At 47.4% G+C, this 435,240-nt stretch carries 452 protein-coding genes, 1 tRNA gene, 1 other RNA gene, 2 pseudogenes, 3 riboswitches and 4 other annotated features (1 of these 463 cut by a window edge); of the genes and pseudogenes, 352 read left to right on the top strand and 104 right to left on the bottom strand.

The features are described from left to right. Positions 1-23: 23 nt before the first annotated feature. From HPY28_RS04755 to HPY28_RS04745, 3 genes are all read right to left on the bottom strand, one after another. A complete protein-coding gene (locus HPY28_RS04755) occupies positions 24-1,025 on the bottom strand; it encodes a cation diffusion facilitator family transporter (RefSeq protein WP_174230153.1) in 1,002 nt (333 codons plus the stop codon). Between the two features lie 29 nt (positions 1,026-1,054). Next, positions 1,055-2,095 carry a flavin-containing monooxygenase gene (locus HPY28_RS04750; protein WP_174230152.1) on the bottom strand — a complete coding sequence of 347 codons (1,041 nt, stop codon included), beginning with the start codon at positions 2,093-2,095 and terminating at the stop codon, positions 1,055-1,057. A 142-nt stretch (positions 2,096-2,237) separates the two neighbouring features. Then, positions 2,238-2,627, bottom strand: coding sequence for an ArsR/SmtB family transcription factor (locus HPY28_RS04745; RefSeq protein ID WP_047069462.1), 390 nt, complete (start codon positions 2,625-2,627; stop codon positions 2,238-2,240). Positions 2,628-2,882: 255 nt separating this feature from the next. On the opposite strand from HPY28_RS04745, the gene HPY28_RS04740 reads away from it, so the two are divergent. Genes HPY28_RS04740 through HPY28_RS04730 form a run of 3 tightly spaced genes read left to right on the top strand, consistent with a single transcriptional unit; the run spans position 2,883 to position 5,282 of the window. Further along, complete coding sequence (locus HPY28_RS04740; RefSeq protein WP_483297076.1) at positions 2,883-3,809, top strand: permease; 927 nt, start codon at positions 2,883-2,885, stop codon at positions 3,807-3,809. A gap of 10 nt (positions 3,810-3,819) precedes the next feature. Continuing rightward, a complete protein-coding gene (locus HPY28_RS04735) occupies positions 3,820-4,812 on the top strand; it encodes a TIGR03943 family putative permease subunit (protein WP_174224854.1) in 993 nt (330 codons plus the stop codon). A gap of 17 nt (positions 4,813-4,829) precedes the next feature. Next, the gene (locus HPY28_RS04730; RefSeq protein WP_106836670.1) at positions 4,830-5,282 is read left to right on the top strand and encodes a GNAT family N-acetyltransferase; all 453 of its coding nucleotides are present in this window, start codon (positions 4,830-4,832) and stop codon (positions 5,280-5,282) included. A 117-nt stretch (positions 5,283-5,399) separates the two neighbouring features. On the opposite strand, the gene HPY28_RS04725 is transcribed toward HPY28_RS04730, so the two are convergent. The 3 genes from HPY28_RS04725 to HPY28_RS04715 form a co-directional block, all read right to left on the bottom strand. Beyond that, positions 5,400-5,804 (bottom strand): SET domain-containing protein, encoded by a 405-nt coding sequence (locus HPY28_RS04725; protein WP_017247802.1) that lies wholly within the window; start codon positions 5,802-5,804, stop codon positions 5,400-5,402. A gap of 81 nt (positions 5,805-5,885) precedes the next feature. Next, complete coding sequence (locus HPY28_RS04720) at positions 5,886-6,533, bottom strand: response regulator (RefSeq protein ID WP_007724217.1); 648 nt, start codon at positions 6,531-6,533, stop codon at positions 5,886-5,888. Next, entirely contained in the window at positions 6,530-7,336 is an 807-nt protein-coding gene (locus HPY28_RS04715; protein ID WP_173624274.1) for a sensor histidine kinase, read from the bottom strand. The genes HPY28_RS04720 and HPY28_RS04715 overlap by 4 nt, the downstream gene beginning before the upstream one ends. Positions 7,337-7,443: 107 nt before the next feature. Between HPY28_RS04715 and thiD the strand changes: the two genes are divergently transcribed. After that, complete coding sequence (gene thiD / locus HPY28_RS04710; RefSeq protein ID WP_174224853.1) at positions 7,444-8,238, top strand: bifunctional hydroxymethylpyrimidine kinase/phosphomethylpyrimidine kinase; 795 nt, start codon at positions 7,444-7,446, stop codon at positions 8,236-8,238. Positions 8,239-8,304: 66 nt separating this feature from the next. Here thiD and HPY28_RS04705 read toward each other — a convergent pair whose 3' ends face one another. Further along, the gene (locus HPY28_RS04705) at positions 8,305-9,636 is read right to left on the bottom strand and encodes a DUF4179 domain-containing protein (RefSeq protein ID WP_174230150.1); all 1,332 of its coding nucleotides are present in this window, start codon (positions 9,634-9,636) and stop codon (positions 8,305-8,307) included. A gap of 5 nt (positions 9,637-9,641) precedes the next feature. Further along, positions 9,642-10,166: a sigma-70 family RNA polymerase sigma factor gene (locus tag HPY28_RS04700; RefSeq protein ID WP_026043006.1), complete on the bottom strand. Its 525-nt coding sequence runs from the start codon at positions 10,164-10,166 to the stop codon at positions 9,642-9,644. Positions 10,167-10,292: 126 nt separating this feature from the next. Between HPY28_RS04700 and HPY28_RS04695 the strand changes: the two genes are divergently transcribed. From HPY28_RS04695 to HPY28_RS04680, 4 genes are all read left to right on the top strand, one after another. Beyond that, a complete protein-coding gene (locus HPY28_RS04695) occupies positions 10,293-10,520 on the top strand; it encodes a hypothetical protein (protein WP_017247807.1) in 228 nt (75 codons plus the stop codon). 73 nt (positions 10,521-10,593) lie between these two features. Further along, positions 10,594-11,667: a spore photoproduct lyase gene (gene splB, locus HPY28_RS04690; RefSeq protein WP_017247808.1), complete on the top strand. Its 1,074-nt coding sequence runs from the start codon at positions 10,594-10,596 to the stop codon at positions 11,665-11,667. Between the two features lie 155 nt (positions 11,668-11,822). Then, positions 11,823-12,455: a deoxynucleoside kinase gene (locus HPY28_RS04685; RefSeq protein ID WP_174230149.1), complete on the top strand. Its 633-nt coding sequence runs from the start codon at positions 11,823-11,825 to the stop codon at positions 12,453-12,455. Between the two features lie 52 nt (positions 12,456-12,507). Then, the gene (locus HPY28_RS04680; protein WP_017247810.1) at positions 12,508-13,200 is read left to right on the top strand and encodes a deoxynucleoside kinase; all 693 of its coding nucleotides are present in this window, start codon (positions 12,508-12,510) and stop codon (positions 13,198-13,200) included. Positions 13,201-13,269: 69 nt separating this feature from the next. Here the strand turns inward: HPY28_RS04680 and HPY28_RS04675 are convergent, their stop codons facing one another. After that, complete coding sequence (locus HPY28_RS04675) at positions 13,270-13,860, bottom strand: TetR/AcrR family transcriptional regulator (RefSeq protein WP_174230148.1); 591 nt, start codon at positions 13,858-13,860, stop codon at positions 13,270-13,272. Positions 13,861-13,893: 33 nt separating this feature from the next. Continuing rightward, positions 13,894-14,319: a VOC family protein gene (locus tag HPY28_RS04670; protein WP_174230147.1), complete on the bottom strand. Its 426-nt coding sequence runs from the start codon at positions 14,317-14,319 to the stop codon at positions 13,894-13,896. A gap of 176 nt (positions 14,320-14,495) precedes the next feature. On the opposite strand from HPY28_RS04670, the gene HPY28_RS04665 reads away from it, so the two are divergent. The 7 genes from HPY28_RS04665 to HPY28_RS04635 all read left to right on the top strand — a co-directional run bounded on the left by HPY28_RS04665 (position 14,496) and on the right by HPY28_RS04635 (position 18,661). After that, positions 14,496-15,233 carry a class I SAM-dependent methyltransferase gene (locus HPY28_RS04665; protein ID WP_174230146.1) on the top strand — a complete coding sequence of 246 codons (738 nt, stop codon included), beginning with the start codon at positions 14,496-14,498 and terminating at the stop codon, positions 15,231-15,233. 76 nt (positions 15,234-15,309) lie between these two features. Beyond that, entirely contained in the window at positions 15,310-15,594 is a 285-nt protein-coding gene (locus HPY28_RS04660; protein ID WP_017247814.1) for a 4a-hydroxytetrahydrobiopterin dehydratase, read from the top strand. A 111-nt stretch (positions 15,595-15,705) separates the two neighbouring features. Continuing rightward, complete coding sequence (locus tag HPY28_RS04655; RefSeq protein WP_174230145.1) at positions 15,706-16,026, top strand: hypothetical protein; 321 nt, start codon at positions 15,706-15,708, stop codon at positions 16,024-16,026. Continuing rightward, positions 16,023-16,787: a DUF3109 family protein gene (locus HPY28_RS04650; protein ID WP_174230144.1), complete on the top strand. Its 765-nt coding sequence runs from the start codon at positions 16,023-16,025 to the stop codon at positions 16,785-16,787. Before HPY28_RS04655 ends, HPY28_RS04650 begins: the two co-directional genes overlap by 4 nt. A gap of 56 nt (positions 16,788-16,843) precedes the next feature. Further along, the gene (locus HPY28_RS04645; protein WP_017247817.1) at positions 16,844-17,353 is read left to right on the top strand and encodes an acyl-CoA thioesterase; all 510 of its coding nucleotides are present in this window, start codon (positions 16,844-16,846) and stop codon (positions 17,351-17,353) included. Between the two features lie 76 nt (positions 17,354-17,429). Continuing rightward, the gene (locus HPY28_RS04640) at positions 17,430-18,350 is read left to right on the top strand and encodes an aldo/keto reductase (RefSeq protein WP_174230143.1); all 921 of its coding nucleotides are present in this window, start codon (positions 17,430-17,432) and stop codon (positions 18,348-18,350) included. 14 nt (positions 18,351-18,364) lie between these two features. Next, positions 18,365-18,661, top strand: a complete 297-nt coding sequence (locus HPY28_RS04635) for an RNA polymerase alpha subunit C-terminal domain-containing protein (protein ID WP_174230142.1) — start codon at positions 18,365-18,367, stop codon at positions 18,659-18,661. Between the two features lie 61 nt (positions 18,662-18,722). Here the strand turns inward: HPY28_RS04635 and HPY28_RS04630 are convergent, their stop codons facing one another. The 4 genes from HPY28_RS04630 to HPY28_RS04615 form a co-directional block, all read right to left on the bottom strand. Continuing rightward, positions 18,723-19,163, bottom strand: coding sequence for a thiol-disulfide oxidoreductase DCC family protein (locus HPY28_RS04630; protein WP_174230141.1), 441 nt, complete (start codon positions 19,161-19,163; stop codon positions 18,723-18,725). A 79-nt stretch (positions 19,164-19,242) separates the two neighbouring features. Further along, the gene (gene hutH / locus HPY28_RS04625; RefSeq protein WP_017247821.1) at positions 19,243-20,757 is read right to left on the bottom strand and encodes a histidine ammonia-lyase; all 1,515 of its coding nucleotides are present in this window, start codon (positions 20,755-20,757) and stop codon (positions 19,243-19,245) included. A 334-nt stretch (positions 20,758-21,091) separates the two neighbouring features. Next, complete coding sequence (locus HPY28_RS04620; protein ID WP_017247822.1) at positions 21,092-21,277, bottom strand: hypothetical protein; 186 nt, start codon at positions 21,275-21,277, stop codon at positions 21,092-21,094. 6 nt (positions 21,278-21,283) lie between these two features. After that, positions 21,284-21,748 carry a hypothetical protein gene (locus HPY28_RS04615; RefSeq protein ID WP_254476424.1) on the bottom strand — a complete coding sequence of 155 codons (465 nt, stop codon included), beginning with the start codon at positions 21,746-21,748 and terminating at the stop codon, positions 21,284-21,286. A 203-nt stretch (positions 21,749-21,951) separates the two neighbouring features. Here HPY28_RS04615 and HPY28_RS04610 point away from each other — a divergent pair, with 203 nt between their 5' ends. Further along, positions 21,952-22,209: a hypothetical protein gene (locus HPY28_RS04610; protein ID WP_017247823.1), complete on the top strand. Its 258-nt coding sequence runs from the start codon at positions 21,952-21,954 to the stop codon at positions 22,207-22,209. A 23-nt stretch (positions 22,210-22,232) separates the two neighbouring features. Here HPY28_RS04610 and uvsE read toward each other — a convergent pair whose 3' ends face one another. Beyond that, a complete protein-coding gene (gene uvsE, locus HPY28_RS04605; RefSeq protein ID WP_174230139.1) occupies positions 22,233-23,159 on the bottom strand; it encodes a UV DNA damage repair endonuclease UvsE in 927 nt (308 codons plus the stop codon). A 190-nt stretch (positions 23,160-23,349) separates the two neighbouring features. Here uvsE and HPY28_RS04600 point away from each other — a divergent pair, with 190 nt between their 5' ends. From HPY28_RS04600 to HPY28_RS04560, 9 genes are all read left to right on the top strand, one after another. Continuing rightward, the gene (locus HPY28_RS04600) at positions 23,350-25,767 is read left to right on the top strand and encodes an EAL domain-containing protein (protein ID WP_174224847.1); all 2,418 of its coding nucleotides are present in this window, start codon (positions 23,350-23,352) and stop codon (positions 25,765-25,767) included. A 145-nt stretch (positions 25,768-25,912) separates the two neighbouring features. Further along, complete coding sequence (locus HPY28_RS04595) at positions 25,913-26,062, top strand: hypothetical protein (protein WP_017247826.1); 150 nt, start codon at positions 25,913-25,915, stop codon at positions 26,060-26,062. A gap of 4 nt (positions 26,063-26,066) precedes the next feature. After that, positions 26,067-27,599: an amino acid permease gene (locus HPY28_RS04590; protein ID WP_017247827.1), complete on the top strand. Its 1,533-nt coding sequence runs from the start codon at positions 26,067-26,069 to the stop codon at positions 27,597-27,599. A 143-nt stretch (positions 27,600-27,742) separates the two neighbouring features. After that, positions 27,743-28,204, top strand: a complete 462-nt coding sequence (locus HPY28_RS04585; protein WP_174230138.1) for a hypothetical protein — start codon at positions 27,743-27,745, stop codon at positions 28,202-28,204. A 276-nt stretch (positions 28,205-28,480) separates the two neighbouring features. Next, a complete protein-coding gene (locus HPY28_RS04580; protein WP_017247829.1) occupies positions 28,481-29,656 on the top strand; it encodes an amidohydrolase in 1,176 nt (391 codons plus the stop codon). A 27-nt stretch (positions 29,657-29,683) separates the two neighbouring features. After that, positions 29,684-30,514, top strand: coding sequence for a DUF3100 domain-containing protein (locus tag HPY28_RS04575; RefSeq protein WP_017247830.1), 831 nt, complete (start codon positions 29,684-29,686; stop codon positions 30,512-30,514). Next, the gene (locus HPY28_RS04570; protein WP_017247831.1) at positions 30,511-30,948 is read left to right on the top strand and encodes a hypothetical protein; all 438 of its coding nucleotides are present in this window, start codon (positions 30,511-30,513) and stop codon (positions 30,946-30,948) included. Before HPY28_RS04575 ends, HPY28_RS04570 begins: the two co-directional genes overlap by 4 nt. A gap of 93 nt (positions 30,949-31,041) precedes the next feature. Further along, entirely contained in the window at positions 31,042-31,830 is a 789-nt protein-coding gene (locus tag HPY28_RS04565; protein ID WP_017247832.1) for an ABC transporter ATP-binding protein, read from the top strand. A 99-nt stretch (positions 31,831-31,929) separates the two neighbouring features. Next, positions 31,930-32,619, top strand: coding sequence for an MBL fold metallo-hydrolase (locus HPY28_RS04560; protein WP_017247833.1), 690 nt, complete (start codon positions 31,930-31,932; stop codon positions 32,617-32,619). A gap of 58 nt (positions 32,620-32,677) precedes the next feature. On the opposite strand, the gene HPY28_RS04555 is transcribed toward HPY28_RS04560, so the two are convergent. The 3 genes from HPY28_RS04555 to HPY28_RS04545 all read right to left on the bottom strand — a co-directional run bounded on the left by HPY28_RS04555 (position 32,678) and on the right by HPY28_RS04545 (position 36,165). Next, on the bottom strand, positions 32,678-33,331 hold the full coding sequence (locus HPY28_RS04555; RefSeq protein ID WP_026043010.1) for a SurA N-terminal domain-containing protein: 654 nt from the start codon (positions 33,329-33,331) through the stop codon (positions 32,678-32,680). 108 nt (positions 33,332-33,439) lie between these two features. Next, positions 33,440-34,126, bottom strand: coding sequence for a tetratricopeptide repeat protein (locus HPY28_RS04550; RefSeq protein WP_048032371.1), 687 nt, complete (start codon positions 34,124-34,126; stop codon positions 33,440-33,442). Between the two features lie 80 nt (positions 34,127-34,206). Next, the gene (locus HPY28_RS04545) at positions 34,207-36,165 is read right to left on the bottom strand and encodes a beta-propeller domain-containing protein (protein WP_174230137.1); all 1,959 of its coding nucleotides are present in this window, start codon (positions 36,163-36,165) and stop codon (positions 34,207-34,209) included. 182 nt (positions 36,166-36,347) lie between these two features. On the opposite strand from HPY28_RS04545, the gene HPY28_RS04540 reads away from it, so the two are divergent. The 5 genes from HPY28_RS04540 (at position 36,348) to HPY28_RS04520 (ending at position 41,649) form a co-directional block, all read left to right on the top strand. Then, positions 36,348-37,883, top strand: coding sequence for a fumarate hydratase (locus HPY28_RS04540; protein ID WP_069852335.1), 1,536 nt, complete (start codon positions 36,348-36,350; stop codon positions 37,881-37,883). Positions 37,884-38,048: 165 nt separating this feature from the next. After that, positions 38,049-39,269, top strand: coding sequence for a metal-dependent hydrolase family protein (locus HPY28_RS04535; protein WP_174224844.1), 1,221 nt, complete (start codon positions 38,049-38,051; stop codon positions 39,267-39,269). A gap of 151 nt (positions 39,270-39,420) precedes the next feature. Further along, entirely contained in the window at positions 39,421-39,768 is a 348-nt protein-coding gene (locus HPY28_RS04530) for a LysM peptidoglycan-binding domain-containing protein (protein ID WP_017247838.1), read from the top strand. A gap of 100 nt (positions 39,769-39,868) precedes the next feature. Then, the gene (locus HPY28_RS04525) at positions 39,869-40,057 is read left to right on the top strand and encodes a hypothetical protein (RefSeq protein ID WP_007724315.1); all 189 of its coding nucleotides are present in this window, start codon (positions 39,869-39,871) and stop codon (positions 40,055-40,057) included. A gap of 182 nt (positions 40,058-40,239) precedes the next feature. Next, positions 40,240-41,649 carry an MDR family MFS transporter gene (locus tag HPY28_RS04520; RefSeq protein ID WP_017247840.1) on the top strand — a complete coding sequence of 470 codons (1,410 nt, stop codon included), beginning with the start codon at positions 40,240-40,242 and terminating at the stop codon, positions 41,647-41,649. Between the two features lie 2 nt (positions 41,650-41,651). Here HPY28_RS04520 and HPY28_RS04515 read toward each other — a convergent pair whose 3' ends face one another. Together HPY28_RS04515 and yfkAB are read right to left on the bottom strand one after the other, a co-directional pair. Continuing rightward, positions 41,652-41,906, bottom strand: coding sequence for an alpha/beta-type small acid-soluble spore protein (locus HPY28_RS04515; RefSeq protein ID WP_007724320.1), 255 nt, complete (start codon positions 41,904-41,906; stop codon positions 41,652-41,654). Positions 41,907-41,937: 31 nt separating this feature from the next. Beyond that, positions 41,938-43,053, bottom strand: coding sequence for a radical SAM/CxCxxxxC motif protein YfkAB (gene yfkAB / locus HPY28_RS04510; RefSeq protein ID WP_174230136.1), 1,116 nt, complete (start codon positions 43,051-43,053; stop codon positions 41,938-41,940). 78 nt (positions 43,054-43,131) lie between these two features. On the opposite strand from yfkAB, the gene HPY28_RS04505 reads away from it, so the two are divergent. Continuing rightward, positions 43,132-43,815, top strand: a complete 684-nt coding sequence (locus tag HPY28_RS04505; protein WP_173624290.1) for a DUF1385 domain-containing protein — start codon at positions 43,132-43,134, stop codon at positions 43,813-43,815. A 165-nt stretch (positions 43,816-43,980) separates the two neighbouring features. Then, positions 43,981-44,700: a class I SAM-dependent methyltransferase gene (locus tag HPY28_RS04500; RefSeq protein WP_174230135.1), complete on the top strand. Its 720-nt coding sequence runs from the start codon at positions 43,981-43,983 to the stop codon at positions 44,698-44,700. A gap of 54 nt (positions 44,701-44,754) precedes the next feature. On the opposite strand, the gene HPY28_RS04495 is transcribed toward HPY28_RS04500, so the two are convergent. Next, the gene (locus tag HPY28_RS04495; RefSeq protein ID WP_007724325.1) at positions 44,755-45,288 is read right to left on the bottom strand and encodes a gamma carbonic anhydrase; all 534 of its coding nucleotides are present in this window, start codon (positions 45,286-45,288) and stop codon (positions 44,755-44,757) included. A gap of 13 nt (positions 45,289-45,301) precedes the next feature. Beyond that, positions 45,302-45,610 carry an iron-sulfur cluster biosynthesis family protein gene (locus tag HPY28_RS04490; RefSeq protein WP_174230134.1) on the bottom strand — a complete coding sequence of 103 codons (309 nt, stop codon included), beginning with the start codon at positions 45,608-45,610 and terminating at the stop codon, positions 45,302-45,304. Between the two features lie 116 nt (positions 45,611-45,726). Between HPY28_RS04490 and rnpB the strand changes: the two genes are divergently transcribed. From rnpB to HPY28_RS04450, 9 genes and pseudogenes are all read left to right on the top strand, one after another. Beyond that, positions 45,727-46,115, top strand: an RNA gene (rnpB, locus tag HPY28_RS04485) — RNase P RNA component class B. Positions 46,116-46,394: 279 nt separating this feature from the next. Then, positions 46,395-48,731, top strand: coding sequence for an S-layer homology domain-containing protein (locus tag HPY28_RS04480; RefSeq protein ID WP_173624320.1), 2,337 nt, complete (start codon positions 46,395-46,397; stop codon positions 48,729-48,731). Between the two features lie 162 nt (positions 48,732-48,893). Next, a complete protein-coding gene (locus HPY28_RS04475; protein WP_174230133.1) occupies positions 48,894-50,405 on the top strand; it encodes a monooxygenase in 1,512 nt (503 codons plus the stop codon). A gap of 97 nt (positions 50,406-50,502) precedes the next feature. Then, complete coding sequence (locus tag HPY28_RS04470) at positions 50,503-50,988, top strand: MarR family transcriptional regulator (protein WP_174230132.1); 486 nt, start codon at positions 50,503-50,505, stop codon at positions 50,986-50,988. A 183-nt stretch (positions 50,989-51,171) separates the two neighbouring features. Continuing rightward, on the top strand, positions 51,172-51,333 hold the full coding sequence (locus tag HPY28_RS04465) for a hypothetical protein (protein ID WP_017247849.1): 162 nt from the start codon (positions 51,172-51,174) through the stop codon (positions 51,331-51,333). 129 nt (positions 51,334-51,462) lie between these two features. After that, positions 51,463-52,143 (top strand): hypothetical protein, encoded by a 681-nt coding sequence (locus HPY28_RS04460; RefSeq protein ID WP_017247850.1) that lies wholly within the window; start codon positions 51,463-51,465, stop codon positions 52,141-52,143. A 180-nt stretch (positions 52,144-52,323) separates the two neighbouring features. Beyond that, positions 52,324-52,535: pseudogene (locus tag HPY28_RS30340) on the top strand (DUF418 domain-containing protein); the annotation flags it as partial. 91 nt (positions 52,536-52,626) lie between these two features. Further along, positions 52,627-54,669, top strand: coding sequence for a molybdopterin-containing oxidoreductase family protein (locus HPY28_RS04455; RefSeq protein ID WP_174230131.1), 2,043 nt, complete (start codon positions 52,627-52,629; stop codon positions 54,667-54,669). A gap of 89 nt (positions 54,670-54,758) precedes the next feature. Beyond that, positions 54,759-55,073 (top strand): hypothetical protein, encoded by a 315-nt coding sequence (locus tag HPY28_RS04450; protein ID WP_174230130.1) that lies wholly within the window; start codon positions 54,759-54,761, stop codon positions 55,071-55,073. Positions 55,074-55,150: 77 nt separating this feature from the next. On the opposite strand, the gene HPY28_RS04445 is transcribed toward HPY28_RS04450, so the two are convergent. After that, complete coding sequence (locus tag HPY28_RS04445; RefSeq protein ID WP_069852303.1) at positions 55,151-56,332, bottom strand: NupC/NupG family nucleoside CNT transporter; 1,182 nt, start codon at positions 56,330-56,332, stop codon at positions 55,151-55,153. Between the two features lie 207 nt (positions 56,333-56,539). Between HPY28_RS04445 and HPY28_RS04440 the strand changes: the two genes are divergently transcribed. Beyond that, complete coding sequence (locus HPY28_RS04440; protein ID WP_083261742.1) at positions 56,540-57,076, top strand: hypothetical protein; 537 nt, start codon at positions 56,540-56,542, stop codon at positions 57,074-57,076. 52 nt (positions 57,077-57,128) lie between these two features. Here HPY28_RS04440 and asnB read toward each other — a convergent pair whose 3' ends face one another. Further along, positions 57,129-58,976 carry an asparagine synthase (glutamine-hydrolyzing) gene (asnB, locus tag HPY28_RS04435; protein ID WP_174230129.1) on the bottom strand — a complete coding sequence of 616 codons (1,848 nt, stop codon included), beginning with the start codon at positions 58,974-58,976 and terminating at the stop codon, positions 57,129-57,131. 131 nt (positions 58,977-59,107) lie between these two features. On the opposite strand from asnB, the gene HPY28_RS04430 reads away from it, so the two are divergent. From HPY28_RS04430 to HPY28_RS04390, 9 genes are all read left to right on the top strand, one after another. Continuing rightward, a complete protein-coding gene (locus HPY28_RS04430; protein ID WP_174230128.1) occupies positions 59,108-60,859 on the top strand; it encodes a LytS/YhcK type 5TM receptor domain-containing protein in 1,752 nt (583 codons plus the stop codon). After that, positions 60,859-61,587 (top strand): LytR/AlgR family response regulator transcription factor, encoded by a 729-nt coding sequence (locus HPY28_RS04425; protein ID WP_017247857.1) that lies wholly within the window; start codon positions 60,859-60,861, stop codon positions 61,585-61,587. Before HPY28_RS04430 ends, HPY28_RS04425 begins: the two co-directional genes overlap by 1 nt. Positions 61,588-61,737: 150 nt before the next feature. Continuing rightward, positions 61,738-62,085 carry a DUF485 domain-containing protein gene (locus tag HPY28_RS04420; protein WP_017247858.1) on the top strand — a complete coding sequence of 116 codons (348 nt, stop codon included), beginning with the start codon at positions 61,738-61,740 and terminating at the stop codon, positions 62,083-62,085. Beyond that, entirely contained in the window at positions 62,085-63,611 is a 1,527-nt protein-coding gene (locus HPY28_RS04415) for a solute symporter family protein (protein WP_173624297.1), read from the top strand. The genes HPY28_RS04420 and HPY28_RS04415 overlap by 1 nt, the downstream gene beginning before the upstream one ends. A gap of 89 nt (positions 63,612-63,700) precedes the next feature. Next, positions 63,701-65,263 carry a solute symporter family protein gene (locus HPY28_RS04410; RefSeq protein WP_371813423.1) on the top strand — a complete coding sequence of 521 codons (1,563 nt, stop codon included), beginning with the start codon at positions 63,701-63,703 and terminating at the stop codon, positions 65,261-65,263. A gap of 48 nt (positions 65,264-65,311) precedes the next feature. Then, positions 65,312-65,623, top strand: a complete 312-nt coding sequence (locus tag HPY28_RS04405) for a hypothetical protein (protein WP_174230126.1) — start codon at positions 65,312-65,314, stop codon at positions 65,621-65,623. Between the two features lie 110 nt (positions 65,624-65,733). Then, positions 65,734-66,591 carry a patatin-like phospholipase family protein gene (locus HPY28_RS04400; protein ID WP_017247862.1) on the top strand — a complete coding sequence of 286 codons (858 nt, stop codon included), beginning with the start codon at positions 65,734-65,736 and terminating at the stop codon, positions 66,589-66,591. A 121-nt stretch (positions 66,592-66,712) separates the two neighbouring features. Then, positions 66,713-67,774, top strand: a complete 1,062-nt coding sequence (locus HPY28_RS04395) for an HD-GYP domain-containing protein (RefSeq protein ID WP_017247863.1) — start codon at positions 66,713-66,715, stop codon at positions 67,772-67,774. A gap of 163 nt (positions 67,775-67,937) precedes the next feature. After that, positions 67,938-68,804: a universal stress protein gene (locus tag HPY28_RS04390; protein ID WP_174230125.1), complete on the top strand. Its 867-nt coding sequence runs from the start codon at positions 67,938-67,940 to the stop codon at positions 68,802-68,804. Between the two features lie 71 nt (positions 68,805-68,875). Here the strand turns inward: HPY28_RS04390 and HPY28_RS04385 are convergent, their stop codons facing one another. Together HPY28_RS04385 and HPY28_RS04380 are read right to left on the bottom strand one after the other, a co-directional pair. Beyond that, positions 68,876-70,111: an MFS transporter gene (locus tag HPY28_RS04385; protein WP_173624301.1), complete on the bottom strand. Its 1,236-nt coding sequence runs from the start codon at positions 70,109-70,111 to the stop codon at positions 68,876-68,878. Between the two features lie 62 nt (positions 70,112-70,173). Further along, positions 70,174-70,767 (bottom strand): TetR/AcrR family transcriptional regulator, encoded by a 594-nt coding sequence (locus HPY28_RS04380; protein WP_017247866.1) that lies wholly within the window; start codon positions 70,765-70,767, stop codon positions 70,174-70,176. Positions 70,768-71,089: 322 nt separating this feature from the next. Between HPY28_RS04380 and HPY28_RS04375 the strand changes: the two genes are divergently transcribed. Then, positions 71,090-71,932 carry a deoxyribonuclease IV gene (locus HPY28_RS04375; RefSeq protein ID WP_174230124.1) on the top strand — a complete coding sequence of 281 codons (843 nt, stop codon included), beginning with the start codon at positions 71,090-71,092 and terminating at the stop codon, positions 71,930-71,932. A gap of 51 nt (positions 71,933-71,983) precedes the next feature. Further along, the gene (locus HPY28_RS04370) at positions 71,984-72,385 is read left to right on the top strand and encodes a hypothetical protein (protein WP_174230123.1); all 402 of its coding nucleotides are present in this window, start codon (positions 71,984-71,986) and stop codon (positions 72,383-72,385) included. A gap of 335 nt (positions 72,386-72,720) precedes the next feature. Here HPY28_RS04370 and HPY28_RS04365 read toward each other — a convergent pair whose 3' ends face one another. Next, on the bottom strand, positions 72,721-74,142 hold the full coding sequence (locus HPY28_RS04365; protein WP_174230122.1) for a sigma-54 interaction domain-containing protein: 1,422 nt from the start codon (positions 74,140-74,142) through the stop codon (positions 72,721-72,723). A gap of 281 nt (positions 74,143-74,423) precedes the next feature. Here HPY28_RS04365 and HPY28_RS04360 point away from each other — a divergent pair, with 281 nt between their 5' ends. From HPY28_RS04360 to HPY28_RS04335, 6 genes are read left to right on the top strand one after another with little or no spacing between them, the layout of a single operon-like run. Next, positions 74,424-75,089, top strand: a complete 666-nt coding sequence (locus tag HPY28_RS04360) for a CoA transferase subunit A (protein ID WP_017247870.1) — start codon at positions 74,424-74,426, stop codon at positions 75,087-75,089. Beyond that, a complete protein-coding gene (locus HPY28_RS04355) occupies positions 75,089-75,751 on the top strand; it encodes a 3-oxoacid CoA-transferase subunit B (RefSeq protein WP_017247871.1) in 663 nt (220 codons plus the stop codon). The genes HPY28_RS04360 and HPY28_RS04355 overlap by 1 nt, the downstream gene beginning before the upstream one ends. A gap of 44 nt (positions 75,752-75,795) precedes the next feature. Further along, positions 75,796-76,614, top strand: a complete 819-nt coding sequence (locus HPY28_RS04350) for an ABC transporter substrate-binding protein (protein WP_174230121.1) — start codon at positions 75,796-75,798, stop codon at positions 76,612-76,614. Positions 76,615-76,663: 49 nt separating this feature from the next. Then, positions 76,664-77,329: an amino acid ABC transporter permease gene (locus HPY28_RS04345; protein ID WP_174230120.1), complete on the top strand. Its 666-nt coding sequence runs from the start codon at positions 76,664-76,666 to the stop codon at positions 77,327-77,329. A 17-nt stretch (positions 77,330-77,346) separates the two neighbouring features. Next, positions 77,347-78,087 carry an amino acid ABC transporter ATP-binding protein gene (locus HPY28_RS04340; protein WP_144616442.1) on the top strand — a complete coding sequence of 247 codons (741 nt, stop codon included), beginning with the start codon at positions 77,347-77,349 and terminating at the stop codon, positions 78,085-78,087. A gap of 27 nt (positions 78,088-78,114) precedes the next feature. Next, a complete protein-coding gene (locus tag HPY28_RS04335) occupies positions 78,115-79,296 on the top strand; it encodes a thiolase family protein (protein ID WP_174230119.1) in 1,182 nt (393 codons plus the stop codon). Between the two features lie 84 nt (positions 79,297-79,380). On the opposite strand, the gene HPY28_RS04330 is transcribed toward HPY28_RS04335, so the two are convergent. From HPY28_RS04330 to HPY28_RS04320, 3 genes are all read right to left on the bottom strand, one after another. Further along, positions 79,381-79,743, bottom strand: coding sequence for a hypothetical protein (locus tag HPY28_RS04330; protein WP_017247876.1), 363 nt, complete (start codon positions 79,741-79,743; stop codon positions 79,381-79,383). A gap of 125 nt (positions 79,744-79,868) precedes the next feature. Continuing rightward, entirely contained in the window at positions 79,869-81,584 is a 1,716-nt protein-coding gene (argS, locus tag HPY28_RS04325; RefSeq protein ID WP_174230118.1) for an arginine--tRNA ligase, read from the bottom strand. Positions 81,585-81,632: 48 nt separating this feature from the next. Beyond that, positions 81,633-81,897: a binding site (T-box leader), on the bottom strand. A 43-nt stretch (positions 81,898-81,940) separates the two neighbouring features. Next, positions 81,941-82,618 (bottom strand): hypothetical protein, encoded by a 678-nt coding sequence (locus HPY28_RS04320; protein WP_238144707.1) that lies wholly within the window; start codon positions 82,616-82,618, stop codon positions 81,941-81,943. A 15-nt stretch (positions 82,619-82,633) separates the two neighbouring features. Here HPY28_RS04320 and HPY28_RS04315 point away from each other — a divergent pair, with 15 nt between their 5' ends. Further along, positions 82,634-83,206 carry a sigma-70 family RNA polymerase sigma factor gene (locus HPY28_RS04315; RefSeq protein WP_017247879.1) on the top strand — a complete coding sequence of 191 codons (573 nt, stop codon included), beginning with the start codon at positions 82,634-82,636 and terminating at the stop codon, positions 83,204-83,206. Then, a complete protein-coding gene (locus HPY28_RS04310; protein ID WP_174230117.1) occupies positions 83,197-85,401 on the top strand; it encodes a YcdB/YcdC domain-containing protein in 2,205 nt (734 codons plus the stop codon). Before HPY28_RS04315 ends, HPY28_RS04310 begins: the two co-directional genes overlap by 10 nt. Before the next feature lie 67 nt (positions 85,402-85,468). Here the strand turns inward: HPY28_RS04310 and HPY28_RS04305 are convergent, their stop codons facing one another. Then, complete coding sequence (locus HPY28_RS04305) at positions 85,469-85,576, bottom strand: YjcZ family sporulation protein (RefSeq protein ID WP_007724452.1); 108 nt, start codon at positions 85,574-85,576, stop codon at positions 85,469-85,471. Positions 85,577-85,789: 213 nt separating this feature from the next. Continuing rightward, a riboswitch (SAM riboswitch) is annotated at positions 85,790-85,891 on the top strand. 116 nt (positions 85,892-86,007) lie between these two features. Between HPY28_RS04305 and metH the strand changes: the two genes are divergently transcribed. Together metH and HPY28_RS04295 are read left to right on the top strand one after the other, a co-directional pair. Beyond that, on the top strand, positions 86,008-89,454 hold the full coding sequence (gene metH / locus HPY28_RS04300) for a methionine synthase (protein ID WP_174230116.1): 3,447 nt from the start codon (positions 86,008-86,010) through the stop codon (positions 89,452-89,454). 44 nt (positions 89,455-89,498) lie between these two features. Further along, positions 89,499-91,364 carry a bifunctional homocysteine S-methyltransferase/methylenetetrahydrofolate reductase gene (locus HPY28_RS04295; protein WP_017247882.1) on the top strand — a complete coding sequence of 622 codons (1,866 nt, stop codon included), beginning with the start codon at positions 89,499-89,501 and terminating at the stop codon, positions 91,362-91,364. Positions 91,365-91,423: 59 nt separating this feature from the next. Here the strand turns inward: HPY28_RS04295 and HPY28_RS04290 are convergent, their stop codons facing one another. From HPY28_RS04290 to HPY28_RS04270, 5 genes are all read right to left on the bottom strand, one after another. Then, complete coding sequence (locus HPY28_RS04290; RefSeq protein WP_173624307.1) at positions 91,424-92,413, bottom strand: phosphotransferase; 990 nt, start codon at positions 92,411-92,413, stop codon at positions 91,424-91,426. A gap of 73 nt (positions 92,414-92,486) precedes the next feature. Further along, the gene (locus HPY28_RS04285) at positions 92,487-93,062 is read right to left on the bottom strand and encodes a mismatch-specific DNA-glycosylase (protein ID WP_017247884.1); all 576 of its coding nucleotides are present in this window, start codon (positions 93,060-93,062) and stop codon (positions 92,487-92,489) included. Between the two features lie 115 nt (positions 93,063-93,177). After that, positions 93,178-93,327, bottom strand: coding sequence for a hypothetical protein (locus tag HPY28_RS04280; protein ID WP_173624308.1), 150 nt, complete (start codon positions 93,325-93,327; stop codon positions 93,178-93,180). Positions 93,328-93,535: 208 nt separating this feature from the next. Then, on the bottom strand, positions 93,536-94,255 hold the full coding sequence (locus HPY28_RS04275; RefSeq protein ID WP_017247885.1) for a 3-ketoacyl-ACP reductase: 720 nt from the start codon (positions 94,253-94,255) through the stop codon (positions 93,536-93,538). Between the two features lie 177 nt (positions 94,256-94,432). Beyond that, positions 94,433-95,953 (bottom strand): carboxypeptidase M32, encoded by a 1,521-nt coding sequence (locus HPY28_RS04270; RefSeq protein ID WP_173624309.1) that lies wholly within the window; start codon positions 95,951-95,953, stop codon positions 94,433-94,435. Positions 95,954-96,139: 186 nt separating this feature from the next. Between HPY28_RS04270 and HPY28_RS04265 the strand changes: the two genes are divergently transcribed. Together HPY28_RS04265 and HPY28_RS04260 are read left to right on the top strand one after the other, a co-directional pair. Next, positions 96,140-97,738 (top strand): peptide chain release factor 3, encoded by a 1,599-nt coding sequence (locus HPY28_RS04265; protein WP_174230115.1) that lies wholly within the window; start codon positions 96,140-96,142, stop codon positions 97,736-97,738. Positions 97,739-99,075: 1,337 nt separating this feature from the next. Further along, positions 99,076-100,995 carry an endonuclease/exonuclease/phosphatase family protein gene (locus HPY28_RS04260; protein WP_173624310.1) on the top strand — a complete coding sequence of 640 codons (1,920 nt, stop codon included), beginning with the start codon at positions 99,076-99,078 and terminating at the stop codon, positions 100,993-100,995. A gap of 150 nt (positions 100,996-101,145) precedes the next feature. Here HPY28_RS04260 and HPY28_RS04255 read toward each other — a convergent pair whose 3' ends face one another. From HPY28_RS04255 to HPY28_RS04240, 4 genes are all read right to left on the bottom strand, one after another. Beyond that, positions 101,146-102,063 carry an acetamidase/formamidase family protein gene (locus HPY28_RS04255; protein WP_174230178.1) on the bottom strand — a complete coding sequence of 306 codons (918 nt, stop codon included), beginning with the start codon at positions 102,061-102,063 and terminating at the stop codon, positions 101,146-101,148. A 208-nt stretch (positions 102,064-102,271) separates the two neighbouring features. Then, positions 102,272-102,811: a GNAT family N-acetyltransferase gene (locus tag HPY28_RS04250; protein ID WP_017247892.1), complete on the bottom strand. Its 540-nt coding sequence runs from the start codon at positions 102,809-102,811 to the stop codon at positions 102,272-102,274. Further along, on the bottom strand, positions 102,812-103,900 hold the full coding sequence (locus HPY28_RS04245; protein WP_174230114.1) for a M24 family metallopeptidase: 1,089 nt from the start codon (positions 103,898-103,900) through the stop codon (positions 102,812-102,814). A 31-nt stretch (positions 103,901-103,931) separates the two neighbouring features. Further along, positions 103,932-104,483, bottom strand: coding sequence for a helix-turn-helix domain-containing protein (locus HPY28_RS04240; protein WP_173624312.1), 552 nt, complete (start codon positions 104,481-104,483; stop codon positions 103,932-103,934). Between the two features lie 170 nt (positions 104,484-104,653). Between HPY28_RS04240 and HPY28_RS04235 the strand changes: the two genes are divergently transcribed. Next, entirely contained in the window at positions 104,654-105,802 is a 1,149-nt protein-coding gene (locus HPY28_RS04235; RefSeq protein ID WP_017247895.1) for an MFS transporter, read from the top strand. A gap of 202 nt (positions 105,803-106,004) precedes the next feature. Next, positions 106,005-106,988, top strand: a complete 984-nt coding sequence (locus HPY28_RS04230; protein WP_173624313.1) for an ABC transporter substrate-binding protein — start codon at positions 106,005-106,007, stop codon at positions 106,986-106,988. A gap of 55 nt (positions 106,989-107,043) precedes the next feature. On the opposite strand, the gene HPY28_RS04225 is transcribed toward HPY28_RS04230, so the two are convergent. The 5 genes from HPY28_RS04225 to HPY28_RS04205 form a co-directional block, all read right to left on the bottom strand. Next, positions 107,044-107,838, bottom strand: a complete 795-nt coding sequence (locus tag HPY28_RS04225; protein WP_017247897.1) for a DUF817 domain-containing protein — start codon at positions 107,836-107,838, stop codon at positions 107,044-107,046. 38 nt (positions 107,839-107,876) lie between these two features. Next, positions 107,877-108,680 (bottom strand): alpha/beta hydrolase, encoded by an 804-nt coding sequence (locus HPY28_RS04220; protein ID WP_017247898.1) that lies wholly within the window; start codon positions 108,678-108,680, stop codon positions 107,877-107,879. Next, entirely contained in the window at positions 108,677-109,678 is a 1,002-nt protein-coding gene (locus tag HPY28_RS04215) for an ABC transporter substrate-binding protein (RefSeq protein ID WP_017247899.1), read from the bottom strand. Before HPY28_RS04215 ends, HPY28_RS04220 begins: the two co-directional genes overlap by 4 nt. A 46-nt stretch (positions 109,679-109,724) precedes the next feature. Then, complete coding sequence (locus tag HPY28_RS04210) at positions 109,725-110,915, bottom strand: helix-turn-helix domain-containing protein (protein ID WP_174230113.1); 1,191 nt, start codon at positions 110,913-110,915, stop codon at positions 109,725-109,727. Between the two features lie 151 nt (positions 110,916-111,066). Further along, positions 111,067-111,894 (bottom strand): sulfurtransferase, encoded by an 828-nt coding sequence (locus HPY28_RS04205; RefSeq protein ID WP_174224816.1) that lies wholly within the window; start codon positions 111,892-111,894, stop codon positions 111,067-111,069. 99 nt (positions 111,895-111,993) lie between these two features. Here HPY28_RS04205 and HPY28_RS04200 point away from each other — a divergent pair, with 99 nt between their 5' ends. Beyond that, entirely contained in the window at positions 111,994-112,593 is a 600-nt protein-coding gene (locus HPY28_RS04200) for a DUF502 domain-containing protein (RefSeq protein ID WP_017247902.1), read from the top strand. A 157-nt stretch (positions 112,594-112,750) separates the two neighbouring features. Here the strand turns inward: HPY28_RS04200 and HPY28_RS04195 are convergent, their stop codons facing one another. Further along, positions 112,751-112,993, bottom strand: a complete 243-nt coding sequence (locus tag HPY28_RS04195; protein WP_007724492.1) for a hypothetical protein — start codon at positions 112,991-112,993, stop codon at positions 112,751-112,753. 65 nt (positions 112,994-113,058) lie between these two features. After that, a complete protein-coding gene (locus HPY28_RS04190; protein ID WP_017247903.1) occupies positions 113,059-113,502 on the bottom strand; it encodes a DUF2621 domain-containing protein in 444 nt (147 codons plus the stop codon). 166 nt (positions 113,503-113,668) lie between these two features. Between HPY28_RS04190 and HPY28_RS04185 the strand changes: the two genes are divergently transcribed. The 3 genes from HPY28_RS04185 to HPY28_RS04175 all read left to right on the top strand — a co-directional run bounded on the left by HPY28_RS04185 (position 113,669) and on the right by HPY28_RS04175 (position 115,518). Then, entirely contained in the window at positions 113,669-114,043 is a 375-nt protein-coding gene (locus HPY28_RS04185; protein ID WP_012685928.1) for a hypothetical protein, read from the top strand. 64 nt (positions 114,044-114,107) lie between these two features. Next, positions 114,108-115,067, top strand: coding sequence for a tetratricopeptide repeat protein (locus tag HPY28_RS04180; protein WP_174230112.1), 960 nt, complete (start codon positions 114,108-114,110; stop codon positions 115,065-115,067). A gap of 64 nt (positions 115,068-115,131) precedes the next feature. After that, positions 115,132-115,518 carry a VOC family protein gene (locus tag HPY28_RS04175; protein ID WP_017247905.1) on the top strand — a complete coding sequence of 129 codons (387 nt, stop codon included), beginning with the start codon at positions 115,132-115,134 and terminating at the stop codon, positions 115,516-115,518. A gap of 80 nt (positions 115,519-115,598) precedes the next feature. Here the strand turns inward: HPY28_RS04175 and HPY28_RS04170 are convergent, their stop codons facing one another. Genes HPY28_RS04170 through HPY28_RS04160 form a run of 3 tightly spaced genes read right to left on the bottom strand, consistent with a single transcriptional unit; the run spans position 115,599 to position 118,188 of the window. Continuing rightward, positions 115,599-116,405, bottom strand: a complete 807-nt coding sequence (locus HPY28_RS04170) for an ABC transporter permease (RefSeq protein ID WP_017247906.1) — start codon at positions 116,403-116,405, stop codon at positions 115,599-115,601. Then, the gene (locus HPY28_RS04165) at positions 116,386-117,189 is read right to left on the bottom strand and encodes an ABC transporter ATP-binding protein (protein ID WP_173624318.1); all 804 of its coding nucleotides are present in this window, start codon (positions 117,187-117,189) and stop codon (positions 116,386-116,388) included. The genes HPY28_RS04170 and HPY28_RS04165 overlap by 20 nt, the downstream gene beginning before the upstream one ends. A gap of 6 nt (positions 117,190-117,195) precedes the next feature. Then, entirely contained in the window at positions 117,196-118,188 is a 993-nt protein-coding gene (locus tag HPY28_RS04160) for an ABC transporter substrate-binding protein (protein WP_174230111.1), read from the bottom strand. A 126-nt stretch (positions 118,189-118,314) separates the two neighbouring features. Here HPY28_RS04160 and rnz point away from each other — a divergent pair, with 126 nt between their 5' ends. The 4 genes from rnz (at position 118,315) to HPY28_RS04140 (ending at position 120,441) form a co-directional block, all read left to right on the top strand. Next, on the top strand, positions 118,315-119,271 hold the full coding sequence (rnz, locus tag HPY28_RS04155; RefSeq protein WP_173621516.1) for a ribonuclease Z: 957 nt from the start codon (positions 118,315-118,317) through the stop codon (positions 119,269-119,271). Between the two features lie 43 nt (positions 119,272-119,314). Beyond that, complete coding sequence (locus tag HPY28_RS04150) at positions 119,315-119,539, top strand: hypothetical protein (protein ID WP_017247910.1); 225 nt, start codon at positions 119,315-119,317, stop codon at positions 119,537-119,539. A 27-nt stretch (positions 119,540-119,566) separates the two neighbouring features. Next, positions 119,567-120,223, top strand: a complete 657-nt coding sequence (locus HPY28_RS04145) for a YczE/YyaS/YitT family protein (protein ID WP_174230110.1) — start codon at positions 119,567-119,569, stop codon at positions 120,221-120,223. 128 nt (positions 120,224-120,351) lie between these two features. Beyond that, positions 120,352-120,441, top strand: a complete 90-nt coding sequence (locus HPY28_RS04140) for a YjcZ family sporulation protein (RefSeq protein ID WP_100169674.1) — start codon at positions 120,352-120,354, stop codon at positions 120,439-120,441. 112 nt (positions 120,442-120,553) lie between these two features. Here the strand turns inward: HPY28_RS04140 and HPY28_RS04135 are convergent, their stop codons facing one another. Further along, positions 120,554-120,826 carry a stage VI sporulation protein F gene (locus tag HPY28_RS04135; RefSeq protein WP_017247912.1) on the bottom strand — a complete coding sequence of 91 codons (273 nt, stop codon included), beginning with the start codon at positions 120,824-120,826 and terminating at the stop codon, positions 120,554-120,556. Between the two features lie 187 nt (positions 120,827-121,013). On the opposite strand from HPY28_RS04135, the gene HPY28_RS04130 reads away from it, so the two are divergent. Next, positions 121,014-121,928 carry a S8 family peptidase gene (locus HPY28_RS04130; RefSeq protein ID WP_017247913.1) on the top strand — a complete coding sequence of 305 codons (915 nt, stop codon included), beginning with the start codon at positions 121,014-121,016 and terminating at the stop codon, positions 121,926-121,928. A 74-nt stretch (positions 121,929-122,002) separates the two neighbouring features. Here the strand turns inward: HPY28_RS04130 and HPY28_RS04125 are convergent, their stop codons facing one another. Then, positions 122,003-122,329, bottom strand: a complete 327-nt coding sequence (locus HPY28_RS04125) for a hypothetical protein (protein WP_017247914.1) — start codon at positions 122,327-122,329, stop codon at positions 122,003-122,005. A gap of 69 nt (positions 122,330-122,398) precedes the next feature. Between HPY28_RS04125 and HPY28_RS04120 the strand changes: the two genes are divergently transcribed. Together HPY28_RS04120 and HPY28_RS04115 are read left to right on the top strand one after the other, a co-directional pair. Continuing rightward, positions 122,399-122,851, top strand: a complete 453-nt coding sequence (locus HPY28_RS04120; RefSeq protein WP_017247915.1) for a YaiI/YqxD family protein — start codon at positions 122,399-122,401, stop codon at positions 122,849-122,851. Continuing rightward, positions 122,848-123,516, top strand: coding sequence for a phosphatase PAP2 family protein (locus HPY28_RS04115; protein ID WP_174230109.1), 669 nt, complete (start codon positions 122,848-122,850; stop codon positions 123,514-123,516). Before HPY28_RS04120 ends, HPY28_RS04115 begins: the two co-directional genes overlap by 4 nt. An 8-nt stretch (positions 123,517-123,524) precedes the next feature. On the opposite strand, the gene HPY28_RS04110 is transcribed toward HPY28_RS04115, so the two are convergent. Beyond that, positions 123,525-124,406 (bottom strand): LysR family transcriptional regulator, encoded by an 882-nt coding sequence (locus HPY28_RS04110; protein ID WP_017247917.1) that lies wholly within the window; start codon positions 124,404-124,406, stop codon positions 123,525-123,527. Between the two features lie 134 nt (positions 124,407-124,540). On the opposite strand from HPY28_RS04110, the gene HPY28_RS04105 reads away from it, so the two are divergent. After that, positions 124,541-125,758 (top strand): MDR family MFS transporter, encoded by a 1,218-nt coding sequence (locus tag HPY28_RS04105; protein ID WP_173621520.1) that lies wholly within the window; start codon positions 124,541-124,543, stop codon positions 125,756-125,758. 284 nt (positions 125,759-126,042) lie between these two features. On the opposite strand, the gene HPY28_RS04100 is transcribed toward HPY28_RS04105, so the two are convergent. After that, positions 126,043-127,431, bottom strand: a complete 1,389-nt coding sequence (locus HPY28_RS04100) for an amino acid permease (protein WP_069852182.1) — start codon at positions 127,429-127,431, stop codon at positions 126,043-126,045. Between the two features lie 554 nt (positions 127,432-127,985). Then, positions 127,986-129,404: a sigma-54 interaction domain-containing protein gene (locus HPY28_RS04095; protein ID WP_017247920.1), complete on the bottom strand. Its 1,419-nt coding sequence runs from the start codon at positions 129,402-129,404 to the stop codon at positions 127,986-127,988. A 196-nt stretch (positions 129,405-129,600) separates the two neighbouring features. Here HPY28_RS04095 and HPY28_RS04090 point away from each other — a divergent pair, with 196 nt between their 5' ends. Both HPY28_RS04090 and sda read left to right on the top strand, forming a co-directional pair. Beyond that, complete coding sequence (locus HPY28_RS04090) at positions 129,601-130,812, top strand: ornithine--oxo-acid transaminase (protein ID WP_017247921.1); 1,212 nt, start codon at positions 129,601-129,603, stop codon at positions 130,810-130,812. A gap of 276 nt (positions 130,813-131,088) precedes the next feature. Beyond that, positions 131,089-131,226 carry a sporulation histidine kinase inhibitor Sda gene (sda, locus tag HPY28_RS04085; protein WP_007725857.1) on the top strand — a complete coding sequence of 46 codons (138 nt, stop codon included), beginning with the start codon at positions 131,089-131,091 and terminating at the stop codon, positions 131,224-131,226. 106 nt (positions 131,227-131,332) lie between these two features. Here sda and HPY28_RS04080 read toward each other — a convergent pair whose 3' ends face one another. Next, positions 131,333-131,842 carry a molybdopterin-binding protein gene (locus tag HPY28_RS04080; RefSeq protein WP_174230108.1) on the bottom strand — a complete coding sequence of 170 codons (510 nt, stop codon included), beginning with the start codon at positions 131,840-131,842 and terminating at the stop codon, positions 131,333-131,335. A 405-nt stretch (positions 131,843-132,247) separates the two neighbouring features. On the opposite strand from HPY28_RS04080, the gene HPY28_RS04075 reads away from it, so the two are divergent. From HPY28_RS04075 to HPY28_RS04055, 5 genes are all read left to right on the top strand, one after another. Then, positions 132,248-133,774, top strand: a complete 1,527-nt coding sequence (locus HPY28_RS04075) for an AbgT family transporter (protein ID WP_174230107.1) — start codon at positions 132,248-132,250, stop codon at positions 133,772-133,774. A gap of 130 nt (positions 133,775-133,904) precedes the next feature. Further along, positions 133,905-135,074: a MalY/PatB family protein gene (locus HPY28_RS04070; RefSeq protein ID WP_174224808.1), complete on the top strand. Its 1,170-nt coding sequence runs from the start codon at positions 133,905-133,907 to the stop codon at positions 135,072-135,074. Positions 135,075-135,152: 78 nt separating this feature from the next. Then, positions 135,153-136,085, top strand: coding sequence for a glutaminase A (glsA, locus tag HPY28_RS04065; RefSeq protein WP_174230106.1), 933 nt, complete (start codon positions 135,153-135,155; stop codon positions 136,083-136,085). A 93-nt stretch (positions 136,086-136,178) separates the two neighbouring features. Next, complete coding sequence (locus HPY28_RS04060; RefSeq protein ID WP_007725848.1) at positions 136,179-136,460, top strand: Fpa/YlaN family protein; 282 nt, start codon at positions 136,179-136,181, stop codon at positions 136,458-136,460. A gap of 108 nt (positions 136,461-136,568) precedes the next feature. Then, positions 136,569-136,808 (top strand) — a binding site (T-box leader). A 50-nt stretch (positions 136,809-136,858) separates the two neighbouring features. After that, positions 136,859-137,096 (top strand) — a binding site (T-box leader). A gap of 63 nt (positions 137,097-137,159) precedes the next feature. Then, positions 137,160-138,494 (top strand): sodium-dependent transporter, encoded by a 1,335-nt coding sequence (locus HPY28_RS04055; RefSeq protein ID WP_017247926.1) that lies wholly within the window; start codon positions 137,160-137,162, stop codon positions 138,492-138,494. Positions 138,495-138,550: 56 nt separating this feature from the next. On the opposite strand, the gene cax is transcribed toward HPY28_RS04055, so the two are convergent. Next, complete coding sequence (gene cax, locus HPY28_RS04050) at positions 138,551-139,594, bottom strand: calcium/proton exchanger (RefSeq protein WP_026043017.1); 1,044 nt, start codon at positions 139,592-139,594, stop codon at positions 138,551-138,553. A gap of 102 nt (positions 139,595-139,696) precedes the next feature. Here cax and HPY28_RS04045 point away from each other — a divergent pair, with 102 nt between their 5' ends. Continuing rightward, a complete protein-coding gene (locus tag HPY28_RS04045; protein ID WP_017247929.1) occupies positions 139,697-139,957 on the top strand; it encodes a hypothetical protein in 261 nt (86 codons plus the stop codon). A gap of 61 nt (positions 139,958-140,018) precedes the next feature. Here HPY28_RS04045 and sleB read toward each other — a convergent pair whose 3' ends face one another. Then, positions 140,019-140,786 carry a spore cortex-lytic enzyme gene (gene sleB / locus HPY28_RS04040; protein ID WP_017247930.1) on the bottom strand — a complete coding sequence of 256 codons (768 nt, stop codon included), beginning with the start codon at positions 140,784-140,786 and terminating at the stop codon, positions 140,019-140,021. 150 nt (positions 140,787-140,936) lie between these two features. On the opposite strand from sleB, the gene HPY28_RS04035 reads away from it, so the two are divergent. Together HPY28_RS04035 and HPY28_RS04030 are read left to right on the top strand one after the other, a co-directional pair. Next, the gene (locus HPY28_RS04035) at positions 140,937-142,565 is read left to right on the top strand and encodes a thiamine pyrophosphate-binding protein (RefSeq protein WP_174230105.1); all 1,629 of its coding nucleotides are present in this window, start codon (positions 140,937-140,939) and stop codon (positions 142,563-142,565) included. Positions 142,566-142,640: 75 nt separating this feature from the next. Further along, positions 142,641-142,982 carry an Asp23/Gls24 family envelope stress response protein gene (locus tag HPY28_RS04030; protein WP_069844574.1) on the top strand — a complete coding sequence of 114 codons (342 nt, stop codon included), beginning with the start codon at positions 142,641-142,643 and terminating at the stop codon, positions 142,980-142,982. A 46-nt stretch (positions 142,983-143,028) separates the two neighbouring features. On the opposite strand, the gene ftsW is transcribed toward HPY28_RS04030, so the two are convergent. Continuing rightward, positions 143,029-144,198, bottom strand: coding sequence for a putative lipid II flippase FtsW (ftsW, locus tag HPY28_RS04025; RefSeq protein ID WP_174230104.1), 1,170 nt, complete (start codon positions 144,196-144,198; stop codon positions 143,029-143,031). Between the two features lie 66 nt (positions 144,199-144,264). Next, positions 144,265-144,609 carry a YugN family protein gene (locus HPY28_RS04020; protein WP_017247934.1) on the bottom strand — a complete coding sequence of 115 codons (345 nt, stop codon included), beginning with the start codon at positions 144,607-144,609 and terminating at the stop codon, positions 144,265-144,267. A gap of 151 nt (positions 144,610-144,760) precedes the next feature. Here HPY28_RS04020 and HPY28_RS04015 point away from each other — a divergent pair, with 151 nt between their 5' ends. The 22 genes from HPY28_RS04015 to HPY28_RS03910 all read left to right on the top strand — a co-directional run bounded on the left by HPY28_RS04015 (position 144,761) and on the right by HPY28_RS03910 (position 165,914). Beyond that, on the top strand, positions 144,761-145,201 hold the full coding sequence (locus tag HPY28_RS04015; protein WP_017247935.1) for a CBS domain-containing protein: 441 nt from the start codon (positions 144,761-144,763) through the stop codon (positions 145,199-145,201). Between the two features lie 114 nt (positions 145,202-145,315). Further along, positions 145,316-146,353, top strand: a complete 1,038-nt coding sequence (locus HPY28_RS04010) for a MerR family transcriptional regulator (RefSeq protein ID WP_174224803.1) — start codon at positions 145,316-145,318, stop codon at positions 146,351-146,353. A gap of 381 nt (positions 146,354-146,734) precedes the next feature. Next, positions 146,735-147,445, top strand: a complete 711-nt coding sequence (locus HPY28_RS04005) for a thermonuclease family protein (RefSeq protein WP_174230103.1) — start codon at positions 146,735-146,737, stop codon at positions 147,443-147,445. A 221-nt stretch (positions 147,446-147,666) separates the two neighbouring features. Continuing rightward, on the top strand, positions 147,667-149,376 hold the full coding sequence (locus HPY28_RS04000) for a methyl-accepting chemotaxis protein (protein WP_254613049.1): 1,710 nt from the start codon (positions 147,667-147,669) through the stop codon (positions 149,374-149,376). A 24-nt stretch (positions 149,377-149,400) separates the two neighbouring features. Further along, a complete protein-coding gene (locus tag HPY28_RS03995; RefSeq protein WP_174230101.1) occupies positions 149,401-151,848 on the top strand; it encodes an EAL domain-containing protein in 2,448 nt (815 codons plus the stop codon). A gap of 43 nt (positions 151,849-151,891) precedes the next feature. Continuing rightward, entirely contained in the window at positions 151,892-154,342 is a 2,451-nt protein-coding gene (locus HPY28_RS03990; protein WP_174224799.1) for a bifunctional diguanylate cyclase/phosphodiesterase, read from the top strand. 141 nt (positions 154,343-154,483) lie between these two features. Then, a complete protein-coding gene (copZ, locus tag HPY28_RS03985) occupies positions 154,484-154,687 on the top strand; it encodes a copper chaperone CopZ (protein ID WP_017247941.1) in 204 nt (67 codons plus the stop codon). 102 nt (positions 154,688-154,789) lie between these two features. Beyond that, positions 154,790-155,416, top strand: a complete 627-nt coding sequence (locus HPY28_RS03980) for an NAD(P)/FAD-dependent oxidoreductase (protein WP_017247942.1) — start codon at positions 154,790-154,792, stop codon at positions 155,414-155,416. 91 nt (positions 155,417-155,507) lie between these two features. Beyond that, entirely contained in the window at positions 155,508-155,831 is a 324-nt protein-coding gene (locus HPY28_RS03975) for a metal-sensitive transcriptional regulator (protein ID WP_017247943.1), read from the top strand. Positions 155,832-155,959: 128 nt separating this feature from the next. Continuing rightward, entirely contained in the window at positions 155,960-156,706 is a 747-nt protein-coding gene (locus HPY28_RS03970) for a PIG-L deacetylase family protein (RefSeq protein WP_017247944.1), read from the top strand. A 14-nt stretch (positions 156,707-156,720) separates the two neighbouring features. Beyond that, positions 156,721-158,496: an ABC transporter substrate-binding protein gene (locus HPY28_RS03965; RefSeq protein WP_174230100.1), complete on the top strand. Its 1,776-nt coding sequence runs from the start codon at positions 156,721-156,723 to the stop codon at positions 158,494-158,496. Between the two features lie 93 nt (positions 158,497-158,589). Further along, a complete protein-coding gene (locus HPY28_RS03960) occupies positions 158,590-159,567 on the top strand; it encodes an ABC transporter permease (RefSeq protein WP_173621529.1) in 978 nt (325 codons plus the stop codon). Next, a complete protein-coding gene (locus HPY28_RS03955; RefSeq protein ID WP_017247947.1) occupies positions 159,560-160,414 on the top strand; it encodes an ABC transporter permease in 855 nt (284 codons plus the stop codon). The genes HPY28_RS03960 and HPY28_RS03955 overlap by 8 nt, the downstream gene beginning before the upstream one ends. A 6-nt stretch (positions 160,415-160,420) precedes the next feature. Then, on the top strand, positions 160,421-161,377 hold the full coding sequence (locus HPY28_RS03950) for an ABC transporter ATP-binding protein (protein ID WP_174230099.1): 957 nt from the start codon (positions 160,421-160,423) through the stop codon (positions 161,375-161,377). A gap of 3 nt (positions 161,378-161,380) precedes the next feature. Beyond that, positions 161,381-162,427, top strand: a complete 1,047-nt coding sequence (locus tag HPY28_RS03945; protein ID WP_174230098.1) for an ABC transporter ATP-binding protein — start codon at positions 161,381-161,383, stop codon at positions 162,425-162,427. 122 nt (positions 162,428-162,549) lie between these two features. After that, positions 162,550-163,422, top strand: a complete 873-nt coding sequence (locus tag HPY28_RS03940; RefSeq protein ID WP_173621942.1) for a cupredoxin domain-containing protein — start codon at positions 162,550-162,552, stop codon at positions 163,420-163,422. A gap of 101 nt (positions 163,423-163,523) precedes the next feature. Next, entirely contained in the window at positions 163,524-164,273 is a 750-nt protein-coding gene (locus HPY28_RS03935; protein ID WP_174230097.1) for a cytochrome c biogenesis CcdA family protein, read from the top strand. A gap of 38 nt (positions 164,274-164,311) precedes the next feature. Beyond that, positions 164,312-164,695 (top strand): rhodanese-like domain-containing protein, encoded by a 384-nt coding sequence (locus HPY28_RS03930; RefSeq protein WP_174230096.1) that lies wholly within the window; start codon positions 164,312-164,314, stop codon positions 164,693-164,695. After that, positions 164,696-164,896, top strand: coding sequence for a hypothetical protein (locus HPY28_RS03925; RefSeq protein ID WP_174229806.1), 201 nt, complete (start codon positions 164,696-164,698; stop codon positions 164,894-164,896). Continuing rightward, positions 164,827-165,054: a spore coat associated protein CotJA gene (locus HPY28_RS03920; protein ID WP_017247951.1), complete on the top strand. Its 228-nt coding sequence runs from the start codon at positions 164,827-164,829 to the stop codon at positions 165,052-165,054. Before HPY28_RS03925 ends, HPY28_RS03920 begins: the two co-directional genes overlap by 70 nt. Next, positions 165,051-165,323: a spore coat protein CotJB gene (locus tag HPY28_RS03915; RefSeq protein WP_173621533.1), complete on the top strand. Its 273-nt coding sequence runs from the start codon at positions 165,051-165,053 to the stop codon at positions 165,321-165,323. Before HPY28_RS03920 ends, HPY28_RS03915 begins: the two co-directional genes overlap by 4 nt. A 21-nt stretch (positions 165,324-165,344) precedes the next feature. Continuing rightward, a complete protein-coding gene (locus HPY28_RS03910) occupies positions 165,345-165,914 on the top strand; it encodes a manganese catalase family protein (protein WP_017247953.1) in 570 nt (189 codons plus the stop codon). Positions 165,915-166,008: 94 nt separating this feature from the next. Here HPY28_RS03910 and HPY28_RS03905 read toward each other — a convergent pair whose 3' ends face one another. After that, positions 166,009-167,676 (bottom strand): ribonuclease J, encoded by a 1,668-nt coding sequence (locus HPY28_RS03905; RefSeq protein WP_174230095.1) that lies wholly within the window; start codon positions 167,674-167,676, stop codon positions 166,009-166,011. Between the two features lie 164 nt (positions 167,677-167,840). Here HPY28_RS03905 and HPY28_RS03900 point away from each other — a divergent pair, with 164 nt between their 5' ends. Next, complete coding sequence (locus HPY28_RS03900; RefSeq protein WP_017247955.1) at positions 167,841-168,260, top strand: thioredoxin domain-containing protein; 420 nt, start codon at positions 167,841-167,843, stop codon at positions 168,258-168,260. Between the two features lie 89 nt (positions 168,261-168,349). Here HPY28_RS03900 and HPY28_RS03895 read toward each other — a convergent pair whose 3' ends face one another. Beyond that, positions 168,350-168,790, bottom strand: a complete 441-nt coding sequence (locus tag HPY28_RS03895; protein WP_017247956.1) for a protease complex subunit PrcB family protein — start codon at positions 168,788-168,790, stop codon at positions 168,350-168,352. Between the two features lie 61 nt (positions 168,791-168,851). Between HPY28_RS03895 and HPY28_RS03890 the strand changes: the two genes are divergently transcribed. Continuing rightward, positions 168,852-170,747 carry a hypothetical protein gene (locus HPY28_RS03890; RefSeq protein WP_174230094.1) on the top strand — a complete coding sequence of 632 codons (1,896 nt, stop codon included), beginning with the start codon at positions 168,852-168,854 and terminating at the stop codon, positions 170,745-170,747. Positions 170,748-170,817: 70 nt separating this feature from the next. Continuing rightward, positions 170,818-171,273, top strand: a complete 456-nt coding sequence (locus HPY28_RS03885; protein ID WP_017247958.1) for a YlbF/YmcA family competence regulator — start codon at positions 170,818-170,820, stop codon at positions 171,271-171,273. 1 nt (position 171,274) lies between these two features. On the opposite strand, the gene HPY28_RS03880 is transcribed toward HPY28_RS03885, so the two are convergent. Next, entirely contained in the window at positions 171,275-171,604 is a 330-nt protein-coding gene (locus HPY28_RS03880; RefSeq protein ID WP_017247959.1) for a hypothetical protein, read from the bottom strand. Positions 171,605-171,680: 76 nt separating this feature from the next. On the opposite strand from HPY28_RS03880, the gene HPY28_RS03875 reads away from it, so the two are divergent. After that, on the top strand, positions 171,681-172,025 hold the full coding sequence (locus tag HPY28_RS03875) for a YlbG family protein (RefSeq protein WP_007725782.1): 345 nt from the start codon (positions 171,681-171,683) through the stop codon (positions 172,023-172,025). Positions 172,026-172,169: 144 nt separating this feature from the next. Continuing rightward, complete coding sequence (locus HPY28_RS03870) at positions 172,170-172,934, top strand: LamB/YcsF family protein (RefSeq protein ID WP_017247960.1); 765 nt, start codon at positions 172,170-172,172, stop codon at positions 172,932-172,934. Between the two features lie 28 nt (positions 172,935-172,962). Here the strand turns inward: HPY28_RS03870 and HPY28_RS03865 are convergent, their stop codons facing one another. From HPY28_RS03865 to modA, 3 genes are read right to left on the bottom strand one after another with little or no spacing between them, the layout of a single operon-like run. Continuing rightward, a complete protein-coding gene (locus tag HPY28_RS03865; RefSeq protein ID WP_069844594.1) occupies positions 172,963-173,628 on the bottom strand; it encodes an ABC transporter ATP-binding protein in 666 nt (221 codons plus the stop codon). Between the two features lie 16 nt (positions 173,629-173,644). Further along, entirely contained in the window at positions 173,645-174,331 is a 687-nt protein-coding gene (gene modB, locus HPY28_RS03860) for a molybdate ABC transporter permease subunit (RefSeq protein ID WP_017247962.1), read from the bottom strand. 35 nt (positions 174,332-174,366) lie between these two features. After that, the gene (modA, locus tag HPY28_RS03855; protein WP_106833414.1) at positions 174,367-175,164 is read right to left on the bottom strand and encodes a molybdate ABC transporter substrate-binding protein; all 798 of its coding nucleotides are present in this window, start codon (positions 175,162-175,164) and stop codon (positions 174,367-174,369) included. A 143-nt stretch (positions 175,165-175,307) separates the two neighbouring features. Here modA and HPY28_RS03850 point away from each other — a divergent pair, with 143 nt between their 5' ends. The 5 genes from HPY28_RS03850 to HPY28_RS03830 all read left to right on the top strand — a co-directional run bounded on the left by HPY28_RS03850 (position 175,308) and on the right by HPY28_RS03830 (position 179,363). Then, positions 175,308-176,267 (top strand): helix-turn-helix transcriptional regulator, encoded by a 960-nt coding sequence (locus HPY28_RS03850; protein WP_174230093.1) that lies wholly within the window; start codon positions 175,308-175,310, stop codon positions 176,265-176,267. A 196-nt stretch (positions 176,268-176,463) separates the two neighbouring features. Then, complete coding sequence (locus tag HPY28_RS03845; protein ID WP_026043023.1) at positions 176,464-178,332, top strand: stalk domain-containing protein; 1,869 nt, start codon at positions 176,464-176,466, stop codon at positions 178,330-178,332. Further along, a complete protein-coding gene (locus HPY28_RS03840) occupies positions 178,329-178,850 on the top strand; it encodes a shikimate kinase (RefSeq protein ID WP_174230092.1) in 522 nt (173 codons plus the stop codon). Before HPY28_RS03845 ends, HPY28_RS03840 begins: the two co-directional genes overlap by 4 nt. 57 nt (positions 178,851-178,907) lie before the next feature. Next, positions 178,908-179,069, top strand: a complete 162-nt coding sequence (locus tag HPY28_RS03835; RefSeq protein WP_007725773.1) for a YqzE family protein — start codon at positions 178,908-178,910, stop codon at positions 179,067-179,069. 39 nt (positions 179,070-179,108) lie between these two features. Beyond that, a complete protein-coding gene (locus HPY28_RS03830; protein WP_017247966.1) occupies positions 179,109-179,363 on the top strand; it encodes a YkuS family protein in 255 nt (84 codons plus the stop codon). Between the two features lie 33 nt (positions 179,364-179,396). Here HPY28_RS03830 and HPY28_RS03825 read toward each other — a convergent pair whose 3' ends face one another. From HPY28_RS03825 to HPY28_RS03815, 3 genes are all read right to left on the bottom strand, one after another. Then, a complete protein-coding gene (locus HPY28_RS03825; protein WP_174230091.1) occupies positions 179,397-180,254 on the bottom strand; it encodes a hypothetical protein in 858 nt (285 codons plus the stop codon). Positions 180,255-180,364: 110 nt separating this feature from the next. Continuing rightward, entirely contained in the window at positions 180,365-181,489 is a 1,125-nt protein-coding gene (locus tag HPY28_RS03820; protein ID WP_017247968.1) for a YqhG family protein, read from the bottom strand. 36 nt (positions 181,490-181,525) lie between these two features. After that, positions 181,526-183,232, bottom strand: a complete 1,707-nt coding sequence (locus tag HPY28_RS03815) for a DEAD/DEAH box helicase (protein ID WP_017247969.1) — start codon at positions 183,230-183,232, stop codon at positions 181,526-181,528. 220 nt (positions 183,233-183,452) lie between these two features. Beyond that, positions 183,453-183,550: riboswitch (glycine riboswitch) on the top strand. Further along, positions 183,551-183,666, top strand: a riboswitch (glycine riboswitch). A 79-nt stretch (positions 183,667-183,745) separates the two neighbouring features. On the opposite strand from HPY28_RS03815, the gene gcvT reads away from it, so the two are divergent. The 5 genes and pseudogenes from gcvT to HPY28_RS03790 all read left to right on the top strand — a co-directional run bounded on the left by gcvT (position 183,746) and on the right by HPY28_RS03790 (position 189,786). Continuing rightward, a complete protein-coding gene (gene gcvT, locus HPY28_RS03810; protein WP_174230090.1) occupies positions 183,746-184,849 on the top strand; it encodes a glycine cleavage system aminomethyltransferase GcvT in 1,104 nt (367 codons plus the stop codon). Positions 184,850-184,890: 41 nt separating this feature from the next. Continuing rightward, positions 184,891-186,243, top strand: a complete 1,353-nt coding sequence (gene gcvPA / locus HPY28_RS03805) for an aminomethyl-transferring glycine dehydrogenase subunit GcvPA (protein ID WP_174230089.1) — start codon at positions 184,891-184,893, stop codon at positions 186,241-186,243. Beyond that, complete coding sequence (gcvPB, locus tag HPY28_RS03800) at positions 186,236-187,705, top strand: aminomethyl-transferring glycine dehydrogenase subunit GcvPB (RefSeq protein WP_017247972.1); 1,470 nt, start codon at positions 186,236-186,238, stop codon at positions 187,703-187,705. The genes gcvPA and gcvPB overlap by 8 nt, the downstream gene beginning before the upstream one ends. A 98-nt stretch (positions 187,706-187,803) precedes the next feature. Beyond that, positions 187,804-188,884 (top strand): annotated as a pseudogene (locus HPY28_RS03795) (undecaprenyldiphospho-muramoylpentapeptide beta-N-acetylglucosaminyltransferase). 71 nt (positions 188,885-188,955) lie between these two features. Continuing rightward, complete coding sequence (locus tag HPY28_RS03790) at positions 188,956-189,786, top strand: lipoate--protein ligase family protein (RefSeq protein WP_017247974.1); 831 nt, start codon at positions 188,956-188,958, stop codon at positions 189,784-189,786. A gap of 55 nt (positions 189,787-189,841) precedes the next feature. Here the strand turns inward: HPY28_RS03790 and dat are convergent, their stop codons facing one another. Continuing rightward, entirely contained in the window at positions 189,842-190,693 is an 852-nt protein-coding gene (gene dat / locus HPY28_RS03785; RefSeq protein ID WP_017247975.1) for a D-amino-acid transaminase, read from the bottom strand. A 317-nt stretch (positions 190,694-191,010) separates the two neighbouring features. Here dat and HPY28_RS03780 point away from each other — a divergent pair, with 317 nt between their 5' ends. Then, the gene (locus HPY28_RS03780) at positions 191,011-192,348 is read left to right on the top strand and encodes a M28 family peptidase (RefSeq protein WP_174230088.1); all 1,338 of its coding nucleotides are present in this window, start codon (positions 191,011-191,013) and stop codon (positions 192,346-192,348) included. 168 nt (positions 192,349-192,516) lie between these two features. On the opposite strand, the gene HPY28_RS03775 is transcribed toward HPY28_RS03780, so the two are convergent. Next, entirely contained in the window at positions 192,517-193,524 is a 1,008-nt protein-coding gene (locus HPY28_RS03775; RefSeq protein ID WP_174230087.1) for a hypothetical protein, read from the bottom strand. Between the two features lie 156 nt (positions 193,525-193,680). Between HPY28_RS03775 and HPY28_RS03770 the strand changes: the two genes are divergently transcribed. The 3 genes from HPY28_RS03770 to HPY28_RS03760 all read left to right on the top strand — a co-directional run bounded on the left by HPY28_RS03770 (position 193,681) and on the right by HPY28_RS03760 (position 195,825). Next, a complete protein-coding gene (locus tag HPY28_RS03770; protein ID WP_017247978.1) occupies positions 193,681-194,244 on the top strand; it encodes an NADPH-dependent FMN reductase in 564 nt (187 codons plus the stop codon). A 99-nt stretch (positions 194,245-194,343) separates the two neighbouring features. Then, a complete protein-coding gene (gene mntR / locus HPY28_RS03765) occupies positions 194,344-194,775 on the top strand; it encodes a transcriptional regulator MntR (RefSeq protein ID WP_173621541.1) in 432 nt (143 codons plus the stop codon). A 120-nt stretch (positions 194,776-194,895) separates the two neighbouring features. Beyond that, positions 194,896-195,825 carry a patatin-like phospholipase family protein gene (locus tag HPY28_RS03760; RefSeq protein WP_174230086.1) on the top strand — a complete coding sequence of 310 codons (930 nt, stop codon included), beginning with the start codon at positions 194,896-194,898 and terminating at the stop codon, positions 195,823-195,825. A 43-nt stretch (positions 195,826-195,868) separates the two neighbouring features. Here HPY28_RS03760 and HPY28_RS03755 read toward each other — a convergent pair whose 3' ends face one another. Together HPY28_RS03755 and HPY28_RS03750 are read right to left on the bottom strand one after the other, a co-directional pair. Continuing rightward, positions 195,869-196,222 (bottom strand): hypothetical protein, encoded by a 354-nt coding sequence (locus HPY28_RS03755; RefSeq protein WP_174230085.1) that lies wholly within the window; start codon positions 196,220-196,222, stop codon positions 195,869-195,871. Positions 196,223-196,258: 36 nt separating this feature from the next. Continuing rightward, on the bottom strand, positions 196,259-197,206 hold the full coding sequence (locus HPY28_RS03750) for a DUF1385 domain-containing protein (protein ID WP_017247982.1): 948 nt from the start codon (positions 197,204-197,206) through the stop codon (positions 196,259-196,261). A gap of 124 nt (positions 197,207-197,330) precedes the next feature. On the opposite strand from HPY28_RS03750, the gene HPY28_RS03745 reads away from it, so the two are divergent. From HPY28_RS03745 to HPY28_RS03715, 7 genes are all read left to right on the top strand, one after another. Then, a complete protein-coding gene (locus tag HPY28_RS03745; protein ID WP_254613048.1) occupies positions 197,331-197,843 on the top strand; it encodes a YqhR family membrane protein in 513 nt (170 codons plus the stop codon). A 140-nt stretch (positions 197,844-197,983) separates the two neighbouring features. Then, positions 197,984-198,424, top strand: coding sequence for a type II 3-dehydroquinate dehydratase (gene aroQ, locus HPY28_RS03740; protein ID WP_017247984.1), 441 nt, complete (start codon positions 197,984-197,986; stop codon positions 198,422-198,424). A 28-nt stretch (positions 198,425-198,452) separates the two neighbouring features. Continuing rightward, the gene (locus HPY28_RS03735; RefSeq protein WP_174230083.1) at positions 198,453-199,523 is read left to right on the top strand and encodes a M24 family metallopeptidase; all 1,071 of its coding nucleotides are present in this window, start codon (positions 198,453-198,455) and stop codon (positions 199,521-199,523) included. A gap of 41 nt (positions 199,524-199,564) precedes the next feature. After that, positions 199,565-200,122 (top strand): elongation factor P, encoded by a 558-nt coding sequence (efp, locus tag HPY28_RS03730; protein WP_007725738.1) that lies wholly within the window; start codon positions 199,565-199,567, stop codon positions 200,120-200,122. A 144-nt stretch (positions 200,123-200,266) separates the two neighbouring features. Then, positions 200,267-201,121 (top strand): aminoglycoside 6-adenylyltransferase, encoded by an 855-nt coding sequence (ant(6), locus tag HPY28_RS03725; protein ID WP_174230177.1) that lies wholly within the window; start codon positions 200,267-200,269, stop codon positions 201,119-201,121. A gap of 198 nt (positions 201,122-201,319) precedes the next feature. After that, positions 201,320-201,889 carry an RNA polymerase sigma factor gene (locus HPY28_RS03720; protein WP_174230082.1) on the top strand — a complete coding sequence of 190 codons (570 nt, stop codon included), beginning with the start codon at positions 201,320-201,322 and terminating at the stop codon, positions 201,887-201,889. Beyond that, positions 201,870-203,558, top strand: coding sequence for a DUF4179 domain-containing protein (locus HPY28_RS03715; RefSeq protein ID WP_174230081.1), 1,689 nt, complete (start codon positions 201,870-201,872; stop codon positions 203,556-203,558). The genes HPY28_RS03720 and HPY28_RS03715 overlap by 20 nt, the downstream gene beginning before the upstream one ends. A 51-nt stretch (positions 203,559-203,609) precedes the next feature. Here HPY28_RS03715 and HPY28_RS03710 read toward each other — a convergent pair whose 3' ends face one another. From HPY28_RS03710 to comA, 3 genes are read right to left on the bottom strand one after another with little or no spacing between them, the layout of a single operon-like run. Then, positions 203,610-204,071: a DUF441 domain-containing protein gene (locus HPY28_RS03710; protein WP_048035783.1), complete on the bottom strand. Its 462-nt coding sequence runs from the start codon at positions 204,069-204,071 to the stop codon at positions 203,610-203,612. Positions 204,072-204,107: 36 nt separating this feature from the next. Beyond that, positions 204,108-204,824: a 2-phosphosulfolactate phosphatase gene (locus tag HPY28_RS03705; protein ID WP_017247990.1), complete on the bottom strand. Its 717-nt coding sequence runs from the start codon at positions 204,822-204,824 to the stop codon at positions 204,108-204,110. Further along, positions 204,815-205,636 carry a phosphosulfolactate synthase gene (comA, locus tag HPY28_RS03700; RefSeq protein ID WP_173621549.1) on the bottom strand — a complete coding sequence of 274 codons (822 nt, stop codon included), beginning with the start codon at positions 205,634-205,636 and terminating at the stop codon, positions 204,815-204,817. Before comA ends, HPY28_RS03705 begins: the two co-directional genes overlap by 10 nt. A gap of 149 nt (positions 205,637-205,785) precedes the next feature. On the opposite strand from comA, the gene HPY28_RS03695 reads away from it, so the two are divergent. From HPY28_RS03695 to HPY28_RS03595, 21 genes are all read left to right on the top strand, one after another. Then, positions 205,786-206,049, top strand: a complete 264-nt coding sequence (locus HPY28_RS03695) for a YqhV family protein (RefSeq protein ID WP_017247992.1) — start codon at positions 205,786-205,788, stop codon at positions 206,047-206,049. 79 nt (positions 206,050-206,128) lie between these two features. Further along, positions 206,129-206,602 (top strand): CD1247 N-terminal domain-containing protein, encoded by a 474-nt coding sequence (locus tag HPY28_RS03690; RefSeq protein WP_069844615.1) that lies wholly within the window; start codon positions 206,129-206,131, stop codon positions 206,600-206,602. 146 nt (positions 206,603-206,748) lie between these two features. After that, on the top strand, positions 206,749-207,711 hold the full coding sequence (gene spoIIIAA / locus HPY28_RS03685; RefSeq protein WP_174224780.1) for a stage III sporulation protein AA: 963 nt from the start codon (positions 206,749-206,751) through the stop codon (positions 207,709-207,711). Then, a complete protein-coding gene (gene spoIIIAB, locus HPY28_RS03680) occupies positions 207,699-208,217 on the top strand; it encodes a stage III sporulation protein SpoIIIAB (protein WP_017247995.1) in 519 nt (172 codons plus the stop codon). The genes spoIIIAA and spoIIIAB overlap by 13 nt, the downstream gene beginning before the upstream one ends. Before the next feature lie 16 nt (positions 208,218-208,233). Further along, positions 208,234-208,437, top strand: coding sequence for a stage III sporulation protein AC (gene spoIIIAC, locus HPY28_RS03675; RefSeq protein WP_007725726.1), 204 nt, complete (start codon positions 208,234-208,236; stop codon positions 208,435-208,437). A 13-nt stretch (positions 208,438-208,450) separates the two neighbouring features. Then, on the top strand, positions 208,451-208,840 hold the full coding sequence (gene spoIIIAD / locus HPY28_RS03670; RefSeq protein ID WP_017247996.1) for a stage III sporulation protein AD: 390 nt from the start codon (positions 208,451-208,453) through the stop codon (positions 208,838-208,840). Positions 208,841-208,856: 16 nt separating this feature from the next. Continuing rightward, positions 208,857-210,053 (top strand): stage III sporulation protein AE, encoded by a 1,197-nt coding sequence (spoIIIAE, locus tag HPY28_RS03665; RefSeq protein ID WP_174224779.1) that lies wholly within the window; start codon positions 208,857-208,859, stop codon positions 210,051-210,053. Between the two features lie 8 nt (positions 210,054-210,061). Then, positions 210,062-210,739, top strand: a complete 678-nt coding sequence (spoIIIAF, locus tag HPY28_RS03660; protein ID WP_017247998.1) for a stage III sporulation protein AF — start codon at positions 210,062-210,064, stop codon at positions 210,737-210,739. A 31-nt stretch (positions 210,740-210,770) separates the two neighbouring features. Beyond that, complete coding sequence (spoIIIAG, locus tag HPY28_RS03655; RefSeq protein WP_173621551.1) at positions 210,771-211,466, top strand: stage III sporulation protein AG; 696 nt, start codon at positions 210,771-210,773, stop codon at positions 211,464-211,466. Between the two features lie 13 nt (positions 211,467-211,479). Beyond that, entirely contained in the window at positions 211,480-212,154 is a 675-nt protein-coding gene (locus HPY28_RS03650; RefSeq protein WP_069844620.1) for a SpoIIIAH-like family protein, read from the top strand. Positions 212,155-212,361: 207 nt separating this feature from the next. Next, on the top strand, positions 212,362-212,862 hold the full coding sequence (accB, locus tag HPY28_RS03645; RefSeq protein WP_017248002.1) for an acetyl-CoA carboxylase biotin carboxyl carrier protein: 501 nt from the start codon (positions 212,362-212,364) through the stop codon (positions 212,860-212,862). A 16-nt stretch (positions 212,863-212,878) separates the two neighbouring features. Continuing rightward, positions 212,879-214,234 carry an acetyl-CoA carboxylase biotin carboxylase subunit gene (accC, locus tag HPY28_RS03640; protein WP_174230080.1) on the top strand — a complete coding sequence of 452 codons (1,356 nt, stop codon included), beginning with the start codon at positions 212,879-212,881 and terminating at the stop codon, positions 214,232-214,234. Positions 214,235-214,304: 70 nt separating this feature from the next. Then, complete coding sequence (locus tag HPY28_RS03635) at positions 214,305-214,721, top strand: Asp23/Gls24 family envelope stress response protein (protein ID WP_017248004.1); 417 nt, start codon at positions 214,305-214,307, stop codon at positions 214,719-214,721. A 152-nt stretch (positions 214,722-214,873) separates the two neighbouring features. Next, positions 214,874-215,431 carry an alkaline shock response membrane anchor protein AmaP gene (gene amaP / locus HPY28_RS03630; RefSeq protein WP_026043028.1) on the top strand — a complete coding sequence of 186 codons (558 nt, stop codon included), beginning with the start codon at positions 214,874-214,876 and terminating at the stop codon, positions 215,429-215,431. Positions 215,432-215,443: 12 nt separating this feature from the next. Next, a complete protein-coding gene (locus tag HPY28_RS03625) occupies positions 215,444-215,656 on the top strand; it encodes a DUF2273 domain-containing protein (RefSeq protein ID WP_017248006.1) in 213 nt (70 codons plus the stop codon). Positions 215,657-215,703: 47 nt separating this feature from the next. Next, complete coding sequence (gene nusB / locus HPY28_RS03620; protein ID WP_069844622.1) at positions 215,704-216,108, top strand: transcription antitermination factor NusB; 405 nt, start codon at positions 215,704-215,706, stop codon at positions 216,106-216,108. An 18-nt stretch (positions 216,109-216,126) separates the two neighbouring features. Beyond that, a complete protein-coding gene (locus tag HPY28_RS03615; RefSeq protein WP_173621552.1) occupies positions 216,127-217,089 on the top strand; it encodes a tRNA (adenosine(37)-N6)-threonylcarbamoyltransferase complex transferase subunit TsaD in 963 nt (320 codons plus the stop codon). A gap of 88 nt (positions 217,090-217,177) precedes the next feature. Then, entirely contained in the window at positions 217,178-218,032 is an 855-nt protein-coding gene (gene folD / locus HPY28_RS03610; RefSeq protein ID WP_017248009.1) for a bifunctional methylenetetrahydrofolate dehydrogenase/methenyltetrahydrofolate cyclohydrolase FolD, read from the top strand. A gap of 113 nt (positions 218,033-218,145) precedes the next feature. Next, positions 218,146-219,528 carry an exodeoxyribonuclease VII large subunit gene (gene xseA, locus HPY28_RS03605; protein ID WP_017248010.1) on the top strand — a complete coding sequence of 461 codons (1,383 nt, stop codon included), beginning with the start codon at positions 218,146-218,148 and terminating at the stop codon, positions 219,526-219,528. Beyond that, positions 219,497-219,748, top strand: coding sequence for an exodeoxyribonuclease VII small subunit (xseB, locus tag HPY28_RS03600; protein WP_017248011.1), 252 nt, complete (start codon positions 219,497-219,499; stop codon positions 219,746-219,748). The genes xseA and xseB overlap by 32 nt, the downstream gene beginning before the upstream one ends. Next, complete coding sequence (locus HPY28_RS03595; protein ID WP_174224774.1) at positions 219,748-220,650, top strand: polyprenyl synthetase family protein; 903 nt, start codon at positions 219,748-219,750, stop codon at positions 220,648-220,650. Before xseB ends, HPY28_RS03595 begins: the two co-directional genes overlap by 1 nt. Before the next feature lie 54 nt (positions 220,651-220,704). Here HPY28_RS03595 and HPY28_RS03590 read toward each other — a convergent pair whose 3' ends face one another. Beyond that, positions 220,705-222,399: a M3 family oligoendopeptidase gene (locus HPY28_RS03590; protein WP_174230079.1), complete on the bottom strand. Its 1,695-nt coding sequence runs from the start codon at positions 222,397-222,399 to the stop codon at positions 220,705-220,707. A gap of 248 nt (positions 222,400-222,647) precedes the next feature. Here HPY28_RS03590 and dxs point away from each other — a divergent pair, with 248 nt between their 5' ends. From dxs to HPY28_RS03530, 12 genes are all read left to right on the top strand, one after another. Further along, positions 222,648-224,534: a 1-deoxy-D-xylulose-5-phosphate synthase gene (dxs, locus tag HPY28_RS03585; protein ID WP_017248014.1), complete on the top strand. Its 1,887-nt coding sequence runs from the start codon at positions 222,648-222,650 to the stop codon at positions 224,532-224,534. Next, positions 224,531-225,349, top strand: a complete 819-nt coding sequence (locus tag HPY28_RS03580; protein WP_017248015.1) for a TlyA family RNA methyltransferase — start codon at positions 224,531-224,533, stop codon at positions 225,347-225,349. The genes dxs and HPY28_RS03580 overlap by 4 nt, the downstream gene beginning before the upstream one ends. Positions 225,350-225,477: 128 nt before the next feature. Next, on the top strand, positions 225,478-226,335 hold the full coding sequence (locus HPY28_RS03575) for an NAD(+)/NADH kinase (RefSeq protein WP_069844630.1): 858 nt from the start codon (positions 225,478-225,480) through the stop codon (positions 226,333-226,335). A gap of 5 nt (positions 226,336-226,340) precedes the next feature. After that, on the top strand, positions 226,341-226,790 hold the full coding sequence (gene ahrC, locus HPY28_RS03570) for a transcriptional regulator AhrC/ArgR (RefSeq protein WP_017248017.1): 450 nt from the start codon (positions 226,341-226,343) through the stop codon (positions 226,788-226,790). 16 nt (positions 226,791-226,806) lie between these two features. Next, complete coding sequence (recN, locus tag HPY28_RS03565; RefSeq protein ID WP_174230078.1) at positions 226,807-228,531, top strand: DNA repair protein RecN; 1,725 nt, start codon at positions 226,807-226,809, stop codon at positions 228,529-228,531. A 241-nt stretch (positions 228,532-228,772) separates the two neighbouring features. Next, positions 228,773-230,107 (top strand): SpoIVB peptidase, encoded by a 1,335-nt coding sequence (gene spoIVB, locus HPY28_RS03560; RefSeq protein WP_017248019.1) that lies wholly within the window; start codon positions 228,773-228,775, stop codon positions 230,105-230,107. Positions 230,108-230,365: 258 nt separating this feature from the next. Next, entirely contained in the window at positions 230,366-231,154 is a 789-nt protein-coding gene (spo0A, locus tag HPY28_RS03555; protein ID WP_007720793.1) for a sporulation transcription factor Spo0A, read from the top strand. A gap of 224 nt (positions 231,155-231,378) precedes the next feature. Further along, positions 231,379-231,573, top strand: a complete 195-nt coding sequence (locus tag HPY28_RS03550; RefSeq protein ID WP_082192163.1) for a transcription initiation factor TFIIIB — start codon at positions 231,379-231,381, stop codon at positions 231,571-231,573. 55 nt (positions 231,574-231,628) lie between these two features. Next, positions 231,629-232,315, top strand: a complete 687-nt coding sequence (locus HPY28_RS03545) for a hypothetical protein (protein WP_174230077.1) — start codon at positions 231,629-231,631, stop codon at positions 232,313-232,315. A 68-nt stretch (positions 232,316-232,383) separates the two neighbouring features. Continuing rightward, positions 232,384-232,854, top strand: a complete 471-nt coding sequence (locus HPY28_RS03540; protein ID WP_174224772.1) for a hypothetical protein — start codon at positions 232,384-232,386, stop codon at positions 232,852-232,854. Positions 232,855-232,968: 114 nt separating this feature from the next. Further along, the gene (locus tag HPY28_RS03535; protein ID WP_026043031.1) at positions 232,969-233,547 is read left to right on the top strand and encodes a beta-class carbonic anhydrase; all 579 of its coding nucleotides are present in this window, start codon (positions 232,969-232,971) and stop codon (positions 233,545-233,547) included. Then, entirely contained in the window at positions 233,516-234,397 is an 882-nt protein-coding gene (locus HPY28_RS03530; RefSeq protein ID WP_254613047.1) for a metallophosphoesterase, read from the top strand. Before HPY28_RS03535 ends, HPY28_RS03530 begins: the two co-directional genes overlap by 32 nt. A 7-nt stretch (positions 234,398-234,404) precedes the next feature. Here HPY28_RS03530 and HPY28_RS03525 read toward each other — a convergent pair whose 3' ends face one another. Next, positions 234,405-235,271 (bottom strand): LysR family transcriptional regulator, encoded by an 867-nt coding sequence (locus HPY28_RS03525; protein ID WP_017248024.1) that lies wholly within the window; start codon positions 235,269-235,271, stop codon positions 234,405-234,407. A 100-nt stretch (positions 235,272-235,371) separates the two neighbouring features. On the opposite strand from HPY28_RS03525, the gene HPY28_RS03520 reads away from it, so the two are divergent. The 8 genes from HPY28_RS03520 to HPY28_RS03485 all read left to right on the top strand — a co-directional run bounded on the left by HPY28_RS03520 (position 235,372) and on the right by HPY28_RS03485 (position 241,079). Continuing rightward, positions 235,372-236,181: a class I SAM-dependent methyltransferase gene (locus HPY28_RS03520; RefSeq protein ID WP_174230076.1), complete on the top strand. Its 810-nt coding sequence runs from the start codon at positions 235,372-235,374 to the stop codon at positions 236,179-236,181. Further along, positions 236,165-236,539, top strand: coding sequence for a VOC family protein (locus HPY28_RS03515; protein ID WP_017248026.1), 375 nt, complete (start codon positions 236,165-236,167; stop codon positions 236,537-236,539). Before HPY28_RS03520 ends, HPY28_RS03515 begins: the two co-directional genes overlap by 17 nt. A gap of 2 nt (positions 236,540-236,541) precedes the next feature. After that, positions 236,542-237,345: a class I SAM-dependent methyltransferase gene (locus tag HPY28_RS03510; protein ID WP_017248027.1), complete on the top strand. Its 804-nt coding sequence runs from the start codon at positions 236,542-236,544 to the stop codon at positions 237,343-237,345. A 116-nt stretch (positions 237,346-237,461) separates the two neighbouring features. Beyond that, positions 237,462-237,638 carry a DUF2759 family protein gene (locus HPY28_RS03505; RefSeq protein ID WP_017248028.1) on the top strand — a complete coding sequence of 59 codons (177 nt, stop codon included), beginning with the start codon at positions 237,462-237,464 and terminating at the stop codon, positions 237,636-237,638. 110 nt (positions 237,639-237,748) lie between these two features. Continuing rightward, positions 237,749-238,915, top strand: coding sequence for a putative cytokinetic ring protein SteA (gene steA, locus HPY28_RS03500; protein ID WP_174224770.1), 1,167 nt, complete (start codon positions 237,749-237,751; stop codon positions 238,913-238,915). A gap of 25 nt (positions 238,916-238,940) precedes the next feature. Then, positions 238,941-239,495 carry a copper transporter gene (locus HPY28_RS03495; protein ID WP_017248031.1) on the top strand — a complete coding sequence of 185 codons (555 nt, stop codon included), beginning with the start codon at positions 238,941-238,943 and terminating at the stop codon, positions 239,493-239,495. After that, positions 239,482-240,174, top strand: a complete 693-nt coding sequence (locus HPY28_RS03490; RefSeq protein WP_017248032.1) for a glycosyltransferase family 2 protein — start codon at positions 239,482-239,484, stop codon at positions 240,172-240,174. The genes HPY28_RS03495 and HPY28_RS03490 overlap by 14 nt, the downstream gene beginning before the upstream one ends. Then, positions 240,156-241,079, top strand: coding sequence for an MraY family glycosyltransferase (locus tag HPY28_RS03485; protein WP_371813417.1), 924 nt, complete (start codon positions 240,156-240,158; stop codon positions 241,077-241,079). The genes HPY28_RS03490 and HPY28_RS03485 overlap by 19 nt, the downstream gene beginning before the upstream one ends. On the opposite strand, the gene HPY28_RS03480 is transcribed toward HPY28_RS03485, so the two are convergent. After that, entirely contained in the window at positions 241,076-241,336 is a 261-nt protein-coding gene (locus HPY28_RS03480) for a DUF2627 domain-containing protein (protein ID WP_007720834.1), read from the bottom strand. The two genes, HPY28_RS03485 and HPY28_RS03480, sit on opposite strands and share 4 nt — an antisense overlap. Before the next feature lie 216 nt (positions 241,337-241,552). Between HPY28_RS03480 and HPY28_RS03475 the strand changes: the two genes are divergently transcribed. The 53 genes from HPY28_RS03475 to HPY28_RS03215 all read left to right on the top strand — a co-directional run bounded on the left by HPY28_RS03475 (position 241,553) and on the right by HPY28_RS03215 (position 297,943). Then, complete coding sequence (locus tag HPY28_RS03475; protein WP_017248033.1) at positions 241,553-243,622, top strand: sigma-54-dependent Fis family transcriptional regulator; 2,070 nt, start codon at positions 241,553-241,555, stop codon at positions 243,620-243,622. 233 nt (positions 243,623-243,855) lie between these two features. Further along, positions 243,856-244,947 carry a Glu/Leu/Phe/Val dehydrogenase dimerization domain-containing protein gene (locus HPY28_RS03470; protein ID WP_017248034.1) on the top strand — a complete coding sequence of 364 codons (1,092 nt, stop codon included), beginning with the start codon at positions 243,856-243,858 and terminating at the stop codon, positions 244,945-244,947. Positions 244,948-245,085: 138 nt separating this feature from the next. Next, the gene (gene lpdA, locus HPY28_RS03465; protein ID WP_174230075.1) at positions 245,086-246,507 is read left to right on the top strand and encodes a dihydrolipoyl dehydrogenase; all 1,422 of its coding nucleotides are present in this window, start codon (positions 245,086-245,088) and stop codon (positions 246,505-246,507) included. An 18-nt stretch (positions 246,508-246,525) separates the two neighbouring features. Then, positions 246,526-247,518, top strand: a complete 993-nt coding sequence (locus HPY28_RS03460) for a thiamine pyrophosphate-dependent dehydrogenase E1 component subunit alpha (protein WP_017248036.1) — start codon at positions 246,526-246,528, stop codon at positions 247,516-247,518. Positions 247,519-247,531: 13 nt separating this feature from the next. Continuing rightward, entirely contained in the window at positions 247,532-248,515 is a 984-nt protein-coding gene (locus HPY28_RS03455) for an alpha-ketoacid dehydrogenase subunit beta (protein ID WP_174230074.1), read from the top strand. Positions 248,516-248,535: 20 nt separating this feature from the next. Beyond that, positions 248,536-249,873 carry a dihydrolipoamide acetyltransferase family protein gene (locus tag HPY28_RS03450; RefSeq protein ID WP_017248038.1) on the top strand — a complete coding sequence of 446 codons (1,338 nt, stop codon included), beginning with the start codon at positions 248,536-248,538 and terminating at the stop codon, positions 249,871-249,873. Between the two features lie 241 nt (positions 249,874-250,114). Beyond that, positions 250,115-252,259 (top strand): copper amine oxidase N-terminal domain-containing protein, encoded by a 2,145-nt coding sequence (locus tag HPY28_RS03445; protein WP_017248039.1) that lies wholly within the window; start codon positions 250,115-250,117, stop codon positions 252,257-252,259. Between the two features lie 328 nt (positions 252,260-252,587). After that, positions 252,588-253,004, top strand: a complete 417-nt coding sequence (gene mce / locus HPY28_RS03440; RefSeq protein ID WP_069844648.1) for a methylmalonyl-CoA epimerase — start codon at positions 252,588-252,590, stop codon at positions 253,002-253,004. Positions 253,005-253,095: 91 nt separating this feature from the next. Beyond that, positions 253,096-254,217: a M20/M25/M40 family metallo-hydrolase gene (locus tag HPY28_RS03435; RefSeq protein WP_017248041.1), complete on the top strand. Its 1,122-nt coding sequence runs from the start codon at positions 253,096-253,098 to the stop codon at positions 254,215-254,217. A 143-nt stretch (positions 254,218-254,360) separates the two neighbouring features. Then, on the top strand, positions 254,361-255,560 hold the full coding sequence (locus HPY28_RS03430; RefSeq protein ID WP_174230073.1) for a DUF3866 family protein: 1,200 nt from the start codon (positions 254,361-254,363) through the stop codon (positions 255,558-255,560). Between the two features lie 160 nt (positions 255,561-255,720). Then, positions 255,721-256,278 (top strand): NUDIX domain-containing protein, encoded by a 558-nt coding sequence (locus HPY28_RS03425; protein WP_020477519.1) that lies wholly within the window; start codon positions 255,721-255,723, stop codon positions 256,276-256,278. Positions 256,279-256,282: 4 nt separating this feature from the next. Next, entirely contained in the window at positions 256,283-257,455 is a 1,173-nt protein-coding gene (locus tag HPY28_RS03420; protein WP_174230173.1) for an endonuclease Q family protein, read from the top strand. 67 nt (positions 257,456-257,522) lie between these two features. Beyond that, positions 257,523-258,149 (top strand): stage II sporulation protein M, encoded by a 627-nt coding sequence (spoIIM, locus tag HPY28_RS03415; protein ID WP_016739960.1) that lies wholly within the window; start codon positions 257,523-257,525, stop codon positions 258,147-258,149. A gap of 94 nt (positions 258,150-258,243) precedes the next feature. Beyond that, on the top strand, positions 258,244-258,708 hold the full coding sequence (gene fur / locus HPY28_RS03410; protein ID WP_007720739.1) for a ferric iron uptake transcriptional regulator: 465 nt from the start codon (positions 258,244-258,246) through the stop codon (positions 258,706-258,708). 156 nt (positions 258,709-258,864) lie between these two features. Further along, complete coding sequence (locus HPY28_RS03405) at positions 258,865-259,104, top strand: YqzK family protein (RefSeq protein WP_007720735.1); 240 nt, start codon at positions 258,865-258,867, stop codon at positions 259,102-259,104. A gap of 94 nt (positions 259,105-259,198) precedes the next feature. Continuing rightward, the gene (gene xerD / locus HPY28_RS03400) at positions 259,199-260,086 is read left to right on the top strand and encodes a site-specific tyrosine recombinase XerD (protein ID WP_017248046.1); all 888 of its coding nucleotides are present in this window, start codon (positions 259,199-259,201) and stop codon (positions 260,084-260,086) included. A gap of 119 nt (positions 260,087-260,205) precedes the next feature. Next, a complete protein-coding gene (gene deoB, locus HPY28_RS03395; RefSeq protein WP_017248047.1) occupies positions 260,206-261,378 on the top strand; it encodes a phosphopentomutase in 1,173 nt (390 codons plus the stop codon). 60 nt (positions 261,379-261,438) lie between these two features. Beyond that, positions 261,439-262,248 carry a purine-nucleoside phosphorylase gene (locus HPY28_RS03390; RefSeq protein WP_007720725.1) on the top strand — a complete coding sequence of 270 codons (810 nt, stop codon included), beginning with the start codon at positions 261,439-261,441 and terminating at the stop codon, positions 262,246-262,248. A 24-nt stretch (positions 262,249-262,272) separates the two neighbouring features. Further along, positions 262,273-263,580: a pyrimidine-nucleoside phosphorylase gene (locus HPY28_RS03385; RefSeq protein WP_174230072.1), complete on the top strand. Its 1,308-nt coding sequence runs from the start codon at positions 262,273-262,275 to the stop codon at positions 263,578-263,580. A 330-nt stretch (positions 263,581-263,910) separates the two neighbouring features. Then, on the top strand, positions 263,911-264,381 hold the full coding sequence (locus HPY28_RS03380) for an Lrp/AsnC family transcriptional regulator (RefSeq protein ID WP_012686077.1): 471 nt from the start codon (positions 263,911-263,913) through the stop codon (positions 264,379-264,381). A 115-nt stretch (positions 264,382-264,496) separates the two neighbouring features. Further along, a complete protein-coding gene (locus tag HPY28_RS03375; RefSeq protein ID WP_017248049.1) occupies positions 264,497-266,155 on the top strand; it encodes a peptide ABC transporter substrate-binding protein in 1,659 nt (552 codons plus the stop codon). Positions 266,156-266,403: 248 nt separating this feature from the next. Continuing rightward, a complete protein-coding gene (locus tag HPY28_RS03370; RefSeq protein WP_017248050.1) occupies positions 266,404-267,336 on the top strand; it encodes an ABC transporter permease in 933 nt (310 codons plus the stop codon). Positions 267,337-267,342: 6 nt separating this feature from the next. Next, on the top strand, positions 267,343-268,260 hold the full coding sequence (locus HPY28_RS03365) for an ABC transporter permease (protein ID WP_017248051.1): 918 nt from the start codon (positions 267,343-267,345) through the stop codon (positions 268,258-268,260). 14 nt (positions 268,261-268,274) lie between these two features. Next, positions 268,275-269,264 (top strand): ABC transporter ATP-binding protein, encoded by a 990-nt coding sequence (locus HPY28_RS03360; protein WP_026043035.1) that lies wholly within the window; start codon positions 268,275-268,277, stop codon positions 269,262-269,264. A gap of 20 nt (positions 269,265-269,284) precedes the next feature. Continuing rightward, complete coding sequence (locus tag HPY28_RS03355) at positions 269,285-270,244, top strand: ABC transporter ATP-binding protein (RefSeq protein ID WP_026043036.1); 960 nt, start codon at positions 269,285-269,287, stop codon at positions 270,242-270,244. 179 nt (positions 270,245-270,423) lie between these two features. After that, on the top strand, positions 270,424-272,496 hold the full coding sequence (locus HPY28_RS03350; protein WP_173621582.1) for a methyl-accepting chemotaxis protein: 2,073 nt from the start codon (positions 270,424-270,426) through the stop codon (positions 272,494-272,496). A 142-nt stretch (positions 272,497-272,638) separates the two neighbouring features. After that, on the top strand, positions 272,639-273,823 hold the full coding sequence (locus HPY28_RS03345) for a D-alanyl-D-alanine carboxypeptidase family protein (RefSeq protein ID WP_017248053.1): 1,185 nt from the start codon (positions 272,639-272,641) through the stop codon (positions 273,821-273,823). Positions 273,824-273,970: 147 nt separating this feature from the next. Then, on the top strand, positions 273,971-274,321 hold the full coding sequence (gene spoIIAA / locus HPY28_RS03340; protein WP_007724108.1) for an anti-sigma F factor antagonist: 351 nt from the start codon (positions 273,971-273,973) through the stop codon (positions 274,319-274,321). After that, a complete protein-coding gene (gene spoIIAB / locus HPY28_RS03335; RefSeq protein ID WP_007724107.1) occupies positions 274,321-274,770 on the top strand; it encodes an anti-sigma F factor in 450 nt (149 codons plus the stop codon). The genes spoIIAA and spoIIAB overlap by 1 nt, the downstream gene beginning before the upstream one ends. 11 nt (positions 274,771-274,781) lie before the next feature. Continuing rightward, positions 274,782-275,537, top strand: a complete 756-nt coding sequence (sigF, locus tag HPY28_RS03330) for an RNA polymerase sporulation sigma factor SigF (protein ID WP_017248054.1) — start codon at positions 274,782-274,784, stop codon at positions 275,535-275,537. Positions 275,538-275,703: 166 nt separating this feature from the next. Then, a complete protein-coding gene (locus HPY28_RS03325) occupies positions 275,704-276,318 on the top strand; it encodes a stage V sporulation protein AA (RefSeq protein WP_017248055.1) in 615 nt (204 codons plus the stop codon). Continuing rightward, positions 276,315-276,734: a stage V sporulation protein AB gene (locus HPY28_RS03320; RefSeq protein ID WP_017248056.1), complete on the top strand. Its 420-nt coding sequence runs from the start codon at positions 276,315-276,317 to the stop codon at positions 276,732-276,734. Before HPY28_RS03325 ends, HPY28_RS03320 begins: the two co-directional genes overlap by 4 nt. Positions 276,735-276,815: 81 nt before the next feature. Beyond that, a complete protein-coding gene (gene spoVAC, locus HPY28_RS03315) occupies positions 276,816-277,301 on the top strand; it encodes a stage V sporulation protein AC (RefSeq protein ID WP_017248057.1) in 486 nt (161 codons plus the stop codon). Between the two features lie 13 nt (positions 277,302-277,314). Beyond that, positions 277,315-278,340, top strand: coding sequence for a stage V sporulation protein AD (gene spoVAD / locus HPY28_RS03310; RefSeq protein WP_017248058.1), 1,026 nt, complete (start codon positions 277,315-277,317; stop codon positions 278,338-278,340). Beyond that, positions 278,340-278,690, top strand: coding sequence for a stage V sporulation protein AE (gene spoVAE, locus HPY28_RS03305; protein ID WP_007724093.1), 351 nt, complete (start codon positions 278,340-278,342; stop codon positions 278,688-278,690). Before spoVAD ends, spoVAE begins: the two co-directional genes overlap by 1 nt. Before the next feature lie 29 nt (positions 278,691-278,719). Further along, positions 278,720-279,334, top strand: a complete 615-nt coding sequence (gene spoVAEA, locus HPY28_RS03300; RefSeq protein WP_017248059.1) for a stage V sporulation protein SpoVABEA — start codon at positions 278,720-278,722, stop codon at positions 279,332-279,334. Then, positions 279,288-280,757: a spore germination protein gene (locus tag HPY28_RS03295; RefSeq protein WP_017248060.1), complete on the top strand. Its 1,470-nt coding sequence runs from the start codon at positions 279,288-279,290 to the stop codon at positions 280,755-280,757. Before spoVAEA ends, HPY28_RS03295 begins: the two co-directional genes overlap by 47 nt. Positions 280,758-280,936: 179 nt before the next feature. After that, complete coding sequence (gene lysA / locus HPY28_RS03290; RefSeq protein WP_017248061.1) at positions 280,937-282,259, top strand: diaminopimelate decarboxylase; 1,323 nt, start codon at positions 280,937-280,939, stop codon at positions 282,257-282,259. 124 nt (positions 282,260-282,383) lie between these two features. Continuing rightward, positions 282,384-284,657, top strand: coding sequence for a GGDEF domain-containing protein (locus HPY28_RS03285; protein ID WP_174230071.1), 2,274 nt, complete (start codon positions 282,384-282,386; stop codon positions 284,655-284,657). A gap of 68 nt (positions 284,658-284,725) precedes the next feature. Beyond that, positions 284,726-285,157 (top strand): peptidylprolyl isomerase, encoded by a 432-nt coding sequence (locus tag HPY28_RS03280; protein WP_017248063.1) that lies wholly within the window; start codon positions 284,726-284,728, stop codon positions 285,155-285,157. Positions 285,158-285,338: 181 nt separating this feature from the next. Next, entirely contained in the window at positions 285,339-286,007 is a 669-nt protein-coding gene (locus HPY28_RS03275) for a site-2 protease family protein (protein ID WP_174230070.1), read from the top strand. A gap of 19 nt (positions 286,008-286,026) precedes the next feature. Continuing rightward, entirely contained in the window at positions 286,027-286,791 is a 765-nt protein-coding gene (locus HPY28_RS03270) for a segregation/condensation protein A (protein WP_069844664.1), read from the top strand. Further along, the gene (scpB, locus tag HPY28_RS03265) at positions 286,781-287,365 is read left to right on the top strand and encodes an SMC-Scp complex subunit ScpB (RefSeq protein WP_017248066.1); all 585 of its coding nucleotides are present in this window, start codon (positions 286,781-286,783) and stop codon (positions 287,363-287,365) included. The genes HPY28_RS03270 and scpB overlap by 11 nt, the downstream gene beginning before the upstream one ends. A gap of 144 nt (positions 287,366-287,509) precedes the next feature. Further along, positions 287,510-288,679 (top strand): D-alanyl-D-alanine carboxypeptidase family protein, encoded by a 1,170-nt coding sequence (locus tag HPY28_RS03260; RefSeq protein WP_174230069.1) that lies wholly within the window; start codon positions 287,510-287,512, stop codon positions 288,677-288,679. Then, positions 288,672-289,262, top strand: coding sequence for a nucleoside recognition domain-containing protein (locus HPY28_RS03255; RefSeq protein ID WP_017248068.1), 591 nt, complete (start codon positions 288,672-288,674; stop codon positions 289,260-289,262). The genes HPY28_RS03260 and HPY28_RS03255 overlap by 8 nt, the downstream gene beginning before the upstream one ends. Before the next feature lie 11 nt (positions 289,263-289,273). Continuing rightward, on the top strand, positions 289,274-289,807 hold the full coding sequence (locus HPY28_RS03250) for a spore maturation protein (protein ID WP_007724050.1): 534 nt from the start codon (positions 289,274-289,276) through the stop codon (positions 289,805-289,807). Between the two features lie 115 nt (positions 289,808-289,922). Further along, positions 289,923-290,663: a pseudouridine synthase gene (locus HPY28_RS03245; RefSeq protein WP_026043037.1), complete on the top strand. Its 741-nt coding sequence runs from the start codon at positions 289,923-289,925 to the stop codon at positions 290,661-290,663. Positions 290,664-290,780: 117 nt separating this feature from the next. Next, complete coding sequence (gene resA / locus HPY28_RS03240) at positions 290,781-291,305, top strand: thiol-disulfide oxidoreductase ResA (RefSeq protein ID WP_017248069.1); 525 nt, start codon at positions 290,781-290,783, stop codon at positions 291,303-291,305. 13 nt (positions 291,306-291,318) lie between these two features. Next, positions 291,319-292,953, top strand: a complete 1,635-nt coding sequence (gene resB / locus HPY28_RS03235) for a cytochrome c biogenesis protein ResB (RefSeq protein ID WP_174230172.1) — start codon at positions 291,319-291,321, stop codon at positions 292,951-292,953. A gap of 24 nt (positions 292,954-292,977) precedes the next feature. Further along, positions 292,978-294,207 (top strand): c-type cytochrome biogenesis protein CcsB, encoded by a 1,230-nt coding sequence (gene ccsB, locus HPY28_RS03230; RefSeq protein ID WP_174224761.1) that lies wholly within the window; start codon positions 292,978-292,980, stop codon positions 294,205-294,207. Positions 294,208-294,295: 88 nt separating this feature from the next. Then, positions 294,296-295,012 (top strand): response regulator transcription factor, encoded by a 717-nt coding sequence (locus tag HPY28_RS03225; RefSeq protein ID WP_012686105.1) that lies wholly within the window; start codon positions 294,296-294,298, stop codon positions 295,010-295,012. 1 nt (position 295,013) lies between these two features. Then, complete coding sequence (locus HPY28_RS03220; RefSeq protein WP_069844671.1) at positions 295,014-296,798, top strand: ATP-binding protein; 1,785 nt, start codon at positions 295,014-295,016, stop codon at positions 296,796-296,798. A gap of 14 nt (positions 296,799-296,812) precedes the next feature. Next, positions 296,813-297,943, top strand: a complete 1,131-nt coding sequence (locus tag HPY28_RS03215) for an HAD family hydrolase (RefSeq protein ID WP_174230068.1) — start codon at positions 296,813-296,815, stop codon at positions 297,941-297,943. A 40-nt stretch (positions 297,944-297,983) separates the two neighbouring features. On the opposite strand, the gene HPY28_RS03210 is transcribed toward HPY28_RS03215, so the two are convergent. The 6 genes from HPY28_RS03210 to HPY28_RS03185 form a co-directional block, all read right to left on the bottom strand. Then, positions 297,984-298,259, bottom strand: coding sequence for a hypothetical protein (locus tag HPY28_RS03210; protein WP_069844673.1), 276 nt, complete (start codon positions 298,257-298,259; stop codon positions 297,984-297,986). A gap of 12 nt (positions 298,260-298,271) precedes the next feature. Next, positions 298,272-299,555: an ArsB/NhaD family transporter gene (locus tag HPY28_RS03205; RefSeq protein ID WP_017248074.1), complete on the bottom strand. Its 1,284-nt coding sequence runs from the start codon at positions 299,553-299,555 to the stop codon at positions 298,272-298,274. A 117-nt stretch (positions 299,556-299,672) separates the two neighbouring features. After that, complete coding sequence (serA, locus tag HPY28_RS03200) at positions 299,673-301,256, bottom strand: phosphoglycerate dehydrogenase (RefSeq protein WP_174230067.1); 1,584 nt, start codon at positions 301,254-301,256, stop codon at positions 299,673-299,675. After that, on the bottom strand, positions 301,249-302,403 hold the full coding sequence (locus tag HPY28_RS03195; RefSeq protein ID WP_174230066.1) for a pyridoxal-phosphate-dependent aminotransferase family protein: 1,155 nt from the start codon (positions 302,401-302,403) through the stop codon (positions 301,249-301,251). The genes serA and HPY28_RS03195 overlap by 8 nt, the downstream gene beginning before the upstream one ends. Before the next feature lie 70 nt (positions 302,404-302,473). Next, positions 302,474-302,722 (bottom strand) — a binding site (T-box leader). A 369-nt stretch (positions 302,723-303,091) separates the two neighbouring features. Beyond that, entirely contained in the window at positions 303,092-303,298 is a 207-nt protein-coding gene (locus tag HPY28_RS03190) for a ferredoxin (RefSeq protein WP_007724004.1), read from the bottom strand. Positions 303,299-303,401: 103 nt separating this feature from the next. Continuing rightward, a complete protein-coding gene (locus HPY28_RS03185; protein WP_017248077.1) occupies positions 303,402-304,313 on the bottom strand; it encodes a hypothetical protein in 912 nt (303 codons plus the stop codon). Positions 304,314-304,393: 80 nt separating this feature from the next. Here HPY28_RS03185 and HPY28_RS03180 point away from each other — a divergent pair, with 80 nt between their 5' ends. The 6 genes from HPY28_RS03180 (at position 304,394) to HPY28_RS03155 (ending at position 310,227) form a co-directional block, all read left to right on the top strand. Next, a complete protein-coding gene (locus HPY28_RS03180; RefSeq protein WP_017248078.1) occupies positions 304,394-305,509 on the top strand; it encodes a YpbB family protein in 1,116 nt (371 codons plus the stop codon). Beyond that, entirely contained in the window at positions 305,506-307,017 is a 1,512-nt protein-coding gene (locus HPY28_RS03175; protein WP_174230065.1) for a RecQ family ATP-dependent DNA helicase, read from the top strand. The genes HPY28_RS03180 and HPY28_RS03175 overlap by 4 nt, the downstream gene beginning before the upstream one ends. Before the next feature lie 16 nt (positions 307,018-307,033). Continuing rightward, positions 307,034-307,612, top strand: a complete 579-nt coding sequence (locus HPY28_RS03170; RefSeq protein WP_174230064.1) for a CPBP family intramembrane glutamic endopeptidase — start codon at positions 307,034-307,036, stop codon at positions 307,610-307,612. Then, a complete protein-coding gene (locus HPY28_RS30670) occupies positions 307,609-308,286 on the top strand; it encodes a LysM peptidoglycan-binding domain-containing protein (protein ID WP_174230063.1) in 678 nt (225 codons plus the stop codon). Before HPY28_RS03170 ends, HPY28_RS30670 begins: the two co-directional genes overlap by 4 nt. 50 nt (positions 308,287-308,336) lie before the next feature. Next, positions 308,337-309,263 (top strand): NAD(P)/FAD-dependent oxidoreductase, encoded by a 927-nt coding sequence (locus tag HPY28_RS03160; protein WP_174230062.1) that lies wholly within the window; start codon positions 308,337-308,339, stop codon positions 309,261-309,263. A gap of 364 nt (positions 309,264-309,627) precedes the next feature. Beyond that, entirely contained in the window at positions 309,628-310,227 is a 600-nt protein-coding gene (locus HPY28_RS03155) for a genetic competence negative regulator (protein WP_017248082.1), read from the top strand. A 73-nt stretch (positions 310,228-310,300) separates the two neighbouring features. Here the strand turns inward: HPY28_RS03155 and HPY28_RS03150 are convergent, their stop codons facing one another. Next, the gene (locus tag HPY28_RS03150) at positions 310,301-311,044 is read right to left on the bottom strand and encodes a PIG-L deacetylase family protein (RefSeq protein WP_174230061.1); all 744 of its coding nucleotides are present in this window, start codon (positions 311,042-311,044) and stop codon (positions 310,301-310,303) included. A gap of 311 nt (positions 311,045-311,355) precedes the next feature. On the opposite strand from HPY28_RS03150, the gene HPY28_RS03145 reads away from it, so the two are divergent. After that, entirely contained in the window at positions 311,356-312,645 is a 1,290-nt protein-coding gene (locus HPY28_RS03145; protein ID WP_017248085.1) for a Glu/Leu/Phe/Val family dehydrogenase, read from the top strand. Positions 312,646-313,282: 637 nt separating this feature from the next. Here HPY28_RS03145 and HPY28_RS03140 read toward each other — a convergent pair. Beyond that, complete coding sequence (locus HPY28_RS03140; RefSeq protein ID WP_174224754.1) at positions 313,283-314,254, bottom strand: asparaginase; 972 nt, start codon at positions 314,252-314,254, stop codon at positions 313,283-313,285. An 82-nt stretch (positions 314,255-314,336) separates the two neighbouring features. On the opposite strand from HPY28_RS03140, the gene prsW reads away from it, so the two are divergent. The 17 genes from prsW to HPY28_RS03055 all read left to right on the top strand — a co-directional run bounded on the left by prsW (position 314,337) and on the right by HPY28_RS03055 (position 327,457). Then, positions 314,337-315,011 (top strand): glutamic-type intramembrane protease PrsW, encoded by a 675-nt coding sequence (gene prsW / locus HPY28_RS03135; RefSeq protein WP_017248088.1) that lies wholly within the window; start codon positions 314,337-314,339, stop codon positions 315,009-315,011. A 20-nt stretch (positions 315,012-315,031) separates the two neighbouring features. Continuing rightward, a complete protein-coding gene (locus tag HPY28_RS03130; RefSeq protein WP_007716480.1) occupies positions 315,032-315,190 on the top strand; it encodes a hypothetical protein in 159 nt (52 codons plus the stop codon). Between the two features lie 26 nt (positions 315,191-315,216). Continuing rightward, entirely contained in the window at positions 315,217-315,876 is a 660-nt protein-coding gene (locus HPY28_RS03125; protein ID WP_017248089.1) for a cell wall hydrolase, read from the top strand. Between the two features lie 32 nt (positions 315,877-315,908). Then, the gene (ypeB, locus tag HPY28_RS03120) at positions 315,909-317,276 is read left to right on the top strand and encodes a germination protein YpeB (RefSeq protein WP_017248090.1); all 1,368 of its coding nucleotides are present in this window, start codon (positions 315,909-315,911) and stop codon (positions 317,274-317,276) included. A 115-nt stretch (positions 317,277-317,391) separates the two neighbouring features. After that, positions 317,392-318,075 (top strand): flagellar brake protein, encoded by a 684-nt coding sequence (locus HPY28_RS03115; RefSeq protein ID WP_174224753.1) that lies wholly within the window; start codon positions 317,392-317,394, stop codon positions 318,073-318,075. 25 nt (positions 318,076-318,100) lie between these two features. Further along, on the top strand, positions 318,101-318,283 hold the full coding sequence (locus HPY28_RS03110) for a hypothetical protein (protein WP_174224752.1): 183 nt from the start codon (positions 318,101-318,103) through the stop codon (positions 318,281-318,283). A 208-nt stretch (positions 318,284-318,491) separates the two neighbouring features. Beyond that, complete coding sequence (gene cmk, locus HPY28_RS03105) at positions 318,492-319,163, top strand: (d)CMP kinase (RefSeq protein WP_173621597.1); 672 nt, start codon at positions 318,492-318,494, stop codon at positions 319,161-319,163. Then, entirely contained in the window at positions 319,160-319,753 is a 594-nt protein-coding gene (locus HPY28_RS03100) for a lysophospholipid acyltransferase family protein (RefSeq protein WP_017248093.1), read from the top strand. Before cmk ends, HPY28_RS03100 begins: the two co-directional genes overlap by 4 nt. A 185-nt stretch (positions 319,754-319,938) precedes the next feature. Beyond that, positions 319,939-321,111, top strand: a complete 1,173-nt coding sequence (gene rpsA, locus HPY28_RS03095) for a 30S ribosomal protein S1 (RefSeq protein ID WP_173621598.1) — start codon at positions 319,939-319,941, stop codon at positions 321,109-321,111. Between the two features lie 76 nt (positions 321,112-321,187). Further along, complete coding sequence (gene fni / locus HPY28_RS03090; protein ID WP_174230060.1) at positions 321,188-322,240, top strand: type 2 isopentenyl-diphosphate Delta-isomerase; 1,053 nt, start codon at positions 321,188-321,190, stop codon at positions 322,238-322,240. Between the two features lie 85 nt (positions 322,241-322,325). After that, positions 322,326-322,961, top strand: a complete 636-nt coding sequence (locus tag HPY28_RS03085) for a YphA family membrane protein (RefSeq protein WP_017248096.1) — start codon at positions 322,326-322,328, stop codon at positions 322,959-322,961. A gap of 7 nt (positions 322,962-322,968) precedes the next feature. Continuing rightward, the gene (locus HPY28_RS03080; protein WP_017248097.1) at positions 322,969-323,874 is read left to right on the top strand and encodes a YIEGIA family protein; all 906 of its coding nucleotides are present in this window, start codon (positions 322,969-322,971) and stop codon (positions 323,872-323,874) included. Positions 323,875-323,877: 3 nt separating this feature from the next. Next, positions 323,878-324,060 (top strand): capping complex subunit for YIEGIA, encoded by a 183-nt coding sequence (locus HPY28_RS03075; protein ID WP_017248098.1) that lies wholly within the window; start codon positions 323,878-323,880, stop codon positions 324,058-324,060. A gap of 54 nt (positions 324,061-324,114) precedes the next feature. Beyond that, a complete protein-coding gene (der, locus tag HPY28_RS03070) occupies positions 324,115-325,428 on the top strand; it encodes a ribosome biogenesis GTPase Der (protein WP_017248099.1) in 1,314 nt (437 codons plus the stop codon). Positions 325,429-325,443: 15 nt separating this feature from the next. Next, positions 325,444-326,046: a glycerol-3-phosphate 1-O-acyltransferase PlsY gene (gene plsY, locus HPY28_RS03065; protein ID WP_017248100.1), complete on the top strand. Its 603-nt coding sequence runs from the start codon at positions 325,444-325,446 to the stop codon at positions 326,044-326,046. Between the two features lie 13 nt (positions 326,047-326,059). Then, positions 326,060-327,112 carry an NAD(P)H-dependent glycerol-3-phosphate dehydrogenase gene (locus HPY28_RS03060; protein ID WP_217444690.1) on the top strand — a complete coding sequence of 351 codons (1,053 nt, stop codon included), beginning with the start codon at positions 326,060-326,062 and terminating at the stop codon, positions 327,110-327,112. Positions 327,113-327,190: 78 nt separating this feature from the next. Beyond that, positions 327,191-327,457 carry a stage VI sporulation protein F gene (locus HPY28_RS03055; RefSeq protein ID WP_017248102.1) on the top strand — a complete coding sequence of 89 codons (267 nt, stop codon included), beginning with the start codon at positions 327,191-327,193 and terminating at the stop codon, positions 327,455-327,457. A 120-nt stretch (positions 327,458-327,577) separates the two neighbouring features. Here HPY28_RS03055 and HPY28_RS03050 read toward each other — a convergent pair whose 3' ends face one another. Next, positions 327,578-328,054 carry a hypothetical protein gene (locus HPY28_RS03050; RefSeq protein ID WP_017248103.1) on the bottom strand — a complete coding sequence of 159 codons (477 nt, stop codon included), beginning with the start codon at positions 328,052-328,054 and terminating at the stop codon, positions 327,578-327,580. A 134-nt stretch (positions 328,055-328,188) separates the two neighbouring features. Here HPY28_RS03050 and HPY28_RS03045 point away from each other — a divergent pair, with 134 nt between their 5' ends. From HPY28_RS03045 to HPY28_RS02830, 44 genes are all read left to right on the top strand, one after another. After that, complete coding sequence (locus HPY28_RS03045) at positions 328,189-328,377, top strand: DUF2768 family protein (RefSeq protein WP_017248104.1); 189 nt, start codon at positions 328,189-328,191, stop codon at positions 328,375-328,377. Positions 328,378-328,389: 12 nt separating this feature from the next. Next, a complete protein-coding gene (locus HPY28_RS03040) occupies positions 328,390-328,686 on the top strand; it encodes a 2Fe-2S iron-sulfur cluster-binding protein (protein ID WP_017248105.1) in 297 nt (98 codons plus the stop codon). A 16-nt stretch (positions 328,687-328,702) separates the two neighbouring features. Continuing rightward, the gene (locus tag HPY28_RS03035; protein ID WP_012686141.1) at positions 328,703-329,050 is read left to right on the top strand and encodes a 2Fe-2S iron-sulfur cluster-binding protein; all 348 of its coding nucleotides are present in this window, start codon (positions 328,703-328,705) and stop codon (positions 329,048-329,050) included. 16 nt (positions 329,051-329,066) lie between these two features. Continuing rightward, entirely contained in the window at positions 329,067-329,795 is a 729-nt protein-coding gene (locus HPY28_RS03030; protein ID WP_017248106.1) for a hypothetical protein, read from the top strand. Between the two features lie 180 nt (positions 329,796-329,975). After that, positions 329,976-331,454 carry a stage IV sporulation protein A gene (gene spoIVA, locus HPY28_RS03025; protein ID WP_026043041.1) on the top strand — a complete coding sequence of 493 codons (1,479 nt, stop codon included), beginning with the start codon at positions 329,976-329,978 and terminating at the stop codon, positions 331,452-331,454. A 237-nt stretch (positions 331,455-331,691) separates the two neighbouring features. Then, positions 331,692-331,964: an HU family DNA-binding protein gene (locus tag HPY28_RS03020; protein WP_005831316.1), complete on the top strand. Its 273-nt coding sequence runs from the start codon at positions 331,692-331,694 to the stop codon at positions 331,962-331,964. A gap of 207 nt (positions 331,965-332,171) precedes the next feature. Then, complete coding sequence (gene folE / locus HPY28_RS03015; protein WP_017248108.1) at positions 332,172-332,738, top strand: GTP cyclohydrolase I FolE; 567 nt, start codon at positions 332,172-332,174, stop codon at positions 332,736-332,738. Positions 332,739-332,804: 66 nt separating this feature from the next. Beyond that, positions 332,805-332,881 (top strand) — tRNA-Pro (locus tag HPY28_RS03010). Positions 332,882-332,993: 112 nt separating this feature from the next. Further along, positions 332,994-333,704 (top strand): lytic transglycosylase domain-containing protein, encoded by a 711-nt coding sequence (locus HPY28_RS03005; RefSeq protein WP_017248109.1) that lies wholly within the window; start codon positions 332,994-332,996, stop codon positions 333,702-333,704. Positions 333,705-333,741: 37 nt separating this feature from the next. Then, on the top strand, positions 333,742-333,972 hold the full coding sequence (gene mtrB / locus HPY28_RS03000) for a trp RNA-binding attenuation protein MtrB (RefSeq protein ID WP_017248110.1): 231 nt from the start codon (positions 333,742-333,744) through the stop codon (positions 333,970-333,972). A gap of 76 nt (positions 333,973-334,048) precedes the next feature. Continuing rightward, a complete protein-coding gene (locus tag HPY28_RS02995) occupies positions 334,049-334,564 on the top strand; it encodes a hypothetical protein (RefSeq protein WP_069845336.1) in 516 nt (171 codons plus the stop codon). A 125-nt stretch (positions 334,565-334,689) separates the two neighbouring features. Continuing rightward, positions 334,690-335,526, top strand: coding sequence for a heptaprenyl diphosphate synthase component 1 (locus tag HPY28_RS02990; protein WP_017248112.1), 837 nt, complete (start codon positions 334,690-334,692; stop codon positions 335,524-335,526). 4 nt (positions 335,527-335,530) lie between these two features. Then, the gene (locus tag HPY28_RS02985) at positions 335,531-336,250 is read left to right on the top strand and encodes a demethylmenaquinone methyltransferase (protein ID WP_017248113.1); all 720 of its coding nucleotides are present in this window, start codon (positions 335,531-335,533) and stop codon (positions 336,248-336,250) included. Between the two features lie 77 nt (positions 336,251-336,327). Next, entirely contained in the window at positions 336,328-337,197 is an 870-nt protein-coding gene (locus tag HPY28_RS02980) for a UbiA-like polyprenyltransferase (RefSeq protein ID WP_017248114.1), read from the top strand. Next, positions 337,194-337,790 carry a UbiX family flavin prenyltransferase gene (locus tag HPY28_RS02975; protein ID WP_173621604.1) on the top strand — a complete coding sequence of 199 codons (597 nt, stop codon included), beginning with the start codon at positions 337,194-337,196 and terminating at the stop codon, positions 337,788-337,790. Before HPY28_RS02980 ends, HPY28_RS02975 begins: the two co-directional genes overlap by 4 nt. Positions 337,791-337,794: 4 nt before the next feature. Continuing rightward, on the top strand, positions 337,795-338,658 hold the full coding sequence (locus tag HPY28_RS02970) for a menaquinone biosynthesis protein (protein WP_174230059.1): 864 nt from the start codon (positions 337,795-337,797) through the stop codon (positions 338,656-338,658). A gap of 9 nt (positions 338,659-338,667) precedes the next feature. Further along, positions 338,668-339,633, top strand: a complete 966-nt coding sequence (locus HPY28_RS02965; RefSeq protein WP_017248117.1) for a polyprenyl synthetase family protein — start codon at positions 338,668-338,670, stop codon at positions 339,631-339,633. Between the two features lie 104 nt (positions 339,634-339,737). Continuing rightward, positions 339,738-340,181, top strand: coding sequence for a nucleoside-diphosphate kinase (gene ndk / locus HPY28_RS02960; protein ID WP_007716560.1), 444 nt, complete (start codon positions 339,738-339,740; stop codon positions 340,179-340,181). Between the two features lie 128 nt (positions 340,182-340,309). Then, positions 340,310-341,083 (top strand): CheR family methyltransferase, encoded by a 774-nt coding sequence (locus tag HPY28_RS02955; RefSeq protein ID WP_017248118.1) that lies wholly within the window; start codon positions 340,310-340,312, stop codon positions 341,081-341,083. A 76-nt stretch (positions 341,084-341,159) separates the two neighbouring features. Next, entirely contained in the window at positions 341,160-341,318 is a 159-nt protein-coding gene (locus HPY28_RS02950; RefSeq protein WP_007716564.1) for a hypothetical protein, read from the top strand. 335 nt (positions 341,319-341,653) lie between these two features. After that, complete coding sequence (gene aroC / locus HPY28_RS02945) at positions 341,654-342,817, top strand: chorismate synthase (RefSeq protein WP_017248119.1); 1,164 nt, start codon at positions 341,654-341,656, stop codon at positions 342,815-342,817. Then, positions 342,817-343,917 carry a 3-dehydroquinate synthase gene (gene aroB / locus HPY28_RS02940; protein ID WP_017248120.1) on the top strand — a complete coding sequence of 367 codons (1,101 nt, stop codon included), beginning with the start codon at positions 342,817-342,819 and terminating at the stop codon, positions 343,915-343,917. The genes aroC and aroB overlap by 1 nt, the downstream gene beginning before the upstream one ends. A gap of 2 nt (positions 343,918-343,919) precedes the next feature. Further along, positions 343,920-344,297, top strand: coding sequence for a chorismate mutase (aroH, locus tag HPY28_RS02935; protein ID WP_017248121.1), 378 nt, complete (start codon positions 343,920-343,922; stop codon positions 344,295-344,297). A 290-nt stretch (positions 344,298-344,587) separates the two neighbouring features. Next, positions 344,588-346,102, top strand: coding sequence for an anthranilate synthase component I (gene trpE / locus HPY28_RS02930; protein ID WP_017248122.1), 1,515 nt, complete (start codon positions 344,588-344,590; stop codon positions 346,100-346,102). Next, a complete protein-coding gene (gene trpD, locus HPY28_RS02925) occupies positions 346,096-347,121 on the top strand; it encodes an anthranilate phosphoribosyltransferase (RefSeq protein ID WP_017248123.1) in 1,026 nt (341 codons plus the stop codon). The genes trpE and trpD overlap by 7 nt, the downstream gene beginning before the upstream one ends. Continuing rightward, entirely contained in the window at positions 347,111-347,911 is an 801-nt protein-coding gene (gene trpC / locus HPY28_RS02920; RefSeq protein ID WP_174224739.1) for an indole-3-glycerol phosphate synthase TrpC, read from the top strand. Before trpD ends, trpC begins: the two co-directional genes overlap by 11 nt. Further along, complete coding sequence (locus tag HPY28_RS02915; RefSeq protein WP_017248125.1) at positions 347,908-348,576, top strand: phosphoribosylanthranilate isomerase; 669 nt, start codon at positions 347,908-347,910, stop codon at positions 348,574-348,576. Before trpC ends, HPY28_RS02915 begins: the two co-directional genes overlap by 4 nt. Then, entirely contained in the window at positions 348,539-349,759 is a 1,221-nt protein-coding gene (gene trpB / locus HPY28_RS02910) for a tryptophan synthase subunit beta (protein WP_173621608.1), read from the top strand. Before HPY28_RS02915 ends, trpB begins: the two co-directional genes overlap by 38 nt. A 2-nt stretch (positions 349,760-349,761) precedes the next feature. Continuing rightward, the gene (gene trpA, locus HPY28_RS02905; protein WP_017248127.1) at positions 349,762-350,580 is read left to right on the top strand and encodes a tryptophan synthase subunit alpha; all 819 of its coding nucleotides are present in this window, start codon (positions 349,762-349,764) and stop codon (positions 350,578-350,580) included. Between the two features lie 29 nt (positions 350,581-350,609). Next, entirely contained in the window at positions 350,610-351,704 is a 1,095-nt protein-coding gene (gene hisC / locus HPY28_RS02900) for a histidinol-phosphate transaminase (RefSeq protein WP_017248128.1), read from the top strand. Between the two features lie 69 nt (positions 351,705-351,773). Continuing rightward, positions 351,774-352,877, top strand: a complete 1,104-nt coding sequence (locus HPY28_RS02895; protein ID WP_026043044.1) for a prephenate dehydrogenase — start codon at positions 351,774-351,776, stop codon at positions 352,875-352,877. A 90-nt stretch (positions 352,878-352,967) separates the two neighbouring features. After that, complete coding sequence (aroA, locus tag HPY28_RS02890; RefSeq protein ID WP_017248130.1) at positions 352,968-354,248, top strand: 3-phosphoshikimate 1-carboxyvinyltransferase; 1,281 nt, start codon at positions 352,968-352,970, stop codon at positions 354,246-354,248. A gap of 323 nt (positions 354,249-354,571) precedes the next feature. Continuing rightward, a complete protein-coding gene (locus HPY28_RS02885; RefSeq protein ID WP_174230058.1) occupies positions 354,572-355,693 on the top strand; it encodes an amidohydrolase family protein in 1,122 nt (373 codons plus the stop codon). Between the two features lie 146 nt (positions 355,694-355,839). Beyond that, a complete protein-coding gene (locus HPY28_RS02880) occupies positions 355,840-356,430 on the top strand; it encodes an RNA polymerase sigma factor (protein ID WP_007716581.1) in 591 nt (196 codons plus the stop codon). After that, positions 356,427-357,077 carry a zf-HC2 domain-containing protein gene (locus HPY28_RS02875; protein WP_017248132.1) on the top strand — a complete coding sequence of 217 codons (651 nt, stop codon included), beginning with the start codon at positions 356,427-356,429 and terminating at the stop codon, positions 357,075-357,077. The genes HPY28_RS02880 and HPY28_RS02875 overlap by 4 nt, the downstream gene beginning before the upstream one ends. 128 nt (positions 357,078-357,205) lie before the next feature. Beyond that, positions 357,206-358,153: a tetratricopeptide repeat protein gene (locus tag HPY28_RS02870; RefSeq protein WP_174230057.1), complete on the top strand. Its 948-nt coding sequence runs from the start codon at positions 357,206-357,208 to the stop codon at positions 358,151-358,153. A 103-nt stretch (positions 358,154-358,256) separates the two neighbouring features. Continuing rightward, a complete protein-coding gene (locus HPY28_RS02865; protein WP_174230056.1) occupies positions 358,257-359,375 on the top strand; it encodes a hypothetical protein in 1,119 nt (372 codons plus the stop codon). A gap of 9 nt (positions 359,376-359,384) precedes the next feature. Further along, entirely contained in the window at positions 359,385-359,600 is a 216-nt protein-coding gene (locus tag HPY28_RS02860; RefSeq protein WP_007716588.1) for an IDEAL domain-containing protein, read from the top strand. A gap of 89 nt (positions 359,601-359,689) precedes the next feature. Beyond that, the gene (locus tag HPY28_RS02855) at positions 359,690-360,112 is read left to right on the top strand and encodes a DUF2487 family protein (protein WP_017248135.1); all 423 of its coding nucleotides are present in this window, start codon (positions 359,690-359,692) and stop codon (positions 360,110-360,112) included. 252 nt (positions 360,113-360,364) lie between these two features. Next, the gene (locus HPY28_RS02850; RefSeq protein ID WP_007716590.1) at positions 360,365-360,883 is read left to right on the top strand and encodes a Rieske (2Fe-2S) protein; all 519 of its coding nucleotides are present in this window, start codon (positions 360,365-360,367) and stop codon (positions 360,881-360,883) included. Position 360,884: 1 nt separating this feature from the next. After that, a complete protein-coding gene (qcrB, locus tag HPY28_RS02845; RefSeq protein ID WP_012686173.1) occupies positions 360,885-361,556 on the top strand; it encodes a menaquinol-cytochrome c reductase cytochrome b subunit in 672 nt (223 codons plus the stop codon). A gap of 28 nt (positions 361,557-361,584) precedes the next feature. Beyond that, positions 361,585-362,376 carry a menaquinol-cytochrome c reductase cytochrome b/c subunit gene (locus HPY28_RS02840; protein WP_017248136.1) on the top strand — a complete coding sequence of 264 codons (792 nt, stop codon included), beginning with the start codon at positions 361,585-361,587 and terminating at the stop codon, positions 362,374-362,376. A 76-nt stretch (positions 362,377-362,452) separates the two neighbouring features. Then, on the top strand, positions 362,453-363,052 hold the full coding sequence (locus HPY28_RS02835; RefSeq protein ID WP_174230055.1) for a DUF1405 domain-containing protein: 600 nt from the start codon (positions 362,453-362,455) through the stop codon (positions 363,050-363,052). A gap of 48 nt (positions 363,053-363,100) precedes the next feature. Further along, positions 363,101-363,916 (top strand): sporulation protein YpjB, encoded by an 816-nt coding sequence (locus tag HPY28_RS02830; protein ID WP_017248138.1) that lies wholly within the window; start codon positions 363,101-363,103, stop codon positions 363,914-363,916. Between the two features lie 59 nt (positions 363,917-363,975). Here the strand turns inward: HPY28_RS02830 and HPY28_RS02825 are convergent, their stop codons facing one another. Continuing rightward, on the bottom strand, positions 363,976-364,833 hold the full coding sequence (locus HPY28_RS02825; RefSeq protein WP_017248139.1) for a YitT family protein: 858 nt from the start codon (positions 364,831-364,833) through the stop codon (positions 363,976-363,978). 215 nt (positions 364,834-365,048) lie between these two features. Between HPY28_RS02825 and HPY28_RS02820 the strand changes: the two genes are divergently transcribed. The 15 genes from HPY28_RS02820 (at position 365,049) to HPY28_RS02750 (ending at position 380,560) form a co-directional block, all read left to right on the top strand. Continuing rightward, on the top strand, positions 365,049-365,396 hold the full coding sequence (locus HPY28_RS02820) for a nucleotide pyrophosphohydrolase (RefSeq protein WP_016740047.1): 348 nt from the start codon (positions 365,049-365,051) through the stop codon (positions 365,394-365,396). Continuing rightward, on the top strand, positions 365,389-366,141 hold the full coding sequence (dapB, locus tag HPY28_RS02815; protein WP_174230054.1) for a 4-hydroxy-tetrahydrodipicolinate reductase: 753 nt from the start codon (positions 365,389-365,391) through the stop codon (positions 366,139-366,141). Before HPY28_RS02820 ends, dapB begins: the two co-directional genes overlap by 8 nt. Before the next feature lie 50 nt (positions 366,142-366,191). After that, on the top strand, positions 366,192-366,602 hold the full coding sequence (locus HPY28_RS02810; protein ID WP_017248141.1) for a methylglyoxal synthase: 411 nt from the start codon (positions 366,192-366,194) through the stop codon (positions 366,600-366,602). Beyond that, entirely contained in the window at positions 366,599-367,294 is a 696-nt protein-coding gene (bshB1, locus tag HPY28_RS02805; RefSeq protein WP_017248142.1) for a bacillithiol biosynthesis deacetylase BshB1, read from the top strand. The genes HPY28_RS02810 and bshB1 overlap by 4 nt, the downstream gene beginning before the upstream one ends. Before the next feature lie 16 nt (positions 367,295-367,310). Next, positions 367,311-368,438 carry an N-acetyl-alpha-D-glucosaminyl L-malate synthase BshA gene (gene bshA, locus HPY28_RS02800; protein ID WP_174230053.1) on the top strand — a complete coding sequence of 376 codons (1,128 nt, stop codon included), beginning with the start codon at positions 367,311-367,313 and terminating at the stop codon, positions 368,436-368,438. A gap of 140 nt (positions 368,439-368,578) precedes the next feature. Further along, positions 368,579-369,802, top strand: a complete 1,224-nt coding sequence (locus HPY28_RS02795; protein ID WP_174230052.1) for a CCA tRNA nucleotidyltransferase — start codon at positions 368,579-368,581, stop codon at positions 369,800-369,802. Then, positions 369,792-370,775, top strand: coding sequence for a biotin--[acetyl-CoA-carboxylase] ligase (locus HPY28_RS02790; RefSeq protein ID WP_106835971.1), 984 nt, complete (start codon positions 369,792-369,794; stop codon positions 370,773-370,775). Before HPY28_RS02795 ends, HPY28_RS02790 begins: the two co-directional genes overlap by 11 nt. 260 nt (positions 370,776-371,035) lie before the next feature. After that, complete coding sequence (gene panB / locus HPY28_RS02785) at positions 371,036-371,899, top strand: 3-methyl-2-oxobutanoate hydroxymethyltransferase (protein ID WP_017248146.1); 864 nt, start codon at positions 371,036-371,038, stop codon at positions 371,897-371,899. Continuing rightward, a complete protein-coding gene (gene panC / locus HPY28_RS02780) occupies positions 371,896-372,762 on the top strand; it encodes a pantoate--beta-alanine ligase (RefSeq protein WP_217444689.1) in 867 nt (288 codons plus the stop codon). Before panB ends, panC begins: the two co-directional genes overlap by 4 nt. 20 nt (positions 372,763-372,782) lie before the next feature. Next, positions 372,783-373,166 (top strand): aspartate 1-decarboxylase, encoded by a 384-nt coding sequence (panD, locus tag HPY28_RS02775; RefSeq protein ID WP_007723146.1) that lies wholly within the window; start codon positions 372,783-372,785, stop codon positions 373,164-373,166. An 82-nt stretch (positions 373,167-373,248) separates the two neighbouring features. Further along, positions 373,249-374,658, top strand: a complete 1,410-nt coding sequence (locus tag HPY28_RS02770) for a tetratricopeptide repeat protein (RefSeq protein ID WP_174230051.1) — start codon at positions 373,249-373,251, stop codon at positions 374,656-374,658. A gap of 91 nt (positions 374,659-374,749) precedes the next feature. Beyond that, complete coding sequence (dinG, locus tag HPY28_RS02765; RefSeq protein WP_174230050.1) at positions 374,750-377,653, top strand: ATP-dependent DNA helicase DinG; 2,904 nt, start codon at positions 374,750-374,752, stop codon at positions 377,651-377,653. 41 nt (positions 377,654-377,694) lie between these two features. After that, positions 377,695-378,600: a ComEC/Rec2 family competence protein gene (locus tag HPY28_RS02760; protein ID WP_017248150.1), complete on the top strand. Its 906-nt coding sequence runs from the start codon at positions 377,695-377,697 to the stop codon at positions 378,598-378,600. A gap of 15 nt (positions 378,601-378,615) precedes the next feature. Then, a complete protein-coding gene (locus HPY28_RS02755) occupies positions 378,616-379,239 on the top strand; it encodes a redox-sensing transcriptional repressor Rex (RefSeq protein ID WP_017248151.1) in 624 nt (207 codons plus the stop codon). A gap of 16 nt (positions 379,240-379,255) precedes the next feature. After that, positions 379,256-380,560, top strand: a complete 1,305-nt coding sequence (locus HPY28_RS02750) for an amidohydrolase (protein ID WP_173621616.1) — start codon at positions 379,256-379,258, stop codon at positions 380,558-380,560. Positions 380,561-380,623: 63 nt separating this feature from the next. Here the strand turns inward: HPY28_RS02750 and HPY28_RS02745 are convergent, their stop codons facing one another. After that, a complete protein-coding gene (locus tag HPY28_RS02745; RefSeq protein WP_133257456.1) occupies positions 380,624-380,803 on the bottom strand; it encodes a hypothetical protein in 180 nt (59 codons plus the stop codon). 133 nt (positions 380,804-380,936) lie between these two features. On the opposite strand from HPY28_RS02745, the gene HPY28_RS02740 reads away from it, so the two are divergent. The 23 genes from HPY28_RS02740 (at position 380,937) to HPY28_RS02630 (ending at position 408,435) form a co-directional block, all read left to right on the top strand. Further along, complete coding sequence (locus HPY28_RS02740; RefSeq protein WP_174230049.1) at positions 380,937-381,641, top strand: hypothetical protein; 705 nt, start codon at positions 380,937-380,939, stop codon at positions 381,639-381,641. Between the two features lie 29 nt (positions 381,642-381,670). After that, positions 381,671-382,150 (top strand): cell wall elongation regulator TseB-like domain-containing protein, encoded by a 480-nt coding sequence (locus tag HPY28_RS02735; protein ID WP_007723133.1) that lies wholly within the window; start codon positions 381,671-381,673, stop codon positions 382,148-382,150. 152 nt (positions 382,151-382,302) lie between these two features. Next, positions 382,303-382,830 (top strand): hypothetical protein, encoded by a 528-nt coding sequence (locus HPY28_RS02730; protein WP_017248154.1) that lies wholly within the window; start codon positions 382,303-382,305, stop codon positions 382,828-382,830. Next, positions 382,823-384,334, top strand: coding sequence for an AAA family ATPase (locus HPY28_RS02725; protein WP_017248155.1), 1,512 nt, complete (start codon positions 382,823-382,825; stop codon positions 384,332-384,334). The genes HPY28_RS02730 and HPY28_RS02725 overlap by 8 nt, the downstream gene beginning before the upstream one ends. A 178-nt stretch (positions 384,335-384,512) precedes the next feature. Beyond that, complete coding sequence (locus HPY28_RS02720; RefSeq protein WP_174230048.1) at positions 384,513-387,380, top strand: WIAG-tail domain; 2,868 nt, start codon at positions 384,513-384,515, stop codon at positions 387,378-387,380. Positions 387,381-387,596: 216 nt separating this feature from the next. Beyond that, the gene (gene asnS, locus HPY28_RS02715) at positions 387,597-388,886 is read left to right on the top strand and encodes an asparagine--tRNA ligase (protein WP_007723123.1); all 1,290 of its coding nucleotides are present in this window, start codon (positions 387,597-387,599) and stop codon (positions 388,884-388,886) included. Positions 388,887-389,008: 122 nt separating this feature from the next. Next, entirely contained in the window at positions 389,009-389,692 is a 684-nt protein-coding gene (locus tag HPY28_RS02710; protein WP_069845302.1) for a DnaD domain-containing protein, read from the top strand. 105 nt (positions 389,693-389,797) lie between these two features. Further along, on the top strand, positions 389,798-390,220 hold the full coding sequence (locus tag HPY28_RS02705; protein ID WP_017248157.1) for a hypothetical protein: 423 nt from the start codon (positions 389,798-389,800) through the stop codon (positions 390,218-390,220). Then, positions 390,201-391,373 carry a glycosyltransferase family 4 protein gene (locus HPY28_RS02700; protein ID WP_173621620.1) on the top strand — a complete coding sequence of 391 codons (1,173 nt, stop codon included), beginning with the start codon at positions 390,201-390,203 and terminating at the stop codon, positions 391,371-391,373. The genes HPY28_RS02705 and HPY28_RS02700 overlap by 20 nt, the downstream gene beginning before the upstream one ends. A 122-nt stretch (positions 391,374-391,495) precedes the next feature. Then, the gene (locus HPY28_RS02695; protein WP_174230047.1) at positions 391,496-392,542 is read left to right on the top strand and encodes a glucose-1-phosphate thymidylyltransferase; all 1,047 of its coding nucleotides are present in this window, start codon (positions 391,496-391,498) and stop codon (positions 392,540-392,542) included. After that, positions 392,539-393,342: a glycosyltransferase family 2 protein gene (locus HPY28_RS02690; RefSeq protein ID WP_017248160.1), complete on the top strand. Its 804-nt coding sequence runs from the start codon at positions 392,539-392,541 to the stop codon at positions 393,340-393,342. Before HPY28_RS02695 ends, HPY28_RS02690 begins: the two co-directional genes overlap by 4 nt. Further along, positions 393,339-394,289: an NAD-dependent epimerase/dehydratase family protein gene (locus tag HPY28_RS02685; protein ID WP_174230046.1), complete on the top strand. Its 951-nt coding sequence runs from the start codon at positions 393,339-393,341 to the stop codon at positions 394,287-394,289. Before HPY28_RS02690 ends, HPY28_RS02685 begins: the two co-directional genes overlap by 4 nt. A 26-nt stretch (positions 394,290-394,315) precedes the next feature. After that, positions 394,316-395,389 (top strand): glycosyltransferase, encoded by a 1,074-nt coding sequence (locus HPY28_RS02680; RefSeq protein ID WP_017248162.1) that lies wholly within the window; start codon positions 394,316-394,318, stop codon positions 395,387-395,389. Positions 395,390-395,401: 12 nt separating this feature from the next. Next, positions 395,402-396,688, top strand: a complete 1,287-nt coding sequence (locus tag HPY28_RS02675; RefSeq protein ID WP_174230045.1) for a UDP-glucose dehydrogenase family protein — start codon at positions 395,402-395,404, stop codon at positions 396,686-396,688. A gap of 97 nt (positions 396,689-396,785) precedes the next feature. After that, a complete protein-coding gene (gene pepF, locus HPY28_RS02670) occupies positions 396,786-398,645 on the top strand; it encodes an oligoendopeptidase F (protein WP_174230044.1) in 1,860 nt (619 codons plus the stop codon). 247 nt (positions 398,646-398,892) lie between these two features. Next, the gene (locus HPY28_RS02665) at positions 398,893-400,116 is read left to right on the top strand and encodes an efflux RND transporter periplasmic adaptor subunit (RefSeq protein WP_174230043.1); all 1,224 of its coding nucleotides are present in this window, start codon (positions 398,893-398,895) and stop codon (positions 400,114-400,116) included. Positions 400,117-400,120: 4 nt separating this feature from the next. Then, positions 400,121-403,216, top strand: a complete 3,096-nt coding sequence (locus HPY28_RS02660) for an efflux RND transporter permease subunit (RefSeq protein WP_173621621.1) — start codon at positions 400,121-400,123, stop codon at positions 403,214-403,216. A gap of 124 nt (positions 403,217-403,340) precedes the next feature. Then, the gene (locus HPY28_RS02655; protein ID WP_173621622.1) at positions 403,341-404,129 is read left to right on the top strand and encodes an SDR family oxidoreductase; all 789 of its coding nucleotides are present in this window, start codon (positions 403,341-403,343) and stop codon (positions 404,127-404,129) included. 20 nt (positions 404,130-404,149) lie between these two features. Further along, positions 404,150-404,641, top strand: coding sequence for a YajQ family cyclic di-GMP-binding protein (locus HPY28_RS02650; RefSeq protein WP_069845290.1), 492 nt, complete (start codon positions 404,150-404,152; stop codon positions 404,639-404,641). A gap of 92 nt (positions 404,642-404,733) precedes the next feature. Beyond that, positions 404,734-405,210 (top strand): hypothetical protein, encoded by a 477-nt coding sequence (locus tag HPY28_RS02645; protein ID WP_017248169.1) that lies wholly within the window; start codon positions 404,734-404,736, stop codon positions 405,208-405,210. A gap of 64 nt (positions 405,211-405,274) precedes the next feature. After that, positions 405,275-406,072, top strand: coding sequence for a phosphotransferase (locus tag HPY28_RS02640; RefSeq protein WP_174230042.1), 798 nt, complete (start codon positions 405,275-405,277; stop codon positions 406,070-406,072). Positions 406,073-406,151: 79 nt separating this feature from the next. Next, complete coding sequence (locus HPY28_RS02635; RefSeq protein ID WP_174230041.1) at positions 406,152-407,810, top strand: AMP-binding protein; 1,659 nt, start codon at positions 406,152-406,154, stop codon at positions 407,808-407,810. Positions 407,811-407,928: 118 nt separating this feature from the next. Further along, positions 407,929-408,435 carry a GNAT family N-acetyltransferase gene (locus HPY28_RS02630; RefSeq protein ID WP_174230040.1) on the top strand — a complete coding sequence of 169 codons (507 nt, stop codon included), beginning with the start codon at positions 407,929-407,931 and terminating at the stop codon, positions 408,433-408,435. A gap of 77 nt (positions 408,436-408,512) precedes the next feature. On the opposite strand, the gene leuD is transcribed toward HPY28_RS02630, so the two are convergent. Then, entirely contained in the window at positions 408,513-409,097 is a 585-nt protein-coding gene (leuD, locus tag HPY28_RS02625) for a 3-isopropylmalate dehydratase small subunit (RefSeq protein WP_017248173.1), read from the bottom strand. Continuing rightward, entirely contained in the window at positions 409,094-410,524 is a 1,431-nt protein-coding gene (gene leuC / locus HPY28_RS02620; RefSeq protein WP_174230169.1) for a 3-isopropylmalate dehydratase large subunit, read from the bottom strand. Before leuC ends, leuD begins: the two co-directional genes overlap by 4 nt. A 115-nt stretch (positions 410,525-410,639) precedes the next feature. On the opposite strand from leuC, the gene HPY28_RS02615 reads away from it, so the two are divergent. Next, positions 410,640-411,527, top strand: a complete 888-nt coding sequence (locus HPY28_RS02615; protein ID WP_017248175.1) for a LysR family transcriptional regulator — start codon at positions 410,640-410,642, stop codon at positions 411,525-411,527. A 28-nt stretch (positions 411,528-411,555) separates the two neighbouring features. On the opposite strand, the gene HPY28_RS02610 is transcribed toward HPY28_RS02615, so the two are convergent. Then, positions 411,556-412,245 carry a class F sortase gene (locus HPY28_RS02610; protein ID WP_017248176.1) on the bottom strand — a complete coding sequence of 230 codons (690 nt, stop codon included), beginning with the start codon at positions 412,243-412,245 and terminating at the stop codon, positions 411,556-411,558. Between the two features lie 31 nt (positions 412,246-412,276). Beyond that, entirely contained in the window at positions 412,277-412,495 is a 219-nt protein-coding gene (locus tag HPY28_RS02605; RefSeq protein ID WP_017248177.1) for a hypothetical protein, read from the bottom strand. Positions 412,496-412,645: 150 nt separating this feature from the next. Here HPY28_RS02605 and HPY28_RS02600 point away from each other — a divergent pair, with 150 nt between their 5' ends. Genes HPY28_RS02600 through HPY28_RS02590 form a run of 3 tightly spaced genes read left to right on the top strand, consistent with a single transcriptional unit; the run spans position 412,646 to position 415,113 of the window. Beyond that, positions 412,646-412,993 (top strand): thioredoxin family protein, encoded by a 348-nt coding sequence (locus HPY28_RS02600; protein WP_017248178.1) that lies wholly within the window; start codon positions 412,646-412,648, stop codon positions 412,991-412,993. 33 nt (positions 412,994-413,026) lie between these two features. Continuing rightward, positions 413,027-413,935 (top strand): RluA family pseudouridine synthase, encoded by a 909-nt coding sequence (locus HPY28_RS02595; RefSeq protein ID WP_174230039.1) that lies wholly within the window; start codon positions 413,027-413,029, stop codon positions 413,933-413,935. A 59-nt stretch (positions 413,936-413,994) separates the two neighbouring features. Continuing rightward, positions 413,995-415,113 carry a YheC/YheD family endospore coat-associated protein gene (locus HPY28_RS02590; RefSeq protein WP_017248180.1) on the top strand — a complete coding sequence of 373 codons (1,119 nt, stop codon included), beginning with the start codon at positions 413,995-413,997 and terminating at the stop codon, positions 415,111-415,113. 63 nt (positions 415,114-415,176) lie between these two features. Here HPY28_RS02590 and HPY28_RS02585 read toward each other — a convergent pair whose 3' ends face one another. The 3 genes from HPY28_RS02585 to HPY28_RS02575 all read right to left on the bottom strand — a co-directional run bounded on the left by HPY28_RS02585 (position 415,177) and on the right by HPY28_RS02575 (position 417,024). Beyond that, the gene (locus tag HPY28_RS02585; protein ID WP_017248181.1) at positions 415,177-415,977 is read right to left on the bottom strand and encodes a VOC family protein; all 801 of its coding nucleotides are present in this window, start codon (positions 415,975-415,977) and stop codon (positions 415,177-415,179) included. 84 nt (positions 415,978-416,061) lie between these two features. After that, complete coding sequence (locus HPY28_RS02580; protein WP_017248182.1) at positions 416,062-416,514, bottom strand: GNAT family N-acetyltransferase; 453 nt, start codon at positions 416,512-416,514, stop codon at positions 416,062-416,064. A gap of 18 nt (positions 416,515-416,532) precedes the next feature. Continuing rightward, on the bottom strand, positions 416,533-417,024 hold the full coding sequence (locus tag HPY28_RS02575) for an NUDIX hydrolase (RefSeq protein ID WP_174230038.1): 492 nt from the start codon (positions 417,022-417,024) through the stop codon (positions 416,533-416,535). Between the two features lie 161 nt (positions 417,025-417,185). On the opposite strand from HPY28_RS02575, the gene HPY28_RS02570 reads away from it, so the two are divergent. Then, complete coding sequence (locus HPY28_RS02570; protein ID WP_174230037.1) at positions 417,186-418,550, top strand: D-serine ammonia-lyase; 1,365 nt, start codon at positions 417,186-417,188, stop codon at positions 418,548-418,550. A 53-nt stretch (positions 418,551-418,603) separates the two neighbouring features. Here the strand turns inward: HPY28_RS02570 and HPY28_RS02565 are convergent, their stop codons facing one another. After that, positions 418,604-419,350 carry a class I SAM-dependent methyltransferase gene (locus HPY28_RS02565; RefSeq protein ID WP_174224717.1) on the bottom strand — a complete coding sequence of 249 codons (747 nt, stop codon included), beginning with the start codon at positions 419,348-419,350 and terminating at the stop codon, positions 418,604-418,606. Between the two features lie 239 nt (positions 419,351-419,589). On the opposite strand from HPY28_RS02565, the gene HPY28_RS02560 reads away from it, so the two are divergent. Beyond that, positions 419,590-420,039, top strand: coding sequence for a hypothetical protein (locus HPY28_RS02560; RefSeq protein ID WP_017248186.1), 450 nt, complete (start codon positions 419,590-419,592; stop codon positions 420,037-420,039). Positions 420,040-420,068: 29 nt separating this feature from the next. On the opposite strand, the gene HPY28_RS02555 is transcribed toward HPY28_RS02560, so the two are convergent. The 3 genes from HPY28_RS02555 to trhO form a co-directional block, all read right to left on the bottom strand. Next, positions 420,069-420,590, bottom strand: coding sequence for a hypothetical protein (locus HPY28_RS02555; protein WP_174230036.1), 522 nt, complete (start codon positions 420,588-420,590; stop codon positions 420,069-420,071). 12 nt (positions 420,591-420,602) lie between these two features. Then, a complete protein-coding gene (locus tag HPY28_RS02550) occupies positions 420,603-422,054 on the bottom strand; it encodes an amidase family protein (RefSeq protein ID WP_174230035.1) in 1,452 nt (483 codons plus the stop codon). Positions 422,055-422,216: 162 nt separating this feature from the next. Beyond that, the gene (gene trhO, locus HPY28_RS02545; protein ID WP_017248189.1) at positions 422,217-423,161 is read right to left on the bottom strand and encodes an oxygen-dependent tRNA uridine(34) hydroxylase TrhO; all 945 of its coding nucleotides are present in this window, start codon (positions 423,159-423,161) and stop codon (positions 422,217-422,219) included. 196 nt (positions 423,162-423,357) lie between these two features. Here trhO and dut point away from each other — a divergent pair, with 196 nt between their 5' ends. Further along, complete coding sequence (dut, locus tag HPY28_RS02540; RefSeq protein WP_017248190.1) at positions 423,358-423,894, top strand: dUTP diphosphatase; 537 nt, start codon at positions 423,358-423,360, stop codon at positions 423,892-423,894. A gap of 91 nt (positions 423,895-423,985) precedes the next feature. On the opposite strand, the gene HPY28_RS02535 is transcribed toward dut, so the two are convergent. Beyond that, positions 423,986-424,288: a DUF3846 domain-containing protein gene (locus HPY28_RS02535; protein ID WP_017248191.1), complete on the bottom strand. Its 303-nt coding sequence runs from the start codon at positions 424,286-424,288 to the stop codon at positions 423,986-423,988. A gap of 148 nt (positions 424,289-424,436) precedes the next feature. On the opposite strand from HPY28_RS02535, the gene HPY28_RS02530 reads away from it, so the two are divergent. The 6 genes from HPY28_RS02530 to HPY28_RS02505 all read left to right on the top strand — a co-directional run bounded on the left by HPY28_RS02530 (position 424,437) and on the right by HPY28_RS02505 (position 431,777). Then, on the top strand, positions 424,437-425,582 hold the full coding sequence (locus HPY28_RS02530; protein WP_254613046.1) for an NAD(P)/FAD-dependent oxidoreductase: 1,146 nt from the start codon (positions 424,437-424,439) through the stop codon (positions 425,580-425,582). 354 nt (positions 425,583-425,936) lie between these two features. Continuing rightward, on the top strand, positions 425,937-426,950 hold the full coding sequence (locus HPY28_RS02525; protein WP_371813438.1) for a sulfate ABC transporter substrate-binding protein: 1,014 nt from the start codon (positions 425,937-425,939) through the stop codon (positions 426,948-426,950). 30 nt (positions 426,951-426,980) lie between these two features. Further along, complete coding sequence (cysT, locus tag HPY28_RS02520; protein ID WP_173621636.1) at positions 426,981-427,817, top strand: sulfate ABC transporter permease subunit CysT; 837 nt, start codon at positions 426,981-426,983, stop codon at positions 427,815-427,817. Positions 427,818-427,829: 12 nt separating this feature from the next. After that, a complete protein-coding gene (gene cysW, locus HPY28_RS02515; protein WP_017248195.1) occupies positions 427,830-428,696 on the top strand; it encodes a sulfate ABC transporter permease subunit CysW in 867 nt (288 codons plus the stop codon). After that, a complete protein-coding gene (locus HPY28_RS02510; RefSeq protein WP_017248196.1) occupies positions 428,693-429,814 on the top strand; it encodes a sulfate/molybdate ABC transporter ATP-binding protein in 1,122 nt (373 codons plus the stop codon). The genes cysW and HPY28_RS02510 overlap by 4 nt, the downstream gene beginning before the upstream one ends. A gap of 349 nt (positions 429,815-430,163) precedes the next feature. After that, entirely contained in the window at positions 430,164-431,777 is a 1,614-nt protein-coding gene (locus tag HPY28_RS02505) for an ABC-F family ATP-binding cassette domain-containing protein (RefSeq protein WP_026043048.1), read from the top strand. A gap of 66 nt (positions 431,778-431,843) precedes the next feature. On the opposite strand, the gene HPY28_RS02500 is transcribed toward HPY28_RS02505, so the two are convergent. Then, entirely contained in the window at positions 431,844-432,029 is a 186-nt protein-coding gene (locus HPY28_RS02500) for a hypothetical protein (protein WP_069845267.1), read from the bottom strand. A gap of 43 nt (positions 432,030-432,072) precedes the next feature. Then, on the bottom strand, positions 432,073-433,716 hold the full coding sequence (locus HPY28_RS02495) for a PucR family transcriptional regulator (protein ID WP_174230033.1): 1,644 nt from the start codon (positions 433,714-433,716) through the stop codon (positions 432,073-432,075). A 153-nt stretch (positions 433,717-433,869) separates the two neighbouring features. Between HPY28_RS02495 and HPY28_RS02490 the strand changes: the two genes are divergently transcribed. Then, entirely contained in the window at positions 433,870-434,067 is a 198-nt protein-coding gene (locus HPY28_RS02490; RefSeq protein WP_026043050.1) for a DUF3311 domain-containing protein, read from the top strand. Then, positions 434,064-435,240, top strand: partial view of a sodium:solute symporter family protein gene (locus tag HPY28_RS02485; RefSeq protein WP_017248201.1) — the 5' portion only. It continues 314 nt past the right edge of the window; the window shows 1,177 of its 1,491 coding nt (coding positions 1-1,177); its start codon is at positions 434,064-434,066; its stop codon lies beyond the right edge, outside the window. Before HPY28_RS02490 ends, HPY28_RS02485 begins: the two co-directional genes overlap by 4 nt.

Raw genomic sequence — 435,240 nt, 5'->3', positions numbered from 1 at the left:
AATGTCGGGAGATGGTTTTTTTGTTAGGAATGGCTATGTTGTTTATGATCATGCGCATGGTCGTGATCATGGTCATGGTTATGATCGTGGGAATCGGCTGTTGCCTGGCAATGTAAGTCACCGTGTGTAGTAGACGAGTTCTCAATCTGGATGGTAGCGTGTGTAATGCCGAATTCTTTTTCCATAAGGGCAAGCGCGTCATTTAACACAGGGTAGCTAGGCAAATCGTCCTCGACAACCAGATGGCAGGTCAGGGAATCAAATCCGGAAGTAACCGTCCAAATATGGAGGTCATGCACTTTGATAACTCCAGGCAGCTGACTGAGTCGCTCTTCTACTTTTGTCGTATCCAGCCGTGAAGGAGCGCCTTCCAGCAAAATATTGACGGATTCTTTCGTTACGCGCCATGCGCTCAGCATGATCAGGACTGCAACGACGATACTGATGATCGGGTCGGCAATGTACCAGTCAAAAGCCCACATCAGGATACCACCAGCGATTGCACCTACAGAACCGAGAAGATCGCCGAGAACATGGAGATAGGCACTGCGTACATTGACGTTGTTCTTGGTGTCGCCACGCATGAGTACAAGGGCTGCCGCAATATTTGCCAAAAGACCTACGCTGGCGATGATGATCATGGAGCCGCTGGCAACCTCAGGCGGATTCCACATGCGTTGGAACCCTTCCCAGAAAATGAACAAGGAAATCAGTACAAGTGTCACACCATTGGTCAGTGCTGCCAGGATTTCAAAGCGTTTCATCCCGAAGGTTCTCTTGGCAGAAGGTGGCCGTGCAGCGAAATGAACCGCGATCAAGCTCAACAGAAGCGCTAATGCATCGCTTAACATATGCCCAGCATCAGAGAGTAACGCCAAACTATTGGTGAGGAAGCCCCCGATGGTTTCTACAACCAAAAATACAGCAATGATGAGGAAAGAAATGAGAAGAGCTCGTTTACTGGCTCCTTTTCCGTGGTGATGGTGATCGTGACCATCTCCATGATCGTGATGATGAAAGCCCATGATTGTGTCCTCCTTATCAAACGAATGATTTATAGATGCTCTGCTAAATAAAGCGCGTCATTCCCGACACCGCCCATAAGCGCTGATCCTCTTGTATGCTGCCAGGGTAGCCCGAGAAAGGATAGACCAGGAACTTTTGTTATCCCTCGTTGATGAATTGGTCGGCCATCGGAATCGAGCACGTTTGGAACGTTTAGCCAATCGTAGTTCGGTCGAAAACCGGTAGCCCACAAAATGTTGTTGAACGTTGCTTTTGTTCCATCTGCAAAAGTAGCGGTATTTCCGTTCATCTGTACAGCTCGTGAAACCAATCGCAATGCTCCGAGTCTGGACAATTCTTGGACCTGCTTTTTGTAACCGAATATCGGATCAGGTGATTGACTCAATTTTTGTCCAAGCCAGGTGGAGCGGGGGACATCAAGTAACCCGAATGCCCTCATGTAATCAAATATAGGTTTTCCAAAAATGAAGAGCGGCAAGTAAGAACGTGATTCTCCTTGAGAAAAAACAACGGGTCGATGAGTGGCAAGCTCTACTGCAATTTGTGCCCCAGAGTTGCCACTGCCCACGACGAGGACAGGACCGTCAATGAGCTGGCTTTCATTTTTGTACTGCGCGGTGTGCCATTGACGAATGCTCGGGTCCAAGCTGTTTGCAATAGCCGGGATATAGGGTGTATGAAAGGGACCCGTAGCAATAACTACCTGGTTCGCGAAGAGCAAGCTGTCTCGTGTCCGAACCTGAAATCTAGATCCCGCATGGCTAAGTTCCAAAACAGTTGTTCCTAGTATGACTGGCAATTCGAAATGTTTTGCGTACATTTCCAGATAGTCTGCTGCATCGTCTTTGTTTGGGAGTGTATGCGGCTTTCCTGGGAAAGCGAGACCAGGTAGATGATTATGTTTGCGTGGCGTGAAAAGCACGAGTGAATCGTACCGCTGCCGCCAACTATCACCGATCCTTTTGTTTTGCTCCAAGATGACAAAACGGCGATTTTTACGTTTAAGTGCATATCCGAGAGCAAGTCCTGCCTGCCCTCCTCCAATTACGATGACGTCATAGTCGTTCATGATTTGGGCCTTCTTTCGGTAAGGATTAACTAAATCATACCATATTCATTATTATATTCAAGTAATTATTTGAATGTTATTTTGAACATCAGCAAAAAAAGGCCGCCACTCATAGTGACGGACCTGCGTGTAGCCAGTGAATTTACGGTTTTGACTGCTTCAATTCGGCAGCATGCTCAATTCCACACATGATTAAATGACGGACATGATCATCATCGAGCGAGTAATAGACGAGCTTGCCGTTTTTGCGGTACCGGGCCAGACCCATATTTTTTAACAAGCGCAGATGGTGAGAGGTATTAGGGATCGAACTATTGATGGTTGCTGCGACATCACAAACGCATAGCTCTCCTTCTAGAGCCAGCGCGTAAATGATTTTTGCTCGCGTATCGTCTGCGAGAGCCTTAAAGAGAGGGGCGACACCTTCCGTCTCCATCATTCTGGGGCGAAGCCTGTTTACTTTTTCTTCATCGATCGTCTGTACTTCACAAACCTCTAAATCAGTGGGAATGCGCTGAATGTCTTCGCTCATTTCATTCACCCCGACCCGTTCCATTTTTCACCATTATAAGACGGATACAGAGGGAAGGGAAGGCTGTACAACCTGTCCATTTTGCAAAAAAAAGTAAAAGGACAAGAAGGAAATATAGATGTCTATATATAAATAGGAATGATACCTATTTGCAAATGGAGAGGAGAGAACTCCCACTTGATTCTGAAGATTCGCCACTTCCTCGTTGAAATAATCGGGGCGCTCCTGCTTGGACTAAGTGTCGTTTGGTTAACGATGGGCAGAGACAGCAGCTTGTTTTCCGGTTGGAGCATAGAGTGGTCCCCATTGTGGCTTGATGTGAAAACCTTTTTCCTTAGTATTTGGCTGGAAGCAATCCCGTTTGTCCTCTTGGGTGTATTCTTTTCTGCCTTTATCCAAACGTTTGTAACGGAAGAGCAGGTGAGGCGCTGGACACCGAAGCATCCGCTCGTGGCCCTGCCGTTTGCCGGGTTACTCGGGTTTTTATTCCCTGTATGTGAATGTGCCATTATCCCTGTGGTTCGTCGCTTGATCCAAAAAGGGATGCCGCTGTCAGTCGGGATTGTTTTCTTATTGGCGGGACCGATTGTGAATCCCGTAGTTTTGTCATCGACCTATGTCGCTTTCGCCCGTCAGCCGGAAATGGCTCTCTACCGGGGCGTTGCGGGATTCGTCGTTGCTCTCATTGTGGGCATGCTTGTCTTCCTGTTTGTCAAAAAAAATCCGATACGGCTCGGCATGGAATCACAAATCAATCATGAAGCCGACCATGTAAAAACGACGGGTGGCAAGCTGTCCTCGACATTTGCCCACGCGGTAGACGAATTTTTTGACATGGGAAAATATTTGTTGTTTGGTGCGTTTATCAGTGCGCTTTTACAGGTGTACATCAGCCGGGATACACTCATGGACATCGGTCAAACGCCGCTCACCTCCAATTTAGTCATGATGGGGATGGCGTATTTGTTTTCGCTTTGTTCAGAGGCAGATGCGTTTATTGCTGCTTCCTTTGCCAATACGTTTTCAAGCAGCTCGTTGCTCGCATTTCTGGTTTTCGGGCCCATGCTCGATTTAAAAACGACGCTGATGCTATTTGGAACGTTTCGATTTGGTTTTGTTGTCAAGCTGGTCGTGGCTATTACGCTTTTAGTCATTTGCATCACCATGCTCATGCCGATGTAAGGAGGAAAATATGGATCAGAACAAATTGAAGCGTCATCATATCATGCGCAGTCTGATATTAGCGGGCATTACAGCGTTGTTGGCCTATTTGATCCTGTCGGAAACGCTCAGTCACTATCTCGCACCGCGATTACACATGTTTAGCTATGTCACGCTCGTCATCATGGGCCTTTTGACAATTGTCAGCATTCGGCAAATTTTTGTAGGGAGTAGTGTGTACGATTGCGATTGTGAGGAGCAGCATAAAGTTCCGCGTACACCTATGGGCTCCCTTTTGGTTTACAGCTTGTTTGTACTCCCAATCGTAATGGGATTTGTCATGCCGGATAAAATTCTTGGCAGTGATGTAGCGGAGAAGCGGGGAATCACACTTCTCAGCAACGATGTACGAAAGCTGGCGGATGTTACGGCAAACGCGAATGCGAATGCGACAGAGAATGTGGAGCAAACAGCAGAGGTAAAAAAGGATGCCGATCCAATCGTAGAACCACAGCCAGAGGATACCAATCAAGGAGCAACACCCCCGGTGCAAGCGACAAGCGACGAACAATTGCGGCAGCGATTCTCAAACGGGGGGTTTGGTGACTTTTACGCGGATATCGCCGTCTTTTTACATAAACAGCCAGTGATTGAACTGAATGACAAAGTGTTCCTGGATGGACTCACCACGATGGAGCTGTATGCAAAAGAATTTGCTGGAAAAGAGCTTGAGACGATGGGCTTTGTATATCGGCAGCCTGATTTTACGAAGCAACAGTTTGTCGTGGCGCGTTTTTCCGTCACCTGCTGTACAGCAGATTCCAGTGTGTATGGTGTTTTGGTGGAAAAGGAGGACGCGAACAAATGGGCAAAGGACAGCTGGGTAAAAGTTCGCGGCAAGCTCGAGCTGCGTCAAGTAGACGGATACGACATGCTCGTTCTCAAAGCCTCTCAGGTTGAAGCCGTCTCTGCACCGAAAGATCCTTATGTGTATTATAGCTTTGAATCAGTACCAGGCAGTTAAAAGTGGGGGAAACCGAAATGATCGTGCGACTAGATTTACAGGATGAACAAACGGTACAAAAACTTTGGAACATGCAGCAAAGAGCCTATCGTATAGAGGCAGAGCTAATTGGTACGGAAGATATTCCACCCCTGAAAGAATCGGTAGAACAACTGAGGATATGTGGAGAAACGTTTTATGGCTACATAGAGGAAGGCGAGATGGCAGGGGCAGTTTCTTTTTTGATCGAGGGAGAAACGTTGGATATTCATCGGATGATTGTAGATCCTGTTCATTTTCGCAAGGGAATCGCGAGTCAATTGCTTGCCTCTGTCCACGAGCATGGTTGCAGCAAGCTAGTCGTCGCGACTGGTTCCATGAATGAACCGGCCGTTCGGTTGTATGAAAGACATGGATTTACCTTGACCGTTCAAAAAGAAGTGAAGCCGGGTCTGCGGCTGTCTTTTTTCGAGAAGACACTTCGTCCATGAAAAGGCGAAAGCCCGCCCCGATAACATGGGAGAGATAGAGTTACACAAAACAACCCGGAGAACGGTCACTTTTTCAAGTGTCTGTTTCCGGGTTTTCATTCTTTTTAAAGCATACGCTTATTTGGTTTCATCTGTTTCTTTCTGTTGGTCTTCATAAAACCAGAGAGGATCATCGCAATCCTCATCACCATTGTAGTTGATTAAGATTTCTTCACCCGCTTGAATGTCTGTATACGCATAAAAATCAAACGTGTGGTTATCGAAGTTAATCTCATACGTGGCATTTGGCGTGTAGGAGTGGTTAAATAGCATGCCATAGCCTAACAAGAAAGCTGTATGATTGGCACCGTACTCAAATGCATAATCCGCGAGCAAGGTTTTCTCGATATGCTCATGCTCTTCGTTCAAATAGGGCAGCACGGGCGCTTCATGAATCAGGTCGCCTTTTCGGATATCTTGCGTTGCAAATACACCTCTATTTAATTCTCCATTGCTTAGTTTGGAGGTCTTGATTTCGATCATGCGGATCACCTGCATTTCTTAGGTCTGTGGAAAACGTATCTTTCTAAGGATGACAGTTGATCGAGCAGAAAGCAATGTTTTTTATTTGATGACCAAATGATGGCGAACCGCATAAGCAGCGAGCTGGACGCGATTAGCCAATTGCAGCTTCTCGAGAATGTTTTTTAAGTGGTTTTTCACCGTGTTTTCTGCGATGATCAGCGCTTCGCTTATTTCCCGATTCGTTTTTCCTGCTCCCACATACATGACAATCTCTCGCTCTCGCGGGGTCAGAACATCTGGTACCATTTCATCCGTCGCCTCTTCTTGACGGAAGCGGTACATGAGCCGGGTTGCCATTTCGCGTGTCAATTCACTGTCCTCGCCGAGCAAGGCATGCAAGTAGTTAATCCAGTCGTCAGGCTCTAAATTTTTCAGCAAGTAACCTTGGGCGCCGAACTGAATGGCCGTGATCAGGTCAGCAACGTCATCGGAGACGCTGAGAATGACGACTTTGATGTGCGGGTATGCTTTCTTGACCTCGCGGGTCGCTTCGAGTCCGCTCCATTTCGGCATGTTGATGTCCATGAGCACAAGGTCAGGTTGTATTTGTCCGCATAAGAGAAAAGCTTCCTCGCCATTTTGCGCTTCTCCGATGACTTCAAAAGAGGGATCGGGATCAAGCAGGCTGCGAATGGCCATACGAGCCATCGGGTGGTCGTCGGCGATCAATACACGGTATGCGTTCATTGTATTTTTCCTCCTGAATGAGAAGATAAGCGGATGATTGTACCGCCTGCCGGTCGTAACTGAATGTCGATGGATGCGTTCAACTGGCGCGCTCGCTCGCGCATCATGGACAAACCGTATTTTTTCGTATCGGGAGAAGGGTTGGAGATCCCAATGCCATCGTCCTCAACGGCGAGAACCCAGCCAGTTGTTTCATTCGTCGTGAGGTGAATCCACGAATGCTTGGACTGAGAGTGCTTGCGAATATTGGCAAAAGCTTCCTGAATGATCCCGAACAGTTGTACTTCTGCGGCGGGAGTAAAAAATCCGTCGTTGACATGCAATTCGCTGACAACGTCGATTCCAGATAAAGCGCTCCATTGCGCCAGCCATTTCTCAAGGCGTTGATCCAGACTGCCTTCTTCTGGCAATGAGCGCAAGTTAAAAATAGCTTGGCGTACATGATTGTCGATGGCAGAAACAGCGACCCGGGCATCGTCCAATTGTCCCTGCTTGAGCTTTACGTTGAGGAAGAACAGAGACTGCGCAATCCCGTCGTGCAATTCGCGGGCAAGGCGTTCCCGTTCTTCATAAACAGCGCGACGAGCTTGTTCCTCGACAATTCGTGCATTCATTTGTTTGAGGGTGTGAAACATCCAAGTGGCGAATAAAAAAGAAAGAAAGAGCGTCAAGAGGGTAATGTATACATTTCCCGCTTCCATAGACATGTAGGGGAGTAAAAAGTCATGACGGATGAATTCGAAGCCCCCGATGATAATGGTTGGAATGAGAAAGGTTAACCAATAAAAGATACGATATGACATGGAAGGTCCCCTTTTCATACAGTTGGCAAACATTCCTTTAGTATACCGAATGGGACGAGCGGATGGTATACTCAGGTGAGAAAAGGTGGAAAGCAGGAGGGAATATCATGAGCACGATTGCGAAAGCATTGACCATAGCGGGTTCAGATAGCGGTGGGGGAGCTGGGATTCAGGCAGACCTGAAAACCTTCCATCAACTCGGTGTGTACGGAATGAGTGCGATCACAGCAATCACGGCACAAAATACATTGGGTGTAGCAGGTGTTTATCCGTTGCCGACAGAGGCGGTTGCACAGCAAATGCATGAGGTGCTGCGTGATCTAGGCGCTGACGCGGCGAAAACGGGCATGCTGTTTAACGCTGATATTATTCGTGCTGTTGCGGAAGAGGTCAAAGCATTTGGCCTGAAAAAGCTGGTGGTAGACCCGGTAATGATTGCCAAGGGAGGGTCAAAGCTACTGCTGGATGAGGCGATCGTTGCATTGAAAAAAGAGTTGTTGCCTCTCGCGGAAGTCGTCACACCTAACTTGCCAGAAGCAGAATGCTTGACTGGCATGAGAATTGAGACGACGGAAGAGATGCGCGAAGGGGCGAAAGCGATACATGCGTTAGGCGCCCGCAATGTCCTAATGAAGGGTGGACATATGCAAGGGGACGTAGTCGTGGACATTTTGTTTGACGGTACAGCATTCCATGAACTGTCCCATGAGCGCATCCATACACGTCATACGCACGGCACAGGTTGTACATTCTCAGCGGCCCTTACAGCAGAGTTAGCAAAAAATACACCGCTCATCACTGCGGTTGAAAAAGCAAATCGCTTTATTTTCGAAGCAATTAAGACAGCTCCGCAATTGGGTGGCGGGCATGGGCCGACCAATCACTGGGCGGTTGTAGATTAATTCGGTGACCCAAAAATGAATGCCCCACAGCGATGCCATACAAGCGGATCACTGATGGGGCATTTTTTATTTGATTTCTACAGAGAAGGTACCTTGAAGTCGTTCAGGATAGCTGGACAAAGGAAAAGAATAGTGAGTAGGCGTGCCTTTGTTTGTTTTTCGTTTGAGTAGCACGGAATAGTTTTGGATGGATGCATCCTCTGTGGAATAGGTGCTTCCTTGCACATAATCATATTCATTTCCGCGGTTGTCCGTCATGTTATACCCAAGAGAGATATGAGAGTGATTATCTTGGGGCGGCACCTTTAAAGAGAAGTCCATGCCCACCACATCATCGACTTGACGCAGCGCCGTTAGTTTTAGGCGATCATCCGGTACTTCTGTGAGTGTACCTGTCTTCGCATCAATCACGATTTGCAATTGATCTTTGTCCAAAGCTCGAATGCCATCTGTTTTCAGGTAGAGCTTTTCTGGTTCCACAAAATAGATGCTCTCTAGATGGTATATCCTTCCGTTTTCTCCGTTATCACGAACAGGAACGCCATTCCCCCAAAAAGCAAACGTTTGCCCTTTTTCATCCTCAAGTCTTAATTTATCAAAATCAAAGACATGCTTTTTATTGGCCGGGTCAAATCGGATACTCACTTCTGTTTGTGTAGGAAAGACTGCAATTTGTTCAATCGTAAACCGCTGTCCGTCAACCGTGACTTCCTTCATCACCGGATACACTTTTTTCTCAAAAGTCTTGTACTTGCTTTTGTCGACCACAAAGTCAATCGATAGGGGAGTAGCTTGTTTGATATGATCGATTTCCAGCGTGACTTTTGCTGTCATTACATCAGGTATTTCGGTAGCTTCGTTGATGACAATATCAATACGGTTTCGGATCACAGGGTCTTCGCTGCCCATGCCGGACCAGGAAACACCGTGCTCCCACTCCTTTCCAGAGTGATCGAACAACTCGATTTTGTGAAGGGCTACTTCTTTATCAGGGAGATCATTCTTCAGTGTATAGAAGAGGAGCATCCGTTTTTCATCTGCTAATACCTGATCAATCGTAAAAGTGACACCCTCAAGTGAACCACTGGCGCCAATATTTTGGACAAGATTGTGTTCTGCTGCCTTTTGCAAGCCTTTATCATCCCGAAGAAACTCAACGATCTTCTCCATCCCTGGAATCGAGCTTACATAAGCGGCAACAGCAGGTGAAAGGCGAACGGAAAAAATAAACACGAAAATGAACAGACAAGCAACCAGACTAGAACCAATGCGAATCCACCGATTGCGGCTCCGATTTTGACGCAGCTCTTTTGCCTGTTCCATCCCATTCCGAATGTATTGATCAATCTCAGCGGGAATCATGAATGGACGCGCATTCTTTTTTTCATTCTCAAGCATACAGCTCACCAGCCTTTCCCGAGATCTTTGCGGAGTGCCCCCAAAGCTTTGTGTAGCCATGTTTTGATCGTGCCTTCCGGATGACCGAGTACCTCTGCAATATCGCGTATCGTCCGATCTTCAAAATATTTCAAAATAATGATGTGACGATAATTTGGATTGAGACGACCGAGAGCCTCTTCGATTTGAATACGCTCGACATTTTGATCATCCATAGGAATACTTGCACGACTTTCGACGTCCTCTTCCATAGGATCCAAGATGATCCGTTTTCGGCGCTTTTGCTCATCCAGACAAATATGAATAAGGATGCGAGTCAGCCATGTACGAAAATACGCAGGCTGTTTCAATCGTGCCAGCTTGAGATAGGAACGGCACGTCGCTTCCTGAATGGCCTCTAATGCATCTGTCTCGTTACGAAGAAAGGCGTAGGCGATTTTATACAGTTGTTCTTTATGAAGGCTGACGAGTTGAAAAAAGGCATCATCATCCCCATCTTTTGCGCATGAAACGAGCTGTTCCAGATTCACTTTTTCCCCTCCTCTAGCATTAGACGGCGCAGGTGCCAAAACGGTTTTCATTAATTGCCAGCCAAGCTGTTTTTTTGAACCAATCGCCTGTCCACTGCTTACTGTAAAAGAAAGAAGTGTGTAAGGATGGGGTGCAGGTGCATGTGGATCAAATGGGTTACGATTCATGAATCGTATGGCCTCCCGCGGATTGCTCAGGAATGTCGGCGTTATTTAGAAATGAAAGGAATTCGAGTCAGGCTTTTGTCCAGACAGACCAAAAAAGCAGGACATGTCTATACACTGCAAGTACCGCTCGCTCAACAGGAGCAAGCAAAGGCGCTGTTACGCGATTTTAAGAACACCCTAAAATAACGGGGCACAGCCATACTTCCCCTTACGTCCAGTCGAATGGCACGGGCATACTAGATGAAGGGGGATGATAGCTATGGGAACGACCCTTTTAGAAAGACCTGAAAAGACGGAGCAGAAAGGCAGCAAGCTGTTTGTTCCGGATTATATTTTCGTCGAGCCAAATGCACTGAACTATCCTCTTGGTCAAGAGCTGTATCGCCGTTTTCAAAAGGAAGGAATCCCGATGCAGATGACGACCAGCCATAATCAGGTCCGTGGCATCCCTGGGGATACAGAAGTAGAGAAATATCGGAATGCGAAGCGGACCTTGGTCATTGGGGTACGCAAAACATTGAAGTTCGAGACCTCCAAGCCTTCCGCAGAATATGCCATTCCTCTGGCTACGGGATGTGCTGCCCACTGTCACTATTGCTATTTGAACACAAATATCGGGACAAAGCCGTATGTTCGGGTGTACGTCAATACAGATGAGATTCTAGCGAAGGCCGAGAAGTACATCCAAGAACGCCCGGGTGAAATCACTCGTTTTGAGGCAGCCTGTACATCCGATCCGGTTAGTATTGAGCATCTTACGGGCAATCTGAAACGAGCGATTGAGTTTATGGGCCAGCAGGAGTTTGGGCGGCTGCGCTTTGTGACCAAGTTTCATCACGTGGATTCCTTGCTGGATGCTAAGCACAACAAGCATACCCGATTTCGCTTCAGCATGAATGCTGACTATGTCATCAAAAATTTCGAACCAGGCACCTCCAGCTTTGATCAGCGACTAGAGGCAGCAGGGAAGGTAGCCAAGGCCGGTTATCCACTCGGCTTTATTTTAGCGCCTTTGTATTGGTTTGACGGATGGGAAGCGGGGTATACCGATTTGCTGGAAAGACTGCGTTCGCAGTTGGTTCCCGAAGCGATGGAGGATTTGACGTTCGAGCTAATCCAGCACCGTTTTACCAAGATCGCTAAAAGCTTGATCCTCCAGCGCTATCCAAAAACGAAGTTGGAGATGAAGGAAGAGGAGCGCAAGTACAAATGGGGGAAATACGGGAAAGGGAAGTATGTCTATCCCGATATTCAAGCAAAGGCGTTGCAGGCCCATTTGGAAAGTGAAATTGCCCGACTGTTTCCGCAAGCTCGCGTTGAATATTTTACGTAAAAACAAGACTGCTCTTGATGAAGAGCAGTTTTTCTTTTAGCAAAAAAGAGTACCAAATGATACCAAACGACACGGTGTGAATGTTTTCGACAAACGCTTACATACATGCTACAATACGGAGTGCTCTCATTTTCTTGAAAGGAATCGAAGCATACATGAAGTCCATATTGATTACCGTTGAGGGACCTATTGGTATTGGGAAAACCTCTTTATCGCGGGAACTAAGCCGTGCATGCAACTTGCAGCTACTGGAAGAAATCGTCTACGAAAACCCATTCCTGGGTAAATTTTATGAAAATATTGCCGAATGGAGCTTTCAACTCGAGATGTTTTTCCTCTGCAATCGTTACAAGCAGTTGCAGGATATTCATTCACAGTTCCTGAATCAAGGTATTTCCGTTGTTTCTGATTACAATATTTTCAAAAATACGATTTTTGCCAAACGAACGTTACAAGAAGATAACCTGCCAAAGTACCTCAAAATTTATGATATCCTAACAGAGGATTTGCCTCAGGCCCATTTGGTGATCTACATGACAGCTTCGATTGAGACCGTGATGAAGCGGATTGCGATGCGCGATCGCGAAATGGAGCGTAGCATGGATGTCACCTATATGGAGAATCTGATTGCTGATTACAACGAGTTTATGGAAGCGTTTGAAAAGCATCATCCGGATACGCCTGTCATCAAATTCGACTGTGACGATTTGGATTTCGTACATAGACCAGAAGATTTGAAGGTTGTACTGGATCGAATTGCACCACGAATTCAAGAGTTGATGGGATAAGAAGGATAGGGAACAAAAGGAAAAGTAAGCATGGGGATAAGGAGTTGCGTACATGTCGAGGTTTCAAAACAGCACGCTTCGTGAAAAATACGGGATACCGAGCAACGCAGTGATTACGATCGGGGGGACAGTAGGGGTAGGAAAATCCACCTTTACGCATGCCTTGGCAGATCAGCTCGGATTTCGTGTGTCCGTAGAAAAGGTTGATAATAACCCGTATTTGGGCCGTTACTATAACGATTTATCGCGTTGGGGCTTCCATTTGCAAATTTTCTTTTTGGCAGAACGCTTTAAGGAACAAAAACGGATGTTTGATTATGGCGGCGGCTTTGTCCAAGATCGCTCCATTTATGAGGATACCGGGATTTTTGCCCGTATGCTGTACGAGCAAGGCAACATGACAGAAGAAGATTACCGCACTTATACAGAACTTTTTGAAGCGATGGTCATGACGCCTTACTTCCCGCATCCGGATATTTTGATCTACTTAGAGGGAAGCTTCGATGATATTATTGACCGCGTAAAAGAGCGCGGGCGTCCGATGGAGCAACAAACGCCAGTAGATTACTGGCAGGATTTGTTTGGTCGCTATGATAGCTGGATTGCCTCCTTTACTTCCTGTCCGATTTTGCGGGTCAATATCAACGAATACGATGTTGTGGATGACCCATCCTCGGTAGAAAGCATTATTGCTCGGGCAGCTGAAAAAATTCGAATTGGACGAGCTACCCGCTTTTCATCATAAAAACCCTTTACAATAACAGAGCACCCCTGCATTTTGCCGGTAAGAGGCGGAAGCAGGGGTGCTTTGTTTTTATTTGGTGCGATATCCTTCCAAGAGTAGGGTTATCGCTGCTGAAATTTCCTCAAGGGACTTTTCGTGATCAGGCGTCTCCGAAATCCAGAGCACCGCTTCGTTCATCGCACCAGACAGCAAATGCGTCAGAGCATCGATAGAAACGGGACGTAGGTATCCTTGCTCCTGCATCGTTTGAAGCTGCTCCCTGAGATGCCGCATGGAGTTTTGCTCGTCCATTCGGCGCCACGTTTCCCACCCGATGACAGAAGGGCCATCGATAAGCAAAATCCGCTTGTTGCGATGTTCGACGGCTGAGGAGACAAAGGCCAGGCAACCCAAGATCAATTGTTGCCAAAGATCCTCACTTTTCGCAGCTTCAGCTTCTACGCGCTCTCCGATTTCTTGTTGGACAGAAGCCAATACTGCCTCAAATAATCCTTCTTTGCTCCCAAAGTTGTGGTACAGTGCGCCACGGGTCACCCCGGCTTGTTTCACGATGTCTTCCATGGCGGCATCCGCGTAGCCTTGCCTGGAGAACATCTCTCTTGCCACTTCGATCAGTTTTTGCATCGTCTGCTGTTTTTGCTCTGCTTTGGACATCTTCATGCTATGCGATCTCCTTACTTATTTCATGCCAGATTATACAGGGTCAACATAACTTTCAGCAAATGCTTCAGAAGGTGGGATTACTTTTATGATATCAAGTAAAATGCCGTTCGGATCGGATGTAATAAAATGCCGCTGACCGAACTCCTCGTTTTTCATGTCGAGATGGAGAGGAAGACCTGCTTTCACTATAAGTCTTTCGTATTCAGCATCAACATCATCGACTTCGAAATTAAGGATAAGACCACCTTCTACTGGCTTTCGGAAATCCTGTGGAATCGTGTTGTGTGAAGGATCTAAGATGGCTAGCTCAAATGCCGGAGTGCTGCTCTGATTTTGCAAGCTCACATACCAGTCTGCTTCGAAAACCATTTCAAATCCAAAGTGCTCGCGATAAAACTTCGAGCTAGCCGCAACTTGTTCTGTCAAAATGACAGGATAAAAGCTGTTCACTTTCATTATGAATCTCTCCCTCACGATTAGATGACGTCAATTTAACATACATACAGTATGTATGTAAAGTGATTTCTATATTTTTCAACAAAGCTTTTGTACACTTTGCCACACGCAAATCGGCTACGGATAAACCCCGCTGTGGTATAATAAGAACATCTTGGAATTAAAGGGGCTCAGACATGGCAGAAGAATGGTTTGAACGCAGCTTTCGCGAAGATTATGTGCTTGTGTATCGTCATAGGGACGATTCGGCAGCAGATGGAGAGATCGCTAATCTGTTGGAAAGATTGCCGGTAAAGGACACAGGACGCGTACTTGATCTTTGCTGCGGGAGCGGGCGTCATTCGCGTGCGCTGGCTCGCCGGGGGTATGAAGTAGTTGGTGTGGATTTGTCGCCTGTTCTTTTACAGTTGGCCGAGGAACAAAACACCTATCCACAGCTAAGTTTTGCCCGCTGTGACATGCGCGACATTCCGTTTCGCGAAGAATTTGATATCGTGGTGAATTTGTTTACCAGCTTTGGTTATTTCTCCACAGATGAAGAAAATGCTAACGTTATTCGAAACATGGCACAAGCACTCAAAACAAAAGGTGAAGTGGTCATCGATTTCTTAAATGCAGCGTACATCATCGATAATCTCGTGCCGCACTCTACGAAGGAAGTCAGTGGGATGTTAATTAAAGAAGAACGCTGGATCCAGGATGGGTTTGTGAAAAAGCGGATACTGATTTCCGACGAGTCGTCGAATGAACCGCGTGAGTATATGGAGCAGGTTCGCTTGTTTTCTGCCCAGCAAATGATTGCGATGCTGACAGAGGCTGGATTCGAAAAAATTCAAGTATTTGGAAATTATCAATTTGAAGAATATGTGGCGGATGAATCACCTCGTATGATTTTTTATGCCGTAAAGCAATAGGGTGCGGATAACCTGTACGTCTCGTGAATATGATGGTGTAACAACCATTCATCGGGTAAAAGGGGGCATTGCTAAAATGAGCAAGCTGTCTTTAGAACAGGTCAAATTGTATCTGAGCAAAGTACCTGGCTGGAAGCTGGTAGAAGACCGAATGGCACTATCACGCACATACCACTGTCGTGACTTTTCCACTGCGATCAGTTTCGTCAACCGTGTGGCAGAGATGCTTGAGCATGACAATCAGCACGTGGAAATTCATTTGGCAGGTGGAACGGTCACGTTTATGTTAGCCACCCGCGAGGCAAAAGGTTTGACCGGTAAAGATTTTGCGTTAGCCCAGACCATTAGCAAAGTAAGCTAACAGGCAGAAGAGAAATAGCCGCTTCCCACAGCGAAGCGGTATTTCTTTTTGGCTTTTTAAGAGCTACTTTGTTATGATGGGCAGTATGAACCATTTCGGAGGGATTACAAGATGGACATTCAGCAACACGAGCAATTGATTCAACTGTTGGCGGAGTATAAAAATCAAAAGGCTTCCGTAGCTTTTACCCAATGGGATACCGATAGTGAAGAAGAGGAAGAGGTAACACAATTCCAAGCCGAGCTCCTCGAAATCAAGCTGACTGACAACGAATTTGAGGAAAAAGATCTCCTGCTCGTGTTTACGACAGCAGAAGGAGAAGAAATGGAAATCCTGATGGAAATTCCAGGTGATGAAGTGGATTTGGCTAGCTATGAGGAAGGCTATTTGCGTATTTTTGGAACAGAATCGGAGATTGTTTTGCAAAAATGAAAACGAAGCGAGCTTTTCGTTATGTAGGTACGCCCGATCCCATGTCTGATAAAGAGGCGTACCACTGCGAAAAATATATAAAGAAAAACAAGCATTCCTTGGTGAGAGCGGGACAATATTTGGTTGATGTAACAGCCCTCCAGGCCTTGTTTCACTTGGACTGTTGGAATTGCAGGACGGTTCATCGCGAGACCTGCTGTGAGGGTGGACAGCCTTACGCCGTAGAAGAATGGCAGATTCCAATCATGGAGGGGGAAATCCCTTCTATCTCTGCTGGACTCCAAGATGAGTCTGAACGCAATCATTGGCTTCTTCATGGGGTTTGGGATCGTAATGAGCCGCCAGGAACCATTCGCATGCGGCATGGCAATTGTCTTTTTTATCAAGAAAACAATGGGCGTTACGGCTGTGCGATTCATGCTTATGCCGAGCAGGCTGGTCGTGAAGTTGAGCCTCTCAAGCCATTTAGCTGTCAACTGTATCCAATCGATTTGATTGATACAGGGGAAGGGATCCTGCTAACGGCGGTTACCAAGGAAACGTCCTCCTTTTCCAGATGGGGTACGGATTATTTGGAGCAGTTTTACTGTGCGAGTCCGGCCCGCCGAAAGCTTGCCACGCACATAGATGACAAGTTGTTTGCTTTAGACGGCTATCGCCCAGCCTATGAGTGGAATCTTCCTTTGTTACGTTACATTTTGCAAGAAGATGCAGAGAGAATAGAAGGCATGCTTGCGAGCAGTTATCAATTGGAACGTTGAATGCCTTGTGATATGATGATGTATGCATCAAGTAGATTGATAAAGGAGCAACAGCGATGAACGTCAAGACAACTCAAGAATCTCGTACAATTCAGGCATCACTGGTTCAGCCATCTGATACGAATTACCATGGGACTATTTTTGGTGGTACGATGATGGCTTATATAGATGAGGTAGCTGCAATCGCTGCGATGCGACATTCGCGTCGCCCTGTTGTGACAGCATCAATTGACTCGATTGACTTTCTTGCTCCCGTCAAAATGGGGCATTCTATCTGCCTGGAAGCGTTTGTTTCGTCAACAGGTAGAACATCTATGGAGATTTTCGTAAAAGTCATCTCGGAAAATCTCCAGACCGGCAAGCGCATTTTGACCGCGACATCTTTTCTCACTTTTGTGGCCCTAGATGAGGAAGGGAATCCGACTGATGTGCCAGCCATTGCTCCTGAAACAGAGGAAGAAGAGAGATTGATGGCAACTGCGGATGAGCGCAAGAAAATGCGCAAAGAACGAAAAGGGAATCTGCAAGATTTTGTGAGTCAATTGAACATCGAGAAAATCATATAATTTTTTTTAGACTTCACCCTGAACGAACATTCGTTCAGGGGATTCTCGTTTATCCATAATGAGGAGGAATCGGGTAATGAAGTACCGCAGATTAGGAAAAACGGATCTGAACGTATCCGTAATTGGTGTAGGTACGTGGCAATTTGGCGGGGAGTGGGGAATGGATTTCTCGCAAGAAGCTGTTGACCAGATTCTCGACAAAGCAAAAGATCTCGGCATCAACTTGATTGATACAGCGGAATGCTACGGAGATCATCTGTCCGAACAGCTTATCGGAGGATATTTGAAAAAAAGCCGCCGGGAAGACTGGATTGTGGCGACGAAATTCGGGCATCATTTTCATGACAAATTTTCTCGAACCAATCATTACGGAGCAAGTGAAGTTCAGCAGCAATTGGAAAAATCGCTGCAAGCCTTGCAGACCGACTATATTGACTTGTACCAATTCCACTCGGGACCTGATGAGGCATTTGATAATGATGGCTTGTGGACTTACCTCGACAAACAGGTGCAGGCAGGAACGATCCGTCATCTCGGCCTCTCGATTGCGAAAAACGACAACATGCATCAAACATCTGCCGCTACTTCGGTGAATGCAAAAGCAATCCAAGTGGTGTACAATCGTTTGGATCAAAAGCCGGAAGAAGCTATTTTTGCTTCTTGCCAGCAGCAAGACCTGGGTGTTTTGGCGCGCGTTCCGTTGGCGAGTGGTTATTTGAGCGGAAAGTATAAGCCTGGTTCTGTATTCGGTGGAAACGATGTGAGACATCGACACGATCAGGAGCATGTCAACAAGCTGTTGCTCCAAGTAGAAGAAATCAAGAAAAATGAAGTTCCAGAAGTTATGGATATGGCGCAATGGGCATTGGCGTGGTGCCTCAAGCATCCGGCAGTCACCACTGTGATCCCAGGCAGCAAGAGTCCATCGCAGGTAGAGGCAAATGCCAAAGCGGCTGACTATGTGAGCGATGAGCATCCACTAGCGACGTCGAAATAAAAAGGATATGTGCCATGACAACTTCCAAAAAAACGGTAAGAATTTGCGCGAATGGTCATTCATACATGAAAAGCAGTGATTGTCCGACTTGTCCACTCTGTGAGCAAGAACGCAAACCGGACACAGGATTTCTTTCTCTGCTCTCGGCACCAGCTAGAAGGGTGCTGGAACAAAATGGAATCAAAACTTTGGAACAGCTCGCTAGTTACAGCGAAAAAGAGATCCTGAAATTTCATGGGATGGGGCCAGCATCTATGCCGAAACTTCGGACAGCATTGAACGAAAAGGGATTGTCATTCAAGAACGAATGATTGGGCACAGCGAATAAAAAAAGGAGGAGCCGCGGTAGGACAGCGACTTCTCCTTTTCCTTTTAATCTAAAAAGCGGGATCTGATCTGTGGGGTAGGAAGCATGCATTGTTCTGCTTTGCCCATCCACCGATAGCGATTTCTCGCGACCCAATCATAAATCGGATTGCGGACAGGTCTCGGGATGAGCCGAGCTACGTTTGACAGCAGACGCCATCCACCTTGAAGCTTGCGGCCAACATGCAAGATCGCATCCGATTTTGTATATAGCTGTCCGTTGGCGATAAAGACCACGGATGACATGTCTTTTTCCTGATAGTTGTAATGAGACAAAATTTCCTGCGCTCTCTGTGACTGCAAGGAAGCAAAGTGAATGTGTCCATGGGGATCACGCTTCAAAATAAACTGCACAGCACCGTGGCACAGATGACAAACCCCATCAAACAGTAACAGGTACTCAGGATGGTCCAGTTCTCTGCCTGCTTTCATGAGACAGCCCTCCATACTTCTAGTGGTTTGATCTACATGCTTATCCTTAGCTCCATTCTAGCAGAGAAAGACAATGGTTCCTATACACGAACGATTATTCCGTTACAAATGCGAGTGTCCCTTGTTGGATCACCTCTTCTGCCTTTACGAGATCAGGATGCATTTCGCGGTCTTCATGCAGGCGGGGAATCACCCGACGCAACTGCTCATAGGCTCGCGCTGTACCTGTCCCGAGATCTCCCGAGCCAAAATCGATTGCTTGAGCTGCTGCCAAATATTCAATGGCAAGCACCTTGGTGACATTCGATACGATTGTACGAAGCTTGCGAGCAGAAGTCGTTCCCATGCTGACATGGTCCTCCTGATTGGCAGATGACGGAATCGAATCGACTGATGCGGGATGGCAGAGCACTTTGTTTTCAGAAACGATGGAAGCGGCTACATATTGCGTAATCATAAATCCAGAATGGAGTCCGCCATTTTCGGTTAAGAATCCGGGAAGACCACTTAGCTGTGGATTGACAAGACGTTCTGTGCGTCTTTCGGAAATATTTGCAAGCTCAGCCATGGCAATGGCAAGAAAATCAGCTGCGAATGCCATTGGCTGACCATGGAAATTTCCGCCGGAGATAACGTCGCCTGTTTCTGTAAAAAGGATAGGGTTATCGGTGACGCTATTGCATTCGCGTGTAACCGTGGTCCATACATACTCCAGCGTATCACGAGTTGCACCATGTACTTGAGGGAGGCAACGAAGGCTATATGGATCTTGGACACGTAGCTCACCCTGCGCAGTTGTACGTTTGCTGCCGGATAAGTGCTGGAGCAAGCGCTTTGCTGATTCCTGCTGTCCTGGATGCGGGCGGACGAGATGGAGCTGGGGATCAAAGGCTTTTGGAATTCCGCGCAGCGCTTCAATCGTCATGGCCGCAATCAATTCAGCGCTTTCAAGCAGAACTCGCGAATCATACAAGGCGAGGCAAAGCTGTGCAGTCATTGCCTGTGTACCGTTAATCAGAGCCAGACCTTCTTTTGCCTCCAGTCGAATTGGGGAGAGACCTACTTCACTCAGTGCTTCTTTTCCGGATAGTCGCTTGCCATTGACGAGCGCTTCACCTTTGCCGAGCATAACCAGTACCATATGAGCGAGAGGGGCTAAGTCGCCGCTTGCACCAAGGGAACCTTGTTGAGGAATAATCGGATGAACCCCTCGATTGCATAGTTCTACAAGCTGAAGCAATGTCTCTTCCCGAATTCCCGAATAACCCTTTGCTAACGCATTGATGCGTAAAGCCATCATCGCACGGACAACTTCAACGGCATAAGGGTCCCCCATCCCGCAAGCATGACTCATAATCAAATTTTCTTGCAGCTTGCTTACGTCCTCATCGTGGATCATGACATCGGAGAATTTTCCGAAGCCAGTGGTGATTCCGTATACGACTTCCTGCTGCGATACCATTCTCTCCACCATGGCACGTGAGTCACGAACACGATTCAATGCTTCTTCGGTCAATTGGATGTGGGTGGCGCTTCTTGCGATGGAAACAACATCTTCGATACGTAATTGATCCCCATCTACTTTTACAACATTTGCTTGCTGATTCATCTGTAATTTCCTCCTTTAGCAGAGCAGAGAACGAAAAGAGCGAGGGGTTAGGATATCATATCCTAACCCCTCGCTCGAGAGCATGTATGTGATTGGATGAAAACGTGCAAGCCTGCATTCGTGGCGGCATACGTTCTTCCTCACTTTCGTTCATGTGCAACTGTCTGATTATTTTAGCTATTGCTATCATTGTATCAAATGCCTACGTGCAGTCAAGATGATCTTGTCACGGCGACTTCCCTAGAGTGTAAAAAACGGGCTTAGTCCTTTTTTTCAAACTGGGCGAGAGTCGTCTCTCGAGTTGGATAAATGTCATACCATGTACTGTGTTATTTCATCCGAAAGGACGTGTAGTTTCCGTGGAAAAGCGACGTAAGATGCCGCCTATGCCTACCGCACTCCCAAGGCGTCCTAAAGAAATGCCGAAACCGCCTTCTTCAGCGATGCCATTGCCGTCTCCATCGATGCCGTCACCTATGAAGCCTTCTCCTGAAAAGCCCAAGTCGGAAAGTCCAATCAATCCGAATCATTCTATTCCTGCGCGCCCAATGCCGCAAAAACCGATCATGCCTGCTCCCAATCTGGCTAACCCGAACGTGCCGAACGTAATGCCGCCAAATCGGATGCCAGCGAATCCAATGCCACCAAATCTCAAGCCGCCAAATCCAATGCCGCCAAATCCGATGCCACCAAACCTCAAACCGTCGAATCCAATGCCAATGCCACCGAACCGGATGCCGGCAAACCCTATGCCGGCAAACCCTATGCCTAACGCTTCACCGAATGTCAGGCCAAATGAGAGCCCAAACATGAGGCCAAATGTAAGACCCAATGTGAGACCAAACGTGCGACCGAATGAGAGTCCAAACATGAGACCGAATGTCAGACCGAACGTCCGGCCAAACGAAAGTCCAAACATGAGGCCAAATGTCGGACCGAACGTAAGGCCGAATGTCAGACCAAATGTGCGGCCGAATGAAAGTCCAAACATGATGCCAAATCTAAGACCGAATATCAGACCAAATATTAGACCGAATGAAAGTCCAAACATGATGCCAAATCTAAGACCAAATATTAGACCGAATGTCAGGCCGAATGCGCGACCGAATGAGAACATAGGAAGGGATCTGGAGCTGTACCTGTTTAAATTCCAGTTCCATATGGACCGGATGCAGTATTTCCACCACAAATGCGATGAGCATCGTGAAAATCGCCGCAAATACATGGAATACCGCAGACATTACAAACATCATGAACGGAGAATGCATCATTATCATGACCGTTGCCAATTATGGAATGACGGTAGCAGTTCCTTTGGTCGAGGCTCATCATCTTCGAGTGGCGGTAGCTCTTCCTCCGGATACAATTGCCGACAGAGAAGGGGTCATAGACGAGGGCGTGGGTGTGACTGCGGATGTTCATTTTGAACGCACGAGGAAGGACGCCAGCTAATTAAGCGGCGTCCTTTTCCATACTCAATTCGTAAATGCTTCAACAGCGACTCCTTTTTTCTTTAACTCGCGCCTTAAAGTAAGCAAGGCATCATCTTTGTTTTTGCATTCCAATATGATGTCCACATTGTAATCCGCCAGCGCACTGACAAATGTCAGGAACGCATCTGGATCAATATCGTCTGCATGAGCGCGAAAGTCATTTGCTGACTTAGGCGAGGACATGTGCATCTTCGGTGTGCGCTCTCCCCAGGTTTGAATAATGCGTGGAAGGTATTCCGCCCAATCTTCGCCATCAGAATGGCAGTTGTGGTGGTGAATATCGAGCACCATCGGCACACCGATCCGTTCGCACAGCTCCAGTACCTCGCGCATGGTAAAAGACATGTCATCGTTTTCCACGACTAAGCGACGTTTGACGTTTTCAGGAAGCAGCTCGAAGTTGGATGCAAAACGATCGAGAGAAGAGGCTTTGTCTTCGTATACTCCTCCCACGTGCGTCACCAAGACGGAATTATCATCGAGCCCCAGTAAATCAAACACTTTTGCATGGTAGGAAAAATCAGCAATCGTCGATTCCAGCACAGAAGGCTTGTCGCTGTTCAATATGCTGTAATGTCCGGGATGAGCTGTCAAACGAATGCCATGATTGCGGATATATTTCCCTGCTTTTTGGAAGTCCCATGCGAATTCTTTTGCCCAATCCCATTCAGCTGCAACTGGATGAGTAGCGAGTGGAACAAATTCAGAAGGAAGTCGATACAAAAAGATATGATTTTCAACATTATAAGCAAGCAAATCCATTAAATTGAAAAAGTTTGCCTGCATAACTTGCCGCAGCTTTTTTAACCGAGCTTGGGGATCTAATTTATTTACTTGGGCAACCGTCGTTTTCTTGTTTGGATTGTTCTTCGTCTTTACACTGATGCAGGCATAGCCCATACGGATCAAGGAAATCTCCCTCCTTTGCAGCAGCATTCCTTTGTAGTATCTCCAAAAGGGGAACGTCGTCGGCTTCTTGCCAGAGAATTATAAAACGGATAAGATGGGAGAATGTCACAGGTACGCCAATTAACTTTCCGTGAAAGCGCGGACGTTCCTTGTGAGTAAACTTCGGTAGAGGTTTTTGAAGGAGAATGTAATGAATAGTCTTGACCAATCCTATAGTATGACTCTGGTTTTTCTCTCCTATTTTATTTCAGCAATGGCGTCATACACAGCATTAGATCTAGGCGCACGTCTCCATTTTGCAAAAGGCAGGGGACGTGTGTTTTGGTTATGTGCTGGAGCCGTCTCCATGGGGCTTGGTATTTGGGCTATGCATTTTGTTGCCATGCTTGCCTTGCATCTGCCGATTGCCGTCCAATATGATAACCTGATTGTATTTTTCTCGATTGTTTTGGCCGTTTTATCATCAGCGCTTACATTATGGATCGTGAGCGAGCAGTCCATGTCCAAAACGAGGGTAGTAACAGGATCGGTTGTCATTGGGTCTGGTATCGCCGGAATGCATTATACAGGGATGGCAGCGATGATGATGAACGCCATTATTCTGTACGATTGGCTATGGTTTACCATATCTATTTTCGTTGCCATCTTGGTTTCGATGGTTGCGTTGATTCTTACGTTTCAATTGCGTTCGGTGGACCCAGTAAAAGGTCTCTGGCGTAAAATTATTGCAGGGCTGTTGATGGGGGCAGCCATTACAGGTATGCATTACATTGGTATGTACGCCACCACATTCGTCGCTCACGAGCACATGACAATCGCAGTGATCTCGCATGATGATTCGGGCCTGATCGCTACTATGATTGGCATTGTCATCGTAATGATTCTGGTCGTGACATTGGCTTCTGTATACGTGGACAAGCAATTCGCAGGGAAGAGCTTGCGCGTGCTAGAAAGTGATCAACGCTATAAATCGCTATTTGATCACAATTACGACGGGGTGATCTTTTACTCGATCGATGGTAGCCAAAGCGTCATGAATCCTGCGGCAATGCGATTGACAAAGGAACGGAGCTTGCCTCTCGAAAAATTAATGAAGATGTGTGCTTCTAAAGATGCCGAGCTCATATCGACAAACTTTACAAATGCAGTGCAAGGTGAGGCGCACAACTACGAGATCACCTTGACCACGAGCGAGGGTCGTCAGCTTCATCTGAACATGACCCATACCCCCGTGTTTGTCGATCAGCAGATTACGGGTGTCTTTATGATTGTGAGAGACATTACCAATAAGAAAGAATACGAGACAAAAATCAATTATCTCGCTTTTCACGATTCGTTGACTGGTTTGCCGAATCGCCGTTTTGTCGAACAGCAACTGGATCAGGCGATCATGGAGGCACAAAAAAAGGATCAGCAAGTATACGTGTTGTTTCTGGATCTCGACCATTTCAAGCTGGTAAACGATTCCTTGGGGCATGATTTTGGTGACCTGTTACTTCAGGAAGCCTCCTTGCGTTTGCAGGATTGTGTGGGCAAAAAAGGAACGGTGAGCAGGCTTGGCGGAGACGAATTCATGGTGATTCTAACGGATGTCATGGAAAAAGAAGTTTCATCCATAGCGAATGAAATCAACCAAAGGATTGAACAGGCATTTTTTATCCATGGGCACGAGCTGTACATAACGACGAGTATCGGGATTTCTCGATATCCAGAAGATGGGCAAGACAGAGGTGTCTTGATGCGTAATGCAGATGCGGCAATGTATGCAGCCAAAGACAAAGGGAAGAACAGTTTCCACCTGTACGTACCGAATCTGGAACAAGCAGTGAATGACAAAATGAATATTCAAAATGAATTGAATCGCGCTTTGGCTAGGAAAGAATTTTTATTGCATTACCAGCCACAGGTATGTGCCAAATCAGGCGCAATCGTTGGTGTAGAAGCGTTGATTCGTTGGAATCATCCTGAACGAGGATTGCTTTTGCCAGACCAATTCATCTCTGTAGCAGAAGAAACCGGGTTGATCGTACCGATTGGAGAATGGGTGCTGCGGACGGCCTGCAAACAGAACAAACAATGGCAAGAGCAGGGACTCATGTCGCTTCGGGTAGCCGTTAATCTATCTGCGCGTCAATTTCTCAAACAAGACTTTACCCAGATGGTCGCTGAGATTCTACACCAGACAGGGTTGGCACCGGAATACTTGGAGCTGGAAATCACAGAAAGCAGCATGATCGACGTCCAACGCGCCACACAGGCATTGAAGGAACTGAAGCAATTAGGGGTGCACGTTGCGATTGACGATTTTGGAACGGGCTACAGTTCTCTCTACTATCTGAAAGAATTTCCGTTGAATCGTTTGAAAATAGATCGCTCGTTTGTACGCGACATGATCGGACACCCTTCCAATCAGGCCATCGTATCCACGATTATTTCCATGGCGCATCATTTGCAACTGCGTGTGATCGCGGAAGGGGTCGAGACAAAGGAGGAGCTTGCGTTTTTGCAGGAGCATCTGTGTGAAGAAGTTCAAGGCTATTTATTCAGCAGACCGTTATCGAGTGAAGACGTAGCCTTTTATTTGCAAGCCCAAAAAGGCGCTAGTTAAACAAGAGGAGCAGCTCTCATGAGTTGCTCTTTTGTTTTGCATTTGCCAGCCAAATGAGGTGGTATAGCTGTCAAATTGGCACGTAAAATGTACTATTCCTGCTAACTTGTCAAGGAATTGCATCTAGGACGAAAGGAGGGAGAGAATGCTGGCTCTAGGTGTCGTCTTATTGCTGTTTACCATTGGAGTTGCGATTGCCATTGGGTATCGGGCAAACGAAAGCGTCCGGCAATTTGATGAAAGCGCGCATGAAAGCTTTATCGGTTCCCAAGCAGAGAAGGGAAGGGAGGGATAACGAAATGCGGCAGGAAAAAGAACAGCAATTACTCGAGGACAAGAGAGACCTGAACAAGTTTGGTTATGCGCAGGAATTACTGAGGGATATGGGTGGCTTTTCGAACTTTGCGATCTCATTTTCGATTATCTCTATTTTGACAGGTGCAGTATCCTTGTACGGGCACGGATTACTGTATGGCGGTTCTGGCATGATGGGCTTCGGATGGACCTTGGTAGCGTTATTTGTCATCCTGATTGCAGCATCGATGTCTGAACTCGCATCAGCGATCCCTACAGCTGGAGCGCTGTATCACTGGGCAGCCATTTTAGGTAGCAAACGGTGGGGGTGGTACACAGCGTGGATCAATCTCATTGGCCAAATCGGGATAGTCGCAGGTATTGACTATTCGTTCTCTTTGTTTGCGGACCCACTGCTAGCGAGTGCGTTTGGTTATACCTCAACAGAAACAACCACGTTAATCCTGTTCGGGATCACACTCCTTTTGCACGGTACGTTTAACCACATTGGAATTCGACTCGTGGCCCGGTTAAATGACTTCTCCGCTTGGTACCATATTGGCGTCGTCGTCATACTCGTCGGAAGTCTCGTCTTTTTCTCCCGTCATGATTTGCAACCGCTTGATTACCTCTTTCAGGTCGGTCAAACCTTTTCTGACAAGCCGTACGCGATTGCTTTTTTAATTGGGTTGTTACAAGCGCAGTGGACGTTTACTGGCTATGATGCATCGGCGCATACGATTGAAGAAACGATTAATCCGCGAGTTCGTGCTGCTTGGGGGATTTATACGTCTGTGGCCTTTTCCTTTATTTTTGGATTTATCATGCTTGCTTTTGTCACCTTATCCATCAAAAACGCAGCGGCTGCGAGTGAAGCGGAAAATGCATTTATTTACGTGATTAGCGAGGCATTAGGAGGTACATTTGGTTCAGTGGTGTTGTGGCTGGTTACCTTTGCGATGTGGTTCTGTGGCTTGGCGTCCATTACTTCCTTCTCGCGAATGTTGTATGCGTTTTCACGTGACAAAGGAATGCCGTGGAGCCACCAGTGGGCGGAAATATCGACCAAGTACAGAACGCCAGCAAAAGCAATTTGGCTGGTTATCATTCTTTCCTTTGCGCTTGCCTTGTTCGATTACATCGTGAAAAGCATCAATCCGAATACGACGTATACCACTTTGGCATTTCTTACGGCGGTAAGTGTCGTTGGGCTTTATGTCGCCTACGGAATCCCCTTGTACCTCAAGCTCCGGGCGGAATCGCGAGGACTATTTCAACGGAAGCATTACGGTCCCTGGCATTTGGGGAACTGGAGTAAACCCATTAATGTGCTGAGCTTGATTTGGATCCTCTTCATCTCGATTATGATGGTGATTCCACCCAATCAAACAGCTGGGTATGCCTTGATAGCCATGTTTTTGGTGCTTCTGATCATGGATTTGGCTTATTACCGGAAGCATTTCAAAGGCCCGCAAGCTGCGCTGGGCAATTCGGAGGAAGACATTAAACGTCAGGAAGCGAAATTTCGGGACTCCTAATGGAAAAGAAGTTGGCAGAGCCTCCCTTATGTCAGTATTGGCATAAGGGCTTTTTTTCGTAGAAGGTGATTTTGCATAACGAATGGCAGAGGACGAAAAGCTAACAGTAGGAAGGAAATAGAAATACATATGGGAGGAACGCGATGAAAAGAATGAGATGGGTGTTGCTTGCAATGGGAATCGCGCTGATGGCTCACGCAACGACGAGTTTGGTTCCACAGGTGAGTGGGTATGGCGGATATGTGCGTGAAGGAAATACCTCGAATCGGTATGAAGTCGCGGGTATTACAAATGCAGGCGCATTCGAATCCTTTTATGGAAAACTTCAAGAGGCGGTCAAAAAAAATGACAAGACAGAAGTAGCCAAGCATATCAGGTATCCACTGCGTGTGAACAAATACGGAAAAAGCCATTTTATCCGAGATGAACAGCAATTTTTGGAAGAGTATGATCGAATCATGACGGGGAAGGTAAAGGAAGCGTTTTTACAGCAAAAGGTAACAGATACGTTTGTCAATGATCAAGGCGTGATGGTAGGGAATGGAGAAATGTGGCTGGGACAATTTTCGAATCGCTTTGTCGTTTTTGCAGTAAATGTAGAATAGGACAAGGGCTTTTCTCTAGAAAAGCTCCCACTCTAGCAGAGCAAATGTTTTTATTGTTACAAATAGTATATTTTACATGGACATTATCGGTGGAAAATTCTAAAATAACAAATAAATAGACAGTTACAGATGTAGATTCGACAGCTTTGTCCTTGTGGAATGGACATTTGTTATTTTCATCGTTCCGTGATAGAATTCACAAAACGATATTTTTTTTAGTTAAACTTAACTGATTCGGAAGATTTTGAGGAAGAAAGCAGAAAAAGGAGTGATCGTGTGAGTTTGGAAACGAAGAAATGGGCGGATGAAGTAGCTGAGCAGGTAGTCTCATGGCGAAGATATCTCCATCAGCATCCAGAATTGTCGTTTGAAGAGGAGAAGACGTCTCAATTTATTTACGAAACGTTGGAATCTTTCGGGAATTTAGAGCTTTCGCGGCCAACTAAAACGAGTGTCGTCGCTCGACTGATCGGATCACAGCCAGGAAAAGTTCTTGGCATTCGTGCTGACATTGATGCGCTCCCCATCCATGAAGAAAATGATGTGCCATATGCATCAGGAAAAGCTGGCGTGATGCACGCGTGCGGACATGACGGTCATACAGCGATGCTGTTGGGAGCCGCAAAAATTTTGTCCCAGTACAAGGATCAAATTAAAGGCGAGGTTCGTTTCTTCTTCCAGCATGCCGAGGAGCTGCCGCCAGGTGGTGCTGCTGAAATCGTAAGAGCTGGTGCAGCAGACGGACTGGATTCGATTATCGGCATTCATTTGGCATCGTACATGCCTGTCGGGAAATTCGGTGTACTTTACGGGGCACTTACTTCATCGACAGATCGCTTCGATATCAAGATTCAAGGCAAAGGCGGGCACTCCTCGCAACCGGAAGCATCGGTTGACCCGATCGTCATTGGGGCACAGGTTATTACTGGCCTGCAACAAATTGTATCCCGCAATGTCAGTGCGTTGGACAAGGTCGTTATTTCGGTGACGATGCTGAATGCAGGGACAGCTTATAACATCATTCCGGATTCGATGACACTGACAGGCTCCACGCGATGTTTCGATGCGGAGATTCGCAAAAATATTCCGATGTGGATTGAACGAATTGTCAAAGGAATTACGGAAGCGCATGGCGCAAGTTATGAATTGACGTTCTCACATGGCTACACATCGGTTGTCAACGACAAGCAGGTGACGAAGCTGATGGAGGATACGATCCGCGAGCGTTGGGGAGAAGAAGAGATTATTTACATTGATCCTTTGATGCCGGGTGAAGATTTCTCTGAGTATTTGAAAAAAGCTCCAGGCTGTTTTATTCAATTGGGTGCTGGCAATCCAGACAAAGGCTTTACGTATCCGCACCATCATCCACGTTTTGATTTTGATGAGGATGCAATGGTACGCGGCGTGGAATTGTTTGTTCGGGCAGCTCAAAAAGTCGTCATGGAGTAGAGCAAGATAGAGTGAGGGGGATGTTGTATGGCAGAGGGACGCGTCAATGAGTACAAGCTGCATTTTATCGTACTTGTTCTCGTCGCATTGACAGAATTTATCGGGACAAAGAAAATCAGTATTGGCATCGGGGTTATCGCTCTGTTTCCGATGCTCTACGCCCTTGTTTTAGGCGGGGCAATCAGCTGGCCAAAGTTTAAATTTTTGAGCGAAAAAGAAATGAACGTCGCAGCCAATATTTTGGGTGTTTCGTTCTTGATCTTTATTGCGAAGCTGGGAGCCAATATCGGTCCTGAGCTGCCTAAGCTACTTGGTTCTGGTGTATCTTTGATTGTTCAAGAGATGGGACACATTGTAGGGACAATCGCATTTGGTTTGCCAGTCGCATTGTGGCTGGGTCTGAAGCGTGAAGCAATTGGGGCTACTTATTCTCTCGACCGTGAGCCAAACTTGGCGATTATCGTAGAAAAGTTTGGAGCAAACTCTGCCGAAGCTCGCGGCGCGCTGGGCGTATATATTTGCGGAACCTTGTTTGGTGCCATTTATATGTCAATTCTTGCAAGTATTTTAGGAAGCAGTGGGTTGTTTCACCCGATTTCTCTGGCGATGGGAGCCGCGGTTGGTTCCGGTAGTATGATGGCAGCAGCAACAGGCTCATTGGCTGTCATTTTCCCAGAAGCGCAAAAAGACATTGCCTTTTATTCTGGAGCGGCAAACTTGATGATGAGTATCGTCGGAACGTACGTATGTATCTTCTTCTCCTTGCCGGTCACACAAAAGCTGTACGCATGGCTTGAGCCTATTATTGGGCGCAAAGGTGCTTCTTCTGCAGCAGAAGGGGGGAGAAAAAGCGCATGAATCAAATCTTGACGATTTTTATCATTGGCTTCATTGCACTCATCGGTAACTGGATCGGTTATAAAGTACCATTCATGGAATCTTTGCCAGGTATTTTGCTCTTGGCGGTCATTACGTTAATCGGAATGGGCTTCACTCGCATTCTACCGTTCAAATCTCCCGTCATTGTATGGATCTCTTTGTTTGCGATGCTTGCGACATCCCCGTTTTTTCCAGGGAACGAATATACGGCTGCTGCGATTGCCAAGATCAATCTGCTCGCATTGGCCACGCCGATTCTCGCGTATGCAGGTCTATCACTCGGAAAAGACGTTCATCTATTCAAACAGCTTAGCTGGCGTATCGTAGTCGTGTCTCTCGTCGTCTTTACCGGCACGTTCCTCTTCGCTACGCTGTTTGCGGAGATTGTATTTAAGTTTCAAGGCAAATTTTAACGAAACTGTTTTTGTGTTAGGGCCTCCGTGTGCTTCCATATGCCATGGAGGTTCTTTTCACATACAACTGTGAGAGTCAGGAGTGGAGAGAGCATGATCATTGATGTGAGAAAGGTTACCTGGCAAAGGGATGAAACAACGATTCTGCGAGACATTGCCTGGCAAGTGCAAGACAAGGAGCATTGGTGTTTGGTCGGTTTAAACGGCTCTGGTAAAACCAGTCTGTTGAATATCATTTGTGGCTATGTGTGGCCGACAAAGGGAGAGGTCAGTGTATTAGGCAATCTTTACGGAACAGTCGACTTACGCGAGGTGCGCAAATCAATCGGCTGGGTAAGCACAGCACTGATGGCACAGCTTCACGAGCATGAAACCGCACTCCGTGTCGTCTTGAGTGGACGAGAAGCAACCATCGGCTTGTATTCCGTTCCAGAGGAGGCAGACGTAGAGAAAGCGTCGGATTTACTCGATACTTTTGGATGCCGTGCATTAAAAAACAGACGTTTTGCGGCTTTATCGCAAGGGGAGAGACAAAAAATACTGATTGCTCGTGCATTGATGGCTTCCCCTCGATTACTCATCCTAGACGAGCCTTGCACTGGACTGGACTTGCTTTCAAGAGAACAGCTGTTGGCCATGATCGAACAAATCGCCAAACAGTCAAACGGGCCAACTCTCATTTATGTCACCCATCACATCGAAGAAATTTTGCCTTGCTTCACGCATACCTTGCTGCTAAAAGCGGGAGAAGTAGACCAGGCTGGAACAACAGATGAGGTCCTGACGGCAGAGCGTCTGACAAGCTTTTTCGGTGTACCTGTTCACATTCAACGCTCGCAAGGAAGATCTTGGGTAAGCTTAGGGGAAGAGGCGACAGTCTGATTGTGTCGGATAAGTTTGGGCACGAATCAGCACGGTTGTGCATGATTGTGTATAATAGCAATAAGAAATTGTATCTGGGAGGAGAGGAGAGATGGAGGCATGAACAATGTGATTGCACCAATCACAGACTCCACCTGGGCGATCATCACCTATGAGGAAGCGTGGAATAGCTTCGTAAACAGCTATGTGATCAAACAAGGGAATGCCTTTGTATTGATTGATTCTCACCAGCGCAAGCAACGCTCTTATTTTCAACAGGCGTTGGAAGAGATCGGGGTCAAGCCAGAGCGAACGGAATATGTCTACTTCACTCATCGACATGCTGATCATATTGGAAATGCCGATATGTTCCCTTCTCGAAACAATTGGATTCACCTCGACGATTATTACGGACTGGACGATTTTTCACAGACGCTATTCGGCCATACGTTTACAGGTAGTGGGGGAGATCTGCCTTCCCTGCGTTTCCGACAGCTTTCTTTTCATACAGAAGGCTCTGTTGCCTTCTTTGATCCCCAGACGAAAATTTGCTTTGTTGGCGATCATTTGTGCTTTGAAAACACAGAACTCGGTCAAATCGTTGGCGGAGAAGTGGACTGTCGGACAGCTTATCAAGAACACTTGAAGCAATGGGTAGCACGTGAACCAGAGCGAGCGGCGGAGTTTACGGAGGGCTTGGAGATTTTGCAGGATTGGCCCATTGAGTATTTAGCCACTGGTCATGGCCCTATTCTTCAAGGCGAAATTAAGGTGTTTTTGCAGGAACTCATTGCCATTGCACGTAGGTAATATGGACAAAAAAGACTTGTGCGCCTCAACAGGCTGACACAAGTCTTTTTTGTCCGATTTATTTTGAAGCAGGAAGTTCTGCTTTGTCCGTTTCTTTCTCTGTATCCTCTACTTTTTCAAATGCTTTGTCCAAAATTTGAACATTATGCTTTTTCTTCAATTCCTTGATCCACGTGCTCATGTTGGAGCGTTTGTTTTTATCTTTGACTTTCTCCGTTACCTTTGGACGTACTTCTTCCAACGTACCTTCGAGCTTTTCTTTGTTTTTCTCATAGTATTCCTTGATTTGCTCTTCCGTGATCGGGTAAGCTTTCTCGAACATCTTGTCCCTTAACAGGATCAAACGTGATCTCTCACGCAATTCATCTTCGGTAATTTCTTCTTCAGTCAAATACTCTTGGAATTTCTCAGGCCCCATTTTTTCTTTGATTGGGTTAATTTTTGCGTCCAGTTCCTGATCACTTACCGTGACTCCCTGTGCAACCGCTTCTTGTTTATATACTTCCTTTATGATGAGATCAGACATCACGCGTTTCCCAGCTTCTTTTTTCATAGCCTCGTATACTTGATCTTTGGAAATAGAGACTGTTCCTACTTTAGCCAGTGCCTCTGTAGAGGAAGAAGCAGAATCTTTTCCAGGTGTACAGCCCGCTACAGCGAGACCGAGTACAAGTGCTGAGACAGCAAGTATAGATACATTGAATTTTTTCATTAAAAATACCTCACTTTCATGATAGTTCTACGACTGTGCATAGAGCAGCGTTACGGGGACAGGAAAATAAAAACCGCACACATAAAGCAATGTGCGGTCGTCAATCGATTAGCTGGCTTGTGTAGAGGCTTTTTTCCACTCTTCCAAGCGTTTTTCCAGTACGGTGTGATTCAGATGCAACAGACTGGCTGATTTGTCCATCAATTGCTTGAGATGGGAAAGGGCTCGCTCGTAATTTCCTTTGGCAGCTTCAATCTCTGCCAAGCAGAAGAGCTTCCAGTCTTTTGCCGATCGTTTGCTTGCGATCAGCTGGTAAGCTTCTATCGCACTCTCTACTTCACCCAGGCGGGCGTGTGAACAGGCAATAAGAGCTAAGGAATCAGTCATTCCCTGATCACGCTGGTAAATACGAAACGCCACTTCCAATGATTCGTTGTATCGTTCGGATGAATAGTAAACGATCGCCAGGTTGTAAAACAAGTAGTGAATCATCGCTTGATTGAATAACGTTGGTCGTTCTTTGCAAACGTTGATTCCTTGAACGATATATTTTTCGGCCATTTCATAATTGCCAAGCATGATCTCATGTGTTGATTTATCCAGCATAGCGACAGCACGGGAACGGTTCTTCCGATAGGAAGCCTCCAGCCAGCGCAATCGAATATTCAAACGGCGTTTGAATAGATTGGCCATGTACTGAAAGCGGAAGGGCCAGTGCAGGCGAATAAACATAACCAACAGCACAGCCGCAATCCCTGCCAGCGTTGATGTCAAATTAAAACTCAAATACTCCACGTAGTGACACCCTCTCTATTTACGCTGCATCTATTACCCCATCTTAGCACAGAACCTGTCCGCATGACAGAGCATTACCGCTATTTCGTCAATGGCAAGATATTCTCTTTTTTGGGGGTAGAGAACTGCTGTGTTTTGACGTAATCGTCAGAAACGGTATAGAGTGTGTCGCCAATCGTGAGTATCCGTTTAATGTTACTGGAGCTGTCGTACCAGCCTTCGCCTGCTTTCGCGACATCTTCCTTCGACAGATGGGTGATCTGATCTGTCAGTTGAAATCCTTTTTGCAGATCGAGCTGATATACATAGGCACCTTGGAAAGTAAAGTGGCCATACTCGCGCATATCGTTTTTGGCTTTTTGTTCAGCTGTCCGTTCGTGGACGGATACAGGAAAAGCTAGCAGATTTTTTTCTTTGGAGAACAGCAGAGCCTTGTGATTGCGCAATAGCTCGGAGTCTGTTCCTCTGTCCCCGATAACAGTCTTGAACTTTTCCTTCGGTTTCGTTACATCACTGACGTCAAAGAGGGCAATTTTCATCCCTTGGTAGTACGCCCAGTCTTTATCAGATTCTGCTTCTTTGCCAAAACCGATGATATGGTTTTCATCATACGGGTGTAAATAGTCGCTGTAACCTGGAATTTTGAGGGCACCTAGTACGCTTGGAGCAGAAGGCTTCTTCAGATCGAGAACAAACAGCGGGTCGACTTTTTTGAAGGTCACCATGTAGGCACGATCTCCCATGAAACGGACAGAGTAAATGCGTTCTCCTGGAGCGATGCCTTCCAGCTTGCCAAATACCTCGAGTTTGTTGTCGAGAACATACAAGTTGTTTTTTGACGTAAGCTCATCGTCTCGCCACATGTTCCCGCTCGTGGTGGCGATTCGGAAATAACCGTCGTTTTCATCCATAGAAAACTGGTTCAGAATGCGTCCAGGCACCGACCCTTTTCCCGTATACCGAATGTCTCCCTTGTTCATGGCAAAACGATAAATGGTTGTATCAGACTCGATGGGAGGTGCAATCAAAGGAGTTGTCGCTCCTTTTTGCTTAACCGCTACTGGCTGAGCACTGTTCTGGGTGACGGCTACATATAGATTTTTGGTGGATGCATAGATGTTCTCGCCAGCACCAAGATACGTATTCAATGACATCTTTTGTTTTGCATCATCCAGATTCACGCCGGCGACGATCAAATACTCTGGACGAAAGTGATCCGGGATGTAACGAATCTCGCTGTAGGGAATGGTTTGGTATTGGTTATGATGGACGCTGTCTTTATACGTTGGACCTGGCACTTCTGCTTTCTCTTGCATAATACGATACGTATCCATGTAATGGTTGGCTGTCACGTACAAGCTCGCGCCGATTTTGCGGGACGACATGTACTGGCCTTCTAGCTCCAGTTGACGAATGAGCCGAGGCTGTTTTTTGTCCGTAATATCGTAGATCATGGTTTTCACGGATTGCATTCCTTGGTATCGGGGGATGCCTCTTTTGGAAGCAGGACCTGGAGGATAGGAGATGGTCTCATCCGCTTGCCCGATTACGATGAGTCTACGATCGTCTACGTACATTTCTTGTGGTACGAATTTTCCATTGTCATAGCTGATACGGCTTGCGACCTTCATCTCGGTGGCTGGATACGCTTTGATGATGCGTACTTCATTTTGCGTAGATTGATAAAGATAAGTTCCATCTGACTTTACGATATCTGCTTCATCGACGCCCTGCACTTGTGTGTTCGTTGTGGAAAAATCACCGCGAACAGCGCCACTGGAAGTGTCCGCTACTTTGTTGGCTGTGCTAGGTGCTGCTACTGGCATAGCGGCAGTCGTTTCCATGGTGGCGTAATGGTAGCTGTCCAGGTCTGATGACTGGATGAGCTTTTTTAGCTCCGCATAGGAACCGACTACTGGCAACTCTTCTGTAGATGCGGCTTGAACGGTTGGCTCCGCTACTGTACCTGTTGCGAACAGGAAGGGTATAGCGGTCACCACCATCATGGAGGCGAGAAGCCCGGCAAATGTTCTTTTCATTTTGATCCCCCTCATATCTGCTTCTTGCCAAAATTTGTTGTCGGTAATAAGACGACGCACGATTACGGAATGTTTCACGCACTCTTTGGACAGCAATCTACGGACAGGTGGGGGAGCGTGTGCTATAATAATAGGCGGTTTATGCTACCATTTACACCACTACGTCAAAAGGGGCGTCATAGATGGAAAACTTGAAGCAAAGCATTCTGGAACTCATCACGGATACTTCTACGAATCTACCACCAGACGTGCGTCGTGCCGTCAATGCAGCTAAAGTGAAAGAGGATCTTGGCACTCGTGCAGCGCTGTCTTTGTCTACGATTGCGGAAAACGTCGTCATGGCAGAAGAAAATGTTTCTCCGATCTGTCAAGATACGGGGATGCCAACTTTCGAAGTAAAAACTCCGGTTGGAGTAAACCAGCTGATCATTAAACAAGCCATCAAAGAAATGATTGCAGAAGCAACCAAAACAGGTAAGCTGCGTTCCAACTCCGTAGATTCCTTGACGGGTGAAAATACAGGGGACAACCTCGGACCAGGTACTCCTGTCATTCACTTCGAGCAATGGGAAGAGGATGAAATCGAAATCAAGCTGATTCTCAAAGGCGGCGGCTGTGAGAACAAGAACATCCAATACTCCCTGCCCTGTGAGCTCGAAGGTCTGGGCAAAGTGGGCCGTAACCTGGATGGTATTCGCAAGTGCATTTTGCACGCAGTATACCAAGCACAAGGACAAGGCTGTAGTGCCGGCTTCATCGGCGTAGGAATCGGTGGCGATCGCACCTCCGGTTATGCACTGGCGAAGCATCAATTGTTCCGCAAAGTAGAAGATGTCAATCCAAACGCTGATTTGGCTGCATTGGAAGACTACATCATGGAAACCGCAAACCAACTCGGAATCGGAACGATGGGCTTTGGTGGAAACGCGACTCTGCTCGGCTGTAAAATCGGCGTGGAAAACCGCCTGCCAGCAAGCTTCTTCGTATCCGTTGCCTACAACTGCTGGGCCTTCCGCCGTCAAGGTGTTCGCCTGAACCCGGAGACTGGCGAAATCCTTCGTTATCTGTATAAAGATGAAGAAGTGGCGATGGACTTGACGCCAGTAGCAGCTGCGGACGAAACAGACGATGAGCCTCGTGAAGTTGTTCTGCAAGCGCCGATCACGGAAGAACAAATCCGCAGCCTGAAAGTGGGCGATGTGGTTATCATCAACGGAGAAATGCACACAGGACGCGACGCGCTGCACAGCTACCTGATGGATCATGACTGTCCAGTGGACCTGAATGGTGGCATCATCTACCATTGCGGTCCAGTTATGATGAAGGATCATGAGGGTGAGTGGCATGTAAAAGCGGCTGGTCCGACGACTTCCATCCGTGAGGAGCCTTACCAAGGCGAAATCATCAAGAAATTCGGAATCCGCGCCGTTATCGGAAAAGGCGGAATGGGTGCAAAAACACTGAAAGCATTGAATGAGCATGGTGCTGTTTACCTCAATGCAATTGGTGGGGCAGCACAATACTACGCACGCTGCATCAAAAAAGTAAACGGTGTTGACTTCATGGAATTCGGTATTCCAGAAGCAATGTGGCACTTGAATGTAAAAGGCTTCGCGGCAATCGTAACGATGGATGCGCATGGCAACAGCTTGCATGCGGATGTCGAGAAAACGTCTGCAGAGAGACTGGCTCAATTTGCTGCACCTGTATTTAAATAAGGGATAAAAGGAAAACCTCTGGCGCACTTCTGTGTAGCCGGAGGTTTTTTTATTTTTTACAAGGCCAAGAAACAAGGAGGAAAAGGTTGGATGCATGATGAACTTTCGAGGGACTAACCAGGATTGCGGACAGATGGATTTTCATTTTTGACAGGGGGGACAGAAATGAAATGGTTGATTGCTGATCGCGTTATTATCGGAGATGGAGAGCATGTAATCGAACAAGGCGTTGTTGGGATTGATGAGCGAGGAAAAATTGTCGCAGTGGGGACAGAATCAGAGCTTACGGATTCCATTTCGGAAGGAGAGGTAAAGCGGTACAGCGGATGCTCCATTTTGCCAGGCTTAATCGATTTACATGTTCATATCGGGTATTGGTGGAGTAAACCAGACTCCGCTGAGTATCGCAACAACGATGGACTGGTGGCTTTACTTGCGACAGCGAACTTGAAAGAGGCACTTTCCTTGGGGGTTACGACGATCCGCGATGTAGCAGCACCAGATGGATTGTGCAGTACGCTGAAGTTGGCGGCCAAGAACAAATTCATTGTTTCCCCTCGTCTTTTTCAGGTCAACCAAGGGATTATTATGACCGGGGGGCACGGTTGGCAATTAGAGGGTGCCTTGCGAGAAGCAAATGGTCCGTGGGAAGTGCGGACAGCCGTGCGTGAACAAGTGAGAGCAGGAGCCGACTGGATCAAGCTCATGACGAGTCACCGTACACCAACGCCGGAGTTCACGCAAGAGGAGCTGGATGCGGCGGTTGATGAATCGCATCGTTTGGGACGGAAATGCTGTGTGCATGCCTCGATCCAACCTGCGATCCAGATGGCGATTGATGCGGGATTTGATACGATCGAGCATGCGACGTTTATGACCGTCGAACAGGCAGAACAGATGAAAGAAAAAGGACTGGTATGGGTACCGACCATGGTCACCTTTTTCCAGATTGCTGATTATTACAAACATATTTGGAATGAGCAACAACAGGCGAATCAAGGCATATTGAGCGAAGGGCTTATCGAGCAGGGAGCCTTTTTCATCGAATCGGAAAAGGCGTACCGGGAAAACTTCGTACAATTGATAAATACTGGCGTAAAGATCGCTACGGGTACGGATATCGTATTGGAAGGCTATCCGATTACCCCTGTGGCAGAAGAGATCAAGCTGATGGTGGAGCTGGGAATGGAGCCAATTCGTGCGATCCAGGCTGCTACCCAAAACGCTGCTGAGGTGCTGGACCAAGGGAACAAGATCGGTACGTTAGCGCCAGGTTATTTTGCAGATTTGCTTGTGGTAAAAGGGGATCCACTACAAGAGATTGAGGTATTGAAGCAAGTGGAAGAAGTGTTTCTTGAGGGTGTGACTGTCTATTCCAAGTGTTGATGGGACTGAGCCTTGTTCTTTCAGGTTTGTAACGGCGTTTGTACTGGGTGTTTGACTATTCTTTGCGAAAATGGGTATTGGTTTATTGCGCGTGTACCAGGGCGGGCATAGGTTAATAACGAATGATCACAGAAAAAAAGGAGTGAGATTCGTGAACTATGTAGTCCGTTCGGGGGATACGTTAAACAGCATTGCGGCTCGTTTTGGTGTATCCGTTCAGGAATTGATCCGCGTGAATAATATCGCCTATCCCTACTACATTTATGTTGGTCAAAATTTGTATATCCCGATTACTCCGACTCCGACACCAGCTCCTGGTGGGGATGTCGAGCGTCGTTTGAATCGACTGGAGAATCGAGTAGATGCGCTTCGCGAAGATTTTCGCAGGCTGGATAATCGAGTAGATCGGTTGGAGAATCGTGTCACTCGTCTGGAGCGGGCCATTACGCCGACACAACCTCCGCGCCCACGTCCGACCGGCACGCCTCGTCCACGCTAAGCAGCCGGATAGAGGGTCGAATAATTTTCCACACATCGCTATTTCCTCTTCGCCTGATCCTGCATAAAGTGATACGAGAGGATTAAGAGGAGGTGCGGCCATGCTAGGGTTAAATGGAAAAAACGTCCGACACCATTTCATGGGCGTCTATGGAAAAGTGGTGCAGATTCGGGAACTGGTGGATGTGATCGACCAAGTTTTTGACTCTGTAAACAAAGTGGGCGACATAGGAAAGGCGATGCTTGGACCTCGTAAGGCAAGTGCCAAAAAGCTCGACAAGCTGAGATGAATGGAAAAACAAGAAAACCGCGTCCATAATGGAGGCGGTTTTTTATTTATGATTCATTCGTAGTTCTTAGGGGCAGACTCTATCATCAGAATAACTCATCAGAAAGAAAAAGTCTACTCTTTTTCTAAAAATTCCCTTATATTTTTGGAGCTGTTATCAACTGACTTCAAAAAAGGGGAGTGATGGAGTTGAAAAAGGAAAAGCGTCGCGTAGGATTGGTTACGAGTGGAGTGCTGATGGGGCTAATCTTGTCATCGTTGGATCAGACGATTGTATCAACAGCCATGCCGACAATTACCAAAGAGCTGGGAGGTCTTTCTCTTTATAGCTGGGTGTTCGCCATTTATATGCTCACATCGACCACGAGCATGCCCATCTATGGGAAAATGGCGGACTTGTTTGGACCGAGAAAAATGTATGTGATCGGTTTGTTTCTGTTTCTTGTGGGATCTCTCCTCTGCGGCATGGCTAATTCCATGACGGGTCTTATTGCCGCGAGAGGAGTTCAAGGGTTGGGCGCTGGGGCATTAATGCCGGTTGCGTTCATCATTGTGGGTGAACTGTATCCACCCGAAAAGAGAGGCAAATTTCAAGGACTTTTCGGAGCTGTCTTTGCCATGACGAGTATACTTGGTCCCTCGTTGGGAGGAATTCTCGTGGAGCATCTGCCGTGGGGATGGATCTTTTTTATAAACCTTCCTATCGGTATCACTGCTTTATTGATCATTGCTCTAGCCTTTCGTGACCAGCGGCACTATGATAAGAAGCCCGTGATTGATTGGTATGGGGCGACTAGTTTGAGTGCAGCCATCATTTTCATCCTGCTGTCCCTTATTATGGAGGGGAGGGAATACAAGATCGGGTTAGGGGGAGCGGGTATCTTCCTTCTCGGTTTGTTCATCTGGATTGAAACCAAAGCAAAGGAGCCCCTGCTTCCGCTTTCCCTATTTCGCATTCCGGTCATCGGATATGGCAATCTCGTAGGATTCTTTGTGAGTGCCGCTTTGTTCGGTGCCATCGCCTATATCCCTCTGTTCGTTCAAGGGGTACGCGGTGCGAGTCCCTCAGAAGCTGGATTCCTTTTAGTGCCACTCATGCTGTCCGCAGCGATTTCTTCGACGGGTGGGGGAAGATGGATGGAAAAAGCTTCATTTCGGGCGATTTTGATTCCCAGCTTACTCATCATGGCGACCGGCTTTTTCCTTCTGAGCACGATTGATGGAGAGACAACCAACACACAACTCGTTAGCTACATGATTGTCACAGGTCTAGGCATGGGGGCAATCTATCCGGCACTTGGTACAGCCGCACACAGCGCTGTAAAACCGCAAGATCGGGGCATTGCTATGTCGACATCGCAATTATTTCGTTCCATTGGGGGGACGATTGGAATCAGTGTGTTTGGGACCATTGTAGAATGGCGAATGCGGGCAGGAATGATGTTTAGTGAAGCTATGCACGGTGTCTTTGTCACTGGATTGATTCTAATTGGAATCAGTTTGATAGCCAGTGTTCTAATCGGCAATACTCGATTGCTCGACAAAGAACCCCGCCATTCGCATAACTCAAATAGCGGGGTTCCCAAACAATAGGATCACGGTTTTTTATTCATGCCTTCCATTGCCATCCTAACCATTTCTCTGACCATACTGCCGCCTAAGCGTCCTCCGATTCGACCGGCATCGTGAGAGGTTAATTGTCCATTGTAGCCGGGCTGCAATGGAACATGAATTTCTTCTGCGACCTCGAATTTGGCTTGCGCGGGATCAGCAACGTGTGCAACCTGCGCTTTTAGGGCGTCCAGTCCTTTTCTCGCCTCGGGGACGAGTGGGCGTTTGCGTCTGCTCATGGTAGATCACCTCACGCCCTAGTGTGCCCAATTAGACGAGTGCTTTGCGCTGAGTGAAATCAGTCTCTTGATAGTAAGTATTAGCAACGAGCAGGTTAGGTCCTGCACATCCTGCAGCAGGGCAAAAGCAATTGATCTTCTGATTCAGCGTGTGTTCTTGCCATTTTCCAAACATCGACTGGAGCTGGTCGGTTTGAATATTGCCCAATGGCTCTACATCCCCGAAATCGGTCACGATGACATCGCCAGTGAAAATGTTGATGTTAAGACGATTGCGACCATCAGGATCATTGCGAGTTGTCACATTTTTCGCTGAGCGTAGTCTGCTGATCAATTCCCTGTCGGCCGCTTCAGAACTACAAGCGAAAAAAGGAAGTGTCCCGAAAAGCATCCACAAATCTTCATTGCGTACATCGAGCATCCGATGAATGGCTTGACGAAGCTCATCGAGTGAAAGTACATCCAGATCACGGGCAAAATCACTCGCGTACATCGGGTGTACCTCATGTCGCTTGCTGCCCATCTCCTGAATCTGACGATGGAGGGTATCGAGCTTTGTCCATGTGCGATGATTCAGCATCGTTTCGGCTGAGACAAATACACCAGCTTCCGAGAGCTTGCGAGCATTTTCCATCATCTCTTGAAACTGTGCTTCCGCTCTTTTGATTGAAACCGGCTGCCGTGCTTTTGCGTAAACAATATCATGGAATTCTTCGGGAGTAGACCAGTTCCATGAAATATGCATGACGTCGATGTATGGCAGGATCAACTCATACCGAGAAAACGGCATGGACATGTTGGAGTTGATTTGCGTCCGCAGTCCACGATCTGCTGCATATTGTAGAATAGGCGCGATCACAGTTTTCACGGTGCGCTCGCTGTACATCGGTTCTCCGCCTGTTATACTGATAGTAAGCAGGTCTTTTGCTTCATCGAGACGACGGAGTATGAGATCGACAGGGAGAGCGGGATCGTCTTTGTATCGCAATGTATCACCAACCGCGCAATGCTCACAGCGGAGATTGCACAGATTCGTTACAGTAAACTCGACGCTGGTAAGTTTATAGGCGGGGGGTGTCGCATTGAACAACGGCTCCCATGGATCGTGTATAGGTGTTAATGGTGTAGTTGGAACCATGCGGATCAATTGTGGAAACCTCCTTCATTCTGCGTACAACTCAACCTATTATAACGACATTAGGGCGGAAGGAGAATAGCTAACGAGATGATTATGGGGATGTCTTTTGGACGCGGTGTGCTTTTTCATGATCGAAATGTGCTGGCTTGCGCGGAAGTAAAAGACGGCGTGATTCATATGTGGGCGGAAAAAATCACATTGAAAACGATTGGGAAGCTCTGGTATCGAATATTTTTCTCCTTTCCGTGGTACTATCAATTGTTTCACCTCCTGCTTGCTGGTTATGTACTGGCAGCGATCGTGAAGCCTGACTGGGCCATCATCGATCCGATGTGGGTAGCTGTATACATCGCAGGCTTTCACTTCGTTTTTCCGAGAATGATGAAAAAATTTCACGGTGCGGAACATAAAGTGTTTAGCTATGGCGGTAAGAAGTCGCTAGCAGCACTGAAAGAGATTCAACGGGCAGATATCGTGAATGACGGTTGCTCGACGAATCTGGTCGTGTGGTTTTTTACGGGGTTCATTTTGTCCGTATTCTTTTTACCTTTAGAATGGAGTGTCGCATGCGGGGTAGCAGGACTGCTTGTGGGCATGCTCGGGGATCGCTACGTGCGTAAATATTTCGGTTTTCTTTACAAGCTATCGGCTTTCTTTCAAAAATACAGCACGACCAAAGAACCGGATCAGCTTCATTTAGAGACAGCGATCCGCTCGTATATGCTATTTGAGCACATTCGCGAAGTGGATCGATTGCAAAATGCTTCGTAAGGAAAAAAGCGGTGTTTCCACTATGGATACGCCGCTTTTTTTGTTCCACGCGCAGGTTGGTTGTGACGTTGAATCCTGAAAAGTATTTTGGTAATATTTGCTCAACTCATCCCATTTCCTTTGAAAAGGGATCGAGGAATATGAGATGAGGAGAGCCGAGACGAGATGAGAAAAGAACAGGATGTAGGGGTATACGAGCAAGTGGGAGTGGCAATGACATGTCGTTCCTATCAAGAGTATGTGGATATGTTTTCACTTTCAGACGAAATCTTGGCGATGGGACCGATCCTGGATGTCGGTGCAGGAGCGTCCTCTTTTACAGCGGAGGCATGCCAACAAGGACGAGAGGCAATCGCAGTCGATCCGCTTTATGAAATGAAGCCTGAAGAGATTTATACGAAGGGGAAGCGAGAGATCGAGGAATCGACGCAAAAGCTGGCTGGTATCGCACACACCCTTCATTGGGAATATTACGGCTCGCTTGGCCAGCATCATCAAAACAGAGAAAGGTCACTGGAGCAATTCATTGCCGCGTATCGTGCCGATGAAGGCATCGGTAAAAGCTACTTCGCAGGCTTGTTACCGGAATTGCCTTTTGCAGACGATCACTTTTCACTGGTGCTTGGCAGTCACTTCTTGTTTTTGTACCAGCAACAGTTCGATGAGCAATTTCACTTGAACGCGATCAAAGAATTGCTGCGAATTTGTCAGCCTGGCGGTCGAATCAGACTCTATCCGTTAATCGGATTGGATCGCAAACCATATAGCAAGCTGCCACAGCTCATGGAAGAAATACAACGGTTCGGTCACACAGCCAGTCTGGAACCGACGAACTTTCGGTTTTTAGTGGGCGCTACGCATTATTTGGAAATTCGTAAATCATAAAAAACAGGGAGGATAGAAGGTGCATTTGCGCCCTCGATCTCCCTGTTCCTTTTCCTATTCCCGTTCTAGCGGGCTTTCTTCCAGTTGGCGATACATCTTTCCTTTATCTACATACGATTGGCGAATGCGTACGAATTCTTTCAAGTCTGCCTCGTTAAGTTCGCGTTTTACTTTCGCTGGATTGCCGACAACAAGCGAGCGGGGAGGCACCTTCATGCCTGGAGGAACGAGTGCACCCGCAGCAACCATGGCTTCTTCCCCGATTTCCGCACGATCCAAAACAATCGCACCCATTCCAATCAATGCACCGCGTCGTACCACGCAGCTATGTAGAACGGCATTATGTCCAACGGTCACCTCGTCTTCGAGGATCAACGGGTTGTTCGGACTTTGATGCAGGGTGCTGTTGTCTTGCACACTGACGCGTTTTCCAATGACAGTCGGAGCGATGTCCCCGCGGATCACGGTGTTATACCAAATAGAAGAATCCTCTCCGATTTCGACATCGCCAGAAACGACGGAGCCTTTTGCCAGGAAAACAGTAGGGTGAATCTTTGGTTTGATGTTTTCAAATGATAAGAGCAGCATAGTAACCTCCTAATCAATGAGTAAGCGAGCAATCTGTTTGCATCGGGCGCGGATGGAAAATGGAGAAGCGGCCAGTTGCAGGATCGCAGTCGATGACTGTCCCGGAGAGCTTGTCTATCTCATGCGTTTGATAAAAGAAATGAATCCCACTAATATCTTGGACAATATCGTATTTGTCCGCTTCCGTAATGGCGATGCTATATGTATAGCTACCACAACCCGTCGTAGTCGGGACGAGTCTGATTCCGAGCTGTTCAGCATCCGCTTCTTCCGCGATCATTTGTGCAAGACGTACTACTGCAGTTGGAGTAATGGTTATCATCGTCCTACCTCCTTGTAGCCATTTCTATTGTACTACAAATGGAGCTTCCAAATCCTGCTTGTTGACCATGCATGAGGCATGTGATAGAGTAAATGTTACTGATTCTGATGTGCAGGAAATGTGGGTAGTCGCTGCCGCAATCGTTTCGACGATTGGCGGTAGAGGAAAGTCCAGGCTCGCCCAGGCTGAGATGCCTGGAGTGTTCGTACCTGGTGCAAGCCAGGGCAGTGAGGTGCAAACCTTGCTGACGGCGTGGAAAGGGCTCTCTCTGAGGCCCGAGTACGCTGAAAGTGCCACAGAAACGTAGCTTTTCTGGCGACAGAAAAGATGGAACGCGGTAAACCCTGCGAGCGAGAAACCCAAATTAGGTAGGGGAACCGTCCTGAAGGAATCAAACGGAAAGGACGGATGGTATCTTCGGATGCCATAGATAGATGGCTACCACTCTTGGTGCGAGGGATTGCCCCGCTTGAAGCACGGGAGAGACAGAACCTGGCTTATAGCATTTCCTGCTGGAATGAAATGTAAAACCACCTGAGATCTCAGGTGGTTTTTTTACGTTCTGCGAAATATCGTGAACCCGCTACCTATCCATGTTTGAAGAACAGTGGAATGATTTACCGTGAACAAGCTCTGAAACTTTTTCGGAAATCTTGTCGTCTAAAAAGAGCATTCGGCCGAAGAAAACAGTTCTACTGCGGACAATTCCATCATTTCTTCAAATGGGAGTGTCTGCTGGAGAGAATGAACTGATAAAACTGTTACATTGATGGAGGGGTTTATTTTGCAAAAAGAAAAGAATCGAGCAAGTAAGGATTTCAAAAAATTATTGGCGACAGCTGTTCTGGCTGGATCGCTTGCGTTGCCGGGTACCGGATTGGCTGCTACGGCACTGCCATTCTCCGATATCGGAGGAAACGTAAATAAAGACGCGATTCTGACATTGAATTATGCTGGTGTGTTAAAAGGGTATACCGATGGCACGTTCAAGCCGAATAAAGAAGTGACGAGAGCGGAGTTCGCCAAAGTTGCGGTGTTGGCACTCGGGTACACAGATGCACAAGCAAAGCTCTTGCAAGGAAAGACAGCCTTTAAAGACCTGCCTGCAGATCACTGGGCGACAGGCTATATCAATCTAGCCGTATCGCAAGGCATCATCAAGGGCTATCCGGATGGTACATTCAAACCTAACAACAACGTAAAAATTGCGGAAGCACTGACCGTATACGTTCAAGGCTTGAAGATCGACGTTCGTCCATCAGCTTCAAGCGAGTGGTACATCCCGTACTTACTGGAAGCAGACAGAGCTGGTATTTACGATGCAAAAGAAACACCGACAGCAGCAGCTCCGCGTGATATTGTGGCAAAGTATACAGATAAGTTTATGGAAACACCTGTATACGCAAGCGGCGCTTACTATGACAAAGATGGCAATGCAAAAGGAACCATTCAGAAGCTGCCAGTAGTAAAGGGTGCAGTTGCTTCGTATGACAAGTCTGACAAAAAGCTGAAACTAGTCGGACAAAACAAAGAAATCGAAATAGCTGATTCCGCGCAAGTATACGGCAATCTGGTCGTAGGCGCGCAGGTGGAATACATTGCGAAAAACGGCCGAGTGGCGTTCCTCACCGTTGTTACTTCTGACTCCGAAATCGTCGAAGGAATCGTGAAGACTGGCCTTAATTTTACAACGGCTGTAGGCGATGAGAAGAAATTCAAGGCAATCGTTAATGGAAGAGAAGTCGTTTTGGAAGTAGAAGATGGCGTAAATGTAAGCCGCTCTCACATCGGCCAAAAGTTTGTGGCAGTCGTCGGCGACAATGGCAAGATCAAGTCCATCACGATTAGCGACAACACGACAAAAGGAATTGTGGAAAAAGTATCTTCCGTGAGCGGTTCCAACTCGAAGAATGAACTAAGAGTAGACGGTACGACCTATGTTCTGGATTCCAAAGCAACGATCAAAGGCAAGGCGCATCCAGAAGCAAAAGAAACAAGTGCTTCGTTCTCTGACATCGAAAAAGATGACTTAGTCGAGCTGACACTCAACGTGGACGGCAAAGTATCTGAGCTTGTTTACACAAAGCTGAGCCTCACGGATACTATCACTGTTGATACAGACAAGAACCGGATTCGCGTTGGCAGTGTTAATTACGAGGTGCATGAAGATACCGAGTTGTTCGTAGACGAAGACGAAGTAGATGAACTAGATGAGTTGACGAGCGGTCAAATTGCAGTTCTTACGTTTGACAAGAATGGAAATCTGATCAAAGTAGAGCAGGGTGTAGGTGCAGCTACGAACAAGCTGGTCTCAGACACAACCGCATATCAAGCAGGAAAACTGGCAACTGTGAAAATCGACGGGAAAACCTACGACATCTTGACCAATGCGAAGCTGACTGTAGATGGCAGCTCCGTATCTCCAACGACGATTAAAACCGATCAGTTTAATGACCACCGTATCCTTACGTGGAAATACAACGTCGGCACGAATGACATTGTGGAGCTGACATTGGAAAAGCAAACCGTAAAAGGCTACGTGACGAAAAAATCCGGTTCCAAAATTACCGTGAACGGGAAAGTGTATGAGCTCTTGTCCGGCGTCACGATTGACAGCGATGCAGCATCCAACGACACCGAGTACACGCTGACACTCAATAACGCTGGCAAAGTAAAGGCCGTTACAGGTGCGCCTAGGAAAGTAAGCGGCGTGGTTGATTCTGTTGAGGTTCGAAACGATGACGGCAAGGTGACTTCCGCGAAAGTTGAGGTTAACGGCAAGACGTACGATGTAACGGATGAGGATGCGATTGAAGACGTCGATCAATTTGAGTACGTGACATTGACCCTTGATCGTGACGGCGATGTCATTGCTGCTTCCGTCAGTGGAAAGCTGGCGAAGGAAAACGTGAGTTTCGTCGGAATTGAATCCCGTGTGAACAAAGACAAATACGTATTCTTCAATGATGTATCGACGAGCTTGAAGATGACAGAAGACGCGAAGATCAAATACTACAACGGTAATGACTTGAAAGAAAGCGATCTTTCCTCCAAGGATAAAGTGGATTTGTGGACAAACGATCAAGGTTACGTATATGTGATTGTCGTAGCCAAACGATAAGAAAATAAAAAAGGCGATCTCTTGCTCGATTCGAGAAGGGGTCGCCTTTTCATTTGTAGGATAGTCTTTAGTAAGTATTTAATTGAAAAACATTTTCAATTAAAAGAGGATGTGATATATTCAAATTGTTTCTCGCAAAACAAAAAACAAGGAGTGGTTCTCATGCGATTCGATTATGAAGTGATTATTGTTGGCGGTGGACCAGTTGGAATGATGCTGGCTGCAGAGCTGGCGTTGGCCAAAGTGAAGGTATGCGTGCTTGAGCGCTTAAGGGAAACAACCCCTTATTCACGGGCGCTCACTTTACATCCACGCACACTGGAAATCCTGGATATGCGCGGGTTGAAAACGAAATTACTTGATAAAGGAAAGCCGATTACGACAGGGCATTTTGCAGCACTGGATACACGCTTGGATTTTTCTGTCTTAGATTCTTCCTCCAACTACACACTGATTATTCCCCAACATGACACGGAGAAGGTACTAGAGGAGTGGGCAAAAAGCCTTGGGGTGGAAATACGCAGGGAAGAGGAGGTAGTGGCCGTACACCAAGATCAGCATGGGGTTGAGGTTGAGGCTGTCGGTCCGAATGGAAAGGTTGTGCTGACGGCACTCTATGTGGTCGGTGCAGACGGTGCTGCCAGCATTGTCCGCAAGCAGGCAGGCATTCCGTTTATCGGTAAGAATGCGACTTTTACGGCTATGCAAGGGGATGTCGTTTTGAAAAATCCGCCGGAATCAGGAATTCCTTCCTACTTTAATGAGCAAGGTTTGGTCATGATTGTACCCTTGCCAGCAGGGATGCATCGGGTGGTGTTGATCGATCCGGAGCGAATGGCAGTGCCAAAGGAAGAACCAGTTTCATTGGAGGAACTGCGTGCTAGTTTACTGCGTATTCTTGGAGACGATTTGGGGATTTCCGATCCGTTTTGGATGACTCGTTTTGGCAATGCGACCTTGCAGGCTCAGCGTTATCGGGAGGGACGAATTTTCCTGGCGGGAGATGCAGCGCATATTCATTTTCCAGCTGGTGGACAGGGGATGAACGTTGGTCTGCAAGAAGCAATCAACCTAGGTTGGAAGCTGGCGGCCCAATTAAAAGGCTGGGCACCGGATTGGCTGTTGGACAGCTATCATATGGAGCGTTTCCCCATCAATACTGAATTGCTAACAAATACACAGGTGCAATCGCTGCTGTTCGGTAGTTCGGAATTCTCTCCATCCGTCATAGCTTTGAGGAATATGCTGTCCACCCTGCTGCAAATACCCGAGGCAAATTATCGGCTGGCTACCCAAATCTCTGCCTTCCATGTCCAGTATGAACCGAATGGAGAGACGCAGCCGCATGTATTGAACGGTCGACGTTTTACAGAGCTGAATCTGCATCTGGAGAACGGTGAGTGCCAGAATGCATACGAGCTTTTTCATTCTGGTTCATTCCTCTTGCTACATTTTGACTCGGATGAACGATTGGACGCTGCTTTAGATTGGTCGAAATACAAGCATGTCCATGTAGTTCGCGCGTCGCTTGCTAAGGGGGCTGCTGATTGGCTTGACGTGCATACAGCGTTGATTCGACCGGATGGATATATCGCATGGGCAGTTTCCCAGGAGGAGTCTAATCCGATGGAAGCGATTCGGAAAGGAGTCATCCACTGGTGCGGACATGATTGATTGCAACAGGATTGTTTCGTGCAAAACAAAATGAAATTGTTTTTCTCGAAACAATCAGTGTATAATGGAGAGGAGATGGTTATCTAGGAGACATGATATGCAAAGCACAGAGCTTTCCAAGCAGAGGATCATACAGCTTTATATTCAGCTAGTCACGCAGCAAGAGCTGCGAGAAAGCAAATTGACTGCACGAATGGCAGAAGAGATGCAGATGCTGGAATCCGAGATGGGGATGAAGCTAATCCTTACGCTATCCGAAATTCATTTCATTGCCTGTATCGGGGATCATGGTCCCATCAATGTCACCACGATTTCGGAAAAAGTCAACTTAACGAAAGGGTCCATAACCCGAATTAGCAAGAAGCTATGGAAGCTTGATTTCATTAAAAGGCAACAGCTGGTTGATAATAAGAAAGAAGTGTACTATCGGCTAACGGCAAAGGGACAAAAGCTGTATAAGATTCATCACCGGATGCATCAGGACATTGAACAGCGATTTATGCGCTTTCTGGATAAATACACACCTGAGCAATTAGCATTTTCCCGCGAACTGCTGGAGGACTTGCTGGATTGGGATTTCTAAACTCGTAGACAAAAGGGGCGCCATCACACTGATGGGGCCCTTTTCATTGTTCTCGGGGGCCTCTTGACAACTGAAACGGTTTGTCTCGTTGATCTAGTAACATAGGTTCAAGAAACATAATTATCACCAAGAATAATCATAAAGATAGGCTACGTTTATTTTTGAAAGCTGGGATGGACCCTAATGCGTGCAGTTCAGGACAACCGTTTAGAATTTGTACAGCTATTATTGGATTACGGAGCCGATCCGATACTTGCAACACAGTATGCTCCTAAACACCCAACCAAGTTGGGGACCCCAATCGCAGAGGCAAGAATGTTGGGGGATCGTGACAGCGTTTGTTAAAGCGTAGAAATAGGGTTCAGGCTATTATTCTGGAAATCATTAGCCTGATAACGTATAATTTCCATATTATAGTTCTATAGTTCTCATACTTTTTACACTTCAAATCAAACAGCAACGGAGAATGTGATAATGAAAAAAGTAGCAGGAATCACGCTTATGGTAGCGTTGCTAGGTTTCAATGCATACCTGTGGCCAACGTTGATTAAAGAAGTAAAAGCCGATCAGAAAAACGCGAAGAATGTCCAAAAAGCACCGCAAACGGCTTCGGCTTCGCATTTGTCAGTTTCGACTCCGGTTATGGATTTAGCCAATCAAGGGACGAGGCCACCCAATGTATCGGCGTATCCGGTTGAACAACCAGTAGTTCAGTCAACCCCATCAGAGTTGGTAGCAAGCATGCCTGGCACAGAAGCGAAAAAGCAGTCATCGACAAAGGCCGTACAGACGGCATCAAAAAAGCAACCAAAGAAAACGGTCAAAAAGCCTTCCAAATCATCGAGAAAATCGGATGGTCCAGACGTTCAGATGACCTTTACAGTTGAACCAACTAGGATACATTATGAAGAGACGACCTATACAACGACGAGCAGCTACGGCGGTGGGTCGTTCAATATGCCGCTCCAATATAATCCGTATAGGGGAAAATTCGAAGAACCATTCAAAATTACTCAAGACAACATATATCCTGATACTCCGACGTTGGACGAACACAAACAGAGACTTGGTATTCCAGTGACTATTGAACCGTATGTACCTCCTGTAAAAAAGGATCAACAACGACTCGCACCGCAGTCGTATCCAAGAAGATAGCGTAAATTTGTGTCGCTGTACTTTTATACAACCGCTAACTGTGGGGGACCGATAGTGATCCCTCGATAAGACATTAAACTATTCCGAAAAGGTACCTTTTCGGAATAGTTTTTTTAGACAAAAGGAAGATCATAGTAAAATAAGTCTACACCTTCCTTATATACAAAAGTGTTTTGTAAATTAACCTTCTTTGTATGGAATGAAGCGATGCTTGTTCTTTTCTTGTCACCAGTAGCACTTGATTTAGGGGGACATGTTAGTAACAGGATAGCTGCTTTGATTGCCGTGGGTATTTGGATGCTTTCTCTGCATTGGCCACGATTTTAGAAAAACATAAGCTGAACGGCCCATTAGAAATCGTAATGAGACGATTGGTAAATAAAAATCAGTAACTTCTCATTCAGCAGGGGTAGTACCTTCTTTTTTCAATCGATTATAATAGCGTAAAAAGCTAGTTACAGTTATGAGAAAGAGGGAACCTCCATGACTTATACGACCCAGGAAAACGGTGTTTTTCCAGCAGTCTGTTCACTTGATTGCCCGGACCAATGTGGATTGCTCCTTCATAAAAAAGAGGGGAAAATCGTCAAAATTGAAGGGGACCCGAACCATCCGGTGACGAAGGGGAATATTTGCAACAAAGTCCGCAACATGACAGAGCGCATTTACGATCCCAAGAGACTCACCCATCCGTTGAAGCGTATTGGCAAAAAAGGGAGCGGGGAGTTTGTTCGAATCAGTTGGGAGGAAGCCATCACTACCATAACCGAACGCTGGCGTGACTTGATCGACTCAGACGGTCCCGAGAGTATTTTGCCTTATAGCTTTTACGGAAACATGGGGCGGATTAGTGTGGAAGGAATGGATCGCCGTTTTTTCCATCGTATGGGGGCTAGTCAACTTGATCGTACGATATGCAACAGTGCAGGGGCTGTAGGGTACAGCTACACGATGGGCGGAGCCTTTGGAACAGATCCGGAAGACACCGTTCATACCAAGCTGTTCATCATGTGGGGGATCAATACGGTTAGCACCAACATGCATCAAGTGGTGCTTGCGGAACAGGCTCGAAAAAATGGGGCGAAAATCGTCGTGATTGATGTCCATAAAAATCAGACGGGTCGATGGGCTGATTGGTTTATCCCGATTTTACCCGGAACAGACACAGCTTTGGCTTTGGGTATCATGCATGTGCTTTTTGCTGAAAACTTGGTGGATTCAGCCTTTATGGAGAAGTATACGGTAGGACATGAAGAGCTCAGGGAGCATGTACAGACGTACGATCCTGCTACCGTATCAGCCATAACGGGTGTCCCTATCGACGATATTTACAAATTGGCGAGAATGTATGGCACGACATCCCCCTCCTTTGTTCGCATTGGAAATGGCATTCAGCATCACGACAATGGTGGAATGTGTGTAAGGACGATTGCTTGTCTTCCGGCCCTGACAGGGCAGTGGCTTGTCAAAGGCGGTGGGGCCAATAAAGGGAACAAAGGTTTCCTGGAGCACAACAAGCTTGCCGTGCAGCGACCAGATTTGTTGGCAAATAAACAGACGAGAGTCATCAACATGAATGAACTTGGAAAGGCGTTGCTCGATACAGATCCACCGGTGAAATCGCTCTTCGTCTATACGAGTAATCCAGCCATTGTCGCACCGGAGGGAAACAAAGTGCGGCAAGGCCTGGCAAGAGAGGACTTGTTTACGGTCGTACATGACTTATTTTTGACGGAGACGGCTCTTTATGCCGATATCGTTTTGCCAGCGACATCTTCTTATGAAAATACTGATTTTTACACGTCGTATTGGCATCATTACATTCAACTTCAGCAGCCGGTGATCGCCCCATTTGGAGAGAGCAAGTCCAACACGGATGTTTTCCGCTTGCTGGCTGCTGCCATGGGGTATGACGAACCTGCTTTTCAAGACAGTGATACAGAGATGGTCAGACAGGCGTTAGAGGGGCACGGCAATCCTCATTTGGAAGGAATCACGTTTGAAACTTTGGTAGAAAAGCAATATGCCAAAGCAAATCTGGAACCTTTCTTTTTGGAACACCTTGCCACCCCAAGTGGAAAAATTGAGCTTTACTCGCAAGCAATGGCAAAACGAGGGCTGCCCCCATTACCTACGTACACGCCATTGGTGAATGATGGGGATTTCCCGTATTTATTTGTCCCAGGGCCCAATCACAATTATTTGAACTCCACGTTCTCGAATAATGAAAAACATAAGAAGATGGAAAAAATACCTCGTTTACACATGAATGTGGCGGATGCTGGTGCTCTAGACATTTGTGATGGAGATATGGTCCGCATATGGAATGAGCGGGGAGAGTGCGAGCTCGTGGCGGCTGTGGGTGAAAATGTTCTCTCGGGTGTCGTTGTGAGCCAAGGCTTATGGGCAGACAACGAAGGTCCGAAGCATTATGTAAATGCCCTCACACCGGACCGAATCGCGGATATGGGCGGAGGCGCGACGTTTTTCTCTGGACGGGTTGATGTGGAAAAGATTATTCGATAAAAGCAGCGAGTGCCCGACTGTAGCAGGGCACTCGCTGCTCCATTTTTTCGTGAATGTAGCGGATCACTAATAGGGGAGGAAGTTTCCTTATGCTTGATTCCAATCAAATAAAGCGACTGATTAAAGAACGTTCAGAACTTCACCTGAATGATCCGAAAGTATATGAATTTTGGGGAAAGTTGACTGAAATACTGAGTGCCAATGTTCTAGAAACCATCGAGTTCTTCGATACCTGCACAGAGCAAGAAGCGTATTGGCTTAGTGAAATTTTTGAGGATATCTCAGCAAGAGTTAACAGTCAGGATTTTATCGAATGCATAAAGAGAGTGGACAGAAAATATCCAGAGTTACTGCTTGCAAAAGATATTAAGGTAGCTGAGGAGTTTATGGCCCCAAACCTATGAAATTTTAGAAGCGCCAAACAAACCATAAAAAAAAGTGTCCCTACTGCACATGGCAGAGGGACACTTTCTCCTATCACTTACAGGACAAAGCTGACGACGACACCAGACAAAAGACTAACCAGCGTGGCACCAAACAACAGCTTCAACCCAAAGCGAGCGACTACATTGGATTGTTTCTCATTCAGACCTTTCACCGCACCAGCGATAATGCCGATGGAGGAGAAGTTCGCGAACGAAACGAGGAAGACAGAGAGAATTCCTACTGTACGTGGGCTAAGTTCAGATACGACTTTGCCCAGCTCGATCATCGCTACAAACTCGTTCGTTACGAGCTTCGTCGCCATGATACTACCAGCCGTCATCGCTTCCGCAAAAGGAATGCCCATCAGGATGGCAAAAGGAGCGAAGACGAAGCCGAGCATTTCTTGGAACGTCCAGCCGAAAATCATGCCGAACAAGCTATTCACAGCCGCGATCAAGGCAACAAAACCGAGCAGCATGGCGCCCACGACTACTGCTACCTTAAAGCCATCCATGATGTACTCGACGAGCATCTCGAAAAAGGACTGCTTTTCATTGCTTTGAATCTCCAGTAAATCTTCTTCTTCGTTCACTGTATAAGGGTTGATGATCGAAGCGATAATAAAGCCGCCAAACAGATTCAAGAACAGGGCCGTGACGACGTACTTCGGCTCAATCATCGTCATGTACGCACCGACAATCGACATCGAAACAGTAGACATGGCTGATGCGCACAGCGTATACAGACGATGCTCTGGCAAGGAACCGAGCTGTTTTTTTACAGTGATGAAAACTTCATTTTGGCCGACAATAGCGGAAGCGACAGCGTTGTATGACTCCAGTCTACCCATGCCGTTGATTTTGCTCAATACAAAGCCAATTGCCTTCATGATAATCGGCAAAATCTTGAAGTGTCGCAAAATACCGATGAGGACGGAAATGAAGACGATTGGGAGCAATACACCAAGGAAAAAGGACATTTGTCCGTCGTTTGCCAGATTACCAAATACGAAATTGATTCCTTCCGCAGCAAAGGCAAGAAGCTTTTCAAACGATTTGGAAATGGCTGAAACGAATATAAACCCAAACTTGGTGTGCAGAAGAAGAAAGGCAAGCAAAAATTGCAGAGCAATCATGACGATGATCGGTTTGTATTTGACCTGTTTACGTCCATTGCTCCCTAATAATGCTAACCCAATCACGATGAGTAAGCCAGCGATGGGAATGATGAAATTCATTACAACCTCCAAGAAATTAAATAGTGCTAAACTTAAAAGGCAAAAAAACGCACTCCCCGACAAGAGAAGTGAAAGCGGTTTATATTCTATCATCTCGATAATATGATTGCAATTTATATGTATGTTCAGAATTATTGTCCATTGTGTTTAGAACGCTGAAATCGGGCGTACTAGCATAAGCCCACCACCATACGGTTTATGGAGGAGGTGAAATCCTTGGATGAGTTGCAGAGGCTCAAGCAGTTTATCACTTCAGCAGAGCATGTCTGGACTCAGATCGCGAATTCGCCGAGAGGAAAGCCTGTTTATACCGTAAACGGTGTGGATTACACGCCATTGCCCGAAAAATACAACACTAAACGAAAAATCTCCCGTATTTTCCGCCGGTATTGGGGAAAGCAATTGACGGAAGTGATGATTCGGAATCTCCATTTGCGGATACTAAAAGGTAAGCTCTGTGTTCCTTATCGTGAAATCCCACCTTTTCCTGCAACTGTGTTGTCGTTGCAGATAAAAGTGAATCTGCCGGATCATCGGACCGTAGCTGCGATACTGAGCGGGGGAGGGAGAAAAACAAGAGTGGACTACCGTTTGATCCGAGTCGGCGCAACCAAAACGTTCACGATCATGAAACGCTCAGGCGAGCAGTTTGATCTGAGATATCAATCACTTGCTACCATTCCCCTCAACCCGAAACCACAATCGGCACCTAGAACCAAGCAACGGGGAAGAACCAAAAAGTAACGAAAAGCTCCTCAATTCCCCCGAATCATAAGGGGCGAGGAGCTTTTGGTATTTAGGCTCGAATGGAAACACGGTAATCCCGTAGCCAATAATCCAGCTGGCCGAGATAGGCGAACAACTGAGGTGTACTCATGAGCTGACCGAAAAACGGAATGCTCGAAGCCTGTGCATCTGACTCGGCAATTTTTCGAATCGTTGGAACATCTACCAGTTGAAGCAGTGGAGAGGAAGAGTCGTTTACTATATCCAGCAGCCAAGAGCGAACGGCTTCCGTATAGGCGGGATTATGTGTTTTCGGGTACGGGCTTTTCTTGCGATACAAAACCTCATCAGGCAAGATTCCTTCCATAGCTTTTCGCAAAATTCCTTTTTCCCGATTCCCGTGCGTCTTCATATCCCATGGGATGTTCCAGACGTATTCCACGATACGGTGATCACAGAACGGGACGCGCGCTTCCAGACTGGCCGCCATACTCATTCGGTCTTTGCGATCCAACAGTGTGTTCATGAACCACGTAATATTCAAATAAAACATTTCCCGTCGGCGAGCTTCGAGAGGGTCTTCGCCTGGGAGATGTGGGACTTCATCGAGAGATTCCTCATATCGCATGGCAACGTATTCCTCAGGTTTGACCCAATCACGAAGATCAGGTGAAAGCCAGGAAGCACGTTCTTTCGTCGCTCTCGACCAAGGGAACGTTCCGGCATTCAGCAGTTCCTCGCGATGAAACCACGGATATCCGCCAAATACTTCATCTGCGCATTCTCCAGAGAGGACGACGGTCGTCTCTTTTTTTATTTCGCGGCAAAACAGGTAGAGGGACGCATCCACATCAGCCATCCCCGGCAAGTCGCGGGCGAGTGTCGCTGTTTTCAGGGATTCAATCAAATCGTCTGTGTCGAACTCAATCGTGTGATGCTGGGTTCCGAGAAACTTTGTAACGAGTTGCACATAAGGTTCATCCTCATTTGGTTGAAAAGCACTCGCCTTGAAATGCTTTCGGTTGTCTACGTAATCAATGGAGTAGCTGTGCAGGGTTCCGCGGCCTGTTTTTTGAAAATGATCTGCCGCAACAGCTGTAATAATGCTCGAGTCTAACCCACCTGACAAAAGGGTCGATACGGGAACATCCGCAACTAATTGGCGCTCAATCGAATCCGTGACTAACTCCCTGACGCGTTCAGCAGTTGTCGCTAGGTCATCCGTATGTGGATGGCTTTCGAGCTGCCAGTAACGTTTTTGCTTGAGGCTATCACGCGTTACCAACAGATAGGAGCCGGGCCGAACCTCGTGTACGTTGTGAAAAACACCATGGCCAGGTGTACGAGCGGGACTGATTCCGAAAACCTCCGCCAAGCCTTCACGCGACAGCTCTGGTTTGACTTCGGGGTGAGCAAGCAAGGCTTTTAGCTCGGAGGCGAGCAGAAATGAACTGCCTCTTTGCGCATAAAACAGTGGCTTAACCCCCATCCGGTCACGGCCGACAAACAATCTTTGTTCGCGTTCGTCCCAGATCGCAAATGCAAAGATACCGTTTAGCTTTGACAGACAATCTGGGCCCCACTCCAAATACGTGTGCAAAAGTACCTCCGTATCCGAGTGAGATTGAAAGGTATGTCCGCAAGCAAGCAGCTCTGCTCGCAAATCCTCGGTATTATACAATTCACCATTGTAAATCATGGTGCAGGCATGTTCGTTTTTGAGAGCCGACATAGGCTGCTGTCCGCCAGCAGGGTCTACGACCACAAGTCGACGATGACCAAGGGCCGCACGAGGAGTCAGCCAAAAGCCTTCTGCATCAGGGCCTCGATCCTTGAGGCATTGGGTCATTTTTTGCAGCACATTACGTTCACCAGATAAGTCCTTTTCCCAATCAATCCATCCTACAATTCCACACATGGTATGATCACCCTTCTCCTGGAGCATTGCACACACAGCGTATGCAATCAGCCTAGCGAGGTTGTCTGTCCAGCAGGGAAATGAGGGTAATATGCGGAATTTATAGAAGATTTAAACTAAGGGAGGCTACGGTGGACAATCTCACGTTATTGCTCATTGAAAGAATGGGCATTCTTTTGACGCTAGCATTTATTTTGACAAGGACACCGTTGTTTCGCCAGCTTTTAGACCGTGAATTGCACGTAGGGACGTCAATCGCATTTTCGGTCATGTTCGGATTGTTTGGGATTGCAGGTACATATGCAGGAGTGGTCGTGCAAGGGGAGAGCTATCTCCCTGCTTTTTGGATTTTTCGTTTGTCGTATGACGAAATGATCGCCAATTCTACTTTGGTAGGGGTCGTCATTGGAGGTTTGCTCGGAGGGCCTCTCGTTGGCCTGGGGGCAGGTGTCATTGCTGGGCTTCATGTCTTTCAATTGGGAGGATTCGCCGCAGCACCGATGGGCTTGTCAATCCCGATCACGGGGTTGCTGGCAGGATACGTTGCACGTTTTTTCTCACAGGAGCGGGTTATTTCTCCGTCCAAAGCCATGTTCATCGGCATGTTCGCGCCCATTATTCAGATGTCGCTTTTATTGATCATGGCAGCTCCGCCCGAGTTGGCGCGAACCATGGTTAACGTGATTGGGATTCCGATGGTGCTGACGAACAGTGTTTCGATTGCGATTTTTACGACGATGATACGGGTTGCCTTGCAAGAGGCAGAACGTTCGGCTGCCATTGAGGCGGAGCGTTCCTTTACGATAGCGGAAAGAATTTTGCCACACCTGAAAAGGGGGCTTACCCCGCAAACGGCTCAGTCAGCAGCCCTCGTCTTACAAAAAGAAACGAGAGCAGCAGCCGTTGCGGTAACCGATCGAGAACAGCTTCTTGCGCACGTTGGAGTGGGGGCAGATCATCATCATCCGGGAGAAGCACTTAATAGTGAGCTCGATAAGCGGGCTCTGTATAGCGGTGGAATCGATAAGGGATTCACGCGAGAGAGCGTCGGGTGCAAGCGCAAAAATTGTAACCTGCATGCAGCGATACTCGTGCCGATTAAAGAGGGGGACAGCGTCGTCGGTCTGATCAAACTCTATTATCGGAGGCCACAACAAATAGGAAAAGTCCAGGAAGCACTAGCTAAAGGGCTTGGCAACCTGATCTCCAATCAATTGACCCTATCTCTCACGGAGCAAATGAAAGGTTTAATGAAGGATGCAGAGTTGCGGATGCTACAGGCACAGATTCATCCTCACTTTTTGTTCAACACATTGAATTCAATTGTAACCTTGATACGAATTGATCCGCAGCTAGCCCGGCATATGACCATTCAGCTTGGTGTGTTCATGCGATTCAACCTGAAGCTCACAGCGAGTCCGCTTGTCACTGTGAGACAGGAGTTGGATCACCTACATGCTTATTTGGAAATTATCAAAATCAGATTTTCCGAGCAATTCGCCGTTCGCACGATCATTGATGCGGGGGTAGAGGAAGCTCTTATTCCTCCTGGTACGTTGCAGCCGTTATTTGAGAATTGCATTCAGCATGGTGTTCGCGACATCACGAACGGCGGTGAGATCATACTCCATGTGAAACGGCAGGATGTGCACGTTGTTTTTCAAATCGAAGATAATGGCGAAGGCTTTCCTGACAACTTGCTGCCAGTTCTGGGAAAGGTGCCAATGGAGAGTAAGGAGGGCAACGGAATTGGCATCCATAATGTCAACCAACGTCTGATCAGCTTGTGCGGACAAGATGCCCATCTTCATTTTGCCAATAAACAAGAAGGTGGCAGTACGATTACCTTTACCATTCCAATGACAACAGAGGTGAGTGCCTGATGCCAATACGCGTCATGATTGCAGAAGACGAGCGACTAGCACGCGAAGAACTGAGCTATTTATTGTTACAAGAAGGAGACGTAGAATTGTTGCCCTATGCCACCAACGGGCGAGAGCTGTTGGAAATGGTCGATGTACACGAACCAGATGTCGTCTTCTTGGATATGAAAATGCCTGAGCTGGAAGGAGCGCAGGCAGCAAGAATGCTCGCATCACGCAAGCAGCATCCCCTCATCGTTTTTTGTACCGCGTACGAGGAATTTGCCATCGATGCGTTTAAGCTGTACGCCGTCGATTATTTGTTGAAGCCTACGGAGCCCAAGCGCCTGGTAGAAACGATGCAACGAATACGCGAGCGTCTGGTCAAACCGAAAGCAGAGCCTGTCCAGACAAAACGAACCAAGCTGTTGGTAGAAGACAATAGCAGATTAGTGGTCATTGATCCAGCGACGATTGTATATGCAGTGCGGGAGGAGCGATATGTGCAAATCGTCACCCAAACGGCTACGTACTCGACGCGGATGACCCTGACACAACTGGCGGATAAGCTTTTCGCATACGACTTTTTCCGTACTCACAAGAGCTATTTGGTCAATCTTCAATTTGTGAGCGAGCTCGAGCCCTGGTTCAACGGTGCTTACAACCTGATTTTGAAGGGAGAAGGAAGACCGCGTATTCCCGTATCTCGAACCTCTGCCAAGGATTTGCTCAAACGTCTTGAGGAGTAAGCCTGATGATCAATCGTTTGCAGATCGTGGCTAAAAATCTGCCACTGACACACTCTCCCCGACATCTTACGCAGAAAAATACACGGTTAGAAAAGGATTCTCTACAATGTAGGAAGCGCTTACATTTTTGTAGATGAGGGGGAGGTTCCCATGGGCAAATCCGCTTCGGCAAAAAAAGCCGAGGATCAAAAGAAGGATGCTGTTGATTATGCAAAAGTGATTCAGTCAGCAACTTTCAAAGAGCTCTTAAGAAGAAAAAAAGCGTTTATTTTGCCATCTTCTATTTTTTTCTTCGTGTTTTACTTTACCCTTCCGATTTTAACCTCTTACTTCACCGTACTGAACCAACCAGCGTTTGGAGCCATTTCGTGGGCGTGGGTATTTGCCTTTGCTCAGTTCGTTATGACATGGGGTCTCTGTATTCTGTACACCAGGCGGGCAGAGCAGTTTGATCAACTCGTTGAGAAAATCAAACAAGAGGCAGGTGGAAGGGGCTAATGAACGTTACTGCATTTTTACTCTTTCTCGGCATTGTTCTTTTGACACTTGTCATCACCTTTTACGCTTCGAAAAAGACGAACACGACTAGTGAGTTTTATACCGCTGGAGGAGGCTTGACGGGTTGGCAAAACGGCCTCGCGATTGCGGGAGATTACATGTCCGCTGCTTCCTTCCTGGGGATTGCCGGGATGATTGCGCTGAGTGGGTTTGATGGCTTTTTCTACAGTATCGGCTTTCTTGTCGCGTATCTCGTTGTGCTCTACTTGGTAGCAGAGCCTTTGCGTAATTTAGGAAAATACACGATGGCAGATATGATTGCCGCGCGTTTTGACAATAAAAAGGTTCGTGGTGTTGCCGCTCTCAATTCGATTGCGATCTCGATTTTTTATATGATCGCGCAATTGGTCGGAGCAGGGGCCTTGATCAAGCTGCTTTTGGGGCTGGATTACACGACATCTGTTTTGATCGTAGGGGCATTGATGACGATCTACGTCGTGTTCGGCGGGATGACGGCAACCTCGTGGGTGCAGATCGTCAAAGCGGTTTTGTTGATGGTCGGGACATTCATCATCTCTATGATGGTTTTTGCCAAATTCGATTTTAATCTCTTGAAAATGTTCGAGCAAATGAAGACGGTGACCCCATTGGGAGAGCAATTCCTCAATCCTGGCAACAAGTTTAAAGTGGGGCTCGATACCCTTTCACTGAATCTCGCGCTGGTGCTCGGAACAGCTGGATTGCCGCATATTTTGATTCGTTTCTTCACCGTAAAAGATGCGACGACAGCTCGCAAATCAGTTGTGTACGCGACATGGATCATTGGTGCCTTCTATGTCATGACGATCTTCCTCGGCTTCGGAGCGGCAGCGTTTGTAGGAGCGGGGAATATGGACCCCGCAGGTAACATGGGAGCTCCACTGCTAGCGCAAGCACTAGGTGGTAACTTCTTGTTTGCCTTCGTATCGGCGGTTGCCTTCGCTACCATTCTCGCGGTAGTGGCTGGGCTGGTGCTGACTGCCGCTTCTGCCTTTGCGCACGACTTTTACGGACACGTATTACGACAAGGAAAAGCAACAGAAAAGGAGCAAATGAAGATGGCCAAATGGGCGTCAATCGGTGTCGCGATTGTCTCCATCTTGCTTGCCTTGTTTGCGCAAAATCTGAACGTGGCTTTCCTTGTTGCGCTGGCTTTCGCAGTAGCGGCGAGTGCAAATCTACCAGTGATTTTATTCACGATCTTCTGGAAAAGGTTCAATACGGCAGGAGCAATCAGCGGGATGCTCGTTGGTTTGTTCAGCTCTCTCATTCTGGTTGCGTTGAGTCCGAACGTTTGGAATCCTGTAGCTGGAAAAGCCATTTTGGTCGGCGAAGCGCTGTTCCCGTTGCCGAATCCGGGCATTGTCTCGATCCCTTTAGGGTTTTTGGCAGCATGGATCGGAACCTTGATGTCCAGCTCCCGTGATGATAAGAAGTACGATGAAATTTTGGTGAAAGCGAATACAGGAATGAAAGATTCAGCGTAGAAACAGTAATCGTAGGAAGCTCATGCCACGAAGAGAAGGCTGGGGTTAACCCCTGGTCTTTTTTTCATTTTTGCAAGAAGGGAGAGGTATTGTCCGTGACGACGATCATCTTTTTCCTTGCCGTCATTATCGGAACGATGGCGATCACTTATTCAGCTGCCAAACAGACGGGGACGACGAAAGACTTTTATGCAGCAGGAAATCGCTTGAACGGGTTACAAAATGGCATTGCCATTGCAGGCGATTACATGAGTGCTGCCTCGTTTTTGGGGATTGCAGGAACGATTGCGATGTACGGCTTTGACGGGTTCGTGTATGCGATCGGCTTTTTTGTCTCTTATCTGATTATTTTGTTTTTAGTCGCGGAGCCGTTGCATAATTTGGGGCGCTATACGTTGGCAGACGCGATTGCCGTCAGGTTTGACAGTCTTTGGCTGCGTGGCGTTGTTGCCTGTACGACTCTATTAATTACGATTTTTTACATGCTGGCGCAATTAGTTGGGGCAGGTGCCCTCATTCATTATTTATTGGGAGTGCGTTACGATGCGGCTGTCCTCGTTGTCGGGAGCCTGATGACATTTTACGTCGTGTTCGGCGGGATGGTGGCGACCTCGTGGGTTCAGATTATTAAAGCGATTTTGCTCCTGACAGGGACATTGATCCTAAGTCTGATCGTGTTTGCCCGTTTTGATTGGAGCTTCTCCGAAATGTTTTCACATGTGAGTACGATTACACCTCTTCAGGAACAGTTCTTACAGCCGGGTAATCAACTTCATGATCCGCTGGAAACGATCTCCCTGCATCTGGCTTTGATTCTCGGTACCGCCGGACTCCCCCATATTATCTCCCGGTTATTCACAGTCAAGGACGCAAAGACGACACGTAATTCGATTTACACCGCTACGTGGGTGATCGGCGCCTTTTATTTGATGACGATTTTTCTCGGCTTCGGGGCGAGCACGTTTGTAGGCTACGAGGCATTGAAAAATGTGGGCTTCGGGGGGAATCTGACCGTCACGCTCTTGGCGGATGCTCTCGGTGGAGAGTTTTTGATGGCGTACATTGCTGCCGTTGCCTTCGCGACGATATTGGCAGTCGTGACAGGACTCGTGCTCTCTGCCTCTTCTGCGTTTGCGCATGACGTCTACAGTCATCTGATCAGACGAGGGGTGGCATCGGAAAAAGAACAGGTCACCATGGCAAAGCTTTCGTCAGTGGCAGTGGGCGTGATCTCCATTTGGTTGGCTATCGGTGCAGAAAAAATGAATGTGGCAATTCTCGTTGCGCTGACGTTTGCTGTAGCAGCATCATCGAATTTGCCACTGCTGTTGTTTACGTTGTATTGGAAGCGGTTTACCGTGCGAGGAGCCATTTGTGGCGTCCTGACTGGGTTAACGGCATCAGTGGTACTGGTCATTTTAGGACCGACTGTTATGCATCCCTTCACCGGACTTATCCGTGCGGAGCCACTTTTTCCACTGACGAATCCTGGATTGGTCTCCATACCACTCGGCTTTTTAGGAGCTGTGCTCGGAACACTACTGGATCGGCCTGATCCTGATGCGGAGATGAAGTATCAACGCGTACTGTTTCAGGCGTTGACGGGAATCCGAGTTCCACCTGCGAAGAAACCGGAACAAGAATCTGCATAAAGCCTCTTCGCGTGCCCCACTCTAGGAGTAGAAGGAGGAGGGGGTAAGGTGGGTACGAGGAAAGAGACAGACGTTGTATCACATGACCAGCCAGATGTCTATGAGCGCGCAAGGCTGGCACTGGATAATCTGATTGGAGAGCTATGTGAAGCACTGGAAGAGGAAGAGACCGAATCCTATAAGCGAAAAGGCTATGAAATGATCGGGAGCTACTTTCGAGAGCCGGTCAATACCGGGGAATTAACCTTGATCTATGCCGTGGTGCTTGCCGATATCCTCTATAAGCTGGAGTTGACGCAACAAGAGGAAAATGTAGCAATGGTCCGTGATGAGTACAGCATGATGAAAAAAGACGATTGAGTGGCGACCCCGTTTGAGGGTCGTTTTTTGATGGGCACGACTCCGCCCTGCATGTTTCATTGGGCAACCATTCATACTACGGGTAAACGAAATCAAAATGGGTGATTGATATGGAAAAGGTCGGGCTCGTTTTGCAGGGAGGGGGAAGCCGTGGGATTTATACCGCTGGCGTTCTGGATTACTTCATGGAGCAGGAGCTATACATCCCGTATGTGGTTGCCGTGTCAGCAGGTGCGTGCAATGGAGCGGCATACTTGGCGAGGCAGAGCGGATTGGGCAAGATTTATCATACGAAATACATTCGCGATCCCCGATACTTTCACTATAAAAATTTGATCATGAAGCGCTCGCTATTTGGCATGGATTTTATTTTCAATGAGATGCCCTACAAGCTGGAGCCGTTCGCCATTGATCGGTTTCGCGAAGCGAAGGAACAATTTGTCGTCGTCACAACGGATTGCGGGTCTGGAGAAGCCGTTTACTTTACGAAAGACGACTGTGAGGATATTTTCCATGTGATTCGGGCTTCGTGCAGTCTTCCGTTTCTATCACCCCAGGTTACGATCAACGGACGTAAGCTATGGGATGGTGGCATCGTGCATCCGGTCCCTTTCATGAAGTCCATACTTGATGGCAATCAAAAGCATATTATTGTGCTTACTTCTTCTTGTCCTCCGGGTGAGTGGATGCGCCAGCTATGGCGTGTCGAGCGTCTTTTTTCCAGAAGTACGCGCTTGTGCCAAGCATTCATTCGTCATTTTCGTATCTATTACGAGACGATTGAGCAGGTCAAAGAGATGCAGAAGGAAGGCAAAGCGTTTGTCATCGCACCACCAGTGGGTACCTTTCTACGAGGTTTTGAACGTCAAGAGGAGAAGCTGGAGCATTATTACAGACAAGGCTACCAGGATGCTCGTACCCAATTTTCTGGACTTTGTACATGGCTTGGTCTTGGCAGGAACAGGTGAAATATGAGAAGGCATCTGGTATTACGGATGTTTTTTCGGCAAAATCATGCGAAACAGGTTTTTCCAAAGCGAAGATAGGGAAGAAGCATCAGGGGAGGATGGAATCAGGAGGAAAGACCCCATGAAATATGTGAATGTAGACCTAGTAGAGCCAGGAGATGTTTTGGCTCGAAGCATTTATACAAGTGAAGGCTTAACGCTCTTGCATGCAGGTGTCCAGCTGACAGTCGGAATGATTAATAAATTGCGTCGGTTTGGCGTCACGATGTTAAGTATCAAAGACCCGCTGCTTGATGAAGTGAAGGAGCAGGAGGTCATCACAGAGACCACTCGGAAGGACGCCATCCGCAATCTGTCGCAAACGATTTCGTGTGTGCAGACTGGAAAAAATTTTGATGTTCGCGGCATTCAAAAATCAGTGGGAAGTATCATCGACGAAACCTTGAGAAATCGTCGCGTGCTCTTGAATCTAGGAGAAATTCGCACGACCGACAACGCTATGTACATTCATTCCTTGAATGTGTGCATGATGGCAACAGTAATGGGCGTAGGATTAGGCTATAATACGGCTCAACTAAAAGAGCTCGCCATCGGAGCGCTCTTGCATGACATTGGAAAGCTGTCAGTCGACAAGGAAGCTCCAGCCTACAAAAAGAACAGCAAGACCAATCATCATACGTGGCTGGGCTTTGATCTGTTGCGAAAAAAACATGAGATGAGCATTGTCTCCGCTCACGTTCCTTTGCAGCATCATGAATGGGTGGATGGTAGTGGGCAGCCACGAGGCCTGACTGGCGATGAGATTCATGATTTCGCCAAGATTGTTGCGATTTGTAACTACTACGATAATCTCATCTCTCCTTTTTCAGAGGAAGAAGAGACGTTGCCTGCGTATGAGGCTTGCGAAAAAGTTATGGGGCTCGCGGAGAAACGTTTTGATCATAAAATGGTCATTCACTTTTTGCGCTCGATTGCTATGTACCCGACAGGAACCTCGCTGAAGCTGTCGACAGGAGAGATCGGTGTGATCATTGACCAAAATAGAGGCTTACCTTCGCGCCCAGTCGTTCGGGTCATTCGAAGAGACCAGCAGGCGAATCGGCGGATGGTGGATGATCATGAGATCACGGACATTGATTTGAGTGAAAAGCCTACTATTTTTATCACAGCTGTCATGGACTAGGGCATGGAAAGAATAGGACTCCCTATCAGGGATTATCCCTACCAAGATCAGGGAAAACCCCTACATACACGTAGGGCTCACAGGGCTACAATGGACTCAAGGCAGATGGATACATAGAGCTACACCACATTTGCCAGATGAAAAAGAGGAAGGACGTGTCATTATGTCCCGTATTCTAGTCCCTGTCGATTTCTCAGCGCAGTCCATTCAGGCGGTCCGCTTTGCGCTGGCCTACGCCAAAAATAAGCATGATATCACATTGCTTCATGCCATCTCACCGTTCCCTTCACGCAATGTTGTCAGAAGGTTGGGACGAGAAGTTGTAGAAGATTATCAATTGGATGAAGCAAGAGATGATCTCAAAAAATTCCTGTCGATCGTAGAAGAAGCAGGTATTACGTATGAACTGGAGATTGAGTTCGGAGAGCCGCATGAAGTCATTGCAAAGCACGCTGCGAATGACTATGCTGCCATCGTAATGGGAACACATGGCTACGGCCGCATTACAGGCTTCCTGTTGCAAAGTGTCAGCTATCCGACACTCCACGATGTCAAAGTTCCGGTCTTCCTCATTGCGGAGGAGACAGATGATAGCCGCTTCCCTTGGAATAAAGTACTCATTGCAGTAGATGGCTCCGATCATTCGATGGAAGCTGCGAAAAAAGCCGTCGAGATGGGGCAGCACCTCCCGGATGTATCGTTTACACTCTTGTCTGTTGTCATCCCACCAGTCACATACGCAGGTGTATATGGCGTAGGCTGGGATAACATGAATACTCTCGAAGGTTGGGGACGTGAAACGTTAAAACCTTGCGAGGAGATGCTTGCAGCTGCCTCAATCCCGTTTGAAAGCAAGGTCGTGGTTGGAGATCCAGCTACTGTGATCCGCCAGACGGCTGAAGAAATCGACGCTGGACTGGTTGTGCTCGGTCATCATGGCCAAGGTGCAGTGGCAGGTACGCTACTTGGCAGTGTTACATTTAAAACGATTCATCGTACGAAAACACCACTCCTCATTGTGAAAACATAGCATTATTTTAGAAAAAGCTGTCCGCTTGGTGGACAGCTTTTTTGCTTGGGCGCATTCTCTTACGATAGAGTTTACGCTTGTTTGTGTTCGAGAAGATGGTTTGCTCCATCTGGTGTAACTTCGGCCGAATCCCACTTGATTCGTGTACATCCCCATGCAGCGAGCAGAAGGATGACAGATGCGATCAGAAATACCGTAATCAACGAAGTCATCTGCATGAGCGGACCTGCAACAAAGGAACCGATCATCATGAGTCCGACCATGAGCGGTGAAATCGTTCCATTCACTCGTCCGATATACGCTTCATCCACGAGCTTGATCATGAACATACCGATCACGATCTGTAAAAATGCCATCCCAATTCCAGTGAAAAAGCGCATCGCTGCGGTGACGTATACCCAAACAGAGAGAACTTCTACCGCGACGGAAAGAGCGAAGAAAATCAATCCACCTGTAATGACCCAACGACCATTCAGGCGATCCAGGTAAATGGAAGCCAAAATACCGCCCAACAGCATACCCAATCCGTCTAATGCGGTAAACCATTGAATGGCTTCCTTGGAGAGTAATAGACGATCCGTGATAACAAATACCTCCAGCGAATTGATAAGACCCGAGGATAGTCCCAGACACGCAAAGGTAACGGCAAGCCCGCGTAAGGCTGGGCGCTTTTTTACATAGGCAAAACCTGCTTTAATCTCAGAAAGGAGAGTTCCGTCTTCCTCTGTTGCACTGGCAGTTGAGGTAGGGAGTGTCAAAAGGATCAGTGCCGAGACGAAGAAGAGGCCGGCCATCGTTAACAGGGAAGGGTAGATGCCCCAATGTTCAAAGAAGAAGGTACCGACGATTGGGCCAACCAGAAGAAAAATTGAACCCGTACTTTGTGAAATAGACACAGCTGCTGCAACTTGCTCATCAGGAATATGACGCTTCATCATCTTGGCAGAGGAAGGCTGGGAGAACTGCGACACGACAGCTGAGATAAATGTCGCAAAGAATACAGCGATCCACATCCCTTGCCAGAGCAAATACACGATGACTAAAACAGAGAGGGCGCTCAACAGGTTCCCGGCTATCATCGTTCGCTTCGGATTCCAGCGATCAGCTAATGCTCCGCCAATAATCGAAAAAACCAAGATCGGCGCAAGTTCGATAGCGGTCAAAAGCGATACGGCAGTTGGATTGTTGCCGCTCGTCTCCATCACATAGTAGAGCAAGGCCATGTTTCGGATCCATATACCGATATTTTCTAATGTATCACTGATAAAGACAGTGAGAAAAACTTTGTTTCCCCAAAGACCTTTCATAGGTCATTTCACTCCCAAAAAGTTATACCGAACGTCCGGTCTAATAAAAGTTGAAAAAAATGCTACTTGGCAGCAATGCCATGCAGCAAAACGTCAATGCTCCTTTTCAGCAGAGCATAAAGACGCTCGTCTTCCATTTGATAACCCACGTTAATGATTCCGTTCATCAGCCCTTCCAGTATCATCGCCATTTCTTCGGGATCGCATGGGGCGAACTCGCCTCGGTCGATTCCTTCTTGGAAGAGGGAAGTATAGAGGGTATACGTGGAGCCGAGCATTTCTAGCACTTGTTCCAAAATGACTGGATCTGCTAGCTGGCTACCGGAGAACTCTTCGCCCGCTTTTTTTAGAGGGTGGGACAAATAATCCTCCAAGAAAAAAACAGCTAAGCCGTACAGTTTATCGATAGATGTCTCGAATTCTTTTTCTTTTTCCTGCCACAGATATTCCCATTCGTTGTACTGTTTTTCAAGCAAATACAGGAACAACTGCTCCTTGTTTTTGAAGTGGTAATAGAGGCTGCCCTTACTCGCTCCAGTTGCTTGGCAAATGTCCTCAATGGAAGTGGCTGAATAGCCTTTCTGAGAAAATAACTCGGTGGCTTTCTCTACGATATGTTGCTTGGTTTTCTCCCCATCGAGACGACGCTTTGACATTTTACAAATGCTCCTTCTTCTAGACTGAACGTTCGGTTTAGTTTTAGTTTATTCGATTTGACAGGGAAGCGCAAGTATTCGATTGAGAAGAAGAGACAGAGGGAAAAATGATAGAGGTATTTCAAAAAGTCGTCTTTTGATCACGGAGTCGTCCTGAAAGTCTATTCGGCGTCGAAAGAGGTGTTCACCTTCAAAGTCCGGTACGCATGTAGGTTCCCTACATTCCGCTCCTCCTTTTTCAGGTTCACACCACTTTCTTGGTGCTGAAAAGACGACTTTTTGAACAAGCAATGAAAGGAAGCGAGAGAAGGGCGGGATTACCTTGCAAATCGGTTGTCATGTCAGTATTCGTCATGGGTATGAGGAGGCAGCGAGAACTGCATACAAAGAAGGAGCGTTATCCTTTCAATTTTTCCCGAAAAACCCGCGAAGCCTAGGTGTCAAGCAATTCGATGCCCGGGACGCAGAGCGATGTCGCGCTTTTTGTCAGCAAAACGGCATGCTGTCGATTGCCCATACGCCATACCCGGTGAATCTTTGCGTCGAGGAGGAGGAGCTTTTCGCTGTTACAGTGGGCTCCGTACGAAATGATCTTGAAATTGCCGAAGCTTGTGGAGCGTTGGGCGTGGTCGTTCATTTTGGCCAGTATAAAGGCGCTGATGTACTTACCGGTTACAAAATCATGATCCAGATGGTCAATCAAATACTGGATGGCTGGGATGGAAAGGCCCAGCTGTTAATCGAAAACAATGCCGGACAAGGCAATCGCATGGGCACAACAATTGAAGAGCTCACGCAGGTTCGACAATTGTTTGCTGAGCCACAGAAGGTAGGCTTTTGCCTGGATACGTGTCATGCATTTGCCAGCGGATTGTGGAAAGGGAATGATTGGGGGGAAGTAGCCGATCGGATGCGAGAGCTCGATTATTTTACGAGCTTGCGTGCCGTTCATCTGAACGATTCCGTTTATCCGAGTGGTTCCTTTCGAGACCGACATGCTTCCATCGGAAAAGGGATGATTGGTGATGCAGCCATTGCGGCTTTCTTACAAACACCCGAATTGCAAGGACTTCCCATCGTTCTGGAAACGGCGAGAGGCTCAGAAGGAGGCCATAGCGAAGAAATCAAACATGTTCGTCTACTTAGAGACAATTGGCAGGGCTGACCATGTTGTGGTAGAGTGTGAAATGATGTGTTCAACTCGGGAGGGGTACCTATGAAAAAGCGTATTAAGGTGACGATTGCGGATTTTACTCATCTTACAGAAAACTTGAATAACCCGGAGGAGCTCGCTCTGTACGAAGCGGCCAACGGAAATACATACGATGCTGAAATCGAGCATGATGGATACGCGATTGTGGATGTGACAGACGAAGATTACATCGAGCTGGCTCCAGGGGAGTATCAGCAGATGATCGAAGAGTGGACAAACGCCGGACAAATCGGCGAGTGGACACTGCAAACCATGTCTGACCCAGCAGATGACAAGGCTTTGCTGTACCGCACAGTGGACAAGGCTGGAACAGAAATCCAAGCACCGCAATCACTGCCGAAGCAAGTCGTCGAGCTGGTTGCCAATACGTGGTTTGGCAAAAAAGCAAAGAAGATTGAAGAGTAATCCAAGAATGAAAAGGAGCGCTGCGAGATAGCGCTCCTTTTTTATGCCAAGAATGTCAGGAGCTTTTCTCCCTGCGTTTAAAAGGTACCGATGAACCGACAAAGCTGGTGAGAAGAAAAAGCGCAGGACTCGCAGACCTTGACAACGCCTACCCAGTCGGAACTTAAAAAAGGGACCACGCTTGTCGAACACTTCTTCTTTGAGAAACTTCCGCCCGTAGGGTGGCTTTGGCTCGACGGTCCCCTTTTTTAAGTGGAGACGGACAGTCAATCCCCCTTGAGGGCGTGTCAGAGTCGAAGAGAACTGCGCTTTTTCTTCTCCTCCACTATGTTGACTCACTCGTCCTCAAAATCCAGTTGAACCCCATACTTTTTAATCCGTCGCATGAGAAGAGACTGGGTAATGCCGAGGGCCGCTGCTGTTTTGCGAGTCGTTTTATGCGTGCGCAATGCTTGCAGAATAAATTCCATCTCAATTTTCTCCATCCGCTCTGTAAGAGAAAGAGAACCGAGTGAAAGAATCCCTTCCTCCAGCTCACGAATACTCCGCAGTTCTTCTGGCAAATCACTGACTTGGATTTCATCCAGCTTGGACGTAATCACGATCCGCTCTACCAAATTTTCCAACTCCCGCACATTCCCAGGCCATTCGTATTGATGCAAAACATCCAGCGCTTCCGGGGAAAAACGACGTTTCTGGTTATGCTTGCTATTGAATCGCTGTAAATTGTGGTGGAGTAAAGGGAAAATATCGTCCTTTCTCTCCCGTAATGGCGGAACATTGATTGGCAAAATATTTAGGCGATAGTACAGGTCGTGCCTGAATTTGCCCAACCGCACGAGTTCCTGAAGGTTGGCATTCGTTGCCGTTATGATGCGGATATCAGCTGTGTATGTTTTTGTGCCGCCGATCGGCATAAATGTTTTGTTTTGCAAAAGCAGCAATAATTTCGATTGCAAGTGGTAGGGAAGCTCGCTGATTTCATCCAAGAAAAGCGTCCCTTTGTCCGCCATTTTCACTAATCCGATTTTCCCCGAGTGACTCGCCCCCGTAAATGCCCCTTTGTGGTAGCCGAACAGCTCTGACTCGATCAAGGTTTCAGGAATGGCGCTACAGTTGACGTGGACGAACGGCCCGCTTCTTCGTTCGCTCAACTGGTGGATTTGCTCCGCAAGATAGCTTTTTCCTACGCCTGTTTCACCCGTAATAAACACAGTTGTGTCGACAGGGGCTGCTTTTTTCATTAATTCCAACAGGGCGAGATAGGAACGACTGTTGCCAATCATGGTTTGAGAAGAGCTCTGGCTCGCTTCCCACTTCATGAGCTGAATCTCTTCGCTGTACCGCTTAAGCAAAGCGACCGTCTCTTCCAGCTGCGAACTGGCACGGGCTGCCTCTGTGATATCACGTGAGTGGGAAACGATCAGCTCCGGTCTCCCATCCTCATCCGGGATGATATGCCCGGTCACCAGGAACTTCCCTTTACTATTGACGAGTTGAATGGTTGTGGTCGGTTTTCCCGTTTCTAAAACCAAGCGGGTAACTGAAGGACTGAAAATCCCCATTTCTTCGAGGTCGGATACGTTTTGCCCGATGAGTTCGGCTTTTGGTAGACCACACAGGTTTTCACTGGCATTGTTTAACCATAAAGTAGTTCCCTGCGCATCAGCAATGAATATGCCATCTGCCAGTGTGTTCAGGATGTCAATAAAACGATCAACAGAAGACAATGCTAGTATCTCCGCAGCTTTTTCCATGTTGAGTAGCTCCCTGGTTTTTCAACTGATTGTACAAGATCAAATTGATCGTTGTATAGTGAATCGAAATTAAAAATAGTTGAGTCGAAATAGATTCAAGCGAAAAGTTAGACTTTTCCTACTTTTCGATTCGAAAGTGAATCTACTTCGACTCAACCGGAAAGGAATGCTTTTAGCTTGATTGCGTTTTCTTGCCCTTTTAAGGCTTGGCACAAGAATTGCTATTACATAGTTAGACGTAAGCGATTGACCCAAGAATAAGAGATAAGGAAAAGCATGCGATGTTATCAAAACTGGTGACGCACGAACAAGCAGTGGAGCATGTTCTGGATGGCACCCGGCTGATGTATGGCGGATTCGGCACGATTGGTTCCCCAGCACACTTGATTGATGCGATCTTGCACAAAGGCGTGCAAAACTTGACACTCATCGGAATTGATGCGGGGTATCCGGAAATCGGAATCGGAAAGCTGATTAGTCATGGACGGGTGAGGCGGCTGATAACCACACATATTGGCTCCAATCCCGAAGCAGGTCAACGAATGATGGACGGGATGCTGGAAGTGACATTTTGTCCACAAGGAATTTTCGCAGAAAAGATTCGGGCAGGAGGTGTTGGCATTCCGGGAATCGTTGTAGATGCGCATGTGAGAGGAGAGCGAATGGAAGGAGCAGAGCCATTTGCTTTTGCCGGAAGAACTTGTCAGATTGAAGCTGCCCTTACAGCGGAGGTAGGGATCGTCTATGCGAAACAGGCGGATACTTACGGAAACCTCATTTATGACAAGGCGGCAAGAAATCTGAATCCGCTAGTAGCGATGGCCGCAGATATCACGATCGCTGAGGTGGAGGAGATCGTTCCGGCAGGAGAGCTGGACCCGGATAAAATCGTGACGCCTGGCATTTTTGTGGATTATATCGTGGTAAGTGGCGGAGGGAACAGCTAATGGGGTTGGAAGTGGATCAGCGAAATATGGTTGCATGGCGTGCAGCCAAAGAGGTCGCTCCCGGAATGGCAGTGAACTTGGGGATTGGGATACCTGAGCTCGTCGCTGATTTTATCCCGCATGAATGGCAAGTCATGTTTCACTCGGTGAATGGAATCTTGGGAGTCGGACCTACGCCGTTAAAGGGAGAAGAGGACCAGCATATTTCCAACGCAGGTGGAGCACCTGTTACCGTAGTACCGGGGGCATCGTATTTCGACAGCACCATAGCGTATGGCATGATCCGAAGAAGAAAGCTGGATGCAGCGTTTATCGGGGCTTTGCAGGTGAATCGCCGAGGAGATCTGGCAAACTGGATTGTTCCTGGCTCACGCGTTCACGGAATTGGTGGAGGAGCAGAGCTAGCCTATTACGCGAAGAAAGTAATCGTGCTCATGAGCCATGTCAATCAGACAGGGGAGCCCAAAATTCGCAGGGAGTGCACGTTGCCACTGACAGCGAAGGGCTGCGTTGATCTCATTATCACCGAGAGGGCCGTTATCGAGGTCACGCAAAGAGGCTTGCTTTTGACAGAGGTCATGTACCCGTACACCTTGGAAAATGTCATCACGCATACCGGAGCACCTCTAATGATTTCAGAAAATTTACAAATAGTAGAGTAATGAGAATTGTAAGCGTGAACATAAAGAATTGGGGGATGGAACAGATGAAAAAAACATGGAATACAATCGCAGGAGTCGTATTTTCGTTGTCACTACTTGTAAGCGGATGTAGCCAAGGCGCTTCCACAAACAGTGCGGGAGGTCAAGCGGGTGGGGCTACTGCTGGAAATGCATCGTCCATGACAAAAGAGGCAGGCGTATTTGTATACGCGGCATCAGGTGAATATCAGCCATTCAGCTACTTCAAGGATGGTCAATTGACCGGCTTTGATGTCGAGATCGGTAATGAGATCGCCAAGCGCTTGGGGCTTGAGCCAAAGCCAGTCACGTCGCCTTTTTCCGGTATTATCGCAGGGGTAAAGGAAGGACGCTACGATGCGGCGATTGCCAGCCATGCGATTACAGAAGAGCGGAAGCAGCAGGTTGATTTCGCAGACCCGTACTACTTGTCCGGTGGTCAACTGTTCGTTCGCCCGGATGGGACCATTAGCACGCTGGAAGGATTAAAAGGCAAGGAAGTGGCAGTTGCACTCGGCACTACACATGAAAAGATGGCGCGGGAGTATACGGATAACATCAAAACGTATGACAGTGATGTAACGGCTCTGCGTGCCTTGGAGCAGGGAAAACATGATGTCGTGATTACAGATAGCGTCGTAGGGGAGATTGCCATTGGGCAAGGCTTGAAGCTCAAGAAAAGCGGGTCGCCACTCTCGGAAGTCAAGCACGGAATCGCAGTGCGCAAAGGAAATACGGAATTGCTGAACAAGATCAACGAAGTGCTCAAGCAAATGATGGAAGATGGTACCTACGTCAAATTGAGCGAAAAGTATTTTAATCGCGACATCAGCAAAGCCGAATAGTGAGTTGGTATAACAAGTATATTCCATTACGAGTGAGGGGTGGCATCAAGTGCCCAGTTTTGCCCATCTGACAGAAGAGTTTTTCCGGACATTGCCGTTTTTTTGGAAGCCGTTGCTGCTGACATTTCAGTTGACGATCGCTTCTGTTATCGTAGGCTCGATTATCGGATTGTTTGTCGCTTTGTTAAAGGTATCCAAGCTTCCCGTTGCACGTTTCGTAGCCAATGCGTACATCATGATCATTCGCGGGACACCGCTGATCGTGCAAATATTCGTCTTGTATTTCGGCTTTTACAAAATCATTGACCTCGGTCAATTTTGGTCAGCAGCGCTCGCTTTGGCGATTCACAGCGGAGCCTATATCGCAGAGATTTTCCGGGGTGCTATTCAGTCGATTGATAAAGGACAATTGGAGGCAGGGCTGTCTTTGGGCATGTCCACTCGTCAGACCATGCGTCGGATCATTTTGCCGCAAGCGATGAAAAGATCGATCCCGCCGCTTGGTAACCAGTTTATTTTGTCTTTGAAGGAATCATCTCTGGCCGCTTTCATTGCCATGGATGAGTTGTTCTCACTAGCCCGCCGCTTGTCTGCGGAAACGTTTGACGAAATGACGTACTTTTTGATTGTGGCGCTTTATTACTTGGTCATTGTCATGGTGTTTACGTTTGTGGTCCACATCATGGAGAAGCGTCTGGCCAAAGGAGAGGCGTAAAGCGGAGGGGAAAGACGATGGAAAAGCAAAGAGAAATGATACGCGTGCAAAATTTGAAGAAAAGCTTCGGAAAAGTGGAAGTTCTCAAGGATGTTACCTTACAAGTCGGAAAGGGCGAGGTCGTCGTCTTGATCGGTGCCAGTGGATCGGGGAAAAGCACATTGATTCGATGCATTAATTTTCTGGAGATCAAGGACGGCGGAGAGATCTATATCGAAGGGAAAAGCATCGACCCGAAAAAGGATGACTTGACCAAAGTACGGCAAAAGGTAGGCATGGTGTTCCAGCACTTCAATCTGTTTCCGCATAAAACGGTACTGGAAAACATCATGGAGGCACCGCTGATTGCTAAGAAAGCGGACAAGGAAGAAACGAAGCAGGAAGCGCTCCGGCTGCTGCAAAAGGTAGGTCTTTCTGAAAAAGCGGACGCCTACCCGTCCAGCCTCTCCGGCGGACAAAAGCAACGCGTGGCAATTGCTCGTTCACTGGCGATGAAGCCTGAGATCATGCTTTTCGACGAACCAACCTCAGCGCTTGACCCAGAGCTGGTAGGGGAAGTGCTAGAGACAATGAAGCAGCTCGCGCAAGAAGGAATGACGATGATTATTGTGACGCACGAAATGGGGTTCGCCAAGGAAGTGGCCGATTGGGTTGCGTTTATGAATCAAGGCAAGATCATCGAGATGGCTAGACCCCAAGAAATTTTCAACAACCCGAAAGAAGAGCGCACGAGAGAATTTTTGAACCGTGTACTGTAATGGCAGAAAACGAAAGGGAGCTGTGGCATGAAAGATGTGGTCATAGTCGCGGGTGTGCGCAGTGCAGTGGGTGCATTCGGGAAGAGCCTACGTGACGTACCGGTGACAGAGCTGGGGCGGCAAGTGTTGGAAGGCTTGATGAATAAGGTTGATTTGCCGAAGGAACAAGTCAATGAAGTGATTTTTGGCAATGGTTACGTACATGGGGGAGGACTCAATGCTGCACGTATCAGCTCGCAGCTGGCGGGATTTCCACGCAATGTCTATGGTCACATCGTCATCAAAGCATGTGGTTCAGGATTGAAGGCGATTGGCAACGGTGCGCTAGCCATAGCAGCAGGTCAAGAGGATGTGGTGATTGCGGGGGGAGTGGAGTCCATGAGCAATGTTCCCTACCTCGTGAAGAACCGCTGGGGCAGCAAATTTGGCAATTTGTCCATGGAGGACGCTCTCTTATCCGATGGCTTGATCTGCTCGTTGACTGGTGAGCATATGGGCATGACGGCAGAACGGCTGGCTGTACAGTACGGTATTTCCCGTGAGGAGCAGGATCGTTATGCCTACGAGAGTCACGTAAGAGCAGCGGCAGCAATCGAAGCGGGTACGTTCGAGAGTGAGATCGTACCGATTGAAATCAAGGATCGCAAAGGCACCCGCGTATTTGCGCAAGATGAATCCGTTCGCCATGATATCAAGCTGGAAGAGCTGGCTAAGCTGAAAAGTGTTTTTCAAAATGAAGGAACCATCACTGCCGGAAATGCGTGTCCGATGAATGACGGCGCAGCCGCTGTATTGATGATGTCTCGTGAAAAGGCGGAGGAAGCGGGTTTGACTCCGCTCGTGAAAATCAAGGCTTTTGCCAGCGCAGGCGTCGAACCTGGGGTGATGGGAATCGGACCAGTGCCAGCCACGCAGAAGGTGCTGGAGAAAGCGGGATTGACGCAGGGTGACATTGGACTCATCGAATTGAACGAGGCATTTGCCGCCCAGGCTTTGTCTGTAATCAAATGCCTGGAGCTGGACAGGAGCAAGGTGAATGTCAATGGAGGCGCGATTGCCTTGGGTCACCCTGTGGGAGCTACTGGTGCTAAACTGACAGTGACGTTGATGAACGAAATGATGCGCAGACGAGAGAAGTATGGCATGGTGACGCTGTGCATGGCAGGTGGCATGGGGATGTCAGTGATCTATGAAAATTTGACGATGTAAAATTCTCATGTGCATATGAAAAAGCCCCGAACATTGATATGTCGGGGCTTTTTGCCATGAAAGTGTGATCGCTTATTAGGGGACCTATTGTTCGTGTAAGTATTTTCGCAATGTGGCCGCTACTTCTGTTGGGTTTTCCAGCTGTACAATGACATGCTGATATTTAACATGACCCTCTACTTCTAGAATCAACAACGAATCAGTCTGGGCAAAAGAAAGGAAGTACCATTCATTTCCATGCTGAAAGCTTCCTTCATATATGTTCAATGGAGCTATAGACGTCCCTGGCATGCGCAACATCCATTTTGGCGGAACAAAAGAACCGACCTCGACATGCTTGATCGATTGATACGGTAACGTGATGGTGCTCTTCAAGGCTAAGAAGGTATGCAAGCCAGTGAGACGCAAGGTAAAATCCGTCTTTCCAAAATGTACACGTCTTCCCATCGTTGATCACCTCATTCATCTGCCATCGTTTCATTATCTCACAGATGAATGATGATGACACGGGACTATCAAAAAAGCCGGAGCTTCCCCGCAAGAGGAAGGCAACCGGCTTTTCGTATTCTTTCTTACATTTCTTCTGGAGCAGCCAAACCGAGCAGACGCAGACCTTCCTTTAGTACAGCAACGACTGCTGCTACGAGCTGGAGACGGGATGCTGTCACATCTTCTTCCTCAGCCAGAATGCGTACATTCGCATAGAATTTGTTGAATGTTTGCGCCAGGTCGATCACATACTTGCCGATTTGCGACGGATCGAAGTTATCGGCAGCACGTTCGATTACCTCTGGGAACGCGTTCAAGAGGGTAATCACTGCCCAAGCCTCTTTGCTGTCGAGTGCACCGGAAGCCAGGTTCACTGTCGTTGCTGGCTGGTAGCCACCTCTGCGCAAGAGTGAGCATGCACGAGCGTGTGCGTATTGCACGTATGGTCCTGTTTCCCCTTCGAAGGTCAGCATCTCTTCCCAGGAGAAGTTGACATCATTCAGGCGGAAGTTTTTCAAGTCATGGAAAATAACTGCGCCTACCCCGACTTGACGAGCCACCTCTTCTTTATTGGATAGCGTAGGGTTTTTCTCTTCGATGACTTTTTGGACATCAGAAATGGCCTGTGCCAACACTTCTTCCAAGAGAACCACTTTCCCTTTACGCGTGGACATTTTCTTGCCGTCCTTGAGCATCATGCCGAATGGGATGTGGTGCATATTTGCGGACCAAGCATAGCCCATTTTTTCCAACACTTTATAGAGCTGCTGGAAGTGGAGGCGTTGCTCGTTCCCTACGACATAGAGTGCTTTTGCAAAATCGTACGATTCGTGGCGGAAGAGGGCAGCAGCCAAATCACGCGTAGCGTACAGGGTAGCGCCGTCTGATTTTTTGATCAGGCATGGCGGCATGTTGTATTCATCGAGGTTCACGACCATCGCACCGTCGGATTCAGTCAAGAGACCTTTTTCCTCGAGCAACGTAACAACGCGATCCATTTTGTCGTTGTAGAATGCTTCACCGTGTGTGGAGTCGAAGGCTACGTTCATCAGGTCGTAGATCTTCATGAATTCCTTGAGGGACTCATCACGGAACCATTTCCACAGATGCTGTGCTTCTTCGTCGCCATCCTCGAGCTTTTTGAACCATTCACGGCCTTGGTCTTCCAGCGTAGAATCGTTTTCGACTTCTTCGTGGAAGCGAACGTAGAGGCTGAGCAGCTCCTTGATTGGTTCTGCTTTTACCTTTGCTTCGTCACCCCAGAGGCGGTACGCAACGATCAGTTTACCGAACTGCGTACCCCAGTCACCCAAGTGATTGATGCGCACTGGCTCGTAGCCTTGCTTTTCCATGATGTTGGCAATCGCGTTTCCGATTACAGTGGAGCGCAGATGCCCCATGGAAAACGGCTTGGCGATATTCGGTGAGGAGAGGTCGATTGGTACTTTGCGTCCTTGACCGACATTGCTGCTTCCATATGTGCTGCCTTGCGTAATGATGGTTCCGATTACTTGCTCTGCTACATTTTCTTGGTCTAGGAACAGGTTCACATACGGTCCAACTGCTTGTGATTCGCGCAATGGTGCACCGGAGAGCTGTCCAGCCAGCTCTGATGCGATCATCGGTGGGGCTTTGCGCAATGCTTTTGCCAATTGGAAGCAAGGGAAGGCCACATCGCCCATTGCAGGGTTTGGTGGTGTTTCCAGCATGCCGTATACGGCTTCTTTTGTCAGTGTGTCTACGCCCATCGAGGAGAGCGTAGCGGCAATCTTTTCAGCGACTTGGTGTTTGTAGCTCATTTGATAAATCCCCTTTCAAAAATAAAAAAACCTCTACGTCTCCTGTGAAAAAGAGACGAGAGGTTATACTCCCGCGGTGCCACTCTTGTTGTTTTTCCCTTCCAGTAAACTTGGAAGACAAAAACCGCTTGACCTGCTGTAACGGGCAGTCCCGGCATAGCCCTACACGATCCGTTGCCCATATTGACTGGCGTAGGATGTTCAGGCAGCATCTCCGAGGGGCGTTTCCTCACATGGTTTGGCATCGGGCTCACACCGTCCCCGACTCGCTACAGCCTCGCACAAGGAGTACTTTCCTCATCAACGATTCGTTTGTTTCTCTAGAATTATAGCTGTTTTAACCGTCAGGATGCAACTCACTGTTCCGGTTTTTGCAAAATCTTATCTAATTCCGCGAAATATTGTTTGGTCAGCTCTTCTCTTTCTTCCGCGCTGAGGTTATCCGCGTTCATCATTTGCTCTTTGTACTGTTCCAGCTTTTCGAGCATGGCTAGCTCGGCAGCAGCGGCATCGTCCAGATCGTAATTTTCCGATGGATCGAACGGGATCAATCGATTGTCATTACCACTGCGCAAATAAGCAGAGCGCCAGTTCTCCGGAAACTGGTATGGCTGTTCGCCAAACATAATCGCTAAAATATCGTCGGATTCAATCGGCAGGAAGTGATCGTAATCGTCTCTTCTGCCTCCCTCGGATAAATTAATGTGGGACAAAAAATAGTGGAGATAATGTTCCCCGGTTTCGGTATTCTTAACGATGGAATAGGTTTCAAATTCCGATTTGGATAGTTCTTTTATGGTCTCTAAACAGGACAGAAATTTGTCTTTTTCACGTGCTTGCAAGTCAGCCATGTCATCTCGTTCCTTTCGCTCTACAATAAGCCTCATGATAGCAAAAGCAATGTGCTCTGACAATGAAAGCAACGCAACGGAGTGCAGCAGTGGAAGCAGGGAAAAGGATGATTGATAAAACAATTGGATAATCTTGTCACAAAAATAAGCCAGCTGGATCAAATACATATCAACACGAAACAAGGAGGTGAACAGCGCGTGAATGCAAGTGCCAAAAGTAGCGAAGCGGACTGGACGCTGCAACTGACCAACGAGGAGAAGCTGACGAGACTCATGAGCGAGTACGGAGACAACATCGTGCAGCTCGCCTACTTGATCGTCAAGGATCGGGGAATCGCGGAAGACATTACCCAGGAAGTGTTCCTGAAGGCGTATCGGGGTCTGGATCAGTTCCGCCATCAGAGTAGCGTAAAAACGTGGCTTTACCGAATTGCGATCAACGAGTCCCGCAAATATTTGCGTTCGTGGTCCTTTCGCCAGATTTTTTCTACATACCTCTCCAAAGAGGAAGCACCCCCGGAGAAGGCCGACACCGCAAACGTTGAAGCGGCAGTCATCGGACGAATGAGCAAGGTACAGGTAGCGGAGCAGGTGATGAAGCTCTCGCCGCTGTACCGAAAAGTCATGGTACTTCATTACTATGAAGATTTGTCGATAAGAGAGATTGCGCAAGTGTTGGATATTTCAGAAGATGCCGTACGAACCCAATTGTCACGGGCCCGAAAACATTTTAAGGCATTGTGTGAAAAGGAGGGATTGGAATGGATGTAGATAAGCAAATTCGCGAAGTGGTACGGAGTGCAAGTGAGAAATCTGTGGAGGAAGTGAGGTTTACAAAAGAAATGGAATCGCGGATCAGAGATGCGATTGCACGAGATAAACACAAGAATCGGAACAGGATATTCATGGCTGGCTCCTTGGTAGCTTGCTTGGCGGTAACAGCCGTGGGCTTGCAGCAACAAGGTTGGTTTTCACAGATGCCCAGTGGAAAAAATGTAACGAATGCGGTCGCAACGACTGCAAGGGATAAAAAGAAAACGGAGGCCGATCAGAACAACGTAAAGGTGTCGCCGGAAGAGGCTGTTTTACCATTGAAAAAGGTGATCCCAGCTTTGAGCAAGATGACAATCAGGGTGGATCGTACAAGCCATGGAATCAGCGACTTAATGTTACTGGAAGGCGATAATGCGCGTGCCAATGTTGCTTATGATATACAGACAGGACAAATTGAGAGCTTTACAATCAACGGTGATCGGACAGAACAGAAGGAAGAGAAATTGCCATCAGCCAAGACTGCGGAGAAAGCAGCAAGCGCATTTCTTCAAGCTTTTTTGGGGGAGGAAAGTAAGACCTATCAGCTCGTCGAGACTCAGATCTATACGGACGAGTATAAGGTAAAAGGCCCATGGATGAGCGTGAATTATCAACGTATGGAAAACGGCCAGCCCGTTCCGTTCGACGTATTGTCGGTTGGAATTGACGAACGTGAGCAAGTCGCGTTTTTCGGGCGATTGAATACGAGTGAACAAGCTTTTTTCACCAAGCTGACAGATACCGTGCCCGATTTGAACCCCTCCCTTCTTCTTTTGGATAAAGAAAAGAACCACGATGGCATGTCATTCATCTTGGGGAAAACGAACAAAGAGGGGCATAAAGTTTCTCTTGTGATCACTGGCAATGGTCAAGCATTGGAATGGTATAGCCTTCTGTTGAAGGATGAAAAGGAAGCAGCGAGCCAGAAAAGAGCAGAAGGAGCAAAAGCATTGGAGCAAGAGCGACAGTTCCTGAACAAGCTGCTCGGGGCTGATAGCGAGAACTATCGGTTGTTGGACGCCAACCATCCGGGATTGTACCTGAGATACTATAACGGGATGCCGGTGTTGTCTGATGAAATAAGCATCGAAACAACCGACTCTGGCCACCTCGAATATTTCAGTAAGGACCTCGAATCATTTGAGCCGTCGCAGTACCCGGATGTATCGACTGCTGTGTCAGAAGAGGTAGCCATCAAAGAGCTGAGCGAGCATATGAAGCTTCGGTACGTGCAGAATCCGAGAATACAGCCACAATCAAAACAAGGGGATATGTGGCAGCCCATTCTGGAGTACACACCAGCTGTTTCCTTCATGCAAAGAGGACGTGAAGATGGTCAGGAGTGGTATATCGACGCGACAAATGGCAAGACGGTGTATGGAACGGGAGATAACGGGCTTGCTTATGATCAGTTGAATACGAAGGAAGCCCATCCGATCGAATCTCCAAAGGAATACGTCAAGGTTCGCTCCAAGGATGAGGCAAAAGCGTTGCTTCAAGCGGAATTCGGCATACAAGTGGATGACTCGACCTATAGAGAGAGTAACCGTGACGGACGCAAGGAATACGTCTGGAATGATAAAAATGACAAGTATATCGGCGTAGAAGTCCTTGCAGAAACAGGCAGTGTCGTCGGGCTGGGAACACCTCGTTCCGATACAGCAGTGACTGTCAAACGCGAGCAAGCGGAAGAGGCTGCACTTGCCTTTCTGCCTAAATACGTTGATCCAGGCATAAAAGAAGTGCAATTGGCACAAGTCATACAGCCAGGCGAAACGAATCCTGTGTCATCGGGCGAATGGGAATTCAGATATCTCATGAGCAAGGATGGCATTCCAGTACAGGATCGCGGGCAAAAAGCGGCTTATTCAGTAACAGTCGATCCGTCTTCTGGCAAAGTGACAAAGTTTGAAAACTACAGAGAGACGCACGAGTTGGTGGAGCTTCCAGCATCCGACGAGATCGTCTCGAAAGACAAGGCTGTTGAGGCGTATTTACGCGTCATGCCTTTAAAGCTGGTCTATTTGAGGAGAGATGTGGATGGGCAAAAATTAGCTCAACCAAAGCTGGCGTATGTGCCGTGGAGTGACGAAAAGCTGGCGCTCAAATATATTACTCTGGATGCCGTGACAGGCAAGATCATCACCAAATAACAAGAAAAAAAGGCTATCCCGCAGCCATTCCTGATGGCTTTTGGGATAGCCTTTTTTAAACACTTATCTAACAGTCGTCACACGAACACCCAATAATTACCAACAGGATAAACAGCACGAGCACGATTGCGAAGCAGTCACCGAAGAATCCGTTTCCGCAGAATGATGTACTCATCTTTGTTTCCCCTCCTTTCCGTTATACTCCAGTCTATACACGAATGCGGATATTGGACTGGGCGGATGCCCAGCTTAGGCAAAAATGGGCGCGTAAGAGGAGAGGCTCAGTAAAAAATAGACAATTCACAATTGACGGGGAGACAAAGGTGGTGTTAAGATACTTGCAAACATTCAAGACATTTCGCAAAACAACTAAATGACAAGTGTACGACTCTTATCCAGAGAGGCAGAGGGACTGGCCTGATGAAGCCTCGGCAACCGGTAAAAATCCGGTGCCAATTCCAGCAAAGCTACGTGCTTTGAAAGATAAGAGGATGTCTCAGGCGTTTTCGTATCTGCTGACAAATCCTCTTCTTTCAAAGAAGAGGATTTTTTTATTTACCCAATTACGGAGAATAAGCCGATGCAAGGTAGAAAAGGGGCACGTCAATGAAACCAACTTTTCGCGAACAACTTTCCCGGAAAATTCTGATTCTGGACGGTGCAATGGGCACCATGCTTCAACAGGCAAACCTGACTGCTGATGATTTCGGCGGTGAAGCCTATGATGGCTGTAATGAACTCCTGAACCTGACCAGACCAGATGTGATCCGTTCCATTCACGAGAAATATTTAGCGGCGGGCGCAGACATCGTCGAGACAAATACATTTGGTGCTGCTTCCATCGTTTTGGCTGAGTACGATGTGCCAGAAAAAGACCTTGAGATCAATATAGCCGCAGCCCGCTTGGCCAGAGAAGCGGTGGATGCCTATTCTACGGAGGAGTGGCCGCGTTTTGTAGCAGGTGCAATGGGACCTACGACCAAAACCCTTGCGTTGACAGGCGGTGTCACTTTCGAAGAACTGGTCGAGGCGTATTATCGTCAGGCAAAAGGTCTGATTCTTGGCGGCTCCGATGTTCTTCTATTGGAAACCTCGCAAGACACGTTAAACGTCAAGGCTGGCGGAATCGGGATTCGCAAAGCTTTTGAAGAGCTTGGACAGGAGCTCCCGGTGATGCTGTCAGGTACGATTGAGCCGATGGGCACAACGCTGGCTGGCCAAAACATCGAGGCGTTTTACATCTCCTTAGAGCATTTACAGCCAGTCTCCATTGGTCTGAATTGTGCGACAGGACCAGAGTTTATGCGTGATCATCTGCGGACACTGTCAGGAATTGCCCAATGTGCGGTTAGCTGTTATCCGAACGCAGGCTTGCCAGACGAGAACGGCCATTACCATGAAACGCCACAGGGACTTGCTTCGAAAATGCGGGCATTCGCTGATCAGGGCTGGATAAACGTCGCTGGCGGTTGCTGCGGAACAACGCCTGACCATATTCAAGCGATGGCAGAAGCATTGAAAGACTGCAAGCCGCGCAGTGCAGCTGTGGAACCGCTGAGCGCAGTCTCCGGGATCGAGGTTGTTTACGTCGAAGATGACAATCGTCCCTTGCTAGTAGGGGAGAGGACCAATGTCATCGGTTCCAAAAAATTCCGTGAAATGATTGCAGCTGGTCATTATGAAGAAGCATCTGATATTGCCCGAGCACAAGTGAAGCGCGGCGCACATGTCATCGATATATGCTTGGCTGACCCCGACCGTGATGAATACGAAGATATGGAAAAATTCCTACAGTTCATCGTGAAAAAAGTAAAAGCGCCCCTCATGATCGATTCGACAGATGCCAAGGTCATGGAGCTGGGACTTCGCTATTCGCAAGGGAAGGCCATCCTCAACTCGATTAACTTGGAAGACGGCTTGGAGCGATTTGAGGAAGTGGTTCCACTTATTCACAAGTTCGGTGCCTCCGTTGTCGTTGGAACGATTGAGGAAGCGGGTATGGCTATCACTCGCGAAAAGAAGCTGGAGGTCGCGCAACGCTCGTACGACATTCTTGTCAACCAGTATGGCATAAAGCCACAGGATATTATATTCGATCCACTCGTCTTTCCAGTAGGGACAGGGGATGAACAATACATCGGCTCTGCCAAGGAAACCGTAGAAGGAATTCGTTTGATTAAACAGGTAATGCCTGCTTGCAAGACGATCCTAGGTGTCAGTAACGTTTCCTTCGGCTTGCCTCCTGCGGGTCGGGAAGTACTGAATGCGGTCTTCTTGTACCACACAACTCTCGCAGGGCTTGATTACGCCATCGTCAACACGGAAAAGCTGGAGCGCTACGCTTCGATTCCAGAAGACGAGAGAAAGCTGGCAGAAGCTCTTCTATTCGAGACAAATGATGAGACATTGGCGGCCTTTACCGAATTTTATCGCCAAAAGAAAAAGGAAGTCAGTGTGGAAGTCTCCTCGTTAACGCTCGAAGAACGCTTGGCCCGTTATGTAGTCGAAGGCTCCAAGGATGGCCTGGTGGAAGACCTAAAGCTGGCTCTGGATAAATACACACCGCTCGAGATCATCAACGGTCCGCTGATGTCTGGGATGGAAGAGGTTGGTCGCCTGTTCAACGGCAACCAGTTGATCGTGGCAGAAGTATTGCAAAGTGCAGAAGTCATGAAGGCATCCGTATCGTTTCTGGAGCCATTCATGGAAAAAAGCGATGCCGCTGCAAAGGGGAAAATCTTGCTGGCGACCGTCAAAGGCGATGTGCACGACATCGGAAAAAACCTCGTGGAAATTATTTTGTCAAACAATGGCTACAATGTCGTGAACCTGGGGATCAAGGTACCACCAGAGCAACTGATTGCCGCATGCAGAGAAGAAAAGCCGGATGCCATCGGTCTGTCTGGACTCTTGGTAAAATCCGCACAGCAAATGGTCATTACAGCACAAGACCTGCGTGATGCAGGCATTGATATCCCGATGATGGTTGGCGGTGCGGCGTTGACGCGCAAGTTCACATCGAACCGGATCGCACCGGAATACCGTGGAATTGTTTTATACGCAAAAGATGCCATGGATGGTCTGGATCTCGTAAATCGTCTGCAAAATCCGGAAGAACGTGATCGCTTGGTAGAGGAACAGCAACATCTCCTGGAAGCAGTTGCAACGGCTCAACCTGTTATCGAGGAGAAAAAAGCACCTTTGCCAGCTCGCTCAGCCGTCAGCAGAACGGTTCCGATCCACCTGCCACCAGATTGTGAACGACATGTTCTGCGACAATACCCGCTCAGCCATCTGCAACCGTATTTGAACCTGCGGATGCTCCTCGGAAAACACCTCGGTGTTCGCGGAAATGTAGATAGATTGATAGAGGCAGGCGACGAGAAGGTACTGGAACTGTACGGCATTGTGGAAGAGCTATTAAATGAAGCGAAGCAAAAAGGAACCATTACGACACACGGCGTGTATCAGTTCTTCCCGGCTCAGTCAGATGGCAACGATATTTTGGTTTATGATCCAAAAGACCACAGCAAGCTGCTGGAGCGCTTCTCGTTCCCGCGTCAGCTGGAAGAACCTCATCTTTGCCTGTCCGACTTCTTGCGACCAGTGGAGAGCAAGGAAATGGATTATGTCGGATTCCTGACCGTAACGGCTGGGGGAGGGATTCGCGAAAAATCTACAGAGCTAAAAGAGCGTGGTGACTACTTGCGCTCTCATGTCCTCCAATCCTTGGCATTGGAGCTGGCAGAGGCATTTGCAGAGCGAATTCACCACGTCATGCGCGACGTGTGGGGCATTCCTGATCCGGTTGAGATGACGATGCTCGAGCGCTTTGGTGCTAGATATCAGGGCATTCGTGTCTCCTTCGGTTACCCTGCTTGCCCGAACCTGGAAGATCAGGCGCAGTTGTTCCGTCTGTTGCGTCCAGAGGATATCGGCGTTCAGCTGACAGAGGGATTCATGATGGAGCCAGAAGCTTCCGTATCGGCGATGGTATTTGCACATCCTGAAGCACGTTATTTCAACGCAGGTCCGTCTATTTTTGAAGTGTAAGGAAAGTAGTAAAGATAAATGAAACGGGGAGAGAAGGGATTGAGTTGACGACGAGAAAGAAAGATTTACGAGCCTATTTGAAAGACCACCTGCTAGTCGGAGATGGTGCGATGGCGACCCAGCTGCACGGGCTGGGCGTCCCGGTTGGCGTCAGCTTTGAAGAGCTGTGTTTATCCAACCCGCGTTTGGTACATGAAGTTCATACGTCTTACTATCAGGCCGGTGCACGTTTCCTAGAGACAAATACGTATTCTGCCAACCGAGATGCATTGAGCCGTTACGGTCTGGAGCATAAGGTAGCGCGGATTAACCGGCTAGCAGTCGCCATTGCACGGGAAGCCGCACAGGATGATGCTTATGTGGCTGGGAGCATCGGATCGATTTTGGCTGGACGGGTGAAGAAAAAGGTTTTGGACGAATACCGTGACCAGTATGAGGAACAGGCGATTGCTCTGTTGCATGCTGGCGTAGATGGACTGATTCTGGAGACGTTCGTGGACTTGGAGGAGCTGCTTCTGGCGATCGAGGTAATCCGTCCGCTCACAGATGTCCCTGTAATCGCGCAGTTAGCCACTCTGGAAGTAGGACGCACACGTGATGGCTACGCTTTGACAGATGCTTTTTCCGAGCTAAAAGCCGCAGGAGCTGACGTGATCGGACTAAACTGTCGCCTTGGTCCCGCTGAATTGCTACGCTCGTTTGAAAATACAGTGATTCCAGAAGATGCACTTTTATCCGTATTCCCGAATGCGGGGCGTCTGGGGATGACTGACGGCGAATACGCTTTTAAATCATCACCTGAATATTTTGGACAGAGTGCGCTTCGCTTGCGTGAGCAGGGGGTACGGTTGATTGGCGGATGCTGCGGAACCACACCTGCACATGTGAAGGCGATTGCGGATGCACTTGAGTCACTTGAGCCGCAAGCGCGTGTGAACCCGACCATCGTAGCAGGTGATCGTCCTTCGATTTCTGTGCAAAACACGAGGGAGAGGGAGAAACCAAGCATTGTCGAGCGCGTAAAAACAGCAACGACGATCATTGTCGAGTTTGATCCACCGCGTGATCTGGATGCAGACCAGTTTCTCCATGGATGCTGCGAGCTGCACAAGGCAGGAGCGGACGCCATTACGTTGGCGGATAACTCGTTGGCGACAGTGCGGATGAGCAACATGGCTCTCGGAGCACTCATGAAGAGCAGACATGGAATCGATCCGCTCTTACACATCGCTTGCCGGGACCGTAATCTCATTGGGCAGCAATCGCACTTAATGGGGCTGCACGCTTTGGGGATCGACCAAATATTGGTGATTACTGGGGATCCATCGCGCTTTGGGGATTTGCCAGGTGCCAGCTCGGTATTTGATGTGACCTCTTTTGATCTGATTCGCATGGTGAAGCAGTTGAACGAAGGCGTTTCGTTCTCAGGACGTCCGTTAAAGCAAAAAGCCCAGTTCATCGTGGGCGCAGCCTTTAATCCGAATGTCCGAAATATGGATGCTGCCGTTGCCCGCTTGGAAAAAAAGGTCGAGGCAGGCGCGGACTACATTATGACACAACCTGTGTACGATGCTGAGTCCATCCGGAATGTATACGAGGCGACGAAGCATATCGGCATTCCTGTCTTTATCGGGATCATGCCGTTGACCAGCTCGCGCAATGCGGAGTTCCTGCATAATGAAGTGCCAGGAATCAAGCTATCGACAGAAGCTCTGGAACGGATGAAAAAGGTACAGGGAGAGGCCGCCCGACAGGAAGGGATCGCAATCGCGAAGGAATTGGTCGACACGGCCGTTCGTTACTTCAATGGCATCTATCTGATTACACCCTTCAATTATTACGAGATGGCGGCAGAGCTCATTCAATACACGCGCCAGCAAAGCTCATTAGTGAAGCTGGCTCAGACTTAGCGGTATACATCAGTAAAATAGGGAAGGCCTATGTGTATAGACAGGCTATAGCCTTGCGTCTAATATACATGGGCCTTCATCTCGTCTAACATATAGGCGGTCTTGAGAGCTTCCCGATTGCAAAACTGTTGAATCTCAGCAAGGCTCATCTGGGCATACAGCTTCTTGCGTAAGAAACGTTCAATGATATGCGGGAATGCGAGATCGACAAAGAGCAAATGCAGTTGCTCAATCGATAGGGGATTTTCTTGGAGATAGCCACTCAATATATGAGAGAACCATTCTTCGTTCCACTGCTCATTTTTTCGCATCGCAAGGGATAGAACACGGGCAATGTCTTTGGACGGAAAATCGTAACGAACATCCTCCCAGTCAATGATTGCAATTCTTTGATTACTGACGAGCAAATTCCCATTGTTAAAATCTCCATGACAGAGATAGTGATTGCTTAGGGGTTCCTTTTTCCATTTCGAGAAGTATGGAGAGGATATCAAATGTTCCTTGGCTGTGATCCCGGCTTGTTTAAAAAAAGGAAGATAATCCGCGAGCGCAGTGTATTTTTGATCATTCTTCCCAGCGTGTCGAAGCTCCCACTTCTCAATGGCAGCTAAATCTGTTTTGTACTCCACGGACCATTTTTCTGCGCCATTGTAAAGGATGCCATGGTTGGAGGAAAAACCGAGCGACCTCGCATGAAATTTGCCTAATACCATGCCGATCCGTTCCATTCGAATAGGGGAGTTATACGCAATATTTGGCCAGGATAGCCTTTGGTGCAGAACGAAAAGATTTTCTTTATGAGTGATGTAACGCTTATTATTTTTGGTTCGTTGAATGTCGGGGATGAGTACGCCGTTTTTGCGCAAATACGCTTCTGCATTCAGAATGAAATGTAAACGTTCCTTTTGCAGAGGGAAAGCTTTTCCGATGAATTTGCCATTGGTTGTTTCCAAGTAAATGACGAATGATTTGGATGTATCCCGAATGGTTTTGTGATGCAGAACGGTCATGTCGTATCTGTTCTGGATTTTTTTGATGAGGTCGTCCACTACTGATGCCCCTCCTTGCGTACAGAGCTACAAGTATTGTATGGAAGAAGAGGAGTGGTTGACACGAAAGGATCTACTTAGGCGCGGGAAGAGGGTGCCAATTCATCTCGCGTAAAAAATGACTCAGCTCACTAAACTTGGCGATTCGTTCCTCACGTGTAAAAGATGCGTTAGCCCCACTGGTAGACGGGACGACAAACACATAGCTGCCAGACCAATCTTCTGTCCCAAAGTACCTGATTGGCTGAAGCCCCAGTGAAATGGCTTCTTTTTTTTGTCCAGTCGCGTGACGAAAAGCAGTAATGCCGTTAAAACAAATGACACGAGGCCGGTAAGTCTGGATCATTTGGACGAACAGCTCTGCCCCTGTGGCATAATCCTCGTTGCGCAGGTCTGTTGCGGAGCGGGTAGGGCGTGATACCAGATCGGTAATACCGTAGTTGTAGTCTAAGAGGGTAGCGGTTTCCTCGGGCAAGAGCTTGTGAGGTGTCAGGCCGCCTTCGTACAATCCACGCCAAAACAGGTTGGCTGGATTGGCGTAGTGGAAACCCGTCGTAGCTGATATACGCCCTGGATTGATACCGCAAAATAAGACCGCCAAATCGCGGCGAATGTATGTGGGCAACCATTTTTCTGTGAACTCGACCAAAAGCGAACCCCTCCTGTTTACCACATTGTAGCACATCAGTGAGCGCTTTCAGAAAGGAGCAAAAAAAGCTGCCAGATTCGGCAGCTTCAGGTTATATTCGATCAAGTATTGGATCTTATAACTGGGGAAGCGGATACGGCAGCACTTGCTGTGGCTCATTGAACGTGAATTGATCCATTTCATTTCGGACGTATCTTTTCGTCTCGAATGGAACGACTTCTTGTTCTTCGTTACCCCACAACCAATTCGACAGCATTTGTATCATAAGGATACCCTCCACTTTGTGGAAATGTTTTACATGTTCATCATACTCCAGTTGAGGGCATTTTTGGTTGGGCAGGTGTGAATAAGGCGTGAAGAAATCGTGGATAGAACGTGAACAAAAAGGAAGCGATTTCACAGGGCTTCGAAAAAAAGCGTAAAGAAATCCGCCTGTACGAACGGACTCTTTTCGCTTTTTTGCCGTGCCATTTCTATGGATTGGTGGACCACAGTCCAGCGGATTTTACGAAGATGCGTTTGTTCAGCTTCAGCTGGCTAACCACGAACTCAGCAATATCCTCAGGTTGCATGGTCTTTTCAGGATTTCCGTCGGTCAGACCCAAGTCAATAGCCATATCGGTTGCTACTGTGCTAGGCGTAAGCGCCGTTACGCGAATGTTGTGTTTGCGCACTTCGAGAGCCAACGATTCAGTCAGACCAAGAACACCAAACTTGGATGCACTATACGCGCTGGTGACAGGAGCTCCTTTTTGTCCAGCAGTGGAGGAGATGTTGATAATGTCACCGGAGTTTTGGTCAATCATGCCAGGGAGTACAGCGCGAGTGACGTAGTACACACCCATCAGATTGACTTGGATGATTTGTTCCCATTCGCTCGTTTCAAGCTCCAGGAATTTACCGAATTTAGCGACGCCTGCATTGTTGAGCAGAATATCAATGTGACCCAGTTCATTTTTGATAGAGGTAACGGCTGTCGTGACGTCATCATAGTTGGAAACGTCTGCTGTGGCAATCGCGACCTTCACGCCGAATGCTTCTATTTCCTTGGCTACTTGCTTCAAATTTTCCTCAGAGCGAGCCAAGAGTCCAAGATTCACGCCTTCTTTTGCCAAAGCAATTGCAGTAGCGCGACCAATGCCTTTACCTGCTCCTGTAATGATTGCGGTTTTTCCTTTTAGATCGATAGCCAATCGATAACACTCCTTTTTCAAGACAATAGGAATCTCATGTATATTGTGCAGTGTACTAGCATTTATCCTCGAGGGGAAGGATGCACTTTTATGTACGTAGGTTACGAAAAGTAACTTTGCAAAATAAAAATGTCCTCCCTGAGCAGGGAGAACATTGGATAGCAAGGGGATAACTGCTTACAGCTTGTATACGTCTGTGTATTTTTTCTCAAGGTAATTCATCAAGTAAGTCGCATTTGTACCTTCGCCTGTAATCGCTTGAACGAGTTCACGAGGGCTCTTCATTTTACCGTACTGATGGATTTTTTCCTTGAGCCACTCACGGATTGGAGCGAAATCGCCTTTTGCGATCAGTTCTTCGTAGCCGTTGATCTCACTCTCCATAACGTGGACGAATTGTGCCGCATACACATTACCCAGCGAGTAAGTAGGGAAGTAGCCGATCATTCCACCTGACCAGTGTACATCCTGAAGCACACCCAGTGCATCTGTCGGTGGCTCGACACCCAGGTATTCTTTCATTTTTTCGTTCCAAATTTTTGGCAGATCAGCCACTTGAATGGTTTGATTGATCAAGCCTTTCTCGATTTCGTAGCGGATCATGACATGCAGGTTGTACGTCAACTCATCTGCTTCCGTACGGATAAAGGAAGGAGTAACAGCGTTAACCGCACGATGCAGGTCTTCTACGGACACACCTTCGAATTGAGTAGGGAACGCTTTTTGCAAGTCCGCGAAAAAGTGATTCCAGAACGGCAGACTGCGTCCGACCATGTTTTCCCAGTAGCGGGATTGAGATTCGTGAATCCCCATGGAGGTACCATCGCACAGAGGAGTGAACAGCAGGTCAGGATTGATGTTCTGCTCGTACATCGCGTGGCCAGCCTCGTGAATACAACTGAAGAGCGCAGAGTTGAAATCATTTTCAGCGTAGCGCGTCGTAATGCGGACATCACCAGGATTGAAGGTGGTGCAGAACGGATGCGCACTGCGATCCATGCGGCCAGACTTGAAGTCGTACCCGATTTTCTCGAGGATATAACGGCTGAATGCTTCTTGGTCTGCCACAGGGAAGTTTTTCGTCAAAAATGATGTATTTGGTTTGTTCGGGGAGTCGGCGATTGCTTTTACCAGCTTGACAGTTTTCTCGCGCAAGGTGGCGAAGATCGGATCGAGCTGGTCGACAGTCATGCCAGGCTCATACATGTCCAAGAGGGTGTTGTACTTGTTTTTACCGTCATGACCCCAATACTCGATGAACTCGAGCTGGAAGTTCACGATTTTCTCGAGGTACGGTTGGAACATGGAAAAATCGTTGTTGGCACGAGCTTCTTCCCACACCGTTTCTGCTTTGGCGGTCAGCACGACGTACTCCTGATGCCTGTCAGCAGGTATTTTCTTGTTGCGGTCAAATTCCTTTTTGCATTCCAGCACACTGTGACGGGTAATTTCATCCAATGTTTCGAGGACAGATGGCTCACTCAGCTCCGTCAAAAGCGCTTCCATTTCTTTAGACGTCGCCAGCTTGAATTGCTCGCCAGCCAAAGTCCCGATGATTTCAGAACGGGCATCCATTCCATTGCGAGGCGCTTGTGTAGCCTTGTCCCAATAAAGAACGTTCAGTGCTTGCGTGTAGCTGGTTATTTTCTTCACATAGTCACGGAATTCGGCCGTACGTGTTTCCACAGTCGTTGACATAGGATTCCTCCTGTAAAATTGTAATATTCTGGTAATTAATATGTAAGTCATGCAGTCAAAAAATTTTTACTACTGAATATTATAACGGTTTAATGAAAAATTACTAGGTGGATGCGACAAGCATTTGTCGGTATAATCGTAGAGGAAACAAATGAGTTACTTATTTGCGATGACAGGAGAATGAAGATGAGTCAATCCAATCCCCAATGGGAAAATGAGATAGCAAAACGCCGTACCTTCGCCATCATCTCCCACCCGGATGCGGGTAAAACGACAATGACGGAAAAGCTGCTCTACTACGGCGGAGCCATCCGTGAAGCAGGGATGGTCAAAGGGCGCAAAAATTCCAAGCACGCTACCTCCGACTGGATGGAGATCGAGAAAAAGCGTGGAATCTCCGTAACGTCCAGTGCGATGGATTTCGAATACAACGGACACCACATCAACATTTTGGATACACCTGGTCACCAGGACTTCAGTGAAGATACGTACCGTACGCTGACGGCTGCTGACGCTGCTGTGATGATTATCGACGTAGCAAAAGGGGTAGAGGCACAGACGATCAAGCTGTTCAAGGTCTGTCGGATGCGGGGTATTCCGATCTTTACGTTCGTGAACAAGCTGGACCGTCACGGTAAAGATCCATTCGAGCTCTTGGAAGAAATTGAGCGCGTACTGGGTATTCGTTCTTATCCGATGAACTGGCCGATTGGGATGGGCAGCTATTTCAGCGGTGTATTTGACCGCATGAAGTCTCGTGTCGAGCTGTATCAAAACAATACACAGCACGAGGATATTTCCTTTTTCCCTGTAGAAGGAGCAGAAGATCCACTAATCGGTGATCGTGTCGGTCAAGAACTGTGGCAGCAATTGCAGGATGAAATCTCCCTGCTGGATGTTGCGGGAGATGAATACGATCCTGAACTGATCAACAAAGGACAACTGACACCTGTTTTCTTCGGTAGTGCCATCAACAACTTCGGTGTACAAACATTCCTGGATAACTTCCTGCAAATGGCGCCAGCACCTTCTGCGAAGAAAAGTACAGAAGGCTTGATCGATCCGTATACGAACGCGTTCTCCGGCTTCATTTTCAAAATCCAAGCCAATATGAATCCAGCTCACCGAGATCGCATCGCTTTCTTGCGTATTTGCTCCGGAAAGTTTGAGCGGGGAATGTCAGTCAAGCACGTCCGTCTTGGCAAAGACATCAAATTGGCGCAGCCAGTACAGTTTATGGCACAGGACCGCGAAATAGTCGACGAATCGTTCGCGGGAGATGTCATCGGTCTTTTTGACCCGGGCATTTTCCAGATCGGTGATACACTCTGTGTTGGAAAAACGTTTGAGTACGAAGAAATGCCGCACTTCTCGCCAGAGTTTTTCTCCAAGGTGATGGTGAAGGACGCGATGAAGCACAAGCAATTCCAAAAAGGGATCATGCAGTTGACCGAGGAAGGAACGGTGCAGTTATTCCGTACCCATCCGATGGAAGAGCTGATTCTTGGTGTGGTAGGTGTGCTGCAGTTCGAGGTACTGGAATACCGTTTGAAAGCCGAGTACGGGGTAGACATCATGTTGACTCGTATGCCGTATCAAATCGCTCGCTGGCTCGAAGGGGAGAAAGCAGACCTCGATGCTGTGAAGAATCGAACTGTTTCCGACTGTTATGGCCGTCCCGTTATGCTGTTTGAGAGCGAGTACCAGCTGCGTGTTGCGATGGATAAGTACTCGAATATCAAGTTCCACGAGAGTTCTCTTGGTTTGAAATCCGTTCATTCTTAATTGAAAAAGAAATGCAGGGCCTCCCGATTACGGTGAGGCCCTCTTTGCAGTTGCCTGTCTTGCACGACATTTACTTTGGCACAGGCGACACAGGTATCCACTTGTTGGAGTACAACGAATACGGATGTTCAAAGAAAATAAAGTAGTAGACTGAGAAAATATAGTAGTAGACTGGCGATGCTTCATTACGCTAACGGGCAGCTTACGTTTTTTCTGAACAGCCCGACGAAAGAATCAATTGATATAGATAGACGAAAGAATCAATTGATATAGATAATAGAGACCTCGTATCTGGGATTTGATTGTTTTATGCAGGTAAATTTCGATATTTTCCGCTAGCTTCACCGCGTGTTCGATGTTATGGAAATCTAGTCGTGCAATCGATTGCTTCAAGGTCACCGTATCGTGGGAATAAACAGAGCTGTGCAGCACTTGAATCATTCTCATTTTAAGAAGATGTGTTTCATTACGCTATCAGGTACGTTAGGTCAATGAAACAGAGGCAGTCTAGGACTTTATTTTCGTGTCCTGGACTGCCTCTGACTCTTTTAGGTGGCTACGACACCGGGGCAGTTTAACCTGTTCACGGAGGGGATTTTTTTATGCTACCAAAGAACGGAAAAGCCAAAGGGGCTGCCTCGCTGTACAAACAAATACGCGGGTACGGAAGCTTGCATCTCAAGCACAAACAGATGATTGTCCTCGCATGACGTGTGACATATTATCCTCCGCGATTCTACATAACATGTCAGCGATTTCCTTCATCTGCGCATTGGCGAACAAAACGACGTAACATTATGGCAGCTCGCTGGCCCGAAGGCGCATAGAGACACAACCTTTTGGAAACAGTAATGCCATATGCAGAACCACGGTTTGATGCCATGCGGATGAGTTTTTTGGAACAATGACATTGGAATACATAACATTTGCAAATTCCCTGATTATTGTCAAATTCCATAGATGTTACGATTGTAGGGGACAAATGGGAGGTGTGAAGGTTACCTTCTGGGAAGAGCACTATCCGTTCTGGAGCAAAGGTATTACGCTCGATAAAACAGATCATCGATATATGCCTAAAGCGTGGAAAACAGCATCGAAATCAGTGTAAATGCTGTTAAAGAGTAAACTAATGATGGTCCCGATTCCGTCATGCACAGAATTCAACGCTAAACATTTATCAGAGTAACAACTCTGTGGAAAATATGTTTTCGCAGTGACTTGCGGGAAATGACAGAGGAGGTTTCTGCAAAGCCTGACCCGCAAGCTGCGCTGACTTGCGGGTCAGGTTGTTTTCGATACGGAGTGATTAACATAAGTGAAAAGGTGGTAATAGGAGTATGAGAACATCGAGTAGGAACAACAGACGCTGGCAAAAGCCGGCGCTGGCATTTTTGGTGCTTGTCGCTTCCGTTGCTCTAGTTGTGCTTCTGCGCCAGGGGGGCTTGGCGCCGCAAAATCGACTAAGCCTGCCCGAACCAGACCGGAACACTCCTGGAGACGTGACGCTGATGGCGGACACGGTCCGTATTCATGACATCCAAGGTGCGGCTCACCGATCGCCGCTTGAAGGGGCCGCGGTGAGCAACGTGGAAGGTATCGTGACAGCAGTGGTGAAGGACGGCAACAGCGTAACAGGCTTTTACATGCAGGACACCCAGCCGGACAGTGATCCCCGCACGTCGGAAGGGATCTTTGTCTATGAACCAAATGTCCAGGTGAACGAGGGAGACAGGGTAAAGGTATCGGGCACCGTGAAGGAATACGTGAGCAGGAACAGGCAAGCGACGGATCTCACACTGACCGAGATTGATGCGTCGGCGATCAGCGTCACGGAGAATGGCCAGCCTCTTCCAGCACCTCTTGTTCTGGGTGAAGGAGCGTACCGCTACCCCTCGACCGTGATTGATAATGACAGATTTGCCCGTTTTGATCCCGAAGAAGACGGAATCGATTTCTGGGAAAGCGTGGAAGGGATGCTGGTGCAGGTAAAAAACCCGCGAGTGGTGGGGGAATCGAAGAGATTTACCGACCCTCCCAGTGTGGAGTTTGTCATCATTGACGACCAGGCGAATCCGGGAAAGGTACGTACCCCATCAGGAGGCATCATCATTGCGGAAGACAACTACAATCCGGAGCGCATAACCGTTGCCAACAAACTGGCGGGAGAGGCGCCTATCGCAAAAGTTGGCGACAAGCTGGCAGAACCAGTTGTGGGTGTGATCGATTACAGCATTGCCAACTACAAGCTTTACAACACCAAGCCGCTGCAGCTGATCGACGGAGGATACCGACCGTTTGAGACAACGATAGAACCCGCGGCAGATCAATTGACGATCGCGTCCTATAACATCGAGAATTTTTCAAGGGTCTCCGATTTGGAAAAGGTGAAGCGAATCTCCGCCTCTTTGGTGCACAACCTGAAGAAGCCCGACATCGTCGGAGTGATTGAGATGCAGGACAATGACGGTCCGGCGGACACAGGCGTGACGGATGCCAGACTGTCCGCACAGGTGTTGATCGATGAAGTGTCCCGGCAAGGAGGCCCCGCCTACCGCTATGTGGACATCGCTCCCGTGAACAACAACGACGGAGGACAGAAGGGGGGCAACATCCGCGTCGGATTCCTTTACAATCCCGAGCGTGTCCGTCTGGCGGACCGTCCTGCTGGGAATGCAAATACCGCCGTCCATGTAGTAACACAGCAAGGCGTAGCCCATCTATCCCACAATCCAGGACGAATTGACCCGGGCAACGCGGCGTTCGAAAAAAGCCGCAAGCCGCTCGCCGCTGAGTTTTTGTTCCGCGGCAAACAGGTGATCGTGATTGCCAACCACTTCAATTCCAAAGGAGGAGATAGCGGCCTTTTCGGTTCCCAACAGCCCCCTGTGCTGACCAGCGAGGCGCAACGTGTGAAAATCGCCCAGGAGGTGAATGGATTCGTCAGGGAAATCCACGCTGCCGACCCGGACGCCAACGTGGTGGTACTTGGGGACCTGAACGACTTCTCCTTCTCCAAGCCGATCCTTACACTAAAGGAAGAAGTACTGGTCAACATGGTGGAACAACTGCCTGCAAGGGAGCAATACACCTACGTGTACGATGGCAACTCGCAGGCCCTGGACCACATCCTCGTCAGCCGTCATCTGGCCGACAACGCGAAGGTTGATATCGTAAACATCAACTCCGAATTTACGGAAGAGCACGGACGGGCAAGCGACCACGACCCTGTCCTGGTTAAGATCGACCTGCCCCACTGAATCTAAGATATTCCGGATAAAGGCCGTCCTTGTTCATTGAATGTAAGAATAGAGTAGGCGCATGCACATACATGCGCCTACTACTTGAGGTCTCTGCCTTGTTTGACAGGGTCATCCGGCTATCCGTCCCCTCTTAATCGATTGAGCGGGCTAGGATTTGCGAACAGGTAAATATGCTTTTGGAATTTTACAGGCGACACTGTAAGCGGGATTGAACACGTTGGCCACCTCATATTCGACGACTTGGCCGAGCAGCAGGCTTGCTTCATTTACAGAGAGCCCATAGTCTTCAACTAGCAAGGAGAGCATTTCAGTAGTTGCGTGCTGAAGCGCTTGTTCGAGCGGTCTGACGTTGCCGATGCAAGACAAGTGAGTGTCAGACTCTACCCTAGGCCATTTTATCGTCTTGCCCTTATGCACATGGACGGAAAAACGGACGTCTAACGATATTTCTATACCCGTGCCGACAATTTCGCCGCATCCCTGTGTCGCATGTCCATCGCCAAGATGAAAAAGCGCGCCTTCCGCAAACACTGGAAAATAGACAGAGACACCGGCAACTAACGCTTTGTAGTCCATATTACCGCCGTAATTGCCGCTTGTCGCCGCTGATATGGCCTGACCTTGGGAAGGGGCTACGCCGAAACAGCCGAGAAACGGACGAATCGGCAGGTTCAGGTATTCTAAACCAGGTGTCGGCTTCTCTAACCGCGCTATAGCCTGCGCAGCATCCACCTGCCAGCGGACTATTTCCAGAGTGGGCAATGTTGTAGCTGTCAGCGGATCGACTACGTTAGGCGCAAGCACATTGCATGTCCATCCCCAGTCCCGGTTTGGCGTCATCGATTCCAGCTTAACCTCCAACACATCACCGGGTTGTGCGCCTTCCACGTAGAAGGGACCCGTCATCGGATTTCCTCTGGGGGCAACGCTTTCTCCCATGTGATCCCATCCTCTTGCATCGATGGTAGAGGTGATAACCGTGTCGCCGTCGTTTATAACCAGCGCCGGTTCATAAGAGCCGATATTGTTGTAATACAGTTGCGGTTGAAACGTATGTATGGCCATTTCATTCACTGCCTTTCCTGGAATGTTTAAAGTCAAATATCTGAATATTTGTCTATCATAATTCTCAGTACGGAGGATAAAATCCCTTTTGGTATCTTTTCTAAGTTTTCTCGATGTAATATTGACTAGTGTCTAATACTTTATTTTCTTTTGACAACGGACGTCTGATCCATTTCACCAATTCCACGACTCATTTAGACAGTATGGACTAGAACTCGATGGCAAAAAACTTGACTTCCTCCGTATTATTCGGAAGGGTAATCATCCCTTTATCTTGCAGGCCGATTTTCTTTAAAAGATTGGCAGAAGATGTATTATCGGGGTTAGTGATTGCTACGATGCGCTTTAAGCCGACAACTTCTTTTCCGTGGGTAAGAACGGCAGAGGCTGCCTCATACGCGTAGCCTTTGCCCCAGTATGCGGGCAGAAAGGCAAAGCCGATATCGACATCCTCCAACGAATCCCTCTTGATCAGTCCACATAAACCGATCGGAACATTTCCTTCCTTCAGCTCTGCCAAATACAGACCAAAGCCATGACTCGCATACATCGCGACAGCACCATTCAAAATATAGTTGCGGGCGTCTTCTGGCGTACGAAGACCACGATCGCCAATAAATCGAATCCAAGAAGGCTCATTCATCAGTTTCAAGACAAAATTAGCGTCTTCGGCAGTTTGCCAGCGGAGGATGAGACGATCTGTTTCTAGCACTTTCAAAGGAACGACACCAGCCTTTTCTTTTTTCATTTATCCGATGATTTGCAGCTCTTTGGGAAAAGACGTCAATACTTCTACGCCATCCTTCGTGACGAGCACATTGTCTTCAATGCGAATGCCACCGATCTTCGTGTTATAAATGCCCGGTTCAATCGTGAAAACCATGCCTGGGATGAGGTCTCCAACTGCCTGGCTGTGAACGTACGGGGCCTCATGAAGCTCCAATCCGATTCCGTGCCCTACACGATTGATGAAAAATTCTCCATAGCCCCGGTCTGCAATGACACCTCGTGCAGCTAGGTCAACCTCTGCGATCAGAGCGCCTGGTCGAACGGCTTGTATCCCAGCCAGATTCGCTTGCAAGACCGTATCGTACATGTCAAGCAATTCTGCACCCAGTTGACCAACTGCAAAAGTACGAGTCAGGTCTGATACATACCCATCGACATACACCCCTGCGTCAATCAACAAAACTTCACCCGCCTGAATCACACGTGTCCCCGGGTCACCATGGGGCAGTGCTGATTTTTCTCCAGCTAGTACAATCGTTGAAAAGGATGGGCCTTGGGCTTTTAGCTTTTTCATCTGGTATTCCAGCTCTGCGACGACGTCCAGTTCCGTCATCCCTATGGATATCAGAGGAAGCGTACGGCGTAGGGATTCCTCCATCACCCAAATAGCTCGCTTGATAGTCGCGATTTCAGATGCATCCTTAGCCACACGTATATTGCCCAGCAATTCTCCGACATCCACTGCTTCTGTAGCTTGCACGATCGATACGAGTGCCTCATATGATTTCGCTGTCAAATGGTTCTTCTCCACACCAATGTGAGAGAGGGGAGTCGGCAGCAAATGCTGAAGCACAGTTAGTGCATTCTGTGAATCGTCATGGGTGTAAATCATAATGGCAGGACAAGCCTCCCGTGCTTTTTCACCGTCCAGAAGTGGAACGAAGAGGAAGGGGGACTCGCCTCTCACCAAAACGAGGCCCATAAAACGTTCATGTGGCTCTGTCAAAAATCCGGTAAAGTAATACACGTTTTTGGGATGCGTAATAATCAACGCGTCCAGTTTCCTGCTTTCCATATATGCGTGCAGCTTTTCCAATCTTTCTTGCATCCCGATCACCCTTTTTTATTGGTAGACAATGTTAGGTTCTAAAAATGACAGGCGTCAAAACGGACAGAATCTCGGCTTCTTCAACAGTGGAAGGATTGTACCACGTATGAAGGAGAGAGGAAGGGAAGTGGATCGTGTCTCCTTGTTCGAGATGGTATTCTGTTCCGTCGACGACGATGGTGACACATCCTTTTACGACGTAATAAAACTCTTCACCTGGATGCTGAAAGGCGACATGCTTCATCTGTCCGGGTGGCAACACGTTGAGGAGGGGTTCAAGCGCCCTATCGGGGAAATTCCCACCGATTCGAACGTACTTCACAGGTGAACCTTCAATCTGCAACGTTTGACGCTTTTCAATGGGAGTGTGGTACGTGATATCTTTTTCTACTTCAAAGAAGTACGTAATGGGGACACCGAGGCATTCCGCAATTTTTTGCAGAGAAGTAATCGCGAGCGAACTGTTACCACGCTCTACTTGTGATAAGAAACTGACGGAGAATCCTGATTTCTCACTTAAATCCTTTAAAGTAAGCTCCTGCTGTATACGAAGCGTTCGTATTTTTTTGTAAACGTGCTCCAAAAAGTCACCTCCTGACCAAAAACAATTACGGTATTACAGTAAATATTACGGTAATACGAAAATAAATGCTACATTTATTCCGAATTTTCTCTATTCTTTTCTTATCCTACTTGTACCATTCCCTTCATATACTGGGACAAAGATAGGCCGTTAGAGAGGAAGGGAATGCTTTGAGGGCTCTCCTGTTAGTGGTTTTGTTTCTTGTTGCCTTTGACATGCACGCGCAGACGCCACTTCTTGCGCCGTATTTAAACGTATTGGGTGTATCCGCTGCGATGATCGGCTTTGTGCTCGGCGGATATGCGATCAGCAATTTGACAGGCAATCTGCTCGCAGGACCTTTTCTCGATCGCTATCCGAAAAAATGGTTTATCGCAGGTGGATTGATTTTGGCTGGTGTGATGCTGATTGGCCAAGGCATCGTGCAAAATACCGCAGGCTTTTTTACCTTTCGGCTGATGCTCGGGTTTTTGATGGCGTTTGTATCCCCTGCTTGTTCTGCCTTGCTCGGAGAAACAGGGAAGACGGCACTTGAGCAGGGCGAAATCATGGGTAAAAAGGGATTGGTCCTTACCTCGGCAGGTATCGTATCCCCGGCAGTCGGTAGCTTTTTGGCGGTGCAGTTCGGCTATGGTCAATCATTCGTGATTCTCGGCTACATGATGATCATTGCTGGCGTTTTCGCTTGGATGATGTTGCCCCAAAGAGTAGAGGGAAGCACGCCGTCCACGCCACGGATCAAAGGTGGGGGCAAGCAGAGCCTTACCGCTATCCTGGAAAATCGCATGCTGTACCCTGCGTTTCTTGGGGGATTTGCGATCATTTACGCCCAAGGAACAATCATCTATGAAGTGCCTTTGCTCATCCAAAAACAAGGGCTGTCCCCCGCAGTTACTGGCATATTGTTCAGTTTGAAAGGCTTGGGGGCACTAGCGATTCTGTGCCAGTTTTGGCTGCATCGCGTCCCCGTAGAGACGAGAACGTTTGCTGGATTGGGTGTGCTTAGCCTTCTTCTGTACGCCCTCGCAATCGGCTTGGCGATTCCGATTCACGTCATGATGTTTTTCTTCGGGGCGTGCTTTGGGATGCTGTTCCCAGCTTTTGCGACCATTTTGACGGTACATTCACCCCGAGAGCAATACGGGAGTGTGTTTAGTATTTACTCAGCGGTATTGTCGATCGGAGCGGTATTGAGCCCAATATTGGCAGGTCTGCTGGGGAATTGGCACCATTCCTACTTCATTGCGTTTTTTGTAACAGCTGGCGTGTGTCTGATCGGGGGACTACATCGATTCTTGTTAAGCGGGGTTCCACGCTAAGCGGATTAAAAATAGAGAGTAGAAGGACTTTCTGCTTAGTAAGCAGGGGGTCTTTTTTCGTTTCCATAAACAAAAAGTTGAGCATCGTGCCATAATCCGCTATAATACACATTGTGATTTTGATAATTATTCTCAGTGAAAATGTGGTTGAGTTGGCAATTGCCGCTGCTTGATGGCATGACGCAGATGGAGGAATACACCAATGAAGAAAACAGCCAAACTTTCGATAGCAAGTGTCGTATTGGCAAGCCTAGTTACAATCGTGAGCGCTTGTTCTGGCCAGCCGAACGCAGCGAATCCAGAGACTCAAGCGGGTGACAGTCAGACTGCGACACCGGGGGCTGAAGCTCCACGAGTACTGAAGGATGCGATGGGAAATGAAGTAACAGTCCCAACCCAACCGAAGCGCGTGATCGCTTCTTATCTGGAGGATCATTTAGTAGCGTTGGGAGTGAAGCCAGTTGCCCAATGGTCTGTAGGAAACAGCGAGGTACAGGGCTACCTGCAAAAGGAGCTGGCGGGTATTCCAGCGATTCCTTATGATCTGCCACCAGAAGTTGTGATGAGCCACAGTCCTGACCTGATTATTTTGGATAGCGCGACCTTGATCCAAGGCGACAAGTATAGTCAGTACGAAAAAATTGCGCCAACCTATACAATCGGAAAAGAAAAGAACAGCGATTGGCGCAAAGAACTCCTGACAGTAGGAGAAGTCCTTAACAAGGGGGAAGAAGCGAAGAAAGTGCTGGCGAATTATGAGACATTTGCAGCCGAATCCAAACAAAAGTTGCAGCAAGCGATCGGAGAAAAATCAGCGGCAGCACTGTGGATGACGGGGAAAAATGTGTACGTAGCACGTCAGGACTTGTCTAGCGGCGATGTGCTCTACAAGGACCTCGGCTTTAAGGTTCCTACCATCGTTCAGGAAATCTCCAAGTCAGGAGAAGCAAACTGGAATTCGATTTCCATGGAGAAATTGGCTGAACTCGATGCCGAGTACTTGTTTATCGTAAACAGTAATCCGACTGGTTTGGAACAGCTGCAAAAGGACCCCGTATGGGCGAATATCCCTGCTGTGAAGAATGGAAATGCCTATACATTTGCGAAAGATTCCAGTTGGCTGTACACAGGCGTCATTGCTAACCGCCAAATGATTGAGAATGTACTGAGCAACGTAGTCAAATAAGAAGAAAAAGCCTATCCACCCTTTGACGTTTCGTGCGAAAGAGTGGATAGGCTTTTTATATGTGTCTCTTGCTATCATGGGACTGGGATCTTCTGGATTTTACGTGCTTCAATTCTGCCACGATAATAAAGCTCACGATGACAAGTAAAAACCACGAGCTGATTTTACTGAGATGCACGAGCTCCCAGCCTGCTCTTTGATTCGGATAATTCCAAGCACCGAGGAACGTCGCTATATTTTCCGCAATCCAAATGAAAAAACCGATCAAAAAGTAACCAAGAGGGATGGGCATGAAAAATCGCTCGTTCGCGACGCTAAAATAAACACGGGTTTTCCAGAAGACAATGAAAATAGCTGCCATCAGCACCCAACGCAAATCCCAAATATAATGGTGGGTGAAAAAGTTCAGATAGATCATGGCGCCCAAAATGGTGGCGATAATCTGATGCGGCCAGCCAGAGAGAGAGACCTCTAGTCGGCGCCAAGCTTGACATAAGTAGCTCGCGACACTGGCGTACATGAACCCACTGTAAAGAGGAACGCCAAACACCTTGCTGTACGCATCTTCTGGATAGCTCCAAGATCCCATATGCACCTTGAATATTTCCAAGCACAGCCCGATCACGTGAAAGACCGTGATGACCTTCAATTCGTCCCGAGACTCCAAGCCACTTTTCACCATGAAGATTTGGAAGAGTAGGCAAAGCAAAAGCAGGAGGTCATACCTCGGCAAACCAGGAATGGTGACGAATTTGGATAAGGCCAGCGAAGCAAAAATAAAGACCGGAAACAAGCATGACATGGCTTCTTGATAGCCGAAATGAAGCAATAAACGAATATATCGTATCATTTGTCTGTCCTTTACGTTCTGAAAGTAGTTTCAGAGAGTTAATCCGTAAGCACAAACCGCACCAGTCTATTGATCGCGGAAGGCAGCACGCTTACGTGGCCCTCATCTTCGAATTTGATGTAGCTCACTTGAATACCTTTGGTAGCGAGTGGTTTCATGCGCTCGACGACCCGTTGTGCACCCTCGACCATGAAGGAGAGTTCATCACCGCCAACAATGACAAGAAGCTTTACTTCGTGTTCCCCTTTCCATTGGGCAATGAAGCGCTCTTGCTCCCTCATTACCTCGTCATTGCCCCACCAAACGGAAGGACTGCCTGATATGACGTGAGAGAATAGCTTCGGACGCGAGAACATCGTATACAGTGTGAAATGGCCGCCCAAGGAGTGGCCGAAAATCGCCTGTTTGTTCGGATTTATTTGCCACTCGGAAGAAATAGCTGGCATTAGCTGCTGTTCAAGGAAATCGAGGAACAAATCAACTCCGCCATACTCTGGCCAAGACTGCCCGTTTGGTCGGTCAGGAAGCGTAGCTGCGTCCACAGGCATGGTCAGATCATAACACCGGCGGTCCATGTCAAATGGCAGACGTGATGGATAGCCGATTCCTACAACAATGGCTGGGTTGAAGCCCTTGGGCTTACGGGTTTGGACCTTCACTGTCTCGGCAATCGTTCCGAACATCGCATCGCCATCCACGGCATAAATAACCGCATACCCTTCAGGAGGGGCCTCAGCTTCCGGAATCGCAATCATAATCCGATAGTCACGACCTTGGCTTGATTGCAGTGTCCACTCTACACAATTACTAGGGGAGTAGCCGTTTTTCTCTATGATTCTCATTTTGCAATCAATCCTTTCACATCGTCAATGACTTTCATATGTGCGATCAGACCACCACTTAACCAGTGATCTCCCTCAACTTTAAACGTACGACCGTTCTTCACAGCCTCCATGCTTTTCCAAACAGCACTCTCTGTCAAGTCTTTCTCAAACGCATCCCCCGTACCAGCGTCATTGATGAGGAAAATATAGTCCGCATCCAAATCAGGTAAGCTCTCTAGTGATAAATTAATGTCACCGCTGGATACGACCTGGCTTGGCAAAAAGCCCAGTTCTTTGGTAAGTACGTATCCACTGAAGAAATCGTATTTGATGAAGAACATCCCTCTGCCATTGAAGCGAATGATTGCGGCTTTTTTGCCTTGGATATGAGGGGCCAACTCCTTTTTGGCTGACTCGACATGCTCCTTATATGTCTGCAAAGCTTTTTCAGCTTCCGTCGACTTGCCCAACAGATCGCCAACCACGCGTACGGAAGATTCAAGATCAGAATTTGCCTGTTTGAACACATATGTCGGAGCAATCATCTTATATTTATCGTACACGCCGCTTTCGATATGGTTGGCATTGTGCAAGAGGATGAGATCTGGCTCATGGGCCATAACAGCTTCCGGCTCTGGAGGCAATCCACCTGCGAAGGTAATGGACGGCACATCTTTTAGCTTATCTTGCAAATACATTTTTGGTCTTGAGCCCGTTGACCACTGCACGACCGGAGCAACGCCTAATGCGACCAATGTATCTTCCAGATTGGGAGCGAATATTTTGGCAGGTGCGGCAGGCAATGTCACCTCGTTACCCATTTCATCTTTTAGTACCCGCGGGTAGGCAGGCTGATCAGATGAGCTCTTTGCCGATCCTTCGACGCTCCCAGTCGCGGACGAATCGACCTTCTGCGTCACTGCCTCACTGCTTGCATTGCTCCCGCAGCCTGCCGTAAGTCCAGCAACGAGCATCGTCGTGGTCAGCATCAGGGCAAGGCTAGTTTTCTTTGTCATACAAGTGGAATCCCCTCTCGTTGATAATGTTTCTCACTGGAAAACATTATAATTCACACAAGAAAGGGGCTCCATGGACAACACCTTGAATCGCATTTGGACTTTTCCCCGTTACCATCAGTAGCATTTCATCCAGCATCCGATTCATGGCAACGGGTGAATACTCGTACCACGGATTAGAAGGCAAGGAATAGAGATACCCATCTTGAACAGCGCGAAGTCCTCTCCAAAGCGAATGATGCTGTAGCGTCAGCCAGTTTATACGTGTCGACTCATCCAGACAAACGAACAACAGGATTCGCTCCGGGTCTAAGCTCACTAGCTGCTCAAGCGTAATTGGCCGATTGCAAGGTTCCGTTTCCTCTTCCACAAGAGAAAGCTGCAAATCATCGCACAGAAGCTCCTTCATCCCCTTGTTGTTGTAGAGATGGATGCCATCCCGATATAGTCGAATGATCGCAAATTTATCTTGTTTGAGCACGGACTGCAGGTCTGCGCGAACGGCAGCAGCCTTCGCTTCATAAAAAGCAATCCAGGAGTCACAAGCTGATTCTTTGCCCGTGTAACTGGCAACTTCACGTAATCGTTCTCTCCAGCCAGAAGATTGGAGGGTCAAGACGTCTATGCCATGTGCAGATAAGCGTTGCCTAGTAGTTTCGGGAAGTTCTATGTGGCTGATGACAATATCAGGCTTGGCAGCCAGAAGCATCATTTCCTGATCGTCATCGTTCCATGGTGTTTCGACCGCTTTTAGATGAACCGCAATCCGTTGCTGATACTGCTGATAGTAATAGGGGGTCCACTTCGCATCCAAAGGAGCAGCGACTGGTATAATCCCAAGTACCATTAGATGTCCCAGTAGGGAAGGGGTGTAGACGGCAACTTTGCGCTCGGAAACTCTTTCATACGAGGAGGGGGATACACCCACTTCCTTCTTGAACTTCCGACTAAAGTAAAACTCATCGCTATACCCGATTGTTTTCGCAATCTCCCGCAGCTTCATATCCGTCTCGCGTAACAATCGCTTGGCGTGATTGATACGCAGACTCGTTACATAGTCCATGACACTTTGCCCGTAAGCCTTCTTGAACGAATCACCAAAATAGCTCGAACTTAAGTTCGCCATCGCTGCCAACGTAGTTACGTTTAACGGACGATCGAAGTTACAGATTATATAGGCGCGGACCTCGTCTAGTGACATTTGACGACTAGGCTTGTATGCTTCGTTATGTTTCATGAAACCATCCACCTTTTCAGGCAAGTATGCATTTTGATGATAATGATAATTATTATCTATGAATGATAGCGAAAATGATAGAGGCAGAAAAAATAAGGCGACCGCTCCCCAGTATCGTAGGGAGGCGATCGCCGCCATTCCATTTTTGGAATTACTCTTCACCGGTAGCAACCGGATTTTCCTCGTACGAGCTCCAATCACTCCAGCTGCCCAAATACAATTTCACATCTGTTCGACCAGCAGCATGGAAAGCAAGCAGATTGGAGCAAGCTGTCACGCCTGAGCCGCAATAGACGATCAATTCTTTGTCAGCGTAAGGAGCGAGACGCTTTTGCAGCTCGTCTGCCGGAAGCATCGTCTGATCAGCAGCGAGGTTGTCCTTATAAAAGAAATTGTGCGCCCCGGGTATGTGACCTGCTTTTGCGTCGATCGGTTCATTCTCACCGCGGTAGCGTTCTGGCGCACGAGAATCGAGTAATACAGTATGTTCGCTGCGTTTTTTGACACCTTCCATGTCAACCAGCATGTCGTGACGGACATGGGGGACGAACTCTCGAGCTTGTACAGTAGGTACTTCTGCTGTTACCTCATAACCAGCCTTTTTCCAAGCAGCGTATCCGCCGTCGAGTACAGCTACCCGATCGTGACCAAGGTATCGCAGCAGCCACCATAGACGTCCTGCCATCGCCATTTCCTGATCATCATAGGCGATGACAGTCGTGTTGGCATCAATTCCCGCATTTGAAAAATGGGCAGCTAACAGATCTGGATCTGGTAGAGGATGACGTCCACCATGCTCGCTTTTGGAACCAGAAAGGTCACGGTTCAGATGAAAGTAGAGGGCTTGCGGGATATGATCTTTCCCGTATTCCTCTGCACCTGCTTCAGAAGCACTTAAAGCAAAACGACAATCGACGATCACCATATTTTCATCGTTCAGATGATCCTTGAGCCATTGAGGTGTGACAAGTGCTTGCATGAATCTCCCTACTTTCTCTTTTTTTTCTTCATCATAGCAGATGGCACCCCAATCAGGTACAATAATTACGGTAGGTGGTTAGGGGAGAGGAGAAGAGAGATGAAGCGTTTCATTCGCTATTTTTTAGAGGGGTTATTGTTTGTCATTCCTTTGGCAGTGACGATTTATATTTTGTACTGGATTTTCACGACAGTGGATAGCTGGTTCTATAAGCTGGTCCACAACTGGTTTAACCTCCAAATTCCAGGACTGGGCTTCCTCTTAACCATACTCGGCATCACGATTGTAGGCTTCCTTGCATCCAATGTGCTGACACGCGGAGTGCTTTCGCTCGTGTCCACTGTTTTCGAGAAAGTGCCGTTTATCAAACTCATTTATACATCCATCAAGGATTTGATCGGAGCGTTTGTAGGGGAGAAGAAGAGCTTCGACAAGCCGGTGCTCGTGACGCTATCTAAGGATGGAAATGCAAAGGCAATTGGGTTTATTACAAAGGAAAGCCTCGATTCTTTCGGTCTCACAGACCACGTAGCGGTCTATTTGCCACAGTCGTACAATTTTGCAGGAAATCTCCTGTTGTTCCCGAGCGATCAGGTACAACTGCTTGATACGGAGAGCTCAGAAATCATGGCATTCCTGGTATCGGGTGGGGTATCCGGAGGGCCGCAAAACGTAAACAAAAGAAGCAGCGATGCTTAAATAATGCAAACCTCCAGCGCCACGAGTCTTGTGGTTTTGGAGGTTTGTTGCTTGTTTTGGGAACTTTAGAACAGTTGTTTTAAAAAACTACGTTCAACATTTTACACACAAAAAAAGACACTCAAACGAATTTGAGTGCCTTCTTATTTCCATGGCATTAGCTGCTAAAAAATCCACTATGGCTAGAATATTTGCGACGATAGTGACGATGACCGTATGTTCGATGCCCCATCTTCCAAAAAGGGCGATATCGGTAATCACTGCTGCTGTACTTGTGATAGCCACGTCCGGTCATTTTCCACAAGAACCGGGCGCCTTTCTTAAAGAGGACCGCCACTATGACAATCGCAACGATCAAGATAACGAAACCGATCCCCAAAATCGTGAGTAGGACTGACATCCACATCGTCTCCTTGCCAAAAAGGTATTACCCTTTTTTACGGATCACGCCACAGGAAGTTTCAATTATCCCTCGGCATTCAAATATTTCTCATAGGGAGTGTAGTCGATTTCTTTGGATTTCAGGTGAGCAATGAGCCATTTGTGGTCACGCTTGGGGGTTGCTACGATGTACCCCTTTACGATCAAATCTGTTGTAATGGTGGTTGCTTTCTCTTCCAGCGCGATCTGTCCGATTCTCGCTGCAATGGAACGTCTCGCAACATCACGAAACAACTGTGGCACAGGATCAACCAATTCATTGAGCAAGGTCAGACCCTCATCTGTCCAGAGTGCACGTGTCTGATCAATGTAATGATCTTGCCAATCCAAGTCAGATTTTCCGTCTTGCTTGGGCATGGACTTGAGAAATTTGCGGAACATGAAATACCCGCCAATCGCCATAAGACTTACGAGAACAATGGTCCAGCCAACGATAAACAGGGAAAACCCTGTAGACATTTCACCCATACCTTGTACACCTCATTACCAATATCCATTCACTAGTAAAAATTGTACCTTATTTTGGTTCGGGCAACAAACTTTTTGTGCGTTTGCCTATCCTTGGGTTTGCTCTTCCCAAGAACACATACAATTTAGTATGATTAGAATTAATCTTTATTGGGAGTTGACGCTCATGTTCAAGCTTGGACAACGCGTCGTCATTGTTGCCGACTCCTTCGAGCAAGGTTTGCCTTTGGGTGAATACGGTTACCTGATTGCTCGTGACCGCAATCCGGACAGCGCATTTTCCTGGGTTTTACGCATACCGAAAATTGATAAGCATATCGCTGTTGTAGAAGAGGATATCGCCTTGGAGGAGCAATTGCTGGAGGAAGAAGCCAATCGCATCTCGCATGAGGCTTTACTTGATTTTGCATTGGCGACAAGGAACGAAGCACTGTTTCGACAACTGATGGGCATGGAAGATGCAGAAGAGGCAAATGACGAACCCGCGAAGGAATCAATGGAGGAATTTATCCGTAAAGTAAATATCAAAGCATGGATCTAATTGGCGGTTTTCCTTGTGTGGAGAATTTGAAACTTTTGTGAGGAAATGAAAGCGAGGCTGTTTCATGTCTGAATTTGTGACGTTTACCAATGAGTTTGGTCAAACCATCGATATGTCCCGAGAGGACTACCAGAAAACAATCATTCCGCAAAATCTGGATAAGTACTGGGATGAAAAAGATAAGCTTCGCGATTTTGCGATGGAGTTGGTGAAGGGTCAATTTCATGAGCAAGCCGCTGTCGCTGCTGACAGGCTTCTCGAAGTATACGGTCCAATCGAGTCTGCTCTCATTTTCCGTGCAGTCGTTCATATGCAGGCGAGAGAATTTGAAAGCGCTAAAAAAATCCTGACAGATTGTCTGGAACGATTCCCGTCATCGGGTACGGCTTGCACCAATTTGGCAAAGATTTTCGCGTTTGAGGGAGATGAGCCAAAAGCATTCGAGACCCTACATACTGGTCTGCACAAAGATCCGAATCAAGAAAATGGCTTGAACATGTTTGTCGAGAGCTTCGTGCAAAGAGGGAAAAAGGATGAACTGAAAGGGCAGCTAGAGGCGTTGGCAAGTAAAGAAGGCGCTTGGAGACCACAGCTGCAGCTGGCTCGTCTGGCTTTGACGGAGGAGGACCTCCTGAATGCGATGAAATGGTACACGGTAGCGATTGAAGGAGCGAAAGACCGCTTTGAGGTCGTCATGACTGTGACAGGTGAATTGGGACAAGCGGGTTATGTCTATCAGTTGATTCAGATTTGTGAAAAGTTCTGGACGCCGCATTTCCCGTATCCGTATGCTGGCTTCAACTATGCCAACGCTCTGTTGGCAACCGATCAAATGGAAAAGGCAATCGGCATTCTGCGTAGCATGCAAGAGCATTTGCCAGATAACTACAAGCCTATGGTCGATCACTTCCTGAATCGAGTACCTGGAGCGCTCGAAGTGGAAGCAGCCGCCCAACAGAAGGTCGTCGAGAGCCACATGGACGATCCGACAGCGAAGAAGAGCAAGTGGAAGTTTTGGAAGTAAATCGATAGCTAGAGCGCCCGGCATTTCGCTGTCGGGCGTTTTTCTGTAAAAGGGGGACTGTGGGATGCTGCATCATGTTGAAGTGTACGTCTCCAATTTGGCACGCTCCAAAGATTTTTGGGGATGGTTGCTGGAGGATGAGCTGGGCTATGTGCGATATCAAGAATGGGCCAGTGGGGTAAGCTGGAAACAGAATGGTACCTATCTGGTATTCGTTCAGGCCGAAGAGCGATTCCTCGATACCCCGTATCATCGGTGTCGAGTCGGTTTGAATCATCTGGCATTTTACGCACGGGATCGAGAACATGTGGAAAAGCTGCGGGAGGAAGCTGCTCGTCGCGGTATCTCTTTGCTCTATCAGGATCGGCATCCGCATGCTGGAGGCGAGGGACATTATGCTTTGTTTTTTGAGGACCCAGATAGAATTAAGGTCGAGATCGTGGCCCCTTAACCTCGTCAGAAGCTATTGATCCATGAAAAAACGGTGCAATCATCCCCGGTAGATGGTTGGCACCGTTTTTTAGAAGCCATCTATTTGAACTGGCTGGTGAGCCGCCGCTCTATATAGGCTACGCCTTGATACATCACGGTAGCGATGACCGCGATAATGGCTAAGCTCATCATGACCAGGGTGAAATTAAATACTTGGAAGCCGTATATGATCAAATACCCCAAGCCTTGCTGGGATACGAGAAACTCTCCGACGATGACGCCCACCCACGAAAGTCCGACATTCACTTTCAGCGTTGCGAGAAGGGTTGGGATGGTAGCTGGCAAAATGACGAGCGTGAAGATTTGCCGTTTGCTCCCTCCAAGTGTTTGCACGACTTTGACGTAATTTTGATTGACTTCTTTGAAGCTGGTGTAGACGTTGATCGTGGTGATGATGACCGAGATCGCGCACCCCATGGCTATGACGGAGAGCAAACCTGGACCAAAGCCAACGATGAAAACCGGACCGAGGGCTACCTTTGGCATACTGTTGGCAATAACCAGATAAGGCTCTAGTACGCGGGAGAGAAAAGGGGACCACCATATAATCGTTGCCATGACGGTTCCCAGAATCGTGCCTAAGAGAAAGCCGATAATCGTTTCCCATACGGTCAAGCCGACATGCGGGAGAAGACTGCCATCTTGCAGCTGTAGCCAAAATTGAGCCCAAATCTTGGAGGGATAGCTGAAGATGAGTGCATTAATGGTGTTTGTTCGAGCCAAGAGCTCCCATAAGCCGAGAAAAACGAGAAAGAGGAACAGTTGTGTGGCAAAGACGGAAAAGCTCATACGCTTTTCAAGCTGCAAGTAGCGACGATGGACGGATTCAATTTCCTTTGGCTGCATCAGACACTACCTCCATCTCTTTCCACACGCGATGGAACAAGTCTTGGAATTCATCATGATTTCTGGCGTCGAACGGCAGAGCATCCCGGATCGGGTTGGGTACGACAATCTCGCTGTTGATGCGTCCCGGGTTGCGTGAAAAGATATAAACGCGATCGCCCATCGCGATCGATTCCGAGAGATCATGTGTCACAAGGACTGCCGTTTTTTTATGCCGGCGTAGTGTTGAAAAGATCAAGTCTTCGAGCTTGAGTTTGGTTTGGTAGTCTAATGCAGAAAATGGTTCGTCAAGCAACAGCACATCAGGTTGACAGGCGAGTGTGCGGACGAGTGCAACCCGTTGTCGCATGCCGCCTGACAGCTGTAGGGGAGAGGATTTGCGCACATCAGACAGTTCCATTTCATCCAGCAGATGCAGGGCGTACTCTTCTGTTTCCTTGGAGCGGATGCCTTGGATATCGAGTCCGAGAAACACGTTATCTTCGATGGAGCGCCAATTGAACAAATAATCTTGCTGAAGCATGTAGCCAACTTGCCTAGACGTTCCGCTGACTTCTCTTCCGTCGATCCACACCTTACCTGCTGTCGGCTTCTCAAGCCCTGCAATAAGGGAGAGCAACGTCGTCTTTCCACAACCGCTGGGACCAACCAGACAAATGAAATCGCCTTCCTCCACGCGCAGGTTAATGTCTTGGACCGCCATGAACGCCCTGGTCGTGGATAAATAAAGATGGGTCACGTGGCCGAGTTCTATTTTTGCCGGCGTAGAAGAAATCTGCTTCATGACGGCCTATTTCCCTTCCTTGGATTGGGTAGCAAATGTGGTGTTTACCAGCTTGGTGTAATCAGCACGTTGCTTTAACTCACCAGCGGAATCCATAATATCTTGTAGCTGGTTCCATTCCTTTTCGTCTAGGATGGGATCGGTAGCATAGGAGCCCTGCTCCAAGTAACGCTGTACAGCGATTTCCAGAATCTTTGGATCGATTTGCTCGAAGTACTTGCCAATCACATCAGCCGTTTCTTTTGCGCTGTGGCTGGCAACCCACTGTTGCCCTTTGTAGACCGCATTGGTAAACTTTTGAATAGCTGCTGCGTTGCTGTCGATATAGCTTTGTTTTGTCATAAAGGCTGTGTAAGGAACGGTTCCGCTCTCTTTGCCAAAAGAGGCGACGACATGGCCGATTCCTTCCTGTTCAAAGCGGGAGGCTTCCGGTTCAAACAGCTGTACATACGCTCCGGTACCAGATGCGAAGGAAGACGCAATATTTTTGAATTCGATATTCTGAATGAGTTCCAGGTCGCCTTGCGGATTGATATTGTGCTTTTTGAGTACATACTCGCCGACCATTTGAGGCATGCCGCCTTTACGTTGGCCCAAGAAGACACTGCCCTTTAGCCTGTCGAAAGTAAAGTCATCCATTTTGTCGCGGGAAACAAGGAAGGTACCGTCCGTCTGCGTGAGCTGTGCAAAGTTGACAACTGGATCGGCAGCTCCTTGCTGAGAGACGTAGATGCTGGTCTCGGAGCCGACGAGCGCGACTTCGATGCCGCCAGATAACAGAGCTGCCATCACTTTATCTCCGCCAGGTATGGTTGAGAGCTCTACTTCCAGACCTTCTTCCTTGAAAAATCCTTTTTCAAGTGCGACATATTGCGGGGCGTAAAACAAAGAACGAGTCACTTCACCAATTCTTATTTTTTCGGGAGTGCTGGAGCAGCCAGTCAAGACGGCCGTCATAGCGAGAAAAGCGGCCAGCCCCAGCGCCAAAAAGCGTTTCATGATTAGGAGTCCCTCCTTGCTAGGCTTTGTATGTTGTAGGCTATGCGCCCAGACAAAAAAGGGTGAATGCCTAGAGATAGAGACAGGCACATGATGAGGGAAGGCCACAAAGGAGATGGACATAGCGTGATCGTTACATTTTTAGGCACCGGATCAGGTGCACCTACTACGCGAAGAAATGTGAGTGGGATCGGCTTGCGATTTTTACAGGCAGGCAAGTGGTGGTTGTTTGACTGCGGAGAGGGGACTCAGCACCAGCTACTGCGAGCACCGATGAAAATTAGTCAGTTGGATAAAATCTTTATCACCCATCTACATGGGGATCATCTGTACGGACTGATCGGATTGCTTGCGAGCCGGTCTTTGCGCAATACCGAACCGACTCCGTTAGAGCTGTACGGACCACCAGGGCTCGACCGATATTTTCGAGCGATCATGGAGGCAAGTCCGGTTCATTTGCAATATCCCTTGGAAATAAAAATCGTCAGTGAGGGCGTAATCTACGAGGACGAAGAAATCGTGGTGAGCTGTCGAATGGCGAAACATCGCGTGCCTTCGTTTGCTTATGCTGTGATGGAAAAGGAAAAGACAGGAGCGTTTCAAGTAGAGCTGGCAAAGCAGGCCGGGGTGCCGTCAGGGCCGTTATTTGGAGCCTTGAAAAGAGGAGAACAGGTCACACTCGAGGATGGTCGTGTTCTGGACGGAAAGGACTTCGTTGGAGAGCCGCAGCCAGGACGCAAAATCGTCTTCAGTGGAGATACGGAGCCGAGCCAAGCGGTTGTGGAACTAGCAAAAGGGGCGGATTTGCTCGTCCACGAAGCGACCTACGCCCATCACGACAAGGAGCTGGCAACCAGAAGCGGGCATTCCACAGCACGTGAGGCAGCTCAAATTGCCAAAGACGCGGGCGTGAAAGAACTGTGTCTGACTCACTTTAGCCCACGTTATGAAGATGAAGACGGGGATTTTTCGATGGAGGATCTGTTGGCAGAAGCGCAGCAAATTTTTTCGGCGACCCAATTGGCTGATGATCTTGGCAGCATTTCTATAAAACGAGAGAGAAACGATGGGAGAAAGCCATAATCCTTGCTATAATGAATGATCACGATGGAGGAGGTGGGGGAGCATGAAGCGGATTACCTTTGCTACACCAGAAGAACTCATTCAACACTGTCAGTCGGAAGAAGTCAGCCTCGTTGTCGAATATCGAGACGATGTGAACAAGCAACGTCAGGTCATTTTGACGGGAGAGCAGCTTGCAGAGGCACAGACCTACCTGAACTTCTCCAAATCCGAAGCGTATTACCGTAAGGACGGACTTTTTTACGAAGTCATTGCAGGCTGGAAGTAAACCACATCGTCAGGAGATGAAAGAGACGTGTCTGGCAGAGGGTTCAACAGGTCGATCACAGTTCGCTACTTGATGTTCGTACTAGGTTTGTTCGTCGGTGCATTCGGTACGGTACTGGCCATTAAAGCAAACCTCGGCGTAGCACCTTGGGAAACCTTTCATATCGGCCTGCAAAAAACATTTGGATTAACGATTGGCCTGTGGTCTCAGATCGTAGGAGTCGTTGTCATTTTCGCCACTTATTTCGTGGCAAAAATGAAGCCTAATTTTGGAATGTTCTTAAATATGATTTGTTTTGGCGTTTTTCTCGATCTTATCTTATGGTTAGATTTTATTCCTGAGCTGGAATCTACCTGGGCGAGGCTTTTGATGTTTCTCGCAGGTGTTGTTGTTTTGACTGTCGGGATCGGGATTTATTTATCTCCTTCTCTTGGGGCAGGACCGCGCGACAGCTTTATGCTGGCGATGAACGAGCGTCTAGGCTGGAGTATCCAGCGAGTCCGACTCATCATAGAAGTTACCGTACTGCTTGCAGGTGCTGCGTTGGGTGGACCTGTGTCAATCGGCACGATACTGATTGCACTGTTAACGGGACCGATGATTCAACGTACGATTCCGTTTTGGCGTCAAGTCATGAAAAAGCAGTATGGACTGCCAGAGCCAATTGAAAGACAAGCGAGCTAATCTCCTTTCCATTTGCCAGTAACTGTGTAAAAAACCAGGAAAAACAGTCTTGTATAGGCGATGGTCCAATCATCTTTAAGCATTCGCACATACAGTATGACTAGTTGCTGGCAAAGGAGGGAAAGCGAATGAGTCTGTTCAACGGAGGATTTGACGACTTTGCTTTAATACTGGTGTTGTTCGTACTGCTCGTTATCGTTGCTTGCTCTTGCGACTAACGAAAACACTGGTCATTAGCTTCGCCAGGAGGGAGAGCGATTTTTCGCTCTCTCTTTTGTTTTGCAAAAAAAGGCTTCGCCAAAGAGGGGCGAAGCCAAAGGGCGGCATTTCTTATCCGAGGCGATCATGCACTTGTTTTTTTACGCTGGACATTTGCTGATCGGATAATTTGACTCCGACCGCCTTGCTGACTTTTTTAATCAGTTCGCTTAATTTCTTGTCATCCTTCAAGTCTTTCATGGAGAAGTCTCTGGCCAGTGATCGTACATCGCCCATCGTCCATTTTTTCTTACTTTTCTTGTTGATGGATTTCAGTAAGTCACGTGGACTGCCCTTCGCTTTTTGCTTGACCTTTGCCCTTACTTTTCCTTTTGCTTTTGCCATGATGCTTCGCTCCTTTCAAAGGAATACGCCTGCCCTATGCAGTTATATGGAAAAGCAAGGGAGTTCGCTTGGACAGATTCACGCGGCTATTCGCCTATTTTGGTCAACGTTGTGCAATGGCCCAAACCCACAGAGGGAGCCGTGACATAGGATGAGTCAGAAAGATGCATGACAGGAGGCTAGTGGGTTGAAAATTGTCAGCTTTCATCGGGATACGCCGTTTACCGAGATTCTGTCAGATTTGAAAACCAAGGTTCTGACCAAAACCGAGAGACTTCCATGGCGATGCTATGATGACCTTTCTTGCTTGTGTGTCAAACAAAAGATATTTGAGCAGCATGAGGAGCTTTTTCGAAGGTATAAAGCGATGGTGGAAGAGAACATTACCGTAAGCGTGCATGCGGAAGGAGAGGATGAAATCCCGTGGGGAGTGCGATATGTGGGGGCACAGAGATTGTGGCGAAAGGGGCGAGGAGCAGGCGTCAAGGTCGCTGTCATCGATACGGGAATCTCCCGCGATCATTTTGATTTGAAGGGCCAAATAAAGGGTGGCATCCAGCTAGTGCGCGGCAAACAAAATGGACACGGGACGCATGTCGCAGGGATCATCGTAGCCGAGATGAACCAAAGAGGAATTGTCGGAGTTTCTCCAGAGGCCCATTTGTATGACGTCCGTGCTTTTGATCATGAGGGTCAATCATCTTTGTCGACCATTTTGCAGGCTCTGCAATGGTCAATTGCCAATAAGATGGATGTTATCAACATGAGCTTTGGCATGCCCCAATATAGCGAAGCAATGGCGAGAGCAGTTGGTCGGGCCTATCAGCAAGGAATCGTACTGGTAGCTTCTGCAGGCAACGGAGGGGGAGAAGTGGAGTATCCTGCGCGGTACGATGGTGTCTTAGGGGTTAGTGCGATTGATCAAACGGGAAAATTGGCAACGTTCAGTGCGAGAGGCAAGGGCGTAAATATGAAGGCACCCGGGGTTGATATTTTATCTACGTGGCCGGGAAATCAGTTTAAAAAGCTGAATGGCACTTCGATGGCTGCCCCGCATGTAGCAGGGCTGAAGGCGTTAGAAATTGGTCGCAAGCGAAAATAAGCATAGCGTTCCTACGAAAAAACAGCTCCGAGGCTAAAAAAGAAGCCAAGGAGCTGTTGCTTTTTATAAACGAATTATTGATGGGTTTTGGAGTCATGGTCTTGCTGGACACGGAACCATATATTAAGATCATTAATAACACTGGCCAATTCGTGGATCTCGCTGTTCAATTCGCAAGATCTAACGAAATTTTCTTCTTCGGACATTAGTTTGGTTTTCTCGATAATGACCTTCTCTACCCGGTGTATTTTATCCGGAATGGTCGCGCGGATTTCTTCCCATTCCAGCAACATATCCGCTCTTTCTACTTTCGAATAATCTTCCCATTCCAGATGCAGCACGGGAAGTCGTATACCTAGCCGTTCATCATGGATAAATTGATAGCGCAAAGGTGAACTCACTCCTCTCCACTTCCATCATACCAAAAATGAATCGGTACGGGGAGAGAAATACACACGAAAGGAGCAACTATGTCAAAAGGACGTGTTCTTATCGATGCGGATGCTTGTCCGCGCCAGGCACTCTTAACTGCCCAAGCATTGTGCAAGGAGCTCGACTGGATTTGTTTGACCTTTGCCAGTTATAATCATCAAATCGGCAACGCCAATCATGTAACGGTAGATGCCGGCCCACAAGCCGTAGATATGAAGCTGGCGAACGAAACGAGTTCAGGGGATGTCGTGGTGACGCAGGATATTGGTCTGGCAGCGCTTATTCTAGGAAAGAGAGCCCATGCCCTGACACCCCACGGGATGGTTTTTGACCCAGAACGGATTACATTTCATTTGGAAGAACGAAATGAAAAAGCGAGATATCGGCGAGGGGGAGGTCGTACAAAGGGGCCTGCTGCTCGCACGCGTGAAGACGATCAACGATTTGCTGAGTCCTTGCGTTTTTTGATGGAAAGAGGAGATCAACAATGAATCAGACAACTAGAAAAAATGAATATGTACGCGGAGCACTTACATTTGCGGTACTTGCCACAAGCATGTTTGCCCTCTACGTAGCAGGGAAAGTGGCTGGTATGGATCAAGCTGCCATCGCATTTGCAGAGTCGATTCGCTCGGATGTTGGGACTGCTTTTTTCCGATTGGTAACCAATCTTGGCGGCGGCATGTTCCTTGTACCTGTAGCGGTGATCATGTTCGTTGTCCTATACATAAAGAAATATCGTGTGGAGGCAATGTTTGTTCTCATTTCCCTCGGTGCCAGTGAAGTAGCGAATGAGCTCTTAAAGCGGTTCTTTGAGAGGCCTAGACCGAGTGGCGTCAATCTGATTGAGCTGCCGGAGTCCTTTTCGTTTCCGAGTGGTCATGCGATGATTGGACCAGCCTTTTATTGCATGGTCGCGTTTTGGATTGCCCAGTGGTTTGCGGAGAAAAGATGGTCGTCGCTCGTGCAGCCTGCGGTTTTTATTTTCGTGGCATTGCTCACGTTCAGCCGTGTGTACTTGGGGGTTCATTATTTGAGCGATGTGCTTACCGGCTTTTTCCTGTCGATGTGCTGGTACTTTCTCCTTCGTCTTGGCTATGAAGAATGGATGGGGAGACGAAGCACGGTCGTCGACCCCATACCGCAGTCCAGGTAATCAGCAAGCTAGGTGGAATACCCTAATTCACTCATTAAACTCAGCCATTTTTCTACGCTGGGTTTATTTTTTTTGTCCTTTGGCAAGACGATGTACGCCGATCGTTTGGGAGGTTTATTGCCTGTTATGATCAGTTCCTTCAAGGTACCTGCCGCAAGCTCTGCTTTGACGGTAGAGCGCGTCAACAAGCTCACGCCGAGACCTTCTTTGATCAGATCGATAGCGAGCTCCGCTTTGTCTACTGTCAGCTTGGGTACGTAATTACGCGGCAATGTCTGTCTAATCCATTCGTTAAAAGGAGGGCCCCAATTCATGTACAGCAGCGGCAGATTGCGCAGCTCGCGCGAATCGACGTGTGTAGATGCGGCAATGGGGCTCTCTGGACAGCAAACCAAGACAATTTCATCATCCCACGTTGGTATAACGTCAAAGTTGGGCAAGGATGGGGGAACGTACACGATTCCGATTTGAATCACGTTGTCCAGCAAATACTGGATGACATCGGACGAGTGCCCTGTCTTGGTGCTGATCGCAATTTGTGGATACCGATAGTGGTATTCTTTCAAGATTGGCTCGAGGGTGGAAGTCCAGATCGCGTTTAAGCTGCCGATCGATAAATAGTCTTCATAAGGCTGGAGTGAAGCGACTTCATTTAGGGCTTCATGGGACAGTTTGAGGATTCTCTCTGCATACGGTAAAAGGGTTAAGCCCGCTTGGGTAATCTCAACACTTCTTTTATCACGAATGAAAAGAGGTTTGCCAACTTTTTCTTCCAGTTGCTTGATTCGCATTGTCACCGTAGACTGGACTAAGTGGAGCATTTCCGCAGCCTTGGTGAAATTTTTCGTTTGGGCCAATGTGTAGAAAGCGCGTAATTGTTCGAAGTCCATACAGTTGGAATCCCTCTTATCTAAATATTTGATTACCATATACAAAAATGTTCGTTTCCCAAATTATACCCTGTTCGCTAAGCTGGGGATATCCTTATTTCATGTGGGCTATCGGGAGAGCGAGGGGTATTGGGATGAAGTGGGAATGGTGGCGAGAAACGCCCTTTTCAGTGAAGCTCTTGTTAAGCACATCTTTTATGATGAATATGGGTTTTTATGCATTAATCCCGTACCTCACTTTGTATTTGACGGGCAGCATCGGCTGGACACTGGCGATGGCAGGGATTGTCCTGAGTGTCAGACAGTTTTCCCAGCAAGGTCTTGCTTTTTTAGGCGGTGTGATCGCGGATGCCTTCGGATACAAAGGGGCGATGTTCCTCGGATTGGGCGTACGTGCCGTTGGTTTTGCGATGTTCGCTTTTTGTACCGAGACCTGGCACTTTTTTGTTGCCGCGATTCTTTCCGGATTGGGTGGGGCGTTGTTTGAGCCTGCTTGCTCTGCTGCCTATGCGATTATTACACCTGAGGCCATTCGAAAAGAAGTATTCTCCCTTCGCAATGTGCTTGGAAATATTGCGGTTGTCGGTTCCCAAATCGTGGGGACAGCACTCTCGGCTATTGATTTTACGTACATTTCGTTGTTTGCAGGAGCCGTTTTCGGAGTGAATACAATCGTGATCTTCTTTTTATTCCCACCAATTCGCGCCACTAATACACGGCATAGCATATGGGAAAGTATGTCCACGGTAGTGAAGGACAAGCTGTTTGTACGATATACCTTTATTTTGATGGGGTATTATTACTTGAATATGCAGGTGTTTTTAACGATTCCGCTGTTTGTTGAAAATGTTACGCATAGCAAGGTGAATGTAGGGATCGTGCTTTCTGCTCTCTCGCTGTTTGTGATCTTATTTCAAATGAAAGTGACACAATTGCTGGAGGGTTATCAGCACAGGCTTACCTTGATTGGCATCGGAACGTTGTTTATGAGTGTGGGACTATTTTTGTTCACGTTTGCCGATTCATTGTGGCTCATTCTTTTGGATGTGTTCCTTTTTGCACTGGGTACCATGATTGCTGTTCCGAATCTGGTGGATGTCGTTCCTCGTTTTGCTCCCAAGGACTTGGTTGGCGCCTATTACGGCTTCAACGGGTATTCGATTGCCATCGGGGGTTCGTTCGGACAAATAGCAGGAGGATGGGTGTACGATGTAGGGCTACGCTTGCAAACGCCGTGGCTGCCATGGACCATTTGTTTGGTCATCGGGTTTTGGGTGGCCTGGATGCTATATCGCATGGAACAACAAACCGGACAAATCGGGAATGATCTTAAGAAAATAGCTCGATCGTAAATATTTTTGGGCGAAATGAAACATTTTCCATCGTTCATACGTATATAACGATAGAGATGATTGGCGCAAGAAAGTGAGGGAATTTTATGGAAGATATGAAAAAGCTAAAGCGCATGTTGCTGGTAACGAGTTCCCTTGGATTTGCAGTCTTTGCCATGGTAGTCGTTACGGAAATTGTCCGAATCTCATTGTAGTATTGCCAAGCCTATCGCATCGCATATAAAACATGAAAAGCTTGCAGTCCCTTCTTGAAAGAGGGGGGCTGCAAGCTTTTCTTTTTGTGATTATGCTTCGATTTTCTTTTTAAAATGGAATTGATACACGCATATCGCAATGATCATAAACGGAACTCCGCAGTACAAGGCGATGCGCTGTTCTGGATCGAATGCCAAGCTTACGAGAACGAGCAAGTTCAAGATCAAGGAAATCAAAGGCAGTATCGGATACAAAGGGGTACGGAACTTCAGATCCTCCAGCTTGCCTCCATTTTTCAGGTAATGGCGACGGAAAGCGAGCTGCGAAGCAGAGATGGAGATCCACCCCACCTGTGCGCCGAGACCAGCGATAGACAACAGCACCATGAAAACCGTATCTTCTGCAAAAATACCGGACAGAAGAGACAAGAGTGCAATGGCAAACGTAATCAACAAAGCGTTCATCGGAATCCCTTTTCCATTTACGGCCCCAAGCTTTTTCGAAGCCATTCCTTCTTTGGACAGGGAGTAAAGCATACGAGTTGCTGCGTACAAACCAGAGTTGGCTACAGATAGAAGTGCTGTCAGGACAACGAAGTTCATAATGTCAGCCGCATAAGGAATCCCAATACTGTCAAAAACGACGACAAACGGACTTTCAATCACACCCGCCTGTTGGTGTGGAATCATCCCTGCCACGATGGCAATCGCCAGAATGAAGAAAACGAGTGTGCGCCAAACCGTCGTACGAATGGCCTTCGGAATCGTCTTCTCTGGGTCCTCACTTTCTCCAGCGGCAATCCCGATCAGCTCGGTACCTTGGAAGGAGAAGTTCACGGTGATCATCGTCATCAGCAAGCCTGTGATTCCAAAGGGGAGAAGCGGGCTTTCTGTAAAGTTGGAGAGCATTGGCGCAGGCTGACCGTTTTTCAGGTCGATGAAACCAAACATCGCCGCTCCACCCAAGATGATGAACAAGATGATAGCGCTTACTTTAATGCTGGAAAACCAGAACTCAGATTCACCGAACGCTCGAGCAGATAAAGCATTTAATAAGAAGAGCACTACACCGAAGATCGCGCACCACATCCAAACAGGTGAGTCAGGGAACCAACGTTGCATCAGCAATCCTGATGACAACAACTCTAAAGCAACGGTCACGGCCCAACCAAGCCAATACAACCAGCCTACACCAAACCCAAGTGCTGGGCTAACAAAGCGGGTCATATATGTTTGGAACGAACCAGCCACTGGCATGGCAACTGTCAGCTCGCCCAGACATAGCATAGTCAGGTACATGATAAAGCCGCCGACTAAATAGGAGAGAATGGCACCAACTGGTCCTGCCTGACTAATTGTATAACCTGATCCGAGAAATAACCCGGTTCCGATTACGCCGCCAAGAGAAATCATAAAGAGGTGTCTGCTGTTCATCGTGCGTTTCAATTGATTGTGCTGCTCCATGTTGCTTGTGGACATATAACCCTCTCCTTCACGCGAGTATGTTCAATGGATGTATGCGTTTTCAGGCGCGATAGCGATATATGCTCTGCAAGAATGATACCAAAAGAAATAATTTATGAAAATATTATTTTTGAGGTATATACTACCAAAAAAGTGCAAAATGATTCGGCAGTTGATGCAAAATAATTAAAAAAACGCCAAATTTCTTGGCGTTTATTAAAAAAGATAAGGGGAAAATTGGACTGAAAGAAAACATCTAAAGAGATGAACTTGCATGCTTTTAGAAGGTAACGATTAACCAATAAAACTGGTGAGAAGAAAAAGCGCAGGGCTCGTAGACCTTGACAAAGCCAACTCAGTCGGAACTTCAAAAAGGGGTCCATGCTTGTCGAACACTTCTTCTTGAGAAACGTCCGCCCGTAGGGTGGCTTTGGCTCGACGGGCCCCTTTTTGAAGTGTAGACGAACAGTGAATCACCCTTGCGGGCGTGTCAGAGTCGAAGAGAACTGTGCTTTTTCTTCTCTCCACCATGTTGACTCAAACCAGAACGTCGTTTTTATTAGTATGCCTTATCCCTTAATCCCCAGCTTACGCAAACGATACTGCAAGCTTTGACGACTAATTTGCAATTCCTTGGCTGCTCGTGAAATATTTCCGTTATAGCGTTCCACAACATGGTGAATATATGCTGTTTCAAACTCTTGCATGGTTTCCTTCAATGGCTTTCCTTCGTCCACAAAAGGCAACGTGTGAGGGGAGGGTTGCTCGATTGTTACGGAAGCGGCTGGCGTACGACGCAAAAAGTGTAAGGGTAAGTGTTCATAGCGGATGGTTGATTCGTCAATCATCAGATTCATGGCCCCCTCAATCAAGTGTTGAAGCTCACGCACATTGCCAGGCCAATCATGCTGGATAAAAAATTGCAGAACCTCGTCACTGATGCCTCTTACTTCCATTTGGAAGAGCTCATTGTATTTCTCAATAAAATGGCTGACCAGCATCGGAATATCTTCCTTGCGTTCCCGAAGCGGGGGGAGAAATAACGTGACGACTCCGAGACGATAGTACAAGTCTTTTCGCAAATGCGAATGGGCAATTGCCTCAACAGGATCTTCATTAATTGCTGCAATGATTCGTACATCGATCGATCGATCCTTTGTGTCACCAATACGTCTAATCGACTTCTCTTGCAGAGCACGCAACAATTTTGCCTGTAGTGGCATACTAAGCGAGTTGATTTCGTCGAGAAAAAGGGTTCCGCCTTCTGCTTGCTCAAACAATCCAGGTCGCTCCACTGCGCCAGTAAATGCTCCACGAGCCGTTCCAAACAAAAGCCCTTCGATCAGGCTATCCGGAAGCGCAGCACAGTTTTGTGAAATAAGGGGACCAGAAGCACGCAGACTGGCATTATGAATGCTTTGCACGAACAGCTCTTTCCCGGCACCCGTTTCACCCACGACCAATACGGATGAGGAGGTGCGTGCTGCGCGTTTGGCATTCTCTATGACATCGAGAATAGGACCGCTTCTCCCGATAATGTGCTCGAATGTGTAGCGTGACCCGTTTTTTTGCAGCAAGTTTTCTCTGATCAATCGTTCCATTTTGGTAACATCATTTGCGATTTCCATTGCGCCGATGATCTTGCCATTTTCAATGATGGGGTACGTATGGTTGATGGTTGAAATTTCTTTTTGCTTGTCATTGAAATACGTTTGTCGTGTATTGCGAATGCTATTTCCGGTACGCAAGCATGTGAGCAAGGTACTTTCCTGTCCAGACGGGAACTGAAAAACCTCTGCCAAAGGTTTGTGCAAAACGTTTTGTCTGGTCATCGATTCCAGCTCGGTCATTTTGGAATTGTAGACAATCGTTGTTCCGTCCGAATCGATGACATGTACACCTTCATTCATTCTGTCCAAAATATGTTCATAAATGCGCAAGAGAGTGTCAGCTGAAGAATTTTGCCTAGAAGACGACACCGTGGTCACCAGCCTTTCCTTATGAGGGTATCATAGCATAAAGAGAATGAGTGCAAAAACATTATGCACTGCAAAAGAATATGAATGCGAGGTGCAAAATTTTTTTGCTCGTTTGATCGGATTGGATCGACTTTGTGGGGTTTTCCTATTTGGCATCGTTCTTGCTAGATAATTTTAGCAAGTGATCTTGAAGGAGGCTAACGACATGAGTAAAACAAACGTGGTTATTGAACAAACAGAAAAATTTGGTGCGCACAACTATCATCCGCTACCGATCGTTATTTCCAAAGCAGAAGGCGTATGGGTACACGATCCGGAAGGCAATAAATATCTGGATATGCTGAGTGCATATTCTGCGCTGAACCAAGGGCATCGTCATCCACGTATCATCCAAGCTCTGAAAGATCAAGCAGATAAAGTAACGCTCACTTCCCGTGCTTTTTACAATGACCAACTGGGTGAATTCTACGAAAAGCTCTCTGCGGTGACAAGAAAAGAAATGATCCTGCCAATGAATACTGGTGCAGAAGCAGTAGAGACAGCACTCAAAGCGGTTCGTCGCTGGGCTTATGACGTGAAAAAAGTACCAGAGAACCAAGCAGAAATCATCGTATGTGAAGGCAACTTCCATGGTCGTACTGTCACAGTAACTTCCTTCTCTTCTGCAGAAGAGTACAGACGTGGCTTCGGACCATTCACTCCTGGGTTCAAAATCATTCCTTATGGCGATATCGAAGCGCTTAAGCAAGCGATTACACCGAATACAGCAGCATTCATGCTGGAGCCGATCCAAGGCGAAGCAGGGATCATCATTCCGCAAGAGGGCTTCTTGAAGCAGGCACAAGAGGTATGTAAAGCAAACAATGTACTCTTGGTCAGCGACGAGATCCAAACAGGCTTCGGTCGCACAGGTAAAATGTTTGCCAGCGATTGGGAAAATGTAGTACCAGACATGTACATCATGGGGAAAGCTCTTGGTGGTGGCGTGTTCCCGATTTCCGCAGTAGCAGCAGATAAAGAAATCTTGAGCGTATTTGAACCAGGCTCTCACGGTTCTACCTTTGGCGGAAATCCACTCGGATGCGCAGTTGCCATCGCAGCTATGGATGTACTGGCTGACGAAGGTCTTGTACAGCGCTCCCTGGAAATGGGCGCATACTTCATGGAGAAATTGAAAGAAATCAACAACCCGATCATCAAGGAAATTCGCGGTCGCGGTCTGTTCATTGGTTTGGAGCTGACAACAGCGGCTCGTCCATATTGCGAAAAACTAAAAGAACTGGGACTCCTGTGCAAAGAAACACATGAGACAACCATTCGCTTTGCACCGCCACTCGTCATCAGCAAAGAAGACCTGGATTGGGCAATTGATCGCATCAAGCAAGTTCTGCACGTGACAGAAGCGGCAAACGCATAATAGCAACGAAAAAAGCCATCCTGTACAGGGTGGCTTTTTTTCTTGAGGGGTGATTATGACAGAATAGTCACATCATTCGTTCGACAATTTTCGACCGGCTGTGGATAAATGGAAAAAAACATCCACAAAGGAAATGCTTGGATACTTATAAGTTACACACAGTTTGCCCACATGTTACCAACAAGATGTCCACATTGCTTGTGGATATCCGAACGGTTGTTCGATACAAAGGCTTCTGTTACAATGGGCTCATATTAGCGATGGAGGTGAGCAAAGGTGAAATACTTAAGTGACCAAATGTTGATAGAAGTATATCATCGCGCTGTCGACCTTCAACTAGATGCAGCTTTTATCGAATTGCTTCGCGAAGAACTACAGCATCGGAATATCCGTATCACGCAGTTCAGCGCCTAAGAGCAAAATCATCACACATACGTAACATATGGCAAAAGCCATCCTCTTTTTTTCAAAGGAGGATGGCTTTTGTTATCCAAGAGAGGATTATCTTAAGTGGCTTGTCTTACGCTTGCTCCGTAATAAACTCCAAAGCGATAATTCCTTTGATTGGCGCTTCATTTGCCAGCAACACTTCCGGCAAATAAAAGTACACAGGACCATCCTCTTTAATAGGCTTGCCGTCTTTGGAGAATTGGAGGATGGCTCTTCTTGCCTCTGCAAGTGGAAGAACGATCGCTTCCTGATCCTCGCGGTGAAGACGGACATGAGTCACCTCTGGTAGGGGCTCAGCGTTTGTAATGAAGGGATCGAGACGAATTCCGTACTCGCCTTCGAGCACTTTACGTTCTTCGGCTAAGCTTTTTCGTTCGGAAGGAAGGGTAGCCCCTTCGCGCAATTCCTTATCCCACTGCGTCCCCGTGCCAGCCAAATACTTTGCTTGTGTAGCCAGCGAGCTATCATCTTCGCCCGCGTATGTTTTCAGATCGAATTTGCGTTCATCAAAAACCCAAACGGTTGGATCCAATGTAATAGGGAAAGCAATGGCCCCTTTGAACACGATAACATCAGACATACGTCATTCCTCCGTGATCATTCGTAATCAATCTCTATATTACTATAGACTCGCAAATGACAGCAATTATCCAAAAAGCGAAAATTTCATAAAATAGTCTAAAAATTATTGACATGGATTTTATAGATTATATAATCATATTAGCAAGTTATTATGTGAGAGTGAACTTTGCCTGCTATATTTGAACTCTACTTAAAAGTTGGAGTCAGATAAAAGGCATTGTGTACAAGCCTTTCGATTCTTGGAAAGGCTTTCACGAAATAAGGGAAGCTCACTTCGTCTTTCTCCCGCTGAACCTCAACGGCGATGAGCGCTAGAGAAGGAAGACCACATCATTCATCCCGAGGATGGTCGCAAATCCGCAAGAACATTCAGGGAATTCAAACGAATCAGGGGGGCGAAACTATGGCGAAAGGCACGAATGTGCAAGTAGATCTGATGAAGCAAAAAGGTATCCTAAAATGGATTGAAACGGTAGGGAATAAGCTCCCGCATCCATTTGTATTGTTCATTATTTTGTGTGGTGTATTGATGGTAGTCTCTGCAATTCTCGCAGCCATGGACTTTTCGGTTATGCATCCTGCAAAAGGCGAAGAGGTTGCCGTTAAGAGTTTGCTTAGCGTCGAAGGTATTCATTGGATTTTAACAAGTATGCTGAAAAACTTTATTGAATTTCCAGCACTTGGTCTCGTTCTGGCGATGACGCTTGGAATTGGACTGGCAGAAAAAATCGGTCTTTTGACGACAGTTCTACGCAAAATGATGGCAGGTATTCCGGCATCGGTTGTCAGTTATGCAATTGTCTTTGTCGGTATTTTAGGAAATCTTGCTTCTGATGCAGCCATGGTTATTATTCCTCCGCTTGGCGGTCTTGTGTTCTTGGCAATGGGGCGCCACCCGATTGCAGGTTTTGCAGCTGGTATGGCTGGTGTATCCTCCGGTTTTACAGCGAACTTTTTCATTGCCGGTACAGATGCTCTCTTGGCAGGGATCAGTACGGAAGTAGCGAAAACGATTGAACCGAATGCAATGGTTACGCCAGTAGATAACTGGTTCTTCATGTCAGCTTCCGTTGTTATCCTTGCTTTCTTTGGAGGATGGATTACCGATAAAATTATCGAACCACGTCTTGGCACGTATCACGGCGATCGAAACGTACAATTCGAAGCAGTAACTCCGCAAGAAAACAAAGCACTGCGCAAAGCGGGTATCGCAGCGCTGATTTTCGTGGTGATTGTAGCATTGTTGGTCGTTCCAGAAGGTTCACTGTTGCGCGATCCAAAGACAGGTGAATTCTTGACATCACCGTTTTTGAAAGGGATTATTCCCATCATCCTGTTGTTCTTCGTGACCGTATCGTTTGTGTATGGTAGAGCAATGGGATTGATTAAAACATCGAAGGACATTCCGCATTACATGTCCGAAGCAATCAAGGATATGTCCGGCTTTATTGTGTTAGCGTTTACAGCAGCACAGTTCATCGCGTTCTTTAACTGGAGCAACATTGGTATTTTGATGGCTGTCAATGGTGCAGAATTCATGACAAACATGGGCTTGACTGGCTTGCCGATCATTATTGCCTTTACACTCTTCACTGGTATCTGTAGCTTGTTTATCACGAGTGGTTCAGCACTGTGGGCGATCCTTGCACCTGTATTCATGCCAATGCTGATGCTGTTGGATTACAACCCGGCATTTATCCAGGCCGCTTATCGGATTGCGGACTCTGCAACCAATACGATCTCACCTGTGAATCCGTACATCCCGCTCTTCCTGGCGTTCTATCAGAAGTATAATAAGAATGCGGGAATGGGAACGATTTTCTCTACCATGACTCCATTTGCAATCGTTTTCCTGGTCGTTTGGATCTTGCAATTGACATTATGGTACTACCTTGACCTCCCATTTGGTCCTGGCGTATACGCTCGTTAATCTATTGATAGTAAGAAGAGAGTCGCTCACTGGGCGGCTCTTTTTTTCGTACACCTGAAGCTTGGACAATTGGAAAAAGACGGTTTATGCTGTGTGTATACATGTGAAGGGAATAAGGGAGGGAACGAAAGTGTACGATTTTGATCAGCGCATCGAACGCAGAGGGACAGATAGTGTCAAATGGGAGATTCAGAATCCAAAAGTGAACGGTGAAGGAATGCTTCCGCTCTGGGTGGCGGATATGGATTTTGCTTGCGCTCCTGAAATCACAGAGGCACTGATCAAACGCGCGAGTCACCCGATATACGGATACACGTTGAAGTCAAATGCTCTTTTTCAGAGCTTGAAAGAGTGGATACACAAGCGATTTGGTGTAGAGGTAGAAGTGAGCTGGATGACAGGTATACCTGGGGTCGTTCCTGGCATACACGTAGCCGTAGAGGCTTTTACAGCCCCGGGAGATGGTGTTTTGATCCAGACGCCTGTGTACCACCCTTTTTATCATGCAGTCGAAAATCGCGGACGTCACGTCGTTACCAGCCCACTCTTGGAGCGTGACGGGCGTTATGAAATGAATTGGGATGACCTCACACAAAAGCTGAGCGACCCGCGGGTGAAGCTCATGCTACTCTGCACACCCCATAATCCGATCGGGCGAGTATGGACCAGAGAAGAGCTGGAGCGCTTGGGAAGATTGTGTGTAGAAAATGGCGTGATTGTGGTTGCCGATGAGATTCATTCGGATTTGGTCTATGAGCCAAATGTTCATACGCCTTACTATTCGCTGGCACCGGAATTGGCCAACCAGAGTGTGACCTTCCTATCAGCCGCCAAAACGTTTAATTTGGCTGGTCTGTATACTTCCTATTTGATGACAGAAAATCAGCAGTTATTGCGGAACTTTTCCATCACGGCATCCAAAATGGGCTACGAGAATCTGAATCTATTTGGAATGGAAGCAACGATTGCTGCCTATCAACATGGAGAAGCATGGCTGGAAGAACTGTTGATCTACTTACGTAAGAATGCAGCTTATGTGCATGAGTTTTTATCGACTCGTATTCCTGGGGTATCTATGGCACTTCCGGAAGCGACATACTTGGGGTGGATGGATTTTAGACAGCTAGGACATAGTCAGGCGGAGTTGAGCAAGCTCATTCGTGAGGATGCAAAGCTTGGTTTGCACGATGGTACAACGTTTGGACAGGATGGTGCAGGGTTCATGCGAATCAATTTTGCTTGCCCGAGATCGATTCTAGTCGAAGCGATGGAACGATTGGAGCACGCCGTGCAGAAGTAGGGATAATTTGACATGTCTCATGTAGAAATCTACAATCGAATCTATATACATCGACGTAATAGACTGAGGGGTTTTTCGATGGATTTGAAACAAGCGTCCGAACAATTGGAGCAAGTACGCAATCAGTCACTTGCGTATACAAACAAGGGGAGTGTAGCGTCCTACATCCCTGAATTGGCAAAAGTCAATTCACATCAATTGGGAGTGGCTGTATGCTTGCCCGATGGGACGATCCTTTCTACTGGGGATGCAGATGTGCCTTTCTCGATGCAAAGTATCTCCAAGATTTTCTCTCTGATCGTCGCCTTATGCCAGAACGGAAAGGAATACGTGTTTCGGCATGTGGGGAAAGAACCAACTGGAGACCCGTTTAATTCGATTATTAAGCTGGAGACGACCGAATCCCATAAACCACTGAACCCGATGATCAATGCAGGAGCCATTGCGGTTGCGGGCATGATTCGCGGTGCCAACGTGGACGAGCGGCTAGATGCTGTGATGGCTTTGATGCGGAAAATGACGGGGAATCCTCATCTTTCTATTAATCAAGCTGTTTATTGTTCTGAAAAGAAAACGGCTGATCGCAATCGTGCCCTCGCTTGGTTTTTACAGGACAGCGGCATTCTGGAAACGGATGTAGAAGAGACGCTTGATCTGTATTTTCGCCATTGCTCGATAGAAGTGACAGCCAAGGAAGTAGCGACACTAGGAATGGTGCTTGCAGCAGACGGAATTCTCGTGAATACAGGTGAGAGAGTGATTCCAGAAGAAGTAGCGCGAATCTGCAAGACTTTCATGGTGACTTGTGGGATGTACAATGCCTCTGGTGAGTTTGCGATTGACGTAGGAATCCCCGCGAAAAGTGGGGTTGCCGGCGGTATTATGGCAACAGTGCCACAGCGAATGGGGATTGGCGTGTTCGGTCCAGCCCTGGATGAAAAAGGAAATTCGGTAGCCGGTGTCAAGCTGTTGGAGCTGCTTTCAAAAGAGTGGAAGCTTGGTATCTTTTAGCTTCTTGCAGTTGATCTGTCTTCTCCCCTTTTCAAATGGCCCAGAATCGCGTACTATGTATGATAAGGATGGAGGCAAACGGAGGGATAGGTTTTGACAGAAATTAAGGTTCCCGATCTGGAACAAAAAGCGCTAGCGTTGCTTCAAGCAGACGCCGACAAAATTTACAAGCTGATCGACGTACAGATGGAAAACCTGACCATGCCACAGTGCCCACTGTATGAAGAAGTGCTGGATACCCAAATGTTCGGGCTTTCTCGTGAAGTAGAGTACGCGGTCCGCTTAGGACTGATTAGCGAAGACATTGGTCGAGAAATTATGGGGTCATTGGAACGTAAATTGGCCCATCTTCATGAACTGTTTAATCAAAAGTAAGGCGAGGAGAGCGGCGATTATCCTCGCTTTTCATTTTGTTGAAAGAAAAAACACTTGCCTATTTCGTATATTTATATTAAATTAAACTCTATAATTTTTTATTAATTTTGAAATGCAATGACGGAGACTAGTATGCGGAATCACCGCTTGTCAGGGAGAAGCTGCCTTAGACTGAAAGCAGCTTTGAAGCGCGCCCCGTAGAATTCCCTCCTGAGCAGCCCTCTCAATGGCATTTGCCTAGTAGGAGGAATCGGGTCATTCCCGTTATCAATGATGGAGAGAAGTGCGTAGGGAATCTGTATCCCGTGCACTTAATCAGGGTGGTACCGCGAATAACTCGTCCCTTTTTTGGACGGGTTTTTTTTATTTTCGCAAGACGCCCAACAACCGAATCATAGAAACAAGCGAGGAAAGAGACTAGTAAACGGACCTGCTGCATGACAGGGAAGGCTGCCATAGACTGAGAGCAGCCTGATGTAAGCCCCGTTGAATTCACTCTTGAGCTGACCTCTGAACGCAGGCGCCGCCAGTAGGAGAGTCCGGGTCATACCCGTTATCAATGACGAAGCGAGGCATCGCCAATAGGGGATGTCTAAGTAGGGTGGTACCGCGAGAAATAAGTAACTCGTCCCTTTTTGGGGCGGGTTTTTTTGTATCCATTTTTGAGCATAAAAAGAATATCTTTGGAGGGTGAAAACTATGAAACAAGCCGAACAATGGACGAGCAGGCTCGGCTTCATCTTGGCAGCGGCAGGCTCGGCGATTGGACTGGGGGCCATTTGGAAATTTCCTTATATGGTTGGAACGAGCGGTGGTGGAGCGTTCTTTCTGCTATTCATCATCTTTACGCTAGTAATTGGTCTTCCGTTGTTGCTAGGAGAATTCACAATCGGACGCAGTACACAAAAAGAGGCGATCAGCGCGTATAAAACCATTGCGCCTGGCTCACTCTGGCATTGGATCGGTCGCCTTGGTGTAATCACTTGCTTCTTGCTCTTGTCCTTTTACAGTGTGGTGGGAGGTTGGATTCTTAGTTATCTTCTTCGCGGGTTTACTGGTCAATTGCAAGGGCCAGCTTATGACAAAGTGTTTGGTGACGTCATCGGTGATCCTGTTAGTGCAGTAGTCGCCCAGCTGGTTTTCATGCTCATTACTGCGTGGGTAGTAGCGAGAGGCGTACAGAGTGGAATTGAGTCCGCTAACAAGTACATGATGCCTGGTTTGTTCCTTTTATTTATGGTATTGATGGTTCGTTCCTTGACGTTGGATGGGGCGATGGATGGGGTTTCCTTCTTTCTGCGTCCTGATTTTTCCAAGCTGAGTGCTGAATCGATCCTGTACGCATTGGGTCAATCCTTTTTCGCGCTGAGCGTCGGGGTGTCCGTCATGGTTACGTACAGCTCGTATCTTGCCAAAAACGAAAGTCTGGTTCGTTCTGCTGGATCGATTGTCAGTTTGAATCTGCTCGTATCGCTGTTTGCCGGTTTGGCGATTTTCCCAGCAGTCTTCTCCCTTGGAGTAGAACCAACAGCGGGGCCGGGATTACTGTTTATCGTACTGCCTTCCGTGTTTGAACAAATTGCCTTCGGTAGCATTTTTCTGTTAATCTTTTTGGCGCTTTTCCTTTTCGCTACATTGACTTCGGCTTTTTCCATGCTAGAAATTATCGTTGCTTCTCTTGCAAAAGGAGACGAAAAGAAACGCAAACGTCTCGCCTGGGTGATTGGTCTGTTGATTTTTATCGTCGGTGTACCATCGGCTTTGTCATTCGGCGTATGGAGCGAGGTTACGCTGTTCGGCAAGTCTATCTTCGATGCGATGGACTTTTTGGTCAGCAATATCTTGATGCCGCTTGGAGCGCTGCTCATTTCGATCTTCGTTCCTTTGAAAATGAAGCGCGAGACCTTGATAAACGAGTTGGGGGCGCATACTTCTCTGGGCAAACGCTTGTTTATCATTTGGCTTCTCCTGATTAAATATGTAGCACCTATCGCGATTCTGGCAGTTTTCCTGCAAATGCTGGGTATCTGGTAAAACAACGAAAGGCTTCGCCACAGAGGATGGCGGAGCCTTTGTTTTATTCCTGCGCCCTACGCGAAGAAAAAGACCGTACCCAAAATAATATACACCGTCAACAGAAGTACACCTTCAAACCAGTTCGTAGCGCCATCCCGTGTGATGGAAATCGTAATAAAGGTAGCAACTCCGATCGCAGCCAATTCAAAGGTAGTGAACACAATGTCCATAGGATTTCCTAGCAAAAGACTGATGATGACGAGAGTAGGGGCTACGAACAAGGCAATCTGCAGGCTGGAGCCGATCGCGATCTCGACTGCTGCACCGATGCGACCTTTTAGTGCCAAAAGCAAGGCAGCGCTGTGCTCTGCGGCATTCCCGATGATCGCAATGACAAAAGCACCGACGAATAACTCCGACCACCCTAACGATTCGGAGACATGCTGTACACCCTCTACCAGCCATTCCGAGACAACGGCCACGAAAAAAGTGGAGACAGCAAGCATTAAGAGAGAGACACCCTTTGACCATACCGCATCACTTTCTTGCGGCTCGATATCCGATAAAAAATCGCTGTGGGTAATCATCGAGAAGATAAGCCACAAAATGTAGGCAATGATGAGCAGGCTGGCGATGACGATGCTGATGATCTCCACCTTGATCATAGGCAGATCGAACATGAAGACTGCCGGTATGAACAAAGCGACGATCGCGAGTGTCATCAGGGAAGCATTGTGACTTGCCAGTCTGCTATTAAAGGTTTGTTCTTTGTATTTTAGACCGCCCAGAAACGTGCTCAAGCCAAGAACCAACAGCATATTTCCGATGATTGCACCCGTAATAGAGGCCTTGACCATATCGAACAAGCCTTCTTTCACCAGGAAAAAAGCAATAATGAGTTCTGCGGCATTTCCGAAGGTAGCGTTAAGAAAGCCGCCGATTCGGTCCCCAGCATAATGGGCGACGCTCTCTGTCGATTTTCCGAGCCAAGCCGCCAAAAAAATGATGGCAAGTGAAGACGTGACGAATTGGAGCATTTCATTTCCAGAAAAATAGTGGGCGTAAAGAGCTAACAGCATGCTTCCGCCTACTAATGAGAAAAAGAGTCTCAAGTTCATATCATCACCTCAGTAGTTTTTACTCATCCCTAAAACCTCATAGGTATAGAGTTCCTGTTCTGGACAAAACTAACCATGAACAAGAAAAGTGAGGTGTTTTTTTTGACCCAGCCTTTGTTGTGCCCGACATGTAAATCGAATCGGATGAGGTTCACTGTCATCGAGCAGACCCCTCGCTATATTAGACTGGACCCACAGTCAGGCGAAGTCGTAGCGGAACTCCATCAAGAACAGCTCGATATGTTTCACCAGCCGTACAAAGGTGAGAACTACATGATACAATGTGGAGTTTGCGGGACCACAGAACCGGAAGAGCGTTTCGTCAAAATGGCCCAGCACATGCAATCACAACGTTCGAAATGAAACGCGAAAAAGGAAAACAGGCACGCAGCTTACGACTGTTGTGCCTGTTTTTTATGGAATGCTAGCGGCAAAAAATGTGTCTGCCGATCTTTTTGATTTGAGGGCGGCTCCAAATCCAACCGGATGTAGCTGTATCCGGGTTGAAATAATAAATGGCACCGTCTGTTGGGTCCCAACCTTTAAGCGCATCATTCACTGCTTTTTTTGCCTGCTCGTTCGGTGCCAGCCAAATCTGACCATCCGCAACAGCTGTAAAGGCACGAGGTTCGAAGATAACGCCCGCTGGTGTATTGGGAAAGGATGCGTTCTTCGTCCGGTTCAGAATAACAGCAGCAACTGCTACTTGGCCAATATAAGGCTCTCCACGCGATTCTCCGTACACGGCATTCGCCATCAAGCGCAGGTCGTTCTCTGATACTCCCGCTGCGTGATACGTAGGTTTAGAAGGCGTAGTAGGCTTCGACGGTGCAGGAGTTGCGGTTTGTGGAACCCCGAGATCAGAAGCAGTAGGCTTATAATTTTTCGTTGCGTTGTACAGCTTTACTTTCGTTTGCGAGCCGAGGACACCATCTACGGTCATACCAAACTCATACTGAAAGTTACGCAACGCCCAATATGAACGCCACCCGAATACGCCGTCTACTTTTCCCGTATAAAATCCAAGGTGCTTCAAACGATACTGCATTTCACGCACGTCTGAGCCTTCTGCCCCTACTTTGACGATCTGCTTACTGAATGCATCTGAGCGCAACGGAGATACCATAACCGCAGTCGTAACCAGAAGTGCGAATACTACTACAGCTAGCAGCCATTTGACAGGCTGTTTCATTTCTTACCCTCCTTCGGGTATGGATTTGAATATCAGTTGATTATTGTTAGGTTCTCCAACTTCCGTCATTTTGGCCTTAGTAAAATATTGGAGAATGCGTAGACTACGAGTAATGTATTTCCACTTTAGTTCTGGAAGGGGAAGATTTTGATGCAGGTCGCGCAATTTTTGACGGAACAATTGATCAGATGGGGAGTAAAACGAATATACGGGGTGGCAGGTGACGGTATCTTTGCCTGGCTGGATCAGATCGCGAAGCAATCCGACATTCAATATATTGCCTGCAAGCATGAATCTGCTGCGGCTATGATGGCAAGTGCGGAAGCAAAACTGACGGGAATTCCGGCTGTTTGTACCGCGACAATGGGGCCGGGTTTCGTGAATTTGATGAATGGACTTGCAGATGCGCATACAGATCGCGCACCTGTCATTGCAATTACAGGACAAGTGGAGACATACAAGCTGGGTGGCGCGTACAAGCAGTTTATCTCACAAGAAGACATGATACGGCCCATCAGTTTTTATTCGACGACGATTACGCATCCAGATGCCATCCAAAGTGTTTTGCACAAAGCATTTGTCACAGCTATGCAGCAAAAAGGAGTGACACATCTCTCCATTTGCAAGGACGTCTTTACGCAATCGACTTCAGATGCAGTCCTTCCAGCACTTCCACGCATTCCACATGCCATTTATCCTGATCGAATGGAGATCGAGCTCGCTTGCGAGCAGGTTGCGAAAGCGCAAAAGCCTCTCATACTGCTTGGTATCGGTGCCCGCAAGTTGGCGGATTCGTGTGTGAAGCTAGCGGAACAGCTAGGGGCAGGCGTGTTGCTGTCGCTCGGAGCAAAAGGGGCGGTAGATGAATCTCATCCACTGGTGATCGGCGGATGGGGAGAAGGGGGCAGCGAAACAACTTTACATGCCTTAGCGGAAGCAGATTTGTTGCTGATTTTGGGAGCGAGCTGGTTCCCTCGCGCTTTTTTGCCAAAGAAACTGTCCGTCATTCAAGTAGATCATCAGCCTGGATCGATACATGCACATCCCTACCTCCAGTCTGTCACGGCTGAATTGGACGATGTTCTGCCGATCTGGATGAGACGCTTGCAATCACGCAGACAGGACGATGCGTGGCAGGAACAGATCAAGCGGTGGCATGGAGAGTTTGGCGAGGAGACAGAGCAAGCAGTCATTCAACAAGCGAGTGAGCAAGTAAAACCACAAACCTTGATGCATACGCTTGGGGGAGTGGTCAATGAAGATGCGATTATCGTCCTAGATACGGGTGAGCACACGATCTGGTTTAATCGTGCGTTCCGTGGGAAAAAACAGACCCCACTCTTTTCAGGGAAGTGGCGGACGATGGGATTTGGGTTGCCTGCGGCTGTGGCTGCAAAGCTCACCTATCCTGAGAAACAGGTCGTCTGCGTCGCTGGGGATGGGGGATTGCAAATGAATCTGGCAGAACTTATGACAGCGGCCGAGCTCCAACTTCCGATTGTGATTCTCGTGGTGAACAATGGGACATTAGGATTGGAAGAGGTCAAAATGAGTCAGGCGGGCTTGATCCCTTTTGGAGTGAAATTGCGTAATCCAGATTTTCAACAATTGGCGAATGCTTGCGGAATCAGTGGCAAGGTCGTCAAAGAGGTACATACCTTGGAGTCGGTATTGCGGGAGGCGCTTGCTGCAGATCAGTTGACACTCGTTGACATTCATTGCACATCTCCGACACTAACGGAGAGAAAAAAACAAATTTCCTTCCAAGCCCAAGCATGATTTGTTTATAATGAAAGAAAAGGCAAATGAAACCAGTGGGAGAAGTACGAAACGGGCGAAGAGGAGGGCGTCCTGATGGCTGATGGACTTGGCGAAATCAGAGTAGCAGATCAGGTGATCGCGATCATTGCTGGGGTTGCTGTAGAAGAAGTGTTGGAAGTCACAGTTCGTTCAGGCGGAATCTATCAAGATTTGGCGAAAAAGCTGAATGGCGGCGCGAAAGGCATTACCGTTTCCGTAATAGAAGACAGAGTCACCATTGACATGCGTGTATCCGTCCGTTATGGGGCGCAGATCCATCACGTCTGTCACGTCCTACAGGAAAAAGTAAAAGAAGCGGTGGAAACATTGACAGGTCTTTATGTGGAAGCCGTGAATGTACGGGTGGAAACAATCGAACTCCTTCGAAATGAGTAAGAAAAAAGGGATACTGGACGCATCCGGTATCCCTTATATTTGTTTCTTACATGGCATATGGCTGTTTTTGTAATTGCTCTTCTACCTTCTGGCGACTGACTTCCCGCGATATACTGAGTAAAAAGCCAGTGGCGAGCAGACATACAAGTAAAGAGGAACCACCATAACTGATAAACGGCAGTGGTACACCTGTCAGTGGAATCAAACCCGTTACTCCGCCAATGTTTAGGATCGCCTGAATGGCGAACATGCTGACAACACCGATTCCTGCCAGACTGGCAAAGGTGTCTTTTACGCGCAGACAAATATGGATGCCGCGCAGCAGGAAAAGCAAATAGATCAAGAGGAACACAGAGGCGCCGATAAAACCAAGCTCTTCTGTCATGATCGAGAAAATAAAATCGGTATGCCTCTCCGGCAGATACAAATACTTTTGAATGCTTTTTCCAAAGCCTGTCCCAGTTAGACCGCCATGTGCAATTGCAATCCAGGATTGAATGATGTTGTAGCCAGTGCCGTCCATATCACTCCACGGATTGAGATAAGAGTAAATCCGATTCAAGGCATGGGGCTTTGCTGTGATGTATACCAATAGGGCAACAGTCACAGCCGGTGCACCGAGACCGATCAATTGGCGGATTTTGGCCCCACCGCAGATCATGACAATCAAAGCGCATCCGAGCAAGATGGCGGCAGAACCAAGGTCGGGTTGGACTACAATTAGTATAAAAAACATCCCCGTTACCATCAGTGGGGGCATCAAACCGGATTTCAGCTTTTGTATCCCGTTTCCTTTTTTGGAGATGATCGCTGCCAAGTACAGAATAAGGCCAAGCTTGGCAAACTCCGCAGGCTGAATGGTTGCAGAACCGATTTCAAACCACGATCGAGCTCCGTTAACTTGCTTACCAATACCTGGAATAAGAACCAGGAGCAAAGAAAAGAAGCTGACGAGCGCAATCAATAAGAAATTTCTCTTATAAAAGGAGAAGGGAATGTTCATGGCCACCAGCATCCCAACGACGCCGACCAGCAAGAAAACCGATTGACGCTTCACGAAATAAAGCTCATCTCCGCCACAATAATCACAGCCGCCACTTGTAAAACTGGTCAATGCGAAAATAGAGCTGGAGCTGAGCACCATGGTTATGCCAAACCCAACAAGTAGGGCGGTCAAAAACAGGAGCAAGAAGTCAGGTACGCCCCTCGTCTTCATAAAAATACCCCCCTCTACGTGAAACAGAGAGGGGATTCCTCTCTGTACACTGTGCCATTTCATTTTTTAGTGTGAGGACAGTTTTTCGCCCAACATTTGCAGCTTCAACTTCGCTGTTTTTACAACGGAGTCTGGCATTGGGTAATCGTAATCCAGACCGTGTGGGAAAAGATGTTTGCCCATATAAGGATCTTCGAGCTTCAGTACGGAGTGCGAATCCTCAAGTTTGCCTTCTGATACGTTCGCTTCGATACGCAGGTAGAAGACATTGCCTTTATCATGGATTTTATAATCGTATGTAGCATGCTTGTAATCCCAAGCGCCGCGATCAAAGCCGAGTTCGCTCATGTAGTGCTCCAGATCGGCGAAAAAGACTTCTTTCGTGCCAATTCCCGTGTCCTTAATGACCATTCTTTTTCCTCCTAAAAATGGGTGAGATATTCACTTATTAATCATAGTCTGTTTTTGGAAGAAGCGCAATATATCATACTCTTTCTTGCGCATGAAACGATAGAGGAGAGGACAAACTACAATCGTTGATTAGCAAAAGGAGGAGAATGAAATGGCGAAGCTGGAAAATCGCACATTGCGCGAAATTATGACAAAAGATGTCGCTACTGTGACGCTTAAGGATAATGTGTATGAAGTGGCTTGCAAAATGCGCGATTGGAATGTAGGGGTCATTCCGGTTGTGGATGAAAAAGAGGATGTGATCGGGATCATTACGGACCGCGATATCGTCATTCGCGGTTTGGCTGAAAAGCATGAGGGATCGACTGCCACCGAGGTGGTCATGACACGGGACATTATTCTTGGGCAACCAGGAACGACTGTCGATGAAGCGGCCAGGATCATGGCCCAGCATCAAATTCGTCGATTGCCTGTTGTCGAGAAAGGCAAGCTGGTCGGAATTGTGGCGTTGGCAGATATGGCTGTTCGTCAAGTTCACCACGATGAGGCGAGTGACGCTCTCCAGCAAATTTCTGAGCCGGCGACACATTAATATGATAGAAACGAGCTGTCGGAAAGAATCCGGCAGCTTTTTTTCATTCGTTCTGTACATTCACGCTGCGTCAAGGTTTATGATAGAAAAAGAATGATACAGGGAGAGAGTTCCATGCAAATCAAAGACATGGCCCATCGCTTGCAAATAACTCCGCGTGCGATTCGATATTATGAAGAAAAAGGGCTGATCAAGCCATCGAAAGCAGATGCGTCCGGGTATCGCCAGTTCACAGAGGAAGATGTCTGGAGGCTGCAAACCATCATGACACTGCGCGAGGTCGGGATGGCGGTAGAAGACATTCGGGAGCTCCTGATTCAAATGAAAGATCAGGAAGGCAGTCTTCTCCATTATTTAGAGCTGCAGCGTTCGTTTATGTATACAAGATGGGTAGAAATGAGCAAAGTCATCCAAACGACAGAAGCGATGATTGAACGGATAAAGGGTAGAGAATCGATTGATCCAGGCGAGCTGTTTACATTGGCAGAAGCGAACAAGCGATTGAAGCAGACACGGGATAACTGGGTGGATCGATGGAATTTTAATGAATGGGCGGACCGCTATGACGAATGGGTACATGGCGGGAATGGTCATGAATCATACGAAAACGTGCTGGATGAGGTTGTTGCGACTGTTGCGGTTAAATCAGGAGAGTGCGGTCTGGATGCCGGAACGGGTACAGGAAACCTCGCAGGGCGTCTCGTGAAAAAAGGAGCCAGGATGAGCGGGTTCGACCAATCTCCGCAAATGCTGAAGCAATGCAGAGCGAAACACCCAGAGGTCGAGACAAAGCTGGGAACCTTTTTCGCATTTCCATTTTTAGAAAATCGGTTTGACTTTGTGGCTACGAGTTACGCCTTGCACCATTTGACGGATGATCAGAAGCAGCTTGCCTTGGCGGAATGTCGCCGCGTGTTAAAACCAGGGGGACGGTTGGTCATTGCCGATTTAATGTTTGAGGATCAGGCGCATAGACAAGCTCATCTTGATACCCTAAGGGAGGCAGGTCATACGAGAGTGATAGCAGATATTCAGGACCGCTGTTATGCCGATCGCTCCCGATTGCTACAGGAGCTTGCCAATCTTGGTTTTACGAATGAAGGAAAACAGCTAGGTACCTATACGCATTTGATCTTGTCTACTTGTAAGTAATTCATTCCCGAAACGTTTTTTCAAAAAGTCGACTTTTGAACACGCATTTTACTTTTGGGCTCTTCCAACTACTGGCACGCGTCTAGCCTTTTGCATAGGCTGTAGCGAGAAGGAAAGGAGGACTCCGCCATGGGTCTGTTTGACGGTTTTTTTGATCGCGAAAACGAGGAATTTATATGGATTATTATTGTCGTGGTCGTCCTGTTGTTCTTGTTTAGCGCCGATCGTGACTAAAATCTGGACGTATAGACAAAACGACCTTTGCGTGAAGGTCGTTTTTTTCGTTAGGAAAAAACGGACTGCTTTTCTATCCTATTGACCTGGGTTGGCAAATCCACTACGCTGGAAAACAATGCAACGTAGAAGAGGAGAAGGAAGTCTATGAAACGATTAACCGTATTTCTGCTCGCACTGGTTCTTTTGCTATCGGCATGTGGAGCGTCCGGTCAGCCAGAAGCTAACGGCGAGATAGATGCTGTGATCAAACGAGTGGTTGATGGCGATACATTTGAGTTGGACAGCGGGGAAAAAGTCCGTATGATTGGCGTAGATACCCCAGAGACAGTAAAACCCAACCATCCGGTCGAACCGTATGGAAAAGAAGCGAGCAATTACTCCAAGGAGCTTTTAACTGGCAAAAAGGTCAAGCTGAAGTTCGATGTCGAGCCTTATGACAAGTACAAGCGTTTGCTTGCTTACGTATATTTGGAAGATGGAACCTTTGTCAATGAAAAGCTCGTTCGTGATGGCTACGCCCGGATCATGACGATCCCACCGAATGTAGCTCAAGCAGAATTGTTCCTGGCAGCGGAGCGGGAAGCACGGGAGCAGAATCGCGGGCTGTGGGCTTTAGAAGGGCAGCAGGCAGAGGCTCCTAAGGAAAAAGCCAAGCCCCAAAAACAGTCCAAGGACAATACGGCGGCTGTCACCGCGCCACCTGAAGGCAAAACCATCAAGGGCAATATCAACAGCAAAGGCGAGAAAATCTATCACGTTTCAGGCTCCGCTAGCTACGAGCAAACAAAAGCGGAGGTGTGGTTTGCGACGGAGGAAGAAGCGCAGCAAGCAGGTTTTCGGGCGCCAAAACGATAGCCATGCAAGAAAAAGTAGCCGCATAAATGGATATGCAAGCCTCGTCCGCCTTGGCAGTCGGGGCTTTTTCATTGTCGAAAAGAATTCTATAAATGTTACAGAACGATGTTGTATGATAAAAAAGTTCAAAAGACCTATAGAAAATGCCGTTACATAAGAGAAAGGGATTATTAAATAACTTACATATTTCACAGAATGCAGGAATAATTCGTAGAATTTCGATGGAGGAAACAACTATTATGAAGTTGACGGTAAGGAAAAAGCTTTTTTTAGGATTTTTGGCAGTGTTATTACTTTTAGTGGCAGTCGCAGGCATTGGTTATTCTCAAATTTCATCCATCGATTCTCGTTATCGGACAATGATCGAAGACCGAATTAACAAGGAGATGCTATCCAAGGACATTATTGCAAGTGTCAGTGAACGACAAAAGTATGCACGAGGATATGTCATTGTAGGCGATGACAGCTATCTGGCGGGGTATACGAAGGCAAATGACAGCTATAAAGAGCTTACTTCTGAACTATCCAAAATGGGTATGAATGCTGAAGGGGAAAAACTTGTAACAGAGATGAACGAGCTGCATGCCCAACACGAGGAAATTATTGAGCGGGTTGTAGCGTTAAAGCAACAAAACAAAGTAGAAGAGTACACGCGCTTGGTCAGAGATGAATGTACGCCAGTCGGCGAATTGTTTATACAAAAAGCCCAAGAATTTGTTGCTCTCGAACAGAAACTGTTAGAACAAGATATTGCCGAGCTGGATAGCAATATTCAATCTACGAAGCTCCTGGTTATCTTGCTTAGCTTACTTGCTCTTCTCACAGGAGTAGGTATTGCCCTCATGATTGGACGTGCCATTTCTCGTCCCGTTTTACTGATCACGCATGCAGCAGAACAAATTGCTGCAGGGAACTTGGCCTCAGCAGATATTCAAATCAAGAATCGCGACGAAATCGGTGAACTAGCCCGCCATTTTTCCCAAATGAAGCACAATCTGCAAGATTTATTAGAACGAGTCTCCTTCCATTCACAACAAGTAGCCGCCTCCTCCGAGGAATTGACAGCCAGCTCCGAATTAACACGCCAGACAGCAGAGAACGTATCCCAATCGATCCAAGATATTGCAGCAGGTGCTGAACAGCAAGTACATGATGCGGAGAATGCCACACAGATTGCCGTGAGCATCTCACAAGTCATGCAGCAAGTATCAATGAGCATGGATCATGCGATCAGCTCATCCGTTGAAGCGAACAAAACAGCAACCGAAGGCAATGAAGTGGTTGCCAAATCAATCGAACAAATGAATGAGATTAATCAAAGAGTGAGCTCTTCTACCGAAGTGGTCAATATGCTCGGTGAAAAATCAAAAGAAGTTGGTTCCATCATTTCGATTATTACGGAAATCGCGAGTCAAACGAATTTATTGGCGTTAAACGCAGCGATTGAAGCGGCGAGAGCGGGAGAACAAGGAAGAGGATTCGCAGTCGTAGCAGATGAAGTTCGCAAATTAGCAGAACAATCCGCGCAAGCAGCTTCGCAGATCGCTTCCATCATCGGAGATATTCAAAGAGATACGGAAAAGGCGATTCACGTCATGAGTCAAGGGGACGTAGCTGTTAAAGAAGGAGTCATCATGATCGAACAAGCTGGAGTTGCCTTCTACAAAATCTTGGGGGTAGTAGACGAAGTCTCAAAAAGAACACAAGAAATGTCAGGACAAATCAATGAAGCCAATAACGGAACTGTTTCCGTAGTGGAATTTATAGAGGGAATTGCGCATGTTTCAAGAATGGCAGCGGAAAACACACAAAGCGTAGTTGCTTCTGTACAAGAACAAACAGCTTCTATGGAACAGATTACAACCGCTTCCAGTACACTCGCCGAAATGGCAGAAGAGCTGCAGCATTCCATCCGTAAGTTTCAATTGTAAGGCGAGAACAGGCGGGGGTGCCATGTGTTTAATCAAATCAGAGATGTAAAGTATGCATTATCTGCATTGGAAGAGTCATCTGTTATTTCGATCACAGATGAAAAAGGAATCATCACCTACGTCAATCACAACTTCTGCGAAATATCCAAGTTCAGTAGAGAGGAATTAATCGGAGAAAACCATAACATCGTCGATTCCGGTTTCCATCCGCGAGACTATTTTAAATCTCTATGGGAGACCATCAGCCGAGGAAAAGTATGGAAAGGCGAGATGAAAAATCGGGCAAAGGACGGTACGGAATATTGGCTTAGCATGACCCTAGTGCCATTCATGAACGACAGTGGATTCCTTTATCAGTACGTGGCAATCGGGACGGACATCACGAAACGCAAGCAGATGGAAGAGTCTCTATCAAAGACGATGAAGGACTTGCACGATATCAAAAATGCACTGGATGAATCTTCGATTGTAGCGATTACAGACGACAAAGGCGTCATTACCTATGTAAATGACAAGTTTTGTGAAATCTCCAGATACGAAGTGGATGAATTAGTTGGAAATACACATAGGGTCATTAACTCTCGCTATCATTCCAAGTCGTTTTTTAAATTGATGTGGGAAACGATCAAGCAAGGACGTGTTTGGAAGGGCGAAGTGAAGAATCGCGCCAAAGACGGCAATGAATACTGGATGAATACGACCATCGTGCCATTTCTAGACGACCGGGGAGTTCCGTATCAATATGTTTCAATCCGTACGGATATTACCGACCGCATTGAAGCAGAGGCAGCTTTGGCAGAAGCGTTGCAGAACGATTTTCGCAGGACGGTCCAAAACTTGCAAAACTGTGTGTTCAAGATCGTGACAGATCCGAAAGGGAACATCACCTATACCTTGTGTGAAGGGAAAATGGCGGAAGAGCTCGGGCTAACGTCTGAGAGGATGCTGAGAAAAACGTCGTATGAAATCTTTCCTTATGAGGTAGCAGAGCATATGGAAAGCTATTTTCGCAGAGCGTTTGCTGGCGAGCCCGTTACCTTCGAACTGAAACTATCCGGAAATGATTATTACATTACGTTGTCACCTATTGAGGAAAATGGAGAGATCGTGGAGATGGTAGGCTCCATGATTGATATCACCGAGAGAAAAAAGGCGGAAGAAACGATTCGCTACATGGCCCATTACGATTCCTTAACCAACCTGCCTAATCGAACGCTTTTTCATGAAAAGCTGGCAGAGGCGATGGTCAAAGCAAAACAAAAAGATGAAAACATCGGCGTCATGTTCATCGATTTGGATCGATTTAAAAACATTAATGATACGCTGGGTCACTCCATAGGGGATGTCCTTTTACAAGCAGTAGCCAATCGTCTCATCGGGTGTTTGCGAAAAGGGGATTCTGTTTCTCGACTAGGCGGAGATGAGTTCGCCATCTTTCTCACAGGTGTCACACACAAAGAAGTTGGTGAAATTGCGCAGCGAATCATCACGAGCATGTCCGAATCGATTACGTTAGACCATATCGAAATCTTTATCACACCAAGTATCGGCATCAGCATGTATCCGGAAGATGGAGACGATATTGAAGCGCTATTGAAGCATGCAGACGCTGCCATGTATTTGGCAAAAGAGCAAGGGAAAAACAATTATCAATTTTTCTCGGAGGAGCTACATCAGATTTTAGCCAAAAAGCTACAGCTTGAAAGAGAGCTGCGAAAAGCTTTGGATGAGAAACAATTTACGCTGCACTACCAACCGAAGATTCATTTACAGACGGGCCAGATTATCGGTATGGAGGCGTTGATTCGTTGGGAACATCCAGACCTTGGTCTCATTCCACCTATTCAATTTATCCCGATCGCAGAAGAAACAGGCTTAATCGTACCGCTTGGAGAATGGGTAATGCGAACGGCATGCCAACAGATAAAAGTATGGCAGGAAACAGGCTTTACTCAGCTGGCGGTTGCGGTGAATATATCCTTACGCCAATTTATGCAAAACAATCTCATTGAGATGATTACCTCGATCCTTGAAGAGACGGGCTTATCTCCGCAATACTTGGAGCTGGAAATCACGGAAAGCATGGCGCTAAATGTAGACTATACAATTCGGATTTTGAATCGTTTGAAAGGTCTCGGGATTAGCATCAGTATCGATGATTTCGGGACGGGCTACAGTTCATTGAGCTATCTAAGTCAATTTCCGATTGATCGGCTAAAAATCGACCAATCCTTTGTCCGGAATTTGAATCCACGGAATCAAGCGATTATTAAAACGATCATCGATATGGCACACAACATGAAAATTGCAGTTATTGCAGAGGGTGTAGAAACACAAGAACATGTTGATTTTCTAAAGGAACAAATGTGCAATGAAGTCCAAGGGTACTTCTACAGTAAACCGCTGCCTACGAAAGAAATCGATTCCTTCTTGCAGGTAAATCGTTATGGTGAATCAGGCAGCATGGTTTAAGTGAGACCATCGAGATTTTACAAAAGGAAGGCGGTGAAGGAGCGTGGATCATCAGATACATGGGACGTACGACAGTTTCCTTGTGATACTCTCTTATTTAATCGCGGTTGCAGCTTCTTTTTCTGCTCTCAACCTGGCAGCCAGAGTGAGTACAAGTAAGGGGAAGCATCAGCTACTCTGGTTGATATTTGGTGCCACAACGATGGGGCTCGGAATATGGTCCATGCATTTTGTCGGAATGCTGGCACTTACCCTCCCAATTAAGGTTCTTTATGACATGGAGTATGTCATCCTATCTGTTATTCTTGCCATTTTTGTCTCAAGCATAGCGTTGTTTACCGTCACGAAAAGCAACCTCAATGCAAGACAGCTAGGTATCGCGGGAATTCTTATGGCTGCTGGAATATCTGGGATGCACTACGTGGGAATGGCCGCGATGATTATCGAAATTACATACGATATGTGGATCGTTATTTTATCCATTATCATTGCAGCGACTGCTTCGGCAGCGGCACTTTGGCTCTTGTTTTACTTTCGCCGTGATCAATCGAAATACGCATATTTATATAAATTGGGCAGCTCACTCATTATGGGAGCTGCAATCGCGGGTATGCATTACACCGGGATGGTTGCAGCGCATTTCTACGTAACGGAAGTGCCGACAACCGAGATAGAAACGCAGATCGAACCGGAGACCTTGGCCTATATCATTGTCTTGGCCACCTTTTTACTGATGGGCATTACATTGTTCGGCTTGTTTATTAACAAACGACTCTCGCAAAAAGATACGGTCATTCAGGAAAGTGAAAGCTGGTATCGTTCCCTTTATAAAAATAATGAGTACGGCATTATTTCCTTAGATACAGGTGGATGTATTATCCAAATGAACCCAGCTGTCACGAAGATTGGTGGACTACGGGAGGAAGAATTCATCCATCAACATGTATCGAAAATTGGCATGCATATAGTTGAGGAGAAAAGGGACATCACCAAAGATTCTTTTGCCCAGTCTTTTCAGCCCAATCGTAATAATTTTGAAACGGCCATCTTTCATCCGAACGGAAATCGAGTAGAGCTGAGTGTACTCAATGTCCCGGTTGAAATTGAGGGAGAAGTTGTTGGGAATCACATCATTGTGAAGGATATTACCGAAGAGAATCGCGTGAAAGAAAAAATCAGGTATTTGGCTTATCACGATGAGCTGACCGACTTACCGAATCGAAGAAAGTTTAATCAAGTCCTCCATCAATCTATTGAAAAAAGCAGCCAAGATTCAACCAGCTTTGCTGTCATGGTTCTCGACATCGATCGTTTCAAAATGATCAATGATTCCTTGGGTCACTCCTACGGCGATATCTTTTTGCAGGGGGTCAGCGACAGAATCGTAAAGAGTGCGGAAGGGTACCATGCAACAATTGCTCGTATGGGTGGAGATGAATTTACCATCCTCTGCAAAACACGAGCGGACCGTAGGGAAGCGGCGAGTTTAGCGGATAAGATCATTGAAGCGTTGAAACAGCCATTCTCGCTAAAAGACAGTGAATTTTACATATCAGCAAGTATTGGAACAGCGATATTCCCAGACCACGGAACGGATGCTGTCGCGCTGCTCAAAAAAGCGGATACGGCCATGTACGAGGTGAAAAAACAGGGGAAAAATGGTCACCTGTTCTATACGCCCGAGTTTGATGTGCAATTGCTGGAAAATATTGAGATAGAAAGTGATCTCAGAAAAGCAATTGAACGTAATGAGCTGGTAGTTTACTACCAACCTCAATTTCATGCGGAAAGTAATCGCATGATCGGAGTCGAGGCGCTCGTCAGGTGGAATCATCCGACCAAAGGGATGCTTTCACCAGGAGTGTTTATCCCTATTGCGGAAGAGACAGGGCTGATCTATGAGATTGGTACGTGGGTGCTTCGCGAAGCGTGCAGACAAATGAAGCAGTGGCATGATAGAGGGGGACCGTTGATACCCGTCTCCGTCAATTTGTCCTCCCATCAATTCCACCAACGGAACCTAGTCCAGTACATCAAAAATATCCTCGAGGAAACTAAGCTTGGCCCACACTTTTTGGAACTGGAAATCACAGAGAGCATGATGATGGACCCGGCAGTATCGATCAGTATCCTGCATGAGTTAAACAAAATTGGAACGAGAATTAGCTTGGATGATTTTGGAACCGGTTACAGCTCTTTGAGCTATTTGAAAAAGTTCCCGATCCACAAACTAAAGATTGACCGCTCCTTCATAACAGACCTGTCTCGAAATGATAACGATAAAGCCATTGTGGCCACTATTATTTCGATGGCGAAGCATCTGAAATTGGATGTAATTGCAGAAGGCATTGAAACGAAGGATCAGTTAGATATTTTGACAGAAAATCATTGCAAGGAAATACAAGGGTACTATTACAGCCGTCCATTATCCGCGAATGAGGTGGAGCAAGTGTTTTTTGTTCCCACCAGAAATCATCTCAGCCAAGAAGCGTAAGGAAAAACTCCCCGTCTTTTATAGAGGGGAGCTTTTTTGTAGGTACACAGCAGGAAAATGTAAATTGGGTATTGTATACCCTACAGGGGTATTGTAAAATAGAATCAAATAAAGCTTCCCAAAAACAAAGGAGGATGTAAAATGAATGTCACTTTGAACGTACAAGGAATGTCCTGCAATCACTGCGTCATCTCCATAGAAGGTGCTCTTCAAAAAGTTGACGGGGTTAGCAAAGCAACGGTAAGCCTTGCTGACAATCAGGTAAGCGTGACATTTGATGAATCCGTTGTTTCGCTGGAAAATGTGAAAGAGACCATTGAAGATCAAGGATACGATGTCGTTTAAGCAAAGGTTGTGGGAAAGGCTGTGATTATAAAATTGCAGCCTTTCATAAAGTCTTCGGTTGACTGAATGTTACAAATTCAAATCGTGTAGGAGGAATGCCTTTTGAAGCGTGTACAGTTTGCCGTAAGTCCAGAAATTCGTGTCGGCGGTTCTGTGTTTACACCAACAGATATGGTGGCGATCGGTCAAATCGTTGGCGAGGATGCACAAATTGAACTTTCAATCTTTCAGCAGCTTATTGTCGAGATGAATGAAGAGAAGGCTGACGATGCCAAAAAAGCGCTGCGTGAAAAAGGCTTATGCGTGTACGAAACGGGCTCTGTTGTGAAGAATTTGTCTGTCTGTTCTTTTTGCAAAGGAGCAGAGATTGAAGGGCTAGAGGCAGCAAGAAATTTGAATGATACGATTGCAGGGATGGCCGTTCCTTTTACGATGAGAGTCGGTTATACGGGTTGCCCGAATGCCTGTGGAGAGCCGTTGGTAAAAGATATTGGGATCGTCAAGCGAAAAGAAACCTTTGAAATCTACGTCGGAGGTCAATCGAAAACAATGGAGGCCAAAACAGCCGAGCTCCTGGTCGAGCAGGTGAAGGAAGAACAATTATCCTCCATCGTCCAAAGCATGATTACGTTGTATCAGACGCAAGGGAAAAAGAGAGAGAAGTTTTTCAAGTTCGTTGAACGATATGGATTGGAAAATGTCCGAAAAGAATTGGGGCTGTCTTCCTGATGAATATGTGAATATGGAACTTGCTACGTTTTGAAAATTTAGATTATAATCGAAGCGTATGTTTGCTAGGATGATTAGAGGAGGAATCTCATTGTCAAGTGCAGAATTGAACGTTGTACAGTCTTGTCATACATCTGATCGAAACAGTCATCATTCAGAAAAAACCAAGCAAAACTTGCAGGCGCGACTCAATCGGATTGAGGGACAGATTCGCGGGATTAAAGGCATGGTGGAGAAGGATACTTACTGTGATGATGTCTTGAATCAAATTGCTGCGGTACAATCTGCCTTAAATTCAGTGGGACGTATCCTTTTGGAAGGGCATATGAAATCCTGTGTGATTGAACGTATCCAAGAAGGGGACAGCGCAGTCATTGACGAGCTGTTAACTACGATGAATAAGCTGATGAAATAAAAAGCTTCAGAAATGAAGCTTTTTTATTATTGCGAAATATAGGTTAGTGGGGTATAGTATCATCAAGTCAGAATATTTTCACAATACAGAAAATATCAATCAAACAGGATGATAAGGGAGATGAAAAAATGGGCAAGAAAATGTTGCTGTTAGGTGTGTACGGCATGGAAGTGGTGGAGTGTGGCGGTGCTCTTGCCATTAACGTGAACAATGGAGGGGAATCGTACGCCTCGATCATGCTGTCTAGCGAAAAATCACGCCCGCAGGTTACAGAGGCGGCAGCGGTATTGGGGGTTCAGATGTATTTTCCCGGTTTTCAATCCGGTTATGTAGATGTCAGTCCGGAGTCCAAGAAAAAGCTTGTACGGATTATCCGAGAAGTGAAGCCAGATATTATCATTACGCAGGACCCAGAGCATTCCTTTCACGACTTGGACCCAGACCGTAGACAAGCCATGATTTTGATTTTGGAAAGTATCGCATTGGCCAGCCGGGAGTTTGCTTTAGATGAAATGCCTGGCTTGGAAGCTCACCCGATCCCGACGATCTATTACATGACTCCGCATCATCCCAACTGTGTCGTTGATATTTCGTCGGTGTGGGAACAAAAAAATCGAGCGATGGATGTCTTGCACAGTCAGATGGAGTTCAGTGGCCGACATTTTGAAGAAGCAGTCGATGCGAAGGCAATGGAGGCTATCGTCCCTGGGTTTACCGCGTTACCCTCTGACTACGAAAAGGGAAGAGCCGTGCACAAGGTACTCGATCAAGCCATTCATGTGTATCACGGTTTGGCAACGCATGGTCATTTTGCATTAGCAGAAGCATATAAACGTGATGGGAACTTCCATTTGAAAGAACTGATTAACTACTAGGAGAGAGATGTCGGATGAAGCATAATCGAGTCGGGATCATATGGCTGCTCATCGCTCTGTTTTCCACATTGTTCGTTGTTCCGGCTGGTGCCGAGAATCACAGGGAGGTGAAGCTTGGGATCACACAGGATGAACGCTCCTTGAATCTGTACACATACAATACCGGTTTTCCTGGACTCGAGCTGGTCAATCTTCTCTACGACCCGCTATTTATCCTCGATAAAGGCAACAAACCGATTCCTTGGCTGGTTAAAGAATTCACGGTATCCGAAGACGGCAAGCAATACAAAATGATTTTGCATGACCAAATCTTGTGGCAGGATGGAAAGCCTTTGACCTCAGAGGATGTGAAATTCACCTACGAATACCTGTTGAAATATAAAAAATCCCGCTTTACAACCCCAGCTGCACTCGTGAAAACCATTCAAACACCCGACCCAACCACTGTGATCATGGAGCTTGAGAAGCCTGAACCAGATTTCTTCATTCAACCTCTCGCTGATTTGCCGATTCTTCCGAAACATATTTGGAGCTCTGTGACTGATCCTGATAACTTTAACAATTCCTTGGGGAGCGGCCCTTTCATTTTAGAGGATTACAAAAAGGATCAATTTTATAAGCTGAAAGCGAACCCGCAGTACTTTAAAGGAAAACCGGAAATCGATACGTTAGTCATCCCCATCATCGCAGAAGCTAACGCCATGTTTACAGCATTAAAGGCAGGGCAGCTGGATGTCATCAGTCGCAGAGTCCAGCCGGAACTCGTCAAAGAGTTTGAAAGCAATCCGTCTATTAAAGTGGAAAGAGGCCCCGGTTTTGCTACAACGTTTCTCCAATTCAACGCTGAAAAGTTCCCGATGTCCGATCAAAAATTTCGCCAAGCGATAAGTCTTGCTATCGATCCGCAATACTTGGTAGATACGGTATTGCTCGGTTTTGGCACAAAAGGAAGTCCCGGCTTTATTCATCCAGCTACTTCTTCTTACAACAAGGCAGTCGTACATAAGACCGATGTCGAACAAGCCAAATCCATTCTTGAACAAGCAGGGTATAAAGACACGGACAATGACGGCCTACGAGAGGCGCCAGATGGCAACAAGCTCGAACTCGTCAATCTGGTCCAATCAAACAATCCTTCTAGCATACGATCTGCCGAAATCATTGCGGGATGGATGAAAACCATCGGGATTGATATGAAAGTTCGACCGATGGACCCCGATACCGTGATTAGTCTTGTCTGGCCCGAATATGATGTCACCAAAGGCCGGAATTATGACATGACGATGTTTGGCTGGTCGACTACGATGCAGCTGTTCCCTGCCAGATTGATTGATTTGTTCCACTCCGATCTAGCTGGCAAAGGGGGAACCAATATTGGCGGATTCAAAAGTGTAGCGTTTGACAAGCTGGCTGAGCAGCTCGATGAGACATTGGAACCGGAAAAACGCCAACAGATTATCAATCAGATGCAAGAGCAGGTAGCCAAAGATTATCCGATCGTCCCCTTGTACTATGCAGAGGAAATTAGTGCGTACAATCCCGCTAAATACGATGGGTGGGTATTCCAGGATGGGAAAGGCATCATCAACAAGCTCTCCTTTGTTTCCAATGGCGAAAAAGCCGCTGTGACAACGGAACAGCCAGCAGCAACACCTGCAAGCACGCAAGAACAAGCGAATGCGAATACAGGAAAAGGCACGACCTCGATCGTGACCATTCTCATCATGATCGTCGTCGTAGCGGGTGGATGGTACTTGCTCAGTAGAAGAAAAACGAACAACGAACGGTAAGCATGTTGACAGCTTCCCCTGCAGTCATGCTCCACCAGGTTATTGCGGGGGAACCATTTGATCCTGTTGATTATCGAAAGAAGAGGTGTACTCATGACCCGATTTCTAACAGGCAAGGTCACTCAATATATTTTCGTTATTTTTATTATGCTGACATTGAACTTTCTCCTCCCTCGTTTGATGCCAGGGAGTCCCCTCGCGTATATAGCTGGAGAAGACATCATGCTTATGACGACGGAAGAGAAGGAGGCCATATTAGAGGCACACGGATTAAATCAATCACTTTTGGAGCAATACTTCATCTATTTGGGGAATATGGCGACGATGGATTTCGGTTATTCCTACCAACAAAAGATGCCAATAACGCAGTTGATTTCGGAGCGGTTGCCGTGGACGCTACTGTTAACTGGATTGAATTTAGCGATTTCTACCTTGTTAGGCGTCATTTTTGGGACGATATCTGCTTGGAAGTGGGGGAAAAGAAGCGATGTTAGTCTCTTGACGATTTTCATGTTTTTAAGCGCGATGCCGTCCTTCTGGCTGGGCATGATTCTGGTAGCGATTTTCGCCGCACAATGGGGTCTGTTTCCTATCTTTGGGGCACAGACGGCATGGAGCAATTTGACTGGCTTAGATCGAGTTACCGACATTGCCCATCATCTCGTTTTACCGCTAGTGACACTCGTATTGATCACCGTTACGACAACCTATATGACGATGCGCTATTCGATGCTGAACGTGCTGGGCGAGGACTACATTATGATGGCCAGAGCCAAAGGCGTTAAAGAAAAAATGATCAAATACCGTCATGCCATGCGGAATGCGTTACTCCCGGTAGCTACGGTATTCATGCTCAGTCTCGGTAATATTTTTGGAGGAGCAACGGTGATTGAAACCGTTTTTGCTTACCCAGGCATCGGCAGGCTGATGTTTGAGGCCGTCTTAAGCAGGGACTATCCGGTGATACAGGCTGCATTTCTTATCATTACGCTGAGCGTAGTCATCGCCAACTTCCTAGCGGACATCTTATACCCGATTCTCGATCCAAAGGTGGGAAGGAACAATGGATAAAGGCAAATGGCTGCAGTACTGGACCATTTTTCAGTCTAGCCGACTTGGGGCGATTGGTACCATCATCCTTCTTCTATTTGTCATTGTTGCGCTAGGGGCACCACTCTTAGCACCTTTTGACCCAGACGAACGTGTAGCCACGCCATTTCTTCCGCCAGGCGGAGATTATGTGCTCGGAACCAATGACGTTGGACAAGACATCTTTAGCGAGCTCCTATACGGCTCGCGCATTTCGCTGACGATCGGTATTTTAGCTGCGTTGTTTTCTATTTTGCTTGGTTCTCTTGTGGGGATCGTTGCCGGTTACTTCGGGGGAAAAATCGATTCTGCTTTCATGAGACTGGTAGATTTGGTACTCGTTGTGCCTTTTTTGCCATTGATGATTTTACTCGCCGCGTTTATCGGTCCGAGCTTTTGGAATCTCATTTTCGTCATTACCGTATTGACCTGGGCATCTCCTGCTAGGGTGGTTCGCTCACAGGTCCTTACGATAAAAACGAAAGGGTTCGTGGAGGCCGCGCGATCAATTGGCAGCAGCGTTCCTACCGTGATGTTCCGTCATATTTTGCCGGGAGTCGTACCGATCGCCTTATCGCAATTCATCATGGCGGCAAGCAATGCCATCTTGTTGGAGGCTTCCCTCAGTTTTCTAGGGCTGGGCGACCCTTTGAATAAAAGCTGGGGAACGACCCTGTATTATGCACAGGCGCGAAGTGCTTTCCTGACAGATGCATGGCTATGGTGGATCTTGCCGCCGGGTGTGTTAATTACAGCGTTGGTCATCGGGTTTGCTTTTGCTGGCTACTCGCTGGAACAAATTTTTAATCCCCGGCTGCGGAAAGGGTGACTAGCCATGAATAAAGTTCTCGTCGTCGAAAATTTGCACACACACTTTTTTACGGCAAATGGTGTAGTAGAAGCGGTTGAGAATGTCAGTTTTCACCTAGAAAAGGGGGAAATGCTCGGACTGATTGGAGAGTCTGGCTGCGGGAAGTCCACCGTGATTCAGTCCATTCTGCGCTTGCTCGAATACCCGGGGAAGGTCATAAGCGGGAAGGCCATGCTGGGTGGAGTCGACTTGTTGCAGGCGCCAGCAGAGCAGATCGAAAAGCTCCGCTGGAAATCGATTTCTGTTATTCCCCAAAGCGCGATGAATGCCTTGAATCCTGTATTTACGGTCGGGGATCAAATCGTGGAAGCGATTTTGTTACATGAAAAAATAACGATGGGTGAAGCGATCCGACGAACAGAACAGCTATTGGAAAGGGTCGGGATTCCAAAGCAGAGGCGCAAGTCGTACCCACATGAATTCAGCGGAGGAATGAAACAGCGTGTAGCCATAGCGATGGCGCTAGCCTGTAATCCGCAGGTCGTCATCTCAGATGAATCGACGACCGGACTGGATGTGTTGACCCAAGCGCAAGTCATCGCGATATTGAAAGATCTGCAACGATCTATGGACTTATCCATTATCCTTATCTCTCACGACCTGCCGATGGTGACAGCTATCTGTGAAAGGATAGCCATTATGTATGCGGGCAAGATTGTGGAATGTGGGACAACGGAACAATTGATTACGAACCCAAGGCACCCGTACTCACAAGGTTTGCTCGCTGCCACTCCCGATATAAATGACCCCGAGAAAGAATGTCGTTCGATTCCGGGGACAGTGCCGCTGCTCATAAACCCGCCAATAGGGTGCAGATTTCATACGAGATGCCAGCATGTGCAAGACAAATGCAAGGTAGAGTCTCCACCATTAAGAGAAGTGCATGAAGGGCATTTTGTATCCTGTTTTGTAGGAGGGTAAGACATGACCGATCCGCAAAAGTCGCAATCCAATAATGATTTGGTGAGGGTGCAAAATTTGGTCAAACGCTTTGAAAAGAAGCAGGGAGCGTTTTTTCGCAGCAAAAAGACGACGGTCTATGCCGTAAACAATGTGAATTTCTCTATCAAAAAGGGGGAGATTCTCGGGATCATCGGGGAGAGTGGGTGCGGGAAAACAACGACTGCCCGAATGATTATGCGGCTTACAAAAGAATCATCCGGTCAAATTCTTTTTGATGGGCAAGACTTGTGCCGATTAGGAGACCGAGCAGTGAGGGGAATTCGGCAAGAGATGCAAATGATTTTTCAGGACCCGTACGATTCATTGAATCCGGGAATGACGATTCTTGAAATCTTAATGGAGCCGCTCCATGCCCATCAAATTGCGAGTACCTTTGAAAAGAAGAGGGACCAAGTGCTTCAAATGCTCAACCATATCGAGCTAAGACCTGCCGAAAGCTTTCTGCAGCGCTATCCGCATCAGCTAAGCGGGGGACAGCGGCAAAGAATTGCAATCGCTCGAGCGCTCATTTTAAAACCAAAGTTCGTTGCGGCTGATGAGCCAACCTCCATGTTGGATGTGTCGGTCAGAATGGGCGTTTTGCAGCTATTAAAATCATTGAAAGAAGAAATGGGTCTGACGATGTTGTTTATTACCCATGACCTGTCGACGGCTGCATACATGTGTGATCGGATAGCTGTCATGTATCAAGGGAATATCGTCGAGATCGGACCGACCCATGAGATTCTGTATCATCCCTCTCACCCTTACACACGCGCACTCGTAGCTGTGGTATCCGATCTCAATCATTTTCTCAAACATAGGCAAGAGCTGATAGTAGATGGGGAAGTACAGAATGAAGGAATCCAACGAGGATGTCCTTTTCTTGCCCGCTGCCCCCATCAGGTTGACCACTGCCGGAATATGAAACCTATGCTAGAGCGAATCTCATCCGACCACTATGTTTCATGTATCCATCATCAGGGGGAATTTGAGAGCGCAAAGGCTGCAAATCGGTATGCGAACTAGAAAAGGTGTGAGCCCTCTCGACAGTAGTCAGAGGGTTTTCTTGTTCGTTTTGTCCTATTTTGTTGACGTAGGACATACTTTACAATGTGGAGAATATACTCGGGGGTGGTATCTTGAGCGCGGTGTATCAGGTCCTGATCTATGTCGGTTTCGCTTATGTTTGCTTTACATGGTTTATATGGCGACGAAAGCAGGGAATCGATCATATGCAAGGCATGATGAGCACGATGTCTGTCAGTATGATGATTGGGTTGATCGGTGGGTTGATCCTCGGCGATGTTTACAGGGGAGACCTTTATGTATCCACCATGTGGGGAATGCTGGCTGGTGGACTGTCTGGTTTTCTGCTAGGAGTTCCTTTGTCGATCCTGAGTATTGTAGAAGGAATTTTATCGGGTGTCATGGGCGGGATGATGGGCGCCATGCTAGGAGAGATGGTTCCCAGTGAAAAAGTAGAGCCTCTCCTGTTTGTTTTCGTCATGCTCTATACGGTATGTATGCTGCTCGTAGCCAAGCTGATTGATTTCAATAAAAAAGAAACGAAGTGGTCCTCCTTTTTTCATCATCCAGGCACTCCAGCTGTGTTGCTGCTTGCCGTCTTCTTCTGGTTTCAATCATTACCGTTTCCATCCCCGGCTCTTTATGCAGGCGATCGCGCGACAGAAATCACCCTCACAGCCGTCGACTTTTCGTATAAACCGAACCAATTTACCGTGAAAAAAGATACGGAGATCAAAGTTGTCTTTCAAAATGATGGCAATGTAGAGCACGATATCGAGGTTGTGTCTCATGGAAAAATCGTTACGATTTCAGAATCAAGCAGCGAACATCATCATGGAGCAATGGCTGAAGGTGTGGTTCATTTGCACGCCAAACCAGGAGAGTCTGTTGAAACCGTGTGGAAGGCATTGGAGGAAGGAACCTATGAATTTTATTGTACGATCCCTGGACACAAAGAAAGCGGCATGATAGGACGCTTGCAAGTGACGGGATGAAGCAAAGGAGAGGCGAATCATGCCTTTCTTTTTTTCTTCATAGTTTCCTCACAACCTTTCTGTAAAATAAACGAAAAGGAAGACCCACTCGGAGGAGAAGCATGGATTGGTATTCGTACTTGTATAAATATGGAGCATGGATCAGCAAGCCCTTTTCCGATTTGTATTACGGAATGGGCGAACAAGCACCGTTGATTGGAGCGTTGTTGCTCGGGATCGTTGGCGCATTTGCACCGTGCCAGTTATCGGGGAATGTGGCTGCTTTTACTGTGTTCGGGAAGAATGTCGTCGTCAGAGGTGGCTTTCGTAGTCATGTCTGGATGTTCATCCTTGGCAAAGCAGTCGTGTATTCCGCTTTGGGAGCAATCGTATTTGCGTTCGGTGAACAACTCTCTACACAAGCGATTCCTTTGTTTCAGTGGGCGAGAAAGCTACTAGCTCCGATGTTTATTTTGATTGGATTGTTCTTAATCGGATGGATTCGACTGCCATTTCTACATACGCAATCATTTGAGGAAAAAATCAAGCGTTTTTCGGAGCGATTTGAGGGAAAGACACAATCCTTTTGGCTTGGCGTTGCCTTTTCCCTCGGGTTTTGTCCGACGATGTTTTGGCTCTATTTTGGACTGACGATGCCTTTGATGTTCACGAGCTCGTTCGGCCCGATCATTCCCACTGTATTTGCACTTGGCACGGCGCTTCCATTGCTCATCGTATTACTGCTGCTTGCCGTCGCAAGTGATAGCCCTTCTCTCATGAACAAAACGAGGAAATGGGGTACGGTCACGCAAAAATTGGCTGGAATCGTGTTTATCCTGCTCGGTATTTCGGACTTTATGGCATTTTGGTAAGGGTGAAAGACAAGATAGAAATCGAAGAGGTGGATAGGATGAAAAAGAGATGGATAGTGAGCGCTCTGTTGGTGGTTCTCGCTACTATAGCCCTCGTATTTTGGAATACCAAACCATCTTTGCAAGTCATTGATTCAGGACAGTTGTCGCAATGGATGACGGATGAACAAGAGATGGTGATTGTGGATCTGCGCGAGCCCGAATTATTTGAAGAGGGAAGAGTCCCCAATGCCATAAATATTCCTTTCGCAGAGATCAGTGAGAAATACTCGAGTATCCCGAAAGACAAGAAAGTTGTCTTCGTCTGTCATACCGGAAGGATGGGAGTGGAGAGCGGAAACCTCCTGCTCGAAAATGGCTACAAAGATGTAGCGAACCTTGACGGCGGCATGGCGAAATGGACTGGACAGGTGGAATCGTAAATGCTGGACCGCTTTCTTTTTATGGAGGAGAGCGGTTTCGTCGTTTTGTGGGATCAATCACGCCTACTGGGTGGGCTGCATAGTGTAGTCATGAAGGAACAGACATTGCAAGCTGGAGGAGGATTTTGGCATTGCATTCGCAAACACGCGACTATTATCCGTACGTTGGTCCCTATGATCCTTGTCCGCCGATTCGGGTGAAGACATACCAGGTACCCCCTCAGCTGTTCATGACATTTCAGCCGGAGAACTTGCCGCAATACAGCCCGATGGAAGCGTTGAGATTAGGTACGTTATGGCCGGCACTTTTTAGCCCCTATGATCCCAGACTGAGTCATTTGGGGAGGGAGCACTCATGACAGCTGAAAATAGATTTGGCGATGAACAATATTACGCATTGCTTGAACAACTGCAAGCGATCGACTTTGTACTGGTAGAGCTCAGTCTTTATTTAGATACGCATCCAACCGATCAGAATGCGCTCCAGCAGTATAACGATTTAACGGAGCAGCGCTGGGGTTTGGCAAACGAATATGAGAAATCGTACGGGCCTTTGCAAAATCTTGGTCGCAGCTATTCAGGGTATCCGTGGCAGTGGAATGATGATCCATGGCCTTGGCAAGTTTAGAAGAGAGGGATAACGAAACCGATGTGGATCTATGAAAAAAAACTGCAGTATCCGGTTCGTGTCAGTAAGTGCGATGTAAGAATGGCGAAGTATTTGATTGAGCAATACGGAGGGGCGGATGGAGAGTTGGCAGCCGCTCTGCGCTATATGAACCAACGGTATACGATCCCGAATAAAGTAGTCGGATTATTAACGGATATCGCTACCGAAGAGTTTGCGCATCTCGAAATGATTGCCACGATGGTGTATAAGCTGACCAAAGACGCGACTGTCGAAGAGTTGAAGGAAGCGGGACTGGGTGACCATTACGCCAATCATGATCGGGCGCTCTTTTACAACAATGCCAGCGGTGTGCCGTGGACGGCAGCCTATATTGCTGCCAAGGGCGATCCAATAGCGGACCTTTACGAGGATATCGCCGCAGAAGAAAAAGCCCGCGCGACATATCAATGGCTGATTGACATGACCGATGATGTTGATTTGCAGGACAGCTTGAAGTTTTTGCGGGAGCGGGAAGTCGTTCACTCTATGCGTTTTCGCGAGGCTGTAGAGATATTGAAGGAAGAGCGGGATTCGAAGAAGATATTTTGAGGGGAAAAAAGAGAGCTGGTGGGCTCTCTTTTTGTTTCTATGGCTGCTGCGGTTCAAAGGTAGGTGGAACGACTATGATGAGAAGGCTTTTCCCTCACACATCCATAATAATCGGCAGGATCATGGGTCTGCGCTTTGTTTTGGCATATACGAATTTCCCAATCGATTCCCGCATTCCTTGCTTCAAGCGGTTCCACTGACTCACATTCGCTTCCTGCAGATTGGTGATCACCTCGGATGCAATGCGAGTGGCTTCTTCCAAGAGACCCTCTGATTCCGGGGCATAGATGAAACCGCGGGAAATAAGGTCAGGACCCGACAAAATCTTGCCGTCGGTTTTACTGCGCGTCACAACGATCACGAGAATGCCATCTTCCGAAAGATGCTTGCGATCCCGTAATATCCCATTTCCTACATCACCGATTCCCAAACCATCCACCAAGGTATTTCCGGCAGGGATTTTTCTTTCCTGTACAGCTACACCATCCTGAATATCCACGACATCTCCGTTATTTACAATGAAAATGGACTCGAAATCAACGCCGACGGATTCAGCCAACAGACGATGTTGATGGAGCATCCGATACTCACCATGAATGGGGATGAAGTATTTTGGCTTCATGAGAGTGAGCATGAGCTTCAACTCTTCTTGGAAGCCATGCCCGGACACATGCATGCCTGTCCCAGAGCCATAAATTACGTTGGCGCCCATAATAAACAAGTTATCGACGATGCGCGCTACATTCCGTTCGTTTCCTGGAATAGGGGAAGAAGAGAGGATGACGGTATCGCCGCGTTCTACTTTAACGTGCCGATACCCGGAGGTCGACAATCGGGATAAGGCTGCCATCGGTTCGCCTTGGCTTCCCGTGCATAGGACAGCGACACGGCCTGGATCGAGCTCGCTCACTTCTTCTATTTCCACCAACATGTCTTCTGGTATATGTAAATAGCCTTGTTCCGATGCGATTTTGACCACATTGACCATACTTCGGCCAAGCAAAGCTAGCTTTCGATTCGTCGCTTCTACCGCATCAATGACTTGTTGCAGGCGGTATACATTGGAAGCGAACGTCGAGACAAATATTTTCTGCCGTGCCTTACTGAATGCTTCTAACAGACGATCGCCCACGTTCTTTTCTGATGGAGTGAAGCCTGGGCGCTCCGCATTGGTACTTTCCGACAACAAGGCTAATACACCTTTCTGACCGATTTCGGCCATTCTGTGCAAATCGGGGGATTGCTTATGCCCCGGCGTTAAATCAAATTTAAAATCGCCCGTATGCACAATAGAGCCTGCTTTTGTCTCAAATACAACACCCAAGCAATCAGGAATGCTATGGTTCGTCTGAAAAAAGCTGATCGTGAGCGAGCCTAATGAAATAGTAGAGAGACGATCGATGGAGATAAGGGTGGACTGATGAAGCAAATCATGCTCCTTCAGCTTCAATTCGATAAGTCCTAACGTTAAGCGGGTACCGTAAACAGGGACGTTTAATTGTCTTAAAAAATAGGGAATGCCCCCGATGTGATCTTCATGACCATGCGTGACAATCAAGGCTCGGACTTTTTCCTGATTTTCCAGCAGATAACTAATGTCCGGTATGATCAGATCAATTCCTAAATAACTCTCATCCGGGAACTTCGATCCACAATCAATGAGGACGATTTCATCCCCGCATTGAATCCCGTACATGTTTTTGCCGATTTCATATACTCCTCCTAAAGCAAAAATAGAAAGAGTTTCATTCCATGCATTCATACGCAGTCACTGACCTCCCCAAAGCATCTTGTGGTTACTTTTACCTATTGGAATGCTGAGTATGTATGGATAGCAGGTTAAATCAATCAGCAAAAATGGATGAATGAACCAATCAGGAGTCGGGCACACTGGGGTAAGACTCATATTGGAAGGGAGCAGCTCCGGTGAAAACCAAACGATTTCTTTTCCGCTTGTTTCTCTTGATTGCCATTGCGGCTGGTGTGGAATGGTTTGTGTACGCGAACCAACAAGCGCAAACCGAAGTGGTAGCAGACGAGTCGCACGCTCATCATGCAGCGCCGACACTCGCTGTGACGCATACCCTTGAAAAAGATGATTTGCAACTCAAATTGGCCGTTACGAACTTCTCTTTTTCCCTCGAAAACATGGGGAAAGAAAACAAGCACGGGGAAGGTCATGTTCATCTGTACCTCGACGGTAAAAAGATCGCCAAAGTATTTGAGCCTAGCTATGTCATGAAGGATATCCCAGCTGGGAAGCATGAGGTCAAGGTAGAATTGGCTCATAATAACCACGAGTCGTATGGTGTTGCAGAGAGCTTTTCCATTGAGGTAAAGCCCTGAATAAGCAAGGGTAACTGTTGGGAAAAGGAAAAAAGCCGACTTCGATACGCCTTGTGGCATTCGAACTGTCGGCTTTTTTCGTGGATAGACTAGCGCATATGCACACTGACTTTTGCTTGCTGGTCTGGCAGGGCAATCACCAACGTCGGATAGCTGATGACTTGTGTTTTCATCGAACCTGGAGCTGGTGCTTGTACCCGAACGTGTACGGCAAAGGCATGAGGGCCAGTCCGCTTGACTTGGTCCGCCACTAAACGATATCCTCCTGTAGGGCGCTGTCCTGCACCTACGACTACATAAGATTTTCCATTGGCACGAACAATAGTGTGTCCGCCATTTTTTCGAACTTTCTTCAAAGCTTCCTGCACAGCCGGCGGATAGGGAGCTGCAACGGCCTCGTAAGCAGCATCTGCTTGTACAGCCTCTTTCGCCACAGGCTCAGATACGGTAGGATGTTGAGGTGACAAGACTTGTGTACCCGTTACTGCCAAGGTTGCTGTTAAGAGTAAACTAGGAAATACATGCAACATCAAGATCCCTCCAATTGGTAAAAGTAATGAATCGAACATCATATAAACTGAGGTGACAGGCGTGCGTGTGAAGGATTCGCTGGAATACCTGTCCGAATCAACGCGACAAGCGATTCTACATGAACAGACCAAACGATATCAGATTGCCGAAGAGCAAGAATTAACAGCGAGATTGTTGGACCCCGCTTTTATTGGGCAAGTATGGGAACAGGCAGATGAGCTGGAACGAGCCGTTATCCGGCTTTTCGTAACCAAAGCGACGAGAGGTTTTTTTAGCAAACGAGCTTGGGAACGCGAAACGGCAAAAGAGCACAGACATCTGTCAGTCGGCTTGACGAAATTGCGACGGCTTGGACTGATCTTGACTGTACGGAAAATGTGGAGTGAGATCGGCTATTTGATGCCACAAGAGGTTCGAGAACAGTTGACGAATCAAATGCTGCCGGAAGCCTCTCAGGCTTTTGTTTCTCTTTCAAAAACGCTCCCTTATTATATATCAGCAGGCAGAGGGATACAGCTGGATCTTTTTGGGCTTTTGTTGTTTATTCGAGACAACCAAATTCCTATAACGCAAAAAGGAAGCATTCATCGCAGGATGTCGCAAAAAATGCTGCCGCTGCTCTCGTTTACAGACGAGCATGTAAAAGGAATCGTGATTCCGCCGCTCGATCAGGAACAAAGAGAGGGCTTATCTTTGACCGTTGTCCTTGATATTGCGCTCAGACTGGGCTTGGTGCATAGGGAAGAGCGAGAACTCGTACTCGATCTCAATCGAACGAAGCAATGGCTACATCAACTGCCGCTCGTACGTTGGGAAGAGATGTACCAACTCGTCATGGAACAATTTTTGCCGCATGGCGACTGGTGGGAATTTTTCATTCAATTGATGAGACAGGTTCCTGTCGAGCAGTGGTGTTCCATCCATGAGCAATTGCGCATGCTAAACGAAGCAGGATTCCCTTTACCCGACAATGCAGAGGAGCTCATTGTGGAGCAATGGATGCATGTACTGTTAGGGTTGGGATGGATTCAGCTCGGGATGGACGAGGAGCGAGGGGTTTTTTGGCGTTGGAGCAGCTTGCCGCGATTATCGTCGGAGGAAGGCTGGTTTGTGGACCCCACAGGTGCCATTACAATCCCTCCACTTGTTCCATTGCTGGATGTATGGGAGATCAGCCGATTTTGCCAGCTCCAATTTGATGGGCAATTGATACGGGGTGAATTGCAAGCAAGGCTGTTGCAATCGTATTTGGCTCAAGGAGGGACGGAGGAGCAAGTCATCGAAAAGCTCCGCGCCTCCTGTGTTCATCCGTTGCCTGAGAGCTTGATTGAGGTTGTGAGCCAATGGGCGAGAACAGCAAGGCAGATTCAAATGGAGCCGTACTTCCTTGTGCGGACAGCACATGCTGGATTTCTGGAGGAATGGCGCGAAATTCCTGACTTTCACCCATTTCTTACCCAAGTGATATCGCCGAATGCGTTTTTGATTCCACACTCGCAGGAAAAAGAACTAATCCGTTTACTACGTCACTTCGGTTATGAGCCGCAAGTGCTGTCACATGTTGCTAGCGCAAGCAAAGAGCTCCAGCCGCATCAAAATAGTCAAGCGGGGAATAAAGGCCTGCTTCTCATTGAACGGCCTTGGGACGGTTATGCTATTGAAAACACGTTCCCTGAGCAAAATGAGCAAATCGCCGCACTACCAAAAATGTGGACGAAGCATTTCCAATCGTATCATCCACAGTCCATGCGGGATTTGTTTAAGCGCGCAATAGAACTGAAGCTGGAAGTCGAGATCCAGCAAAACGGCAAAGAAAAGCTGCGAGGGCTGCCGACAGAAGTACGTCTGGAAATGGGGTACTGGATGGTTACGATTGCCGGACAGGGCGGCAAACAGTGCTACCGTCTCGACAACATTGAGCGAGTGCGCATTGTCGTGCCCGAATATCTGTACTAAGGGTGTGCATCGTGATACAATCAGGAATGACGTAAGGTTTTCACTTTACGGCGAAAGGAGGTCTCGCTTTATGGAAACATTGGAAGCTGTGGATATGACACAGTTGATCATGGAGTCTCATGAGCTGTCCACGATGATTAACCACTCGCGCGAGGTCTCAGATTATCTGGAGGCCAAACGCCAAATGGAAGCAGATGAGGAAGTGCAACGTCTGCTCGTCGTGTTCGAGGCTAAGAAGGAACAGTACGAAGATGTGCAACGGTTCGGGAAGTATCACCCGGATTACAATCATATATCCAAAGAAGTACGGGAACTGAAGCGCAACATTGAACTGAGGGATTCCGTACAGGCATTCAAGCGAGCAGAGGATGCTCTGGATGAGCTCTTGTATCAGGTGAGTAGAACCATTGCTCATTCCGTCTCGGAAACGATAAAGGTACCGAGTAACAATCCATTTTTAGAGGCGCAGGGCAGTGGTTGCGGGACAGGTGGAAGCTGCGGCTGCAGTGTGAAAAAGCCATCGTAATTCACGCTGTTCCCGATTCATTTTGGCGCAGCAGAAAACAGTCTTCACAAAGATTGCCACAGCAAAACTGCTTTTCGTCAGGTACGCGAAAGCGGAAGCGATACACATGCTGCGCGTCATCAGAGCGCACGTAAATGCATTCTGGCTTTAATTTGGTATCAGTGGTCAGGCGCTCTCCTGTTTCCATGAGCTGCTTTGTCAGCAAAGGAGCAGGGAGCGTACTGCATACATAGAAAAAGAGCTGGCCTGCATATGTTCGCCAACTGCTATGGGTCACGATTTTTTCGCGGTGAAGCGCTTCCTCGAATTGATGATAAAACGTAGCCAGCATAGGACCACGATTCCTTTCTGTAATAAGCTTTCACCAGTAAGTATACCACGATTGGGAAGGAGACCGACGGCAAAACATGAGAGAGCGACGTCTGGGGGTCGCCGTGTGGGTGAAAAACACGCGTGCCGCCAAAAATTTACGCAAATTTGGCACCATTCATTACATCTCCAAACGCTTAAATTACGTTTCGATGTATGTGGATGCCAATTTGTTGGATGAAACGATTCGCATTATGGAAAAGCTGCACTTCGTAACAAAAATTGAACGCTCCCATCGCCATGAGATCCCGGTAGAATACAACAATGCAAGACCGGATAAGGCAAAGGAATATGATTATAAACAAGAGAAGAACCAGGTAATGGCACTAGCAGAGACCTTACAGACAGAAGAAAGCAGCCAAGCAACCGTTGGTTCGACATAAGTTGTTCATAAGCTGCCAATTTTCGGCAGCTTTTTCGCTTTTGTTAAACGGGCGTACATGGTATGCTAAAGTGGAAGAAAACGAGAAGCCACGCGCATGAATGCGTTTTCAAGAGATAGATTAGCGAAAGAAAGGTGAGCATACATGATTCATCTGGATATTAACTGCGATATGGCAGAGGGCTTCAGCAGAGGTCGACAATCTGAGGATTTGGGGATTATGAAATGGATCACCTCCGTTAATATTGCTTGCGGATTGCATGCAGGAGATCCACATATTATTTGCAGAACAATCGAAGCTGCACTCAAGCATGATGTGAAAATCGGGGCACATCCCGGATATGCAGATATTCAAGGCTTCGGACGTCGTTCGATGAACTTATCTGTCAATGAAGTATATGAGCTGGTGCTGTATCAAATTGCAGCCTTGGCTGGGACTACAAAAGCACTCGGTGGGGAGCTGCACCATGTGAAATTGCATGGCGCGTTGTATAACGAAGCAGCTGAACGCCCAGAGCTCGCCGAAGCGGTTGTCCAAGCCATTGCGGATATTGATGAGGAATTGATCCTCTATGCGTTGTCTGGCAGTAAGCTAGTAGAGGCAGGCTTGGAACACGGCCTTCAAGTGGCAGAGGAAGTATTTGCAGAGCGGGCTTATTTGCCGAATGGTCGATTGGCACCGCGTGAGTTGGAAGGAAGCGTGCTGATCAGCAAGGAAGAACGCATGGAGCAGACACGTCAGCTCGTTTTAAAACAAAGAGTAATGACGGTCAATGGCGAGCACATTGACTTGGCGGCCGATACCCTTTGTGTCCATCACGAGAGCCATGACGTACTGCAATTCCTTGTCGAAGTACATAAGTGGGCAAAGCAAAACGATGTGAAAATTGAACCAATCACAGCTCGATAGTAAAAAGCCATCCAGCAATGCCATCCCATTATCGGGAAATGGACGTTGCTGAATGGCTTTTTTCATGTTTCCGTTCTTTGATTGTGCCGTTATCAATCAGGAAAATGACATCTGCGAGCTTCTCGGCTTCTTCACGATCATGGGTGACTAGTAGAAACGGGATGTTCCACATAGCGTGAAGGCGAAGCAACTCATCCTGGCATTGTTTACGCGTATCCGCATCCAGCGCAGATAAAGGCTCATCAAGGAGCAGAATGTCTGGTTCAGTTGCAAGTGCACGTACGAGTGCCACCCGTTGTTTTTGTCCTCCGGATAATTGGTGAGGATATTTTTGCAGCAGATGATCGATTCCCACTGTGGACAACAATGGAGCCAAATTTAGCTCATGCTCTTTTTTCAAGCCGTATCGAACATTTTGCTCGACTGTCATGTGAGGGAACAGCGCATAATCTTGAAATAAATACCCGATGTTGCGTTTTTGTACGGGAAGGGGCTTCTGTCCTTCGCGATAAAAGACGTTCTCGTTTAATTGGATCACGCCGGTATCGGGATGAACCAGACCTGCAATACTGTTCAATATCGTTGTTTTGCCAGAGCCGGATGGTCCGAACAGCACGACAATTTCCTTCTGCACCGAAAAGGACACATCCAAAATAAAATCAGGCAAACGCTTCTGTATGTTGACAAAGAGCATGTACCATTCACCTGCCTTACTTTTGATTGGCGTACCTGCGCACGTTTCGACGACTCCACCAATTCAGCCAGAGAGTCGTACCCATACCTAAGGAAACAATAATGATGACCCAAAACAATGCCTTATCCATTTGACCAGCCTCAACAGCAAAATAAATGGCGACGGGAATCGTATCGGTTTTCCCAGGGATGTAGCCTGCGAGCATCAGCGTAGCACCAAACTCCCCTAAACCACGGGCAAAAGAAAGAACAAACCCAGCCAACAGGCCAGGCCAAGCCAACGGAAAGGTAACGGTCCAGAATAATCGCCATTCGGAAGCGCCCATCGTGCGTGCTGCATTCTCTAAACGTTGATCTACTCCTGTAAAGGCAGCGACTGCACTCTGATACATCAATGGAAAGGAAACGACAATCGAGGCAATGACGGCTCCTGTCAGCGTAAAGACGACGGTAATATTGAACCATTCATGCAGTAGCTGGCCGAGAAAGCCGTTTTTTCCGAAAAGCATCAACAAGCCGAAGCCAACAACAGTGGGAGGGAGAACAAGCGGAAGCAAAAAGAAGGACTCCAGCACATTCTTCCCCCAAAAATCCTTTTGTGTCATCCACCTTGCAAAAACCATCCCAAGGACAAATACAAAGGAGGTGGAGAGCGCAGCTACTTTAAGGGAAAGCATCAAAGGAGTAAGATTCGTTTCGATCACGCTTGCCACCTCCAATTTCGATTCGGTTGGTTTATTTATTGAAACCCATACTTCTGTAAGATCGCTTTTCCTTTGTCGCTTGTCAAGTAGGCAAGAAAAGCTTTTGCTGCATCTGGGTTCTTCGATGCGCTGACGACCGCACCTGGATAAACGATCGGTTTGTGCCATTCAGGCTTGGCTGTTGCCAATACCTTTACATTTTTCGAAGCGGCGGCATCACTGGAATAGACAATGCCGACTTCTGCGTTACCGGATTCTACGAAGGTCAAAACTTGGCGAACATCGCTGCCAAATACCATTTGTGCCGAAAGAGAATCCCACATTTTCAGCGTATCCAATGTTTCTTTCGCATATCGTCCAGCAGGGACTGTCTCAGGCTCACCGACGGCAATGTGCTTAATCGTTGCGTTGCTCAGCTCTTCAAAAGAAGAGACTGCGACAGCACTTGTGTTACCTGCGATGAGAACAAGCGAGTTTTTCGTGAAGTCTTGGCGAGTGTCTTTAGCGATCAGCTGCTGTTCCTCTAGACCGTCCATGTCTTTTTTACTAGCCGACAAGAATACGTCAGACGGAGCGCCTTGCGTAATTTGTGTGGCGAGTTTTCCCGAGCCACCGAAGTTAAAGGTGAGGGTCGTTCCCGGGTGTTCTGTTTCATATTGCGTTTTCAACTCATTCAAGGCATCCGTCAAGCTAGCAGCAGCAGAAATCATCAATTCTATCTTTGCTGCTTCGGTTTTTGCTGGCTCACTTGCTTGTGGGGCTGTTTGTGTTGTCGAGCAAGCAGTGAGCATCAAGCAAAATGCCGTCAATAAGGCTAACCAGTGCTTCTTCATAAAAAAAGACCTCCATAATTATATTTAGTTATAATTAATTATAACTGGACATAACTAGATTATATGGATTCGTAATGAATAATCAATTGCGATTTTACGACAGTTGTTTGAAAATAGAGCAAAGGAGATAACGGAGGCGGGACATGAGTCAACAAAATTCTTATACCACCGAAGAGATAGCAAAAATTCTACGTATTTCTAAGCTGACGGTCTACGATCTGATTAAAAAAGGAGAGCTGCCCGCTTATCGAGTCGGGAGGCAAATGCGCGTAGACGAAAGCGATCTGGAAGCGTACAAGGCGAAGGCAAAGGGAGAATACAGACAAGCCTCAGCCGTCAGCATCCCACAGACAGGACAAGCTCAGCAGACGTCACGACATGAGCAGACTGGTACAGGCCGCAATATTATTATTAGCGGACAGGATGTGAGCTTGGACCTACTAGCCGGGCATTTGGAGAAAAAGGATGAGGCATACCGACCGCTTCGCTCGTACGTGGGCTCTCTGAACAGCCTCGTGGCGATGTATGCAGGTAAGGCTGATATCGTCAGCACACACTTGTACGATGGGGATACCAACGAATACAATGTCCCGTACATTCGTCGCATTTTGTGTGGGCATCGTTTTGTTGTCATCAATATGTTGTCACGTTGGGCCGGATTCTACGTTCAGGCAGGTAATCCGAAACAGATCAAAGCATGGAGCGATTTTACGAAGCCGGGGATTCGAATGGTCAATCGGGAAAAAGGGTCTGGTGCACGCACGTTGATTGAAGAACAGTTTCGACTGGCAAAAATAGCGGGGAAGGACGTGATTGGCTATGAACGGGAAGAGTCCAATCACCTGGCAGTCGCAGGGGTAGTAGCACGGCGCGAGGCAGACGTAGGGGTGGGTATTGAAAAGGCAGCTTCACTCGTGGGAGTGGAGTTTGTCCCAACTGTGCGTGAGCGATATGACCTTGTCTTGTTGAAAAATAAGGACAATGAACCGCTCATTCAGGCCGTTCTTGATGTTCTCGATTCACGTCCATTTCAAAAGGAATTGGAAGCGGTCGGGGGTTATGATCTTAGCCAGACAGGAAAAATTATGTACGAAACCTGGTAAACGCTAAAGAAAGCTGCCAATCATTACGATACAATGAGTGGCGGCTTTTTTATTTCACTCAGGAAAGACCATTGTCAAATAAGGCGTATTCTCTACAGAATCTCCTGAATTTCTACTCAGTTTGACATATATTTGCTACAATGAAACAAAAACATTTAGCGCCTGCCGCCGGGCGGTTTATTATTTGGGGGCTGTCATGAAATCACTACATAAAACGAGCTTGCTAGTATGTGTGACGATCCTCATTTTTTTTGGCTCAGTTGGGGTCGTCGCGTATTGGCCAGCCATTTCTCAAATCATTGCCATGAATCAATCACCTGAGGAGGAGCAAAAGTTCGTCGATCCATTTTCCTATGATCCGCCTCTGCCGTCTTATGTAAAGGATTTGAACCCTGTCTATAAGATTCAAGCAGAATTACATACGTCCGAAGCAAAAATAACCGGGAATATGACCTTGGAGTTTGACAACCCGAAAACTCCAGATGTACGGCTGTATATTTACGACTACCTTTGGAACAAAATGACGGTGAAGTCGATTCGCTACAAGGACAAGCCGCTTTCTTTTGAACGTGGCCAATCGCTGGTGAAGCTGGCAAATCCTCTAGGTAAGGAGCTTCGTGGCGCCTTAACCATTGAATTCGAGAACCCGGTTCCACGTAGGGGTACACGATTTGGAGTCAAAGACGATATATGGACGTTGACGACATGGTACCCGATGCTGGGGGCCCAAAATCAAAAAGGTGTTTGGTATAATCCGCCGCAACGCGTTGATTTTGGTGATCCATTCGTTTACCACTATGGAGATTATGATGTGTCATTTACCTCTCCACAAGGCTACAAATGGGTCAGTTCATGGGGTAGAGGACAAACGAAGTCAATCGGTGGGAGTAAGCAACAAGTCCATTATCAAGCAAAAAATCTGTTGAACTTTGGACTGGTGGGAAGTCCGCTTTATCACATTGAAACGATTCAATTTGCTCCGAATTTAACGGTTGACATTGCTTCCGTTGATAAAGGGAACATAGAAAGAATCAAGGGCATTGCCCAATCGGTATTTCCTACTTTCATCGACATGTACGGTCCGTTGCCGTATCCGCACGTGGCGATTGCGGAAACGAGTACAGGAACGACGTACGCCATGGAGTACGCGAATCTCGCCGTATTCAAAAGAGACATGCATCACAACAATCTGATCGATCATTGGCTGCCGCATGAGGTGGGGCATCTTTGGTGGTACAACAGTGTGGCTACATTGGAGTCCTCGCATGGGTGGCTTGATGAGGGGCTGGTGGAGCTCGGTGTGTCCCATTACTTGCAGAAGCGTTATGGTGCCCAATCAGCTACGACTTTGTTAGATGAGTACAACCGGGATGTCAAACGTTTGCAAGAGCGCTATCCAAATGGAAAGCTGGACAAGCCGTTGCAGAAGTTTGCCACTGAAGAAGAGTTTAAGCTGACCTGGTATTCCCGGGGAGCACTCTTGTTCGATAACCTGCGCCGCAAAATCGGTGACGATGCCTATAAGCGATTCTTGCAGCGCGTCCAGCAAAATTATCATGGCAGTGTCATTGGTGCAGAGCATCTCGATCAGGCGCTTGGGCAAACCTTGCAAGGGGAAGCGAAATATTTCACCCTGTATACCAATAGTGCAAATAAGAATGGCTTTGGTGCCGTGCAATTGGAGCCCTATATCACCACGATCATCAATAACATGAGTTTTTATCCATCGATTCCGGCTCGAGTCACCCAAAATACGGTGTATATTCCGCTGCGTGAGCTCGGTGAGAAAATGGGATTAGCCATTAGCTGGGACGACAAGAAACAAATGATCCGCGTAAAAGGAAATGGACGCGAAGTATTTATAAAGGAACGGGAGCGCTTTGCTGTCGTAGATGGGAAGCGAATAGATTTAGGCAGCCCGTTAATCGAAATCAAAGAACGTACGATGGTTCCACTGTCATTTTTTGAAAAAGCATTAGAATATGAGACAGCGTACAATCAACAACAAAAAACGGTGAAGATCAATACATACCGAACGATTGGAAAGGCGGCAGAAACAAAATGAAAAACCTGGTGTTAGTCGGATTTATGGGAACAGGAAAAACCACGGTTGGCGCCGCACTCGCTGCCTCTTTGGGAATGAAGCATACGGACTTGGATGATGCGATTGTGGAAAGTGAAGGTTGCAGCATTCCAGAAATCTTCACTGATCAGGGCGAAGCGTATTTCCGAGACGTCGAGACGAAGCGTCTTGCACAATTACTGGCAGCAGGGCATCAGGTACTAACAACTGGGGGAGGAGCTGTATTACGGAAGCAAAACGTAGAGATGATGATGGAGCACGGCATCGTAATCACGCTGTATGCCACGGAAGAAGAGCTCATCAAGCGTTTGGAAAATGATACAGGCAGGCCCTTGTTGGCAGGAGGCGTAGCGACAAGGGTAAAAACCTTAATGGCGGAGCGTGCTGGTGTATACGATTTCGCCCCGATTCAGGTGGATACGACAGGGAAGAGCCTTTCCGATATTGTGATGGAAATTACGAGCCAAGTGGTTGAAAGAACGCAGGACGGGGAACAATAGAGGGGACAGCGCTTGCGCCATGGTGTGAATCCGTGAGTAAGAAGGAGGTCAAGTGCGATGTCCTTTCAGGAATATTTAAAGTACCTGACGAAACTGTTTGTTCAGTACATGGATACCCCGAAAGATGAACGCCGTTTGCGTAAGACTCCACGCGAGTCTTGGTCGTCACGCTGGTTTGGTGCCATTCCTATGTCCATTCGACTGTTGTGGCGCAAATAAAATTCGCAAACCTATCATGAACGAAGACGGAGGGTGCATATGGCGAGAGTAGCGGTAGAAAATTCCCTGTCTGAACTGTGCAAGATGCTGCGTCAAAATGGTTACGATGTTGTTGATTTGGGCAACTGGCAGCAGGTGGTAGATGCGATTGTCATTACAGGCCAGGATATCAACGTACTGGGTGATGAAAACAAAACGATTACAGGTGCTCCCATCATTAATGCAGAGGGAATGACGGTCAATGAAATTTTTCATGCCGTTCATGAACGTCTCTCTCCTACAGAACATCGGTGAATAGAAAACGTAAAAAACAAGCTCTCCAACCGGTTATTCGGCAGGAGAGCTTGTTTCGTTTACAAAAAATCGTCCGACGCGATGGGCATACGAATACGGGACAAAGCGCAGGCCCTCATCCCATACGCCGACATAAGCATTTTGGTCGTTCCATAAATGCAGGGACCCCACGACAAAGGGTGCCAAAACCTGTGACTGATGAATCGGGACGGCTAATGTTACCGGCGAGGTATAATCTTGCTGCCACAATTGGTTCCAGGACACGTCTGTGTCCGTTGTACTCATTTGGCTGACCCACCCGATATGATCAAAAGGATCAGCCTCGGCTGCGTTTAAAATTCTCATTTGAGTCAGGCGTTGTCCATTTTGTATGAGCTTCTCGCCTGCAAAAGCATCGACTGTGGGCTCGCTAATTTGAAAGGAAGTGGGATACATTTCTCCCGTTTTTGCATTGACCATTTGTGTATCTGACTTCTGGGTGATCAGCCAGTAGGAAGCGAACCCGTCATAAACTGGCTCTGCCGCGATTTCTTTCGGAGCAAAAGCGTCATCGAACAAGATGTACTCCCCGACACCGTATTCCAGGAGAACAAATTTCTCATGGGAGGTAGAATCAGGTGCTTCTCCAATCACCAAATACCCTACTTGCTTGTCCGCTTTTTTTATACTTACTAGCCATTGATGCTGCCCTGCACCAAGTGTTTGCACGTCCGTCTTTGCGTCCTGCCATTGCTTGAATTGGGGGTCTCGGCTTGCGAGTGCATCCATCCATTCTCGAATTTGTGCTTGGAATTGCTTGTCCCAGCTTGCTTCGTCTTGCGCAAAAGCTGGTAAGGAAAGCAGCATCAGAGACAAAAGAGCAGCGATAAAAGGAAGAAATCGTCTGGTCACAACTATGCACCACCTTTTGTAAAGGCTTAACCTATTCCTATTGTAACCAGCTATGACAAAAAGATTTGTTGCAACGTGTCTTTTCTGTTTCACATTTTCTCGTTGATCTTTTACATGATTCGCCCTGATGCGGGGAGATGTCGCATGCTTTTTGCTTTCGATGACCGCATGAGCGGAGGAACGGAAGATAAATAGAACAAGCCACCGTTGATGAACGAAACCTCGATCCGCGGCTCGTATTGCCATGCCAGCTCGTCCTTTCGGCGTTGTCTTTCCTCATCTGGCGTGCTCTTTTTCCATTCCACTTGATTAATCTCTTCGCGTGGAGTGGTTTGGATTCCATTTGCACGTAAAAAGTCGAGGATTCGTCCGCCAGAAGCCCGGTATTCGTCAAAAGATATTGGCTGTTCGACAGAAGCTGTTCCAGCTGGATCAGGCTCGGTTTGCTGAGCCTCTTGCCCGAGTGACGACTGAGCTACTGGTTGCTCTGCTTCATCTTCGGTTTCGTCTGCGTTTGTCTGCTCATCTTGTGGTTCGCGCCGTGCCAATTCTTCATAGTACGCTTCCAAGATGGCCATTTCTTCGCGTAAACGTGTACGCGCTTCCTCTGCCCACTGCTGATCTTCTTGTCCCAATGTATGTTCGACTTCCAGTTGTACCATTTGGAGGGCTTCCTGTATGGTTACCTTTCGATCCAACGTGTAATAGTAGTCAGGGATGGTAGGGGTCAAGGAAAGTGAAAATAAAAACGAAGTGAAATCCGCCACCATCCGTGGCTGATGCAAATTAATCCCCAGGTACAATAAAATGTCACGTCGCTTGTCACAGAGTAGAGAAACCTTCAAGTTCATCCCGAGCCAAGGCACGAGAGGGGTTGACCGACGCTTGCCGGCATTACCTAAAAGTCCCCCTTGTTGCTCGTACATACAGACAAAGCTGCCATGCTTTTTGGTGGAAGCGAAAATTTGTTGCATGCGGGCAGCCCCTAGATGCAGATGCTCGGATCGCAAACCCTCTGGCATGCAATCCGGATGAAAAGTAAAGGTGAGTACTAATGGTTGATAAGCCAAATTCATCTTATCCACCCAGCTCCAGTAAAAAGGGCGATTGCCGATATCTTTGTCCACCTCGACAGGGAGCTTGACTGTGAAATAATCTGGGTGAGACTCGACGATATGGGCAGAAAAAGTCGCCAAATAGCGCTCGACAAATTGTCTGACCTGTTGTTGCTGCATCAGGAGACCTCATTTCTTTTTCGTTTCCAACAAGAGTTATTGGTCAGCCGCCTCAGAAAGCGGGACGGCTTCTTTGGTTACTTTGCTTGCCCGAATCGCGTGTCCAATGTTATCGAGCTTCAGCGCCATTTCTTTGGAGGAGCGGGAATCCATAATGATTTGAATCAGATTATCTTCCAAGGAGTGACTTAGATTCAGGCGTTCTACAATATCATCGAGTTCACCGATGACCATTTCAAACAGGTCGATTTTTTCATACAGCAGCTTGAGAATATGCTCCTCGATCGTTCCTGTTGTCGATAAATTGTAAATGTGCACATCCCTTTTTTGTCCGAGACGATGGACGCGACCGATTCGTTGCTCCACTCGCATGGGATTCCACGGCATATCGTAATTAATCACCTGATTGCAGAACTGCAAATTGATCCCTTCCCCGCCTGCTTCCGTCGCGATCAGGACTTGTGCACGATTTTGGAACAGATCAGTCATCCAGTCCTTTTTACTGCGTTTAAAGCCGCCGCGGAAGGGGACAGAAGTAATGCCGTGGTCGTGCAAATACTTTTGCAGATAGTTTTGTGTTGCCCGATACTCTGTAAAAATGATGACTTTGTCGTTGATTTGTTGAATGAGCTCGACCGCTTTGGCAGCCTTGGAGTGCGTCTCAATTTGTTTAATCATCTCGACTAGCTCAAGAATTTGTGTGCGCAAGGGAGAGTCCTCGCCGGTGCGCTGGTGCATGTTATACAGCGTCATAAACGCAGCTTCCTTACTTGAGCAGACCTCACGCTGCAAGGTAATCAGAGCAAGAGAGTTGAAGCCGCCAACCCCAAATCCTGTTTGGTATTGCTCGCGAACAAAGCGCGTCACACCTTCGTACAAGGTCAATTCCTCTGGAGAAAGGTCAATCGGAATCGACTGAACGCGTCGACTGGTGAATTGAATACCACCATCACTTCGTTTGTTGCGAATCATGACCTTTTCAATTTCCTCGCGCAATTTCTCGCTGTTTTTGGATTGGCGTTTGCCCTCTACGTAATTGGTAGAGAAGGTGGAAGTATGGCCGAGGTGACCTGGTTTTAACAAATTGATGAGGTTGTACAGCTCGTCCATCTCGTTTTGAATAGGAGTTGCGGTAAGGAGCAGGCAATATTTTTTGCGGATTTCTTTGACGAACTGATAGTTGCGTGTCCGTTTATTTTTGAGTTTATGGGCCTCGTCGATGATGAGCATGTCGTAATCGATGTCGAGTACGTGACGCCTGTGAGGATCTCGTTTTGCTGTGTCTATCGATGCGACAACGACCTCGTGCTGCCGCCACATATATTCTTTTTTTTGCGCGACTGCTGCTATGCCGAATTTTTGATGAAGCTCTTTTGTCCATTGAATCACGAGAGAGGCTGGAACCAGGACGAGAATTTTTTTAGCCAAGCCGCGGACCATATACTCCTTCATGATCAAACCTGCTTCGATCGTCTTTCCTAGACCGACCTCATCTGCGAGAATGGCTCGTCCGCGCATCTCTAACAGGACACGTTTCGCCGTTTCTAGTTGGTGTGGAAATGGTGACAAGAGTGGAAGGTATTTCAGACATTGCAATTGATCAAATTCGTGAACAGCCATCGCTTCCTCGGCTTCCAATGAGAGCTTGAACAGCTCCCACTTATCCCAGGGGCCATCTTCTTGCATGCGTTCTGTAAGCGTATTGATCCAACTCGTATCAAATGAAATAGGAACATTCGGCATATAAGATACTCCTTTACATAGCTCTACCATAACATTCATGGTTAATGTCTAAAAACTGAACGTTTATCTATTGTCAATGTGTTTTGTTAAGATTTTCTGAATCTGACTGTTAATTTGTATATTTTCAACTTTGGACTCTCATGGTAGGATAAGGAGGTAGTACATCCATTAGTATGGAAATGATAGCAAAAACTTATGTATGACCATGAAACAACCGCGAATGATGGTAGTAGGGAGAGACTGCTTGAACGTTTGGCAGCGCCGAAGGAGCAAGCCGGTAACGGTGAATCTCTCAGGCAAAAGTACCTCTACCGGACGCAACTCTGGAGAGAGCTCACACGAGCCACCAAAGGGGAAACTTGCAAATGGGGAAAGAAAGAATCCTCATGAGATTCGCAAGGTAACTCTCAGGTACCAAGGACAGAGGAGGAGAAATGGGCACCATTATTTTGGTGTACCCGTTTTTCCCCCTCTGTTTTGTTTTTGGATCTTATTGTTCACAGGAGGTGCCACATGTCCAATTTGAAACGTACGCCACTATTTGATTCTTATGCAAAGTATGGCGCGAAAACTATCGACTTCGGTGGTTGGGATCTGCCGGTGCAGTTTACAAGCATTGGTCAAGAGCATGAAGCTGTTCGGACAAAAGCTGGTCTGTTTGATGTTTCCCATATGGGAGAAGTGGACGTAAAAGGGGAAAACGCTCTTTCTTATCTCCAGCGTGTGACTACGAATGACGTGTCGAAGCTGGCAGTCGGACAGGCGCAGTACAGTGTGCTTTGCTACCCAGATGGGGGGACGGTAGACGATCTGCTTGTTTACAAATATGCAGATGATCACTACTTGCTCGTCATCAACGCAGGGAATATCGACAAAGACTATGCGTGGCTAGAAGAACATCTGATTCCAGGTGTAACGATTAAGAATATTTCGCCACAAACAGCACAAATCGCGATTCAAGGTCCTTTGGCAGAATCCATTCTGCAAAAGCTGACGACGACAGACTTGTCTCAAATCGGCTTTTTCCGTTTTGGGCGTGATGTGCAAGTGAGTGGTATTCCTGCATTGGTCTCCCGCACTGGCTATACTGGCGAAGATGGCTTCGAGATTTATTTGGATGCCGATCGTGCAGCAGAGCTGTGGGACATCTTGCTGGATGCTGGGAAAGAAGAAGGTCTGTTGCCGTGCGGTCTCGGTGCGCGCGATACGCTTCGTTTTGAAGCAAAGCTGCCACTGTACGGCCAAGAGCTCAGCAAAGACATCACTCCGATCGAAGCGGGCATTGGCTTTGCTGTCAAGGTAGACAAAGAAGTGCCGTTCATCGGTCAAGAAGTGCTGAAGGCACAAAAAGAAAACGGTGCTCCACGCAAGCTGGTAGGGATCGAAATGATCGACCGTGGGATTCCGCGCACGCATTACCCCGTCTATATAGGAGAAGAGCTCATTGGCGAGGTGACGACGGGAACACAATCTCCAACCTTGAAGAAGAACGTCGGTCTCGCTCTCGTAAAAACCGAGCATGCTGCGCTAGGTACACAAGTAGAAGTAGAAATTCGCGGAAAACGTCTGAAAGCAGAAATCGTAGCCGCTCCATTTTATAAACGCCCAAAAAACTAAGCGATACACCACATACATCCTTTTAGAGGAGGACAACGTCCGTGAAATACCGCTACCTGCCCCAAACTGATCAGGACAAGCGCGAAATGCTGGAAACCCTCGGCATTTCGAGTATAGAAGAACTGTTTGCTGATATTCCGGAAGAAGTACGTTTTAAAGGTGCTTTGAATATTCCAGAAGCACTTTCCGAGCCAGATTTGGTGAAGTATTTTACACGCCTCGCAAATAAAAACGTAAACTTCAGCACGCATGTTAACTTTCTGGGTGCGGGTGTTTATCAACATTACACGCCGAGCACAGTCAATCATATGCTGCTCCGCGGTGAATTCTTTACCGCCTATACACCTTACCAGCCAGAAATCAGCCAAGGTGAGCTGCAAGCTATTTTTGAGTTCCAAACGATGGTATGTGAGCTGACTGGCATGGAGGTAGCGAACTCCTCGATGTATGACGGCGCGACTTCTTTGGCAGAGGCAGCGATGATGGCTGCGGGTCACACTGGCAAAAAGCGCGTAATCGTTTCCCGCGCTGTACATCCGGAAGCGCGTGGTGTTTTGAAAACATATGCGTATGGACAAAACGTTGAGCTGGTTGAAGTAGGTATCAACAGCGATGGCGTTACAGATACAGCGGCTCTGGAAGCGCTTGTTGATGAGAATACAGCAGCGGTCATCGTGCAGTATCCAAACTTCTTCGGAAACGTAGAGGATTTGGGAGCGATTGAACCAATTGCACACGGAAAAGGCGCACTGTTGATTACATCCTCCAATCCGCTTGCTCTGGGTGTACTGGAGGCGCCGGGCAAATTAGGCGCAGATATCGTAGTGGGCGACATGCAGCCATTCGGTATCCCAGCGTCCTTTGGCGGACCGCATTGCGGATATTTTGCTACAACCTCCAAACTGATGCGCAAAATGCCAGGTCGTATCGTCGGTCAAACGAAGGACGAAAATGGCAAACGCGGCTTTGTATTGACGCTGCAAGCGCGTGAACAGCATATTCGTCGTGAAAAAGCGACTTCCAATATCTGCTCCAACCAAGCGCTGCTCGCTTTGGCTGCTTCTATTGCCATGACAGCACTCGGCAAGCAGGGTGTACAAGAAATGGCGATGATGAACCTGCAAAAAGCTCATTACGCAAAGAATGCCCTGCAAGCAAAAGGCTTGGAGATCGTATTCACCTCACCGTTCTTTAACGAGTTCGTGGTGAAGCTGAATAAACCAGTTGCAGAAGTGAACAAAGGCCTGCTGGCTGCTGGAATCATCGGGGGCTATGATCTCGGACTCGACTACCCAGAGTTTTCCAATCACACCTTGTTTGCAGTAACTGAGCTGCGTACCAAAGAAGAAATCGACACATTGGCGGCTGAATTGGAGGCGATCACACGTGCGTAACGACCAAGAGAAAGCACTGATCTTTGAAATGAGCAAACCAGGCCGTGTGGGCTACAATTTGCCGGCATTGGATGTTCCAGAAGTAGAAGTAGCAAGCCTTTTGCCAAAGCACCTCATTCGCGAAACGCCGGCTGAGCTGCCAGAAGTATCTGAGCTGCAATTGGTTCGTCACTATACAGAACTGTCTCGTCGCAATCACGGGGTAGACAATGGCTTCTATCCGCTTGGTTCTTGCACGATGAAATACAACCCAAAAATCAACGAAGATGTTGCCCGTTACGCAGGCTTCGCGCAGACACATCCATACCAACCGGAAGAAACCGTACAGGGCGCTTTGGAGCTGTTGTACAACCTGCAAGAAGAACTGGGTGAAATTACTGGCATGGACGCAGTTACACTGCAACCAGCTGCTGGTGCTGCGGGTGAGTGGACAGGTCTGATGATGATCCGTGCCTACCACGAGAGCCGTGGGGAAGGACATCGTACCAAAGTAATCGTGCCGAACTCCGCACACGGTACGAACCCGGCATCTGCTGCGGTAGCTGGCTTGGATACCGTAACCATTGCATCTGACGAGCGTGGATTGGTTGACATTCAAGCACTGCGTGATGCGGTTGGTCCTGACACAGCTGCCTTGATGTTGACGAACCCGAACACACTCGGATTGTTTGAAGAAGATATCGTGGAAATGGCGAAAATCGTCCATGAAGCAGGCGGTCTCTTGTACTACGATGGTGCGAATGCGAACGCGATTTTGGGCATTGCCCGTCCAGGTGACATGGGCTTTGACGTGGTGCATCTGAACTTGCACAAAACGTTTACAGGGCCTCACGGCGGTGGTGGTCCAGGTGCAGGTCCGGTCGGCGTGAAAAAAATTCTCGAGCCATTCCTGCCTACTCCAATCGTAGCGAAAAAGGAAGACGGCAGCTTCTACTGGGATAGCAATCGTCCGGCTTCCATCGGTCGCGTAAAAGGCTACAACGGAAACTTCGGTATTCTCGTTCGTGCGTACAGCTACATCCGTACCATGGGTCCAGAAGGCTTGCTGCAAGTTTCCCAAAATGCGGTGCTCTCCGCCAACTACATGATGCGTCGTTTGGCAACGGCTTATCATCTGCCATTTGATCGCGTCTGCAAGCATGAGTTCGTCCTGTCTGGTGTAATCCAGAAGAAGCTGGGCGTACGCACGCTCGATATCGCAAAACGCTTGCTCGACTTCGGCTATCACCCGCCAACGATCTACTTCCCATTGATCGTGGACGAGTGCCTTATGATCGAACCGACCGAAACCGAGACAAAGGAAACGCTCGATGAGTTCATCGACGTCATGATACAAATTGCCCGCGAGTGCGAGGAAACGCCAGAAATCGTTCAGGAAGCTCCTCATACCACTGTGGTCAAACGTTTGGATGAAGCGACAGCGGCAAGAAAGCCAATTCTACGTTATCAACCACAAGCATAATTCTAGATTCCAGGAAAAGTCGCCTGTTGTTACGGGCGGCTTTTCTTTCCGATTGGTGCTATCATGGGGGAAGAAGAGGCAGGGAGGGTTCGGGCCGAATGAAGAGAAAGATTGTATTTACCGGTGGTGGTTCGGCAGGACATGTTACTGTGAATCTTGCGCTTATCCCCCACTTTATCAAGCTGGGCTGGGAAGTCGCCTATATTGGTTCTGCGACAGGAATTGAACGAGAGCTAGTCGCCAACCATCCGGATGTTCGCTATATTGGCATTTCTTCAGGCAAACTGCGACGATACTTTGATTGGAAAAACGTGAGTGACCCGCTGCGAGTCGTCAAAGGCATTTGGCAGGCTTCTCGCTTTCTTGGCAAATGGAAGCCGGATTGTGATTTTTTCCAAAGGGGGCTTCGTCTCCGTGCCGGTCGTATTTGGGGGGTGGCTAAACCGTCTTCCTGTAGTCATCCATGAATCTGATCTGACACCCGGTCTCGCAAATAAGCTGGCTGTCCCTTTTTCCAGCAAGGTGTGCGTAACATTTCCAGATACGCTTTCGAAAGTGCCGAAAAACAAAGGGATTCACGTAGGCGCAGTGGTGCGAGATGAGCTGAAGCAGGGGAGAAGAGAAGCGGGCTTGTTATCTTGCTCTTTTTCTACAAAGAAACCTGTCCTGCTCGTCATGGGAGGAAGTTTGGGGGCACGGAGAATAAACGATGCGGTACGCCATTCGCTTACTGCTTTGCTCGAACATTTTTCCATTGTACATATTTGTGGCAAAAATCAAGTGGATGAAACGATTCAGGTGAATGGCTACAAGCAATTTGAGTATGTACAGGAGGAATTGCCCGATTTGCTGGCAATGGCTGATCTTGTCGTGTCTCGAGCTGGCTCCAATGCGATTTATGAGTTTTTAGCCCTGCAAAAGCCGATGCTCTTGATACCGTTGTCCCGTGAAGCAAGTCGGGGTGATCAGATTTTAAATGCACAGTCTTTTAAAAGGCAGGGCTTGTGTCATGTTTTGCTCGAAGAAGAGCTAACGGCTGATCGCTTTTTTCAAGCGGTGAATGACTTGCAAAACAACAGGGAGTCCATCTTGCAGCGAATGCGGGAAGAGACTGAGAAGAAAACAGATTCATTGGCGCAGGTCTTGGCCATTTTGCAGGAAACAGCTCGCTCAAATTAGCCCATCAGAAGCTTGCCGTCCTTCGTGCCAGAAGCGTACAATGAAGGCGTTGTGAATGAGGAGGTACATAGATGGAACAGTGGCGCTATATCGTGACGGAAGCAATGTCACCCGCGATGAATATGGCAGTAGATGAAGCGATTTTGCAGTTACACAGTGAGGGCAAGGTTCCCCCGACCGTTCGTTTTTACACGTGGGACCCCGCGACACTGTCGATTGGTTATTTCCAAAAGGCCATCAAGGAAATAAACCTGGAGGAAGTTCAAAATAGAGGATTGGGCTTTGTTCGCAGAGCGACGGGAGGACGTGCTGTTCTCCACGATCAGGAGCTGACATACAGTGTCATCGTATCCGAAGACCATCCGAAAATGCCTTCGAGTGTAACGGAAGCCTACAAAATCATCAGCTTGGGACTGCTGCACGGATTCCAAAACCTTGGACTCTCGGCGGAAATGGTCTCTTTAGCGAGTGAAGAGGAGAAGGAAAAGTACAATTCGCCAGGGTCATCCGCCTGCTTCGATTCGCCCTCATGGTATGAGCTCGTGGTAGAGGGGAAAAAAGTAGCGGGAAGCGCTCAGACCCGACAAAAGGGCGTTATTCTTCAGCACGGCTCTATTCTGCTTGATATGGACGTAGATTTACTATTCTCGCTCTTGCATTTCCCATCGGAGCGGGTAAAACAACGGATGATCGATAGTTTCCGACAAAAAGCAGTGACGATCAACGAAGTAAGCCCAAGGCCAATCAGTCTCCAAGAGTCCATCGAGGCGTTCTCGAAAGGCTTTGCATCTGGATTGGAAGTGGAGCTAATTCCTTCAACGCTTACGGACGAAGAACTCGCGTTGGCAGAAGAACTCGTTAAGACGCGCTATGCCACAGACGAATGGAATCTGCGTCGCTAAACAATATAGAAAAGCTCTCTCGGATGTATATGCATACCGGGAGAGCTTTTCTTCATTACACGAGTACACTTGTGTTGATATGCTGTTCAAACAAATCTTGTAGCGTAAGCACGACAGGTCCTGGCTGTCCGTTGCCGACAGCGACGCCATCTACCGAGATGAGCGGCATGATTTCCGCAGTCGTGCTGGTGAGGAAGACTTCATCGGCTTGCTTCAAGAAAGCCATGTCGAATGCTTCTTCATGTACAGTGATGCCATTGTCTCGAGCCAAATCAATGACCACTTGGCGGGTAATTCCGTGCAGGATCAGATTGTCAGCCTGATGCGTATACAGCTCGCCATTTTTTACGACGAACAAATTGGAAGAGCTGCACTCTGTGATGACGCCGTTGCGGTGCAAAATTGATTCTTGGGCACCTGCATCCTTTGCGTATTGTTTGACAAGTACAGCTCCTAGCAGATTGAGCGTTTTAATATCGCAACGGAGCCAGCGGATATCTTCGACGAGTTGTGCTGTCCAGCCCTTTTTCATATCGGAGACAGGGCGGTCCTTGTGACGGACAAAGCCCATGATCACAGGCTTGATCCCAGACGGAATATCGTGAACACGCGGTGAGGCGCCACGAGATACTTGCAGGTAAAGGCTGGCGTCATCATTCTCCGTGATGTTGTTCTTGGCGATCAACTGATTCGCTAAATCTGTCAGCTCTTCTGCGCTCCATGGAAGCTCCATTTTTATTTCTTTGGCACTTCGAAACAAACGGGTAAGATGTCCATCCCATTGATACATGCGTCCCTTATAAATGCGTACTACCTCATATATGCCATCCCCAAAGTTATAACCGCGGTCTTCTGGATGAACTGCGACTTGCCCTTCTTCTACCCATTTTCCATCTACATACAGCATGGTACTTCCCCCTCAATGGATTCCAATCCGTTTCTTTCAAACGGTTTTTTATTGATTCCACCTTAGCAAAAGGGAAGGACATAGGTCAATTTGAAAGTCGCCTTTTCTTTATCAATAATTTTACAGAGAAAAGCACCTTTCTATTAAGAATTCATATGGAGGGAAGTCACTCGAAAAATCGACGTTTTGGGCAGAAGAAAGCGAAAGCTGTCCAGGGATGGCGCAGGATGAAGTTATTTGACTAACTATTCTGACTAGACTCTATTTGTCATAACCGCCCATAATAAATGCAAAGAGCGAAGGAAAGGGAGAATGCCATGCGATCAGTCCGTCATTATGCGCTATGTGCCTTGCTTGTCTGTGGAACGATATTTCCGATACCTTTCCTTTCACATCGTGCTCATGCAGAGGAAACGCAAGATTGGATCGATAGTGAACGCTTGTATAGCCATGTTGAGCAATTGGCGAGAACAGCTCGTCCACCTGCTACTGAAACGGAATTTACGGCAGCTGTCTATGTGGAAAATACACTTCGATCTTACGGGTACAAGACCAAGCTCGATCCCTTTTCTTATTATACGTACCGAAAGCCTGCTACTCTATCACTGACGATAGAAGAATGGCCAGGTCAAAAATGGACAGTAAGTGGATTTGCTTTTGGGATCAATGGAACCGCGACAGCAGAAGTGGTGGATGCAGGCTTGGGAAGAGCGGTTGATTTTGCGAATGATGCATCCCGGGGGAAGATTGCCTTGGTCAAGCGAGGCGAGATTCCGTTCGGAGAAAAAGTACGTCAAGCAGCAGCTGCCGGTGCCGTTGCTCTTATCATCTGGAATGATCGAGAGGAAGGCTGGAATGCTTCGCTGGGCGAACCTTTGGATATCGCTGTGCCTGTAATAGCTTTGTCTAAGGCGGATGGCACGAAGCTCCAACAACGCATCATGGACAAGCGGCCCGTAAAGGGAAGCGTCAAGGTGGAAGGAGCCGTAAGCATCAAGCAAACCTCGTATAATATCGTGGCAAGTCGAAAGCCCAATCAAAACGACACCGGGCAGGTCGTCATGGTATCCGCTCATCATGATTCCACTGGGGTATCGGTTGGGGCAAATCACAATGGCTCCGGTGTAGCGGCCTTACTTGAAATCGCGCGTAATATGGCTGACAAGCCGATCGATACGGAAGTGAGGTTTGTCAGCTTTGGTGCAGTTACATCGGGAAACAGAGGCCCGATTGCTTATGCGAATGCCTTATCAGCCAAGGAACGACAAGCCATGATTGCAGCCTTCTATGTCGATGGTGTGGGCAGTCAAAAGGCAGAGCTTGTTGCAATCAATTCGCTGGGCAACGAAAATCTGCCAATCCAACTCCTGAGAGAAGCAGGGGCATCTCCTTTCAAAAAGAATGGTACACGTGAACGAAACGGTGCAGCGAGCTCTTTGGCCGCCGCAGGTATTCCTACGGCACTTGTGACGAATGCAGAGACAGGACAAGCAAAAGAAGACTCCTTGGCGCAAATGGATTGGGAACAAATTACAAAGGCGACTAAGGCGGTCCTTTCAGCAATCCACAAAATTACGGCACAAACAACGCCAGCTTATCCGTTGGGTACTCCAAATGGGGTACAGCTGAAAGCGGAAAGTGAGGCTTTGCAGTAAACGTCTCCTTCGGGGGACGTTTTTCATTTGTGGTAAAATGAGGGAGAGTAACCATGTGTAGAGGAGGCCTACGTGACGATGAGTCCGTTGAAATGGGTCCTATCATGCGAAAAAAGTGGCCAAGACTTTGTCTTGACCACAGGAGCTACGAGTAAACAATCAATCAGGTCAATGCTGATGCTTCCAAACGTACCAGCCCATTAAGAACATACCGCAATAGGTCGTTGCACTGGCGATTGCAGACATACTCCACGGAACCACGAGTGTGAGGAGAGAGAATACCAAAACGGTAAGCAGCATGACGACAATCAATGGCAGCATTTGTAGATGTTGACGTGTCGCAATTGGATGTGTCAACGAGTAGAGTAGGGCTGCGACAATGACTCCACCATGCACCAGCGAGAGGGTAGCGAGAAGCCAATCGCCACCCGTCATCATTTGAACCAAAATTTGTTTGATAGGCAATATAGAGGAGTGTGCATCATGCCAGTGGGCAAGAAGGATAGCTTGACCTAAAAACGTGAACAAAAGGAAGATTCCAGCACCGATGATTACCCCCATCCGAACTGTTCGCTCATGGGACGCACGGACTGCCAGAGGTAGAGTCGTGGCCAAGCTGATAAGAAAATGCAAAGCAAGGAAAAATACGGCGTGAATCAGCCAGTTCACATTCATTTGATAACCTAAGCTCGGTATTGGGACATGGGATTGTGCACTGAAAATCAATCCGAATAATAATAAACCGAAGGATAGAGATATGGCTGTTGCAGTGACAATCCATCTCCAACGATTTATGATAAAGAAGATGGCTGCAATGGTCAGAAGGATGAACCAGAGAGGAGAGAGCTCCTCCAAGAGGAAATCTGCCTGTTGGCCAAGCATGACTCCTGTATAGCCCAATAGCAGAATGTGGGTGATTACAGATAGGCTAGAAGCGAACGCTTCGCCACACAATACGTAGTACAGCTCGTACAGGGAGCCAATTTGCTTGCGATGGCAAAAGGTCAACAGCTGGACGCCGAACCATCCGAGGCCAAGAGCCGCAAGTGCAATGCCTATTGTCCCCCAGGAACCGAAATAAGTAAAAAAGCGTAACCACTCATATCCACCCAAGTAGAATCCACCTAACGCAGACCCTGCAAAAAGCACGGCGATATTCCAAGCGACTTTGTCCATAGGCATCATCCTCACTTGCAACTTGGTACAAGTGTATGTGACAAACAGGTCTGTTCAGAACAGACGATATTAAATAAACATAAATGTTTACAAAATATACTTAATGGAATATAATGATGATCATACCAGTATTTAGATTATCGATGGGGTGAAACCATGAAAATTGTAGGAATAGCCGGAAGCATGAATGCCAATTCTACGACAAAACAAGCGATTCATATTGTACTCGAAGCAGCGAAGGCTGCAGGTGCCGATGTTGAAATGATTCATCTCGCGGACTGGAAGCTGCCGCTGTATGATGATCGTGATGATACCAGTACGTACCCTGAAATTGTCCATCAATTTGTCAAAGCAGTTTCCGAAGCGGATGGACTTGTGATCGGTTCGCCTGAATACCATGGCACAATGACAGGTGCTTTGAAAAACGCCATTGACTTCCTGGAAGGGCGCATTTTGCGTGACAAGCAGGTTGCCATCATTGGCGTCGCTGGGGGAAGCATGGGTGCTACGAACACGGTCAACACTTTGCAGTTAATCATGCGCAACCTGCATGCATGGCCGTTGCCATCTAGCCCTTCCATCCCAAGTGCTTACAATGCCTTTACACCAGAAGGCAAGCTGAAGGATGAGCGTTTGCAGGCGCGCATGGAGCAGTTGGGTCAACAACTCGTACAATATGTCCAAATGATGAACCCAACACCAGAAAAACAGCTGCGATAGGTACTTTTCTCTTGCAAATGGTTCTCATTACACGGTATGATATTTCTACGTGCCTTTTTTGGCTTGATGAAATAACGGTTTGGAAATGAGGGGTTCACAATGCCGCCGACGCCGAGTATGGAAGACTATTTGGAACGCATTTACAACTTAATTGAAGAAAAGGGCTATGCTCGTGTCTCCGATATTGCTGAAGCGTTAGAAGTACATCCCTCTTCGGTCACGAAAATGGTTCAGAAGCTAGACAAAGACAAGTATCTCGTTTATGAAAAATACCGCGGGCTTGTCTTGACGCCAAAAGGGAAGAAAATCGGAAAACGCCTAGTGGACCGTCACAGTCTTCTAGAAGAATTTATGCGGATCATTGGCTTGGATGAAGAGCATATTTATCAGGATGTGGAAGGAATCGAGCACCACCTGAGCTGGGAATCGATTACATGCCTGGAGTATCTGGTTCAGTACTTCGAGTCAGATCCAAAGCGTATAGAAGAGCTTCGTAACATTCGTTTGTTAGATGAGCAAAAAGAGGAATAGTCTATATCGTTATCGTATTATAGCGCAAGCCGACCAGGCTTGCGTTTTTCTTTGTGGTAACGGAAAAGCTGTCGTCTTATACATGGAAAATGGGGAGGAATTTTAGGGAGGGGAAACAAGGTGAAAGCGGATGCAGTCTTTGAAGGTGGCGGCGTAAAAGGAATCGCTTTTATCGGTGCCTTGCGAGTCATGGAGGAGAATGGATACACATGGGAAAGGCTCGCTGGTACCTCGGCTGGCTCCATTGTTGCAGCTTTGCTTGGCGCAGGCTATTCAAGCCATGAGTTGAAACCGATCTTTGAAGAGCTGGATTACCTTCACTTTCTCAAGCGCTCAGGGCTGGGCAGGCTCCCTCTCATCGGACCAATCTATGAACTAGTCGTGCGGGAAGGGGTTTATCGAGCAGATCGAATCGAGTTGTTCATAGAGAAGTTGTTACAGCGAAAAGGAGTACGAACATTTGGAGATCTTCCTCCTGGTAAGCTGAAAGTTGTCGCTTCTGATGTCACTGACGGAAAAATGCTTATATTTCCCGACGATTTGGCACGGTATGGTGTAGAACCAGATCATTTTCCTGTGGCACGAGCCGTTCGTATGTCTTCCTCTATTCCGTTCTTTTTTCAGCCCGCAAAGCTGACAAGTGCTGGACATGTGCACTACATCGTCGATGGCGCATTATTGAGCAACTACCCCGTGTGGTTATTTGATGTAGAGGGGACTCCCCGGTGGCCGACAATTGGTTTTCGCCTGAGTGATGATCAAAACAAGAGAGAAGCAACCAGTATCAAAGGTCTTTTTTCCTTCTCTCGGGGATTGCTGGCGACTATGCTCGATGCCCATGACCGTCTGTATGTGGAAAAGGCAAAAGCCGTTCGGACGATTTTCATTCATACATTAGGGGTAAGGACAACCCAATTTCAGATATCAAAAGATATGAGGCAGCGATTGTTTGAGTCAGGGGAGGCAGCCGCTCACAAATTTTTGGCACAATGGGATTTTGAAGATTACGTAAAAGTGTTTCGCAATAGCTCTCCGAAAATGCTGGTGTGAAAAACAAAAACAGGTCGCCGATTCAGGCAACCTGTTCTTGTTTTTAGTGGGAGATATTATTTTGCGATTTTTCGTCTTGTTTCTCTTTTTGCTTTCCTTTGCTGCCTTCGATCACACGAAACGGATGATCTTTTCTCGGGGTAGTCGACTGCTTTTTCACTGCTTGCCGACCTATGGAGGGCTTTGGCTTCACCTTTGGCTGTCTAGGTTTGCCAGAGCCTGCGCCTTGTGAAAAGAAGGAGCCGGTTTGTAAATAGTTGCGCACGACCAAGAAAAGTACAACGGATAATCCCAAGATGATAATCGTACTAACAGGGTCATTGATGAGTGTGATCAAAAATCCGTAAATCGCTAATACGATCACTATCAGAATCACTGGTGGAATGCGGCGTAACATAGGGCTTCACCTCTATGGGAATAAAAATGCCTCACGCTATCCGGTCGTAACCATTCTTTCCTGCACGTGCTTCTGATCAAGCTCCCGCATCTTTTGGAATGAAGCGATGGCTACCTCGACTTGGCTGTCATCTGGTTCACGAGTCGTGATCTTTTGCAACCACAATCCTGGATAACCAAGGTAACGTAGGACTGGTACATCACGGAGCTTGTTTGTCCACTGCAAAACCTCGTAAGAGACGCCGATTACCAGTGGCAAAAGAACAATGCGTTGTACGACCCTCTCCGTCAGGGAGTCATAACTGAACAGTGAGTAAATCACGACACCGACGAACACTGAGAAAATGAGAAAACTGCTACCGCAACGATAATGCAGAGCGGAAAATTTTTGTACATTGGCTACTGTTAATTCTACCCCGGATTCGAATGCGTTAATCACTTTATGCTCGGCTCCGTGGTATTGAAAAAGCCTTTTAATCAACGGAGCTTGTGCAATCGCTGTAATGTAGCCGAGGAGGAGCAAGATTTTAAATCCGCCTTCAGCCAAGGTTTGAGGAACGCCATCCGGTACCCATTTTCCGAGTAAAAAGTCAGCCAGGAAAACGGGAACGAGTGTAAATACGAATTTCCCGAACAGGAAGGAAAGTACCCCGACGACAGCAACACCTAAAATCATAGTGAGCTTCGATGGACTTTCAGATACTTCTTCTCCAGACTCCATACTGTATTGTTCAGAGGCGAAGTTGAGATGTTTGGCCCCATTGGCGCTGGCTTCGACCAAACCAACAATCCCACGCACAAACGGAATCTTTTTCAGCGTAGTAATCCATTTATATTCCGATCTTGGGGATTCAAAATACTCAATTTCATGATTTTTTTTGCGAACAGCCGTAACAGTCATGGTTTTGCCACCGAACATAACACCTTCGATGACGGCCTGACCGCCGTAGCTAGGTACGTTTTGTTGCGCCAATACAATCACCATCCTTACCACTATATTAACGGAAATGGCGACTTGAAGCTACAAGGAGTTCGCGCTTTTCCAACAAATGTAAAGCAAAAGTGAAAAGCTTAGAGGAAGAGCATACTAGAGAACAGAGGTGATGGAAATGGAAATAAGCAAAACAGGACGGAAACACAAGCAAGCGCGTGTATCCCATACGGAAGAAGAGAAGCAGGGGAGTAAAAGAATCTCCACTTCGAAGATTTTGGAGGTCGCATTCTGGGGAACGATTATTTGGGGGCTCGCTCGGTTGATAGCTCACTTCTTGAACATGACCCCGTATGGAGTCGGAGCCTTTGCACGTCCCTTTATCAGCATCGAGGACGAAAATAAGTTTGCGAGCGTGTGTCTTGGTGGTATCGTGCTATTCGTTGAAACAGCCGTTGCTTCCTTTGTGTTCAGCTTGCTTTTTAGCCGGATCCGTGCCTGGTGGCTGGGACTCGTCTACGGGGCTGGCATGCTAGTAATAGCAGGCTTCTTCTTTCATATCGGAAATTGGGAGATAGCCACTTTAAGTACGGAAGGTGCATGGTATTTGACGTTTGGCTTGTTTATCGGGATGACAATCATACTCGAGCAATCCGACGAGAATCATACATGGAATGAGTCTACAAGGTAGGAGGATTTCTCCGTTCCTTGTCAAAATGGATGTAACAATGTTCGAAAAGTTTCATAGATGAATGCCCACTATGGAACTAGGACGGCTTGTGGTAAAATGTTTCATTAGTAAAAAAACTTTTATAGGGAGAGGGATGGTCGATGACTTCCGTCTTGTTATTGAACGGACCCAACCTGAATTTATTGGGGACAAGGGAGCCGGATGTTTACGGAAGGGAAACGCTGGAGGATGTGGTGACAATCCTGAAGGGTGTCATGGATGAGTTGGGCGGAAAGCTTGAGCATCTCCAATCGAATCACGAAGGTGTCCTCATCGACGCGATTCATCAGGCGAGAGGTGTCCATGACGGCATCTTGATCAATCCAGGGGCATTCACACATTACAGCTATGCGATCAGAGACGCATTGGCCAGTGTGGCTCTGCCAACGATTGAAGTACATATTTCCAATATTCATGCACGGGAACCATTTCGCCATCACTCAGTCATCGCTCCTATCGCGATTGGACAAGTTGTCGGATTGGGGATCGATGGATATGAATGGGCGCTAAGAGCGCTCGTCCGTAAAATCGAAAAAAAATAAAAGCTGTCAAAAAGGGGAAAAGGCTGCCATGAAACAACGTTTGCATAAATTGCGCGAAGCACTTACACAAGTTGGAGCAGAGGCGTTTATTACCGAAAAAACAGAGAATCGCTTCTACTTGAGTGGTTTCACCGGATCAACGGGATGGGTCATTGTCACCGAAACAGAGGCGTTTCTCGTCACTGACTTCCGCTATGTGGAACAAGCGCAAGAACAAGCACCTGAATTTACTGTAGTAAATAACGAGAGAAAAGCTGTTGAATCGATTGCAAAGCTCCTGCAAGAAAAAGGGATTAAGCGTTTGGCATTCGAGAGCAGTGTGGCCTTTAGCACCTATCAGGATTGGAACAAAGGATTTGAAGGAGTAGAACTGGTGCCAACAAGCGGTCTGCTTGAAAAAATCCGCATGTTTAAAGACGAATCCGAGATGGTTATTATTCGTGAAGCGGTTCGTATCGCGGAAGCAGCATTTACGCATATTCAAGGCTACATCAAGCCAGGTGTGCGTGAATCCGATGTTGCTTTGGAATTGGAATACTTCATGCGCAAACAAGGAGCGACAGGCTCTGCATTTGATATGATCGTAGCGTCGGGTGTGCGCGGTGCTCTGCCACATGGACGAGCTTCCGAGAAAGTAATTCAGGCAGGGGAAATGGTTACGCTCGACTTTGGTGCTGCTTATCAGGGCTACAATTCCGATATCACACGCACATTGTCTGTGGGAGAGCCAGACCCGAAAATGCGTGAAATCTACGAAATCGTTCTGCGTGCACAGTTCGCAGGTTTGGAAGCACTGAAGCCAGGTGTATCCGCAAAAGACGCTGACGCTGCAACGAGAGATATCATCACAGCAGCAGGCTATGGCAATGCCTATGGACATAGCGCAGGTCACGGTCTCGGACTGGAAGTTCACGAGCTGCCAGGGCTGTCGACTGTAAGTACCTTCGTATTGGAGCCAGGTATGCTCGTAACGATGGAGCCAGGCATTTACGTAACAGGACTTGGTGGCGTTCGGATCGAGGACGATGTGTGGATTACTGCTGATGGTCATGAGAACCTGAACAAGTCCACGAAAGAGTTGCTCATTTTGCCTGTGTAATTTATACTTATTCTGTTATTGATTGATTTGGGAGGACTACCATGATCTCTGTAAACGATTTTCGTACCGGTTTGACAATCGAAGTGGATGGCAATATTTTTACCGTGCTAGAATTCCAACACGTAAAACCAGGTAAAGGTGCGGCTTTCGTTCGCTCCAAACTGCGCAACCTGCGCAGCGGTAACACGACGGAAATGACTTTCCGCGGTGGTGAAAAAGTTAACCCTGCCCGTATCGAATCCAGCACGATGCAATATCTGTATGCGAGCGGAGACGAGTACACTTTCATGAACACAGAAACCTATGAGCAAATGACGTTCACTCAAAAGCAAATTGAGCGTGAACTGCGTTTCCTCAAGGAAAACATGAACGTGCAAATCATGCAGTACAACGGGGAAACAATCGGTATTCAATTGCCGAACACAGTTGAACTCGTTGTAACAGAATGTGAGCCAGGTGTAAAAGGTGACACTGCTTCTAACGTAACAAAGAAAGCAACCTTGGAAACTGGTTTCGTAGTAAACGTTCCTCTCTTCGTAGAAGAAGGAGAGCGTCTGATCATCGATACTCGTACGGAAGCATACGTTTCCCGCGCGTAAAAGTACGGATTGGAAGAAAAAGCTGTGCCCATATATGGGTGCAGCTTTTTTTATTTGCTTCTCCTAATGATGCGGTATTGTAAAAATTATGCAATTGCACTACATTAAGTGGACGGAGAAATAGTAGGGTGGAGGGGGATGGCTGTGAGAACGGAACAAGAAATGATGAGCATGCTGATCGATTTCGCCAGGAAGGATGATCGAATCCGGTTGGTAACCTTGGAAGGGTCACGCACGAACAAAAACATACCCGCTGATCCATTCCAAGATTATGATATTTCGTATTTTGTGACAGAGATGGATTCTTTTAAGGAAAATGATCAATGGCTCGATGTTTTTGGGAATCGGATTATGATGCAAAAGCCGGAGGATATGGAGCTTTTTCCGTCCGAGTTAGGGAATTGGTTTTCCTATCTCATGCTATTTGAGGATGGAAATAAAGTAGATCTGACGCTGATTCCGATAGACGAGACAGAGCAGTATTTTGCAGATAGCGACGGTCTAGTTGAGGTTTTGCTGGATAAGGACGAGCTTATCAAACACGAGGTGGTCGCTTCCGATCGTCAATATTGGACCCGGAAGCCAACTGCTAGAGAGTTTGATGACTGCTGCAATGAATTTTGGATGGTCTCTACTTACGTTGTTAAAGGTCTGGCAAGAAAAGAAATCCTGTTTGCGATTGACCATCTCAACGAAATTGCCCGACCGAATTTGCTCCGAATGATGGCTTGGCAAATCGGATGTGAGAAAGGGTTTACCTTTAGTGTTGGGAAAAATTACAAATTTATAGATCACTATCTTCCAAAAGAAGATTGGAAAGCGTTACGATCCACTTATCACGAAAATGGCTACACGCAGATGTGGGAATCGTTATTCACTTGCTATGAATTATTTCGAAAGTACGCCAAAGCAGTGGCAGAAAGTCTCGGATATTCGTATCCAGATTACGATGAAGCCATTTCCAAGTACGCGAAAAATATCTACCATTCATGGAAGTGATAGACGTCATTCGACCGCCCTTATCAAGGGCGGTTTTATTTTTGGAAGTGGAGACGGCCAGTGAATCCCCTTGATTCAAGCTTTTTTAAAAAAATGTATTCTTTTTTGGAAAGAAAAACCTAAATGATCCGTTAATCTATATGAACCTGCCAAAATGAACGCTGCGCAGCGAACTTTTTTAAAACGGGAGGATTTCCATTGCAGGATGATTGGTTGCTTATTCAACAGGTACAAACAGGAAATCGCGATGCCTACGCGTACCTGGTCGACAAGTACAAGGATCGATTATACAGCTATCTTTATCGCATGACAGGACAACAGCAGGATGCCCAGGACCTGACGCAGGAGGCTTTCATCAAGGCGTACTGCCAGTTGGACAAATATAGGCCGACCGATGCTTTTTTGGCTTGGCTGTATCGGATTGCGTCCAATTTGTGCGTCGATGCGTGGCGCAAGAACAAGCGCTACCTTAAGACGCCATTGGAAGAAATCAGACTGATTGAAACAGATACACCCGAAAAAGCTTATTTGGAAAAGGAAAAGCAAGACGCCTTGCAACAACAAATCATGGCGCTGGGTGAGGAATACCGCATTGTGTTTCTGCTGAAATACATGGAGCAGTTGAGTTACAAGGAGATTAGCGAAATTCTGCATATCCCGATTACAACCGTGCAAATGCGCATTCATCACGCCAAGAAAAAGCTCCGGGCAAGTATGGCGCAAGAAAGGTCAGGAAGGGGTGCTATCTATGAACTGCTCCAAAACTGAACAATTGCGCAAGTATTTGGTTGGAGAATTATCTTCTGACGAAGCCAGGCTGATGGAACAACACGTAGAAGCGTGCCTGTGCTGTCAGCGGCAGATGGTGGACGAAGATGAGAGCGGCGAGGACTATTCGAGCCTGCGAGTCCCCAGTACGTTGCCAATCGACTTTACTGCTCAGGTAATGATGGCATTAGAGACCGTGCGTACTCCTACACCAAAATCAAATTGGAAAAAGAGGAGTGTAACTATTTTGAAAAAAACCGCGTTAGCCGTAGCGAGTGTTACAGCGATTATTGCGTTTGGGTCCATGGTGTCACCGACTTTTGCGAGCTATGTAAACAGTGTCATTCAGTCCATCCAAGGCATAGACACCGGAATGAAGCAGGCAGCCGAAAAAGGCTATGCCCAAGCCATCAATAAGAGCGCAACCGATCAAGGAATTACATTGAATGTGAAAGAAGTGGTTGCTGATCCGGTGCGAATGGCTATCTTCGCTCAAGTCGTCGATCAAAATGGCAAGCGGATCCCGTTTGAACCGGGTGAAATCGATGTGAACCTTACGTATAAAACGAAGTCAGGTGAAGAGCTCAATCCAGATGGAGGGGGCTATAGCATCGGGGAGGAAGGCGAATATCTTGTCATTAGTCATGATATCTTCCAATTCCTAAAAGAAAGTAAGACGCAACTGGATGAAATGGTTGTTGGCGTCGACGCAACGATGCTGGATGGAAAAGAAGGCAGCTGGAAGATGGAGTTTCCAGTCGATTTGAAAAAGGCGAGAGCGGCAGCAAATGAAACTACGATCGGGAAAGATTTCATGACCCCGCATGGAATTAAGGTAGCGTTGCAAAACATTAAGACTGTGCCTAGTGTCAGTTTAATTGAATTGGAGACAACGTGGACGGAAGAGCGAGCGAAGCAGGTTCAAAAAATAAAAGAAGAAAATGGTTGGGTCGTAAAGGAAAACGCACCAGATGGGTTCACGGATGCAGCGCGCGTGGAGAGATATTTCGTAGACATCGGATTGGCCTATGAGATCGTGGATGAAAAAGGAAAAGTGGTAGCGGGATGGGATGATGCCATTAACGGGGATGAAATCAATCAAATTCGCAAAAACACGGTATCTCCCGGTTACCGAGGACAGCTGCATGACGAGGGGAAACGATATACGAAGTTGAATGGCATCGCGCCTTTGGCTGACGACCAAACGTATACTTTCAGGCTGCACTCCCTGTACCTGTTTGAGCCGGCGAAGTTTCAAGCAAGCATACCTGTTGAGAAGCTGGGCAAGGAAAAGGTAACCGTAACGAGTCATGACAGCACGTACACCTTTTCAGGCGTTACGTTGAAAACGACGGAGGGCGAGGAAAAAATAGGGGAACATACGTACAAGGGGAAAGGTGCGATTATCCCGTACACGGCTGTTCTTCCAGAGGGCGTCATCAGGGCAATTGAATGGAATGCGCAAGGTGATGCCAAGCAAGATTACAAATTGCTCGTCAGACAATCATTCAAGAGAGACAAGGACGGGCGTGTACATGTCAGCGGTACGTTCTTTATCCGTGACATAGAAAAGCTGCCGAAAACTCTGAATCTGGAGCATTTGATGCAATGGCGTCAGTACCAGGGAATGAATTGGGAAGTTCCATTCCAAACGACTGACAAACGCTAAGTCAAAACGAAAAAATCCCCCTCCGATGCAAAAAAGAGGGGGATTTCATTTTTATCTGCTGCCAAACCATTCCCACAGCTTCAACACAAACGCCGTAATGCCAGCAGCCATCAAAGGTCCGACGGGAATGCCCCGAAAAAATACAATGCCAATGATTGAGCCAATGACCAGACCGACAACCATTTGCGGCTCAGACCTTAGCAGATCAAGTCCTTTTCCATTCATCCAGGTGGCAATGGCTCCACCAGCTAGTGCTGTCAGTCCGACTACCGTCGTGAATAGTGGGGTGACGTCCTTCCACGATATTTTTTCGCTGGCGAATGGAACCAGTACGGAAATCGTCAAGAAAAGCAGGCCTAGCTCGAGCCCACGGCGTTCCACCGTAGGGAAAAAGCGCTCTAGCGCCGTTAGCTTCAACACCAACAATATACTCGCGGCAGTCGCAATAATTGGTGAGCGCCCAATAAGACCGATAACGATCAGGATGACGAGCATCACTTCTCCAGACATCATTGGCATCATAACCCCTGTCCCTGTTCTCCTTTCACATTATGAGACAAGGTGTGGGAGTATGCGTTTCTCCTTGATATAGGGAACGATTTGATACTGATCTACTTGAGCACAGTACCGTATATCGCTTGCGAGATGATGCTGGACGAGCCTTTTTCCTGTTGTTGTGTGGGGTAACAGCTCGCTCAGTTTTCCTGCGTAGTAAAGATAGCTCGCTTTTAGAACTTCACCCAGATCACAAATTTGGATGCTCGGTAACGATTGTTGTGCCTGGACAATCATCAAGCCGGCAGCCAGACCGTCTTCCAAAGCGAATTCCGACCGGGTACCTGCACAGTACAGCGTAATATCGAGATGAAACGAAAGAGCGTGCTGCACGCATGCAGTGGCATTCAAGAAGCAGCCAATCAAGAGTGCAGAGGCACGTTCTGCTTTTTGGATCGCGCGAGTCCCGTTCGTCGTAGTGAGAATCAGCTGGCTCCCCGTTTTCCCCAGAGAAGCGATTTCGGTTGGTGAGTTGTTGCAGTCGAATTCCGGGATTTTCTTGCAGTGGCGTTCACCAGCCAAAATACAGTCGTTGGCGCGCAGCGAGTTCGCTTGCCCAATGGTTTCGACCGGGATGACGCTACGAAATCCATTGCCTAATGCGGTGACAATCGTACTGGAGGCTCGAAGCACATCGATGACAATGACAACATGATTACTGATCTGTTCAAAACGAATTTCTTCCACGGTCGGCACCACTTCTATTCGCACGGATAAAACCCCCCTCTCTCCATGAGTAGGGCTGTATCGCCGCGCAATCCTCGCCGTAGCGTCTCCACAGAGAATACATCCGTATAGGCAATATTTCCGAGATTTACGTCGCTGCCAACGGCCTTAATGAAGCAGACCTGTTGATCTTTTTGTGGGGCTTCCCAGATCAGGCGGGAGGCTTTTTCTTTGGCCGCCGAGACAATATCTCGAACGAAGGAATCGTCAATATTGCCGTCCCCGTCGCATACGCCGACAGTACCACTCTCTCTCGCTTCGACAATAACGTGACTGGCACCGTTGTGCAGGTCGAAGCTAAGTGTCTCCAGCAATTCTTCTCGACAAGCGCGATAATCGGCCGCTTTTTTTCCGACCTCAGTATAGACCACCAGATCATTGTCTAATGCGTAATTGATGGCTTCTTGACGCTGTGAGAAGGATAAAGGGAACGTTCCATCGGATATTTCTACCGCAGTAAAACCGAGAGTGCGAATCAGCTTCATATAATCTGCAATCGTATTATGACGGATAGCAATTTCAAAAAAAGTTCCTCCTGGCATGATGTGTACGCCATTTTGTTTTGCGAGGGTCAATTTTTGGTTGAGTATTTCGAGCGGATACAGAGCGATGGTGCCAAAACCGAGTTTGTATAGATCGATATAGGGAGCAGCCAGTGCTAACAAGTCGGAATAAGCGGTAAGCCCAAGGCCTTTGTCAATGACCATGGTTAAGCCCTTCGCACGGGGCTTCTCTCGTATTTGCCCGGACGGGTTTGCCCAGCTTTCAGGCAAAAACGATTGATCACACTCTACCATCGGCAAGTTCCTCATTTCTTCTAGGCGTATGGTTCAGTGTATGCCCAGCGGAGGGGAGGAGTGAGGGCAAAAGCCTATAGAGGAAATGCAAAAAGTGCTGAAATGATGTGGTACAGGCATAGAGTGAAAGGAGGGGAGGACGAGACGGTATGTTGGAAAAAGCAATTATGGGTATGGCGGCGCTTAGGGTCTTCTCAGGTAGTATCGAGATCATTGCAGCTTTGCTCATTTTAAAAGTGAACCAGGTCGAAAAAGCTCTGCTCATTAATTCAGGTCTTGCGATTGTCGGGCCAATCATCTTGATCACCACTACAACGATCGGTTTATTAGGCATGTCGGATCGGGTTAGCTTTGCCAAAATTGCCTGGATTCTGGTCGGGGTCTCCTGCATCTTGATTGGTGTCCGCAAGTAGTTACCCATTTCCTTCCATTGGTAAATGCTATCACGATGGGGAACGATATGTGGGAGAGATTGGATGGGAGGGAATGTGGATGCCAGAATCATTGGCGAATCGAATCGCATACTTGCAAGGGTTGGCAGATGGGTTGGAAGTGGGGGAGAAGAGCCCCGAAGGAAAAATTATGGTAGAGATGATTGAGATTCTAGGGGAGGTACAGGGTCAACTACGAGAGCTTCACTCGCGAGTGGAAGAGGCAGAGGATTATGTGGAGGCCTTGGATGAAGACTTAGAGGACATTGAGCTCTACCTTTTTGAAGATGATGATGACTTGTACGAAACCGTTGTCGATTGTGAGGACGATGACGACGAGTACGCGACTTTGTACGATTTGGATGATGATGAAGACGCACATCTGTATGAAGTACAAGTAGATCCCCATCTCGATACGACCTACGAGTTTGCATGCCCTAGCTGCCAAAAAGAAATCTATCTGCACGAAGGCAAAGATGAGGAAGGCTACCGACACTATGTAATAGAGCCGGTGGATAACAAGAAAAACAGATAATCCATGAGCTTTATAGGAAAAGCTTGCTACTCGCGTTCTAGCACGAGAGCAAGCTATTTTTTTTGCATAAATCTCGTCCACCTCAGCATAGGATGGAGGTAAGACAACGTGTACAAAGGCAGAATGCTGCAAAAGGAGGGTACCGGATGAATGAAATTTTGGCGATTCTGCCAGCAACTTTACGCACGATTTTGACGGCCCTTCCTATCGCGGTAAGAGAGAATTTGGAAGAGATTCGGCTTCGGCAAAACCAACCACTAGAAGTCCGGTTTGGCCAACAATCTAGCTATGTGACAACGTCGGGGCAAATCACCTCGATACCCGCGCAAGGTTGGCTATTTTCAGCAGAAGAGGCTGCAAAGCTCTTAAACCAGGTCAGCCAGCATTCTCTCTATGCCTTGGAAGAAGAGTTGAAAAGGGGTTACATCACGGTAGTTGGCGGCCATCGCATTGGCATTGCGGGGAAAGTGGTGCTGGACAAAGGTGAAGTGAAGGGAATCAGAGATGTGACCAGCTTCAACATCCGGATTGCCCGCGAGAAAAAAGGCGCGGCCAAGAAGATCATGCCGTATTTGTTTGAGGATGGCAAATTGCTGAACACGCTGCTCATCTCCCCACCCCAATGCGGGAAGACAACCTTGTTGCGTGATATGGCGCGAACCATCAGCTATGGGAGCGAGTGGTCTTCAAGTCGTAAGGTAGGAATTGTGGACGAGCGTTCTGAGTTGGCGGGATGCTTGCAAGGGGTTCCTCAACGAGACGTCGGTCCACGAACGGACGTGCTGGATGCTTGCCCAAAAGCTGCAGGGATGATGATGATGATTCGCTCTATGTCTCCTGATGTTCTGATTGTGGACGAGGTGGGAAGAGCGGAGGATGGCGATGCAGTCTGGGAAGCGATTCATGCAGGGGTAGCCGTCATTTGCTCGGCACATGGAGCGAGCGTCAAGGAAGTAGCCGAACGCCCCATGCTGGGCAAGCTGATTCGATATGGTGCCTTTTCCCGCTATATCGTACTCAGCCGCGCAAAAGGTGTTGGAACAATCCAGGCCATCTACGATCAAAGCATGAACCTGGTTGAAAAGGAGAAAGTTGCATGGTCAAGCTGATGGGAGCCGTACTCATCCTGTTTTCAGCGTCGATGGTTGGTTGGCAGATCGGCAAGTATTACGCGAATCGTCCCGTTCAGCTTCGGGCACTGCTCGTTGCTCTGCAAATGCTCGAAACGGAAATCGTGTTCGGGATGACTCCATTACAGCGGGCTTTTGTGAAGGTCGGTCATCGCGTCTCCGAAGAGGTAGGGAAAGTATTTCTACTGGCAGCTGAATTCTTGCAGACAGAAAAGGCGCATTCGGCTGAGGAAGCCTTGCAACAAGCAATGAATAGACTCTGGGCCCAAACCGCTTTGCGCAGACAAGAGCGAGAGGTGCTGGAGAGTCTAGGTCAGGTACTTGGATCATCCGATCGGGAAGACCAGCAAAAGCATTTGCGCCTAGCTGTCACCCACCTGCGAGGGCTGGAAGAGGAGGCTCGTGCAGAACAGGAAAAGTACGAAAAAATGTACAAGAGTTTGGGCTTTTTAGGTGGACTCTTGGTCGTCATCCTGATGTTCTAAAGGCGAGGTGTTCACAGTGGATTTTGATTTGACACCTGTTTTCCAGATAGGAGCAGTAGGGTTCATAACAGCCATCCTGCATACAGTCCTGAAGCAGGCGGGCAAGGAAGATATTGCGCATTGGGCAACTCTAGTCGGATTCATCATTGTCCTGTACATGGTGTCCCATTACATCGGTGATCTGTTCTCCGAGGTAAAACGCGTCTTCCTGTTCAACTGAGGAGGGGCTCCAGATGGAGATTGTACAAATTGTCGGACTAGGACTGGTGGCTACCATTCTCGCGCTAGTCATTAAGGAACAGAAGCCGATGTTCGCCTTTTTGCTGGCGATCGCGAGCGGAGTCATCATCTTTTACTTTCTCGTCGGAAAAATAGCAGATGTCATTCGAGTTTTGGAAAAATTGGCAGTTCAAGCAGATTTGAACCTTGTGTTTCTGGAAACGATTCTAAAAATCATTGGAATTGCCTACATTGCTGAATTCGGGGCACAGATGACCCGAGATGCTGGACAAGGTGCGATAGCTTCGAAAATCGAGCTCGCTGGAAAAGTCCTCATACTGGTTATGGCTGTACCGATCATCCAAATCATTATCGAAACAGTGATCGATTTGTTGCCGGCATAAGGGAGGTGGGATGTCCATGGCACACACTTGCAAGCTGATCCTGTTCTTGTTCCTGCTTCTTGCCTTGTTTCCAGTTGCCGTGTCTGCTGCTGTGACACCCGCTGTGACACCTGCGGCCGGTCCGATCAATCAAATTGTGCAACAACAGGTCGATCACTTGCAACTAGACAGAGTCGAACAGTATTGGCATCAGTTGCAGCGCGACTATAAAGGGTACTTGCCCGACTTGAAATCGGAAGGCTTTATCCAAATTCTCATGCAGCAAGGTGACCTCAGTATTTCAGGAGTCCTGCAAGGAATGGGCAAATTCATCTTTCATGAGATTTTGATGAATGGCAAGCTGCTCAGCTCCATCATTATCATTACGGTATTCGCGATGATTCTCGAAACGATGCAGAACGCCTTTGAACGCAATGCGGTATCGACAGTGGCGTACTCGATTACTTATCTCGTCTTGATGGTACTCGCAATTAACAGCTTTCATGTCGCCATTACCTATGCCAAAGATGCAATCGCGAACATGTCTGATTTCATGCTAGCCATGATCCCACTCGTCATCGCGCTGCTTGCTTCGGTAGGCAATCTGGCATCCGCCACTATGTTTCACCCGCTGATTATCTTCATGATCAACACCAGTGGCATGATGATCTCTTATGTCGTGTTTCCGCTTCTGTTTCTCTCTGCGATGCTCTCTATCGTCAGCCTGTTTTCAGAGAGGTACAAAGTCACACAGTTAGCGACCTTACTTCGCAATATTGCAATGGGTGTCCTTGGCTCATTTCTGACGATTTTTCTCGCCATCATTTCCATACAGGGAGCGACTTCAGCTGTTGCGGATGGGGTTACTCTCCGAACAGCGAAATACATCACGGGCAATTTCATCCCGATTGTAGGTCGTGTGTTCTCCGATGCGGCAGATACTGTACTCAATGCCTCGCTACTTGTCAAAAATGCCGTCGGCTTGGCAGGAGTTTTAATTCTGATCATGCTATGCGCGTTTCCGGCTTTGAAGATACTGGTACTGGCTCTGATCTACAATCTGTCATCTGCCGTACTCCAACCGCTTGGAAACAGCCCAATCATCAGTGCGTTAGGTACGATTGGGAAAAGTCTTTTGTTCGTCTTTGCTGCTTTGGCGACAGTCGGCTTGATGTTCTTTCTGGCGATTACGATCATTATTGCGGCGGGCAACATCTCCATGATGGTTCGGTAGGTGATGAAATGACGTGGTTAACACTGTGGTTGAAAAAAATTATCCTGCTCGTCCTTTTGGCTGCCTTCCTCGATCTGATCCTGCCCAATACGACATTGCAACGCTACGTAAAAATGGTGATGGGCTTGATTCTCTTGCTGACGATCATTTCTCCCGTGTTTAGTCTGTTCAGCCTCTCGCAGGAAGATTTGGCCTTTCGTCTGGATCGCTACCAACAAGAGCTGAACAAGCCTGCTTCGGCAGAGTGGAAACGCATCACTGACAAGCTGCTCGGTCAACAAAACCAACAGATGACCGCTTACGTACAGTCACAGGTAGCGTCCTCGGTAAAAGCCAGTGTCAAAGAGCAGTACGGCGTAACAGTCGAAGATGTCACGATTACCGTCAATCAGCAAAATCCGGAACAGCCAACCCTTGAGCGAATCGAGTTGGTAGTCGGTGACGCGAACAAGGAAGAGCAAAAAGGGCAGAGCACGATTGAACCGATTAAACCTGTCCAGCCTGTTGAGATTACGATTGGCGAGCCCATTGAAATACAACCTGATCCCAAATCAGATATTGCAGCAACAACTCACCATGACAACCCACTTTACGCGCAAATCACAAACGATGTCGCCAAAGAGTGGGGGCTTTCGAAGAGTCAGGTCGTCATCAAAGACGAATCGAGAGAAAGAGAGAAACAGTAGCGGCTACTGTCAGTGAAGCGAGGTGAAAACCATGAACCAATTGTGGGAAAAGCTGAAAAGTCTGTTTATGAAGCGACAAGGCGAAACGATGCAGGAAGAAAAGAAAATCGTGGTGGGGAGCAAGGGCAAAAACCAAAAACTAAAGCCGCTGCATTATTTCATCGTCATATTGGGAGTAGGGATAGCCATCATGATTTTGACGGATTTCCTCAGAGTGGAAAAAGATCAGCCACTCGGATTTGGAGATATAGGGAGTGAGGCGCCAGGTCCTCCTGGAGGCGATTCAACTTCCCAGGTGCTGGGGGGATCAGCGACTACCGACATCATTGCAGAATATGAAAACATTTACGAAACACAGCTTCGCGATATCCTCGCTTCTGTTGTCGGCGTCGGCGAAGTAGAGGTCATGGTCAATCTGGAATCAACGCCAGAGCTGGTTGTGGAAAAAAATCGTAACATTCGTTCCTCAACCAATCAGGAAATGGACAAAGAAAAGGCAACCCGCAATCAAAATGACCAGTCACGAGATGAGCAGGTCGTCATCGTGCAAGGCGGCAAGCAAGATGCCCCCGTCATTGTGAAGACGTTGAAGCCGAAAGTCCGCGGGGTCCTGGTAGTCGCTAAAGGGGCCGATAACATCCAGGTTAAAGCGTGGATCACTGAAGCCGTTCAAAAGGTTTTGGATGTACCCGCTTATAAAATATCCATTTTGCCCAAAAAAGGGTAGGAGGTAATGGCGAATGATTCTGCGAAAGCAAACGGTATGGTTGTTGACAATGCTTGCTGTCATGGTTGTGCTCTCCGGATATTACTTGGTGAAGGGGCCGCAAGAACAGGTCCCAACATCAGGAAAAGAGCAAGCCGTCCAGAAACAAGAGCAAATTTCTGGCGTGGTTGTTGAATCGAAGCAAGTAGATCACGCCCCACAAGCAACTCCTGTCGATCAAGCTCCAAAGGCAACTCCGGTAGACGAAAAAAATGGCACGCAGGAAGCCAAAACTCCTGCTGCGCCAGAAGCGAAACCAGCGGCTACGAACACGGTCGTCCCAGTAGCGGAAACGGCGAGTGAAATCTTCCAAGGCTACAAAATGAAACGCGAAGCCATGCTGCAGCAACAAAAAGACGAACAGCTCGCAATCGTAAATAGCACGGAGTCCTCTCCGCAGGCAGTAGCAGAAGCGATGGCTAAGTTTGAAGAACTGTCCAACATGGAAAGTGCTACAATGACTGCAGAAGAAATGCTCAAGGCGAGTGGCTATCAGGATGCGGTCGTTACTGTCCAAAATGACAAGGCGACAGTCCTTGTACAAAAAGATAAATTGAGCGCCAACGAGGTTGTGGAAATCATTGCAAACGTGAAGCAGCACTTGAATATCCCGGCGACAAACATAAACGTACAATACAAGTCATCCTAATAAAAGCTGCGGTAGTTTCTCGTTATAAGGGATAGGAGAAACGGGCATGATGGTAAGGATTTTCTCGCTTCCGTTGGAAAAGAAGCGGGGAAATCCTTTCTTGACGTGGTTTAGGCAACAGGCTACCATGGATTTATGGTTTGCCAAAAGGATACATAATGGACTCCACGAACCTTATTGAAAGAAAAGAAGGAGTGCTTGTTCGTAATGAAAATGCATGAAATCCGCGAAATTATTAAGTTAATTGATCAATCTTCCATTCAAGAATTTAACTTGGAAACAGAAGGTGCCAAGGTGTCTCTGAAAAAATCCAATGGTACGGAAACGATTGTCGTCACGCAACCAGCGGTTCAAGCTCCTGTTGCAGCACCAGTAGCACATATCCCGGCTCAGCCAGTTGTTGCGGCAGCGCCAGTCGTAGCAGAAGCTCCGAAAGCAGCAGCTGTACAAGCATCGGATGACGCCAATCTCCACAAGATTGTATCTCCAATGGTAGGGACTTTCTATAGCGCACCAGAACCAGGCAAGCCGGCTTATGTACAAGCTGGTGACAAAGTGACTGCGAGCAAAGTCGTTTGCATCGTGGAAGCTATGAAACTCTTTAACGAAATCGAAGCAGAAGTAAGCGGCGAGATCGTGAAAGTGCTTGTAGAAGACGGTCAATTGGTTGAGTATGGCCAAGCATTGTTTTTGGTGAAGCCAGAATAAGGTGGGGGAGAGCGGAATGTTTCAAAAAGTATTGATTGCCAATCGCGGGGAAATTGCCGTGCGTATTATCCGGGCATGCCGCGAGCTGGGCATTCGTACGGTCGCCGTCTACTCCGAAGCGGATCGTGAAGCGCTTCATGTGAAGCTGGCCGACGAAGCCTACTGTATTGGTCCAAAGGCATCTAAGGAAAGCTATTTGAATATAGCAAACATCATGAGTGTAGCGACCAAGGTAGGGGCAGACGCCATCCATCCTGGTTATGGCTTCTTGGCAGAAAACGCCGACTTTGCCGAGATTTGTACCGCCTGCAACATTACCTTTATCGGTCCAGACCCAGAAGCAATTGTGAAGATGGGGGACAAGTCCACAGCTAAGGATACGATGAAAACGGCAGGTGTACCTACTGTACCAGGTACGGAAGGACTGATCGAAGATGTGGCTGACGCTGTAGTCACCGCAAACCAGATTGGCTATCCTGTCATGGTCAAAGCAACAGCGGGTGGCGGCGGACGCGGAATGCGCGTAGCCATTGACGACGAAGATTTGGAAAAAGCGATTCGTCAGGCGCAAAACGAGGCGAAAACGGCTTTTGGAAATCCAGGGGTTTACTTGGAGAAGTTCGTGGAAGGCCCACGACATGTAGAAATTCAAATCATGGCCGACAAGCATGGCAATGCCGTATTCCTGGGTGAGCGCGACTGCTCCATCCAACGTCGTCACCAAAAGCTGATCGAGGAAGCGCCATCTCCAGCATTGAGTGAAGAGCTGCGCCGACAAATGGGTGAAGCTGCTGTTGCGGCGGCAAAAGCCGTTTCCTATCATGGTGCGGGCACTGTCGAGTTTTTGCTGGATAAACACGGAAAGTTCTACTTTATGGAAATGAATACGCGTATTCAGGTAGAGCACCCTGTAACCGAGCTGGTGACTGGCTTTGACCTGATCAAGGAGCAGCTGACCGTAGCGGCAGGGCAACCATTGTCCTTTACACAAGAGGATATCCAAATGGATGGCTGGGCTATTGAATGCCGTATTAACGCTGAGAATCCTGCGAAAAACTTCATGCCTTCGCCAGGTCGTATCACGGAATATTTGGCGCCAGGCGGCTTTGGTGTGCGCGTAGACAGTGCAGCGTATGCGGGATATTCCATTCCGCCATACTACGACTCTATGATCGCCAAGCTGATTGTGTGGGGCAAGGATCGTAACGAAGCGATTGAACGTATGAAGCGTGCCTTGAGTGAATTCGTCGTAGAGGGTATTACGACGACAATTCCATTCCATTTGAAGGTATTGGAGCATGAAGTATTTGTCAGCGGTCATTTCGATACGAAATTCTTGGAAACCTACGATTTGAAGCTGGATGAAGAGTAAGTAGGGCTGATTTGTAAAAATACGGTGTGCTTGGTATAATGAAATACAAATCTAAAGGGAGGTGCGAAGCATGGAAGAGTTTACTCCAGATTTAGATAGAACAGAACTTGGTAAGGTCCAGATCGCTCCCGAAGTGTTGGAAGTGATTGCCGGCATGGCTGCGTCCGAAGTAGAAGGCGTAGCACAAATGAGCGGCGGTTTCGTAGGAGAAATAGCTGAACGTTTAGGCCGTAAAAATATAGCTCGTGGCGTTCGAGTGGAGGTTGGCTCCAAAGAAGCAGCGGTTGATGTGTCTATCATTGTCAAATACGGACATCGCATCCCGGAAGTCGCTCGAAATATTCAAGATAGTGTACGCAATGGGATTGAGAGCATGACAGGGCTTTCGGTAGTTGAAGTAAACGTACATATCGTTGATGTTGAGTTGAAAGCTGAAGAAAAAGCACCGGCACCAGTACCGGTTGAAGAACACCAGCGCGTGCGCTAACAAGCAGCGGATGGATGCCCCCTACGAACAGGGGGCATTTTCCTCATTTGAAAACGTGATTTTGTTTAGGCTTTCAGCGTAAATTCATGGAGTGTTCCGGAGCGTGCCGTGTTTGTCTCCTTTTTCAAACATGGCTGAAAGGAGAGGTGCTTGTGAACTTGTTTGACCGTTTTATCTTGACGATTTATAGCTTTGCGCTTATTGTGTTGTCCTGCATCGCGATAGCAGCGACCAGCGGATTGATCCATCCAGATTTTTTCCGTCCGTACGTGGATCAGATACTGGCGGGTACGAACATCACCTATCTCATTGTCGCGATTATTTTCCTCGTAGTCAGCCTTCGCTTCTTTTTCAGTTCTTTCCGCTCTAACAAGCCTAAAGTAGAACGGGGAATCCGTCAGCGCAGTGATTTGGGTGAGGTCAACATTACGATTCAGACGATCCAGACAATTGCAGAGCGTGCAGCCCGCCGAGTGAAAGGAGTGCGCGACATGAAAACGACAGTCAAAGCACTCGAGAGCGGCAATATTATCACTCTGCGTGTTTCGGTAGATGGAGAAACGCCATTACCTGAACTGACACAGAAGCTACAGGCTGACGTGAAGGAGCAAGTCGAAGGGATTGCTGGGGTTGTCATTTCCGAGGTGGTCATTGTCGTGACGGAAGTAGCTCAGCAGGAAAACTACGCGGCTCGTAAACGGGTGGAATAGAAGGTGAAGTCCATGGTAAGGGAGTTAATGTGGGAACACAAGGGGAAGCTAATGGGGGTTTTGGCCGGACTTTTTTTCGGCATCATCTACCTTCTCGTGGGATTTTGGGATACACTGGTTTTTGTTGTGTTTGTCGGGACCGGTTATTATATTGGTCGCAAGCTCGATCATAAAGAAGACTTGCGTGAGATACTCGACAAGATTTTGCCAGGCAAGTTTCGGTGACATAAAGAAGGTCCGAGCTCAATCTAATTAGTAGGTGAATGAATGGTATGAAACGAAGAACAGCACGAGAAAAAGCAGTTCAATGTCTTTTCCAAATCGATATGGCAGAGGTTCCGCTAACGGATGCGGTTGCCCTCGTCATGGAAGAATCTGAGGAAAATGCGCAGTACTTGCGATATCTCCTCGACGGTGTATTGAAAAACTTGACTGAGATTGATTCGGAAATCAAGAAGTATTTGCGTGGATGGCAATTGGAACGCATCGCCAATGTAGATCGCGCTATTCTTCGTCTGGCTTTTTACGAGATCATGTTCGAGCAAGACACTCCTGACAAAGTCGTGATGAACGAAGCGATTGAGATCGCGAAGCTCTTTAGCGACGAGCAGTCCCACCGATACATTAACGGTGTATTGTCGAGCTTCTTGCAATCGCGTGAAACCAAGCAGGCGTAATAGGTAGGAGATACAAGCATGAGTAAGGTAATGTTGGGCATCGACACGAGCAATTACCGGACATCACTGTGCTTGGCTGAGGAAGACGGCCGAATTGTCGCAGAAGCAAAACGCCTTCTGAAAGTAAAGGAGGGCAAGCGCGGACTGCAACAATCCGAAGCCGTCTTTCAGCATGTGATGAACCTGCCGGAATTAAGTGAAGAGATGAAGTGGAAGGATTACGAGATTGCAGCGATTTGCGTGAGCGAGAAGCCGCGTCCGCAAGACGGATCGTATATGCCTGTATTTAAGGTAGGAGAGGGTTTGGCGAAATCGTTGTCGACTTATTTGCGCGTTCCCCTCCACTTGACGACTCATCAAGAGGGGCATATCGCGGCGGGGGAATATACCGCTGAGGTGCGTCCGATAGAGGATCGCTTTTTGGCCGTACATTTGTCTGGAGGCACCAGCGAGTTGTTGTTGTGCGAGCGTCATGCAGCCGGTTATGCCATTGAGAAAATCGGTGGGACGATCGATCTGCACGCTGGGCAGCTGGTTGATCGGATTGGTGTGGCACTCGGTCTGTCCTTTCCTGCGGGTCCTGCATTGGAGCAATTAGCTAAGGACTCAACTGGAGCGTTTCGGGTTTCTTCGGCGGTTGACGGGCTTTCCTTTAGTTTTTCTGGTCCAGAGGCTTCGCTTTTGCGTGAAGTGGAGAAGGGAAGTACGAGCCCTGCTGAGATTGCGCGGGCGACAGAGCAATGTATTACCAATACTCTAGAGAAGTCCTTACGTCATGCAGTAGAGCAAGGCTACCCGAAGGACATCTTGATTGTTGGAGGAGTAGCTGCTAATTATTACATACGTGAGCGGCTGATCAAACGCCTGGAACACCCTGCCGTGAAGGCGAAGCTGTACTTCTGTGACCCCGTTTACTCCGGTGATAATGCCTATGGAGTCGCTATGTTGGGGTGGATGAAGCAAAAAACGAACATTAAATAAATGAGAACTTTTTATAATTCGGCTTTACAGCGGAGGGGGAAATCGGTACACTTAACGTATCGACGTTGATAAAGGAGGCATTTTCTCCATGGCTGCAACCATTCTCCAGGGAAAAGAAGTAGCACAGAGTATTCGGGCCGAATTGGCGAACGAAGTAGCTGAATTGAAAAAACAAGGGATCGTACCGGGTTTGACCGTTGTCATTGTGGGAGACGACCCGGCTTCTCACTCCTATGTGCGTGGTAAAGCAAAGGGCTGCGAGGAAGTCGGTATTTCATCCGAGATCATCATGAAGGACGCGGACATCACAGAGGAAGAGTTGTTGGTTATCATTCAACAGTTGAACGAAAATCCGAACGTTAATGGGATTTTGGTTCAGCTTCCTCTTCCCGCTCATATTTCAGAGCATGCGGTAATTGAAGCCATTGCTCCTGAAAAAGATGTGGACGGTTTCCATCCGATTAGCGTAGGAAATATGGTATTGGGAAATGACACGCTGCTTCCTTGCACGCCGCACGGGATTATTGAATTGATCAAGCGCACAGGCACCTCAATGGCAGGCAAACATGCAGTGGTGATCGGACGCAGCAACATCGTTGGAAAACCGGTCTCATTGCTACTGCAACAGGAAAATGCTACGGTAACCATGTGTCATTCTCGCACGCAAAATCTCGAGGAATACACCCAAAAGGCAGACATCCTCGTCGTTGCAACTGGTAGGGCTCATATGATCGGCAAAGAGCATGTCAAACCGGGCGCTGTCGTCATTGATGTTGGTGTGAACCGCATCGAAACGGGTAAGCTGGTTGGAGATGTCAAGTTTGACGAGGTCAAAGAAGTGGCTAGCTTTTTAACCCCAGTTCCTGGCGGTGTTGGCCCGATGACGATTACAATGCTGCTGAAAAATACGGTTGCGGCAGCGAAAAAGCAAGCAAAACAATAGAAGAAAATCGGCAACTTATTATAGAATGGATAAGGCATAAGCTTTATCCATTCTTTTGTATAGTCTTTGTTACATGCACGGCAAAGCCAAGTTTTTTGTAAAGGAGGGGCCGCATGGCATTACAAGATATTTTATCAGTGAGTGATCTCAATCGTTATATTAAGCTGGTGCTGGAACAGGAACCCCACCTGCAAGATATATGGGTGAGAGGGGAAATCTCCAATTTTACCCACCACTCCAGTGGTCATATGTATTTCACGCTGAAGGACAAGCAGTCACGCATCAAAGTCGTCATGTTTGCAAGTTATAACCGCTTCCTGCGTTTCTTGCCCAAAGATGGAGCAAAAGCGATTGTACGCGGGTCTATTTCTGCATACGAACGGGACGGCGCGTATCAGCTGTACGCCAAAGAGATGCAGCCAGATGGTCTCGGCTCGCTTTATTTAGCATTTGAGCAGCTAAAAGAAAAATTGGCTCAAGAAGGGTTGTTTGCAGCGGAGAGGAAACGGATGCTCCCGCGTTTTCCCAAACGTGTCGGTGTCGTCACTTCTCCCACAGGAGCAGCCATCCGAGATATTTGCACGACGATTCGCAGACGGTATCCACAAGCAGAGATCGTACTTTCACCAGCCGTTGTCCAAGGTACGGATGCACCTGCATCGATTGTCTCCGCTATTCGGATTATGAACGATCAGCCTGACATTGATGTTCTCATCGTAGGGCGCGGTGGTGGTTCTATCGAGGAGCTGTGGGCGTTTAATGATGAAAACGTAGCGAGGGCAATTGCTGCATCACTCATCCCTGTCATCTCCGCTGTTGGACACGAGACGGATGTGACGATCGCCGATTTCGTAGCAGATGTCCGTGCAGCTACACCGACAGCGGCAGCTGAATTGGCTGTACCGCATTATTTGGAATGGGTCGAGAGAGTGCGGCAGCTCGAAATACGGATGCATCGAGCAGTGCGTGGTACCATGACAGAGCAGAGAAACCGTTTGACACGCTTGAGCAATGCATATGCGATGCGCCAACCGGAGCGGAGGCTGGAGGAAGCGTCTGAACGATTGGATCGGGCGCATTTGCGGATGCGTCAATCGATGAAGCATTTGCTGGAAAGAAGACGCGAACGCTATACGCGATTAGATGAACAGATCAAGCGCTATCGCCTCGCCGATCAAATCGGGGATAAAAGAAAAAATCTGTCTATACTCCGGGCCACCCTAGACGAACGGATGCTGGGTCGTCTCAACCAAAAAAGAATGGCATTCGCAGCTCGTGTAGCTACTTTGGAAGCACTGAGTCCGCTGAAGGTCATGCAGCGTGGATTCTCACTTGTATACACCAATGACAGACTCGTAAAATCGGTGGAACAGTTTGCCCCGGGCGATGAGATCATGGTACGATTAAGTGATGGCAGTGCGACTGCGCGTGTGGAAAAAGTGAAGCGGGAGGAGGAGAAGAAGAGTGGCTCGCAAGAAAACAGAACAAGAGACTGATATGCAGTTTGAAGAAGCGATGAAGCGTCTGGAAGAAGTCGTCAATCGACTCGAGGAAGGCGATATTCCCCTCGAAGAAGCGATTACGTTATATCAGGAAGGAGTAACTCTTTCCAGAATTTGTGGTCAAAAGCTGGATGCAATCGAAGCGAAGATTACCCAGTTGGTAGAAGAAGACGGGCAGGTAAAGCAGAAGGCTTTTCGCGTGGAAGGAGAATAATGATCGGCGTGCATACATTCGAGAGTTATTTGGTGGAAAAGACCGCTTATATAGAACAAAGACTCCTGCCAGCCCTTGAGCAGCAAGGAGTTCCGGAAAACTTGTACGAATCCATGAAGTATTCGCTCATGGCAGGCGGAAAGAGGCTGCGTCCCATGCTGGTGTTGGCGGTCCTCGAAGCATTGGACAAGCCGATTGAACGGGGTGTGGCATTTGCGGCTGCCTTGGAAATGATACATACGTACTCCTTGATTCACGATGACCTCCCTGCGATGGACGACGATGATCTGCGTCGCGGAAAACCAACCAATCACAAAGTATTCGGTGAAGCAACAGCCATCCTGGCAGGAGATGCCTTGCTGACGAGAGCGTTCGCATACATTGCAGAAGCTTACATGGATCGCGCTGATGTTTCAGCGGCTACTACCGTGAAACTGATTGCGGAGCTGGGAAAACGTGCAGGAGCAACTGGCATGGTCGGTGGACAAATGGCTGATATCGAAGGGGAGAGTAAGCGCCTTACCCTCGATCAGCTCGAATTTATCCATCGTCACAAAACGGGTGATCTCTTGATCGCAGCCTTGCGCGGGGGAGGCTACCTCGCAGAAGCATCCGAAGGACAAATGGAAGCATTGACACGCTATGGTGTTTGCATTGGTCTTGCTTTTCAAATTCAGGATGACATCTTGAATGTGGAAGGAGATGCCCAAGAGCTGGGGAAAGCAGTTGGCAGCGATGCGGATCGGGAAAAGGCGACGTATCCATCGCTTCTTGGTCTAGCCGAATCGAAGGCGCGTCTTACCGAATTGATTGCGGAGGCAAAAGCAGCGCTTGCAGATGCGGGAATCGAGAATTCTGCACTCAGCCCTTTGGCCGACTACGTGCGTGATCGTAATAAATAAGTGAAAGCTGGCAACCCATACGGGAAATGCCAGCTTTTTTGCATACCTACCTAATTACAACTTCTTATCGTCAATGCTATTTAAAAATTGTTCAATCTCGCCAATCACTGATGGGATACTGTCGCCCTCAAATGGAGAATACAGCTTCGCCACTTGTACCAGTTCGAGGAATGACTTACTGCCACCTTCGCGGCAAAGCGTCAAATAATCCTCCCAAGCTTGCTTTGGCTCAGATTGAGACCGTTTCCAAAATTGGAACGCGCAAATCTGGGCCAGTGTGTAGTCGATGTAATAGAAGGGACTTTGAAAAATATGCGTTTGTTGCTGCCAGAACCCGCCATCCTCCAGATACTCATTCTGTGCGTAATTGCGATGCGGGAGGTACTTGCGCTCAATTTCACGCCAAGCCTGTTTGCGCTCTGCTGGGGTCATATCTGGGTGCTCGTAGACAACATGCTGGAACTCATCAACAGACACGCCGTACGGAATGAACTGGAGTCCACTACTCAGATGAGAGAATTTGTATTTATCGGTATCTTCTTTGAAAAAATGCTCCATCCATGGCCAGGTCAAAAACTCCATGCTCATTGAATGTATTTCACACGCCTCGTAGGTTGGGAAATGATATTCAGGGACCTCAAAATCTCGGCTTACATACACCTGAAACGCATGTCCTGCCTCGTGCGTAAGTACGTCAATATCACCGGATGTACCATTAAAATTGGCGAAAATAAAGGGGAGCCTGTATTGGCTGATGTATTCACAGTAGCCGCCTGTAGCCTTTCCTTTTTTGCTCAATAGATCTAAACAGTCATTGTCCAGCATGAAGTTGTAAAATTCGTCGGTTTCAGGTGACAACTCGGCATACATCTTTTTCCCGTTTTCCACAATCCATTCCGGCGGGCCTTTCGGGCTCGGATTCCCTGTAGCGAAATCAAAGGAAAGATCGTAATACTCAAGTGTATCTACACCAATGCGCTGGCGCTGACGTTCAACGAGCTTTGATGCTACTGGAACGATGTGCGCAAGCACTTGTTGGCGGAAACTGGCTACCATTTCTGCGTTGTAATCAGAACGGTTCATACGTGCATAGCCTAGCTCCACAAAGCTATTGAAGCCGAGTTTTTTGGCGATGCGTGTGCGTACCTTGACGAGCTGATCGTAAATGCGATCAAATTCGTCCGTATTTTGCCGCATATAATCATACTTCGCTTCATTAGCGCGTTTGCGCATGTCTCTATCCTTCGCGATTGTAAAAGGAATCATCTCTGAAAGGTTTCGCTCTTCTCCTTCAAACATGATTTTGGCAGAAGCTTTCAGAGCGACATATTGACTAGCCAAACGATTTTCTTCCTGCAAATCAGTGATAACTTCTGGCGAAAATGTACGGAGTGTGCTCTCAGCGATGCGAAACAGCTGTGCTCCCCATTTTTCTTCCAAGTCAGCGCGGAAGGGAGAATCGACGATTGCCTGATAGTAGCGGGAAACGATTCCGGTATACAAAGGAGTTGCTTCATCCCAATAGTCCTGCTCTGCTTTGTAGTAAGGATCTTCTGTATTGATCGTGTGGCGGATTTGTGCGACATTACGCGCAGATTCCACTTCTTGTCGCAGTTTGTTCAATTGAGCCATGATCGTATCTTGCTCAGGGAAGCTTGCAGCATGTTGAAACGCTTCCAATAATTGCGTGAATTGTCCTTCAACTTTGTCCATATCCATGCGCTCATACTGAATTTGTGAGAACTTCACGGACGTCCACCTCTTTTGTTCGGAGTATGTATTCAAAATCATCTTACCAGAAAATGCAAGGTATCGCCTTCATATTCGTATATGTTGATGAAAAGTGGTGTTTTTATTAAGAAACCGTTATAATGAATCAAGCTGAAAATAAGCGAAATCGGCTATAGCAATAAGGAAAGCCGGGTTTTCTAGTGGCTTGATTGATATGCAGCATGCACAATCGCCGGAGAACGAACAGTGGAAAGTGAGGAATACCAATGCTGCTTACTACTATAAATGATCCTCAAGACTTGAAAAAGTGCACGCAACCGCAGCTACATACATTGGCATCCGAGATCCGTCAGTTTCTAATCGAGACGCTATCGAAAACAGGTGGTCATCTCGCGCCGAATCTGGGAGTCGTCGAGTTGACGCTAGCGCTGCACTATGTTTTTGACAGTCCTAAGGACAAGCTGATCTGGGATGTCGGACATCAAGCATACGTACATAAAATGCTGACAGGACGCCGGGAGATGTTTCCGACCTTGCGTCAGTATAAAGGTCTGTGTGGGTTCCCAAAAATGGTAGAAAGCCCGCATGACGTCTGGGAAACCGGACATAGCAGTACGTCTTTGTCTGCCGCAATGGGGATGGCGACTGCGCGGGACTTGAAAAAGGAAAAGAATCATGTCATTGCAGTCATCGGTGACGGTGCGCTGACAGGTGGTATGGCTCTGGAGGCCTTGAACCACATCGGTCATGAGCGTAAGAATGTCATCGTTGTGTTAAATGATAACGAAATGTCCATCGCGCCAAACGTTGGGGCCTTGCATAACTACTTGGGGAAAATTCGCTCGACGGAGAACTATCAATGGGCGAAGGATGAAGTCGAAGGATTGTTGAAATCCATTCCGGCTGTAGGGGGCAAATTGGCTCACATGGCTGAACGCTTCAAGGACAGCATGAAGTACTTGCTCGTATCTGGCGTTCTCTTCGAAGAGCTCGGCTTTACGTATATTGGCCCAATCGACGGACATAACATGGAGCTGTTGCTCGATACATTAAAGACAGCCAAGCATACAAAAGGCCCTGTTTTGATTCATGCCATCACGAAAAAAGGACTAGGCTATGCGCCAGCTGAAGCCGACTCAGTCAAGTGGCATGGTATCGGTACGTATAAAATCGAGTCAGGTGATACACCGAAATCTGCACCAACGTATACGTCTGTTTTTGCGGAAACGATGATGAAGCTCGCAGATGAAGACAATTCGATCGTAGCTGTTACCCCTGCGATGCCAGCGGGTTCAGGCTTGATCCCATTTGGACAGAAGTACCCTGACAGACTGTTTGACGTTGGGATTGCAGAGCAGCACGCATGTACATTTGCGGCAGGATTAGCGACACAAGGCTTGAAGCCGGTCTTTGCGATTTATTCGACCTTTTTGCAAAGAGCCTATGATCAGCTGGTCCACGATGTCGCGCGCCAAAAACTCAACGTGATTTTCGCTGTTGACCGTGCTGGGCTCGTCGGAGCAGACGGGGAGACACACCAAGGGATGTACGATGTGGCATTCATGCGCATCATTCCAAATATGGTCATTATGGCACCGAAGGATGAAAATGAGCTGCGTCACATGATGAAGACAGCAGTGGAATATAAAGACGGTCCGATCTCTTATCGTTATCCGCGATTACCGATTCGTGGCGTCAAAATGGATGATGATCTGCAAGTGCTGCCAATCGGAAAAGCGGAGATTGTACGAGAAGGCAAACACGTGGCGATTCTCTCGTTCGGTCACGTATTTGAAATTGCTGAGGCGGCTGTCAATCAGCTTCAAGAAGAAGGAATCAAACCGATGCTGGTCAATGCACGTTTTTGCAAGCCTCTGGACGAAGAGCTTTTGTACCGTCTGGCGAAGGAAGGCTACGATATCATTACGGTCGAAGAGGGCTGTGAAATGGGCGGATTCGGCAGCGCTGTCATAGAATGCTACAATCGTGCAGGCTATCACGGCATGAATGTACAGGTTGTCGCGGTACCTGATTATTTTGTTGAGCATGGAAGTGTGAAAGAACAGCGGCAAGAGGTAGGGCTCACAGCTGATAATATCGCTGCTCGTGTCCGATCCTTGATGCCAATTTCGAAGGGCGTAGTGGAAGCATGAGTGTAAGAAAAGAACGGGTTGATGTTCTCTTGGTCGAGAGAGGCCATTATGAGACCAGAGAAAAAGCAAAAGCAGCCGTAATGGCAGGCCTTGTGCAAGTAGCTGGCGAGCGCTGTGACAAGCCGGGAACCAAATTTGCCGAGGATGTTGCGATTACGGTGAAGGGCGAGGTACACCCGTATGTGAGTCGGGGTGGCCTCAAGTTGGAAAAGGCATTGCGTGTCTTTGAGATCGACATGAAGGATCGTGTCATGATGGACATCGGGGCCTCCACGGGCGGATTTACGGACTGTGCGCTGCAAAACGGTGCGCGACTTGTATACGCTATTGATGTCGGGTACGGACAGCTCGCGTGGACCTTGCGACAGGATGAACGAGTGGTCGTCATGGAACGGACAAATTTCCGTCATATGGACCCGGAAGCTTTTGAACATGAACGTCCAAACGCGGCATCGATTGACGTATCGTTTATTTCATTGCGATTGATTTTGCCGGTGTTGTACCGTTTTCTGCTCGACGGCGGTGACGTCGTTGCGCTGGTTAAGCCTCAATTTGAAGCCGGCAAGGATAGAGTCGGAAAGAATGGAATCGTCCGTGATCCAGAAGTACACGAGAGCGTACTGACTGACATCGGTCAATTTGCCAGTGGATTGGGTTTCGCGCTAAAGGGCTTGGACTACTCTCCAATTACAGGGGGAGAAGGAAACATTGAATTTGTTATGCATGTCCAGAAAAGTGAGGGCGGCATGGATTCGGAAGCATGGTTGCAATGCGTAACAGAGGTAGTTGCCTCTGCACATGCGAATTTGAAATAGGATAAAAAACCAAAGCCTCGGGAGTTTTGTCACAATCGAGGCTTTTTATTTATGCATGTGAAGTTGTATACTTGAATATGAGGTTGTTCAAGAAGGATTTCCAACCAACCAGTTTTGGGGTGGACCACGTGAAGAAAATTGGAATCATAGCGAACAAAGGAAAACCTGAAGCACGTATCGTTGCACGGGAACTGCTGTATTTACTTGAGGACAGAGGGGCGCACGTATTCCTGGATGAACATGTCGCATCAGATGTAGGGCATCCAGAGCTGGGCGCATCTGTAGAAGAGATGGGGAAGCAGGCGGATTTGGTTTGTGTATTAGGGGGCGATGGCACGCTACTCAGAATTGCTCGCCAGCTTGCCGGTCACTCGATCCCGATATTTGGAATTAATTTAGGCACGTTGGGCTTTTTGTCGGAAGCGGAACCGGAGCATCTGCCTCAGGCTGTAGACAATCTCCTTTCTGGAAAGTACGACATTGAAAAGAGAGCGATGCTGGAAGCTTGTTTGGTGCGAAAAGGAACCACGCTGGGGACATACACGGCAATGAATGATATAGGCATTGCCAAAGGGTCATTTTGCCGAATCATTCAATGTGCGGTCTTTCTGGATGATGAGTACGTCGCGACGTTCAGCGGAGATGGTGTCATTGTCTCTACGCCAACAGGATCAACGGCATACTCACTCTCTGCAGGCGGCCCTATAGTGGCGCCCAATGTGGACATGCTATTACTGACGCCAGTGGCTCCTCATTCCTTGACGGCCCGGCCAATGGTACTGTCAGGCAATCAAACGATCCGGGTCGAAGTAGATGCCATTCATCAAGAGATGGGACTGTCCATAGACGGGCAGTTTGGATATCGACTCGAGGGCGGCGATCAGATTTACATTAAAAAGTCACCGTGTGTTACCCCGCTGATTAAGTGGAAAAAAGGTGGCTTTTTCGAAGCAATACGAACGAAATTACAAGGGGAATGGGAGTAATCCATATGAACAAAGGGCAACGACATATTCGAATTCGGGATATCATCAGCAATCAAGAGGTGGAAACACAGGATGATCTGGTGGACCGCTTGCGGATTGCTGGCTTTAACGTAACGCAAGCGACTGTATCCCGAGACATCAAGGAACTACACTTGGTAAAAGTGCCGCTCCCTGATGGACGATATAAGTATTCAATGCCTGCTGAACAAAAATTCAATCCACTGCAAAAGCTGAAACGCATGCTTGTGGATTCCTTTATTAGCATTGACCAAGCTGATCATTTTATTGTACTGAAGACACTATCGGGACATGCGAATGCGGTAGCTGAACTGATTGACAACCTTCCGTGGGAAGAAATCATGGGGACAATCAGTGGCGACAACACCATCCTGATTATTTGCCGTTCCAAAGAAAATACCAATGAAGTGACGAAACGCTTAATGGAAATGTTGTAGAAGGTGGTCGCTTGCGATGCTAGTGGAACTCTCGATCCGAAATTTTGCCATCATCAAATCAGTGACAGTCTCTTTCCAAAAAGGGTTAAACATCCTCACAGGTGAGACTGGTGCCGGTAAATCCATCATTATCGATGCGCTAGGACTGTTGTTAGGAGGCCGGGCTTCGGCTGATTTTGTCCGATACGGTGAGCCTCGTGCAGAAGTGGAAGGGCTGTTTGAATTGCCGCCTGGTCACCCTGGACTTGACGTTTGTAAGAATGTCGGTGTCCAGATTGAGCAAGACGGCATGCTCGTAGTACGCCGAGATATATCGAATCAAGGGAAGAGTATCATTCGAATTAATGGCCAGCTCGTAACTCTCGCTATGCTGCGTGAGTTAGGGCCATGGCTGGTTACGGTGCATGGACAACACGATACGCATATGCTAATGCAGTCAGACAAGCATATCAATTGGCTCGATGCATATGGGGAGGCCGCTTTGGGATCTGCGAAGCAAGAGTACGGTACGCTGTATGCTGCCTACCGTAAAACAAAGCAAGATCTGGAGCGTATGGCGCGTAATGATCGGGAGCTGGTACAGCGCATCGATCTATTGCAATATCAGCTGGATGAAATTGAGGCGGCAACTCTCACGCCAGGCGAAGATGAGAAGCTCATGCAGCAGCGGAAAAAATGGATGAACATTGAAAAAGTTTATTCAACGATTCAAGATGCATACCGCGCATTGCATGGTGACCAAAAAGGCATGGATTGGTTAGGGCATGCGATGGGAGAGCTTGAGCGTGGTGTGAACTACGAAGAACAGCTCGTTCCGATTTTGGAGATGGTCCAATCGGCATACTACCAGATAGAAGATGTGGTACATAACCTTCGTCAATTGTCTTACCAAATGGATTTTGAACCGGAGCAGCTGGCAGAAGTAGAACGCCGTCTTGATCAAATCCAGTCGTTAAAACGCAAGTATGGCAAAAGTGTAGACGATATTTTGGAGTACGCTGCCACGATTCAGGATGAATTGGATGACATGCATCACTACGAAGACCGCCTCCAGCAGGTGGAAAAGCAATTACAGGAGTTTGCAGCCGATTTGGCGGTGGAGGCATTGGAGTTGTCGGTTATTCGTTCCGAATGTGCAGGAAAACTCGCACAAGAAATCGAGCAGCAGCTAAAAGAACTGCACATGGAGCGGGCTCGTTTTGCCATCGACGTCAGACAGACGCCGGATGATGACGGGGTAGAAATCGACGGAATCAAGCGCTTCGTAGATGCGAACGGAATGGATCAGATCGAGTTTTTAATCTCACCTAACCCGGGTGAGCCATTGCGTCCCTTGGCGAAGATTGCTTCCGGCGGGGAGCTGTCTCGTGTCATGCTGGCCATCAAAACGATTTTGGCGGGTACGGATCAAGTGGAGACCCTTATTTTTGATGAAGTCGACACGGGTGTAAGCGGAAGAGCCGCTCAAGCGATAGCAGAAAAACTCGCCCGAGTCGCTGGGCAGCGCCAAGTCCTGTGCATTACGCACCTACCCCAGGTCGCATCCATGGCAGACGCGCATTTTCTGATCAAAAAGGAAATGAGCGAGAATGAAACGGAGACGCTGGTGCATCGTTTGTCTGATGATGAACGGGTAACGGAGCTGGCTCGCATGCTAAGCGGGGCAGAGGTAACAGCGAAAACAGAAGAACATGCACGCGAGATGATCCTCCTCGGTCGTGAACGAAAGACTGTCAGCTAATTTTAGTTGGCAGTCTTTTTTTCGTTGATAAGAGTGCAGCAATGCCCTCCCAAGGGCTTGGTGAAGCTTGGTTTTCTAATGTTCAGAGTGGGTTATTTTCCTGACATAATCCGCTTGGCTGGTGGCAACATTAAAGGTACACAAGGTGGAGGTGTCCCTCATGACCGCTTGCGGTCAAACAAAACGGACCTGACCGTTTTGTTTTGTAGGTGTAGGTAGGGAACGGTAGGAGTGATTACTGGTGATCCGACAAAACAAAAGAAAATGGATGGGAAGTCTCCTTCTCCTCATCACGGCGCTTGTCGTGAGTTCCACCCCGTTCCGCGATCTGTCCTCCTTTCCCCGTGAATTGCGTTTGATGGAAGGGTCCCTCGAGCAACTGCGGGTCTCTGTGCCGGTAATGGGCACGCTAATCAATAGCAATCCTGATATTTTGCACGTTAACGGGACAGAGGCGCGTGAGGTATCCGTTGATTTGAGCAGGCCTATGTCCGTTGAACCGCGTAGGGCTGGGGAAGCCCAATTGCAGGTGAAGTGGCATAACATTCCGCTGACTGCTGTAAAAGTAAATGTATTGCCAGATCTGCGGTTGTACCCTGGTGGACAGTCAATCGGGGTGAAGCTGCAAACAGCGGGTGTTTTGGTTGTCGGTCATCATTTAGTTGACAATGGTAAAAACAAGTTTTCTCCAGGTGAACAGGCAGGTATACACGTCGGTGACATGATTATCAAAATGAACGACATGTACATCAATGACATGAACGACGTAAAGAAATTGATTAACGAAACGGGGAAAAAGAATCATTCCGTTCAATTGCTTGTCGTTCGTGGCAAGGAAAAGCTTTCGCTCACTTTGCACCCGGCAAAAGACAAAAAAGACAGTGAATACCGTATGGGTCTCTATATTCGGGATTCAGCGGCAGGAGTAGGGACACTGACCTTTTATGATCCGAATTCCAAAGCGTACGGGGCATTAGGGCACGTCATTTCCGACGTTGATACTGGTCAAGCCATTGTCGTAGGAGATGGCCAGATCGTGCAAGCAAGTGTCACATCGATTGAAAAAGGACAAAGTGGCAACCCAGGGGAGAAATTTGCGCGTTTCTACAATGAAAGTGAAGTTCTCGGAAATATAACGAAAAACACCCCTTTTGGCATTTTCGGCAAAATGAAGGACGAGCCTAAACGCAGCTATTACCAGGAGCCGTTACCAATCGCTCTTGCTGAGCAGGTAGAGGAAGGGCCAGCCAAAATTCTTACTGTCGTGGAAGGCCAAAAGGTAGAAGAGTTCGATATTGAGATCGCAAACGTGGTCAAGCAGCATTTTCCTGCAACCAAAGGGATGATTATTAAAGTCACGGACAAACGTCTTTTGGAAAAGACAGGTGGCATCGTACAGGGGATGAGCGGCAGTCCCATCATTCAAAAAGGCAAGATTGTCGGTGCCGTCACGCACGTGTTTGTCAATGATCCTACTTCGGGATACGGCTGCTACATTGAGTGGATGCTTCAGGATGCTGGTGTGAATGTGCGAGGTACTGCCGAATCTCGAACCCATACAACCAAAGCTGCCTGAATGAAGTGCCGTCACGCGAACGAAGCGAGGCGGCTTTTTCGATTTTTGCAGTCCTTTGACGAATCGCTTGGAAATGAATGGATTCTTTGTCGAAATATCAGTTAAATCATTCAATCTTTCGTCATTGGCAGGAATGGAATTTGCTTTGTCGAATAATTTTTGTAGAGAAAAGATGGTATGGACTAATCCTTTTAGATTTGTTACCCCTAGAACGCCACCTTCTTTCCAAAAGACCGTCCATTGTTAGGAGGAACGACCTTGAGCAAGATTGAAGTGTTGTTGGCAGATGATAACCGTGAATTTGTAAATCTGTTGGAAGAGTACATCAGTAGCCAGTATGACATGAATGTTGTAGGTGTTGCTTACAACGGCAATGAGGTAGTTCGACTGCTGCAGGAACGTGTACCCGATGTATTAATTTTGGATATCATCATGCCACATCTGGATGGCTTGGCTGTTTTGGAGCAAATTCAGGCCATGCGCTTAAGTCCTCAACCTAAAATTATCATGTTGACTGCTTTCGGGCAGGAAGAAATTACGAAGAAAGCAGTAGAGCTGGGAGCAGCATACTACATTTTGAAACCGTTTGATATGGAGGTGCTGGCACAGCGCATCCGTCAAATCATTACAACAAAACCTGCCTCTTCTTTTGTTTCTTCTGTGAAACCACAAGCTACCTTACAAATCCGCGGACGCAATTTGGACGCGAGCATCACCAGCATCATTCATGAGATTGGAGTTCCTGCTCATATCAAAGGTTATTTGTATTTGCGGGAAGCGATTACAATGGTATACAACGATGTCGAGCTGCTCGGTTCGATTACCAAAGTCCTGTACCCGGACATTGCCAAGAAATTCAATACAACCGCTAGTCGCGTAGAACGTGCGATCCGCCATGCGATAGAAGTAGCGTGGTCCCGTGGTAATTTGGACTCTATTTCCAGCTTGTTTGGTTATACGATTTCCAACACCAAGGCGAAGCCGACTAACAGTGAGTTCATTGCCATGGTGGCGGACAAGCTGCGGATTGAGGCGAAGATTAGCTAGGGTGTAGTCGTAGCAAAAAGTAATGGATAAGAAAATAACCAATACAAAGGACACTAGCTATTGTTAGTGTCTTTTTGTATGGATAACAATCGCTCACAATGCTTGTGCAAATGTAGGCTTCTCATTCCGCAGACAGTTTCAAGGCTTTATCGCTGTTTCTGGGAAAATTAGGTATAATAGGAAAAGGTATTTTAAAAATAAAATACGAGATCCCGAGGAGCAAAATGGAAAATCAAATAGAGCAATGCCCAAAATGTGGTTGCAGTGAGATTGGAAAAGGGAAGCAAGCTCCGCAAGCGGGAGTATTTCCCTTAGGTAAGTTTATTCCTATTAGTTCTGAAATCATTCATAGAATCTGTACACATTGTGGCTATGTGATTGAAAGTTATGTTGAAAACCCATCTAAATTTAAAGCTTAATACTGATTTGTAGGTTTTATTGATTTAGAACTATTTCAGTCGGAGATAAAAATAAATGAGCAAACTACTGTCCTATAAAGAAATTAGTATTCGTTCTTCCACATCACCTATTGAGTATAAGCAGGCTGGTTATCGTCAAAGGTATCTAACCATTGAGGGAAAAGAGATCGCCAATACAGGTATTGATTGTGAAACCTGTCTTTTTTATGCCGACGTTTCAGGAATGGATATGAAAAACTCAACAAAAATATCCAACCAATTAAATCAAGGGATAAATAAACTGGACCAAGCTTTCCTGTCTGATTTATCCTGTCTTATTCCCAATGGTCATTACATTGCAACTTTGCTGAAGGTGTATCCTAGGATGAAAAGAGAGGAATATGGGACTGAGTACTACAAGGCTGGGCTAAGGAATATAAGCAGTATGAGGAAAATGGAAGAATATATAGTACCCATTCAATCCAGTGAATCATTAAATCCTATAACAATAAATGATTACATGGAAAGAGTGGATGTAAAAGAAACACCAACAGCGTTGAGTATTTCTTTCTTAGATATAAAATATCCGTTAAATCATTTTGACGAGGTATGGGTTTATAGTCATTTTTTATTGGATGGTCATCACAAAATGTTTGCGGCAAATAAAGCAAAAAAAGCGATGACCCTATTATCCTTTTTATCGATGGATGAGTCATTCGCCAGTAAGAAACAAATAGATAAACTTTTCCAAGTATTAACATGATGAAATGACTAATGAACGTGTAGATGTCTCACTTCGATGTTTCTACTCTTTCTGGAGGAATTGAAGTAATGTGCTTAGAATTAATCGTTATGATAAAAGAAACGCCAGGATTTGAACCAAAGCCACTACTCTCTCCTTATGTTTTGACAGGCAAACTGTCACGGGAAAAAAGCCCTGATTTATTCAAGTATTTTCCGCAAAAACAGGCATGGCTGGTGACAACCGAAGAGGGTTGCGCTTGCAGTTTTAGCATTTCCAAGCATCCAGATAAAGTAAAACTCGGGATGTACCCAGAAGAGGAGAGACCTCGTCAATATCAAAGATACGTAGAGGACTATCAAAAAAGCATGGCCAGAATGATGCATCTACGTGCTTGGTGCGAGGAGCTACTTGATCACGACAAGACGCAGGTTGAACTGTATGGTCTATGGATAGGTGAGAAATTCACGAAAAGAGAACCAATTTACTCGACGATTGAGAACCTCTTTTCACCAAAAAAATTTCGTTTAGACGAGCAACATTACATCCTGAAAAAATGAACCACTTGATAAGAAACTGCCACAGTCACTTGCGAGATTTTGATTCTCCTATGTAAAATAGAAAAGCATACGATGCAAATACATACTACAAAGAGCGAGGCAGGTGCTGTGAAAGTGCGCAATTTAGATGAAATTCTCGCATTTAACCGTGAATTTGTGGCGAACCAAGAATATGAAAAGTACCAAACCACCAAGTTTCCTGATAAACGATTGGTCGTGCTATCTTGTATGGATACCCGTTTGGTTGAACTGCTGCCGAAAGCCATGAACATGCGCAATGGAGATATCAAGCACGTAAAAAGCGCCGGGGCAATCGTGTCCCATCCTTTTGGGAGTATCATGCGTAGTATTCTGATTGCGATCTACGAATTGAATGCCGAAGAAGTGATGGTCGTTGGGCATTATGACTGCGGGATGAGTGCGATAGACAGCAAACGCACGATGGAGAAGATGCTGGAGCGAGGAGTCTCGGCTCAAACGTTTTCCACGCTTCAACATGCAGGGATTAACTTACATAAATGGTTGCACGGATTCGATCGTGTAGAAGAAAGTGTGAAAAATAGCGTAGAAACGATTAAAAATCACCCACTCCTCCCACCTAATGTGGAGGTGCATGGCTTACTCATTGACCCGGTGACGGGAAGATTGGACGTTGTCGTGAATGGGTATGGGCGAACGAAAGACAGTGAATGATCCTAACCTTGCCCCCATTTCAAGAAAAACATTTCTCCACAAAGTCACGAAATGGGTAGGTGGATTGATTGGTCTCGGTGTAGCGATTGGCGTGTACGGTCATGTATGGGAACGGAAAGCGCTTGATATCGTGCGATTGTCCATCACGATACCGGGATTGCCAGAAAGCTTTAAGGGGACAAAGCTCATTCAATTCAGTGATGTCCATCTCGGCCATTATTTTGAACCGAAAGAGTTGGAGTCGATTATTGCCTTGATTCAGAGCGAAAAACCGGATTTGATTTGTTTCACAGGGGATATCGTAGATGAAGTGACGCGACCGCTATTCGCCGCTGTTCCCCTTTTCAATCAGCTCCTAGCCCCATTAGGCAAATTCGCCGTTTTAGGCAACCACGATTATCGAGCTGGTGAACAACAAAAAGTTCGAGATGGCTTAGTCGCGTCTGGATTCGAAGTGTTGGATAATCGGCACGTTGTCGTGCACAAAGATGGCCAGCAGTTATACATGGCGGGGGTCGATGATGTTTTCTATGGCGTACCTGATCTTCCGCGGGCGTTGGAAAATATCCCGCCGGAGGGCAGCGTGATCTTGTTGGTGCACGAGCCTGATTTTGCTGATATTGCGTCAGAGCATCCCGTGCTTCTCCAACTGTCCGGACACAGCCATGGCGGACAAGTGCGCTTGCCCTTCATTGGTCATCTCTTGGCGCCGCAATACGGGCGTAAATATGTACAAGGACTGTATCAGGTAGGTGGCATGGCTGTGTACACCAACAGAGGATTGGGTACGACGATCTTGCCTGTTCGTTTATTTTGCCGCCCGGAGCTTACGGTACTAACCCTACAGTAAACTTTTGTTAATAATGTTCCTTGATCCATTGGACGAATTGCTGGAAAGCATCGTCCTCTTTTTTTGGATGCAGGTAGGCGATGAGCGTGGGGCGTACTAATTCGCCGTTTGCGATATCGTAGGCGACCAATCTTCCGGTCGCTAGCTCTTGTTGTATGGTTCTTTCCGGAAGGATCGTGATCCCTAGCTGACGTTCGACCATTTTTTTAACAGCATTGAAGCTGTCCAATTCCATAATAATATTCGGAAAAACTCCCTGCTGTGCCAGATAGCGGTCAATCCGTTGGCGATAAGGAGCAGTGTGATTCCCGAACACAATCATTTCCTCGGTTCCCCATGCCTGAAAACCAGGAAACCCGTTTGCCCAAGGATGACTTGGTGCCATGACGAGCAGGAGGCGATCGCTGGGAAGGAATTCTTGATGGATATGTGGGTGATACATTTCACTCCCGAGAAAGGCAATATCGGCCGTTCCGGTTAGCAGAGCGCTGAGTGACTCCTCGTACAACGTAGAGCGGACGTAGCAGGTAAAGCCCGGATGAGCAATCCGGTACTCCCCGATCAGCCTCGGCAGTTCATAGGCGACAAAAGCTTTTCCTGCGACGATGTTCATCGATTGGCGCTGTTCTTTCTCTTGGATAAAGGAGCGCATTTGCTCCACGATATTTGTAGCCACTGGTAGTAACCGACGTCCTTCGCCTGTAAGACTAACTCCTGAGGCAGTACGAACAAAAAGCGCACTTCCAACCTGGCGCTCTAACTGCTTCAATCGGTGCGTCAATGTTGATTGCGCCAAAAATAATGCTTGTGCAGCGCGATTAATCGATCCATGACGAGCAATCGTCAAAAATACCTCAAGACTTTCTCGATCCATTGTGAGTTGCCTCCTATTCAAATTCTTGATAACTAGTTATCTGTATTCTATAACAAAGATGACAAACATTGGAATATGATGTAGGCAGGAGGTGTTCCCGATGAAGAATGAGGAGATCAAACAAGCTGTACAAGCGCAATTTGGAAAAAATGCCGAGCAATACGTGCAAAGCAAGACGCATGCAAATGGTAGCGACCTGGAACTGATGGTGGAGTGGATGCAGCCAGCAGAGAAGTGGCGGGCACTGGATATCGCCACAGGAGGTGGGCACGTAGCGAGGACATTGGCTCCACATGTGAGCTTGGTCGTCGCCACGGATTTGACTCGCCCGATGCTCATGGCGGCGGCTGCGGCCAATGATACAGCACTTGTTCATAATGTGATGTATGTTCAGGCTGATGCAGAATCTCTTCCGTTTCTCGATGAATCATTTGAGATCGTCACATGCCGAATCGCGGCTCATCATTTTCCAGATCCGGCGGCTTTTGTTCGTGAGGTGAGTCGCGTGCTGTCCCCTGGTGGGTTGTTTCTCTTCATCGACAATGTTTCGCCTGAGGAGTCGTCACTCTCGGCATTCATAAATGAAGTAGAGAAAACACGCGATCCCAGTCATGTTCGCTGTCTTTCTGTAAGTGAATGGCGCGCTTTGTTTGAAGCGAACGGCTTGAATCCACAAAAGCAGCAGGAACGCAAAAAAAGGTTTGAGTTTTTACCATGGGTTCAGCGTACTTCCGAATCAGTTGAGCAGGAGGCGGACGTCGAAAAACTGCTGCTAAACGCTACAGACGAACAAAAGGAATATCTCGGGCTTACCACAAAGGAAGGCAAAGTAATGAACCATCAGATTGACGAATGGATGGTTCTGTGTAAAAAAAGAGGAGGAAATGAAGACGATGACAACAAAGCATGAATGGATTGGGCTCGATCATGTACAATTAGCAGCACCAGGAGGAACGGAGGACGTAGCCCGCAAGTTTTTCGGTGAGCTTTTGGGAATGCCGGAGGTTCCAAAGCCAGAGAAGCTTCTCGTACGAGGTGGAGTATGGTTTCAATGTGGCGCTCAAATGATTCATATTGGCGTAGAGGAAGGATTCATTCCCGCGAAAAAAGCACATCCGGCGTTCCTTGTGCAAAACATTGGTTCGTTGATGGAGCATCTGCAAGCAAATGGGGTATCGTTTCGGATTGACGAAGAAATTCCTCACCTTATCCGCTTTTTCACAGAGGACCCATTTGGAAACCGACTGGAGTTCATGGAGGCGAAATAGGAATGACCATTGATTTTCATGCAGAGAAAAACCAGTTGAGCTATACGGGAAGAACCGCTGACGATTCGTGGAGTCAGACGATCCTGTCACTCGTCAATCCTGTGGGAAAAAACGTCGTAGACATCGGTTGTGGTGGTGGAATTTACAGCAAGGCTTGGTCTAGGTTAGGAGCTGCTTCTGTCACAGGGATTGACTTTTCCCAGGTGATGGTAGATGCGGCGAGAGAGCAATGCGCTGACGATCCGAAGATTTCGTTTGCACAGGGCGATGCCCGCGCAACAGGCTTACCGAGTCAGTGTGCGGATATTGTATTCGCTCGCGCCTTGATCCATCATTTCCCGGAGCAAGACTTGCAGAAGTTTTTTAAGGAAGTCATCAGGCTCTTGGCACCGGGGGGAATTTGCTTCATACAAGACAGGACGATAGACGATGTCAAAATGCCAGCATCGCCAACTCATTTTCGCGGTTATTTTTTTACCCGGTACCCGCGCTTACTCACGATCGAACAGAGACGAAGACCGGATGATACAGCGGTACAGAACACCATGAAACTCGCGGGGCTTAAACAGGTGAACAAGACAACACTATGGGAGACAAGGCGTGAATACGATAGCTGGTCTGAATTGGAAGCTGACTTGCTTTCAAGAAAAGGCCGCTCCATTCTGCATGAATTGACCGATGCGGAACTGAAGGACCTCATTCACACCATCCATGATCACGTAGCCGGGCAAGAAAAATGGAATGAGCAAGATTGCTGGAGTATATGGATAGGCAACGCAACATGTGGCACAATAAAAGGGGAATAATTGTGAAACTTTTTGTTCACAAATTTGGATATGCTTGTCTCATAATACGTGAAGCTATATAATGGAATTGCCATTGTATTCCGGTTTGCGTCATCATGGTGAAGGAGTTGTCGTTTATGAAACTAGTTTTATTTGACATCCTGATGTTTATCTTCACATTCTTTATTGCTTGGGGCTGTTTGAGTTCCATCAAAGCGAAAAACACATTTGCAATCTTATTTGGCTTTGTATCTTTGATGGTTTTCCTGTTCGCAGATGGTTTGATCATTTACTACCTGGTCAAGGGTGCGTAGATGAAACTGAAAACGCTTCGCTTAAAAGAGGTTGTGCATTTGATGCACGGCTTCTTTTTTTTGCATGTAGGAAGGAAATATTTAGCATACTAAAGGCGGAGGTGGAAAACGTGGGCAAACGAAAAAGTTCTGTAGCACATTCATACACGGCTGTCGTAGCAGCTGATCTGAAGACGAAGCAGTTGTGCAAACGTCTCCACTCCCATCATATCGCCATCATTGATCATCCGGATGTTGATGAGATAGCAGCACAGTCCTTGCTGGAAAGAGGGGTAAAAGTTGTCCTCAACCTTTCACCATTCATGACGGGGCAATACCCGGCTGAAGGAGCTCGTCAACTTTTAACAAACGGTGTCACACTCTATGAGGTACTGGATGGAGATGTGTCGGATTCGTTCGTGGAATGGGTCGAGGGCAAGTATGCAACGATACGTGAAGAAAATCTGTACATCCTATTGGAAGAGAAGTGGGTCCATGTATGTAGGCTGCAGCAGGTGACGGTTCCAGCTATTTTGAACCGATGGCATGAAGCGCACGACAAGTTGGATGACACGCTCTCATCGTTTATTGACAATACACTTTTGTACGCCAGCAAGGAAAAAGACCTATTTTTGAAACCACTTTGCCATGTGCGATTACATACAAAAATGGAACAGCGACACGTCGTTGCCGTCGTTCGCGGGAAACATTACAGAGAGGATTTACTGACGCTGTCTTCCTACATTCGCGAATATCGACCTGTTTTGATTGGTGTCGATGGCGGTGCAGATGCCCTCATGGAAGCAGGGTATCGTCCAGACCTGATAGTGGGAGATATGGACAGCGTCTCGGACAGAGCGCTCCAAAGCGGAGCGGAGATCGTCGTACATGCTTTTGTGGATGGGACAGCACCTGGAACGATTCGCGTAAAAGCACTCGGTTTGCCTTTTCATGTGTTGCCAGCGCCTGGTACGAGCGAAGATGTGGCGATGCTGTTAGCGTACGAAAACGAGGCTGAACTGATCGTTACGATCGGTGCCCATACCAATATGATTGATTTTCTGGAAAAAGGCCGCAAAGGTATGGCGAGCACGTTATTGGTACGCACGAAGATCGGGACAAAGCTAATTGATGCCAAAGGAGTCAGTCATCTCTATCGGCCGAGCGAGTCATGGAAGCTGTGGGGGTGGTGTATAGTCGCTATGCTTCTCCCTGTTTCAGCCGCGCTCGTCATTAATCCGATCACCCGTCATGCTGTCCAGATGATTTGGACCCAGTGGCGGACTTGGACTTTATGAACAACGCATTTTCATGGAGGTATACATGATACCCTTCCGCTATCATTTGATTTCACTGGCTGCCATATTTGTCGCGCTTGGGGTAGGTATCTTGTTAGGAGGGATGGCAGGCCATTCATGGATAACGCAAGGAACAAATGGCATTCTTTCCAATATGGAAGCAAAGTACGATCGCGCTCTCAAAAGCAATCATGAATTAAGGCAGCAAATGAATCGATTGCTCAAGGAAGTTGCACACAGCAACCAAGAAGTCGTCCAACTCATGAGCATACGCTATGTGGATGAACTGGCAGGAAGCAAGGTGTATGTTTGGCAGGAGGATGGCAACGTTGCTGAACAGATTAAGCAACTGATGCATTCGGTAGGAATGGAAGTGGTTTCGTATCGCGAGGGAAACAAGTGGGAAGATGGGGTGCTTTTGGTGGTAGCAAGGCAAGCCCCGCTTTGGCTACGGGAAAAACAGGCGAATTCCTGGATTCAGGTCGTAGAAGTGCCTGACTCTCCTGCAAAACAATGGGCACTTTTGGAGCAAGTGCAAAATAGATTGGCTGAGAGGAAGGGCTCGCGTGAAAAAAGTTAGCGTCGTCATCCCTGCGTTCAACGAACAGGCTTCTATCGGTGATACACTCCGTGCCATCCGTGAACGCTTTTTTTGTGATGAACTGATCGTCGTTGATGATGGTAGTAAAGATGAGACGGCACACATCGCAAGCAAGTGGGCGGATATGGTGATTCGAGCGCCGCGCAATCAAGGGAAAGGTGCAGCTGTTCAACTGGGCTGGAAGTGCGCCAGTGGGGATGTGGTCATGCTTCTCGACGGTGATTTGCGAGACAGCGCAGCAGAAGCTGCACATTTAGTTACGCCGGTGCTACAAGATGTCTGTGATATGGCGGTAGCTGTTCTTCCACCTCCGCAAGTGAAAGCAGGGCTCGGATTAGCAAAAGGCTTGGCCCATCATGGCATTCGGATGTTGACAGGCTTTGAAGCAAAAGCCCCTTTATCGGGACAACGGGCAATACGTCGCGAGCTTCTTAACCGATTGGGGAGCCAGGATAAAGGATTCGGCATAGAGGTGGGGCTCACTGTCGATGCTTTGCGGGCAGGGTATCGTGTAGCAGAGGTGCCTGTCTTTTTTTCGCACCGTGAAACGAAAAACGATTGGGCAGGCTTCTGTCATCGAGGGAAAGAGTTTGTCGCGATTAGTCGAACGCTATGCTGGAAATGGTGGGAGGGGCATGAGTGGAAACGAAAAACATGATGTTTATGATGCTTGTCGCGGTCGTTTTTCCGCTGGTGCTTGACCGCCCGCTGCATAAAATCGGTATACAAAAGCTTAATGCCATGGGGATGAATCGATTCAATTACGATAGAGAGCCAGTACTGACAGCAGGGGGTCTTATCCTCGTATGTTCGAGCGCTATAACCGGGATCGTGTTGATCGGATTTCTTTTGCTCAGAGGGGCCAAAAGCGAGCTTCTCCTGCACGGCTTTTTATTTCTAACAGGTATGATCACAATGGCCTTTTGTGGGTGGCGTGACGATCGCGCATCAGATCGGGATGCAAAAGGCTTTCGTGGACATTTCGGCGTGTTATGGAGAGAGAGGCGAATGACCAGTGGCATGTGGAAGCTGATAGGTGGGACAAGCACGGCTTTTTGTCTTTCCTTCTCTCTTTCGAACTCGTTGTGGGCAGGTATTGTTTCCTTTGGTTTACTTGCTCTCTCCCCCAACATCATTAACTTGTTTGATTTGCGGCCTGCAAGGGCGATCAAAGTGTTTTGGGGCCTGACAGCAATTGCAGGGGCCTTTGGCATTTGGACAATAGGAGCCGGTACGGCGATGGCAAACTGGATTTTTTTGATGCCTATCTTCGTGGCGAGTATGCTCATGTTTCCTCATGACGCTGGCGGCAAAATCATGCTCGGAGATACAGGGGCGAATGCCTTGGGCTTTGCAGTAGGCTTTTCCTTGGTCATCGGGACACCGATTTATGTACAGGCGAGTATGCTCGTGCTTTTCTTGTGTCTTCAGGTTACGGCAGAATTTTGCTCGTTTTCCCGTGTGATTGAACAGGTTGGTTGGCTCCGACGACTCGATCAATGGGGGAGAGCTGCAGAAGCTGAAAATAAAAAAAACCAGACTGGCTCGTCCGGTTTGGTCTAGTCCTCGTCATCAGGTTCAGGAACCATGAAACGGGGCTGTACGCGATTTTTTTTGCGCTCGTGATGGAGAATAAATCCGGCAATAAACCATACAGGGATGGCGAAAGCCAGTATCCCTAGAATGAGTTTTCCCCATAAAAATCCAACATCAGGAGAGGCAGAATAGAAGAATGCGTCACGAATTAACTTGATTCCGTACATGGCGATTGCCGCCGGGATTACCATAATTAAGAGTGCAATGATTTTCTGAAAAACCAAGGGTTTTTCACCCCTTTCTCAAATGCGTAAACGACTTCACCAACTACAATAAGGTCTTTTCATCATATCGGATGCGAACAGCCTTGTCCACCGTACCTGTTGCACACGAACGAGCGCACGTTAGGGAAGAACGCCTGTCCATCAACGATTTGTTGGAGTACAATGGTAACGAGTAAGATCGTAAAGAGGTTGTTCAAAAAGTGAGGGGTCTCTCGCATGCACAAGCTGCTCATCGTTGGTGCGGGACGTGGTGGTACAGCACTCCTGCGGATGCTAAACCAGATGGACCGATTACAAGTCGTGGCTGTGGTCGATCAACGGCCGGACGCTCCAGGCATACTGTTGGCCCAATCTTTGGGGATTCCCGCCGATCAAGATTATCGGCCTTATTTGGACGAGGATCTGGATGTCATTTTAGAAGCTACAGGGGACTTGGGGGAGTATGAGCATCTCAGGCAATTAAAGAAAGATAAGACGGTGCTCATCCCGGGAACGTTTACGAGAATCGTCATGAAATTGATTCGGGAACGCGATAAGCTGATTGCAGTCTTGATGCAAAATCAGCGGGAGCGCGAAACGATGCTGAACTCCACTCATGACGCGATTATCGGGGTCAATCGCCAAGGAATTATTACGTTGTTCAACAAAGCTGCAGAGCGATTGATGGGCATCGAGGCGAGTGAAGTGCTGGATACTAAAGTCTCGGAGCGTATACCGAACACTCGGTTACATATTGTATTAAAGACAGGCTCTCCTGAATTGAATCAGGAGCAGGTCTTGCCGAATCAGACGCGGATTATTACAAACCGCGTGCCCGTTCGCAATGATCGAGGAGAAGTTGTCGGAGCCGTTGCCATTTTCCGTGATATTACAGAAATCATGGCGTTGGCAGAAGAAGTGACGAACTTGAAAGATTTGCAGAGCATGCTGCAAGCGATTATTCAATCATCGGACGAAGCAATATCAGTCGTTGATCAATTCGGGAATGGACTTTTGATCAACAAGGCCTACACAAGGCTTACGGGCTTTTCGCAAGACGACATCATCGGGAAACCAGCGACGGTAGACATTTCCGAAGGCGATAGCATGCACATGCAAGTCCTGAAAACGAAGAAGGCAGTGAGAGGCGTCCCTATGAAATTAGGACCAAAGCGCAAGGACGTCGTGGTCAATGTTGCACCGGTTGTGGTCGATGGGGAGCTGAAAGGCAGCGTTGGCGTCATTCACGATGTCTCCGAATTCAAGCGCCTGACAGAAGAGCTGGAGAGAGCTCGTCGTATCATCCGCAATTTGGAGGCAAAATATAGCTTTGCAGACATCATCGGCTATAGCGAGCCTATGCAGCAAGCGATCGAGCAAGCCAAAAAAGCGGCGTCAACTCCAGCAACTGTCCTTCTTCGTGGGGAATCGGGAACGGGGAAAGAACTATTTGCCCACGCCATACATAATGAAAGTGAACGAAAATACAACCAATTCATCCGTGTCAATTGTGCAGCGATCTCAGAGAGCCTGCTGGAGAGTGAGCTTTTCGGTTATGAGGAAGGCGCGTTTACAGGCGCGCGTCGAGGAGGAAAGCGGGGGCTGTTTGAGGAAGCGAGCGGTGGAACGATCTTTTTGGACGAGATCGGCGAGCTGTCCATGAGCATGCAGGTCATGCTTTTGCGCGTCCTGCAGGAGCGAGAGGTTGTACGAGTGGGTGGAACGAAACCGATCAACATCGATGTTCGCGTCATTGCGGCTACCCATGTGAATCTGGAGGCGGCGATTGGAGCGGGACGTTTCCGTGAAGATCTGTATTATCGTCTCCACGTCGTGCCGATTCATATCCCTTCACTCAGACAGCGCTTGGAAGATATTAAACCGATTGCTATGCACCTGCTACGAAAAGCCAATCTGGAGTACGGAAGAAATGTAGAAGAACTGCATGAAGAAACATGGCAGATGCTTCTGTCCTATCACTGGCCAGGCAATGTACGCGAGCTAGAGAATGTACTGGGCAGGGCGATGATTCATATGCGGATCAACGAGCGAATCATTTTGCCGGAGCATTTACCCCCACTGGAAAGAAGAATTGTTTCGACCAAAAAGGAAGAGGCCCAGCATGAGGGTTCCACGGGTACCACGTTAAAAGAAGCTGTGGAAAAGGCAGAGCGTCAGCACATATTGCGGGAACTGGCAGCAGCCAAAGGCAATCGCACCCTTGCAGCCAAACGCCTCGGAATCGCGATTCGCAGTTTGTACTACAAGATGGAAAAATTGGGCATCATGGATGTGCAGGAAGAGTAACGAAGCAGCTGTGCAAAATATTGCACGCAAATATTTGCGCGTATATGCAAAAAAATGCAGACTTGACGTCAGGATACTCATTCCACGTTCTTGTAAATAAAGCGCTTTCATAAGTTTGATTTTATTGGCATGACTTTTGCATATACCTTTTGACGGGAAATTCTCCAAATGGAGCCCACTGTTACGCTAGCTTACCTAAGCGGAAAACGAAAGATACTAGGGAGGTTTCTTCAGTGAACATCTTTGACTACATGCAAAAGTACGATTACGAGCAATTGGTATTTTGCCAAGACGAAAATTCCGGTTTGAAAGCAATCATTTGCATTCATGATACGACATTAGGACCAGCACTCGGCGGTACGCGCATGTGGCCGTATAAAACAGAAGAAGAGGCGATTGTGGACGTACTGCGTCTCGGTCGTGGGATGACTTACAAAAACGCAGCAGCAGGACTGAACATCGGTGGTGGTAAAGCAGTCATCATCGGTGATCCGCGTGAGCACAAGAGCGAAGAGCTGTTCCGTGCTTTCGGTCGCTATATTCAAGGGCTGAATGGCCGTTACATCACAGCTGAGGATGTAGGAACAACGGTAGCAGACATGGATATGATCCACTTGGAAACAGATTTCGTCACAGGCGTTTCTCCAGCATTCGGTTCCAGTGGCAACCCATCCCCAGTAACAGCTTATGGTGTTTACCGTGGAATGAAAGCTGCTGCTAAATTGGCTTACGGTTCTGACTCTCTCTCCGGACGTGTGATTGCCGTACAAGGTGTAGGAAACGTAGCGTACAATCTGTGCCGCCACCTGCATGAAGAAGGCGCGCATTTGATCGTAACGGACATCAATCAAGAAAACGTAGATCGCGCAGTGAACGATTTCGGTGCCAAAGCGGTAGGCGTAAACGAGATCTTTGGTGTAGAGTGCGATATCTTCTCTCCTTGCGCATTGGGTGCAATCATCAACGATGACACCATTCCACTCTTCAAAGCAAAAGTGATCGCTGGGGCAGCTAACAACCAGTTGAAAGAAGAGAGACACGGCGACCAAATTCACGAAATGGGTCTGATCTACGCACCTGACTACGTGATCAATGCTGGTGGTGTAATCAATGTGGCAGATGAGCTGCAAGGCTACAACCGCGAGCGTGCACTGAAAAAAGTAGAAACGATTTATGACAGCATCCTGAAAATTTATGAAATCGCTGAACGTGATGGCATGGCTTCCTACAAAGCTGCTGACCGCATGGCGGAAGAGCGCATTGCAAGTGTTGCAAGATCACGTAATACTTTCCTGCAAAACGGCAAGACTGTTTACAAGCGCTAATCTCGTTTCTTCTATAAAGTTCAAACTCCTGTCCGCTCTTCTATGGAGGGCGGTCAGGAATACATAAACCGTTTTCTTTGAATATTCATATTCTCGTAAATACGCAGGTTAGCTTTCCGAATGAAAGGAGAGATCGTGGTGTCTCAAGAGTTTGATTTAGTCGTCCTCGGGGGAGGTACCGGCGGTTATGTAGCGGCAATCCGCGCTTCCCAATTGGGAATGAAGGTAGCAATCGTGGAAAAAGAAAAGCTCGGTGGTACTTGCTTGCACCGTGGTTGCATCCCATCAAAAGCGCTATTGCGCAGTGCAGAAGTATTCTCCACCCTGAAGGAAGCTGACAAATACGGAGTCTCGGCAGGTACTGTAGGCTATGACTTCACAAAAATACAAGAGCGAAAGCAAGGCATTATCGACCAACTTCACAAAGGGATTCAGTACTTGATGAAAAAAGGCAGTATTACTGTCTTCGAAGGCTTTGGAAGAGTTATGGGGCCTTCCATTTTTTCTCCGCAGGCAGGTGCTGTGCGCATTGAAAAGGAGAACGGGGACCAAGAAATGATCGTTCCACGATTCCTTTTGCTGGCAACAGGTTCTCGTCCACGCACACTTCCCGGTTTGGTCATTGACGGTTCATATGTGGTAACAAGCGATGAAGCGTTGCAGTGGGAGCAATTGCCTGCTTCTGTTGTCATCGTTGGTGGCGGTGTCATCGGGATTGAGTGGGCTTCCATGCTCAATGATTTCGGTGTGGAAGTAACTGTTATGGAGTACGCCGACCGTATTTTGCCGTTTGAGGATGAAGAAGTGAGCAAGGAATTGGCTCGTCTGTTGAAAAAGCGGAAAGTCAACATCGTGACGGGAGCAAAGGTGCTGCCTGAATCGTTGGAAAAAGGGGAAGGCAAAGTCTCTATTCAGGCGGAAGTCAAGGATGGAGTCCAAACCTTTGAAGCCGAAAAGGTACTCGTATCTGTAGGACGCCAAGCGAATGTAGAAAACATCGGTTTGGAAGCAACAGAAATCAAAGTCGAGCGTGGGGTAGTCGTGGTTAATGAATTTTTCCAGACCGCAGAGCCTCATATTTATGCGATTGGTGACATGATTGGCGGTCTGCAATTGGCGCATGTTGCTTCGCATGAAGGAATACTCGCGGTAGAGCACATGGCTGGACAAACCCCGCACCCAATGGATTACACCAAGGTTCCGAAATGTACGTATAGCAGACCTGAAGTCGCAAATGTCGGACTCACTGAAAAAGAAGCAAAAGAACAAGGCTACGATGTGAAGATTGGCAAGTTCAGCTTTAAGCCGTTGGGCAAAGCACTGATCCACGGTGAGAATGACGGCTTTGTGAAGTTGGTCGTTGATGCCAAGACCAATGATTTGTTAGGGGTTCACATGATCGGTACACATGTGACAGATATGATTTCCGAAGCGGGCTTGGCCCGTGTACTGGATGCGACTCCGTGGGAGATCGGACAGACGATTCACCCGCATCCATCTTTATCAGAAGCAATCATGGAGGCAGCACAGGCTGTCGACGGAAAAGCGATACACAATTAGCAAGGAGGGTATGTAACGATGACAACCAAGCGACATGAGCAAGTGGGATTGACCGATGCGCAAGTCCTTGACATGTATTATTACATGCTATTGGCCAGAAAAATTGACGAGCGCCAATGGCTGTTGAATCGTGCGGGCAAAGTACCGTTCGTGATTTCCTGCCAGGGTCAGGAAGCAGCTCAGGTGGGAGCAGCTTTTGCGATGGAAAAAGACAGAGACTTCTTGTGCCCGTACTATCGCGATCTTGGTTTGGTTCTGGTTTTTGGCCAAACAGCCCGTGATTGCATGCTGTCCGCTTTTGCGAAGGCAGAAGATCCGAATAGCGGTGGAAGACAGATGCCAGGTCACTTCGGTGGCAAGAAGTACAATATTTTGACGGGCTCAAGCCCTGTGACTACTCAAGTGCCACACGCAGTTGGTATGGCTTTGGCAGGTAGAATGAAGCAAAAAGATTTTGTTGTGTATGCATCGTTCGGAGAAGGCTCCAGTAACCAGGGGGACTTCCACGAAGGTGCGAACTTTGCGGGTGTCCACAAGCTCCCGGTTATCTTTTTCTGTGAAAACAACAAATACGCGATCTCTGTACCACTAAATAAGCAGTTGGCTTGTGAAAGTGTAGCAGACCGTGCGATCGGTTACGGCTTCCCTGGAATCAGTGTGGACGGAAACGATCCGATTGAAGTATATCGTGTCATGAAAGAAGCGGTTGAACGTGCTCGTAGTGGTCAAGGGCCAACGCTGATTGAAGCCGTTATGTATCGCCTTGTTCCGCACTCTAGTGACGATGACGATCGTGTGTATCGTACGAGAGAAGAAGTAGAAGAAGCAAAGAAAAAGGACCCGTTGATTGTTTTCGCTGCCTATTTGAGAGAGATCGGACTCTTGGACGAACATAAGGAAGCAGATATGCTTGCCCGCGTCCAGCTGGAAGTGGATGAAGCCACTGAATATGCGGAAACCGCGCCATATCCAACACCAGAATCGACAATGACATACGTATACGGGGAATAAGGGGGGATCTTTTATGGCAGTCATTTCTTTTATTGATGCAATTACAATGGCGATGCGTGAAGAAATGCGTCGCGATTCCAATGTGTTTATCCTCGGAGAAGACGTTGGCGTACGCGGTGGGGTTTTCCGTGCGACAAACGGGTTGATTGATGAGTTTGGTGAGGAGCGTGTGATTGATACGCCACTGGCTGAATCCGCTATTGTCGGTGTAGGGATTGGTGCGGCAGCTTACGGTATGCGTCCAATCGCGGAGATCCAGTTTGCTGACTTCATCATGCCAGCTGTGAACCAAATTGTCAGTGAGGCTGCGAAAATGCGCTATCGTTCGAACAACGACTGGTATTGCCCAATCACGATTCGTGCCCCATTCGGCGGCGGGGTTCATGGTGCACTGTACCACTCGCAATCTGTGGAAGCGATGTTCACGAACACCCCTGGTTTGAAAGTAGTGGCACCTTCGACACCTTATGATGCAAAAGGTCTCCTAAAAGCAGCCATTCGCGATGAAGATCCGGTGCTCTTTTTCGAGCACAAGCGCTGCTATCGTTTGATCAAGGGCGAAGTGCCTGAGGACGACTATGTGTTGCCGATTGGCAAAGCGGACGTGAAGCGAGAGGGAACAGATATCACGGTCATCTCCTACGGCTTGACTCTGCACTTCTGTCTACAAGCTGCGGAAAAGCTTGCACAAGAAGGCATCAGCGCGCATGTGCTAGATTTGCGCACACTGTATCCGTTGGACAAAGAAGCGATTGTAGAAGCGGCTTCGAAGACAGGTAAAGTATTGATCGTACACGAGGACAACAAAGAAGGCGGCGTTGGCGGTGAGGTAGCTGCCATTGTAGCGGAGCATTGCCTGTTCGATTTGGATGCACCGATCAAACGTCTTTGTGGTCCAGATGTGCCAGCTATGCCATACAGCCCGCCGATGGAAAAATACTTTATGCTGAACCCGGAAAAAGTATTGGAAGCAATGCGCGAGCTGGCCAACTTTTAAGGCGAGGAGGACCAAGGATCATGGCAACGAAAGTACTTATGCCCCAGCTCGGAGAGAGCGTGACCGAGGGCACCATCAGCAAATGGTTGGTCAATGTAGGCGACACGGTGAAGAAATACGACTCGCTGGCTGAAGTGACGACGGATAAAGTAAACGCAGAGGTTCCTTCTACCGTTTCAGGACGCGTTACTGAGATCGTCGTGCCAGAAGGTGAGACAGTCGCTGTCGGCACATTGATCCTATATATAGAAGAAAGTGGAGCAGAAGGTGGAACTGTAGCGCCTGCTAGCACACCGGAAACTACGGCTCCACAAGCGCCTGCAACCGAGCAGCCAAAGGCAGCTACGCCGGCGGTATCGATTCAGCAAGCACCAGTCATTGATGGACCAAAACAACGTTATTCACCTGCTGTAGTCATGCTTTCACAGCAACATGGCATTGATTTGTCCCGCGTTGTAGGGACTGGAGCAGGCGGCCGTATTACGCGCAAAGATGTCCAAGCGATTATCGACGCGGGCGGCCAAAAGCCAGCTGAGACAGTGAAAGAAACAGTCGCGCAGGCTCCCGTGGCAGCAGTCGAACAATCTACTGTCGTTTCAACACCTGTGCCGTCAGCACCCGCTTCGACTCCTGCTGTTTCCGTAGAAATTCCGGTTGCAAGCGGTGATCAAGTTGTACCCGTAACGTCGATTCGTCGTACGATTGCAAACCGGATGGTACAGAGCAAGCACGAAGCTCCACATGCTTGGACGATGGTCGAAGTAGACGTGACCAATCTCGTTAACTTCCGCAATCAGGCAAAAGGTGAATTTGCGAAAAAAGAAGGGCTCAACCTCACATTCCTTCCGTTCTTTATCAAAGCGGTTGTAGAAGCGTTGAAAGAGTACCCGATGATCAATTCCACATGGGCACACGACAAAATCATCGTGAAAAAGGACATCAACATCTCCATCGCAGTAGCCACGGAAGATGCTCTCTATGTTCCTGTCATCAAGCATGCTGATCAAAAATCAATTCTTGGCATTGCTAAGGCAGTCGATGATCTGGCAGCACGCACCCGTGCAGGGAAATTGACAATGGATGACATGACAGGCGGGACCTTTACGGTTAACAACACAGGCTCTTTTGGCTCTGTCTTGTCCCAGCCGATTATCAATGCTCCGCAAGCTGCGATACTTAGTGTCGAATCCATTGTGAAACGCCCTGTCGTCATTAACGACATGATTGCAGTGCGTTCGATGGTCAATCTGTGCATGTCCTTGGATCATCGCGTGCTGGATGGTCTGATTTGCGGACGATTCCTTCAGAGTGTGAAACAAAAGCTTGAAAATGTAGGTCCGGATACCAAGCTATACTAGGGTGTCGAAAAACCAGGTCAAGTAACGACCTGGTTTTTTTGATAAAAGAATGACAAAAAAATTTTTCCAAATCGATCATTACGTATGTAACTTTTTCCGAGACATTTTCGTCTTACCAATTGGAGCCAGTAAGTCTCATAAATGATCTAGAAGAGATTCCCACCAGATAGCATTTGTGGTAGACTGGTAGCGTCCCGCTAGAGAGAATTTCCAGATTAAGGGTAATTATGGGAGGAAAAACATGGAGAAAAGTAAAAAAGCACTACCAATAGTGCTGGCATCAGCGCTGGCCGCTACACCATTTGTGGCAGTACCGCAGCAAGCACATGCTATTGAAAAATTGTCGGTAACGGCTGACAACGATGGTGCAGGTAAAGAAAGTGATTACACAATTGAATTCAAGCTAGAAGAAGATCTGGAAAGTGGAGAATCCATTACTATTGATTTCGATTCTGATTTTGATATCGACGATGATATTGATACAGACGATATTGATGCTAGCTTCGATGTGAAGAAAGTAAGTGTTTCTAAAGGCGAAATTACAATCAAGACTGATGAAGATCTAGATGAAGGCGATAAAATTAAGATTAAAATTACGAGCGGTATCACGAATCCCGATGACAAAGGTTCATACAGCGTAAGTGTAGAAGCGGGTGACGAGGATTCGGAATCGGATGATGTAGATATCAAAAAAAGCAGCTCGAGCAGCAGTAGCAAGTCCAGCAAAGATTACGCAGTATCGTTGAGCAGCAAAGCAGCAGGAGAAAAAGTTAGCCTCAAGCTTGGCAAAATTTCTCTCAAAGGAAGTGATGAGCTGGAGTCAAACTCCACGATTACTGTCACTTTCCCAGATAAAAACATGCTGCCATCAAGCATTGATGAAGAGGATGTAAAAGTAAACGGCTATACAGCGAAATCTGTCAGTGTTAGTGGCAGTACCGTTGATGTCAAAATTCCGAGTGGTGCAGACGCAGATGATTACATCACCGTGGAATTTGACAAGGATGCTGGAATCGAGAACCCTAATTCCGGAGGCAAGCACGTTTTCAAAGTGAAATATGATGGAACTACATACGAATCAGAGGATGTTGAAATTACTAAGAACGGTTCCTCCACTCCTAGCAACGCTTCCGACAGCTTTACTGTGAACCTGTCCGATCCGGGCGCAGGTGCTCGTACCAGCTACACCTTTGATGCTGATTTCGGTAGCAAAGAATTGAAAGCAGATGGGGAACTAGTTCTTGAATTCCCATCATCTGACATGGTACCGGGTATTTTGACTGCATCAGACTTTTTGCTCAATGGGAAACCAGCGAAAAAAGCAACTGCAGTTGGAAATAGAATCGCGTTGGTAGCGCCAACCAACTTCGGTACCAATAGCAAAGTGAAGGTTGAAGTTACTTACGGAGCGTGGATTTCGAATCCAAAAGCAGCGGGTAGCTATACGTTGAAGGCTACTGTTTCCGGAAGAACTTTGGAATCCAAATCCTTCAGCATCGGTGGCTCTTCGGTGAACCCGACGCCAACCAACCCGACAACTCCAATACCTGTACCAAATACAACTACTAACAACAGCACCGCAACTATCGCATTGACACAAAATGCACTTGGCAAGCAGACGGGTGTGAACGTGGCAATCAAAGGATTGGGTGTTGGTCTGCAAAAACAGCGCGATTTCATCGAGATCGTATTCCCGGTAGGCTACAAGGTACCGGCTTACATCGCGCCAGCTAACATCTCTGTGAATGGTGCAGGTGCGAATTTTGTTGCGGTTCGTGGACAAAACGTTCTGATTTATCCGTCTCAGGATATTCCTGCGGCAACAAATGCTACTATCGTGATCAATCCAGCGGCGAACATCGTAAACCCTGCTGTGAAAAACACATATAGCATTAGCGTATTTACTTCCGAAGAAAGAGGCTTGCTGTTTGCGCGTGCTGTTGGTGTAGGGATGCCTTCTCCGGCTCAACCAAAGCCTGGAACGCCAACACCACAACAGCCATCAACAGCTATTCCAGCGAACGCGGCTTCCTTTAAAGTAAATACAGCAAACTTCAGCCTGAATGGCAAAACGTATCCTCTCTCTGTAGCTCCTTACCTTGCAGATGGTAATACGACCATGGTTCCAGCCCAATTCTTTAAAGAAGGATTGGCACTGACTACGCAATGGAACAATACAAGTGTTGCTGTTATCAGTGGAACCAAAGTCGTGAAGTTTACAGTTGGGTCGAAAACAGCAAAAGTAGGCAAAACGGATATCCAATTGCCAACACCTGTTGTTCTCAAAAACGGCATGCCAATGATCCCAATCCGTACCGTTACGGATAATCTTGGTTATAAAGTCGGCTGGGATGCGAAAACTTCCAGCATATTCGTTCAAAAATAATAACGAGCTGGGACAAACGAAAAACCCCTTTCCGCTTTTCAGTCGGAAAGGGGTTTTTAATCGTTTTATCAATCCTTTATTGAAAGTAAAAAAACGTGGGAACGATGAGTGAGAGTATTAGAATGCCGATCAGGATTTTTGCAAAGAGCGACTGGTGTCTCATTCTAATCAAACCTCCTTTCAAGGTAGAGGAAATTATCAGGTGATTCTGTAAGTGGCTGTGCTAGAATGAAGAAAAGGATATCATTGGCTTTCTTTTTTTCGCCCATGCTGAAATTGTACCGAAATGTAGCCAATGAGACAACCACTTACAAAAGGATGATGATTCGTGAGCGCACCGAAAAAAATTGCCCATATTGGCATTGCGGTAAAAAGCTTGGAAAAGACGCTTCCCTTTTATACCGAGCAATTGGGATTGGAGTTGGTTGGAACCGAAATCGTTGAGAGCGAACAAGTACAAGTGGCATTTTTAAAGATCGGGGAAAGTCATATTGAATTACTAGAACCGTTAAGTGATGAGAGTCCAATAGCAAAATTTATGGAAAAACGCGGAGAAGGCATTCACCACATTGCTTTTGATGTGGATGATGTTGCGGGTCGTCTAGCCACATTAAAAGAGCAAGGTGTACCTCTCATTCACGAGGTCCCCAAAGCGGGTGCACACGATGCTTTGATTGGATTTTTGCATCCAAAGGCAGCGAATGGCGTTTTGTATGAGTTATGCCAATATCCGAAAGAATCATAGGCGTTTACGTAGTAGAAAAAATTTTTTTGCGGTATACTGGAACTTGTGAATATGTACCAAAATCGGGCAGTACGATCAGGAGGTAACGAGTGTGAGTACGATCAACCAAGAGCGTTTGTTAAATGAATTTTTAGAGCTCGTCCAAATTGACAGTGAAACGAAGAACGAAGCAGAGATCAATAAGGTGCTCAAAGAAAAACTGATTGAGATGGGCTTTACCGTAGAAGAGGATGACGCAGCAGCGAAAACCGGACATGGTGCCAACAATCTGATCGCAACCTTAGAAGGAACTGGAAACGGTCCGACTATCCTGTTTAGCAGTCATATGGATACGGTTGTACCAGGAAACGGAATCAAGCCACAAATTCGCGATGGCTATATTTATTCCGATGGAACGACGATCCTCGGTGCGGATGACAAAGCAGGAATCGCGGCGATCTTTGAAGGTATTCGCAGCATGAAAGAGCAAAACTTGCCACATCCAACGATCCAAGTCGTATTGACTGTGGGAGAAGAGTCAGGACTTGTAGGCTCCCGTGCAATGGATTCCAGCCTGCTGAAAGCAGAAATGGGCTTCATCCTCGATTCGGAAGGTCCAGTTGGAAAAATTACAGTAGCTGGTGCTGGACAATATCGCATCGTAACCAAAATTCACGGCAAAGCAGCGCATGCAGGTGTGAATCCAGAGGATGGCATCAGTGCTATATCGGTTGCAAGTAAAGCCATTTCCCGTATGCCACTAGGCCGTATCGATGCGGACACAACTGCAAACATCGGTCGTTTTGAAGGCGGTAAAGCGTACAATATCGTAACGGATTATGTGGAAATTTGGTCAGAGGCTCGCAGCTTGGTCATGGACAAGCTGGAAGCTCAAGTGAAGAAAATGACGACAGCATTTGAAGAAGTGGCAGCCGAAATGGGTGCGACTTGCGAAAATGACGTTATTTTTATGTATCACGGCTACAAATTCAACGAAGAAACGCCTGTTGTACAAAAAGCGATTGCAGCGGTTAAGCGTGTAGACCGCAATCCTGAGCTGGTTGCAAGCGGCGGCGGAAGCGACGGTAACGTATTTAACGGCTACAACGTGCCAAGCGTAAACTTTGCCATCGGCTATGAAGAAATCCATACAAAAAGCGAGCGCATGCCAATCGCTGAACTGAACAAAGCGGCTGAGCTGGTGCTTGCTGTAATTGCAGAAGTACAAGAGTAATCAAAAGAAGGTCGGAATCTCCTTGCGAGGGGTTCCGGCCTTTTTGTACGTTCTCTTACTCGTTTGCATGATTGAGACAAGCACTGTTCATCATAGACTGAATAGAAAGTGGGGACGAGGCAGGAATGAAAGGGGGAAGCTGAGTGCTCCGTTTGGCAGTGGGGACGGTCCAAAAAGTTCTAGAAAAACAAACAGGGATGCAGATACTCGAAGTCCGGATAGAATCGGTTGCTGGATACAAAATGGAGAGAGTGCTGTCTTTTTTGCAGGAGGATTATAGCAGTGGCGATTTACTCTTGATCAATACAACTGCTGTTCGCCTTGAATTGGGGACAGGCGGGTATCACTTTGTCGTAGGGAAGGTTACCCAACTGGAGGAAACCGATGTTCTTCCGAATGAGTGGGGGCATGTCATGAAAATGCGCTATTCGCCATGGCAGCTCGCGGTTGATTCGGTAGAAGAACAGACTAGCCCGTACCACCCTTTGTTTGTGCAAGATGACCTATCCTTGGAAGGTACCCCTGTTTTGGTCGGAGAGCTGCACAGTCTTCTACCTGTTGCTGTCCTTGCTTTGCATAAAAAAAATCCAAATGTCCGTATCGTATATGTCATGCCAGACGGTGCATCCTTGCCGATTGCCTTGAGTCAGCACGTCCAGCAATTAAAAGCAGTCGGGAGCTTGGCTGCGACGGTAACGACAGGTCATGCGTGGGGTGGAGATCGCGAGTCGTTGACGATTCATAGTGGCTTGTTGGCAGCGCGCCATGTAGAGCATGCCGATATTATTGTTTGTATGTTGGGACCTGGGGTAGCAGGTACAGGTACACCTTATGGCTTCTCGGGAATTCAGTTAGCTGAGGTCATTCATGCCGTATCCACTCTCGGTGGAACGCCCTTTTTTATTCCACGAATCAGCTTTGGTGACCCACGTACCAGGCATTACGGTGTCAGTCATCATACTGTATCGATATTAAACCGATTTGCTCTTTGTCCTGCCCTGGTTACAATTCCGATTTTCGGAGATGAAAGAGATGAAGTCCTTTCACGGCAATTGAAAACGCTAGAAGTTGCGGGGAAGCATATTTTCATAAAAGGAAAAGTCCCAGACCAATCAGAACTAGCAGCGCTGGAAAAGGGGTATGGCTTGTCCTTTTCTACGATGGGACGAAATTGGCAAGAGGACCCTGCCCCTTTTCAGACGGCATGGATGGCTGCCGATTATGTAGAAAACAGTTTGGGCTACATCGTCCAAACCGTTAACGACGCCCCGCATTTGCCCGCTTCATTAAGTACGCTTGAAGCGTTAGGTCTTTATTTGACCAGGAACGAAGTGCAGCCTTGATCTCCCAAGCTTTCCCAACCATACGCAATTGGTTTTCGCTAACATATGTTTTCATTCATAATCTCCTCCGATACAATAAGATGGACAAGCTCTATGCTCCCAACTTATGGAGGGAATCGACGATTTAGAACGACTTCATGAAAAAAGGATGATGACGACAGTGAGTAAATATGATCACTTATATGAAAAAACCATTTCCAGTCAACCGATTTATGACGGAAGAATTATTAAGGTCAAGGTAGATGAGGTCCTTCTGCCCAATGGCAACACAGCCAAGCGAGAAATCGTGAATCATCAAGGCGCGGTAGCTGTAATGCCGATAACAGATGATAACAAAATGGTTGTAGTTCGACAGTTCCGCAAGCCATTGGAGCGTACGATCGTGGAAATCCCAGCAGGAAAGCTGGAGCCAGGGGAAGAGCCGCTTGCGTGTGCAATGCGCGAGCTGGAGGAAGAGACCGGCTACGTTGCGAGTCAGTACACACCGCTCAGCTCTTTTTACACATCTCCAGGCTTCGCGGATGAAATTTTACATGTTTTTGTGGCCACTGGTTTGAAAAAAGGAGAAAGCAAGCCGGACGAGGATGAGTTCGTCGATGTGCTGGAAGTAACATTGGAAGAAGCGCATGCTCTGCATCAAAGTGGAGAAATTCGCGATGCCAAGACAGTTGTGGCATTGTTTGCGTGGGAAAACAAAATGCTACGCGAACGTGGTTAGTACTATGCTTTCTTCGTATTTTTGCGACATGCATATTCACATCGGTGGTACGTGGACCGGTAAACCTGTGAAAATAACGGCTTCTCGCCAAATGACACTCACGAAAATTTTGGAGGAAGCCTCAGATAAAAAAGGGATGGATGTCATCGGGATTATCGATGCACATTCGCCGGAGGTTCAGGATGAGCTGGTAGATCTGTTGGAAATGGGATTAGCCACTGAACAGGTGGATGGAGGAATTTCCTACAAAGATTCACTGCTACTCTTGGGGTGCGAAGTAGAAATCAAGGAGCCAGGGCGTGGTGCAGCTCATTTTCTCGTTTATCTGCCGAAACTGCAAGAAATGAAGCAATTTACCGCGTGGCTGTCTGAACGCTGCAAAAATGTGCATTTAAGTTCTCAGCGTATCTACACATCACTGAGGGAACTACAAGCCTGTGTCGATCAATTGCAGGGCCTCTTGATCCCGGCACATATTTTTACGCCGCATAAAGGGTTGTATGGGAGCTGTACGGATTCGATGGCCGAAGTGCTTGATTCGTCGCTTATCCATGCGGTTGAGCTGGGATTGAGTGCGAATACCAGCATGGCAGACCGCATATCCGAGCTTCATGACAAAACCTTTCTCACAAACTCAGATGCCCATTCTCTGGCGAAGATAGGCCGGGAATATCAAGCGATATATATGCAAGAGCGTTCCTTCGCAGAGTGGGTGAAAGCAATTAAGCGCATCGGTGGCAGAGGGGTTCATATGAACTACGGTCTACATCCCGAGCTTGGGAAGTATCATCAGACGGCGTGCCAAGGGTGCCAGTCTTTACTAGCGGCGGATGCCTCAGGCAAATGTCCGGAATGCGGCTTCCAACGAATTGTGCGAGGGGTTGCAGCGCGCATTGATCAGCTGGCGGATGTAGAGGTCGGCCAGCATCCGGCGTTCCGTCCTCCTTATATCGAGCAAATCCCGTTGGAATTCATTCCGGGAATCGGTCCGAAATTGTTGGACAAGCTGTATCGGGCGTTTGGTACACAGATGAACGTATTGCATCGTGTGAACGAAGAAGAGCTCACCCCTGTTGTCGGAGAGAAAATCGCATCGCTTATCGTACAAGCACGAGAGGGAAAGCTCTCTGTTCAAAAAGGCGGCGCCGGTACCTACGGAAAGATCGTCCCGATGTAGGTTGTCATAGGGGAGAACTCGTCCGCATAAGCTGTACAGTAATCAGCCAAGCGGGAGGCGACGAAGCGTGCGTTCACGAGTCGGACAAACTATCCAATCCTATGCGAGAGAACATCAGTCACTCTACTGGTTCACGATCGTCCTGTTTACGATGGGCATTATTTTCGGAGCCGTCCTCGTCAATTCACTGCCATTGTCACAGAAGCAGGAGCTGTACGGTTTTCTACAATATTTTTTCAACAGTCTTGGCAGTGATGGAATCCCTGAGACCAGTGCCCATTTTCAGCAGGCGTTTGGTCATTATGCCAAAACCATAGCGATCATGTGGGTGCTAGGACTATCCATTATTGGGTTGCCTATGATTTTGTTGATGCTCTTCTTAAAAGGAGTCGTGGTTGGTTTCACCGTCGGTTTTTTGGTGAGTCAACTCCAATGGCAAGGCGTAACATTTGCCATGGTAGGTGTTCTCCCACAAAATTTATTAGTCGTCCCTGCCCTTTTTATTGTAGGCGTCAGCGGAATTTCGTTTTCTCTTCGACTCATACGAACGAGAGTGCTAAGCAAAAGGGATGTCATCATGCCGCATTTCATGGGCTATACGGTTCTTGTACTTAGCATGCTGGCGGTATTGACGATTGCAGCCTTGTTTGAAACCTTCATTTCCCCTCGGTTGATGCAGCTCGTACTTAATTAAGAATAATTCTCAGGTAAGAACTTATGCATTTGACTTATTCGATGCCCCTCTACTATAATAGGAACAGGTTTCATGCGAGCGGGGAGGGGCATTAATGTTGGAAGAAAAATTAGAGAAAATTAAGCAGCAGTTGCATTCACAAAACTACAAGCTGACACCACAGCGTGAAGCCACTGTTCGCGTGTTGTTGGAGAATGAAGAAGATCACTTGAGCGCGGAAGATGTTTACTTGTTGGTGAAGGATAAAGCGCCGGAAATCGGGCTTGCTACCGTATACAGGACATTAGAGCTGTTGAGCGAACTGAAGATCCTCCATAAAATGAATTTTGGCGATGGCGTAGCTCGTTACGATCTTCGTGATGATAATGCTGCCTATCACCATCATCACCTCATTTGCCTCAATTGTGGTACGGTGGATGAAATTTTTGAAGATCTGCTTGTCACAGCAGAAGAGAAAGTCAAGAATGTTTACAACTTTTATATTACCGACCACCGATTGACCTTCTACGGGATCTGCAATCGTTGCGTAGATAAAGTGAACGTGGAGGACTTCAAATAAAGTCGACTTCTCTGGGAACGGAGAAGTTTTTCTTTTTTCATTGGGAGCTTTTGTAATGGCAGACCTATTCCTGTGGAATCCTAAGAGAGGATCGATTCGAATGGAGCAGGGGACAAGTGCATATAAATGAAAGAAAGTCTGTAAGGAGGCTCACGGATGAAGGTCTCTTATCGCCGCTTGATGGAGGGTCTTCGCTTCTTGCTTCTTTTCATTACCTGCACCTTGCTCTCCTACGGCATCATTACCTTGCTGGCGGACAAATTTCTCCCGGCAAACCCTTATCATGAACCACATGGGAATGCAGTGAAGGTAGTAAAAGTCATCAATACCTCTCAGGCACAGGATTTTGACGGTTATGTCGCACGACTACAGCTCTTTTTTTTAACGGGAGAGTAATGCAAGTATGAGTTTTTTTATTTGGAGAAGCAGGAGTTTCTTCTTCTTTGTGGAAAGCAATACAAGATACTTATCAGCTGAAGGGGACAGCTTCATGGACAGTCTGATTGATCAGTTTATTCATTTCCTGACTGTGGAGAAAGGGTTATCGAGAAATACCCTGGAATCCTATCAACGGGATATGGTGGCCTTTACCTCGTACTTACAGGAGCAAGGTGTTGCTCGAATAGAGGATTCTACTCGGACGCACATCATTGGTTACTTACTTGTTTTACGGGAAAAAGGACGTGCTACAGCAACGCTTTCTCGCAATATGGCATCGATACGAGCGTTTTATCAGTTTCTCATTCGGGATAAGTACATAGATAAAGATCCATCCATTCATCTGGAAACACCGAAGATCGAGAAACGCTTGCCGAAAGTGCTCTCTGTTGAGGAAGTGGAACGTCTTTTGGAAAGTCCTCCTGTCAATCATCCTGCCGGGCTGCGGGACAAGGCGATGCTTGAGCTTTTATATGCGACAGGCATTCGTGTCTCGGAGTTAGTCAATCTGGATAGTGCTGATGTGAATCTGGATATGGGCTTTGTCAAGTGCATGGGAAAAGGATCAAAAGAGCGAATCATTCCGTTAGGCTCGGTTGCCATTCAAGTGGTTCGCCACTATTTACAGGCAGGGCGCCCCAAGCTGGTAAAAGGAACTGGCGATACTGCATTATTTCTGAATCACTTGGGCAAACAAATTACACGGCAAGGTTTTTGGAAAATTATTAAACGATATGCCCAAAAATCTAACATCCGTGCAGAGATTACACCCCATACACTTCGCCACTCTTTTGCCACTCACTTACTGGAAAATGGAGCGGATTTGCGCTCTGTTCAAGAGATGCTTGGGCATGCTGATATTTCAACCACCCAGATTTACACACATGTGACCAGAACGCGGATTAAGGACATCTATGCCAAGACGCATCCGCGAGCATGAGTATGAAAAACCGATCGACTCCGCCTGATTGTCGGGCGGAGAAAAATTTTCTGAATCAGGTCAGACGTCTGACGACTTGATCTTAGAATTCGAATGACTGGTAAACAGGAGGCGTTAAGATGCAGTATTCACGAGTTTTTTTGATCGTCATGGACAGCGTAGGGATTGGCGAACAACCTGATGCGCCTAAGTTCAATGATGCAGGAGCGAACACCTTAGGTCATATTGCGGAACGAGTTGCAGGATTTTCATTGCCCAACTTGCAAAAATTAGGTTTGGGAAATATTGCACCACTCCAGAACGTTGCACCAGTAGCAACCTCTATGGCCCATTATGGAAAAATGCAAGAAATCTCCATGGGGAAAGATACGACGACTGGTCATTGGGAGATCATGGGTCTGCATGTATCTACTCCGTTTAACACGTATCCAGATGGATTTCCACAAGAGCTGATCTCGGAATTTGAACAACGCATTGGTCGCAAAGTGCTCGGGAACAAAGTTGCTTCAGGGACAGACATTCTCGACGAGCTTGGCGAAGAGCATATGAAAACGGGTGCGGTGATTGTCTATACGTCTGCGGACAGTGTATTCCAGGTAGCAGCGCACGAAGAGGTTGTTCCGCTTGAAGAGCTGTACCATATTTGCGAGGTAGCTCGTGAGTTGACGCTGCGTGATGAATTCGCCGTTACTCGTGTTATTGCGCGTCCATTTGTTGGGCAGCCAGGCAATTTTAGCCGTACGTCAAATCGCCACGATTATTCCGTGAAGCCATTTGCTCCGACAGTCATGAATCGTTTGCAAGATGCTGGCCTTGCTTCTATTGCAATTGGCAAAATCGGCGACATCTACGCAGAAGAGGGTGTTACCCAATCTATCCGTACCAAAGATAACATGGACGGTGTAGATCAAATTCTGGGCACGATGAAACAATCGTTTACAGGTCTTTCTTTTGTAAACCTTGTGGACTTCGATGCGAAGTTTGGTCATCGCCGCGATCCAGAAGGGTATGGTCAAGCGTTGATGGAGTTCGATGCTCGTATTCCAGAACTTTTGGAAGCGCTACAAGAAAATGATTTACTGGTAATCACGGCAGACCATGGAAACGATCCTGTACATCATGGCAGCGACCATACGAGAGAATACGTTCCGTTGCTTGTCTATCATAAGGGTATTCAAGCTGGGGCACATTTGGGCATCCGTGAGACATTTGCGGACTTGGGTGCGACCATCGCAGACAATTTTGGAGTAACTGCTCCAGTGATTGGGAAAAGCTTCCTCAATCATTTATAAAGGTTAAGCAAAAATAAACATTTATATAATAGAAGAAACACAAAAAAGGAGAGAGTTGAATTGGCAAATTTCCATGATGCAGTAGCATATATCGAACCGAAACTAACAGAAAAACCAACCATTGGTCTCGTACTCGGATCAGGGCTGGGTGTTTTGGCAGATGAAATCGAAAATCCGGTGATCATTCCTTATCATGAAATTCCAGGCTTCACTGTGTCCACCGTTGTGGGCCACAAAGGACAACTCGTGATTGGCAAACTGCAAGGCAAGCAAGTCGTTGCGATGCAAGGTCGTTTTCACTTTTATGAGGGACATGGTCTGGATGCCGTTGTTTTCCCAATCCGTGTCATGAAGCTGCTCGGCGTAGAAACCATTATTGTAACCAATGCTGCTGGCGGAATCAACGAAGGCTACAATGCAGGCGACCTCATGCTGATTTCCGATCACATCAACATGACGTTCCGCAATCCATTGATCGGTGCAAACGATGAACAATTGGGAGCACGTTTCCCAGATATGTCTGAAGCTTATTCCAAACAGCTCCGCAAACTGGCTCATGAAGTTGCTTCCGAGCAGGGAATCCAGCTCCGTGAAGGTGTATACGCAGGTCTGCTAGGTCCTACCTATGAAACTCCTGCAGAAATCCGTATGCTTCGCCTGTTGGGTGGAGATGCTGTAGGGATGTCAACTGTACCAGAAGTAATCGTGGCACGACACATGGGTGTGAAGGTGCTCGGTATTTCGTGCATTAGCAACATGGCAGCAGGTATTTTGGAACAACCTCTGTCCCATGATGAAGTAATGGAAACAACAGAAAAGGTAAAATCGCAATTCCTGGCTCTGGTGAACGGTATCGTAGCCAAAATGTAAGTAACGGATTCGGAGGGATTAACAATGCGTATGGTCGATATGATCGCCAAAAAACGTGATGGCGGAGAACTGACAACAGAAGAGATTCAATTTCTGGTGACAGGCTATACAGATGGAAGTATTCCTGACTACCAAATGTCCGCATGGGCAATGGCAGTCTTTTTCCGTGGCATGACAGCGAGAGAGACAGGAGATCTAACCTTGGCAATGGCAGGGTCAGGCGAACAGCTTGACCTGTCTTCTCTGCAAGGAATTAAGGTAGACAAGCACAGTACAGGTGGGGTAGGCGACAAGACTACTCTTGTTGTTGCACCATTGGTTGCGGCAGCAGGTATTCCTGTGGCAAAAATGTCTGGAAGAGGTCTTGGTTACTCAGGAGGCACCATTGACAAGCTGGAGTCCTTCGTAGGTTTCGAAGTAGAACGCACACGCGAGCAATTTTTGCAGCAGGTGCGTGATATTGGCGTGTCCGTAATCGGGCAGTCTGGCAACCTGACACCTGCAGATAAGAAGCTGTATGCGCTGCGTGACGTGACAGCTACTGTAGAAGCTGTGCCGTTGATTGCAAGCTCCATTATGTCCAAGAAGATTGCCGCTGGGGCAGATGCCATCCTGCTTGACGTAAAAGTAGGGAAGGGCGCTTTCATGAAAAGCATTGAAGAGGCAGAAACATTAGCAAATGCGATGGTTGCAATCGGTAGCCAAGTAGGACGTAAAACGGTGGCGGTCATCAGCGATATGAACCAGCCGCTTGGCTTTGCTGTGGGCAATGCACTGGAAGTGAAAGAAGCGGTGGAGACACTAGCAGGTAAAGGTCCGCGCGATTTGAACGAGCTGGTATTGGCTATTGGTTCCCGCATGCTTGTTATGGGTGGGCTTGTTACTGATGTGGAAGAAGGACGTAAAAAGCTCGAAGACCTGATGGCTTCCGGAAAAGCAGTAGATAAACTGGCGGAAATGGTAGAGGCTCAAGGCGGCAATAAACAGGACGTCTATGATTTGTCTCGTCTGTCGCAAGCAAAGATCATTCATACCGTTACAGCCGAACAGGACGGCTTTGTGAGCGCGATTGATGCAGAAGCGATCGGTCATGCTTCTGTTGTCTTGGGTGCTGGCAGATTAACAAAAGAAATGCCGATTGACTTGGCAGTAGGTCTTGTTCTGCACAAAAAACGCGGGGATCAGGTGAAGGCAGGCGAAGTTTTGGTCACCATCCATGCCAACGAAGAGCATCTTCTGCAAAATGCGTTGAAAGAAATGGAAGGTGCCTTCCAAATTTCGACAGCAATCGACGGAGAACAACCGTTGATTTATAAAATTATCGAAGCATAGAAAGTCTGAATATTAGTTGATCAATCAAATAAAACAAGGCGTGCACAGCACATGAGCACGCCTTGTTTTATGAGTAAAAATACAGTTTCTCGAAAAAATATTGTTGATTAAATCTAGTTTTTCATATTCAATAGTAAGATATAAGTCGTTTTTTATTATATAAAATATATTTTACTGTTCGGATTGACTTTATAAAGTTTTATAATTCTACTTGTCAAATTTCGTTGACACCGCTATCATTTCCGATTACTTTTATTGTATTAGACTGTTTGTAAAAGATTATTGCGAAATTCGTAAAAAAATGATGGAGGTTCCCAGAAAATCGTATTTATGAAAAAGCTGGACCATGTCGATAGACAGATTCTGCAAATCCTCCATGAAGATGGGCGTATCCCATATACAGAAATCGCCCATCAACTAGGCGTGAGCGAAGGAACGATTCGATCGCGCATCACTCGTCTTTTGCAAGACGGAGTCTTCCAATTCGTAATACAACCCGATCCAGAGAAATTAGGATTACATGTGCAGGCTATCATCGGGTTAACCACAAAGCTAGGTTTGCAGAAAGAAGTGGCAGAAAAATTGAGCAAATTTTCTGCAGTACGCTTTGTAGGCGCTTATAGCGGTAAGCACGACTTGATTATCCAAGCGTGTTTCCATAGTAATGATGAGCTGATCACCTTTGTCAATGAACGACTCTCTCAAATTGAAGGAATTGCAGCTGCGGACGTTTCACTGGAACTGAAGCAGTACAAAGACACCTTCTCTTTCGTTCAAGACGACGAGGTGACCCTGCAATGAAAGGGGTTGATGCCTTCCAGCCGAAGTCAAGCAGCTTCGCGTAGTTTTCGTTTTTTTTTCGTCCTTTATTTTCAGAAAAAAGACAAAAAAGAAAAACGTACTGGGGGTTATTGCGTTGAAAAAGAATATGTTTGCACTTGTGAGCTCGATTGCTGTATTAGGAACCGCCCTGGCAGGGTGCGGAGGAGGTCAACCAGCTGCCGCTCCACCGGCAGGAGGAACACCTGCAACGCCAGCACCTTCACAGCCTGCAACACCAGCTGCTGAGAAGAAGCCACAAGTTCTAAAGATGAACCTGCACTCCGAGCCACCTACAACTGATCCAGGACTCGCAGAGGACACGACTTCAGGCGCGATTATCTTGGCAACCTTTGACGGCTTGACCCGCATTGGTACCGACGATAAGCCACATGAAGCTGCCGCTGAGAGCTACAAAGTCTCTGATGATAAGCTCACTTACACATTTAAAATCAGAGAAGCGAAATGGAGCAATGGTGATCCTGTAACTGCACATGACTTTGAATATGCTTGGAAGCGTGCTCTCGATCCAAAAACAGCTTCCAACTACGCATATCAGCTGTACTACGTGAAAAATGGTGAAAAAGCAAATAAGGGCGAAGCAAAGCTTGATGAAGTAGGTGTGAAGGCACTTGACGATAAGACGCTGGAAGTTAAGCTGGAGAATCCAACTCCATACTTCCTGGAATTGCTCGCATTCCGTACCTACTTCCCAGTTAACAAAAAAGTAATTGATGCAAATCCGAAGTGGGCAGGCGAAGCAAGTTCGCACGTCGGTAACGGACCTTTCAAAATCGAATCTTGGGAGCACAAGAGCAAGATGGTGCTCGTGAAGAACGAAAATTACTGGGATAAAGACAATGTAAAGCTCGAAAAAATCGAATTCTCCATGGTAGAAGACGAAAATACAGAGCTCTCCATGTTCGAAAATGGCGAAATCGACTGGGCTGGCGCACCAATGAGTGCTTTGCCAACAGATGCGATTCCAGCATTGAAAGATCAAGGCAAGATTCAAACAAATCCAATCGCTGGTACGTACTGGTACAAGTTCAATACCGAAAAGCCGCCATTTAATAACATTAAAGTGAGAAAAGCATTTGCCTACTCGATCGATCGCCGAGCCTTGATCGACAACATTCTCCAAACGGGTCAAATCCCGGCAACAGGCGCTGTACCTCCATCCATGGTGCTGAATCCAAACGGCTACTTCAAAGACAAAGATTTAGAAAACGCGAAAAAGCTTTTGGAAGAGGGACTGAAAGAGGTTGGCATGAGCAAGTTGCCAGCGATTACGTTGTCCTACAACACATCTGAGGCTCACAAGAAGATTGCTGAGGCCATCCAAGACCAATGGAAGAAAAATCTCGGTGTAGATGTGAAACTCGAGAACAAAGAATGGAAAGTTTACCTGGAAGATATGCATGAGGGTAATTTCCAGATTGGACGGATGGGCTGGCTGGGTGACTTCAATGACCCAATCAACTTCCTGGAGCTTTACAAAGATAAAATGGGTGGAAACAACGATACGCGTTGGGAAAATGCAAAATATAAAGAGTTGTTGAACCAATCCGCTCAGGAATCAGACCTCGAGAAACGTAAGAAAATTTTGGCAGATGCAGAACAAATCCTGATGGATGAAATGCCAATCATGCCAATTTACTTCTACACGCAATCTTGGGTACAGAAGCCAGAAGTGAAAGGCGTTCACCAAACTGGCCTGGGTGACGTGGATTGGAAAGGCGCATACATCGAGTAATTTCATAACGAAGGAAACGGGATTTGCAGCAGAGGTTATATGGTTGCTCATATACCCTCTGCTATGCAAGCCCTTCCCATAAATACCAGCTGGCATGATTGCCAGCAAAGAGAAAATAGAGAGAGAAGCTTTACTGCAAGAGATCTAAGGGTTATTTACACAGCCGATTTTTACACTGTGTCGGCAGCGTTCCGCAGTGTAAACATGGGACGTGAAAGCAATCAAAAATCTACAAGGGGGTAAGTTAGTTGATCCGTTATCTCGGTAAGCGCATCATTTTTATGCTCATCTCGCTCTTCTTAATTGTAACGGCCACCTTCTTCATCATGAAAGCAGTACCAGGTGGTCCATTTACATCCGAGAAGCAGGTCCCGCCGGAAATTAAGGCAGCACTAGAGGCAAAGTACAAGCTGAACCTGCCGTTGCACGAACAATACTTTGAATATTTGAAGGGTGTAGTAACGTGGGAGCTCGGTCCATCGTTTACGGAGAAATCTTCAACTGTTAATGACATGATTAATCGTGGTTTCCCAGTTTCTGCTCACTTGGGTGCACAAGCTTTATTGCTCGCTATCTTTGGTGGGATTACGCTAGGGGTTATCGCAGCGCTAAACCATAATAAATGGCAAGACTATTCCGCGATGGTCATCGCCGTTTTGGGATTATCGGTACCAAGCTTTATTTTGGCGTCCTTTTACCAATACATTTTCGCTATTAATTTGGGCTGGTTTCCAATCGCGAAATGGGAAGGATTCGAATACACCATCCTTCCATCATTGGCACTCGCCGCATCACCGATGGCATTTATCGCGCGTTTGACGCGTTCCAATATGATTGAAGTTATGGGTCAAGATTACATCAAAACAGCAAAAGCAAAAGGGCTGCACACTTTTACCATTACAGTAAAACACGCAATCCGTAATGCGCTCTTGCCAGTTGTTACTTACCTGGGTCCACTGATTGCCGGTATTTTGACAGGTGCATTCGTTATTGAACGTATTTTCGGTGTTCCTGGTCTTGGTCGCGAATTCGTTTTGTCCATTACAAACCGCGACTATACGGTAATCATGGGTACGACCGTGTTCTACTCCATGATCCTTGTTGTGATGATTCTGATTGTTGACATCGCATACACCTTGGTAGACCCACGGATCAAACTTTCGGACGCAGGAAAGGAGTAATGACACGTGCAAAACTTGACTAAAGAACATTTCGAGCCAATTTCCGTTGACCTTCGTCAAGCGGAAGCAATCAAGCGCCCAAGTCTCTCTTTCTGGTCTGACGTTTGGCGTCGTTTGAGAATGAATAAAGTCGCAATGATTTCTATGATCTTCATTGCTGCGTTGATCGTATGTGCCATTGTGGTCCCATGGCTAACTCCACAAGATTATTTTACGACGGATCTGGCTGGCAAGAACAAAAAGCCGTCTGCTGAACACTGGTTTGGCACAGATGACCTAGGTCGTGACGTATTTGAGCGTATTTGGTACGGTGCACGTATCTCTCTGCAAGTAGGTCTTGCCGCAGCGTTCATTGACTTGATCATTGGTGTGATCTGGGGTGGTCTCGCAGGTTTCTATGGTGGAAGAGTAGATGAATTGATGATGCGTTTCGCAGATATCTTGTTTGCAATTCCTTACCTGCTGGTTGTTATTTTGTTGATGGTTGTATTAGAGCCTGGTGTTGGAACGATTATTCTTGCCTTGACGATAACGGGATGGATCGGTATGGCCCGGATTGTGCGTGGTCAGATCCTTCAATTGAAAAACCAAGAGTTTGTACTGGCAGCACGCTCCCTTGGAGCTGACGCCAACCGTCTGATCTTCAAACACTTGATTCCTAATGCTTTGGGTCCAATTATCGTTACATTGAGCTTGACTGTACCTTCCGCGATTTTCGCAGAATCTTTCTTGTCCTTTATCGGGTTAGGGGTTTCGGCACCAATTGCATCGTGGGGAACGATGTCCAATGAGGGCTTGCCGGCCATGAAGTACTATCCATGGCGTTTGACATTCCCGGCAATCTTTATTTCCATGACCATCTTGGCATTTAACTTGTTCGGTGACGGTCTGCGCGATGCAGTAGACCCACGCCTGCGTAAATAGGAGGGATCGTCGTAATGGAACGCATTCTTGATGTAAAAGACCTGCATGTATCCTTCCATACGTATGCAGGTGAAGTAAAAGCAGTCCGCGGTGTGAATTTTCACGTCAACCGCGGAGAGGCTGTAGCGATTGTAGGGGAGTCCGGTTGCGGTAAATCCGTAACCGCTCAAACCCTCATGAAGCTGATTCCGATGCCTCCAGGTGAAATTAAACAAGGGCAAATTCTCTTCAATGGCGAGGATATCGTCAAGAAGTCGAAAAAAGAAATGGAATCGATCCGCGGTAAAGATATCGGGATGATCTTCCAAGATCCAATGACTTCCTTGAACCCAACCATGACCATCGGTAGCCAAATTACCGAGGGCTTGATCAAGCACCAAAACATGTCGAAAGCTGCAGCACGTGATCGTGCCATTGAGCTGTTGACCATGGTTGGTATTCCGCAACCTGAGAAACGTGTGGAGCAATATCCACACGAGTTCTCTGGCGGTATGCGTCAACGTGCGATGATCGCGATCGCTCTCGCCTGTTCGCCGAAGCTGTTGATCGCGGATGAACCGACGACAGCTTTGGACGTAACGATTCAGGCGCAAATTTTGGACCTGATGAAAGAATTGCAAAAGAAAACAGGCACTTCCATTATCTTGATCACGCATGACCTTGGTGTTGTTGCTGAGATGTGTGAACGCGTCATCGTTATGTACGCAGGAAAAGTGATCGAGACAGGAACAGTTGACGATATTTTCTACAATCCGCAACATCCTTACACCAAAGGCTTGCTTCGCTCGGTACCACGTCTTGACTTGAACCGTGACGAGCCACTGACACCGATTTTTGGTACGCCGCCAGACCTTCTGCGTCCGCCAGTTGGCTGTGGATTCACTGCGCGTTGCGAATCAGCGATGCGTGTGTGCCAAGAGATCGATCCTGAGCTGAACGACGTCAGCACGACTCAGCGAGCAGCTTGTTGGCTTCAGCATCCGCTTGCTCAGAACCGTGCATGAACGTAGAAGGAGGGATATCAGTGGATAAACGTGAAAATTTAATTGAAGTACGTAATCTAAAAAAGTTCTTTTCTATTGGCGATAATACTCTGAAAGCTGTGAATGATATCTCGTTTGAGATCAAACGTGGAGAAACATTGGGCGTAGTAGGAGAGTCAGGCTGTGGAAAGTCCACTGCCGGTCGTACCATCTTGAGACTGTATGATGCGACTGAAGGGGACGTCCTGTTTGAAGGTAAGAGCATCATGAATTTGAACCAGCAGGAAATGAAGGCGATGCGCCGCAACATGCAAATGATTTTCCAAGACCCTTACGCATCCTTGAATCCGCGTATGACAGTTGGGGATATCATTGGCGAGGCGCTGGATATTCATGGCCTGGCGACTGGTCAAAAGCGCAAAGAACGCATCCAGGAGCTCCTTTCCTTGGTGAGCTTGAATCCTGAGCATATGAACCGCTTCCCACACGAGTTTTCAGGCGGACAGCGCCAACGTATCGGAATTGCCCGTGCATTGGCAGTAGAGCCAAAATTCATCGTTTGTGACGAGCCAATCTCTGCTTTGGACGTATCCGTACAAGCACAGGTTGTAAATTTGCTCGAACAGCTGCAAGAAAAAATGGGCTTGACCTACATGTTCATTGCCCATGACTTGTCCATGGTAAAATACATTTCCGACCGTGTAGCGGTTATGTACCTGGGTAAAATGGTTGAACTGGCAGAAAGCGATGCTTTGTATGAAAAGCCGCTCCACCCGTATACGCAAGCGCTGTTGTCTGCGATTCCGATTCCAGACCCAGAAGTTGAGCGTAACCGCGAGCGCATTGTATTGCAAGGCGATGTACCTAGCCCAATGAATCCACCAAGTGGTTGCCATTTCCGTACTCGTTGCCCGAAAGCAATGCCGGAATGCGCTGCATCCGCACCTGTATGGAAAGAAGTAGAGCCAGGACATTTCGCAGCTTGTCATTTGTATAACTAAATCAACTACAAATAACGAGTTCCGAGGCTACTCGTGCAGCCCGGAACTCGTTTCCCTTCATAAGGGAGGTTTTACCTCTGAAAAAAATGGGTATTGTACCCAGAGGCAGTTTTTTCAGGGGTATTTTTTCGGAGTTCTTGCACTGGAAAATTGTAGTAGCGATAAAGGGGGCAAGTAGCATGAGTAAATTTTTGTCGCCACGATGGAACAAGAAGGAGGGAATTTCGAATCTCTTAAAAAAAGTAAATTTGACTAGCCAAGTAGCAACGGAAAAGCTAAAAGGCTCTCTTGCTACAAAGATGATTGTGTTTGGCCTAATTCTTGTACTTATTATTATCGGTTCTTTGCAATACATAGCTCTTTCCTTCTCGAAATCAACGCTGTTCAGCATTACCTCTAACCAGGCGAAAATGCTGGCTGACCAGCATGCAAATAGCATAGAAGATGACATAAAAGCAATTGTGAACTCCACGAAATCGGCGGCAACCAAACGTGTGATGATGACAGAGCTACAGCCGCTTATCATGGAGCAGTTTACTCTATTGCGCCAGGCACATAAAGAAGTATCCCGAATCTATTTGATCGACACGGCTACCGGGAAATCCCTGTATTCCTTGACCGGGACCAATGAGATTGACTTCAAGCAAAAGCAATACTTCCAAAGAGCACTAACTACGAAATCCTTGGTCATTTCTGATGAAGAAATCGTTGAAGGCAGCAACAAGAGTTTTCTTTATATTGCGACACCCATAGGGGAAAAGACAGATGATACGAGCCGATTGTTCGTTGTTGGGTTTACGATTGACCAAATGATTCAAAAAATTCCTGAGATCTCTTTCATGGAGAATGGCTACGCATTTGTCGTTCGACAAGATGGTTTGGTTGTAGCTCATCAAAATCCGAATAACAACAACAAGCTCGTGCTAGCTGGTGACAAAGATTATGAAGAGATGCTTGCCCTGATGCAGTATGAGACAAGCAATAGCTTATTGTACTCGGATCATGGTATTGATTCATTTGCAGCTTTTGCACCAATACCGTTGTTGAAATGGAATGTAGTTTTGTCCACGGGAACCGACGAGGTGTATGGCGAGGTGGACGGAATGTGGCTATACTTCGTGCTCTTCAGCTTGCCGATCATCGGACTCTCGGTTTGGGCGATCTGGTGGTTTGCGAAGCGGATTCGACTTTCCTTGTTCGCGATAGCCAGAGATATGGATCAAATCGGCGCCGGACATTTTAATATCAACGTAAAAGTAAACGGCAATGACGAGCTGGCTATGGTTGGACGCAAAATGAATGAGATGGCGGCTGAACTTCGCAAGCTGATTGCCCTTGTACAGGGACAAGCTACACAACTGAACGTAGCGACAGATGAGCTGACTCTATTTGCGCAAGAGAACAAAGGAGCCATTAACGTCATTACGGATAATATTTCAACGATTGCCCAACGCGTTTCTACGCAGACAAATGAAGTGCAAGCGACGGCCAATACCGTCTCGGAAATATCGGAAGGCGTTGAACAGGTGGCTGTGGCTGCCGAATCAACATCGGTTGCTACGACCCGTACGTTTGAGAGAGCGCAAGGCGGAATGGAATTAGTGGGGAACGTAATCAATACGGTAAGACGTGCCACTAGTGAGGTAGAACGTACTGCTGGGCAAATGCACAATCTTCGTGATCGTGCTCGTGAAATTACGAGTATCGTCGAAATGATTACGAGTATTGCATCGCAGACGAATTTGTTGGCGCTGAATGCAGCCATTGAAGCTGCCCGTGCTGGAGATGCTGGACGAGGCTTCTCGGTTGTAGCCAGCGAGGTTCGCAAGCTCGCAGAGGAAAGCAGCTCCTTCTCTGAGCGTATTGCTGCTATTGCCCATTCGATCAATGATGAGGCAATGGATATGAGTAAGCATATGGACGAGATCGTTACCATGGTGAGTGGAGGCTTGCAGTCTGTAGAGTCTGTGGGTACTGCTTTCCAAAATATCGTGGCAGAGATTCAATCGGCCGCAGAGCAAAGCGAATCGATGACGGCGACCTCGGAAGAGATGGCCGCAGGTAATCAGGTTGTGACGAACTCCATGCAGCGTCTCGCCACCATGTCCGATGAAATTAGTGATTCCATCTCAGGTGTAGTAGAGACAGTGGATGAACAATTGAATTCGATTGCACGCATTAATGAAAACGTAGAACAATTGAAAAAAATGGCGGACGAGTTAACTCAAAATGTGAGCCGATTCGTCATTTAAGAAAGTGTCCCTTCTGCGAGTAGTAGAAGGGATTTTTTGTGTAACCGGATGTCTTTCGAGAAGATAATCTTGCCGTTTTTGTGTGAATATTTTCCTTTCATGATGGTGAGAATAAAACCATGAATGGAGGGAAGAGACTGCTATGAAACGGAATGGATACCTCGCTCTATGCTTCGTTATGTGCTTTACCATCTTTTCTCCGATGGCTGTTGCCAAAGAAAAGGCTGGACAGCAAAAGGGTGACAATCATTTTGCCCCACTAGCTTCATCCGCAGTGATGATTGAAGCGGATACGGGAACAGTCTTGTATGAAAAGAACGCCAATGAAAAAATGCCACCCGCCAGTATCACCAAAGTAATGACCATGCTTTTGATCATGGAAGCGGTGGAGCGGGGAGAGCTTAAGCTTACCGATAAGGTTCGAACAAGTGAAAGAGCAGCATCAATGGGCGGGTCGCAAATTTTTCTACAGCCTGGTGAAGAAATGACGGTAGAGGACATGTTGAAAGGGATTGCGATTGCTTCTGGGAATGATGCCTCTGTAGCGATGGCTGAACACTTGGCTGGGACAGAAGAGAGTTTTGTCGCGCGAATGAATGAACGAGCACAGCAGCTCGGTATGAAAAATACGCATTTTGTCAACTCCAATGGACTTCCAGCCGCGAATCACTTCTCTTCGGCAGCAGATATTGCGATCATGTCACGTGAGCTCTTAAAGCACGATGGCATCACGAAGTTCACCGGTACGTATCAAGACTATTTGCGGAAAGATACAGAGAGCCCCTTCTGGCTTGTAAATACGAACAAGCTGGTGCGTTTTTATGAAGGGGTGGACGGTTTGAAAACAGGGTACACAGGCGAAGCGAAATACTGTTTAACAGCGACAGCCAAACGCAACAACATGCGTGTCATTGCAGTCGTCATGGGTGAGCCTGATGTAAAAACGCGTAACAATGAGGTTTCGACCATGTTCAATTACGCATTCACACACTTTCAGGTGATGCCGATGTACAAAAAGGGAGAAGCAGTGCGCGCACTCGTTGTAGATAAAGGTCAGAAACCGCAAATCAATGCGGTGACACCACATGCGGTTAGTTTGTTGATGAAAAAAGGAGAATCGGCCGATACTTTCCAGAAAGAAATTGTCATCAATGAGGCGGTTCACGCACCTATAGCAAAAGACCAAGTAATTGGCCACATTTTCATCCGAACGAAAGATGGCAAGGAAGTAAACCGAATCGATCTGTTCCCAGAAGATCAGGTAGATAAAGCCAACATGTGGGAGATTCTCAAGCGAACCACCAAGAGCGTTTTGATTAGCTACTGACAGACAGCATGAGCGCGAAAAGAATCGAGTTGCCCCGAATGGAATGGCGCGGCTGCTCGATTTTTTTGTTCTTTTGTCGGCTGGCAGGAATTGGTTTCGCCGAGGAAGAAAGAGAGTTTCTATCAAGGGAGAAGGAGTGTGTCAGCTATGAGTTTACGAGTCGCGATGGAGACACGGCAGGATGTGCTGGTGATCCGTTTGCAGGGTGAGCTGGATCATCATACGGCAGAGGAGTTGCGCAAGAAGGCGGATGATCTTTTGCGTACCTCTACGATACGCCATATTGTGCTGAGTCTGGCTGATTTGACGTTTATGGACAGCTCTGGTATCGGGGTTATTTTGGGAAGATACAAGCAGATTTCTGCCCGATCTGGAGAAATGTATGTCTGCTCGATCAATCCTACGATCTATCGAATATTTGAGATGTCCGGGTTATTCAAGGTGATCAAGTTTCGCGAAAACGAAGCGGATGCTTTGCATGTTCTGGGGGTGGCGTAATGATGGTACAACGTAACTTTATGTCAGTGTCGTTTGCAGCATTGAGCCAAAATGAAGCATTCGCACGTGTAGCAGTCGCAGCCTTCATTTCTCAACTCGATATTACGATGGACGAGCTGGAAGAAATCAAAACCGTTATATCCGAGGCTGTTACCAATGCCATTATTCATGGTTATGACGAAAATCCAGAGGGTGTGGTACAGATCTCCGTGCGAATTCAAGAGGACAGTATTGATCTGATTGTAGAAGACAATGGACGTGGAATTGAGGATGTGGAGCAGGCTATGCAACCACTCTATACGACGAAACCGGAGCTTGAGCGCTCTGGGATGGGCTTTACGATTATGGAGAATTTCATGGACTCTTTGGAAGTGGCAACGGTTGTGGGTAAAGGAACAACTGTGCGCCTCACCAAACGCCTAGCGTTTGCCAAAGCCTTGCAAAATTAGGGGTAGTGCCTATGGGTGCCGATATCAAAAACGCGAGTCAACCATTTCTGACCAATGACCAAGTAAAAGAGCTAATCGCCAAAAGCCAAGCTGGCGACACTGAGGCACGAGAGCTTTTAGTCAACAGCAATATTCGGCTGGTCTGGTCCGTCGTCCAGCGCTTTATCAACCGTGGATACGAAGCGGATGATTTGTTTCAGATCGGTTGTATTGGCCTTTTGAAAGCCGTAGACAAGTTTGATCTCTCCTATGATGTTCGATTCTCAACCTATGCTGTGCCGATGATTATCGGAGAAATTCAACGCTTCTTACGTGATGACGGTACAGTCAAGGTAAGTCGATCACTCAAAGAAACAGCCAATAAGGTACGACGAACAAAGGATGAGCTGTACAAGCAATTCGGTCGCGCACCCACGATTGCTGAGGTTGCGGACGTGGTGGGGATTACGCCAGAAGAAGTCGTGTTTGCGCAAGAAGCGAATCGGGCACCTTCTTCCATCCATGAAACGGTTTTTGAAAATGACGGGGACCCCATTACTTTGATCGATCAGATTGCGGATGAAGGGGTCAACAAATGGTTTGAAAAAATTGCGCTCAAGGATGCGATCAGTCGATTGAGCGAGCGGGAACAACTCATTGTCTACCTGCGCTACTACAAGGATCAGACGCAGTCAGAAGTAGCGGAGAGGCTGGGAATCTCGCAAGTACAGGTATCGCGCCTTGAGAAGCGCATTTTGCAAACGATCAAAGAGCAAATTGAGCATTAACAGATGCAAACACTCCGGTCACTACGTGGCTGGGGTGTTTTGTTTTGTGAAAAACATCTCGATAGTTTTCATTAAACAGAACGATCATTTCCGTTTGTTTGCATGGGTTTTGTGGCGAGGCACATACTAGCGAATAATCAGGTATGTGATGGAAGGGGAAGGTACCATGAATGACGCGTTGTTTCTGCGCCTGAGAAAGCGATTGGCCATACAGCCACAAGCTATGATTACGCTTGGGGACATTTGCCAGCTTTACTGGGATGGAGAGCGCGAGGAAGCGTTAAAGCGGATGCCCATTTACCAGACGAAGCCAACGGATGGCAATTTGATCATTATCGATATTATGCAGGTGATTAAAAGATTGCGTTCTGTCTATCCTGATGTGGAACTTGACGTCCAGGGTGCACCCCAAATCATTGTGGAAGTACTCAATCCACGTAAGAAATCGAATCCGATTTTAGTGGCATTGGTGTGGCTTCTGTTGTTCATTGGCTCAGGATTGGCGATCATGAATTTCCATACGGATGTCAGCATGATGCAGGTTCACGAACGAATCTACTATTTGATTACAGGTGAAAAAAGCCATCAGCCTTTGTGGATGCAAATTCCATACTCTATCGGAATCGGCTTGGGGATGATTCTGTTTTTCAATCATATCTTTCAGAAAAAAATCAACGAGGAACCTAGTCCGCTTGAAGTGGAATTGTTTATGTATCAGCAAAGCCTGGATCAATACTACATACAAAATGAAAACAAGGAAAACCAACGGACGAAGAAATGAGCGTCATTAAGTGCTTGTTGCTTATTTTGATCGGGCTGGGTGGAGGGCTTGCAGTAGGGAGCGGGCTGGTCGCGTTTATTACCGTTCTGGACATCATTCCGAGGTTGACACAATTAACGAATGCTCATCGGTATATTCGCTCGCTGGAATGGGCTCTGGTGGCCGGAGCGCTTTTTTTTACGTTTATTGATTTTTTTCATTGGGGTGTTCAATTGCCCGTTATCGTTTCTTCGCTTTACGGGATCTTTGCAGGGATATTTGTGGGGACACTCGCCGCAGGCTTAACTGAGGTACTCAACGTCTTTCCGATATTAGCAAAGCGAATCCACATGGACGGCAGTCTTCTTTTTCTGTTGATGGCAGTGGTGCTGGGGAAAGTGACAGGTTCCTTATTGCAATGGTTGCTCCATCTGTGAAATGGTAAATACCACTATTCATAGGCATCTTTAGAAAAAGGAAGGATATAGGAAGAAAGCTTACAAAGGGAGTGAAAGGGCATGGCAACCAAAACAAAATCCAAAAACCCCGGATCGATGCAGATGACCAAACAACTGTATCAACAGCAGGCTTCCAAGTTCCAGCCCAAACGAAATGTTCTGCTTAACTCGTTTCGTGCTTTCTGGGTAGGAGGGACCATATGTTTGTTGGGTCAGGCCATTCAAAATATGTATATTACCTTCTTCGGATTTACGGAGAAAACGGCAAGCAATCCAACCGTTGCGACACTCATCTTTTTATCCGTTTTGCTCACAGGTTTAGGTGTGTATGACAATATCGGGCAGTATGCTGGAGCCGGATCAGCCGTGCCTGTTACAGGCTTTGCCAATTCGATCGCTTCTGCTGCCATTGAACATCGGAGCGAAGGGTTTGTGCTTGGCGTTGGGGGAAATATGTTTAAGCTCGCTGGTTCGGTCATTGTTTTTGGGGTTGTTGCTGCTTTCGTTGCAGGAATATTAAAGAGCCTGATCAACATGTTTTTCTAAGGGAGGGCTGTCAGTGTCAAACAATCCACCTGTGAAACGAGTCAATCGGCAAACTTGGCACTTTGATCAAAATGTTCGCCTGCAAAGCTCGGCAGTTGCTGTGGGACCAAAAGAAGGAGAAGGGCCGCTGGCGCACTTGTTTGATAAGATCCACGATGATATGTATGCATGCCAACAAACGTGGGAAGACGCCGAACGCCAGTTAATGGAGGATGCAGTCAACACCTTGTTGCAAAAGGCGGGGATCACGGGCAAGGATGTGGATATCATTCTTGCGGGTGATCTGTTGAATCAAAACATCACCACCAACTTTACAGCAGAAAAGTTGACGATTCCGCTTTTGGGCATGTACGGCGCTTGTTCTACCTCAATGCTTACACTGGCAAATGCGGCGGCTTTGGTAAACGCAGGCTATGCAAACAAGGCGATTGCTGCTTGCAGTAGCCACAATGCCACAGCAGAAAGGCAGTATCGTTATCCTACGGAATACGGAGGCCAGAAGCCGCCCAGCGCTCAGTGGACAGTGACAGGAGCTGGCGCGGGATTGGTCGGGATAGGGGGAAATGGTCCGCGCATTACGTATGCAACGATGGGGAAAGTAGTGGACATGGGGATTAAAGACCCGTTTGATATGGGGACGGCCATGGCGCCAGCAGCTGCTTCGACGATTCAGACGCATTTTCAAGATACGGGGCGCTCTCCACAGTCCTATGATTTGATCGTGACTGGTGACCTGGCAGCTGTCGGGTATCCGATTTTAAAGGAGCTTATGCTGACAGAAGGATACGACATGGATCAAGTCTACAATGATTGCGGATTGATGATATACTCCCCCGATCAGGATGTATTTGCAGGCGGGAGCGGTTGTGCCAGCAGTGCAGTAGTCACTTATAGCTACATAATGGATCAGCTCAACCGTGGGTTACTGAAAAACGTGTTGATCTGCGCCACGGGAGCACTATTAAGCCCGGTAAGCACTCAGCAGGGCAATTCGATACCGTGCATCGCCCATGCGGTTGCACTTGAGGGAGGAAAATGATGGAGTACCTGATTGCTTTTGTCGTAGGGGGATTGGTTTGTGTAGTGGGTCAACTCCTTCTGGATGTTGGCAAGCTAACGCCTGCTCATGTCATGAGTACGCTGGTCGTGGCAGGAGTTTTTCTCGATTTTATCGGCGTGTATGACAAGTTTATTGATTTCGCAGGCGCAGGAGCGACTGTACCGATTACGAGCTTCGGTCATTCTTTGTATCACGGAGCCATCAGCGAGGCTGAACAACATGGGTTGATCGGTGTGGCAACGGGGATTTTTGAGGTCACGAGTGCGGGTATATCGGCCGCGATTGCATTTGGATTTTTTGCCTCACTCATCTTTAAACCCAAAGGGTAAGTCCAGGCAGTAAAAGGCGGTGACCCAGCATGGACACAGTACGCCGGAAAGTCATATTGGTGACAGACGGAGATCATATTGCCCAAAAAGTTATCGAGAATGTCGCTAAGCAATTTGGGGGGCGATGTATATCACTGTCTGCCGGGAATCCGACTCCATTACGAGGCAATCAGATGGTCGAACTCATTAAAATGACACCGTATGATCCTGTCATCGTCATGTTCGATGACAATGGAGATTACGGCAAGGGTAGAGGAGAACGAGCACTCGAATACGTGGTGAAGCATCCTGATATCGAAGTAATCGGTGCAATTGCAGTAGCCTCGAATACACACTGGGTCAATGGTGCGACAGTCGCTTATTCTGTAAACAACCAAGGACAAATTGTAGATGAAGCGGTGGACAAGGACGGGTACGCAGACGAGCAACTTCAGCATCATATTTATGGAGATACCGTAGACATCTTGAATTCCCTGCATGTACCAAATGTCATCGGCATTGGAGATATAGGCAAAATGGAAGGGAGGGATAGTTTGCAAAACGGTTGTCCCATCACAACGAGAGCGGTGCAATGGATAATGGAAAGGAGCGGCGCTCATGGCACAGGTCACGGAAAAACGGCATCCCATCTCGACTTATCTTGAAGAGAATCAGAGGTATTTGAACGACAGACTCGGTGTTGGTAAGAGCTTTGATATTGGGGTCCATGACTTTTATGTGGGTCATACACGGATGTTGTTGTATTACATAAATGGCTTCGCAGAAAGCTTACTGATTTCGCAGGTCATGCGTGAGCTGAACGATGTGCGTGAGCGGGATCTGGCTGATAACGCTTTCGACCATTTGTTTCACAAATTCATCCCTTTCTACCAACTGAGCAAGGTAGAAACGACTGACGAGTTTATTGATAAATTGCTCGTCGGTCAAGTAGGGCTGATCATTGACCGATCTCCCCACGCCATTATTCTCGATGCCAAAATCCTGCCGAATCGCACACCGCAGGAGCCAGATACGGAGAGAATCGTCCGCGGAGCGCATGACGGCTTTACAGAAGTGCTCGTAACCAATACAACTCTTACGCGACGAAGGATTCGTGACGAACGGCTCCGCTTCGAAATCATGCAGATTGGGGAGCGGACCAAGACAGATGTTGCCGTCGCCTACTTGCATGATGTAGCAAATGAAGAGCTGGTCCATACGTTGAAAGAGCGTCTACAAAATATCCAGATTGACGGGATACCGATGGCAGAAAAAACCGTCGAAGAATTTATCATAGGAAAAACGTTAAACCCCTTCCCGCTGGTTCGATACACAGAGCGTCCCGATGTAGCCGCTGTACATTTATTAGAAGGTCATGTACTGATTTATGTGGATACTTCGCCGAGTGTCATGATCACACCCGCCACTTATTTTCATCATGTACAGCATGCGGAGGAGTATCGACAAACACCGGTAATCGGTGCTTATCTGCGCTGGGTTCGCTTTTTGGGAATCTTTGCTTCTGTTTTTGTTTTGCCGATCTGGTTGCTTTTGGTCATGCACCCTTCTATGATACCGGAGCCACTTCACTTCCTGGGGATCAAAAAGATGGGGAGCATTCCTATTTTGGCACAATTCGTGATCGCTGAGCTTGGACTGGATTTGATGCGGATGGCCGCCATTCATACGCCAGCGCCCCTCTCGATTGCCGTAGGTTTATTGGCCGCGATTCTGGTCGGGGATGTGGCGATAAAGGTAGGACTCCTTGCACCCGAGGTTATCTTGTATCTGGCAGTGGCGGCAATCGGGATGTATGCGACTCCCAGTTATGAGTTGAGCTTGGCCAATCGACTGATTCGTTTGTTTCTCATTCTCATGGTGGGCTTTTTCTCTACACCTGGACTGATGATCGGACTTACGATCATCCTGATTTTCTTGGCTTCTACCCGTTCGCTCAATACGCCTTACTTATGGCCGTTCATTCCATTCAACTACAAAGGGATGAAGGATATTGTGGTACGGCTGGCTGTGCCAAAGAAAAACAACAGGCCGAGTATCGTTCGCGCGCAAAATTCCTCTCGGCAATAATATTCTGAAAACGGTTGACTTCACCCATTGTCAAACGCACAACCTTGTAGTAAATTGTAGGGAAGCCTTACGAACAAAAGTTTCTGTATGGCAACTGACGCTCCTCGTTGGTTGCCTTTCTCTATAACAGGTTGTCTATATACATCATCGGTGCGAATGAATTGGGGAGGAAACGAAACATGTACTTACACGGGACAAGTCGAGTGAATGAACAAGGAAACTTGGAAATCGGAGGCTGTGATACGACACAGTTAGCTGCTACTTACGGAACACCTTTATATGTGTATGACGAACAACAAATTCGCACCAAATGCCGGGATTTTGTCAATGCGTTTCACAATACGGGTTTTTCCTTCCAGGTTGCTTACGCGAGCAAAGCTTTTTGCACGATGGCAATGTGTAAGTTGGTTGAAGAGGAAGGCTTGTCACTCGATGTAGTATCTGGCGGCGAATTGTATACGGCTCTGCAAGCTGGATTCCCCGTAGAACGCATCCATTTTCATGGCAACAACAAATCTCGTGATGAGTTAATCATGGCACTAGACGCCAAAATTGGCTGTTTCGTTGTGGACAACTTTTATGAGTTGCACATCTTGGCGCAATTGGCCGAAGAGCGGAACGAAAAAGTCTCCGTTCTCTTGCGTGTCACACCGGGTGTAGAAGCTCATACGCATGAATACATTTCTACAGGACAGATCGACTCCAAGTTTGGCTTTGACGTGCAAAACGGCCAGGCTCTTGAGGCGATTCAATTCTCTCACGAAAGCAATCATCTCCATTTATTAGGAGTTCATAGCCATATTGGTTCACAAATTTTTGAAACAGAAGGCTTCCTCGTCGCTGTCAAACGATTGACAGAACTGTTGGGCGAAGCAAAAGGAAAGCTTGGATTCCTGCCAGAAGTACTGAATGTAGGAGGCGGCTTCGGTATTCGGTATGTAGAAGGCGATACACCGCAGCCAGCGGACACGTATATCAAAGCCATTACAGATATCGTTCGCCAAGAGCTCACAGCGCTTGCGATTCCTCTACCTGAGATCTGGATCGAGCCAGGTCGGAGTATTGTAGGGGATGCAGGGACAACCTTGTACCGAATTGGATCGCAAAAGAACATTCCAAATGTCCGAAAATATATTGCGGTCGATGGTGGCATGACAGACAATCTGCGACCAGCTTTATACGATGCAGAATATGAAGCAGCAATTGCGAACAAAATGAATGCACCTGCTACCGAGATGGTTTCCATTGCAGGGAAGTGCTGCGAGTCAGGTGATATGCTCATCTGGGATGTAAGGCTTCCAGAAGCGCAGGCGGGCGATATTCTCGCAGTCCCAAGCACAGGTGCATATGGATATTCGATGGCGAACAACTACAACCGAATCGCTCGTCCTGCTGTTGTATTTGTCAAGGACGGAGAAGCAGAAGTGGTCGTACGACGCGAAACGTACGCAGAAGTAGTTGGTCACGATGTTTTGCCAAAACGCGCGCAGCTTATGCGCTAAACTTCATAAAAAATGCACAAACCTTCCCGATCGTTTGGGAAGGTTTTGTATTTCCTTCATCTCCCATTCATGATTGCTTAATGTTTGCTCGGCATAATGGAAGGGTGAGGGGGAGCGATTCATCATGTTGTCGACTCTTATGAAGCGGTTTCGACGAATACCCTATATTTCGTTGGATAAACGCCAATGGATGAAGGCGATGATTCGGCAAGAGGTGGAGAGAGAGAAGAAAGTCGTCCTGTTTTATATAGATATCGTCAAGCTGACAGAGGTAGAGCATCGCTATGGCGATACGAGTGCCAAGAGAGTTCTTCATATATTTGAAAGCATTTTGCCGGCTGTAGCTCGTCAAGCATTTGAAATCAAAGGGAGAATCATCGCGATTCAAAAGCTATGGGGCGATGATTTTGCGATCTACACTTCCTTCTCGAAAATGATGAGTGAGGAAGACTGTCAAATGCTCTCGATTCATTTTCAGGACTTGGCTGAACGTCAGTTAAATCGACAAGTGAGCTTCGTTAATCGTGAGGAGCTTCGTGTCCATATCGGCTATGCGGAAATCATCGGAGAAGATATCGTAAAAGAGATGTATACCTCTGTCAAACATGCTGTTCATATGGCCAAATATGGGATTACCTCCGAAAAATATACGCACATCAGACAATTTCACAAGCTGCTTGCAGAAGAAAATGTTCAGATGCACTTCATGCCGATCATTCATTTGCCAAATGGCGAAGCTTTAGGATGGGAGGCATTGGCGCGAGGGCCGGTCAACAGCCTCTTTGCAACTCCTGCTGCTTTGTTTAATTATGCGCAAGAGACGGATACGGTGTTTCGTTTGGAGCATATATGTCGCAAGCGGGCATTGGAGCATATACGCTACCTGAAGCCACATGAAAAATTATTTATCAATTTGGATCCACGGGCGATTGACGATCCGTTTCTGCTACGTGGCAAAGTGCAGATGCTTTTGGCAGAGTATCAGCTGACGCCACAAAACATTGTTTTTGAAATTACAGAGCGCCACGCGATTACGAATTACGCTGCTTTTCGAAAAATCATCGAGGAATACCGCAAGCAGGGCTATATGATTGCCGTAGATGATGCGGGTGCAGGGTATTCCAGCTTGGAATCGATTACAGAAATTTACCCAGACTTTATTAAGCTTGATATGTCATTGATCCGCAATATTGATGTCGATCCGATTAAGCAGGCGTTGTTGGAGACGTTTGTATCCTTTGCTGACAAGGTAAACTGCAAAATCATAGCAGAAGGGATCGAGACGGAGCGTGAGCTGGAAACGCTCATGGACGTCGGTGTCATCTATGGACAGGGTTACTATTTAGGTAAGCCGGACAAAGGGATGGCGCAGCTATGTGGAACGGCTATGAACTTTCTGCGGTTTACGATGGAAAAGCGGATTGAGCAAGAAGCGGAACCAGTGCTGCCCACACCGGCTATGACGGAAATCTTGGCGAAGACAATCAGTGTTGAAAAACACGTGAAAGTAAGACGCATCCATGAGATTTTCGAACAAAATCAGCGGATTGAAAGCGTGGTAGTGCTAGAGAAAGGTATACCGGTTGGACTTGTCATGCGGTTTTCCCTGTATCAAATTCTCGGTGGTCAATACGGAATCGCGCTGTATTATGAAAGATCCGTTTCTCAAATCATGAATACGAACCCGCTCAAAGCTACCAAAGACGACAAGTTGGATGAGGTAGCGAAGCGTGCGATGGCCAGAGATGCTTATCATTTGTATGATGTGGTCATTATTATTGATGAGAATGGCGAGTACATCGGCATCGTTACCGTGCAAAAGCTGTTGGACAAAATGGCTTCCATTAAACTCGAGATGGCGAGCTCTGCCAATCCGCTGACTGGATTGCCGGGGAATGTGCAGATTGAAAGGGAATTGAATCAACGGCTGAAACGGAATGATCATCAGGTGGTCATCTACTGTGATCTCGACCGTTTCAAATGGTTTAACGACCGCTACGGGTTTGAAGTGGGGGATCAGATTATCGTTCGAACCGCGAACTTGTTGCGGGAAGCCTCGAAATGGTACGGAAGCGGGTCTGACTTCATTGGGCATATTGGTGGAGATGATTTTATCCTGATTACGACAGCACAATGTGCGAATGATGTCGTCTTGTTTATCATGGATGCTTTTACGCCGTATTTTTCGGACATTTATGAAAAGCGCAGAATGGGGGACGGTCAGGAGCTCTCGATGTCGATGGCAGGTGTCGTCCTCTATGCAGGGAAGTACACCAGTGCAAAACAAGTTGCAGAGAAGGCAGCGTACGTGAAAATGGTGGCAAAGGCGAAGGCGGGAACTGTTTTTATTACCGACTGTGAGTTGCCTGGCGAAGAGCAGATCCGCATCGAGGGATAAATTGGACGTCAATCGATCTCCATGGTAGAATGGGTACGTTAACTTTACAAGGTATGGAGGTTCAACATATGAAAAAAGCGCTCATCACCATGGAAAATGGTAACCAAATCGAGCTGGAGCTGTTCGATCAAGAAGCTCCGGGCACAGTAGCAAACTTTGAGAAATTGATTAACGAAGGCTTCTACAACGGTCTGTCCTTCCACCGTGTTATCCCTGGCTTCGTAGCACAAGGCGGATGCCCTTACGGTACAGGTACAGGCGGTCCTGGTTACACCATCAAATGTGAAACAAAAGGAAACCCACACAAGCATCTGCGCGGTTACCTGTCCATGGCACACGCAGGAAAAGACACAGGCGGAAGCCAATTCTTCATCTTGTATGATGCTTTCCCTCACCTCGATGGCGTACATACAGTATTTGGTCGCGTCACTTCCGGTATGGAACACGTTGATGCAATCAAACAAGGCGATAAAATGGGTACAGTAAAAGTAGGCGAATAAAAGCTTCATGAACACCGATGAGGGGAAACCTTGTCGGTGTTTTTTCGTCAGGATGTATGCTGGGTCAAGCTGGAATGGGGTTGTAAGCCTATCTATCTGCTGGTATGCTAGAAGATAGACGATTTTTATCTGGGGTTGTTCAAAAAGATGACTTTTTGAACTCGCATGATTGGAGGAAGCAATGGATCTTTTTCATTTTGATTGGAAAACGGTACCGTTTCGTTTGATTGCGTTCGTTATCGCTTTCACTTTGCATGAATGGGCACATGCCTTTGTCGCCTGGAAGCTGGGTGACAATACGGCGAAATCGGAGGGCCGCTTAACATTAAATCCAATCCCGCATATTGATCCGTTTGGTTTGATTCTCATTCTGTTTGGTCCATTTGGTTGGGCGAGACCAGTGCCGATCAACCCTCTGCATTTCCGTGGGAACAAGCGATTAGGGATTGTTTACGTTTCATTTGCAGGTCCATTAATTAACCTGATACTCGCGGTATTGTTTTACATGGTGTATTTCGTAGTAATTAATTCCGGAGTACTAGTAGGCATGCAAGAAAAAGTGGCTTATGCAATTGATCTGACACTACGATTTTCTATATTGATCAATACAGCTCTTTTTATCTTCAACCTTTTGCCGATTCCGCCATTGGACGGCTACAAAATACTGCGATTTTTGTCTCCACGGAGTTGGGATGGAAAGTTTTACAATTATGAAGTCTACGGGCCGTGGATTCTCTTATTACTGATCTTTATTCCGGGGGTTAGCACAATCATTTTTGGTATTCCCCATGGGATTGCACTAGCATGGGTTCAACAAATTGGAAATAGTATCTTAAGCGTGTTCATCTAACGGAAACGAGGGACGTCTTTTGGCTTACAGCATCAAACTTGATTCTTTTGAGGGACCACTCGATCTGTTGCTCCATCTGATCGACAAGGCAGAGGTGGACATCTACGACATACCGATAGCGGAAATTACGGAGCAATACCTCGCGACGATTGACAAGATGCAAGAGCTCCAACTGGATGTGGCCAGTGAGTTCGTAGTCATGGCGGCTACGCTCCTCTCTATTAAAAGCAAGATGCTGTTACCCAAAAAGGAGGAGCATGTCTTTCAGCAGTTCCTCGATATGGATGTAGACGAGATAGACCCGCGTGAAGAGCTGGTTGCGCGTCTGTTGGAGTACAAGCGTTATAAGATGCTAGCCGGGAACTTGCGAGAAATGGAGATCGGTCGTAATCAAGTTTTTACACGTCCCGCAGAGAATTTGTCTCCTTATGCGCGTGAAGAGGATCATACCGTGACGAATGTGACCCTCTACGATTTGATCAACGCGCTGGAAAAGCTGGTGAAGAAATCGAAAGAAAAAGAACCGATGACCAGGGTGTCGCGCGACGAAATCTCCATCAAGGATCGGATGACGGAGATACGCCAAGCGGTACGTAGCGGTGGGATGGTTCGCTTTTCTGAGTTGTTTTCCCAAGGTGCAACGCGCACAGAGATTGTAACTACCTTTCTCGCCTTGCTTGAGCTCATGAAGGCTAAGCATATTACGTGTGTACAAAATCAATTGTTCCAAGACATCATCATATGTGAAAACGGAACGGAAGGAGCCCATACTGATGGACTATGACAAGCTGAAAGGCGTAATCGAGGGCTTGCTGTTCATCTCGGGTGATGAAGGAATCGATGCCAAAGAAATCAGTGAAATCACTGAGGTGTCGGAAGAAGAGGTCATCGACTTGATCGAAGACATGAAAGCTGACTTCCGCCGGGCAGGACGCGGTATTCAAATCGTGGAAGTGGCAAAAGCGTATCAGCTGACCACTCTGCCCGAGCATGTGCCCTATTTTGAACGGCTAGCAACATCGCCGGGTCAGTCAACGCTATCCCAAGCAGCATTGGAGACTCTCGCCATTGTTGCGTACAAGCAGCCCCTGACCCGCTCGGAGATTGAAGAAATCCGTGGCGTGAAATGCGAAAAAGCACTGAACACCCTCTTATCCAAACATCTCATTCGCGAAGCGGGGAGAGCAGAGGGCATCGGACGCCCCATTTTGTACGCGACCACCAAAGAATTTTTAGAGCACTTTGGATTAAGGGAACTGGGGGATTTGCCAGAACCGCCTGTCAATCTAGATATCGAAGAAGCGCGACTGGAAGCATCAGCGCTATTCGGAAAATCAGAAGAACCGACAAACGACTAGTTACAGCCCGGACAGTTTTTCGTACTATCATACGACTCGTCCCCATATACTATGGTACAAACCTGTGTATCGTGGTATAACGATGGCTTTTCTCTTGCCTAATAGGTAGGGTTGAGCCTAAGTTTTCAAATGGGGAGGACTTTTATGAGCATACGAAAATATCTGTCCGGCGTACTCGTCGTTTTTCTTTTTATACAGATGGCTCTTACGCCGGCAGCGATGGTAAATGCTGCTGCAACTCCACCTAGCTTGTCAGCTGAAGGTGCAGCACTAGTCGATGTAGAGAGTGGACGGATTCTTTATTCCAAAAACGGTACGAAAAAAATGAGGATTGCGAGTCTGACCAAAACAATGACAGCAATCGTAGCGATCGAGATGGGCAAATTGGATGCACAGGTAACGGTACCCCCACAAGCAGTAGGCGTAGAAGGCTCATCGATCTACTTGAAAAATGGAGAAAAGCTCACGCTTGAAGAACTACTGTACGGTTTGATGCTACGATCAGGCAATGACGCAGCCGTCACCATTGCAACGCACATCGGAGGGTCAGTGCCTGGATTCACTTACTTGATGAATGAAAAAGCTGCGATGATTGGAATGGAGCATACGAATTTCACCAATCCGCATGGGTTAGATGACAGTAACCAGCATTACTCCACTGCGGAAGATATGGCAAAGCTGTCCGCCTACGCCTTACATAATCCGGTGTTTCGTCAAATCGTTTCTACGAAAGTCAAGGATATTTCATGGGAAGGCGAACAGTGGGACCGGCGTCTACTCAACAAAAACAAGATGCTTCACCTATACAACGGTGCTGATGGTGTGAAAACGGGATACACAAAACTCGCGAAGCGTTGCCTAGCTTCCTCTGCCACACGGGATGGAAGGCAGCTGGCGACGATTACTCTGAATGCTTCTGATGACTGGAACGACTCCGCCAAGCTGATGGACTGGGGCTTTGCGAATTATCCGCTACAAGAGCTGGTCAAGAAAGGGCAGGAGGTAAAGCCTGACACACCAGTCACACTTGAAGCAGGAATTCATCTTGTCACAACAAACGCTTTTCAATATCCGTTGCAAACGGCAGAGGCAGAGGGGATTCACAAGCGTGTCGTTATGGGAGAATCAACGGTTACAGCGAAGATGAATGGCCAACTGGCAGGGTTTCTTCAACTCTATTTAAAGGAGAAGATGATTGGACAGGTTCCGTTGCTAGTTAGTGTGGATGCGCCGGCTTTCGCAGCTCCGCAGGCTTCACGCTCAATGTGGCAGCCATTTTGGGACATAGTGTCAGGGGGGCTGTGGAGTGCTTAATGTCATTTGGCTCGGGCTTATTGTCATTAGCATTGTCGTTGCGGCCATGACAGGGCGGATGGAAGCGATCAACGCAGCCGCGTTTGAGGGAGCCAAAACGGGAGTAACCGTTAGTCTCGGTCTTCTCAGTGTTCTCGCCTTTTGGATGGGAATGATGCGGATTGCAGAAAAGTCAGGACTCCTTGAGCTATTGGCGCGGGTATTGTCACCGATCATCCAAGCCCTTTTTCCCGATGTACCAAAAGGGCATCCTGCTATGGGATATATCCTCTCAAATATGAGTGCAAACCTACTCGGGCTGGGTAATGCAGCAACTCCAATGGGGCTGAAAGCCATGGAAGAGCTCCAAAAGCTAAATCCAGACAAGCAAAACGCTTCGCCTGCCATGTGTACCCTGCTGGCGATTAATACGGCGAGCATTACGATTATTCCGACGACGATGATCGCGATTCGCATGCAGTATGGCTCCGTGAATCCGGTAGAAATCGTAGGTACTACGCTGTTATCTTCCTTTGCTGCCACCATTGTCGCTCTGTTGATTGATCGCATGTATCGTTATCGGCATATACGAAGACATAGATAGGGGGAGTCCTTATGTACCAATGGGTATCCCTGCTCTCTCTTTGGGCCATTCCCGTTACGATTGCCTTTGTCTTGTTGTATGGGTGGCGGAAACAAGTCCCCGTCTACGAGACATTTGTAGATGGAGCAAAAGGCGGCTTAACCACTACGATTCGCATACTCCCACATCTGATTGCCATGATGGTCGCGGTAAGTATGTTTCGGGAGTCAGGAGCATTGGATCTACTGCTTCGCGCACTCAAACCGCTTCTTGACCTGTTGCATTTTCCGGAAGAACTAGTCCCGTTGGCATTGCTTCGTCCGTTGACGGGAACAGGCTCACTTGCGATTGCAACAGATCTGATCGCGCAGTACGGTCCCGATTCTTTTTTAGGCAGACTGGCAGCTACCATGCAAGGGAGCACAGATACGACACTGTATGTCCTAACCGTTTATTTTGGCGCAGTTGGCATTCGCAATTCTGCTTATGCACTAAAGGTAGGCTTGTGGTCGGACCTGGCTGGTGTCATCTTCTCGCTGCTCATTGTCTCCTACATATTCGCTTAAAAAGAGTTCAAATAGCGTAGTCAGTGAAAACTTCCTCATGGATATGGGGAAGTTTTTCCCTTTTTCTTGTCCACACTAGTAAGAATGGGTATGATGTTGTAGAGGTGAACCAACGATGGAACGTTTACAGAAAGTATTGGCGCATGCTGGAGTCGCCTCTCGTCGCCATTGTGAAGAATTGATTGCGCAAGGCAAGGTGCAGGTAAATGGCCAAGTCGTACGAGAGCAGGGAATAAAAGTCGATCCGCTCAAAGATAAAATTGTGGTGAATGGACAGCAGGTTAGGCTGGAGCAACATGTCTATCTCTTGCTGTACAAGCCTACTGGTGTCATTACGAGCGTCACAGACCCGCGCGGCAGACGGGTAGTGATCGATCTGTTGAAGGGAATTAAAGAACGGGTATATCCAGTAGGTCGCTTGGATTACGATACTTCTGGCTTGCTGCTCTTGACAAACGACGGGGAGCTAGCCAACAGGTTAGCACATCCAAGCTATGAAATCGATAAAGTGTATCGGGCATGGGTAAAGGGAATCCCTAGTCAGGAAAAAGTGCGCAAGCTAGCAACCGGCATTCGTTTGGAAGACGGCATGACTTCTCCCGGTCAGTCCAAATTGTTGAAGACAGAGTCTAACAGCCAAAAGGCATTGGTAGAACTGACTATACATGAAGGACGAAACCGCCAAGTGCGCAGAATGTGTGAAGCGATCGGTCATCCGGTGTTGACATTGGAGCGAATCCGTTTAGGATTTCTCACATTAGATGGACTAAAGCCGGGCGAATTTCGCAAGCTTACTCATGAGGAAGTGGAGAGCTTGAAGCGGGGATTGGTTCAAAAGAAACGCAGCCCGCGGTAGAAACATTGATTCGTTCAAAATCTGTTCATAAGTTGTGCGCTGTCGGAAAAACTAGGAACGCTATAATAGAATGGGAAAAGGATGCAATTTATTAGCAGTAGATGGGAGTATGGCCTCATGAACAAAAGCAATCGTACATATGTCAGGATCGCGGTATTGGGTGTTTTGCTTGTAGCGCTGGTCTTTGCACTCTATTCCAGCTTTGTGAAGGACCCCGGTGCTGTGAAAGTAGGAAGCGATGCTCCGAATTTTAGTTTGGAGCAGCTGAATGGACCAGAGCTGACTCTAGAAAGTTTGAAAGGAAAGGGCGTTATCCTTAATTTCTGGGGCACGTGGTGTGAACCCTGTAAGGAAGAAATGCCGGCATTGCAAGAGCAATACACGAAGTTTAAAGACAAGGGATTGGTTGTAGTCGGCGTCAATATCGGAGAATCGCCAGTTGCCGTAGAACCATTCGTGAAGCAGTTCGGGATTGACTTCCCTATTTTGCTCGATCGCCAATCGCAAATTACCAAGCTGTATCGAATCGGTCCGATTCCTACGACCTTTTTCATCGACCCAGATGGAGAAGTGCAAGAAATTTTTATCGGGCAGTTAGATGAAGCGATGATTGAGTCGAAAATAACAAAAATCTTGCCGTAAGTGAGGAGCAATGATGGATCAGAGAAAATGCGAATGCGGTCATACCAACCCGGTTGGGACGCTGCTCTGTGAGTCTTGCGGGAAGCCTTTGAATGTGGAAGTCCACGAGCAGACATCGTTTCCTGACATGCGTTATGAAGGAATGGCAAGACGTTCTCAAACGAATAAGACGAAGGTAATCGATCGAGTCTGGAACTTTTTTTCTTCGGTCAAAATTGCAATCGGTATCATTATTGTCATTTTGGTGGCGTCCGCAGTCGGAACCATCTTTCCACAACAAATGTACATACCAGTTCCCGTACCGACTGAAGCAGATGTTGCTCGTTTTTATACGGAATCATATGGAACGCTGGGAACGATTTTCTACGGACTTGGATTTCACAATATGTACTCGTCCTGGTGGTTTGTGACGCTTCTGGTAATGCTCGGTACGTCTTTGGTTATCTGTAGTCTGGACCGCGTAGTACCGCTGTATAAAGCGCTAAAGAAGCCACGATTGAACCAGCACAAGTCCTTTTTGAAAGGACAAAAGCTTTTTGCAGAGGGTGAGCTTGCTCCAGAAGCCAATCAGGAAGCGATACTGGACGCCTCCGCTCTGGCATTGAAAGAAAAAGGATACCGCATTTTCCGCACGGAACGGGCGATTATGGCTGAAAAAGGCCGTTTTAGCCGTTGGGGTCCTTACATTAATCACATTGGACTGATCTTGTTTTTGGTCGGTACCCTGATGCGAAGCCTGCCTGGCTTTTACTTGGACGAGTACGTTTGGGTGCGTGAGGGACAAACAATGGCGATTCCGAATACCCCTTACTACATAAAAAACGAGAACTACACGACAGAGTATTGGTCGGAAGAAGAAATGCCGGAGCAACTGGAGCTTAAGGGCGGAGCTATTGTGAAGAGCTACCAGACAGAGGCCATTTTGTATGAAAATAAAAGCGCTGACGTTCCAGGGAAAAAGCCGGATTTGGTAGAAGTACAGAAGGGGCCGATCGTCGTGAATCATCCGATGCAGCAGGACAGCCTCTACATTTATCAGAGTGGCGTGCAAGAGATGCAGCTTGGAGCGCTTAATTTTACAGTGGTCGATTTGAAAAACAATAAAAAAGAGATCGGTCTTATCAAAATTGATCTGTACAATCCACAGCCCGAGCAAACCATTGCGGATGGGTTTACGGTACGGATTTTGGATTACTTCCCCGATTTTATAATGGGAAAAGACGGGAAGCCGGCGACGAAAACCAATTTGCCTAAAAATCCGATGGTGGCATTGGAACTCATTGGAGAGAATGGCAATTATAACGAAAAACTGGTTTATCTAGAAGGAACCATTCTTACACAGAAAAATGATACGCGTTACGGACTCGACATCAAAATGCCTGATTTAATCGATATTGCAGGGCTGAATGTACGGGTGGACAAAGCATTGCCACTGATTTATTTAGGTTCATTCATTTTCCTTGCGGGCGTTGTGATCGGTATGTTCTGGCAACATCGTAGGGTTTGGGTACAGACGCAAGAGGGAAGTATCTTGGTAGCAGCTCACACGAATAAAAACTGGTTCGGTCTTCGCCGAGAAGTAGATGGGCTGGTTAAACAAGCGGAGCTCCCTGTCACGATAGAAGATAAAACGAAGGCCAAGGCCTAAAGCTTCAAAGGGGGTACAAACAACGTGCAGCTCATTCAACTGAGTGACTGGTTACTGGATGTCGCGTTTCTGCTCTACGTCATCTCGTCTATCGTCTTCGCTGTAGCCGTGACGGGTAAAAACTGGGCAGGGCGGGATCCCAAACAACATGAGGATCGCTATGGACGGATTGCGTATTGGTTAGCCGTTATCGGTTTTGTGGCGCAAACAGGGTATGTGATGGCTCGCTGGATTGCCGGCGGCCATAGCCCGACGAGTAACATGTTTGAGTTTATGGCATTCTTGGATTACTGTATTATCCTGGCCTACTTAATTATTTACCGGATCTACAAGCTGACCTCGATTGGAGCGTTCGTCCTTCCGCTTGGGGTTATCATGCTCGCGTACTCGTACGTGTTCCCGAAGGAAATCACTCCATTGATTCCGTCTTTGCAGAGCTACTGGCTGCATATTCACGTGACGACTGCTGCACTGGGTGAAGGGATTTTGGCAGTTGGTTTTGCAGCGGGTCTGATGTATTTGATCCGTACCGTTCCGCAGCATATTTCGACGAAAAGTACGAAATGGTTGGAGATCGTGCTAGCTGTGGTCTTGATGCTCGTTGGGTTCATTTTGATGGATTCTTCTTTTGCTCGGATGGATCAAAAGACGGTATTTGAGATGAAGAAAGAAGAAATGAATGCAGCAGGACAGATGGTAAAACCGAAAGTGGAGTACATTCTCCCTGCAATTGTTGCACCTGCTGATGCAACCATCATCAAGGAAGGTCCAATTTCACCACTCTTTGAGGCACCTACCTGGATGGAAGGAAAAGACGCTGCACGTAAATTGAACACGATGCTGTGGTCAGTCCTTACAGGTGGAATTCTATATGGCGGATTGCGCTTGATTTTCCGAAAACGATTAGGGGCTGCTATCAAGCCTTCCGTTGAGAGTGTTGATCCTGAACTTCTGGACGAGATCAGTTATCGAGCAATCAGTATCGGATATCCGGTGTTTACCCTCGGGGCCCTTATCTTTGCCATGATTTGGGCAGAAGAGGCATGGGGACGATTCTGGGGCTGGGACCCGAAGGAAGTATGGGCATTAATTGTCTGGCTCTTCTACAGTGCCTACTTGCACTTGCGTCTATCCAGAGGATGGATCGGTGCAAAATCCGCATGGATGTCCGTCATCGGGTTTGTCATTATTTTGATTACACTGGTCGTGGTCAACTTGGTCATTGCTGGTTTACACTCCTACGCTGGGGTGTAAAATTTCCTCGAAAAGCTGGTTTTACCACCAGCTTTTTGGACTATCTTCTAACGGTTTTACGATATTATGAGAGCAAGAGGTGTTTCAGATGGAAAAAATGGCACGTATTCTCGTAGTGGATGATGAAGAGCGCATTCGCAGACTTCTGAAAATGTACTTGGAAAGAGAAAACTTCCTGATTGATGAAGCAGATAATGGAGAACAAGCAGTCGAAATGGCTGTGGGAAGTGACTATGATATCATTTTACTCGACCTGATGCTGCCAGGAATGGACGGGATCGAGGTATGCCAGCGTGTTCGTGAATTCAAGGCAACCCCAATTATTATGTTGACAGCAAAAGGGGAAGAAACGAACCGCGTTCACGGGTTTGAGGCAGGGGTAGACGATTATGTCGTGAAACCGTTCAGCCCGCGGGAGGTCATGTACCGGGTAAAAGCGATTCTGCGTCGATCTTCCGCGACAGCTTATTTGAAGACAGAGACATTCAACAGTCATTCTGTCCTTGTTTTCCCGGAATTGACCATTGACCACGATGCACACAAAGTCATCGCAAGTGGCCAAGAGGTGAGCCTGACTCCAAAAGAGTATGAGCTGTTGCACTACCTGGCATTGTCGCCGGATAAAGTGTTTACGCGTGAAGAATTGTTAAAAGATGTGTGGCACTACGAGTTCTTTGGCGATTTGCGTACGGTGGACACGCATATCAAGCGTCTCCGCGAAAAATTGAACCGTGTTTCTCCGCAAGCTGCCAATATGATCGCCACGGTTTGGGGCGTCGGATACAAACTAGAGGTGCCTAAGTAAAGTGGACGTTATTTTTCGCAGTGTAGTCGGAAAGCTATGGATGACCATTATTGCCTTATTTGCTCTCGTCTTGACGATCTTCAGTTTGTTGCTCGTTCAATCCTTTGACAGCTTTTATAGCAATCGGCAGTCCAAGAATTTGCACGATCTGGCAGATGGCATCGCAATCGGTTTGGCGCAGAGTCCGGATATGACAGCAGCTATGGAGATGGCTTCCAGGTTTGGCTTGGTCCATCATACAGGCATGGTCATTCTCGATGAAAAAGGTAAGCAAGTCGGTATGAGCGAAGGGGCTGGGCTCCCTCGTATTCCAGTAGAGCAATTGCTCCAAAATCCTGCTTTGCGTTTGCCTGATGCGCTGGCAGGTAAGCATCCTGCTCCCAAAACGATTTATATTAATGTGGAGAATTCCGCTGATCACACGAACAACAAGCATGAAATGCTTGCGGTCGCTGTGCCTTTAGAAATGGCAGCAGGGAAAACGGGCGCAGTGGTCATGTATCAGGCGATTGAAGATTTTGATGATACGGTTAGTGAAGTCAGATTTTTAATCTTTGTGGTTGGCGTCATCGGATTCGTCTCTACCACTGTATTCGCCTTTTTCCTCTCATCGCGTCTTACGATTCCATTACGTCAGATGAAAGAAACGGCGCATCGCATAGCGGAAGGGGACTTTCATGCTGAAATCCCGATCAGGACGCAAGACGAGACAGGTGAACTGGCGGCTTCGTTTAACACGATGGCAAGCAAGCTCAATCAGTTAGTCGATGCCCTGTCCAAAGAGAAGGAGCAGCTGGCGAGTGTCCTTAGAAGCATGGTAGATGGTGTTGTGATGATAGATGCGAACGGCAAGCTGGCCGTAACGAATCCGCCAGCAGAACGATTTTTGCGAGATTGGGATTTCGAGCATTTGGATGAGCCGGTGCCGCTGTTCTCATTCTATCAGCAGGTTTTGCAAACGGGACAGGAAGTGACAGAGGATATCCCTGTTCAAGGGCGGATATGGTCCGTTGTCATGGTACCTTTGAATGATCGGGATCAAATCCGTGGAGCTGTCGCAGTTCTTCGGGACATCACGCAGGAACGAAAGCTAGATAAAATGCGTAATGATTTTGTGGCTAACGTATCCCATGAGCTGCGAACACCTCTATCCATGCTGCAAGGGTACAGTGAAGCGATTGTGGACGATATCGTGGCTACACCGGAAGAGCATAAAGAATTGGCGCAGATCATCTATGACGAGTCAGCGCGTATGACCAAGCTGGTGAATGAATTACTCAGCTTAGCACGGATGGAAGCGGGGCATGTTGAATTGTTCCAGGAGACGATGGAACTGCGTCCGTATTTGGAGCGCATTCAACGTAAATTCACCAATTTGGCGAGAGAACGCGAAATCCATCTCTTCCTCGAAATATCGACGACGCATACGCATGTGCTCATGGATCCTGATCGCATGGAGCAAGTGCTAACGAACTTGATCGATAACGCACTGCGACATACGCCAAGTGGAGGAAGCGTCACCATTCGTGCTCGCGGAGATAAAACGTTGCTGGTTGAGATAAGCGATACAGGCAGTGGCATTCCGCAAGAAGATTTGCCGTTTGTTTTTGAGCGATTCTATAAAGCAGACAAGGCTCGTACACGTGGACGACTAGGTGGAACTGGTCTTGGACTAGCCATCGCGAAAAACCTTGTCGAGGCACACGGGGGCACCATCAGTGTGCAAAGTAAACTGGGTGAGGGAACGACTTTTACAATCGCCATGATGCTGCATAAAAACAAATAGGAGTGTAGAGAGAAATGATCAAAACGATCTTATTTGATGTTGATGGGGTTATGTTGAGTGAAGAGCGTTACTTTGATGCTTCTGCATTGACAGTGTGGGAATTTTTGTACAGTCCGCAGTATGTGGGGCTTGCAGGGGAGGAATTCACACCTGCTCCAGAAGAAGCGCAAATTAGACGAGTGCGCGAGCAAGTTTTCGCTCATGATGAAGTGCTGAATTTCATCAAGTCACGTGGAATCAACTCCAACTGGGACATGGTTTTCCTCGCGTTTTCCTATCAGTTGATTCGTATAATTGAAGCGGTTAAAACGCAAGTGCCAGAAGCAACGAGCCTTCTCAGCGAACAAATTGATCGACCGCAACTAACAAAAGTGAAAGAGTGGGCAGCCACTTATGCTCCTGATTTCCAAGTAGACTACGCAGCGTTCACCGCTGATTTTGCCAAAGGTTCCGCACAAAAAGCAGAAATGCTGCTCTACTTGAATCAAATTGCAAAAGAGCGTTGCGGTGTTTCAACAGATATGTTCTCTCGCAATAGTGATCTATGGCAGTTGATTCAAAAGACGTTTCAAGAATGGTATCTCGGTGATGAGCGTGTGGCGGCATCAATTGGCCGTGAAACCATGCAGCCGGGCAAGAAGGGCTTCTTGTCAGACGAGATTCCGATTGTACCGCCTGCAGAAATGGTCGAGTTGTTCCGCACGTTAAAAGAAAAAGGATACACACTGGGAATTGGAACAGGGCGCCCTACCATCGAGACGCATGTTCCCCTCAGTGAGATGAACATACTGGAATGGTTCGACCCGAACCGCGTCGTAACTGCCTCTCACGTACTCGATGCGGAAGAAGCATTTCCTAGCTTTGCGCCGATGTCCAAGCCACACCCTTATTCCTATGTAAAAGGGTTGCTCGGACTCGATGCACCGATTAGCGATGCTGTCCATTTTTCATTGCCAATCGAAAATGGAGAAGAGGTATTGATCGTCGGCGATTCACTCGCAGATTTTCTAGCGGCTCGCTCCATCGGTTGCAAGTTTGCAGCGACATTGACTGGACTGTCTGGTCAAGACGCGCGCAGCAAGTTTGAAGAGGAAAAAGCAGATTTTATTCTGGATGATGTTCGCGATATCCTGTCCATTCTGTAGATAAAAAAACTCCGCCGTTTCTACATACGGCGGAGTTTTTTTATTCCCAACAAATCGATTGCAAGCATTTGAAGCGAAAGGCGTCAATCAAAAAGGATTCAATCATGTCCGTCCTAACGATTACTTCAAAAGAACCGTCTTCACGAGAAAAAAACATGACATCCGTATAGTCTTTGTTCCCTTCAAAATAACGGCGAACTTCTTTCACACGTTCTCGCATTGATTCGGTCTTGACGATGATCTGGAAAGAAGCGCCCTGCTCAGAAACAACTTCCTTTATCTCGATTTCCTTTTCTTCATAGGTGTAATGGAACAAATGGATTCCTCCTCACCAAATAAAATAACGCAGGTAAACGTAGAGATGAGCAATCATGATAGAGATAATCATCAACGGAAAGGCGACCTTCATAAAGCTGAAAAAGCCGATATGATAGCCTTCCTTTGAGGCCAAGCCAGCTACAATCACGTTGGCACTCGCTCCAATCAAGGTACCGTTTCCTCCTAAACACGCCCCGAGTGCAAGGCTCCACCAAAGAGGCTCCAGGTTGGTGATCCCGAGGGCTCCCATTTCCTTGATCATCGGAATCATGGTGGCGACGAACGGGATATTGTCAACAAAGGCAGAGGCGATTGCACTCAACCAGAGGATCAACAGTGAGGTATTCAATGGATCTCCACCCGTCAGATTCATTGCTTCCGTTGCGAGCTTTTTGATCACGCCTGTTTCCACTAAACCAGAGACGAGAACAAACAGACCGATGAAGAAGAAAATCGTATTCCACTCGACTTTGCTGATCGCGTCTTCTAAATAATGCTCTCCGGTAAGGAGGAGCAAAAGAAAAGCTCCAGTTAAAGCGATGGTTGCCGACTCCAAGTGAAGAGCCCCATGGAGCATGAAACCAATAATGGTCAATCCCATCACCGTCAAAGACTTTTTCAATAAACGGCTGTCGGTAATTTCATCGCGCTCATTTAACTGCATGATTTTTGCACTCAACTCAGGTGACGTTACTAACTGCTTGCGGTAAATCAAGACCAAGCAAACAACGGTTACAGCCATAATCACGATGATAATTGGGCTCAAATTCACAAGAAACTTCATAAAATCAAGCTCAGGTACAGAACTGCCAATCATGATATTCGGTGGGTCACCGATCAATGTAGCTGTTCCTCCGGCATTAGAAGCGATAATTTCACTGATTAAAAAAGGTATCGGATTAAGCTCGAGCTGGCGGGCGATGCTAAACGTCACAGGTACGATGAGAAGTACAGTGGTAACGTTGTCCAAAAAGGCGGAGGCAACGGCCGTGATCAAGCTCAGGTAGACGAGGATGCGAATCGGTTTGCCCTTTGCGACCTTTGCAGCACGGATGGCCACATACTTGAAAACGCCGGTTTGCGCCGTAATGGCAACCAAGATCATCATCCCAATAAGTAGGCCGAGCGTGTTAAAGTCGATATGGTGAATTGCTTGTTCCTGTGTAACGATCCCGAACAAGACCATGAGAATTCCGCCCGACATGGCGACGATGGTTCGATGTAACTTTTCGCTAATAATAAATGCATAGGTAACTAAAAAGATAGCAATAGCGAATAATGCCTGGTTCGTCATAAGAAGCTCCTTCCTAGGTGTGTAGAATTATCTTGTCCCATTATAGCTCTAACCAAAATAAGGGTAAAGAAAAAGACCCGGCAAATGGCCAGGTCTTTTTCTTAGGAAAAGGAGAACCTACAGCTCGATTTGTGTAACGCTTTTCACTTCCGCCAGCTCGCCCATCGTATCGAGAAGCTCTGGCGTCAATGGTTTGTCGACAGAGAGCATCATGATCGCGTCTCCACCGATATCACGGCGTCCTACCTGCATCGTTGCAATGTTCACGCTGTTTTCACCCAAGATAGAGCCGACACGTCCGATCACACCTGGACGGTCATTATGGTGAATGTAGAGGAGGTAGCCCTCAGGCGCTACGTCAATCGCAAAGTCGTCAATTTTTACAATACGCGCACCATAACCATTGAGTCGTGTTCCAGACACTGTGCGTGTCTCTTGCGTTGTTTTTAAGCTAACGGTCAGTAAGTTCGTAAAGCCTTTGTTTTGTGCTGCCTTTTGCTCCGTTACGGTGATGTCACGCACTTTTGCCAGAATCGGGGCGTTCACATAGTTGACTTCCTCGCCCAAACGGAAAGACAGCACGCCTTTGAGGACTGTCCGCGTCAAAGGAGACGTGTCTACATCCGTCAACTCACCGCTATATTTAATCGAAATCTCCGAAATGGAACCTACCGTCACTTGGGCAAGGAAATGTCCCAGCTTTTCACCCAACGTAAAGTATGGTTGAACTTTTTCCATCACGTGCGCAGGGATCGAAGGCAAATTCACTGCGTTTTTGAATGGCTCGTCACGAAGAACCTTCAGGATTTCTTCCGATACGTCTACGGCCACGTTTTCCTGCGCTTCAATAGTCGAAGCTCCTAGATGTGGAGTCGTTACTACTTGTGGCAGACCAACGAGAGGGTTGTCTACAGGTGGTTCTTCTTCGAAAACGTCCAGAGCTGCCCCCGCGACTTTTCCAGTGGTAATCGCCTCGTAGAGAGCCTTCTCGTCAATGATTCCCCCGCGAGCGCAGTTGATCAAGCGAACGCCATCTTTCATTTTCGCAAATTCACGCGTGCTGATGATATGGCGGGTTTCTTTTGTCAGCGGAGTATGGACGGTAATGAAATCAGCTTTGCGGCAAATTTCATCAACAGTTGCGTTGGTTACGCCCATCTTTTGTGCACGCTCCTCGGTCATGAAAGGATCGAAGCCCATAACAGTCATGCCAAATGCTTTCGCACGCTTCGCAACCTCTGAACCGATACGGCCCATTCCGATAACTCCCAGTACTTTGTTGTTCAACTCAACCCCTTGGAAGCTTTTGCGATCCCATGTACCGTCTACCAGCTTCTTGTGAGCTTGAGGGATGTTACGAGCGACAGCCATCAGCATGGCAAACGAATGCTCGGCAGTAGAGATGGTGTTACCGTCTGGAGCGTTGATGACTGGAATACCCGCTTGGGTGGCAGCGTTGATATCGATGTTATCGACGCCAACACCCGCACGACCGACTGCCTTCAGCTTTTTGCCAGCAGTGAGTACTTCTGCTGTTACTTGGGTTTGGCTGCGTACGAGGAGTGCATCGTAATCGCCAATCACATCGATTAGTTCGGCAGGGGAGAGGTTTGTTTGACGAACAACTTCTACATCAGAAGCGTCCAAGAGCTGTTGAATTCCAAATTCGCTTAGTGGGTCGGTAATGAGTACTTTATACATGTGCAATGAGCACCTCCTGAGCAGCTTTTACACCAGCACCCAGCTCTACTGGGGCACCGATTTGGTGAAGCGACAATTCGATGGCAGAAATGACTTGCAGGACATCCAATGGCTCGCAATAACCCATGTGCCCGATACGGAAGATCTTGCCTTTCAGGTGCTGCTGTCCGCCAGCAATCGTGATGTTAAATTGCTGCGTTAACATTTTGCGGAGAGCTTCTGCATGAAAGACACCAGAAGGATCGCAAGAAGTTACGGTCGTCGATGCATACTGATCTTCCGCCATGAGTTTGATGTTTAATGCTTTCATCGCTGCGCGAGTCATGTCTCTCATCAGTTCATGGCGCTTTACGATAGCTGGCAAGCCTTCTTCCTCCAACATATCCAAAACCTCGGCGAGACCGAAGATGAGGGATACAGCAGGCGTATACGGTGTTGTTTGCTCTGCCAAGCTCTTGCGGTATGCTTTCAGGTCCAAATAGAAGGCGAGCGATTTGTTTTGCTCAATCACTTGCCATGCGCGTTCACTCGCAGCGAGGAAGGCAAGGCCTGTTGGCAGCATGAAAGCTTTTTGCGAGCCGGTTACCACGATATCGACACCCCAAGCGTCCATCTCGCATGGAACCGCACCGAGGTTGCTTACCGCATCCACAATGAAGAGGGCGTCCGAATGTGTGCGGATTGCTTTCGCCAAATCAGCAATCGGATTTTCTACCCCAGTGGATGTTTCACAGTAGGTGGCAAATACAGCTTTTACTTGCGGCTTTTTTTGCAAGAATGTTTCAACCTGCTCAGGTGTTACGGCGTTTCCCCAAGGCACTTCTAACCGATGGGCGACTATACCGTAACGCTCGCAAATTTTTGCAAAGCGCTCACCAAATGCACCGCTGATGAGGACAGCAGCTTCATCGCCTGGTTGGAGCGTGTTTACGACGCTCATCTCCAGCGCGCTCGTTCCGCTACCTGCCAAGATGTATACGTCCTGCTTGGTGCCAAAGTAAGGCTTTAGTCTTTCAGCAGTACGGGCGAAGAGAGTGGAAAATTTGCCGCTGCGGTGTCCAATCATCGGTTGGCTCATCGCTGTTTGAACACGTGGTGGAATGGGGGTAGGACCAGGGATTCTCAAGATCATTTTGTCTGCAAACATGGTTTTCTCCTCCTATATATGTGCATATCAAAAAAACCTCCCGTTCTCACACTGCTCCTATTACAGAACAGTGAGGGACGAGAGGCTTTGCTTCGCGGTGCCACCCTCATTCGCTCTTTTTTTCTCAAAAAAGAGCCTTGGTAGGTACATGACCTAAAAGAGATAACGGATCTACCGTTTGCGTCTACTGGGATGGTGAACCCTCTTTTCAACGCAGCAGCTCAGAAGTGCTTAACCGTGGGAGAAATCGCCGATTCGCAGCAACCATCGGCTCTCTGGGGATTTCTCGATCACAGCGTTTCTTCGTCAACGCCGTTGTTTTATAAGTTGTTTCGTAAGATTTGTACTTACGATATCACGTCAAAATAACACCGTCAAGAAGAAAAACAAGAAAAAATGAACATTATTTATTTTAAATCGCTTATCGTTCGTGAATAATGCTCAATTATATGCTAGAAACACCACAAAAATGACCAAAACACGAACATTAAGATATTGACATCACAAAAAATGGAAAAAACGCACTTTAATGTTCGGTTTTTGCTGTTGCTTTTATCATACCGAAAAATCACAAAAGAAAGAACGGAAAGTTGTCGATCATTCGTTCAGTGGAGGAGAGGAGGGCATAATGAAAAACCTCTTACATACCGGAGTACGTAAGAGGTCTCTTCCATTAGTAGATGGAATACTATTCCACTTTAATAGAGTCGGTCGGGCATCCTTCAGCAGCATCACGAACATCGTCATGCAGGATATCCGGGATTTCAACGCTGTTAGCATTGTCATCCAACTTGTTGAACGCAAGGCCCTCATCGTCGTAATCAAAGACGTCAGGAGCCGTGGCGCCACAAGCACCGCAAGCAATACAAGTATCTTTATCTACCCATGTAGTCATCGTGGTTTCACCTCCCATACCGAAGTGGTACGTCCACTATCATAGACCATTGTATGCTCTTGGTGACAAGATTTCAAGATTGAATCAGTCTAAAAATGTACGACTACTTATAAAGAGGGATTTCAGGTGCCCTCAGCACGGAGTAGAGCTGTGTGTTCAAGCGTTTAAAATCTCCCGCAGATACTGCATCTGTCGCGTTCAAAATCTTTACGGCAGCGGCTAAATCCTTGATTCCTAGTGCTTGAACTTCATTAGACGCGATGAGCAAATCAAGTCTTGCAGTCAGGTCCTCAGGACTATAGCTGCTCCATTGATTGCTTGCCGACATGGCCACAGCTGCGAGATAGGTGCGGTAGTGAAACGGATACTGCTTCCACTGCGCGGTGTTAACGGCTCCAGGTACTTGTTTCGGCATGGCTTGCTTGACCACATAAGCCGATTCCCAAGACGCGATGGAGTGATAGACCATTTCCTGTGCGGTTAGCCAATTATTTTGGAAAAGCGTCAGGCTAGCTCCAATAGAAGCAGGCGTAGCATTATTTTGATCGGAACGAATCTGCTCCATACTATCCAAATACGCCCGTACACTGTTCGTAAAAGTGGCGTGAGCTTGTCTCAGCATGGGTGACGTTGGCAAGGGAACACTTTTCTCCAGCTCTTTCCTTGTCTGGTCAGCTAAATTGCTGAGCTGCTTCAAGCCATCCGTCCGTTCACTTTCGTTCATTTGATTCCATTTATCCATCGTATCAAAATGTGCTTGCTTCAGATCAAGCAGTGGTGCATAAACGGCATAGTAAAATCGAATAAAGTCCTGTTCATTGTACAGCTTTTGCTCACGCAGCAGTTTTTCTTTTTCGGCTTCCTTTTTCTCTGCTTCGAGTACGGCGGCTTGTTCCGACTCCAATTGTGTCTTCATATAATGGGCCCCGAAAAAAAATCCACCAACTGTGCATGCAAGTGTTATGATGATCATGTACGCCATCATAAATTCAGTTCTTTTCAATCGTTTTGTCATACTATCCTCCAAATCCAATGATGCAGTTTACTTCGCTTACTTTGAGCTTTGAAAAATATAGAATGATGTAAGGAGTACCAATGAACAGTCGGAACAGTGCGGCAGAGGAGCAGGACCTTTTATGTGCGGTCGCCTTGAATGCCATGTTACCTCTGGCCAATGAACGAACGCTGCAATCAGCCTACTACATACTGCGTGGCAGAAAAGCCAATCAGACACTGCAAGATGTGCATTTGTATACCCTTTATCCGTATTATCGGATGTTTTCTCGTTTTCCAAGAGAGGATTGGGAGAAAATAGTTTCAACTTTATTTCAGGCGGGCTGGATTTTACCGGTTGATGCAGGTGGAACGAATTCGAAGCCGACATTTACCTTTTCTGATACAGGATTGCAGCATGCCAAACATACGTACCAAAAATATCGGTTTGATGTATGGTTCGCACCTTTTACCCAGTCCGATTTGGCGGAGCGAATCGAACCATTTTGGAGTAGGCTTCATCTAATGGTGCAGACGATCTCGCAAATGCATCATGGTGATCTCGGTTTCATTCCGGTCGTTTCGGACAAGACGGCGCAGCGTTGGGTAAAAAACCAATTGGCTGATGGGGCAATGCGAACTGCTTGGAAGCAGCAATTGTCTGACGAGCTATATCGATTGTGGGAGCCCTTGGATGAAGGTGTTCAGGAGCTTTTATTTTGTCAACTGTCAGGAGTAGGACAAGTCGGCAAGACCTTGGGACAGGTAGCAGAGATTCGCCAAACGAGTCGTAGCTATCTCATGCTGCAGTTTCGATACGGACTTGCCGCGTCGATTCAGACGCTGCTTGCAGAGAGCAATCATTATCCTCTTTTATCAAAACTTGTTACAGAATCGCACAAGCTTGATCCACGTCTAACCGAAAGTGCTGCTCGAACGTATGCCCTTCTTCAGACTGGCAGTGACAAAAAAGAAATAGCGAAGAAACGACAAATGAAAGAAAGTACGATAGAAGATCATTTGGTAGAGATTGCCTTACGCTGTCCGGAATGGGATATGACAACGTATTTACCGAATGAGTTGGCAAAAGAGATCGTGGAGACGAGTGAGCGACTCGATACAAGCAGACTCCGGCTCATCAAGGATCAATTGGAAGCAACAGTGACGTATTTGCAAATCCGATTGGCACTAGCACGAGCGACAAGGGGGGCAAAATGAACCAACAGCTCATGCACGATAGATTAAAGCTGCATTTTGGATACGACTCATTCCGTCCCGGTCAGGAGTCCATTATTGAACGTGTATTGTCTGGACGAAGCGTTCTCGGGTTATTAGCAACAGGTGGCGGGAAATCAGTGACGTATCAGCTTCCAGCAATGCTTTTGCCGGGTCTGACCGTCGTGGTTTCCCCGTTAATCTCCTTGATGGTTGATCAGGTGCAACAGCTTCGAGCACGAAAAAAAATTCCAGCTACCTATTTGAACAGCATGCAAGATCCGACAGAGTCCCGCGAAATTTTAAAAGGGCTCGCAGAAGGCGCGTTCAAGCTGTTGTATATTTCTCCAGAAAAGCTTCAACAGCCCTATGTCCAACAAGTGTTAAAGCGGACGAGGGTGTCTTTGATCGCCATTGATGAAGCGCATTGCATCTCGCAATGGGGACATGACTTTCGCACAGATTACTTGCGATTGCCACAAGTCGTGAAACAATTGGGAGCACCTCCTGTTCTGGCTGTGACGGCTACCGCTACGGCGACTGTTCGTGAAGAAATTTGCAGCTTGTTTTCTATTGAAAAAGAAGACGTCGTGTTGCAATCCCTTAATCGGGCGAATATCGCCTATGATCTGGTTGAAGTTGCGGAGGAAATTGACAGGCGTTCGTATGTAATTGATCAGATGGATCGTTTGCAGGGCCCTGGGATCGTTTACTGCAGCACACGACAAGCGGTAGATGTATTGGCAGCCTCTTATCAACTCGATGGGAAAAAACGCGTTCACGGTTACCACGGGGGGATGAACAGCATGGAGAGAATGCTGATCCAATCCCAATTTCTCGCGGGCGAGTTGGATGTTATTATTGCAACTAATGCGTTTGGTATGGGGATCGACAAACCAGATATTCGCTACGTCATCCATTACCAAATGCCAGCCAGTTTGGAGGCATACGCACAAGAAATCGGGCGGATCGGCCGTGACGGCAAGCCTGGGTATGCGCTGCTTTTATTTTCGTGGGACGATTGGCAGATTCATCAACACATGCTGGAGAAGGAGTACCCGACACAAGGGCAAGTTCAAAAATACGAGCAGTTGTGCAATACTGGAGTACCCTTGACGAACGAGGCATTGGCGATGGTGGACATATCCGAAGAAATGGGTGCACTTCTTGCCTTTTATACGGAAAGAGTGCTGGCCTCCTACGAAGCTGCCGCTGCGGGTGAATCGTATCCGAAGGCTCAAATCATTTGGCAGGAAACGGAAAAAAGAAGAAGCTTTAAGCAAAAAAAGCTGGCAGAAATGGTGTCTTACGTAAGAGGAGAAAACTGTTTGCGTGCGAGCATCAATACGTATTTCAAAGAGAATGATCATCAATTTGATCTGTATTGCTGTAAGAAATGTGGCCTAACTACGGATGCGTATTTCCAAAAGAATGACCATACAATCGCAAAGAATGAACAAATCAAATGGAATTTGCGGCAGGCGTTAGACACTCTTTTGCCGAACAAATAAAGGAGAGAAACATCGAGTGAGGGAAGATCGGCTAGAGGTGGATGAAGCCACGCTTCGGCTGAATCTATGGTTGACACAAGGAATCTTGATGGGAGTGGCTGCTTCCGGTAGCTTATTGGTGTTGGGCTTGGATGCTACTCTGTCCTTGTTTACTTTGCCAGGCTGGAACGCCGTACTGTGGGCCGTGTTTGTAGCCGGAGGTATTATCAGCGCGAGTATGGCGATGGATCGTTACTTGCCTAAGCGATGGCAAGATGATGGCAGTATTAATGAGAAAGTTTTTGGGGCCATGTTACCATCCACTACGATTCTCGTCTGTATGGTAGTAGGAGTGGGAGAGGAATGGCTATTCCGGGGAGTCATTCAATCTCTTACCGGGAATTTTTGGAGCAGTCTTATTTTTACACTGATCCACGTACGTTATTTGAAAAAGCCGCTCATGATCATAAGTGTATTTGGTACAAGCTGGATCTTGGGACTCTTGTTTTCCCACTTTCAGTCCCTTTGGCCCTCGATTGTGGCTCATATCCTTATTGACGTCATGTTAGCATTTTATTTACAAAATACGATCAAGAAAAAGGGGGAGGAAGAGTGAATCTCGAGCATAATCCATTACCACCCCGACGCTCCCGACATACTCGCCCTAAAGCGTCGTTCTCGTTTAAAAAGTGGATTCAACCGGGATTATACTTGTTTGGACTCGTCTTTTTCGGGTTGATTGGTCTTGAGTTGTATAGGGCCAATGTCCCACACGAGTCAGCAGCTTCTGGTAGTGTTGAAGTGAAAGATGTTAGTAAAGCGAGTACCACTTCGCAAGGAAGCAAGGCAGGGGAAAAGGAGCCTGTATCTGTCGTTCTAGATGCTACGCCTGATCCCAGTGCAAGCGTGACCACCCCACCTGCCAAGGTGAAAACGATCAAATCAAAATCAATTGAGCCTGCAGTGAAGGCGACCACAAGCGTACAGACACCTGCTGTAAGCCCAGTCCCAGCTCAAACTTCGACTGGTACACCTGTAAACAAGGCAAACCAGATCGCGAGTACTTCTACTAGCAAAGTAGCTATACCGGGAAAACAAGCTTCAACACCGCCTACAACAAAATCGAAGGTCGTCAAGCATGTGGTGAAGAAGGGTGAAACGTTGTTTATGCTGTCACGAAAGTACTATGGAAATAATTCGAACGTAGGACGAATCGCAAAATATAACAGACTTCATTCAGAAGCAGGGCTCGTTGAAGGAAAAATTGTCTGGGTTCCCCTCCTTCAGTAATGAGATCGTGCTCCACTGGCAATGCTATCGGGAAAAGGATAAGCAGGTGGATGCAAGTGGAGTATGATACCGTCATTGTCGGCGGCGGGATTGCGGGGCTTCAAACCGCAATCCAACTAGCAAGATGCCTTCGACGCGTTGCAGTGATTGACATGCCGGGTGGTCGATCAACAGTCGCCAAAGCCTACCGAAACATTCTCGGATTTTCGGAGGGGGTTAGTGGCGATTTTTTGCGTCAAGCGGGCAGGGAGCAAGCGCAAAAATACGGCGCAATCTTGATAACAGATGAGGTAACAAAGCTTGCTACTGATTCAAGCGGCTTATTTACGATAGGTACGAAAAGTGGCATACATACGCTTACTTCGCGAACGCTGGTATTGGCATCCGGCATTCGCGATCCGTTTCCAACGATCCCTGGCTTCTCCGATTGTGTAGGGATATCAATTTTCTTGTGTCCCGACTGTGACGGCTATGAAACCGTTGAGAAAGACACGGCAATCATTGGAGCGGGCCCACACGCTGTTTCGATGGCCGATGAACTTATTTATTATACAAACAAGTTAACCGTGATTAACCATGCAAAAGTGCAGGTGGATACGCAGGCTGTCTCTGGACTAAGTCAGCGAGGGATTATGTATCGGGAGGAAAAAGTATGTGCCCTTCATCATACGTCGGGGCAATTGCAAGAAATCGAGCTCTCTTCAGGTGAACGCTTGTCTGCAGAAAGAGCGTTTCTTGCCTTTCCTGGTGCTCATGCTTTAACAGAGCTTTTGCGTGGTTTTTCCGTGCAAATTCATGAAAAAGGCCACATTCATACGAATCCGCGAACAAAAGAAACCGATCATCCCAACCTATGGGCTGTCGGCGATATCAATCAGCATTCTCAGCAAGTGTCGATTGCCATGGGGGATGGAACACAGGCGGCCATTTGGATTCAAAAGCGGCTACGTGAATATGAGAAGTCGAAAAACGCCTGATTCTGGGCGTTTTTTCATGTACAAACCTTTATGAATGAGAAGGAACCCGAACTAGCAGAGCCAAATATAAATACAGAAGAAGAACCATGAGGGGGAACTTTTCCTGGGAAAGCGCAGGAAATGACAGGCAACAACAAAGTTTCTTTTTTCGTGAGTGGATTCGACATCGATAGGCGAATGCTGCGTAGGTGTCATGGTAGCTTTTGTTCCAGTAACTAAATGTGATATGATAGGACTACCCCTTATTTTCCAGTCCATCAAAAAATGGATGAATGCCAACAGGTATTCGCCGGAGAATGTGGAGAACTCTTACAGGCTTACCATCATATTTTGTAGTACGACTGGATGGCGAGGAGGGACAGTCATGCGTGTTGAACGCCTTGGTCAAGATAAAATACGAATCTTTTTAACTTTTGACGACCTCACAGAGCGCGGGATAGAAAAAGAAGACATGTGGCGTGACATTCCTAAAGTTCATGAACTGTTCAACGACATGATGGAACAGGCTTATCACGAATTAGGGTTTGAGGTATCAGGGCCTGTTGCAGTTGAAGTGTTCGCCTTGCCAGCTCAGGGAATGGTCGTAATCGTAACGCGTGGCAAGACGGGCTCAAAGGACGGAAAAGAAGAAGAATTCGAAGACGAGGATGTATACGAGCTAGAGGTCACGTTGGAAGAAAGCGATCTGATCATGTATGCCTTCCGGGACTTTGAGCATATGGTTGAAGCTGCCCATCGCATTAACGCCCTTTTGACCAATGGCGGAGCTGCCTACTTCTACCAGGGGAAATATCATCTGGTGCTGGAGGAAGTCGACTTGGATCAGGAGCGTTATCACAAGTTAATTGCGATCCTCTCTGAGTACGGAGAAGCGACGCCGATAACGATTTATGTGTTGGAAGAATACGGGAAAGTGATCGTTGCCGACGATGCTGTAAAAGAAATATGCAGGCATTTCACGTAATCGGAAACGAAATGTCTGGGAATATAAAACAGCACCTAGTCAACCAACTAGGTGCTGTTGCTGTCTGTACAGATTATGCTAGGCCGTCAAAAAAATCAGCCTCTTTACCTTGAATGGTATAGTTCGGAAGGCTGTGCCAAGCCAAGATGTAATGATTGTTTGGCGGAACAGAATGGTGCTCGCCTTTTGTTACCCCTGGGAAAACGCGTTCTACTGATAGGTGCTGTGTTCTGTGCGCCCGCAAGGCATCTGCGACTTTTTGCATGTATTCGGGGGCGTGAATGATCGTCGTAATGCTCTCGATTGGATCCGTAAAGGGAGGCTTTATTGTACCAAATCCTTCTTCGGACGAGCGAGTTGCGTAATAAAGCTTTCGCACACTCGTATCTGGGCCTAAAGAGAGGACAGCCTGGGTGGTAGCATGACTAATCGCCAAATGGTCAGGATGTCCGGAGATGCCATGCGGTGCAAACGTGACGACGATTTCCGGTTGGATCTGGTGAATGGCCTGATGGATACGAGTAACGAGCTCATCTACAGGCACTGAGTTTAGGAACTTATCCTGATATTCCCAGACGTCTACCTGATCGAACCCGAGTATGGCACAAGCGTCGCGAAGCTCTTGCTCGCGAAAGCGGGGGAGCTCTTCGGGTGAGCATAACGGTGGTTCACCAGCTTTTCCTGCTTGCCCTTTTGTTGCACACAAGAGATGAGTGCTGGCCATTTTCGTTTCACTATATTTGGAAATGGAAATCCCACAAGCAAACGTTTCGTCATCGGGATGGGCAAAAACAAACAAAATAGACTTTTTTTTCATAAAAACACCTCCATGAATAAACTTCCACCATTACTTTTTCCATTATGGCATAAATTCACTATTCCTGTAATGAAAGAAACAAGTTTGGGGACAATACAAGCATGACTGGACGTGCATTTGAAGCTGTTTGTGAAAAATGCAGTCTGTAAAAGCGATTTCAAAATGGATGGTAAATAATTGAATGATTATGCAAAACAAGGCACGAAAACGTTTTCGAAATGGAAAAAAAACATTTTTAAGCTTCTCATAAATGATACAAGCGTGTATACTAAAGGCGGCATTGACCGAAAACATTTTTGAGGTGGTAAGTAATGGGTAATCAAGACGTGGTAACCGAAAGCACCGAAGGGAAAGAAAAGCAAGAATCATTGAACTTGCTCCATTCAACTCAAACGGTGATCAAGGAAGCACTGGAGAAACTAGGTTACCAAGAATCGATGTTTGAACTCTTGAAGGAACCGCTACGCGTTTTGACTGTACGTATTCCGGTTCGCATGGATAATGGCGAAGTAAAGGTATTTACGGGCTATCGTGCACAGCACAACGATGCAGTAGGTCCGACAAAGGGGGGCATTCGTTTCCACCCGGAAGTTACTGAGGATGAAGTTAAAGCACTTTCTATCTGGATGAGCCTCAAAGCAGGTATCGTCGACCTGCCATATGGCGGTGGTAAAGGCGGTATCATTTGCGACCCGCGTGAAATGTCCTTCCGCGAACTGGAAAGACTGAGCCGCGGTTACGTTCGCGCAATCAGCCAGCTTGTGGGCCCTACTAAAGATATTCCAGCTCCGGACGTCTTTACGAACTCACAGATCATGGCGTGGATGATGGACGAATATAGCCGTATCCGTGAATTTGACTCGCCTGGTTTCATTACGGGTAAACCAATTGCGCTGGGTGGATCCCATGGCCGCGAAACAGCTACTGCAAAAGGTGTAACGATTTGCATCCGTGAAGCAGCGAAACGTCGCAACATCGACGTAAAAGGTGCTCGCGTAGTTGTACAAGGCTTTGGTAACGCTGGTAGCTACTTGGCAAAATTCATGCATGACGCAGGTGCTAAAGTTGTAGGTATCTCTGATGCTTACGGTGCCCTGCATGATCCGAACGGTTTGGATATTGATTACTTGCTGGATCGTCGTGATTCCTTTGGTACAGTTACAAAACTGTTCAACAACACGATTTCCAACAAAGAGCTTTTGGAACTGGAATGCGATATTTTGGTTCCGGCAGCGATCGAAAACCAAATCACAGCTGCAAATGCTCACAACATCAAGGCGTCAATCGTAGTAGAAGCGGCAAATGGCCCAACTACTTTGGAAGCGACCAAGATTTTGACTGAGCGTGGAATTCTTCTGGTTCCAGACGTACTGGCAAGTGCCGGTGGTGTGACTGTTTCCTACTTCGAGTGGGTACAAAACAACCAAGGCTACTACTGGTCTGAAGAAGAAGTAGAAGAGAAGTTGGAAAAAGTAATGGTTCGTTCGTTTGAAAATGTATACAACATGTCGCAAACTCGTCGTATTGATATGCGTCTGTCTGCTTACATGGTTGGTGCCCGCAAAATGGCAGAAGCTTCTCGCTTCCGCGGTTGGGTATAATTTTCCAAACAACCCTCCATATATTGAGAAAACATGGCTTCGCCGTTTTGGCGGGGCCTTTTTTTATTGGCGCTTGTGATGTGGCTGTAGTGGAGAGAAGAATATTTCCAGTCTAGGCTCCAGGCTCCGTCCTGCTAGGGGGGTGAGACTGCCCGCTCCGAAGGGATTTGCGGGAAACGGCAAAAGTGGTAGCCGCTTCGTAGTATGGGCACGTTGCGTTTCTTTTGCCCGCAAATCCCTTCTCCGCTTGGTAGGACTCCACAAGTCGCTACGTCTGGAAATATTCTTCTCTGGCGTAACCGGTGACAATCTTCATTCTTTTAAGGCACTTAAAACTCGGTTAAACACGGAAAGCTTGTAGAGGAAACAGGAGAAATAAGCGAAGATCTTAGGGACACCGACCGAGACGGAATGGAAAAAGCGAAACACGCCCTTAAGCGGCCACCTCTGAGACACATCCTGAGAGGACAACTTTGGCCGCGGTTTCGCTTTTTGCATGGAGGCGGGCAGTCAATCCCACAGGGGGTGGCCCTAGAAGCTGAGTATTTTCTCCTGTTTCCGCCCCACCACAACAGCAACGTACAGTTCATTAAACAAAAAAAACCTCCTGAAGAGCCAGGAGGTTGTAGTCATTTAATTACTGGTCGAACAACTGCTGCAGCTCGTTGAAATCCCGTGTTTTTTGCAGCGTTACAATTAACTTGAGACGAGCCTTTTGCCCATTCAAGCCATTGGAGAAGATGATGCCCATCTCTTTTAGTTTGCGGCCTCCACCTTCATAGTCATAGATATCCTGTACCTGGCCATTGTAGCACCGGGAGACGAGCACGATGGGTATGCCTTTGTCGAGTAGTTGCTGCAGGGTAGGGATGATAGCGGGAGGAAGATTTCCTAATCCAAACGCCTCTACGACCAGTCCATCAATGTGTTGCTCCAATAAAAACTGCAGCCAAGCGGGCTCCATGCCTGCAACTGCTTTGATCAGCGGTACATTCGCATCAGCATGGGTAATGGCGTAATGCTCTCGATCCAATGGAGCATGGTGGTATTGCACACTCTTTTTCGCAATGGTTCCAATCGGTCCGTATTGTGGCGACTGAAAGGTAGCGACATTGCTCGTATGTGTTTTAGTTACGTGACGTGCTGCGTGAATTTCATCATTAAACACAACGATAACGCCTTTGTTCAAACTGTAGGAATCTGCGGCTGCACGAACGGAAGAAATGAGATTAACAGGGCCGTCCGCTCCGAGCTCATTGCTGCTGCGCATGGCTCCGGTAACGACAATTGGGACGTTAACCGATAAAGTCAAGTCGAGAAAGTATGCGGTCTCTTCCAACGTATCAGTCCCATGGGTAATGACAATGCCATCGTAGTGATCATTGTGAAAGGCTTCCTCAATATCGAGTCGCAGCTGATTCATGATCGCAGGAGTCATATGAGGGCTAGGTAGGTTGAGTACATTTTTCATGGTGACATCCGCGTGTTTTTCTAAAAAAGGAAGGATTTTGTTGACTGCTTGATCATCCAATGGCTTTACGCCTTCTGAGTCATCGACAGACATGGCAATCGTACCGCCTGTGTTCACTACCAAAATTTTTTTTGACATGATCTCTCTCCTGTAGCGGGTTTTCATCAACCAGTATTCATGGTACGATGAACAATAGTCTTGTGTAAAGGAGTAATAAAAGATGATTGCTTTGATCGGCGCGGCAGTTGCCCCCGGTATCGCCATCTTAAGTTACTTTTACCTGCGTGACAGTCTCGAACCGGAGCCGATTTCGATGGTGATCCGGTCGTTTATCTTTGGGATGCTGCTGGTTGTACCGATTATGGTGCTCCAGTACATCATGCAGAATGAATGGAACTGGCGGGATGGCATTGTCGCGGAAGTTTTCCAATCCGCTGTCGTGGAAGAATTTTTTAAATGGATGGTCATCTATTTTACGGTTTATAAACATTTGGAATTTGATGAGCCATACGATGGAATTGTTTATGCGGTTGCGGTGTCACTTGGTTTTGCTACGCTGGAGAATTTGTTCTACCTCATTATCAACGGAACGAATATCGCCATCTGGCGTGCCTTTCTGCCGGTATCCAGCCATGCGTTGTTTGCAGTGTGGATGGGCTATTATCTCGGACGGGCCAAGTTTTCCAAGGACGCCAAACATGAGCGGCTTTTTTTATGGATGTCGATTACCTTGCCAATCGGCTTGCATGCCCTGTACAACGTGATTTTTTTGGCAGTGCAAAACTGGTTGGTCGTGATTGTACCATTCATGCTCGTCTTGTGGTGGCAGGGCTTAAAAAAGGTACAAAGAGCACACGATTTCGGTTCTAAAAACCTCTCTTCACGTCCACAATAGACGGTAAGGAGGAGACGTACGTGCTAAAAACCGAACGAGCAAAAGTGACAATTCAATGCAATGTATGTGGAGAAAAGTTTACACTGCGTGGTCATCGAGAACCTGGAGGGCAAATAGAAACAGGGTTCAAGCAATGCCTGTGTGACAACGATAAGCATTTTCGGATTGACGAGTCCTGATCTTTTCCTTTCCCAACTGAAAAAGCGTGACAAATCTATGTGGGCCGATGCAAATAGCATCGGTCTTTTTCTATATCCAGATTTACATGCATAATCCATTCTTCCTCCACCAACACTATGCAAAGATTTCAATACATGCCAAGGAGGATTCAGCCGTGCGTACAATCTGGATCGCAGGTGTGTTAGTGATGTTGGTAGCAGCTGGCTTGAGTGGATACAAGGTTGTCTGGAAAGAAAAGAATGTAGCTGCCGTACAAGAACAGCAGATGGCTGCACCTGCTGCAAAGAAAAATACTGCCAAAACCCAAGCCAGCTTTCATCCTTCACGGGTCTCTGACAATGATTTGAAAATCATGGCGAATGCTGTTTACGGGGAGGCAAGAGGAGAGCCGTTTGAAGGGCAAGTAGCTGTCGCAGCCGTTATTTTGAACCGCGTCAAGAGTCCTTCGTTTCCTGATACGCCCTCGGCTGTAATATTCGAACCACGTGCTTTTACAGCAGTTGCTGATGGTCAAATATGGCTGACACCGAATGAAAGTGCGACGAAAGCAGTGAAGAATGCGCTAAATGGCTGGGACCCGACGGGAGGCTGCACGTACTATTTTAATCCGGATACAGCAACATCCGGTTGGATTTGGACCAGGCCGCAGGTCAAAAAGATCGGGAAACACATCTTTTGCAGATGATGGATACGTAATCAAAGGAGGAGTGGCAAGGGATGGTATATGGAGCAACAGCACGTGTGTTATTTCCCATTGCCCTGGTTGCCTTAATAGGCGCTGGCGTGTGGGGATATCAGGAGCACAATGAGAAGAACTCGGTCCTGATCAAAGCGGAAAACTCATATCAACGAGCTTTTCACGATCTCACTTATCATGTGGACAAGCTGCACGATGAGCTTGGCAAATCGCTGGTAGTCAACTCGCGCAGACAAATGACCCCCATTTTGACGAGTGTTTGGCGGCTTTCCTATGCGGCACAAGCGGATGTCGGACAACTCCCACTGACCTTGATGGCGTTTAGCAAAACCGAAGAAATGCTGTCGAGGGTCGCAGATTTTTCTTATCGCGTCGCTGTGCGTGATCTGGACAAGCAGCCATTGAGCCAGAGTGAATACAAGACATTGAAGAGCCTGCACACCCAAGCTAAGGATATCCAGGATGAGCTACGCAAGGTACAAACCCTCGCGATGGACAAACAATTGAGGTGGATGGATGTCGAGACGGCATTGGCCTCCAATAAAAGCAAAGAGGACAATTCCATCATCGATGGCTTCCAAACCATTGAGAAAAAAGTGCAGGAATACCCTGATTTAGACTGGGGTGTCGGGATACAGAGTCTCGATAAGAAAAAGCAGCAGCGAATCAAAGGGATTGATGGCAAAGCAGCCACCAAAGAGGAAGCAGAGAAGAATGCACTGGCGTTTCTCGGATTGAAGCCAGGGGATGCGAAAGTAGAAGTGAATGAGAACGGCAAGGGGCAGGAATACTCGGCGTATAGTGTACGTGTCACGCCAAAAGGACACAAGACAGGCATTAACCTCGATGTCACTAAACGCGGCGGTAAAGTGGTTTGGATGATGAACGAGCGTGGGGTTGGTGAGGAAAAGCTGGACATGACACAGGCGGAAGAAAAAGGTCGCGTGTTCTTGCGTAACCACGGATTTGACAATATGCAGGTCTCCGAGATTGACAGCTACGACCGCAATGCACTCTTTACGTTTGTGCCTGTTCAGGATGGCGTCAGAATTTATCCTGACGGGGTGGTCGTCGAGATCGCGTTGGACAATGGAGAGGTTACTGCCTTTAACTCGACGGAGTATCTGTTTAATCACAAAAAGAGAATTATCTCCGAGCCTCGTCTCACGAAAGAAGAAGCAAGGAAAAAGGTCAATCCGAGTGTAAAAGTGACGGATCAACGCCTTGCTCTCATCGAAGGGAAAAACGATGGAAAAGAAGTATTGACATGGGAAATGACAGGTAGCTTTGAAGGAAATTCGTACATGGTCTATATCAACGCCATGAATGGAGAAGAAGAAGAAGTTGTGAAAATGGAAACGGGATCAGCACAGAACGAGGGACAATAGCGTTTGAAAAATCAGGGGGAAAGCTAGTTTTTTAGCGGCTTTCCCTATTTGCTGATTCGAAACAAAAGGGTATATAATGGAAAGGGTGATAGGGAAGGGGAGGAACATTTACTTTATGATGCTTCCACGAATAGGACAAACAATCAGACTAAACTTCACGAGTTCCTCAGAAGAAATGGAGCTGCAAACGTTCAAAAGCCGAGTGGCTGATTTGAAGGATGATGTAGCTTTCATCGAGTTGCCAACCAGCGAAAACACTGGACGGACTGGGATATTTCAACCAGGGACAGAATGCTTGGTTTGGTATGTTGGCGAGGATGGCTCACGCTATGAATTCCGCTCTGCGATTGTCGGCAGGCAAAACAACCACATTCCTGTACTGCTTTTGCAACTCCCAGCGAAAGAGGAGATTGTGCGCACACAGCGACGAAACTACTTGAGAATTGACACCACAGTAGACATCGCAGTCAAACTGGATGATCCGATTCGACGCTATCATTTTCTGGCACGAACGCTGGATATCAGCGGTGGTGGGCTGTCTTTTAGCTGTGAGGAAAGCTATCATTTGAAGGAAAAAGACAACTTGCAGGTCTGGATTTCCCTTCCAAGCAAAAATGGACAGGTTCAACATGCTTTTGTTGAGATGGAAATCGTCAGACAAAAACCGGCGGAAGAAAAAGGTTTGCACCAATGGATTTCGGGTAAGTTCACCCAAATCAGTGAGCAAGATCGGGCAAAAGTGGTTAGAGCGTGTTACGAGAGACAGCTAGAGCTTCGCAAAAAAGGCGTTGTGGATTGACGCTTCATCAGAGGAAGTGACCCTATTGACCAGTCAGTACAACGATCGTTTTCGCAGCTTTTCCAAACGGGTAGAAAAAGGCATCATGATTGGAATTGTCGTATGTGCGATTGTACTGACCGTAGGCGAAGTCCTCATTCAGTACGTACCCGCAAGACTAGTATTAATCGAAACAGAGCGCTTGGAAGGCGTGTCCAGAGAGCCCTAAAGGTTTGCGCATGCTTCCATACTATGGTACTATTATAGATAACATAGAAAACGGTCTTGGATCGTTTTTTGTAGACCGATAGTGGTCACAGCCAAATCCGAAAAACGCAATATCGTTTTTCATCACACAAAGAATGGGAAAGGGCTTCGACAGAAGCTTTTCTTGTTTTATTCCCATCCGAACTAACGTACATAGCAGGTGAGAAGTAATGAACATTGCCATTGATGGACCAGCGGGAGCAGGCAAAAGCACTGTCGCCCAAAAAGTAGCGGGACAACTGGAATACGTGTACATTGACACGGGTGCCATGTATCGTGCCCTCGCTTGGGCAGTCCACCATCATCAGCTCCCTATCAACGATGAGTCTGCAGTTTCCGAACTTTTGCAAAAAAACAGGATTCAACTGGTTCGGGAAAACGGACAGCAACATGTATACTGGAATGAAATCGATGCCACAAGCTGGATACGTTCCACAGAAGTGAGCCAGTACGCCTCCATTGTAGCTAGCTATGGTTCCGTACGTGAACAAATGCTTGTGCTCCAGCGACGATTGGCGACGCAAGGCAATGTCGTCATGGACGGTAGAGATATCGGTACTCATGTTTTGCCTGATGCAGATGTGAAGATATTTCTGACGGCCTCCATCCAAGAGCGTGCAGAACGCCGCTGGAAGGAACTACTCGCAAAAGGTACCCAGACAGACTTGGCTGAGCTGGAAAAAGAAATCGAAGAGCGAGATCGACGGGACATGCAGAGAGAAGTCGCACCGTTGCGCCAGGCGGAAGATGCCGTTTTGGTAGACACAACAGGAATGACCATTGATCAGGTGGTCGATCGCATCTTGCAAATCTGCAAGCGAACGGGAGAGTCAACCCATTGAGTTACTATCGTTTATTCAGAGGTTTTTTTCGCATAATTTTTTCGCTTGTCTTTCGTTGGCAAGTGATCGGGCGTGAACATATACCTAAGGAAGGCCCAGTGATCCTTTGTGCCAACCACATTTCTTTGTGGGACCCACCGCTTCTCGGGAGTGGTATCGAGCGTCAGGTTCATTTCATGGCCAAAGAAGAGCTTTTCAAAATTCCGGTCATATCCTTTCTCATTACCAAATTCGGTGCATTTCCGGTCAAACGGGGTGCAGGAGATCGTGCGGCCATTCGCACGACTCTCAAATTGCTGGAAGATGGAAAAATCTTTGGAATCTTTCCTGAGGGAACCCGCAGCAAAACAGGGGAACCAGGGGAAGCGATGCCGGGTGTGGCGATGTTCGCTCTCAAATCAGAAGCCGCAGTCATTCCGGTAGCCATTATCGGACCATATCGGCCGTTTCGTTCCATTAAGATCGTTTACGGTAAACCGATCGATCTGACTCAACTACGCGAGGCCAAATCAAGCGCTGATACGTTGAAGGAAGCGAGCGATCTGATTATGGAGCACATCAAGCAATTACGGAACCAGCATCTCTCTTAGCAAACGGTATAGAATTGCTAAAGGGACAAATACTAAATCTGCTGGAACTTACTGGCTTCATCAGTACTAACTGCCAGCCATCAGGCGACAGTTAAAAATATACATGCTCCCGCTTCGTGTAGTGAGGTTGTACACAACCTGTACATAGACGTTTGGGACTGGATGGTATTAAGGAGGTCTTTTGAATGATGGAAGAAACGAACGTAAGCTTGACGGATGCAACAACCATTTCCGTAGGAGATGTCGTAAAAGCAACCGTAACAAAAGTTGAGGACAAACAAGCGCTTGTAGATCTAGGTTACAAGTACGATGGTCTGATTCCTATCAGCGAACTGTCTCCACTGCATGTTGAAAAGGTATCTGATGTAGTAGCGGTTGGTGATACTTTCGAAGTGAAAGTCATCAAGCTAAACGACGAGAAAGAAGAGCTCGTTGTTTCCAAGAAAGCCGTAGCGATGGAATCTTCTTGGTCTGATCTTGAGCAAAAAATGCAAGCGGGTGAGATCATCGAAGCGTCCGTGAAAGAAGTAGTGAAGGGCGGCCTGGTTGTTGATGTAGGCGTTCGCGGCTTCATTCCGGCTTCCATGGTAGAGCGTCATTTCGTTGAAGATTTCTCTGATTACAAAGGCAAAACATTGGCTTTGAAAGTAGTAGAAATGGATAAGGAAAAGAATAAAGTCATCCTGTCCCACAAAGCGGTTTTGGAAGACGAAGTAAAAGTGCAAAAGCAATCCATTATGGATAAAATCCAAGTGGGTCAAGTATTGGAAGGAACGGTTCAGCGCATGACTGATTTCGGCGTATTCGTGGATATCGGTGGTGTTGATGGATTGGTTCACGTATCTGAACTTGCTTGGAACCGTGTAGATAAGCCGTCCGATGTCGTGAAGGAAGGCGACAAGGTGCAAGTGAAGGTCCTCAAAATTGACCGTGAAAACGAGCGCATTGGCCTTAGCATTAAGGAAACGCAAGCAGGTCCATGGGCGAACGTTGCAGAAGATTTCAAAGCGGGCTCTATTTTGAATGGAACTGTAAAACGTTTGGTGTCCTTCGGTGCATTTATTGAGCTGGCTCCTGGAATCGAAGGCCTGGTACACATCTCGCAAATTGCAAATCGCCGGGTGAATACACCGAGTGAGGTTTTGAAAGAGGGCCAAGAAGTACAAGTGAAAGTTTTGGATGTTGTTCCACAAGAACAGCGCATTAGCCTCAGCATCCGTGCAGTAGAAGAAGACCGTGTGGAGCAGGCAGAACGTGCGAGTAAGCGTGAACAGCAACAATTCACGCAAGAAAACAACCAACCAATGGGCGTGACATTGGGCGAGTTGTTCGGTGATCTGAAAGACAAGTTCAAGTAAGATAAAAAGTAGGACTCATGGGGATACGCTCTGGCGTATCCCTTTTTTCTGGGAGTGAAAGTCTAGGAGGGGTAGAATGGATCGTCGTTCGATTAGAAAACTGGACCATATTCGAAATGCTCTTGTTACTGGGGAAAATGGTGCGAATAGTTTTGATGATGTTAGCTTTGTTCCAAACAGCTTGCCGAATGCAGCATTTGCTGAAACTTCACTGGACACCGAGATTGCATCCTTACGACTCTCCTCACCGATTATGATTAATGCGATGACGGGTGGAGCTGGTGGGACTACGCAAATCAATCAAAAACTGGCGATCATTGCGAGGGAACGCAATCTGGCTATGGCTGTTGGATCACAAATGGCGGCTCTGCGTGATCCGGATGTTACGGATAGCTATCGGATTGTCAGAAGGGAACATCCACAGGGGATCTTGTTTGCAAATGTTGGGGCGGAGGCGACAGTGGAGCAGGCAACAGCAGCGGTGGAGATGATAGAAGCGAACGGACTGCAAATCCATCTGAATGTCATGCAAGAGCTACTGATGCCAGAGGGAGATCGGGATTTTCGCGGCTATCTCGAGAGGATTCAAGCAATCAGGGAGAGTCTGGATGTACCGGTTATGGTCAAAGAAGTCGGTTTTGGCATGGCGAAGGAATCAATCGAGAAACTCATAGAAATCGGGATCAGAACCATCGATGTGGGTGGAAGGGGCGGAACAAATTTTGCTCAAGTCGAAAATATGCGTAGTGATCATCCTCACGCGATGTTTGAAGATTGGGGATTCACGACGGTAGAGAGCTTGCTGGAAGCGAATGCTGTCGGTCATCCGGGAATGTCGTACATAGCAACAGGCGGTGTTCGTCATGGACTCGATGTAGTCAAAGCCGCTTCTTTAGGCGCGTCTGCTGTCGGGATGGCGGGGGCAATGCTGCGTCTGGTTCAACGCGAATCTCTGGAAGAATGCTTGTCTACCGTCGACAGATGGCATCACCAAATTCGTGTAGCTATGACGGCGCTAGGTATGAAAGGTCTGGCAGACGCAGTTTGTACTCCTGTTATGATCACGGGAAAAACAGCGGAGAGAGCTAGGCTTCGTCACATCCAATTGGAGAGACTGGCGCAACGTTAGTTAGTGGACGAGCATTCGATTCATGAAATTTCCTTGGTTGAGGCATACTTTTGGGGGAGACAACCATCATTTTGAGGAGATGAACATGAACGAGGGAACCGTTGCGATCCTCATCCAGTGGTCTTTGCTGTGTCTTGTCTGGATGGGAAGCTTTGACTTGCAGCTGCAAAACATGAAGATGGAACGCAGACGAGTGCTCGCAGTGATCAGTGCGTTTTTAATTTGTACGTTTGTGAACTGGGAAATCTATTTTGCACCCATTCAAGTTAGTCTAAGTGGAACGATATTGCCACTGATCGCAAGTATTGTCCTTTACACCAAGCTCATGTCCAAAATACGCAGATTGTACTTGCTGAGTGCGCTGGCAACCGCCCTTTTGCTATTTTGGCTGCGCTGGCTGTTTTTTACCGATCCGATCTTGCTGTTTTGGGATGAGAGGATCATCGTACCCGCTGTTGGAGTCAGTACGATTTTTTTGATGAGCAGAACGAATCTGGGCCAGCTGTTTCAGCTCACGCTCGCCATGCCACTCGCAGATGCGATACATTCGCTTTATTTTTGGAAATTGTCGGGTTCCTGTCAATGGGGATCGGAGTATGCGCAAGATCTCTTGTGGAGTGGCATATCACTATGGGCTCTCGTCAGCATCGTCTGGTCTGCGATTCGTCGTATTCTTGGTAGAACAGAAACAGAGTCTTCCCATTCCGATACGGGCAGGTGACGCTAGGGTGTTCAAGGAATTGCTAGCTTATGAATATGTTTTTCCTTTAGTTCTGGGCTTCCTATTCGGGATTATGTGCCGGATTCATCTTTTGCGAACGGATTATCGACAATATCCAACCTATCCCCACGGAAAAATTATTCACATTTCACTTGGGGTGATTGCATCCGCGCTCGGAGCGTTAGCGATTCCTGCCCTGCTCAAGGAGAATTACACGGCGGTCACATTTTTGACGGTGGCTGCTCAGCAATTCCGCGATGTCAGGAACATGGAACGCACTACGCTCACAGAGATCGATAAGCAGGAGCTAGTGCCCCGTGGTGGTCCCTATATCGAAGGAATCGCAATGGTGTTTGAAGGACGCAATTACATGGTCATGTTTACTTCTTTGGTGACAACGACGGCTACCATCCTTTTTCATTGGTGGGGAGGTGTCATCGCGGGTGTCATCGCCTTGATGATTTCTCGCAAGCTGCGCTCTGGAAAAACACTGTCGCTGATTGCAGAGATCGAGCCGGGGGAAGTGAGAATGGAAGGAAGAGACTTGTATGTGAACGACATTTACATCATGAACGTCGGGTTGGCAGATGCCCAAGAGATCATACGTGAGCAAGGTGTGGGTTTTATTCTGACACCGAGGGATGCCAATGCCAAGGTCACGATTGCCCACCCAGGACAGCGGCAAGCGATATTGCACGATGTCGCGACGCAGCTCGGCGTTTATACAGATACCGGAGAGCCATCGCTAACACCATTGGTAAAACGTGATATACAGTCAGGGAGACTGGGTGTATTTTTATTACCGCAAGAAAAAGATGTGGAACGCGCAACGTCCGTCATTCGTGCAGTCCCGATTCTCGAAAGCGTCTTCCGAATGCCAACGAAGACTAGAATGGTGAAAAAGGAGCTGTAGGCCATGACAGGATTAATCTTGTCGGTGATTACGACGAACAAAGACAGGATTGCGGGTGGTGTCCCGATTTTTATCGAATCTACTACGGAGAAGATGCAGCAAACGGCTTTCACGCTGGAAAAGATACTGGACGCGATGGTGCATGAAGTGAGCGACGATACCCTTATCATTGTTCGGCATAAGTAGTGTATGGTATGATTAGCTAGTCAAAACGTAAAATGAGAGAGAGTGTTGTTGATTATGGGATTACCAGTGGTAGCCATTGTGGGGAGACCCAACGTGGGAAAGTCCACGATTTTTAACAGATTGATTGGCGAACGAGTCGCGATCGTGGAGGATATGCCGGGAGTAACCCGTGACCGCCTGTACGGGAAAGGTGAATGGTTAACTCATACTTTCCATGTGATTGATACCGGTGGAATTGAGTTTGGCGAGACCGACGCGATTCTTACACAGATGCGTTACCAGGCAGAGCTTGCGATTGACGAAGCAGATGTCATCATTATGATTGCAGATAGCCGCACAGGTGTGACAGATGCGGACGTTGAACTGTCACGAATGCTGAATCGGACAGGAAAACCTGTCGTACTCGCGGTGAACAAAGCGGATAATCCGGAAATGCGTGCGGATATTTACGACTTTTACTCCTTGGGCTTGGGTGAGCCATTCCCTGTCTCGGGTAGCCATGGTCTTGGCTTGGGCGATATGCTGGAAGACGTGGTTCAGCATTTCCCAGCAGAGGATGACGAAGAGAAAAGAGACGATATCATTCGTGTATCCATCATCGGTCGTCCAAACGTCGGGAAGTCTTCCTTGACGAATGCGATTCTCGGTGAAGAGCGAGTCATTGTCAGTGAAGTTGCCGGAACGACCCGTGATGCGATCGACACGCCATTTGAGCGTGATGGCCAAAGCTACATTCTCGTAGATACGGCAGGTATGCGCAAGCGCGGGAAGGTGTATGAAACAACGGAAAAATACAGTGTGATGCGTGCGATGCGTTCCATTGAAGATTCCGATGTCGTTCTTGTTGTCATTAACGGGGAAGAGGGCATTATCGAGCAGGACAAGAAGATCGCGGGTTATGCACATGAGGCTGGCCGTGGTGTCATTATTGTCGTGAACAAATGGGATGCTATTGAAAAAGACGACAAAACGATGCAACGCTTCACAGAGTTGATCCGCGAAGAATTTAAATACCTGGATTACGCTCCGATCATGTATGTGTCTGCAAAATCGAAGCAACGTGTCCATACGATTCTGCCGAAGGTTAATGAAGTAGCACAAGCACATACTATGCGCGTTCCTACCGGCGTTCTCAATGATTTGGTAACAGATGCGACGATCCGTACACCTCCACCATCTGATCGCGGCAAACGCTTGAAGATCAACTATGCGACACAAGCGACAGTGAAACCACCGACGTTCATTTTGTTTGTGAACGATCCAGAACTTATGCACTTCTCCTATGAACGTTACATAGAGAACAAGATCCGTGAAGCTTTTGTGTTTGAAGGCACACCAGTTAGAATCTGGACACGGAAAAAAACGTAGGGAGAGAAAAACGCCATGGTGTTATTATCCTGGGTGATTAGCTATTTAATCGGTTCTATTAGCTTTAGCTATCTTATCGCCAAAAAAGTCGCAGGAATTGACATACGTTCTCATGGCAGCGGAAATGCCGGTGCAACTAATACCTTAAGGGTGTTAGGAAAAGGCCCCGGCATTGCCGTTCTCCTTCTTGATGCACTTAAAGGAACAGCTGCGATGGGACTGACTCACCTGATGACAGGAGACCCGGCAGCGTATGCTGTGGCAGGTTTGTTTGTTATCGCCGGTCACAATTGGCCGATCTTTTTTGGATTCCGCGGAGGGAAAGGCATTGCGACCACGCTAGGTGTCGTGTTAGGTTTTTCTCCCTTGGCTTTTTTGATCGCTGCCGTGTTGGCTGTCATAGTCATTGCGATCACTCGCTTTGTTTCATTAGGATCATTGGTTATCGTAACGGTTATTCCATTTACCCTTTACTTGTTGGACAAACCTATTTCCTTTATTTGGGCGAGCTTGGCGATCGCAATCTTTGCTTACATTCGTCATTATAATAATATCCGCAATCTTCTTTCAGGAAACGAACGGAAACTAGGAGATAAGTCCAACCGGAAGCTGGGATAATGTACGAACGGACATGAGAAAAGTGGAGGGGGACGTATTGATTCAAAATGTTACGGTGATTGGGGCCGGAAGCTGGGGAACGGCACTTGCGACTGTTTTGGCGGACAACGGGCATCAAGTTACGCTTTGGGTACGGGATACCAAGCTGGCAGAAGAAATAAACAGCAAGCATGTGAATGAAAAATACCTGCCTGGAGAAAAGCTTTCAGTAAACATAGTGGCGACGACCAACATTCAAGAGGCTGTAATAGGCAAGCGAATTGTTCTTCTCGTTGTTCCTTCCCATGCCATGCGCCAAATCTGTCAGCAAGTGGCTCCGTACTTAGAACCGGATGTACTTTTGATTCATGCGACAAAAGGCTTTGAACTGGAAAGTCTGAAGCGAATGTCAGAAGTCATTGCGGAAGAGGTGCCGAAAGAGATTGCGTCCAGAATGGCTGTGTTGTCAGGGCCGAGCCATGCAGAGGAAGTAGTCAAACGGCAACCAACGACAGTTGTGATGGCGTCTGAATCGGAAGAAAGCATGCTGCGCTCTCAGGATTTGCTGATGAATACGAATTTTCGTGTGTATACTAACCCGGATTTGATTGGCGCTGAGATCGCTGGAGCGTTGAAGAACATCATTGCACTTGGTGCAGGGATGTCTGATGGCTTAGGATACGGAGACAACGCTAAGGCAGCGCTGTTGACCCGTGGTTTGGCGGAAATTAGCCGTCTGGGCATTAAGCTCGGTGCTAAGCCGCTTACGTTCTCAGGTCTAGCTGGTGTTGGCGATTTGATTGCCACATGTACAAGTAAACACAGCCGAAACTGGCGTGCAGGTTATATGCTCGGACAAGGAAAAAAACTCGATGACGTACTGACGCAGATGGGGATGGTCGTCGAAGGCGTTCGGACAACAAATGCAGCCTTTTCCTTATCGAAACGCGAGCAAGTGGAAATGCCAATCACTTCTGTTCTGTATGGCATGCTGTTTGAAGGAAAAGAAGCTCGTCAAGGCGTGGAAGAACTGATGGGGCGCGGAAAAACCTTTGAAATGGCATACCTCAATCCTGATGCGGAATAAGTCATGAATGAAGTATCACCGATTTAGGCTTCTGCACATACGATGTGGTGAAAGCCCATGTGCAGGAGGAGATTTCACATGAATAATATGTCGAAACGACTTTTTGAGCGCTTGCAAGGAAAAGCAACGGAAAATGTTGATGAAGAAAAGCTTCGTTCACTAGCCGGTCAGGTCAAGCGCAGTGATTTTGAAGATGAGACTAAGCTCCGTCAAATCATTCGCACACTCGCTACCCTTAGCGGCAAGCAATTAACTCCTGAAAAGGAGGATAAGGTCATTGAAATGTTTCGCAATCAGGAAATCAATCTCAGTGACATGTCCACCTTGACCAAGCTGCTCAAATAAGAGAAATGGGCGATTATGCCCGTTACCTGCAACAAAAACCGTCATACAGTAAGACTAGGAACAATCATGGCTCTACAGGGACATGGCTGACCTACAGATTGCAAGAAAAAAAGAGGGATCTTATCCCTCTTTTTTTCGTTCCTTGGAGTTGCTGCTTACCTGTGTAATCAGGTTCTGGACTAATGGGGATTGCAGGAGACCCAGTAATTGCCCGATATCTATATTGCCCAAAAGGTTGCCTAAGCCTGATTCCTGTGGTGCTGTTTCTGCTGCCTTTTGTGGCTCTGGAGCAGCTTTGCGTTTGCCAGTAGGCTTTTCGGCAACGACCTCAGGCTCAGGCGTGCGTTTTCCGAGGTTCTCCATCATCTCCATCGCCCCGTACAACGAATCCATCGTGTCTTCTACCTGCCGGATCGTGCTGCCGATCCCTTTGATGTTATGGCGCATTTTTGAAACAGAGGTGCGCAAATCAACCGAGGGCAGGATTCTTTTCGGTGAAATGGAAAGGGAGACATTTTCGATTTGGTCGCTTAATTTTTTGCTGGGTATAGGTGCATATGGATTCCGCCATTTTCGATTATTTACTTTATTACTCAACGTTTCATCCCTCCAATGGGCGAATTCATCACGATAGTCTATGCGAATGTCTAGTATTAGGTTCGCAAGCGTCAGACGAAGATGGGGAAGTATGGTATAATAAAGCAAAAAATGCAAAGGATGCTGCAGTCCCGATGTATATTGATCCTATGACAAAGATGAACATTTCCTTAATTGCCATTGGGCTCATGTTCGTCTGCAATTTAGTTATGATCTTTGCCAGAAAAATAACCAATGCGTTTTTGCGGTTCCTGGTGAAGACCTTCGCATTCTTACTATTACTCGTCGTGCTTGTCATGATTTTGATTGTGATTTTTGTCTAGGGAGGATTATCGATGTCAACGATCACATTACTTACTCGTGCAGGCAGTCATGAAGTCTCGATCGAGTTGAATGAATCCATTGTTGCTCTTGCGAAAAAGAACAACATCGTGTGGGGCCATGCCTGCCAAAGAGGGGTATGTGCACAATGCCGTACGCATGTTCTAGAAGGAGCAGAGTACTTAAACGAAGTGACACCAGAAGAAAAACTGCGATTGCGCAAGGCTGAACGCGCAGAAGGCTACAGATTAGGCTGCCAGACAAAGATTGTTTCAGCAGGAACAGTCAAGGTAGCTCATCGGCCGTACTAGTAAAGGAAGTGACAAAATGGGGAAAGTAACCTTTCTCCCGAGCAAGAAGAGTGTGAAGGCGCGGACAGGGCAAACCTTGGTCGGTGTAGCTTCGTCAGCTCGCGTCGTAATCCCGCAGAGATGCGGTGGGCATGCATCTTGTCTGATGTGCCGTGTGGTCGTTGAGAATGGCCTGCTGTGCCCGCCAACGGCGCTGGAAAAGCGCAAGCTGCCTGAAAAGGATCTCGCCAATGGGATTCGTTTGGCCTGTCAGGCAAAAACGACGGAAAAGGATTGTACAGTCAGGATTCCAGAAAGCAAGCTGAAATCAGTGGTAGCGGCTGCACTCGAGCGACAACGCAAAGAAAATGAAGATGGAATGTAAGAGGTGTGTACATAAGATGTGGCAATCGTGGCGAAAATCGTTCAAGCTTGTGATCAGTTTGACGATTCTGTCTTCTCTTTTATCCGGATGCTTGTATCCGGATGAACGCAGAGCAGAGAATCAAATTCCTAGTACCTTTTTTGTAGAAGCAACACAAAAAGCGATTGAGCAATTCCAAAAAGACACAGCAGTATTGCCAATCGTAACGAAAACCCTCGATACTCCTATTTTTGAAAAATACGAGATTGATTTCCGTAGGATGATCCCTAAATACATGCCGGATGTACCAGGGAACGCATTTGAAAAAGGTGGCGTATACAAGTACGTACTCATTGATGTGGATACAAAGCCGACAGTGAAGCTCATTCATTTGACCGCTGTCAGTACAGTAGCGGATGTACAGAGCGAAGTAGACCGTTACAAAGGACATTTCGAAAAGCTGCCTGTACTCGCTGACCTGGGGAATGGCTACTATTCCATCGATCATGAACGGCTCGGGTTAAAAGCGTGGCAGGTGCCGTCCACGATGGGGACTTACTTATTGCCACTGGTCATGAACGCTGAAGGACAAGTCGGGATCGACTATGCTTCGGATATCGCGCAATTGCTTCGGGATACAAAAGTAACCGTGCCGGAAAAAACAGACCCGAGGTACGTTCTTGCACGCCATTCGATGTTTGTGCCAGCGAAATCGTTTCCATATGAAATGGTCGATGGTGACCCAAGGCTTCTCAAACTAAATTAGCTTTACGAAAAACGACTCTGATCAGGGTCGTTTTTTTTGTTCTAGTTAACGCAAAAATACATATATTTGTACTGTCCACAAAACTAGTACGAGATTCCCTACGAAAATACTGGCGGTCAGGGATAATTCGGAAAATCGGTCATAGTGTAAAAATAGACAAATAGAAGGAGGTCATCGATGGTGGAACGAGTCGACATCTTTAAAGACATTGCCGAACGGACGGGCGGAGACATCTACCTCGGAGTGGTAGGCCCTGTTCGTACGGGAAAGTCTACCTTTATCAAGCGGTTTATGGAGCAAGTTGTCATCCCGAATATTAACTCTGAAGCGGAGCGGATACGAGCGACAGACGAGTTGCCGCAGAGCGCTTCAGGACGAACAATCATGACAACCGAACCCAAATTTGTTCCGAATCAGGCCGTTAACGTACATGTGACAGAAGGACTCAGCATCAATGTCCGCCTCGTTGACTGCGTTGGCTATACGGTGCAAGGGGCAAAGGGCTTTGAAGACGACAATGGCCCAAGAATGGTAAATACACCTTGGTATGAAGAGCCTGTACCATTTGAGGAAGCGGCCGAAGTCGGGACACGCAAGGTTATCCAGGAACACTCAACCATCGGGATTGTTGTGACAACGGATGGCAGCATCGCGGAAATACCGCGTGTAGGATACATCGATGCAGAGGAGCGGGTTGTAAACGAGCTGAAGGAAGTCGGAAAACCGTTCGTGATCGTTGTAAACTCGACGCGTCCGCGCGCCGACGAAGCACAAAACCTTCGTGTACAGCTCCAGGAAAAATACGATGTCCCAGTCGTTGCCTTGTCGGTTGATCATATGACAGAGCAGGAAATCTTGCTCCTCATGAGAGAAGTTCTGTTTGAATTCCCAGTTCATGAAGTAAATGTCAATCTGCCGAGCTGGGTAATGGTGCTGGAAAACGGGCACTGGCTGCGTCAGAACTACGAGGAAGCCGTACGTGAGACCGTGCAGGATATCCGCCGGTTACGCGATGTGGACCGTGTCGTCGGCTTCTTCAATGACTATGACTTCGTAGAGAGAGCCTCTCTTGCTGGTATGCATATGGGGCAAGGGATCGCAGAGATTGACCTCTACGCGCCAGATGAACTGTATGACCGCATCTTGATGGAAATTGTCGGTGTTGAGATAAATGGCAAGGATCACTTGTTGAAAATCATGCAGGAATTCGCACATGCCAAGCGCGAGTTTGATCAGGTAGCGGAAGCATTGCACATGGTCCGAAGTACGGGCTACGGTATAGCAGCCCCGTCGTTGCATGAAATGACCTTGGACGAACCTGAACTAATCCGCCAGGGGCCGCGCTTTGGAGTCAGACTTAAAGCAACAGCACCGTCTATTCACATGATTCGGGTGGATGTCGAGTCTGAATTCGCTCCGATTATCGGAACAGAGAAGCAGAGTGAGGAGCTTGTCCGCTATCTGATGCAAGATTTTGACAAAGACCCGCTTTCCATCTGGAACTCCGATATTTTTGGACGCTCGCTCCATTCCATCGTAAGAGAGGGTATTCAGGCAAAAATTACCATGATGCCAGACAACGCCAGATACAAATTACAGGAGACTTTAGGTCGAATCATCAACGAGGGATCGGGTGGCCTGATTGCGATCATACTCTAATAAATAGTTCCAAAGTCCTATAAACAACAAATATAGGGAAGGCATCTGACATGACGAGATGCCTTTTTTTCTTGTATTTCGTTCAATTTCGACAGGAGGGGCTTGAATTTAAGAAATCGGTGTATTACTATAAGCTTGTCAGATCGGTAAAAACAACCATTCGTGTATAAAACGCTTCGTTTCGGTTAAGAAAAATAATAGCTAGGACTTGGTGTTCTTTGAGGGGAGGTGAATAAAATGAACAAAACAGAACTGATTGCAAAAGTGGCTGAAACCACAGAACTCACCAAGAAAGATGCAACAAAAGCAGTTGATGCAGTTCTTGACGCAATTGCAGATGCATTGAAAACTGGTGATAAAGTCCAACTGATCGGCTTTGGTAACTTCGAAGTTCGTGAACGTGCGGCTCGTAAAGGTCGTAACCCACAAACTGGTGAAGAGATCGAAATCGCTTCCAGCAAAGTACCTGCGTTTAAACCAGGTAAACAACTCAAAGACTCCATCAAGTAGTTGTTTCTTTTGAGAACGAAGCACTTACATAAAAAAATCCACATTGATAAAATGTGGGTTTTTTTCTGTGTACATACAGTTTGCCTATGAAAATACTGGCATATTTTTTTGTCTTTTTTAAAACGATATGGTAAGATTGGCTTTGATCGCGAGCAGGCAGAGCTTTTGGATGAGAAACAAGGCGTATGCCGTTACGTAGGAGGTACAATGATGAACGTCGATTTGGATAAAATACAGCAAGCTGTTCGCATGATCCTAGAAGCAGTAGGGGATGATCCTAATCGAGAAGGAGTCCTCGATACCCCTAAGCGAGTTGCGAAAATGTACGCTGAAGTATTTGAGGGCATGCATATAGACGAAGATCAGTATTTTGAGACTGTCTTTAGCGAAGATCATGAGGAAATGGTGTTAGTGAAGGACATTCCGTTTTACTCCATGTGTGAGCATCACTTGGTTCCCTTTTTTGGTAAAGCGCATGTCGCTTACGTACCGCGTGGGGGCCGCGTGGTTGGACTGAGCAAGTTGGCGCGTGCGGTTGATACCGTTGCCAAACGCCCGCAGTTGCAGGAACGCATTACATCGACAGTAGCAGACGCGATTATGCGCAAGCTCGATCCGCATGGCGTGGTTGTGGTTGTTGAAGCAGAGCATATGTGCATGACGATGCGTGGCGTGAAAAAGCCAGGCTCGAAAACGATCACCTCTGCTGTTCGCGGGATGTTTGAGAAAGATGCGGCTGCCCGTGCAGAAGTATTTAGCTTGATTCGCTCATAAAAATTCAAAAATAAGGAAATTATATTGACTCTATAAGTAAAATATTGTATAGTACGGATGTACAGTCGGGATGTGGCGCAGCCCGGTAGCGCGCACCCTTGGGGTGGGTGAGGTCCAGGGTTCGAATCCCTGCATTCCGACCATCTGCATATAACGATCAGAAGCCTTGAGCAAAGGCTTCTTTTTTTATGTGAAATGGCTACTCTCCCAAGTAGTACCATTTTGCTATTGGCTTCTTGATCTTTCTTTTTTATAATGATAGGTAGACAAGCTAGGGAAGGGTTGTTCAATGCTATGAAGGTGCCTGTATCACTTCAACCATATTTGCAAACATTGCCGCAAACCTATGACGCCTCTTCGCTTTCGTATGGAGACGAGGGGCTCTTCTCGGACATCCTGCAGTCCCAGCTAGCAACAACCGGCCAGCGGGTTATCAGTTCGCAGGAGATTTTAGCCAAGTTAGATGGTTCTAAGAACTGGAAGATTCCTACCCATATTCAAAATGAGCAGTCCCTGTTTTTTGCAAAAGGGCCATCTGTTCCTACCCCGGAAATTTTGGGCAAGATTGATCAGACAGCGAAAGCGATCGGAGTGGACGCTGATCTAGTGAGAGAGGTCGTCAGGGCCGAATCCAATTTCAATCCGAATGTAGAATCTCACGCAGGGGCGAAGGGCTTGATGCAGCTGATGGACAATACGGCAAAAGCCATGCAAGTCCGTAATGTATACGACCCTGATGAAAACCTTGAAGGTGGAACAAAATATTTGAAGTCGCTCTTGGATCGTTATGATGGAGATGTGAAAGTAGCACTTGCTGCTTACAATGCTGGTCCAGGTCGGATGAGTCGTCTGGGAATCAGCAGTGATGACGAACTAGAAGCGAAGTTTGACCAATTGCCGCAAGAGACACAGCGCTATGTAGACAAGATCATGAGCCGACTGGAGTCAGAAGGGGCATCATACTAGACATACTCGCATATCGTATTGGTCAGGAGGAAACATATTGGCACAACCATCGGGATTTAATCAGGATTATTTCGTAGTCAAAGCGAAGGAAAATGGCGTTCATGTGATCGGATTAACAAGAGGCACTGATACGCGTTTTCATCATACAGAGAAGCTCGATAAAGACGAGGTCATGATTTTTCAATTTACTGAGCACACCTCTGCGATTAAGGTGCGAGGAAAAGCAGTAATTTACTCGCAGCATGGCGTCGTGGATACGACCGAATAAAGAGCAAGTCGTTTTGCTAAGAAGCAGGCATAGCCTGCTTTTTTTGTTTGTACAATGGAGGAGAGGAGGGATGTCTATGCCGCGCCAATTGTTGATGGCGATTGCTGTTTCCACTTTCTTGGCTCTGATGCTGTCGCTCGTTCCCACAAATCAGTGGATGCAAGCGGATATACCGACATTTCAGTCGGCACGAGCCATTCACTTAAGCGAGCAAAATGCCCTTGATTTGTTTACAAGGTTGTCGACACATTATAATATTAAGCGTATAAAATGGGAAAACCCATCGATCTATGTCGATTTTGTGGTGAAACCTGCCGAAAAAGTAGAGCTAAACACCGTCTATCAAGATTTTTACCGTTTGACATACGACTTGCGTACCTATGCAGACAATGTTGGGCCCGTGTACTATCGCTTGTTGGAGGAGACGGATCCACCAAAAGAATCGAGACTATTGATTGCCATACAATCGACAACGGGAAATCTCGCAGGGCATGACAAACCTTTGACCGACCCTTCGGATATCCAGTCCTTTGTAAGCAGTACATTTCCCATTCGAATCGAGCCGTATTTTTATGAGCGAATTAGTCCCTGATGGAAGAAGTATGGTATGATAGTAGAGACGGCCTTTTGACCGGACGGCAGAGGAAGACCGAAGAGTAAGGAACAGTACGGAACAGGCAGACATCTTTAGGTTGTGCAGCTTGTGGAGGAGGACGCATGAGCAAAGAACTTTCCCCGAATGTAGAAGAGGTTCGGTCCATTATCGAACAAATCTACAAGAGAATCACCCATTCCTATGTAGAACATTATGTTGACGTTCCTTCCATGGCGGAAAATCGTCTAGAGCTGTTGTACCTTTTTTTGCTGGAACAAGGTATGCCGAAGGAAAAGGCTTCGGTTTTATGTACAGCAACAGGACTTGTCCAATTGGGACTGGACACGCATGAGCTCGTGAAAAATGAGTACGACTCCTCACAGAGCGCGGAGCGAAACCGACAGCTGACCGTACTTGCGGGTGATTATTACAGCAGTCGCTATTATCACCTTCTGGCTTCAGCGGGTGAAATCCAAGCCATTCAAGTGTTGTCGGCAGCCATTCAGCGAGTGAACGAAGCGAAAATGAGACTCTACATCGCTGGGCGAGATAGCAAGATTTTATCAGATGAAGAGTACTGGGAACTGCGAAATACGATTGATACGGGCTTATACGTGGCTGTTGTAGAGGAGTATGCTGATTCAGCTGATCGCCGTCGATTCTGGAGCGATCTGATGAAGGAAACAGCCAAGGTAGAGAGTGTGATCGGAGAGTGGGAGCAGCTCAAATGGCAAGAACAAGTCCCTTTTGGTTTTGCCCGTTTTTTGCTGCAAAAACCCGGTGCTACACTCGCGCAAGTTTTGTCTGGCGTTGAGGGAAAAGCCATCGAATTAATCGGTTTATGTGAGCAAATGGTACGTACGCTGCATCCGGCAGAGACGCGGAACATGCTTGCATCCATTACGGCACGGTACTCCCATCGGATCAGTCGCTTGAAGAAGGTAATTGAGGAGATGTAGCCAAGTGAACCAGACACAGATGAATGAGAAAGCAGAGTACGTTCACTCCGTTTTCGAGAGCATTGCAAACGATTACGACAAAATGAATAATGTAATCAGCTTTGGCAGTCATATTGCTTGGCGTAATTACACGATGAAGCAGATGAATATCCAGCCAGGGCATACAGCGTTGGATGTCGCTTGTGGTACAGCAGACTGGACCATTGCATTGGCCAAGGCAGTTGGTAAAGAAGGCAGCGTTGTTGGCCTTGATTTCAGCCAAAATATGTTGGATGTCGGGGCATATAAAGTGGCGAACGCAGGTGTTGGCAACAACGTAAAGCTAGTAAACGCAGATGCAATGAATCTGCCCTACGAGGATCATACATTCGACTTCGTGACAATCGGGTTTGCCCTGCGCAATGTACCGGATGTTCAGCAGGTCTTGAATGAAATGGCGCGTGTTGTAAAGCCGGGCGGTAAAGTCGTTTCTCTGGAAGTGTCCAAGCCCCCGTTCATTCCGTACCGGAAGCTATTTTACTTATATTTCTACAAAATCTTGCCATTTATCGCGAAGCTGACAGTCAACAAGTACGAAGAGTATGCGTGGCTGCCACAATCCCTGACCAATTTCCCGGACAGTCGCGAACTGGCAAGCATGTTTCAAAAAGCAGGCTTGGACCCGGTTCAGGTCAAATTGTTTATGGGCGGCGTATCAGCCTTGCATATTGGCACAAAGCCATAGGTTGACGAATGCGATGGCGCCAAACGCGTACATGGGGAGTAAACCGGTATTTCTTCACTAGATAGGAAGTGTCATAGATGGGTCTACGTAAATTGAAAGTCATCTTGGAAATGATTAAATTCGAGCACTCCCTTTTTGCCTTGCCTTTTGCTTTTATGGGAGCTGTTTTGGGAAGTATTGTGGTAGAGAATGCATGGCCTACCTGGTCAGAAATTTTCTGGGTGACGGTAGCGATGGTGGGCGCTCGAAGTGCAGCGATGTCCTTAAACCGCGTCATCGACCGGGTGATTGATGCGAAAAATCCTCGGACGGTCACACGAGCGATACCTGCTGGTCTCATTTCGATTGTGGAAGTCATTTTATTTATCGTGGTGTCCTTTGCGGTGTTGTTCATTGCTGCATTCCAGTTAAATGATTTGGCTGTGAAATTGTTGCCACTCGCTGTGTTTGTTCTTGTGCTTTATTCCTATACGAAACGTTTTACTTGGCTTTGCCATTTTGTTCTCGGGGTTGCCATCGGGTTTGGTCCGTTAGGTGGCTGGGTAGCGACAACGGGTCAAGTAGATGGCATCGGCCTTCTATTGTTTGCATCTGTTATGTTCTGGACAGCAGGATTTGATATCATTTATGCGTGCCAGGACGCAGATTTTGACCGTAAAGAAGGACTTTATTCCATGCCGAGCCGCTTCGGAATTGCCAATGCACTTCTGATTGCCCGCGTATGCCACGTTCTTACTTTCGTTGGTCTGATGTCGTTGTATGTAGTCGCAGACTTGTCTATCTGGTTCTTGGTAGGCGTGCTCATTTCTGGTGCGATTTTGATCTATGAACACACGCTGGTAAAGCCGACAGACCTGTCCAAGCTGGACATGGCATTCTTCAATATGAATGGCATCTTGAGTGTCGTGATGTTTACCTTTACGATGATTGATTTGGTGATTGCATGAACAAGCAAAAGTGGGCTGTCGGGATAACGGGTGCAAGTGGTGCTATCTATGGTGTTCGAGTCGTCCAGGAGCTTTTACGTGCTGGACATATCGTTCACTTGATGATTACAGAAGCAGGCTGGCAAGTATTTCGTGATGAACTGGATTGGCACACGGATGACAGAGAAGCTCTATTGCAGAAGAAGCTGCAACAAGACTTTTCGGGTGAGCTACATTATTGGGGACTGCGAGATTTCAATTGTCCCGCAGCCAGTGGTTCCTATCGCTGTGACGGTATGATCGTAGTACCGTGCTCGATGGGGACTGTTTCTGGCATCGCGCATGGTGCATCAGGTAATTTGCTGGAGCGTGTTGCAGATGTCATGATCAAGGAAGGTCGGCGCTTGGTCATCGTTCCGAGAGAGACGCCGCTCAATGCGATTCAGCTCGAGAACATGCTCAAATTAAGTCGTCTGGGAGTCAAGATTCTGCCTGCTATGCCAGGCTACTATCAGAAACCGCAAACCATGGATGATCTGATCAATTTTGTAGTAGGGAAAACTTTGGATGCAATTGATGTACCACATTCGCTGTTCCGGCGTTGGGGGGAATAAACGCATGCAAAAGTCTTTGCGTGTTGGACAAATTTTGTATACCAATGTATTGCCGGTTTACTTCTATTTTGATCAGGCGAAATTCGAAGACCGAATCGAATTCATCCGCCAGGTTCCTGCCCAGTTAAACACTGCAATGGCGAATGGCGAGATTGACTTGGGACCGATTTCTTCGTTTAGCTATGCAGAGCATGCCTCCGAATACGTGGCATTGGCAGATCTGTCTGTCAGTGCCAAGGGGAGAGTAGGCTCCCTTTTCTTGTTCAGCAAAAAGCCGATTGAACAATTATACTGTGCCAAAATAGCCTTGACCAACACATCGGCTACCACAGTGAACCTCTTAAAGATCATTCTCCATAAGTTTTACGATTATGAGATTTCCTACGTTACACAGGAACCCATTTTGCAAGAAATGCTGGAGGATGCTGATGCAGCGCTCTTGATCGGGGACGACGCTATTTCGGCTGAGCGAACGGCCAAAGACCTGCATGTCTATGACTTAGGAGAGCTGTGGCATCAATTTACGGGCTATTCCATGACCTTTGCCATTTGGGCTCTTCGTCGAGCGGTTATTGCCGATCAGCATGATTTGATCGCGGAAGTCCATGCTTCTTTTTTAGAGAGCAAAAGGAAAACAAGAGCGAATACAGCCCCTTTGATTGACTACGTTCACACACATTTCGGTGGAGAGAAAGAGCAATGGATCCACTATTTCCAAGGATTACAGCACGATTTCGGTGACGTTCAGCGGATTGGACTGGAGTACTATTACCGATGCGCAGCGGAGCTGGGACTTCTATCGGCACCTGCAACCGTCGATCTGTGGCAAGCTGGCGGCCGACAGACCAATACTACGTTGACGAGATAGGTGGAACGGATGAATCTAGTCGATATTTACTTCAAGATGAAAAAAGATGTCCAATACATAGAAGATGAACTGGAAAAAGCGATTGATACGCCGGTTCGAGAGCTGTATCTATCTTCGACTCACTTACTCAAGGCAGGAGGAAAGCGGATTCGTCCCGTTTTTGTTTTGCTTGGCGGTAAGTGGGGCAATTACGATGTCAAGAAGCTAAAGCATGTGGCCGTTCCTCTTGAACTGATCCACATGGCTTCGCTTGTCCATGATGATGTGATTGATGATGCGGATAAGCGTCGCGGAAAAGATACCGTTCGGATGAAGTGGGATAACAAAGTAGCCATGTACGCAGGCGACTATATTTTTGCGCGGGCATTGGCCATTGCCTCCCAGCTCCCGATTCCGCAATTGCACCAAATTCTCTCGAATGCAATCGTCGAGGTTTGCAAGGGAGAGATCGAGCAAGTAAAGGATTTGAATAACTGGGACCAAAATTTCCGTACGTATTTGCGCAGAATCAAACGAAAAACGGCGCTTTTAATTGCGATTAGCTGTCAATTAGGAGCAGTGGCAAGCGGAGCGTCAGCTGACATGATTCGCAAAATGTACTGGTACGGCTACAATGTGGGGATGGCTTTTCAAATTACTGACGACATTTTGGACTTTACAGGGACTGAGAAGCAGTTAGGGAAGCCTGCTGGAAGCGACTTGGTGCATGGAAACATTACGTTGCCTGCGCTTTATTCTGCTCATCATGGAAAGGCACGTGCGCAATTCCAGGAATGGATCGCGCAAAATACGTTTTGGGATCATACGGATGAAGCAGTTCGTATGGTACGAGAAGATGAGGGCATTGCTTTTTCGCAGCGCCTCGCTGAACGTTACATCGCCCGTGCGCATGCCATTCTCGTAGATTTACCTAACAACCAAGCTAAGACATCTTTGACAGGTATCGCCAATTACATCATCGATCGCAAATTTTAATGATATTTTGACGGTCTTCCTGTTGCTTGACCACTCTAGTTTTGATAAAATTTACGTTGGTGTCTTATGCACCAATACATAGCTCTAATGGAGGCATACTTACAATGGAAAAAACATTCCTTATGGTAAAACCAGATGGCGTACAACGCAACCTGATCGGGGAAATCGTATCCCGTTTTGAGAAAAAAGGCTACCAACTCGTAGGTGCTAAGCTGATGACAGTAAGCCGCGAACTGGCTGAAGAACACTATGCAGAGCACAAAGAGCGCCCATTCTTCGGTGAACTGGTAGACTTCATCACTTCCGGACCAGTATTCGCTATGGTATGGCAAGGTAACAACGTAATCACAACTGCTCGCGCTATGATGGGCAAAACAAACCCAGTAGACGCTGCTTCCGGTACGATCCGTGGCGATTTCGCTACTTCCGTTGGCATGAACATCATCCACGGTTCTGACTCTCCTGAGAGCGCTGAGCGTGAAATCGGCCTGTGGTTCTCCGCTGAAGAAGTTCTCTCCTTCGAGAAAACAATCCAACGCTGGATCTAAGACTGATCGAGAAAACCCCATTTAGTGGGGTTTTCTTTTTTTTGTCAAAATCTTTGTCAAAACAGATAGGATAATGACGAAATATAGCGAATGAAATTAAGGAGTTTTCAAAGGGGGTACGATTCAGCATGGAAGATAAGGACTTTCTCCAATTTATTGCTAGTGTGAAGAAAATGACTGGAATTGATCTTGCCCTCTACAAGGAAGCACAGATGAAGCGCCGTCTAACCTCGTTGAGACAAAAGCGGGGGTACAACACATTTGCCCAGTATTTCGATGCCATCGCTAAAGACAAGGAGCTTTTCTATGAGTTCCTCGATAGGATGACCATCAACGTATCGGAATTTTTCCGCAATCCAGGCCGGTGGGAAGTTCTCGAGAATAAAATTTTGCCACGCTTGGCGAAGCAATCGCCGCGGGTGAAATGCTGGAGTGCTGCATGCTCGACAGGGGAGGAGCCGTACACACTCTCACTGATTTTGCTGAGCAAGAAGATGGATGCGACCGTGCTCGCTTCCGATATTGATGAGGGAGCACTGGCAAAAGCAAAGCAAGGGGTATACACGGATCGCTCCCTGCAAGATTGTCCGAAAGATCTCGTAACGAAGTATTTTGAAAAAGATACACTCAGCTATCGCATAACGGACGAAGTGAAGAGAAAAGTGACGTTCAAAAAACATAATTTATTGGCGGACTCATTTGATTCTCAATTTGATTTGATTATTTGCCGGAACGTGATGATTTACTTTACCGAAGAAGCAAAGCATGAGCTGTATCATAAGTTTAGCAGGGCACTGAAACCTGGTGGGGTACTCTTTGTAGGCAGCACGGAACAAATTTTTCAGCCGCAACAATACCAACTGGAGACAGAGGATACGTTCTTCTATCGAAAAATGGGTTGATTCATGTTGGCCTTGGTATATCTCTGCTGTTTTTTCCCAAGACTAGGAATACCTACTTTGCAAGAGGAGGCAGCAGATGGATAAACACAAGGTCATCGAAGCATACCGTCGAGGGCTGATCACGCTGCAGGAATGTGGTCAGATATTAGGGGCGGAGAGGACACAACTAGATGATTTGATACGCGTAGATCACACTCGCAAACCGCTGAGCCCCAATCCTTTTTTCAACGTGTAGGAATATATAAACGCTTCGTTTATATATCCCGGAACGCATGGAAACTTTCCTCTAAAACGCGGTCGCTCCTCCGTGAGCTATCAACAATAGAGGTTTCCTTAACGTGTAGGTATGTCAATCCTGATTTATTCGCGATAGCGTAACGAGAGCGCTTCTCCTTATACGGAGGGGCGTTTTCCTGTAAAAAGAAAAGGTTTTTCGCAGACGTTTGCCACTTTTGTATTTCCACGGCGTACTAGGTATGATATTATAGCGCTTAAAAGTGATAAAGGACAGCATCCCGAAAAGAGTCATTTTGGGATACAGGCTGCCTGGAGGATGGAGGAAGGATAGAGATGCGTTACTTGACAGCAGGGGAATCCCACGGGCCGCAATTAACAGCTATCATTGAGGGCGTACCGAGCAACTTGCCGATTTCCATTGAGGAAATTAATGAGCAGTTGGCACGTCGTCAGAAAGGCCATGGCCGCGGCAGAAGAATGCAGATTGAAAAGGATCAGGTGAAAATTCTTTCTGGTGTCCGTCATGGATATACAACCGGAGCTCCTATCACACTGGTCGTTGAAAATAATGATTGGACGCATTGGCAAGGAATCATGAGTGCTGAACCTGTAGAGGAAGGCACTGAAGAAAAGCGTCGTGTTTCCCGTCCACGCCCTGGACATGCTGATTTAAACGGGGCTATTAAGTATCATCAACGAGATATGCGCAATATTCTGGAACGTTCCAGCGCTCGTGAGACCACTGTCCGCGTAGCTGTTGGTGCAGTAGCTCGCCAATTGCTGGCTCCATTTGGTATCCGTATTGGCGGACAGGTACTCCAGATCAATGAGATCGTGGCGAAGCGACAAGAAGTAAGTCTGGACGAGCTGATTGCGCGCACAGAAGAATCGCCAGTACGCTGCTTGGATAAAGAAGCAGAGCCACTGATGATGGCGGCGATTGATAAAGCAAAAGAAGACGGGGATTCCCTCGGTGGTACCGTAGAAGTTATCGTTGAAGGCGTGCCGATTGGTTTGGGTAGCCATGTGCAATGGGACCGAAAGCTGGATGGACGTCTTGCACAAGCGATCATGAGCATTCAGGCTTTCAAAGGTGTCGAAATCGGTATCGGATTCGAGGCATCTGGTCTGAAAGGCTCGCAAGTTCATGACGAGATTATTTGGAACGAAGAAACCGGCTACAGCCGTAAAACAAACCGTGCAGGTGGACTCGAAGGCGGAATGACGACAGGAATGCCTGTAGTTGTTCGTGGTGTCATGAAACCGATCCCTACCTTGTACAAACCGTTGATGAGTGTGGATATTGACTCGAGAGAGCCATTCTCAGCGAGCATTGAGCGTTCCGACAGTTGTGCTGTTCCAGCGGCAAGTGTGGTTGCGGAGGCAGTGGTAGCGTGGGAGATCGCGAGTGCAATGTGCGAAAAATTCCCTTCTGATTCTCTTGACGACATGGCAGAAAACGTACGTCAATACCGTGCGTACACGGAGAAATTCTAATGAGTGTAGAGAAGCTGACTGTTGAACTGGGGGAGCGTTCCTACGAGATTGTGATAGGCGACGGTCTTTTGCACGATGCAGCAGCGTTGCTAGTAGAGGCAGGAATTGCTTCTACTAGCAAGCTGATGATTGTCACAGATGAGAATGTAGCGGTTCATTACCTAGAGCCTTTGCTTGAAGTTTTGCGACAGCATGGATATACGGCCCACTCAGCTGTCATCGCTGCTGGAGAACAATCGAAGAGCCTGGCTGTCTACGAACGATTGATGACAGAGGCAATTGATGCAGGACTGGACAGGAAGTCTGCTGTATTGGCTCTCGGTGGTGGAGTCGTCGGAGACTTGGCTGGATTTGTGGCTGCTACGTACATGCGCGGCATTGATTTCGTTCAAATGCCGACCACCTTGCTCGCACATGATAGTTCGGTTGGTGGAAAAGTAGCGATCAATCATCCACTCGGAAAAAATCTCATTGGTGCTTTTCATCAGCCGAAAGTTGTCATTTACGACACGAAAGCATTGCATAGCTTACCGAAGCGGGAGATCGCAGCAGGTTTTGCAGAAGTTGTTAAGCATGGTCTTATCGCCGACGCTGCCTTTGTCGATTGGCTGGAAGACAACGCGGATAGGTTATGGCAGCTCGATTCAGAATTATTAGGGAAAGCCATTGAAAAAGGTTGCGCAGTCAAAGCGGCTATTGTTTCGCAAGACGAGACAGAGCAAGGGCAGCGTGCATTGCTTAATTTGGGTCATACGTTTGGGCATGCATTTGAAGCGCTGTCTGCTTACTCCACGCTGAATCATGGGGAAGCTATCTCAATTGGGATGTGTTTGGCAGCCAAGGTAGCGGAACGCATTGGTTTTGCCGAGACAGGTGTATACAATCGCACGAAACGGATGCTGGAATTGTTCCACTTGCCAACGGCGTGGCCGGGTAATCTCTCGCCAGAAGCTGTGCTGGAAGCCATGAAACGGGACAAAAAGACGGTAGGCGGAAAACTGGCATTGGTGTTGCCTAGGGCAATCGGGCAGGTTGAAGTCGTCAAAAATATAGAAGAAGAACTCATACTGGGAGTCATGAGAGAAGAAGTGGAGGGATAAGGATGGGAATGAGAGGAATCAGAGGCGCAGTCACGGTGGAAGCCGATACGCGCGAAGAGATTGTCTCCTCTACAAAATGGTTGTTGGAAGAAATGGTAAGCCGCAATGAAGTAAACCCCGAAGACATTGGTAGTATTATTATCACGACGACAGAGGACCTCTGTGCGACCTTCCCTGCTCAAGCGGCTCGCCTGCTTGAAGGAGAAGCTTGGCAATATGTGCCACTTATGTGCGCAAGAGAAATTCCAGTGCCGGGTGGCTTGCCGCTTTGTATTCGTATTATGATGCATGTGAATACAGACAAGACAGCAAAAGACATGCATCACGTCTTTTTGCGTGATGCAGTCAAGTTGCGCCCGGATTTGACAAATCGCGGTTGACAATTAGGGCGCTCTCTTTTACCATAAGTGAAACGAGAGCGCCTCGTTTTTCCGGTAATAAGCAAAAGCCGGCTGAGAGCAGAGAATGAGTTGAGCAGAGTTGAGATGAGTTAGGTTGAGGAGAGAAGAGAAGGCTGGGTACATATTGACACCCAATCCAGGTCTCTTTGTCTGGGTTTTTTTGTATACAAAAAATTCCCCCCCCCTACCTCTCGCTCTAGGAAGCGGGTGTAGAAAAGGCGGATGTCTGATTCCCTTTTCTCTCCCACTAATTGAGGAGATGAGAGTTCATGTATTTCCCTTCCCTTGCCGAGGTTAAGACCCTCTCGGCGTCGTATTCCCTTATCCCTGTAAGCATGAAACTGTTGGCGGATCAGGAGACACCGATTCGCTTGTATCAGAAGATTCGCACGAGTGATTCCTTTTTGCTGGAGAGCGTAGAAGGTGGTGCGCGCTGGGCTCGTTTTTCGTTCATTGGCATGAATCCTTTTCAAATCGTAGAAGCAAAAGGGGAAGAAATCACCATTTCCTATCGTACTGGTGAAAAGCTTGTCCAGACAGGAAATCCCGTCTCCTTTTTGCGTGAAGAAACCGATCGCTACAAAAGCCCAAAGCTACCCGGGTTACCTCGTCTCAGTGGAGGTGCCGTAGGCTTTTTCGGCTACAATACGCTGCGCTACTTCGAAAATTTGCCAGCACATCGCAAGGAAGCTGTACGAGTGCCGGATATGCGCTTTCTGTTCGTTGATGAGATGATCGCCTTTGATCATTTGAAGCAGGAAATTCAATTGATTGTGAACCTCCATGTGGAGCCAGGCGACACTGCGGATACTATTGGCGAAAAATACAAGCAAGTCTGCGAACGAATCGAGGAGCTCGCTGCAAAAGTTATGGCTCCGCTTGAAATGGATCAGCGCATTCAAGTAGCAGCGGATACACCAACGCCATTAACAGTAGAGCCAAATATGACGCGTGAGCAATACGAGCAACTAGTCGTGCAGGCGAAAGAATACATCGCAGCCGGCGACATTTTTCAAGTCGTGTTGTCGCAACGTTTTTCCGTAAAGACAGATGTCGATCCTTTTGCGGTGTATCGATTGTTGCGCACGTTGAATCCTTCCCCGTATATGTACTATCTCGAATATGAGGGCGAGACCGTGGTCGGGACATCACCAGAACTGCTCGTGCGTGTAGAAGATGAAAAAGTAGAGATGCGACCGATTGCCGGAACGCGGAAAAGAGGGGCAACCCCACAAGAAGATGCTGCGCTGGCGGCTGATCTTTTGGCAGATAAAAAGGAGAGAGCCGAGCACTACATGCTGCTGGATCTAGGGCGCAACGATGTAGGAAAGGTCTCTGCGTACGGAAGTGTGAAAGTGGAGGAAGCACTGATTATTGAAAACTACTCCCATGTGATGCATATGGTTTCGCATGTGACAGGCAAGCTTCGTGAGGGACTGCACGCTTTCGATGCATTGCTAAGCGCTTTTCCGGCAGGGACGGTATCTGGTTCTCCCAAGCTACGGGCGATGGAAATTATTGCAGAGCTCGAGCCTGACGCACGCCATCTGTATGCGGGAGCAATCGGCTACATTTCATTTGATGGTTCACTTGATAGCTGTATCACGATTCGAACGTTGTTCTTTCAGGATGGGTACGCACATGTACAAGCAGGAGCAGGCATCGTAGCGGACTCGGTCCCTGCGAGTGAATATCAAGAGACGGTGAACAAAGCAGCAGCGATGCTCTCCGCTTTAGAAAAAGCGGAACAGATGTTTGTCAGAAAGGTGGAGTTGTCATGCTAACATACGCGCTGGAACAAATTCTGCTTGGGAAGCACTTAACACGGACGGTTGCAGAAGAGGCCATGGGCGAGATTATGGACGGAAAGGCAACTCCGGCTCAAATTGGTGCATTTTTAGCGAGTCTTCGCTTGAAAGGCGAGCAAGTGGAAGAGATTATCGGTTTTGCTAAAGCGATGAGAGCGCGGGCGATGAGTTTTCCGATCGATCTGCCAGATCTGGTAGACACCTGCGGAACAGGCGGAGACGGAAGTCACACCTTTAACATTTCGACGGCGAGTGCCATTGTCGCAGCAGCTGACGGTGTACGTATCGCCAAGCACGGGAATCGTGCAGTTTCCAGCAAAAGTGGCAGTGCTGATGTGTTGGAAGCGTTGGGAGTGCCCGTCAATTTATCTCCAAAGGACGCCGCAGATTGCCTGCGTGCGACCAATCTCTGCTTCCTTTTCGCTCCTCTGTACCACCAAGCAATGAAGCATGCAGCTGGACCGCGAAAAGAATTGGCGATTCGCACAGTGTTTAATTTATTGGGACCATTGACGAATCCAGCAGGTGCCAGCCATCAGCTTATGGGCGTGTATGATGCCAAGCTGCTTCCAAATGTAGCCGCAGTCTTACACGAGCTGGATGTGAACAGAGCGCTCGTTGTCGCAGGTTCGGATGGTCTAGATGAATTGACGGTAACGGGAACGAGTCATATTGCCGAGTTGCGCGATGGGCGTATTTTGACGTATGAAATCGAGCCTGAGCAGTTCGGTCTTCGTAGACATGAAAGGGATGCTTTGCGCGGCGGTGATGCCAATGAGAATGCCAAGATCATTCACGACGTGTTTTCCGGTGCACGTGGGGCAGCACGCGACATCGTTTTGCTGAATGCGGGCGCGATCCTCTACCTCGCAGATCGTGTTAGCTCGATTGAAACAGGGGTTATACGTGCAGCGGAATTGATCGACAGCGGACTAGTCACGCGAAAGCTTGAGCACGTTCGTCACATCGCAGGAGGTATGATTCATGCTTCGTAAAATCGTAGAAAAGAAACATGAAGAGATCGCACGTCTTCAAGCAGAAACAACCGTTTCAGCATTGCTCGCAGCAACGAAAGAAGTACAACGTCCACGCGGATTTCGTCACGCATTGGAGACAAGTGTACGGCCTGTAAGCGTGATTGCCGAAGTAAAAAAAGCATCGCCATCCAAAGGGTTAATCCGACCTGATTTCCAAGCAGTGACCATTGCGAAGGCTTATCAGGCCGCTCACGCAGAATGTTTGTCTGTTTTGACAGACGAGACCTTTTTCCAAGGGAGCTTGAGCTATCTACGGCAAATTCACGAGGCAATTGATCGTCCATTACTTAGAAAAGACTTTCTACTTGATGAAATTCAAGTCGTGGAAGCAAGAGCAGCAGGCGCTGATTGTGTGTTGCTCATTGCAGCCATTCTCGATCGGGAAACACTTCGCCACCTGAACCAAACTGCCGAGGAGCTGGGCATGGATGTACTGGTGGAGGTTCATGACAAACGCGAGTGCGAGCTTGTTTTTCAAGTAATGGAACCTAAATTGCTCGGGATCAACAATCGAAACTTAAATACGTTTCAAACTGACCTAGCCGTTACGCATGAGCTGATTGCAGAACTGCCTACGTCATTGACGATTGTGAGCGAAAGTGGGATTTCGACACCAGCGGATATTGAGAATGTAAGAAGTGCAGGTGCCCGGGCTGTCTTAGTTGGAGAGCATTTCATGCGCCAAACAGACGTAGAGCGCGCAGTCATTGATCTCGTGGGAGAAGCAGCACCGGGGGTGAGTGTATGACTCGTTTGAAAATATGCGGGATTAAGCGAGCGGAAACACTTGCGCTGTTAAAAGAGCTGGAAGTCGATTACGTAGGCCTTGTTTTTGCCCCAAGTAAGCGACAAGTAGATGCCCAGACTGCTGGACAATTGCTTGCAGCCGTTTCGGGCCATCCTCCTGCTGTTGGTGTGTTCGTAAATCCGACGATGGAAGAACTGGAGGAAGTGCTAAGTGAGGCACCATTATCTGTGATTCAATTGCATGGACAGGAGACGCCACAATTTTGCCAGCAAGTTCGGGAGCGGTTTGCAATTCCGGTATGGAAGGCGTTGGCAGTGGGCGGAGAAGCGGATGCTGCTCAAGCAATTGAATCCTATCGAGGCATTGTCAGTGCCTTTTTGTTTGATACGTATGACCCTAGTCAAGCAGGAGGTACAGGGAAAAAGTTTTCGTGGGAGCAAATCCCTGCATTGCAAGCAGCATGCGAGGAAGCTGACTGCATCATTGCTGGAGGAATTCATGCGGAGAATGTCGGAGAATTAATGGGGCAGTATCAAGCAGGGATAGTCGATGTGTCCAGTGGAGTAGAGACAGATGGCGAAAAAGACGCCGAAAAAATAAAAACATTGGTGGAGAGGGTGAAGGCGCATGAACAACATTCAAACAACTACGCGAGTCGTGCCTGACGAAAACGGACGATTTGGTGCCTTCGGAGGCAAGTTTATTCCGGAAACCTTGATGAATGCGGTGACAGAACTCGAGATCGCTTTTGAAGAAGCACGTCGAGACCCGGCATTTGTTCAAGAATTGAATGGACTGCTCAGCGAGTATGCTGGACGCCCAACTCCGCTCACCTATGCAGAGCGTTTGACGAAAACGGTCGGCGGTGCCCAAATCTATTTGAAACGAGAAGATCTTAACCATACGGGTGCACATAAATTGAACAATGCTTTGGGCCAAGCCTTGCTAGCCAAGCGCATGGGCAAAAAATCAATTATTGCCGAAACGGGCGCTGGTCAGCACGGAGTGGCAAGTGCAACTGTGGCAGCAAAGCTCGGACTCTCGTGCAAGGTGTTCATGGGGGAAGAAGATATTCGTCGCCAGTCGTTGAATGTTTTTCGGATGAAGCTACTTGGTGCCGAAGTCATTCCTGCTGTATCTGGCTCACGTACACTTAAGGATGCGACAAACGAAGCGATTCGCCATTGGGTTTCCCATGTCGAAGAAACGTTTTATGTCATCGGATCTGTCGTTGGCCCACATCCATATCCGTACATCGTACGCGAATTCCAAAAAATTATCGGAGAAGAGACTCGCGGTCAAGTCCTGCAAATGCTCAAAAGGCTTCCAGACGAGATCGTTGCTTGCGTTGGTGGCGGCAGCAATGCGATTGGCATGTTTTATCCGTTCATTCAGGATGAGTCTGTCGCGCTTAGAGGGGTAGAAGCGGCAGGAAAAGGAATTGATACTGAAAAGCATGCAGCAACACTAACACTTGGACGCCCGGGAGTCATCCACGGTTCCTTAACCTACTTGTTGCAGGATGAATGCGGACAGGTGCAAGAAGCGCATTCGATTTCGGCCGGCTTGGATTATCCAGGAGTAGGACCTGAGCACGCCTATCTCAAAGACAGTGGAAGAGTGACCTATACATCGGTAACAGATGCGGAAGCGCTCGAGGCAGTACAAGTGCTTTGTCAAACGGAAGGGATCATTCCAGCGTTGGAGAGCGCACATGCGATTGCTGAAGCGATAAAACGTGCGAAAGAAATGACTTCAGACCAAATACTCGTGATCTGCTTGTCTGGTCGAGGGGACAAAGACGTACTAACTATTCAAGAAGCGCTGACAGCAGGAGGGGGAGAGTAATCATGACGACAGCTCTTAACAGAATCGATCAATTATTCGCGGATCGTGATCGCAAACGATTCATCCCATTTCTAACGGTAGGCGATCCTTCAATAGAAGCAACCTTTCATCTCGTAAAAGCGATGGTCGAAGCAGGAGCAGATCTCATCGAGCTCGGCGTCCCTTACTCCGATCCTTTGGCAGATGGCCCAACGATACAACGGGCTTCAGAACGCGCGCTGAAAAATGGCGTGACGATCGGGGATGCTTTGCACTTGGTCAAAAGGCTTCGCGAATCAGGTATGGAGGCTTCCATCGTCCTGTTCACCTACTTCAATCCGGTTTTACAATATGGCATCGAGCGCTTTTTTGCCGATCTCGCTGCCTATGGTGCTGACGGTGTTGTCATTCCTGATTTGCCGATTGAGGAAAACGGTCCAGTAGTAACCGCAGCACAACAGAATGGCATTCATGTCATTTCGCTGGTGGCACCAACTTCTAGTTCCAGAATCAATACGATTGGAGCGCAAGCAACCGGATTTCTTTATTGTGTATCGTCGCTCGGTGTGACGGGTGCCCGTGTCGACCTGCGAGAGGATTTGGCAGATTTTCTGGAACGAGTAAAGGCTAGTACATCGGTTCCTACTGCGGTAGGCTTCGGAATATCCACGCCGGATCAGGTACGAGCAGTAGCACCCCATACAAATGGTGTCATTGTGGGAAGTGCCATTGTACAGCTGATCGAGGAACATGCTGAGCAGCTGAAAGATCCAAAACAGATGCCAGAAGCAGTAGAAAAAATAAAAACCTTTGTACATCAGTTAGCCAGTGCGCTACAATAGTGGGAAAAATGTGACTGGAGTGAACGTGGATGCAACCGAAACAACGCATACTCAATGCCCCGGTATATCAACCTGGCAAGCCCATTGATGACGTTAAACGTGAATTTGGTTTGACCGAAGTCATCAAGCTGGCGTCCAACGAAAATCCTTTTGGTTCCTCACCGAAGGCTAAAGCCGCCATTGCGGAACAGTTGGACAATTTGGCCCTATATCCAGACGGTGCAAGCCTTAATCTACGCTGGGATCTTGCTGACTTCCTCGGAGTCAAACCAGGTCAATTGTTTTTCGGCAACGGGTCTGATGAAATTCTGTTGATGATCTCTCGTGCTTTTTTGGGCGAAGGAACAAATGCAGTCATGGCGACGCAAACGTTCTCGCAATATCGCTCAAATGGGATTATTGAAGGAGCAGACTTGATTGAGGTGCCGTTGAAAGATGGCGTTCACGATCTCGAAGCGATGGCGGCTGCCATCAACGAACAGACGAAGGTCGTATGGGTGTGTAACCCGAACAATCCATCTGGGACGATTGTAACAACATCCGAGTTGGAAGCTTTTCTGAAAAAGGTTCCCCAAAATGTGCTGGTCGTATTGGATGAGGCTTACTACGAGTATGTGGTGGATCCAGAGTATCCACAAACAGTACCGATGCTCGCTGAGTATCCGAACCTGATTATTTTGCGTACGTTCTCCAAAATCTACGGTCTGGCTGCCCTTCGTATCGGCTACGGGGTCGCGTCAGAGGAGCTCATTTCCTCTTTGGAACATGTGCGTGAGCCGTTTAATACAGGCACACTTGGCCAAGTAGCAGCACGTGCTGCGTTAAAAGACCAGGAATTTGTGCAAACATGCCGCGATCGTAACCGTGAAGGCATGAAGCAGTTTACCGATTCCTTTGACGAGTGGGGAATTTCCTACTATCCATCTCAGACCAACTTTATCTTGGTTGATTTGAAAAGGGATTCCGATGAAGTATTTAAGAAGCTGCTCTCTCAAGGCATCATCGTTCGCTCTGGTAATGCGCTAGGCTTCCCAGGTTTTCAACGTATTACCATCGGGACCAAAGAGCAAAATGATAAGATTCTTTCTGTATTAAAAGAAATCGTGACTGGAGCATTGAAATAAAGAACGAAGATGCCGGGCATGCCTCGGCATCTTTGTCTAAGAGAGATGTAGGAAGGATAGAGAGTGGAGATGAAAAGAACCACCATTACTGTAATCGGCGTCGGGTTGATCGGCGGCTCAATCGCGCTGTCTATGCGACGTGATCCAAATATTCGGGTAGTCGGCTACGATTTACGTCAGGATTGTTTGGATAAAGCACTGACTCTTGGTGTCATTCATGCTGGCACAACTGATTTGCAGACTGCAGTTCGAGAAGCAAATGTCATTTTCCTCGCATCACCTGTAGAGCAAATCGTTGCGACCATTCGCTCGTTAGTGGAAATGGATCTACAGCCTGGTGTGATCATTACGGATGTTGGCAGTACAAAAGCAGGTATTGTGAGACAAGCGGTGGATGTCATTCCCGATCATGTCACGTTTATTGGTGGACATCCGATGGCTGGCTCGCATAAATCCGGCGTGGAAGCTGCTTCTGACCGTCTTATGGAAAACGCCTATTATGTTTTGACACCAGCGCCGGGAACACCTGAAGAAAAAGTAAAGCAATTGTCTGAACTACTTACACTGACTCGCGCAAAAGTCGTGCAAATGGACGCGGATTCACATGATCAGGTCGTGGGTGCAGTCAGCCATTTCCCGCATATTCTCGCTTCTGCTCTGGTCAATCTGGTGGCAGGGTACGACGAGGAAAATGCTTGGCATGCTACGCTTGCTGCTGGTGGCTTCCGTGATATTACGCGCATTGCATCGAGCAACCCTCAGATGTGGCGTGACATTTTGCTGCAAAACCGTGATCCGATCCTGAAAATCGCAAAAGATTGGGCAAACGCATTGGAAGATGTCGTTCACCTTGTAGAACAGGGAGATCCAGAAGGAATCGAGCATTTCTTCAAAACGGCACGAGAATTCCGCGACAGCTTGCCTGAGCGCAAAACGGGTGCATTGCCTCCTTTGAACGATTTGTATATCGATATCCCTGACAACCCGGGTGAAATCGGACGAATTACGACACTATTGGGAGCAAGAGAAATCAACATCACGAATCTCCAAATCAGAGAGACACGAGAAGACATTTATGGGGTGCTACGCATTACGTTCCATTCGCAACAAGAGTTGGAAAAGGGAGAGGAAGTTCTTCGCTTTTTCGATTACAATGTATACAAGCGCACATAAGTTTTTTTATGCAAACACACTTTACAACGAAGACGCTTCACAGTGCGACTGGCGTTCTGGAGAGCGTGAGAGAGAAAAGGAGTGGAAGAAATGCTTCGCGTACAACAAGCCAAACAAATCAAAGGTACCGTTCGCGTGCCAGGAGATAAATCCATTTCCCATCGTGCAGTTATGTTTGGAGCTCTAGCAGAAGGAACCACAACCATTGAAGGCTTTTTGCCGGGTGCCGATTGCTTGAGCACGATTAGCTGCTTTCGTCGGATGGGGATTGAGATTGAACAACAAGGAGATGCCGTAACCGTACAAGGAAAAGGCTGGTATGGCTTGCAGGAACCGTCTCAACATTTGGATGTAGGGAACTCCGGTACGACCATTCGTTTAATGGCAGGGATCATGGCAACACAGCCTTTCCATGTGGTGATGGAAGGCGATGAGTCCATTGCCAAAAGACCAATGCGTCGTGTGATCGGACCGCTCCGTCAAATGGGCGCCAAAATCGATGGAAGAAAAGACGGCGAATACACACCGTTATCCATTCGAGGTGGGGAGCTTCAAGGGTTCGCGTATCAATCCCCAGTTGCGAGTGCACAAGTGAAGTCAGCGATTATGTTGGCAGGGTTGCAGGCAAAAGGCGTGACGAGTGTAACAGAGCCGCATTTATCCCGCGATCATACGGAGCGTATGCTGCAAGCATTTGGTGTACAAGTTGTGCGTGATGGCTTGACCGTTTCAGTAGAAGGCGGACAAGAGCTGAAGGGCCGTGCCATTTCTGTTCCCGGTGACATTTCTTCCGCTGCCTTTTTAATTGCGGCTGTAATGGTTGTACCAGGCAGCTCTCTTCTCATTGAAAATGTCGGAATTAACCCAAGCCGCACGGGCATTATTGATGTTGTCAAGGCGATGGGGGGAAGTCTGGAGCTTTTGAATGAGCGAGTCGTAAATGAAGAGCCGGTTGCAGACCTCCTCGTGACACATTCGGAGCTGCACGGTATTGAAATTGCTGGAGATATCATTCCACGCCTGATTGACGAAATTCCGGTGATTGCGGTCATGGCAACGCAGGCCAAAGGTCAAACCGTTATCCGTGATGCGGAAGAGCTGAAAGTAAAGGAGACAGACCGTATTGCCACGGTGGTTAGTCAACTGTCCAAATTCGGCGCTAGGGTGACAGCTACAGATGACGGAATGATCATCGAAGGAAAAACAGGATTGACAGGGGCTGTCATAGATAGCATGGGGGATCACCGAATCGGCATGGCGATGGCGATTGCGGGTCTCGTTGCCGAGGGAGAGACGACCATCGAAAATGATGATGCGATTGATGTATCGTTCCCTGGCTTCCATGGCTTGCTTGTGAAAATCAGCCAATAAGAAAAAATGAAAGAGAAGTCTGTGCCTTTATAAGGTAGCAGGCTTCTTTTTTTGGGGGAGGACAAAGCGTTCCGAATTTTAGCAAAAATGATTTGACAAGCGCTTACATTCCGTTTATTATAAAACTACAGTATGGTTTCTCTCCACTCCTATCCAATATAAGAAAGCACGTGTGTGCTACCGTCGTTTGAATGCGCTTACATCAACGGCGGTCTTTTTTTTGTTTAAAAAGCGGTTTGATCTTCATTAGTACTTTTTCCCCTTTCTGTGCATATGCTCGTACAAGGGTAGTATGTGCATGAGAAACGGGAGGGGGACGAGCTATGCTGGAGCAAGGGACGGTCATACGTGGAGGAACGATTGTCACAGCACTAGGAATGAAAGAAGTAGATATTTGGATTCGTCATGGGAAAATTGTACGAATGGCTAAAGATACCTTGACGAAAAACCCCTTCAACGATTCATATGAAGAAATAGATGCTACCGGTATGTATCTTTTGCCCGGTTTCGTCGCACTCCCGACACATTCGTTGTATAAAATCAAAGATGTAGATGTTTATATAGAAGCCATGCGAAATCTCATCAGCTCGGGATGTACAAGCCTGGTGGACGTCTTCCAGCCAGAGCGTTGGATGAGCAGACCGCAAATTCACTATCAACAAACCCAGCACTTCAACAGTTTGTTGGATTATGTTTGGCATGTGGAAATCGATGTCGCTGATCTTCACGGTGACCGCTTAGCAGAGTGGATGAACCATGGCTATTCTTCGTTTCATGTCACGATTCGAAATCCAGAAGAAATTTCCACAATAAAATGGGAAACGCTTTTGCAACTTCATACGTCTAAACATACGATCCTGCACATGCAGGTACAGAATGATCCGTTTTTGAAAAAAGAACAACGGGAACTCATTAGACAGATTTGGATCGAGGCTACTCGTTATTGGCGATTACGCACAGTCATCACTGATTCTCAAGCGGCCTTTCATATTAAAGAAAATGATCCGTTCCTGCATATCTTTCGTTTACCTGCTGAAGTGACGGATCAAGGTCTTCGTCAATTACATCGTCAATGGTTTGGGAGTTGGCAAGTAGCATCTCCGATTCACGATGTGCGGATTGATACACGAAAGAACTGGTGTACGCCTGAAGAATTGCTTTGCTTGCTAGTCAGGCTCACTTCGACAAATGTCGCAAAAGCAATTGGACTGTATCCGCGAAAAGGAAGCTTGACAACTGGCGCAGACGCTGATATCGTTTTCCTGAAAAAGGAAAACTGGTTGACAAAGAATGATCTTTCCACTATTCTCAATTTTAGTGAAATGCATCTTCCAACATCTGTTATGTCGAACGGTAAATGGATATATCGAAATATGCGATTTATCCCTTTGATTGGTATGGGTAAGTGTTTATTCGACACGAAGCCCTACGCTTATGTCATATAACCCCGGTTGGGGGTTTTTTCGTGAATGGTTTCCAGCAGACACACGAGAAAAAGAATCGTAAGGTCGCGCAACTTTTTACATCCCCAGCAGTCTAATTATGCAAAAGGCCGCTGAGGGATCGGAATCGCAAGGAGGTAATCCTGATCATGACCGATTCCCAGCTTATCCGAGAGATTAAAGAAGGTAATCTGGAATGCTATGCTGAACTGATTCGTCGATATGAAAAAAAGATCCTCTCATTTGTCACTCATCTTTTGCGTCAGGCACATTTAGAGCATATAGCGGAGGATATATGTCAGGAGACGTTTTACAAGGCGTATAAGAGCATTCATTCTTTCCGAGATGTAGAAGCTACATTCTCCACCTGGCTCTATACGATTGCACGCAACTCCGTACTCAGTGAATTGCGCAAGAGTCGCAATTCTGATGTGTATCTGGATGATACGTTGCAAGTGCCTATGGCATCTCCCAAGACACTGCCTGAGCAAGTTTTGCTCCGGAATGAACGGGAGAGCATGGTAAGACTGGCAATCAACAGTCTGCCAGAGAAGCAACGCTCAGCACTGATATTACGCGAGTACGAACAAATGGATTACACAGAAATCGCTACGATTCTGGATTTAACAGTGAGCTCTGTGAAGTCTCTACTGTTTCGAGCGCGGCAAAGTATTCGTGGACAGTTGGAAAACTACATCCTGGACCCTCATTTGGATGAAGCTGAAGGGATGAATCGATGATGAGATGTGAAGAAGTTCAGGAAATGCTGCCTGAATACGCCGAAAATCTGTTGCCTGAGGTGACCCAACGTCGGGTTGATCACCATATGGCAGCATGCTATGCCTGTCGTTCCGACTATGAGATTTGGTCGGACAGTGGTGAGTGGATGGAAATGGATAAAGAAGAATATCATTCTGTAACTCCATCACGTTCCATTGTAGACGCGGTGATGGCCCGTATTTTATCGGAAGAGCAGTGGGCGATCCCGATCGGCAGAAAAATTTTCAGCGTGACAGCGAGAATGCGACGCATGGGTGCGAGTGTAGCGGTTTTGTTGCTCATGGTCTTTTCATTCACTTTATATGTGAATACAAGTACCACGGAGCATGCGAATTCTCTCGTTATTAACGGAGAAGTCATGGAGATTAACACGCCAAAGGCGCAAGTCATTTCTTCTTCCATGCAAACAGACGACGGTACATACGTGGTAGAAGCACAGCCGTATACGTCGCAAGGTGATTCACTGGAACATGCTACTGCATCGATCGTACCGCTCGATGGAAAGCCGACTTCTACTGATTTAGCCAAGCCGAATTACAGCATTGTGCTTAGTATTTTTGGAATCCTTATTACTGTTCTTACAATGAGCTGGCTAACGCGAGCATAATGGTATATGATCAAGAGTAAAAGAAAAGACCGTCTTCGGACGGTCTTTTGTGGCTATTTTATTAGAGTGGTTGTTCAGCAAGCGCGTAGAGCAACAAGGCCACGCAAAATACATATGAGGTGAAAGAAATGCCGAAAAAGTGGCTGTATGTCATAGACGAAGCGATCAAGCGGATTGAAAACGATGAAGTGGAGTTGGGCTTGACCGCTCTGCAAAAGGTTCAGGAGCATGGAAAGGATTTGCCGGATGTCATGATGTATTTGGCGGAGGTCTGGTATCGACTCGGTCATTTGGAAGAGGCGAGTCAATTGCTGACAGATGTCATGGGCAAAAATCCGCAAATGGATTCCTCTTTGCACAGAGAATGCCAACTGCTGCTAGCAGAGATTGCTTTGGATTCCAGTGATTTTGAGACGGCGCAACATCTTCTCTATGAATGCAAAGAATCTGGCTTTGAAAGCATCCAGTTGGACTTGTTGCTAGCGGATCTGTATTCCCTCCAAGATTTAGATGAAGTAGCGGTCAAATATTTGGAGCAAGCAAGACTGAAGGAGCCAGATAACCAAGATATTATGGCAGCGCTGGGTAACTTGTATTTCCGCATTGGAGATGACGAGAAAGCAATGAAGCTCCTGGAACAAGCTGGGGATGAAAGTCTGTCCATGCTTTTGACAAAGGGGCGCTCGTACGCTCAAAGCGGTCAATTCGAACAGGCTTACCAAGTATTCCGTCAGGCGCTGGTCATGGATCGTTCGCCAGAAGTACTCTACGGATGTGCACTGATGGCATTCCACGTAGGACGACTGGATGAAGCAGCCGAATTGGTCAGCAGCTTGCAAGCGGTTGACGAGGAGTATGTGGCTGCGTACCCATTAGCTGCAGATGTGAATCTTTCGATGGGGAAAACAGAAGCAGCTATTGAGGCCCTAAAGCAATATGTATCGTTGTCAGGGTTCGATTTGGATCAAATCCGCAGGCTGATCGCTCTTTTGACTCAAGCCGGGCGCTATGAGGAAGCGAAAGAATACCAACAGCTTCACGACCAGTGGGACCATGAATCCGAAGAGGAGCAATAAAAAATCGACAAACAGGAAGTCACTTCGGTGGCTTCCTGTTTATTTTTCCGCATTTTGGCAAGAATGAGAGACAAGTAAGCCATCGTAAAGAAGGGATGCACAGATGAACTTGGCTGAGATCTTGGTGTACACCGATATCCGGCAGCTCCATCAGATTGCCAACCATTACGGATGCGAATGCAACCCTCATTCCAAAAACGAATTGATTACGTCACTGTTGTCTAGCTTGAGGCACAAGTTGACAATCTCTCAAGCAGTTGAGCAGCTGAGCAGTGCAGAAACCCATTTTTTGCTCCAATTGTTCCTGGACAAGCGTACGGTCATGTCGCTTGAGGATTTGTTGGCGAAAGCTGGGGTGGCACTGGAGTGTGAAAAGGAAAAAAAGCAGGAGGAAGGACGGAAGTTTGTCGCAGCAGCAATGAAGCGAGGATGGATTTTTCCGGCGAAAAGTAAAACCATAGGGCAGTATCAAATTCCGCTGGACATCCGTGAGCCGTACTTGCAAGCGTGGCTGACAAAATGGCGTGATTCAAACGCATTGCTTCATCCCGGTCCGCAAGCTTATAGGGATGAGGGAACAGCACTCTGCGATGATATCATGCAATTTTTACAATTTCTCCAGCAGGAGCCAGTACCGCTAACCGCAGAAGGTGGCATGTACAAGCGTCATCAGCAGCAGCTTTTTCAATTTTTGTACGTAAAAGAAGAGCCGCTTTTGCCGCAAAAATGGCGTTTTGGGTACGGGCTGCATTTTGATTTATACCCTGACCGTTTTTCTTTGCTCTACGATTTCTGCTACTATCACCGATGGATTGTAGAAGTGGACGGCAAGGTAGCAGTAACGGAAGCGGGTAGGGAGCGACTGGAGCAACCGTATAACGATCAATTGTACCACGATGTCATTCGCTTCTGGATGAGGCTGTACAAGCGGGCTGTCCCGAACTTGCCGATGCTGGTTCAGCTCATTCCGTTGATCGCGTCGGGTGGATGGGTAAGTCAGCAATCGCTGATGGACACGCTACTCCATTGGATGAAAGAGTTTTACTACGATTCGGCTACAGATATCTTGGTGAATCGGGTATGCAAAATGATGGTCCATCTAGGATTGTTGCGCGTCGGACAAGACGAACAGGGGCAGTGGTTATACACCGCAACGTATGCGAGCCAGACTTGGCTTCGAAAATACAATGGTTTTACCGAAACGACTATTTTATTGAAGTGAGGGATGGGTATGGAGTGGCCGAATTTCTATTCCAACGCGTACGGAACGAACAATCAAATGGTTTCCGGTTTGCTATCTGAAATGGTGATCGATGAGCAAATGCGTCAATATCGCAAGCGCACGCTAATCCAGGAGATTGATGAGGCTCTTGCATCGAAGAACAAAGAATTGTTTTTGCGCTTAACAGACGAATTAAAAGAAATCATGGCTTACGAGCAAGCCTAAATACATAATCGTATGCGTTATTGCGAGTCTCCAACCATTCATGGTACGCTTGTTTCCAGAAATGAACAAGGAAATGAGGAGACAGCTCTATGCAGTGGAACTTGAACGATTTTGAAAACTGGGAGGAGTTGCGGTCCTTTGTGGATACCGCGCTGCTCCCTCTTTATTTGTACAACTCGGACAGAAAAGTAGAAGAGCATGTTGTACGCATGAACTACTTATTAAATGTAGCGGCGGGGATTGAGCAGCGACTGAAGGGACGCGTATTGCTATTTCCGTTAAGCTATCAAATAGGAGAAGAGCAGCTGGAACAACGAACACCGGCGGAATTCCCCTATAAAGTACTGCTTCATTTTCGGGGAGAACAGATTCAATTAAAGGAACGAACGGAAGAAGGCGTGTTGACTTTATTGGTAGGGGATGAAGACCTGGAATCTTCTTTGCGTTTCGAAGTGACCGTGGATGTGCTATACAAAGAGGTCATCAAGTTGTGGCAAACCGGGCGAGGATAATCGTTTTGACTAAAAAAAGAGACGCAATAGAGAAAGCGTTTTCCGGTAATACTACAGAAAATTGGGTGGGGCAAGGTCATAAATTTGACAATCTGGCAACAATATCCTGTCACACATCGTTTGGGTAAAGACATGTCCACTGGACATTCTTGACATCTTTATAGGCGTTAGCTATGATTGGGATTGACCTAGTGTATATGTATGAAAATGCCATCGTAGCGCTATTTTACAGGATAAGGAGGGAAAAAAGATATGGGAGACAAACGCGAAATTTCCAGGCGTACATTTTTGAACTACGCCCTGATGGGAACTGGCGGATTCCTTGCTGCGGGAATGATCACCCCAATGATTCGCTTTGCGGTAGACCCCCTTCTGCAAGGACATGCAGGTGGAGATAAAGTAGCTGTCGGCAGTCCGGATGAGTTTAGTGCCGTGCCAAAACGCGTAGAATTCAAGGTCCATACCAAGGACGGTTGGTATGAATCAGAATCTACACTTACTGCATGGGTTACCAAGAACGACAAGGGTGAGATTCTTGCTCTGTCCCCGATCTGTAAGCACTTAGGGTGTACGGTTGACTGGGGAACTGGCCCTGGACAACCAAATGAGTACTTCTGTCCTTGCCACATGGGTCGTTATTCGATCAATGGCGAGCACATTTTGGGAACGCCACCGACGGCCTCTCTTGATGAGTATGAGACAGAAGTCAAAGATGGAAAATTGTATTTAGGTAAAGTAAAAGCAAATCCTCGTCCGGGGGTGAACGGCTAACATGATGCAAAAAATGTATGATTGGGTCGATGAGCGCTTAAACATCACTCCGATGTGGCGTGACTTGGCTGACCACGAAGTACCTGAGCACGTGAACCCGGCACATCATTTTTCAGCTTTTGTTTACTGCTTTGGTGGACTTACGTTCTTTATTACCGTTATTCAAATCTTGTCTGGTATGTTCTTGACGATGTACTATGTACCAGACGTTATCAATGCTTACGAATCCGTTAAGTACCTGCAGAACGAAGTAGCGTTCGGGGTAATCGTACGCGGTATGCATCACTGGGGCGCGAGCTTGGTAATCGTGATGATGTTCCTACATACTTTGCGTGTATTCTTTACAGGTGCATACAAAAAGCCTCGTGAATTGAACTGGGTAGTCGGCGTACTGATTTTCTTCGTTATGCTGGGCCTCGGTTTCACAGGTTACCTGTTGCCTTGGGATAACACCGCATACTTTGCGACCAAAGTAGGTGTGCAGATCGCAGACTCGGTACCATTTATCGGTCCGTATGTGAAAACATTGCTCACAGGTGGAGACATTCTAGGTGCGCAAACGCTTACTCGCTTCTTCGCGATTCACGTGTTCTTCCTGCCAGGCGCACTGCTTGGACTGTTGGGAGCTCACTTTGTTATGATCCGTTCGCAAGGTATCTCGGGTCCACTATAATCGGTCTTCGAAAAAAGGAGGAAATAGCATGGCAAAACAAGATAAAGATGCTACCTTCGTCGGAGATTCCCGAGTATCGGCGAAGCGTATCCCAAACATTTCTCCATCCTACTCCGACTTTCCAGGTAAAAACGAGCCGTTTTGGCCAAACTTCCTGTTGAAAGAGTGGATGGTGGCAGCTGTTTGCTTAGTTGGCTTCCTCGTGTTGACGGTTTCACATCCGTCGCCGTTGACAGACAAAGCAAACCCGAATGATACTTCATTCATTCCGTTGCCAGACTGGTACTTCTTGTTCCTGTATCAATTGCTGAAATATCCATGGGCTGCAGGGGATTGGGTCGTTCTTGGAATCGTTGTTATTCCAGGTATCGCATTTGGTGCACTGATGCTGGCACCTTGGCTGGATACCAGCAAAGAGCGTCGTCCTAGCAAACGTCCAGTTGCTACAGGCTTGATGCTGACGGCACTCGTTGGTATTTTCTACCTGACTTGGGCGGCAAACCATGAATATCATCTGGCTCACCCAGATAAAGGTAAAGGAACTGGTGGTAAACAGGGATCAAGTGCAACTGCACCTGCTCCAGCTGACACCAGCTTTAAAGCTGATGCGCTTTGGAAAGCGCAAACAAGCTGTATGGGATGCCATGGTAAAAACATGGAGGGCGGCATGGGTCCAAACCTCCAAAAAATCGGTGCAACTTTGGATGCAGCCAAGATTACTGATGTCATCAAGAACGGTAAAGGCGCAATGCCAGGCGGTATGATCAAAGATGATGCAGAAATCGCAAAGCTAGCTGAATACATGGCTGGCTTGAAATAAGCTAATAGGGGAAAAGCTGGCTGGTAATGCGGTCAGCTTTTTCGTTAGCGGCGTACACAGCGGGAGACGATTATAGATGATCTGGATATGGGAGTGGTTTCGGCAATCTTTGGGCAAAAGGTGGTTTCTTTGGACGCTGTTCGTCGTCAACTTTTTGGGAACCATATATGGATTTATCTGGTACGGTAACCAATTAGCTGAGACACCAGCATATTTGATTCCTTTTGTTCCGGACAGCCCGACAGGTAGCGGACTTTTTTCGCTTGTACTCCTTACCTATTTGTTGGGTCGCCACATTCCTGTACTGGAAGCTTTGGCTGGCATCACCAATTTTAAGTACGGTGTCTGGGCCGTCAGCATTATCGTGGCTGGTTGGATGATGGGCAATGAAGTGCGTTGGACAGACGTGATGCTAATCATTTCCCACACCGGCATGGCTGTGGAATCTGTTTTGTATGCGCGTTTTTACAAGCTAAGTCTTCTGCCGGTGGGAATCGCTGCGCTGTGGACACTAAATAATGATTTTCTCGATTACGTCATGGACATCCATCCGTGGCTGCCGAGTGTACTGGATCCGTATGAAGGCTTCGTTGGTTTATTTACGGTTCTTCTCAGTCTGATCTCGATCTCGGTGATCTGGTGGGTGAATATGAAGTATACGACAAATAAGGTCTAATCTTGTCCTCCTTTCCATAGGCTGTACTAGGGAAGGAGGTTATTTGCGTTGAAGAAAAACATCCGGTTTTTATTATTCTTTCTCATGATCGGGTTGTTCTTGTCTTGGCCCATTCATAATTTGTACTCGAAGCTGAATCAACCAATAGAAGAAAAGCAGTTGGCCGCATTGGATCAAATTGCGCATGAGTTACTGACGTATGCAAAAAAGGGAGATCTTGAAGGGGCAGAGCAGCGCATTGTACAGCTGGCAGAACGATTCCCGAACCAGCATTTGCCCAATCCGATACGAATTGAGAGTCTGAATGCTGTGACACAGTCCATACTGGCAGCCAAGCAAAGTTTTGCTTCCGCAAACGCAAGTGAACAGCAATTGCTGTGGCATGCCACGCGGGTCCGTATCGCCATAGATGCTCTGACGCATGATCACCAGCCGATGTGGCGTAGCTACTATCCTTCTCTCGTAACGCAGGTCCAAAACCTGCAGCTATCGGCTGTTGATCGGAATTTCAGTCAGTTTCGCGAACAGTTCGATGAGAATTACCGATTATTTTTGGCCATTAAGCCGGGGATGAGTATTCAGCTCCCAGAGGGGCAAATGTCCTCGATTACGGTTGCGTACGATATCATATCCAAAGAGATGCGAAACAGCCAGGTAGATTGGCAACTAGTACGAGAGGCATTGCGAGAATTGAACAGCTCTTTTCAAGTGGCTTTTGTGGGAGAAGAAAAGAGTACGTTTGCTCGTTTAATGATGCGGCCAGATTCACCAATTGTCATTCTCGCCTCGATTTCGATTGCATTGATCATGGCCTTGTCTTATGTGGCGTGGAAGAAATATGACGGAGAAATCCGTTCGACTTAATGGATGCAAAAACCCTTGCCTGTACGAAAAGGCAAGGGTTTTTGCTGTTCTGCTTCGTGCTAGTCGTGAAGCGGTTTCTTGTTTTCGTCGAGAGTAAAGCCTTCTCCGAGTACCTCATGAACATCGTTGACAATGACAAAGGCATGGGGGTCAATTTCTTGCACGATATTTTTAAAACGCATCACTTCGTTGCGGCTGATAACCACATAGATTACTTTCTTTTCATCACCAGAGTAGGCGCCTTTTCCTGCTAAAAGGGTAACACCACGACCGAATTCAAGGATTTGATTGGCAATCTTGTCCGCTTCGTTGGAAATGATCGTCAGTGCTTTGCCGGCATATGCCCCATCCTGGAAAAAGTCGATGACACGTGCTGCGATAAAGACGACGACAAGTGTGTACATGGCGCTTTCCAGATTCAAATAGACGAGGGATGCCCCAATGACCAAGATGTCTCCGAAAAACAACGTCCTCCCCATACTGATACCCATGTATTTCTGAAGCAGTCTGGCAATGATGTCCACACCGCCGGTTGTCCCGCCGTAACGGAAAATAATCCCTAATCCGACTCCGACAGCTACCCCGGCATAGAGGGAGGCGAGCAAGCGATCCTTCATTTGAAGCGGAAGAACTCCATCAAACAAGGATAAGAAGACGGAGAGTGAAACCGTTCCCAAAATCGTGTAGAAAAAAGAAGTTCGTCCAAGAATCTTCCAGCCTAGAAAAAATAACGGTACGTTTAGGACGAAGAAGACGACCCCCTGATCCACAGATGGAACTAACAGCTTGATCAAAATACTGATACCAGTGATACCGCCCTCAGCTAAATGGTTGGGAATGTTGAACGCATTAATACCAAATCCCATAATGGCAGAACCGATGATAATGGCAAAGATACTATCAAGACGAATTTTCATATGTCCTCCTGTTCGCCGGATCAGGAATGGCTTCCCCCCGGACATGATGTGCAGGTAATACTTGAGTTACCTGAGGGCTATCCGAAAGCCATTATAAATGAACGCTCGTTTGATTGTCCATATGCTGGAAAGACGAAGTATTGTGATTTGGCAAACCAAGCCTTTTTTAGTACGATAGGTGAAAGAGAGAAGACTGTGAAAAAAGGAGTGGGCGGATGGAACGGCAAAAGACGATGCAAGAGATGCAGCAAGAAGTTGATCAATACATATCGCAATTTAAGGAAGGATATTTTTCTCCGCTTTCGATGCTGGCTAGAATGACAGAAGAAGTAGGGGAATTAGCCAGAGAGATTAACCATTTTTATGGAGAAAAACCGAAGAAAAAGGACGAAGGCGAAAAAACAGTAGAGGAAGAGCTGGGTGACGTACTCTTCATCGTGATTTGTTTCGCAAACTCGCTCGGAATCGATTTGCAGGAAGCGTTTGATCGTATTATGCACAAGTTTAATACTCGCGATAAAGATCGCTGGACGAGAATAGAGGAGAACGAGCAGCATGACTAAACAAATTCGTGTAGCAGTTGCAGGCGCAAATGGTCGAATGGGGCAAGAGGTAGTGAAAATGCTAGCGCAGGATACCTCACTTGTTTTTACTGGCAATCTGGATACGCGTGTGAGCGAAGAGAAAATCAATCAACAACTGGACGAAATGAAGCCGGATGTTCTGGTCGACTTTACTACACCCCATACGGTTTACCGTCATATGGAGCTCTGTTTGGCTCGTGGTGTGAGACCAGTTGTCGGAACTACGGGCCTGACAGCAGAACAGCTGCAAGAGATGACTGCGCGCTATAAAGAAGCGGGACTGGGTGCTATCATTGCCCCGAATTTTGCGATCGGCGCGATTCTATGTATGAAGTTTTCCGCAATGGCAGCAAAATATATGCCGCATGTGGAAATTATCGAGTTGCATCATGACCGCAAGCTGGATGCGCCAAGCGGAACTGCTTTGAAGACCGCTGAGATGATTGCAGCCGTTCGGGAAGAGCTCAAGCAAGGGCATCCTGAAGAGGTAGAAACGATTCCAGGCGCTCGCGGAGCAGATTACGAAGGATTCCGGATTCACAGTGTCCGTCTTCCAGGTATGGTTGCTCATCAGGAGGTTTTGTTTGGTGCAACAGGCCAAACGCTGTCTATTCGACATGATTCGATTAACCGGGAATCTTTCATGCCAGGCGTGAATATGGCCATTAAAGCCGTAATGAATATGAACGGATTGATTTACGGATTGGAACATCTGATTGATTAAACGTTTGATTAACATACACACGATACCCAGCCATAAAGGGAGAGGTTTTCTTGAAAATTGCATTGATTGCCCATGATCGTATGAAAGAACAGATTGTGCAACTAGCGATGGCCTATGAATCCATTTTGGCAAAACATGACCTGTATGCCACAGGAACAACTGGGTCGCGAATCATGGAAGCTACGTCGCTGTCCCTAACCCGATTTCTGTCAGGGCCATTAGGAGGCGATCAACAAATCGGTGCGATGATCGCCCGCAATGAGATGGATTTGATTATCTTTTTGCGTGATCCGCTTACCTCTCAACCACATGAGCCTGATATTATCGCACTGCTTCGACTGTGTGATGTGCACAAGATACCGTTTGCCACCAATCTCGGTTCGGCAGAAATCATGCTGAAGGCTTTGGAACTGGGACAACTGGATTGGCGTGAAGTGGTGCATGAGGAGAATGAAGTATGAGTTCACTCGATATTTTGGCAATCGGCGCTCATCCTGACGATGTCGAGATCGGTGCGGCAGGCAGTCTGATCTTGGCTGCTAAACAGGGAAAGCGCGTGGGGATTCTCGACTTGACCTATGCTGAATTGTCTTCGAATGGAACGGTTGAAAGAAGGCAGCAAGAAGCGACTGCAGCTGACCAAGTGATGGGAGTGGCTGCTCGCTATAACTTTGGCCTGCCTGATCGTGGCTTGGAAGCAGTCAGAGAAAGTGCGATTGAACGTGTCGTCAAGCTCATTCGCGAAACTCGTCCAGCCATTGTGCTTGCGCCTTATTTCGCGGATCGTCATCCAGATCACGAAAGTGTAAGTCGAATCGTTCGAGAGGCGGTGTTTAATGCGGGCATCCGCAAGTATTTGCCAGAGCCTTCTTTGCCTGCCTATCGACCTTCGCAATTCCTTTACTATTTCATTAATTCAACTGTCACGCCTCAGGTTGTCGTGGATATCACCGCTGTTTATCCGCAAAAAATGGAGGCGCTGCGTTGCTACCGTAGTCAGTTTGAGCTAGAAGAAGGTGGCGTTCAAACACCGCTTACCAACGGGTATCTGGAATCTGTCGAGTATCGAGAGCGACTGTTTGGTCAGCAGGTTGGTGTAGCCTACGCAGAAGGATTTGTCAGTGCAGCTCCGTATGTATTAAAGAGCTTGTGAGAAGGAGTGACACTGTATGAAGATCGGGATTACTTGCTATCCGTCATTGGGCGGATCGGGTGTAGTAGCCACAGAGCTGGGCAAGCTATTGGCCGAGCGAGGACATCAAGTCCATTTCATCACAGGTGGAATGCCATTTCGCTTAGGTGCGTTTCACCCGAACATTTTTTATCATGAAGTAGAAGTGAACAACTATGATGTTTTTAAATATCCACCTTATGATTTGACCTTGGCGAACCGAATGGCACAAGTGGCGAAAAATGAAAACCTGGACTTATTACATGTGCATTATGCTGTGCCACATGCGTTGTGCGCGTTCCTTGCCAAGCAAATGGTAGGGGATCATTTGAAAATTGTGACCACCTTGCACGGGACGGATATTACTGTTCTGGGTTATGACTCGAATTTGAGTGATATGATCCGCTTCGGCATTGAGCGAAGCGATTTGGTAACAGCGGTGTCCCATGATTTGATCAGGCAGACACAAGAGTTGCTACATGTTGAAAAAGAAATTGTCCCTGTGTACAACTTCGTAGACAAGCGGCGTTATTACCCGAAAGAGGTTACGAAGCTGAAAAAGGTATTTGCACCGAATGGTGAAAAAATTCTTATGCACATTTCTAATTTCCGTCCGGTCAAACGAGTGCCGGATGTGATTGAAATTTTTTCGCGTGTACGTGAAGAAGTGCCTTCCAGATTGATCCTCATTGGTGAAGGTCCCGAAATGGGTCTGGTCCGCAAGATGATCGCTGAGCTCGGTCTGAGTGACGATGTTTGCTTCCTCGGCAAGCAAGAAGACGTCGCTGAGGTATTGTCGATGGCAGACATCATGCTGCTTCCATCAGAAAAGGAAAGCTTCGGACTCGTCGCATTGGAAGCAATGGCTTGCGGTGTGCCTGTCGTCGCTACAGTGGCAGGAGGCTTGCCCGAAGTCGTCCTAGATGGTGTGAACGGCTTCTTGCGTCCAATTGGGGACGTTGAAGGCATGGCGAAAGAAACGATACGTCTCTTGCAAAACGACGAGCTATACCGTGAATTCTCCGCGAATAGCATCGAGCGATCCTGCAAAACGTTTTGTCACGAAACGATCGCCTCTCAGTATGAAGCACTTTACGCCAACTTGCTGGCAAGCAATCCGGTGTAAAACTAAGCTTTTGAACGCAAGATTGAGCTTTTCGCTAATTGATGCATCTTGGATATAAAAATAAACAATCCATACAAAACTCTCATGAAAACGCCTCCTTGTCTAGATCAGGCGGAGCAAACCAGAAAGGGGGGATTGGATTGGCGATAGAATTGGCAAAGCGTGTTCTCGACAGATTGGAGGAACACGGCTTCGAAGCTTACTATGTAGGTGGTTGCGTCCGCGATTGGCTTTTACAACGACCTGTTCATGATATAGATATATGTACGAATGCCCATCCCGGCGACGTCATCCGATTGTTTCCCGATCATGTCCCGACTGGTCTGAAACACGGTACTGTATCTGTAAAAGTAGAGGGGCAGATGTTCGAAGTAACCACGTTTCGGACGGAAGGAAAATATGAAGATTACCGTCGACCCGCTGAAGTTCAGTTCGTTTCAGAACTTCGGCTCGATCTGGAGCGACGAGATTTTACGATGAACGCAATGGCGATGGATCGTCATCAAGTATTGCACGACCCGTTCGGTGGACGAGAGGATATGCAGCTTCGGCTGGTTCGGGCTGTAGGCATTCCGCTTGAGAGATTTCAGGAGGATGCCCTTCGGCTATTACGAGGTGTGCGCTTTGCTTCCCAGTTAGGTTTTGCGATAGAAGACCAGACTATGCTTGCTATGAAACAGACTGCGCCTTTGTTAGCTCATATTGCTGTGGAGCGCATAAGGGAAGAGCTGAATAAAACACTCGACAGCAAAGCCCCAGAGGTAGGTTGTCAGCTGTTGAATGAAACGAGACTCATGGCTTATGCCCCTGAGGTAGAAAAACTGTTCGTCCTCTCAAATGAGCATGTCTGGCGGTTGCATCATTTGCAAACCGTGACGCAAAAATGGTCGTTGCTACTGTTTGCGGCGAATTATTCACCTGTGCAATCGCGTGAAGTATGCCAATTTCTCAAAATGTCCAAGCGCGAAACAGAAGCAATTTGTTGTTTGGCTGAACTTCTGACGCGATTGCAGCCACAATGGGATGTCCCTCAACCGATTGAGTGGGGGCCACTGTTGCTTGAAGTCGGTTTGGACACGTGCAACGAGTTCTTCCTTTTATTGCAAGCGTGTTGGTGGAAGGAGAGGCAATCGTTTTCGATGCAAGCACTCCTCGATCAATACGAAAACATGCCTGTCAAAACCATCAAGGATTTGGCAATCACGGGGCTCGACCTGCAAGTAGCGATTCAGAAAAAGCCAGGCGAGTGGATTTTCCGCGTCTTGGAATCGTTACTTAGACAAACAGCTCTGCACGGTTTACCAAATACACGAGAAGCACTCGTCGAAGTTGCAAAGAAAGAGGTTGCACAAGATGAACATTAAGCAAGTGATCCTTCAAGCATTCCGTGACCAGCCGGGCAGTTTCATCTCTGGTGAAGAATTAAGCCAAACATGCGGTTGCTCTAGGACGGCGGTTTGGAAGCATATTGAAGAGCTGCGCCGAGATGGTTACGAGGTGGAGGCGGTGCGAAAATCGGGGTATCGCCTGCTTGTTGCCCCTGATCGCTTGTCAGCAGCAGAAATCATGGCTGGATTGGAAACGAATCGGATTGGTCAAAATGTCATTGCTTACGATGAGGTGGTATCTACACAGCCACTCGCACACGAGGCTGCGGCAAAAGGAGCAGTAGAAGGTACGATTGTGCTGGCAGAGCTGCAAACAGGTGGGAAAGGCAGACTCGGCCGCCCGTGGCATTCTGCAAAAGGAACGGGGATTTGGATGAGCTTGATCATTCGACCTGCGATTCCGTTACCGAAGACACCTCAGATGACGTTGTTAACGGCAGTTGCTGTAGCCACAACGATCCGGGAAGAGACTGGGTTGCCTGTTAAAATCAAATGGCCGAACGATATTTTTATCGGCGATAAAAAAGTATGCGGGATTTTGACAGAGCTAAATGCTGAATCTGATCGAGTCAATTATTTAGTTATCGGAATAGGACTCAATGCCAACAGTGTCGAGTCAGATTTCCCGTCAGAACTGGCACAGATTGCGACTTCGCTTCGTATTGAATCTGGCGAGCCACTCAAGCGCGTTTCGTTTATCCAACGACTCTGCCGAATTTTTGAAGAAGAGTACGATCACTATTTGCAGGCTGGCTTCGAGCGTGTAAAACAAGAGTGGGAGGATCATTCGTACACCATTGGCAAATGGGTGTCCCTCCAGACGATTTCACAACAGTTTGAAGGTCGTGCCGTTGGCTTGGATGAGGAAGGCGTACTCAAGGTAGAGGATCAGGCGGGACAGATCCACAAAGTTTATTCGGCTGATGTCAATTATCGTGCAAATGATTAAATCATTTGCTATACTCCAATTTGGAGGCTGTATCACCTCGTGAACGGTACTCCCGGAGTATTTTTGTATCGATCGTGTAATCTTAAAGCAATACGTGTAAGGACAAAAATCTGCTCAGAGCCTGTGTGGACCGAGACAGAAGGAATCCGTTGGACGCAAATGTCTTTTTGACATGGACAACCTTCTCCCGATTGACGCGAGAAGGTTTTTTTATTCCTCACACGATCCACGGGCTTGATGCGAAAGAGGAGAAATGAACAATGGCAACACACGACAGACCTATTACGACTTCGAGTATCCGCAAGAAAAAAGAAACGCGAACCCCGATTACCATGGTGACCGCCTATGACTATCCGTCAGCCAAATTAGTGGATGAAGCTGGCGCTGATATGATTCTGGTTGGTGATTCATTGGGAATGGTCGTACTGGGTTATGACTCCACCATCCCTGTTACGATGGAGGATATGCTACACCATACGAAAGCAGTAACGAGAGGGGCCAAGCGTGCATTTGTCGTGACAGACCTGCCTTTTCTCAGTTATCACGGAACAGTTGAGGAAGCAGTGAAAAACGCGGGCAGACTAATGCAAGAAGGGCTGGCCAAGGCGGTCAAAATGGAAGGGGGCCGTGAACTGGTCCCAATCATAACACGCTGTGTACAAGCAGGCATCCCTGTCGTTGGACATATTGGACTTACTCCGCAATCGGTACATCAATTAGGCGGTTATAAAGTACAAGGAAGAGATCTGGAGGCAGCCAAAAAATTGTTGGATGAGGCCCTTGCGATTCAAGAAGCGGGTGCATTCGCCATTGTGCTGGAATGTGTTCCGGAAGAGGTCGCAGGCATGATTGCAAACAAGCTGGACATCGCTGTGATCGGAATCGGAGCGGGTGCAACTTGTGATGGGCAAGTGCTGGTGTTCCATGATATGGTCGGCTACGCTTCGGATATCACACCGAAATTCGTGAAGCGTTACGCAAACATTGGTGAAACCATCCGTGAAGCAGTTGAGATCTATAACAAAGAAGTCGAAGCAAGAAGCTTCCCAGGACCAGAGCATGTCTTCCATGCCTCTGAAGAAACCATCAAGGAATTGTACGGGGAAGGAGTGAAGCAGTCATGATGCAAACAATGATGCAGCAAGTCTCCACCATTGAAGAGATGCGCGTTCATATAAAAGAAGCACGTCGGCAAGGCAAAACGATCGGAATGGTACCGACCATGGGGTTTTTACATGAAGGTCATCTCAGCTTGGTAAAAGCTGCTCGTGAAGTATGCGATTTGGTTGTGATGAGCATTTTCGTAAACCCGCTGCAATTCGGGCCGAATGAGGACTTTGAGCGCTATCCGCGTGATATCGAACGGGATAGTAAAATGGCGGAAGAAGCGGGGGTGGACCTCCTGTTTACCCCGGAAGTCAGCGAGATGTATCCGAAACCGATGCTGACCAATATTTCAGTGGCAAATGTGACGACTCCATTGTGTGGAGCTTCTCGTCCGGGTCATTTTGATGGCGTATCGACTGTCGTCAATAAATTGTTTCAAATTGTCCAGCCCGATTACGCCTTTTTTGGACAAAAGGATGCCCAGCAGGTAGCTGTTGTGACGCAAATGGTCCACGACTTGTCGATGCCAGTACAAATCGTTCCATGCCCGATTGTCCGCGAAGCGGATGGTCTTGCCATGAGCTCTCGGAATGTATACTTGTCAGCGGATGAGCGAGCACAAGCACTGGTGCTATCACAAAGCCTGAAGCAAGCAGAAGAATGGCTGGGTGAGGACAGGGCTCTTACTGAGATTAAGGATCGAATCACGCAAATGATTTCCGAGAAGCCGCTGGCTGAGATTGATTATGTGGAAATTTTGAGCTATCCAGAGCTCACACCCGTCGAGCAGGAAACGGCAGGTCAAACGATCATCATCGCGTTAGCTGCTCGTTTTGGCAAAACGCGTCTGATTGACAATACGATTACATCCATCAAGTAGAGATAAGGGAGGAATTCTTAGTGTTCCGCACCATGATGAAAGCAAAAATCCATCGCGCAACGGTAACTGAAGCAAACTTGAACTATGTGGGCAGTATTACCATCGACAAAAATTTGTTGGATGCACTGGATATTTTGCCAAATGAAAAAGTACAAATCGTCAATAACAACAACGGAGCGCGTCTGGAAACATACGTCATCGAAGGGGCTCCAGGCAGTGGCGTCATTTGCTTGAACGGAGCAGCTGCACGTCTCGTTCAAGAGGGCGATATCGTCATTATTATTGCCTATGCGATGATGACGGATGAAGAGGCGAGAACTTATAAGCCACGTGTCGCCATCATGGATGAAAAAAATCAGATCAAAGAATTGATTGCTGAAGAAGTGCACGCGACGATTCTGTAAGCGATCTGTCTGTTCCTGTATAGAGCCATCTGCCTTGTGAGACAATGAAAGTACTCATGCCTCATAGGGGGTGGCTTTTCTTGTGAAAATCGAGGACTGGTTTCATACGCTTCGTACCAAAGCGCAGACCATTGAAGAAAAGTGGCAGGGGGCTTCTGAACAAGAGCGTCTTCAGCTCGCGGAACAATTGTTTCAATTGCGCCAAGTAAGTGATACAGTCGTAGACCTGTGGCTGCAATTCGAAGAAAAATTATCGAATGCGATTCGTAACATCAAGGAAATGGAAGGCCAGCTTCCAGTGGAAGAGAAAAAGACGGATCAGTCGAAGGTGAATACAAAATCACCAAAGGCCGTTGAAACGAATCCATACGAGCCGATTTTTCGTCGAGGGGAAGGCTTTTATCATTTGCGCATGTTCCAAGACGCGAAAAAGTGTTTTGCAGAATTAGTCCAAAAATCGCCAGACTGGGAAAGTGGACGCCTGTACTACGCCTACAGTCTCCTTTTGTGCGAGGAGAATGAATTGGCCTTTCGGGAATTCCGTCTTCTCGGCAGGACAGCAAGCTCTCCTACCGTTGTGGCCATCAGCTTTAATGCCATCGGTTGCATTCTGGCTGAAGAGGAGCAGTGGTTAGAGGCGTCGCAAGCTTTTAAGACGTCTCTCGAAATCAAGCCAGAACAGGAAGAAGCCAAATACAACCTCGCGCTATGCTATTTAAGAGATGGCGATGCACAGGAAGCTTTGGACGAATTGGAACCGTATCTAGAAAAAAACGAGCACGATTGGGAAGCGCAGATGCTATGGCTGCGAGCTGCCAAATTACTGCATACGATGGACCAGACGGTGGAATGGAGCCCACCTAAAGGCTTGCAACTGCCGACGCGCGATTTGGACAGCGATACTCTTCAGGAAATGGCCTCTTTATACGAAACAGTGGGCAATTATCACCGGGCACAAATTTGCTATCACTTTTTGACGGAGCGTTCCCCAAAAGATGGGTGGACGTGGCATGGCTTAGCCTGGAATACGTGGCTCATTGCAGGTACGAAGCGGGCATTGACGCTCGTCAAAAAAGCCATCAGTCTTGCACCCGAAAATGACGACTTTCTTTTTAGTTATGGATGGATGCTGTTGTTTGATGGAAGGGTAGAGGACGCAATCAAAGCGTTTCGGATCATGCTGGAGAAAAACCGAGACAATCGCCTCGGACAATCCGGGATGATTTCCGCATACGAAAAGCTGGGGGATACACAAGAAGCAAAACGGTTGGCAAAGTATTTCCTGGACGACGCTGAGCCATATGTACGTTCGTTAGGGTATTTTCATCTGGGAAGAATCGCGGTTGTGGAAGAAAATTGGCGCCTAGCTGAACAATATTTTCAACGGGCATTGCCATTCGCAGAACAGTTATGGGAAATCCCCATCTATCTGCAATTATGCGCAAGCAAGCTCGGTCAATCAGAAATGCAAACCGAGCTCGTACAGCCTTAAATGTACAGGAGAGCAGGAATATTTCCCATCGTTGCCGAATGTGAATGGGTGCGGATTGAATGTTTCCGCCCAGGTTACGAGGTGACAACGTTTGAATCGATTACTAGTTGTAGATTTTGAGACGACGGGAAGCCATCCACGCCAAGGGGACAGCATCATTCAGATTGGTGCCGTCGCAATCGATGATGGGCAGATTACCGAGAGTTTTTCCACCCTGATTCATCCAGGCCAGGATATTCCCCCATTTATTACCCAATTAACAGGGATTACCAATGAGATGGTTGCAGATGCTCCTTCCTTGGAAGAAGTGTTTCCAGATTTCTTGCGTTTATTGGACGGGCGAGCTTTTGTTGCACATAATGCAAGCTTTGATCTCCAATTTTTACAAGAAGCCCTGCTGAGCCAGGGCTATTATGCGTTTGACGGCTACGTACTTGATACAGTGGAGCTATCCCGTGTTCTGTTGCCGATGCAAAATAGCTACAGACTCGGAGAACTGGCGTCTGAGCTGGAAATCGAGCACGATAATCCCCATCAAGCAGATAGCGATGCACTCGCAACGGCGCAGCTGTTTCTCCACTTGCTGGATATTTTAAAGAGACTGCCTCTCGTGACCATCCAGCGCCTGCAGATGCTCGTTTCTTCGTTTCGCTCTGATATCGAGGTTCTTTTACGTCAGATCGAGATGGAAAAGCTCATAGAGCTGCCAGAGCTGGATGGAACGCCAACCAAAACGGATTCCTCAGACATGTGGGATGTTTATCGCCAGCTGGCTCTTCGGAAGCGAGAAGAAAAATTAACAGCCTCGCTAAAACGTTCCCATGTCGATGCGACAGTGACCAAAGCGTTTGCTGACCAGCTCGAGGATGTCTTGGGCGAAAACGGGCACATGCAGGCGAAAATGTCGGGATATCAACGCCGGGATGCTCAGGAAGCGATGATGCATGCGGTCTATGAGGCCATGGAGGATGGTGCCCATTTATTGGTAGAGGCAGGGACAGGTACGGGAAAATCATTAGCCTATCTCTTACCGGGGATCATTTGGGCTCATCACAATCAGCAGCAGCTGGTGGTCAGTACCAATACCATTCAATTGCAGGAACAGTTATTCCATAAGGAAATCGCTACCTTGCAGGAGTCTCTGCCGTTTTCCTTTACAGCTTCGACGCTAAAAGGCAGAGGAAACTACTTGTGCTTGCGTAAATTTGAACAAGCCGTGGACGAGCCTGTAGAAGGAAGCAGCCAAGAAATGCGCTTGGTCAAAGGACAGATGCTGACGTGGCTCACGCAAACCGTAACCGGTGACGTGGAAGAGCTGAGCATGCCTCCGAGTGGCCAACTGCTGTGGCAACAGGTAAAAAGTGACACGAGCTCTTGTTTGAATCGGGCTTGTCCCTGGTTTAGTCGCTGTTACTATTTTCAGGCGAAGGAACGGGCTCGCGATGTCGATGTACTCATCGTCAATCACGCCCTTTTCATCAGCGACTTGCAAGCGGAAAATAGAATCCTCCCTCCGTATGAAGTTGCCATCGTCGACGAGGCCCATCATTTGGAGGATGCCGCGACACAGCATTTAGGCAAACAGTTTTCAACCACGCAGCTTCTTTTCTTGTTAGATCGTGCATCAGTTGAAGAGAGTGGGGCAATTTCCCGCTTCGCAGAAGAGCTGCAAAGCTGGATGCCTGCGGTTGAAGAAGATGTCGCCACAAAGCTTCTGGAGTTGAGAAAACAGTCCGCTGCCTTACGTGAGAAAGCGCAGCAATGGACACAGCTCTTGTATGCATGGGCATCAGACCGTGCGGAGGAGACGACGGACGCCGGACGTGAGACAGTACGTTATCGGGTCGAATCATTTGTAGGTAAGCACGAGAAGATACGTAAAGTAACCAAAAAGCTGATAGAAGGGATGACTGCATACGCAGCGGGCATCGAGCAGCTTTTGCGAACGACTCCGCAAGAGGAAAAGCCACCATTTGTCGTACGCAGTCTACTGACAGATTTATTCGGTCTCATCAAAGACTGGCAAAATGTTGTGGAGCTGCTTCACTTCTTTTTACTTGAGCAGGATGGCGAGTATGTATATTGGATGGAAGTAGAGTCCCGTACAGCTCGCAAGCAAGTTCATTTGTCAGCAGCACTCTTGAAGGTTGCCGACTCACTGGCAGAACCGCTTTTCGCGCAGAAGCGGAGTCTGATCTTGACATCAGCCACTCTGACGGTCAAAAACAGCTTCTCGTACATCAAAAGCCAGTTTGGTCTCGACCAACTGCCCGAGGAACGAGTGCGTACCTTGTCACTGCCATCGCCTTTTCATTATGAAGAGCAGGGATTACTGTTGATTCCATCTGATTTCTCCGCACCAGGCAAAGAGAGTGACCACACGTATTTGGAGGCGGTCATTCAAGGGTGTGTTGATGTGGTACTGGCTTCGAAAGGAAGGACGCTGATTCTATTCACCTCCCACTCGATGCTTCGACTTGTTTACCAAGCGATGAAGGAACGGCTTGCGGATGCTCCAGAACCATATACGCTATTCGGTCACGGAATCGATAGCAATAATCGGAGCAAGCTGGTTCGTTTGTTCCGAAGCATGGAGAGAAGTGTCCTGCTTGGGACGAGCAGCTTCTGGGAAGGTGTCGATATCCAGGGGGAATGGCTGAGCAGTTTAGTCATTGTTCGCCTCCCGTTTGCTCCACCCAATCATCCTGTGTATCAAGGAAGGGCCGAGCTTTTGAAGACAGAAGGAAAAAACGCTTTTATGTCCTTGTCTCTTCCACAAGCCGTTCTGCAATTTAAACAAGGGGTGGGTCGATTAATTCGCCACCACTTGGATCGTGGGGTCGTGATCGTTCTTGACACGCGTGTGGTTGAGTCGAGATATGGACGCTCATTCCTTCAATCTTTGCCACCATTTCAGATCGAAAGCGGTCCATGGCCAACGCTTCGAGAACGTATAGAGCCATTCCTTAGTATGCAATCCCTGTCAGATTCATAAAATGAAGCAATAGTCTCATAGGGATTAAGGTGATAAAATAAATGTTATGGAAAAAAGAGTGGCGTTGGTGGATTGTAGTTCTTAGTGCGATTTTCCTTTGCGCATGCTCGATTGATAGCCATTTGTATTTGCAAGAAGCAGCAGTGAAGATAGATGACCCGTTTGAAACAGAGACAGAGCAGGAATTTTCGGGTCTCATTATCACCTACTTGGCACTTCCGCATGGTGAGAGTACACTTTTGAGAATGCCAGGCGGCAAAACGATGCTGATTGATACGGGTACGGCAGATGATTGGCCCGTTCTCTCGGCACGCTTGGCAGAGCTCAAGATCACACGGCTCGACTATGTCGTGTTGACGAACGACCAGCCTGAGCATATGGGAGGCTACGCTTCATTGAGCCAGCAAGTGCTTGTAGATGCCGTCATTTTGCCCAAACTGATCGCATCATCGCTTCGCCATGTCGCGCTGCTTCGCTCCAACCAAAAACAGATGGAAGCAGAGCAAGGACAAGTACTCACTCTTGACCAAGAAATCTCCATGGAAGTTTTGCTCCCGGATGAACCGTTATTTTTATCGCCTCAGAACAATTCTCTCGTTTTTCGATTGACGCACGGTCAATTGCGATTTTTATTTATGAGCGCCGTGAATGAAAAAGCAGAAGAGCGACTGTTGGAACGGAAGAATGACAGACTGAAGGCGGAAGTCCTAAAGGTAGCAGGTCAGGGGAGCAATCAAGGCTCTTCGCAACCGTTTCTGACGCAAGTCGATCCACAGGTCGCCATTATTCAGACAGGCCGATCACGGGATCAAATGAAAGACGGTCAGACGGAAGTCATGGAGCGCTTGGGTGAGTCATGGGCCGAGACATACGTTACCAGCGACGACGGTTCCATTACCATTTTATCGAATGGAAAAGAATATCGGATTTTGAAGCAAAAGAATTAGGGGGGAAGACCGAACGTGGCAAAACACGAAAAGATTTCAGAAGCGGTCGTCCGTCGTTTGCCGATTTATCTGCGTTACCTCAGTTATTTGCAGCAAGTTGAGGTGACCACCGTTTCCTCCCAACAGATGGGCAAGAATCTTGATGTGAATCCTGCCCAAATCAGAAAGGATCTTGCAGCTTTTGGTGATTTTGGAAAAAAGGGAATCGGCTATGATGTCGATTATCTGGTGGAAAAAATCCGTGAAATTCTGAAGCTAACGGATGAAATCCGTGTCGCTTTGGTCGGAGCTGGGCATTTGGGCCATGCCATTAGTAACTACAACGCTTATTTGAAAGATAACATGCGGATTGCGGCCATCTTTGACAATAATCCAGAGAAGCAGGGCAAAAAAGTCGCAGGTATACCTATTCAGCCTTTATCAGAGCTGGAAGAAACAGTCGTCGACAAGCAAATCAAGCTGGCGATTATTACGGTACCGGCACCTGCAGCGCAATCCGTATGTGATCAGTTGACTCAAGCGGGTATCAGGGGGATCTTGAATTTTGCCCCTACGACGATTCGCGCAGGAAAAGATGTTCGCATTCACTATGCGGATGTGACGTCCAACCTGCAAAGCTTGGCCTACTATTTGACGTAAGAATGGAGTGTATACTATGAAAAAGACGATCCTCATTCACGCAACAGTCATTACCGTTAACGATACGAATGAAGTCATTTACGATGGTGCCGTAGCATTCGAAGGCAACAAGATTACGTATGTGGGCCCAACTCCTGAGGACCTGTCGGAAGCGGGATACGATGAAGTCATCGATCAAAAAGGTGATTACATACTACCTGGCTTAATCAACACGCATGGACATGCTGGTATGTCCCTCCTACGCGGTTATGCAGATGATTTGCCGCTGCAACAATGGCTTGAAGACAAAATGTGGCCATTGGAGGCGCAATTCACGGGAGACACAGTAAAATGGGGAACCCAGCTGTCGCTAATCGAGATGATTCGTACCGGTACCACTACGTTTGTGGATATGTATGATCATATGGATGTCGTGGCGAAGGAAGTCGATACTGCTGGAATGCGCGCTCGCCTTTGCAGAGGGATGATTGGTCTGTGCTCCGAAGAAGAACGTCAAACAAAGCTGAAAGACGCGACTCTTTTTGCAAAAGAATGGCATAATCAGGCAGACGGGCGTATTACCGTCATGATGGCACCGCATGCGCCGTACACGTGCTCGCCAGAATTTATTACCCAAATTATCGAAAAAGCCGATGAGCTTTCCTTGCCGCTTCATATCCATATGTCTGAAACTGCTTGGGAAGTCGGTCAAAACGAGAAGGACTACGGGCTTCGTCCAGTTGCGCATTTGGAAAAGCTGGGAATGTTCAATCGTCCAACACTTGTCGCGCATGCTGTTCACCTAACGGATGAAGAAATCGACATTTTGGCAAAATACAACGTAAGAGTTTCTCATAACGTAGTGAGCAACCTAAAACTGGCTAGTGGTGTTGCGCCAGTTCCTAAAATGTTGGCAAAAGGTGTAAGCGTGTCCCTGGGTACCGACAGCTCTGCAAGCAACAACAATTTGAATTTGTTTGAGGAATTGAAACTCGCTGCGATCCTACACAAAGGTGTGAACAACGATCCAGTAGCAGTTCCAGCAGAGGAAGCACTTCGCATGGCTACTCGTTATGGTGCAGAAGGGGTATTCCAAGAGGAAACACTCGGAAGCATTGAAGTAGGCAAGCAAGCTGACTTGATCGTGCTGGATAGCCACCAAGCCCATTTCCACCCGGCACACCAACCGGTTTCACACGTGGTGTACGCAGCAAATGGACGCGATGTGAAAGATACGATTGTAGCGGGTAAATTCTTGATGCGTAATCATAAGCTGTTGACCATCGATGAGGAGCGCGCGATTTATGAAGCAAACCGCGTATTCCAAACGTTAAAACGGTAAAAGGCTCCTGTCAGGTGGGGGACAGGAGTAAGGCAGTGTAGGTGTAGGTAGGGGAATTGGATACTACGACGTTCCGTTGTTCATTTTTGCCACAGCTTTTGTCAGGAGATGATGGCGAAAATGAAGAGTGGGTGTGTGCGACCATTGACGCAAGGGAGACGACAATCCTGCCCAGGAGACGCGGTATTCCTGTAACAGAAACCCAAGTATGTCAGGAGATGTGGTTTGTTGCGAAGATGTCACGCGCTCACCTCCTCGGGGTGTATATGTAGTATGACCGCCCGACCCTAAGGTATGATTAGCAACTTTTCCGTGTCGTTCTAAAACCTTCCCGTATAGCATAGGCTAAAGACAAAAATGGGACAGGGGGGACGACATGTACATCCGGCCCAAAATGCTGTGGTGGCTCATTCCTATCCTACTCGGTCTATTTCTCCTTGGGATTGTATTGGGGACAGTAAGTCGATCAGCCAATACAGACAGCACTGATACTGCGGCTGCGGTCAGACAAACAGCAGGAACGGAGCAGACAGCGACGACGGTAGCGGAGCTTTTGGAGCAGATCACGAAGGACGAGGAACGCTCATTTCTGGTATACATGCAGGATCAGACCTTGCATGGGCGATATCAAAATGAGCAATTTCAGCTCACAGGAGAAATCGGTGGCCACCAGCTTGAAATAGCCAGAAAAGATGGGCAACCAGTATCGGTGCGAATTGATGGCCAGATAAAGGATCATGCCGCACTGCCGTATGCGATGTTCACCCCGCATGAGCACGCAGTATTGCTCAAGGGAGTTTTGCAATCGGTTAGTCCTGAACGCCTTGAAGATACTGCAGGGCAAGGATGGAGTGGATATCGGATAGCGGTTCCACCAGAGGAAGTCTCTTCGTTATTATCGATGTGGTTAGGTCCATCCTTCCCTATTCAGGATTTGTCTTCGAACGTAACAGAGGGAATGAAAGTCAATTACCAACTATGGTACGAGTCAACTACGGGGCAGCTTCGCCAACTGGAGCTGGATTTGCAAATGCAAACGGCAGTTGGAGTGAAGAGAGACCAGCTTCGATTCCGATTGTAATGTCAGCCACGTAAAGGAGTTACTTTGCTGTGTTAGTACGAATTATCCTATCAATCGTAGCCGTCATTTTACTTACGGGAGCTGGGTTCGCCTATCACCTGACGGCTTCTGTAGCAGGAGAGCGTAATCAATTTGAGGAAACCGTTCGTCAGTGGGTCCAGGATCGCACGACAATCACGGAGATTGAATCCATTGATGAATATCGAGGCAAGGAGAGCTACGCTGTCGTCATTGGGAAAAATAAGGCGGGTACACAGGTTGTAGCATGGATGACCGATCAGAAAGTTAGTTTCGATCGAATGGATCTAGCTGTTCCTAAAAAGAATGTAGAAGAGGCGGTTTACAAGTCATTCCCGCAATCGGAGATCACTCATTTGGTTCCTGGTCTCGAAAACGATAAGAAATTTTGGGAAGTCACTGTCAAAGACAAAGACGGTCGTTTTCACTATATTCACTATGATCTATTCACAGGTGCTTTGTTAACCTCGTACGTGCTCGCGCCAACCTAATACGCTAGCTTGACGACAGGCCTTTTCCTTATGGGAGAAGGCCTGTTTGGCATTCCATCCAACATCTGTATAAGAAATTGATATACTCATATGATATACTGGGGACGTTGCAGAGAGAGAAAACGAGAACGATATTTATGGGGGGAGTAGCCGTGCAGTTGAAAAAGAGCGCAATTGGATTATCTTTGGTGGCAACCTTGGCACTCCTGTTCGGAGGATGGTTCTTGTATCAAAAGATGGAGATTGAGGAGCCAATCCGTGCAGAAATTGGACAAATGCAGTCCGCCACATTGGGTAATTTGGAGATCAGCAAAGATAAAATTCAAATAGATGTAACTGTTACAAAGCCAGACACGTTTCCAGCAGAATATCGCAATTTGCTAACGGAAACACAAAAGATCGCAGGGGAAAAAGAAGTGGTCATTGACATAGACAATCAGTCGACAGCGATGAATGATATATGGCAGAGCGGTCAATTTGTGTTTACAGAAGCAGTGGAACTGCATGAATATAGCCGCATTCCAGCCCTCGTGGAACAATGGAAAAAGGGGAATCAGCTGGACGAAGCATCTGCATTAATGGATGACGAGAACATTTATGTTTACTTGAAAAAAGGAACGGAGGATTTCTACACCATCATCCCCCGTTCCATTGAAAAAGAGGTGACGGCACGTGCGTAAGGAAGTACTGATCGGCGTCGTACCTGCACTGTTTATTTTTCTTGTTTTTCTAGGTGTAAATATTACGCCATTCTTGGTGTTCGGAGCCGTACTGGGGGCGATTTACTTTCTGGTCATCCGTCAGCAAAATGGACAAGGCGGGAATGTCGCCCTCGGTGGGAAAAGAAAAGCAAACAAGCATGAGCTGCCGAAATCGGACGTGCAGTTTGCCGATATTGGTGGACAGGAACGCGCTAAAAAAGAACTGAAGGAATCGCTTGATTTTCTCGTGTATAAAGACAAAATTGAACAGTACGGGATTCGTCCGATCAAAGGTGTTCTTTTGACAGGTCCTCCTGGTACGGGTAAGACACTGATGGCGAAAGCAGCAGCGAACTATACAAATTCTGCCTTTGTGGCGGCATCAGGTTCGCAGTTTGTAGAGATGTACGTCGGTGTCGGTGCACAACGCGTTCGTGAATTGTTTCAAGAAGCGAAGACATTGGCAGAGAAAAATGGGCAAGACAGCGCGATTATTTTTATCGATGAGATCGATGTCGTCGGTGGAAAAAGGGACGGTCAACAGCAACGTGAATACGATCAGACCTTGAATCAACTGTTGACGGAGATGGATGGTGTAGCTACGACCGACAAGCCGCGGATTTTAGTCATGGCAGCTACGAACCGGAAAGACATGCTCGACGCAGCGTTGTTGCGTCCTGGTCGTTTTGACCGTCATATTAGCGTTGATCTCCCAGACAAGCCAGCACGCGAGCAGATTTTGACCATTCATACGGCGAATAAACCGCTTGGCGAAGACGTCACACTGGAAAAAGTGGCACAAGAGACATTCGGTTTTTCTGGCGCACAGCTGGAAAGTGTAGCCAATGAAGCGGCTATTTACGCCATGCGTGACCGACAGGACAAGATCACTGCGAAGCATTTTGCTTATGCCGTGGATAAGGTCATGCTCGGAGAGAAAGTAGACCGACAAGCATCAGAGGAAGAGAAGAAGCGTGTTGCGCTCCATGAATTGGGGCATGCCATTGTCAGTGAGATGGTGCGACCAGGCTCTGTCTCGCAGGTCACGCTGAGTCCACGTGGCAAAGCACTAGGGTACGTACGACAAAATCCAATGGAAGACCGCTATTTGTATACCAAGGATGCGATGGAAAAGCAAATCATGGTTAGCCTTGGAGGAGCCGTAGCGGAGGAAATCTACTACGGTGGGCGCAGTACTGGATCGAAGAATGACTTCGAGCAAGCGCTGGGAATGGCACAGGAAATTGTACAAAGCGGTATGTCGGATCTGGGGATTGTACATTTGCAATACGTGGAGAAGAGTCGTATTCATGATGAGGTTGAGCGTCTGCTGGATGGGTTGCTCGTAGAAACTCGCAATCTTTTGAGACAATATGACTCCGTATTCCAAACAGGCTTGTACACATTGATGGAAGCGGAAGTCCTGCAAGGCGATGAATTCAGGACGCTTTTGTCACAAACGAAAGAAGAAGTTGCTGTATAAATGAAGATAAAGAACCTGCTAGCCAACGGGAGAGTTGGCCAAGCAGGTTTTTTTGTGTTGGCTGGAAACTTAGGCCAATAAGGATGAAACAATTTTGTAGACACGGTGCCAAATAGGGAAATGGATGAATATCCTACAAGAGTGATACGGGAATGAAATCAGGAGGCAAGGAGACCCTATGGCCAATGTGAACCGGCGAAAAGCAAACAAAAGTCTGAGTAAAACCTTTAGGCAGACCATGCACGAGTTACCGCTCTCATATACATCATCACCCGATCGGGAGTGGATGGAAGACCTCGAATTAAATCTGCTTGAAAGTAATTTGGAGAGCGATCAGAGAATACCTCCCCTCTCTGCTGCCACACCGAAAGAGCAACAACAACCGATTCCCAAAGTACCCAAGCAGGACCTATCCTCCAAACAGGACTCGTTTTCCAGACAGGATTCAACTTCCAGACAGGTATCAAATTCTAGGCAGGATACAACTTCCAGGCAGGATACAACTTCCAAGCAGGATACAACTTCCAGACAAGTTTCAAATTCCAGACAGGTTTCAAATTCCAGACAGGATACAAATTCCAGACAGGATACAACTTCCAAACAGGATGCATCTTCCAAACAAAGCTCAACTGCCAATCCGAACTTTTATTCGAAGGTCATCAAAGACCGAAATGATGATCGTGTCCAATCATTTGTCTATACAGACGACTTGACAGATCAATCAGTGACCACTGAAAAAATTGCGAACCGTGCCATTGACTCGTCCAAGATTAAGCAAGGCGCCGTGGATAATTCGATTTTGAAGGATTATGCCGTGGACAGCAGCAAACTCGCGGACATGAGCGTAACCTCCACCAAAATCGCACCGCATGCGATACTGCGGGATCATCTGGGGCGGGGAATCGTAGACGGTGAGCATTTGCAGGATTATTCGATATCCGCGCAAAAATTGATCAACCATAGCATTACGTCGGAGAAGTTAGCTGATAAAACCATCGACTCCATGAAATTTGCCGACCACTCGATTCAGAGTAAGCATATTCAGGATCAAGCCATTACGAATGACTTGATCCAGGATCAATCGATTACCACGGAAAAAATAAAAATGGGATCCATTCAAACAAGTAACCTAGCCAATTATGTGATCAACACAGTGAAGCTTGAGGATGGAGCAGTCACAGGAGATAAATTACGCGATGGAGCAGTTACTTCGACGAAGATAGACGAGGATGCAATTGAGTCTCAACATATCCGTGAAGGCTCCATTTACCGTCATCACCTCACTGAAGAGCTAATAGCTGGCAGTAATATTAGCGCTGGCAGCATCACGAATCATCACATCGCATTTCAGGCCATTTACAGCCAGCATTTACAGCCAGAAGTGGTGACCAGTGATAAAGTGGGGCCAAATGCGATTTCGACTGAGCATTTGAGCAACAACAGTGTCACGACAGAAAAACTCGCCAAAGAATCAATCGGTAGTACACATTTACAAGCTGGCAGTGTCCTATCGAGCCACTTGCAAGATGGGATGCTGACGTCCAAAAAAATTGGGGATCAGCAGGTTACCACTGGCAAAATAGCCGACAAGGCTGTCACTATCGACAAATTGGCGAACAAGAGTGTAGGAGAGAAACACTTACTCGACGAGAGTGTGAGTTCACGACATCTGATTGACGGGTCCATTCGTTCAGAAAAGTTGGCAAGAAGATCTATAGAAGAACATCATTTGGCTGACAGACTCATTGGGGGCAATCATCTACGCGAATACATCATCCACACGCAACATCTGCATGACCACTTGGTGACCACCTCAAAATTGGCGCCGGAATCTGTTTCCACAGACAAAATTTCAGATCTAAGCATTACGACAAGCAAAATTGGAGATGCCGTCATCACAGCCCCCAAAATAGCCAAAGATGCGATCAAGACACGCCATCTGGGCAGAGCAGCCGTCACAGGGGAAAAGATCGCCGAAAAAGCAATATCGTCTACACATCTCAACAGTCATATCATTCAAAATGAACATCTCCAGGGTAACTCCATTTCCAAGGAAAAATTACAGGAAGGCAGTGTCACCCGAGAGAAAATAGCTGACCAGAGCATTGATGCGAGCAAGCTAGATAGCCATTCGATTCATGGTGCTCATGTCATAAAAGGCAGCTTGGATGGAACTCATATTATGGAGGGGACGCTCAAAGGAAATCATCTTGTCGCCAGAAGCATAACAGAACAGCATCTGCAAAACCGGATCATTACGCAGGAAAAACTGGCAGAGGACTCCGTGACCGGTTCCAAAATTGCGCCCAAAGCTGTCTCTACGCTTCACATTGAGAATGAGTCGATTACGGCTGAGAAGCTGAGCTTTCCGGTCATTGAAACGCATAATCACGTAGGAGTAACCTTTCAACAATACGGTTTCGTCCCATTCAGACTTTCTGCCACGAGCAAGTCCACAGATGTGACCGTTCGTTTGCCACAGCCATATGCGGATACACATTATTGTATGGTGGCGATGACAAATCAACCGGGGATATATACGTCGCTCAAATACACCAAGAGGACTTCAGCGATCATCACCGTGTTCCGCAATCAAGAGGGTCAAGAAGCGACTGGTGTGATTCACTGGATCGCGATTGGAGAAAAAGGAGTAGGTGTCCCACACGAAATATTGGAATGGTCAACGGAGAGGGAGCAACTGGAGACAGAAGAAGTCGACGAAGATCAGATCGAGGAAGATCAAGACATGGATGATGAAGACATGGATGATGAAGATACCGATGATGAAGATACCGATGACGAAGATACCGATGACGAAGATACCGATGATGAAGATACCGATGATGAAGACACGGATTATGAAGACGCGGATGATGAAGATACGGATTATGAAGATGCGGACGATGAAGACATGGAAGATGAGGACATGGACGAGGATGACATGGATGAAGATGAAGATGAAGAAGATACGGATGAAAATGATCTCGAGCAAGATTATTATGAAAGTAGTGAAGAATACGATAGCGATATCGAGCATGATAAATAATTCGGTAGGAAACAACAATGGGGCGAGTGGATGATTCAGAAGCGGGGAGGCCGATGTTGAGATCAGGTCTCCCAAATGTATATTAGTTTACATAATAAATTTATGGTTAACATTGTACAAGGAGACTTTCATTGAATTTGCAGGCCCCCAATAGTATAATTATCAGGTATACTTAGTCTGTATTTGCGTGGCATGGTAAATGGAGGGAATCATTCAATGTTGACGACGATTGCCCGAATCGGGCAGCATGTTGGACAAGAAGTACGCCTGGGATGCTGGTTATACAACAAACGCAGCAGCGGCAAGATTCAATTTTTGCAGCTCCGCGACGGCTCCGGCTTCATCCAAGGTGTAGTAGTAAAAGCGGAAGTAGCGGAAGAAGTGTGGGAGAATGCATCGCAGCTCACACAAGAAAGCTCACTTTACATAACCGGTGTAGTTCGTGCGGATGACCGCGCACCAAGCGGTTACGAACTGACAGTAACAGGTGTGGAAATTATTCAGATCGCCCAGGAATATCCGATTTCCTTGAAGGAACACGGTGTTGACTTCCTCATGGACCATCGCCACCTGTGGCTGCGTTCTCCACGTCAGCGTGCAGTCATGGCTGTGCGTTCCGAGGTGATTCGCGCCATGTATGAGTTCTTCCACGAGAACGGTTTCGTAAAAGTAGATCCACCGATTTTGACACCGACCTCTGCGGAAGGTACCACCAATCTGTTCCATACCAAATATTTTGAGGAAGATGCGTATCTCTCGCAGTCCGGCCAGCTTTATATGGAAGCAGTTGCTATGGCGTTAGGCCGCGTTTACTCTTTCGGTCCAACTTTCCGTGCCGAGAAATCCAAGACACGTCGTCACTTGATCGAGTTCTGGATGATCGAGCCGGAGATGGCTTTCGTGGATCATGAAGAAAATCTGCGTATTCAGGAAGCGTTTGTTTCTCATGTGGTACAATCCGTATTGAAAAACTGTGAGCGCGAACTGAAAACGTTGGAGCGCGATACCACAAAACTGCAAAATGTAACAGGGTCGTTCCCACGCATCTCTTATGATGATGCGATCAAACTGTTGCAGGAAAAAGGTAGCGAGATCAAATGGGGAGACGACTTTGGGGCACCGGATGAGACGATGATTGCGGACCACTTCGACAAGCCTGTTTTCATCACTCATTATCCTACCGAAATCAAAGCTTTCTACATGAAGCCACACCCTGAACGTCCGGAAGTGGTTCTGTGCGCGGACATGATCGCACCAGAAGGCTACGGCGAAATCATCGGGGGTAGCCAGCGGATTGATGATCCAGAACTCTTGGAGAAACGTTTTGCTGAGCATGAGCTTTCGGAAGAGGCATATCGCTGGTATTTGGATCTGCGCAAATACGGTACAGTTCCTCACTCGGGCTTCGGTTTGGGTCTGGAGCGTACGATTGCATGGATTTGCGGTCTGGATCATGTGCGTGAAACGATCCCATTCCCACGCATGCTGAATCGTCTCTACCCATAGAGAGTTCCTTTATCATTGAACGATCTACACCCTGTTGCGCGAGGGCAGCAGGGTGTTCCTATTGTTTGACAGCGCGTTTTACGCACTCCCTTGTTATTCCAACCCAGAGGTGAATATGCGTTATGGACTCCCATATATTGCAATTGTTGCAAGAAGGAGCAACATCCGTCTCCAACCTTCTTTTGAAAATGTATAAGCGTATGTCATTGACTGATGACGAGATGATGCTACTGATTCATCTGTTATCCTTTCAGCAGGAAGGGAATCGATTCCCGACCTTAACCGAGCTGGAGGAACGCATGTCCATGACGAGCAGGAAATTGATTCAATCTCTACAAAAGCTATTAAAAGAAGATTGGATTACGATAGATGAGTTTATCGATCCTCAGACTGGCATGCGTCATGAGCAATACAATTTGACCCCTTTGTACAAAAAGCTGTACCAGACCTGGCGGGAGCAGCAAGCAGACCCGAGAAGCATGGAGCCCTTTATGGAAGTGGCCGTTTCTCTGGATGCCGAACCTGTTGCCATTTACGCTCGTTTTGAACAGGCATTTGGTCGCCCGTTAGCGCCATTTGAATTGGAGAACATCCACATGTGGACCGAACAGGACGGCTATCAGGAAGAATTGATATTGACCGCTTTGCGTGAGGCTGCAACGGTCGGCAAACTCCACATCCGCTATATTGACAGGATCTTGCTCGAATGGCAAAAGCAGCAGATTACAACCGTAGAACAAGCACGTCTTTACAGCTTGAACTTCCGTAGACAAGCAAATATGAGAGACCACGGGCAACCGCTTTGATTTCATCCAAATCAAGCGGTTTTTTCTATGTCACCGTACACGTACCCATTTTCCTTGTCTGTCATAACATATTACGTAGATGCAAGCTTCAGGAGGCGATGACTTGTGGAAAAACGAAAAAAATGGGATCTGTCTCATTGGGTAACGCCAGGTGTGTTTTCAGGAAGTTATGTCGTAGATGAGGCAGTTCAACGTATTTCAATCGTAAAAGCCAATGAAAAACAGGAAGAGGAAGTAACGGAAAACGTTCAAGAGTTGGTTGTAAAAACAACAGTAGAGCAGCCGAAGGAACTGGTCTTGGAGCCTACCTTCGAAATTATTATGAGAGAGACCGACGAGGTAGTCGTGGAACAGGTTCACAAGCTTGAACAAGAAGTGATGGAGCTGAAAGAGGCACTGGCTTCGTGGGAAGAAAGATGGGAGAAGCTTGAAGAAAACCATACTAAACAATTGCAGTACCTGTATCAAGTAGTTCTTTCACTGAAAAAGGAGTGGGAGATCGAGCGAAATGAACATCGCAATTATTAGTCCGGGTCCCTTTTCTGTACCACCGGTCAAAGGAAGCTCGGTCGAACACGATATTGACGAGGTTACAAAGATGATCGAGCCCATGCATAACGTGAAGATCTACACGCGTCAATGTGCGACCTATCCAACCTCATCCGTGGAAGAAAACCGGCAGTTTATTCGCGTCCCGTATAAAGGGCCAAAGCCTTATTTGCGCCGGATTATTAACCATATCAAAAAAAACAAGCCAGATGTCATCCTCGTGGAAAACAGACCGATCTATGTTCTCACATTAAAACGCCATTTTCCCAAGATCCCGGTCTTTGTGAATATGCACTCTCACGTGTATGGGTCACAGCCGATCATCAGCAAGGAAAATATGCGGCGTGCCGTTCGACTGGCAACAGGTTTTATTACGAACAGTGAATTTTTACGTCAACATTTTATTCGGACGTGCAAGATTCCTGCCAATAAAATTCATGCGGTTCACCTCGGAGTCGATGTCACTCCTTATCAGGTTGCAAAGATAGCAGTCAAAAAAATGCGCCAAGAACTCGGATTGAAGCCAGATGATCGCGTCTTGTTTTATGCCGGCAGACTCATGCGCGGAAAAGGGGTGCATGTGCTGATCAAAGCCTTTCGCCAGGTGAGCAAACAAGACCCGAAAGCTAAACTCGTCATTGTGGGCGGTACGGGATACGGCAGTAATCGCCTGAACCCGTATGTTCGAGAGCTCAAGCGACTTGCGAAGCCTTTGGGTAAAAAGGTACGTTTCGTCAATTTCGTACCATCCGCAAAAATGCCGCTTTACTATCAAATTGGGGATGTCGTGGCGACACCATCCGTTTGGAAAGAAGCGTTTTGCCGTGTCAATTTAGAGGCAATGGCTTCCGGAAAGCCCGTCATTTCCACTCCACGTGGTGGTATTCGTGAAGTCGTTGCCCACGAGAAAAGTGGCTTTATCATTCCGCCAAAAGATTGGGAAAAAGGATTACCTGCTGTCTGGGAACTGTTGTGGAGTTCACCTGCTGTCCGGAATGAAATGGGCAAACAGGCCCTGCAACGAGCCAAGTTTTTTTCTTGGTACGCGACAGCGCAAGGCTATCTGAACGTGTTTGAAACAGTTGTTCCAACGCGAAGTGAAGAGAAACAACCGCTTTTAAAAACTGGTTAATTCGAACGGAAAGGATGTAGGTGGTTGCCTTTTCTTGCGCCAATGTGGACGTCTGCCCTGTCCAGCTATCCAGATACGCATACCTTATAAGTATCGCAGAGCACAACTGGGGAGTGATACTTGTGAAAGGGTTAATCTTGTGTGCTGGACGTGGGTCGCGACTGCACCCCTTTTCCTATTCGCAACCGAAAACCCTCCTCCCTGTGGCCAATCACCCGGTCTTACACTATTGCATTCGCAAACTGCGTGAAGTGGGCATTCAGGACATTGGCATCGTGATACATCCTTCTCAATCACAGATTCCTCCCATGGTGGGCGATGGTAGTCAATTCGGGGCTACCATTACGTTTATCAGGCAGGAGGTACGACTGGGAATTGCCCATGCTGTCCAGCTAGCGCAACCGTTTTTACAAGCCGAACCGTTTATCTTGCTACTAGGTGATAATTTATTAATGGATTCGCTTCACGGACTTACAAAAGCGTTTACGCAGGGAAAATCTGACGGTGTCGTGATGCTAAGTAAAGTGGAGAGACCACAGGATTATGGGATCGCAGAAGTACAAAAAGGACGACTAATCTCTGTAGAGGAAAAGCCACGTCAGCCAAAGAGCAACCTGGCAGTGATTGGCGCATATCTGTTTACGCCACCTATTTTTGAGTCGATTGCTACCCTGCAGCCATCTCCCCGAGGCGAACTAGAAATAACGGATGCGATTCAATCGATGATTAATCGCGGATTCAAGTTGGCTCACTCCGTCACCAACGGAAAGTATTCGGATGTGGGAACCATTGATCGCTGGCTGGAGGCCAACCAGTGGATGCTTACGAGGGAGCTAGGCAATCAACATCAAATTGGCAAAGGAACCATAGTGAAAAATTCGAAGATTACGGGTCCGGTACTAATCGGTGATGATTGTGTGATTGAAAATTGCCAAATCGGACCGTACGTCTCGATCCAAAATGGCGTAAGCTTGAGAAATTGCTCGTATATCGAAAATAGTATCTTGCTGGAAAACAGCTCGCTGCAAGAAATCGCTTGGAAAATAACAAACAGCGTTTTCGGCCGCTCATCGATGCTGACGGGTCAATCTTCTAACAGTACAGGAGTCTTCATTGTAAGCGACAAATCGTCCATTTGCATTCCGGCTTTCAAGAGGGAGGACGTATGAATCCGACCTTTACTGTAGTTATTCCGACATACAATCGCGCCAAGTTTATTCGCAAAGCCATCAACAGCGTCTTGAATCAAACCTCAAAAGATTGGAAGCTGTTGATCATTGACGATGCGTCCACCGATCACACCAGAAGTAAAATTGAAAAATATATGTACCACCCAAACATTATGTATCATCGAATGGAACAAAATTCTGGAATCGGCAAAGTCATGAATCAGGCATTGTCCATGGTGGATACCCCTTATCTCGTACAACTCGACTCCGATGACTGGTTACCGAAACGAACGCTGTCAGTGCTCAAAAAGTACATTCACAAAAGCAAGAAAAGCACAGCTCTCTTCTATGGCAACATGAACATCTGGAAAGTTAGGAGCGGAAAGTATACCAAAACGATTAAGGTGAAGCATAAGACATTTCATAACAAATACCAGTTTCTGAAGTACAATCGCTGGATGGTTTCTCCACGTTGCTATCGCGTAGAAGCCCTGCACAAAGTGGGTGGTTGGGATACCTCGGATCGATACGAGGGAAGGATTATGGAGGACCGGCGAATCATTTTGCGATTAATTGAAAAGTATCGGGTGAGATACATCAACCAGATCCTGTACAACCGGACGAAGCATAAAGGTCAGCTCACAGACAGCAAAATGAAGTTCCGCCGTAATTATTTGCGAAAAAAAACATTCAAATTTTATCTGAACAGGTGGGGTAAGAAGTACAAGGCCATCTATGGTTACAAGGAAGGTTATTTAGTCATTAAAAGGCTGAAGAAAGTGAGGCGTCGGAGGCGATGAAGAAAGCTCTTGTCACCGGCTGTGCAGGTTTTATTGGGTCTCATTTGACACAGCGCTTGTTGAACGATGGCGTGACAGTCATCGGGATAGACGGGTTTATCGATAACTACGATGTTGCTGCGAAACTGCGTAATCTGGCCGAAATAGGAAAACATCCTGCCTTCACCTTCCACTCTACAACGCTTCAGACTGGGCGCTGGGACGTCTGGCTTGAGAACGTCGATGCTGTTTTCCATCTCGCTGCCTTGCCGGGCGTGAGAAACAGTTGGGGAAAGTCTTTTGCTGAGTACGTTAGCCATAATATTTTGGCTACACAAGAATTGCTGGAGGCTTGCTTGCAAAGACCGAAGCCACCTGTCATCGTGGTTTCGTCCTCTTCCTCGGTTTACGGGACGATGCAGGGGACAGTAACCAATGAAAATGCGCCTCTTCGCCCAGTTTCCCCATATGGTGTGACCAAGGAAGCGATGGAGCAAATCTGCTCCGTTTATGTAAAAGCTTATGGACTCCCGGTTACCATGCTGCGCTACTTTACGGTATACGGTCCCAGACAACGTCCCGATATGGCTTTTCATCGTTTCTTTCGTCAAATGATGAAAGGCGAGCAGGTCGTCATCTATGGGGATGGCCAGCAATCACGAGACTTTACGTATGTGACAGACGCGGTAGAGGCGAATCTGCTCGCTGCACAGCATGCTGTTCCCGGTGACATTTTTAATGTGGGTGGCGATCGGGAAATCAAGCTCATCGATGTGCTATCCATCATGGGTACGTTAATGAATCTGACCCCTCGCATTACGTATCAAAATGGGCCGGCAGGTGACTCCTTACGAACCTGTGCGGATATCCAATTTGCCCAACAACGCTTGGGATACAAGCCAAAAGTGACGCTAGAAGAGGGCCTTCGCCATCAATTAGCAGAGATTCGTTCGCAATCGAAGGGGTAATACCCGTCATCAAGGAGGCCAGTTGCATGCATCGGGTCCTCGTTTATCGCAGAAAGTTTCTTCCCAAGAGTGAAACGTTCATTTACGAGCAATTGCTTGGACATCAAGTGGTCAAACCCGTGGTGTTAACCCGACAGCGAGCCTTTAACCGAAAACAATTTCCTTATTCGCCGGTCTATGTGCGCAAGCATATGGCCGGCCTCTCCACTTGGCTGCGACGAAAAAAATTTAAGTGCCTGCATGCCCGTTTTGGTCCTGCTGGATTAGAATTACTTCCTCATGCACAAAAAAGCAAGCTCCCTCTGATCACTTCCTTTCACGGTTTTGATGCCACCAAGCGCGTCAAAGAAAATCCATTGTACAGAAGGTCCCTCACGCGTCTCTTTCGAAAGGGCCATGCGTTTACAGTCGTGAGCAATCACATGAGAAAGAGATTGATTCATCTGGGCTGTCCCCCATCCAAAATTACCCTTATCCGCTCAGGAATTGATTTACGCAAATTTCCCATGCTGCCGCCACAGCCTGTGGAGAATGGGGAGTACCGATTGCTAAGCGTAGGGAGACTGACTGAAAAAAAGGGTATGGATACGTTAATCAAGGCGTTTACCCACGTGCAAAAAAAACATCCCAAGGCGAAGCTAATCATCGTCGGCGATGGAGAAGAAAAAAAGAAGCTCAAACGACTGATCAAGAAAAACAGGTTAGGCACACAAGTCGTGCTCAAAGGAGCTCTGCCACATCGTGAAGTCCAGCGTGAACTGGCTAAGTGCCATTTGTTCATCATCGCATGTAAGACAGCGAGAAATGGCAACCAAGAGGGGATTCCTAATGTCATCATGGAAGCGATGGCTAGCGGACGCCCTGTCATTTCCACCTATCACGCGGGGATTCCGGAGCTGGTCGAAAACAAAGTGACCGGATATCTGGTTCCGGAGAAATCACCGACTGCACTCGGGAAAATGATAAATCGTGTACTAACAGATAGTCACGAGTGGGCACAGGTCACGACGGAGGCTCGACTGAAAGTAGAAAAAAACCACGATATCCATAAGCAACGGATGAGGCTAGAAGAGCTCTATTTACGTGTGTCGAAAAAATGATGAGGTGAAGGAATGAAAGTTGCAGTTATTGGGACCGGCTACGTAGGTTTGACGACTGCTGTCTCCCTTGCCATAAACGGTCATCAGGTGATCGGTATTGACCTCGTTGCGTCCAAAGTAGAAAAATTGCGGCAAGGGATCTCGCCGATTTACGAGCCAGGCTTAGAAGAGGCATTGAAAAAAGTATTGGATGATGGCTCGCTAGCTTTTTATACGGATCTGACAGAGGCGAAGGACGCAGAGATTTTTTTCATTTGTGTGGGGACACCTGAAGCAGCAGACGGCACAGCCGATTTAACGTATGTACTTGGGTCTGTTTCTGACATGGAAAAGGTCCATTCGCTCGCGCCGAAAGAACGCATCGTGGTAATCAAGAGTACCGTACCAGTCGGAACAGGCGAAAAAGTAGCGGGGATGCTGGCTGGCTGTCAAGGTGTATCTGTTGCATCCAACCCGGAGTTTTTACGGGAAGGGAGTGCATTATTGGACGCATTGGAGCCTTCGCGAATCGTCATTGGTGTAGATAGTCCTCAGGCAGCGGCTCGCATGGAGGAGCTGTACAATGGCGTGAAGGCACCGCGAGTAATCACCACCAGAGCAAACGCGGAGCTGATCAAATACGCTTCGAATGCATTTTTGGCAACCCGAATCTCCTTCATGAATGAGCTAGCACGGTTGAGTACCGCGCTCGGGACGGATATTGTGACGATTGCGCGAGGTATGGGACTGGACAGCCGAATCGGTCCGCAATTTTTACGGGCAGGAGTAGGCTATGGCGGTTCCTGTTTTCCGAAGGATACGATTGCGTTATTGCAGCTCGCAGCAGAGCACAATATTCACTTAAGCATTTTGGATAAAGTGCGAGAGGTGAATGCTACACAACCTGGCTGGTTTTTGGAGCAGTTATGCTTGCAACTCCCTGATCTGAAAGGCAAACAAATTGCCGTTTTGGGGTTGACGTTTAAACCGGATACGGATGACATCCGCGAAGCGCCTTCGCTCAAATTGATAGAATCACTTCTGCAAAAAGGCGCTTCCGTGAAGGCGTTCGATCCGATTGGAGCACCTGGTGTCAGCAAGCAGTTTCCACAGATCACGTACACGCAATCCGCGGCAGAAGCATGCGAGGGAGCACACGCGGCTCTTTTGGTCACAGAATGGGAACAGTGTGTCCAACTGGATTGGAAACAGGTTCATCAAAGCATGGTGCAGCCGCTCTTGGTAGACGGACGAAATGCTTGGCCGAACCAGGAGGTAAAGGAAGCAGGCTTTCACTATATTGGAGTAGGGAGAAGCTGACTTTTCCATCACGGGAAAGCTCGGCTTTTTTTCTGTGGAAAACGTGAAAGCGCCTGATTGATTTGAACCTGTAGGCATAATGCGATAGGATACACATATGGATGATTTGACCAATTCATCTTACATGAATAACGAGGGAGTGATCACGGTGAATAAAAGCAAAACACTGCCGAAACGCAGTGACGTCCCCGCTGAATACAAATGGCGTCTTGAGGACATGTATCCCACTGATAATGATTGGGAAGCGGACGTACAAAAAGTAAAACAGCTCACAGAAAAAATCGCAGCAATGAAAGGCTCTCTAGCTACTTCCGGTAAACAGTTGCTGGCCGTGTTGACTCTGCAAGATGAATTATTGAAGACGCTTGATCAAGTGTACGTCTATGCACGTATGCGTCGAGACGAAGACAATGCGAACAGCAAGTATCAAGGGCTGACTGACAGGGCGACCAGCCTCAGCACGCAAGTATATGGTTCCATTTCGTACATACAGCCAGAGATTTTGGCGATTTCCACGGAAGACTTGCAAACGTGGATCAAAGAAGTAGAAGGTCTTGAGCACTACCGCATTTTGTTGGAAGAGATAACTCGCTTCAAGCCACATACGCTGTCCGCCGAGGAAGAAGCATTGCTGGCAAATATGAGCGAACTTGTGTCTTCTCCTTCCAAAATTTTTGGGATGCTCAACAACGCTGACATGAAATTTCCGATGATCACGGATGAAAATGGCGAAGAAGTCGAGCTGACCAAGGGACGCTATACGCAGTTCATGGAAAGCAAAGATCGACGCGTGCGCAAAGAAGCATTCGAGGCGTTGTACAGCACGTATGGCAAGTTCCGCAATACAATCGCAGCTTCGTTGACATCTGCCATCAAAGGGGATGTTTTCTACGCACGAACGAGAAAATATCCGTCTGCCCTGTACGCAGCCTTGTTTGCCGATAATGTGGAGCTCCCTGTTTACGATAACCTGATTGCAACGATCCATGAGCATCTTCCGCTCATGCACAGATACATTGCTTTGCGCAAAAAATTATTGGGCGTAGATGAATTGCACATGTACGATTTGTACGTGCCAATCGTACCTGAGACGGACATGAAAATCCCGTATGATCAGGCTGTATCAACGATTAAAGAAGCCCTTCATCCTCTGGGTGAGGAGTACGGTCGCATTTTGGAAGAAGGTTTTTCCAACGGTTGGATCGATGTGCATGAAAACGAAGGGAAGACAAGCGGAGCCTATTCATGGGGCGCCTTTACGTCACATCCATTTGTGCTCATGAACTACCATGACAATGTCAACAACATGTTTACGTTGGCGCATGAGATGGGGCATGCCTTGCATAGCTACTATTCCAATCACGCACAGCCTTACACGTATGCCGATTACAAGATTTTCGTAGCAGAAGTGGCTTCCACATTGAACGAAGCACTTCTGATGAATCATTTGCTCGAGACGACGACTGACAAGAAACAGCGCATGTACTTGATTAATCATTACCTGGAGCAGTTCCGTGGAACGGTATTCCGTCAAACCATGTTTGCTGAGTTTGAGAAAATTGTGCACGCAAAAGAAGAGCAGGGAGAGCCGCTGACAGCGGAATCTCTCAGTACCATTTATCGTGAGCTCAATGTTGCCTATCACGGCCCGGATATGGTCGTAGACAGCGAGGTAGATTTGGAATGGGCGCGGATTCCTCATTTCTATCGAGGCTTCTATGTGTATAAGTACGCGACTGGCTTCTCTGCCGCGACGTCTCTTTCCAAGCAGATATTGGAGGAAGGCCAGCCAGCCGTGGATCGTTATTTGCAGTTCCTCAAGGGCGGTAGCTCAGATTATCCGCTCAATCTGCTTAAGGGCGCAGGCGTAGACATGACGTCGCCAACACCGATTGCAGAAGCATTAAGTGTATTCAAGGAATTGCTCGAAGAACTGGAACAACTGATCGAACAATAACAGGGATCAAATCCAAAAGGCAGTTCAAGTCTATGACTTGGCTGCTTTTTTTGTAAATTTTTCTATAAAATCCTCCAATAAAAGGTAACTTTCCCAGTTTTCTTGCGTATTTATTTATGCGCTGGGAGGTGCTGGTCTCCGTCTCGGGGCGGATATGAATTTCCACCCGCTGACTGTTTTGCAGCAGAGGTAAAAACTGGCACAATTACGCCATGAGGAATGATTGTGAAAATTTGGAGGAATTCTTGTGAAAAAACGGGCATCGATTATTCTGGCTTCGGTAATGTTGGTCGCAGCAGGTTGTTCAGCACCAGCACCAGAGGCACCGCAGCAGACAGAGGCAAAGGCGAAGGTAGTAGAGGTTGTAAAGGTACAAAAAGCAACAAAGCCAGTGATGCTCGCGGTCACAGGGATGGTGGAAGCTAAGCGGGAAGCGGTACTGTCGTTTGGTACAGGCGGAACGATCTCAGCGATCTCCGCGACCAAAGGAGCAAAAATCGCGCAAGGTCAGTTATTGGCCACATTGGATACGCGTTACACCCAAAAAGAAATTGCAGCAGCACAGGGGCAAGTAGAGGAAGCAGCAGCGCGGAAAATCAAGACGTTAAAGGGCGCGACAGCAGAAGCACTTGAGCAGAAGCGTTTGCAGGTAAAAAGTGCGCAAGACAGTTTGGATAAAGCAAAGCAGGACCTCGCAACAAGTGAGAAGCTGTTTGCTGGCGGAGCCATTTCGCAAAACGAAATAAATGCAAGTAAACGGGCTGTTACGCAAGCAGAGATTACCCTGCGTGACGCTCAGCTGTCTCTGAATGAGCTGCAAAAAGGAGCGGAACCAGAAGATGTCATGGTCGCCAATGCATCGATTAAAGCCGCTGCCGGCGGTGTAGACCGTGCGAAGAAGAGCTTGGATGATGCGAAAATTCAGTCGCCATTCGCAGGAACAGTCGTGGATGTAAAGCTGCAAATCGGAGAGCAGGCTTCTCCAAGTCAAGAAATTATTCGTATTGTCGACTTGTCTGAAGTTAAAGTAACCTTGGATGTCTCCAATGAATTGATCGGCCAATTCCGTGAGAAAACGAAGGTGCAGGCTTTGGCGGACGATGGTAAGAAAAGTGAAGGAACCATTGTATTTATCTCTCCAGTTGTGAACAAGGATACAGGGAAGTACCGCGTCGAGATCACGATTCCGAATGCAGATGGTTACTGGCGTGGAGGAATGGCCGCAACAATTGAGGTGCCGCGCCAAGTGAATGGCTTCCTCGTGCCGCTGGAAAGTGTCGGCGTGAGTCAAACCGACCATTACGTGATGGCAGTAGAGAATGGACTGACAGTAAAAAAACCAGTGAAGACCGGTCAATTGGTCGGAGACTCCATCGAAATCGTATCTGGAGTGAAAGAAGGCGACCAGCTCCTGCGCAGTGGAATTACATTCTACGTCGAAGGGCAAAAAGTAGAGGCGAAGGGAGAATAGTTGCATGAACAAGATGATTCTCTTTTTGCTGAAAAGACAGCTAATCGTCTACTTGTTTACATTTTTGCTCGTCATTGCAGGCTTGGGGTCCTTATTCAGCTTTAATATCGAACTCGTTCCAAAGACGAACTTCCCTGATATTAACGTAAGAATTTCCGGTGGTGCACTGCCACCAGAAGAGATGGAAGAAAAAGTAACGAAGAAAGTAGAGCAAGAACTAAAATCGATTAATGATATTAAAAAATACTCTTCTTCAACAAGTGCAGGTTTTGTCAGAATCAATGTTTCTGCAAATGAAGGCAAAGGCGAGCAGGTTAAGCAAGATGTACAAAATGCCGTTAACCGTCTCCGAAACGGTTTTCCGAAAGCCGTTGACTCTGTAGATATCTTCCAGAGCAATATGGGTAGCGATCAAATGATTGATTTTGCCGTCGTGGGAGCAGAACCAAAGACCATGCTGAGTTTGGCAAAAACCTCAATCAAGGATCGCATTGAAGAAGTCGAGGGCGTCAAGGAAGTAATCGTAGAAGAGAAAAGCTTCGAGAATAAAATTACCATTTCCTTTTTGCCACAGCGATTGAATGCCTATCAAACAACGCCAGCGGCTATCATTTCACAGCTTCAGGATACAAACTGGAAGCAAGGGATTGGTACACTGGAGAACACGGGATTTGATACGGTTGTCATGATTGACAATACTTATCAGACTCCACAGGAAATAGAGGCTCTGCCAATTGATACACCGAGAGGAACCGTTTCTCTGAATCAACTGGCACAAATTGAAGATTTGCGTGGAAAAGTAAAAGACTTCGTCGCCCTGACAAACGGTTCTGTGTTTATTCAACTCAGCGTGACGCGGGCAGACGGTTATGACTTGATCACGACACAAAAGAATGTAGAAGAAGTCGTTCGCAAAATTAACACAGAAGCAAACGGCAAATACAACATCAAAGTCATGTTCGAAGGAGCTTCCTTTGTCGAGCATGCCGTGAGCAACCTCAGCCGGGATGTCATGATTGGTGGGGCGCTTGCGATCATCATCTTGTTCGTCTTCCTTCGCAACTGGAGGGTCACACTCGTTATCGCTACGACGCTGCCGCTCTCTGCGTTGATGACGTTCATCGCGATGAAACTCGCAGGCTACAACATCGATATGATCAGCTTGCTGTCACTTAGCTTGTCAGTCGGCTTGATCGTCGATGCCGCCATCGTCGTATTGGAAAGTATCTATCACTACAGGGAAAAGGGCGAAGAGCTGAAGCAGGCAATTATTAAAGGAACGAGAGAAGTTTTGACACCTGTGTTCACTTCGCAGCTCACGATCATCATCGTCTTTTTGCCACTTGTCTTTGCCGATTTTGAAGATTGGCTGAAACCGGTTTTAGCCACAATCGCTTTTACAGTATCCGCTGCCATTATTGCATCAACGATCGCTGCTTTCTTCTTCGTTCCCGTGTTTTCCAATCGCTTCTTGCAGAAGGATAAGCACGTTTCACTAGAAGGAGAAGGCAAGGAACACTTTATCATTCGTGTATTCAGCGGTATTTTACATGTAGCGATTAGACATCGAATGAAAACAATTTTACTCGCATTAGCATTGCTGGTTGGTTCTGCTTTCCTCACACCTTTTATGAAAATGGGTCAAGGAATTAACCCAAATGAAAATATCGTCTTTGTCACTATGAAAATGCCAATCGGTACTACGTTGGAAACAGCCCAAAAAGCAGCCATCACCGCGGAAACATCTATGCGGGAGATCCCGGAAATCAAAGATGTATTCTTCTTCACTTCCAAGGAAGAAGCAACATTGTTCATTTCCTTAATTCCGAAGACGGAGAGAACACGTGAAAAGGACGCTTTGAATGAAGATATTAACAAGCGCCTGAATGCGACCCCAGGAATCGATTCCGTCTCCATGTCTTTCGGACAACAAGGGGGAAGCGGCCCGATCCAACTGGATGTTTACGGGGATGACATGGAAGTCATGCGGAAGATCGCAACCGATCTAGAAGTGATGCTTGGCACGATCAACGGGCTCACCAACATTCGCAACGATTTTAAAGAAGGAAAAGAAAAAGTTACGTTGCTGCCAAAACAAGAAGCGCTTACCAGACTGAATGTAGATCACCGTTCCCTTTTGCAACAACTGAGCGTGTTAATTGGCAGCCAACCAATTACGTCCATCACACAAGATGGAATCGAAATAGACGTCGTTGCGAAGATGCCGGACAACTGGCTGAAGCACCCGGATCAGCTCAAAACGATTATGGTGACATCGAAAGACGGGGCAGCAGTGCCTTTGGCAGATCTGGTAGATATGGAGTACAGTAAGTCTCCGATCACGATTGAGCGTAAAGAAGGCGAACGTATCGTGTCGGTTTCTGCTGAGATGCTGGGAAGTGATTTAGGCCCAGTAGGCCGTGAGATTAATGAGAAATTGCCAAACGTGATTGTACCAGCAGGATATAAGGTGGAAATTGCCGGTAAGCTAAAAGAGCAAAGCACGAATATAAACCAGGGGATCTTCGTATTCTTGGGGGTTCTGGCTCTGATTTACGTCATTATGGTTGCCCAGTTCGGGCGGATGTCCCAACCGTTTATCATCATGCTGACGATTCCAATGGCCTTGGTCGGTGTTGTGCTTGGATTCGTCCTTACGCAGCGGACATTCGGTGAAATGGCGATGATCGGGATTATCATGCTTGTCGGTATCGTCGTATCCAATGCGATCCTCTTGATCGACAGGATCAACCTGTTGCGTAAACGTGGAATGGAAACCGCAGAGGCGATCATCCAAGGAACGAAAGAACGTATTCGTCCCGTTATCATGACGAAGTTGACGGCGATTCTCGGGATGCTACCGATGGGTCTTGCAATGGCGGAAGGCTCTGATTTGGAAGCTCCACTCGCAACAGCCGTAATCTCCGGCTTGATTTTCCACACAATCGTGACACTGGTGCTCGTTCCAGTTCTGTACTCCCTGTTTGAGGGGGCGAAGGCAAGAAGACTGGAGCGCAAAGAGGCTCGCCAGGCGAAGCGCGAAGCGAAACGAGAAGCAAAACAAAATAAAGATAAGAACGTACCTCCGACAGAGGTATAGCGATTCGCAAGAGAAGGGGAGTATGTGCTGTACCCCTTCTCTTTTGCTTTTCCTTCGTCTGAAAGTTCTGTAGAATAAAGAGATCAAGATACATACAAAAGTGAACCATGAAAGGAGCATGCACATGGATCTATATTTGCAAGGAAAAACGGCTCTAGTACTCGCCTCATCAAAAGGATTGGGGAAGGCAACAGCGCAGTGCCTCGCCCAAGAAGGAGCGAATGTCACGATATGTGGTAGAGATGAAGCTGCTCTGGAAATCGTTCGTGCTGAGATCGAACAGGCTACTGGAAAATCACCTCTAGCCGTAACAGTGGATGTGACAAAGGAAGAAGACATAAAGCGAGTTGTCGAAGCAACGGTCAAGCATTTTGGCAGCGTCGATATTTTAATCAACAATTCAGGAGGGCCAGCGACAGGCAGATTCGATCAGCTCACCGACGAACAGTGGATGCAAGCCTTCCAGTTAAATTTGCTCAGCTATGTACGAGCCATTCGTGCTGTTTTGCCGCATATGCGAGCGAACCAATTTGGAAGAATCATCAACTTCGCTTCTTCGTCCTTTAAACAGCCGATTGAGAATTTGCTCTTGTCCAATACGTTTCGTACAGGGGTATTGGGCCTATCCAAGACGCTTTCCTCAGAACTCGGACCAGATGGGATTCTGATTAATACCATCGGGCCTGGCAGAATTGCGACGGATCGTGTGGCACAATTGGATGGGCTTACCGCAGAGGCGAAGCGCATCAGTGCAGATGAAGTAAGAGAAAATTGGGAGAAGCAAATCCCATTGGGCAGATACGGTCAGCCTGACGAGTTTGCTCGCATGGTGACGTTCTTGGCTTCGCCAGCAAACAGCTACGTGACAGGTCAATCCTTCCTCGTCGATGGTGGCTTGATCCGTGCGATCTAATAAAAGAGAGGAGAATTTCTTTGAGTAAAGAGAGCTCATTTGATATCGTGTCCAAAGTAGAGTTGTCCGAAGTGAACAATGCGATTCAGACCGCATTAAAAGAAATAGAAAATCGCTTTGACTTCAAAGGGAGCAAGAGCAGCATCTCCTTGGAAAAGGAAGAGCTCGTTCTCGTCTCCGATGACGATTTCAAGCTCAGTCAGGTAAAAGACATTTTACTTGGGAAGCTTGTCAAACGGGATGTCCCGATCAAAAACCTCGACTACGGCAAAATTGAACCGGCAGCGGGTGGTACTGTCCGTCAGCGTGTCAAGCTAGTGCAGGGGATCGACAAAGACAATGCGAAAAAGATCAACAGCATCATCAAAGATACAGGGGTCAAAGTAAAAACACAGATTCAAGACGATCAGATTCGCGTGACGGGAAAAAGCAAAGATGAATTACAGCAAATCATTAACGCAATTCGCAAGGCTGATCTGCCATTGGAAGTACAATTTATTAACTATCGTTAACTACTAGAAAAGTTTTTGCTTCTAACTCTCTTCACTCTCGCATATGCATGTACAAATAAGTGACAAGCACTTGCGAAAGGGAGAGTAGAGACATGAAGGTCTTTATTATCAGTATGCGCAATCTCATTTTGGGCGGAATCGTTTTTCTTGTAGTACTAGTGGCGGGAATCGTACTTTTGGTCAAAGACCCTCTGAGCGTCTCTGACTCTTATCGACCGTCAGATCCAACTACTTCTGTTACAGCGACGGCACCCATGAACCAGCCAGCAGGGTCAGAAAAGCCAGCGCTGAATATGGAGGTCAAGATGGATGGGACGACGGCAGAAGTATCCTTGCTTACGGAGAACTTCACGTTTGTTCAGGACAATGGAGAATTGGCAGAGGCACCAGTCTTTGGTGAGGGGCACGCACATTTATACCTGAATGGCGAGCCAAAAGGGATGATTTATCAACCAGAATTTTTACTGAAAAAGTTGCCCAAGGGAGAGCATGAAATTCGGGTAGAGCTCAACTACAGCAACCACCTGCCATACAAGGTAGAGGTTACGAAAAAAATCGTCGTGCAGTAAAGTAGATGGCGTTCCACAACAGGGACGCTTTCTTTTTTCGTCAAAAGAAAGGAGCGTTCATGCAATGTCAAAATCGTCATCGTCGAAAGAAGAATTATTAGCGGGCGGAAACGTCACGAACGTTTACCGTTCTGGCCATACAGTTAGAAGGGAAGTAAAGCCAGGAAGCAAGAACATCCATGATTTATTGAAGCACTTGGAAAGAAAAGGATATCCGAATGCGCCGAAATTTTTAGGCATGGATGAAAAGGGGAGAGAAATCCTGTCCTTTATTGAAGGAGAGGCAGGTCATTATCCTTGGAAGGAATATATGCATGCAAACGAAGCGTTACAAGAAATTGCGAAAATGCTTCGGCTTTATCATGATTCTGTGAGTGATTTTCCTTTCGATGATCAGTGGCATTCGTTGGATCACACTCCTGGCCCGCGTGAGATCATCTGTCATAACGACTTTGCTATGTACAATATCATTTTCCATCAAGAAGTACCGATTGGCATTATCGATTTTGATTTAGCGGCTCCGGGTCCAAGACTTTGGGATATCGCCTATACGCTCTATACCTGCGTGCCTTTGAGTAGATTTTCTTTAACGGAATCTGGAGAAAGAATCCATTACCAACCACTGCTGCATGCCAATCAGCGAAAACAGCGAGTGGCCATGTTTTTTGAATCGTACGGGATGGAAATGAAGGAAGGTACGCTAGAAATGGTCTTGCTTCGTTTAGAAGGACTATGCAAAACCATTGCCAGAAAAGCCAGTGAAGGCGATGCTGCTTTTCAAAAGATGGTCGAAGAAGGTCATATTCTTCACTATCAAGAGGACATTGCCTTTATCAAGGAACACAAGAACGAATGGGTATAGGACGATAATGGAAAAAGAAGGGATTGTGGCGTAAAAGAAGAATCATACAGAATAGTCTGAATGTTTTGGGGGTGCTTGTATGATTCATATGACCACAATCGGCAATATGTTAGACGACACAACCAGTAAATATCAGGAAAAGGAAGCGCTGGTTTATCACGAACGAGGGCTCCGTTATACGTTTGGGGAATTTCAAGCGATATGCAATCAGGCAGCGCGGGGATTTATGTCTCTTGGCATTCAAAAAGGGGACAATATCGCGATTTGGGCAACCAATGTTCCAGAATGGGTGATTTCCCAGTTTGCTACGGCGAAAATGGGCGGTGTACTGGTAACGGTCAATACGAGCTACCGGGTACATGAACTGGAATATTTGTTGCGTCAATCCGAGTCGACGACGCTTCTCTTAATGGATTCTTATCGCGATGCGAATTATCTCGCCATGATTCAAGAGATTTGCCCAGAGTTACAGACGTGTGATCCAGGAGCGCTACAATCTAAAAGGCTTCCGCATTTAAAAAATGTGATCTATCTAGGGAATGAGCGACAACCCGGAATGTTTTTGTGGAGTGATTTACTCGAACGTGCTGTATTGGTCACGGAAGAAGAGCGGATCGCGCGTCAGGCGACGCTCTCCCCTGATGATGTCATCAATATGCAGTACACATCGGGGACGACTGGTTTTCCAAAGGGAGTCATGCTGTCACATGTCAATATCGTCAACAATGCGGTCAAGGTAGCGGAATGTCAGCGGCTCGGGTCAGAGGATAAGGTGTGCATTCCTGTTCCGTTTTTCCACTGCTTTGGCTGTGTGATGGGGACCTTGGCATGTGTAGCAACTGGTGCGACGATGGTTCCTGTCATCGCCTTTGATCCCGGTATGGTACTTGCGGTTGTGGAGGCTGAACGCTGCACAGCATTGTACGGTGTACCCACCATGTTTATTGCCGAGCTGAACCATCCGACGTTTGCCCAGCGTGACCTGAGCTCGCTGCGAACAGGCATCATGGCTGGTTCTTTATGCCCGATTGAGGTTATGAAGAAGGTCGTCGATCAAATGGGAATCCGTGACATTACGATTGCGTACGGACAAACCGAAGCTTCTCCCGTCATCACACAGACTGTGCCAGAGGATTCCCTCGAGCGAAAAGTATCCACTGTCGGTCGTCTCCATGCAGAGGTAGAAGCAAAAATCATCGATCCGGCGACAGGTGACATTTTGCCGCCAGGTGTACAAGGCGAGCTGTGCACCCGAGGATATTTGGTCATGAAAGGCTATTACAACATGCCAGAGGAGACAGTGAAAGCGATCGATCAGGAAGGCTGGCTACATACCGGAGACTTGGCAACCGTCGATGAAGAAGGCTACTATCGGATTACAGGCAGGCTCAAGGATATGATCATTCGCGGAGGGGAAAATATTTATCCTCGTGAAGTGGAAGAATTCCTCTATACACATCCAAAAGTGCTGGATGTCCAGATTGTAGGTGTACCTGATGCTAAATACGGCGAGCAGGTATTGGCGTGCATTCGGGTAAAGCCTCACGAAACGTTGACGGAGGATGAGGTACGGGACTATTGCGAAGGGAAGATCGCTCATTACAAAATCCCTCGCTACATACAGTTTGTAGACGAATATCCGATGACCGCTTCCGGTAAAATTCAAAAGTTCAAGCTGCGGGAGCAAGCACTGGAGCTGTTTGGGCAAAGCAACCCCAATCAGACGGGAACTGCATAGGAAGAGGTTCATAGGCCAGGGAGACGCTCCTGGTCTGTTTTTTTAGATAGTTCTTTACTTTCTAGCAACTCTTGACTAAGATAAGTGGAAATTAAAAATGGGAGAGGTGCAGCTTAGAATGGAAGTTCGCTTTTTGGTACCAGATGATGCAGATGAGCTCATTAAAATTAGACTGGAAGGGCTACAAACTGATCCAGATGCATTCGGCTCTACCTATGAAGAGGAAATTCAAATGCCTGGGGAAGAGTGGCTGAGAAGACTTTCGCAAGGAGAGGCGGGGGATAGCGGCTATTTTGGAGCTTTTGTGGAAGGACATCTGGCTGGCATCATCGGTTTTTTCCGCCATCGAGGGATGAAAGCAAGACACAAAGCATCTATCGTCTCTATGTACGTGCGTGAAGCTTATCGGGGGACGGGTGTCGCGCAAGCACTCATGCAGACCGAGCTCGCGTATTTGAAGAAGCGGGGAGATATTGATACGGTACAGCTCGCTGTCGTCACGACCAATCCGGGTGCCATTCGTCTCTATGAAAAAATGGGTTTTCTCCCATACGGTTTAGAGAAGCGGGCACTGAAAATCGGCGATCAATACTTTGATGAGAACCACATGTATATTCATCTATAGGACAAACATAGAAAAAGCGAAGGGACACAATAGTGGATGCCTTCGTTTTTTCTATGCGCTACGCTATGGATGATAAATTAACGACTTGCTTCGTATGCAGTGATCTTATCTTCATACTGCAACGTGATTCCAATATCGTCGAGACCATTCAGCAGGCAGTAACGACGATAGGAGTCTACCTCGAACGGATAGGAGAGACCTTCACTGTCACGAACGACTTGTTCTTGCAGATCGATGGTCAGCTGGTAGTTCGGCTTGTTTTGAGCACGATTGAACAGCTCATCGACTTGCTCTTCACTCAACTTGATCGGCAGGATGCCGTTTTTGAAGCAGTTGTTGTAAAAAATGTCCGCAAAGGATGGAGCAATCACACAGCGGAAGCCATAATCAAGGAGAGCCCATGGGGCATGCTCACGAGAGGAGCCGCAGCCAAAATTGTTGCGGGCAAGAAGGACCGTAGACTCCTTGTACGCAGGCGTATTCAGAATGAACGTATCGATTGGCGCACCATCGACAGTAAAGCGCCATTCGTAGAACAGGAATTGACCAAAACCGCTACGCTCAATGCGCTTCAAGAACTGCTTAGGGATAATTGCGTCGGTATCTACGTTTACACGATCGAGTGGGGCTACCGCTCCGGTGTGGATGACAAATGGATTCATTGGAATACCTCCTTGCTAGCGTTCTCGCTTTTCCATTCACGTACGTCGACGAAGTGGCCTGCGATAGCTGCTGCTGCTGCCATTTCCGGGCTAACCAGATGCGTTCTTCCGCCGCGTCCTTGACGTCCTTCGAAGTTCCGGTTGGAGGTAGAAGCACAACGCTCACCCTCGGAAAGGATATCTGGATTCATCGCCAGACACATGGAACAACCAGATTCGCGCCAGTCAAAGCCAGCTTCTTGGAAAATGAGGTGCAAGCCTTCTTGCTCAGCGAGCTGTTTAACTGCCTGAGAGCCAGGAACGACCATCGCGTGTACGGAAGGGGAGACCTTGCGTCCTTTTGCCACCTCGGCTGCTTTGCGCAAGTCCTCGATCCGACCGTTTGTACAGGAGCCGATAAACACGCGATCGATTTTGATTTCGCTCATAGGAGTGCCAGGTGCAAGGTCCATGTACGCCAGAGCATCTTGTGCCGCTTTGCGCTGTGCGACTGTCTCGAATGACTCAGGGTTTGGAACGGTGTTTGTAATGTTCGTACCCATACCAGGGCTCGTTCCCCAGGTAACTTGCGGTGCGATCTCGGCTGCCTCGATTTCTACACAGGCATCAAACGCAGCGCCTTCGTCCGTGCACAGCTCTTTCCAAGCCTCGACAGCTGAAAGGAAGTCTTCCCCTTGTGGAACGTAACGTTTGCCTTTCAAGTAGTCAAAAGTAGTCTCGTCAGGAGCGATTAAGCCAGCACGAGCGCCACCCTCAATCGTCATGTTGCACACAGTCATGCGTTCTTCCATAGTTAGGTTGCGGATCGCAGCGCCTGTGTATTCTACGACGTAACCAGTTGCAAAATCAGTTCCGTATTTTGCGATAATCGCCAAAATTAAATCTTTTGCACTGACACCGAATGGCAGGTCGCCATTTACGCGTACTTCCATCGTTTTTGGTTTGGATTGCTGCAAGCATTGCGTTGCGAGTACATGCTCCACTTCACTGGTACCAATACCGAAGGCGAGGGCACCGAATGCTCCGTGAGTGGAGGTGTGGCTGTCACCGCAGACGATTGTTTTACCTGGATGCGTGAGCCCGAGCTCAGGACCAATGACGTGGACGATCCCTTGATCTGGGCTGTTCAGATCCGCGAGTGTAATCCCGAATTCCTCACAGTTCGCCGTCAAGGTTTCCATTTGTTGACGAGAAATCGGGTCTTTGACATTGAAACGGTCAGCAGTCGGTACGTTGTGGTCCATGGTTGCGAAGGTAAGCTCTGGACGGCGGACTTTGCGGCCAGCCAAGCGGAGTCCTTCAAAAGCTTGCGGCGAAGTCACCTCGTGAACCAGGTGCAGGTCGATATACAAAAGGCTCGGCTTGCCTGCCTCTTCGTGAATAACGTGATTGTCCCAAATCTTTTCAAACATCGTACGGGCTGTCATCATGTTTTCCTCCTTCGATCAAAAAACTCTTAACAAGGTTGTAACATGGCAAAGAGAATAGTTCAAAGATATAATAATTATAAGAAGGATAGTTTTTGCCTATCGGGAGGTCTATATGGAGTTACGACAAATTCGTTATGTACTTGCTGTTGCGGAAGAACGCAGTTTTTCTCGGGCAGCCAATCGATTACATTTGGCCCAACCTTCGTTGAGCCAGCAAATTGCAAAGCTGGAGAAAATACTCGGTGTCAGCTTGTTCCATCGCTTGCCGCAGCACGTAGAACTGACTGATGCGGGCCAGCGCTTCATACAGGTGGCGCAAACGCTCGTCGACATGTCAGAGGGTCTAGAGAGGGAAATGCGAGCTTATGCCATAGGAGAAAGCGGCAAATTGCTAGTAGGAAGTCTACCGATTACAGGGGCGTACGTGCTGCCAAGGGTGTTGCCTACGTTTACACAGCAATTTCCCGGTGTCGAGCTGCAATTGATGGAGGAAACGTCGAGTCATTTGGAGCAGCTACTTGTGCGGGGGAAAATTGATGTAAGCCTACTAACGATGCCCATCAGTGATCCGTCTCTGGAAATCATCCCCGCGATCAATGAAGAAATCTTTTTAGCGGTACCGGCCAATCATCCGCTCGCGAAACGAAAAGAAGTCGATCTCGCAGAGGTAGCTGATCAGCCTTTTATCCTGTTAAAAGAAGGACAAGGCTTCCGCACGATTTCGCTCCGGCTCTGTGAGCAGGCGGGATTCCGACCGCGAATCGTGTTTGAGAGCTCGAACATCCAGACAGCTCAGTCACTTGTTGCAGCAGGTATGGGGTTGTCGTTTGCTCCGAAAATGATTACGCTCGCACCTGGAACAATTGAACCACCAACTTATGTGCGCATAAAAACCAAGCCATCTCGGACTCTTGTGGTGGCATATCGAAAAGACAAGCCCTTGTCTCGTCCGGCAGAGGCATTTGTTCAATGTCTCATCGAGCAGGGTGGCAAAATATAAAGGCAAACAAGAAACCCAGTCGCCGCAATCATTTGCGAACACTGGGTTTTTCATCTTGCGGTATTGTATCTTGAACAAGTTCGGAAAAGACGACGAGCCTACGAGCATGCTCCTGTGTTTTCTTGTTAAATTTGCCGGAGCAGGTAATCAAATTCAGATGTGAGCTCTCTGCATTTCCGAAAATCTGATCGATGGGGGCTTCGGCTGTCTGGAAGCTTTCTACTCTGCGAACCTGGAAGGTTAGCGTTCTTCCTTTTGCTTCACGCACCGTGATTTTGTCGCCAGGCTTTAGTTTTTTCAGATGGTAAAAAACAGCTGGACCCGTATAATGATCAAAATGACCGGCGATCACTGCATTTCCCTTCATCCCGGGCTTCGTCCATGGCGCCAAAATACCCACGCGATCAAAAGCCTTTGGGACGCCCATTTGCCCATTCGGTAAAACGCCGACCGGTTCTACACGAGCTTGCAGGTTCAGTTTTGGAATATGTAGAAGTGTCGGCATGATTCCGTCTGGAAGAGGAGGGGCAGGAAGGAACGTCGGTTGAGGTGGCAGCGAAGGACCATAAACGGTAACCGTTTGTTTGATATGGATGGGCCCTGCTGGTTTTTGCATGGTATTTACGATTTTGGGAGCTTCGACAGGTTGTTTAGCTGTATGGCCGCAACCGATTGTAACCAAACTAATGAATAGAAGGGACCCGAGCAGTTTTTTCATAGGTCGCAAAGAAAAGGGGGAAGATCCCCCTTTAATTGCTAGCCCCACCCATACCCGTTTTCGGCAAAGCCTTGATATGCACTTTGCCTTTATGTGCTTTGGTTTTCATATGGTGAGCTTTGGTCTTCATATGATGCGCTTTTGTTTGTACCTTGTGGTGTTTTTTGTGACCGTCATGTGTCGCAGCAGATACAGGAATTGCAGTAGTTACCAAGCATGCAACCATCAACAGAGCAGCGAATTTCTTCATGAGTAGCACCTACCTTAAATTTTTTGGGGTTACAACAGATAGGATTTCCGTTTGTTGATTTGTTAGTGCTGGCAATTGTTTCTCCTAAACGTCCCAAACAGCCCGTGCCTGTGGTACACTATTTCCAAATCATTCTGGGAGGAAGATAACATGAGAGAAATTAAGACAGAAGCTGAGTTCGAGCAAGTAATCGCAGCAACCAAGCCAGTCATCGTCAAATTCTTCACGGATTGGTGCCCAGATTGCCATCGCATTGATCCATTTATGCCTGCCGTGGAAGAAAAATACAAAGAACAGCTGGACATGATTGAAGTCAACCGTGACACTCTTCCGGACTTGTCCCAAAAGTACGATGTCTTCGGAATTCCGAGCTTTATTGCGTTCCATAATGGAAAAGAACTGGTTCGCTTTGTTAGCAAGCTCGGAAAAAGTCGTGAGGAGATCGAGCATTTCCTGGACCGTGCTATTCAAGTCAGTAAAGGACTCGAGCAAGCGTAATTGCATCAACATAGAACAGGGAGATAGACAGAAATGTTATTCATGAAAAAAGAAGGGGAATGGCTCGTTGCTCATTTACGAGACAAAGACGATGCTATCCCGATTGGGAACCTGCTGCGCGAAGAGTGGAAGCTGCCTCGCAAGCAGGTCCATCTTTTATTCCAATACAAAGAAATCCTACTGGATGGCGCACCTGTTGCTCAGCATGTTACAGGAAATGCAGGTCAGGAAATTCGCCTGCGGATGTGCAAGCCTGAGCCATTGGGGCTTGATCCGGCTAGTGAAGTTCCCGAGATTTTATACGAGGATGATCATTTGCTCATCGTGAATAAGCCGGTTGGCCTTCTGTTACATCCAACCGAACGATATCATCATGTGACGTTGGATCATCTCGTGTCGGGGCACTTTTTCCGTACAGGTTTGGAAGCAAAAGTTCGCCATATCCATCGGCTGGATCAGGATACGTCAGGCGTCGTTCTGTACGCGAAGCATGCGTGGGCCTCTGCACTATTAGATGAAATGCTGCGTGAGCGCACAATCAAGCGTACCTATGTCGCGTATGTTTCGGGACAAATGTCCAAAGAGCGCGGGAAAATCAATGAGCCCATTGGAAAAGACCGGAATCATGGGACGCGCAGAAGGGTTACACCTAACGGCGATCCAGCGATTACCCATTATCAGGTGAAGGAACGCTTTCAAACAGCTACGAAAGTAGAATGTCAATTGGAGACAGGGAGAACCCATCAAATTCGCGTTCACTTCAGTCATATTGGGCACCCGCTTTTAGGGGATGAACTGTATGGTGGCAAGCGCGAACTCATTAAGCGACAAGCGCTGCACGCAGCAGTGCTCAAAGTTGTGCATCCATTCGGGGGAGAAGTCATCGAAGTCACGGCTCCGTTGCCACTCGATCTGTTTCACTTGGAAAAGAAGCTGAGATAATCGCCATTTGACTACGGACTGAATAAACTGCCAAGGAGGAAACGAGAGAGGGTGGTCTTTTGAAACGACCCATAATCGGCATCTTGACTTGGCGGGAAGGCAAGCGCTTTGCAGAGCCAACCTATTTTCGGCGACTACTCAAGGCTGGACAAGAACTAGGCTGTACCGTTTTCTTGTTTTCACCAAACGATGTGCTTGGAGCAGGGAAGCAGGTGAGAGGGTATGTCCCGGGGAGTAATGGCGGTTGGCAAGCAAGGATTTTTGACCGTCCAGACGCTGTTTTCGACCGATACCGCTATACACCGTCACAAGCGTTTAAGAACTATGTGGCCTTTCGTCGGACGAGTAATTTTTTGTACGCAAACAATCGCTTGGCAAACAAATGGCGTGTGCATGAGGTGCTGCATCGGGACCCCAGAATGCATCGCTGGCTTCCGGAGACACACCTCTACAACCGACAAAGCCTAGTCAACATGCTAGGAAAGCATCCATTGCTCTACGTAAAGCCACTCAATGGAACAGGAGGACGAAACATCTTGTCCATTGAAAAGCGTGGCGACGAACTTCGACTGCTCGGACGGAACAAGCAAAGGGCGAAAGTATCCACAGTAGTAAGAGACAAAGCCGCTGCCCAGAGATGGGTAGAGCGATGGACGAGACAGGAGAAATACATCGTTCAGCAAGGACTTCGTTTGCAACTGGTTCCTTCGCGTGCAGTAGACATGCGCCTCTTGATTCAAAAGAATGGGCAGGGTGAATGGAGCATTACAGGTCATGGAATTCGCGTGGGTCCAGAACGCAGTGCCACCTCTAATCTGCATGGCGGGGGAAAAGCTATCCCTGTTTCGGTATTTCTCCGACCGAAGTTTGGGGAGGAGCGCACTGCACAGATCGTGCATGATTGCGAACAGCTCGCTTTTCAAACAGCGGAAACTCTCGAGGATCATTTTGGACGGATGGTTGAATTTGGACTGGATATTGGCATCGATGTAGATGGTCGCGCTTGGCTGATCGAAGTGAATCCCAAACCAGCTCGGGAAATTTTCCGGGAGATGGGGGCAACGGGGCAGTACAAGAATGCCATTACTCGCCCGCTTGAATACGCCATCTACCTTGCAAAAACACAAGGACGCGAAGGTCGCGAGCCACTTTTGAAGAGAAAGGTCGCCAGAGGATAGCGTGAGAGCAGAACAGCGGTAGTCAGGGACAACATTTGAAGTCCTTGACTGCCGCTGTATTTGTTAGGTGGAGATAGAAAGTGGTAATTGCAATTTACTCGGGATGTCGGGGGCGTAATCGGGTGTATGGATAACAGAAAACGAGTATCCTTCCCGGACGAACGTAAGCTCATGAGCATCCGAATGGAAGAGGACATTACTTTTTTCAAAGCGTCTCCGCACTTTTTGCAGAAACGCTTGGTCAGGTGTTCCAAAAGTGACGTGCATTTTCGGTGGCAACGCTTTCATTGCAATGGGAATCCAGGGCCTGTTTTTCCATGTGGCTACAATATGCGCCGTACCTCCGATGACGAAGTTAAAAATTTCGCCATCCTCATAGGTTTTCAGGCTTATATTCGATTTAAGCCATTGCGTAAAAACAGGCACACTTTCCACAGGACAGCCCACTTCTCGTAAATATAGAATGTGTAGGGGAGTGGATGGCAGGACGACCTCTTCTGACACATACTCGTGGGCAATAATCTCAAGAAGATTCCCGTCTCCATCGCGGAAATACAGGTTCATTCGTCCTTTTTCTTGATCAATGTCATGCCCATCCTCCCATCGAACAAGCAAAAGACCAGATTCTTTGATCTTTTTCGCTGATTCATGAAATAGGGAATAAGGCACTTGAAAAGCAATATGGGCGGGGGAAATCGGCTCATACACTTCTTCAAAGGTTAAACGAAAATCGGGTGTGACTTGAAACGTAATCTGTTTGTCTGATTGAGATGAAATCGGAAAGCCGAGACGGTCTGCGTAAACCTGGTGTACCCCTTGGATGGACACAGTTTTTAAGGTTAATTTAGAAAAATGCGTGATCACCTGGCATCACCTTTTCCTATAAAAAGATAACATAATATAAATTATGTATACTCATTTGGTTCACACTGTTTCTAGACAATCTTCTCAAATATCTTGAGAGAGGCGAACCATATCTACCACTTGAATCCCGTTTTCGTAAATCTCTTCCTCATAATGCCGCAAGAAAAAGTCTCGATCGATCCAATTCATCCGAAAGCCACACTTTTGATAAAGGGCGAGCTGACCCACGCTAGAATTCCCTGTTCCGACCTCGATCGTCTTATAACCGAGAGATTTGGCTACTTCAATGGAATGAAGAACGAGCTTTTTGCCAATGCCCTTGCCTTGATAGGACTCATCGACGGCAACATTCACGAGTTCAATCGTATCCGGTCTGGTTGGAATCAAGACGTAGACCCCTACGATGCTATCCTCCAGAACAGTGACATAGCAGTGACCTCTTTGTAAATAATCTTTCACCAATTTGACAGAGGGGTCAGCCAATAAGAGTAAATCCATTGGTGGTTGTTCCTGTGCGGCAAGCTTGCGAATTTCCATCTGTGTTTCTCCTCCGATTCAAGTTGTTACCGGCTTTGGCAATGGAGCTGTTTCATAGTTGACAACCTGGTTATTTTCGTACGTAAAGGAATGCTGACAAGGGTCAGCTTCTTCCAACATGTATGGTAAAAACATGGGAAGGTTTTCTGGGACGCCAGCATTGTTGGGGTCCAAGATCCACGCTAGCTCTTTCCAGTCAAGTATGCCTTCATCCACTACCTGTGGGGTTTGAGAGCGCTCGTAGTCTTCTGGAAGATGAGCGAGAAATGCATACATACCACCCGTTTCCATTCCATCGACGAGCCAAGAGACAATTCCTTTGTAGCAAGCTTTTTCTAGCAAAATGCCCGTCTCTTCCCGAACCTCGCGAAGAACACTGTCCATTGGAGTCTCACCGTGCTCTAGTTTACCGCCTACGCCATTCCATAGCCCCATCAACGGTGATTTGTTGCGATTCAGCATGAGGATTCCATTTCTATGTTTGAGAAAGCATATGGTATAGCGATACATGTTATCACTTTCCTTTTTGTTACAGTCGACTTCTTTAACGACCATTGTATCAAATGAGTGGATTCATCAGTAATTTTTATTTGGTTTTCCTAAAGAAGTTTCGTACTATTTCGATATAATAACAAAGATGAGTGGAAGGAAGAATAGGGGGCTCGTTCAAGATGGGAAACAATGAAAAGGTGGAAGGACTAACAATGGAGGAGTGGAAAAAGAAATATCCGCTTCTTCCTAACATGATGGAGACGGATGAAGTTTTCTGGACGAACCCTAGCTATGATGAGATCGCAAAAGCAACTCTCTCTGTTACACCAGAGGAAGTCCAGGATGCAGAAGAACGCTTGCGACGCTTTGGCTCGTTCATTCAAGTGGCTTTTCCCGAGACGAGAGAAGCTGGTGGACTGATCGAGTCCCCACTCGTACAGATAAAAGAGATGAAAAAGCACCTAGAGTCTCGCTTTGCGTCGGATATACAGGGGAATCTCTGGTTAAAATGCGACAGCCATTTGCCTATTGCCGGTTCCATCAAAGCGCGTGGCGGCATCTACGAGGTGCTGGCACATGCAGAAGAATTGGCCCAAAAGCATCAGATGCTGCAACCGGACAATGATTATGCCATTTTGGCTTCGGATGCGTTGCGGGAACTGTTTTCCCGTTATTCCATTGCGGTAGGCTCGACAGGAAATCTCGGTTTGAGCATCGGGATTATCAGTGCGAAGCTTGGTTTTCAAGTCACCGTACACATGTCAGCGGACGCCAAAGCATGGAAAAAGGAATTGCTGCGGGCAAAGGGAGTCCAGGTTGTGGAGTACGCATCGGATTACGGAAAAGCGGTGGAAGAGGGCAGGAAGCAGGCAGAAGCCGATCCGAACTGCTATTTCATCGATGATGAGAACTCCAAGCGATTATTCCTCGGCTATGCAGTAGCGGCAAAACGATTGAAAAGGCAACTAGAGGAACAACAAATAAAAGTAGATCGTGATCATCCGCTGTTCGTCTACCTTCCGTGTGGAGTTGGTGGTGGTCCTGGTGGTGTAGCGTACGGGTTAAAGCTCATTTATGGTGATCATGTTCATTGCTTTTTTGCGGAACCAACTCATTCTCCCTGCATGCTGCTAGGGTTAATGACAGGTCTGCATGACAAGGTCTCCGTTCAAGATTTCGGGATAGACAACAAGACAGAGGCGGATGGTCTGGCAGTTGGTCGCCCTTCCCGATTGGTAGGAAAAATGATGGAGGACCTACTGAGTGGCGTGTTTACAGTGGACGACGAGGAACTATACGCTTTGTTACGTGCCTTGCGCGATCACGAATCCATTCGATTGGAGCCGTCTGCATTGGCTGGCATGCCAGGACCTGTTAGATTGTTTCAGCAGGAGACAGGGCGTCACTATTTGGCGAAGCAAGGTCTAACAGAAAAAATGAAAAAGGCGACCCATATCGTATGGGCGACGGGTGGGAGTATGGTGCCGGAGAAAATCCAGGACGAGTACTATGCGCAAGGTCTGGATGAAAATGAAATCGAATAAGAAAACCATAATGTTTATGAAAGCCCGGATCATTCCTCCGGGCTTTTGTTCATTCATTTCAAAGTCTTTTGTGTCTTGAAAATAATAAACGTTGGTCTTCTTACCTCGGAAATCTGATGCGGCTGCAAGAGGAGTCCTTCTGGCGTGCAGGTTGGCTCGATGATCTTTTGCAGGGTAAGCCCCGCTTGGATTAACGTATTGACAGCAGTGGACATGGAGCGGTGGTAAAAAAGGGCCTTTCTGCCGTTCATCATTTGCATTTCACGTTCTCCATCTTCCAGGTAGTTGTCCAAGGGCCAGAAATGCTTCTGTCCTTCTTCGTCGCGTACCCAGCCCTCGACCTTTTTGCGAGCAGTAATATGCGGATGGAGTGTAGAGTAAACGAAATGTCCTCCGTTGCGCAAGGCGCGGCTTACTTTGTTGATCACTTGCTCATAGTCACGAACATAGTCCATGACGAGAGAGCTCGTAATGAGATCGTAGTCATGATCGGCAAGCTCAATGTCCTCCAGGGAGCTTTGTAGATATTGAATGTTCTCATGACTGTTATTCGTCCGGGCATACTCTAACATGTTGTGGGAGAGATCAACACCGATCACTTCTCGTGCTCCTTGCTCCACACAGTACTTGGCAAACTGTCCGCCACCACATCCGAGGTCGAGTACACGCAATCCTTTTAGGGAGGGGAGACAACCCCGAAAGGCAGGCTGTTCGATCAAATCATTCTCCGATTGACCGGACAGACGGAGCTTTTGATAGTCCTGATAAAAATCCAGTTGATCATACAGATTTTGTTTCATCCCTTTTCACCCGTTTTCATTTTTTCTCGGATTCCTATTATGGATAAAAGATGAATAAGATGTCAATTATTCGTTTAAAACGATTGAAAATGAGAGCAGGAGTTTGCTTTTTTTACGAGAATTAGTGAGAGACAACCCATTTTTTGCGATTCCGTCCGCTTTGTTGAGACGGTTTTTTTCTGTAAGAAGATTAGGTTTCGATATTTTTTGGCGAGACTGAAATCGAAGGAGGGATAAATGTGGACCAAATACTTCAACTGATCAAAGATTACTGGCCGATTGCGCTAGGTATCATAATCATTATCATGGCTGCCCAATGGGTGGTGCGAAGTATCATTCGAATTATTTCGCTGGCTGCTATTATTGGTGTTGTGCTCGTGTTGTTTTTCCAATTCAGTCCTGAAGAAGTGATCCAAATGGGACGTCAAGCAGCCGTAGCTACACAGGAAGTCGTCGATAAGACGATTACACCAGTCTTGGACAAAGAGCTTAAGGATGCCGATATTTCCTTCAAGGAAGATGGCACCTATGAAGTGAAGACAACGAGTATTCGTATCGTAGGCAAAAAAGGCGAATCCAAAGCGACTGTTTATTACAAGGATGAGGAATGGGAAGTAAATATCGGTCAATTGAGCAAGCTGTTCCAGGATCGACTCGGTAAAGCGGAGCAAGAAAGCAAAACGATGTAGAGATTGAAAAACGCATGGGCCAAAAGGCCTCATGCGTTTTTTGCTGGATAGGCGAGTACTTCCTTTACCCATGTATCTAGCAGATGCTGATAATCTTCGCTCGTTTTGATTCCGGGAGCTGAGGCAAATTGTTTTTCGAGTGGGAGCGTGAGCAGTTTTTTAGCGAATCTCCTATCGATATCATCTTCATCTTCTAATACTAAATACACGACATCTTCCAAGGAGCGAAAGCTAGTAACGCTATACTCGCTTTCATTCATCATCGTTTGAAAATGACCGTGCCGATATTGACAAAGGATGAAAGTGAAATCTAGGTTGTTTATGATTTCTAAAAATCTGTTCAAAAACGCTGGTTCCACCATGATACACGCTAGCCAATGGTGTGGATCATGAGAGTGGCTGATGTGGAATTCTGGGATAATTTGGATAAATTGCTGCTTTCGTTCAGGACTGGCTTTGTCATAGTAATCATAGTTGAATTTGCGAATGATTTTCTTCAGGTGTTTGAAAGGGATTGCTGTGCCAATAAAAAGTCCGTAATATCGGTTCATTCTGTGCTTCCTTTACGCTTTCGTCATATTCGGAGCTACACGTAGTCGAGTTGCTTGCTCGTAAGCGTAGGCCAGGCGAAGTAGAGTAGGTTCCTGGAATGCCAATCCGGTCAGCATGATGCCAAATGGCTTGCCCGCGGAAGTATAGCCAGCTGGAACCGTAATCGAAGGGTAACCAGCTTTGGCAGGGATAGCATAACCCGTACTGCCGGGGTACAAGAGGGCATCGAGTTCGTGCTCCTTCATAACAGCATCAAGACCTTGTTTCTGTGACATTTCCAAATCGAATAGGCGATTAGCCAGATACTCCGGCTCAGTCAGTGTACCACTTGTTTGCTCGGATTCTTCCAGCAGCTCTTGCCCGTAAAGCAGGGCTTGTTCCTCATGTGCCCGATTAAAAGCAATGACATCCTGTAAGGAGCGGATTGGGGAGGAGGCTGGTAAGGTTTTTAAGTACGCATTTACCCCAACCTTGAATTCATGCACGAGCACATGTATGTCCCATTCGGCATTTTCTGTCGGAATGGTGACCGCATCTATGACAGTTGCGCCAGCTTCTTTGAGTTTTTCAATAGCTGCTTCATACAAGGCGATTTCGTCGGCTTCACACTCAGCCAAAAAGCTGGAGCGTACAACGCCGATGCGTGCGCCCCGCAATCCATCTGCATCGAGGAAGGTGAGGTAATCGGTATACGCGAGACCCTCGCTTTTTCCAGTCACCGGATCATTTGCATCTATACCAGTAAGCGCACCAAGCAAAATAGCTGCATCTGTCACGGTTCTCGCTATCGGTCCGGCTGTGTCTTGGCTATGGGAAATCGGGATGATACCGGAACGGCTGATTAAGCCAACAGTAGGTTTGATTCCCACGAGTGAATTCTGCTCGGCTGGGTGGAGAATCGACCCGGAAGTCTCAGTACCGACTGCCACAACGGCAAAACCTGCGGCAATACCAGCAGCTGAACCTGAGCTAGACCCGCCGACATCGAGTACACCAGGCCCGTATGGGTTCAACACTTGTCCACCACGCGAGCTGTAGCCATCTGGCATGTTATTGGAGACAAAGTTAGCCCATTCCGTCAGATTGGTTTTCCCTAAAAGGACGGCGCCCGCCTCTCGGAGCCTAGTCACAACAAATGCGTCCGCAGAGGCAAACGAATCAGCCAAAGCTAGAGCTCCAGCTGTCGTGTGCATCTTGTCAGATGTCGCAATGTTATCCTTGATCAGCACAGGGATTCCGTGAAGCGGCCCGCGACTGCCAGACACCGCTCGTTCCCGATCCAGTGACTCTGCGATCGCCAGTGCATCTGGATTCAGTTCACAAATGGCATTGATTCGGATGCCTTGTTTGTTGTAGGTGGCAATCCGCTGTAAAAAGGCGAGAGTCAGTTCCCGCGAAGTCGTAGTTCCAGCTGTCATTGCAGCTTGCCATTCGAGAATGCTTGTTTGATGAATCAATGACATGATTTATCCCCTTTTTCGAATGATTTGATTTTTATTATAGTACCAAATTCAGGCAAAAGGGAGAAGGGATGGAAAAGGGAGGAAGAGAAGGGTGAGCCTTTTGCCTATAAAAAAACAAGCTGACTCTACGTAAGAATCAGCTTGTTCGGTCGTGTATGCTGTTTAAGCGTTTGATCCAGCAGCTGCTAGCTTTGCTTTTTCTTCTGCTTCTACATAACGGTTGCGAGGGTGCTCGCGGCATTCGTCGGAGCAAGAACGCTTGAATTTTGTCTCACATTCTGGGCAGCAGAAGTGCTGCTTGTTGCAGAATGGGTTGGCGCAGTTGAGATAGCGGTCTTCCACAGTACCGCAGTAGTGGCAGCGTCCAATCACGACGTCTTCTTCGGTATGGTTGATCGGAATAGAGATACGCTCGTCAAATACGTAGCATTTTCCATCCCACAGACGCCCTTGGACTTCTGGATCTTTTCCATACGTGACAATTCCGCCCTCAAGGTGGTAAACATTTTCAAAACCTTGTTGCAGCAAGACACCTGTCAGCTTTTCGCAACGAATACCGCCTGTGCAGTAGGTGAGGACTTTTTTATCCTTGAACTGGCTCATGTTTTCACGAATCCACTCAGGGAACTCTCGGGATGAATCCACTTCTGGGCGAATCGCACCACGGAAATGTCCCAAATCGTATTCGTAATAGTTGCGACCGTCAAGGATCACGACGTCTTCTTCCTGCATCATTTCGTGCCATTCTTTTGGGTTCAGATAGGTGCCGACTAGTTCATTCGGATTAACATCTTCCTCCAAACGCCAGGTTACGAGCTCCTGTTTCGGGCGCACAAACATTTTTTTGAATGCATGCTCTTCCGACTCATCTATTTTAAACCACATATCACTAAAACGTGGATCTTTTCGCACATATTCCATGTAGGCGTCGGTTTGTTCAATCGTGCCGGATACGGTTCCATTAATGCCCTCCGGAGCTACGATAATTCGCCCTTTCAGCCCGTTATCCTTGCAAAATTGCAAGTGCTCGGCTGCGTACTCCTCATAATTTTCAATAGGAGTATACTTGTAATACAACAAAATGCGATATGGTTTTTGTACTTGCAAGGTACAATTCCACCTTTCTTTTCAATTGTGATTTTAGATGCAACGGTGATTATATCACATTCCATTGTTAAAAGCGCTGAAAAAGAAAGGGATTTGTGAGGTTTTTATGAAAATCGGTGCTTCTTGCTGGAAGTGGACGCATCCTGTACACTATGAATGTTAATCAGCTGAAACGCTATAGAGGAGAGACCATTACATGAACATGACAAATGAGCGCCTGGTTACACAGGTGAAAATTAAAAAGCTCCACCAAGACGCCGTGATCCCAGCGTACGCGAGAGCAATGGACGCGGGCTTTGATCTGGTCGCGGTAGAGGATACATTGATTGCCCCTGGCCAATCTGCAAAAGTTCCAACTGGCTTGGCGTTCGCGCTTCCAGAAGGATTTGAATTGCAAGTGCGCCCTCGCTCCGGGATCAGTGCAAAAACAAAGCTGCGCTTGTCCAATGCACCAGGGACTGTTGATGCAGGCTATCGCGGTGAAGTATGTGTCCTGATCGATAACATTCGAATCGCATCCGGAAAAAGTGGCAAGGTATGTCTGGGCGCTAGCGAAAACGAAGTAACCGTTGAACAAGAAGTCGATGCACATAGCTACTTGATCAAAAAAGGCGACCGGATTGCACAGGGCGTCATTGCAATCGTTCCAGTCGCACAGTTCGAAGTAGTCGATGAGCTGGATGAAACAGAAAGAGGAGCGGGCGGCTTCGGCAGCAGCGGTATCAAGAGCTAGTTCTATCGAGTAAAAATACAAGACCCCTGATCATCAGCCGTGTAAATGGACGTAAGCTGATCCGTCAGGGGTCATTGTTTTGATCAAATCCTCATCCTTTGGCGGATAAAAACTGGTCGATTCTCGAAAGATCGTCAGCTGTCAGCGAACGTCCATTTGCTTTGACGAATACGCAAGGTCCATAGACCCAGTCTAAAAAACCATCTGATGTGATGGGGAAATTGTTCGCTTGTACCCCGCGGGCATCTTCATTCACAACGAGAGAGATACCCTCTAGATGATCATCTTCCACTACCTCATAATCACCATCCACCAGATCCTGTAGTTCATCCGTCCCAGCGATTTCTCGAACAACTGCATTTTCATGCGGAAGCTTTACGTATACCGTAGTCAAGCGCAATCACTCCTTCTGACACCCATCATAACGTATCACCAATGAATTGTGCGATAGGGGAGCGGATGCCTGTCGGCGTGTTGGTTATCCTATGGTTGAGAATTGAAGTAACGTCCGTATTGATACTTTCGCCTGAGGGGACTTGCTGATGATATTCGTGACCGGAAAACTGTATTGGCCAGAAACATTGCCAGCGCCACCCCTATATCCCGCTCTGACCGAGGACGTGAAGTGTGACGTTCTGATCATTGGTGGCGGTGAGGCAGGAGCACTCGTTTCCTATTATTTGAAGCAGCATGATGTGGATGTCATCCTCGTGGATAAACGGCGGGTGAGTGGGGGCAGCAGCAGCGCTAACACCGGTTTGTTGCAAATATGCAACGATAAAACGTTAACAGCCTGTATCCATTCGTTCGGTGAGCAAAAAGGAGTTCGTTTTTACGAACTGACGCGGCAGGCGGTTGATGAATTGGAAAACATCTCTGGGCAGCTAGATCAATCTCCAGATTACATAAGACGTGACAGCTTGTATTATGCCAGTGAACCAGCTGATGCAGAGAGCTTGCGGACAGAGTACCAGTTATTGAGGAAGTTTGGCTTTCCAGTCACCTATTTGGAGCGACCGGATATAGAGAAGCGATTCTCTTTTTCGCGGGCAGGGGCTATTTATTCCAAGGGAGATGCGGAGCTCAATCCGTACAAATTTGCCAACGGTGTGATCGCCCACTCTGTGAAAAAAGGGATGCGTGTTTACGAAAACACGGAAGTCGTGCATCAAAAAGTGCAGGACGGAGGGCTTTTGGTCTACACCAATAATGGGTACACAATCAAGTGCAGGCGTGCCGTGTTTGCCACTGGCTACGAAGCACAATCCATGAAGCGCAACGCCAACGCTGTGATTTCCAGCTCGTTTTCCATCGTGACCAATCAAGTCGATGCATTTCCAGGTTGGCCGCAAGCATGTTTAATCTGGGAAACAGCCCGTCCCTATTTGTATATCCGTACTTGTTCGGAAGGGAGAATCATTGTCGGAGGACTGGATGAGCCGTTGAACGACTTACAAAAGAAGGAGGCTTCCAGTCTGAAAAAGCGGGATCATTTGCTCGCAAAGATTCAAGAGTTATTTCCAGAGATTCCAATGCGAGCCGAATATTATTGGGGAGCGACTTTTGTCGATACCCATGACGGACTCCCGCTTTTTGGGGAGCAGGAACTATCCGCATTGCTTGTTCACACTAGGCTACGGTGGGAACGGAACCGTCTATTCGACTATCGGCGCGCAAATTATCAGTGATCTGATTACCAAAGGAAGTCATTCGGACGCCGATCTTTTTGCTTTTGACCGGATAAAATATGCCAGTGTCACAGTCTGATCGAAAAAGCTTTCCCATTCAACGGGAAGGCTTATTTTTTTGAAAATGTCAGAACGGGCGGGCCCAAATTTGTTGGATGGGCAAGTAACATTTGAACGTGGCCTACCTGCCTAGCATAGGGTAGATGGAAATATCGTTGACAGGAGTAAAAAGGCAGGTATAATCTTCAATAACAGAGTATTCCGAGTAAAATACTATAGATTAGAAGAGGAGTGAAGGTGAGCTGTATGAAAACCACGAAAGGCAAGGTCCAGTCGATCCTGCAACGCGTAGGAATGGTTGCTATGGCAGCTGCTTTGGCAGGCTGCTCGGCTGCTGCACCAGCAGAAACAGTTAATGGAGCGGTGGGCAGCAACTCTACGGTAGAGCTGCTCAATGTTTCCTACGATCCGACGCGAGAGTTTTACCAAGATATCAACAAGGAGTTTGCCTCAGAGTGGCAACAAAAGACTGGTCAAACCGTGACTATCAAGCAATCACATGGCGGTTCAGGCAAGCAATCCCGCTCCGTCATCGATGGTTTGGAAGCAGATGTAGTCACCCTTGCCCTCGCTTATGATATTGACGCGATTGCCGAACGCGGTCTGATTCCTGCCGATTGGCAAAAGAAACTCTCGGACAACAGCTCGCCTTACACCTCCACGATTGTGTTTCTCGTGCGCAAAGGCAATCCGAAGCAAATCAAAGATTGGGATGATTTGATCAAGCCTGGTATATCCGTGATCACACCGAATCCGAAAACGTCTGGGGGAGCTAGATGGAATTACTTGGCTGCCTGGGGTTATGCCTTGAAGACAAATGGTGGGGATGAAGCGAAGGCACAAGAATTCGTTGCACAATTGTTTAAAAATGTACCCGTCCTCGATTCTGGGGCACGTGGTTCGACCACTACGTTTGTCGAGCGTGGCATTGGGGATGTGCTAATTGCGTGGGAAAACGAAGCGTATCTCGCTGTCAATGAACTAGGGAAAGACAAGTTTGAGATTGTGAATCCGTCCCTGAGCATTTTGGCTGAACCACCTGTAACCATCGTTGACAAATACGCTGACAAGCACATGACAAAAGAAGTAGCAGAAGCATACCTCCAGTTCCTGTATACCAAAAAAGGCCAAGAGCTCGCAGCCAAGCATTACTACCGCCCTCGTTCGCAGGAAGTGCTCCAAGCACATACACCTGCATTCCCTGACATCCAATTGTTTACCATCGATGAGTTATTTGGTGGTTGGACGAAAGCACAAAAGACTCATTTTGCAGATCAAGGCGTCTTCGATCAACTTTATAAACCATAGACGTACACTTTCCTCAGAGGAGTTACCTTCATGAGAAAATCATTCCGCAACAGAGGGTTTTTGCCAGGCTTTGGCATGACCATGGGCTATACAATCATCTACTTGAGTCTTCTGGTGCTGATCCCTCTGTCTGTCTTGTTTTTAAAAGCTTCGGCGATGAGTTGGGAGCAATTCATAGGGACGATTATGGATACGAGGGTCCTTGCCTCTATTCGTGTGAGTATTATGACTTCTCTTTTCGCGGCTTGTCTCAATGCGGTGTTTGGTGTCTTGGTAGCATGGGTGTTGGTACGCTATCAGTTTGCGGGGAAGCGGATCATTGACGGCATAGTTGATCTGCCATTTGCTTTACCTACCGCGGTAGGCGGGATTGCCCTGACTTCTATTTACGCTGAAAATGGCTGGATCGGGCAGTACCTGGCGGAGTGGGGGATCAAGGTAGCGTACACTCCCATCGGTATATGGGTTGCACTGACATTCATCGGTCTTCCTTTTGTCGTCAGAACGGTCCAGCCTGTGTTGCAGGATTGGGATTTGCAAATGGAGGAAGCGGCGGCTACGTTGGGAGCTACTCGATGGAACACATTTTGGCGGGTGGTTTTGCCGCATCTGTTACCGGCGATCATTACGGGTTTTGCGCTCGCCTTTGCTAGAGCACTGGGTGAGTATGGCTCCGTTGTTTTCATCTCCGGGAACATGCCGTTGAAAACAGAAATTGTGCCCCTCTTGATTATGACCAAGCTGGAACAGTTTGATTATGCGGGCGCTACGGCAATTGCAACGGTCATGCTAGTGATTTCCTTTGTCATGCTGTTGGTCATCAACTACTTGCAATGGAAAATCAATAAATTCGATGCGGCCCGTTAGGAGGTATCACGTATGAAGCATTTGACGGAGCCGGCCTATATCCGATGGACACTGATTATCGTGGCCTTGCTCTTCCTCGGCTTGTTTTTGATCCTACCGCTAGTAGCTGTTTTTACAGAAGCGTTTCGGCAAGGGGCGGAGGTGTTCGTGGCGTCCATTACAGAGGAGGAAACATTATCCGCTGTCAAGCTCACCCTGCTTGTCGCTGCCATTAGTGTACCGCTGAATGTGACGTTCGGGATCGCTGCAGCATGGGCAATAGCCAAGTTTTCGTTCCCGGGAAAAAATGTGTTGCTTACGTTGATTGACTTGCCATTTGCTGTATCTCCAGTCATTGCGGGCCTTATCTTTGTCCTCTTGTTTGGGAGTCAAGGTGTGGCGGCGCCCTTGCTTGCGGCATGGGACTTACAAATCATTTTCGCAGTTCCCGGTATCGTGCTCGCGACCACCTTTGTTACCTTCCCGTTCGTCGCTCGTGAACTGATTCCGGTCATGGAAGCACAGGGAAGAGACGAGGAGGAAGCAGCAGTCTCGCTCGGAGCAAGCGGCTGGAAAACATTTTTACGCGTCACGCTGCCAAACGTAAAATGGGGACTCCTGTACGGGGTCATTTTGTGTAATGCCCGCGCCATGGGTGAATTCGGGGCAGTATCCGTCGTTTCCGGTCATATCCGTGGCATGACCAATACGCTCCCGTTGCATGTGGAGATTCTCTACAACGAATATCAATTCGCTGCTGCCTTTGCGGTAGCCACCTTGCTTGCTGCCTTAGCCTTGGTGACGCTTATTCTGAAAAGCTTGATCGAGTGGAAAACCGAGCGGCAAGCAAAGCTGGATGAGGAACAACACTACGACGTGACAGGAGAGAGAGCCGGATGAGTATCGAGGTAGTGAACATTACGAAGTCATATAAAAGCTTTACGGCGCTGAAAAATGTGAATCTGCATATCCCGGAAGGCGAACTCGTAGCACTTCTCGGGCCTTCCGGATCGGGAAAGACGACGCTTTTGCGTCTCATCGCTGGACTGGAACAACCGCAGGAGGGAAGCATCCTCTTTCACGGAGAGGATAATACGAATCGCGACGTGCGCGAGCGGCAGGTTGGATTTGTATTTCAGCATTACGCCTTGTTTCGGCATATGAACATTTTTGACAACATTGCGTTTGGGTTGTCCGTTCGCTCCCGCAAAACACGACCGAGCAAGGAGGAAATCAGTGAAAAGGTTCATTCGCTGTTAAAGCTCGTTCAGCTAGAAGGTCTCGCACATCGCTATCCCTCACAGCTATCCGGTGGTCAGCGCCAACGTGTCGCATTGGCGAGGGCATTGGCAGTGGAACCAAAATTTTTGCTGCTGGATGAACCGTTTGGCGCTTTGGATACGAAAGTGAGACAGGAGCTGCGTCGCTGGCTCCGTCATCTGCACGGGAAGCTCGGGCTGACGATTCTGTTCGTCACGCACGATCAGGAGGAAGCGATGGAATTGGCGGATCAGGTAGTTGTGATGAATGAAGGGCGAGTGGAGCAGGTAGGATCGCCCGAAGAAATTTATCACCATCCGGCGAATCCGTTTGTGTACAGCTTTCTGGGGCGGGTCAATTTGTTTCACGGACGAATCCAAAATGGCAAAATCAAGCTCGGCGAAGCAGAGTTCGAGACAGATTGGAAGGATAAAGCGGTGGAGGCTCCCGCTGTTGGATACATGCGACCACATGATGTAGAGATATCGTTGCGACCGCCAGAGGGGAAGTCTGCCAGATCTGTTCAGGCCGAAATTAACCATATTTCGCTCTTGGGTCCGATCGTTCGCCTGGACCTGAAACGTTTGGACACGGATGAAGTTTTTGAGGCAGAGATGAGCAGGCAGCGTTTTATGGAGTTGAACGTAGAAGAGGAGAGCATTGTGTATGTGACGTTGCACAATGTATCGATCTATGTGGATTCACAGCCTCTACAGACACATCGCCCTTCCCTCGTTCCGTTGCAGGCCAGTGTTTGATCCGATTGATTGCAAATAAACCGGTCTGCATTTGCCGCAGGCCGGTTTTTGCTGGAGGCACTCTCTACTCACCACGTTGCTTGGAGCGTGTCTGTTCTTTGCTAATTGTGTTCGATCTACGGGTTTGCGAAGGGTTTTCTTTCTTTCCCATCTCATTTTTGACACCGTTTTGCTTGGACATTTCTTTGCCTCCTTCCCATTGGATTGCCATGGTAGTTTTCCCTGTGAAAAGGATTTTCATGAATCAAGTGATTTTTGCTGTGTGCGAAATCGTTTACCTTTTGCAAAATGAGGTCATCTCTGGTAAGATAAGTGTTTGAACGATTCAAAAAAGGCAGGTATTGCGACGATGATAAGCACTCAGAACGTGACGCTGCGCTACGGTAAGCGCGCACTGTTTGAAGATGTATCCATTAAGTTTACCCCAGGTAACTGTTACGGCCTCATCGGTGCGAACGGTGCAGGGAAGTCTACCTTCGTGAAGATCCTCTCCGGAGAGATCGATCCGACGAGTGGTCACGTTTCGGTGACACCGGGCGAGCGTATCGCTGTATTAAAGCAGAACCACTTTGAATTCGACGAGTACGAAGTGTTGAAAACGGTAATTATGGGCCACAAGCGCCTGTTCGAGATCATGGAAGAGAAGACCGCTCTCTACATGAAAGAAGATTTCTCTGAGGAAGACGGCAATCGCGCGTCCCAATTGGAGGGAGAATTCGAAGAGCTGAACGGCTGGATGGCCGAAGCAGATGCAGCTAGCTTGCTGATCGGTCTTGGAATCCCGACTGACTTGCACGACAAGCAGATGAAAGACCTCTCTAGTACGGAGAAGGTACGTGTTCTGTTGGCGCAAGCCCTGTTTGGTAATCCACACATCCTGCTTCTCGATGAGCCTACGAACCACTTGGACATCGAGTCGATTCGTTGGTTGGAAAACTTCCTGGCGGATTATGAAAACACCGTCATCGTTGTATCCCATGACCGTCACTTCCTGAACAAGGTGTGTACGCACATTGCGGATATTGACTTTGGCAAAATCCAAATGTACGTGGGTAACTACGACTTCTGGTACGAATCCAGCCAATTGGCACTGAAAATGGTTCGTGACCAGAATAAGAAGAAAGAAGAAAAAATGAAGGAACTGCAAGAGTTTATTGCGCGTTTCTCTGCGAATGCTTCCAAGTCCAAGCAGGCGACTTCGCGTAAAAAGCTGTTGGAGAAAATTACGTTGGAAGACATTCGTCCTTCCAGCCGTAAGTATCCGTTCATCAACTTCAAGCCAGAGCGTGAAGCGGGTAAAAACCTCGTAGCCATCGAGGGCTTGAGCAAGACGATTGAAGGCGAAAAACTGTTTGAAAACCTTCACCTCACCATCAACAAAGGGGACAAAGTTGCTTTTGTCGGACCAAATGAGCTGGCGAAAACAACCTTCTTCCAAATTTTGATGGGCGAAGTTCAGCCTGATAGCGGTTCTTTCGAATGGGGCGTTACGACTTCCCAAGCGTACTTCCCAAAAGACAATTCGGAGTACTTTAGCTCCGATTTGAGCCTGGTTGACTGGCTGCGCCAATACTCCAAAGATCAAGACGAGACATTCATTCGTGGATTCCTCGGTCGCATGCTGTTCTCTGGAGATGAAGCGCTGAAAAAGTCAAACGTATTGTCCGGGGGAGAAAAAGTTCGTTGCATGCTGTCCAAGATGATGCTGGCGAGTGCCAACGTACTGATCATGGACGAACCGACGAACCACTTGGATTTGGAATCCATTACTGCATTGAATAACGGCTTGATTGAGTTCGACGGTACACTTCTGTTTGTATCTCATGACCACCAGTTCGTTCAAACCATTGCGAACCGGGTCATTGAGTTCACGCCGAAGGGTGTCATTGATAAAATGATGACATATGACGAGTACCTGGAGAGCGATGAAATCAAACGCCTGCGTGATGAGCATTACGCGTAAGCTGCCTACGCACATATAAAAAGCCCTTGGCTTCGCACAAATCGTGTAGAAGTCAGGGGCTTTTTCTCATGTTACGGGGTTTTCCACAAACTCGATTTTAGTAAGGAAGGCTTCCTTGCTCGAGAAAATGACGCGCTCTTTTCGGGGGGAAGTAAAGAACACCACGATATACTGGTCATCTATGTATTCTACCGTGCCTCGTTTCTTTGGTCTCTGTATCGTCTTCACGGGTTTATTCAACCATTCATTCATCTGTTGTTCCTCCTACCTGGCTTTCCTATTCATTATACCAAGATTAAAGGCGATGCCCAATGACATGTGCAGTTATGGCGATGCGCAGAAGCATTTGATCGTGCCCGTTTTCCGCATTCAATCCAGTCCACTCTCGGATGAGCTGGATGCGGTATTTGATTGTATTTTTATGGACATACAAACGACGCGCGGCTTCCGCGTAATTCCCATCCGCTTGCAAAAACACTTGCAAGGTTTGCAAGAGCTGTCCGTTTTTTTCTCGATCATAGCTTTGAATTTTGCCCAGACATTCTTCTGCAAACGTTTGGGCTTCTGTCGCTGGATCGTTTGCATACATGATTCGCTCAAGTCCTAAGTCGTGGTAGCTTTTGATGTGAAGAGAAGAGACGTTGGCTGGGGTTGTAGAATGGAGAGCAGTTCGCAAGCTGATCAGCGCTTCCCGATAACTACGAACGATGCCTTCTCGCTCAGGATGATATCGCCCAATTCCTGCAAAGACGGGTTGATCCAATTGCTTGGTGACCGTCTTTAAGCACTGTTCCTGCAGCCATTGCGAGAGCGGTTCAGTGGGGGCATGAATAGGCATAGGCACGAGCAAGAGGACACGATTTTCCTGATCCAAACCATACAGAATCGCCTCATTTGAGGAAAAAAAGCTGTGCAACGCGTTCAGAAGATGATGGTTTTCTTGCCAAAGTTCCATGCCGGTTTTGTCATGAGGGGAGGAGCTTACGATCATCGCGATATAGTGATCGGACAACTCCCAGCCAACTTCATCCGCCTTTCGCATGAGCATTTCATGTGAGACGATCTGGCCACTGACGAGTTGTTGCAAAAAATCATTGCGAAAACGCTGGAATGTTTCCTGGATGGCTCGTTGTCGCTGCATTTCAAGTGACAAGAGGGCAGCACTTTGCTCGATGGCGACTTTTTCCCACGCGTAAAGATCACGCTCCCGCTGTCCAATGATGATGGTTCCCTGCACGATTTGGTCGTGGAGAAGCCACCGGACATGGATGCCTTCTTTTTGTCTGCTAAGAGGCTCTTGCGTTAGTCGAATTGGGGCGCGTTGACCGTATAGCTTGTCCAATGAATCATCGCCTGGGAACGAACCAAGCAAGGAATCCCATTTCCATTTATGCTGGGGGACATGGATGGATACAGGAGCATCAAGGGTATCGGACAGTAAATCTGTCAAAGTAGAAATCGGAGCTCCTCCCGTTAAATAGTGATGAAACCGTTCATAAATGGCATGGGTTCTGTCCAGCTCGATGCGCTGTTTGTCATTGATGTATTGAACGACTGGCACGATGACATCCGACCAAGCTTTATTCATCGGAAAGGACAGGATGGGAAATGCCTTTTTCGTAGCGTGGGAGAGAACGGCTTCAGGAAGGTCCTCGATGTACCGACCTAATTTGATGGCAAGCCCGGGGGTGCCGATGGTGACTAGCTCATCGATGAGTGTTATCAGCCGTTTCGTACATGTTTTTTGCTGAGAGAGAAATGGAAAGCCTGTCGTCAGAACGAATTCACCAGCACGCAGCCACCTGTGGCCATCGGGAGAATCAAACGAGGTGACGCCCAGCAGTTCATTCTCTAAAGAGTCCGCGCCTGCAAGCACTGACGATTCATCAAAGCCACCAACTAGTATGAGCTCACGGACAGTAATCATTACGCTCACCATGCTTTCATCATCTTTTAGCTACTTGTACAAAACACCGTTCCATTTTCTAGTCATGTGAACAAAGGAAGTATTTGAATTTTTAGATAATAATAATGTACATGTCCAGGATGTGTACAGGCAATGGGACAAATCGAGCAAACTGGGGGGAGTCGTATGAAAGCGAGGGATTGGCTAGGAGTACTGCCGTTCATTGGGATGCTAGGAGGAATTCCGTTTGTGAATCGGGTAGAGCCTTACGTATTAGGCATGCCGTTTGTCCTATTTTGGATCGTTCTCTGGGTTGTCTTAACTTCCGTCATCATGGCATTCCTCAACAAAATCGACCCTGCTACGAAGGAGGACGGCCAATGAATATTGCCTTGATCATTATTTTTGCCTTTTTATTGCTGTCCTTCTACTCCGGTATTCGTGCGCAACGAGGGAAAGACATGAATATGGAACAATGGACCGTTGGCGGCAGAGGATTCGGTTCGATCTTTATTTTCTTGCTGGTAGCAGGCGAGATTTATACGACATTCACCTTTTTGGGAGGCAGTGGTTGGGCGTACTCTAAAGGGGCACCTTCTTATTACGTTCTCTCTTACATTTCCCTCGCCTATGTCATTTCCTACTGGCTCTTGCCGCCCATTTGGCGGTATGCCAAAGAGCACAAGCTCGTCTCCCAATCCGATTTTTTTGTAAGCAAATACAATAGCCCGATACTCGGCATTTTGGTCGCAGCGGTCGGAGTCATTGCGATTATTCCGTATCTCGTCCTCCAATTCAAAGGCTTGGGGATCATCGTGTCGGAAGCATCCTATGGCTCGATTTCACCTGCTGCTGCGATATGGATCGGAGTCATTGCTGTGACCATTTACGTCATGATCTCAGGAATTCACGGTTCGGCTTGGACGGCTGCGATCAAGGACATCATGATTTTCTTTGTCGTCGTTTTCCTCGGGCTTTACCTTCCGTTTCATTATTACGGGGGTATCCAACCGATGTTTGAAGCCGTGCAAGCTTCCAATCCTGGTTTCTTGACGTTCCCTGAGGAGGGATTAAGTATTTCCTGGTATATTTCAACGGTGCTGGTCACGGTGTTCGGATTTTACATGTGGCCGCATACGTTCGGTTCCGTGTTTTCAGCGAAAAATGCAAATGTGTTCCGCAAAAATACGATCATGCTGCCGCTCTATACCTTGATGTTGTTGTTTGTGTTCTTTGTCGGCTTTACGGCGATTCTGCAAGTGCCCGGATTAAAAGGGGCGGACGGTGATTTGTCCTTGCTCCGTCTGTCGTTGCAAACATTCGATCCGTGGGTAGTCGGGATCATTGGAGCAGCAGGCTTGTTAACTGCGCTCGTACCAGGCTCCATGCTATTGATGACAGGGGCGACGCTCTTGGCGAAAAATGTGTACAAAGTCATGGCTCCGCACACATCTGACGCACAAATCGCCCGCATTGCCAAATGGTTAGTGCCTGTCATCTCGTTGATCTCGCTGTATTTTGCAATGAGTGGGGGAGATACGCTCGTAACGCTGTTAT

This window comes from Brevibacillus sp. HB1.2, from assembly GCF_013332495.1.
GTDB classification, from domain to species: Bacteria; Bacillota; Bacilli; order Brevibacillales; family Brevibacillaceae; genus Brevibacillus; species Brevibacillus porteri.
Note: the sequence above shows the minus strand (reverse complement) of the source record. Positions and strands in the feature narration are given on the sequence as shown.

Bases quoted from the DNA above. Each gene is read 5' to 3' on its own strand.
- HPY28_RS04755 (WP_174230153.1), bottom strand. From the start codon at position 1,025: ATGGGCTTTCATCATCACGATCATGGAGATGGTCACGATCACCATCAC.
- HPY28_RS04750 (WP_174230152.1), bottom strand. From the start codon at position 2,095: ATGAACGACTATGACGTCATCGTAATTGGAGGAGGGCAGGCAGGACTT.
- HPY28_RS04745 (WP_047069462.1), bottom strand. From the start codon at position 2,627: ATGAGCGAAGACATTCAGCGCATTCCCACTGATTTAGAGGTTTGTGAA.
- HPY28_RS04740 (WP_483297076.1), top strand. From the start codon at position 2,883: ATGGGCAGAGACAGCAGCTTGTTTTCCGGTTGGAGCATAGAGTGGTCC.
- HPY28_RS04735 (WP_174224854.1), top strand. From the start codon at position 3,820: ATGGATCAGAACAAATTGAAGCGTCATCATATCATGCGCAGTCTGATA.
- HPY28_RS04730 (WP_106836670.1), top strand. From the start codon at position 4,830: ATGATCGTGCGACTAGATTTACAGGATGAACAAACGGTACAAAAACTT.
- HPY28_RS04725 (WP_017247802.1), bottom strand. From the start codon at position 5,804: ATGATCGAAATCAAGACCTCCAAACTAAGCAATGGAGAATTAAATAGA.
- HPY28_RS04720 (WP_007724217.1), bottom strand. From the start codon at position 6,533: ATGAACGCATACCGTGTATTGATCGCCGACGACCACCCGATGGCTCGT.
- HPY28_RS04715 (WP_173624274.1), bottom strand. From the start codon at position 7,336: ATGTCATATCGTATCTTTTATTGGTTAACCTTTCTCATTCCAACCATT.
- thiD (WP_174224853.1), top strand. From the start codon at position 7,444: ATGAGCACGATTGCGAAAGCATTGACCATAGCGGGTTCAGATAGCGGT.
- HPY28_RS04705 (WP_174230150.1), bottom strand. From the start codon at position 9,636: ATGCTTGAGAATGAAAAAAAGAATGCGCGTCCATTCATGATTCCCGCT.
- HPY28_RS04695 (WP_017247807.1), top strand. From the start codon at position 10,293: ATGGGGTGCAGGTGCATGTGGATCAAATGGGTTACGATTCATGAATCG.
- splB (WP_017247808.1), top strand. From the start codon at position 10,594: ATGGGAACGACCCTTTTAGAAAGACCTGAAAAGACGGAGCAGAAAGGC.
- HPY28_RS04685 (WP_174230149.1), top strand. From the start codon at position 11,823: ATGAAGTCCATATTGATTACCGTTGAGGGACCTATTGGTATTGGGAAA.
- HPY28_RS04680 (WP_017247810.1), top strand. From the start codon at position 12,508: ATGTCGAGGTTTCAAAACAGCACGCTTCGTGAAAAATACGGGATACCG.
- HPY28_RS04675 (WP_174230148.1), bottom strand. From the start codon at position 13,860: ATGAAGATGTCCAAAGCAGAGCAAAAACAGCAGACGATGCAAAAACTG.
- HPY28_RS04670 (WP_174230147.1), bottom strand. From the start codon at position 14,319: ATGAAAGTGAACAGCTTTTATCCTGTCATTTTGACAGAACAAGTTGCG.
- HPY28_RS04665 (WP_174230146.1), top strand. From the start codon at position 14,496: ATGGCAGAAGAATGGTTTGAACGCAGCTTTCGCGAAGATTATGTGCTT.
- HPY28_RS04660 (WP_017247814.1), top strand. From the start codon at position 15,310: ATGAGCAAGCTGTCTTTAGAACAGGTCAAATTGTATCTGAGCAAAGTA.
- HPY28_RS04655 (WP_174230145.1), top strand. From the start codon at position 15,706: ATGGACATTCAGCAACACGAGCAATTGATTCAACTGTTGGCGGAGTAT.
- HPY28_RS04650 (WP_174230144.1), top strand. From the start codon at position 16,023: ATGAAAACGAAGCGAGCTTTTCGTTATGTAGGTACGCCCGATCCCATG.
- HPY28_RS04645 (WP_017247817.1), top strand. From the start codon at position 16,844: ATGAACGTCAAGACAACTCAAGAATCTCGTACAATTCAGGCATCACTG.
- HPY28_RS04640 (WP_174230143.1), top strand. From the start codon at position 17,430: ATGAAGTACCGCAGATTAGGAAAAACGGATCTGAACGTATCCGTAATT.
- HPY28_RS04635 (WP_174230142.1), top strand. From the start codon at position 18,365: ATGACAACTTCCAAAAAAACGGTAAGAATTTGCGCGAATGGTCATTCA.
- HPY28_RS04630 (WP_174230141.1), bottom strand. From the start codon at position 19,163: ATGGAGGGCTGTCTCATGAAAGCAGGCAGAGAACTGGACCATCCTGAG.
- hutH (WP_017247821.1), bottom strand. From the start codon at position 20,757: ATGAATCAGCAAGCAAATGTTGTAAAAGTAGATGGGGATCAATTACGT.
- HPY28_RS04615 (WP_254476424.1), bottom strand. From the start codon at position 21,748: ATGTTTGGACTTTCATTCGGCCGCACATTTGGTCTGACATTCGGCCTT.
- HPY28_RS04610 (WP_017247823.1), top strand. From the start codon at position 21,952: ATGAGCATCGTGAAAATCGCCGCAAATACATGGAATACCGCAGACATT.
- HPY28_RS04600 (WP_174224847.1), top strand. From the start codon at position 23,350: ATGAATAGTCTTGACCAATCCTATAGTATGACTCTGGTTTTTCTCTCC.
- HPY28_RS04595 (WP_017247826.1), top strand. From the start codon at position 25,913: ATGCTGGCTCTAGGTGTCGTCTTATTGCTGTTTACCATTGGAGTTGCG.
- HPY28_RS04590 (WP_017247827.1), top strand. From the start codon at position 26,067: ATGCGGCAGGAAAAAGAACAGCAATTACTCGAGGACAAGAGAGACCTG.
- HPY28_RS04585 (WP_174230138.1), top strand. From the start codon at position 27,743: ATGAAAAGAATGAGATGGGTGTTGCTTGCAATGGGAATCGCGCTGATG.
- HPY28_RS04575 (WP_017247830.1), top strand. From the start codon at position 29,684: ATGGCAGAGGGACGCGTCAATGAGTACAAGCTGCATTTTATCGTACTT.
- HPY28_RS04570 (WP_017247831.1), top strand. From the start codon at position 30,511: ATGAATCAAATCTTGACGATTTTTATCATTGGCTTCATTGCACTCATC.
- HPY28_RS04565 (WP_017247832.1), top strand. From the start codon at position 31,042: ATGATCATTGATGTGAGAAAGGTTACCTGGCAAAGGGATGAAACAACG.
- HPY28_RS04560 (WP_017247833.1), top strand. From the start codon at position 31,930: ATGAACAATGTGATTGCACCAATCACAGACTCCACCTGGGCGATCATC.
- HPY28_RS04555 (WP_026043010.1), bottom strand. From the start codon at position 33,331: ATGAAAAAATTCAATGTATCTATACTTGCTGTCTCAGCACTTGTACTC.
- HPY28_RS04545 (WP_174230137.1), bottom strand. From the start codon at position 36,165: ATGAAAAGAACATTTGCCGGGCTTCTCGCCTCCATGATGGTGGTGACC.
- HPY28_RS04540 (WP_069852335.1), top strand. From the start codon at position 36,348: ATGGAAAACTTGAAGCAAAGCATTCTGGAACTCATCACGGATACTTCT.
- HPY28_RS04535 (WP_174224844.1), top strand. From the start codon at position 38,049: ATGAAATGGTTGATTGCTGATCGCGTTATTATCGGAGATGGAGAGCAT.
- HPY28_RS04525 (WP_007724315.1), top strand. From the start codon at position 39,869: ATGCTAGGGTTAAATGGAAAAAACGTCCGACACCATTTCATGGGCGTC.
- HPY28_RS04520 (WP_017247840.1), top strand. From the start codon at position 40,240: ATGGAGTTGAAAAAGGAAAAGCGTCGCGTAGGATTGGTTACGAGTGGA.
- HPY28_RS04515 (WP_007724320.1), bottom strand. From the start codon at position 41,906: ATGAGCAGACGCAAACGCCCACTCGTCCCCGAGGCGAGAAAAGGACTG.
- HPY28_RS04505 (WP_173624290.1), top strand. From the start codon at position 43,132: ATGATTATGGGGATGTCTTTTGGACGCGGTGTGCTTTTTCATGATCGA.
- HPY28_RS04500 (WP_174230135.1), top strand. From the start codon at position 43,981: ATGAGAAAAGAACAGGATGTAGGGGTATACGAGCAAGTGGGAGTGGCA.
- HPY28_RS04495 (WP_007724325.1), bottom strand. From the start codon at position 45,288: ATGCTGCTCTTATCATTTGAAAACATCAAACCAAAGATTCACCCTACT.
- HPY28_RS04490 (WP_174230134.1), bottom strand. From the start codon at position 45,610: ATGATAACCATTACTCCAACTGCAGTAGTACGTCTTGCACAAATGATC.
- HPY28_RS04475 (WP_174230133.1), top strand. From the start codon at position 48,894: ATGCGATTCGATTATGAAGTGATTATTGTTGGCGGTGGACCAGTTGGA.
- HPY28_RS04470 (WP_174230132.1), top strand. From the start codon at position 50,503: ATGCAAAGCACAGAGCTTTCCAAGCAGAGGATCATACAGCTTTATATT.
- HPY28_RS04465 (WP_017247849.1), top strand. From the start codon at position 51,172: ATGCGTGCAGTTCAGGACAACCGTTTAGAATTTGTACAGCTATTATTG.
- HPY28_RS04460 (WP_017247850.1), top strand. From the start codon at position 51,463: ATGAAAAAAGTAGCAGGAATCACGCTTATGGTAGCGTTGCTAGGTTTC.
- HPY28_RS04455 (WP_174230131.1), top strand. From the start codon at position 52,627: ATGACTTATACGACCCAGGAAAACGGTGTTTTTCCAGCAGTCTGTTCA.
- HPY28_RS04450 (WP_174230130.1), top strand. From the start codon at position 54,759: ATGCTTGATTCCAATCAAATAAAGCGACTGATTAAAGAACGTTCAGAA.
- HPY28_RS04445 (WP_069852303.1), bottom strand. From the start codon at position 56,332: ATGAATTTCATCATTCCCATCGCTGGCTTACTCATCGTGATTGGGTTA.
- asnB (WP_174230129.1), bottom strand. From the start codon at position 58,976: ATGTGTGGAATTGTAGGATGGATTGATTGGGAAAAGGACTTATCTGGT.
- HPY28_RS04425 (WP_017247857.1), top strand. From the start codon at position 60,859: ATGCCAATACGCGTCATGATTGCAGAAGACGAGCGACTAGCACGCGAA.
- HPY28_RS04420 (WP_017247858.1), top strand. From the start codon at position 61,738: ATGGGCAAATCCGCTTCGGCAAAAAAAGCCGAGGATCAAAAGAAGGAT.
- HPY28_RS04415 (WP_173624297.1), top strand. From the start codon at position 62,085: ATGAACGTTACTGCATTTTTACTCTTTCTCGGCATTGTTCTTTTGACA.
- HPY28_RS04400 (WP_017247862.1), top strand. From the start codon at position 65,734: ATGGAAAAGGTCGGGCTCGTTTTGCAGGGAGGGGGAAGCCGTGGGATT.
- HPY28_RS04395 (WP_017247863.1), top strand. From the start codon at position 66,713: ATGAAATATGTGAATGTAGACCTAGTAGAGCCAGGAGATGTTTTGGCT.
- HPY28_RS04390 (WP_174230125.1), top strand. From the start codon at position 67,938: ATGTCCCGTATTCTAGTCCCTGTCGATTTCTCAGCGCAGTCCATTCAG.
- HPY28_RS04385 (WP_173624301.1), bottom strand. From the start codon at position 70,111: ATGAAAGGTCTTTGGGGAAACAAAGTTTTTCTCACTGTCTTTATCAGT.
- HPY28_RS04380 (WP_017247866.1), bottom strand. From the start codon at position 70,767: ATGTCAAAGCGTCGTCTCGATGGGGAGAAAACCAAGCAACATATCGTA.
- HPY28_RS04370 (WP_174230123.1), top strand. From the start codon at position 71,984: ATGAAAAAGCGTATTAAGGTGACGATTGCGGATTTTACTCATCTTACA.
- HPY28_RS04365 (WP_174230122.1), bottom strand. From the start codon at position 74,142: ATGGAAAAAGCTGCGGAGATACTAGCATTGTCTTCTGTTGATCGTTTT.
- HPY28_RS04360 (WP_017247870.1), top strand. From the start codon at position 74,424: ATGTTATCAAAACTGGTGACGCACGAACAAGCAGTGGAGCATGTTCTG.
- HPY28_RS04355 (WP_017247871.1), top strand. From the start codon at position 75,089: ATGGGGTTGGAAGTGGATCAGCGAAATATGGTTGCATGGCGTGCAGCC.
- HPY28_RS04350 (WP_174230121.1), top strand. From the start codon at position 75,796: ATGAAAAAAACATGGAATACAATCGCAGGAGTCGTATTTTCGTTGTCA.
- HPY28_RS04340 (WP_144616442.1), top strand. From the start codon at position 77,347: ATGGAAAAGCAAAGAGAAATGATACGCGTGCAAAATTTGAAGAAAAGC.
- HPY28_RS04335 (WP_174230119.1), top strand. From the start codon at position 78,115: ATGAAAGATGTGGTCATAGTCGCGGGTGTGCGCAGTGCAGTGGGTGCA.
- HPY28_RS04330 (WP_017247876.1), bottom strand. From the start codon at position 79,743: ATGGGAAGACGTGTACATTTTGGAAAGACGGATTTTACCTTGCGTCTC.
- argS (WP_174230118.1), bottom strand. From the start codon at position 81,584: ATGAGCTACAAACACCAAGTCGCTGAAAAGATTGCCGCTACGCTCTCC.
- HPY28_RS04310 (WP_174230117.1), top strand. From the start codon at position 83,197: ATGGATGTAGATAAGCAAATTCGCGAAGTGGTACGGAGTGCAAGTGAG.
- HPY28_RS04305 (WP_007724452.1), bottom strand. From the start codon at position 85,576: ATGAGTACATCATTCTGCGGAAACGGATTCTTCGGTGACTGCTTCGCA.
- metH (WP_174230116.1), top strand. From the start codon at position 86,008: ATGAAACCAACTTTTCGCGAACAACTTTCCCGGAAAATTCTGATTCTG.
- HPY28_RS04280 (WP_173624308.1), bottom strand. From the start codon at position 93,327: ATGATACAAATGCTGTCGAATTGGTTGTGGGGTAACGAAGAACAAGAA.
- HPY28_RS04270 (WP_173624309.1), bottom strand. From the start codon at position 95,953: ATGTCAACGACTGTGGAAACACGTACGGCCGAATTCCGTGACTATGTG.
- HPY28_RS04265 (WP_174230115.1), top strand. From the start codon at position 96,140: ATGAGTCAATCCAATCCCCAATGGGAAAATGAGATAGCAAAACGCCGT.
- HPY28_RS04260 (WP_173624310.1), top strand. From the start codon at position 99,076: ATGAGAACATCGAGTAGGAACAACAGACGCTGGCAAAAGCCGGCGCTG.
- HPY28_RS04255 (WP_174230178.1), bottom strand. From the start codon at position 102,063: ATGGCCATACATACGTTTCAACCGCAACTGTATTACAACAATATCGGC.
- HPY28_RS04250 (WP_017247892.1), bottom strand. From the start codon at position 102,811: ATGAAAAAAGAAAAGGCTGGTGTCGTTCCTTTGAAAGTGCTAGAAACA.
- HPY28_RS04245 (WP_174230114.1), bottom strand. From the start codon at position 103,900: ATGCAAGAAAGATTGGAAAAGCTGCACGCATATATGGAAAGCAGGAAA.
- HPY28_RS04230 (WP_173624313.1), top strand. From the start codon at position 106,005: ATGAAGAAAACAGCCAAACTTTCGATAGCAAGTGTCGTATTGGCAAGC.
- HPY28_RS04225 (WP_017247897.1), bottom strand. From the start codon at position 107,838: ATGATACGATATATTCGTTTATTGCTTCATTTCGGCTATCAAGAAGCC.
- HPY28_RS04220 (WP_017247898.1), bottom strand. From the start codon at position 108,680: ATGAGAATCATAGAGAAAAACGGCTACTCCCCTAGTAATTGTGTAGAG.
- HPY28_RS04215 (WP_017247899.1), bottom strand. From the start codon at position 109,678: ATGACAAAGAAAACTAGCCTTGCCCTGATGCTGACCACGACGATGCTC.
- HPY28_RS04210 (WP_174230113.1), bottom strand. From the start codon at position 110,915: ATGAAACATAACGAAGCATACAAGCCTAGTCGTCAAATGTCACTAGAC.
- HPY28_RS04205 (WP_174224816.1), bottom strand. From the start codon at position 111,894: ATGCAAGCACTTGTCACACCTCAATGGCTCAAGGATCATCTGAACGAT.
- HPY28_RS04200 (WP_017247902.1), top strand. From the start codon at position 111,994: ATGAAGCGTTTCATTCGCTATTTTTTAGAGGGGTTATTGTTTGTCATT.
- HPY28_RS04195 (WP_007724492.1), bottom strand. From the start codon at position 112,993: ATGTCAGTCCTACTCACGATTTTGGGGATCGGTTTCGTTATCTTGATC.
- HPY28_RS04190 (WP_017247903.1), bottom strand. From the start codon at position 113,502: ATGGGTGAAATGTCTACAGGGTTTTCCCTGTTTATCGTTGGCTGGACC.
- HPY28_RS04185 (WP_012685928.1), top strand. From the start codon at position 113,669: ATGTTCAAGCTTGGACAACGCGTCGTCATTGTTGCCGACTCCTTCGAG.
- HPY28_RS04180 (WP_174230112.1), top strand. From the start codon at position 114,108: ATGTCTGAATTTGTGACGTTTACCAATGAGTTTGGTCAAACCATCGAT.
- HPY28_RS04175 (WP_017247905.1), top strand. From the start codon at position 115,132: ATGCTGCATCATGTTGAAGTGTACGTCTCCAATTTGGCACGCTCCAAA.
- HPY28_RS04170 (WP_017247906.1), bottom strand. From the start codon at position 116,405: ATGCAGCCAAAGGAAATTGAATCCGTCCATCGTCGCTACTTGCAGCTT.
- HPY28_RS04165 (WP_173624318.1), bottom strand. From the start codon at position 117,189: ATGAAGCAGATTTCTTCTACGCCGGCAAAAATAGAACTCGGCCACGTG.
- HPY28_RS04160 (WP_174230111.1), bottom strand. From the start codon at position 118,188: ATGAAACGCTTTTTGGCGCTGGGGCTGGCCGCTTTTCTCGCTATGACG.
- HPY28_RS04150 (WP_017247910.1), top strand. From the start codon at position 119,315: ATGAAGCGGATTACCTTTGCTACACCAGAAGAACTCATTCAACACTGT.
- HPY28_RS04140 (WP_100169674.1), top strand. From the start codon at position 120,352: ATGAGTCTGTTCAACGGAGGATTTGACGACTTTGCTTTAATACTGGTG.
- HPY28_RS04135 (WP_017247912.1), bottom strand. From the start codon at position 120,826: ATGGCAAAAGCAAAAGGAAAAGTAAGGGCAAAGGTCAAGCAAAAAGCG.
- HPY28_RS04120 (WP_017247915.1), top strand. From the start codon at position 122,399: ATGTCAAAAGGACGTGTTCTTATCGATGCGGATGCTTGTCCGCGCCAG.
- HPY28_RS04115 (WP_174230109.1), top strand. From the start codon at position 122,848: ATGAATCAGACAACTAGAAAAAATGAATATGTACGCGGAGCACTTACA.
- HPY28_RS04110 (WP_017247917.1), bottom strand. From the start codon at position 124,406: ATGGACTTCGAACAATTACGCGCTTTCTACACATTGGCCCAAACGAAA.
- HPY28_RS04105 (WP_173621520.1), top strand. From the start codon at position 124,541: ATGAAGTGGGAATGGTGGCGAGAAACGCCCTTTTCAGTGAAGCTCTTG.
- HPY28_RS04100 (WP_069852182.1), bottom strand. From the start codon at position 127,431: ATGTCCACAAGCAACATGGAGCAGCACAATCAATTGAAACGCACGATG.
- HPY28_RS04090 (WP_017247921.1), top strand. From the start codon at position 129,601: ATGAGTAAAACAAACGTGGTTATTGAACAAACAGAAAAATTTGGTGCG.
- HPY28_RS04080 (WP_174230108.1), bottom strand. From the start codon at position 131,842: ATGTCTGATGTTATCGTGTTCAAAGGGGCCATTGCTTTCCCTATTACA.
- HPY28_RS04075 (WP_174230107.1), top strand. From the start codon at position 132,248: ATGGCGAAAGGCACGAATGTGCAAGTAGATCTGATGAAGCAAAAAGGT.
- glsA (WP_174230106.1), top strand. From the start codon at position 135,153: ATGGATTTGAAACAAGCGTCCGAACAATTGGAGCAAGTACGCAATCAG.
- HPY28_RS04055 (WP_017247926.1), top strand. From the start codon at position 137,160: ATGAAACAAGCCGAACAATGGACGAGCAGGCTCGGCTTCATCTTGGCA.
- cax (WP_026043017.1), bottom strand. From the start codon at position 139,594: ATGAACTTGAGACTCTTTTTCTCATTAGTAGGCGGAAGCATGCTGTTA.
- sleB (WP_017247930.1), bottom strand. From the start codon at position 140,786: ATGAAACAGCCTGTCAAATGGCTGCTAGCTGTAGTAGTATTCGCACTT.
- HPY28_RS04035 (WP_174230105.1), top strand. From the start codon at position 140,937: ATGCAGGTCGCGCAATTTTTGACGGAACAATTGATCAGATGGGGAGTA.
- HPY28_RS04030 (WP_069844574.1), top strand. From the start codon at position 142,641: ATGGCTGATGGACTTGGCGAAATCAGAGTAGCAGATCAGGTGATCGCG.
- ftsW (WP_174230104.1), bottom strand. From the start codon at position 144,198: ATGAAGACGAGGGGCGTACCTGACTTCTTGCTCCTGTTTTTGACCGCC.
- HPY28_RS04020 (WP_017247934.1), bottom strand. From the start codon at position 144,609: ATGGTCATTAAGGACACGGGAATTGGCACGAAAGAAGTCTTTTTCGCC.
- HPY28_RS04015 (WP_017247935.1), top strand. From the start codon at position 144,761: ATGGCGAAGCTGGAAAATCGCACATTGCGCGAAATTATGACAAAAGAT.
- HPY28_RS04010 (WP_174224803.1), top strand. From the start codon at position 145,316: ATGCAAATCAAAGACATGGCCCATCGCTTGCAAATAACTCCGCGTGCG.
- HPY28_RS04005 (WP_174230103.1), top strand. From the start codon at position 146,735: ATGAAACGATTAACCGTATTTCTGCTCGCACTGGTTCTTTTGCTATCG.
- HPY28_RS04000 (WP_254613049.1), top strand. From the start codon at position 147,667: ATGGAGGAAACAACTATTATGAAGTTGACGGTAAGGAAAAAGCTTTTT.
- copZ (WP_017247941.1), top strand. From the start codon at position 154,484: ATGAATGTCACTTTGAACGTACAAGGAATGTCCTGCAATCACTGCGTC.
- HPY28_RS03970 (WP_017247944.1), top strand. From the start codon at position 155,960: ATGGGCAAGAAAATGTTGCTGTTAGGTGTGTACGGCATGGAAGTGGTG.
- HPY28_RS03965 (WP_174230100.1), top strand. From the start codon at position 156,721: ATGAAGCATAATCGAGTCGGGATCATATGGCTGCTCATCGCTCTGTTT.
- HPY28_RS03960 (WP_173621529.1), top strand. From the start codon at position 158,590: ATGACCCGATTTCTAACAGGCAAGGTCACTCAATATATTTTCGTTATT.
- HPY28_RS03955 (WP_017247947.1), top strand. From the start codon at position 159,560: ATGGATAAAGGCAAATGGCTGCAGTACTGGACCATTTTTCAGTCTAGC.
- HPY28_RS03950 (WP_174230099.1), top strand. From the start codon at position 160,421: ATGAATAAAGTTCTCGTCGTCGAAAATTTGCACACACACTTTTTTACG.
- HPY28_RS03945 (WP_174230098.1), top strand. From the start codon at position 161,381: ATGACCGATCCGCAAAAGTCGCAATCCAATAATGATTTGGTGAGGGTG.
- HPY28_RS03935 (WP_174230097.1), top strand. From the start codon at position 163,524: ATGGATTGGTATTCGTACTTGTATAAATATGGAGCATGGATCAGCAAG.
- HPY28_RS03930 (WP_174230096.1), top strand. From the start codon at position 164,312: ATGAAAAAGAGATGGATAGTGAGCGCTCTGTTGGTGGTTCTCGCTACT.
- HPY28_RS03925 (WP_174229806.1), top strand. From the start codon at position 164,696: ATGCTGGACCGCTTTCTTTTTATGGAGGAGAGCGGTTTCGTCGTTTTG.
- HPY28_RS03915 (WP_173621533.1), top strand. From the start codon at position 165,051: ATGACAGCTGAAAATAGATTTGGCGATGAACAATATTACGCATTGCTT.
- HPY28_RS03910 (WP_017247953.1), top strand. From the start codon at position 165,345: ATGTGGATCTATGAAAAAAAACTGCAGTATCCGGTTCGTGTCAGTAAG.
- HPY28_RS03905 (WP_174230095.1), bottom strand. From the start codon at position 167,676: ATGAATGCATGGAATGAAACTCTTTCTATTTTTGCTTTAGGAGGAGTA.
- HPY28_RS03895 (WP_017247956.1), bottom strand. From the start codon at position 168,790: ATGTTGCATGTATTTCCTAGTTTACTCTTAACAGCAACCTTGGCAGTA.
- HPY28_RS03885 (WP_017247958.1), top strand. From the start codon at position 170,818: ATGGAAACATTGGAAGCTGTGGATATGACACAGTTGATCATGGAGTCT.
- HPY28_RS03880 (WP_017247959.1), bottom strand. From the start codon at position 171,604: ATGCTGGCTACGTTTTATCATCAATTCGAGGAAGCGCTTCACCGCGAA.
- HPY28_RS03875 (WP_007725782.1), top strand. From the start codon at position 171,681: ATGAGAGAGCGACGTCTGGGGGTCGCCGTGTGGGTGAAAAACACGCGT.
- HPY28_RS03870 (WP_017247960.1), top strand. From the start codon at position 172,170: ATGATTCATCTGGATATTAACTGCGATATGGCAGAGGGCTTCAGCAGA.
- HPY28_RS03865 (WP_069844594.1), bottom strand. From the start codon at position 173,628: ATGCTCTTTGTCAACATACAGAAGCGTTTGCCTGATTTTATTTTGGAT.
- modA (WP_106833414.1), bottom strand. From the start codon at position 175,164: ATGAAGAAGCACTGGTTAGCCTTATTGACGGCATTTTGCTTGATGCTC.
- HPY28_RS03850 (WP_174230093.1), top strand. From the start codon at position 175,308: ATGAGTCAACAAAATTCTTATACCACCGAAGAGATAGCAAAAATTCTA.
- HPY28_RS03845 (WP_026043023.1), top strand. From the start codon at position 176,464: ATGAAATCACTACATAAAACGAGCTTGCTAGTATGTGTGACGATCCTC.
- HPY28_RS03840 (WP_174230092.1), top strand. From the start codon at position 178,329: ATGAAAAACCTGGTGTTAGTCGGATTTATGGGAACAGGAAAAACCACG.
- HPY28_RS03835 (WP_007725773.1), top strand. From the start codon at position 178,908: ATGTCCTTTCAGGAATATTTAAAGTACCTGACGAAACTGTTTGTTCAG.
- HPY28_RS03830 (WP_017247966.1), top strand. From the start codon at position 179,109: ATGGCGAGAGTAGCGGTAGAAAATTCCCTGTCTGAACTGTGCAAGATG.
- HPY28_RS03820 (WP_017247968.1), bottom strand. From the start codon at position 181,489: ATGCAGCAACAACAGGTCAGACAATTTGTCGAGCGCTATTTGGCGACT.
- HPY28_RS03815 (WP_017247969.1), bottom strand. From the start codon at position 183,232: ATGCCGAATGTTCCTATTTCATTTGATACGAGTTGGATCAATACGCTT.
- gcvT (WP_174230090.1), top strand. From the start codon at position 183,746: ATGTCCAATTTGAAACGTACGCCACTATTTGATTCTTATGCAAAGTAT.
- HPY28_RS03790 (WP_017247974.1), top strand. From the start codon at position 188,956: ATGGAACAGTGGCGCTATATCGTGACGGAAGCAATGTCACCCGCGATG.
- dat (WP_017247975.1), bottom strand. From the start codon at position 190,693: ATGCTGTATGTAGATGGAAAATGGGTAGAAGAAGGGCAAGTCGCAGTT.
- HPY28_RS03780 (WP_174230088.1), top strand. From the start codon at position 191,011: ATGCGATCAGTCCGTCATTATGCGCTATGTGCCTTGCTTGTCTGTGGA.
- HPY28_RS03775 (WP_174230087.1), bottom strand. From the start codon at position 193,524: ATGGACAAAGTCGCTTGGAATATCGCCGTGCTTTTTGCAGGGTCTGCG.
- HPY28_RS03770 (WP_017247978.1), top strand. From the start codon at position 193,681: ATGAAAATTGTAGGAATAGCCGGAAGCATGAATGCCAATTCTACGACA.
- mntR (WP_173621541.1), top strand. From the start codon at position 194,344: ATGCCGCCGACGCCGAGTATGGAAGACTATTTGGAACGCATTTACAAC.
- HPY28_RS03755 (WP_174230085.1), bottom strand. From the start codon at position 196,222: ATGTTACGCCGCATTCCACCAGTGATTCTGATAGTGATCGTATTAGCG.
- HPY28_RS03750 (WP_017247982.1), bottom strand. From the start codon at position 197,206: ATGGTGATTGTATTGGCGCAACAAAACGTACCTAGCTACGGCGGTCAG.
- HPY28_RS03745 (WP_254613048.1), top strand. From the start codon at position 197,331: ATGGAAATAAGCAAAACAGGACGGAAACACAAGCAAGCGCGTGTATCC.
- aroQ (WP_017247984.1), top strand. From the start codon at position 197,984: ATGACTTCCGTCTTGTTATTGAACGGACCCAACCTGAATTTATTGGGG.
- HPY28_RS03735 (WP_174230083.1), top strand. From the start codon at position 198,453: ATGAAACAACGTTTGCATAAATTGCGCGAAGCACTTACACAAGTTGGA.
- efp (WP_007725738.1), top strand. From the start codon at position 199,565: ATGATCTCTGTAAACGATTTTCGTACCGGTTTGACAATCGAAGTGGAT.
- HPY28_RS03715 (WP_174230081.1), top strand. From the start codon at position 201,870: ATGAACTGCTCCAAAACTGAACAATTGCGCAAGTATTTGGTTGGAGAA.
- HPY28_RS03710 (WP_048035783.1), bottom strand. From the start codon at position 204,071: ATGATGTCTGGAGAAGTGATGCTCGTCATCCTGATCGTTATCGGTCTT.
- comA (WP_173621549.1), bottom strand. From the start codon at position 205,636: ATGGTAGAGTGTGATCAATCGTTTTTGCCTGAAAGCTGGGCAAACCCG.
- HPY28_RS03695 (WP_017247992.1), top strand. From the start codon at position 205,786: ATGTTGGAAAAAGCAATTATGGGTATGGCGGCGCTTAGGGTCTTCTCA.
- HPY28_RS03690 (WP_069844615.1), top strand. From the start codon at position 206,129: ATGCCAGAATCATTGGCGAATCGAATCGCATACTTGCAAGGGTTGGCA.
- spoIIIAA (WP_174224780.1), top strand. From the start codon at position 206,749: ATGAATGAAATTTTGGCGATTCTGCCAGCAACTTTACGCACGATTTTG.
- spoIIIAB (WP_017247995.1), top strand. From the start codon at position 207,699: ATGGTCAAGCTGATGGGAGCCGTACTCATCCTGTTTTCAGCGTCGATG.
- spoIIIAD (WP_017247996.1), top strand. From the start codon at position 208,451: ATGGAGATTGTACAAATTGTCGGACTAGGACTGGTGGCTACCATTCTC.
- spoIIIAE (WP_174224779.1), top strand. From the start codon at position 208,857: ATGGCACACACTTGCAAGCTGATCCTGTTCTTGTTCCTGCTTCTTGCC.
- spoIIIAF (WP_017247998.1), top strand. From the start codon at position 210,062: ATGACGTGGTTAACACTGTGGTTGAAAAAAATTATCCTGCTCGTCCTT.
- spoIIIAG (WP_173621551.1), top strand. From the start codon at position 210,771: ATGAACCAATTGTGGGAAAAGCTGAAAAGTCTGTTTATGAAGCGACAA.
- HPY28_RS03650 (WP_069844620.1), top strand. From the start codon at position 211,480: ATGATTCTGCGAAAGCAAACGGTATGGTTGTTGACAATGCTTGCTGTC.
- accB (WP_017248002.1), top strand. From the start codon at position 212,362: ATGAAAATGCATGAAATCCGCGAAATTATTAAGTTAATTGATCAATCT.
- accC (WP_174230080.1), top strand. From the start codon at position 212,879: ATGTTTCAAAAAGTATTGATTGCCAATCGCGGGGAAATTGCCGTGCGT.
- HPY28_RS03635 (WP_017248004.1), top strand. From the start codon at position 214,305: ATGGAAGAGTTTACTCCAGATTTAGATAGAACAGAACTTGGTAAGGTC.
- HPY28_RS03625 (WP_017248006.1), top strand. From the start codon at position 215,444: ATGGTAAGGGAGTTAATGTGGGAACACAAGGGGAAGCTAATGGGGGTT.
- nusB (WP_069844622.1), top strand. From the start codon at position 215,704: ATGAAACGAAGAACAGCACGAGAAAAAGCAGTTCAATGTCTTTTCCAA.
- HPY28_RS03615 (WP_173621552.1), top strand. From the start codon at position 216,127: ATGAGTAAGGTAATGTTGGGCATCGACACGAGCAATTACCGGACATCA.
- folD (WP_017248009.1), top strand. From the start codon at position 217,178: ATGGCTGCAACCATTCTCCAGGGAAAAGAAGTAGCACAGAGTATTCGG.
- xseA (WP_017248010.1), top strand. From the start codon at position 218,146: ATGGCATTACAAGATATTTTATCAGTGAGTGATCTCAATCGTTATATT.
- HPY28_RS03595 (WP_174224774.1), top strand. From the start codon at position 219,748: ATGATCGGCGTGCATACATTCGAGAGTTATTTGGTGGAAAAGACCGCT.
- dxs (WP_017248014.1), top strand. From the start codon at position 222,648: ATGCTGCTTACTACTATAAATGATCCTCAAGACTTGAAAAAGTGCACG.
- HPY28_RS03580 (WP_017248015.1), top strand. From the start codon at position 224,531: ATGAGTGTAAGAAAAGAACGGGTTGATGTTCTCTTGGTCGAGAGAGGC.
- ahrC (WP_017248017.1), top strand. From the start codon at position 226,341: ATGAACAAAGGGCAACGACATATTCGAATTCGGGATATCATCAGCAAT.
- recN (WP_174230078.1), top strand. From the start codon at position 226,807: ATGCTAGTGGAACTCTCGATCCGAAATTTTGCCATCATCAAATCAGTG.
- HPY28_RS03550 (WP_082192163.1), top strand. From the start codon at position 231,379: ATGGAAAATCAAATAGAGCAATGCCCAAAATGTGGTTGCAGTGAGATT.
- HPY28_RS03545 (WP_174230077.1), top strand. From the start codon at position 231,629: ATGAGCAAACTACTGTCCTATAAAGAAATTAGTATTCGTTCTTCCACA.
- HPY28_RS03540 (WP_174224772.1), top strand. From the start codon at position 232,384: ATGTGCTTAGAATTAATCGTTATGATAAAAGAAACGCCAGGATTTGAA.
- HPY28_RS03530 (WP_254613047.1), top strand. From the start codon at position 233,516: ATGGGTATGGGCGAACGAAAGACAGTGAATGATCCTAACCTTGCCCCC.
- HPY28_RS03525 (WP_017248024.1), bottom strand. From the start codon at position 235,271: ATGGATCGAGAAAGTCTTGAGGTATTTTTGACGATTGCTCGTCATGGA.
- HPY28_RS03520 (WP_174230076.1), top strand. From the start codon at position 235,372: ATGAAGAATGAGGAGATCAAACAAGCTGTACAAGCGCAATTTGGAAAA.
- HPY28_RS03515 (WP_017248026.1), top strand. From the start codon at position 236,165: ATGACAACAAAGCATGAATGGATTGGGCTCGATCATGTACAATTAGCA.
- HPY28_RS03510 (WP_017248027.1), top strand. From the start codon at position 236,542: ATGACCATTGATTTTCATGCAGAGAAAAACCAGTTGAGCTATACGGGA.
- HPY28_RS03505 (WP_017248028.1), top strand. From the start codon at position 237,462: ATGAAACTAGTTTTATTTGACATCCTGATGTTTATCTTCACATTCTTT.
- HPY28_RS03495 (WP_017248031.1), top strand. From the start codon at position 238,941: ATGATACCCTTCCGCTATCATTTGATTTCACTGGCTGCCATATTTGTC.
- HPY28_RS03475 (WP_017248033.1), top strand. From the start codon at position 241,553: ATGCACAAGCTGCTCATCGTTGGTGCGGGACGTGGTGGTACAGCACTC.
- HPY28_RS03460 (WP_017248036.1), top strand. From the start codon at position 246,526: ATGACAACCAAGCGACATGAGCAAGTGGGATTGACCGATGCGCAAGTC.
- HPY28_RS03455 (WP_174230074.1), top strand. From the start codon at position 247,532: ATGGCAGTCATTTCTTTTATTGATGCAATTACAATGGCGATGCGTGAA.
- HPY28_RS03450 (WP_017248038.1), top strand. From the start codon at position 248,536: ATGGCAACGAAAGTACTTATGCCCCAGCTCGGAGAGAGCGTGACCGAG.
- HPY28_RS03445 (WP_017248039.1), top strand. From the start codon at position 250,115: ATGGAGAAAAGTAAAAAAGCACTACCAATAGTGCTGGCATCAGCGCTG.
- HPY28_RS03420 (WP_174230173.1), top strand. From the start codon at position 256,283: ATGCTTTCTTCGTATTTTTGCGACATGCATATTCACATCGGTGGTACG.
- fur (WP_007720739.1), top strand. From the start codon at position 258,244: ATGTTGGAAGAAAAATTAGAGAAAATTAAGCAGCAGTTGCATTCACAA.
- HPY28_RS03405 (WP_007720735.1), top strand. From the start codon at position 258,865: ATGAAGGTCTCTTATCGCCGCTTGATGGAGGGTCTTCGCTTCTTGCTT.
- xerD (WP_017248046.1), top strand. From the start codon at position 259,199: ATGGACAGTCTGATTGATCAGTTTATTCATTTCCTGACTGTGGAGAAA.
- deoB (WP_017248047.1), top strand. From the start codon at position 260,206: ATGCAGTATTCACGAGTTTTTTTGATCGTCATGGACAGCGTAGGGATT.
- HPY28_RS03385 (WP_174230072.1), top strand. From the start codon at position 262,273: ATGCGTATGGTCGATATGATCGCCAAAAAACGTGATGGCGGAGAACTG.
- HPY28_RS03380 (WP_012686077.1), top strand. From the start codon at position 263,911: ATGAAAAAGCTGGACCATGTCGATAGACAGATTCTGCAAATCCTCCAT.
- HPY28_RS03360 (WP_026043035.1), top strand. From the start codon at position 268,275: ATGGAACGCATTCTTGATGTAAAAGACCTGCATGTATCCTTCCATACG.
- HPY28_RS03350 (WP_173621582.1), top strand. From the start codon at position 270,424: ATGAGTAAATTTTTGTCGCCACGATGGAACAAGAAGGAGGGAATTTCG.
- HPY28_RS03345 (WP_017248053.1), top strand. From the start codon at position 272,639: ATGAAACGGAATGGATACCTCGCTCTATGCTTCGTTATGTGCTTTACC.
- spoIIAA (WP_007724108.1), top strand. From the start codon at position 273,971: ATGAGTTTACGAGTCGCGATGGAGACACGGCAGGATGTGCTGGTGATC.
- spoIIAB (WP_007724107.1), top strand. From the start codon at position 274,321: ATGATGGTACAACGTAACTTTATGTCAGTGTCGTTTGCAGCATTGAGC.
- sigF (WP_017248054.1), top strand. From the start codon at position 274,782: ATGGGTGCCGATATCAAAAACGCGAGTCAACCATTTCTGACCAATGAC.
- HPY28_RS03325 (WP_017248055.1), top strand. From the start codon at position 275,704: ATGAATGACGCGTTGTTTCTGCGCCTGAGAAAGCGATTGGCCATACAG.
- HPY28_RS03320 (WP_017248056.1), top strand. From the start codon at position 276,315: ATGAGCGTCATTAAGTGCTTGTTGCTTATTTTGATCGGGCTGGGTGGA.
- spoVAC (WP_017248057.1), top strand. From the start codon at position 276,816: ATGGCAACCAAAACAAAATCCAAAAACCCCGGATCGATGCAGATGACC.
- spoVAE (WP_007724093.1), top strand. From the start codon at position 278,340: ATGGAGTACCTGATTGCTTTTGTCGTAGGGGGATTGGTTTGTGTAGTG.
- spoVAEA (WP_017248059.1), top strand. From the start codon at position 278,720: ATGGACACAGTACGCCGGAAAGTCATATTGGTGACAGACGGAGATCAT.
- HPY28_RS03295 (WP_017248060.1), top strand. From the start codon at position 279,288: ATGGCACAGGTCACGGAAAAACGGCATCCCATCTCGACTTATCTTGAA.
- lysA (WP_017248061.1), top strand. From the start codon at position 280,937: ATGTACTTACACGGGACAAGTCGAGTGAATGAACAAGGAAACTTGGAA.
- HPY28_RS03285 (WP_174230071.1), top strand. From the start codon at position 282,384: ATGTTGTCGACTCTTATGAAGCGGTTTCGACGAATACCCTATATTTCG.
- HPY28_RS03280 (WP_017248063.1), top strand. From the start codon at position 284,726: ATGAAAAAAGCGCTCATCACCATGGAAAATGGTAACCAAATCGAGCTG.
- HPY28_RS03275 (WP_174230070.1), top strand. From the start codon at position 285,339: ATGGATCTTTTTCATTTTGATTGGAAAACGGTACCGTTTCGTTTGATT.
- scpB (WP_017248066.1), top strand. From the start codon at position 286,781: ATGGACTATGACAAGCTGAAAGGCGTAATCGAGGGCTTGCTGTTCATC.
- HPY28_RS03260 (WP_174230069.1), top strand. From the start codon at position 287,510: ATGAGCATACGAAAATATCTGTCCGGCGTACTCGTCGTTTTTCTTTTT.
- HPY28_RS03250 (WP_007724050.1), top strand. From the start codon at position 289,274: ATGTACCAATGGGTATCCCTGCTCTCTCTTTGGGCCATTCCCGTTACG.
- HPY28_RS03245 (WP_026043037.1), top strand. From the start codon at position 289,923: ATGGAACGTTTACAGAAAGTATTGGCGCATGCTGGAGTCGCCTCTCGT.
- resA (WP_017248069.1), top strand. From the start codon at position 290,781: ATGAACAAAAGCAATCGTACATATGTCAGGATCGCGGTATTGGGTGTT.
- resB (WP_174230172.1), top strand. From the start codon at position 291,319: ATGGATCAGAGAAAATGCGAATGCGGTCATACCAACCCGGTTGGGACG.
- HPY28_RS03225 (WP_012686105.1), top strand. From the start codon at position 294,296: ATGGAAAAAATGGCACGTATTCTCGTAGTGGATGATGAAGAGCGCATT.
- HPY28_RS03215 (WP_174230068.1), top strand. From the start codon at position 296,813: ATGATCAAAACGATCTTATTTGATGTTGATGGGGTTATGTTGAGTGAA.
- HPY28_RS03205 (WP_017248074.1), bottom strand. From the start codon at position 299,555: ATGACGAACCAGGCATTATTCGCTATTGCTATCTTTTTAGTTACCTAT.
- serA (WP_174230067.1), bottom strand. From the start codon at position 301,256: ATGTATAAAGTACTCATTACCGACCCACTAAGCGAATTTGGAATTCAA.
- HPY28_RS03195 (WP_174230066.1), bottom strand. From the start codon at position 302,403: ATGTTTGCAGACAAAATGATCTTGAGAATCCCTGGTCCTACCCCCATT.
- HPY28_RS03190 (WP_007724004.1), bottom strand. From the start codon at position 303,298: ATGACTACATGGGTAGATAAAGATACTTGTATTGCTTGCGGTGCTTGT.
- HPY28_RS03185 (WP_017248077.1), bottom strand. From the start codon at position 304,313: ATGACAAAACGATTGAAAAGAACTGAATTTATGATGGCGTACATGATC.
- HPY28_RS03180 (WP_017248078.1), top strand. From the start codon at position 304,394: ATGAACAGTCGGAACAGTGCGGCAGAGGAGCAGGACCTTTTATGTGCG.
- HPY28_RS03175 (WP_174230065.1), top strand. From the start codon at position 305,506: ATGAACCAACAGCTCATGCACGATAGATTAAAGCTGCATTTTGGATAC.
- HPY28_RS03160 (WP_174230062.1), top strand. From the start codon at position 308,337: ATGCAAGTGGAGTATGATACCGTCATTGTCGGCGGCGGGATTGCGGGG.
- HPY28_RS03155 (WP_017248082.1), top strand. From the start codon at position 309,628: ATGCGTGTTGAACGCCTTGGTCAAGATAAAATACGAATCTTTTTAACT.
- HPY28_RS03150 (WP_174230061.1), bottom strand. From the start codon at position 311,044: ATGAAAAAAAAGTCTATTTTGTTTGTTTTTGCCCATCCCGATGACGAA.
- HPY28_RS03145 (WP_017248085.1), top strand. From the start codon at position 311,356: ATGGGTAATCAAGACGTGGTAACCGAAAGCACCGAAGGGAAAGAAAAG.
- HPY28_RS03140 (WP_174224754.1), bottom strand. From the start codon at position 314,254: ATGTCAAAAAAAATTTTGGTAGTGAACACAGGCGGTACGATTGCCATG.
- prsW (WP_017248088.1), top strand. From the start codon at position 314,337: ATGATTGCTTTGATCGGCGCGGCAGTTGCCCCCGGTATCGCCATCTTA.
- ypeB (WP_017248090.1), top strand. From the start codon at position 315,909: ATGGTATATGGAGCAACAGCACGTGTGTTATTTCCCATTGCCCTGGTT.
- HPY28_RS03115 (WP_174224753.1), top strand. From the start codon at position 317,392: ATGATGCTTCCACGAATAGGACAAACAATCAGACTAAACTTCACGAGT.
- cmk (WP_173621597.1), top strand. From the start codon at position 318,492: ATGAACATTGCCATTGATGGACCAGCGGGAGCAGGCAAAAGCACTGTC.
- rpsA (WP_173621598.1), top strand. From the start codon at position 319,939: ATGATGGAAGAAACGAACGTAAGCTTGACGGATGCAACAACCATTTCC.
- fni (WP_174230060.1), top strand. From the start codon at position 321,188: ATGGATCGTCGTTCGATTAGAAAACTGGACCATATTCGAAATGCTCTT.
- HPY28_RS03085 (WP_017248096.1), top strand. From the start codon at position 322,326: ATGAACGAGGGAACCGTTGCGATCCTCATCCAGTGGTCTTTGCTGTGT.
- HPY28_RS03075 (WP_017248098.1), top strand. From the start codon at position 323,878: ATGACAGGATTAATCTTGTCGGTGATTACGACGAACAAAGACAGGATT.
- der (WP_017248099.1), top strand. From the start codon at position 324,115: ATGGGATTACCAGTGGTAGCCATTGTGGGGAGACCCAACGTGGGAAAG.
- plsY (WP_017248100.1), top strand. From the start codon at position 325,444: ATGGTGTTATTATCCTGGGTGATTAGCTATTTAATCGGTTCTATTAGC.
- HPY28_RS03060 (WP_217444690.1), top strand. From the start codon at position 326,060: ATGAGAAAAGTGGAGGGGGACGTATTGATTCAAAATGTTACGGTGATT.
- HPY28_RS03055 (WP_017248102.1), top strand. From the start codon at position 327,191: ATGAATAATATGTCGAAACGACTTTTTGAGCGCTTGCAAGGAAAAGCA.
- HPY28_RS03045 (WP_017248104.1), top strand. From the start codon at position 328,189: ATGTATATTGATCCTATGACAAAGATGAACATTTCCTTAATTGCCATT.
- HPY28_RS03040 (WP_017248105.1), top strand. From the start codon at position 328,390: ATGTCAACGATCACATTACTTACTCGTGCAGGCAGTCATGAAGTCTCG.
- HPY28_RS03035 (WP_012686141.1), top strand. From the start codon at position 328,703: ATGGGGAAAGTAACCTTTCTCCCGAGCAAGAAGAGTGTGAAGGCGCGG.
- HPY28_RS03030 (WP_017248106.1), top strand. From the start codon at position 329,067: ATGTGGCAATCGTGGCGAAAATCGTTCAAGCTTGTGATCAGTTTGACG.
- HPY28_RS03020 (WP_005831316.1), top strand. From the start codon at position 331,692: ATGAACAAAACAGAACTGATTGCAAAAGTGGCTGAAACCACAGAACTC.
- folE (WP_017248108.1), top strand. From the start codon at position 332,172: ATGATGAACGTCGATTTGGATAAAATACAGCAAGCTGTTCGCATGATC.
- HPY28_RS03005 (WP_017248109.1), top strand. From the start codon at position 332,994: ATGATAGGTAGACAAGCTAGGGAAGGGTTGTTCAATGCTATGAAGGTG.
- HPY28_RS02995 (WP_069845336.1), top strand. From the start codon at position 334,049: ATGCCGCGCCAATTGTTGATGGCGATTGCTGTTTCCACTTTCTTGGCT.
- HPY28_RS02990 (WP_017248112.1), top strand. From the start codon at position 334,690: ATGAGCAAAGAACTTTCCCCGAATGTAGAAGAGGTTCGGTCCATTATC.
- HPY28_RS02980 (WP_017248114.1), top strand. From the start codon at position 336,328: ATGGGTCTACGTAAATTGAAAGTCATCTTGGAAATGATTAAATTCGAG.
- HPY28_RS02975 (WP_173621604.1), top strand. From the start codon at position 337,194: ATGAACAAGCAAAAGTGGGCTGTCGGGATAACGGGTGCAAGTGGTGCT.
- HPY28_RS02970 (WP_174230059.1), top strand. From the start codon at position 337,795: ATGCAAAAGTCTTTGCGTGTTGGACAAATTTTGTATACCAATGTATTG.
- HPY28_RS02965 (WP_017248117.1), top strand. From the start codon at position 338,668: ATGAATCTAGTCGATATTTACTTCAAGATGAAAAAAGATGTCCAATAC.
- ndk (WP_007716560.1), top strand. From the start codon at position 339,738: ATGGAAAAAACATTCCTTATGGTAAAACCAGATGGCGTACAACGCAAC.
- HPY28_RS02955 (WP_017248118.1), top strand. From the start codon at position 340,310: ATGGAAGATAAGGACTTTCTCCAATTTATTGCTAGTGTGAAGAAAATG.
- HPY28_RS02950 (WP_007716564.1), top strand. From the start codon at position 341,160: ATGGATAAACACAAGGTCATCGAAGCATACCGTCGAGGGCTGATCACG.
- aroC (WP_017248119.1), top strand. From the start codon at position 341,654: ATGCGTTACTTGACAGCAGGGGAATCCCACGGGCCGCAATTAACAGCT.
- aroB (WP_017248120.1), top strand. From the start codon at position 342,817: ATGAGTGTAGAGAAGCTGACTGTTGAACTGGGGGAGCGTTCCTACGAG.
- aroH (WP_017248121.1), top strand. From the start codon at position 343,920: ATGGGAATGAGAGGAATCAGAGGCGCAGTCACGGTGGAAGCCGATACG.
- trpE (WP_017248122.1), top strand. From the start codon at position 344,588: ATGTATTTCCCTTCCCTTGCCGAGGTTAAGACCCTCTCGGCGTCGTAT.
- trpD (WP_017248123.1), top strand. From the start codon at position 346,096: ATGCTAACATACGCGCTGGAACAAATTCTGCTTGGGAAGCACTTAACA.
- trpC (WP_174224739.1), top strand. From the start codon at position 347,111: ATGCTTCGTAAAATCGTAGAAAAGAAACATGAAGAGATCGCACGTCTT.
- HPY28_RS02915 (WP_017248125.1), top strand. From the start codon at position 347,908: ATGACTCGTTTGAAAATATGCGGGATTAAGCGAGCGGAAACACTTGCG.
- trpB (WP_173621608.1), top strand. From the start codon at position 348,539: ATGAACAACATTCAAACAACTACGCGAGTCGTGCCTGACGAAAACGGA.
- trpA (WP_017248127.1), top strand. From the start codon at position 349,762: ATGACGACAGCTCTTAACAGAATCGATCAATTATTCGCGGATCGTGAT.
- hisC (WP_017248128.1), top strand. From the start codon at position 350,610: ATGCAACCGAAACAACGCATACTCAATGCCCCGGTATATCAACCTGGC.
- HPY28_RS02895 (WP_026043044.1), top strand. From the start codon at position 351,774: ATGAAAAGAACCACCATTACTGTAATCGGCGTCGGGTTGATCGGCGGC.
- aroA (WP_017248130.1), top strand. From the start codon at position 352,968: ATGCTTCGCGTACAACAAGCCAAACAAATCAAAGGTACCGTTCGCGTG.
- HPY28_RS02885 (WP_174230058.1), top strand. From the start codon at position 354,572: ATGCTGGAGCAAGGGACGGTCATACGTGGAGGAACGATTGTCACAGCA.
- HPY28_RS02880 (WP_007716581.1), top strand. From the start codon at position 355,840: ATGACCGATTCCCAGCTTATCCGAGAGATTAAAGAAGGTAATCTGGAA.
- HPY28_RS02875 (WP_017248132.1), top strand. From the start codon at position 356,427: ATGATGAGATGTGAAGAAGTTCAGGAAATGCTGCCTGAATACGCCGAA.
- HPY28_RS02870 (WP_174230057.1), top strand. From the start codon at position 357,206: ATGCCGAAAAAGTGGCTGTATGTCATAGACGAAGCGATCAAGCGGATT.
- HPY28_RS02865 (WP_174230056.1), top strand. From the start codon at position 358,257: ATGAACTTGGCTGAGATCTTGGTGTACACCGATATCCGGCAGCTCCAT.
- HPY28_RS02860 (WP_007716588.1), top strand. From the start codon at position 359,385: ATGGAGTGGCCGAATTTCTATTCCAACGCGTACGGAACGAACAATCAA.
- HPY28_RS02855 (WP_017248135.1), top strand. From the start codon at position 359,690: ATGCAGTGGAACTTGAACGATTTTGAAAACTGGGAGGAGTTGCGGTCC.
- HPY28_RS02850 (WP_007716590.1), top strand. From the start codon at position 360,365: ATGGGAGACAAACGCGAAATTTCCAGGCGTACATTTTTGAACTACGCC.
- qcrB (WP_012686173.1), top strand. From the start codon at position 360,885: ATGATGCAAAAAATGTATGATTGGGTCGATGAGCGCTTAAACATCACT.
- HPY28_RS02840 (WP_017248136.1), top strand. From the start codon at position 361,585: ATGGCAAAACAAGATAAAGATGCTACCTTCGTCGGAGATTCCCGAGTA.
- HPY28_RS02835 (WP_174230055.1), top strand. From the start codon at position 362,453: ATGATCTGGATATGGGAGTGGTTTCGGCAATCTTTGGGCAAAAGGTGG.
- HPY28_RS02825 (WP_017248139.1), bottom strand. From the start codon at position 364,833: ATGAAAATTCGTCTTGATAGTATCTTTGCCATTATCATCGGTTCTGCC.
- HPY28_RS02820 (WP_016740047.1), top strand. From the start codon at position 365,049: ATGGAACGGCAAAAGACGATGCAAGAGATGCAGCAAGAAGTTGATCAA.
- dapB (WP_174230054.1), top strand. From the start codon at position 365,389: ATGACTAAACAAATTCGTGTAGCAGTTGCAGGCGCAAATGGTCGAATG.
- bshB1 (WP_017248142.1), top strand. From the start codon at position 366,599: ATGAGTTCACTCGATATTTTGGCAATCGGCGCTCATCCTGACGATGTC.
- bshA (WP_174230053.1), top strand. From the start codon at position 367,311: ATGAAGATCGGGATTACTTGCTATCCGTCATTGGGCGGATCGGGTGTA.
- HPY28_RS02790 (WP_106835971.1), top strand. From the start codon at position 369,792: ATGAACATTAAGCAAGTGATCCTTCAAGCATTCCGTGACCAGCCGGGC.
- panB (WP_017248146.1), top strand. From the start codon at position 371,036: ATGGCAACACACGACAGACCTATTACGACTTCGAGTATCCGCAAGAAA.
- panC (WP_217444689.1), top strand. From the start codon at position 371,896: ATGATGCAAACAATGATGCAGCAAGTCTCCACCATTGAAGAGATGCGC.
- HPY28_RS02760 (WP_017248150.1), top strand. From the start codon at position 377,695: ATGTTATGGAAAAAAGAGTGGCGTTGGTGGATTGTAGTTCTTAGTGCG.
- HPY28_RS02750 (WP_173621616.1), top strand. From the start codon at position 379,256: ATGAAAAAGACGATCCTCATTCACGCAACAGTCATTACCGTTAACGAT.
- HPY28_RS02740 (WP_174230049.1), top strand. From the start codon at position 380,937: ATGTACATCCGGCCCAAAATGCTGTGGTGGCTCATTCCTATCCTACTC.
- HPY28_RS02720 (WP_174230048.1), top strand. From the start codon at position 384,513: ATGGCCAATGTGAACCGGCGAAAAGCAAACAAAAGTCTGAGTAAAACC.
- asnS (WP_007723123.1), top strand. From the start codon at position 387,597: ATGTTGACGACGATTGCCCGAATCGGGCAGCATGTTGGACAAGAAGTA.
- HPY28_RS02710 (WP_069845302.1), top strand. From the start codon at position 389,009: ATGGACTCCCATATATTGCAATTGTTGCAAGAAGGAGCAACATCCGTC.
- HPY28_RS02700 (WP_173621620.1), top strand. From the start codon at position 390,201: ATGAACATCGCAATTATTAGTCCGGGTCCCTTTTCTGTACCACCGGTC.
- HPY28_RS02690 (WP_017248160.1), top strand. From the start codon at position 392,539: ATGAATCCGACCTTTACTGTAGTTATTCCGACATACAATCGCGCCAAG.
- HPY28_RS02685 (WP_174230046.1), top strand. From the start codon at position 393,339: ATGAAGAAAGCTCTTGTCACCGGCTGTGCAGGTTTTATTGGGTCTCAT.
- HPY28_RS02680 (WP_017248162.1), top strand. From the start codon at position 394,316: ATGCATCGGGTCCTCGTTTATCGCAGAAAGTTTCTTCCCAAGAGTGAA.
- HPY28_RS02675 (WP_174230045.1), top strand. From the start codon at position 395,402: ATGAAAGTTGCAGTTATTGGGACCGGCTACGTAGGTTTGACGACTGCT.
- pepF (WP_174230044.1), top strand. From the start codon at position 396,786: ATGGATGATTTGACCAATTCATCTTACATGAATAACGAGGGAGTGATC.
- HPY28_RS02660 (WP_173621621.1), top strand. From the start codon at position 400,121: ATGAACAAGATGATTCTCTTTTTGCTGAAAAGACAGCTAATCGTCTAC.
- HPY28_RS02655 (WP_173621622.1), top strand. From the start codon at position 403,341: ATGGATCTATATTTGCAAGGAAAAACGGCTCTAGTACTCGCCTCATCA.
- HPY28_RS02645 (WP_017248169.1), top strand. From the start codon at position 404,734: ATGAAGGTCTTTATTATCAGTATGCGCAATCTCATTTTGGGCGGAATC.
- HPY28_RS02640 (WP_174230042.1), top strand. From the start codon at position 405,275: ATGTCAAAATCGTCATCGTCGAAAGAAGAATTATTAGCGGGCGGAAAC.
- HPY28_RS02635 (WP_174230041.1), top strand. From the start codon at position 406,152: ATGATTCATATGACCACAATCGGCAATATGTTAGACGACACAACCAGT.
- HPY28_RS02630 (WP_174230040.1), top strand. From the start codon at position 407,929: ATGGAAGTTCGCTTTTTGGTACCAGATGATGCAGATGAGCTCATTAAA.
- leuD (WP_017248173.1), bottom strand. From the start codon at position 409,097: ATGAATCCATTTGTCATCCACACCGGAGCGGTAGCCCCACTCGATCGT.
- leuC (WP_174230169.1), bottom strand. From the start codon at position 410,524: ATGACAGCCCGTACGATGTTTGAAAAGATTTGGGACAATCACGTTATT.
- HPY28_RS02615 (WP_017248175.1), top strand. From the start codon at position 410,640: ATGGAGTTACGACAAATTCGTTATGTACTTGCTGTTGCGGAAGAACGC.
- HPY28_RS02610 (WP_017248176.1), bottom strand. From the start codon at position 412,245: ATGAAAAAACTGCTCGGGTCCCTTCTATTCATTAGTTTGGTTACAATC.
- HPY28_RS02605 (WP_017248177.1), bottom strand. From the start codon at position 412,495: ATGAAGAAATTCGCTGCTCTGTTGATGGTTGCATGCTTGGTAACTACT.
- HPY28_RS02600 (WP_017248178.1), top strand. From the start codon at position 412,646: ATGAGAGAAATTAAGACAGAAGCTGAGTTCGAGCAAGTAATCGCAGCA.
- HPY28_RS02595 (WP_174230039.1), top strand. From the start codon at position 413,027: ATGTTATTCATGAAAAAAGAAGGGGAATGGCTCGTTGCTCATTTACGA.
- HPY28_RS02580 (WP_017248182.1), bottom strand. From the start codon at position 416,514: ATGGAAATTCGCAAGCTTGCCGCACAGGAACAACCACCAATGGATTTA.
- HPY28_RS02575 (WP_174230038.1), bottom strand. From the start codon at position 417,024: ATGTATCGCTATACCATATGCTTTCTCAAACATAGAAATGGAATCCTC.
- HPY28_RS02570 (WP_174230037.1), top strand. From the start codon at position 417,186: ATGGGAAACAATGAAAAGGTGGAAGGACTAACAATGGAGGAGTGGAAA.
- HPY28_RS02565 (WP_174224717.1), bottom strand. From the start codon at position 419,350: ATGAAACAAAATCTGTATGATCAACTGGATTTTTATCAGGACTATCAA.
- HPY28_RS02555 (WP_174230036.1), bottom strand. From the start codon at position 420,590: ATGAACCGATATTACGGACTTTTTATTGGCACAGCAATCCCTTTCAAA.
- HPY28_RS02550 (WP_174230035.1), bottom strand. From the start codon at position 422,054: ATGTCATTGATTCATCAAACAAGCATTCTCGAATGGCAAGCTGCAATG.
- dut (WP_017248190.1), top strand. From the start codon at position 423,358: ATGAACATGACAAATGAGCGCCTGGTTACACAGGTGAAAATTAAAAAG.
- HPY28_RS02530 (WP_254613046.1), top strand. From the start codon at position 424,437: ATGATATTCGTGACCGGAAAACTGTATTGGCCAGAAACATTGCCAGCG.
- HPY28_RS02525 (WP_371813438.1), top strand. From the start codon at position 425,937: ATGGTTGCTATGGCAGCTGCTTTGGCAGGCTGCTCGGCTGCTGCACCA.
- cysT (WP_173621636.1), top strand. From the start codon at position 426,981: ATGAGAAAATCATTCCGCAACAGAGGGTTTTTGCCAGGCTTTGGCATG.
- cysW (WP_017248195.1), top strand. From the start codon at position 427,830: ATGAAGCATTTGACGGAGCCGGCCTATATCCGATGGACACTGATTATC.
- HPY28_RS02510 (WP_017248196.1), top strand. From the start codon at position 428,693: ATGAGTATCGAGGTAGTGAACATTACGAAGTCATATAAAAGCTTTACG.
- HPY28_RS02505 (WP_026043048.1), top strand. From the start codon at position 430,164: ATGATAAGCACTCAGAACGTGACGCTGCGCTACGGTAAGCGCGCACTG.
- HPY28_RS02500 (WP_069845267.1), bottom strand. From the start codon at position 432,029: ATGAATGAATGGTTGAATAAACCCGTGAAGACGATACAGAGACCAAAG.
- HPY28_RS02495 (WP_174230033.1), bottom strand. From the start codon at position 433,716: ATGGTGAGCGTAATGATTACTGTCCGTGAGCTCATACTAGTTGGTGGC.
- HPY28_RS02490 (WP_026043050.1), top strand. From the start codon at position 433,870: ATGAAAGCGAGGGATTGGCTAGGAGTACTGCCGTTCATTGGGATGCTA.